The sequence below is a fragment of the Aeromicrobium sp. Leaf291 genome, assembly GCF_001423365.1.
GTDB lineage: Bacteria > Actinomycetota > Actinomycetes > Propionibacteriales > Nocardioidaceae > Aeromicrobium.
Genome location: NZ_LMNM01000001.1, coordinates 224,951 through 672,554 on the forward strand (window position 1 = coordinate 224,951; position 447,604 = coordinate 672,554).

Sequence of the window (447,604 nt, forward strand, 5' to 3'; positions counted from 1 at the left end):
GGAGATGGCCCACCACGGAGTGCGCGTCAACGCCATCCAGCCGGGCCTGGTCGCGTCGGCCATGACACGGGCCATGCCGCAGAAGGCCTGGGACGGCAAGATGGCCGAGATCCCGATGCAGCGGGCCGGGGAGCCCGAGGAGGTCGCCCAGGTCGCCCTGTTCTACGCCTCGGCCATGTCGTCCTACATGACCGGCACGGTGGCCGAGGTCACCGGCGGACGGTTCATGTGAGCGGACGTCCCACGCGCACGGTCGACCCGCTCGCCGTCGCCGGCCTGGCCGACCTGATCGGCGCCGACGACGTCGACACCTCCGTCGGCGCACCCCTGCCGGCCCTGTGGCACTGGGCTGCTCTGGCACGGTGGGTGCCCCTGTCGGCCCTCGGACCCGACGGGCACGCGATCGACGACGGCCTGCCGACGCGCCGAGACCTGCCGCGCCGGATGTTCGCCGGCGGCGAGGTCGCGGTGCTGCGCCCGTTGCGCATCGGCGCCGAGGTCGGCATCGAACGTGTCGTCGAGGACGTGCGCGACACGCAGGGCCGCTCGGGGCCCCTGCGCTTCGTGACCGTCCGCGACACCGTGCACGACGACCAGGGCCCCGCGGTCCAGGAGCGGCTCGACCTCGTCTACCGGGCCGGCGCGGGTCTCGTCGCACCGTCACCGCCGGGCGCGGGCGTCCCGGCCTCCCCCGACGACGGCCCTGCCGGACTGTCCTCGACCGAGCGGGCCTCCTGGGACTTCCGTGCCGATGCCCCGCTGCTCGCACGGTTCAGCGCACTCACCTGCAACTCCCACCGGATCCACTACGACCACCCCTACGCGACCGGCACGGAAGGCTACGCCGGACTGGTCGTCCACGGCCCGCTGCTGGCGCTCGCCCTCGCCGAGGTCGCCCGTCGCCGGGGCGGACCGCTGCGCCGCGTCGCGCACCGTGGCCGCTCCGCCCTGGTCGCGGGCCAGCGGGCGCACCTCGACGTCGTGGATCCCGGTGCCGACTCCGGCCAGGGCTGCACCGTCGAGGCGCGCCGACCCGGTCCCACCGACGACCCCGACCACGCCGCCGAGCCGGTCTCGACCGTCACTGCCCACCACCACCTCGAGGAGACCTCGTGAACGACGCCGTCATCTGCGCCCCCGTGCGCACCCCCGTGGGCCGCTACGGCGGCTCCCTCGCCGCGGCCACTGCGGTCGAGCTGGCCGCCACCACCCTCACCGCGCTCGTCGAGCGCACGGGGCTCCCGTCCGATGCGGTCGACGACGTGATCCTGGGGCACTGCAACCCGAACGCCGAGGCCCCCGCGATCGGACGCGTGGCGGCCCTCGACGCCGGGCTCGGCATCCGCGCGGCCGGCCAGCAGGTCGACCGGCGCTGCGGGTCGGGCCTGCAGGCCGTCGTCAATGCGGCCATGGCCGTCCAGACCGGCGCGGCGGAGCTGGTCGTCGCCGGCGGCGCCGAGAGCATGAGCAACGTCCCCTTCTACTCCACGGACATCCGCTGGGGCGGTGCGCGCACGGGCGTCACGATGCACGACGCCCTCGTGCGGGCTCGTCAGACGGCGGGCGGCCGCTTCCACCCCGTGGCGGGCGGCATGATCGAGACGGCCGAGAACCTGCGGCGGGAGCACGGCATCTCCCGGCACGACCAGGACGCTCTCGCGGTGCAGTCGCACCAGCGCGCCGTGGCCGCCCAGCAGGCGGGGATCTTCGCCGACGAGATGGTGCCGGTCACCGTCGGCTCGGGCCGGCGCGAGACGGTCGTCGACGTCGACGAGCACCCCCGCGCCGACACGACGCTCGAGTCGCTCGGCGCGTTGCGGCCGATCATGGGCAAGGTCGACGCAGAGGCGACGGTCACCGCCGGCAACGCGAGCGGGCAGAACGACGCGGCCGCCATGTGCGTCGTCACCACCCCCGAGCTCGCCGCCCGTCACGGGCTCACCCCGCTCGTCGCCCTGCGCAGCTGGGCCGTCGCCGGCGTGCCGGTGGAGACGATGGGGATCGGTCCCGTCCCCGCCACGGCCGACGCGCTCGGCCGGGCGGGCATCGGCTTCGACGACCTCGACGTCGTGGAGCTCAACGAGGCCTTCGCCGCCCAGGTGCTGGCCGTGCTGCGCACGTGGGGCGTGGAGCCGGACGACCCGCGCATCAACCCGCACGGGTCCGGCATCTCTCTTGGCCACCCGGTCGGCGCGACCGGTGCCCGGCTCGTCGGCTCGATGGCGCAGGAGCTGGCGCGCCGCGAGGGCCGGTACGGGCTGGTGACGCTCTGCATCGGCGGCGGCCAGGGCATCTCGGCGGTCTTCGAGCGGGTCGGCGCGTGAGCGGTCCGGCGGTCATCGACTCCCCGGAGGCGCTGCACGCGCTCGTGGGCGTCGAGCTCGGCCCGAGCGGCCCGCTGGTCGTCGAGCAGCAGCGCATCGACGCGTTCGCCGACGTCACCGGCGACCACCAGTGGATCCACGTCGACCCCGAGCGCGCCGCGACCGGTCCGTTCGGCGGTGTCATCGCCCACGGCCAGCTGACGCTGTCGCTGGTCACGGCGCTGGCGCCCGAGCTCTACTCCGTGGAGCTGGGCACGGCGCGCGTGAACTACGGGTTCGAGCGCGTCCGATTCCCGGCCGTGGTCCCGGTGGGCTCCACGCTGCGTCTGTCCTGCCGCGTCACCGACGTGCAGGAACGCGACGGCTCCTGGCTCGTGACGTTCCGCTTCACGATGCTGCGCGACGGACACGACCGCCCGGTCTGCGTGGCCGACAAGCTGTCGCTGATCCTGGCCTGAGCCCCGCCTCGCGGCCACCCCCGACCCGCGCGCCTCGCCGGCCCGGACTCACCCACCGGCGGGGCGCGCGCTCATGCCCGGCGCCGTCCCAGCCACGCAGCACGAGGGCGGGTGGCGCCGTGCGCCACCCGCCCCGTCCGCGCTCGTCGTGCGTCAGCCGCTGTAGCCGAACGCCCGGTTCCACCGCGCCACGATGTCGGCGCCCTCGGTGCGGGCCTGCTCCGGCGTGTAGAGCTCGAGCCCGTCGGAGTCGCCCGACGGCAGCTCGTACGACCCGGTCCTCGTCGTGGGGATGTCGGTGCGTGCTGCCACGAAGCCCTGCGCCGCCGCGAACCGCTGGCCCGACGTCGACATCGTCCAGTCCTGGAACAGCTTGGCCGCCGCGGAGTCGAGGCCGGCCTCCGTGACGCCCTGCATGTTGTACGTGCCCGAGACACCGCTCGGCGGCACGACGAGGGTGATCGGCGCACCGGCCACCTCGGCACCGTAGGTGCTGTTGAAGCCCGAGGTCGCGACCTCGATCTCGCCGCGGGCGAGCGCCTCCAGCTGCACGCTCGTGGTGTCGAAGATGCGCGGCTCCTGGGCGGCGAGCTTCTCCCAGTAGTCGGCGTCCAGCTCCTCCTGGAACTTCGCGAGGCCCTGGACGGTGCCACCGGCGCCCGCGTTGACGATGCCGACCTTGCCCTTCCACTTCGGGTCGAGCAGGTCCGACCAGTCCTTCGGGGCGTCGCCCTTCTGCACCACCTGGTTGTTGTAGGAGAACGCGTACGCCGAGTAGTAGGGCGCGTAGTAGAGCCCGTCCTCGTAGACGACACCCTCGGTGTCGGCCAGGGCGTCGCTCGACGTCACCTCGTACGGCGCGTACACGCCCGCCTCGGCGAACTCCTCGGCCAGCACCGGGTCGGTGATGGTCACCACGCCGGCCTCGAGGCGGCCGGCGCCGGCCTCGCTCAGCACCCGCTCGGAGAGCTTGCCCGACGGCATCCGCGTCATGTCGACGTCGACGCCGGTCTCGGCCTCGAAGCGCGCGGCCGTGACCTCGGCGCTCTCGGCACCGGAGGCGGTGTACCAACCGACGGAGCCCTCCTCGCGGGCGGCCTCGAGCAGCTCGGCGTCGGCGACCTGCTCCCCGTCGATGACGAGTCCGTCGGAGTCGTCGATCTCCGGCATGGCGAGGATCTCCTCGGCGGCGCTGCCCGCGCCGGCGCTGCTGGAGCCCTCTCCTCCGCCGCCGCATGCGGCGAGGGTGAGGGACACCGCCGCGACCGCGGCCACGGCGAGGGTCTTGGTGGGCTTCTTCATGTCGTCCTCCTTGGACGTCCTGCAGGGGGTCGGGTGGTGAGGGGTGTCAGCGGTTCGCCAGGCGCCGTGGGATGTAGGAGAGGACGAACATGACGAGGCAGTACAGAAGGCTCATGGCCGCCGCACCGCGCAGGGCTCCGCCGTTCTCGAAGGCGTCGTAGATCGCGATCGAGAGGATCTTGGTGTCGGTCGTGTAGAGGAACAGAGGCACCGTCAGCTCGCGCATGCTGAGCATGAGCAGCAGCACGAACGTCGACAGCAGCCCGACCTTCATGAGCGGCACGGTGACCGCGAGGATCGCGCGGGTGCGGCTGGCGCCGAGCATGACGGCACTGTCCTCGAGGTCGCGATCGGTCTGCAGGATCGACGATGCGATCCCGCGGAAGCCCTGCGGGGACTGCACCGCGATGAAGGCGATCGCCATCACCGCGAGGGTGCCGTAGAGCGGGATCGGCATGACCAACCACGTCCACAGCAGTCCCATGCCGAGCACGACCGCGGGGATGGCGAGAGGCACCATCGAGATGCCCTCGATCAGACGACGGCCGCTGACGGTGGTGCGGTAGACCGCGTAGCCGCAGAGGAAGGCGAGCACCGTGCCGGCCGAGGCCGCGATGACGCTGACCACGACGCTGTTGCCGGTGGCGTCGAGGAAGCTGCTGGACTGCAGCACCGTGCCGACGATCGACAGGTCGAACGCACCCGGCTGGAACAGGTCGCCGATCGAGGACATGTACGGGCTCGTGCGACCGGCCGTGACGACGAGCGCCAGCAGCGGCAGCAGGATCGACAGCGTGAAGAAGCCGAGCACCGCGACGAGGGCCGGCGTGCGCCACGCACCGAGCGCGATCTTCTTGTTCTTGACGCCCTTGCCGGTGACCGTCGTGAACGACCGCTTGGCGATGACGCGGTTCTGCAGCGTGGTCGCGATGATGACGACCGCCACGAGCACCACGGCGATGGCGGCGCTCTCGTTGCCGCGCGACGGCGTCGCGTTCAGCAGCCGGAAGATGAAGGTCGGCAGGGTGTCGACCCCGCCGGGCGTGCCGAGCACCTGCGCCACCGGGAAGTTCTCGAAGATCAGCGTGAAGGTGAGGATCGCCGACCCGAGCACCGCCGGCAGGGCGAGCGGGAAGGAGATGCGTCGCAGCATCGTGCGGGTCGACGACCCGTGGATCTGCGCCGCCTCCTCCAGGTCGGGGCTCATGAGCGACAGCGCCGCGTGCACCATGAGGAAGGTGTAGGGCGCGTAGTACATCGCGAAGACGAGCACGAGGCCCGGCATCGAGTACATGTTCACGAACGCCGGCAGACCGACGTCGCGCAGCCCGATGTTGAGCAGGCCGGCGTTGGGACTGCCGAGCATCGACCACGCCAGCGCGCCGACGTAGGACGGCAGGAACATCGGCATGAGGCCGACGAGGTAGACGAACTTCGGGATGCGGATGTCGGTGCGGGCCGCGAGGAACGCGAGCGTCCCGCCGATGAGACCGGCGAGCAGCGTGGCCGCGATGGCCATGACCATCGAGTTGACGAACGCCTGCCGGACCTCGGGGACACCGAGGACCCCGAAGTTGCCGAGCGTCGGCGAGAGGCTGATGTTGCCCGGCCGCGGCACGGAGCCGGTCATGGAGGCCAGCAGCACGAAGCCGGCGGGCACCAGGATGAGGAACGCCAGGAAGGCGATCAGCAGGCCGGAGCCGAGCCAGCGGCGCATGAACCCGGCGCGGGTCCTCGGGGCACTCGTCCCGGTGGACGGTGCGGGCGACGGTGCGGCGGGTGCGTCGACGAGGGCGGAGGCCATCTCACTCACCCGCCTGGCCGGCGCCGACCAGCTCGGCGGGCGCCTCGGCGGTCGGGAGGTCCGGGACGATCCCGGGCACCTCGTCGGGCAGGACCTTCACGTCGCGCGCGTCGACCTGCACGAACACGCGGTCGCCGGGGTGGAAGACGTTGACCGCCGAGCCCGCGAGGGTGGCCTCCACGACCGGTCCGGCGTCGAGGGTCACCGAGCAGCGGGTGGTCGCACCCTGGAAGACCGTCACGCCGACGGTGCCCTCCCAGGCGTTGGCGACCTGCGCGTCCCGGTCGAGCGTCACCCGGACGTGCTCGGGCCGGATGCTCACGCTGGCCGGCACGTCGCCGAGACCGGCGGACTCGCTGACCAGCTCCAGGGGGTGCTCGGTCGACACGAGGCGGTGACCCGTCCCGGGCTGGACCGGGAAGATGTTGAGCACGCCGAGGAACGCCGCGATCGACGCCGAGGCCGGGGTGTCGTAGATCTCCGTCGGCCGGGCCAGCTGCGCGATGCGCCCGTGCTGCATCACGGCGACCCGGTCGGCCAGGGCCAGCGCCTCGCTCTGGTCGTGGGTCACGTAGATCGAGGTCAGGCCCAGGTCCAGCTGCAGGCGACGCAGCTCGACCCGCAGGTCGTCGCGCAGGCGGGCGTCGAGGTTCGACAGCGGCTCGTCGAGCAGCATGATGGCCGGTTCCATGGCGAGGCTGCGGGCCAGGGCGACACGCTGCATCTGGCCCCCCGAGAGTGCGCTCGCGCTCTTGTCGGCCTGGTCCTCCAGGCCGACCGTCCGCAGGGTGGTCAGGGCCTTCTCGCGCAGCTGCGCCTTCGCGACCTTCTGCATGCGCAGCGGGAAGGCCACGTTCTCCAGCACCGTGAGGTGGGGCCAGACGGCGTAGGACTGGAACACCAGGCCCACGTTGCGCTTGTTGGCCGGGACCCGGGTGCCCGCGTCGGCGTCGAAGACGGCGCGGCCGCCGATGCTGATGCGCCCCGCCGACGGCTCCTCGAGCCCGGCGACGCACCGCATGGTGCTGGTCTTGCCGCAGCCGGACTGGCCCAGCATCACGATGGACTCGCCGTCGGCGATGTCCAGCGACAGGTCCTTCACCGCCTGGAAGTCGCCGTAGTGCAGCGACAGGTTCTCGATGGTGACGTCCATGTCAGCTCTCCTTCGTCACAGGGGTGGGGGTGCGGACCGTGACGAGCGCATCCAGCGCCACCACTCCGTGGCCGTCGCGCAGGACCGCGGCGGGGTTGATCTCGGCCTCGACGACGTCGGGGCGGTGCTGCGCCAGGCGGGACACCGCCACGACCAGGTCGGCGAGTGCGTCCAGGTCGCCGTGGGGGGCGGAGCGGTAGCCTCGCGACAGCGCGGTGGCCCGGACGGACTCGATCATGCCGAGCGCCACCTCACGGTCGACGGGGGCCAGCTGCGCGGCACTGTCGCCGTACAGCTCGACCGTGACGCCACCGGCGGCCAGGACCACCATCGGACCGACGGTCTCGCTGACCCGGTAGCCGACGAGCATCTCCTGGACGGCGTCGACGACCATCTCCTGCACCAGCACCGTGTCCGCGCCGACCTCGGGCCGGTGCCGGGCCACGCTGTGGAGGATGCGCTCGCGCGCGGCCTGCACGCCCGCGGCGTCGGCGACACCGACCTCGACACCGCCGACGTCGGACTTGTGGGCGATCTCGTCGGACAGCACCTTGACCACGACGGGGTAGGGCAGGCCCTCGGGCACGTCGTCGTGGGGTCCGAGCACGGCGCTCGCGGGGAACCGGGCTCCGACGGCCGAGAGGACGTCGGCGGAGGCCCGCTCGTCGAGGGCGACGGTGGGGCCGGCCGGGTGCGGGACGGTGGTGAGCGCCTCGGGCCGCGGCGACCTGGTGCGCAAGGTGGCAGCCACGGACTCCGCGCACGACTCGACCGTGCGGAAGGCCGGGACCCCGGCGCGGTGCAGGCGCTGCAGCGTGACGAGCGCGTCGGGCAGCGCCCACGCGACGACCGGGAGGTCGCGGCCGGCGAAGTCCTCGATCGCGCTCGCTGCCAGCTCCGGGTTGAGCCGGGCCGACGAGCCGATCACGAAGACGAGCAGGTCCAGCTCCTGGCTGGCCTCGAGGATCCCGAGGACGGTCGTCACCTTGTCGTGCCGGGTGCCGGCCAGCGTGAGGTCGACGATCAGGCTCTCGGCCACGGCGATGCCGGCGTCGTTGATCGCGGCGAACGTGGCGCTCGACGGCTTGGTGACCCGCAGGCCGCGCATCTCCAGCTCGTCGACGGCGATCGCGGCGCCGCCACCCGTGGAGGTGATGACCCCCACCCTCGGTGCCGACGTGGCAGGGCGACGCGGGGCGTCGGCGAGTCGACGCTGCACGGCGCCGCACTCGACGAGCGACTCGAAGTTCTCGACCCGGACGAAGCCGCACGCCTCGAAGAACGCGCTCGCCTCGCTGTCCTCACCGGCGAGGGCTCCGGTGTGGGAGACGGAGAGCTCCGCCGCCGCGTCGGACCGGCCCAGCTTGTAGACGGTCACCGGCTTGCCGTGCTCGTGGGCGAGCTGCGCGAACTCCGCGAGCGACTCGGCGTTGTCGAGCGACTCGAGGAACAGGCAGTAGGCGTCGAAGTCGGGGTCGTCGATCGTGGCCGAGCAGATCTCGCCGAGCGTCAGGTCGATCTCCGACCCGGTCGAGACCAGCCCGGCGAACCCGATGCCCACGGCCTTGGCCCGGGTCATCAGGGCACCGATGACGCTGCCCGACTGCGACGCCACGAAGGTGCGGCCGACCGGGATGTCGTCCTCGCCGAAGGCCGCGTTGGCGGTGAGCAGCATGCCTGCGCCGGGGTTGACCACGCCGATGCTGTTCGGCCCGACGATGCGGACGCCGTACCGCTGCGCCACCTCGAGCAGCTCGCGCTGCCGCTCGGCGCCCTCGGGGCCTGCCTCGGCGAAGCCACCGGCCAGCACCGTCACGACGGGAACGCCGCGCTCGCCGCACTCGCGCACCGCGTCGACGACGAAGCGGGTGTCGGCGGCGACGAACACGTGGTCGGGCGTCTCCGGCAGCGCCGAGATGCTCGGCCACGCCTTCTCGCCGAGCACCGTGTCGCGGCGCGGGTTGACCGGGTAGACCCGGCCCGTGTACCCGGCCTTGCGCAGGAACGCGAGCGGTCGGGCGCCGGTCTTGCTGATGTCGTCGGAGGCGCCGATGATCGCGACCGACTCGGGGTGCATCAGGGCGCCACCGAGGGTGGTGGTGGACAGGACGGTCACGGGGTGGTCTCCTCGGGCAGGACGACGTCGAGCGTCGTGCGGGCGCTGGGCGCGGTCCAGGTCTGCTCGGCCAGGGCGGCGGCGCGGTCGTGGCCGATGACCGGACCGGCCAGGCGGACGAGCTTGGCGGTCATGTCGTCGTCGCTGACCGGGTTCGACGGCTCGCCGTAGGGCGTGTCGACCTGCTCGGTGAGGACGGTGCCGTCGTGCAGGGTCACCTCCAGCACGGCGCGGCGCAGCCGCGGGTAGGCCGCGTCGGCGTCGGCGTCGGCCACCACGGCGACGCGACCGACGAGGTCGCGCACGGTGGCGTCGTGGCGGGCCTCGGGGCCGAACTCGGTGAGGCCGACCTCGTCGAACGTGAGGGCGACGGTCACGGCGAACGGGATGCTCATCTGCGCGTCGAGGAACTCGTCGACGTCCGTCGCGGCGTGGTGCGAGGCGACCGTGTAGGTGCGGACCAGCACGGAGGCGACGTCGTCGGCCTTGAGCCCGTGCTCGGCCCGCAGCGCGAGGGCGGCGTCGATGGGTCCGTGCAGGTGCCGGCAGCAGGGGTAGGGCTTGACGTAGGTGCGCAGGAAGACCCACTCCTCACCGAGCCCACCCAGCAGGGTCTCGGCGTCGAGCTCGCCGCGGGTGAACGCCTCGGCGTACCCGTGCCGGGCCTCCAGGACACCGCGCGGTCCTGTGATGCCGGCCTTCGCCAGCTCGGCGCTCGCGATCGCGTCGCGCGCCGCCTTGCCGGGGTGCAGCCGCTTGACTTCGGCCGCCTGGCCGAGGAACGCGAACAGGCCACCGGCGTGGGACGCGGCGATGCCGAGCGCGTGCTCCATCCGCTCAGCGTCCAGGCGGTGCAGCACACCGACAGCGAGCGCCCCGGCGAGGACGCCGGTGAGCGGGGTGTTGTGGAAGTGGTTGCGCCAGGTGGCCGGGTGGCCGGCGGCGGCCAGGCGGCAGACGCCCTCGAGGCCCACCGCCAGCGCCCGCTCGGTGAGCTCGTCGTCGCTGCCGGCGGCCTGCGCCGCGGCGAGGACGGCGGGGAACACGACCGTGCTGGGGTGGACGCTGCCCGGCGTGTAGCCGTCGTCGACCTCGAGGCAGTGCGCGCTCGTGCCGTTGACCAGCGCGGCACCGAGGGCCGAGAGCCGACCCGATCCGACCGCCTCGGCGGCGTCGCCGGGGTACTGGACGGCGGCGTGCTGGGCCACCTGGCGCGACGTCGGCGCGGCAGAGCCGGGGACGACCGCGGCCAGGTAGTCGACCCAGAGCCGACGCACGTGGTGACGGGTGGCGGCGTCGAGGGGCCGGTCGGCCTGGGCGGCGGCCCACTCGGCGACCGTGGCGGTGGCGCCCTCGAGCGCCGGGCCGGCCGCGTCGGGGCTGGCGGAGGTGCTCGTGCTCATCGGCTGGCTCCCGCCCGCTGGTCGAAGCGTCGGCCGAAGACCGACTGGGCGATGGTGTTGCGCAGGATCTCCGTGGACCCGCCGGCGATCATCCAGCCGCGCGTGCGGCGCACGATGTACTCCATCGGGAACTCCTGGGAGTAGCCGCTGGCGCCGAAGACCTGCAGGGCGTCGTTGGCCACCTTGAACGCCGTCTCGTTGGCGTGCACCTTGGCGATCGCAGCGTCGGTGGAGTCGGGCGCACCGGCGTCGGCGTCGGCCACGGCACGGAAGAGCAGCATCTTGGAGGCGTCGAGCTGGATCCTCATGTCGGCGAACTTCCACTGCAGACCCTGGAACTCGCAGAGGTTCTTGCCGAACTGCGTACGGACCTGGGCGTGCTCGACGGCCCGCTCGTAGGCGCTCTCGGCGAGGGCGAGGGCGCGCGAGGCGTTGCCCATCCGCTCGACACCGAAGATCGACAGCATGGAGCGGACGGCGCCGGACTCGGCCAACACGTAGTCGCGCGGCACGCGGCACTCGTCGAAGTAGAGCTGGCAGTGCGACTCGCCCGACATGTGCCGCTCGGTCTTCCCGCGCGAGAAGCCGGGGGCGTCGAACGGCACCAGCACGGCGCCGATGTCCTTCGTCGTCGGGCCGAACCGGCACCAGACGACGGAGTAGGAGGCCTCCGGACCGTGGGAGTTCCACACCTTCTGGCCGTTGAGGACGACCTCGTCACCCTCGATGCGGGCCGACGTGCGCAGCTCGGTGAGCGCGCTGCCCGCCTCCGGCTCGCTCATGCCGGCGGTGACGATCGCGTCGCCGGCGAGGAGCTTCGGCAGCACCTCGCGCTTCACCCGCTCGGACCCGAAGTTCGCGACCTGGCGGATGGCGCCGAAGTTGCTCGCCTGCAGCGCGTCGGCGCTGTGGGGGCACACCTTGGTGATGGCCATCATGACCAGCACGGCGTCGAGCAGGGACGCGCCCTGGCCACCCAGCTCGGGGTCGAGGGTCAGACCGGTCAGGCCGTTGTCGGCCAGCACCTTGAGGCTGTCCCAGGCGAACTCGGTCCGCTGGAACGCCTTCGGTGCGAACTCCTTCTCGGCCAGCTTGGTGACGGAGTCGACGAGGGCGGTCTGCTCGGGGGTCAGGGAGAAGTCCATCGGTGTCCTTCGGTGGGAAGTGGTGGTGTGCGGTCGGGTGGTCAGGCCACGGGCTGGCGTGACGGGGTGAACTCGGAGAGGGCGCGGCGCAGGCCGCTGGCGTCGAGGTCGGCGACCCCGTCGACGAAGTCCCAGATGCGGTCGGTCTCGACGTCGGCGTCGAGGCCGCCCACGGTCAGGCAGGTGCGGATCTTGGTGCTGACCGCCGCGCGGTCGAGCGGCGTCTCGGGTCCGCCGGGCATGGGTGCCTCGGCCACGTGCACGGTGCCCCCGTCCCGACCACTGCTGCGGTGCAGCTCGACCGTCGCCCCGCTCATGACGGTGCTGGCGGGGAGGTCCTGGCGGACCTCGACGTGCGCGGCCGCGGCCGCGATGCCGGGGTCGACGACGTCGGGGCCGGCGAGGGTCGCGACGTCGTAGCGACCGGTGGTCCAGACGGAGGCGACCTGCCACGGCACGGAGAACTGGGCGTCGATGATCGGCTCGCCTCGGTCGGCGAACGGCCGCGCGACCATGGCGTACGACGCACCCTCGGGCAGGTGCACGACGATGCGGTCGTCGGCCTCGGCGCCGTGACGGCGGTACAGCTCCTCCGCGGCGGCGATGGCCGCGTGTCCGTACCGACAGGCCGGGTAGGGCTTGATGGCCAGCTCGGCACCGGCGAACGGTCCGTCGAGCACGTCGGCCACGGTCAGGTCCGAGCGGGGGACGAGACCGTGCTCGCCGGTCAGCCAGCCGCGCGGACCCTCGATGCCGTGGGCGGCGAGGGAGGCGGCGTAGAGGCCGGCCTGCACCGCGAGGCCCGGCTGTACTCGCTTGGCGAGGGAGCTGTCGACGACCGCCTGGCGGGAGCCGGGCGCCAGCGACGCCCCGAGGGCCAGCGACATCGCGTTCTCGATGCCGGCGCGGTCGAGCCCCCAGGTGGCGGCGACCGCGGCAGCGGCGGCCGGCGCGCCGAGTCCGGCGGTGCGGATGACACCTGGTCGCGGTCCGACGAGACCGCCGAGCCGCGCGAGCACCTGCACACCGACCACGACGCCGTCGGCGAAGCGGTCCCCACTCGTCGGACGGCGCTGGGCGGCGACGAGCGCCGCGGGCACGGCCACGGCGGCCGTGTGCACGACCGCCTCGTCGTGCGTGTCGTCGAAGTCCCACGCGTGGATCAGCGCCGACGAGACCGCCGCCGCGGCCGACGGCGACCAGCGTCGGCCGGTCCACGGCACCGCCACGTCGCCGTCGCCCAGCTCGTCGGCGGCGAGCAGCATCGCGCGCAGCCCGGGCGCCTGGCCTCCGGCGGCCATGAGGCCCCAGGCGTCGGCGAGCAGGATGCGCCAGCGGTCGAGCTCGGCGGCGTCGAGGGTGTCGAGGTGGCTCACGAGCGGAGGCTCCTTGGGCTGTTGGCGGCGGCGGATCGGTGACCGGGGTCACGTGCTCCACGTCACTCTAGGAAGCCCGCCCGAGGATGTCTAGATATTCTATAGATTCTTTTTCGCACGATCTTTGTGGCAGACTGAGCCCAGCGCGATGCCCTGCCGCCCGAGTACGGTGCGTCAGCGGGCACCCGTCCGCACAGAGAGGAGCCGACATGCGCAGCGACGAGGTCACCCTTCCCGGCAGCCGTACCGCCTACGTCCTCGAGCGCCTGCGCACCGATCTGCGCAACGGGCTCATCAACCCCGGCGACCAGCTGCGCCAGGTCGAGATCGCCCGCCGCTACGGCGTGAGCGCGACCCCCGTCCGCGAGGCCCTGCGGGTCCTCGAGGCGGACGGGATGATCGACTACCACGCCCACCGGGGTGCCACGGTGCGTGACTACACGCCCCAGATGGCCACCGACCTCTACCGGATGCGTGCCGAGATGGAGGCGCTGGCGGTCCGGGTGGCCATGGAGCGGATGACCCCCGAGGTGCTCACGCAGATCCGCGCCGCCGACGTGGAGCTGCTCGCCGCCACCGCGTCGCAGGCCTCTCCCGCAGAACTGTCACGGCTCAACAAGGCGCTGCACTTCGCCATCTACCAGGCCACGTCGCCCGTGATGATCGAGTGCATCGAGATGCTCTGGAGCCGCTTCACGCCCTCGGTGACCCTGTGGAGCGTCACCGGTTTCACCACCGAGCTGCGCCACGACCACGAGGCGATCCTGACCGCGATCGAGGCCGGCGACGCCGACGCCGCGAGCCGGGCCATGCACGAGCACATCATGCACGCGTGCGACCTCCGGGCCACGCACGCCGGGCTCCGGCCGGCCGGCCCTGCGGGCAACGCCGCCGACGCCGTCTCCCCCGAAGCGTCGTGAGGGTGCAGGGCCGACCCGCCTGGCTGCGGCGACCGTCCTGGTTCACCTGTCTCGTCCTCGTCTCGATCGTCTCCCACGCCGTCCTCAACGGCGTGCGCACGCTGATCTCCTACCGCGCGATCGCCCTCGGCGGCGACGCGTTCTCCGTGGGAGTCATCACGGCCGCGTTCGCCGTCCTCCCGCTCCTCGTGGCCCTGCCGATCGGCCGAGCCGTCGACCGCGGCCAGGGCACCCGGGCGCTCCGGTCGGGTCTCCTGCTCACGGTCGTCGCGGTCGCCCTGGCGGCGACGAGCGACCAGCTCGCCGTCCTCGCCGTCGCGAGCGCACTGCTCGGCTTCGGGCAGATCTTGCACACCATCGCGTGCCAGAGCCTCATCCCCTTGTGGTCGCCTCCGGACTCGATGGACCGCAGGTTCGGTCAGCTGACGCTGGGCGTCTCGATCGGCCAGTTCCTCGGCTTCCCTCTCGCCGGGGTCGTCGCCACCCTCACCAACGACACCGCCACCAGCGGGGTGGAGACCGGCCCGGCACTGCTCGTCTTCACGGCCGTGGCCGCAGCAGCGGTGCCGCTGTCGTTCGTCTTCCGACCCGCGTCCCGCGAGAAGCGCAGCCGTCGGGACCAGGCCGCCACCCGGCAGTCGCCCCTGACGATCCTCGGCCAACGCGGCATGAAGCCGGCCATGTACTCGTCCATGACCGTGCTGTCGGGGCTCGACCTGCTCACCGCCTACCTGCCACTCCTCGGCGACCAGCTCGGCCTGAGCGTCGGGGTGGTGACGACCCTGCTCACGCTGCGTGCCGTCGCGTCGGTCCTGTCGCGCATCGCGCTGCCCGTGCTGCTGGCGCGGGTCGGACGGCGTCCGCTCATCATCTCGGCAACACTCGCGTCGGCCGTCCCGATGGCGCTCGTGCCCCTCACCACCGATGCCGTCGCACTGGGTGCCGCGATGCTGGTCATCGGCTTCTTCTGGGGCATCGGCCAGCCGCTGACGATGGTCTGGGTGACGGCCGTGTCGCACCGCGACAACCGTGCGTCGGCGTTGGCGATCAGGCTGGCCGGCAACAGGGTGGCGCAGTTCGCCGTCCCGCTCGGCGCCGGCGCGGTCGCCGGAGCCACCGGCGTGGGGGTCATCTTCTACCTGACTGGGGCGCTGCTGGCCTCGTCCGGCCTCATCTCCTGGAGCGCGACGCGTGCACTGCCCGAGGAGGGGTAACCACTCTTCGTGAGAAGAGCCCCGCACCGACACGCCGACGACGACCATCGTTTCCCTGCGCGACCTAGCGTCGCGACCATGAGGATCGCCGTGGTGGGAACCGGCTACGTCGGGCTCTCGAACGCCGTCGTCCTGGCGCAGCGTCACCAGGTGGTGGCGGTCGACGTCGACGCCGCGAAGGTCGACCTGATCAATGCCCGCCGTTCGCCCATCGAGGACCGCGAGCTCCAGCAGTACCTGGCCGAGAAGCCGCTGGACCTCGTGGCCACCACGGACGCCGACGCTGCCTGCGCGGGTGCCGACTTCGTGGTGGTGGCCACCCCCACCGACTACGACCCGAGGACCAACTACTTCGACACGAGCTCGGTGGAGACGGTGGTCCGGGCGGCCCTTGCCGCCGAGCCCTCGGCCGTCATCGTCATCAAGTCGACCGTGCCGGTGGGCTACACCGCGACCCTGCGGGAGCGGCATCCCGGGGCGAGCATCATCTTCTCGCCCGAGTTCCTGCGGGAGGGTCGGGCGCTGCACGACAACCTGCACCCGTCGCGGATCGTGGTGGGATCGGAGACCGCCGAGGGCAAGGAGTTCGCGCAGCTGCTGCGCGAGGGTGCCGTCGACGACGACGTGCCGGTGCTGCTCACCGGCTCGACGGAGGCCGAGGCGATCAAGCTGTTCGCCAACACCTACCTGGCGCTGCGGGTGGCGTACTTCAACGAGCTGGACACGTACGCCGCGCTCACCGGCCTCGACACCCGGCAGATCATCGAGGGCGTCGGCCTGGACCCACGCATCGGCGACCACTACAACAACCCGTCGTTCGGCTACGGGGGCTACTGCCTGCCGAAGGACACCCGGCAGCTGCGGGCCAACTACGCGTCGGTGCCGCAGAACCTGATCGGCGCGATCGTGGACGCCAACACCACCCGCAAGGACTTCGTGGCCGAGGACATCCTGCGCCGCGGCCCGAGGACGGTGGGCATCTTCCGGCTGGTCATGAAGGCCGGCTCGGACAACTTCCGCGCCTCGAGCATCCAGGGCGTGATGAAGCGCCTGAAGGCCAAGGGCACCGAGGTGATCGTCTTCGAGCCACTGCTCCCCGACGAGCCCTTCTTCGGCTCCGAGGTGCTGCGCGACCTCGAGGAGTTCAAGCGGCGCAGCGACGTGATCGTGGTCAACCGCCGTACCGACGAGCTCGCCGACGTGGCCGACAAGGTCTACACCCGCGACCTCTTCGGCAACGACTGACCTTCAGCTTCCCGCGCCCCACCGCTCCCTGAGCCTGGACCCTGAACCCGTCGAAGGGTCGAGTCAGTCCAGCGCCCCCAGCAACGCCCGCCCCGCGTGCAGCAGGTCCGCCACCCGGTCGGTGGCGAGCGCGTACTCGACGGTGCCGCCCTGCCGGGTGGAGGTCACGAGCCCGACGCGTCGCAGCACCGCCAGCTGCTGCGACAGCGACGACGACTCGACGTCGATGTCGGCGAGCAGCTCGCGCACCGCCATGGGCCGGGTCTCCAGCAGCTCGAGCACCCGGATGCGGACCGGGTGCCCGAGCGTGCGGAAGAGCTCGGCCTTGCTGTGGTGCAGTGGTGCGCCGGTGTCGCCCACCAGCTCAGGCGTCGTCGGCTGCAGCGGCCTCGAGTGCGGCAGCGACGCGACGGTGCGCCTCCCAGATCTCCTCGGGCAGGTCGCGGAACTGCTCCAGGTGCACCTGGCGGTGCCCGATCTCCTCGCGCCAGCGGGTGACGTCGATCGTGAGGATCGTGTCGAGGTCGGCGAGCGCCTGGTCGTCCAGGCCCTCGAGCAGCAGCTCGTCGCGGGTCGGGATGACGCCGACGGGCGTGCGCTGACCCTCGACCTCGCCGTTCATGTACTGCATGAGCCACACGAGGGGGCGCAGGTTCTCGCGGTAGCCGGGCCACAGGAAGCGGCCGTCGTCGCCGCGCTGGAACCAGTTGACGTGCGCGAACACGGGCTTCTTCTCGGCGCGGCTGAACACCTCGAGCCAGTGCGCGGCGTAGTCGCCCTCGCCGTAGGACATGAACGGACGCATCGACATCGGGTCGTAGCGCAGCACGCCCTCGAGACCGTCGGCCGCGGCCGTGGCCTCGGCACCGAGCGTCAGGCCGTCGTAGACGCCCTCGGCGACGTCGTCGATGGCGCGGATGAGCGGCTCACGGTCGCGGGTGCGGCCACCGAAGATGACGCCGTGGATCTCGACGCCCTTCGGGTCCTCGAAGTCCTTCGCCACGTTGGGCACGTTCTCCAGCGTGGTGGTGAAGCGGCTGTTGGGGTGGGCCCAGGGGGCGTCGACCTCGTCGCCGGTGCGGTCGGCGATCGCGTCGCCCTTCCAGTCCTCCCAGCCGTCGAGGTCGGTGGGCTTGTCACCCTTGCCCTCCCACCAGACCTCCTGGGTCTTGGTGTTGTAGGCGACGTTCGTGAAGATGGCGCCGGTGCCGTCGACGATGGAGTCCACGGCGGTCGGGTTGGTCTTCTCGTTGGTGTCCTTGGCGACGCCGAACACACCGTTCTCGGGGTTCATGCCGTAGAGCTTGCCGTCGTCGCCGACCCACAGCCACGCGATGTCGTCGCCGTAGAACTCGACGTAGTAGCGGTCGCCGAGGGCGTCGGGCGCGAGCGTCATGGCCAGGTTGGTCTTGCCCGACGCGGACGGGAAGCCGCCACAGATGTGGTACTTCTTGCCGGTCTCCTTGTCGACGATGCCGAGCAGCATGAACTGCTCCACGAGGAAGCCGTTCTTCCAGCCGTCGTAGGAACCCTGGCGCAGGCCGTGGGCGATCTTGCCGAGCAGCGCGTTCCCGCCGTAGGACGAGCCGAAGTGCAAGATGGTGCGCTCGTCGGCGACGGTGACGAAGTAGCGCTTGTCGTCGGGGGTGCCCTGGCCGAGGTTCTCGAGGTCGCCGGTCACGTGGACGGCGCGCACGAAGGAGTCACCGAGGTCGTTCACGTACTCCGCACCGACACGGGCCATGCGGATCATCTGCATGACGACGTTGCGGTTGTCGGTGAGCTCGACGCCGGCGGCGTACTCGCTGAGCGGCGAGCCCTTCGGTGCCATGAGGTAGGGGATGACGTACATGGTCTTGCCCTCGGACGCGCCGGTCATGAGGCCGACCAGCTTGTCCTTCATCTCCGAGGACGGACGCCAGTTGTTGTAGATGCCCTTGTCGTTCTCGTCGCTGGTGGCGACGATGGTGCGCTCCTCGGCGCGGGCGGTGTCCTTGAAGTAGGACCGCGAGTAGTAGCGACCCTCGCCGGCGGGGAGCAGCTCCCCGGCCTCGAGCGCCTCCTCGATCAGGCGGGCGTCGTCAGCGGCCGAGACGACCTCGACCCGCGCGGCACCCGTCACCCCCGCCCAGTGCTGCACGTACTCGCGCACGTGCTCGTTGGTGAGTCCAGCCTGGTCGAGCGCTGCCGCCACGTCTGCCATCGTGTCGTTTCCTCTCGTTGCCCCGTTCGGGGACACGTTCTGGCGGGTCTGCCCCGCCATGGGTTGGAGCGACCGTACCGGAGTTGAAGAACTTTTCATCTACCGGGATGTAACAAGTGGGAAATGTCACCCGCGCACTGGCGTTGCAGGCAATTTGTGGTTCGGAACGCGAAATGTCGGCGTCGTGTGGGGAAGCGCGATGCGCGACCCGCCCCTACCGTCGAGGAATGTTGGTCGACGGCTATCAGATCGAGTCCTCCCTGGACCGCGAGCGGCTCTGGGCCGAGCTGGTGGCACTGGAGACCATCTCGCAGTGGAGCGCGCTCGAGGAGTGCACGTCCACCGACAGTCCTCTGCTCGAGCCGACGTCGTCGTACGTGTGCAAGCACCACAACGGCCTGCACGGCGTCGACGCCACGGTGGAGGTGACCGACTTCGAGGAGGCCGAGTGCCTCGCGCTCCGCACCGCGACGCCGATCGCGGACCTGGAGGAGAAGCTGGTGCTCACGGACCACCTGGGCGGCAGCCTGGTGACCTACTCGGTCGACGCGACCTCGGACTCCTTCGGCCCGTCCGCCACCGTCTGGCTGCACCGGCACGTGTCGTTCGTGTGCGAGAAGCTCGAGCAGTTCGCCAACCGCGAGCTGACCTGACCTGAGCGCAGCCCGACCCAGCCTGCCCATACTTGTTCAAAAGGTGTTCGCAACCTACGTTTGGCGCATGAGTCTCCTGATCAACGAGCAGCCCGAACCGACCGGGACGGTGACGGCGCTGCTCGACCCCCGGCCGGTGTGGGTCGGCTGCCTCTGGGACCACGGCGACGAGCAGGTCAAGGAGATGGTCCCGGCCACCGCCACCGCCACCTGTGGCGACCTGATCCTGTGCGACTTCTGGGACCCGCGCACTGGCAAGGACCGTGCGCACTGGATGGAGAAGGAGTTCGTGCGGGACCGCCCGACCTCCATCGCCCCGTCGAAGAAGAAGCCGGCGACCGACCACCCGGCCGCGGCGCCGAGCCCGACGTTCGACGTCGGCAGCTGACCGGCCGCCCGTCCATCGGAGCGACAGCGGCGCGGGCCCGCTGACGCCGATCCTCCAGATCGGCACCCCAGGGCCGCGCCACCGCCGGTCCTGGTCGCCGTCCCCCCGAGGGGCAGGTCTCCCACCTGCCCACCGCGGACCCGACCCCTGTACGGGTCCGTGGACGACGACCGCTCGCCCTACATGGCGAGGTCCCTGACCAGCGCGCCGCGCGCGCCGGGATCTGGAGGCACCGGTTCGAACCAGACGGCGACGTCCACGTCGTCGCGCCACCGCGCGAGCCAGCGTCGGGCGCGGCCCACCGAGGCGGCGAGTCCGGCGACGCCGCCGTCGTCGACCACGGCGCCCAGGCGATGGGTGCCGAGCCGCGACCACACGGTGCACGGCGCGATGCCGTCGTCGAGGACGGCCCGGACCAGCGCGAGGCTCAGCTCGGACTCCAGGTCGCGCAGTGGTCCGCGCGCACCCTGGGCCGGCTCGTCGAGGAGCACCTCGGCCACGAGGACCCGGCGCACCTGCAGCTCGCTCCCGCCGTCCAGCTGATGACGGAGCTGGTCGGCGCCCGGCAGACCGGTCAGGGTGTCGTCGACGCCGCGGCCCTGGCGCACCCGCTCGTCGGTCCACGCCGTCAGGGCGGCGCAGGCCACCTGAGGAGAGGCCGGGCCGTGCCCCGCCTCCACCAGCGTCTCGTCGACGGAGGCGAGCAGCACGTGCAGGTCCGAGCCGTGACGCGCCTGCAGCTGGCCGAGGCGTCCGGCCAGCAACGGCTGCCAGTGCCCGTCCGGGGAGCACCGCGCCAGCAGGCCGCGCACGTGCTGCACGTCCGCCTCGCTGCTGTCGTCCGTCTCGGTGTCCGTCGAACGGACGGGTCGGATCCTCACGCGGACCATCTCCTCGTTCCTGGCGGCGGCGCCGTGGTGCGTCGCACGAAGTAGGAGTGGGAACCGGCACACCGGTCACGCACGACCGCGAGAAAAGTTCTCGGCCGAAGGTGCGTGACGAACAGGGCACTACCGTCTCCTGGAAGAAGACCCATCTTCACCGGCTGAATGCGAACGATGACCGACCTCTTCCTCGACCCGAGCGACGCCGAGCTGCTGCAGCGCTACCGCGACGGTGACGACGACGCCGCAGGGCTGCTGTTCGAGCGGCACCACCCCGCTGCGGTGCGCCTCGCGGGTGCGCTGGCGGGCGCGCCGGCCGCCGAGGACCTGGCGTCGGACGCGTTCGTGGCGGTGCTGCGCGCCGTGCGCAATGGCGCGGGCCCGCAGTTCGCCTTCCGCCCCTACCTGCTCACGTCGGTGCGCAACGGCTTCTACGCGGCGTCGAGGGCCGCGTCGCGCCAGGATCTCTACGACGACCTCGAGGCCTCTCCCGACGCGCCGACGGTGGCCGACGGCACGGCCCTGCGCGAGGAGTCGAGCCTTCTGGCGCAGGCCTTCGCCACGCTTCCGGAACGCTGGCAGGCAGTGCTGTGGCACACGACGATCCACGACGAGTCCCCCGAGCAGGTGGCCCGGGTGCTGGGCATCAAGCCGAACGCGGTGTCGTCGCTCGCCCTGCGGGCTCGCGAGGGTCTGCGCAACGCGTACCTCACGGCCCACCTGGGCCAGACGGACGATCCCGAGTGCCGCGAGGTGCGCGAGCTGCTGCCCGCCTACGACCGGGGTCGGCTGCGGCCGCGTGCCCGCGCCAGGGTGGAGGCGCACCTCGACGTGTGCGACGACTGCCGTGAGGCGGCGGCCCTGGTCGGCGGCATCACGGCCGACCTCGGCCTCCTGCTGCTGCCGGCTCTCCTCGGCGCTCCGGGGGTCGCGGCATTCGGGGACACGAGGGTCCTCGTCGTGGACGGAGGCGGGACGCGAGGCTCCCAGGGCTCGGGCACACCCGGCGCGGGCTCCGCCGCCCTGGGGGTCGCCGGGACCGCCGGGGCGATCGCCGTCGGGGTCGCTGCCGTGGCGGTGCTCGTGACCGTCGCAGCCGTGGGGGTGTCCCGACTGGGCCCCTCCGACGACGCCACCCCGCCGAGCGCGGCCGCCACCGGCGCCCCCGGTACTGGCTCGCCCCCTCGCGCCGACGACCGCGACGATCCGGCCCCGGAGCCCTGGAGGGCTCCCGTCGTGGCACCGCTCACCACCGTCGTCCCCGTCCTCGCTGCCGCGCTCTCCGTGCCCGTCGTGGTCCCGCCGGCGGGACCGAGCGTGCCGGAGCCCACGGCGCCGACGTCACCTGGACCCACGCCATCGGTCCCCACGACGCCCCCGCCGACCACGACACCACCGGTGGAGGTGGGCGAGGACCTGGCCGTCTCGGTGCTCGAGGCCGTTCCCGGCGACGTCTACGAGGTGACGCTGGCCGTGGCGTCGCCGACGCTCACCCCACGGCTGCAGGTCGAGCTGCCTTCCGGCACCGAGGTGTCGTTGTGGGGCGGCGAGGGCTGGACGTGCACCCGCATCGGGACGGGCGGATCGTGCCAGGCGTCGGGCCCGAACCCGCAGCCGATCCGGTTCTGGTGGAGCCCGGGCGAACCGGTGGGCTTCTCGGCGACGGTCAGCGCGCCCGACAACGTCGACCCGAACCCGGCGAACGACTCGGTCTCCCTCGGCTGAGGGTCCTCACCGCCGGCCACGCGCGACGGGCCCGCCGGGCACGAGAAAGCCCCGCTGACCTCGGGGGGTGAGTCAGCGGGGCTTCATCAGGAACATTACTCGCCCGTTCAAGCGGTTGTCATCGAATGTTCCACACCTGGAGGAAGGTCCAAAACGCCGGACCCCTCAGACGGGCCCGTACGTGGGCCTCGGGCGGCGGCTCGACGTGAGCCTCAGCGCGGGGGCTCGGTGGGAGCGGGCGTCTCGTACGCCTGCTCGATGCCGTCCTTCGTGGCGGCCCACCACGCCGTGTTGGTCCGGTACCACTCGATCGTCGCGGCGAGACCGGCCTCGAAGTCCTGGTGGCGGGGAGCCCAGCCGAGCTCCTCGCGCAGCCGGGTCGGGTCGATCGCGTAGCGCAGGTCGTGACCAGGTCGGTCCGTCACGTGGTCGAAGGCGTCCTCGGGCTGGTCCATCGTCCGCAGGATGGTGCGCAGGACCGTGAGGTTGTCGCGTTCACCGTCGGCACCGATCAGGTAGGTGCGGCCGTTCTCGCCCTTCTCGATGATCGTGAGGACGGCGTCGTTGTGGTCGTCCACGTGGATCCAGTCCCGTACGTTCTGGCCGGCGCCGTAGAGCTTCGGCCGGCGCCCCGTCAGGATGTTCGTGATCTGGCGCGGGATGAACTTCTCCACGTGCTGGCGGGGTCCGTAGTTGTTCGAGCAGTTGCTGATGGTGGCCCGGATGCCGAACGACCGCACCCACGCCCGGACCAGGAGGTCGGACCCGGCCTTGGTGGACGAGTACGGGCTCGACGGGTTGTAGGGGGTCGCCTCCGTGAAGCGCTGCGGGTCGTCGAGCTCGAGGTCGCCGTACACCTCGTCCGTCGAGACGTGGTGCAGGTGGACGTCGTGCCTGCGGCACGCCTCGAGCAGCGTGTAGGCGCCCACGAGGTTGGTGTCCACGAACGGGCGGGGATCACGCAGCGAGTTGTCGTTGTGGCTCTCGGCCGCGAAGTGCACGACCACGTCGTGGCCGGGCAGCAGCTCGTCGACCAGGGCGGCGTCCGCCACGTCGCCCTGCACGAAGCGCAGGCGCTCCGCCGGCAGTCCCTCCAGGGACGCGCGGTTGCCGGCGTAGGTCAGCTTGTCGAGCACCGTCACCGACGCGTCGGTGGTCTCCAGCACGCGATGCACGAAGTTGGAGCCGATGAAGCCGGCGCCCCCGGTCACCAAGAACGAACGCATGGCCGGAGCGTATCGGCCCGCGACCGTGACCACGCCCAGATGCGATCGTTGGTCCGGACATGTGGCGAGGGAGCGAGTCGTGAAGGGCATCATCCTGGCCGGCGGCACCGGCACGCGCCTGCATCCGATCACCGAGGGCATCAGCAAGCAGCTGATGCCGGTGTACGACAAGCCGATGATCTACTACCCGCTGTCCACGCTCATGCTGGCCGGCATCCGCGACATCCTCGTCATCACCACCCCGCACGAGGCCGACGGCTTCGAGCGGCTGCTGGGCGACGGCAGCCAGTTCGGCATCCGGCTCACGTACGCCCAGCAGCCCAGCCCCGACGGGCTGGCGCAGGCGTTCCTCATCGGCGAGGAGCACATCGGGGGTGAGCACAGCGCCCTCGTGCTCGGCGACAACATCTTCTACGGCACCGGCCTCGGCACCACCCTGGGACGGTTCGTCGACCAGGACGGCGCGACCATCTTCGGCTACCGGGTGGCCGACCCCCGCGACTACGGCGTGGTGGAGTTCGCCGACGACGGGCGGGTCATCTCCATCGAGGAGAAGCCGACCGAGCCGAAGAGTCCCTTCGCCATCCCCGGCCTGTACTTCTTCGACAACGACGTGGTCGAGTTCGCCCGGGACCTCAAGCCGTCCGACCGGGGCGAGCTGGAGATCACCGGGCTGCAGGAGCGCTACCTCGAGGAAGGGCGCCTGCACGTCGAGATCCTCGAGCGTGGCACCGCCTGGCTCGACACCGGCACCTTCGACTCGCTCAACGACGCCTCCAACTTCGTGCGCTCCGTGGAGAGCCGTCAGGGCCTCAAGGTCGGGGCTCCCGAGGAGGTCGCCTGGCGCATGGGCTACATCGACGACGACCAGCTGCGCGCCCGTGGCGAGCGACTGAACAAGAGCGGCTACGGCCGCTACCTGCTCGAGCTCCTCGACGGCTGAGGCCCACGAGGGTCTCTCAGGTGAGGTCCTCGTAGTGGCTCAGCAGCCGGCTCATCGTCGAGAGCGCCTCCTGCATCTCGGCGATGTGGGCCGGGTCCAGCGCCCGCAGCATCTCCTTGATGCCCGTGCTCGACACGCCCGCCGTGCGGGGCAGGTACTGCACCTCGCAGTACTCGGTGAGGTGGTCGAACTTGCCGGTCCAGTCGTCACCCATCACGAACAGGTCGACGTCGTGCTCCTGGACGTCCAGGACCTTCTGCTCCCACGACTGCTCCGGCACCACCAGGTCCACGCCCTTGATGCTGCCGACGATGCGCGCGCGGTCCTCGTAGGAGACCACCGACGACTTGCCCTTGCCGGCGTTGAACTCGTCGGTCGAGACCCCGATGACCAGCCGGTCGCCGAGCGCCGCCAGACGTTCGATCAGGTTCAGGTGGCCGATGTGGAAGAGGTCGAACGTTCCGTAGGTGAGCACCGTGGTCATGGGCGCCAGGGTAGCCGTGAGCCCACCTCTACTCTGGAGCCATGCTGACGGTGCTCGCGTGGATCGTGGTGGCCGCCGGGCTCGCGACCGGGCTCGCGGCGGTGCGCGACGTCCGCCAGAGGCCGGCACCGACCGCCCACGGCTTCCCCGGGCAGCCCGACCACCCGGGATCCCGCCCGTTCCGACTGCGGGTCTGGGTCGTCGCGGCCGGCGTGCTCGTGGCCGGCACCGCCGTGGCCACGATCGTCGCCCTGGTCACCTCGCAGGACCTCGTCGCGCTGCTGGTGGCCGTGGTGCTCGCCCTCGGTCCCGCCGCCGTGGCGTGGCGCCTGCACGCCTGGGCCACCGCGTCGCGCGGTGTGCGGCAGGCCATCGTCGCCCACGCACCCCGGGTCGCCGTCCCCTATGCCGGCAAGGTCGGCGTGCACGTCGGCATGTGGTCGCCCTGGATCGAGCAGGCCGGCGTGCCGTGGTGCATCGTGGCGGCCGACCGCACCATCTACGCCGAGCTGGTGCGCCTGCACCCGCACGACCCGGTGATCCTCACGCACCTGCCCGCCTCCGTGCGCGGCGCGCTCTACCCGCACGGGGCCAAGAAGAACGCGGTGTTCCTGGCCCACGAGGAGGTCACGCACGTGTTCCTGGGCCACGGCGACAGCGACAAGCCGCTCAGCGCGTCCGAGCGGGTCCTCTCCTACGACGTCGTCGCCGTCGCCGGGCAGGCCGCCATCGACCGCTTCGCCCAGGCTGGCCTGCGGGTCCCGGCCGCGAAGCTGCGGGTCGTCGGGCGGCCGCAGACCGAGGGCATCGAGCCGGTGGCCGGTCCGCTCCCCGACTCGCCGACCGTGCTCTACGCCCCCACGTGGCGCCACGCCGACGACGCCCTCAACGTCTCGTCCCTCGCGGTCGCCGAGGACGTCGTCGCCGCACTCCTGGCCCGCGGCTGCACCGTGGTGTTCCGACGCCACTTCGCCGGGCGCAACCACCTCGAGGCCGAGGCGATGATCGCTCACGTCGACCGGATGCTCGCCGACGACGCGAAGGCCACCGGGCGGGCCCACGTGCTCAGCGAGACCGCCATGGACGTCCCGCTCGTCGAGGCCTTCAACGGGTGCGACGCGATGGTCTCCGACATCTCCGGCATCGTCGTCGACTTCATGGCCAGCGAGAAGCCTTTCGCCATGTACGCCGCGCAGTTCGGCGGACCGGACGCCGCCGAGGCGTTCCGCGCCGCGCACCCCACCGCCGTGTCGGCGTACGTGATCGACCGCGACCTCGTGCAGCTCGACGCCGCTCTCGACGCGATGCTCGGGACCGACCCGCTCGCCGCCATCCGGCCCGAGCGGGCTGACCACTACCTGGGCGGGCCGGAACGCTCCGACCCGGCGGCCCGGTTCGTCGCGCTGGTGCGCGAGCTCGCCGACGGCGGTCAGGTGTCCGCCGGCTCCTCGTAGTCGCCGATCCACCAGTCGGCCAGCTCCCGCATCACGGTGCTGACCTGCACGTGCTGAGGGTGGACGCGGAACGCCTCGAAGGCCTCGCGGCCCTCGAACAGGCCGTTCTCGACGAGGATGCGTCCCTTGCGGCGGTCGTCGGACAGCCGCACCGTCCACTCCAGCACCCCGGGGAGCGTCCCGAGCGACGCCAGCTGCTCGAGCGCGTTCTCCACGTCGGCGTCGGGAACCGCGTCGTGCACGCGGAACAGCACCAGGTGGCGCAGGGCCATCAGTCCACCAGCTCGTCGGTGATGCGCGGGTCGTGCGCCGGGACCACCAGGACGTCGGGGAGCGAGGCCAGACGTCGAAGCTCGCGGTGGTTGGCTCGGATGCGCGAGCGGTCGCGGCCCACGACCATCTCGAAGCCGCGGGCGGCCCGCACCGGGGCGAGGCGTCGGCCCGAGGGCGCCGCGTCGGCCACGTGGCTCCCGTCGAAGACCGCGTCGCCCGCATGCAGCACCACGCCGTCGGCGGTCTCGACGGCCACCGCGGCATGGCCGCGCGAGTGACCGGGCATGGGCACGAGCACGATGCCGGGCAGCACCTCGTGGCCGGTGAGCCCGTAGCGCCACTCGTCGCCGGGACCGGCGTGCAGGGCGAAGTCGGGCCCGTGCGCGAACTGCGCCGGCCGGTAGCGACGCTTGTCGAGGGCGTCGGGGTCGGTGATCGCGGCCGCGTGCTCGTCGGCCGTGGTGTGCACGGTGGCGTGGGGGAAGTCCGACAGCCCTCCGGCGTGGTCGAGGTCGAGGTGGGTGAGCACCACGTGCGTGACGTCGGTGGCGTCGTGGCCACGCTCCTGCAGCTGGCGCAGCAGGGTGTGGCGGTCGTCGAGGTCGGGGCGCAGCAGGCCGCGGATCGGTCCGATGCGGCGGCCGGGGTCGGTCACGTCGGCCGTGCCGAAGCCGGTGTCGACGAGCACGAGGCCGTCGTCGGTGTGGCAGAGGAACACGTGCGCCGGCATGCCGGGCATGGTCAGGGGGTTCATGACGGCGGCCCGCAGGTGCTCGATGCGCATGGGCCACATCGTGACACGGGTGCCCGCGGTGCTGGTGGCGTTCGTCACCGACGACCGCACGCGTGCGGCCACCTACGCTCGACGGATGCGCCGCTCCCCCACCCACGTCGCGCTGGCGGTCGCCTACCTGACGGCCCTGGCATTCATCGCGTTCTGGCCCTCCCCGGTCGACCAGGGCGTCGACGTGCTCAACTCCTGGCCGGTGCGGATGCTCGAGTCCACGTTCGGCATCGCGCGGCCCGTCGGCTACGACGTGGTGCAGACCGCCGCGAACGTCGTGCTGTTCCTTCCGCTGGGCTGGCTGGCGGTGGCGCTGACCCGGGTCCGCTGGTGGCAGGTGGCGCTGCTCGGCTTCCTGCTCTCGTCGGGCATCGAGGTGGGGCAGGCGCTGCTGCGCCCCGACCGCTACGCGACGGTGTCCGACGTCGTGGCGAACACCGTGGGCGCGACCTTGGGCGCCGGGGCGGCCGCGCTGCTGCTGCACCGCCACGAGCGGGCGTCGGTCGGTTCCCACGGCTGATCGGACGCCGATTGGTGGCGCGGGCACACGGCTGGCTATCCTGTACCGGTTGCCGCTTCGGCGGCGGCATGGAGGTGTCGCATAGTGGCCTAGTGCGCCCGCCTGCTAAGCGGGTTGAGGTTCAAACCTCTCGCGAGTTCAAATCTCGCCACCTCCGCAGATCGGAACAGCCCCCCAGCGCTCTTTGCTGGGGGGCTGTTCCGATCTATGACGCTGTCGAGATTTGGGAGGAGCGGCGAGGAACGAGCCGCGACGGCTCTCGCCACCTCCGCCACCTCCCCCGCGAGCGCAGCGAGCGCGTGCAAGGCGCGCCGAGCGCAAGGCGCGCCGAGCGCCTGCGCCCGCGAGGCGCGAGCGAGCGCCCCGAGTGCGCCGGCCCGAAGTGCGCAGCGAGGACACCGAGACCACCCAGCGGTAGCCCACCCGCGCTTCCACCACCCCCGGAGGTGGCTGCACCGCAGACTCGGGCCGCGACTCCGCGACTCACCGACCGCCACACGTCCGATTCCGCGAGCCACCTACCTCTCACGGCCTCGTCGGACGTCTGAAGGGTCAGTTCCGCAGCTGGGCGGCGAGGGGGCAGTCGAACGGGTCGCGGGCGCGCAGGCCGACGTTGTTCAGGTAGCCGATGACGAGGGCGTAGGAGTGCAGGAGGCCGACCTCCATGTAGTCGACGCCGACCTTCTCGCAGTGAGCACGCACCAGGGGGCGCGCCTTCTTGAGGTTGCCGCGCGGCATGTGCGGGAAGAGGTGGTGCTCGATCTGGTAGTTCAGGCCGCCCATGAAGAAGTCCACGAACCAGTTGCCGCGGATGTTGCGCGAGACCATCACCTGACGTCGCAGGAAGTCGAGCTTCATCTCCGGCGGCACGATCGGCATGCCCTTGTGGGCGGGCGCGAACGCCGCACCCAGGCACACGCCGAACACGGCGAGCTGGACCGCCAGGAACGCCACGGCCATCGGCCACGGCAGGAAGACGAAGACCACCGTGACGAACGCAGCGAGCCGCACGGACACGAGCCCCAGCTCCAGGCGCCGCCACGGCGTCGTGGTCGAGCGGTCGAGGCCGACCAGCACGCTCTGCACGTGCAGGTTGATCCCCTCGAGCGTCAGCAGCGGGAAGAAGAACCAGCCCTGGTGCCGGGCGAACCAGCCCTTGAAGCCGGACCGCTCCGCCACGATCCCCGGCGTGAACGCGATCGCCCCTGGTCCGATGTCGGGGTCGATCCCCTCCTGGTTCGGCGCGAGGTGGTGCTTGTTGTGCTTGCCGCGCCACCACGTGTAGCTCAGGCCCGCGAAGGCGCCGGCCAGGATGCGCGACGTCCACGCGTTCCAGGTCCTCGAGGAGAACATCTGGCGGTGCGCCGCGTCGTGGCCGAGGAAGCCGAACTGCGCCACCAGCACCCCGAGCGCGGCGGCCAGCAGCAGCTGCCACCACGAGTCGCCCAGCAGGAAGAAGCCCACCCAGATCGCGACGAAGGACCCGACCGCGACAGTGATCTGGGCCCAGTAGTAGAGGTGTCGCCGCTCCAGGAGGCCAGACTCGCGCATCGCCGCCGCGAGCTCGGTGTACTGGCTCACGTAGCGGGCCTCGCCGGACGACGCACCGGGCGGCGTCGCTGCCGGTGCGGGCGGTCGGGGTGTCGCGGTCCGCTCGTGGATCTGTTCGGTGTCGGTCATGCGGAGGTTCCTGTCCCGATGAGTCGTGGTGGCAGTGAGGGCGCTGCGACGAGCGTTTCCAGCTGGTCGACGACCTGCGCCGGCGTAGGGGGACGTACCCGTCCCAGCACGTCGACGAGCTCGTCGACCGAGTGCTCGAGCGTGAAGCGGGTCGTGGCGTGGGCGCGTTCGGCGTCGCCGGCGGGTCCGAGCGTGATGGCGTGCCGCAGCCCGACCGCCAGCGCGGACGCGTCGTCGGCCGGCACGAGCGTGACCAGCCCGCAGTCTGTCTCCGGCAGTCCACCGTCGTCGGACGCGACGACCCGGCAACCGGCGTGCTGGGCCTCGATCGAGACGATGCCGAACGTCTCGTGCCAGTACTGGCCGTTCGACGGCATGAGCACCACGTCGTGCTCGGCCATGAGGGTCGCCATCGCCTCGGGCGTCCGGGCGGCGTCGATCAGGGTGATGCCGGCGTGGGCCTCGAGCATCCGGTGGATGATCCGGCCCTGAGGCTTGTCCGCTCCGGCCGCCGTGACGGTGAAGGTGATCTCGACCCCCTCGTCGACGAGGTCGGTGATCAGCTCGTGGTGGAGCATCGACAGCAGCGTGTAGATCCCCTTCTCGGGGCTCAACCGGCCCGCGTAGAGGACCCGCACCACACCGGGCCGGCGCGTCGAGCGCGGCTCAGCGGCGAACACGGTCTCCGCGAACGGGTGCACGACGTCGATCGTGGCCACGTCGACGTCGAGGAAGTCTGCCCACAGGCGTGCGGCGAAGCGGCTCGTGGCCACCGGGTGGCGGTCGCGGGTCTGCGCACGCATCGCCTCCCGACGTCGGTCGCCGGCCGGGGGCGGCACGTGCAGCATCTGGAACGCCGGCCGGCGCGTGCGCACGGTCGGGAACTCCGTGACGAAGACGAGAGTGCCATCGATCTGGCCGACGTCGGCCGGTCGCGCGACGGAGTGGAACGGCACGCCCGGAAACCCGTCGCGGCCGTCGTGCACGCCGAGCCCGGTGGTGACCACCTGCGCGGCGACCCCGCGCCGGTGCAGCTCACGGACCTGGCCCACGGTGTAGTTCTCCGACCCGCCGGTGCCCGCCGGCAGGGGTTCGCCCGGAGCCCACACGAAGGAGATCAACGAGATCGTGCTGGGAGTGAGAACATCTCACGACCGCCTAGGTTCGCTGCCGCCACGGGAGCCTCGTCGTCGCGATCCGCCGCTTGGCGTCCCGTGGACCTGCAGTCTTCCCTTCACGATAGCCCTGTTCACCGCCCCGGCCTCCCGACGACCTGCGCGCCGCCCCGGCGAGGACCGCCGGGCTAGGCTCGAGGCACGACCGTGAACGTCGGGTCATCATCGATGCCGGCGCCGACGGCGACCACAGGTGGTGGCCTCATGGCCCTCCGATCCCCGGCCGAGACGGCCTCCCCCACGTCGGCACGCACCGTGTTCGCACCGAGCGCGCCGACCCAGACGGCTCCCGAGACCGACGGCGCGTGGTGGCCGCGGAGCCGCATCCTCGCCGACGAGCTTCCCGCGTTCTTCGCCGCGTGGCCGACCGACCGCGGCCGGATCCAGCGCATCCTCTACTCCTCGCCCGACTGGGACGACCATCCGCACTCGGTGAACGTGCCGGGCCGACGCGTGAAGACCGGCACCTTCCCCCGCGACGACACCCACGTGCTGACCGTGAGCATGGAGGACCGGACCGACCACCTCATCCGCGTGATCGCCCCGGGCACGGCCGACGACGCCGCACAGCGGGCCCTCGACGGCGACCCTCGTGCGTCGTACGCGCCGACCGGAGACCAGATCCCCCGTTGGGACGGCGAGGGCGGCTCGCTCTGACCTTGCACGGCCTCGGGCGGTAGGTCCGGCACCGGGCACCGGGGGCCGGGCAGTCGGAGGGCGTGCTCCCGCGCTCGTGCCGCCGGGCTCAGCCGAAGCGGCGGTAGCCCTGCGCGGTGTTGAGCCGGTCGTGGACCTCGCGCACCAGCTCGGGGGCCCGCGCACCGAAGGTGGCGAGCGACAGTCGCAGCACCCGCTGCTCGTCTCCGGCCTCGTCCAGGGCCAGCAGCAGCAGGCCCTCGCGGACCGTCACGTCCTCCACGTCGACCCAGCGCTCCCGCGCCCGACGTGTGCGGATGCCGTGCTCGTCGAGGCGCGCCACCACGGGAGGGCGCAGCACCACGATCGCCGCGACCAGCACCGCGAGCACGGTCACCACACCTGCGATCCACGACGTCGCCACGAAGGCGACGAAGCCCGTGAAGGCGGCCACGACGAACGCGACCCCAGCGATGGCCAGGGCAGGGGCACGGTCCAGGCGGTACGTGGTCATGGGTCCTTCGGGGGTCGGTACGGGCGAGGCCAATCTACTGGGGCGGACCCGGCGGGCGGCGGAGTGCCGACGACGAGCAGAGGCGGCGGGACTCGCGGCGCTGAGCAGAGGGGGCGGGACTCGCGGCGCTGAGCAGAGGGGGCGGGACTCCGTCGTGGCTCGTTCCTCGCCACGCCTCCCCGAATCCGGAGCCCTCTGCGAGGGGCCGCTTCGCGGCGCTGAGCAGAGGGGGCGGGATTCGAACCCGCGGTAGCTCTCGCTACGACCGCTTTCAAGGCGGTTCCGATCGGCCACTCCGGCACCCCTCCTCGGCGTCACCGCGGCCGAAGCCACGCCGACGCCACCGCCGATTCTCGCACTACTTGAGAGGGGCGAGCCGTCCAGGCTCGGAGCGCGACGTCGGCTCCAGCGACCGCGACGCCCGCGAACCGCGCTGCCGCATCGCCACGTAGCGCGCCACCAGACCCACCACGACGCCCAGCACCACGGAGTACACCGTCGACAGGGCGATGTACGACGGGTAGGCGCCCGGCGAGACCAACGACGTCGTGAGCACTCCCGTGCCCAGCACCGCGAACACCAGCACCCACCAGCCGTCACGACGCTTCGAGCGCAACGACACCCCCACGATGAGCGCCGGGAACCCGATGAAGACCTCCACCGGACGCGGCACCCCACCGACCGTCTCGCGCATCCAGATGACGAAGTTCGTGATGCCCTCCACCACGGTCTCCGAGCCGTGCGTGCGGACGAAGCTGGAGTACGCCAGCAGCACCAGCAGCACCGCTGCCACGGCCGCGATGATCGCGATGTTCTGCTTGCCCAGCCCGTGCAGACCCGCCCCGAGGTTCCACACAAAGGCGATGGCGAGGGTCAGCGCCGCAGCGAGCACCACCAGGTTGAAGCGCTGGTAGGCCACGGGCGCGTTCCAGGCCGCGACGGCGAGCGTGCCGCTGAGCGCGACCGCCAGGGCGAGGACGAACTCCTTCAACGCCCCGATCGCACTGCGAGCCGGCCGGGTGATCACCACCGCCCACACGCTGGCGAGGATCGCCGAGACCGCGGCAGCCCCCGCCACCAGCAGGTTCAGCTCCGTCACCACCGCCGACAGCGCCAGCACGCCCGCCGCGACCGTCCAGATGCGCATGTGGCCGCCGCCGCGGTGCGTCAGGCCGATGCTGAACACCACGAGCAGCAGGGCCGCGCCCCACCGCTCGATCCAGGCCGGGTGCGGCACCGCCACGACGGCGGTGCCCGCGACCGCCACGCCCGCCACCCACGCCAGGAACGTGGCGGCGAAGGCGTAGCGCGCCGTGGTCGGCGACTCGAGCCGCGGCTGTCGGGTCGGGACGTCGTAGTCGGCCGGGACCGACGTGTCGAGCCGACGCCGTCCCGGCTGTGCCGACCCGCGCTGGACGGCCTGACGCGTCGGGGTCATGCGCGGCCCATCCTGCGATTGGCCAGCGAGGGGTTCACCTCACGTGCGCGGCCGACGTCGGCGAGGTCGAGGTCAGCCGTCACCAGATCGTCCTTTCCTGCATCCCCCTCGGCGAGGGTAGTGCCCCAGGCGTCGAGCACGAGGGAGTGCCCCGTGTAGCGCTCGCCACCCTGGGCGGCCGCCACCACGCCGACCACGTCCTCGACCGCGCGGGCCGCCAGGAGCGTGCGCCAGTGGTGCAGCTTGTGCTCGCCGGCCACCCAGGCCGCAGGGACCACGAACGCCTCGGCCCCGGCGTCGACGAGGGCCCGTCCCAGCTCGGGGAACCGCAGGTCGTAGCAGGTCATGAGGCCGACCCGGGCCGACGAGCCGTCGGCCGTGGGGACGTCGACCGTCACGGGCTCCACGGCGCCGCCGCGCAGCCGGTCGGACTCGGCGTAGCCGAACGAGTCGTAGAGGTGGATCTTGCGGTACGTGGCCGTCAGGTCCCCGTCGGGGCCCAGCACCACGAGCGTGTTGTAGGGCAGGTCGTCGGTGCGCTCGAACAGGCCCGCCACCACGGTGGCACCCAGCCGTCGGGCGTGGCCCGCGACCAGGTCGACGAACGGACCGTCGAGCGGCTCGGCCGCGGCGGCCAGGTCGTGGTCGGGCGAACCGAAGTCGTGCATCGTCGCCTCGGGCAGCACCACCAGGTCGACCGCGGGCTCGAGAGCGGTCAGGCGTGCGTCGACGAGGCTCCGATTCTCGGCGGAGTCGATCGTCGACGCCAGCTGCACCGCGGCCACACGCATGCAACCCAGTGTGTCAGGACCGGTCTGAGAGGCCGATGAGACCGGCCGAGCCCCGCCGTTCCAGCCCTCTGCGCGCTCAGTCCTGGAGCCAGGGCGCGGCCGCGCGCGTGTGGCCCGCCTTCGTCGCCGGGTCCATCGCCTCGTAGGAGCGGGCCATCATGCGCGAGCGCGGGTTCGTGGCGAAGACGTCGAGGTGGTCGCGCACGAACGTCCAGTACAGGCCGTCCCACGCCTCGCACCAGTCGCCCTTCGGCACGTCGGACATCCGCCGCAGGTAGGCCGAGCCCGACACGTACGGCTTGGTCGTGATCGCCGGCCCGGCCGCGAACTGGCTCATCGCGTACACGTTGGGCACCATCACCCAGTCGTAGGCGTCGACGAACAGGGCCATGAACCACTCGTAGACCTCGTCGGGGTCGATCCGCAGCAGGCTCATGGCGTTGCCCACCACCATGAGCCGCTCGATGTGGTGGCACCAGCCGTCGTCGAGCACCCTCCGCACGACCAGGTCCACCGGGTCGAGCCCCGTGGTCGCGTCCCACCAGCCCGGGGCGAGCGAGCGGGTGTGCGCGAGGTGGTTGGCGGTGCGCATGCGTCGGCCGTGGGTCACGTACACGCCGCGCATGTACTCCCGCCAGCCGATGAGCTGGCGCACGAAGCCCTCCAGCGACGCCAGCGGCACGTCGTGCTCGTCGGCGTGGTCGAGCACCCGGCCCAGCACCTGCACGGGCGACAGCAGGCCGATGTTGAGCGCCGGGGTCAGCACCGAGTGGAACACCGTCGCCGAGCGGGTCGTGATCGCGTCCTCGTACGGGCCGAAGGTGTCGAGACGCTCCGTCACGAACTCCTCGAGCATCGCCTCGGCCTCGGCGTGGTCGGTGGGCCAGGCGAAGCTCTCGAGCCGACCCGGCGCGTCAGGGAAGGCGCTCCGCACCCACGCGATCGCGTCGTCGACCTCGGCCACGCACTCGGGCCGGTTCACGTCCGGCACGTCGACCGACCTCGGCAGCTTCTTGCGGTTCTCCTCGTCGAACGACCACTTCCCGCCGACCGGCTGGTCGCCGTCGACCAGCACGTCGAGGCGCGTGCGCTGCCAGGCGTAGAAGTGCTGCATGCGCGGCCGCTTCCCGCCCAGCTGCTCGCGCACCTGCTCGCGCGTGGTCAGGAAGTTGGGCGACTCCAGCCACTCCAGCTCCAGCCCGACGTCGGCGGCGGTCGCGTCGAGGTCCTGCTCGAGCCAGTCGTCGACCACGTCGAACACGCTGACCGCGGCGGCACCCTTGAGCACGCGCGCCAGGGCGGCCCGACTGGTGGTGCGGCCGTCGGTCCGCACCCGCACGACGTCGTGTCCGGCGGACTCCAGCCGCTGTGCGAACCGCTCCATCGACGCCCGGTGCAGCACCAGCTTCTGTGCGTGGAACGCGTACTGGCGGAACAGCAGGTCGTGCTCCACCAGCACGAACGACGTGCCCGCAGGGACGTCGAGGTGCTCGACGAACAGCTGGTGCGGCAGCACGAGGCGCACCGCCCGACGTCGATCGTCCACGGCCTCAACGCTAGGGCGGCACCGGCGTGTGCGCTCGCCCAGCGCGCCTCGCACGTCGCCCGCCGTCGAGGCGCGGAGGCAGCTGCCGGCGACCGCCGATAGCCTCGGCCCATGCGTGCTGTCGTCGTGCCCGAACCCGGTGGAGTCGAGGCCTTGCAGGTCGTCGACGTCGAAGCCCCCGAGCCGGGGCCTGGCGAGGTGCTCGTGCGGGTCACCGCCGCGGGCGTCAACCGTGCCGACCTCATGCAGCGCCAGGGGTTCTACGACCCGCCGGAGGGCGCCACCCCGATCCTGGGCCTCGAGTGCTCCGGCGACGTCGTGGCCCTCGGCGAGGGTGTCACCGAGTTCAGCAAGGGCGAGCACGTGGTGGCGCTGCTCTCCGGCGGCGGCTACGCCGAGTACGTGGCCGTGCCGGCCGGCCAGGTGGCCGTCGCACCGCGCGGGGTCGACCTGGTCGACGCCGCGGGGCTCATGGAGGTCGCGGCCACCGTGTGGTCCAACGTGTTCATGATGGCCAAGCTCCAGCACGGCGAGACGCTCCTCGTGCACGGCGGCGCCAGCGGCATCGGCACCATGGCCATCCAGCTGGCCAAGGCCTTCGGGGCCCGTGTCGTCGTCACCGTCGGCAGCGCCGAGAAGGCCGCGTTCTGCCGCGAGCTGGGCGCCGACCTCGCCATCAACTACCGCGAGACCGACTTCGTCGACGCGCTCGACGAGGCCGGGCTCAAGGCCGACGTCATCCTCGACATCGTCGGCGCCAAGTACCTCGACCAGAACGTGCGCGCCCTCAACACCGCCGGCCGGCTCGTCGTCATCGGCCTGCAGGGCGGCGTGAAGGGCGAGCTGAACCTCAACCGGCTGCTCATGAAGCGTGCCGCGGTCATGGCCACGTCGCTGCGCGCCCGTCCCACGCAGGAGAAGGCGGCGATCGTGTCGGCGATGGTGGCCCAGGTGTGGCCGCTGGTGGCCGACGGCACGGTGCGCCCGATCGTCCACGCCCGGATGCCCCTCGACCAGGTGCGCGACGCCCACCAGGTGCTCGAGGACTCCAGCCACACCGGCAAGGTGCTGCTGACCCTCTGAGCCGTCAGAGGATCAGCTGCTGCGGGCCCGAGGGCTGGCGGTGCGGGTGGTGGCGCAGGTCGGCGTCGTCGGCCGGACCCTGCAGCGCCGTGGTGCGGGACGCCCCGGCCGACGACCGCACCGTCGAGATGATGACGTCGGCCATGCGCTCGCCCACCCGACGCAGCACGGTGTCGAACGCCGGGTGCGCGAGCAGCGCGAGCGACGCGACCGTCATGAGCACCGCGATCGCCGACGCCGGCCATGCGTCGATGCCGCGGCCCTCGAACCACCACTGCGCCGCGAAGACGAACGGCACGTGCAGCGCGTAGATCGCGAGGCTGCGGCGTCCGAGCACCTCGGCCACCCGCTGACGCCGTGGGACGAGCGCGAGCAGGGCGAGGGAGCACACGACCGCGGCCGCGAAGCAGACGACACGCACAGCGAGGGCGACGGTCGGCGAGTCGTGCATGGAGCCGGCCGTGTCGGCCCCGCGGTACCAGCGAGGGTCGACGCCCCAGACCAGAACGGCGCTCGTGACTCCGCCGAGCACCAGCACGGCGGGTCCGACGAGCGCGCTGCCCACGTCGGCGGTCCGGCGGAGCAGCGCCGGGCCGTAGAGGTGGCCCGCGACGAAGAACGGCAGGTAGCAGGCCGCGCGCGCCCAGGCCACGACGTCGGTGTCGGCCACGGGTGCCGTGACCGCCACGAGGGAGACGAGCGTGGCGACCGGCAGCGCCGCCCGGCCGAGACGCCTCACGAGCGGCAGGACGGCCAGCCACCACGCCATCGCCAGGAGGAACCACATGCCGTACACCGGGTGCACGAGCGTCTCGGGGGTGACGTCCGCGCCCCGCAGGGTCAGGAGCGCGACCTGGAGCACGAGGTACAGCCCCACCATCTGCGCGATGCGGTGGGCGCGACGTCGGGTGCTGGCGGTGACGCCGGCCAGCAGCACGAACAAGGGCATGTGGACGATGTAGAGGGCGGTGAGGACGGCGCGCTGCGGCTCGCTCGACCAGCCCGAGTACAGGCCGTCGGGTGCCTGTCCGCCGGACGTCTCGAGGAAGTGGCCCAGGACCACCCCGCCGATGAGCACGCCCTTGAGCACGTCGAGCCGCGGGTCGCGGCGTCGCGCGGGGGCCGACGTCGACCCGTTCCTGACCTCGCTCGTGGTGCTCATCCGCACGACTGAACCAGGCCCGCGAGCCGGTTTCAAACCGTGACGGGCCGGTGTGGGCGGTCTCTCATAGGCTGGACGCATGAGCCAACCTGAGTCCGAGCCCCACCGGTCGACGCAGCTGTCGACGCCGTCGCCGCAGGTCATCGGCCCCGACGGCACCCCCGTCGAGGCCCCCGGCGCCGCGACCCCGGAGACGGCCCAGCGCGGGACACCGCTGGGTGACCTCGTGGAGCAGCCGGCCAAGGTCATGCGCATCGGCGGCATGATCCGCCAGCTCCTGGACGAGGTGAAGGCCGCGCCGCTCGACGACGCCAGCCGCACCCGGCTGCGCGAGATCCACCGCCAGTCCGTCAAGGAGCTCGAGGACGGTCTCGCCCCCGAGCTGGTGGCCGAGCTGCAGCGCCTGAGCCTGCCGTTCGAGGACGAGTCGCCGTCCGACGCCGAGCTGCGCATCGCCCAGGCCCAGCTCGTGGGCTGGCTCGAGGGTCTGTTCCACGGCATCCAGGCCGCGCTGTACGCCCAGCAGGTGCAGGCACAGGCGCAGTTCCAGAACATGAGGCTCGCCCTGCCGCCGTCAAACGGTCCAGAAAGTGACCAAAGTACTGAGTCGGCGCAAAACGGTCCTGCGGGCGGGATGTACCTCTAGTGTGACGCGAAAGGATGCGACCGGGAGAGGGACCCATGACCATCGTGACCGACATCGCTGCACCTCCGTGCACGCGTGAGCCGGTGTTCCGCGACGAACGCCTGTACGCAGGAGCCCACGAGCTCGACGCCGCATCGCGCGTCGGCCTGGGGGAGATCCTTGCGCAGGCCCACCGCCGTTGCGCGGGATGCCCCATGCTCGTCGACTGCCTCTACCGGGCGGTCGTCGAGGTCGACGTCTCGGGCTTCGTGGCCTGCACGACCGAGGCCGACCGCGCGAGCATCCGCGACAGCCTCGGCATCGTCGTCGACGCCAACCAGTCCGGATCGTACGGGCCGGCCCGGCTCGGCGCCGGTCCCGTGAGCCACGAGGCCGTCCTGGCGGCGCGCACCGCGCACCCGAAGGACACCTGCCAGCAGCTCGCCGAGCGGCTCGGCTGCTCCACGTCGACCATCAAGCGCCATCTGCGGCGCGCCCGGGCCGAGGCCGCCGAGCAGGCGTCGGCGCTGGCCGCCGTGGCCGACCTGCCCCGACGCATCCCGTCGGTCGACGAGGTCCTCGACGCCTTCGACTCCCTGGAGTCCAGCCAGCTCGCCTGACCCGCCTCTCCTCCTCAGAGGTAGGTGACGCACCTGATCCGGCCGTCAGAGGTAGGTGACGCACCTGATCCGGCCGTCAGAGGTAGGTGACGCACCGAATCCGACGCTGGTGAGGTGCGAGACCTGCCGCCCGCCGCACCGCCGGTCAGAGCCAGCGACGCAGCTCGTCGGCGAGACCGTCGTCGACCACGCTGCCCGTGACGTCGTCGGCCACGGCCTTGAGCTCGTCCGAGCCCTGGCCCATGGCCACACCCCGACCAGCCCAGCGGAGCATGTCGTAGTCGTTCATGCCGTCGCCCACGGCCAGCACGTCGGCCTGGTCGACCCCCAGCCGCGCGCACACGACCTCCAGGCCGGAAGCCTTCGAGACGCCCTCGGGGGCGATGTCGAGCCAGGCCGTGTAGCCGATGTTGTAGTTCACCTCGTTGAGGCCCAGCCCGTGCACGAGCGCGCCGAACTCCTCGACGTCGTGCTCCGGTGCGCGGATGATGACCCGCGTGACCGGCTCGGCCACCAGCTCGTCGACGTCCTGGATCTTCACGTCGCCGCTGATCTCCCACTCCGGGAAGGGCGCGCTGATCCGGTAGCCCGTGCCGACCTCCTCGACCGCCACGAGCGCGTCGGGCACGTGCTCGAGCACCCGGCGGACCGCCTCGCTGGCATCGAACGTGACCGTGTGGATCACGTCGACCGGGCTGTAGGTGTGCACCACGGCGCCGTTGCTGGCCACCGCGATGCCGTCGTCGAGCCGCAGGTTCTCGGCGGCGTCGATCACCCCGGGGATGGCACGACCGGTGGAGATGACCACGTGCACGCCGGTGTCCTTCAGGGCGTGCACGGCGTCGCGGACCACGTCGGTCATCCGGTTCTCCCAGTCGACCAGGGTGCCGTCGACGTCGAGCGCGACGAGCTTCGGCCGCCAGGTCATGCGCCCGCCTTCGCGACCGGCTCCAGTACCTCGCCGAGGAATGGGTGCAGGGCTGCGGGCAGGCGGACCGACCCGTCGGCCTGCTGGCCGTTCTCGAGCAGGGCGACGATGATGCGCGGCATGGCGCACAGCGTGCCGTTCAGCGTGGCGGTGGGTTCGGTGCCGCCGTCGTCGAGCCGGTTGCGGATGTCGAGGCGGCGGGCCTGGAACTGGGTGCAGTTCGACGCGGAGCTGACCTCGCGGTACTTGCCCTGGGTGGGGATCCACGCCTCGCAGTCGAACTTGCGCACTGCGGAGAGGCCGAGGTCGCCCGCGGCGACGTCGATGACCCGGTACGGAAGCTCGAGCAGGTCGAGCCACTCCTTCTCGAAGCCGAGGATCTGCTCGTGCTGGGCGTAGGACTCCTCCAGCGACGTGCAGACGAACATCTCGACCTTGTCGAACCAGTGCACGCGCACGATGCCGCGGGTGTCCTTGCCGTGCGAGCCGGCCTCGCGACGGAAGCACGGGCTGAACGCGACGTACTTCTTCGGGCCGTCGAGGATCTCGTCGGAGTGGTACGCCGCGAGCGGCACCTCCGACGTGCCCACGAGGTACAGGTCGTCCTTCTCGAGGTGGTAGACGTCGGCCGCGGCCTGGCCGAGGAAGCCCGTGCCCTCCATGGCGCGCGGCTTGACGAGCGCCGGCGGGATCATCGGCGTGAAGCCCCACGCGGCGGCCTTCTGCATGGCCAGCTGGGTGAGCGCCAGCTCCAGCTGCGCGCCGACGCCGGTGAGGAAGTAGAAGCGTGAACCGCTGACCTTCGCGCCGCGCTCGACGTCGATGGCGCCGAGCAGCAGGCCGAGCTCGAGGTGGTCCTTCGGCTCGAAGCCCTCGGCCGCGAAGTCGCGGGGCGTGCCGACCTCCTCGAGGAGCACGAAGTCGTCCTCGCCGCCGGGCGGGGCGTCGGGCGCAGGGTTGGGCAGGGCCTTGAGCAGTGCGGTGAAGGCCTCGCCGGCCGCGGTCTGCTCGGCGTCGGCGGCCTTGACCTGGGCGCTCAGCTCCTTGGTGCGCGTGAGCAGCTGCTGCTTCTCGTCGCCCTGGGCCTGCGCGACCTGCTTGCCCATCGACTTCTGCTCGCTGCGCAACGCCTCGAACGCGGCGATCGTGGAGCGTCGGCGCTCGTCGGCCTCGACCAGCGCGTCGACGACCGACGGGTCCTCCCCACGGCGTCGCTGCGCCTCTCGGATGGCCTCGGGGTCGTCTCGCAACAGCCTGGCGTCGATCACCCCGTCAGCCTATCCGGGCCCCTCCCGCCCCCTCCCCCTGACTCGTACCGCCCCACCCCCCTCCCCGCCGCCTTCACTCGTCAGAGGTAGGTGGCCCGCGGAATCGCCCCGAGCGGTAGCCCTTCCGCGTATACCGGGTGGATATCCGCGGGGCACCTACCCCCGCCCACCGAGGAAGCGCGGTGCACCTGCCGCCGAGACGCGGGAGCCGAGAACTGACGCGACCCGCGGCTGTGGACGAAGGGGCCAGTACGGGCCTTCCTTCCACACCCCCTTGGCAGTCACTCCCACACCGCGCCGCCCGCCGCTGGACTAGGGACGTGCCTCGTACTCCCGTCATCCCCGCCGAGCTTCGTCGCGGCCCCTTCCACATCGACGACGCCGAGAGGGCTGGTGTGAGCCATCACCGACTACGCGGAGCGAGCTACAGGCGGCTCTACCCCCGGGTCTGGGTCCACACCGGTCACGTCATGACGGAGGCCTGCTGGTGGCGCGCGGCGTTGCTGCACGCTCCCGACGACGCGATGTTCACCGGCGCCACCGGCCTCCAGCGGCTCGGCCTCGACCTCGGTCCCCATCTCCCGATCCAGATGGTCGTGCCGCGCGACCTCCACCGCGACGTCGACGACATCGTCTTCCACCGCACCGAGTGCCTGCCTGACAACGAGGACAGGACCGTCTGCCCCGAGGCGGTGTTCGCGGAGATCTGCCGATGGTTCTCCCTGCCGGAGGCGGTGGCGGCCGGCGACTGGCTCCTCGCCCAGGAGCACATGACCATCCGGTCGCTCCATCGATTCTGTGAGAGGGACGACTGGAGAGCGGGCGCGTGGGAAGCACGGCAGGTCTCGCGCCTGCTCGACGCGAGGTCGCGTTCGATCCCCGAGTCCAAGACGCGCGTGCACTTCTGGGCCGCGGGACTCCCGGCCCCCGAGGTGAACGCTCCCGTCCTCGTCGACGGTCGCGCGGTCGCTCTCGCGGACTGGTTGTGGCGCCTCTTCCGTCTCGCGGCCGAGTACGAGGGCGGACATCATCAGAGCGATCGGTCGCAGTACCTCAAGGATCTCGACCGGTACCGGATCTTCAGGCGGATCGATCTCGACTACGTCCAGGTGACCGCGGAGCACAGCCCCACATCGGCGGTGCTAGCGGTCTACCGACGCCTCGTCGCGAACGGCTACGCCGGGCCGCCACCGAACTTCGGGCCCGGCTTCCAGGGGTTGACCGAACCGGTTCCCCTCACACTTCCGCGCTTCGGCCTGGGCGCGCCGGATCCAACAGGGCGTTATGCGCCACTCTTCACGGCTGGTCCGGCCACCGTCGGCACTTCGAAGCATGCTGCGTCGCGACCCGTCGAGCGGTAGGTGGCCCGCACTATCTCGACGCCCCGAGGTAGGCCTCCCGCGGATACGACCGCGGTATTCGCGGGCCATCTACCTCTGACGAGTCGATTCCGCGGGCCACCTACCTCTGACGAGTCGATTCCGCGCGTCACCTACCTCTGACGAGTCGAGGCGGGGGGCGTCAGGGGGGGGAGAGGAGGGCGCGGACGGTGTGGAGCATGGCGGCGTGGGCGGCGGCGACGGAGCGGTCGAGGTCGTCGCGCAGGAGGGACCAGGCGTTCCACGACGTCGACCCGACCAGGGCGTCGAGGAGCGCCGCGCGGTCCGCCGCCGCGTCGAGCTCACCGGCGAAGGCCTGCTCGATGTCGTGCACCACCCGTTCCACGTGACCGAGCCGGCTCGAGCGCAGCGTCGGCGAGAACGGCTCCTTCAGCTGGGCTGCGCGCGCCGCGGGCGAGATGTTCTCGAGCCGACGTGCCCGCTCGGCGCAGAAGCGCTCGATGCGCTCGGGCAGCGGGGCCGACGGGTCGACCTCGCCGCGCAGGGCCGAGTCCTGCTCGAACCAGTAGCCGGTCGTGGCCTGCAGCAGCCCCTCCATGTCGCCGAAGGAACCCCACAACGTGCGCACCGAGACACCGGCGCGCTCCGCCACCTGGGCCGCGGTGGGCAGCAGGTCGCCTCCCCGGATCAGCTCCGCGTGCGCCTCGACGATGGCCCGACGGGTCCGGTTGCCGCGCGCCACCCGTCCGTCCCGCTGCTCCCGCTCCGGGAGCGGCGACGCCTCTGGTCGACTCACGCAACCATCATGCACCCCGAGTGAACATTCACACCAGGTGCATATTGCTTGTGACCCACGTCATGGCCTAGGTTCGCCGCAACCCCGCAGCCGACGAGAGGGACCCTGTGCTGGCGGTCAAGAACCTGGAAGTCGTCTACAACGACGTCGTCCTCGTGCTGCGTGGCGTGAGCCTGCAGGTGCCTCGCGGCAGCATCGTCGCCCTGCTCGGAGCCAACGGCGCCGGCAAGACGACGCTCCTGCGCGCACTGTCCGGGCTGCTCGACGTGCACGACGGCGCCATCACCAAGGGCCAGGTCACGCTCGACGACGTCCCCCTGCACACGCTCACCGCGCCGAAGATCGTGGCGGCGGGCCTCGGGCAGGTCCTCGAGGGACGCCGGGTCTTCTCGGAGTTCAGCGTCGAGGAGAACCTCAAGGTCGGCGGTCACACCCGCAAGGGCAGCCTGAACGACGCCGTCGAGGAGGTCTACGAGCTGTTCCCGGTGCTGCGCGAACGCCGACGCAACATCGCCGGCTACCTGTCCGGTGGCGAGCAGCAGATGCTGGCCATGGGCCGTGCACTCGTGGCCAAGCCCGACTACCTGCTCCTCGACGAGCCGAGCCTGGGCCTCGCGCCGCGCATCGTCCAGCAGATCAAGGACATCGTGGTCGAGATCAACCGACGCGGCACGACCGTGCTGCTCGTGGAGCAGAACGCCACCATGGCACTGTCGATCGCGAGCCACGGGTACGTGCTCGAGCACGGCAAGGTCGTCATGGACAAGCCGGCCGCCGAGCTGCTCGCCGACGACGACATCCGCGACTTCTACCTGGGGCGTGGAGAGCTCGCGACCTCCTACCGCGAGGTCAAGCACTACAAGCGACGCAAGAGGTGGCTCTCGTGACCCACTCGCTCACCGAACCCACGCCCCGCCCCGACGCCGGCGCCACGGCCGAGCCGGTCGTCAGCCTGCGCGGCGTCGAGCTGGCGTTCGCCGGGGTCAAGGCGCTGCAGGGCGTCGACCTCGACGTGCACCACGGCGAGCTGTTCGCCGTGATCGGCCCCAACGGCGCCGGCAAGACGTCGATCTTCAACGTGCTCTCGGGCGTGTACCGGCCCCAGAAGGGATCGGTCACGTTCCTCGGGCAGGAGATCCTCGGCTCCAAGCCGCACGCGATCGCCGCGATGGGCATGGCGCGCACGTTCCAGAACATCGAGCTGTTCGCCAACCTCGACGTCGTCGACAACCTCATGCTCGGGCGCCACCACGCGCTCGGCTACGGCTGGCCGTCGGCGCTCGCCTGGCTCGGCCGCGCCCGCAAGGCCGAGGTGCGCAACCGCCGCGAGGTCGAGGAGATCATCGACTTCCTCGAGATCGAGGCCTACCGCCAGCTGCCCGTCGGGATGCTGCCGTACGGCGTGCAGAAGCGCATCGAGCTCGGCCGCGCCCTGGCCATGGACCCCAAGCTCCTGCTGCTGGACGAGCCGGTCGCCGGCATGAACGGCGAGGAGACCGAGGACATGGCCCGGTTCATCCTCGACGTCGCGGGCGAGCTCGGCATCGCCATGATCCTCGTCGAGCACGACATGGGCCTGGTCATGGACCTGGCCGACCGGGTGATGGCCATGGACTTCGGCAAGCCGATCACCACGGGCACGCCCGCCGAGGTGCAGGACCACCCGGGCGTGATCGCCGCGTACCTGGGCGTCGGCGACGACACCCCCCTGTCCGACGACGCCCCGTCCGAGGCCAGCACCGACCCGAGCACAGGAGAGCAGCGATGAGCCGCCCGACGCTGGCGCAGGCCGTGCGCGAACGCTCCGTCACCAGCCCCGACGCCGTCGCGATGCGAGAGAAGAACCTCGGCCTCTGGGAGGAGATCACCTGGGCCGACTACTGGGAGCAGTCGGTTCTCGTGGGACACGCCCTCCTCGCCGCCGGCGTGCAGGTCGGCGAGCGCGTGGCCGTGCACAGCGAGAACCGGCCCGAGTGGTTGTTCTGCGACGTCGGCATCACCGCGGTCCGCGCGGCCACGGTGGGCCTGTACACGACGAACCCGGCGCCCGAGGTGCTGCACGTGCTGCGCGACTCCGGCTCGTCGCTGCTCATCGCCGAGGACCAGGAGCAGCTCGACAAGGCGCTCGAGGTGATCGAGGACCTGCCCGAGCTGCGGACGATCGTCTACCTCGACCCGCGCGGCATCCGGGGCCGCTACGACGACCGACGACTCGTCTCGTGGGACGACTTCATGGCCGCGGGGCGTGCGCACGCGCAGGAGCACCCGGGCGCGGTCGAGTCGCTCGTCGACGCCGCACAGCCCGACGACCTCGCCACCCTCGTCTACACGTCGGGCACCACGGGTCCGCCGAAGGGCGCCATGCTCTCGACCGGCAACATCGCCTGGGTCGTGGAGCGGCTGCGCACCGACGCGCTCATCGACCCCGCCGCGAACGAGAAGGACCTCGCCGTCTCGTACCTGCCCCTGTGCCACGTGGCGGAGCGCCTGTTCACGGTGTGGACGAGCGCCGCGTCGGGCGTGCAGATGAACTTCGCCGAGTCGATCGACACGGTGCAGGTGGCCCTGCGCGAGATCCAGCCGACCTTGCTGTTCGGCGTCCCCCGCATCTGGGAGAAGCTGGTGGCCGGCGTGCAGATCCGGATGTCGGGCGCATCGCGGCTCAAGCGCGCCAACTTCGCGCTCTGGATGAGGGTCTCGCGCTGGATCGGTCGCACCCTCGTGGCCAATCGCGGCCGGCACACCCTGGCCACCCGCGCGGCCTACGCCGTCGGCTGGGTCTTCCTCTACCGCGCGCTGCGCGAGCGGCTCGGGCTGTCGAAGGTGCGGTACGCCGCGTCCGGCGCCGCGCCCATCGCCCCTGAGGTGCTCGAGTTCTTCATGGGCCTCGGCCTGCCGATGCACGAGGTGTACGGCATGACCGAGAACAGTGCGATCGCCACCGCCAACCGCCGCGGCCGGGTCCTGCTCGGCACCGTCGGCGAGCCGCAGGACGGCATCGAGCTGCGCATCGACGACGAGACCGGCGAGATCCTCACGCGGCACGAGGGCACCTTCGCCGGGTACTGGAACAACCCCGAGGCCACGGCCTCCACGGTCGACGCCGACGGCTGGCTGCACACGGGCGACGTCGGCGAGTGGGTCGACGGCACCTACGTGCGCATCACCGACCGGCTGAAGGACATCATCATCACCGCGGGCGGCAAGAACATCGCCCCGAGCGAGATCGAGAACAGCCTCAAGGCGTCGCCGTACGTCAAGGAGGCCATCGTCATCGGCGACCGGCGCAAGTACCTGACCGCCCTCATCGGCATCGAGCTCGACACCGTGGGCGACTGGGCGCAGCGCCAGAAGATGCCGTTCACCACGTACCGCGACCTCAGCCAGAAGCCGGAGGTCCGGGCCCTCGTGCAGAAGGTCGTCGACGAGACCAACACCAAGTTCGCCAGCGTCGAGACGATCAAGGCCTTCGCGCTGCTGCCGAAGGAGCTCGACCACGACGACGGCGAGCTGACGGCCACGCAGAAGGTGCGCCGCTCGGCCGTGACCGCCCAGTTCGAGGACCTCATCGACCAGCTGTACGCAACCGACCGGAGCCGCGCATGACCGAGTTCCTGCAGGCCGTGCTGAACGGTGTGGGCCAAGGTGCGATCTACGCCCTCCTGGCGCTGGGCTACGTCATGATCTACAAGGCCACGAAGGTCATCAGCTTCGCCCAGCCGGCGCTGATGATCATCGGTGGTCTGTTCACCTACCACTTCACGGTCGAGTTCGGCCTGCCGTTCTGGATCGGCATGCTCCTCGGCATCGTCTGCGGCGCGCTCGTCGGCATGCTGGTCGAGCGCGTGGCCCTGCGCCCCATGGTGGGCAAGCCGGTCTTCACGCTGGCGATCATCACGATCGGCATCGACATCGTGCTGCGCATCGTGGCCAACCGCTACATCGGCGCGCAGCCCAAGATCGTCACCTACCCCAGCGGCAGCGAGCGGCTGGAGCTGCTCGGGCTGTCGATCTCCTACCAGCGGATCGGGCTGATCGCGGTCACGGCGCTGTGCGTCGTGGGCCTCGTCGTCTTCTTCCGCGCCACCCGCACCGGGCTGGCCATGCGGGCCACGGCGATCGACCAGGAGACGGCCCTCGCGCAGGGCATCCGCGTGGGCACGATCTTCGCGATCGCCTGGGGCATCGCCGGTGGCCTCGCCGCCATCGCCGGGACCTTCGTGGCCGCCGGCGCGGCGGGCATCGAGCAGACCAGCTGGACGATCGCGCTCAAGGCGCTGCCGGCGATCATCATCGGCGGCCTCGACAGCGTGCAGGGGGCCGTGATCGGTGGGCTCGCGGTCGGGATCGTCGAGGCGATCACCGCCACCTACCAGCCCGAGTACGCACCGTGGCTGGGCACCAACTTCGCCCTCGTCGTCCCCTACGCCCTCATGTTCGTGGTGCTGCTGGTCAGACCGTACGGGCTCTACGGCACCAAGGAGGTGGAGCGGGTATGAGCATCACCTCCCCGTTCCGACGCGGCGGCCTGCGCAGCCGTCCGCTCGCGCGCACCGACTACGCGCAGGACATCGCGCTCGTCAACACGCCCGGCAAGCGACGCTCGCTCGTCGTCATCCTGGTGCTCTCGTTCCTGCTGCCGTTCCTGGTCGCCGACGACCTGCTGCAGGTGCTGGCGCTCGGCATGATCTCCGCGGTCGGCGCCATCGGGCTGAACCTCGTCACCGGGTACGCCGGACAGGTCTCGCTCGGGCACGCGTTCTTCATCGGCCTCGGCGCCTACACGGGTGCCGTGCTGGGCGGGAACCCCGACGGACCGGTGCTCGGCTACGGGCTGCCGATGTGGATCTGGCTGCCGGCCGCCGGCGTCGTCGCCGCCGTGGCCGGCCTGGTCGTCGGGCCCATCGCGGTGCGGCTGCGCGGCCTCTACCTGGCCATCGTGACCCTCGGGATCGTCTTCATCGGCGACCACGTGTTCCGCAACGCCCGCGACATCACCGGCGGCGCCGGCGTGGGCCGACGTGGCGCCGAGCTGGAGCTGTTCGGCATCGACTTCGCCCAGGCCGGGCCGCTGCTCGGCATGGAGATGTCGCGCGAGCAGAAGCAGTTCTTCCTCGGGCTCGTGTTCCTCATCGTGTTCGCGATCATCGGCCGCAACATCGCCCGCTCGGGCGTGGGTCGCGCGTTCGGTGCCATCCGCGACCGCGACGTCGCCGCGGCCGTCATCGGGGTGGCGCTCACGAAGTACAAGGTCATGGCGTTCGCGATGAGCTCGTTCTTCGCCGGCGTCACGGGCGCCCTCTACTTCGCCGTGGTCGGCGTCTTCGAGCCCGGCGCCTTCAGCCTGCTGCTGAGCATCCAGTACCTCGCGATGATCCTCATCGGCGGCGTGGCGACGATCAGCGGCTCGATCATGGGCGCGATGTTCATCGCGCTGCTGCCGCGGATCTCCACCGAGATCGCCCACTACGTGCCGCTGATCAGCACGAGCGCCGTCGGCGGCGGCCTGCTGACCGTCTTCCAGCTCGAGGCGATCATCTACGGCGCCCTCATCGTCTTCTTCCTCGTGTTCGAGCCCCGCGGCCTCTTCGGCATCTGGATGCGGGTGCGGAACTACTGGAAGGGGTGGCCCTTCTCCTACTGACGTCGGTCCCCCGCACCTGCGGGAATCCCCCGAACGAGGACGCACGACGCGCCTCGCCACCCTCGAAAGGAACGTCATGAGAATCTCTCGACACCTGCTGCGCGCCGGCGTCGGTGCCGCGGTGGCGGCACTCGTGCTCACCGGTTGCCGCAGCTCCGGCGGCAGCGACTCCGCCGCCGACGGCATCACCGACGAGGCCTGCCCGCAGGCCGTGAACGACGACAACGGCTGCATCTACCTGGGCGTGATCTCCGACCTCACCAAGGGCCCGTTCGCCCCGCTCGCCGTGCCCATCACGGACGCGCAGAAGGCGTTCTGGCAGAAGGTCAACGAGGACGGCGGCGTCGGTGGCTACGACGTGGACGTGACGAAGTACGTCCAGGACGCCGAGTACAACCCCGAGATCCACAACCGCAAGTACCAGGAGATCCGCAAGGACATCCTGGCGCTGGGCCAGACGCTCGGCTCGTCGCAGACCCTCGCGATCCTGGAGGACATGAAGGCCGACGACGTGATCGGCGTGCCGGCCTCGTGGAACTCGGCCTGGGAGTTCGAGGACCAGATCCTGGAGAGCGGCGCCAACTACTGCTTCGAGGCCATGAACGGCGTCGACTGGGCCGTCGAGAACCGCGACGTCGCGGGCAAGATCGCCGCCGTCGGCTACGACAACGACTACGGCGGAGACGCCGCGGCCGGCGTCAAGGCCGCGGCCGAGGCCAACGACCTCGAGTACGTCGAGATCAAGGCACCGCCCGGCCAGGACCAGCAGGCCGAGACGGTCGCGTCGGTGCTCCGTGAGGATCCCGACCTCCTGGTGATCTCGACCGGTCCGGCCGAGATGGCCGCGATCGTCGGCGGCGCTGCGGCCGAGGGCTTCGACGGGACCGTCGTCGGCTCCAGCCCCACCTGGAACCCGGCGCTGCTGCAGTCCGCAGCCGCTCCGGCCATCGAGGCGCTGTACTTCCAGGCGGGCCCGTGGGGTCCGTTCGGCACCGACACCCCGGGCCACGAGGCCATGCGCGAGGCCCTGGGCGACGTGACGCCGAGCGACGGCTACACGGCAGGCTGGGCCTGGAGCTACCCGCTCCTCGCAGCCCTGAAGCAGGCCGACGAGGACGGCGGCATCACCCGCGAGAGCCTCGTCGAGGCCGCGAAGTCGCTCGAGGAGGTCGACTACGAGGGCATGCTGCCCAACGAGGCCGGCAAGAACACCGGCGAGCCCGCGGAGTCGGCGTTCCGATCGAGCGTCATCAGCAAGGTCGACAAGGACGCCCCCACGGGCGTGTCGCTCGAGCAGGACCTCACCACGGGCCCCACGGCGGAGGCGTACGACTTCTCCAAGCCGTGCTTCAGCCTGCAGTGACCTGACGCGAAGGGGCCCGGACCATGGCGGTCCGGGCCCCTTCGTCGTTCCCAGCGGCCTCGCGATTCCCATCACCTGATGGGAATCGCGAGCTCACCACGGTTCTCTCCCACTCACCCTCGGAGGCCCTCCGAGGTGAGCGGGGGATTCCGATGGTGGGTGGAGGGATCAGGAGATGGTGCCCTTGCCCTCACCCTCGACGCGGTCGTCGTGCAGCAGCTCGCCCTGGGCGTCGACGGGCGTGTAGCGCACCTCGACCTCGAGCTCGGTGCCCTTCTCGTACCGGAAGTTCTCGCCGTAGGCGAAGGTCTCGCCCTTGCCGAGCGTGTACACGGCGGGATCGGCGATCTCGGAGACGCCCAGCGTCTGCACGTCCTGCTCCTCGTAGAGCGCGCTGTCGGTGATGCCGTCCATGCCCTGCAGGTACGGCCAGTCGACGTAGCGCGACTCGACGTCGACCAGCGAGGAGCCCAGGTCGATCGGATCGCCGTTGTTCGTCACCACGTAGTTGACGAAGACGATCTCGTCGCCCTCGTCGATGATCGGCTCGTTCTTCTCCGGGTCGACGAAGTTGCCGGTCTTGGTGGCCTTGGCGGTGCCCACCTGGTAGACGTCGACGGTCACGTCGCCCGCCTCGACGGTGGCGATCTTCTCGCCCGGGGTCGTGAACGGCTTGGCCCAGGCCGGTGAGCCCTCGGTGGCCGCCGGGGCGTCCTCCGTGGCCTCCTCGCTCGGTTCGGAGGCGGCCGACGTCGGCTCGCTCTCGGGCTCGTCGGAGCCGCAGGCGCTCAGGCCCAGCAGCGCGATGGTGGCGACGGCGGCGATGCCCGCGCGACGGATGGTCATGGTGTCTCCCGATTGTTGAGTGTTCTTCCCACTCGGGACCCTAGCGGTCGGGAACGCCGCACGTGACCACGGCCGTCGGGCCGAGACGTGACGCTCGCGTCAGTGGGCGGCCGCGCCGCGCCGACGCGGGACGAGGTGCAGCACCGCCACGACCACGGCACCGACGACGAGCCCGATGACTGCGGAGAAGAAGGTGTTGGTGAGCCACGCCAGCACGGAACCGAGGCCGCCGGAGACGGCGTCGTGCACGGCCTCCTCGGCGTGGTGCACGAGGTCGTAGAGGGCGTGCCAACCGAGGTCGTCGGTGCCGACGAGCAGGATGTGGCCGCCGACCCAGAGCATGGCGACGACGCCCACCGTGGCGAGCGTGGCGAGGACCTTGGGCATGGCCTTGACCAGACCGCGGCCGACCTTCTGCGCCACGCTCGACGTGCGCTCGGTGAGGGCGAGGCCGACGTCGTCCATCTTCACGATGAGCGCGACCACGCCGTAGACGAGCGCCGTGATGCCGATGGCCACCACGACCAGGATGACGGCGCGGGAGACGAACGCCTCCTCGGCGACCTCGTTGAGCGCGATCACCATGATCTCCGCCGACAGGATGAAGTCGGTGCGCACGGCGTTGGAGACCACCGTGGCCTCCTGGTCCTCGCCCTGCGACGACGACGGCTCCTCGGGCGGGTGGTGGCCCGAGACCTTCTCCCAGAGCTTCTCGGCGCCCTCGAAGCACAGGTACGTGCCGCCCAGCATGAGGATCGGCGTGAGCAGCCACGGCGCGAACTGGCTGAGCAGCAGGGCGGCGGGGAGGATGACGAGCAGCTTGTTGCGCAGCGACCCCTTCGCGATGCGGCCGATGACCGCCAGCTCGCGCTTCGGGTCGAGCCCGTGCACGTAGCGCGGGGTGACGGCGGTGTCGTCGACGACCACGCCGGCCGCCTTCGCGCTGGCGCGTCCCGCCGCAGCACCGACGTCGTCGATGGACGCGGCAGCCAGCCGCGCCAGGGCCGCCACGTCGTCGAGGAGCGCGACGAGTCCGCCGGCCATCAGAGAACTCTCACTGCAGTCATGGGGAAAGGGTAGGTGGTCGGCGGGGGTACGGGCCGTGCTGCGGTGGTTCCGCGTCCGGGTGGGGGTCCGCTGCCGCGGGGGTGGGGCGGCGGTGTGGCTCCTCGGGTGGGGTGGGGCTGCGCCGGCGCGGCTCCTCGGTGGGGTGGGGCCGTCGCCCGCCCACCCGGGCGGTGCGTTCCCCACCTTCTCAGCGCTGAGAAGGTGGAGAGGTCACCGCTCGGTGGGGCGACGAGTGGAGCAGTCACCGCTCGGGGGGCATCGGTGGCTCAGCAACCGCAGGACCCCGCCAGATGTTGACGATCCACCGATGGGGGCAGCCGGAGGGCTCGGCCGCCCCGGGCGCCACCGCCCCGTCGAGGCCTTTCGGGGAACGCCCCCACGTCGAGCCGCGTCGACGCAGCCGCAGGTCCGTGCGACGTCAGCCGCCGGCGAGACGCGAGGAGCGGACGAGCAGGCCTCTCAGCCGCGCGCCGACCACCACGCGCGCAGCGCCTCGGCAGCCAGGTCCTCACCGAGCGGTCCGCGGTCCATCCGCAGGTCGAGCAGGAACCGGTACGCCTCGCCGATCTCGCGACCGGGACCGATGCCGAGGATCTCCATGATCTGGTTGCCGTCGAGGTCGGGGCGGATCGCGTCGAGCTCCTCCTGGGCGGCCAGGACCTCGATGCGGCGCTCCAGGTCGTCGTAGGTGCGCTGCAGACGCTGCGCCTTGCGCCGGTTGCGGGTGGTGCAGTCGGCGCGGGTGAGGATGTGCAGCCGCTCCAGCTGGTCGCCCGCGTCGCGCACGTAGCGACGGACGGCCGCGTCGGTCCACTCCCCCGAGCCGTACCCGTGGAAGCGCAGGTGCAGCTCCACGAGCAGGCTGACCTGGTCGATCTGGTCGTTGCTGAAGCGGAGCGCCTTCATCCGCTTGCGCGTCATCTTGGCGCCCACCACGTCGTGGTGGTGGAACGTCACCGTGCCGTCGTCGACGAAGCGTCGGGTGCGGGGCTTGCCGATGTCGTGCACGAGCGCGGCGAACCGGACCACGAAGTCGGGCCGGTGGTCGAGCCGGTGCTCCAGCTCGATCGCCTGCTCCAGCACGGTGAGCGAGTGCTCGTAGACGTCCTTGTGACGGTGGTGCTCGTCGGCGGTCAGCCGCAACGCCGGCAGCTCGGGCAGCACGTGCTCGGCCAGACCGGTGTCGACGAGGAGGCGGAGCCCCGCCACCGGGTCGCCTCCGCACACCAGCTTCACGAGCTCGTCGCGCACCCGCTCGGCCGACACGATCTCGATCCGGTCGGCCATCGCGGTCATGGCCGACACCGTCGCGTCGTCGGCCCCGAAGCCCAGCTGCGAGGCGAACCTGGCCGCGCGCATCATCCGCAGCGGGTCGTCGCTGAAGGACTGCTCCGGGGTCACGGGCGTGCGCAGCAGCCCGGCCGCGAGGTCGGCGAGGCCCCCGAACTCGTCGACGAACTCCGCCGACGGGAGCCGCACGGCGAGCGCGTTGACCGTGAAGTCGCGGCGCGACAGGTCCCCCTCGAGCCGGTCCCCGAAGGCCACCTGCGGCTTGCGCGACGACACGTCGTAGGCGTCAGCCCGGTACGTCGTGATCTCGATCTGGTCGCCACCCTTGCGCAGGCCGAGCGTCCCGAACTCGCGGCCGACGTCCCACACGGCGTCGGCCCAGCCGGCCACGATGCGCTCCACGTCGTCGGGGCGCGCCGAGGTGGTCAGGTCCAGGTCGTTGACCGCGCGGCCGAGCAGGGCGTCGCGGACGGGGCCGCCGACGAGGGCGAGCTCGTGCCCGGCGGCCTCGAACAGCGCACCCAGGTCGGCGAGCACGGGGTGCTCGTCCAGCACCGCGGCCACGGCCGCGCGCACGGCGGTGGCGTCGGTCGTCGGCTGAGGGTCGGGCACGGGGGGAGAGTCTAGTGTCCGGGCACCGGTGCCGGGGTGCGTGGTGGGCGCGGCGCTGCCGACGTGCCGCGTCCCCGGGGCGCACAGGTGCGGCCACTACGATGGGCCGGGTGACGAACCCGGGCCGACGTCTGCGTCCGGGCCCGCGCTCCCTCCACCGCCGGGTCGCCGCCGTCCTCGCGGCCGTGGTCGGCTGGGGTGCGGTCCTCGTCGGCGCGCCGGCCGCCCAGGCCGCCATCGACCCCGACGTCTCGATCCGCATCACCGGCGTGAGCCCCACCGAGCTGCGCGACGGCGCCACGGTGACCCTGAGCGGACTCGTCACGAACTCCGGTGACGAGCGCTGGACGAAGGCGCAGGCCTACCTGGTGATCGCGCCCGCCCCGTTCACGACCCGGCAGCAGGTCACCGACGCCGTGGAGAGCGAGGCCACCTACACCGGCCAGCGCGTCGTGGAGCTCGACGCGATCGACGAGGTGGGCACCCTCGAGCCGGGCTCGACCCGGCCGTTCCGCGTCCAGGTGCCCTACGAGGACCTGAGGATCAACGGCGCCGAGGGCGTCTACCCGGTCGGCGTGCAGGTGCTCGCGACCGGTGAGGACGGCACCCGCGACACCAACGCCATCGCGCGGGCCACCACGTTCCTGCCGCGCATCGACGACACCTCGCCCCGCGTGCCGGGTGGTCTCGTGTGGCCGTTCGTCATGCCGGACCGGATCGGCCCCGACGGCACCTACCTCGACGCACCCGACCTGGCCGAGCGCGTCTCGCCCGGGGGCCAGCTGCGCAACCTACTCGACCGGGCTCGGCAGGCCCCGGGCCCGGGCACCACCATCGTGCTCGACCCGGCCCTGCTCGTCGGGCTCGACGACCTCGCCGAGGGCCGCCGACTGCCGGAAGGCGTGCAGGTCACCGCCGTCCAGCGTGCGGCTGCCCGCACTTTCCTGACGGACCTGACCGAGCTCTCCCGCCGGGTCACCACCTGGTCCCTGGACTACGCCCGACCCGACGTGCTGGCCATCAGCACGTCCGACGACGCCGCCCAGCTCGCCGCCACCGTCGACCGCGCCACGTCCGGCACGCTGGCCCGGTTCCAGCTCACCGGGCGACGTGTCACCTGGCCCACCCGCACCGGTGTCACGTCGCGCCTGCTCAGCGAGGTGCGTGACGGCGGCGAACGGCCGGTGGTGGTCACCCGCGACGCCGTGCCCGACTGGGAGCCGCGCCTGGGCTCCATCGTCACCCGCCGGACCGACGAGGGCCCGGTCCCGCTGTTCGTCAACGCCGGGCTCGACGTCGGCGTGCCCGGTTCCAAGACCGTGGCGACCCTGCGCCAGCGGCTGGTGAGCGAGGCCGCGTTCGCCTCGCTCGAACGTCGAGGCGACCGGCAGTCCAAGGCCGACGCCTTCGTCCTCCTCGACCCCACCTGGAATCCCGGCGACGCCGAGGCCGGGTCGTTCTCGGGTGCCTTCACGCCCGACTTCGTCACGCCGAGCGACCTGGAGGACCTGCTCTCGACCGGCCGCGCGTCGTACACGGGGTCCGTCCCGCGCACCTCCGACGCCACGCCGCTGCGTGGGCGACAGCTGCGTGCCGTCGAGGACCTCGTGCGTGCTGCATCGGTCGTCTCCGACCTGGTGGTCGACGCCGACGACGTCACGGCGCGCACCGACCGCACCGTCGCCGAGCTGCTCTCGGTGGCGTGGCGCCGCGACCGCGACACGGGCGCGGAGGCCGCCGTCGACCAGCTGCGGCGCACCCGTGCCGCGCTCGACGGGCTGCAGGTCGAGGGGCCGCCGGCGATCACGCTGTCGAGCTCGCAGGGCACCTTCCCGCTCACCGTGAGCAACGACACCGACGACCCCGTCCGTGTCGGGGTGCGGATCAGCACGAGCAACCCGGCGCTCACGGTGCCCGACGTCGAGCCCGTCGAGGTCGAGGCCGGTGAGCGGCGCACGCTCACCGTCACCGTCGACGTCGGCGAGCAGACGTCGTCGACCTTCACCGCGCAGCTCATCACCAGCGGCGGCACCCCGGTCGGCCAGGCCGACTCGTTCAACGTGCGCTCCAGCCGGGTCGGCATGGCGCTGTGGGCCCTGATGGGGGCGGCGGGCCTGTTCGTGCTGTTCGCGCTGGGCCGCCGGTTCCTGCGCGGTCGCGGCCGGGGCGACGCGCTCGAACGGGGCGAGCCCGATGAGTGAGACTCCCCGCCCCCACGACGGCGGCGATGCCGGCGAGACCGAGTCGGCCGACGCCCTGGCCCACGAGGCCGCAGCCCCCGAGGCACCGTTGCCTCCCGAGCATCCCTCCGGCGAGGACTCACCCGCCCAGTCGGACGTCGCGCGGGCGAGCGCCTGGATGGCGCTCGGGACGATCGTCTCGCGCTTCACCGGCCTGGGTCGCAGCTTCCTGCTGGCCTTCACGATCGGTGCGGCGCTGAACGGCGACCTCTTCGAGATCGCCAACACCGTCCCGAACGCCCTCTACATCCTGCTGGCCGGCGGCGTGTTCAACGTCGTGCTCGTCCCCCAGCTCGTGCGCGCCATGCGCGCCGACGCCGACGGCGGCGACGCCTACGCCAACCGCATCCTCACCCTCGGGATGCTCGTGCTCGGGGTCGCGACCCTCGCCCTCGTCGCGCTCGTCCCGCTCATCATGCGGGTCGTGTTCGACGCCGAGCTGTTCGAGCCCGAGCTGGCCGCGCAGCGGGAGTCGGCGCAGCTGCTCATGTACCTGTGCATGCCGCAGGTCTTCTTCTACGGCGCGTTCGTGCTGGTGGGCCAGATCCTCAATGCTCGCCGCCGGTTCGGGCCGATGATGTGGGCGCCCATCGTCAACAACGTCGTGGCCATGCTGTCGCTCGGCGTGTTCCTGGTCGTCCACGGCCACGCCGCGGGCAGCGGCGGCTTCACGACGAACGAGGCGGTCCTGCTGGGCCTGGGCGCCACGGCCGGCATCGTCGCGCAGCACCTCGCACTGCTGCCCTCGCTGCGTGCCGCCGGGTTCCGGTTCTCGCCGCGGTTCGACTTCCGCGGCGTCGGACTGGGCCACACCCTGCGGCTCGGGCTGTGGACGCTCGGCTTCATCGCCGCCAACCAGGTGGCCTACATCGTCGTCCAGCGCCTCGGCTCGAAGGGCACCTTGACCGGAGCCAGCCAGGGCGCAGAGGGCGCCGGGGCCAACGTGTACGCCCTCGGCTACCTCGTGAGCCAGATGCCGCACGGCGTCATCACCGTCTCGCTCGTGACCGCGATCATCCCCACGATCTCCGCCCTGGCCCAGGACCACCGGTACGACCGGATGGTGCTCGAGCTGCAGCGCACCGCGCGCATCACCTTGGCCGTGATCGCCCCGCTGGCCGCCGCCCTGGCGTGCCTGGGCGTCCCCGCCGCGGCCGTGCTCGGCTTCGCGCCCACGCTGCGGGTCAGCGCACCGGCCATCGGCGCCACCATGGCCGCGTTCGCCCTCGCGCTGCTGTTCTTCACGATCCACTACATGGTGCTGCGCGGCTTCTACGCCGACGAGGACACGCGCACCCCGTTCCTCGTCCAGGTCGTGATCGCCGCCGTCAACGTCGCCGCGGCCATCGGCTTCACGCGGGGGGCCGAGCCCGACGAGTTCGCGCCCCGACTCGCCCTCGCGTTCGGCGTCGCCTACGCCGTGGGGGCCGTGCTGTCGACGACGCTGCTGTCGCGTCGACTGGGTGGCGGACTGGTCGATGCCGAGACCCGCCGCTTCCTGCTCAAGCTCGTGGTCGCGTGCGGGGTCGCCGCCGCGCTCATGCTCGGCGCCACCGCCGCGCTCGACTCCGTCGGCGTGCCGCGGGACACCCCCGAGGGCGGACTCCTCGTGCTCGCGGCGGGCGGTGCGCTGGGTGGCCTCGGCTACCTCGCCGCGGCACGCGTGGTGAGGATGCGTGAGCTGTCGCACCTCGTCGGGTCGCTCCTGCGTCGCTAGGTGCGACCCCCGGACCCGTGACCGCGGCGGTCCGGTCGACCGTGGCCCGTCAGAGGCCGGCCTTCTCGTAGATCTCCTCGATGGCGTCGAGGTAGGCGCCCTGGTCGGTGTCGGCCAGCTCGACGTACGCCTGCCGGGCCTGCGCGTCCACCTCCTCGGCCACCTGCTCGTAGCGGGCGTTCCACTGCTCGGCCTCGATCTGCCAGTACCCGCAGGTGTAGAAGTCCGCCTGCGGCCAGCCGAGGTCGCGCCGGAGCCGACGTCGCGCCCCGCGGCTGGCCCTGGCCTCGCCGGCGAGCCACACGTACCGGCTGGCCGGGACGTCGGCGCTCACCTCGCCCCCGCGGGGCAGGTCCCGCTCGGTGACGGCCGCCTCGAGAGCGCCGCAGATGTCGGTCTCTCGGTCCACGACCACCCAGCGGACGTCGACGTCGGCCGGGCTGGGCAGGGCGATGCGGTCGCGCTCGTCGGTGAGCACCACGACGGCCTCGACCTGCTGCCCCGGCCGCAGCCCACGCAGGATGCGGGCCAGCGCCGGAAGACCGGTGATGTCGGCGACGAGCAGCTGCCAGGCCGTGTCGTCGGGGGCGGCGTACAGGCCGTGCGGCTCCATGAGGCCCACCCGGTCGCCGGTGACGCAGCTGCGCGCCCAGTCCGAGCCGACGCCGCGCTCGTGCACGGCGATGTCGATGTCGATCTCCGGTGCTCCGTCGACCACCCGGTGGTCGGAGATGGTGTAGACCCGCGCGGCCGGCTCGACACCGCCCTCGGGCAGCGTCATGACCCAGTTCTCGTCGTACTCCGGGATCGCGAGCTCGGCGCCCGCGGGGGCGATCAGCAGCCGTACGTACTCGTCCGGGACGCCCGTCGAGACGAAGGTGTCCGGTCGCAGCGTCACGGTGACCAGGTGCGCCGACAGCCGCACCTTCCGGACGACGGTGGCGGTGCAGATCGCCGGTGCGGCGGTGGGCATGGTTCCTCCGAGAGCTGGGGAGCGGTGCGTGGCCGCGAGCGCCGCGCACGGGGCGCCCGACGGACTTGCTTAGGCTAGCCTAACTGATTCTGCGGCCGTGCTCGACGCTGGTAGTTTCGGCCGGGTGAGCCCCGCATCCGTGACCGTCCGCACGATCACCCGCGAGGAGCACCTCGACTTCGTCGCGAGCCGCCCCTCCGTCTCCTTCCTGCAGACCCCCGCGTGGGCGCAGGTCAAGGCCGAGTGGGGTGCGGAGTCCGTCGGCTGGGTCGACGCGTCCGGTGCCGTCGTCGGCGCCGCGCTCGTGCTCTACCGCCAGGTCCCGAAGGTCAAGCGCTTCCTCGCCTACCTGCCCGAGGGGCCCGTGCTGCCGTGGCTCGAGGCCGGTGACGACCTGGGAGCCTGGCTCGCACCGCTCGCGGCGCACCTCAAGGCCAAGAAGGCGTTCGGCATCCGGATGGGCCCGCCCGTCGTCACCCGACGCTGGCACGCCGCCACCGTCAAGGCCGCGGTGGCCGACTCCGCCCTCGGCACGCTCGGCGAGGTCCCGGCCGACGTCAACGACGCCGACGCGCTGGCCGTCGCCGACCGGCTGAGCGACCTCGGCTGGCGACGGCTCGCCACGGAGGGCGGGTTCAGCGCGGGCCAGCCGCAGTACAACTTCTGGCTCCCGCTCGCCGACGCCGACGGCACCGCACTCACCGAGGACCAGGTGCTGGCGGGGATGAACCAGCTGTGGCGCCGCAACATCCGCAAGGCGGCGAAGGCCGGCGTGGAGGTCACGCTCGGCTCGCGCGACGACGTGGAGGCGTTCCACGGCATCTACACCGAGACGGCCGAGCGCGACCACTTCACGCCTCGCCCCCTCGGCTACTTCCTGACGATGTGGGACGCGCTGAACGCCGAGGACCCCGACCGGATGCGGCTGTACCTGGCGCACCACGAGGGCGACCTGGTGGCGGCCACGACGCTCGTCCGCGTCGGCACGCACGCCTGGTACTCCTACGGCGCGTCCACGTCGGCCAAGCGCGAGGTGCGCGGCTCGAACGCCGTGCAGTGGCAGATGATGCGCGACTCCCTGGCCGCCGGCGCCACCGTCTACGACCTGCGCGGCATCACCGACACCCTCGACCCCGAGGACCCGCACGTCGGCCTCATCCAGTTCAAGGTCGGCACGGGCGGCCAGGCGGTGGAGTACCTCGGCGAGTGGGACCTCCCCCTCAACCGCCCCCTCTACGCGGCCTTCACGGCCTACATGAGGAGACGAGGATGAAGCGCGACGCACGCGCCGTCCACGCCCTCTCGACGCACGCACCCGCTGCGCGCGTGATCGCGCTTCGTCCGAGCGACGAATGCGGCGACGCAGTCGTCGACATGAGGAGACGAGGATGACGTTCGAGCTGCACGTGGACACCGAGCGGTGGCGTCGGCACCTGACGGCCACCGCCGCGCGGCTGCCCGGGCTGGTCCCGGTGATCAAGGGCAACGGGTACGGGTTCGGCCGCGAACGACTGGCGGCGGAGAGCACCGCGCTGGGTGCCGACACCGTGGCGGTCGGCGTGTACGCCGAGGTGCCCGAGGCGCTGGCGACCTTCGGCGGCGACGTGATGGTGCTCGGCCCGTGGCGTCCATTCCTGGACGGCTCGGCCGTGGAGCAGGCGCTCGCCGACCCACGGGTCGTGCACACGGTCGGTCGCGTCGAGGACGTGACCGCCCTGGCACGGGTGCGCCCGGGGGCCCGGGTCGTCGTGGAGGGCGAGACCTCCATGGCCCGCCACGGGCTCGACCGGCACGAGCTGGCCGCGGCGGTCGCCGCCCTCGGCGATCTGCAGGTCGAGGGCTTCGCTGCCCACCTGCCGATGACCGGCAGCAACCTCGCGGAGGCCGAGTCGTGGGCCGCCGCCCTGGAGGCCTCGCAGCTCGAGACCTCGACGTTCTTCGTGTCGCACCTCGGTCCGAGCGAGCTCGACCAGCTGCGCGAGCGGCGCCCCGGCCTCACGGTGCGGCCCCGCGTGGGCACGTCGCTGTGGCTCGGCGACCTCGGAGCGCTCGACGTGCGTGCCCGGGTGCTCGACGTCCACCGCGTCTCGCGCGGCGAGCGCGTCGGGTACCGCCAGCGCCCCATGCCGCGCGACGGCTACCTGCTGGTGATCTCCGGCGGCACGAGCCACGGCGTCGGCCTCGAGGCGCCCCGCGCGGGCGTGGGCGTGGTCCAGCGGGGCAAGACGTTCGCCAAGGGCAGCCTCGAGGCGGCTGGGCTGGCGCTGAGCCCCTTCACCGTCGACGGCCGGCAGCGCTGGTTCGCCGAGCCGCCGCACATGCACGCCTCGCAGGTGCTGCTACCCGCCTCGGCCGCGGCACCCGCCGTGGGCGACGCCGTGTCGTGCGCGGTGCGCTACACGACGGCCACGTTCGACCGCGTCGTGCTGGACTGACGGCCCGCCCCGATCGGCCGGCCGCGTCGGCCTGGTCGGGTTCTGCCCTGCGGCTGCGTCGGCCCGGTCGGGTCCTGCCCTGCGGCTGCGCCGCTGCGGCTCCGGGTCGACCTGCTCCCCGAGAGGCCTCGACCGGCCGACCGGGCCCGAGGCTCGCCGAGCACCCCGGCTTCGGGGCGCGCGGGAGCCTACGTCGTCCTCGCGCGCTCCTCCTGCGCCGTCGGGAGCCGTCGGAGGTAGGTCTCGCACCGGATGGCGGAGGCATGAGGTGTGAGACCTACCTCCGGCTGCCCGATTCGGTGCGAGACCTACCTCTGACCGGCGGGTTCGGTGCGAGACCTACCTCTGACGAGTCAGTCGTTGCCGCCCCCGCCGCCACCGCCGGGGAAGGTGGGCGTCGGCTCGGGCTCGGAGGGCTCGGGCTCGGTCGGGGCCGGCGTGGTCGGCTTCGGGGTCGTCGGCTCGGGCTTCGGCTTCGGCTTCTCGGTCTTCTTCGGCCTGGGCGCGGGCGGGACGTAGGTGTTGCCCTTGTCGGCCCGGATGTTGGCCGGGGCCGGGAAGCTGCCGCACTCGGTGCCCTCGAGCGCCGGGTCCATGAACGCCTTGAAGGTCTGCGCCGGGTAGGTGCCACCGAAGAAGGGCACGAGGTACCCCTCGAGGTCCTCGTTGCCCACGCCGCGGCTGAGCGTCACGGCCGTGGCCAGCTTGGGCGTGGCCCCGACGAACCACGACGACGAGACGCGCTGGTCGTCGTCGGCGCCGGCCGTCGCGGTGCCCGTCTTGCCGGCCGTCGGGCAGATCGTGCGCCCGCTCGTGCCGGTACCCGCCTGCGTGACCTTCTGCAGTGCCGCGAGGGTGTCGGCGGCGACGTCCTCGGGGATCGTGCGCTTGGTCTCCCGCGCCGGCAGCTCGAGCTCGTCGCCCTGGGCGCTGGTCACCTTCGACAGCACGTGCCACTCCGCGCGCTCGCCCTCGGCAGCGAGGGTCGCGTAGGCGTTCGCCATGTCGACCGCGGGCACGCCGGCATAGCCGAGCGACGTGACGGCGACCGGGTCGATCTGGTCGGTCACCGTGGCCGGGATGCCGGCGTCGTTGGCGGCCTCCAGCACCTTGCGGGCGCCGACCGAGATGTCGGCGTCGGCGCCGCCGCTCATCTGCTGGGTGATGTCGACGAAGGCGGTGTTGATGGACTTCTGCGTGGCGAACTCGAGCGTGACCCGGCCGAAGGACTGACCACCGCTGTCGCCCTGGTTGCCGACCTCGGCACCACCGATGCGCACCGGTGAGTTGCCGTTGAGGGTCGTGCGCAGGCTGTAGCCGTCCTCCAGCGCCGCCACGAGCGCGAACACCTTGAACGTCGAGCCCGGCTGCACGCTGGAGGTGGCCCAGTTCAGCTGGCTCTCCAGGTAGTCCTTGCCGCCGTACATCGCCTTGACGTCACCGGTGCCCGGCTCGACCGACACCAGGCCGACGTTGAGCTCGTCGAGGTCCTGCGGGACGGTGTTCTCCACCGCGTCGACGGCGTCGGCCTGCAGACGCTTGTCGAAGGTCGTGACGACGCGCAGGCCGCCACCCAGGATCTGGTTGTCGCTGAAGCCGGCGTCCTGCAGCTGCTTCTGCACGAGGGCGAGCAGGTAGCCCTTGGTGCCCTTGAAGCGGTTGGCGTTCTTCTTCTCGGCGAACTTCGGCAGCCGCTCCTGGAACTCCGCGGCCTCCTCGGCCGTGATCGCACCGGACTTGGCCATCCCGTCGAGCACGTAGCGGTAGCGCGGCAGGATCCGCTCCTCCGCCCCCTCGGTGTAGGGGTCGTAGTAGGTCGGGTTGTTGATGACCGTCGCGAGCATCGCGGCCTGCGGGTAGTTCAGCTCGGACGCCGGCTTGTCGAAGTAGGTCTCGGCCGCGACCTCGACGCCGTACGCACCGTTGCCGAAGTAGATGGTGTTGAGGTAGCCCTCGAGGATCTCGGACTTGCTCAGCTGGTTGTGGATCTTGATCGACAGGATCGCCTCGCGCACCTTGCGCTTGTAGGAGCGGTCCTGGTTCAGGTAGAGCACCTTCACGTACTGCTGCGTGATGGTGGAGCCGCCGCCGGTGATCTGGCCGCTCGTGGCGTTGTCGCGCGCGGCGCGGACGATGCCCTTGAAGTCGAGGCCGCGGTTCTCGTAGAAGGTGCGGTCCTCGGCCGCGATCACGGCGGCCTGCATGACGGCCGGGATCTCGTCGAGCGGGACGCTCTCACGGTCCTGCATGGCGAAGTCGCCCAGCTCGGACTTGCCGTCGGAGTAGTAGACCTTGGTGGTCTGGGTCTGGAAATCGGCGTTCGCGTCGGGGATCTCGATGACCCGGTAGAGCACGAAGAACAGCAGCGCGCCGCCCAGGATCCCGAGCACGACGAGCACCGCGAACCAGCGCAGCACCTGCTTCCAGCGCGGGCCGTCGCCACTGATGCGACGGAACAGGCCCGGCTTGCTCGGGGTGCTCTTCGCCTTGGTTCGATGCGTGCTGGTGGCCACGGACCACTTCCTCCGTCTCGGCCCTGCTCCTGGCAGGGCGTGGTGCTGTGCGTGCGCCCGGGACACGGCGCGGCATCAGGCCAGTGTGCCTGACCAACCTGAGAAGGCCATGATGCACGGTCCCCCTGCTCTGTGGCACGTGTCTCGTCCAGACGGTCTCGCCCTACCCACCCGACCTGACATACGGTCTTTCATGTCATGCCGCGCTGATGTATCGTCCCGATATACCGAGTCGTCACGACGACGTCTCTCGAGCCGGCCAGGAGGATCGCGATGCCCCGTCGCGGAGCGACCCTCGAGCTCGCCACCATCGGTCTGCTGCACGACACGCCCATGCACGGCTACGAACTGCGCAAGGAGCTCATCAGCCTGCTCGGCTGGGGCCGCGTGCTGTCCTACGGCACGCTCTACCCCTGTCTGAAGTCGCTGGTACGGGCCGGTCTCATCGAGGCCGACGACGACCCGGCCGTCGAGGTCCGCGGCCGCCGCAACCGGATCGTCTACCACCTCACCGCCGCCGGCAAGGAGCACTTCGCCCATGCCATGGAGGACTCCGGGCCCGCCACGTGGGACGACGAGACCTTCAGCGTCCGGTTCGCCTTCTTCGCCCGCACCGAGCGTGCCACGCGCATGAGGATCCTCGAGGGCCGGCGCAGCCGACTGCAGGAGCGGCTCGAGAACGTGCGCGAGGCCACCCAGCGCGGCCGCGACCGCGCCGACGCCTACACCCGCGAGCTGCAGCGCCACGGCCTGGAGTCCGTCGAGCGCGAGGTCCGCTGGCTCACCGAGCTCATCGAGCGCGAGCGCGAGCCGCAGGACGAGCCGCCACCTCCTCCCACCTGACCCCCTCATCCGCACGACCATCCATCCACCCGTCATCACCCGTCACGAAGGAGAACCCATGGGTTCGGCCACCAACCAGATCCGCGTCGCGATCGTCGGCGTCGGCAACTGCGCCACGTCGCTCATCCAGGGCGTCGAGTACTACAAGGACGCCGATCCGGCGGGCACCGTCCCCGGGCTCATGCACGTCCAGTTCGGCGACTACCACGTCAACGACATCGAGTTCGTCGCCGCGTTCGACGTCGACGCCAAGAAGGTCGGCTTCGACCTGGCCGACGCCACCACCGCCAGCGAGAACAACACCATCAAGATCGCCGACGTGCCGCCCACCGGCGTCACGGTCCAGCGCGGCCACACGCTCGACGGCCTCGGCAAGTACTACCTGCAGACCATCGAGGAGTCCGACGCCCCCGCCGTCGACGTCGTCCAGGTGCTCAAGGACACGCAGGCCGACGTGCTCGTGTCCTACCTCCCGGTGGGCTCGGAGGAGGCCGACAAGTTCTACGCGCAGTGCGCCATCGACGCCAAGGTCGCGTTCGTCAACGCCCTGCCCGTCTTCATCGCCTCCGACCCCGAGTGGGCCAAGAAGTTCGAGGACGCCGGCGTCCCGATCATCGGCGACGACATCAAGAGCCAGGTCGGTGCCACCATCACGCACCGTGTCATGGCCAAGCTGTTCGAGGACCGCGGCGTCTCGCTCGACCGCACCTACCAGCTGAACGTCGGCGGCAACATGGACTTCAAGAACATGCTCGAGCGTGAGCGCCTGGAGTCCAAGAAGGTCTCGAAGACCCAGGCCGTCACGTCGAACCTCACCGGCTCGCTCGCCGGTGTGGGCGCCAACGACCGCAACGTGCACATCGGCCCGTCGGACTACGTGGCGTGGCTCGACGACCGCAAGTGGGCCTACGTGCGCCTCGAGGGTCGTGCGTTCGGCGACGTGCCCCTGAACCTGGAGTACAAGCTCGAGGTGTGGGACTCGCCCAACTCGGCCGGCATCATCATCGACGCCATCCGTGCGGCGAAGATCGCCAAGGACCGTGGCATCGGCGGCGCCCTGCTGAGCGCTTCGTCGTACCTGATGAAGAGCCCGCCGGAGCAGCGCCCCGACGACCTCGGCCGCTCGAAGCTCGAGGCGTTCATCCGCGGGGAGGAGGAGCGCTGAGCGCTCCCCCCTGACGACGACGGGGCCCGGACACCTGACGGTGTCCGGGCCCCGTCGCGTCTACGGGTGGTGCGTCACGCCTGCTCGACGCGGCGACGGCCGAGACCGACCATCGCGACGCCGCCGGCGAGCAGCGCCACGCCGGCGACCACGAACGGTGCCATCGAGTCGGCACCCGTGGCCGGCAGCTGCGCCGCGGCCGACACGGGCACGGTCGCCACGGCCGGCGTGACGCGGTTCGAGGTGTCGCCCCCGTCGGACACGGCCGGGTCGCTCGGGTCCGTCGGATCGACCGGGTCGGTCGGGTCCGTCGGGTCGGTCGGGTCGACAGGCGCCTCCTCGAGGCCCTCGGGGAACGGGTTGTACCCGAAGAAGTAGGTCCCGGGGGCGCCGTCGTCGCTGCTGGACGGACGCGCGGTCGAGTAGGAGTCGGCGCCGACGGTGGCCAGCGAGTCCAGTGCCTCGGCCTCCGTCGGTGCCACGCCGTAGAAGAGGAAGAACTCGACGAAGTCGCCCGCAGCCAGCGAGCCGAAGCCCAGGTCGAAGTGGGCGACCAGGTCGTCGGGACCCCGGTCGTCGACGTCGCCCTGCTCCGTGCCGAAGTCGCTCCCGAGCACGTTGGCGTCGACGAAGTCCGTGCCGGCACCGACGACCGCCACGTCACGGTCCACCACGCTGACGAGCTCGGAGAAGGCCGTCGGCTCGGCGTCCCAGTCCATGACGCGGCGGTAGCGGACGTCGTCGAGCGTGCCGTCGGTCAGGTTCTCGATGCGCACGCGGATGACGTACACGTTCGGGTCGAGCAGCGAGGGGGTGAAGGCATGGGTCACCCGGAAGGTGGGCGCCTGCGGGTCACCCACGGTGACGACGGAGGTGGCGGTCGTCGGCGTGACGTCGAAGGACTCCACGGTGAGGTTGCTGCTGCCACCCAGGGCCTTCAGGCTCTGACCGCTGACACCGGTCCCGGCGTCACCCACGCCCCATCCCTCGTACGGTCCGCCGGCTCGCAGGCCGTCGTTGCCGGTCGACTCCTGCTGCAGGCCGACGAGCTCCCCGGCCTCGCCGTCGTACACGATCAGCGAGCCCTCGTCGTTCACGCCCAGATGGACGGTGCCGTTGCTGATGCACGCGCCGGGGAAGCAGGCGTCGGTGGGATCGGGTGCGGCCAGGGCGGTCACGGGCCCCTCGGCGCTCCGGCCGACCGAGGCCGGCGCAGGTGCCGCCGCGGGTGCCGAGGCGGAGGCGGGTGCCGCCTCGGGTGCCGAGGCGGAGGCGGGTGCCGCCTCGGGCGCGGAGGCGGTGGCGGGTTCGGGGGCCGACTCGCTGGCGGGTTCGGGCGCCGGGGCCGACTCGGTCGTGGTGATGGGCTCGGCGGACTCGTCCGCCAGGGCTGCGCCGGGGGTCACGACGACGCAGAGCATGGCGCCGGCCAGGAGGGCGGCAGCACGCGCAGATGCGCGGGGGAGGTGGGTCATGAGCGCAGACTAGGTCGATCGCTCCGCCTCCATACGTGTTTTGAACTCTTCGTCCAGCTCCGGGGTCCTTCGGCATGGTCCCGCACCACCCTGGATCGGTCTCGACGCGAGGAAGCACCGAGCTGTCGATAAGGTTCGACCGTGTCGATCGACCTGCGCCGCGCCGAGTCCGTGCGTGGTGGCGTGTACGCCGCCGTCCTCGTCGCGCTCGTGGTGCTCCTCGCGGCACTGGCCACGCTCGTGGTCACCGACGCCTCGCAGGACCTCGACGGCGAGGTCGCGCAGGCCGCCTTCGACATCAGCTACTCGCGTCCGTGGCTGGTCGACGTGCTCGAGGTGATCGCGCTCGTGCTGTCGAACGTCGGTGTGGGCATCGCGCTCGCCGTCGTCGCCGCGATCGCGTTCGGGCGCCGCGAGTGGCGCATCGGGATCTGGGTCGTGCTGAGCGGTGTGGTGGCCATCGGCGGCAACGCACTCGTCAAGCTCGTCTTCGCGCGACCCCGTCCGGCCTGGGAGGATCCGGTCCACGAGATCGGCGGGTACTCGTTCCCGAGCGGCCATGCCGCCGGCGCCGGGGTGCTGTTCACCGTGCTGGCGATGCTGACCATCGTGGCCACCGGCCGCGGCTGGAAGCGTCGCATCCTGCTCTCCCTCTGGACCCTGCTCGCACTCGTCACCGCGGCCGACCGGGTGCTGCTCGGGGTGCACTACCTCACCGACGTCACGGCGGGTCTCGCCTTCGGCGCCCTGGTGGCCGTGGCCCTCTGGCTGGTCGTCGCCACCGACGCCAGCCGCCTGCCCTCGGAGCTCGCCGTGCTCACCGGGACCGGACGCAAGCGTGCCGCCGTCGTGCTGAACCCGTCGAAGGTCGCCGACGTCGAGGAGTTCAAGACGCGCGTGCGACTCGTGGCGGACCAGAACGAGTGGAACGAGCCGCTGTGGTTCGAGACCACCGTGGAGGATCCCGGCTACGGGCAGGCGCAGGCCGCCCTCGAGGCCGACGTGGACCTGATCGTCGCCGCCGGTGGCGACGGGACCGTCCGCGCGGTGTGCGAGGAGGCGGCCCGCACCGGCGTGGCGGTCGCGATCATCCCGCACGGCACCGGCAACCTGCTGGCCCGCAACCTCGGCGTCCCGCTCAACCCGCGCGACGCGCTCGAGGTCGCCTTCGGCGGCCAGGACAAGGCGATCGACCTGGCCCGGTTCACGACCGACGGCGGGGTCGACACCAGCTTCCTGGTCATGGCCGGCCTCGGCATGGACGCCATGATCATGACCGGCGTCAACGACGAGCTGAAGAAGAAGGTCGGCTGGGCCGCGTACTTCGTGTCCGGCATCAAGGCACTGCGCTTCCCGGGCATGAAGGTCACCATCACCGTCGACGACGGCGAGCCCCGGACCTTCCGGGCCCGCACCGTGGTCATCGGCAACGTCGGCTTCCTGCAGGCCGGTCTGCCCCTGCTGCCGGACGCCCAGGTCGACGACGGTGAGCTCGACGTCGTGGTCATCGCACCGCGTCGGCTGTTCGGCTGGGTCTCGATCGCCCTGCGCGTGATCGCCCGCCGCAAGCGCACCAACGACCGCCTCGACCGCTTCACCGGCCGACGTGTGCACGTGAAGGCCTCGGGCCCCACCCCCATGCAGCTCGACGGCGACCCCGTCGAGGAAGGCACCGAGATCACCGCGGAGGTCCGCCCCGGCGTGCTCCTCGTGCGGGTGCCGGTGCTGCCCGCGACGCTCAAGCACTAGCCTCCGGCCGGTCCCACCGGAAAGGACCATGGTCCTTTCGGGTGGGGGGAAATGGCCCTGCCCGGTGATGGTGGCGCGGGGCGGGCGAGCCTACCGTGGAGCCACGAGGGTAGGAGAGGAGTCAATCCTGCCCTGATGGTCCCGAATTGGCTGCAATTCCAAGGAAAATTCGGTTCGACCCACCGTGACGCCGCCTCGGGGTTGCTCGTTGAGCAGCACGAGCGACGACGTCCGGTCGCTCATCCCCCCTCTGCACCGGCACGTCGTGCCGCGCACCCGAACGGACTCCTCTCATGCTCACCAGACTCCTCCCCGTGCTCGCGCTCGTCGCGGGCACGGCCATGATGCCCGCGCCGGCCCTCGCCGCCGAGGGCGAGGCACCACCGACCAGCGTCGAACAGGCCCCGGCCGCCGCGCCGGCGCCCGACCCCGCTCCTGCTCCGGCGCCCGACCCCGCGCCCGCGCCCCCGCCCGTCGAGGAGGCGGCAGCCCCCGCCCCGGAGCCGGCAGCGAAGGCCGCCGACGCCTCGGCACCCGTCGCCCGCGCCGCGAGCGCGAAGCCCGACAAGCCGACCGGCCCCCCGGCGCCGCCGAAGGACACGCCGAAGAAGGTGTACGTCTGCAAGTACGTCGGCACCCCCGGCGACGACGAGACCCTCAAGAACGTCATCGAGGTCTCCGTCAACACGCTGAAGGACTTCACCGGCAGCTTCCCCTCGACCTTCCCCGACGCACAGGGACGTTCCATCGCCATCGGCTACGCCGGCGGCGACGAGCCCGTGCTCGGCCTCGACGCCTGCCCCGCTGCCGACGGCGGCGACCCCACCGATCCGGTCGATCCGGTCGATCCGGTCGATCCGGTCGAGGTGCCCAAGAAGGTCTACGTCTGCAAGTACGTCGGCACCCCCGGCCTCGACGAGGAGCTCCAGACCGGCCAGAACCCCATCGAGGTCTCCGTCAACGCCCTCGACGACGGCTTCCCCGGGACCTTCCCCTGGTCCTTCACCGACGACGTCGACGACTGCCCGGCGGCCGACGGCGGCGACCCCACCGACCCGGTCGATCCGGTCGATCCGGTCGAGGTGCCCAAGAAGGTCTACGTCTGCAAGTACGTCGGCACCCCCGGCGTCGACGAGGAGCTCCAGACCGGCCAGAACCCCATCGAGGTCTCCGTCAACGCCCTCGACGACGGCTTCCCCGGGACCTTCCCCTGGTCCTTCACCGACTCGAGGACTGCACCCCCGACGTGACCGATCCCGAGCCGCTGGCCGCGACTCCCCAGTTCGCGACGGCTCCCACGTGCCCGACCGACGGCGGCATGCCGCGCGCGCTGTTCGTGCTCGACGGCCTGTTCACCGCCGTCATCACCCCGACGGTCGGCGTCATCGCCACCTTCACCGAGGGTGACGGCATCACGGGTCCGTGGGAGCTCACGTTCACGCCGGCCGACGGCTACACGCTCGTCGACGACGAGGGCGACCCGCTCGAGAGCCCGTACGTGGTCTCGGGCAACGCCGGCGTCGCCGCCGACTGCGACGAGATCGTGGTCGTGGACCCCGAGCCGACGGGTGTCACCCCGGCCTTCACGACCGAGCCGACCTGTGCCGTGGACGACGCGGTCTCGGCGCTGGTCGCGATCGACGGGCTCAATCGCGTGTCCGTCGTGCCCACGGCGGGCGTGGTGGCGCAGTTCACGCAGGGCGACGGTCTCACCGGTCCGTGGGCCCTCGAGTTCACCCCGGTCGAGGGCTTCGAGCTGGTGGACGGCGAGGGCGATCCGCTCGGCGTGCCGTACGTCGTCTCGGGCGACGCCGGCGTCGCTGCCGACTGCGAAGAGATCGTGGTGGTCGACCCCGGAGGGGACCCCGACCCCGACGAGCCGACCGAGGAGACCGGTACCTCCGGCGATGACGAGACCGGCACTGCCGGGATCTCCGACGCCGGTGGCACCCTGCCGAACGCCGGCGGCACCTCGCTCTGGCTGCTCGCGGCCGGCGCGATGCTCGCACTCGCCGGCATGACGGTCCTGCGCCGGGGCAGCCGCTCCGACGACGCTGCGCCGACCTCGGTCGCGGTGGGCCACGTCGCGATGGCCGGACCGCCTCCTTCGGCAGCGCTTCCGGCACTGGTGGCCCCGGCTTCCCTCACGAGCCGTGCGGCGCCCCGCCGGGTGCTGCGCCGACGTGACCTGGCCTGGCTGGGTGCGGCGGTGGCGATCGCCCTGGGCATCGGAGTCCGGCGCCAGCGCGCCTGACCCGTGAACGAGGACCGCCCGGCACCCTGGGGTGCCGGGCGGTCCTCGTTCGTCAGGGGACGACGCGTCCGAGCTCGGCGTTCAGCGAGGTCTTGAGCGCGTCCGGGGCGAAGGAGGCGTCGACGGCCGCTCGCGCCAGGTCGACGACGCCCGCGCGGTCGAGGCCGAGCAGGTCGGCGGCCACCGCGTACTCGCGCGACAAGGTGGTGCCGAACATGGGCGGGTCGTCGCTGTTGATCGTCACCGGGACCCCGGCGGCCACCAACGTGGGCAGCGGGTGCTCGGCGAGCGACGGGACGGAACGGGTGCACACGTTCGACGTGGGGCACACCTCGAGCACGATCCCGCGCTCGGCGAGCAGCGCCATGAGCTCGGGGTCCTGCGCCGCGGCGATGCCGTGGCCGATGCGCTCGGCCCCGAGGTGCTCGATCGCGTCGCGGATCGTCTGCGGGCCGGTGGACTCACCCGCGTGCGGGACGCTGCGCAGCCCCGCGGCGCGGGCGGCGTCGAAGTGCCGCGCGAACTGCGGCCGCGGGACGCCGACCTCGGGGCCGCCCAGGCCGAAGCCCACCAGCGCGTCGGGCCGCAGCCGCAGCGCGACGTCGAGCGTCACGTCGGCCGCCTCCACCCCGGACTCGCCGGGGACGTCGAAGATCCAGCGCAGCACCAGGCCGGTCTCGGCCTCCACCCGACGGCGGGCGTCCTCGACGGCCTCGAGGTAGGCCTCGGCGGGGATGCCGCGCACGATGGACGTGTACGGCGTGAGCGTCAGCTCGGCGTACCGCACGTTCTGCGCCGCGAGATCGGTGCCCACCTGGTGGGTGAGGGTCCAGAGGTCGTCGGGCGTGCGCAGCAGGTCCACGACCGACAGGTAGACCTCGATGAAGTGCGCGAAGTCGGTGAACCGGAAGTAGTCGGCGAGCGCGGTGGGGTTGGTCGGCACGGGCGTGCTGCCCTCGTGGCGCTGGGCCAGCGTGGAGACCGCCTCGATCGATGCCGACCCGACGTGGTGCACGTGCAGCTCGGCCTTCGGGAGCTGCTGGAGGAACGCGATGTCGACCGAACCGGTGTGGGCGGCTCCGGCGTCGTCGGCGCTCCGCCCGCTCATGGGACGTCGGTCGCTTCGGGCACCACCGAGAGGTGGGGCTGGGCCGCCTGCTGCTGCCGCTCGACCACGCTGCCGCGGTCGGCGAAGTCGACCTCGAGCGTGAGCACGTTCTCGTCGTCGAGGTCGAACGTGACCCGACGGGCCGTGGCCGTGAGGTTGCCGGCCTTGCCCTCCTCGAGCCACTCGGTGCTGCCGTCGTCGGAGACCAGGCCCACCCGGGCCTGCTCGCCGCGCTGACCCCGGAAGACGACCGGGCCGGGGCCGCTGTCGCGGATCACCAGGGCGCCGCGGCTGACCCGCCGGTCGTCGGTCTCGACGGTGGGGGTCTCCTCACCACCGAAACGCCCGAACGACCACTTCTGGTCGACGAGCACGACGTCCTCGCCCGACCTGCCGTCACTGACCTCGTACCTCACGATCAACACGTCCGTCAGTCTAGGCAGGTGCCCGCAGGCGCGACCGGACGGTGCACCCGCCCGGCGCGCGACCCGTCCGGCGCCGCCTCAGGCGCCGGGGACGATCGCCGTGATGACGGTGCCGTCGGAGCGGCGCGTGCCGGCCGGGTTCGGCGGCTCACCCTCGAGCCGCGGCCCCTGGCCCGCGAGGGCGACCGTGACCGGCTCGCCCGGGCCCACGACGACCTCGGTGCCGCGCACGTCGAACGCGAGGTGGCCGTCGCCGGCCTCCACCGTGAGGTCGAGCTCGTCGGGGCGCACCGTCACGCGCACCCGGGTGCCGCGCAGCGTGACCCGGTAGGTGAGCGACTCCCAGTCGTCGGGCAGGCGCGGATCGATGCACCACTGGCCGGCGCCGAGGTCGCGGAACCCGCCGAACCCGGCGGCCACAGCGCTCCACACGCCACCGGTCGACGCCACGTGGACGCCGTCGGACGTGTTGCCGTGCCGGTCGGCCAGGTCGACGAAGAGCGCCGACAGGAAGTAGCGGTACGCCAGGTCGTGGTACCCGACCTCGGCCGCGATGATCGACTGCACGACGGCCGACAACGTCGAGTCGCCCGTGGTGATCGGGTCGTAGTACTCGAAGTCGGCGCGCTTCTGCTCGGGCGTGAAGTCCTCGCCCTGCAGGAACAGCGCCAGCACGACGTCGGCCTGCTTGAGCACCTGGAACCGGTAGATGACCAGCGGGTGGTAGTGCAGCAGCAGGGGGCGGCTGTCGAGCGGCGTGTGGTCGAGGTCCCACATCTCGCGCTCGAGGAAGTGCGAGTCCTGCGGGTGGATGCCGAGGTGCTCGTCGAACGGGATGCTCATGCCACGCGCGGCACGTCCCCACTCCTCGACCTCCTCCTCGGTGAGCGAGAGCCGCTCGGCCGCGGCCTCGTAGGCGGCGGGGTTGGCGTGCTGGAGGGTGCGGACCGCCTCGGCCGCCCGGCGCAGGTTGAAGCGCGCCATGACGTTCGTGTACAGGTTGTCGTTCACGACCGTCGTGTACTCGTCGGGACCGGTGACGCTGTGGATGTGGAAGGTCCCGCCCTCCTCGCTGCGCCAGAAGCCGAGGTCGGCCCACAGCCGGGCCGTCTCGACGAAGATGTCGATGCCCTGGCGGTCGAGGAACTCGGTGTCGCCCGTGGCGCCGATGTACTGGCTCAGCGCGTACGCGATGTCGGCGTCGATGTGGTACTGCGCGGTGCCGGCCGCGTAGTACGCCGACGCCTCCTCACCGTTGATGGTCCGCCACGGGAACAGGGCGCCCTTCTGGGCGAGCTGGTCGGCGCGACGGCGGGCCGCGTCGAGCAGCGAGTAGCGGAACCGCAGCGCGTTGCGGGCCGCGCTCGGGGTCGTGTACGTCAGGAACGGCATGACGTAGACCTCGGTGTCCCAGAAGTAGTGGCCGCCGTAGCCCGAGCCGGTGACCCCCTTCGCGGGGATGCCCTGGCCCTCGGCCCGCGCCGACGCCTGCACGATCGAGAACAGGTTCCAGCGGATGGCCTGCTGGATCTCCGGCTGGCCCGGGACCTCCACGTCGGCGCGCTGCCAGAACGCGGTCAGCCAGTCGCGCTGGTCGCTCGTCTGCTGCTCCACGCCCTGCTCGCGCACCCGGTCGAGAGTGCGTCGGCAGCGGTCGAGCAGCTCGCGCGAGGGCACCCCGCGCGACGTGTGGTACGCCACCGTCTTGGTGAGCCGGATGGGCACGCCGGGCTCGGCGGCGATCCGGAACGTCGTCTTCGCGAGGTCGTCGCCGGTGACCACGCGGCTCGTGACCATGTTCTCGGTCTGCAGGTCGTGGTCGGCCATCACGGCGAGCGTCATGCCGCTCTCGGCGCACCGGTACCCCAGCGCCACGCGTCCGGTGTCGGGCTCGCCGAGCTGCTCCTGGGGCTCGAGCACACGGCGCTGGAGCCGCTCGGCCTTGCGGGGGTCGTTGCCCTCGCCGACCTTGCCCTCGCCCATCGCGCTGGCGCGCACGTGGTACTCGTCCTCGCCGTCCTGGCGGTTGAGGATCTGCGACGAGATGGCCACCGGCGCCGAGTCGTCGAGCAGCGTGACCTCGAAGGTCATGATCGCGAGGTGCTTCTGCGCCAGGCTGACCATGCGGGTGGACTCGATCCGGACCCGCTTGCCCGACGGGGTCCGCCACAGCAGGCTCCGCCGGAGCACGCCCTCGCGCAGGTCGAGGCTGCGCTCGTAGCCGAGCAGGTCGGCCACCGAGAGCAGCAGCGGCTCGTCGTCGACGTAGAGCCGGATGATCTTGGCGTCGGGGGCGTTGACGATCGTCTGGCCGACCCGGGCGAACCCGAACGCCTCCTCGGCGTGCTGGATCGGCCACGTCTCGTGGAAGCCGTTCACGAACGTGCCGTGCGTGTGGGAGTCGCGACCCTCCTCCACGTTGCCGCGCAGGCCGAGGTAGCCGTTGCCGACGGCGAACACGGTCTCGGTGAGGCCCAGGTCGCTGCTGTCGTAGCGGACCTCGGTGAGCTTCCACGGGTCCGCGGGGAAGCGCGAGCGGTCGAGGAAGTCGCGCACCGGCGGCGCCTCGTGCGAGGGGCCGAAGCCGCGGTCCTCGTCGGTGCCGGGCGCGGGCTGGTCGAGCGGCGACATCAGAGCAGGTCTCGCAGGTCGCTCACGACCTCGTCGGCTCCGTGCTCGCGCAGCGCGTCGGCTCCGGCGCCGCGGTCGACGCCCACGACCAGGCCGAAGCGTCCGGCGTGGCCGGCGGCGACGCCCGAGGTGGCGTCCTCGAGCACCACGGCTCGCGACGGCTCGACGTCGAGCTGCTGCGCGGCGAAGAGGAAGGTGTCGGGCGCGGGCTTGCCGGCGAGCTGGCGGTCCCCCGCCACGACGCCGTCGACGATCACCGGGAAGTGGTCGATGAGCCCGGCGGCGCGCAGCACCTTGGGGGCGTTGCGCGAGCTGGAGACGATCGCCATCTGCGTGCCGGCGGCGGCCAGCTGCTCCACGAGCGCCACGGAGCCCGGGTACGCGACCACGCCGTCGCGGTCGAGGACCTCCTCGAAGGCCACGTTCTTGCGGTTGCCGAGCCCGCCGACGGTCTCCTCCTCGGGGGCGTCGTCGGGCGTGCCCTCGGGCAGCTCGATGTCGCGCGAGGCCAGGAACGAGCGCACGCCGTCGTAGCGCGGCTTGCCGTCGACGTACCGGTAGTAGTCGTCGTCGGTGTACGGCTCCTCGACCCCCCGCGCCGTCAGGAAGTCGTTGAACATCTGGTTCCAGGCGCGCATGTGCACCTCGGCCGTCGGGGTGATGACACCGTCGAGGTCGAAGAGGGCCGCGTCGTAGTCGCTCCAGTCCACCCGAGAAGCGTAGGCCCGCCTCGTGTCGCCGATGTGAACGGCGTCCGATTGCGGGTCGGGCCGGCGGGTACTCCCCGGGTGTGACCCCTCCCTCGTGCCCCGAAGTGGTGGGCCGGGCCGTCCGCGACCATGCTGGACGTCATGCCCCCCTCCGACGCTGACGACCTCGCGCGCCTCGCCGCGGCCCACGGCGTCGCGGTCGCGTACGAGGGCTCGGACCGGCGCCCCGTCGAGGTGGACCGCGAGATCGTCGTGGCCGTGCTCGGTCAGCTGGGCGTCGACGCCACGACCCCGGAGGCGGTCGACCACGCACTCGAGCGCGCCGCGGCCGACACCCGACCGCTCGAGTCGACCATCGCCGCGACGCAGGGCGTGGCCCGCGAGGTCGGCGTGGCGGGTCGGGTGCTGCTGGAGGACGGCGGCCACCTCGACGTGCAGGGGACGCTGCCCGCGGACCTGCCGCTCGGCTGGCACCGGTTCGTCACCGACGCCCAGGACGTGACGCTCGTCGTCGCCCCGGCCCGACTGCCGGAGGTGCCGCGCACGTGGGGCTGGATGCTCCAGCTGTACGCGTTGCACTCGGCCGGGTCGTGGCAGATGGGCGACCTGGTCGACCTCGCCGACCTGGCCCGCCGCGCCGCCACCGAGCAGGGTGCCGGCGTGCTGCTGGTCAACCCGGTGCAGGCGTTCGTGCCGTCGACGCCGCTCGTCCGCTCCCCCTACTCCCCGTCGAGCCGACGGTTCGCGAGCCCGCTCTACCTGCGCGTGACCGACGTCGACGCCTTCGCCGCGGCCGACCCGTCCGTCCGCGACCAGGTGCTACGGCTAGCACCGGACCCCGATCCTGCGGACGACCTGCTCGACCACGACGCCGTGTGGGAGGCGAAGCGCGCGGCCCTGGAGCTGCTGCGACCCTTCGCCCCCGCCGACGAGGACGTCGACCTCGACGCCGAGCCCGACCTGGCCGCCTTCGCCACGTTCTCGGCCCTGGCCGAGCAGCACGGCGCCGACTGGCGCACCTGGCCGGAGCCGCTGCGCGACCCGACCTCCGACGCCGTCGTCCGGGCCCGCGCCGACCTGGCCGACCGCGTCGCCTTCCACGCCTGGCTCCAGCACCTGTGCCGTCAGCAGCTCGACGCCGCCCGCGACGCGGCCCACGACGCCGGCATGGCCGTCGGACTCGTGCACGACCTGCCGGTGGGCGTGCACCCCGGTGGCGCCGACGCCTGGGCCCTGCAGAGCGTGTTCGCCTCCGACGTGCGCGTCGGCTGCCCGGCCGACGCCTTCAACCCGCTCGGCCAGGACTGGGATCTCCCGCCGTGGCGGCCCGACCGCCTGCTCGAGACCGGCTACGCACCCTTTCGCGACGTCGTCCGCAGCGTGCTGCGCCACGGTGACGGCATCCGCGTGGACCACGTGGCGGGTCTGTGGCGGCTGTGGTGGATCCCGCCGGGCGAGCCCGCGCACCGCGGCACCTACGTGCACTACGACGCCGACGTGATGCTCGCCGTCCTGCTGCTCGAGGCCACCCGCGCCGGCGCCATCGTCGTCGGCGAGGACCTCGGCACCGTCGAGGACGTGGTCACCGAGACCATGCACGCGCGCGGCATCCTCAGCTCGGCCGTGCTGTGGTTCGAGCGCGACTGGGACGCCCCGGGGCAGCCGCACGTACCGCCCCGCGCCTGGGAGCCCGAGACCATGGCGAGCATCAGCACCCACGACCTGCCGACGGTCGAGGGCTGGCTGCGCGACGAACGCATCCACGTCCAGGACCGGCTCGACCTGCTGGGCGAGCCGGTGGACGACGCGCTCGCCACCGCGGCCGCCGACAAGGAGGCGCTGCTCGACCTGCTGCGCGCCGAGGGCGTCGACACCGACGACCTGCTCGTCGCGCTGCACGCCGTCATCGCCCCGGCCGCGTCGCGCCTGGTGCTGAGCTCACCCGCCGACGCCGTCGGCCAGGTGCGTCAGCCGAACCTGCCGGGCACCGTGGACGAGTACCCCAACTGGAAGGTCCGCCTTCCCGTGGACCTCGACGCCTTCTTCGACCACCCCCGGGTGCAGGCCGCCGTCGCCCCGCTGCGCGCCGCCCGCCCCACCTGACCACCCAACCGGCACGACCCCATCCGAGGAGAACCCCCGTGCGCCCCTGGCCCGGATCGCCCTACCCGCTCGGTGCCACGTACGACGGCACCGGCACCAACTTCGCCCTGTTCTCGGAGGTCGCCGACCTCGTGGAGCTGTGCCTCTTCGACGAGTCGGGCACCGAGACCCGCGTCCGCCTCGAGGAGGTCGACGGCTTCGTCCACCACGGCTTCCTGCCCGGCATCGGCCCCGGCCAGCGCTACGGCTACCGCGTGCACGGTCCGTGGAACCCCGAGAACGGCCTGCGCTGCAACCCGCAGAAGCTGCTCATCGACCCGTACGCGAAGGCCGTGCAGGGCCAGCCCGACTGGGACCCGTCGCTCTTCGCCTACGAGATGGGCTCGCCCGACGAGCCGAACGACGACGACTCCGCCGGCCACGTGCCGTTCTCGCTCGTGGTCGACACGTTCTTCGACTGGGCCGACGACCGCCCGCCGCGCCGGCCCTACAACGAGTCGATCATCTACGAGGCGCACGTCCGGGGGCTCACGATGACCCACCCCGACGTCCCCGAGGAGCTGCGCGGCACCTATGCGGCGCTCGCGCACCCCGCCGTGATCGAGCACCTGACCGGCCTCGGCGTGACCGCCATCGAGCTGCTCCCCGTGCACCAGTTCGTCACGGACCACTACCTCGTCGAGAAGGACCTGACGAACTACTGGGGCTACAACACGATCGGCTTCTTCGCCCCGCACGACGCCTACACCTCCCAGCCCGGTCGCCAGGTGCAGGAGTTCAAGGGCATGGTCCGCGCGCTCCACGCCGCGGGCATCGAGGTCATCCTCGACGTCGTCTACAACCACACCGCGGAGGGCAACCACCTCGGGCCGACGCTGTCGATGCGCGGCATCGACAACCAGGCCTACTACCGCCTCGTCGAGGACGACGAGCAGCACTACATGGACTACACCGGCACCGGGAACTCGCTGAACGTGCGCCACCCCACGCCGCTGCAGCTCATCATGGACTCGCTGCGCTACTGGGTCACCGAGATGCACGTCGACGGGTTCCGCTTCGACCTGGCGGCCACGCTGGCGCGCGAGTTCTACGACGTCGACAAGCTGGCCACCTTCTTCGAGCTGGTGCAGCAGGACCCGGTGGTCAGCCAGGTGAAGCTGATCGCCGAGCCGTGGGACGTGGGCCCCGGCGGCTACCAGGTGGGCAACTTCCCGCCACTGTGGACGGAGTGGAACGGCCTCTACCGCGACACGGTGCGCGACTTCTGGCGCGGCGAGCCGTCGACGCTGGGCGAGTTCGCGTCGCGGATCAGCGGCTCGTCCGACCTCTACCAGGACAACGGCCGGCGCCCGTACGCGTCGATCAACTTCGTGACGGCCCACGACGGCTACACGCTGAACGACCTGGTGTCGTACGAGCAGAAGCACAACGAGGCCAACGGCGAGGACGGTCGCGACGGCGCCGACGACAACCGGTCGTGGAACTGCGGCGTGGAGGGTCCGACCGACGACCCGGAGATCCTCGAGCTGCGCCGCCGGCAGCGTCGCAACTTCCTGGCCACCATGCTGCTCTCGCAGGGTGTGCCGATGGTGCTGCACGGCGACGAGCTTGGCCGCAGCCAGGGCGGCAACAACAACGTCTACTGCCAGGACAACGAGGTCGCGTGGGTCGACTGGGACCTCGACGAGCACGAGCACTCGCTGCTCGGGTTCACGTCGGCCCTCGCCGCCTTCCGCACGGCCCACCCGGTGTTCCGGCGCCGCCGGTTCTTCCAGGGCAAGCCGATCCGCAAGGGCGACGAGCTGCGCGACATCGCCTGGTTCACGCCGGCCGGCGAGGAGATGACCGAGCAGAACTGGGACGACGGCTTCGGCCGCTCGATCGCGGTGTTCCTCAACGGCCGGGCGATCGCCGACCGCGACGAGCGGGGCGAGCGCGTCGTCGACGACTCCTTCCTGATGGCGTTCAACGCCCACCACGAGGGAATCGAGTTCACCGTGCCGGACGGCGAGTACGCCAGCACGTGGGCGGTCGTGGTCGACACCGCGAGCGGCACGGTCACCGAGCCGGGCGACGAGCTGGTCGAGGGCGGCGCGACGATCGAGCTCGAGGGCCGCTCGCTGGTGGTGCTGCAGCGGGTCGAGTCGTGAGCACGCCCACGTCGACGTACCGGCTGCAGCTGCGGCCGGGCTTCGGGTTCGCGGAGGCCGAGGCGCTCGTGCCGTACCTGCGCGACCTCGGCGTCGGCGCGGTGTACGTGTCGCCGGTGCTCGACGCGACACCCGGGTCGACGCACGGCTACGACGTCACCGACCCCACGCGGGCACGACCCGAGCTGGGTGGGCCCGACGGCTGGGACTCCCTCACGGACGCCGTGCGCGACGCCGGGATGGGGCTCGTGGTCGACGTGGTGCCGAACCACATGTCGGTCGAGGTGCCGCGGGCGAACCCGTGGTGGTGGTCGGTGCTCGCCGAGGGAGAGCGCTCGCCGTGGGCCGGGCACTTCGACGTCGACTGGTCGCGCGGCCGGGTGCTGGTGCCCGTCCTCGGCGACGACGCCGAGGTCGCGGAGCTGGCGGTGGACGGCGACGAGCTCACGTACTACGACCACCGGTTCCCCATCGACGCCGCGACGCTGGCCGACCCGGGGTTCGCGTCGCTGACGCCGCAGCAGGTGCACGACCGGCAGCACTACGAGCTCGTCGGATGGCGCCGCGGGGCCTCCGAGCTGAACTACCGCCGGTTCTTCGACATCACGACGCTGGCCGCCGTGCGGGTCGAGGACCCGACCGTCTTCGACGACGCACACCGCGAGGTGCTGCGCTGGGTGACCGACGGCCGGGTCACCGGGCTGCGCATCGACCACCCGGACGGGCTGTCCGACCCCGGTGGCTACCTGCGGCGCCTGCACGAGGCCGCGCCCGACGCGTGGCTCGTCGTCGAGAAGATCCTGCACCCCGGCGAGGACCTGCCCGCGAGCTGGCCCGCCGACGGGACCACCGGGTACGACGCCATGCGCGAGGTCGAGGGCGTGCTGCTCGACCCCGCAGGCGAGGCTCCCTGGCAGGCGCTGTCGGAGCGGCTCGGAGCGCCGTCGGACTACGCCGCCGTCGAGGAGGACGCACGGCGCATGGTGACGCAGAAGGTGCTCGTGGCCGAGGTCCGTCGCATCGCCGGCCTGCTGCGCGACGTGCCCGAGGACGCCGCGCGCACGGCCGTCGCGGAGACGATGGTGGCCTTCGGCGTCTACCGGTCCTACCTGCCCGAGGGCGAGGACGACTGGGCCCAGGCGATCGACACGGCGCGCAGCCGTCGGCCCGACGTCGACGAGGCCCTGTCCGCGCTCGACGCGCAGGTCCGCGCGGACCCGCAGGGCGAGCTCGCCACCCGCATCCAGCAGACGTCCGGCATGGTCGTGGCCAAGGGCACCGAGGACACGACCTTCTACCGGTTCACGCGCTTCGCCGCGCTCAACGAGGTGGGCGGCTCCCCCGACGTGTGGGGCGTCGACGTCGAGGGCTTCCATGCGCTCGCCGCTGCCAGGGAGGCCGACCACCCGTCCGCCATGACAGCGCTCACCACCCACGACACGAAGCGCTCGGAGGACACCCGCGCCAGGATGCTGGTGCTGGCCGAGCTCGGCGACGAGGCGACGTCGGCGATCGAGGGCTGGTCGGCCCGCTGCGGGCTCGACGAGCCGGCGCTCGACCTGCTGGCCTGGCAGACCCTGCTCGGGGCCTGGCCGATCAGCGACGAGCGACTGACCGACTACCTGCTCAAGGCGGCGCGGGAGTCCAAGATCCGCACCACCTGGACCGAGACGGACGAGGCCTTCGAGGAGTCGATCCGTGCCTGGCCCGCCCGCGTGCGGGCCGAGGTCGGCGACGAGGTGCAGGCGCTCGTCGACCGCATCGAGGCCCCAGGCCGGACGGTCTCGCTGAGCCAGAAGCTGCTGCAGCTGGCGGGTCCGGGTGTCCCTGACGTCTACCAGGGCACCGAGGGCTGGGACCTCTCCCTCGTCGACCCCGACAACCGTCGCCCGGTCGACCATGAGGCCTTCCGCGCGGTGCTCCGCCGGCTCGACGACGGCTGGTTGCCGGAGGTCGACGCGTCGGGGGCGGTGAAGACGTCGCTCGTGCGTCGGGTGCTGACGCTCCGCCGCGACCGGCCGGAGCTGTTCCGCGGCTACGTCGCGGTGGCCGCCCGGGGTCCTGCCGCCGACCACGCACTCGCCTTCGGTCGCAGCGACGACCTGGTCGCCGTGGTCACCCGCCTGCCCGTGGGCCTCGAGGCGCGCGGCGGCTGGGCCGACACGACCCTCCCGCTGGCCGAGGGGACGTGGACCGACGCGCTCACCGGTGCCGTGCTCGAGGGCGGCGACGTCGCGCTGGCCGACCTGCTGCGGACCTACCCCGTCGCCCTGCTCACCCGACAGACCTGACGGCCACTGGCGAGCAGCACCAGCGCCGCACCCGGGCCCTCGGCCCCGGCCCCGTCCGAGTCGCGCAGTGGGGCACCGGAACTAGGCTCGAGGCATGGAGTTCAGGTACCTCGGGAACAGCGGCCTCAAGGTCAGCGAGATCATCTACGGCAACTGGCTGACCCACGGGTCCCAGGTCGAGAACGACGCGGCGACGGCATGCGTCCGCGCGGCGCTCGACGCCGGCATCACGACGTTCGACACCGCCGACGTCTACGCCAACGGCAAGGCCGAGTCGGTGCTCGGCGAGGCGCTGAAGGGCGAGCGTCGCGCATCGCTGGAGATCCTCACGAAGGTCTACTGGCCCACCGGCCCCGGCGGACCGAACGACACCGGCCTGTCGCGCAAGCACATCATGGAGTCCATCGACGGCTCGCTGCAGCGGCTGCAGACCGACTACGTCGACCTCTACCAGGCGCACCGCTACGACCACGAGACGCCGCTCGAGGAGACGATGCAGGCCTTCGCCGACGTCGTGCGCGCCGGCAAGGCGCACTACATCGGCGTCAGCGAGTGGACCGCCGACCAGCTCCGCGCCGGGCACGCCCTGGCGCAGGACCTCGGCATCCAGCTGATCTCGAGCCAGCCCCAGTACTCGATGCTGTGGCGCGTCATCGAGGGCGAGGTCGTGCCCGCCAGCCGTGAGCTCGGCGTCTCGCAGATCGTGTGGTCGCCCATCGCGCAGGGCGTGCTCAGCGGCAAGTACGAGCCCGGCGCCGACCTGCCCGAGGGCAGCCGCGCCACGGACGAGAAGGGCGGCGCCGACATGATCAAGCGCTTCCTGACCGACGAGACGCTCACGGCCGTCCAGAAGCTGCGGCCCGTCGCCGACGACCTCGGCATCACCATGGCCCAGCTGGCCATCGCCTGGGTGCTGGCCAACGACAACGTCGCCGGCGCCATCGTCGGTGCCTCCCGCCCAGAGCAGGTGGAGTCCAACGCGGCCGCCAGCGGCGTCACCCTGGACGCCGACGTCCTCGCGAAGGTCGACGAGGCGCTCGGCGGCATCCCGACCACCGACCCCGGCCAGACGAAGTCCCCGCCCACCCGGGTGGTCTGAGCGTGACCGTCACCGTCTGGGCGCCCGACCACGAGCGCGTCCGGGTCCGCATCGACGGCGTCGACCACCCGATGGAGGCGTGGGAGCCCGGCGAGCTGCGCTCGGGCTGGTGGTGGCTCGACACCAAGCTGGCCCCCGGGTCGGACTACGCGTTCCTGCTCGGTGACGACGAGACCCCGCTGCCCGACCCGCGGTCGTCGTGGCAGCCCCAGGGCGTGCACGCGGCCTCACGTGTCTACGACCACGCCGCCTTCGACTGGAGCGACGGCGCCTGGTCGGGCCGGGCGCTTGAGGGGTCGGTCGTCTACGAGCTCCACGTCGGCACGTTCACGCCCGAGCGCACCTTCGACGCGGCGGTCGAGCGGCTCGACCACCTCGTCGACCTCGGCGTGGACCTCGTGGAGGTGCTGCCGGTCAACAGCTTCGACGGCCCGCACGGCTGGGGCTATGACGGCGTGCTCTGGGGCGCGGTGCACGAGCCCTACGGCGGCCCCGACGGCTTCAAGCGGTTCGTCGACGCGTGCCACGCGCGCGGCCTCGGCGTGGTGCTCGACGTCGTCTACAACCACCTGGGCCCGTCCGGCGCCTACCTCGACCGCTTCGGCCCCTACTTCGCCGGCCAGAACGACTGGGGACCCGGCCTGAACCTCGACGCCGAGGGCTCCGACGAGGTGCGCCGCTACGTGCTCGACAACGCGATGGCGTGGTTCGAGCACTTCCACGTCGACGGCCTGCGCCTCGACGCCGTGCACGCGCTGGCGGACACCCGCGCGCTGCCGATCCTGGAGGAGCTGTCCGCCGAGACCGAGCGGATGTCCGTGGCGCTCGGTCGACCGCTGTCGCTGATCGCCGAGTCCGACCTCAACGACCCCCGCATGGTCACGCCCCGCGCCCACGGAGGCCTCGGCATGGACGCGCAGTGGTGCGACGACGTGCACCACGCGCTGCACGTGGCCCTCACCGGCGAGACCGACGGCTACTACGCCGACTTCGCGACGCCCGGCGCGCTCGCGAAGGTGCTGCGCGGCGCCTTCTTCCACGACGGCACCTGGTCGTCGTTCCGCGGGCGCAGCCACGGGCGGCCCGTCGACGTCGAGACGGTGCCCGGCTCGGCGTTCGTGACCTACCTGCAGGACCACGACCAGATCGGCAACCGCGCACAGGGCGACCGGATCTCGGCCACCGTCCCGCCCGACCTGGTGGCGTGCGGCGCCGCCCTGGTGCTGCTGGGCCCGTTCACGCCGATGCTCTTCATGGGCGAGGAGTGGGCCGCGAGCACCCCGTGGCAGTTCTTCGCCTCCTTCCCCGACCCCGAGCTCGCCGACGCCGTGCGCACCGGACGTCGACGCGAGTTCGGCCGGCACGGCTGGGGCGAGTCCGAGGTGCCCGACCCGATGGACCACGCCACCGTCGAGCGCTCGACGCTGCGCTGGGACGAGCTCGACGACCCCGCCCACCGCGCGGTCCTCGAGACCTACCGCTCCCTCGTCGCCCTGCGGCGGGAGCACCCCGAGCTGCGCGACCCGTCCCTGGCCGACCTCGTCGTCGAGGTCTCCGACGACGACCGTCACGTCGTCATGCACCGTGGCCCGTTCCGCGTCGAGGTCGACCTGGACGCCGCGCGCGCCGTGGTGCTGCGCGACGGCGACGTCGTCTGGGCGTCGACGGGCGGACCCACGGCGTCCGACGCACACTGAGGCATGAGCGACAACGGCAAGAGCGACATCCCCAGCGAGGACCCGCGCGACTCCGCGGAGCCCACGGACGACCCGAAGCACCAGAAGCAGGACCACGAGACCGAGGGCGACGTCGACGACCCCGACGCCCCCGCCCCGTTCTCGGGCCCCTACTCCTGAGGGACCGCCGAGGTGCACCAAGCGTGGTCCGACGCGGCCACCTCCCGGCTCCTCGCCGCGGGGTACGAGGCGCTGGACGCCGGTAACGACTGGCCGGTCGGGACGCGCGTCCTGCGCCGTCGCGACCGCAGGGTCGGCTGGTTCCTGTCCCGTCTGCACACCGTCGTGGTCCTCCTCCCCGTGGACCACGCGACGACCGGCCACGTCGACCGTCTGACCGAGACCACGGCCGGCCGGGCCGGGTCGCTCTCGGGCCGGGCCCGCCGACGGTCCGGCAACGGGATCGCGGTGCTCCCCGTCCTCGTGTGCGGCGCCGCCGACGAGCAGGCACGCGACGAGGCGGCGGCACCACCCCGCCGACGGTGGGCCGTCGTCGCGCTGCCGATGCTCGTCGAGCCCGACACGGGCCGGCACGCCGCCCACCGGGGGAACATCACGTGGGGTGGGGTGTTCCAGACGTTCCTCGCCGAGCAGCAGCGCCTCGTGCTCGGTGATCCGCGCGCCGAGGTGCTCGGGAGCAGCGGGCACGGCCGAGCCGGGCGCGCCGCGCTCCTGGCCCTCCTGGGCGTGGCCGGTGTCCTGTTCCTGGCCGCGGTCCTGCTGCTGCTCCTCTGACCGCGCTCACGCCACCGTGAAGGCGTGCAGACCGAGATCGTCGGCAAGCCGCTCGCAGGCCAGCACGCCGCGCACGCTGTTGCCGCGCTCGTTGAGCGGCGGACTGTAGACACCGATGCCGAGGTGCCGCGGAGCGGCCGCCACCACACCGCCCGCGACTCCGGACTTGGCCGGCATGCCCACGCGGTGCATCCACCGGCCCGACCCGTCGTACATGCCGCACGTGGCCATGACGCTCAGCGTGCTGCGGACCACCTCCACCGGGAGCACCCGGTCACCCGTCACCGGGTTCCGACCGCCGAAGGCGAGCGTCGCTCCCATGACGGCGAGGGTCTCGGCGCTCACCGACACCGCACACACGCGGGCGTAGACCTCGATCGCGTCCTCGACGTCCACGTGCAGCGTCCCGGCGGAGTGCATGAGGTACCCGAGGGCACGGTTCCGGTCGCCGCTCAGGTGTTCCGAGCGGCTCACCTGCTCGTCGACCACGAGCGGCCGGCCCGCCAGTGCGGAGAGCCCCGCGAGGATCCGTCCCGCGCGGTCCTGCGGCCCGTCACCCGCCACCAGGCTCGCCGTCAGCAAGGCACCCGCGTTCACCATCGGGTTCGGCGGCCGACCGGTGTCGCTCTCGAGGCGCACGGCGTCGAAGGCCTCGCCCGTGGGCTCCACCCCGATCTCCTCGAGGTGGGTCGCCCCTGCGTCGACCAGCGCCAAGGCGTAGACGAACGGCTTGACCGCGGACTGGATCGGGAAGGTCACGTCCGTGTCGCCGACCTGGCGCACGTCGCCCGACCGGTCGCACACGGCCAGCCCGAACAGGCCGCTGTCGGCGTCGGCGTGCTCGGGCACGCTCCGGTCGACCTCGCCGTCGTGCGACTCCGCGACGGAGGCGTGCAGCTGGTCGAGGTCGAAGGTCCGGATCCGCTCGTCGATGTCCACCCCCCGTGGGTACCCGGGAACGGCCGGGCGACCCCGAGACGCCTGACACACTGGGCGCCATGACGACGCACCCTCCGCAGGGCCTGCACGTGCTCGCCGGACGACCGTTCCCGCTGGGCGCCCACCCCGAGGCCGGCGGCGTCAGGTTCGCGATCGCCAGCAGCGTGGCCGAGCGGGTCGAGCTGTGCCTCGTCGACGACGACGGCACCGAGCGGCGCATCGAGCTGACCGAGCGGACGTTCGGCGTCTGGCACGGGCTCGTGCCGGGCGTGCTGCCCGGCCAGACCTACGGCTACCGCGTGCACGGCCCCTACGAGCCGAAGACCGGGATGCGCTGCAACCCGCACAAGATCCTGCTCGACCCCTACGCCCGCCGCATCCGCGGCTCGCTCACCGACATGGCGGCCGCGCTCGGCTACGCCGACGGCCCCGACGGTCCGGACGGTCCCGAGCCGTCCACCGTCGACTCCCTGGGCCACGTGCCGCTGGCCGTCGTCACGAGCCCCGGCGGGCCCGACACCGGCACGAAGCCGGAGGTGCCGTTCGAGGAGACCGTGGTGCTCGAGCTGCACGTCAAGGGGTTCACGCAGCAGCACCCCGACGTGCCCGAGCCCCTGCGCGGCACCTACCTGGGCCTGGCGCACCCGGCCGTCGTCGAGCACCTCCTGCGGCTCGGGATCACCGCCGTCGAGCTGCTGCCCGTGCAGGCCTTCACCGACGAGCCCTCGCTCGTGGCCGCCGGCCGGCACAACTACTGGGGGTACTCACCCCTCGGCTACTTCGCACCGCATCCCGGGTACGCGAGCGAGCCCGGACGTGAGGTCGAGGAGTTCCGCACGATGGTCGCGGCCCTGCACGCTGCCGGCATCGAGGTCATCGTCGACGTCGTCTACAACCACACCTGCGAGGGCGGCCCCGACGGACCGACCCTCAGCCTCCGCGGGCTGGAGGCACCGGCGTACTACCTGCACGACGACGACGGGAACATGGCCGACATCACCGGCTGCGGCAACACGCTGGACGCCGGATCCCCCGAGGTCGTGCGCCTCGTGACGGACTCGCTGCGCTACTGGACGACCGAGCTCGGCGTCGACGGGTTCCGCTTCGACCTCGCCTCCACGATGGGCCGTCCCGGTGGCGGCGCCTTCGACCGCGACAGCACGCTCCTGACCGCGATCACCACCGATCCCGTGCTGTCGCGCTGCAAGCTGGTCGCCGAGCCGTGGGACGCCACCGGCGAGGGCTACCGCGTGGGCGCGTTCGGCGCCCAGTGGGCGGAGTGGAACGGCATCTACCGCGACACGGTCCGCGACTTCTGGCGCGGCGCCGCCGGCGGCGTCGACGACCTGGCCTATCGGCTGTCCGGCTCGTCGGACCTCTACGACCACACGCTGCGCCGACCCTGGCAGTCGATCAACTTCGTCACCGCGCACGACGGCTTCACGCTGCGTGACCTGGTCTCCTACGACCACAAGCACAACGAGGACAACGGCGAGGACAACCGCGACGGCACCGACGACAACCGCTCCTGGAACCACGGCGTGGAGGGCGCGACCGACGACCCGGAGATCACGTCGCTGCGTGCCCGCCAGGCCCGCAACCTGCTGGCGACGCTGCTGCTCTCGACCGGTACGCCCATGTTCGTGGCCGGCGACGAGCGCTGGCGCACCCAGGGCGGCAACAACAACGCCTACTGCCTCGACGACCCGACGTCGTGGGTCGACTGGACCGTGACCCCCGAGAGCGACGCGATGCTGACGTTCGCCCGTCGGGTCGTGCACCTGCGCGCGAAGAGTCCTGCCCTGCGCCAGGCCGAGTTCTTCGACGGCCGCACCACGCCCACCGGCCGGCCCGACCTGATCTGGCTGCGGCCCGACGGCCAGGAGATGACCGAGCCGGACTGGCAGGACCCGGAGCGCCGGACGCTCGGCATGTGGATCGACGGGTCGAACAGCCAGTCCCGCACCCGCGAGGGCGAGCTGCTCACCGACCACTCGTGGCTCCTGCTGCTGCACGCCGGCGCCGAGCCGCTCGAGGTCGTGCTCCCGGGGCAGGAGTTCGGTGCCACGTTCGAGCCGACGCTCGACACCACGTCGGCCGACGGCAGCCCGGCCTCGACCGAGGCCTTCGCGGCCGGCAGCCGCACCACGCTGGCGGCGCGTTCCCTGCTGCTGCTCAAGGCTCCCCGGCACGACTGACGGGCCCGCGACCGGGGACCGGTCCCGCGGGAATCGCGCCCGTCCACGTTCACCGCTACGTTCGAAGGGACACCGAACGCAGCGATCGACGGGAGTGACTCGCATGACGGACCGGCTCGGCATCGATGACGTGCGGCCCCTCTCGGGCGACGGCACCTACCCCTCCAAGGCGGTGGTGGGCGAGCACGTGCCCGTGCAGGCCACGGTCTGGCGCGAGGGCCACGACGCCGTGGGAGCCACCGTCGCGTGGCGCGGCCCTGGCGACCGCGCCGAGCGCACCGTGCGCATGCAGGAGCAGGGCACCGGCCTGGACCTCTTCGCCGCCACGATCGTCCCCGACTCCGAGGGGCTGTGGACGTTCCGCGTCGATGCGTGGAGCGACCCGTGGGCCACCACCGCGCACGCCCTCGACGCCAAGCTGGCCGCCGGGCAGACCCCCGCCGAGCTCGCCAACGACCTCGAGCTGGCTGCACGTCTGCTCGAGCAGGTCGCGGACCGCAAGGACCGTCGCGCCGAGCAGAAGGCGCTGCTGGGCGCGGCGTCGGCCCTGCGCGACGACACCCTGCCGCTCGGCGCACGGGTCGGGCCCGCTCTCGGTGACGACGTCCGCCGCACGATGCAGGAGCACCCCGTCCGCGACCTCGTCACCCAGGGGCCCGAGCGGCACGTCTGGGTCGACCGGCAGCGCGCCGCGTTCGGCTCCTGGTACGAGTTCTTCCCCCGCTCCACCGGTGGCGTCGACGCCCAGGGCACCCCCGTGCACGGCACGTTCGCCACGGCCACGAAGGAGCTCGACCGCGTCGCCGCGATGAAGTTCGACGTGGTCTACCTGCCCCCGATCCACCCGATCGGCCGCGACAACCGCAAGGGACCCAACAACACGCTCACGCCCGGCCCCGACGACGTCGGCTCGCCGTGGGCCATCGGCGCGGCCGAGGGCGGTCACGACGCCATCCACCCCGCGCTGGGCACCGAGGAGGACTTCGCCGCGTTCGTGGAGCGCGCCCGCGAGCTGGACCTCGAGGTCGCGCTCGACCTCGCCCTGCAGGCGGCGCCCGACCACCCCTGGGTGGCCGAGCACCCCGAGTTCTTCACGACGCTGCCCGACGGCACGATCGCCTACGCCGAGAACCCGCCCAAGAAGTACCAGGACATCTACCCGCTCAACTTCGACCTCGACCGCGACGCCATCTACGCCGAGATGCTGCGCGTCACCCTGCACTGGGTCGAGCGGGGGGTGCGCATCTTCCGCGTCGACAACCCGCACACCAAGCCGCCGGACTTCTGGGCGTGGCTGATCGCGTCGGTCAAGGCCGACCACCCCGACGTGCTGTTCCTTGCCGAGGCCTTCACCCGCCCCGCGCGTCTGTGGGGCCTGGCCCGGCTCGGGTTCACGCAGAGCTACACGTACTTCACCTGGCGCACCACCAAGCAGGAGATCACCGAGTTCGGAGAGGACCTGCGCGAGCACTGGGACGAGGGGCGCGCCAACCTCTTCGTCAACACGCCCGACATCCTCCCCGCGCACCTGCAGGTGGGGGGACCGGGCATGTTCGCCCTGCGCGCCGCCCTCGCGGCGACGCTGGCCCCCACCTGGGGCGTGTACGCCGGCTACGAGCTGTTCGAGTCCGCGGTGCTGCGACCGGGTGCCGAGGAGTACCTCGACTCCGAGAAGTTCCAGCTGCGCCCGCGTGACTTCGCCGGGGCCCTGGCCGAGGGCCGCTCCCTCGAGCCGTGGCTCACCCGGCTCAACGAGATCCGCCGTGCTCACCCGGCGCTGCAGCAGATGCGCACGCTGCACTTCCACCATGTCGACCACGACGCCCTGCTGGCCTGGTCCAAGCAGGACCCCGCCACGGGCGACACCGTCGTCGTCGTGCTCTCGCTCGACCCGCACGAGGCGCGCGAGGGCACCCTGTTCCTCGACCTGCACGAGCTCGGGTTCGACCACGACGCGCGTCTCGTCGCCCACGACGAGGTGACCGGCGAGACCTACGACTGGGGCGCGGCCAACTACGTGCGCCTCGACCCCGCGCGCACGTGCGCGCACGTCGTGCACGTCACGTCCCGATGACATCCCTTCCCCCTGATCCACCGAGGTGATCGCATGACCGACGACCCCACCCGCCAGGACACCGCACCGGACCCCCTCCTCGTGGACTCCGCCCTCGACGGACTCGAGCAGACCCCCCACACCGGCGAGAGCGTCGAGGCCGACGGGACCATGACCGAGCCGAGCTCGGAGGACTTCGAGCACGCCGAGCAGGTGCCCGCCGACCCCGACTGGTTCAAGCGCGCCGTCTTCTACGAGGTGCTGGTCCGGGCGTTCAACGACTCCAACGGCGACGGCACGGGCGACCTGCGCGGCCTGGCCGACAAGCTCGACTACATCGAGTGGCTGGGCGTCGACTGCCTGTGGCTCCCCCCGTTCTACGCCTCCCCCCTGCGCGACGGCGGCTACGACATCAGCGACTTCCGCGCCGTGCTGCCGGAGTTCGGCACCGTCGACGACTTCGTGCACCTGCTCGAGGAGGCGCACCGGCGCGGCATCCGCGTCATCACCGACCTCGTCCTCAACCACACGTCCGACGCGCACCCGTGGTTCCAGGCGTCGCGGCAGGACCCCGACGGCCCGTACGGCGACTTCTACGTGTGGAGCGACGACGGCACGGAGTACAGCGACGCGCGCATCATCTTCGTCGACACCGAGACGTCGAACTGGACGTACGACCCCGTGCGCGGCCAGTTCTTCTGGCACCGCTTCTTCAGCCACCAGCCCGACCTGAACTTCGAGAACCCCGCCGTCCGCGAGGCCATGCTCGACGTCCTGCGGTTCTGGCTCGACCTCGGCATCGACGGCTTCCGCCTCGACGCCGTGCCCTACCTGTTCGAGGAGGAGGGCACGAGCAGCGAGAACCTCCCCCGCACGCACGAGTACCTCCGCGAGGTGCGCGCGACGATCGACCGCGAGTACCCCGGTCGGGTGCTGCTGGCCGAGGCCAACCAGTGGCCGTCCGACGTCGTCGAGTACTTCGGCGACCCCGCGGTCGGCGGCGACGAGTGCCACATGGCCTTCCACTTCCCGCTCATGCCGCGCATCTTCATGGCGGTGCGGCGCGAGTCGCGCTTCCCGATCTCGGAGATCCTGGCGCAGACGCCGCCCATCCCGTCGGGCACCCAGTGGGGCATCTTCCTGCGCAACCACGACGAGCTGACGCTCGAGATGGTCACCGACGACGAGCGCGACTACATGTACCGCGAGTACGCGCGCGACCCACGCATGAAGGCCAACATCGGCATCCGCCGACGGCTCGCGCCCCTGCTGGAGAACGACCGCAACCAGCTGGAGCTGTTCACCGCCATGCTGCTGAGCCTGCCCGGCTCGCCCGTCCTCTACTACGGCGACGAGATCGGCATGGGCGACAACATCTGGCTCGGCGACCGCGACGCCGTCCGCACGCCCATGCAGTGGTCCCCCGACCGCAACGCCGGCTTCTCGCGGTCCGACCCCGGCCGCGTGTACCTGCCGCCGATCATGGACCCGACCTACGGCTACGAGGCGGTCAACGTCGAGGCGCAGATGGGCAACAGCGCCTCGCTGCTGTCGTGGACCCGACGCATGATCGAGGTGCGCAAGCAGCACCTCGCGTTCGCCGAGGGCGACTTCACCGACCTGGGCGGCTCGAACCCGAGCGTGCTCGCCTACCAGCGCGTGTGGACCCGTCCCGACGGGGAACGCGACGTCGTGCTCTGCGTCAACAACCTGTCCCGCTTCCCCCAGCCCGTCGAGCTCGAGCTCGGCGAGCACGAGGGGTGCACCCCCGTCGAGCTGACCGGCAGCGTCCGCTTCCCCCGCGTCGGTGAGCTGCCGTACCTGCTCACCCTGCCGGGCCACGGCTTCTACTGGTTCCAGCTGTCCGAGCTCGGCGACGAGGGCGAACGAAGGAGCATGACATGAGCGATCCCGTGAGCACTCCCGACCAGGGCACTCCCGACCAGGGCCACGAGGTCGGGGCCGCCGACGTCGACCGCGTGGTGGCGGCCCTGCCCGACTGGCTTCCCGCGCAGCGGTGGTTCGGCGGCAAGGACCGACCCGTCACCGGCACGCGCACCGTCGACTGGACCGTGGTCCTGCCCGGTGAGCCCCTTCTCGTGCACCTCGTGGTGGAGGTGCAGCAGGGCGACCGGACCGAGGCCTACCAGCTGCTCCTCGGTCGACGCAGCGACGGACTGCCCGACGTCCCGGCGGCGGCGGCGATCCCCGCCGGCGACGGTCCCGTCTGGTACGAGGCCAGCGGCGACGCCGACCTCACGGGCGTGCTGCTGGACCACGTCGCCGCGGGCGAGCGCGTCGGTGACCTGCGCTTCGACCCCGAGCCCGGCGTGGAGCTGACCACCGGCCTGCGCGCGCACCCCATCTCCTCGGAGCAGAGCAACACGTCGCTCGTCTACGGCGGCCAGTACATCCTCAAGCTGTTCCGCAAGCTCACCCCGGGCGTCAACAAGGACCTCGTGCTGCACCGCGCCCTGCGCCAGGTCGGGTCCGCGCACGTGGCCGAGCCGCTCGGTGCGATCAGCGGACGGATCGGCGACGACGAGGTCAGCTTCGGGATGCTGCAGCGGTTCCTGCCCGACGCCGCCGACGGCTGGGTCATGGCCACCACGAGCGTCCGCGACTTCATGGCCGACGACTCCGGCCTGCCGCCCGGCGACCTGGGCGGCGACTTCGCCGGGGAGGCGTACCGGCTGGGCCGGGCCGTGGCCGACGTGCACGCCGACCTCGCCCGTGCCCTGGGCACCGAGCCGGCGGCCGACGACGACCTCGAGCGCACCGTGGCGGCCATGGAGGCACGGCTCGACCGCGTCGCGGCCGACGTCGACGACCTCGCGCCCCACGTCGACGGGATCCGCGAGGCGTTCCACCGGCTGCACGGCATCGAGCTGACCCTGCCGCTCCAGCCCGTGCACGGCGACCTGCACCTCGGCCAGGTGCTCCGCACCGTCCACGGCTGGCTGCTGCTCGACTTCGAGGGCGAGCCGGCCTCGAGCCTGGCCGAGCGGTCGGCGCTGCGCTCGCCCCTGCGCGACGTCGCCGGCATGCTGCGCTCGTTCGACTACGCGGCCCAGCAGCTGCTCGTGGGCCAGCCCGCCGACGAGGAGCAGACCGAGCGGGCCGCGGCCTGGGCGCGCCACAACCGGCTGGCGTTCTGCGACGGCTACGCCAAGGCGGCCGGCCGCGACCCACGCGACGACGCCGACCTGCTGCGCGGCCTCGAGCTCGACAAGGCCGTCTACGAGGTGTCCTACGAGCACGCCAACCGACCCGACTGGTCGAGCGTCCCGCTGGGGTCGATCGCCCGGATCCTGCGTGAGGGTGAGTGACATGAGCGAGTCCACGACGAGCTGGCCCCCCGCGGTGGGTGACCTCGACCTGCACCTGGTGGCCGAGGGCCGCCACGAGCGGCTCTGGGAGGTCCTCGGTGCGCACGTGCGCACGCACGAGGGCCCGTCCGGGCCGGTGGGCGGGACCTCCTTCGCCGTCTGGGCGCCGAACGCGCAGGCCGTGCAGGTCGTCGGCGACTTCAACGGCTGGGACGGCGGGGCCCACGCGATGCGGGCCCTCGGCGGTTCGGGCGTGTGGGACCTCTTCGTCCCGGACGTCGGCGCCGGCGCGCGCTACAAGTTCCGCCTCCAGGGTCCCGACGGTGCGTGGCACGAGAAGGCCGACCCGCTCGCCTTCGGCACCGAGGTCCCCCCGGCCACGGCGTCCGTCGTCGTGGAGCCGCAGCACCGCTGGCGCGACGATGCATGGGTGGCCCGACGCGACGCGACCGCGTGGCTCGAGGCGCCGGTGAGCGTGTACGAGGTGCACCTCGGGTCGTGGCGACCGGGGCTGTCCTACCGGGAGCTGGCCGACGAGCTCGGCGACTACCTCGTCGAGATGGGCTTCACCCATGTCGAGCTCATGCCCGTGGCCGAGCACCCCTTCGGCGGCTCGTGGGGCTACCAGGTCACGTCGTACTACGCCCCCACGTCGCGCTTCGGCTCCCCCGACGACTTCCGGTGGTTCGTCGACGAGCTGCACCAGCGCGGCATCGGCGTCATCGTCGACTGGGTGCCCGCGCACTTCCCGCGCGACGAGTGGGCCCTCGCCCGCTTCGACGGCACCCCGCTGTACGAGCACCCCGACCCGCGGCGCGGCGAGCAGCCCGACTGGGGCACCTACGTCTTCGACTTCGGCCGCAACGAGGTGCGCAACTTCCTCGTGGCGAACGCGCTCTACTGGCTCGAGGAGTTCCACCTCGACGGCCTGCGCGTCGACGCCGTCGCCTCGATGCTCTACCTGGACTACTCGCGCAACGACGGCGGGTGGGTGCCCAACAAGCACGGCGGCCGCGAGAACCTCGAGGCCGTGCAGCTGCTGCAGGAGCTCAACGCCACGGTCTACAAGCACCACCCCGGCGTGATGATGATCGCCGAGGAGTCCACCGCGTGGCCCGGCGTCAGCGCGCCCACCGACGCCGGCGGTCTCGGCTTCGGCTTCAAGTGGAACATGGGCTGGATGCACGACACGTTGTCCTACCTGGGGCAGGACCCCGTGCACCGCTCGTACCACCACGGCGAGATGACCTTCGCGATCGACTACGCCTGGACCGAGAACTTCGTCCTGCCCCTCTCGCACGACGAGGTCGTGCACGGCAAGGGCTCGCTGTGGGGCCGGATGCCCGGCGACGCCTGGAACAAGGCGGCCGGCGTGCGCGCGCTGCTGGCCTTCATGTGGGCGCACCCCGGCAAGCAGATGCTGTTCATGGGCGGGGAGTTCGGCCAGGAGGGCGAGTGGGCCGAGTCGCGCGGTCTCGACTGGCACGCGCTGGAGGACCCGCTGCACGCCGGTGTGCTCGAGCTGGTCAGCGACCTCAACCTCACCTACCGCGACACCCCGGCCCTGTTCACGGCCGACGCGCGTCCCGAGGGCTTCCGGTGGATCGACGCCTCCGACACCCAGGGCAACGTCATCTGCTTCCTGCGGATCGGCTCGGACGGCTCGCAGCTGGCCTGCCTGGCCAACTTCTCCGGCAGCCCACACCACGACTACCGGGTGGGCCTGCCCCTGCCCGGCACGTGGCGCGAGGTGCTGAACACCGACGCCGAGTCCTACGGCGGCTCCGGCGTCGGCAACCTGGGCAGCGTCGAGGCCGAGATGGTTCCGCACCACGGGTTCGCGGCATCCGCCGAGGTCCAGCTGCCCCCGGCCGGGGTGCTCTGGCTGGTGCCCGAGCAGCAGTAGGTCGGGCCCGGTCCGCGCCCTGCGCACCACCCTTCGGCCCCGCTCCGCACGGAGTGGGGCCGAAGGTCTGTGGACCGCCGGGACGTTCTGCTTGTATTCGAACATGTGCTTGTTTCATGTCTGATCCTGCCTCTAGAATGGGAGTAGATCAGCAGGAGGAATCATGAGCGTCGCCGCACTCGACACCCACCCGGTGCCGGCGTGCGTGCACGGACTCCACGCCCTGCTCGACACGGTCTCCACCGCGGCGTGGGACGGCCTGGACCCCACCGAGGTCCGACGGCTCCTCGCCGAGATCGGTCGCGCCGAAGCACGGCTGTCGGCCCACAAGATGGCCGCCGCTCGCGTGCTGGAGAAGGCCCGCAAAGCTGCAGCCAACGGTGACGGTCCGCGACCGGGAACGGGCACCTCGACCGGGGCCACGATCTCGTTCGACTTCGGTGGGGACCGCGGCGGGGCCGACGCCCTGGTCAACACCGCGCAGCGGATCGAGGAGCAGACCACCCTCATCGAGAACGCGCTCGCCTCCGGGGTGATCAGCACCAAGCAGGCCGACCTGATCTCCCGCGCCCTGGCCAAGCTTCCCGACGACGTCACCCCAGAGCAGCGTGAGCGCTGCGAAGAGACTCTCCTGAAGGATGCGCAGAAGCTGACGCTCAAGGACCTGCGCCGCAGGGCCGCCCGGATCACCGACGCCTACAAGAAGACCACCGACGAGGTCGACGCCGACGAGGACGAGATCCTCCGCCGCCGCGAAGAGGAAGCCCGCAAGAAGACGTCGTTCTCGATGTGGGACAACAACGACGGCACCGTCACCGGACGCTTCACCCTCCCCGAAGCACAGGGCGCGATGCTCAAGACCGCGCTCGACGCGCTCGCAGCCCCGCACCAGAAGGTCGGGACCGTCAACGCTGCGACCGGGCAGATGGACGAGGTGGGATTCGGGCAGACCTACCCCCAGCGCCTCGGACACGCCTTCGCCACCCTCGTCGAGCACCTCCCCGCCGACCGCCTCCCCACCAACGGTGGCGTCAGCGCTGTCGTGACCGTGAACCTCGATCTCGACACCTTGATGGGCGGCATCAAGGCCGCCGGCCTCTCCGACGGAACCCGCATCAGCGCCGGCGAAGCCCGCCGGCTCGCCTGCTCGGCGCAGATCGTGCCGATGGTTCTGGGAGGTACGAGCCTCCCGCTCGACCTCGGATCAGCGAACAGGTTCTTCAACAGAGCATCGCGCCGGGCGATGGAGAAGAGAGATGGCGGCTGCACCGCACCCGACAACTGCGACCGCGACGCCCGGTGGACCGAGGCCCACCACCTCAACCCCTACGCCATCTCCAAGACCACCGACATCAGAGACGGCGCACTGCTCTGCCCGTTCCACCACCACCGAGCCCACGAACAGGGCTGGGTCGGGAGGATCAACCCCGACGACGGACACGTCGAGTGGAAGCTCCCGGGCTCCGACACCTGGCAACGGAACACCCGCTGGCGACCCTGAACCCCGTCCCATCACGACACCCCGACCAAACCGTCGGGGCACTCGTGCTGCCCAGCGACCGCTGAACCGCCCAGGACTGGTCTCGATACACCTCCCCTCGCTGGCGCTCGTGGAGGCACTCGACCACCGGAACCGCGCTCGACCACCGAGGCCGACTTCGCTGGTCGAGTAGGACGGGCGAGCTTGCGAGGCCCGTCCGTATCGAGACCATTCACCGACGGTCTCGACACGCAGGTACATGCCGGGCGGATACCGATGAACCGCGCGGAGTGGTCTCGATACACCTCCCCTCGCTGGCGCTCGTGGAGGCACTCGACCACCGGGGTGCTCACGGATCTCTGAGGCGTTCGGTGGATGGTCCCGGATGCTCGACCATCGGGGTCGGGATCGGCGGCGCGGCACTGTGCCGCGACCACCCGGCCGGCTGCACCTAGGCTGACGACCATGACGACGTGGGGTGCATCGAGCGAGGTCGGACGTCTGCGGACGGTCATGCTGCACCGGCCCGGGCAGGAGCTCGCGCGGCTGACGCCACGCAACAACGACTCGCTGCTGTTCGACGGCATCCCGTGGCTGGGGCGCGCGCAGGACGAGCACGACGCGTTCGCGCAGGCGCTGCGCGACCACGACGTCGAGGTGCTGTACCTCGTGGAGCTGCTCGTCGAGACGCTCGAGCAGCCCGAGGCGCGGGCCGAGATCATCGCCAGCACCACGGCCACGCTGCACCTCGGCGACAGCCTGCGCCGCTACCTCGTGTCGGCGCTGACCGACCTGCCTGCCGACGAGCTGGCCGCGGTGGTCACCGCCGGGCTGCGCAACGACGAGATCGCCCACCGCAGCATCGTCACGAGCCTGCTGCGCCCCGACGACTTCCTCGTGGACCCGCTGCCCAACCTGCTGTTCACGCGCGACTCGTCGGTGTGGCTGCCCGATCGGGTGGCCGTGACCAGCCTGGCCATGCCGGCCCGCGTGCGCGAGACGCAGCTGACCGGGCTGATCTACACCCACCACCCACGGTTCTCCGGGGCCGAGCGCGTCCACGGCCCGCACCTGGAGCACCTCGAGGGCGGTGACGTGCTGCTGCTCGCCCCCGGCGTGATCGCCGTCGGCGTCGGCGAGCGCACCACCCCGGCGGGCTTCGAGCGGTTCGCCTCGACGGTGCTCTCCACCGGGCTCGCGCAGACGGTGCTCGCGGTGCCGATCGCGCAGGAGCGCGCCACCATGCACCTCGACACGATCGTCACCATGGTCGACGTCGATAGCGTGGTCATCTACCCCAACATGGCCGACGAGCTGCGCGCCATCGCCGTCACGGCGAGCGACGACGAGGACGGCACGCTGGTGGTGGGTGCCGAGCGGTCCTTCTTCGAGGCCGCGGCCGAGGCGATGGGCATCGAGGCGCTGCACCGCATCGACACCGGCCTGGACCCGGTCACGGCCGAGCGCGAGCAGTGGGACGACGGCAACAACACCCTCGCGATCGACGCCCGTCTCGCCGTGGCCTACGAGCGCAACGAGCAGACCAACGCCCGGCTCGAGGAGCACGGCATCGAGGTCGTCGCGATCAGCGGCTCCGAGCTCGGGTCGGGGCGCGGTGGCCCGCGCTGCATGAGCTGCCCGATCCTGCGCGACTGACCCTCAGACGATCGTGACCTGCGGGCTGTAGAGCGCCATGGCGTCGAGGGCGCGGCGGTGGTTCTCCGGCGAGGAGCCTGCGCAGGCGTCGGCCACGACCTCGACGGTCGCGCCCGCATCGGCGGCAGCGAGCACCGTCGAGAGCACGCAGCAGTCAGTGGACACCCCGGCCACCACGAGCGTCGGCGCGGACCCGGTGACGGACCGGACCGCGCCCCACTTGCCGAACGTCGGCGCGGACACGACCGTGGCCTCGGCCGCGAGGTCGGCCAGGTCGGGCACGACGTCGAACATCGGGTCGTCGGCGGGCCGGTCGGCGAAGGGCCATGCGTCGAAGTAGGTGCGCCAGGACCCGATGCGCTCGGCGTCCGGGGCCGGGACCCATCGCGTGACGATCGTGGGCAGAGCGGCGGCCAGCGCCCGGATCGGCTCGACCGTGTCCGCGAACATCGGCGACCCCCACGGGGAGTCCGGGTCGGCGAACACCCGCTGCGGGTCCACGACGACCAGCCAGCTGTCGGTCACGGGACCAGCGCCTCCTGGCGGCGGACCACGGAGCGGCGGGCGACGAGCGTGACCACGAGACCGAGCGCGAAGGCCACGAGGACGCCGAGGTTGGCGTACGGCCACGCACCGTCCCAGCCGGCGCCGTCGGGCAGGCGGGTGCCCAGGCCGAACGGCTGGATGAGGTAGCCCTGCCAGTCGTTCCACGCGGTGCCCGAGACCTGGTTGACGACCAGGCCCCAGCCGATGACCGAGGCCACGAGCATGGTGCCCACCGACGTCCAGTCGACGGCTCCGTAGCGGCCGGAGGCGTCGAACAGGGCGGCGTCGTCGTAGTCGCGCCGACGCAGCGCGATGTCGCCGATCATGATGCCGGCCCAGGCGGCGATGGGGACCCCGAGCGTGATGAGGAAGCTCGTGAACGGGCCGAGGAACGTCTCCGCCACGAACACGACGTAGACGGTGCCGAGCGTCAGGATCACGCCGTCTACGCCGGCCGCGGCGGGGCGGGGGATCCGCACGCCCAGGCTGAGCAGGGTGAGGCCCGAGGAGTAGATGCCGAGCACCGCACCCGAGACGAGGGCCAGCACCGACGCGACCAGGAAGGGCACGAGGAACCACGTGGGCAGGACGGACGCGAGGGTGCCGATGGGGTCGTCCACGATGCCCGCGCTGAGGGTGTCCGAGGATCCGGCCAGCAGCACGCCGTAGACCACGAGGACCACCGGGGCGAGAGCGCCGGCGATCGTGTTCCACAGCACGATCTGCGAACCAGGGGTGTCACGCCGCTGGTAGCGCGACCAGTCCGCGGCGATGTTGATCCAGCCGAAGCCGAAGCCCGTCATCACCATGACGAAGGCGCCGACGACGGCCTGGCCCGAGCCGCCGGGCAGCGCCGTCACGCGGTCGAGGTCGATCTGGTCGAAGGTCAGCAGGATGTAGCCGATGGTCACGGCCCCGGTCAGCCACGTGAGGACCGACTGCATCCGCATGATCACGTGGTAGCCGGCCACCGACGCGGCGACGATCAGCGCCGCGATCACGACGCACGCCACGACCTTGGTTCCAGTGCCGCCGCCCCAGCCGAGCTCCCGGAAGATGGTCGCCGTCGCGAGCGTCGCCATGATCGCGAGGAAGGTCTCCCACCCGATGGAGATCAGCCAGCTGAACACGCCGGGCACCTTCTGGCCGACCACGCCGAAGGGCGCGCGGCTCAGGACCATGGTCGGCGCCGACCCTCGCTTGCCCGCGATGGCCACGAGACCGCACGCGGCGAAGGAGACCACCACGCCGAGCACGGTCACGAGGACGGCCTGCACCAGCGAGAGGCCGAAGCCCAGCACGTAGCTGCCGTAGGAGATGCCGAACACCGACACGTTGGCCGCGAACCACGGCCAGAACAGGTCGGACGGCTTGGCGGTGCGGTCGGACTCGTCGATGACCTCGATGCCGGTGACCTCGATGCCGGCACGCCGCACGGCCTCGAGACCGGACGGACCTGCGGTGGGCTGCTCGTTCATGCACCCAGCGTCCCACGGTCGGGCTCGACGTGGGCCCACCATCGGGCCCACGGGCCCGGGTGCCCAGCCGTCCGGGCGGCCTAGCCTCGCTCACCGGCACCGGCCCCCGGAGCCCATCCCCCCTCGGAGACTCCCATGAAGCGCACCCTCCTCGCCCTGACCGCCTCGGCCGCCGTCGCCCTCGCCACCACCGCCGGTCCGGCGGCGGCGTCCAACCCCGTCGACGTGACCAAGGAGTCCTGCTTCTCCAACCAGACGCTGCGCGCCGGCTGCGTCAGCCTGAAGTGGGACGCGAGTGACCGGAACGTCCGCGCGATCGGCCTCGCCTGGTCGAAGGGCGACCCCAAGGTCGGCGCGGTCACCGAGCTCACCCTGCAGCGCCGCACGTGTGGCGGGTCGTGGAGCACCGTCTCCTACGACGCCGACCCCGACGGCTACGCGGTGCTCGACACCGTCGGCTCCCCGGCGTACTCGGCCGGACTCACCGGTCGTCAGTGGCGCGCGAAGGCCGTGGTGTCGTGGAAGGTCTCCGGCTACCCCAGCACCCGCGGGAGCTCCGTGCGCACGACCCCCGTCTTCGGCTCCTGCTGAGCCGCGCCCCACCACGAGAGGACCCCCTCATGAAGCGCCTGCTCTCCGCGACCGCCCTTGCGGTCGCGTCCACGGCCCTCGCGGCCGCCCCCGCCCACGCCGACACCGTCAGCAAGGTCAACTGCGACGGCAACGACGGCAGCGGGCTCACCGCCTCCCAGTACGTCGCCATGCTCGCGTCGAAGCCGTGCGTCTTCGTCGAGTTCGACCGCACCGCGAAGCGAGGCACGGCCAAGGGGCTGTCCCGCCCCGAGCCGGGCCAGGGAGCCGTCACCCAACTGGCGCTCTTCCGACGCCCCTGCGGCGGCAGCTGGACACGCGTGGCCTACGCCCCCGACGCCGACGGCTGGTTCGGCGAGCAGCGCGACGTCGCCCAGACGTCCGCAGCCCAGGGCAGCGGCCGCGTCCAGTGGTACGCCTCGGGCAAGTTCTCCACGCGCGTCAACGGCACGATCGTGGCCAAGCGACTGAAGACCGGCGTCGTCGGCGCCTGCTGACCGCCCGGCTCAGCGGATGGTGAGCTGGCGGCTCGTCAAGTTGGAGCGGGCGTTGCGCTGCTCCGACGTGAGCGGGGCGTCGTCGGCGATGGCGGCGTCCAGACGCTCGGACAGCGCCGCGAGGGGGGCGTCGAGGGCCGCAGCGCCGTCGTCGACCACGGCGGGGTCCATCTCCCACACCGGCACGAGCAGGCCGTGCGCGCGGAACATGCCGATGAGCTTGGTGCCCTCGCCCAGCGTCTCCTCACCGGCGGCGGCCAGCCGGGCGAAGCCGTCGAGCACCGTGTCCTCGTTCTTGGTGACCACCCAGCGCAGGTAGCGCTTGTCGGCCATGCGCACCCAGTAGGCGGCCTCGACGGAGGTCAGACGCTCGGTCGGCGAGACCGACTCGTTGGCCTGGGCGAGCGCGTCGGAGCCCTCGGCATCGGTGCCCTCCACCCAGAAGTCGAAGCCGTCGTGCACCTCGACGTCGAACGACGACGCCGGGTCCACGACCTGCTGCAGCCGGTCGCCCACGCCGGGGTCGCGCACGGGGACGGGGTTGCCGGGCTCGGTCTCGCGGGCGGTCTCGATGGTGCCGGCGAGGTCGCGGCTCACGTCGCCGTGGTTGTGCAGCACCTGCAGACCGAGCCAGATCTCGCCGTCGGGACGGCGGATGCCGGCCCCACTGCCGGGGAGCAGGGAGCACACGCGCACCTGCTCGCCGTCGTTGAGCGTGACCGTGGCCGTGGCTGCGGGCACGAACTCGCGCAGCGCGATCCAGTCACCCTCCCCGGGCAGTCCCTCGAACGTGCGGGCCACGAACGGCATGCGGGCAGGCTTCGGGGCCTTGGTGCGGCGCGACTTCTTTCCCATGGCCGCACCCTAACGAGCCGGGCCGAGGTCTGCGGAGGAGAGGGTCGTCAGTGGTCGAGGGCGAGCTCGGCGCCCACGCGCGTGCCGGCCGACATGTCGACCCACCAGCGGTCGGCCACCCGGTTGATGATCGACAAGCCACGACCGCTGAGGGAGTCCTCGTCGAAGTCGATCGGCTCGAGCGAGGCGCCCTCGCCGCCGTCGTGCACGCTGATCTCGAGCAGCTGGCGATCGACGTCGATCGTCCAGCCGATCTCCATGGTGCCGTCGGCGGCGGGCCGGCCGTGGGCCACGGCGTTCGCGACCATCTCGCTCAGCACGATGAGGGCGTCGTCGATGGTGCCGGGGCTGGCGCGATGAACGGTCAGGAAGCCCGCGAGCTTGGTGCGCGCCATGCTCGGCGTGGACGGCTCGAACGGCAGTCGCACGGTCGCGGAGGGGCGTGACGACGCCGGTGTGGCGCCGGCTCCGCTCTCTCCGTCTGCACGCATATAGTCCAAAGTAACCATGTCCCCCCTGGTTTTCCACCCCCTGGCCCCACTCGCCTCCCGAGACGGACGATGCCGGTGGGACGGGCGGGACGCCCCACCAGACGAGGAGTGAGACCTGTGGACGTCCCCACGACGACCGTCGAGGACCTGCCCGACCCCCTGCCCGACGACCTCGTGGTGCTCGACGTGCGCGAGCAGCACGAGTGGGACGCCGGGCACGTCGACGGCGCGACGCACGTGCCGCTCGGCGACCTGCCGACGCGCGTCGGCGAGCTCGACCCGCAGGCCCGCACGCTCGTGGTCTGCCACCTGGGTGGACGCTCGGCCCGCGCGACGGCCTGGCTGTCCCAGCAGGGCCACGACGTCGTCAACCTCGCCGGCGGCATGGACGCCTGGGAGGCCGCAGGGCGGCCGACGACCTGACCCGGCTCCACGACTCGGCCCACGCCAGGGCCCGGACGCGGCGAGGCCCCCGGACCGTGTGGTCCGGGGGCCTCGCCGTGGCGTTGCCGGGCGTGCGGTGCACGCCCTAGCTCACTTGGCGGCAGCCTTCAGCTTCGAGCCGGCGCTGACCTTCACGCCGAAGCCGGCGGGGATGTCGATGGTCTCGCCGGTCGCGGGGTTGCGGCCCGTGCGCGCGGCACGGGAGACGCGCTCGACCGAGAGGATGCCGGGGATGGCAACCTTCTCGCCCTTGCTGACGGCGTCGATGAGAACGTCGGCGAGCGCGCTGAGCACGTCGTCGGCGGTCGTCTTGGTGGTGTCGGCCTTCTCGGCGAGAGCCGAGACGAGGTCGCTGCGGGAGATAGCCACGGGGACTCCTAGGAGATTCGGATGTTGTGCGCTTGTCAGTCTAGGGAGGAAACACCGACATTCCGCGGCACCCCGGGCCCTACGGCGTGCCTCGTCCCCGTGATATCGGGCCTCGGAGCGACTCCCAGGCCGGTCCGGGGGCGTCCACGAGCGCCGGGAGGGCGTCGAGGTAGCGCTCGCGCGGCCACGTGACGACGCCGAGCGACTCCAGGTGCGGGGTGGACCACTGCACGTCGACGAGGGCGTCGGGCCCCACCAGGTCGACCAGCGCGACGAGGGCCACCTTCGAGGCGTCTCGGGCGCGGTGGAACATCGACTCCCCCGCGAACAGCCGCCCCACCGACAGGCCGTACAGCCCGCCCACGAGCGCGCCGTCGTCGTCGCGCGTCTCGACCGAGTGGGCCCAGCCCAGCTCGTGGAGGCGCACGTACGCGTCGCGGACGCCCTGGTCGATCCACGCCCCGGGCCGGCTCGGGTCGGCGCACGCGTCGACGACCTCGGCGAAGGCGGTGTCGACGGTGACCTCGTAGCGCCGGACCGACTGGCGCAACGACCGCGACACCCGCAGGGCCGACGGCTCCAGGACACCGCGCTCCGTCGGCGACCACCAGTAGAGGCGGTCGTCGTGGGGCATCGGGAAGGCCCCGCACCGGTAGGCCTCCACCACGGTGGACGGGTCGAGGTCGGCGCCCGCGGCCACGCAGTCGCCGTCGGGCCACTCGTCGGGGTGGAACTCCCACATCGACCGCGGGAGGGGTGTCGGGCTCATCGGGCCGGGCCCATCGGTCAGGCCTCCAGGACCCGGAGCAGGTGGTGCCGCGGGGCGTCGCCCCACTCGGTCCACTCCTCGGGCGTCGCGGTCTCGAGGGACTCCCACCAGGTGAGCGCGCGGTTCACGGCCTGGGTGAACGCCGTGGCCGCGTACAGCTCGGCGACGTCACGCGGGCTCGCCACGTCGGACCACATCTCGGCGTAGGTGGCCATGACCTCGTCCCACGCGATGTCGGTACGCGAGGTGATCCAGCCGTACGGGACGCTCAGGACCTCGAGGGCGTGCGCCCACTGCAGGTCGCCGAAGTCGAAGACGCGCAGGTCGGCGAAGGCGTTCCAGGGGTGGACGTCGCCGTGCTGGACCGTCACGGGGATCGCCGACGTCGCCAGCCGGGCGACGGCCTCCACCAGCTCGTCGCGTCGCGCGGCCAGCCGCTCGGCGGTCTCGGCATCGACAAAGGACGGGTGGTCCGCCGGCACCGACCGGAGCAGGTCGAGGAGCGCGTCGAACCGGTCGGGCACGGTGACGGGGGCACAGTCCGGGACGCCGGTGGCGAGGACGTCGTCGCGGTGGTCGGCGAGGCGGCGCTGCAGGCGCGCGGTGGCGATCAGCACACCCCGCCAGTCGGCGAGCGTGGGCTCGCGCGAGTCGCCGAGGGTCTCGCCACGGTCGACCGTGAGCATCCAGCCGCGGCCCGGGTCGATCGCGAGTGGCGCCGCGACCTGGTCGGGGGCGATCCCGGCCAGCAGCTCGTGCAGGGCGGGCTCGAAGGCCATCGACGGACAGTTCGCCTTGAACCACAGCCGTCCACGGTCGGTCGGCACGACCAGCTGGGTGGACCACGGCCGCACGCGGGGCTGCTGGATGGGTCCGGCGAGCACGTGCCCCGCCTCCTCGGCGCGCTCGTGCACCCAGGCGTGCGCCTCGTCGAGCCAGCCGCGCGAGGTGACCCGCTGGCTGAACGCCTGGTCCATGGGGTGAGCGTAGGGCCACCCGCCGTCCACGCCCACGTTCAGCGGGCGGCCGAGGCCCGCGTCCCTAGGATGAGGGCATGGCAGGACTACGTGGCAAGGCGGCTGTGGCCGCCACCAACAAGATCGCACCCCAGGTCGCCGGCGGCTTCGTCCGCCAGGTGCTGGACCGGGCGATCGACGGTCTCGGACCGCTCCCGTCGGCGCGCAAGGCCGCGGACGCGCACCTCGTGGACAGCGACGGCGACGTGGAGCAGGCGATCGCGCGCCACGTCCGTCGCCACACGGCGCTCGCGGGTGCCCAGGGCTTCGTGACCAACCTCGGCGGCATCGCTGCCGTGGCGGTCGCCGTCCCGGCCAACGTCGTCGGCGTGACGCTCGTCCAGGCCCACATGGTGGCCGGCATCGCGGCGCTGCGCGGCTACGACCTCGAGGACCCGCGGGTCCGCAACGCGATCCTGGTCTGCATGCTCGGCGAGGACGCCGTCAAGGACCTGCTGCGCTCGGGCAAGCTGCCCTCGGCGCCGATGACGCTCGCGACGTCGCCCATGCACTCTCCCGAGCTCGACCGGATCATCTCCCAGGAGGTCACGGCCGAGCTGGTCACGCGCACCGTCGGACGTCGGGCGGTGACCCTCGTCGCGCGGCGCGTCCCGCTCATCGGCGGCGCCGTGGGCGCCGGCAGCGACGGCTGGGCCACGCGTCAGATCGGGCAGTACGCCGCCCGCGAGCTGCGCGACCGCAACATCCGCTCCGCCTAGCCCCCCGCGCGGTGACTTCTCCACCGAACGAGCCCCACGTGCATCGAGAGGTGGAGATTCCACCTTCTGGACGCCGAGACGGTGGAATCCGCACCGGTCGATCAGGCTGTGCAGCCCGTGGTACGCGGGCCGCGCTCCACGGGCTGACGCAGGATGGTGCGAAGCCGTTCCGGCGCGGTGCGCCGCGGGTCACCGAGGTAGATCTCGTGGTGGTGGCCCGTCATCCGTAGTCCGGCGGCCGGGATCTCGTGGTCGTGCATGCGGGTGAGCACGGGTCCCTCGTCGTCGTACGGACCGACGTGGAGCGTCTGCATGCACGGGCCCTCGTGGAGCGTCCGGAGCGTGACCCGCTCCAGCCCGACCGGCCGGTCCTTCTTCCGCGTCACCGCGGCGACAGCGTCGGCGAGGGCGGAGTCGTCGACCCAGGTCGGCGCCAGGATCATCGCCGTCCAGCTCCATCGACTCTTGTCCCGCGAGGTCGTGAACGTGGCCATGTCGTCGGACCACCAGAGCGCCTCGAGCGGCATGACCACCTCGTCGTGACCGAGCGCCTTGCCGGCGAACCGCAGCGTGTAGGCGACGGGGTAGAGCGCGCCGAGCGCCTCGGCGTAGGCGGGCGAGGTGTTCGGGTCGCCCCGGCCGTCGACCGCGAGGTAGGTCAGCGACGGGACGTCGACCACACGGAACTCGCCCTTCCGGGCGCGGTAGCAGTCGAGCTCGGACTTCCGGTCGAGGCTCACTCCTGCTCCCGCTGCCGGGCCCGGTACTCCGCGGCCGCGTACCGGTTGCCGCACGTGGTGCTGCAGAAGCGCCGTGACCGGTTGCGGGTGAGGTCGAGGACGATGCCGTCGCAGCCGTCGTCCGCACACACGCCGAACCGCGACAGCTCGCCGGCGCTGACGACGTCGGCGAAGGCCACGGCCGTCTCCACGCCGATGCGGGACGGGAGCGGGCTGTCGTCGTCGGCGACGTGCAGGTGGTGCCCGAGGCGGCCGTGGTTGACCAGCCGGAGCCGCGCAGGATGCTCGTCGAGCAGGGCGTTGACCCGGCGGACGGCGTCGTCGACGGAGGCCGTGAACAGCGCACGGAGGTCGGCACGCAGAGCACGGACGGCGTCGAGCTCCGCGCGGTCGCGGTCGTGCCGGCCGGTGTAGCCGTGCCGGGCGTAGTACGCGTCGAGCGCGCTCACCGAGGTCAGCGTGTCGGGATCCGACGCCGTGTTCACGAGCTCGACGGCCGCGACGAGGTTCGCCTCGGTGTCAGGAGCGAAAACCATGTTGACACCTTATGCCACGAGGCCCTACCGTCATGAGCCATGACCACTTACGCTCCTGACGGCGCTCGACGGTCGTCGACCTCCGGGTCCGGCCACACGTCGAGCGGCCTGGTCTTCGCGCTCGTCTCGGCCGCCGCCTTCGGGCTCTCGGGGTCGCTCGCTCGCGGGCTGCTCGACACCGGCTGGAGCGCGGGCGCCGCGGCGACGATCCGCATGGGCGTGGCCGCGCTCGTCGTGGCCGTGCCCGCCGCCCTCGCGATGCGCGGACGGTGGCACCGCGCCCGGGCCGCCGGGCCCGCCGTGGTGGTCTACGGGATCCTCGCCGTCGCCGGAGCCCAGCTGTGCTTCTTCTACGCCGTGCAGACGCTCCAGGTGGGCGTGGCGCTGCTCGTCGAGTACATGGCACCGGTCGCCGTCGTGCTCTTCCTGTGGGTGGCGCGGGGCGAGCGCCCGGGTCGGCTCACGGTGGCCGGCGCCGTGGTGGCCATGGGCGGCCTGGCCCTCGTGCTCGGCGTGGTCTCCGGAGTCTCGCTCGACGGCATCGGCGTGCTCTGGGCGCTCGGCGCGACGGTCGGCGCCGCCACCTACTTCCTGGTCTCGGCCGACGACCGCGTGGCGGTGCCGCCGCTCGCGCTCGCCGGCGGTGGGCTGATGGTGGGCACCGCGGTGCTCGGCCTCGGGGGCCTCGTCGGCGTGCTGCCCATGACGGCCTCCACCCGCGACGTGGCCCTGGGTGGCGCGACCGTCGACTGGTGGGTGCCGGTGCTGCTGCTCGGCGTGGTGACCGCCGCCCTCGCCTACGTCACCGGCATCGCGGCCGGTCGGCGGCTCGGCTCGCGGGTCGCGTCGTTCGTGGCGCTGTCGGAGGTGCTGCTGGCCGTCGTCTTCGCCTGGCTGCTGCTCGGCGAGCTGCCCGGTCCGGCCCAGCTGGTCGGTGGCGCACTGGTGCTCGCCGGCGTGGTGCTCGTGAAGCTGGGCGAGCGCAGCGTCGCGACGTCGGTCGGTCCGACCGTCGAGCCGGTCCCGCCCGGCGCCTGACCCTCCACGTCGACCGACTCAGGTGCGCACGTGCATCCGTTCGCCCTGGGGGCCGAAGATGGCCAGCACCTCGGCGGGGTGGGGCCCGGGGCAGGAGACCCAGTGCGGGGTCCGGGTGTCGAACTCCACCACCTCTCCCGGCCCGATCGTCAGGTCACGGGTGCCGAGCACGAGGCGCACCCGCCCGGACAGGACGTACATCCACTCGTAGCCCTCGTGCGTCTGGAGGGTCGGCTCCGCGCCGGGCTCGGGCGGCATGACGATCTTGTAGGACTGGAGCCCGCCGGGGCGTCGCGTGAGCGGCACGAAGGTGCGCCCGTGCCGCACGACCGGGCGGGCACGGACCCGCGGGTCGCCGGTCTCGGGTGCGTCGACCAGCTCGTCGAGGGCCACGCCGTGGGCGGCGGCCAGCGGCAGGAGCAGCTCCAGCGTCGGCCTGCGCTGCCCGGACTCCAGCCTCGAGAGGGTGCTCACGGAGATCCCGGTCCGATCGGCCAGGTCGGTGAGCGTGGCCTCCTGCTCGAGGCGGAGCTGGCGCAGGCGCGGGCCGACGCCGGCCAGCACGTCGCCGAGGTCCGAGGCTTCCATCGGACCAGTTTGCCATTGCGGCAACACTGCTTGTCAAGTCAGCACGCGCGGGGCAGGCTCGTCCCATGAGCCTGAACTTCACTCCTGACACCACCGCCGTCGACGTGGTCGTGGTGGGCGGAGGTGCCGCCGGTCTGAGCACCGCGCTGGTCCTCGCCCGCTCGCGACGCTCCGTCGTGGTGGTCGACGCCGGCGAGCAGCGCAACGCCCCGGCCGACCACATGCACAACTACCTCGGCCGCGAGGGCACCCCGCCGCTCGAGCTCGCCCGGATCGGTCGCGAGGAGGTCGAGTCCTACGGTGCGACCGTCGTGCGCGGTCGCGTCACCGGCGCGGAGGAGCTCCCCGGAGCGGCTCCCTCGTTCGCCATCGCCGTCGACGACGGGAGCCGGTTCGTGGCGCGCCGCGTGGTGCTGGCCACCGGGGTCGTGGACGAGCTGCCCGACGTCCCCGGCCTGGCCGAGCGGTGGGGGCGTGACGTGCTGCACTGCCCCTACTGCCACGGCTGGGAGGTGCGCGACCAGCGCGTCGGCGTGCTGCTGACCAGCCCCCTGGGCCTGCACCAGGCCGGCCTGTTCGGCCAGCTCACCGACGAGCTGACCGTCCTGGCGAACGGCGTCGCACTGGACCACGGGCAGCGTGAGCCGCTGCGCGCCAAGGGCCACCGCGTGGTCGACGACGTCGTGGCCGAGGTGCTCGTGACCGATGACCGGCTCTCGGGCGTCCGCCTCGCCGACGGCACCGTGGTGGAGCTCGACGCGATCGCCGTCGCGTCGTTCCCCCGCGCCCGCACCGACGTCGCCGACCTGCTCGGCGTGCCGACGGTGCCGGTCGAGATGAACGGGACCCCGATGGCCGTGGGTCTCGAGGTCGACGCGACCGGGGCGACCCCCGTGCCCGGCGTTCTTGCGGTCGGCAACGCCGCCGCGCCGATGGCGACCGTCATCGGCTCGGCCGCGGCCGGCATGCAGACCGGCGCCTTCCTCAACGCCCAGCTCGTCGCCGAGGACACCGACGCCGCCGTGGAGGCCGCGCGCGCCGCGATGCGCGAGCCCGAGGCGTGGGAGGAGCGGTACGGCGAGGCGGCTCCGGTCTGGAGCGGCCGCGTGAACCCGCAGGTCCCGGTGAAGGCGTCGGAGCTCACGCCGGGCCGCGCGATCGACGTCGGCTGCGGCGAGGGTGCCGACGTCATCTGGCTGGCCCAGCACGGGTGGGACGTGACGGGCATGGACTTCTCGCCCACCGGTCTCGACCGGGCGCGGCAGCACGCCGAGGAGGCGGGGGTGGCCCAGCGGACGTCGTTCCGGGTGGGCGACATCCGCACCTGGGAGCCGGGCGACGAGCGCTGGGACCTCGTGACCGCGCACTACGTGCACCTGCCGCCCGAGCCGATGCTCGACGTCGTGCGCCGGCTCTCGGCGGCGGTGGCGCCGGGCGGGACGCTGCTCGTCGTGGGGCACCACCCGGGCGACGTGCCGGCGGGCATCCGCGACCGCGACGACCTCTTCGTGCCCGAGGCGCTGCTGCCGGCCCTCGGCGACGGGTGGGACGCACGCACCGAGGTCGTCGAGCGCACCCACACCGGCATGGGCGCCCACACCGTCCGCGACAGCATCCTCGTCGCGACGCGGGCGGCCTAGAGGCGCCGAAGGGCGGCCTCGGCGGCGTTGAAGCCGCCCATGCCGTGCACGCCGCCGCCGGGCGGGGTGGCGGCGGAGCACAGGTACACGCCGTCGACGCCGAGCGAGTACGGGTCGAGCGTGGGGCGGGGGCGCAGGGGGATCTGGCGCCACGTGTTGGCGCCAGTGCCGATGTCGCCACCCACGTAGTTGGCGTTGCCGGCCTCGAGCTGCGCCGTGCCCTTGGAGACCACCTGCACGACCCGGTCACGGAAGCCGGGGGCGAAACGCTCGACCTGGCCCAGGATCAGGTCCGTCGCGTCACCCGGCCACGCGTGCGGGACGTGCGCGTACGCCCAGATCGGGTTGATCCCGTCGCGCGAGCGACCAGGGTCGGCGAGGTGCTGCTGGCCGAGCAGCACGAAGGGACGGTCCGGCATGACTCCCCGCGCGGTGCGTCCCTCGGCGTCGACGATCTCGGCTGCGGACCCGCCGACGTGGACGGTGCCGGCGCGGCGGACCTCGTCGTTGGTCCACGGGATCTCGCCGTCGATCGCCACGTCGATCTTGAACGCCGCCGGACCGTAGCGGTAGCCCCGCAGCTGCCGGGCCACGAGGGGCGGGATCGCGTCGCCGACGATGCCCAGGGCGCCGCGCGGCGAGGTGTCGAGCAGGATCACGTCGGGTCGGGTGCCGATCTCCTCGGCCAGCTGGCCCATGCTCGTGACCTCGACGCCGGTGCGCACGGTGCCACCGAGCTCCTCCAGACGGGCGACCAGCGCTGCTGCGATCGATCCCGAGCCACCCTCGGCGACCGGCCAGCCGTAGCGGTGGCCCGCGGCGCCGAGCATGAGACCCACCGAGGCGCTGAGCGGCGTGTCGAGCCGACCGAACACGTGCGCGGCCACGCCCATGAACAGGGAGCGGGCGGGCTCGTCGTCGAAGCGACGGACCAGCACGTTCGCCGGCAGGGCCGCCTGGAGCCCGAAGCGGGCGAGGGTGAGCGGGTGCGACGGCACGTGCACGACGGGACGCAGCACGTCGGCGAGCAGGTCGTCGAAGTCTCGCGTGATCGGGCCGAACAGCTTCTTCCACGAGCGCGCGTCGGCTCCGAGCGAGGCTGCCGTGCGCTCCATGTCGCGGCTGACCACCCCGGCGCGACCGTCGTCGAGCGGGTGCGCGAGGTCGACCTCGGGCCAGAGCCAGCGCAGGCCGTTCCGCTCGAGCTCCAGGGACGCGAGGTAGGGCGAGGCGACGCCCATCGGGTGGAACGCCGAGCACTCGTCGTGCAGCACCCCGGGCACGGTCAGCTCGCTGGTGCGCGTCCCACCGCCGACCCGGTCGGCGGCCTCGAGGACGGTCACGTCGAGACCCTCCTGCGCCAGGCGCACGGCGCCCGCGAGCCCGTTGGGTCCACTGCCCACCACCACCGCCGACGTCATGGCTCCATCCTGTCACCGCCTCAGACGCCCGCAGCCCGGCCGAACGGCTGCACGGCTCAGGACAGGGCGCGGACCACGGCGCTGGCCGGCGGCTTGCCCAGCTGCTCGGCCATCCAGGAGCTGGTGGCCACGAGCGCGTCGAGGTCGACGCCGTGCTCGATGCCGAGACCGGTCAGGAACCACACCAGGTCCTCGGTGGCCAGGTTGCCGGTCGCGCTCTGCGCGTACGGGCACCCGCCGAGGCCACCGGCCGAGGCGTCGAAGGTCGTGACGCCGGCCTGCAGCCCGGCGTGGACGTTGGCGAGGGCCTGGCCGTAGGTGTCGTGGAAGTGCAGGGCCAGCCGCTCGGGCCCCACCCCGGCCGCCCCGAACCGACGCACGAGGTCGCCCACCTGACCGGCGGTCGCGACGCCGATCGTGTCGCCGAGCGACAGCTGCACCGCACCCAGCTCGAGCAGGTCGCTGCCCACGCGGACGACCACGTCGGGGTCGACCGGACCCTCCCACGGGTCGCCGAAGCACATCGACACGTACGCGCGCACGTCGGCACCGGCCTCCCGGGCCCCCCGCACGACGGGCCCGAACATCGCCATCTGCGCGTCGAGGGTGCTGTTGAGGTTCTTGGCAGCGAAGGTCTCGGTGGCGCTGGCGAAGACCGCCACGTGGCTGCAGCCGGCCTCAAGCGCACGGTCCAGGCCGCGCTCATTGGGCACGAGCACCGGGTGCTCGAAGCGCGGGCCGTCCCGCAACGCCTCGACGAGCTCGGCGGCGTCGGCCAGCTGCGGCACCCACCGCGGGTGGACGAAGCTGGTGGCCTCGACGACGGGCAGCCCGGCAGCGACGAGGCGCCGCACGAAGGCGGCCTTCACGTCGAGTGGGACGACCGCCTTCTCGTTCTGCAGGCCGTCGCGCGGACCGACCTCGTAGATCGTCACGCGCTCGGGGAGACCCCGCTCCGGCACGACCATCGGCAGGGGTGCCGGGCCCTGGGCGGCAGGGGATTCCGGGAGCGTCATGCGTCGTCCGCCCTGGGCTCCACGTGCACCACGACGTGGCCCATCGCCACCTGGTCGCCGACGGCGGCGCCCACGTGGGTGACGGTGCCGTCGTGGGGGGCGACGAGTGCGAGCTCCATCTTCATGGCCTCCACGGCGCCGAGCCGCTGACCCGCCGTCACCGCGTCGCCGACCGCGACGTCGAGCGCCACGACCGCACCAGGCATGGGCGACACGACGTCGGCGGTGCCGGCGGCCGCCACCGACGAGCGACGCATGGCGTCGGCGGCCTCGAGCACCCACGTCTGCCCCTGCCAGGTGGCCCAGACCCGGCGACCGCGGCGTGTGGCGCTCGCCGTGGCGTACGAACCGGTCGAGACCTCGTAGACCGTCCCGTCGGGCTCGGCCAAGGGCGCAGCCGTGCGCATCGACGGTCCCGCGGACCGCCAGCCGTCCCCTCGACCGAAGGGCGAGCCGTCCCGTTCCGGCTCCAGCAGCGACGCCGCCGACTGCAGCGCCTCCGGCGTCGGCGAAGGACGCTCGAGCAGCGGCCCCTCGTACGCGTCGAGCCAGCCGGTGTGTACCTCACCGGCCCGGAACTCCGGTGAGTCGACCAGTCGCCGGACCCAGCCGAGATTCGTCTCGATGCCCTCGACCTGCGACCCGTCGATCACCGAGACCAGCGTGTCGATCGCCGCGTCGCGATTGGCGCCCGCGCCGACGAGCTTCGCGATCATCGGGTCGTAGGCGGCGGCCACTTCGGCCTCGTACTCGATGGCGGCGTGCACCTGGCCGGCACCGCGAGACGAGGCCGAACGGTCCCACACCACGTCGAGCACGTGCCCGGCCTGCGGGAGGAACCCGGTGTACGGGTCCTCGGCGTACACGCGCACCTCCACGGCGTGGCCGGTGCACGTGATCTCGTCCTGCGCGAGGGGCAGCGGCAGGCCCGCCGCGACGTCGAGCTGCCACTGCACGAGGTCGAGACCCGTCACCTGCTCGGTCACGGGGTGCTCCACCTGAAGGCGCGTGTTCATCTCGAGGAAGTAGGCGGTCTGCCCCTCGGGGGAGTCCGCGACGAGGAACTCGACGGTGCCCGCGCCGACGTAGCCGACTTCCTGGCACAGCGCCACGGACGAGTCGTGCAGCAACGTGCGCAGCGCCGGATCGAGACCCGGGGCCGGCGCCTCCTCGACGACCTTCTGGTGGCGACGCTGCGCGGAGCAGTCGCGCTCGAAGAGGTGCACGACGGTGCCGTGCTCGTCGCCGAACACCTGCACCTCCACGTGGCGGCCGCCCTCGACGTAGGCCTCGACGAGCAGGGTGTCGTCGCCGAACGACGACGCCGCCTCCCGACGCGCGGTGGCCACGGCGTCGGCGAGGTCCTCGGGGCGGCGCACCACGTGCATGCCCTTGCCGCCACCGCCGGCCGCGGCCTTCACGAGCACCGGGTAGGCGTCGGCGGGGACGTCGTCGGTCTCGTACCGCGGGGTCACCGGAACGCCGGCCCGCTCGGCGACCTCGCGGGCCCGGTCCTTGCGACCCATCAGCTCGATGACGTCGGGCGACGGACCCACGAACACGAGCCCGGCGGCCTCCACGGCACGCGCGAAGGCGGCGTTCTCGGACAGGAAGCCGTAGCCCGGGTGCACGGCGTCGGCACCGGACGACACGGCAGCGGCCACGACCTCGTCGACGTCGAGGTAGGAGCCGATGCGGACCGCGTCATCGGCCTCGGCCAGGTGCAGCGCGGCTGCGTCGAGGTCGGTGAACACCGCCACGCTGCGCAGGCCCGCGTCGCTGCAGGCGCGGACGATGCGGCGGGCGATCTCGCCGCGGTTGGCCACGAGGACGGTCTGGATCTCGGTCATGATCGGCTCACATCCGGAAGACGCCGAAGCCGGGAGCTCCACCGTCGAGATCGGGTCGGTCGGCGAACGACGGCACGGGCGCGTTCGCGCAAGCCTGGAGGGCGAGCCCGAGCACGCGGCGGGTCTCGCGCGGGTCGAGGATGCCGTCGTCCCACAGGCGCGCGGTGGCGTAGTAGGGGTTGCCCTGCACCTCGTACTGGTCGCGGATCGGCGCCTTGAACGCCTCCTCGTCCTCCGCGGACCACGCGCCGCCTTTCCCCTCGATGCCGTCACGGCGCACCGTGGCAAGCACCGACGCGGCCTGCTCGCCGCCCATCACCGAGATCCGCGCGTTGGGCCAGGTCCAGAGGAAGCGGGGGTCGTAGGCGCGGCCGCACATGCCGTAGTTGCCCGCACCGAACGAGCCACCGATGATCACGGTCAGCTTCGGCACGACGCTGGACGCGACGGCGGTGACGAGCTTCGCGCCGTCCTTGGCGATGCCGCCGTTCTCGTACTCGCGGCCGACCATGAAGCCCGTGATGTTCTGCAGGAAGAGCAGGGGGATGCCGCGCTGGTTGGCCAGCTCCACGAAGTGGGCGCCCTTGAGAGCCGACTCGCTGAACAGGATGCCGTTGTTCGCGACGATGGCGACGGGGTAGCCCTCCACGTGGGCGAACCCGCACACGAGCGTGTCTCCGTAGAGGGGCTTGAACTCGTGCAGGCGCGAGTCGTCGGCGACGCGGCGGATCACCTCGCGCACGTCGTAGGGCGTGCGGCCGTCGACGGGCACGACGTCGAGCAGCGTCTCGGGGTCCTCGCGCGGCGGCAGCGCCGGCTGCGGCTCCAGGTGGGTGCGGGCCGGACCCAGGGTGCCGACGATGGAGCGGACGATGTCGAGGGCGTGCGCGTCGTCGTCGGCCAGGTGGTCCACGACGCCGGACGTGCGGGCGTGCACGTCGCCGCCACCGAGGTCCTCGGCCGTCACGACCTCGCCCGTCGCGGCCTTCACGAGCGGGGGCCCGCCGAGGAAGATCGTGCCCTGCTCCTTGACGATGACCGACTCGTCGCTCATCGCCGGCACGTACGCACCGCCGGCCGTGCACGAGCCCATGACGGCCGCCACCTGCGCGATGCCGCGCGCCGACAGCTGCGCCTGGTTGAAGAAGATGCGGCCGAAGTGGTCGCGGTCGGGGAACACCTCGTCCTGCATGGGCAGGAAGGCGCCCCCGGAGTCGACGAGGTAGACGCAGGGCAGCCGGTTCTGCAGCGCCACGGTCTGGGCGCGCAGGTGCTTCTTGACCGTGAGCGGGTAGTAGGTGCCGCCCTTCACGGTGGCGTCGTTGGCCACCACCATCACGTCACGGCCGGCCACGCGGCCGATGCCGGTGATGATCGACGCGCTCGGCACGGCGTACTCGTCCGCAGCCGCAGGCCCGTCGCCCCCGTACATCCCGTAGGCCGCCAGGGGCGCGATCTCGAGGAACGGCGAGCCAGGATCGAGCAGCCGGTCGACCCGGTCGCGCGGAAGGAGCTTGCCGCGGGCGACGTGCCGCTCGCGCGAGGCGTCGCTGCCGCCGCGGCGGACGCGGGCGGTGCGCTCGTGCAGCTCGTCGACGAGGTCGCGCAGCGTGGAGGGGGAGCCGGTGCTCATGCGCCTGAGGTTAACACCCATTAACCAGATGCGGTACGGTCGTGCCATGTCCGACCGCCGTCGCGAGATCGCCCGCAGCGCGGTCGAGCTGTTCGCCGACCGCGGCTTCCACGGCGTCAGCGTCGGCGACGTCGGCGCGGCGTCGGGGATCTCGGGCCCGGCCATCTACAAGCACTTCCGCAGCAAGGAATCAGTGCTCGCCCAGGCGCTGGTCGACATCAGCATGGAGCTGCTGGAGACCGGTCGGGCACGCGTGTCCGCCGCACCCGACGGACCGGGTCGGCTCGACGCTCTCATCGACTGGCACATCGACTTCGCCGTCACCCACCCCGCCTACATCGTGGTGCAGGAGCGCGAGTGGTCTTCCCTCGACGCCGACGCCCGTGCCGAGGTGCGAGCCCTGCAGCTGGCCTACGTCGACGTGTGGGTCGACGTCGTGCGCACGCTCCGCGACGACCTCACCCGTACCGCCGCCCGCGCCGCCGTGCAGGCGACGTTCGGCCTGCTCAACTCCACCCCGCACAGCGCGCGCATCGCCGAGGCCGACCTGCGGGTCCTGCTCGCACGGATGGCGCGGGCCGCGCTGCTCGGCTGACGCCCGGTCGCGCCGCTGGACCGTCAGGAGGGGGCGATCAGGAAGGGGCCGCCACCACGGCGGGTCGCCGGCTCGACGTCACAGCGACCGTCACGCCCACCAGCATGACCAGGGCACCCACCGCCTCGAGCACGTTCGGCACCTCCCCCAGCACGAGCCAGGCGCTGAGCATCCCGACCGGGGGCACGAGCAGGATGTACGGCACCACCGACGACGCGGGGTGCTTCGCCATGAGGCCGTTGAAGATCGTGTAGCCCACGAGCGACGCGCCGACCACGGTGTACAGGGTGCTCAGCAGCGCCGCCCAGCCGAAACCGGCCATCGCCTCGACCATGACGTCGGGGCCGTCGACGACCCACGAGACCGCCAGGCACGGCAGGGGGACCACGAGCGCCGACCACACCACGAGCGAGAGTCCGGACTCGACCTTGGCCGCACGGGCGACGACGTTCCCGATCGCCCATGACAGCGCGGCGCCCACCGTCACGACGAGGGGCACGATCGACGCACCGGCGCCGAAGCCGACCGCCACGACGACCAGCCCCGCCGTGCCGACCAGGGCCCCGGCCGCCTGGCGCCGGCTCGGCCGCTCGTCGAGGGCGACCGCCGCGATGACGATGGTCAGCACCACCTGGGCCTGCAGCACCAGCGAGGCGAGACCGGCCGGCATGCCGGTGGCGAGCGCGAGGTACAGCAGGCCGAACTGACCGAGGCTCATGAACGCGCCCACGGCGACCACGGCCTGCCACGACGCCTTCGGCCGCGGGACCAGGAACACCAGAGGCAGGGCCACCAGCACGAAGCGGATCGCCAGGAACAGGAACGGGGGGACGTCCTCACCGTCACCGCCCTCGAGGCCGAGGTGGATGGCCACGAAGTTGCCGCCCCACAGGACAGCGACGAGCACGGCGAGGAGGCTGTCACGACGGGTCACCGAGCCAGTCTGGTGGTCAAGACCGTGTACGTCCAGCGATGCTTTCTTCACGATTCCATGTACGGTTCCTGCATGATCGACCTGAGCGCCCTCCGCTCCCTGCTCGCCGTGCACCAGCACGGCAGCGTCGTGGCCGCGGCCCACGCCCTGGGCTACACGCCGTCGGCGGTCTCCCAGCAGGTCAAGCGCCTGGAGCGGCAGCAGGGCCGCCCCCTGCTGGAACGAGTGGGACGCGGCGTCGTGCTCACCGACGTCGGCCGACTGCTCGCCGAGCGTGGGTCGGCGGTGCTCGACGAGCTGGAGTCGCTGTCGAACCTCGGGCGCGACGGCAGCCGCCCCCAGGGTCCGTTCCACCTGGCCACGTTCGCGACGGCGAACCGCGGGCTCGTGGCACCCCTGCTCGCGCGCCTGGCCGTCGAGGCGCCGGAGCTGCGGGTCACGGTGGTCGAGGCGGACCCGCGCGACGTCGTGCTCCAGGTGGCCAGGGGCACCGCCGACGCCGGGCTCGTGCACGACTGGGAGTCCGTCCACCTCGAGATCCCCCCGGGCGTCGACGCGGCGCTCCTGCTCACCGACCGGGCCGACCTCGTGGTCCACCGCGACCACCCGCTCGCCGCCCGGACGTCGGTGACCCCGCGCGACCTGGTGCAGGAGCAGTGGGTGTGCACGCCTGCCGGCAGCATCTGCCACGACTGGCTCGTGGCCATGTTCGCCGGTCACGCGCTGCGGCCCGAGCTGCGCTACATCGACCACGAGTACGCCTCGCACCTCGCGCTCGCCGCTGCGGGCGTGGCCGTCGCGCTCGTCCCACGGATGGGTCGCGGGCCCCTGCCCCCGGAGGTCGTCACGGTGCCCGTCGTCGACCCGGTGCCCGAGCGACGCGTCCAGCTCGTCTGGCGGCGCGCCACCACCGACCACCCCGCACGACGACTGCTCCACGACCTCCTCGTCGACGTCGTGGGCTGAACCGGCGATCCGCGGCGGCGCTAGAGCTTCGGCTCGAACGTCTCCGGCGAGGCCGTGGTCCAGTCCCTCACCCAGCCCTCCGGCGGCGTGGCGAGCAGGGCGCCGGGCTCGAGCCACTCGAAGAGCTCGGCGTAGGTCTGGGTCACCTGCGGGTCGACGCGCCGGAACAGCTTGCGCGGGGTGAGGTCGTCGAAGGAGTCCAGCCCCATCGACGCGACGATCTGCTGTGCGCTGTTGACCGTGTTGGCCTGGAAGTCGCGCACCCGGTGCACCTTGTCGTCGACCACGAGGGCCCGGGCGCGCCACGGGTCCTGCGTCGCGACGCCCACCGGGCAGGTGTTGGTGTGGCAGGTCTGGGCCTGGATGCACCCGACCGCGAACATCATGGCGCGGGCCGCCAGCGTGAAGTCGGCGCCCTGGCAGATCCGCTTCACGATGTCGATCCCGGTCGCGACCTTGCCGCTCGCGCCGATCTTGACCCGGTCGCGCAGCCCGGTCCCGACCAGGGCGTTGTGCACGAACATGAGGCCCTCGGTGAGCGGCATGCCCACGTGGTCCTCGAACTCGACCGGCCCGGCCCCCGTCCCGCCCTCGGAGCCGTCGACGATGATGAAGTCCGGAGTGCTGTCGCGCTCGACCATGGCCTTGCAGACCGCCAGGAACTCCCGCCGCGAGCCGATGCACAGCTTGAACCCCACCGGCTTGCCGCCGCTGAGCCGACGCAGCTCCGAGACGTAGTCGACCAGCCCGAGGGGCGTGTCGAACGCACGGTGCGTGGGCGGGGAGACCACCGTGGTGCCGATCGCGACGCCCCGGGCCTCGGCGATCTCGTCGTTCACCTTCGCGCCGGGCAGCAGACCGCCCAGGCCCGGCTTGGCGCCCTGCGACACCTTGATCGAGATCGCCTTCACCTGCGGGTCGACCGCCCGTTCGGCGAACCTCGCGGCATCGAAGCCACCGTCCTCGGTCCGGCACCCGAAGTAGCCCGACCCGATCTCCCAGATGAGGTCGCCGCCGCGCCTGCGGTGGTACCGGGAGATGGAACCCTCGCCGGTGTCGTGGGCGAAGCCGCCCAGCGCCGCACCGCCGTTGAGCGCCTCGATCGCGTTGCCCGACAGCGACCCGAAGCTCATGGCCGACACGTTCAGCAGGGCGATGTCGTAGGGATGCGTGCACTCCGGCCCACCGAGCCGCACGGTCGGGCGGACGTCGGGCTTGGTGCGGGCCCGCATCGAGTGGGCCACGAACTCGTAGCCCACGGCGTTCACGTCGCGCTCGGTGCCGAACGGCTCCTCGCCGTGGTTGCCCTTGGCCCGGTCGTAGACGAGGTCCCGGGTCTCGCGGTCGAAGGGCGTGCCACCGGTGTTGGACTCGATGAAGTACTGCTGGATCTCGGGCCGCAGCCGCTCCATCGCGAAGCGGGCGTGCCCGAGCACCGGGTAGTTGCGCAGGATGCTGTGCCGACGCTGCAGCAGGTCGTGCAGCCCCGTCGCCGCCAGCACGGCGAGCGGGGCCGCAGCCCACCACCACAGCGCGGACGTCCCGAGTGCGAGCACCCACCCGACCGCAGCCGCCACCACCAGCGCGAGGACCGCGAGCCACCGGATCATGCCGTCATGCTGGCACGGATCAGTGCTGGACGCCCTCGACCGCCGGCGCGTGCTTGAGCGTGCGCCACGAGACCAGCGCAGCGAGCAGGGCGATGCCGATCGCGAGCCCCGACGTGCGCTGGACCCCGAGGTCGAAGGCAGCCCGTGCCGACTCGGCGAGCGCCGCCCCCATCTCGTTGGGGTAGCGCTCGGCCATGGTGAGCGTGCTGCCGAGCGTCTCGAAGGCGTGGTCGCGCTCGCCGTGCTGCAGCATGGCCGGCACGGTCAGCTCGGCGCGGTAGGTGGCCGTGAGGATGCTGCCCAGCACGGCGGTGCCCAGCACGGCGCCGATCTCGTAGGCGGTCTCGGAGATCGCCGACGCCGACCCCGCCTTGTGCGGGGGCACCGCCGCGAGCACGAGGTCGTTGGTGAGCGTCTCGGCCAGGCCGATGCCCACCCCCATCACCACGAAGGCGACGAGCACGGTCGCGACGGTCGGGTGGCCGGTGAAGGCCGCCACGGCGTAGCCGGCCGAGGACGCCACGAAGCTGAGGCTCACGAGGACCCGCACGGGGAAGCGGCGCACGAGACGCACGGCCAGGAAGCCGGCGGCCATCGTCACGACGAGACCCGGGAGGAGCACCATGGCCGAGTCCATGGGCGACATGCCCAGCACCAGCTGCAGCAGCTGCGCGGCGAAGAACAGGAACCCGGTCAGACCCATCAGGCTGAGCAGGTTGGCCGCGAGCGCACCGCTGAAGACCCGGTTGCGGAAGAGCGACAGGTCGAGCATGGGCGAGGCGCTGCGCTGCTGGCGACGCACGAACAGCGCGCCGGCAGCGATGCCCAAGGCGAACGAGCCGAGCGTCACGTCGTCGATGCCGGCCTTGGCGAGGTGCTTGATCCCGTAGACGACGGGCAGCATCGCCACGACCGCGAGCACGATCGAGGTCGGGTCGAGCGGGCCGGGGCTCGGGTCCTTGGACTCGGGCACGAGCCACAGGGCCAGCGGGACGAGCAGCACGATGAGCGGCACGTTGATGAGGAAGACCGAGCCCCACCAGAAGTGCTCGAGCAGGTACCCGCCGAGCACCGGGCCCAGGGCGGCGCCACCGGAGAACATGGCGGCCCAGGCTGCGATGGCCAGACGCCGGTCCTGGGCGTGGTGGAAGACGTTGCGGATCAGCGACAGCGTCGAGGGCATGAGCGTGGCGCCGAAGAAGCCCAGCAGCGCACGGGCGACGAGCAGCGTCTCGGCGCTGCTCGCGTACGCCGCGACCAGCGAGGCCGCGCCGAAGCCCACCGCGCCGATGACCAGCAGACGGCGCCGACCCACGCGGTCGCCGATGCTGCCCATCGCGATGAGCAGACCGGCGAGCATCAGTGCGTAGACGTCGACGATCCACAGCAGCTGGTTGCCGGTCGGGCGCAGCTCGGTGCTGATGGAGGGCAGCGCGAAGCTGAGGACGGTGTTGTCGACCGAGACGAGCAGCACCGGGATCATCAGGACGGCGAGGGCACACCACTCGCGCAGGCCCGCACGGACGGGGGGCACCTCGGGCAGTGGTGCAGATGACGGGGCAGTCGAGCTCGAGCGGGGATCGATGGTGGTCATGGCGGGCCTCCTTCCGGCGGACGGCGAACGGCCCGGACGGTCGTCCGGGCCGAGCACCACTATACCGTCCAGCCGGTACAGTCACCACCCTCTCCGGTGCTGCGCGGCGGTGATCCTCGTCGCACCGCCGCAGGTAGGCTCGCGCCATGCCGTCGGCCGAACGCTCCACCCGTGACCGCGTGCTCGACGCCTTCGAGACGCTCCTGGTCACGCAGGGCAGCCGCGCAGCCACGCTCGACGCCGTCGCCGCGCTCGCCGAGGTGTCGAAGGGCGGCCTGCTCTACCACTTCCACAGCAAGGACGAGCTGGTCGACGGCATGCTGACCCGCCTGCGCGAGCAGGGAGCCCGCGACGCCGACGCCATGAGCCGTGCTCCGAAGGGTCCGGTCGACTACTACCTCGAGACCTCGGTCGACTCCGGCAGCGACTTCGACCGCGCCCTCATCGCAGCCGGACGCATCGCCCAGGAGAACGACGCACGCGCCTCCGACGCGCTGGCCGACCTGCGCGAGGGCTGGTTCGTCGTCCTGCGCGAGCACCTCGGCGACGAGTCGCTGGCCCGCACCATCCAGCTGATCGGCGACGGGCTGTACTTCGACGACACGACGGGCCTGGCCGAGAAGAACGCCCTCGGGCACGTGCGCGACGTGCTGCGCCGCCTCGACGCCCTCTGACCGTCACGCGCCCGGCGGACGCACGTCGCCCGGCGTTCACCCGCAGCGGTTGCCCTGGAGTCATGAAGCTCCTCGCCATCGGCATCGCCGCAGCCGGCATCATCGCCACGCCGAGCGTGGCCGTCGCCGCACCCTCCGCTCCGGTCGTCGACAAGCCGACCACCACGCAGGGACCGAAGAAGCCCACCCGCAGCATCACGGTGTTCGCGCACCGCGGTGCCTCCGGCTACCGGCCCGAGCACACCCTCGCCGCCTACGAGCTGGCCATCCGTCAGGGCGCCGACGTCATCGAGCCCGACCTCGTCAGCACGAAGGACGGCGTGCTCGTCGCCCGCCACGAGAACGAGATCAGCGGCACCACCGACGTCGCCTCCCACCCGGAGTTCGCGGACCGGCGCACCACGAAGGTCATCGACGGCGTGGACGTGACCGGCTGGTTCACCGAGGACTTCACCCTGGCCGAGCTGAAGACGCTGCGCGCCATCGAGCGCCTGCCCCAGGTCCGTCCCGGCAACACGGTCTACGACGGCCGCTACGAGGTCCCCACGTTCGACGAGGTGATCGAGCTGGCCCGGCGCGAGAGCCGCGGACGCCGCACCATCTCGGTGGCGCCGGAGACCAAGCACCCCACGTACTTCCGCTCCATCGGCCTCGACCTTTCCAAGCCCCTCGTGCGGTCGCTGCGCCAGGCCGGGTGGGACCGCCGCAACGCCCCGGTCGTCATCCAGTCGTTCGAGACGTCGAACCTCCGCGAGCTGGCTCGCTGGACGAGGGTCCCCCTGGTGCAGCTCACGTCGGGGTCCGGCGCTCCGTACGACCTGGTCGCGCAGGGCGGGAGCACCACCTACGCGGACCTCCTGACGCCCGAGGGCCTGCGCGACGTCGCCCGCTACGCCCGGTGGATCGGCCCGGAGAAGAGCCAGGTCATCCCCCGCGACGCCTCCGGCGCCCACACCGAGCCGACGTCGCTCGTGGACGACGCGCACCGCGCCGGCCTCAAGGTGGCCGTCTACACGATCCGCGACGAGAACCGGTTCCTGCCGACGGACCTGCGCACCGGGTCCGACCCCAACGCCCGCGGAGACGTGGCCACCGAGCTGCGCCGCTACTTCGAGGCCGACGTGGACGGGGTCTTCGCCGACTACCCCGACACCGCGGTCGCGGCTCGCGCCGCCTGGGTCAAGCGCCGCTGACACCTCATCGAGACGCACGACGGGCCGGCCCTTCCGAGGAAGGACCGGCCCGTCGTCGTGCGCGTCGGGTGGTGCCGCTCAGCGGCGGCGCAGCTCCAGGAAGATGCTGGGGCCGAAGTCGTTGGCGGCGAGCCGCTCCTGCAGCGCCTTCTCGACCGACACGAGCAGCCGCGTGGGGAGAGCCTTCTTGAGCTTCTCGCTGCGCAGGTTCGAGACCGACAGCTTGCGCTCGAGACCGAGGCCGACGTCGGACAGCTGGGCGACCACGGTGTCGACGTTGTGGTTGACGAAGGCGATCGCGTCGGGCTCCTCGGCCGTGGCGGTGCGGATGCTCACCGGCTCCTTCGGCAGCGGCGTGCCCTGCTTCTTGAACCGGCGACGGTTCAGGAAGTGGCCGTAGTTCGCGACCTCGATCAGCGCGGTCGCGCCGGGCTTGAGCACGCGCGCGATCTCGCCGAACTCCGTCGACGGCTCGGGGATGTGGTGCATGACCCGCACCATCGTCAGCAGGTCGAGCGAGGCGTCGTCGAACTGCAGGTCGTCGGCCTGCATCTGCACCTGGGCGATGTCGGTGCCGGCGAGGACGCGCTCGGCGGCCTCCAGCTGGGTGCGGCTCGGCTCGGCCAGCGTCACGTGGTCGGCGTACTCGCGCAGCAGCAGGCAGAGACGGCCGAAGCCGCCGCCCACGTCAGCCGCGCGACCGAAGTGCCGGCCGTCGAGCAGGCGTCGGATCGCGGCCTCCTCGGCAGCGTGCTCGTAGTCGCGGTTGTCCCAGTACGTCGTGTAGTCGTAGCCGCGGTCGTACTGGTCGGCGACCTTCTTGCGCTTCTCGTCCGTCACGCGCGTCAGCCTAACAACGGCAGCCAGCGGCCCGACCGGCGCCGACGGGTGCAGGACCCGAACCGCTGGGTTGCTGTGCTCGGTCGGGTTCAGTCGAACGTGCGGGGGCCGAACTCGGGGGTCTCACGCTTCATCCCGGCACGGCGAGCGATGGCCGTGTTGGGCGAGCGGAACATCCGCAGCTGGTAGACCCGCTCACGCCGGAACGCCGACCGCAGACCGCCGAGCCGCACACCGTTGAGCAGCTTCTTGGTCGCGGCGACCGAGTCGGGCGAGCGGGCGACGATCGCGTCGACCAGCTCGAGCGCCGGCTTCAGCGGGTCGTCGGCCACGCCGGACGCCAGGCCGATCTCCACCGCCTCCGACCCGCTCACGACCTCGCCCGTCATGGCGAGCCGCTTGGCGACGTCGGCGCCCACCAGCTCGACGAGGGGGACCGTCCCGCTCATGTCGGGCACCAGGCCCCACTTGGCCTCCAGCACGGACCACTGCGCGTCGGGCGTCGTGAACCGGAAGTCGGCTGCGAGGGCCAGCTGGATCCCCGCCCCGAACACGTGGCCGCGCGTCACGGCGATGACCGGCACGGGGAGCTCCCGCCACGCCCAGAGCGCCTGCTGGAACCCGTTCGTCGCCCGCCACGGAGGCGTGAGGAAGAACGCGGCGACCTTCTTCCTCTGCGGGCTGACCGTCGCGAAGTCGAGTCCGGCGCAGAAGGAGCTGCCCTCACCCTGGAGCACGACCGCGCGGACCTCGCGGTTGCGGCGCAGCTCGGCCGCGGCTTCGAGCAGCCCGTCGAGCACCTCGAAGTCGACCCCGTTGAGCTTCTCGGGCCGGTTGAGGCTCACGTAGGCGAGGTGGCCCTCGATGCGGGTGGTGACGGCGGCACTGGTCATGACCTCAGGTTACCCGCCGGTAGTGCCGGGCCGACCGTCAGCGGACGCGGTCGAGGACCTGCCGGACCGCACCGTGGACGTCGGTGGGGATCTCGGGGGCCTCCAGCCCGAACCGGATGCTCATCTCGTCGGGCCAGGCGCCGGACGCCCGGATGAACGAGCCGGACTGGCCGGCGTCGAGGTGACGACGGACGAGCGACGCGGACTCCGCGGGGGCGCCCCACGTGACCACGACGGAGGGCGACAGGTGCGTGGCGAGGTCGAGCACCTCGCGCAGGTCGACGTCGGGGCCGACGATCCGCAGGCCGATGTCGGCCTGGGCCAGCGCCGCCCCCCAGGCGACGAACGGCAGCGCCTTCGCCTCGTCGACGAACGTCGCGAGCAGCACCTGCGCCTTGACCCCGTTGCGACGACGAGCGTCCTGGGTGCCGCGGACGTCGTGCAGGTGCTCGAGCACGGCCTTCCGGGCGAGGGTCTGGGACTCGGGCGTGACCGCGCCGCGGGAGACCTCGTGGGTCAGTCGGCAGAGGGTCGGCGACAGCACGTCACGCCAGACCTCCAGCACCGGCGTGCCGGCCAGCATGGCGAGCAGCAGGTCGTGGAGTCTCTGCTCGTCCGCCGCCGTGGCGGCGGCCAGCAACGAGTCGAGCAGGTCGTCGGTCGCCAGGTCGGTCTGGCTGGGCGACTCGCCCCGCAGGGCCGACGACAGGTCGTCGCGGTCGAGGTGGCGCGCCACGCGGGCGGCGTCCTGGGCGGAGACCCCTCGGGCCACCATGCGTCGAACCAGCTCGACCCGACTGATGTCGCGCTCGGTGTAGCGACGGTGACCACCGTGGGTGCGATGGCTGGGACCGATCCCGTAGCGGCGCTCCCACGTGCGGAGCGTGGAGGCAGCGACGCCAAGTCGCGACGACACGGCGCCGACGCCCCACGTGAGATCGCCTCCGGCGTGAGCGACGTCGACCCACTCCCCGGCCGTCGGGCGCGGTTCGTCGGGACGTCCCGGCGAGTCCTTCACCACGTCACCTCCCGGCCGCGTCGGGCCTTGCTGCCACTGTAGGCCTCTTGCGCAGGGTTGCCATTCGGGGAGCCACCTGGATAGGTTGTGAAGAAGTTGCGTTCGAGGTGGAGCACACCGCTTCGGGCCCATCGAGGTGAGACAGGTCGGAGCTTCCGACGTCCGCCGAGAAGGGGCACGATCATGGTCAGCATCAAACGACTCCCCATGCCACTGCAGGAGACCTACGAGTGGCAGTACGACGGCCTCTGTCGCGACGTCGACCCGGAGGGGTTCTTCTCCCCCGAGGCCGAGCGCGGCACACCGAAGGCCCGACGCGAGGAGGCGGCGAAGGCGCTCTGCGCCCGCTGCCCGGTCATCGAGCAGTGCCGCGAGCACGCGCTCACCGTCCAGGAGCCGTACGGCGTCTGGGGCGGACTGAGCGAGGCCGAGCGCCGCGAGATCCTCGAGCGTCGCCCCCGCACCACCGACGTCGCCTGAGACGTCGCCCCCCAACGAACAGGAGGACAGACATGTCCGACACGTCCTTGAACGGCAAGACCGTCGCCTTCCTCACCGCCCAGATCGGGGTGGAGAAGCCCGAGCTCGAGCAGCCGTGGCAGGCCGTCCTCGACGCCGGCGGGACTCCGGTCCACGTGGCACCCGAGGCCTCGACGGTGCAGTCCATGGTCGGTGACGTCGACAAGGACGCCACCTTCGAGGCCACCGTGGCCGTGGCCGACGCCTCGGCGGCCGACTACGACGCGCTCGTGCTGCCCGGTGGCACCGTGAACGCCGACAAGGTGCGTGCCGACGCCGACTCCGTCGCACTCGTGAAGGCGTTCGTCGACGCGGGCAAGCCGATCGCGGCGATCTGCCACGCGCCCTGGATCCTCGTCGAGGCCGGCGTGCTGCCGGGCAAGACGCTCACGTCGTTCCCGTCGCTGACCACCGACGTCCGCAACGCGGGCGGCACGTGGAAGGACGCGGAGGTCGTGCACTGCCCGGCGAACGGCTGGGACCTCGTCACCTCGCGCAACCCCGACGACCTGCCCGCGTTCGACGCGAAGCTCGTCGAGGTCTTCGCGGGCTGACGCCCCCGACGCCCACCGGGACAGCACCGAGGCGCCACCTGCTCCGTGGAGCGGGTGGCGCCTCGTCGTGCGGGTCGGTCGGACCTCAGGAGCCGGGCCACTCCCCGGTGACCTTCTCGAAGGTGCGCGCGCCCTGGCGGTCGATGACGGCCTTGACGGCGGCGTAGATCGCGCCCTGGAGCACGGCGGCGAGCATGATCTCCTTGAACGGGTACTCGCTCTGCAGCGGACCGGGGACGTCGCCGCTGGCGTCCGTCGAGGGGCTCACCCGCTTCCAGACCTGCTTGAAGATCATGCTGGCGAACAGGCCGCCGAGGATGGAGCTCACGAGCCCGACGGGCCGGTAGAGGACCTTGGCGGAGGTGCTGGGCTTCTTCTGCGGGGCACTGGACGGCATGGTCCCGACGGTAGCCACGGACGCTTCGATCCGCATCACGACGCCCGTCCCCCCGATGCGGACGGGCGTCGCGGACCGGACGCGTCGCCGCCCCCTGGAGGAGGGCGACGACGCGGCCTCAGGAACGACCGTGTCCGGAGAGCACGGTCGGCCGGCGACGGTGTCCCGCCGTCGCCGGATGGGTGAGGGCGGCCTCGAGCGCGGCCGTGGCGACGACGCGGCGCACCTGGCGTCGGCGTCGCTCGATCTCGGACCTGCGGTGGGCAGGTGCGGCGATGCGCTCCACGGTGTCTCCTCTCGTCGTCGCATCCACTGTGTCGCGCCCGGACAGGACGATGCGAGGGTCGAGCGGCTCAACCGACGTGGGCCTTCGGGCCCACCCGGCGCACGGGAAGGAGCCGAAGGGGTCAGTCGGTGCTGACGCGCACGGCGAGCTTGCCGTGCACGTGACCCTCCTGGCTGCGGGCGAAGGCCGCGGGAAGCTCCTCGAGGGGGTAGGTGTCCTCCACCTCGATGCGCAGCGTGCCGTCGTCGACCAGCCCGACGAGCCGACCCAGGTCGTCGGCGTCGGGGCGCACCCACAACCAGGCGCCGCCGGCACCGAGCACGGCGTCGTCGGCGATGGAGGCGTGACGGCCGTCCTCCTCGAGCAGCGCCGTGGTCTGGTCCACGACGCCGCCGACGAGGTCGAGCACCACGGAGACGCCGTCGGGGGCGAGCCCGCGCACGGCCTCGACCAGGCCGTCGCCGTACTCGACCGGCTCCCCACCGAGCTCGCGGATGCGGTCGTGCTGGCTGCTGGACGCCGATCCGATCACCCGGGCGCGGAAGGCCCGCGCGGCCAGCTGCACCGCGAACGAGCCGACGCCTCCGCCGGCACCGTGCACGAGGACCGTGTCCTCCGGGCCGACCTCGAGCCGCTCGAGCGCCTGGAAGGCGGTGAGCCCGGCGAGCGGGAGCGACGCGGCCTCCTCCCACGACACGTCGACCGGCTTGCGGGCGGCGGCACGCACCGGGACCGTCGTGTACTCGGCGAAGGTCCCGCCGTGGACGTAGTCCTTGCGGTTGTAGGCCACGACCTCGTCGCCCACGGAGAACTCGGGCGTGTCGATGCCCACCTGGGCCACGACACCGGCGACGTCCCAGCCCGGGACCACGGGGAACCGGACGTCCATGAGGGCGTCGAGGCCACCACTCATGAGCTTCCAGTCGACGGGGTTCACGGAGGCCGCTCGCACCTCCACGAGCAGCTCACCCGGTCCGACCTTGGGGGTCGGCTGGTCGGTGAGCTCGAGGACGTCGTCGTCTCCGTACTGGGCATAGGTCATGGCACGCATGTCATGGTCAACGGACCACGGCGGCGGACCATTCCATCCGCGCCCCGGAGGGAGTCGTGCCGCCTACCCTCGTCCCATGAGCACCCCGGACTTCATCCTCGCCCTTCGCGAGAAGATCGGGACCGACCCGCTGTGGCTCCCCGGCGTCACGGCGGTGACCACGCGCGGCGACGAGGTCCTGCTCGTCCGCCGGGCCGACGACGGCACGTGGACACCGGTCACCGGCATCATCGACCCCGGCGAGGAGCCTGCCGACGCCGCGGTGCGGGAGACCCTCGAGGAGGCCGGCGTCGAGGCGGAGCCGGTGCGGGTCGCGCGCGTGGGGGTCACCGACGTCGTCGTCTACGCCAACGGCGACCGGACCCAGTACACGGACATCACCTTCGGCCTGCGGTGGGTCTCGGGCGAGCCGCACCCCGCCGACGGCGAGAACACCGACGCGCGCTGGTTCGCCCTCGACGACCTGCCGGACATGACCGCCGACATGCGCGGTCGCGTGGCCGCCGCCCTCGAGGACGGTCCGACGACCTTCGGCTGGTCGGGGGCCTGAGCCTCAGGACTCGGCGGCCAGGGCGGTCGCGAAGCCGAGCATGACCACGCCCGTGCCGCCGTCGATGCCGCGTCGGAACCCCGGACGGGCGATCCGTGACGCGGCGGCGGACGCCCCGTGCACGACCACGAGCAGCACCACGGCGCCCACCGCCACGAGGGTCAGCGCATAGGCAGCGAGCACGGCCACGCCCTGGTCGCGGCCCACGAACTGCGGCAGCACCGCGAGGTTGAAGGCGAGCACCTTGGGGTTCGTGATGTTGCAGACGAAGCCCTGGCGCACGGCGGTGCGACGCCGCACCTGGGCGCGGCCCGAGCCGACGGCCCAGGCGCTCCCGTCGCGGCGCAGGGCCGAGCGCAGGGCCGTGACCCCGAGCCACGTGAGGTAGACGACCCCGGCCCACCGGATCGTGAGGAACACCGGCTCGGAGGCAGCGAGCACCGCACCCAGTCCCATCGCGGCGAGGAGTCCCTGGACCGCACCGGCGGCCGTGATGCCGGCGGCCGTGTACATCCCGCGCCGACGTCCGCCCACGACGCTGGCGCGCAGGGTCAGGAACGTGTCGGGTCCCGGCGCGACGGCGAGCAGCGCCGCGAACGCCAGGAAGGAGAGGTACGTGGCCACGGGACGAGCGTAGGGCCCCGCGACCGTGGTCGTGACCGCTTCCGAGGGGGCTGAGGCCTGCGTCGACGCGACCCGGCTCACACCGGTCCCCGGAACGGTCGGGGCGGGCCGTTCGTCCCACCTCTCGTACCGTCCACACGACCTCGGGGGTCCCATGTCCACGCAGTCCACATCGACCCGGACCACGTCCGGCCTCGCTCGCACGCTCGACCACCACCGGCCCGCCGTCGCCCGCGACGCCGGCCTGCTCCTCGGGCGGGTGGTCGTCGGCGTCGTCTTCGTCGTGCACGGCTGGCAGAAGTGGTCGGCCGGGATCGGTGGCACGCAGGACGGGTTCGCTCAGATGGGCGTGCCGCTGGCCGACGTCACCGCCGTGCTCCTGGCCACGCTGGAGGTGGCGGGCGGCGTCCTGCTCGTCGCCGGCGCACTGACCACGGTCGTGGCACCGCTGCTCGGCGTGGCCATGCTGGGCGCGGCCTGGTTCGCCCACCGCGACGCGTTCCTCGTCGCCGACGGTGGCGCCGAGTTCGTGATCGTGCTGGCGGCCGCGGCCTTCCTGCTGGCGCTCGTCGGGCCCGGACGCTGGAGCGTCGACGCCCTGCTCACGCGCCCCCGCCCCGCCTGACTCCCGTCCCGCCTGACTCCCGCGGCGGCCTACGGTGGCCCATGGGCTGGTGGGACCGGCACGTGGTGCCACGGATCGTCGACCGCGCCTGCGGTGACGCGCAGCTCGACGACGTCCGCGTGCGGGTCGCCCGCGGGTTGCGCGGCCGTGTGCTCGAGATCGGCTTCGGTTCGGGCACCAGCTGTCGCTTCCTGCCCCCGGCGGTGGACGAGCTGCTGGCCGTCGAGCCCTCCGACGTGGCGTGGGAGCGGTCCGCCGGGCGGCGTGCCGACTGCTCGGCGGCGGTCCGGCGCGCGGGGCTCGACGGGTCCCGGGTCGACGTCGGGACCGGGTCGGTCGACGCGGTCCTGGTCGCGTTCACGCTCTGCACCGTCGACGACCCGGCCGCCGTGCTGGCCGAGGCTCGTCGCGTGCTGCGCCCGGACGGCGCCCTGCACCTGGCCGAGCACGGGCTCGCTCCCGACGCGGGCGTCGTGCGCTGGCAGCGTCGGCTCGACGGCGTGCAGCAGCGGTCGTTCGGGGGCTGCCACCTGACGCGCGACCCCGTCGAGATACTCGAGCGCGCCGGGTTCGCGACGAACCGGCTCGACCAGGGCTACCTCCCGGTCCCGCCGATGGGACGCCCGTGGGCTTTCGTCACGACCGCCGTGGCCACGGCGACTACGGTGGGGGACGTCGACGACGAGGAGATGACATGAGCACGATCGTGGCGGGATATGTCCCGACCCCCGAGGGCGAGGCCGCGCTGGCGTGGGCCCTGGCCCAGGCCAAGAGGGACGGCTCGCGGGTGGTCGTGGTGGCCACGCCCGGCGCCGACACCGACGAGGCGATCTCCGAGGAGCAGCAGATCGACGCGCTCGAGTCGCGCCTGGCCGAGGACGGCGTGACCGGTGAGGTCGTGCACTTCCGCGGCGCCGGCGGGGCCGCCGACTCGATCCTCGACCACGCGAAGGCCGACGACGTCTCGCTCGTGGTCATCGGTCAGCGTCGCCGCTCCCCCGTGGGCAAGCTGGTGCTCGGCAGCACGTCCCAGCGCATCCTGCTCGAGGCCGACGCCCCGGTCGTGGCGGTCAAGGTCCCGCACTGAGACGACGTGGCCGTGGGTGACGGACCGGTGGAGGACGACCACTTCTTCGTGGTCAAGGGCCGGCGGTGGCGCCGTACCGACCCCTGCCTGCCCGACGACGTGGTCGAGGCGCTCACGTCGCACCTCGGCCGCGGCCGTTCCGGAGTCCGCGTGGCGAAGAAGGACGGTGACGACGAGGCCGTGGCCGCCGCGCGTCGTCGCGTCGGGCTCGCGAAGCACGGCCTCGGCGAGCGCGGCCCGCGCTGGTGGGAGGACCACCCCGACGCCCGTCGCGCCCGGGCTCGCGAGGCGCTGGAGCAGCTCGACGCACTCGACGACTGACGAGTGCCACCTGGTGGGCGAGCGACGTCGTCGTGTGGCGACCCCCGGCACCCGGTCCTAGCGTGACGCCATGAACAGCCCCACCCTCTGGTACGTGGCCGGACTCCTCTTCGTGGTCGCCGGCATCGTGAGCCTCGTGAGCGGGACCACGACCATCGCCCTGCTTCTCCTCGCCGCGGGCCTGCTGTCGCTGTCCGTCCCGAGCTACAACAACAGCCGCCGGCGGAAGTAGTCGATCACCGCCCACCCGGGCAACCGCCCTCGCGGAGAGCCTCAGCCGTCCAGCACGTCGCCGAAAGGCTCGGTGACGTCCGGTGCCGAGCGCCCGTGGACGGCCCCCCGGGCCCGCTCGCCGCGTCAGCTCGCCGACGACCTCAGGAACGCTGGTGCCACTCGGAGTGCTCGGCCTGCGACTCGTAGGCGACGACCGCACCGCAGGTGAGGCAGGTGGGCATCCTGACCCCGCGCGTCGTCAGGCGGAAGCCCGCGAGAACTGCCACCCGATCGACGCCGAAGAAGGCGCTGGTCCGCGAGAAGACTCCCATGCCCGCCACGGTAGTTCAGCCCTCACCGCGCACGAGTCCGGTCTACTCGAGCCCCAGCGACGAACGAGCCCCGACAGCAGTGCTGTCGGGGCCCGGTCGTTCGGTGTGCGCGAGGGGGGACTCCGTCGGTCGCTGAGCGACCTCCTCCTCAAATCCCCGACACCGCCGATGCACACCGAACGACCGGGCCCGTTCAACGATCGAGCCCCGGCAGCAGTGCTGCCGGGGCTCGGTCGTTCGGTGTGCGCGAGGGGGGATTTGAAGACCTTTCCATCGGTCTATCGTACTCCCTGCAACGGGGGTCGGATTGCACGTTTCCGCAGGTCAGAGGCACATTCGGGATAGTACCCGATGCCGTTGGTCCAGGGTCGTTCTGCCCGGATTTGGGTACGGCGTACCCAATGTGGGTTGAAACGCCAGACGGCCCAAAACCCGTGCGATACTTGTACTAGTCGAGCCCCTGTAGCTCAGCGGAAAGAGCACGCTTCTGTCGAAGGCTTGGTCGTGAGTTCGAATCTCACCAGGGGCACGACGGCCCTCGATCGGCGGCAACCGGTCGGGGGCCACTTCTTTGCCTAAAGCAAGAAACCCCCCGCGGCAACGGGGGGTTTCTAATGCTGGCTACCTGCAGCGCAGACGGCTAGCACGCTTCTGTCTCGACAAGTATTGCACCCAGGGTGGAACTCTCGTCAAGCGGTATGGCTTAAGAATTAACGAGACGCACGTTACTGTCAGCGCCTCCTGGCATCGTCACCCCCATGCCCCTCCCCACCCCAGACCGCGAGCTCCTGCTGCTCTGGTCCCAGGCGTGGCGCTACCCCGGCATCCGTGACCAGCGCGTCCTCGAGGCCACGGGACTGCATCCCACGCAGGCAGCTCAGCGGGTCAACATGCTGATCGACACCCAGGCGGCTCTCGAGGCTCTCCCGGTGGAGGTCAACAGGCTGCGTCGGATTCGCGCTCAGGGTCAGCGGTCGCGGCGGGTGGAGGCGTAGGTGCTTGCGGGTGTATGAACACCGGGGTATGGTTGGTGTATGAACACCGATACCGAGGACGAACTGGTGGCGTTGGCGCTGGGCGACAACTACCACGACAACGACTGCGAGAGCGGCGAGATTCGCTTCTACTGCAAGTGTCGGGAGCGCGGAGCCGGGCGTGTCCTGGGGTATCTGGCCCCCGTGCGTTCCGCCGAGCAAGAGAAGGCGGCAGAGGAAGCGCGCCAGCACGCAGAGTGCGACCGCTTCAAGGAGCAGTATCACGAGCAGTGGATGCTGAACGTCCGCGAGTGCGAACGCCTCCAGGCTCAACTGGACGCTGTCCTGGCGGTTCTCGACGAGTCGACCGTGCAGTACGGGGCTATCGGCAATCGGAGCACCGCCCTCGTGCGCGTGGATCGGGTACGAGCGGCACTAGTGGACAGTGGTGCAGTATGAACACCGTGCCGAACAAGCCGAAGACGCCGATCCGTGGCGTGCGTGTGCCGGACGAAGAGTGGCGTCCTGCGCAGGCGAAAGCCAAGCGGCAAGGCGAGACGATGACCGATGTCGTTCGACGCGCCGTGCGGGACTACGTCGGGGACGACCTTGCGCCGCTCCCGTCAATCACGGACGACCAGTTGCGACAGCTAGAGGGCCAGCCGAAGCCCCCAACCTTTCGAAGGCCGGAGCGATGAGCATCGACGAGTACGTGAAGAAGGTCGTCGACGAAGCGCCGCCCATGACGCCCGAGCAACGCAACCGTCTGCGCATCCTGCTCTCCGTCCCCGACGGAGACGACGAAGTGAAGCGATCCGCACCTATCGACCTGGAGATTGAACGATGAGCAGAACCATTCGAGGCACGACCGAACTCCAAGCCATCGTCCAGTCTTGCTACGACCTAGCGAAGTCTCAGGACATCGACACGCGCGATGCTGCACGGCGCCTGGTCCGCGACATGCGCGACGAGAAGATGCTCCGCCTCATGGCGTCAGAGTTCTTGGTCCTCTTCCTGGCGAAGGACGAGCGCAGCGCAAGCCTCGAAGCCGAGCGTGCTTCCGAGCAGCCGCTGACGCTTGCTGAGACGACGGGCGGTGGGACTTCCCTGCCGCCTAGACGGGGCACGCGGGCATTCGCCCGCTGGATCGATGAGACCGAGGAGGGTCGTGCGCACAAGGCGCAGCTCACCAAGTGGCGCGAAGAGGACAGTGCTGCCAGGGCGCACCAATGGAATGCACTCAGCGAAACGCTTCAGGAGTACACCGACTCCATGCGCATGCAGTGGACGCAGGAGATCCTGTCCACCAAGTTCCGTCTCGGCGACGGCACTGAGGTCACCTGGGGCGGCGCGACGCTGGAGCAGCACAAGAGCAGGCATCAGATGTTCATGAAGAACGCCCACGCAAATCTCGAGGGTGCGGCACGGCACCAGCAGGCGATTCGCGATCTTGAGGCCACGGGTGCGCAGACGCTCGCCGACCTGCGAGCGGCGTAGACTGAATCTGCCGGCCTCAAGCGGCATCGCGTCTTGAGGATTGTGCGTGGCCCAAAGCGCGCACACCGAACGCCCCCGGATTCGTAGCGGGGGCGTTCGTCATGTCTGGGGCCTTGATCCTCGCCGATCAACGTTGCCGGTTTGCGTCTGCCGCTCGGGGTAGAATCTGGAGTGCCGTCGAGGTCCGGATTCCGGCTTCGTCTGAGCACCGCAGACCGGTTCCTAGGACGTCCGGCCCGCACCCGCCGCACCCCCGGACTTCCAACGAGGTTCCGGGGGTGTCGTGCGTTCAGACCGCCCGCACATCCCCCTCACTCACCCACACTCCCGCCACCGTCATCCGCGGGTCACTCACCTCGACGTAGACGCACCCGTTCGCCCTCCTGGTGACGCGCCCAGTGACTGTTTCCCAGCCGTCGGTGCGCCAGTGGATGCGGGCCTGGACGGGTGTGTTCTCGGTGGCGGTGGGGATGTCTCTTGCGTGGGGTCCCTTGTCGTCGCGCTGGGGCCATTGCTGGTTGAGGATCGGCTGCCACTGGTGCGAGGGGGCGCGGTTGGTGTGGTGGGACACGGGGGCAGCGTAGGTGTGGGGTCTGACGCTTAGGTCAGCTCTCGTCGCCACCGCTGGATGGTGTCCATCGCGAGCCCGGTGACACGCATGACCTCGCGGATAGACCCTTCGTCGAGCGCAGCGATGACGGCCCGCTTGTAGGCGTCAGTGGCGTCGTCGCGTTCGGTGCGAAGTCGGACCAACTCCTGGCTGGTCTCGTCGCTGAGTTCGCGGCGCTGGGTCATCGGCATAGTGTGAACTGTACCGTAGAACGGTATACATCCGTACCGAGTGGCGGTACAGTAGAGCATCGCCACCAACGACCCAGGAGAACAACATGACCACCGCCAACCTCACCAAGACCCGCAGCGTCCTCGACCTCGTCCCGAACGCCCTCAGTGACGACCTCGCCGTCTTCGCCTCGCACGACGAGGACACCGGCCAAGTCCTCCGCAGCGTGCGCTTCTCACAGCGGGACCACGACGACATGGGTCGACCCGAGCAGGTGACGGTCACCATCGAGCCCGGCGACCTCCTTCGATGAGCGACTGCTGCACCCATTGCGGAGAACCTGCGACTCAAAACATCCAGGGGTCCCCCGCCTGCGACGGGCACGCCAAGTACCTCATGGCCGGGTCGCGCACCTACGTCGATGCCAATCGGGTTGTGACTACTGGCAGAACGCACGCGGCGGTCGTAGACGAGTATCTTCGCGGGCCGGCGCAGGGGCCATGTCGTGACGAGGATGCGACGCTCGAAGGGATGGTCGAGATGTACGAGCGGGGCCTTGCGCGGGTCCTCGCGGTCCTCGCAGCGTCGCATTACACCGGAGCTCGGGTCACTCCTGACCAGTACGCCGACACCAAGAACACTGTCGAGAACGTGCGGAACCACCTTCGCTTGCCATTCAGCGACGGAGACACGGACGACCGCCCGGAGACCGACTGATGGGCTCGGGGATCATCGTGGCCACCATCACGATCACTCGCCGCCTGTCCGACTCGGAGGACCCGGACCAGGTCGATGCCGTCTACACCCAGGTCAGCGGTGAGCCCCGACTGGTCGAAGCGCTGGGGATGCTGGAGATGGCCAAGAACACGTTCCTGTCGGGCGACCTGGACTCCTGACCCCGGGCGGCAACGCAAACAACGCCCCGACGCCCTCGCAATGAGGACGCCGGGGCGTTGTGGTTCCCAGGTAGCGGCTGGGTCAGTCGGTGCCGTCGTTCCAAGGAAGCGGCGGCACCAGATGTGGGTAGCGGCGTGCCATGTACTCCTCGGGCGTCTCGTCCAGGACCCTCCGCGCCCACTGGATGAGGGCGCGGAGGACGGCGGTCACAGGACCACCCAGAGCAGGAGCGAGATCACGCCCAGCCAGACCAGCGCGACGAGCGCAGCTGGCGTGAGGATGGTCATGGTCAGACCGCCGAGGGCGAGTCGTCGCTGCCGATCCCGCCGGACGCGATGGACGTCAGCGCCGACAGCAGTGCAGCGCCACCAGCGAACCCGGCCGCGACGGACCAGTCGAGCGACAGGACGTTGAACTGGTCAGCGCCCACAGCCAGGAGAGCACCCTGAGCGCCGGACTTCACGGCGCGCTCGAGAGTCTCGACCCAGAACAGGCCGGACGTGAGGAAAGAGCCGAACATGGTGCCTCCTAGGCAGCGGGGTAGGTGACGTGCGAGCGGACCGGCTGGTGGTCGCCGGGCTTGGGGGTGGGGAACTTGCCGCCGACGAGGTGGAGCATCAGCTCGTACTCGTCGACCGTCGCGTCCTTCTCGACGTAGATGTGGTCGATGGGGACGCCCTTCTTCGGGGTCGTGCCCGTGCCCTGGAACGAGGCGTACTCGGCGTTCGTCTGCTTCTTCGCACGGGGCCGCACCGACGTGAGGCCGATCTTGGTGAACGCGGTGATCGACGGCCCCTGGTTCATGTCCCCGGCGATGACGACGTGGTGGAACGTCTCCGTCTTGCGCAGGTCTTCGATGTGGTCGGCGATGACCTGCCCCTGCGCCTGGCGTGCCTTGTTGCCGGCGGCTGAGTTCCGCGGGTCCAGGTGTGGGTTGACGTGCAGGGTCTTCGCGCCGGTCTCACGGTCGGCGAAGATCGCGAGGGTGGCGTGCTTGCCCTCAGCGCCAGGCACCCGGACGATCAGGTCGTCCAGGCGCTTCACGAGCCGCACCCGGTCGTTGCGGTAGAAGAAGTAGTTCTCGTTCCACGGCGTCGTGGGGATGACGGCTCGCCAGCGCATGTCGAGCCCGTCGATCGCGGACCGGATCTGCCGGGAGAACGCCGACGACTTGCCATCCGCGATGCCCGTCAGCTCCTGCATGTGCCAGACATCCACGTCGGCGGACGGGTCGATCAGGTACGCGGCGATGCCCTCAGCGCGTGCGACGTCGTTCCCGAGCTTGTCGGACGGGTTGTAGGTGCCGACGCTCGTGGCGGTGCGGACCTTCGGCGGGGTCGGCTTCGGCTTCACGAGGTCGAACGACGGGCCGTGGTACCAGAACCCGTCGGCGCCCTGGATGTAGAGCACGCCCTCGAACTTCACCCAGCCCTTCGACTTGAACGTCCAACCCTTCGGACGGGCCGGGGTCTTCGTGGCGGCCTTGAGCCCGTAGGACGCGCGACCGCAGGCGGGTGCGTCGGTTACCACGTAGGTGGAGACGCGCTTGGTGAACTTAGGGGCGGCCTTGGCCTTCGCCCACGCGATGCCTTCGTCCCAGTCGATGAGCGGGAACTTGATCCCAGCGCGGGGTCCGTCGTCACGTGAGCCACGACCGCCACCACCGAGGCCGGAGTAGCCGTCGTTGATCGCGTTCCACTGGTAGCGCGACGACCCATTGCAGGGGCAGTTGATCATCAGGTGGCAGTGCACGAGGTCGAAACCCTGAGCCTTGGTGCGCTTGCACGCTCCGGCGCCCATCTGGCGGGCGACCTTGAGCTGCGCCGTGGAGTACTGGTCCGTGTCGGCCGCGCCCGGGGTGCGGTGGGTGCCCGCCGATGCCGATGCGCCGCCGACCAGCTGCCACACGTCGAGGTTCGACTTGAGCAGGCCCTGACGCAGGAGCTCGGACTGGTACGCCTCGAGCCACGCCTTCATGTGCTTGCAGGTCGGCTTGCCGCGGAAGTAGACGTAGGCCATGTGTCCTCCTGGACGTGGCAGCACCCCGCGACGCGGTGTCGGCGGGGTGCGGGAGTGGGGTGGGTCAGTGCTTGCGGGAGGTCCAGAGGGCGCCGAGGATCACGCAGCAGACGAGCGCCCATGCGACGGAGGCGGCAGTGAAGTCCGACCCGTGACGCAGGTGCTCGATGCTGCCGAGCGACCCGACGGCGAACGCGGCGACGATCCCGTGACGCATGACCCGTCCAGACCTGGGGATCGTGCGCGGGCGGTCGTTGAACCGGACCCACAGCATCGCGGCCGTCAGGATCGACAGGGCCGCGTTGAGTGCCCGCAGTTCGTCCATCACGATTCGGGCACCTCGATCAGAGCAGGCTGGCAGTCACCCGCGTCGGAGGTCGTGTTGTCGGTGTAGGTGACGACCCAGCGGCCGTCGGTGCACTGGACGTCGGCGATGCCACGCCCTGGCGCTCCGTCGGCTCCTGCTGGACCGCGTTCGCCCGTGGCCCCCATTGGGCCACGCTCGCCCTGGGGTCCGGGCACAGTGGAGTCCCGTCCCGCTGGCCCGGTAGGTCCTGGGACGGTGGAGTCCTGACCGTTCTGACCGTCGCGTCCGCTGGCACCGGGAGCACCCGGCAGGCCGAGCAGTCCGCGGAGTCCCTGCTCGCCACGAGGGCCGGGGAGGATCGTCGGACTGTTGACGACCGGCGACGTGGGGACGACAGGGTCCTCGCCGAGGTCGCGAACCTGCTGGCCGAGTGCGTCGACCCGGTCGTTGGCCTCGGTGAGCGACTCTCGCGTCTCCTGGGCTGCGGCGGCGTTGGTGTCGCCACGCTGCTCGGCCTGCGTGAGGCGGTCGGTGACGTCGTTGAACGCGAGCCACACGCCGCCCATGAGGAACGCTGCTAGGACGATCCAGCCGATCTTGCGCTGGCGCGGTGTCATGCTGCCCCCTGCGATGCGGTGTACAGGTTCAGCACGTAGAGCAGCAACGGGGCGACGAACGCGGCGATGAGTAGCCGGCGGTCGGCCTTGCGGTCGTCCTCGTTCTTCTCGACGCGCTTCTCGAGGTCGCCGACGTCCTTGCCGACGGTGTCGATGCGTGCGGCGATCCCTCGCTGGTCCGACTCGTACACGTCGCGGCGGACGAGTTCGGCACGCAGGGAGTCGATCGAAGCCTTGAGCTCGGCGACGGCCGAGGCGAGGTCAGTCACGCGCGTGCCTCCAGGGCCTCGAGACGGCAGCCCACGTCAGCCCTTGCCCGTGACCATGAAGACGCCCGATGTCCCGGTCGTCATGATCTCGACGTACTGGTAGAGCGTCGAGAGCGTGTAGGACGCAGTCCCGTCGATGGTGCCGCCGCCGGGTGGGTTGATCGTGACGCTGTTGGCGCCAGCTGATCTCTTGATGGTCCAGCGGACGCCCGTCGTGGTGGTGGCGGGCAGGGTGACGGTGCGCGCTGCTGCCGTGGCGTCGACCAGGTGGATGCGGCTGCTCGTGGTGGAGAGCGTGAGGTTGCCGGCCGTCGTGGTCAGCGAGTTGCGCACGCGGCCCATGAGGTCAACGTGGCTGAACGCTGCCGTCCCCGTGAACGTCGGGGACGCCTTCGGTGCGACGTCGGTCTCAAGGGACCCGGTCGCGCCGCCGTTGAGTGCAGCGACGACCGCCAGGCCGGGAGCGAGGGTGCCGCGCTCGTACCCGCCCGTGGCCGAGAAGAGGAACTCCACGGCGGTGTTCTGGGTGGCGTGCGCGGTGGCGGCGGTGTTGTCGACGATGTTGTTCGTGACGATGATCTGCGAGCCGCCGGGGATGCGGATGTGACCGACCCACCCGCTGTAGGACTTCGGCTTCAGGAGCAGGTTGCCGGTGATGATGACGCCGACGTAGCCGCTGACGTTGATGCCGCCGTGGTAGTCGTAGAAGCTATTGCCCTGGACCTGGACCTGGGAGCCGTTGTTGAAGATGCTGATGGCCTGGAAGTTGGAGTCGACCACCGTGTTGCCGAGCACGCGGATGCGGTCCACGTTGTCGGCGACCAGGAATCGCTTGACCTTCTCGGCGTAGTTGTTGGCGACGAGGATGCCGTCGGTCTTGTAGACCTGCACGCAGTCGGGGCCGGTGTCGACGCCGACGGTCGCGTCGGGGTAGCAGTCGATGAAGTCGTTGTCGGTGACCGTGACGTTCTTCGCGTACCGGGCCGCGTCGCCGCCGTGCTCGATGAGGTCGTAGGTGCCGGTCCCCTTGAAGCCGGTGAACAGGTTGCCGACGATGTGAGCGTTGTCGATGACCATGGGAGTGATGGCCGTCGTGGTGGCCGAGGGGTCGCCGACCGACGCCAACGAGTAGCCGGTGGCCGCCTTGACCGTCAGGATGGCGCGGGTGTTCGGCGTCGTCGTGGCGATGAACGTGTTGCTTTCGATGTGGAGGCCCTTGATGCCGACGAACCGCAGCCACGCAGCGGACGACTGGGTGTCGGTGGGAACGCAGTCCACGACGTAGTTGTTCTCGAAGCGGATGTTGCGGTGGTACATCCCATCGACGACGGCGTGGCCACCGATCGGGTTCGGAGCCGGATAGGTGGTGCCGCCGATGGTGATGGGCAGGAAGCGACTGCCGCGGACGGTGATGTTCTCGCACGGCAGCCCGTCGAAGGAGCCCGTGTGGTCGCGGCCGGAGCAGCCGACCGAGGTGGAGTTGTCGATCTGGACGGCCTCGGCAAACCCGCGGCCCGTCTCGACCCGGAACCCCTGGAAGGTGCAGTCCTCGATGAGCACGTCCCGGCACCCGAGGAGGTCCAGGCAGTGACCGGAGCCCTGAGCCTCGGTCCAGGTGCAGCGAGAGAAGGACACGTTCTGTGCGTGGTGGAGCGTCAGTGCGGCGTTCTTGCTGGCCAGGATGCTGCCCTCGAAGCGCAGTCCCTCGAAGTGGACGTTCTTGACCGTCGAGCCGTAGCCCTGGACGGCCGCACCAGCGAAGGCGGTGAACGCGTCGTAGGAGACCGGGCGGATGACAGCGCCATCGCTGACCACAGTCAGGTTGGAGATCAGCGGCACGTCGGCCTGGACGTAGACGCCCGTGCCGTGGCTGCTCGGGTAGAAGAGGATGCCGCCGCCCTGAGCCTCGAGTTCGTCCAGCGCGGACACGACCGCAGCCGTGTCGTTGGCGGCACCGTCACCGATCGCACCGTGGTCGGCGACGTTGACGACCTGGGAGCCCTTGGGGACGAAGAGGCCGCCGAGGATCTCCGCGATCAGCTCGGCCAGTTCCACGCCGCTTGGGATCGGCAGGGCAGGAGTCGGCGGCACCGTGGTCAGCGACGAGTACAGCGCCGTCGGGGTCGCCGGGATCAGCTTGTAGAACGTCAGCTTGTGGCGCGGGAACTCGAAGCGGTAGACCTCCCCCTGCTCGAGGTCGACGGTCGCGAACGGGTCACGTCGCAGCGGCACCGGCTTGAGCGCCTTGGGCAGGATGTCGAGCCCACCGTGAACGCCCTCGATGACCCGATGGATCAGGACGTCGCCCGGGTGGACTGCCTCGTCGGGGCCGTCGCCGATGTTGAGTGTGACAGTGCAATCCGCCATGACGTCATGCCCTCCTAGTACGTGAACGGGCAAGCCGTGCAATGGCTCGCATCTGGGTCAGTTCGGGGGTGTCGAGCTCGCAGACCGCGACGCCGTCATTGGTGTCGAAGTTCATCGACACGATCCGGAAGATCGTCGAGCCGTCCTGGGCGCCGGAGTTGAGCGTGTCCCGCTTGGGCTGCACGCCGAACACGCGCGCATTCCAGCCCGGGCGGATCTCGAACGGCTTCACGTACCGGCGCTCGACGTGGTCCCAGACGCGCGAGGCCACGGTGACGGTGCCGGCGTTCGGGGGGTTCACGTGCTCGTCGAGGAACGCGTTGCCCGCCTGCGTGGCTGCGGTCGTGGAGAACGTCTCGGAGCCCATGTCGATCGTGGCCGTGCGGTGCAGACCAACCTCGTCGAGCAGGGCGTTGGCGCGGGTGACGGTGACGCTGTTGTCGCGACCGTTCTGCGACTTCCCGCGCACCACCACGGCGTCGTACACCTCGGTCGACGGGGCAGGCTGCGAGAACCCGCCATCGACGGTCAGCTCGTAGCGGACGTCCTGGTCGTGCTCGCGGAACTCGACAGCGTGCAGGCCGTTGTCCTGCAACTCCCACGCCGCCCACGTGAACGCCGCATCCTGAGCGAGGACGTCCTCCATGACACCCATGGCGTTGATGCCGTCGTACCAAGCGAGTTGCTGCAACGGGAGGGTCGCCGTGTCGATGCGCGCGTTCTCGATGTCCAGGGACGGGCAGAAGCGGGCCAGGGCGTCAATGAACGCGTCATGGGCGTAGATCTCGGTCACCGCGTAGGTCGAGCCGGTGACCATCGGACTGCGCGAACGGTCGAGCCGCTGAGCCATCACGCACGGGTAGTACATCGCTGACCACGTGGCATCCGTGCCCGTGCCGCTCGACCCGTTGAACCAGTGGACGGCCGCCACGGTGCGGGAGGCGGAGAAGTCTGTCGTCACGCGGGCGTAGCGACGGGCAGACATCGTCGTCGACCATGCGTCATCGAACGCGATCTCGCTGGAGCCGTAGCCAGTCGCATAAGCCCTGCCGCGGACTCGCCAGTTGGACGAGTTCGCACCCGAATCGTGCCGGAACGAGAACCCGCCCAGCCGCATGCCGCACAGCGCAGGACCACGGTGGGCCATGACGATGCCAGCGTTCGCGTCAAACGCGCCGTTCTCCATCTGCATGACCAGGGCGTCGTTGTCGTTGCCGCCCTTGGGAGCCTGACCCGAACTCGCCGAGATCGCCTTGCGGTTGCGGTCGATCTGCACCCACTGGTCGAACCCGAGGTCGATGAGGAAGTACGGCGCCGTGACGTCCTGCGTGGCTGCCAGGCCCTCACCGAGGGCGGTGATCTGAGCGACCTGACCGGAGGAAGCGTCGACCGTCTTGCCCGGCTCGAGCAGACGACCGCCGCCGACCTGGCGACCCGTCTCGGTGTCGAACACGACCAGCCGCGAGAACGGGTGCAGGTCCGACGTCGACAGGGGCCGCGACAGGGTCAGCTCGACCGACGCGAAACCACCAGGCGCGACCGACCCGAACTTGAGCCCACCGATCCGACCGGAGATGTCCGCCGAACCATCCGGCCCGTCGAGGCGGACACCCAGACCGATGCTCACGAGAGCGCCGGCCGAGCGTAGAGGTATCGGGGGAAGTAGCGGAAGGTGACGTCCAGGGGCTCGTTGACCAGGCTGTTCTGCGTGTCGAGCGAGTGCAGGACGTTGATTTGCCCGGGGGTAACACTCGGCCAACCCAGACCAACGAGCGAACCGACCGCAGCAGGCAGAGTGCGACCATAAGCGTCCACGAACGACGCCGCCCGATCCGCCCCATCGACCCACGCCGTGACCGCAGACCCCGGAGCCTTCACGCCCAGGTATTCCGACATGACCGCCTCATCGAGACGGGCAGGCACGAACAGCAGACCCTCGAACATCGCGTCAGTCAGACCCGCCGTCTCCAGGTCCAGGCGGAACTCCACGAGCTCACTCGAAGCCCCCCACCGCATCGAAGCCTCAGCGGCCATCGGTGCGCCCTCAGGGAGCCGCGCCAGACCCAGGTCGGTCCAGCGGTTCGGGAACCACGGTTCACGAACGCCCGAACGCAGTACCGGGTCGTTGTCATAGGGGTAGGTGCTCAGGGACCACTCGACCACGGGCGCGCCGGCCTCCTGCTGGTCGCCCAGCAAGAACACGCGGTAGTCCCCAGCAGGCAACGAGAGCGACCCCGAAGCCACGCGAGACGAACCAGTCTTGGTGCCCAGGAGACGAGTCGCCGAACCAGTCACCAGCGCCGGATCGCCCGAGTAGGTCGACACCGTGATCCCGCCACCCGACGAACCCGCCGTCATCTGCGAGTGATGCAAGAACGCCGGCCACGCATCCGAAGACCCAGCCATCGAGAACCAACGGCGGAACTCGCCCAGATCAGGCGCCGCATGCGACAACTGCAACGGCGCCGGCACATCACCCTGGACCTCATCCGGCCACACGTAGGACACGCCGCCCGACGTGGGATCAGCGCCGATCGAGAACGTGCCGGAGACGGGGAGGCCGTAGCCGAAGGGGTCGGCGCGCAAGTCGAGCTGCACCGTCCGGAGGCCATCGTCGCGTCCGTTGTACTCGTTGATCGCTGCCAACGGGGACCGCTTGACCCGATAGAACGTCGGAGACGAACCACCAGCCGGAACGCGACGGAGCCAGAAGCCCGCCGAGTCCACGAACCGGTGCAGCGCCTGGAGAGCCTCGAGCGAGGCGCCCTGAGCATCCGACAGCACGTGCAGGTTGATCGTCATGACCCGATCCGCATAGGACGAGCCCGTGACGATGTCGCCGTCACCCAACGCAGCCGACGCCGACTCGCGCAGAGCCGGGGGCGGGGACGAGAATCCGTTCTGCGCGACACAGAGGGGGGCCGAGTTGTGCAGGTCCAGCAAGACGGTTGGCGTCTCGGAGATTCCGTCAACGATCTGCAACTGCTCGGTCGACATGCTCACGCTCCACTCAGGGAAAGGCGGGCGGGCTTGCCGTCCACGATCAGGCGGGCACCATCGAGCGCACCGCGTAGAGCACGGGCCATCTGCATGGGATCAATCCCGCCGGACTCGCCACCGAAGCCCGAGTCGGCCGCCTTCGGCTTCATGTTCGCGATCCGCTTGGACTCCTGCGCCGTGTGGACCTGCGAGCCCTTCGGGAGGTTGATGAGCTCCGGGCCGCGCTCGCCCACCCAGGTCAGACCGCCGCGCCAGTTGTCGGTGCCCTTGGCGTTGTTGCCGACCTTGACCTTCGCGTTCTTCGCGATGATCGAGTCGAGCCGGTTGCCCAGGGCGGAGAGGCCAGCGAGCGCGCCGCCGAGGCCGCCGACCTGAACCTCGGCACGAGCCTTCTTGCCGTCAAGCTTCCCGAGAGCCTCATTGGTCTGGTTGATCTTGTTGCGCTGATCCGCGATGGCAGATGCAGATGCACCAACCGCGCTCGTCAACGTGCCTGCGACCTTCGACGCTCGAATCGTGGCGTCATAGTTGCCCTCGGACGCCTTCACGTACTCCAGGCTCGCGAGCGTGACCCGGTCCTGAGCCGCCTCATTGCCGAGCGCGGCGTTCAACACATCGCGGTACGAGGCGCCCACCTTCCGGGCCGCGGTGAACGCGCCGCTGTCGGCAAGCTGCTTGGCAGCCGTGGCGCGAGTGTTGGCCGTGAGCGCACCCGTCTGCTCGTTCAAAGTTGCAGCGACAGCAGCACCAGCAGTCTTGAACCGCTCCTGCGCAGCCGCGGCGGCGCTCGAACGAGAAGTGAAGATCGACAGGACGCCACCGGCTGCACCGAACGCAGCGCCCCACGGACCGCCGACAGCGAACCCTGCAGCGGCACCCGCGGCGACGGTGGACAGGGCGCCGAGCGAAGTGGATGCGCCGCCGCTCTTGCTGGCGAGCGCCGCGAGACCAGCGGCAGCGCCAAGGGCGCCGACCTTGAGTCCGACCGACTTCGCCGTGGTCAGCGCGGCCTGACGGTCGAAGTTCGCCAGCGAGGGCGTCGCGATGTCGAAGCGGCTCTTGAGGACCAGTGCGGCACCGGCCAGCAGGAGAATCTTCTGCGCGCCGCCTGGGAGTGCTGCGAAGCCGGCCGCGATCGCCTGGAGGATGGGAGCGACTGTTCTGCCCGCGTCGGCGATCGACTTCAGAGCATCGACAGTCGGCGGTCCGGCTTTCTCGATGAACTGGCCGACGTTCTTGCCGAAACGCTCCGCCGCGGGGCCAAGTTTGTCCAGCTCGGTCGTCACGTCGCCGAAGCCCTTGGCCATCTTCGGGAAGACGCCCTTGAGCACCGAAGCGCCGAGGCGACCCAGGGCAGCATTCATGTTCTTGAACGCGCCCGTGAACGTGTTGCCGGACTCAAGCGCCGCTCCGCCGAGGCCGTCCTCCATGGCCTTCTGGAACGTGGCGAAGTCGACCTTGCCCTTGGACGCGAGCTCGGACACCTTCGCGGGGGTCGTATCGAGCTGCTTCGCCAAGAGCTGAAGGATTGGGATTCCCTGGTCGCCGAGCTGAGCGATGACGTCGCCCTGGATCTTGCCGGAGGCGGCAACCTTGTTGAAGATTGCGCCCATCTCGGACAGGCTCGAGCCGCCGATCGTGGCAGCGTCGCCGACCAGGGAGAGGGTCCGCTCGAGATCCTTGCCCGGCTTCACGCCGGACGCCACGGCGCCGGCTGCAACAGTGGCCGCCTCGTCGAGGCCGAAGGCCGTGCCCTTGACGGACGCGAGCGCGTTGTCCATGATCTTCGTGACGGACTCGGACGTGTGGCCCAGGCCGCGGAGCTTGGCCTCGGCGTTCTCGATGCCCTTGAGGCGGTCAAATCCCTTCGCGAGTGCCGTGCCGACGACAGCGCCGACGCCGACCGCAGCGACCTTCATGCCCGTCTTGGCGACCTTGCCGAACGCAGCAGTGAGACTCTGGCCGCCGCTCTTGCCCGCCTTGTCGAGGGGGCTCGCAATCTGCTTGTTGAGCTTGGACTCGAAGCCCCTCGCGGAGGGCATGACGCTGACGTAGGCAGAGCCGACTTCAGCCATGAGTCACCGCCTCTCTGCGTGCGGACATGAAAAAGGCCCCGTCGCAGTGACGGGGCCTTTCTGTGTTGGGGTGTGGCTATGTGGTGCGCCTCGGGCCAGCGGCGGGAACGACGAAGGACAGCAGTAGTGCCAGAACGCCGAGGGCGAGAGCCCCGTAAGCGAGCGGCTTGGCATCGCTAACCGCTGAGTCGCACGACGACTGGTTGCCATCCGGATCATCGTCCGGCGTGGACCCCTCGAGCGTGCCTGCGATCTCCTCGCCCATGTCGGCCATCTCCGCCGCTTCGCTCGAGGGCGAGAGGACGGAGCCGCACTCGACGTCGCCGGCCGAGATGGTCCTCAAGCCGAGGAACAGCCCGGCCGCGACTAGAACGCCAGCAAGGACCAGGAGGATGGCACGGGAACTCATGTCGCCCGACTCTAGTTCTGCTCAGCGACGCTGTCTCGCAGCGCCCGGAACTCTGCCGGCGTCAACGAAGCGCCGCCGATGGTCTTCGGCTGCGGGTGCCACGGCCGCGGGTATGGCTGTGGGCGCTTGAAGTTGCTCTCCAGATACTTGTCGAAGAGGTCCCGCAGTACGGCGTCGGCACGCTCGATCGGGTAGGGCCAGCCACGCAAGGCCGCCCCGACCTGAGACGAGACATCCTCGGCAAGGATCTTTGTCATCCGGAGCGCCTCGCCCCAGCCCATGACCTCAGGCACCTGGTCGAGCCCGAGATGGAACCGGGTCCGCCAGTCGTACTCGAATGCTCCCCGATGCTCGTCTACGAGTTCGAGGAGCTGGACGATTGGGGGTGCGACACCTCGCCGGCCCAGTCCTCAACGAGCTGGTCGAGGTCACCGATCGCGAGGTCATCGGCGATCTCCAGATCATCGTCGCTGACCGCGCCGGCCTCGACCATGGCGAGACTCTGCTCGAGGTTGCTCTTGCTTCGGTTCTTGCGGAACACGCCAGACGGAAGGCGATCGAACGGCTTGAGGTTGATGGTTCGACCGTCCGGGGTCGGCCACTGGTAAGGCGTCGTGGCCGGCTTCTTGTGATCCTGCGGCTTCTTCGGTTCGGACATGCGCGTGTCCCTCTCTGTGCGCGGGTGGGTTGCGCGGGCAGGTGTTGCGCCCGCCGACCCCCCGCGCAGGAGGTCGGCGGGCAGTCAGGGTCAGGCGGACTTGAGCGACGTGTCGTGGACGACGGGGTCGCTGTACGCCTTGAGGGTGACCTCGTAGCCGACGGCCTCACCGGAGGCGTAGACGGTGTCACCGAGCTCGGTGATCTCGCCCTCGGCGATGTAGATCCGCTTGAGGTTGGCGCCGTCGATGACGTCCACCACGAACGACTTGCGTCCGCCGGTCGAGCCGGGCGTGATCGTGTAGGTGCCCTCGGTTGAGGACTGGGTCACGGTCGAGCCGAGAGCGGTCTCGATGACCTTCACCGACGTCTCGATCAGCGTGAACGAGTAGGTGACTGCGGCCTCGGTGACGACGGACCGCACGACCTGGGCGTTCTGCCAGGCGCGGATGTCGTCGATGCTGCGGTCGAGCGTCTCGGTGACGCCGTCCTCGCTGACGTAGCCGAGTCCGGTGAACCCGGTCAGGGCTGCGGCCGCGGTGGCCGGCGCGGTGGCGCCGAGGGCGCCGACGCTGATCTCGCCGGAAACGCCGACGCGCACATTGGAGCTCGTCAGAGCCATGATTCCTCCTGATGCGTGGCGACGTTGCCGCCGTTAGTGGAGTCATGTGCGCGCATGACGAAGGCGGCGCCATCTGGACGCCGCCTGGAATGTGGGTGGGGCTACTTGCCCGTCTTGGGGTCGACCTCGACCCAGCCGTTCGCCTTGAGCAGTTCGGCTCGCTCGTCGTCGACCTCGATGGGCCGCGAGGTGCTGTCGGGGTGCTGGAGCTTCTTGGTCATGCGTCGTCCCTTCCTCGGGCGGTGAGTTCGGCTGTGAAGTAGCGGCGCTGCTGGCGTGAGTCGTCTTCGACGGAGTACGGGCCACTGGTGATGGTCACGCTCGTCACGGGCTCACCGTCCGGGGCGGCGGCGAGCAGGGAGGCGACCAGGCGGGCAAGGTCGTTGGCCTCTTGCTCCGTCCCCGCCCAGACGTTGACGCCGAGGCGGGGGCGTTCGAGGACGCGATTGAAGCGGCCTCCACCGTCGCGTCGAATCGTGACCATCCGCTCGCGGCGCTGGGTCGGGGTGCTGCGGCCGACGTAGACGTTCTCGGCGTAGTCCTCGGTGCGGGTCGCCAGGAGTTCGCGGATGCGACTTGCGGCCCACATCTCGATGTCGTCGAACAAGACGATCGGGAGGATGGTCATGCCGAGTCCAGGGCGCGGGACAGGATGCCGTAGCGGGCCTCGAGAATGTGGCCCTTGTAGTCGCCGGAGACGATGCGGGTGACGGCGCGATCGGTGGTGGCCTGCTCGATATGCAGGCCGGCCTCGTAGGCGTAGGTGTCGTCGTGCGTGTCGGCCTTCGCTGCGGCCAGGATGTTCGCAGCAGGACCCTGAAGTAGGGCGCGCACCTCGTCGGACTTCAGGAGTGCGGCCATCCCGGCAGAGTTGAGCTTGACTCGGTTCGCCATGTCAGCCCTCCACGATCTTGGCTTTGATTACCGTCCCGGGCTGCCAGCCAGTGAACGGGCTGCGCCAGTCGAACGGGCGGGCGACGACCTCGCAGACCAGACCCCGGATGACCAGGCGGTCGCGTGCGGTGACGTCGGACCCGAACGGGGCGATGACGTCGAAGTCAGAGATGACGGCGTCGCGTGCATCCTCGAGCGGCTCCAGCGAACCGCCATCAGCAACGGCGCAGTTCGGGATCTCCAGGTCGTCGGGCGTCTTCCAGTCGGTGCCCGTCTCCTCCTGGGAGTACGGGTCGAGGACCGGGGTGCCGCGGCGGCGAGTCACTGTCTCGCCGGCAGCGAACATCAGTCGACCTCGTACAGCGGGCCGGCGCCACCAGTGATGTCAGCAGCGCACGAGCAGTAGACGGCGCCGAAGTTGATCGAGCAGATCAGCGCGTGACCGTTGCCGAGGAGTGGTGCAGTGTCGACGCTGTACGCCTTGCCGCTACCTGCGACCCGGCACACGAGCTGGAGGTCCTTAATCTCCGACGGCCAGAACGAGTTCCGCCGCGCCTGCGTCGTGATGGTCTGCGAGAACGGGCCGGCCGACTGCTGCTGGGTGGCCCCGGAGCCGGCCTCGTTCCAGCGCAGCACGGCGCCGCGGAGGATGGCGCGCGCCTGAGCGGTCTTGATGATGCTCAGGTCGTCGTCAGCGAGGCAGGGGGCGACCAGCATGGCCAGGGCTTCCGCGTCCTCGATGAGCGTCGCGGCTCCTTCGAGGTCGGGGAAGTCATCCGGGTTCATGAACTTTCCCATGCTGGTCGCCTCCCTTCTACTTCTCGGACTTGCTGGACGCGGCCTTCTTGGCCGGCGCCTTCTTGGCGGGGGCGGGCTTGTCGGCCCGCTCCCACTCTGCGTCCATCCGATCCGCCTTCTCGGCCGGGACCGAGACGACAGCGCCGGAGTGGACGTTCTTCATGCGGACAGTCACGCCGCGTCGACCACCTTGGCGAAGGCATCAAGCGTGGCGATGCCCCAGCCGTAGACGACCTCCGCGCGGAACGCGACCTGGTTCTTGCGCTTCAGGTCGCCGCCACCGTCCGGGTCGCCGTACTCGATCAGCTCGAGGCCGATCTGCTTCTGGACGCCCCAGCGGATTGCGCTGAAGTCGCCCACGAAGGCCAGCGTGTTGGTGGCAGTCGCGGCCACGCCGACCGCGCCGACGGTGTTGGACACCGAGGCGCGGTGGCCGTCGAGCTCCGACGTGTTCAGCCCCAGCTGGAAGTTCGGGTAGAGCTTCTGCTCGGAGTTGGTGCCACGCAGCGAGGAGAACTTGGCTGCATAGGTCGGGTCCAGGGCGATGTCGCGCGGGACGTAGCCGTCGGCGAGCACGAGGCCGTCGGCCGCGTCGAGGCTCACGAAGGGCTTGTCCGTGGCGACGTACTCGACCGAGTTGGTCGTGTCGCAGAGGCCGCCGTTCATGGCGGTCACCTTGGCGCCGCCGGTCGGGTTGATCTCGTGGAACACGCCGAAGTCGAGCGCGCGCGAGAGGGCCGGCTGGATGAGAGCCAGGATCTCGTCCACGACCTCGAGCTGGCGGTCCTCGTCGGCCCACAGGACCTCCTGGTTGAACCGGAGGGTCTTGTGGAACTTCTTCGGCGTGATGGCGCTCGAGGTCGGCGTGACCGTGGAGGCACCCTTGTCGGCGCCCTCTCCCACGTACTCGGCCTCGCCGATGTTGAACGTCCAGGACTCGCCCTCACCGAAGGTCATGGGGGTCTGGTCGGAGAGGGTGGCGACGGCCGATCCGTTCTGGATCTTGCCGAGCCAGGGGGCGATCTTCTGCTTGGGGATCGAGAGCGATCCGGTGGCGAGAGTAGCCATGATGGCTTCCTTTCGGGTTACTCCGGACGCTTGAACAGGCCGCGAGTGAACTCGCGGACCTCGTCATCGCCAGAGGGGTGTGGGGTCTGGCCCTCGCGCGGCGCGCGATTGCCGTTCTGCTTCTGGGCGCCGATGTCCGTCAGCAGCTCGTCGGCGTCTGCCTCGAGTTCCTCGCGGGTGGTGCCGACCAGACGCTTGGCCTGAGTCGCCGTGAGTCCCTTGGCGTTGGCGATCTCCGCACGGATTGCACGGGCTTCGCTGTCGTTCGCCTTGCGCTCGATGTCTGCGACGCGCTGCTCGAGCGTCGTCGCTTCGCCGGCCTTGGCCTTCAGGTCGTCGTAGTCCGCGTACTTGTCGCGTTCGCGCTTGACGCGCTCGCGGACGATGCGGTCCACATCGGCCTGAGTGAAGGTCGTCGCCTCGGGCTGGGGGGTCTCGGTGGTCTCGGGGGTAGGTGTCTCGGTCGTCATCGGTGCTCCGTTGCCTCGTCAGGTGCTGCTCCGGCGTTTGGCGCCGCCGTGGCGCTTCCCCCTTGGCTCGGGGTGGCTCAGTGGATGCCCTGCTGCTCGCGCAGTCGGGACAAGATGCCCTTGGTGTCGAAGGCGTTCGAGATGTCGCCGCGGGCGTTGAGGTAGGTCTGATAGAGCGCATCGGGGGCATAGCCCTCGATCTCCTGGTCGGCCTTGCCCCAGCTCGGGGTAGGCACGCAGTCGCAGTCGCCGTGGTACTTGTTGCCATCGCGCTGCCTAGATGCCGAGTGCTCGGTGTCGTAGGCGAAACCTCGCGAGGCGAGCATCAGGCAGAACGCGCAGGTCTCATCGCCAGCGGGAACGCGAGCCCAGCGGATGTTCTCGCGCTTGGCATTTCGTGCGATCGTGTCCCGGCCTTGCTGGAGCACGAGACGGTTCGCGACGACTTGGAGTCCACTGACCGTCTGCTCGGGGCTCAGGACGTCGCGAGAAGCCCATCCGGTCGCCTTCTCGACCTGACGGACGATCACATGCGGAGCAGGGAGGGCTCGGTAACGGCCCGTAGCCTCGGCCTTGGCGCGCATTTCGTCGTACCACTCGGCGGATACTGAAGCGGCAATGTCGCCGTAGCGGTCGACCAGTCCAGGCATGGCCTGGAGTAGCGCCCACCGAGCAGCGTCCGGGTCACGCTCCGGATTCAGCGACGCCCAGAGTGCTGCGACCTCCGAGCGCACCAGACGCGAGATGGCCGCGTTCGCCGCGCGCAGTTGCTCTACGTCAGATCGCGTCGGCATCCGGGGTCGCCTGGTTCCCGGCGGCAAGGACGCGATCCAGAAGACGGCCGCCCTGAGCGAGACGACGCTCTGCCTGTGCTCTGCGGATCTGGTCGTCCGATAGGCCCATCAACTCGAGGCCGACCTCGGTCTCGGCAAGCCAGGGGACGGCGCCGAGACGCTTGGCGCCGGAGTCGGCTTCCGCGGCCTGCGTAAGGAACTGCGGGTTTCGCCACTTGGAGTCGATGCCGGCCCACTCATCAGGGACTGAGGTCAGGCCGTTCTGGATCGCAAGGGCTGTGGCGTGGATCTTGCGAATCGGGGTCGACCAGTCATCGATCGCACCTCGGGCATCAGCGATGAGCTCGTACTGCGAAGCGTCGTAGGACTCAGCAGAGGTTGGGTTGGAGACGTCCGTTAGAGCGAGCGCCGAGTCGGGGAGCGAGAGTTCGCGGGCACAGACCTTGGCGTGGACACTCAGCGAGGAGAGCTGCGGCTCAGGAGATGCGGCCGAGATCGACTGGACCGACGCGCGGGGTGTCGTGGCTTCCTCGTCGTCAGGGATGCCCTTGACGCGCCCGAGCATCGTCTGCCACGCCGGCAGGGTGTTGCCCTGGTCGTCCTTGAAGACGGACCCGTCGGCGCCAAGGAGAATCAGCTCAGGGTACGAGTAGATGTCCATGTGGCCCTCAAGCCGGATCAGGTCACGAGTGCCGGCGTCCTGGGCGGCGATCGCAGCCGGGGTGATGCGCGACGAGCCGAAGGGCCGGCCGATGCGAGGACGGTAGGTGAGGGGCTGCGCAGGAACGCCCCAGCCGTGCTCTGACCGGTCCGTGACCTCCCAGCCAGCGTCGCCCTTCTCTGCGGAAATCGTGATTCCGTCGAGATAGAGCGTGAAGGCCGTCGGACGATCCTCGGCGCGCTCAGTGACAGAGATGAAGTCCGTCAGGGAGCGCGTCCGGGGGTTCCAGGTGCCGGTGGCGCTCAGGGCATCGCGGGACAGGATCAGTGCATCGGGCTCGTCATCCTCGCCCTTGACTGCCACAAGGAACGACACTCCGTGCAGCACGGACGAGACGAGTGCGGCGTTGACCTCTGAGCGAAGGTAGTTCGCATCCCAGAGGTCGCGGGCTCCGAGGCTGTCAAGGTCACCGTCGGCCCACGTAAAACGCTCAAGCGTGGTGCGGCGCACCAACGAGTCGACGCCCTTGGCGCACCAGCCGAGCACGAGGCCGAGCCGGTAATACTGCGGCGGAATGATGGTGCCGACCTGGCGGATTGCGCGTTTGCCGTCGTAGATCGACGAGCGCATGAGGTTGCGGTGCTTGCGCTGGTCGAGCTGCTCGAGCAGGCCGTTGGCAATCGCGCGCTCGTCATCACTCAGGCCGCGGACGGGGCCGATGGACTCGAACGTCACAAGACCACGCCCCTTCGGGTTCCGGTGCGCCGGCCGTCGCCAGTGCGCTTGTTCTTGAAGGTCAGGCCATAGCGGGCCAGGGTGATTGCCCGAAGTGCAGCGATATCGTCGTCGGGGTCGAACTCCCACAGGCCCGCCTTGCCGACGAGCTTCTTGCGAGCCACTACGAGGGCTTCGCGGACAGTAGGTTGGTCGACGTGCGCCACGCGGCCTTCCGCGACCGCTTCGGAGAATCCCAGGGACGCCCGAGCCGAGTCGCTCTGCGTGGTGACGTTGACCTTGACCTTCGCCGCACGAAGCTCGTTGACGAGTGCCGCAGCCGGGTCGCGGCCGTCAATCGCCACCTTGCAGGGTCGGCGCTCGGTGAACCATTCGATGATCTTGCGCGAGTCGTCGACCCGTCCAGCTTCGGCGAGGTCTAGGAAGTCGGGACCGTCGCCACCATGGAATGCGACGCCGATAAAGCCGATGCGCTCAGGTGAGATCGAGAGGGAGTAATAGTCGGGAGTGCCAGCGGGCACGGAATCTTCGTCCGCGAGCTCGGCCCACTTGAACGGGTCGACCGGATGAACCTTGAGGTCGATGCGGTCCCAGATGCCCCGCGCTTCACGGTTCCACGAGTCCTCGTTCCGCAGTTTCTTGCGGAGGCGGAGCATCGCCCGGTGCGACGAGCGGTGCGGATAGGACGGATTGGCCTTGCGGAGCTGGTCCGGATCCATCGGGTCAGTACCCCGATCGGCACTGGTCTCGATGTAGAGCGTCGACTCTGAATCGCCGTCAAGCGCCTCTTGGCGGAGAAGTGTGAAGAACTCGCCGGCATCCCTCGGCCTTGGTGGCGTCCCCATCACGAAGAACAGTGGGTTCGGCGCCGTGTTCTGAGTGGCGCCGAGATCCTCGAGTGTGGACTCCGGGAGGATCTGACCCTCATCGCACACCAGGACATCCACGCCAGCGAACCCGCGACCGAACCCCGACTCGCGGGCTCCGAACAGGATGCGCGACCCGTTGTTGAAGTGGATGGCCTCGTCGCCCTTGCCATGAAGCACCTGGCGGACATGGGCAGCCACCTTGGGGCGCTTCGCCATGCCGTCGAACTGGTCGAAGGTCTCCCTGGCGGTGGTCTTGCGGTGAGCCGTCCAGATGACCGTGAGGCCAGGCTTCAGGAGGCACAGCGCGAAGATGATGCACGCGATTAGATAGGTCTTGCCGGCCTGACGGGGGATGCTGATGCAGGTCGTGTCCGCGGCATAGGTACCATCGACCCGCTTCGCGAGGATCAGTCGTCCGGCGTCGCTCTGCCAGCGATCGAAACCCCAGCCGAGGCGATGGCACGTCCGGCCAACCGACGGCCACTCTGTCGACCTGATGCCATCAGGTGCGACGACATGCCGAGCGACGGCCGACAGTGACCGATCGTCAGTAGCCGGTGCCGTCCCAGGCTTCGTCATCGGCGTTCACGACGACCGAATGATCCTCATCCTCCGCGACGACGATGGCCTCGATCTCGCGACCGATCTCAAGCTGGCGTCGAGACAGCGCAGCAAGATCGCGAGCCGGAGTGTTCGGATCATCGAGGGCTCGAGCGAGGCGGCGACGCATGGCACGCAGCTCCTCAAGACGCGAACCCTCTTCGGCGGCCTCGAGAATGGTACGGATCTTGGTCGGCTCGGCGACCTCATCGGGCGCCACGGCGCGCAGAGCAGGCTTGCGGGGCATGTGACACCTCCTTGGAAAAACGAGATGGGGGGTAAGGCCCTAGGCCGGAGGAGGGCCTCAGGAGGTCGACCTGGGGGACCTCCCCCTCATCCACAGGCTTGTCCACAGACCCTCAGTAGGCCCGGGCACGCACCATGTCGATCGAACCTTCTGCCGCTCTCGACCTCGCGCCATTGCCCCGCTTGATGTTGCAGTCGCGGTGAGCGAGCCGGCAGTTGGGTCGGTCGATGGGTGAGCCACCCAGGCTGACCGGGATGATCTCGTCTACTGACTTGGCCCAAGGGTTCGGCTTGCCGGTGGCCGGGTCGATGAACGTCAAGGTCTTGTCGACTGGCTTGCCGCAGATCCCACAGTCGTACTCCTCGGCGTAGACCCGAGCGGTGACCTGGCGACGGCGGTGGCCGTTGGCCTTGCGCGGGTTGCCGGGTCGGTCAGCAGCCACGTCCTGCCAACCAACCCTCAGTCCGCACCCGCATCTCCCCAACGATCTGCATGATGCGCGGGTGCACGGCGTCGCGCCCAGCCTGGTCAGCCTCAGCGTGCAGCAGGTACAGCCGCGCGAGTGCGTGGTCCAGGTCGACGTCGGATGCTGCGGTCAGGTCCTCGGGAGCGAAAAGCTCGACGGTGGGTGCAGTCATCGCGACCTCCCGTGGAATGACGAAAGACCCGCCGCCATCAGGCAACAGGTCTCCGTCAAGAATCTTCCGGCAAAAGAATCTTGATGTCAAGCGACCTCGTCAGACTCCTTCTCGCGTGTCGCCCGATCGCGCTCGGTCTTGGCGTCGGCCACGCAGTAGACCATCCGCCCCACGTTGACGTCCTTGCGCTTGGCGACCGTGCCCTTGCTCGCCCAGCCGTGGAGTGTGCCGATCGGGATGTCGTGCTCCAGGTTCATGTCCCGAGCCGTCAGCCAGTCCTTGTGCTTGCGAGCCTGGCGTGACACGTGCTCGACGTACTGGCCGACCTTGAGTGAGATCTTGCACCGATCACACCACCACCGATCGTTGACCTCGTCCTTCGCCCACACGCGTTCGAACGGCTGGTGACAGGCGTCGCACGGTGCGCCCGTGTCCACGCGCTCCCCGTCGTGCAGTACGTCCTCGAGGTGACTCCGGTGCTCGCGGATCTCACTGGCGAACGCATCGAACGCGGGATGGGTCTGGGCCGCGGACGTGAGCCGGTCGAGCAGGAAGACCGCAGCGCCGAGCATGGATGCCAGGTCGTCGGTGGGTGCGCCGTACATCGAGCGCCAGTCGTCCTCCCAGCCGACCAGCACCTGCTCTGTGGTCCGGTGCTCGCCCTTGCCGATCTCACCTCTTGGTGCGCCTGGTCCGTACATGACGGTCGCCTCGCCACCTGGGATCGGTCTGGCTGCTTCGAGCTTCCCCGCGCGCCCGCCGTCGACAGCGTGCGCCGGCAGCGCGGCGTGCAGTGCGACGACCTCGGTCAGGTCTTCCCGGGTCTCTCCCACGCACCCGGGGCAGGTCTGCTCGTCCACGTGCTCGATGCCACAGACGACGCAGTGGTAGCGCGGGCACCGAAGGCAGCCCTTGCACCGCTCGTCGTCGCAGTCATCCTCGTGTCGGTGCTTGATCGCTCGTGGCGTCTCAGTGCCGGTCCATCGGCAGTTCAGGTTGTCACTCACTTCGAGCCCTCCTTCTTGAGGTGCGTCCGCTTGTGGCGCGGCATATTCCAGGAGCCGATCTGCCTTCCGCAGATCGGGCAGGTCGCTTCCCGCGCGCACTGACGACAAGCGCGGTATCGCCCGCCGTTTTGGGGGATGATGTTCTCGGGAGTAAATTCATGACCGCGCTTGCAATGGGTCTTCCGGGCGTTGATCGCCGTTGGCCCAATGCCGCGCAGGGTGTTGGTGGAAGGAGTGACCACTTCGAGGTGGTCGGGATTCACACATCGGCGCACCCGGCATATGTGGTCAAGTACCAGCTCGCCTGGCACTGGGCCTCGCAACAGCCACCACGCGACCCTGTGAGCTCTCCGAATTCTCCAACCCTTCGGCAATCGGACATAGAACGATCCATATCCTTGATTGGAGACCTGGGCCGTCCAAAGCCAGCAAGTCTGAGTCTTTCTGACCTTCTGCCAGAAGCGTCGCTGATCGCTCTCTGAAAGCGATGGCATGACGCCGCCAGGTGCCATCGCGTCGACCTGCTCACTCATGTCGTCTCCTGCTCGTGGTCGGTGGTGCCGGCCGGGATGGTGGGGGTGTCGTCGACGACGGTGACGGCGCGAGCCGGTCCCCACGTGCCGTCGTCCTGGCGTTCGGAGATCCAGACGGTGTCGCCCGGCTTGGCCTCGCCGAGGTGGGCGATTCGGTAGCGCGCCTGTTCGTAGACGCCGGGTGCCGTCTCGATCAGCGGCTCGGGGTCCGGGACGTACCTGTAGGCGCTCACGTCCCTCTCCGCCCGGTCACACCGTCAGCGCGGGCGGGGCCGAACCGCTGGCCGGTGTTGTCTTCCACGCACAAGGCCCAGATGTCGACGGACTCCGATGGGTCCTCGCGGTGCATCGCTTCGGCTAGGTCTGTTGCGCTGCATGGCGGCGGGAGTGCGGTCGAGAAGTCGATCCCGAAGCAGATGGCCGCGAGCCAGTCGCACCAAGCCTCCGTGACCTCCCGTGCCGCCTCCTGCCGCTCAGCAGCGCGGATCGGAGCCAGGGCGGCGGTGACCTGCTCGGCGATGTGCTGTGCCCACTCAGTGCCCGTCATCCCGCGTTCGCCGCACCGGCACTCGATGCTCGGCAGGTCGCGCACGACGAGATGCAGGATCGCTACCCGCGCCACCACCTCCACCTCCCGCGCCTGCTCGGGGGCGTTGTCGTCCGCGCTCACTCCGCACCCCCATCGGTCAGGGTGACGAGCTCGGTGGGCGGCCCAAAGCAGGTACACGTGACTGCGATGAGCCCGTTGTCGGCTTCGGCTCCGCACACTTCCGAGCCGTGGTCGTGACATCCGCAGGCAGTGCATGCCGTGAACCGCACCCCCGACAGCGTCCGCGCCTCGACCTGCACGCCACGGTCCTCGCGGGCGGTCATCGGGAACGCTCCGACGTGCAACCGCACTCATCGGTGTGCAGGCTGTCGTGCTTGCCACCCCGACCGGTCGGGCGCTTGCGCTGGCACTCGTCCATCAGGTGCCGAACGCGAGTGAGGTGCGACTCGATCGACCCGCCGGCGTTGTAGCCCGGCCTGTTGCGCTCGAGCTCCCGCAAAGCGAACTCGGCGACGCACAGCGTCTCCAGCAGCATCTTGGGGCTGACGGGCACGGCGTAGGTGTGAAGATCGGCGAGGAGGTGCCTCGCATTGCGGGGGATGTCAGTCGTCGTGCTCATCAGTCATGCCTTCCTGTTGCCGGGGCTGGGGGTGGTTGCGTGGCGAGTCATGCCGATTCACCTAGGTCGTCGCGCTTGGCGCCCTTGTCGCGGGCGATCTTCTTGACCTCTGCCTCGAGCTCGGTCAGGTCGCGCTTGACGATGCGTCGGGGAGGCTCGGTCGGCTCCGGCTCGCCGCGCAGGATTCGGTCCTGGCGCTCTCGTCGCCACTGGAGGTAGGCGACCGTGTGCTGGTCGCCCTCAAGTGCGGCCAGCCACTCGGGCTCGGCGGCCGTCGTCGTGTTCGCGAGCAGCTCCCGTCGACGACGAGCGACCTCGGCCTGGATGTCGGCCGGCGCGATGAAGCGATGCGTCTGACCGAGTTCCTTGATGGCCGCGAGTGCGACACCAAGGTCCAGGTCGCCCAGAAGGTCGTGCCACGTGTCGGGCGTGTACTCGTCGATCGCCTGGGCTGGGCAGATGGCCTTGACCATCCGGCAGAGCTTCACGGTCTCGGTCGGGGTCATCCTGCGTTCCTCTCTCGCTCGATCGCGCGCTGCATGGCGGCGTCGAACACGGCGTCGGTCTCGGCCTGCTGTCTGCTGATCGGCGCCTGCGTTCTCTCGCTGCGCTCGTCCTGCCACCGCTCCTCGTTGAGCCAGGTGGTCGGGTGCGGGATGAACCGTTCCTCGGTCCTGTTCCGCTGATGCCATGCGGCGTGATCGTGCGCGGCGGAGATGATCCGGTCAGGGCTGACCTTCCTGACTGCCTTGGCGAACGCCTTCTCAGCTGCCCCTCGTCCGACCTTTTTGCCGTAGGCGTCCCAGAATTCGGAGAAACCCTCCGTCGACATCTCGCGCACAGCGACCGCCTTGGCGGGAGCGGCGACGACGTCAGTCGTCGTGTGTGTTTTCCCCTGCTCCTCTGTTCCCCTGTTCCCCTGTTCCCCTGCTCCAGGCGCGGGGATCTCGCGAGACTCTCGCGAGGATGTCGCGAGAGTCTCGCGAATCACGACGTTCTCGCAGGTCAGGTCGGGGTAGCGCGCCTTGTTCGGCTTGTCGATCCGCTGATGGCTCGACCACGCGTTGATGCAGAGGAAGTCCTTCCTCGCGACGGTGTAGCGAGTGATCTGGCCGCCTTCGGAAAGTTCCTGCAACCCTCGCGAGACTGTCGCGAGGGTCTCGCGAGGGTCGTCCTCGAGCGGGAACAGGTCGGCCTTGATCAGCTTCGGGTTGTCCCGTCCGACGCCGTTGTCATCGACGTAGGACCAGAGGCCGATGAACAGCAGGCGGGTCGGCCAGGTGAGAGCGGCGACGTCTTCACTGGTCCAGAACTCCGGCTTGATGGATCTGATTCGCACTCAGGCCACCTCCTCTCTCGCTTCTCGGACCCACCAGATGAGGTGGGTGTCGTGCTGTGTCTTCTTGCTGACGATGAAGTGGGGCCGCCCTGTGCGGGCCTGCTCGGCGCGGGCCTGAGCGTTGGCGTCTGCCTCTGCCCAGAACCCGACGCCGATCCCGGCGTTCAGTCGGGTGACCGTGGCCCTCAGAACGGCGGCTTCTCCTCTCCCCATGTCGGCGCACCTCCCTGGGTGTCCCACGGGTTGCTGGCGGCCGTCTGGGCCGGACGCTGGGCGTTGCCCCCGCCGGACCTGGGGAGCGCCTTGGAGACGCGCCCGTAGTCGATCTCGATGGACTGCCCCTTGGTGCCGTCCTTGCGGTCGTATTCGCGGACGTTCAGCTGTCCGACGACGGTCACGAGGTCGCCCTTCGCGAGGTGCTCGGCCGCTGCCTCAGCGTCGTTCTCCCAGAGGCTGACGGACAGCCAGACGGTGCTGAGGGTCTTCCACTCGCCGTTCTCGTTCTTGCGCTTGTCGCACGCGATGCGGAAGTTGGCGACGGCCTTGCCGGACTGCGTGAACTTGAGTTCGGGGTCGGCTCCGAGTCGTCCGGTGGCGGTGATGCTGGGGAGGGTCATGCGGACTCCTGGTTGGGGTTGGTCGTGCTGATGGTTCGATCGGAACATGGGCGTCGGACGCCACTGGGCGTCATCCACAGGCGCCTTGGGTGCGCGCGCTCAGCACTCACGACGCCACCTCCTCGGCGTAGTAGACGAGCCCACGACGCACCCAGCGGCCCGGGTACTCCATCGGCGATTCCTCGGCGACCTCGACGAGAACGGCCTGCTTCTCGCCCCACTTCATGGGCGGGTAGAGGTGCAGCTGGTCGGTGTCGCGCATCTCGCGGAAGCACTTCTTGCAGAGGCCGCGGGACTGGTGGTGCTTGACCTCGTGGCATCGGATGCAGGCGACGCGTGTCTTCATGACGTGGCCTCCCTGTGCTTGCGGAGGTCTTCGTCGAGGTCGTCTGACCGCTCGCGTCGCCAGGACTCGCCGCACGTGCACCTGGCGATGTGGCGGCGTCCGAGGCCAGCGACGGAGACGGCGGTCGGGTTGCGGGTGATGTGGTGGGTCACTGGTCGGCCTCGCTCTCAAGCTCCTTGAGGCGCTGCGACACGTGCTGGTGTCCACAGAGAGGCCAGAGCGTCTTGCAGAACGAACAGGCCGGGCCGTTGCCGTTCATGTCGAACATCGGCTCCGCGAGATGGGCGCCGTAGTCCTCCATCTTGTTGACGATCCAGTCCGCCACCTCTTCTGTGGAAGTGGACGCGTCGAGCAGGTCCTGCACCTCGCGGATAAATGCCTTGCTGGCCTGCATCCGGGGCGGCTTTGACATGACCGCTCTCGGCCGCCCGTCGGTCATGAAGATGCCTGCGAACTCATCGGCCTTCGACCAGGCTTCTACTGCCTCCCGCATCACGCACCGCCCTCGGGGAAGTTGAGTCCCTGCTCGGGCTCATCGGCGGGCTTCTCGAGCTCGGCGCCTCGAGCCTCGATCTGGGCTCGACGGTCAGGGCCGGACGTCTTCCACCAGGCGCGAAGGGTTGCAGGGTCCGTGCACGCTGCGACCTGCTCGGCGGTGGGCTCGGTGGGTGCCGGCGCAGCCTCCATGAGCGGCTGAACCGTGTGCGCCATCCGCTTGCCTCGGGTCTTCGTGAGGTTCGCGGTCACCGGCTTGTCGATGTGGGAGACGTGGCTGACCCTGATGCCTCCAACGCGATCGGGGCCGAACATGACGGTCGGGTCGCCGTAGAGGGTGGCTCGTCGTCCGACCCACTGGGTCGCGTCGTCGCCCCATGCCTCGACGAGCAACTTGAGCACGGTGACCGAGGGGCGCCAGACTCGCCGGTCACCCTCGATCGCGATGTCGTACTGCTGTTCCTTCGTGCCCTTGCGGACCTCGACGATGGTCACGGTTCGGGTGACGCCGCCGAGGAAGTCCTCGAAGTTCAACTGGTCGGTCTTCTTCTCGATCGTGACTCTCATGCGAGCTTCAACTCCACGTCGTAGGGGTCGGGCAGGGTGGCGGTAGGTGCGAGTCCGTTGGTCGCGGCTCGGTAGGCGTTGACGAACTCGAACGTCTTGGCCTCGACGGCGTGAACGGCTGACTCGATTGCGCCGAACCATGCGGGGTCGGCGTGGACTCGGATGACGAACGGCGGCTCTCCACCCAGGTACGAGATGAAGTCGCACCAGGAGCGGCCGGCGACGAACATGCCGGTCTGGACCTGGGGCATGTGGTCGGCGGGGATCGCACCCTCGATGTGGGTCAGTAGGTGCCGCTTCCCGCGAGGCCCCTTGATCTCGATGCAGCCGTCGTCGCCCACGAGACCATCGGGGCTGTAGCCGAGTCGGGCGCCGTCGAGGTCGAGGACCATGAGGCCGACCTGCTCGACGGCCACCTTCCTGTCGTCCGCGTACCAGGCTCGAGCGATGGGCTCGACCTGGTGGCCGCGGTCGATGTCGAAGCCGTAGAGGTCCGGGTCTTCCCAGGACGTAGCCCGCTCGGTGGCGAGCTTGAGGGCAACGGCGCGGATCGTGGTGCTGTCAGCCAGGGTGATCCGGTCCGGGAGTCCGTCCGGGTTCTCGGCTGCGAGGTTCGCACGGGGATCGTGCGGCTTCTTGATCGGTGCGGGCGTCTTCCGAGCGAGGCTGATGCAGTCCTCGCCCGGTTCGGCGTTGCACTGAGGGCAGGCGTAGTCGAGCGGGGCGGGCGGCTTGGTCGTGAGGACGCTGGCGATGGTGCTGGCGGTCAGGAGGCCGCGTCTGGCGGCTCTCCACTCGTCGCTGCCCTGGAGCATCTCGCGGTGGATGGTGAGTGTCATGCGTCCTCCCGGACGGGTTCGAAGGTCAGGTCGATGACGAAGCAGCCCTTGATGCCGGCGACGTCGGAGGTCCAGTTGCGGGCGACGATGTGGAGGTCGTGGTCCGCGGGAAGCAGGCCGGAGTCGGTCACTGCCCCATCGACAAGCGCTTTCACGGTGGGTGCGTAGTTCTCGGCGTCTCGCTGCCTCTTGTCGGGGTAGCCGAGGTTGATGCCGAGGACGGCGCGCGTGGCTCCCAGGCGCTTGTCCCGCGCCTCGGTGCGGCCCATGAGTCGCAGTGCTGCGGTTCGCTTGCTCTTGGGCGCCCAGTGCATTCGCTGGTTGGCGTTGAGGATCAGGTCGCGGGGGACGATGAAGTGGAGTCGGGTGCTCATGACGCCCACCCGTCCTTGCCGCGTTCGTGCGCTTCGTCCTCGAGGTGCTCGTCCTGGCAGCGACCGCAGATGACGTCCCAGTACCGGAGCTCGATCTCTCGGCATTCGGGGCAGATCGGGTCGCCCCACCGCACCGTCTCTGCTGCTGCCTCGGTGGCGCTGTAGACGGCGTCGCTGGGTCCGTCCGCGCTGCCTGCGTAGTCGGCGGGGTCGGGTCTGTCGTCGCGGTTGGTGGCGGGGTCCTTGTGGAGGGCTGCGCGGTACTCGTCGGCGTGGGTCATGCGCTCGCCTCCCGACACTCAGCGCACGTCCGCCACTCGTCGTCGAGGCAGCGGTCGGCGTAGAAGACGCGCTCGCCGGCCTTGATGCGTCTGCCGCAGAGGTGGCATGGCGCTCCCGGCAGGCTGGCGACGAATGCGCCATGCCAGCGGGTTGCGAACAGGGCGAGCTGGCTCATCTCCACCACCCCGCCACGTAGTACCTGCGTCGAAGCACGACACCGAGCACGAGGACGGTGACGGCGAGGAAGACTGCCCCGTGCCATTCGCCGGGGAGCCTGGATGGGTCGATCACGTGCCAACCCGCGGCGAGCGTGGTCCGTGCGCCGGGGAGGGTGAGTGTGGCTGCGGCGAGGAGTGCGGCCAGGGCGTAGGTGACGGCGAGGGGTGACGGGCGACGGGTCATCACAGCCAGATCACCGCCGCCGTGTTGATCAGGAGATGCAGCGTGTTGTCCGCGATGAACAGCAGCCACACCGCGAGCCAGTCGGGCGTCGATGCCGGATAGCCGGTGGGCGATGACTTCTCTGCTCGGAACGCGGCGGGGGCGAGTTGGTTCTTCGCCCAGACGATGTAGCGGGCGAGCCGGTAGCGGTCGATGACAGCGTGCGTGCCGCCGATGACGAGCAGTGCCGCGAGGGACTGCGTGACGAGGGCGTAGGGCAGCGTGTACGTCGCGCCGTGGGCCAGTGCGGGCCACCATGCCGTCGTCTTCTTGATCGCCATCCAGTGCGACTGGATGAGATAGTCGCCGACGAGGTGGGCCAGGAAGATGCCGAGGGCCTGTTCGGGACTCATGCGAACACCTCCAGATGCCCGGTCAGCACGTCCCACGCGTCGGCGTTGTGCGCGGTCAGGTCGCATCGGCGCAGGACGGCCTTGGGGAGGTCGTCGGTCATGCGGAAGACGGTCGGCTCGTTGTCGGCGTCGAGGGCGACGTAGAAGGTGGTGTCGGTCATGAGTGCGCCCCCTCGTGATCCTCGGGAAGCAGGCAGGGGTCGCCGTCTTCCATCTCGACGTCGCAGGTAGAGCGCGGGGCCGGATTGACCCACCAAGACGCCCGAAAGTTCGGGGCGCTAACGAGGACGGCATCGGCGATCGCAAGAGCGTGGTCGTCGATGATGGAGTCGTCCATCTCTTCGCCCTCGCCGAAGCCCGTGGCCCACCACTCGAGCAACTGAGCGATCGCGACGGCCACGTCGGGCGTCCACATGACTCCGAACGCCTCTGAGTCGAGTTGCGTGTCAGTGACGGGCATGCCCGCGGCGATCATGCGAGGGCCGAACGCCTTGTCGAACTCACGCCTGGCGAGAGCGCGGCTGCGGAGTAGCGTCGCAGCGTCCCGCAATCTCCGGGCACTCATGCCGCCACCTCCAGGCCAACCGGCCACCAACCGACCGACGCTGCCTCGAACGCCGACGTGTTCAGCTCGACGTCATCGCGGCAGATGGTGGTCGCTGCGTCGATGAGGACGTGGGAGTTGTCGCCGATGAACGCGTCGAGCCAGAGGGCGTCGTAGATGGGGGGGTTCATCGGGGATCACCGTTGGCGGCGTCGACTGCGGCGAGGAAGGCGCGGACGGCGGCGGTGAGGTTGTCGAAGAGATCGTCAAGGTTCTCCCCGATCCGATAAGCCTCGGCCCAACCGGTACGCAACTCGTCCAGCGCGGCCTTCGGGACCGCGACGGCGGGGGTGAAGGCGGTGATGTGGTCCACCAGGTACATGGGCGCGACGGCACACCTCAGATGACTTCCTTCGACCTCCCAGTGGCGAAGTAGCACCGTGTCGGAGGTCCAGTGCGGTGCGCGCACTGTGGCCCACCCCAGGGCCTCGTCGGTCGGCAGGTCCACGGCGGGGGTGGGGCGGTCGAGGAGGTAGTGGCGACCCGGCACCTTGATCACCGGACCCTTGGCCCGGTACTCGTTGGCTCGGTCGGGCTCATCCTCGGACTCCCAGCGGATCAGGTCACCCTCGCGGATGTCCTCCGGCTTGATCGGCTCCTTCATGCCCGCTCACCCCGCTTCGAGTCCAGGTCGATCACGCGCGCATCGAACTCGGCGACACGCTCAGCAGGAGACGGGCCAGCGAGGATGTGGAGACGGCGCAGGTTCTCGGCAGCGACCTCGTTGCGGAGGGCGACACGAGACGGGTGGGCCGCTTCGGACTTGGCAGCCAGCTCGGCACGGAGGTCGGACTCGGCCTGCTGCATCTCCCGACGGTGAGCCTGGACGTCGGTCAGGTCGCGGATGGTGGCGAAGTCGAAGGTCATGACTTCACCGCCGGCCGGTCCTCGCAGAAGACCGTCAGCCCCACGCCGGCGATGGTGCCGTCGACCCACTGCGTCGGACCGCTCGCTCGGAACCGATCGATGCCGACGCGCTCGGCGAACTCGACACCCAGGGTGTCGTCTTCCAGGTGGACGCTCATGGAAGCCATGCGGACGGTGATGCCCGCCGCCTCCGCTTCGGCCACGTGGTCGGCCAGGGTTCGCAGTGCTGATGAGAGGTTCATCTAGACTCCTAGTTGTTGTAGTTGCGAAGCCGTCCGCGTTGTCAGATGCCCGGGCGGCTTTGCTGTTGGGTTGGGTGGTGCTTCCGTGCTCATCCCTGGGGAGCGCGGAGGGTTAGGTGGACATCTGCCTGATCGCGGCCAGGACGGCCTGCAGGCGGGTGCGCTCGCGACGTGCAACGGGCCGTGGCTGGTGGCGGGGCGCTGAGTCCGCGTGCTCGGGATGCTTGGCGGGGCGCTGGTGGTCTGTGCGACTCATGCCGCCGCCCTCCCGACCTGCTCGGCGAGCCTGAGAACCGGCACGATTCGATGCCCGTTTCCGCCCACGTGATCCGTGGACCGCTCCGTCACATCCGTCTCGACCAGCAGGCCCTCACGACGAGCGCGCGCCCACATCTGCGAATAGCGACGCTTGGCATTCGTCGTCGTCCAGCGGTGACCGATCGACTCACGGATGCGGTTCTGCGACACCAGGCCGGCGTTCGCAGCAGCATCAGCACGGACCGCGGTGAGGAACGTCTGCCACTCCCGATCCGGGGTCGCCTGCTCCGTCGCCGTCCGAGCTCCTGCCCGCCCATCCATGCGCTGACGGGCGAGCAGGAGGTCGGCCATGTGACCCGTCGGCGTGCACGGGAGTCGGTGTCCCTGAACCTCGGGACGTGGGTCCATGCCGCAGGTGGTGCAGCGGCCGGGGAGCGTGGTGCCGATGGGGGCGGTCATGCTGCGACCTCCTTCGCGCGACGACGGCGCATGTAGGCAGCATTGGCTGCGCGCCGACACGCGAGGCAGCGGTGGCCGCCCGCGTAGTCCGAGACCCAGTTGTCAGCCCGTGGATGACCCTTGGGGCAGTGAGTGCGACGCTCCACGGCGCGTCGGATGTTCTCGGCGTGAGTGACGGCCTCGAGGTGATCGGGATTCACGCACTTGCGGACCTGGCACAAGTGGTCAAGCTCAAGTCCATCAGGGACCGGACCCTTCGCAGCCTGCCAAGAGATGCGATGAGGCAGTGATGTGCCGAACTCCGAGTGGCCGAGGAATCTGCCGTATCCGTCGGGGCTGGTGTTGCCGGTCCAGATCCAGCAGGTCTCGGTCTTGTTGACCTTGCTCCAGAAGCGCGCGGGAAGTGCCTCGGTCATGCCGACCGCCTCGCCACGCCACGGCGCTGCTTGGCCGTGAGCGTCCGCGGCTGAGCGGCAGGCGCCTCTCCCCCGGGTTCCATGAACTCGTCCAACCACTCGGGCTTGATGCGCCACCCATTGCCGAGCTTGCGGGCCTTGATGTGGCCGGCCACGCACTGGCGGGTGACGTACTCCTCGCTGCGCTGGATCGCGTCGGCGACCTGTCTGGTCGTGAGCCACTGAGTCATGACGCGTTCTCCGAAACCCGAAACGCCTTGACCTCAAAGAGAGAGCCCGGCGGAACGTTGAGCTCGCGCTCGATGGCGTCGGACCACTTCTTGCTCCGCACTCCCGAGGTGTAGCCACTACGGAGGTGACCAATGGTCGCCTTCGAGCAGCCAACGCGCAGGGCTAGAGAGGCGCAGCTGAAGCCGCGGAAATCCATGTAGCGGATCAGCAGCTGGCGGTCGATCAGTTCCATCTGGAACCTCCACGGGCTGGGTTTCATGTGCTGAGTCCAATCTAGACGGTGCGACTGACGTTTCGCAATACCCGAAACACATTAGACGGGACCGTCTCACTCGTCAAGGCGAATCTGCCTAGAAAATCAGCGCCATGGCAGGATTACATCGCTGGAGTTCGTAGACGGGGCGTCTAACCCGTCGCTGGACATGGCGCGACGACTAGCCGGAGAGTGTGCCCCGTGAGTGATACGCAGTCCGAATGGGACAAGGTGCTGGCAGGCAAAGGGCTGAATCAGTCCTCCCTTGCTCGCGAGGCCGGAGTCTCGAAGGCAACCGTGAGTCGGATGTACCACGGTGTCGGACGTCCCGATGCCGGCTCCGTCCGCAAGGTTGCCGCCGTCCTAAGCGAGGGCGACACCGACGTGGTGTGGAAGCTGATCGGGACGGGCCATGCCGACTACGGCGACTTCCCCCTCGCGACCATCGAGGACGACTTGCTGTTGCTCACACCCAAACAACGACAGTCGCTCATCGCAATCGTGAAGTCGATGGCCGACCCTGAGGGAAAGAGGCTTGGGCATGTGGCAACGCCAGCTGAGAAGAAAGAGGACGAGGTCGCCCGTCGTCGCGCGGAGCGCGAGCGAGCCGGCGGCAAGAAGAGGGCTGCTCGATCTCGAGAGTCGGACGACCCACCAAAGAAGTGACGGAGGCCGCGCCTAGCCTCTAGGGAGTGCACATCCCTCACCCCTGGCGCCGGCTTCGGCGCTCGCCAGAGATCACTCTGGAGTGGCACGACGGTGGGGATGCCGGGTACTACGACTTCGACACGCAGACGATCAGCCTGCGTCGCGGTATGACGCAGGCAGATCGCCGCAGCACGCTTCGGCACGAGCTCGAGCATCACGTGCGCGGTTGGTTCACCGAGGCCGAGCTTGAGCGCGAAGAGCTGGCGTGCGAGCTCGCTGCGGCACGGGACCTCATCGATGTGCGGAAGCTCGGTGAGGCGCTGGCGTGGTCTCAGGACGCACGGATTGTGGCGCAGGAACTCTGGGTGGACGTCGACCTGGTGCGCGTCCGCATGGAGCACCTGCATCCGGCAGAGGCGGCGTACCTCCGTCAACGGCTCGCCCACCTTGAGGACGACGCCGACCTTTAGGTCTCGATCGCGGCCAGCGCCCTGATGCCGAGGAAGACCTGGGCGGCGGCGGCGGCCTCGGCGACTTGGACGTCGGGCAGGAGGTGGCCATAGAGGTCGGAGGTGACCTTGATGGAGGAGTGACCGAGCCGGCGCTGAATGACCGTCAGTGGGACGTTGCGGCTGATGAGCCACGACGCGTGCGAATGGCGCAGATCATGCCAACGGGGTCTTGGCGTCGGAAGGCTGGATCGCTCAAACGCGGCGACCCAGTAGCGGGACCAGAACGTGCGATGCCACAGCGGCCCGCCCTGCGGCATCGTGAACAAGAGGTCGTCCTTGTCCTTGCCGTGGACCTGCTCGGCGAGTCCGGCCACGATCGGGTCCGGGAGAGTGATGGTCCGACGCGACTGCTTGGTCTTCGGTGGGCCCACGACTCGCTGACTGGCGGTCGGGTGCCATTTCACGGCCTTTGTGATGTGGAGCCGTTGCGTCTTGAAGTTCACGTCGCGCGGGGTCAACGCCGCGGCCTCCGACCACCTAATGCCCGTGCCGGCCGTAGTGTCGAGAAGGCCGAGGAAGAACGGATGGAAGACCGACCGCAGTTCTTCGTACTCCTCCTCGGTCAGGAAGCGGGGCTCTGTCTCCGTGTGCGACGTTCTCTCGGGCAGGGCGACCTCAAGGCACGGGTTGATCGGGATCATGCCGCGGCCGTGCGCGATCTTCATGGCGCCGGCCAGGACGCCATGAAAGTTCGCCACGGTCTTATCCGAGAGTTCGTCGACCTCTGAGAGCTTGATGACGACGCGGGCCACGTCGTCGCCCGTCACCTGATCGATGGGCAGTGAGCCGATCTCGGGCCCGAAGGATCTCGCCCAGTTCGTGCGGTACTTGGCTCGCGTTCCGGGGGATGCCTTGGAGCGCGTCGAGATGTACTGCTCAATCCAGGCATCAAGGGTGGGCACGTCGGACGCCGACGGCATCAGCCGGGCATAGAGCAGCTGCTCGGCTCGAGCCGGACCATAGGCGTCGAGGTCGATGCAGAACTTGCTGGCCTCGGCCTGCTCTTCGAACCGTTGGGAGGTCTGGCGGTTGCCGGCGTCGCGGTAGCGGACGACCCAGCGCACTCCCTTGGCGGTGTCGACCCGCTTCGGGGTCCTCATGCTCCGAACCTAGGTGCGAGCACCGACACCAACGACCCTATTGGGTACGGGATGGTTACGTGCCCTTGGATCGTGGTGTTTCTCGCCTGCAAATAAAGGGTGCGCGAGGGGGGATTTGAACCCCCACGCCCTTGCGGACACTGGCACCTGAAGCCAGCGCGTCTGCCGTTCCGCCACTCGCGCATGGTTCCCGGAGGAACCGATCGCCGAGTCTAACAGGAGGCGTGCGGGCCGATCCCCCGCGGGGCGCGGTGCACCCGCCCACCGTCGCCGTCATCGGTGGATCCTCAACCGCAGAGGCGCCGCTGGGGTTGAACATCCACCGATGGGGGCCGTCCGAAGGGCCTGATGCTGCGAATCCACCGATGCCGGGGTGGAACGCGTTCGCGTGCGAGTTCGCGTGCTGCGGCCCTGCCGATACGATCGTCGGGACCACCGACGACACCCGCGAACCGACCGGCAGGAGCGACACCTGATGGCAGGAGTGCTGAGCCGCTTCGAGCAGCGACTCGAAGGCGCCGTCACCGGTGCGTTCGCCCGCGCGTTCCGCAGCGCCGTGCAGCCCGTCGAGATCGCCGCCGCCATCCAGCGCGAGGTCGACAACTCCGCCCACGTGCTGTCGCGCCAGCGGATGCTGGTCCCCAACGACTTCACGGTCGAGCTGTCCGCCGTCGACCACGAGCGGCTCTCTCCCTTCGGCGACACGCTCACCACGGAGCTGGCCACGCTCGTCCAGGAGCACGTGACCGAGCAGCGGTACACGTTGGCAGGCCCGCTCAGCATCCAACTGGTGATGGCGACCGAGCTCGGCACCGGCCGGTTCCGCGTCCGCAGCCGCACCAACGCGTCGGTCCGCCCCGTCGAGGGCCAGCGGATGACCGAGACCGCCGTCCGCAGCTCGCAGGTGGTGCTCGAGGTCAACGGCCTCAAGCACCCCCTCACCCCGCCCGGCGTGGTCGTCGGGCGCGGCAGCGAGGCCGACCTGCGCATCGACGACCCGGGCATCTCGCGCCGGCACGCCGACATCAAGGTCCACGAGTCCGGCGGCAACACGAGCGTCACGGTCACCGACCTTCAGTCCACCAACGGTGTCATCCTCAACGGGCAGCGCGTGCAGACCGCGTCGGTCCGCGACGGGTCCGAGATCCGCCTCGGCAACACCACCCTCACCATCCGCATCACGACGAGCGAGGCCTGATGTCGGACCTGACCCTCACCCTCATCAAGATCGGCTTCCTCGCCGTCCTGTGGCTGTTCGTCCTGTCGGCCGTCTCCGTCATCCGCTCCGACATCTTCGGCGCGAAGGCCCCCGCGGCCAAGGCCAAGCGCCAGCCCAAGGCCGCGGCGGCGCCCAAGCCGACCAAGGGCGGCAAGAAGCAGCGCACCCCGCGCGGCGCGCCCACCAAGCTGCAGGTCGTGTCGGGTCCCAACTCCGGCCAGAGCGTCCCCCTCGGCGAGGGCCCGGTGCTGCTCGGCCGCGGCACCGACGCCGCCATCCGCCTCGACGACGACTACGTGTCCACGCGCCACGCACGCTTCGCCACCAACGGCGAGCAGTGGTTCGTCGAGGACCTCGGCTCCACCAACGGCACCTACCTGGGCAGCCAGCGCATCACCTCACCCACGCCCGTCGGCCTCGGACTGCAGGTCCGCCTGGGCAAGACGATCGTCGAGCTGCGGAAGTAGGGCGATGACCTCCCTGACCTTGCGCTACGTCGCGCTGACCGACGTCGGCCTGCGCCGCTCGATGAACCAGGACTCCGGCTACGCGAGCGGCCGGCTCATCGCCGTCGCCGACGGCATGGGTGGCGCAGCGGCCGGCGACCTCGCCTCCGCGGAGGCCATGAACGTCATCCGCCAGCTCGACCGCGAGCTGCCCGACATCGACCCGCTCGAGGCCCTCGAGAAGGCCGTCGCCCACGCCAACCACCGACTTGGTGAGCTGGTGCAGGACGACCCCTCGGTCGAGGGCATGGGCACCACGCTCGAGGCCATGCTGTGGGACGGCGAGCGCTTCGCCACCGCCCACATCGGCGACTCCCGCGCCTACCTGCTGCGCGACGGCGAGCTCACCCAGATCAGCACCGACCACACCTTCGTGCAGAGCCTCGTGGAGGAGGGCAAGCTGACGCCCGAGGAGGCGCGTGTGCACCCGCACCGCTCGCTCCTGCTGCGCGTCATGCTCGGCCGCGACGACAACGAGGCCGACTTCGACTGGTTCGAGGGCCAGCTGGGCGACCGCTTCCTGCTGTGCAGCGACGGCCTCTCCGACATGGTTGACGACGCCACGATCGAGCGCCTCTTGTCCTCGGAGACCATCGACGCCGCCGCCTCCGAGCTGGTCCGCACGGCCCTCGAGAACGGTGGGTACGACAACGTCACGGTCGTCATCGGTGAGCTCGTGGAGGACGACGGGGAGCCCGACGAGAACCTGTCGTCGTCCGACGGCCAGCCGCAGCTGGTCGGCGCGGCGTCCGGCGGACCGCGACCCCGGACCGGCCAGGCCTCCGGCGGCACCGGCAAGTCCCGCACCCGCGGCGAGGCCAAGCGCGAGCGTGAGCCGGACCCCGAGGAGCTGCGCTACGCGCCGGTCCCGCCCAGCAAGTGGCGCTGGGTGCGTCGGCTCGTGGCGCTCGCCGTGGTCGTCGGGGCGATCGCCGCGGGACTCTTCTACGCCTACCAGTGGACGCAGGACCAGTACTACGTGGCCGCGTCCGACGGCAAGGTCACGATCTACCGCGGTGTGCAGGCCGACATCCCGCTCGTCACGCTGCAGCGCGTCGACGAGGTCACCGACATCGAGCTCGACACCCTGCCGGCGTTCCGCGCCGAGCAGGTCGAGGGCGGGCTCGAGGCCGACAGCCGGGCCAACGCCCAGCAGATCGTCGAGAACCTGCGCGACCTCGCCGTCGTGCCCGAGCCCACTCCGTCGCCGTCCCCCACGCCCAGCGCGAGCGCCTCGGCCGACGACGAGCAGGGGGCCTAGGTCATGACCACCCCCACCCTCGTCCCACGCAAGCGCCGCGGGGCCGAGCTGACGCTCACGCTGCTCGCCATCTGCATCGGCGTGGCCGCCTACTGCGCGGTCGGCCTCGGCTCTGAGGGACGCATCCCGGCGGGTGCCGTCAAGCTGGCCGGCTGCCTCGTGGTCGCCGCCATCGCGACCCACCTGTTCGTCCGCAAGGTCGCGCCCTACGCCGACCCCGTGCTCCTGCCGCTGGTCATCTGCCTCAACGGTCTCGGCCTGGCGATGATCTACCGCATCGACCTCGGCTGCGAGGACCTGTGCCTCGGCGGCAACTACGCGCCGCTCGCGAACTCCCAGCTCATCTGGTCGGCCCTCGGGATCGTCGCGTTCGCCGTGGTGCTGCTCGTGGTGCGCGACCACCGACGCCTGCAGGCCTACACGTACACCTTCGGCTTCCTCGCCCTGGCGCTGCTCGTCCTGCCCCTGCTGCCGGTGATCGGGCAGAACATCCGCGGCGCCCGCATCTGGATCAACCTCGGGCCGTTCAGCTTCCAGCCCGGCGAGGCCGCCAAGATCTGCCTGGCCATCTTCTTCGCCGGCTACCTGGTCGTGAAGCGCGACGCGCTCGCCCTCGCGGGACGCCGCTTCGCCGGCATCGACCTGCCCCGCGGCCGCGACCTCGGACCCATCGGCGTCGGCTGGCTCATCAGCATCGGCATCCTCGTCTTCCAGCGCGACCTCGGCTCCTCGCTGCTCTTCTTCGGCCTGTTCGTGGTCATGCTCTACATCGCCACCGAGCGCCCCGGCTGGCTCGTGGTCGGCGGCGGGCTGTTCGTGGTCGGCGCCTACTTCGGCTACCTGGCGTTCGGTCACGTCCGGGTGCGCTTCGACGCCTGGCTCGACCCGTTCGCCGATCCCGACCGCAACGGCCAGATCATCAACGGCCTGTTCGGCATGGCCTACGGCGGCATCCTCGGCACGGGCTGGGGCCAGGGAAGTCCCCAGCTCACGCCGTTCTCGTTCTCGGACTTCATCGCGGCGGCCATGGGTGAGGAGCTCGGCCTCACCGGGCTCATGGCGATCCTGGTGATCTACGGGCTCGTGGTCGAGCGCGGCATGCGCATCGCCCTCACCTGCCGCGACGCGTTCGGCAAGCTCCTCGCGGCCGGCCTCGCCGTCTCGATGGCCCTGCAGATCTTCGTCGTCATCGGCGGCGTCACGCGGCTCATCCCGCTCACCGGCCTCACGACGCCGTTCATGGCCCAAGGCGGATCGTCGGTGGTCATGAACTGGGCCATCATCGCGCTGCTCCTGCGCATCAGCGACCAGACGCGGCGCCCCGCGCCCGAGGTGTCGCAGTTCGACCACGACGAGGAGACCCAGGTGGTGAAGCTGTCATGAACAAGCCCATCCGCAACCTCGCCGTCGCGTGCCTCGTGCTGTTCGCGGCGCTGCTCATCAACGTCAACGTGGTCCAGTTCGTGCAGGCCACGGACCTCAACGACCGCCAGGGCAACAAGCGCGTCATCGACGCCGACTTCTCGCGCGACCGCGGCGCCATCCTCGTCGGCGACGAGGCGATCGCCGAGAGCGAGCCGAGCGACGACCAGTACAAGTACCAGCGCACCTACCCGCAGGCCGAGCTGTACGCACCGCTCACCGGCTACTTCTCCTACCTGTACGGCAGCGAGAACCTCGAGCGGTCGCAGAACCGCGTGCTCTCGGGCAACGACAACCGGCTGTTCGTCAGCCGCGTGATCGACCTGTTCGCCAACAAGAAGCCCCAGGGCGGCAGCGTCGAGCTGACCATCGACCCCCAGGCACAGAAGGTGGCCGCCAGCGGGCTCGAGGCCCTCGGCAAGGACACCAAGGGCGCCGTCGCCGCTCTCGACCCGAAGACCGGCGAGGTGCTCGCCATGGTCAGCCAGCCGTCCTACGACCCCAACGCCCTGGCCAGCCACGACTTCGGCGAGGTCGCCGACGCCATGGAGAAGCTGCAGGGCGACGACGACGACCCGCTCACCAACCGGGCCACCGAGCAGATCCTGCCCCCCGGCTCCACGTTCAAGCTGGTCACCGCCGCGGCCGCGCTCGACGAGCTGGGCCTGGAGCCCGACGACGACGTCAAGGGCGGCGCGCGCCTGTCGTTCCCCGGCATCGACTACACGCTGCCCAACGAGAACGGTGGCAACTGCGGCGGAGACGAGATCACCTTCGAGCGCGCCCTCCAGGTCTCCTGCAACGTCTCCTTCGGCGACCTCGCCGGCAAGATCGGCCAGGACAAGCTCGAGGAGCAGGCACGCAAGTTCGGCTTCGGCACCGACCCGATCGAGGGCCTGCGCAACAACGCCAGCCGCTTCACGGTCGAGGGCACCGACCTCGAGGCCCCGCAGCTCGCCCAGAGCGGCATCGGCCAGTTCGAGGTCGCGGCCACTCCGCTGCAGATGGCCATGGTCGGCGCCGGCATCGCCAACGACGGTGTCGTCATGAAGCCGCAGGTGGTCAAGACCGTGCGCTCGCCCAGCCTCCGGGTCATCGAGTCCCTCGAGCCCGAGGAGCTCAGCGAGGCCATGACCTCCGACAACGCCGCCAAGCTGCGCGACATGATGGTCGCGACGGTCGAGTCCGGGACGGCCACCTCGGCCCAGATCCCCGGCGTCGACGTCGGCGCCAAGACCGGGACGGCGCAGTCCACCGCGGACCGTCCCCCCTACGCCTGGTTCGTGGCCCTCGCCCCGGCCGACGACCCCAAGGTCGCCGTCGCCGTGGTCGTGGAGTCCTCGGACACCGCCCGCAACGAGATCGCCGGCGGACGTCTCGCCGGCCCCATCGCACGCTCCGTCATCGAGGCGGTGCTCGGTGAGTGACTTCGACCCCTCAGGGAGAGTGACACCATGACCGGTACCCCCGACGAGCCCATCCTGCTCGGCGAGCGCTACGAGCTCGGCGGACTGCTGGGGCGCGGCGGCATGGCCGACGTCCGCGTGGCCCGCGACCTGCGTCTCGGCCGCACCGTGGCGATCAAGCAGCTGCGGGCCGACCTGTCCTCCGACGACACCTTCCAGGCCCGCTTCCGACGCGAGGCCCAGTCCGCGGCCGCCCTGAACCACCCGGCCGTCGTCGCCGTCTACGACACCGGCGACTCCACCGACAAGCACGGCAACCACATCCCGTACATCGTCATGGAGTACGTGGAGGGCCAGACGCTGCGCGAGATCCTGCGCGACGACCGCAAGATCCTGCCCGAGCGGGCGCTGTCGATCACCGCCGACGTGCTCAGCGCGCTCGACTACTCGCACCGGTCCGGCATCATCCACCGTGACATCAAGCCGGCCAACGTCATGCTGACGCCGTCGGGCCAGGTCAAGGTCATGGACTTCGGCATCGCGCGCGCGATCGCCGACTCCTCCAGCGCCATGACGCAGACCGCGGCCGTCATCGGCACCGCGCAGTACCTCTCCCCCGAGCAGGCGCGCGGCGAGACCGTCGACGCCCGCTCCGACATCTACTCCACCGGCTGCCTGCTCTACGAGCTGCTCACCGGGCGCCCGCCGTTCGTCGGCGACAGCCCCGTGTCGGTGGCGTACCAGCACGTCCGCGAGGAGGCCCGTCCTCCGTCGCAGCTGAACCCCGACGTGTCGCAGCCGGTCGACCACATCGTCGCCAAGGCCCTCGCCAAGCGCACCGACGACCGCTACCAGTCGGCCGCCGACATGCGCAAGGACCTCGAGCGCGCCATCGCCGGCCAGCACGTCGACGCTCCCACGCAGGCCACCTCGGCCATCCCGGCGGCCACCGCCGTGGCCCCTGCCGTCGCCGCCGCAGCCGCCACGGGCACCCAGCCCGCCGTGGCCGACGACGACGAGGAGGAGAAGAAGAACAAGGCCCTGTGGTGGGCGCTCGGCATCCTCGCAGCCCTGATCATCGCCGGCCTCGCGTACTTCCTGCTCGCCGGCAACGACACCGAGGACCCGGCCCAGGTGCGCGTGCCCGACGTGGTCGGCCAGGACGCCGTGGCCGCCCAGCGCACCCTCGAGGGCGAGGGGTTCACCGTCACGACCGAGGAACGTCCCGACGCCGACGTCGAGAGCGGCAACGTCGTCTCCCAGACCCCCGAGGGCGACTCCATGGCCCCCGACGGCTCGGAGATCGAGCTGATCGTGTCGACCGGACCCGAGCAGGTCCAGGTGCCCAACGTCGTCGGGCTGAACTACGACGAGGCCAAGGACGCCCTGGAGGGAGAGGGCCTGAAGGTCAAGAAGGAGGAACGCGCCTCCGACGAGTCCAAGGACACCGTCATCAACACCAACCCCCCGGCCGGCCAGAGCGTCGACGTCGGGGCCACCGTCACCGTGATCGTGTCCGAGGGCGAGGTCACCGTGCCCAACGTCATCGGCATGTCGCGCGACGAGGCGCAGAAGGCGCTCGAGGACCTCGACCTCGACGTCTCGGTCACCGAGGACCCGTCGTCGAGCGCCCCCGAGGACGAGGTCACCGGCCAGTCCACGCCGGCCGGGCAGACCGTGCCGCCGGGGTCGTCGATCGAGATCACCGTGTCGAGCAACCCCGGCGACGACGGGGGCCCGGGCAACGGTGACGCCGACGCGAACGGCGAGGCCGACGCCGATGCCGGGGCCGACGGCGTGGCCGACGGGCTGGGTCAGTAGCCGGGGTCAGGCCAGCGGGCGCGCGTGCTGCAGCGAGGTCGTGCCGGTGTAGGGACCGATCACGAGGTCGTCGCTCGACTCGACCTTCATGCCCAGTCGGTACTTGGTCACGTAGCGCTCGTAGTTGACGACCTCGGGCGACGTGCCGAGCGAGTACGTCATGCCCGGACGGTCACCGATCGCCTCGACGACGTAGGGCGGGGCGTAGGGCCGGCCGTCGATGATGACCGTGCTGCCGACGCACACGATCGCCGTGGTGGACACCAGCCGCTGACCCTGCAGGCTCACCGCCTCGGCCCCACCGGCCCACAGCGCGTTCACGAATGCCTGGAGGTCCTGCTGGTGGACCACGAGGTAGTTGGGGTCGACCCCCGAGGTGGCCGCGGTGCGCGGTGCGTCGTCGAGCGTGACCCTGATGCCCGGCCCGCGGGCCGTGCTGAGTCCTGCGACGTCGCGCAGCGACCGCAGCTGTCGGGTCACCGCGTCGATGCCGCTGCTGCGGTCGGCGGCGTCGAGGACGTCGTCGATCTCGCGCTGCAGGTCGTCGGCCTGCTGCTGGCGCTGCTCCACCCGGAGCGTGCGGTCGGAGACGAGCGAGGCGATGTCGCCACCGGCCGGGCGCAGGTCCTCGCCGTCCGACGTCGCGTGGGCGGCAGCTGCGGTCAGGCCGGCCACCGAGCACACCAGCAGCACCGCCACCGACCAGCCCCGGCGGGACCGGACCTGCGACCGCGCACGCGACCCTGACATGCGTGTCCCTCTCCCCAGTCCGACGACGACCACGTCGGCGACTACGCTAGCCCAGAATGTCCCGTAGGCAGCCGAAAGAGATCCCCGTGGCCAAGAACAGCAACCCGAGCAAGGTCCGCACCCCCCGAGGTGGCTGGCTGCACCCGCTCGCCCTGCTGCTGCTCGTGGTGGCGATCGCGTGGGCGGTCGGCGCCTTCTTCACGGTCTCGGACCGCTCCTTCCCCAACGTCGGAGCGATCCCCGGCCTCTTCCGCCTGGGCGGCTGGAACTTCGCCGTCGCCGCCGTCCTCGCCTTCGCCGCGTCGTCCGTGGCCGCCCGCACCCGCCCGGAGCCCGAGCCGGGCGCGCCCACCGGAAACCGGTACGCCGCGCCGCTGATGATCGCCTCGGCCCTGGTCGGCCTGCTCTGGATCGTGGTCTTCTACGTCATCTCCGGCACCGACATCCAGATCCCGGTCTACTCCGACCTCGGCGACTGGAACATCGTCATCGGCATGGGGTTCATCGTCGCGGCCTTCGGGTTCGCGATGAAGTGGGAGTGACCTCCCCCCGGATCGCTACCGGAAGGTCACCTGGTCCGCGGGCACGTGCCCGTGCTCGTTGTAGGTGAGCAGCCGGGTCCCTCCACGCCCCACGATCAGGGTCGTGACCGACGCGTTCACGATCACCCGGTTGAGCGTGATGAACAATGACGCGTCGCCGGCCAGCAGGTGCGAGGCGACGAGCGCGATCGGTCCTCCGGACGTGAACACCGCCACCCGTCGTCCCGTCCCGGCCTCGGCCACGGCGGCGTCGAGGGCACGCAGCACGCGCTCGGAGAACTCGGCGAACGTCTCCACCGACGACGGCGCCCCGCTCACCCATGCACCCAGGGCGGCGTCGAGCTGCTGCTGGAAGGCGCGCAGGTCCGTCGTCGGGGTCACGTCCATGCCGGCGAGCGCCAGGTGGTCGTACTCGTTCCAGCCGGCGTCGACGTCGTACAGGTCGCCGTCGATCGCGTCGAGCGCGGCCACCGCGGTCTGGGCGTGCCGCTTCATGGACCCCGCCACCGACCAGTCGGGGCGGAAGCCCGACGCCTCCCACGCCATGCCGAGCCAGGAGCCCTGTCGGGTGCCGCGCTCGGACAGCTGGTCGTAGTCGTCGCTGCCGAAGGAGGCCTGGCCGTGCCGGATCAGATGGAGGGCGCCCACCTCGGAAGGCTAGCGGGTCGGCGGGCCGGGAGCCGCCCGGGTGACTTGCGCTGCGAAGTGGGCCCGGTGCGTCGAAGATGGAGGGATCATGAACGTCTGGACGACACGCCGGTGACCGCCCTGGAGACTGCACACGTCGAGTCGGGGCAGGACCTGGTGGTCCTGCTCGACGACGACGGCACGCCGACCGGCACGGCACCCCGGCTCTCGGTCCACGGCACCGAGACCCCGCTGCACCAGGCCTTCTCGCTGCACCTGTTCGACGACCAGGGCCGGGTGCTGCTCACCCGTCGTGCCCTGGGCAAGCTCACCTGGCCGGGGGTCTGGACCAACTCGTGCTGCGGGCACCCCCGACCGGGCGAGGCCCTGGAGGACGCCGTGCGCCGACGTCTGCGCGAGGAGCTGGGGGTCGAGGTGGACGACCTGCGGATCGTGCTGCCGGACTTCCGGTACCGCGCCGTCGACGCCAGCGGCGTGGTCGAGAACGAGATCTGCCCCGTCCTCGTGGGCCGGGTCCGCGGCAGCCTCGCACCCGACCCGGCGGAGGTGGGCGAGCACCTCTGGGTGCCCTGGTCCGACCTCGTGGCCGCCGCGAACGCCACCCCAGGCGTCTACAGCCCGTGGTCGGTGCTGCAGGTGCCGCAGCTCGACGCCCGCCGCTCCCGCCTCCCCCTGCGTGGCAGCGCACCCGCGGTCGGCTCGACGACGGGCACGGAGGCCGGCACGGTCACGGCCGTCGCCGATCTGCTCTCCTCCGAGCTGACGTGGGTGGAGTCGGTGTGGGACGCGCTGGTCCCTCCGGGCGGCGCGGGCCCGCTCGCGGGAGGTCCCGGCGACCTTCCCGCCTGGCTGCGCTCCCTCGTGCTCGGCGGCGGGAAGCGGCTGCGCCCGCGGATGTGCCACTGGGGCTTCGTGGCGGCGGGTGGCGAGATGGGCACGCCCGCCCACGAGGACGTGGTGCGCGCCGCGGCCGCCCTCGAGACGCTGCACCTGTTCGCCCTCGTGCACGACGACGTCATGGACCAGTCCGTCGAGCGCCGGGGTGCGGCGGCCGCCCACGTGGTCGCCGCGCGCCGTCACCGCGAGGTCGACGGCCACGGCGACCCCGACCGCTTCGGCCAGAACATCGCGATCCTGCTGGGCGACCTCGCGCACAGCGAGGCCGACCGGCTCGTCCACACGCTGCCCCTGGCGCTGCGCGACTACTGGTACGAGCTCAACCTCGAGCTGATCGTCGGCCAGCGGGCCGACCTCACGGGGGCCGCAGGGCGCCGCACCGACCTGGCCCACGCCGAGGCCGTGGCCGCGCTCAAGTCCGGCGCCTACACGATCGGCCGCCCGCTCCAGCTCGGCGCGCTCGCGGCCGGCGCCACCGCGGCGCAGCGTGACGCGCTCGAACGGTTCGGCTCGCACCTCGGGCGCGCGTTCGCCTGGCGTGACGACGTGCTCGGCGTGTGGGGCGACCCCGCCGTCACGGGCAAGCCGTCGGGCGACGACCTGCGCGAGGGCAAGACCACGCTCATCTGGGTGCTCGGCGCCGACCGGCTGACGGGTGAGGCCGCCGCCGCCATGGCACGCGTCGGCACCACCGACGCCCGCGACGGCGACGTCGCGCTGCTGCAGCAGGCCCTCGCCGACGCGGGCGTGCGGCAGGAGGTCGAGGACCGCATCCGGGCCGAGACCGACCGAGCCGAGCAGATCCTGCTCGGCTCCCCGTTCACCGCGGAGGGTGTCGTCGGTCTGCGCGACATCGCCCGCACCATCTCCTGGAGGTCTGCATGAGCCACGTCGTCGTCGTCGGAGCGGGGCTGGCGGGCCTCGCCGCCGCCTGCCACCTGGTGGGCGACGGGCACCGCGTCACGGTGCTCGAGCGCGAGGACGTGCCCGGTGGTCGCGCCGGTCGACTGACCCGCGAGGGCTTCACGTTCGACACAGGCCCGACGGTGCTGACGATGCCCGACCTCATCGACCGGCCGCTGCGCGCGGCCGGCTCGAGCCTGGCCGAGCGGCTCGAGCTGAGCCTTCTCGACCCGGCGTACCGGGCCTTCTTCGCCGACGGCTCCACGCTGGAGGTCCGGCACGGACACGAGGCGATGCGCGCCGAGATCCACCGCGAGTGCGGCAGCGTCGACGCCGCAGCGTTCGACGAGTTCGTGGTGTGGCTCCGCAAGCTGTACCTGACCGAGATGCCGCACTTCATCGACCGCAACTTCGACCGTCCGACCGACCTGCTCTCCCGGCCCATGGCCGCCGCACGTCTGCTGGCGATGGGTGGGTTCACCCGGCTCGGGCCGATGATCCGGCGACGCTTCGCCGACGAGCGTCTGCACCGGTTGTTCTCGTTCCAGGCCATGTACGCGGGCCTCGCGCCGGACGACGCGCTCTCGCTCTACGCCGTCATCACGTACATGGACTCGATCGAGGGCGTCTACTTCCCGAAGGGCGGCATGCGCGCCGTGCCGCAGGCCCTGGCCGACGCCGCCTCCGACGCCGGTGCGGACTTCCGCTACGGCACCACCGTCACCGCTCTCGTGCGCGACTCCGGGGGCCGCGTGCGTGGCGTGGCCACGGGCGAGGGGACCATCGCGGCCGACGCCGTCGTGTGCACCATCGACCTGCCGACGGCCTACGAGTGGCTGCTGCCCGAGCTCAAGCTCCCCCGCGCCGTCCGTGGCATCGGCGGACGCCTCGGTGGGGACTACTCGCCGTCGTGCGTCGTGTGGCACGTGGGCGTCAAGGGTCTGCCGCAGGGCAAGGCCCACCACAACATCCACTTCGGCCACGAGTGGGCGGGGGCGTTCGAGGACCTCATGAAGCGCGGCACCCTCATGCGCGACCCGTCGCGTCTCGTCACCATCCACTCCCTCGACGACGACGAGGCCGCGCCCGAGGGCGACAGCACGCTCTACGTGCTGGAGCCGACGCCCAACCTCGACGTCGGCCACATCGACTGGAAGGCCGAGCGCGAACCGATGAAGGAGCGCCTCATGGAGTTCCTCGAGGGTGCCGGCTACCCGACCGACGTCGTCGTCGACGAGCTGGTGACGCCCCTGGACTGGCGCGAGCAGGGCATGGCCGCAGGGACCCCGTTCGCGCTGGCCCACACGTTCGCCCAGACCGGCCCGTTCCGCGCCGCCAACGTCGACAAGCGGGTCCCCGGCCTGGTGTTCGCCGGCTCCGGCACGGTCCCCGGCGTCGGCGTCCCGATGGTGCTCCCGTCGGGCCGCCTCGCCGCGGAGCGGGTCAACCAGCTCCTGCGCTGACCCTGCCCGCCAACGCGTCCTTCCGTTTCGGACACGTCCGGGGCACTTCGAGCGGTCGGACTGCCCCGGAACTGTCCGAAACGGAGGGACGTGAGGGCGGGCGGGCGGAAGGAGGGGTGGTCGGTCAGCGGCCGAGGGTGGCGCGGGCCAGCTCGCGCCGGCCCGACCACGGCATGTGGCGGAACATGGTCCACATGGCGCCGGCCACGGCCGACGGCGGCGCGTCGCGCGACATGAAGGCACGCTGCTGGTGGGCCGGGAGGCGGCCGAAGCCGTCGAAGAGGGCGAGGGTGCCGTCCACGTCGAGGCGCAGCAGGGCCCGCAGACCTGCCTCGCGAAGCCCGTCGACCGGACGCACCGGGTCGACCTGGTCCGGAACGCGCCCGGCCGCCAGGTCGTCGGCGAGGGAGCGACCTCGTAGCAGCGCGTGCGCCACCGAGTAGCCGGTGACGAGGTGCCCGCCGCGGCCGGCGACGCCGAGCGCGAGCGTGCCCGGCACCGGTGGTCGACCGCGGCCCCGCATCGGGATCCGCACGACCTCGCGGGCCAGCGGAGCGTCGACCACGGAGGGGTCCACACCGCGGGCCACCAGCCGACGCCGCAGCCGGTCCTGCAGCTCCTCGACGGCCATGCCGGGCGCGGCGGCCAGGCAGGTCTCCTCCAGCAGCACGGTCCCGTCGCCCAGGTCGAAGGCGTACAGGAACGTGGGGATCGCACCCGCGGGCGGCGCCCCGCCCGGCGCCCAGTCGGTGCGCCAGTCCATCAGCAGCGACTCCGCACCCTGCAGCGCCGGAGCCGCGACGTCGGCGGGGACGACGACGCCGAACGCGGTCTGCGCCGGCGCCGGGTCGTGGGCCACCCGTCCGTCGGGACGCGCGCCGCGGGCGTCGACGACGACCCTGGCCTGCCCCGCCAGCGCCGCGACCCCGGCGTCGTCGAGCCGGTCGCGGCGCACGTCGACCCCGTCGAGCGGCAGCGCGGCCTGCACCGCCGCGTTGTCGAGCACCACGTACGTGCGCGGCAGCCGGTGGACGGCGGTGGCCCGCACCTGTGGCGCCGCCGACCGGGCCCGCACGACCGTCGGCGGCAACCCGGACAGCTCGTCCTCCCACACGCCGTACGTGGGCGTCCAGACCGCGTCGGGCCGCGGGTCGACGGCCAGCACGCGCAGACCGAGCGCCGCGCAGCGCGACGCGAGCGTGCGGCCGGCCGGACCGAGCCCGACGACCGCGACGTCAGCGGGACCGGTTGTCATGCGGCCCATCCTCCCGCACCTCAGTAGGCTGGGCTGCACCATGGCACGCCCCCTGCACCCCGACCCGCGGCTGGCCGAGGGCTACGCGCGGTGCGCCGAGCTGACGAAGCGCCACGGCACCACCTACTACTGGGGTGCGCGGCTGCTCCCCCGCGAGCAGCGGATCGACGTCTACACCGTCTACGCGCTGTGCCGGCTCGCCGACGACATCGTCGACGAGCCCAAGCGCGTCGACCCGGCCGTACCGGGCCACGGCGAGGTCGACCCCGGGGTGCGGCTGCGGATGTTCGAGCAGCACTTCTGGGACTGCGTGGCCGCCGGCCGGTCCGACGAGCCCGTCATGGCCGCCGTCGTCGACAGTCTGCAGCGCCGTGGCACCGACCCCGAGTGCTTCGACCGATTCTTCCGCGCCATGGAGCTGGACCTGACCCGCACCACGTGGGAGACGTGGGAGGACCTGCGCGACGGCTACATGGAGGGCTCGGCCGCCGTCATCGGCGAGATGATGCTGCCCGTGCTGCAGCCCCTCACCCCGGCGGCGAAGGAACCGGCCCGCGCGCTCGGGCACGCGTTCCAGCTGACGAACTTCCTGCGCGACGTCGGCGAGGACCTCGACCGCGGGCGGGTCTACCTCCCCCAGGAGGACCTGAGGCGACACGGCGCCGACCCGTGGACGCGCCGGGTCACCCCCGCGTGGCGCTCGATGATGGCCGAGCAGGTGGAGCGCAACCGCGCGCTGTACCGCGAGGCGGCTCCCGGCGTGGCCATGCTGCCGAGGCCCGGGGCACGCTGCGTGGCCACCGCGCTGCGCATGTACTCGCGCATCCTCGACCTGGTCGAGGAGGCCGACTACGACGTCTTCTCGGGCCGCCTCCGGGTGAGGCCACGCACCAAGGTCGCGATCCTGGCCGACGTGCTGGTGCGCGGTCCGGGCCGCGGTCTGCCGCCCTCGCCGAGGGCCAGCCTCGCCCCCCGGAGCCAGTAGCCGGCGATCAGGTGGTCCCAGCCCAGCTCGGGCTCGGCCTCCAGCCGCGGCTCGAGCGCCAGCAGCCGCAGCAGCAGGGCGTCGGACTCCAGCAGGGCCAGCGGCTGCCCGGGACACTTGTGCTCGCCGTCGCCGAACGCCAGCACCGGGTCACCCACGCCTGCGGGCAGGGAGCGGCCGGGGCACAGGTCGAGCGGGGCGTCGCCCACCGCGCGGGGGTCGGCGTTGCCGGGGCGCACGCACACGTCGACGAGGTCACCGGGCTCGATCGTCCACGCGTCGTCGCCGTCGGTCACCGCGATCTCCTGCTGGGCCCGCCGGTACAGGTGCCCGACGACGGGCTCGAGCCGGATGATCTCGCCCAGGATCGCCAGCCGCTCGGACTCGGGCGCCACCAGGTAGCGGGCGCGCAGGGCGTCGTCGTCGAGCAGGTGCAGCGCGGCCATGACGATGAACTCGCGCGTGGTGACCATGCCCGCCGTGCCGTACGTGACGCACTCGACGAGGATGCTCGTCGTCGAGTACCCCTCGGCCAGCAGGTGGCTGATGATGTCCTCGCGCGGCTCGCGTCGCCTCGCCCGGACGGCGGGGCGCACGTCGGCCAGGAACAGCCGACCCACCGGGAGCAGCCCGCGGTAGGCGGCCTGCATCCACTGCCGGCGGGACCTGCCGAGGTCTCGGCGGGTGATGTCGAACGGCGGCTGGCTGAACATCGCCTCCAGCCGTCGCGCCATGCGCGGCACGGACGACTCGGTGAGCCCGACGACCTCGGCCGTGACCTCGACCGTGTACAGCAGCGCCAGCTCGTCGAGGGTGCACCCGCCGTCGGCGACGGCCTCGGCGAGCAGCCGGTCGGCCACGGAGTGCATGAGGTCGGTGTACCGCTCCGCCACGACGGTCGGTGCGAGGAAGCGCGCCACCTTGCGGCGCTGCTCGTCGTGCTTCGGGCCGTCGGAGACCAGGATCGGGTGGTGCTCGAGATAGCCCTGCGGGATCGCCTCGGCCGTGAAGCCCGCCTGGGTCGTGGCGTGCCGGGCGCGCAGCACCTGACGCGCGGCCTCGAGCGACCGGATCCGCCAGACGGTGCTGACGCCGGGGCGGCCGCCGGCGTCGACCCGCTCCACGCGCGGGTCGCCCGTCTCGTGCCCCGCCTCGTCGGGCAGGACGGCGCGACGTCGCGACCGGGTGGCGTCGCTCATCGCGAGAGCGAGGGCAGCCGTGGGCGTCGGCGCAGCAGGCCGTCGAGCGGGACGGTCCACACGTCCTCGCCCCGCACGCCCCACCCCGCGAGCAGCTGGTTGGCCGCGAGCACGCCGGTGGTGGCGGCCCGCTCCATGAGCGCGATCGGCCAGTCGACCCGCAGCCCGTCGCCGGCGAGCACGAGCCCGGCGTAGGGGGTGTCGACGGTCAGGCGGTCGCGCCACGGTCCTGTGCCCACCAGTCCGCAGTCGTCCTCCACGAGCAGCTCCTCGTGCACGATCCCGAGCGTGCGGGTCTCGGGGTACACGTTGTGCAGGGCGGTCAGGAGCCGCTGCCGCACCAGGGCGACGTCGAGACCTCCGGGGCCGTCGCCGGCCAGGTCTGCGTCACGCACGGGGTCGGTGGCGTAGGCGTGCAGCTCCACCACCGAGCCGCCGTGCCGGGCGGACCACTCGGCGGCCCCGCGCTCGAAGCGCTCCAGCACCGTGACGTTGTCGAGCAGGTCGTACCCGCTCGTGCCGAGGAACGCCTCCCGCTCCGCCGCGACCGTGCCGTCGAGCCACAGCCGCAGCACCGCGAAGGGCGGGGCGTTGCGGCCGGCGGCAGCGCGGCGGTGCCAGTCGCGACGTTCGTCGTCGTCGGCGGGCAGGGGGGCCACGAGCGTGCGCGTGGTGCGGGGGTCGGTCGCCAGCACCACGGCGTCGGCCCGCAGGGCCTCCTCCCCCGTGTGCACGAGCCAGCCGTCCCCGTCGGGTGCGACCCGGTCGGCCCGCGCGCCGGTGCGCACTCGCGCGCCCAGTCCCTCGAGGTAGCGGCCGAGCGGCGCCCAGAGCACGGCGTCGTAGTCGTCGTCGGGCACGTCGAAGAGCAGGCCCTCGGAGCTGCCGGTGAAGTAGGTGTGGAACATGCCGACCAGCTCACCGGCCCCGAACTCGGTGGGGTGGGCGAAGAAAGATCGGGCGAAGACCTCCAGCGCGAGGTGCCGCGCCCCCTCGGGGAAGCGCAGCCGGTCGAGGAAGTCCTGGGCGGACTCGCCGTCGTAGCGCTCGTGGCTGGCCGGGTAGGAGGCGTCGACCAGCTCGAGGGCGCTCGGCACGTGGACCGACGGCAGGGCCGAGACGGGGAACGTGGGGCTGCGCAGCACGAAGGTCAGCAGGTTGAACGGCGGTGTGGCCGGCAGGGCCGCGAAGGAGTCGGTGAGCCCGTCGCCGCGGCGCAGCGGGTAGTCGGGCACCGGCACCAGGTGCGACAACGTGGGATCGACGCGGCGCAGCAGCGAGCGCAGCGTGTAGTACTGGCGGAAGAACGCGTGGAACCCGCGGCTCATCGTGCGCGAGGCGTCGGTTCCGCCGGATCCGGTGTCGCCGTCGTCGGCCAGCGGCCAGGCGCGCACCCGGCCACCCAGCTGGTCGCACGCCTCGAGCAGGGTCACCCGGGCGCCGCGCTCGGCCAGCACCACTGCGGCGCCGAGGCCGGCGATGCCGCCCCCGACCACCACGACGTGTCGGTCGTCGCCCAGCCGCGAGGAGCCGGGGTCAGCGCGGTGGAGCACGGCGTTCCGGTCGCGACCGGGCGGGACAGGACGTGAGGCCATCACGCGCAGGTCAGAGCGGACGTCGGGCGAGGACGGTGTGCAGGATGCCCCGCTGCCAGCCGCCGGCCGTCGTCCAGGTGATGTCGGTGAGACCGGCACGCTCGAGCCGCGCCTGCAGCTCTGCGGTGGAGTCGTTGCGCAGCACGCTTCGCCACAGGTACCGGTAGATCGCGGGGTTGCCGCGCACCGCCACGGACAGCGGCGTGACGACGCCCCAGCAGACGGCGCTCCAGACGGCCTCGGCCGTCCGCGAGCCCTTCACGTGGTAGTCCTGCAGCGCGATCCAGCCGCCGGGGCGCACCTGGTCGGCGATGGCCGCGACCACGTCGTCACGCTGCTCCTGCGGCACGTTGCGCAGCAGGTAGGCCGCGAACGCACCGTCGGCCGGGCCGTCGAGCTGGACCGCGGCCACACCGGGCAGGTCCTGGGCCCGCGCCTGCACGAAGCTGACGTGGTCGGGCCAGTCCTTCTCCCGCGCCTGGGCGAGCATCCCGGCCGACGCGTCGAGGCCCACGATGCGGGCGCCCGGTCCGGCGGCGTCGACCAGGGCCCGGGTGGAGAGGCCCGAGCCACAGCCGAGGTCCCACAGCGTCGGCGCCGTGCCCGTGACCGGCAGGCTCAGCACCAGTCGGCGCGCGGCGTCGCGCAACGCGTCGACGTAGCCGGGGTTGAGCGAGGTGAGCAGGTCGTAGCGGGGCGCGGCGCGGTCGAACTCGTCCGCGAGCAAGGTCCCAGAGGTCGGCTCCACCCGCCCAGCCTACGGGGGTTCGCCCCTCAGGACCGGCGGGAGTACGCCCGCATGGTGAGCGGCCCGAACACGGCCACGAACACGCCCGAGATCACGAGGACCGTGACGATGGACCCGCCGTGCGGATCGCCGACCATGAGGCTGCGGACCGCGTCGACGAGGATCGAGACCGGGTTGTTCTCGACCGCCGGCTGCAGCCAGTCGGGCATCGTCTCGATGGGCACGAACACGTTCGACAGGAACGTCAGCGGGAACAGGACCATCATCGAGACCCCCATCACCGACTCCGGGCTGCGCAGCTTCATGCCGAGCAGCGTCCAGATCCAGCTGACGCTGAAGCAGAACACCAGCAGGAGCAGGACGGCCGCCACCACGCCCACGAGACCGCCGGGCGGCCGGTACCCGATGAGCATCGTGACCACCAGGATCACGACCGAGGCCATCGTGTAGCGCAGGGTGTCGCCGAGCAGGGCCCCGACCATGAGCGACGGACGCCAGACCGGGAGGGACCGGATGCGGTCGAAGACGCCCTTCTTGATGTCGTTGTTGATGGTCATGGCCGTGTACATGGTGATCATGACGACGGTCTGCACGAGGATGCCCGGCGCCAGGTACTCCAGGTACTCACCGGTGGACCCGGCGATCGCGCCGCCGAAGATGTAGGTGAACATCAGCGTGAACAGGATCGGGAACATCGTCACGTCGAACAGCTGCTCGGGCACGTGCTTGATCTTGAGCAGGGCCCGGTGCGTGAAGATCAGCGACGAGCCCAGCGGGCCCACCGGCTCGGGGCGCTCGCTGCTGCCGACCGCCTCGCGGACCTTGGCGTCCATGGTGGTGCTCATGCCGGGACCTCCGTCGTGTCGGGCTCGACGTCGGTGACGTGCTCGCCGGTGAGGGCGAGGAACACCTCGTCGAGGCTGGGCTGGCCGAGCGAGAACTCCGAGACCGCGATGCCCTGCTCGGCGACGCGCACGAGGGCATCGGGGACGCCCTGCGGCGACGGCACCGAGAACGACAGGGCGTAGGGGTCCTTCTCGAGCACGGCCTCGGCGTCGAGGGTCGCGGCCAGGACCGACGCGGCACGCTCGCGGTCGGCCTGGTCGGCCACCCGCACCTTGAGCGCCCCCGCTCCCACGGACGCCTTCAGCTCACCGGTCGTGCCCTCGGCGATCACCGTGCCGCGGTCGATCACGGCGATCCGGTCGGCCAGCTGGTCGGCCTCGTCGAGGTACTGAGTGGTGAGGAGCACCGTGGTGCCGGCGGACACGAGGGCCCGCACGATGTCCCACACCTGGTTGCGGCTGCGCGGGTCGAGACCGGTGGTGGGCTCGTCGAGGAACATCAGCTCGGGTCGCACCACGATGCTGCCGGCGATGTCGATGCGTCGACGCATGCCGCCGGAGTAGGCCTTGACCTGGCGCCCCGCGGCGTCGGTGAGGTCGAAGGCGTCGAGCAGCTGGTGGGCGCGGTCGCGGGCCGCAGCACCGCGGTACCCGTACAACCGGGCCAGCATGACCAGGTTCTCCAGACCCGTGAGGTCCTCGTCGAGCGAGGCGAACTGACCGGTCATGGCCACCTTCGATCGCACCGCGGCCGACTCGGCGACGACGTCGTGGCCGAGCACCTCAGCCCGACCGCCGTCGGGCTTGATGAGCGTGGCGAGCATGCGGATGGTGGTGGTCTTGCCGGCTCCGTTGGGCCCGAGCACGCCGTAGACGCCTCCGGCCGGGATCTGCAGGTCGACACCGTCGACCGCTCGGTTCTCGCCGAAGAGCTTGACGAGGCCCTCGGTACGGATCGCTGTGGTCATGGCGACATCGTGCCACGTGTTACTGACAGGAATACAGACCTGGACTCGTGAGGTGCCCGACGGCCAGGGGACAGCACGAGGCCCGGACCCCCTGGAGGAGGGTCCGGGCCTCGCGTCGATCAGTCGTCGGCGTGGTCGCTCACGTCGGGCTCACGACCGCGCCTCGATCACCTCGGGTGATCGGGACTCGATGATCAGGCCGGGGGCATGAGCACCGTGTCGATGAGGTACACCGTGGCGTTGGCGGTCTTGACGCCACCACAGATCACACCGGCCTGGTCGCCGACGCGGATGTTGTCGCCCTCGCCGGTGATGGTCAGCTCGGCGCCGTTGACGGTCTTGAAGGTGCCGTCGATGTCGGCGGGAGCGATCTGGTTGGGGATGACGTGGTAGGTCAGGACCGACTCGAGCGTCTTGGCGCCCTCGGGGGTGCCGAGCGTCTTGACGGTCTCCTCGGGCAGCTTGCCGAAGGCGTCGTCGACCGGCGCGAACACGGTGAACTCGCCACCGTTGAGGGTGTCGACCAGGTTCACGTCGGGGTTGAGCTCACCGGAGACGGCCGCGACGAGCGTCTTCAGCAGCGGGTTGTTGCTGGCGGCGGTGGCCACCGGGTCCTGGGCCATGCCCTCGACCGAGCCGGCGCCGTCCGGCACCTGCGCGGCGTAGTCGGCGCAGCCCGGGCCGACGAGGTCGGAACCGGCGTCGGACGCGTCCTCGGACGCGGGCGCCGAGGTCTCGTTGTCGGACGAGGAAGCGGCGTCGTCATCGCTCGAGCCGCAGGCCGCAGTGAACAGGGACAGCGAGGCCACGGCGGTGATCGCGAGGGTCTTGCTCTTGGTCGTCGTGCGCATGTTTCTTCTCCTTGGTTGGGTGTTTCCTGCTACTCGACGCGGAACCTGACGTTGTGCCAGCCGGTCGATCCGTCCGGTGCGATGGGCACCCGGTCGGAAGTCTGTGTGGTGCCGTCGGCGTCGGTCGCACGCACGGTCACCTGGTGGGTCCCCTCGGTGGCGTCCTCCCACGTCCAGGACCACTGTCGCCACGTGTCGACGCCGTCGCGGTCCGCGAGCTCGACGTCCTGCCAGTCGCCGTCGTCGATCTTGACCTCGACACGCTCGATGCCCACGGTCTGCGCCCAGGCCACGCCGCCGATGCGGACGTTGTCGCGGGGCAGCGCCTGGAAGGCCTTGGGGACGTCGATGCGGGACGACAACTTGATCGGCGCCTCCTCGGAGTAGCCGCGGGTCGACCAGTAGGCCTTGAAGTCCGAGAACTTCGTGACCTCGATGTCGACGAGCCACTTCGTGGCGGAGACGTAGCCGTAGAGGCCGGGGACGACCATGCGGACGGGGAAGCCGTGCTCGAGCGGCAGCGGCTCGCCGTTCATGCCGACCGCGATCAGCGCACCACGGTCGGTGTCGGTGAGCGCCTCGAGCGGGGTGCCGATGGTCATGTCGTCGGCGCTGGTGGTCTTGACGGCGTCGGCGCCGTCCTTGACCCCGGCGCGGGCCAGGAGCTCGGCCACGGGGATGCCCAGCCAGGCCGCGTTGCCCACGTAGGGGCCGCCGACCTCGTTGGAGACGCAGGTCAGGGTGATGCGGCGCTCCACGAGGCGCTCCTTGAGCAGGTCCTCGAAGGAGAGGTTGAGCTCCTGGTCGACCATGCCGTGGATGCGGAGGTTGAACGTGCTCGCGTCGACCTGCGGCACGCGCAGGGCGGTGTCGATGCGGTAGAAGTCCTTGTTCGGCGTCACGTAGGGGCTGATCCCCTTCAGCTCCACCTGGGCGCCGGCCGGCACCGCGCTGGCCGGTACGGCAGCCTTCGGGAGCTTGACCGAGGCACGGGACTCACGACCGGCACTGGAGCCGAGGAAGCGGGTGACGCCGCCGCCGATCGCCATGACGGCGCTGGCGGCCAGGACGACCTGCAGGAAGGCGCGGCGGTCGAAGCCGGCGGGCGTCTCGTCACCGACCTTCGGCGCGAGCTCGAGTGCGCTGAGGAAGCGCATCAGGAGGAACACGCTCACGACGAGGGTGACGGCGGAGGGGATGGCGGTGACGACGACGTTGGCCGTCGAGGTGCGGTCGAGGACCGCGGTCAGGAGAGCGACGATCCCCAGCAGCGCCGTGATGCCGAGGGCGAGCCGCGGCCGACGCAGGCCCAACCAGCCGGCGACGGCCGCGGCGACCAGGAGGGTCACGGCGACGCCGCCGATGAGCACGGGCTTATCGTTCGTCCCGAACTGCTCGATGGCGAATTCCTTGAGCGGACGGGGCACCAGGTCGATCACCCGGTTGCCGACCGACTCGATCGGCGTCGGGACGCCCAGCAGAGTGGCGACGCCCGATCCGGCTGCGACGCCTGCGACCGCAGCGAGCAGGCCCGACACGGCACCGGTCCACCACGGAGCGGTGGCCCGCGTGGTCTGGGTGGCGATCGAGTGGCTCATGCACGTGATTCGGGACCGTGACGGGCCTGGATGGGTCCAGATCCAAAAAAGTGTTCACGTCGGCGTGTCGTGAACAAGATCGTGTGTCACTCGCAGTTACCTTCGGCCGCCGGTTTCCCCTGCGCTCCCAGGGTTCCTAGGCTGTCGTCATGACCACGCGCGAGGGAGTGCAGTTCCGGTCCGAGAGCACGTCCGCCACGGCGAGGGAGGTCCTGGCCGATGCGCTGCGGCCCGCCGATCCGGTCGGTGCGCGCGCCGTCGAGCACGAGACGGCCTGGCGGCGGCAGTACCTCCAGCACTTCCGCCGGGCCGTGGAGGCCGGCGTCGGGGATGCGGCGGCTGCGCGATCGATCGCGGCCGAGGGGCTGCGCAGCGCGCATGCGGCCATGCGGTTCGACGACGTCGCCCTCGACGAGGCCCTGGCGGTGACGCCGCTGGACCAGGTGCTCAGCACGACCACCGTCCAGGGCGAGGCGGAGCCGGAGACCGAGCTGACCGTGCCCTACCGCGGCGAGAGGCTGGGGGGCGACGCCCTCCTTCGCCAGCTGGACGACTGGCTGGACCGTGGTGTGGTCACGCCGTCGTGCGCGGACGCGGTGCGCACCGTGCAGGCGAACCCCGACTGGCTGCGGCTCGAGGGCGACCTCGTCGTCGTGCTCGGGGCGGGGGCCGAGATGGGTCCGTACCGCGCGCTGCAGCGGTGGGGTGCCGAGGTGGCCGCCGTCGACCTGCCCCGCGCCGACGTGCAGGGCCGCATCGCCGAGGTCGCGACGGGCGGGGCGGGCCGCGTGCACGTGCCCAGTCGGATCGTGACCCACGGTCGACCCGACGGTGGGAGCGACGTCGGCGCGGACCTGGTGCGCGAGCTGCCGGCCCTCGCCCACTGGCTGGGCTCCTTCGAGTCCCGCGTCGTGCTGGGCAACTACTGCTACGCCGACGGCGGGCAGCACGTCCGGGTCTCGATGGCCGCGGACGCGCTCGCGGACCACCTGGTGCGAGAGCGCCCCGACACCGCGCTGGCCTTCCTGGCCACACCCACCGACGTGTTCGCCGTCGGTGCCGACGACGTGGCGAGGTCGGAGGCGGCGTACCGCGCCGGCCGGTTCGGTCGGATGGCTCGCCACGCCACACGCGTGGCGAGCGGCGGACGGCTCCTGCAGCGGAACTACCCGCCCGGCGCCGACCCGGGCATCTGCGACGCCCTCGTCCCGCAGCAGGGTCCCAACTACGCGTTCGCCAAGCGGCTGCAGCGCTGGCGTGCCACGACCGCTCGCGCCGCCGGCACCACGGTGTCGCTCAACGTGGCACCGGCCACCCGCACGCGGTCGGTCGTGAAGAACAAGGCCCTGGCGGCGGCCTACGCCGGCGCGCACCGCTTCGGCGTCGAGATCTTCGACCCCGCCACGTCGAACACCCTGATGGCCGCGCTCCTGGTCCACGACCTCCGCGCCGGCCTGCCCGCCGAGGCCGAGCCGTGGCAGGACGAGGCTCGCGGCGCCGCCCACGGCGGACTCTGGACGGCGGCCTACCACCCCCGCTCCGCCCTCGGCCTCGCCGCGGTGCTGGGCGTGGGGGCGCTGCGGGGGTGAGCCTGGGGCGAGACCTGCGGCTACGTTGCTTCCTCTGGTTCGGACCTGCGGCTGCGCTTCTTCGTTGGGTCTGGACCTGCGGCTGCGCTGCTTCCTTGGGTCTGGACCTGCGGCTGCGCTCCTTCCCCGGGTCCGGACCTGCGGCTGTGCTCCTTCCCCAGGTCCGGACCTGCGGCTGCGCTGCTCCGGCCGGGTCTCGGCTCGGTCTCCGAAAGGGGCCTTGACCGGCGGACGGGCTCCCGCTCGGCCGAGCCCCGGTGCCGCGGGCCGGTCCTGGGCCGTCGGAGGTAGGTCTCGCACCGAACCAGGCCGTCAGAGATAGGTCTCGCACCTCATCGGGCCGTCAGAGGTAGGTCTCGCACCTCAAACCGCCCGCATGCGGTGCGTCTCCTACCTCCCACTGCCCAAGACGGGTGAGAGGTAGGTCGCGCGCGGAATCGGAGCGTCAGAGGTAGAGGGCCCGCGGTATGGAGGTCTGTATCCGCGCGCCACCCACCTCCGCCCGGCGGATAACGCGTGCCACCTACCTCTCACGGCCCGCGCCCGGCGGATAACGCGCGCCACCTACCTCTGACGGCCCCAACCGACACACGACGAGGCAACGAGACGGTCAGGACGCCCCGAACGCACCATCGACGTCCCCGCGCCCCGAGAACCCAGGCCGAGCACGCACCCCACCGCCGGTCGAGGCCCCTTTCGGAGCGCAGGTCGACGAGGAGCCGAGGCAGCGCAGCCGCAGGACACGACCCAGCCGAGCAGTGGCGCCGCAGGACACGACCCAGCCGAGCAGTGGCGCCGCAGGACACGACCCAACCGAGGCAGCAGCCGCAGGACCACACCCACCCGCCGAGGCGCACCCGCAGGACGAGAGGTCAGAGCCGCAGCTCGGCCGCCTCGTCCAACGACGCGCGGGAGGTGCGGTAGGAGGCGGTGGGGTGGTCGAGGTCGGGGTGGCCAAAGGAGATGCCGCACACCACCTGACGGTCGTCGTCGAGGTCGAACCACTCGCGCAGCAGCTCCGAGCGCATGGCCAGGGCCGCCTGCGCGCAGGCGCCGAGACCGAGGGCCTGGGCCGCGAGCAGGAAGGACTGCACGTACAGACCGCAGTCGATCGCGCCGTACACGCCGAGCGAGCGGGTCGTGGTGACGATCGCGACGTGCGGGGCGCCGAAGAACTCGAAGTTGCGCATCGTCTGGGCGGCGGACCCGGCCCGGTCGCCCTTCACCACGCCGACCGCCTCGTACAGCTGCCAGCCCGACTCGCGCCGACGCTCGGCGTACACGCCCTCGTAGGACTCCGGGAAGGTCAGGTCGGGGCCGAAGCGCTCGTCGTCGGCCATGGCCTGCTTGAGCCGCTCGGTCTCGCCTACGGCGGTCACCACCACGTGCCACGGCTGGGTGTTGCACCACGACGGGGTGCGCTGCGCGGCGGTCAGCAGCCGCTCGATGGTGGCCGCCTCGACCGGTTCGTCGGTGTATCCGCGGCAGCTCCAGCGCTCCTCCAGGAGCGCCTCGAGGGCCTCGATCCGGCTCTCGCTCATCGGCCCACGAACCCGGCGGCGCGCTTGTCCAGGAACGCCTGGATGCCTTCCTTCGAGTCCGCCGTGTCGGCGAGCTCCCGCTGCAGGCGCAGCTCGCGGTCCAACGTCTCGTCGAGGTGGCGCAGCGTGTTGGCGGCGATGGCCTGCTTGGTGGCGGCGTACGCGGCCGTGGGGCCGTTGGCCAGCTTCGCGACCAGCTCGGCCACCTGCTCGGCGTAGTCGTCGCCGCAGCACCGGTCGATGAGTCCCATCTGCGCCGCCTCGGCGGCCGGGAGCCGCTCGCCCAGCAGCGAGAGGCGGTTGGCCCGGGCCCGACCCACCGACGCGGCGAGCAGCTCGGTCGCCCCGCCGTCGGGCATGAGGCCGATGTTGACGAACGCCTGCAGGAAGTAGGCCGACTCGTGGGCGACGGTCACGTCGGCAGCCAGCGCCACCGACATCGCGATGCCGGCGGCGGGGCCGTTCACCGCGGCCACGACCGGGCGGTCCGTCGAGACCAGTGCGCGCACGAGCCGGTTGCCGTTCTCGTGCGTGCCGCCCCGCTCGAGCCGACGCAGGTCCGCTCCGGCGCTGAAGGCACGGCCCGCGCCGGTCACCACGACGACGCGGGCGTCGGTGGTCTCGACGGCCTCGGCGGCCCGCTCGAGCATGGCACCGTCGAGCGCGTTCATGACGTCGGGCCGGTTGAAGGTGATCGAGAGGATGCCCTCGGTGGTGTCGAGCAGCAGCTCGGTGCTGGTCGGGTCGCTCGTCACGGGCGTCTCCATTCTCCGATGATGGCCTGCACGGCGGCGGTGAGCGCCAGCGGCTGGTCGAGCATCACGTGGTGCCCGGAGTCTCGCACGACCGTCACCGGCACGTGCCCGCCGAGCCGTTCGGCGACGGCGTCGGTGATGTCCGACGTGGCCATGCCGCGGTCTCCGCGCAGGAGCGCCACCGGGCAGGCCGCCTCGGCGAGCTCCTCGGGCTCCATGCGCGACCGCAGGAAGATGCGTGGGTCGAACTTCCAGCGCCACCCCCCGGGCTCCCCGTCGGACGCCGGGACCTCACGCACGGATCCCTCGGCGATGTGGCGGTGCACGTAGTCGAGCGTGGCGTCGTCGGCCGGGAGCGTGCGGAACCGGGCGAGGATCGCCTCACGATCGGGGTGCAGCTTCGGGGCGGGGATGACGCCGTGCGAGGCGATCCACGCTCGCGCCTCGCTCGACATCTCGCGGACCGGCGAGTCGATTGCGACGGCCCCGGCCAGTGCGGCGCCGTGGTCCCGGGCGGTGGTGAGGGCCACGAACCCGCCCATGCTGTGGCCGACGACGGCAGGGGGACGGGTGCTGCCCTGCGCCCGCGCGACGGCCATGACCTCGGCCGCCCAGGTCTCGAGCGCGTAGACGTCGCGGTGGTCGCTGTCCCCGTGCCCGCTCAGGTCCAGGGCGACGACGCGTCCGTCGAGCAGCGGCCCGACGTGGTCCCACCAGCCCGCGTGCGCGGCGCCGCCGTGCACGAGCACCGTGACGGGCTCGTCGACCGGGCCCCACGCCCGGTAGGTGATGCGCACGCCGTCGACGTCGACCGTGGCGTGCTCGGGCTGCTCCGCCAGGGCGGCCGTGAACCAGGCCGGTACGTCCTGCGCCATCGGTGCCGCCACCTCCAGAGAAACAATCAACCTTGACTGTTCTTGTCGTCCCCAGCACGATAGCGAGGACGCACGTCCACGACGAGAGGACCCCCGATGAGCCTGGCCGGAACGACGATGATCATGTCCGGAGGCAGCCGAGGCATCGGGGAGGCCATCGCGGTGCGCGCCGCCCGCGACGGCGCGAACGTGGTGCTGCTCGCGAAGACGTCCGAGCCGCACCCCAAGCTGCCCGGGACGATCCACACCGCTGCCGCCGCCATCGAGGAGGCCGGCGGCCGTGCGCTGCCGCTCGTGGGTGACATCCGCGACGACGCCTTCGTCGAGGACGCCGTGGCCCGGGCCGTGGAGACGTTCGGCGGCATCGACTTGGTCGTCAACAACGCCAGCGCGATCGACCTGTCCCGCACCGAGGACATCTCGATGAAGAAGTACGACCTCATGACGCAGATCAACGCACGCGGCTCGTTCCTGCTGTCCAAGCTGTGCATCCCCCACCTGCGTGCGTCGGCGAACCCCCACGTGCTCACGCTCAGCCCGCCGATCAGCCTCGACCCGAAGTGGTTCGGCACGTTCACCGCCTACGCGATCGCCAAGTACGCCATGAGCCTCGTGACCCTGGGCCTGGCCGAGGAGCTGCGCGAGGACGGCGTCGCATGCAACTCGCTGTGGCCACGCACGGCGATCGACACCGCCGCGGTGCGCAACGTGGTGGGCGCCGGGCTGGAGACCAGCTCCCGCACGCCGGCGATCATGGCCGACGCCGCCCACGCGATCCTCACGCGACCCAGCCGGGAGTGCACGGGGAACTTCTTCATCGACGACGAGGTCCTCGAGGCCGAGGGCGTCACCGACCTGTCGATCTACCTGAACGGCGGTCGCGAGGAGGACCTGGCGCTCGACTTCTGGGTGGAGCCGAAGGGCCCGCACGACCCCGCCAAGCGTCTGTAGCCCGTCGGCGGACGATCCGGTTCAGCAGCCGTCGCGCACGAGGCCGGGCTGCCCGCCCTTGGTGACCTCGACGAACGTCACGCGGTCGTCGTCGGCCAGCTGGTCGGGCGTCGTGTCGAACAGGAAGCCGATCCAGCTCGCGTCGTTGCTCTCGCGCACGAACACGCCGGTCTGGCCGTAGCCGGCATCCTGCGGGTCGCTCGCGACGGACCTCAGCTGGGCCCACGTGGTGCCGACACCGAAGCCGGACCGCGTGTGGGGGCCGGGCTGGCGGACGCCGACCGACAGGACGTCGCCGTTCTCGGCGGTCTGCAGGTCGACGGTGTTCACGTACTCGTCGCGCCACGTGAGGGGGCGCACGGGACAGCCGTCGACGGGCGCGGGGACGTCGGCCACGAAGTAGCCGGTGGCGAGCGCCTGCGCCTTCGTCATGCCCGCCCTCACCGGACCGACCGCACCGGGGGTGATGAGGAGGTCCGACGGCGGCAGCAGACCCGGACCTGCCTCGGGCACCCCCTGATCGCCCCCGCCTGACTCGACGGTCGGCGCTGCCGCGGCAGGCTCGGTCTCCTCCTTCTTCTCCTCCGCCGTCGGCGACGGAGTCGGGGAGGCCGACGCGCGTGGCGTGTCGCGCCCGGCGGTGTCGTCGCCACCGACGGCCGCGGCGACCGCCCCGGTGGTGACACCCAGCACCACGGCTCCGGCGAGCAGCGAGAGAGCGAGCTTGGTCTGCATCATGAGCGTGCGTCCTTCGGTGAGGGGATCTGCACCATCAGATGCCGTCCGGAACCGAAAGGTTGTCCGGACCGGGCGGTGGGTCCTGGCCGAGCCGCTCGCGCAGGTAGCGGCGGGCGGTGTGGATGCGTGCCTTGACCGTGCCGAGCGGCGCGTCGGTGAGGGCGGCGACCTCGTCGTAGGGGAGCGTCCCGAGGTCGCGCAGCACGAACGCATCGACGGCGGACGGGTGCTCGCGCTCGAGGTGCTCCAGGGCGTCGAGCAGGTCGAGCCGCGTGCCTGCGATGACGCTCGTCGTGCGAGGGTCGGGCGCGTCGGGCACGAGGTCGGTGGAGCCCTCGTCGAAGCGACGCCGCATGGAGCGGTAGGCCTGGCGCGCCGTGTTGGACGCGACGACGGTGACCCACCCGACGAACGAGCCGCGGCCGGCGAAGGTGTGGAGCTTCTGCGCCACCACGAGGAGCGCCTCCTGCGCGGCCTCCTCGGCGTCGCCGGAGTACGGCAGGAACTTCGAGCAGCGCCGGAGCACGAGCGGACGCAGGTGCGCGAGCAGGTCCTCCATGGCGTCGGCGTCGCCGGCCTGGGCCCGCGCCACGAGCTCGAGCAGCTGGTCGTCCTCCATGGATCCCCCTTGCTCGTCTGCCGTCCACGGCCCGGCACCCCCGCCGGGCTCACCGCCGGGGGCCACGCCAGCGACCATACTGTCCCGTGATGAGGCAGATCGGGAGGTACCGGCTCGACGCGGTCCAGGGGTCGGGCGCGTTCGCCACGGTGTGGCGGGGCTACGACACCGAGCTCGAGGTGCCGGTGGCGGTGAAGGTGCTGGCGGAGAACTGGGCCCACCACGCCGACGTGCGCGAACGCTTCCTGGCCGAGGCGCGTCTGCTGCGACGGCTCGAGAGCTCCCGCGTCGTGCGGGTGCACGACATCGGCACCGAGACGTTCGACGGGACCGACCGGCCCTACTTCGTCATGGACTTCGCCGGGGGCGGGTCGCTCGACGCGGTGGCCGACGGGTCGCTCGCGCCGGCTGAAGCGGTGCGCCTGGCCGTCGAGGGGTGCCGGGCGGTGCACGTGCTGCACGCGGCGGGTGTGGTGCATCGGGACGTGAAGCCGGGCAACCTCCTGGTCGCCGACGACGGCCGCGTGCTGGTGGCCGACCTCGGCAGCGTGAAGCGGCTGGCGGAGGCCACCGGGTTCACCGTGACCACCGGGACGCCGGCGTACATGGCGCCGGAGCAGGCGTCGGGCGGACGCATCGACGCCCGCACCGACGTGTACGCGCTCGCGGTCGTGACCTTCGTCCTCGTCACGGGTGCGCTCCCCTTCGACGTGCCCGACGCCGCCGCCGTCCTGCGACGCTCCGAGGGCGAACGGCCCCGTGGTCTCGCCCGGACCCGCGGCGCGGCCGCCTCCCCCTTGCTGTCGCGGCTCGACGCCGTGCTGGACCGCGCCCTGTCACGCGACCCGGACCACCGGCACGCGTCGGCCGAGGCGCTCGCCGTCGAGCTGGAGCGGGTGACGTCGGGGCACCGCCCGCGTCGTCGGCCGGGCTGGCCGACGTGGGTGGTGGTGCCGGCCGCGCTGCTGCTGTTCGCCGCCGCTGCCACCGCCACCTGGTACGGCCTGCGCTGACCTACTGCGTGTCGACGGGCGTGCCCAGCTCGACCGTGCGGCTCACCGTGCAGAGCCGGTCGTGGGACTTGGCGATCGCGTCGGAGAGCCGGCCGGCCGCCTTCGCGCCCTCCTCGTCCTCGCCGAACGCCACGTCGAAGCGCACCTGCAGGTCGTCCATCCGGTTGCCGTCGTCGTCGCGGACCTTCTCGCCCGAGGCCGTCACCGCGAACCGCTCCGGCTCGGTCCGCTTGGTGGTGACGAGGTCGACGTCGATGGCCGTGCAGCCCGCGATCGCGGCCAGCAGCAACTCGACGGGCGTGAAGTCGTCGCCGGAGCCGTCGCCGATCACCATCTGCCCGCCCCGGGCGTTGGTGACGCGGTAGCGGCCGCGGTCGAGTCGTTCCAGGCCCACCTGACGGTGCTGTTCGGTCGCGGACGCATCACTCATGGGACCATCCTGCAACAGGGGTGGGAGCCCCGGGAACGAGGACGTGATGCGCACGATCGGGATGCTCGGCGGGATGAGCTGGGAGTCGACGGCGGAGTACTACCGGCTCGCCAACGTGCTCGTCCGCGAGCGGCTCGGGGGCGTGCACTCCGCCCGCGTCCTGCTCGACTCGCTCGACTTCGCCGACGTCGAGACCCTCCAGTCCACGGACCGCTGGGAGGAGGCCGGCGCGCTCCTCGCCGACCGAGCGCAGCGGCTGGAGCGGGCGGGTGCAGAGCTGCTGCTGCTCTGCACCAACACCATGCACAAGGTCGTCGACGTCGTCGAGGCCGCCGTGAAGGTGCCCGTGCTGCACATCGCCGACGCGGCCGCCGAACGGGTGCGGCACGCCGGACTGGGCCGGGTCGGCCTGCTCGGCACCGCCTTCACGATGGAGCAGGACTTCTACCGCGAGCGCCTCGCACGGCACGGCATCGAGGTCCTGGTGCCCGGCGCCGACGACCGCGCGACCGTGCACCGGGTGATCTACGACGAGCTCGTGCGCGGGATCGTCAGCGAGACCTCACGTTCCGCGTACGCCGACGTGATCGGCCGACTGGTGGCCGACGGCGCGGAGGGGATCGTCCTCGGCTGCACCGAGATCGAGCTGCTCGTCTCGGCCGACGACAGTCCGGTGCCGGTCTTCGCGACCACCCGGATCCACGTCGAGACGACCGTCGAGCGTGCGCTGGCCAGGACTGACTAGTCCATCGGGATCATCTTGGTGCGTTCTCACCGCGTCATCATCGTGTCGTCATACCGTCAAGGAGGGGAGAAGACCAGCACCATCTCGGGAGCCTGACCACATGAGCGTGTACCTGTACGACCTCGACGGAGACGTCATCGCGTTCCGACGCGCCTGGGACGACGAGCACGTGTTCGACACGGCCGGACGCTGGATCGGCTGGATGCCCTGGGAGGGCACCGACGTCGTCGACGCGCGCGGTCACTACCTCGGGTCGGTCGTGGGCGACCGGCTCGTGCGCCGCAACGACTGCGGCAACCGGGTGTGCAGTGCCGACGTCGAGCACCCCGAGCGTGCCGAGCCCTCCGGGCGGCCCACCACGCCGCTGGAGTTCCCCAACCGGTTCGCCTACGACGACGTCGAGCAGCTGCACCGGGCCGGCTGACACCACCGGATACACCGGTGTGACCTCGACCCGCTCGGGATGCCCCGGCGCGCGGGGTCCCCGACGATGGGGACATGACGCTCTCCCTGGTCACCGGTGCCACCGGCTACGTCGGCGGCCGCCTCGTCCCCCAGCTCCTCGACGCCGGGCACGACGTGCGCGTCCTCGTCCGCGACGAGACCAAGGCGCGCGCCCACGCGTGGTCCGAGCGGGTCGACGTCGCCCAGGGCGACGCCACGGAGCCCGAGGACGTGCGCCGCGCCCTCGACGGCGTGGACGTCCTCTACTACCTGCTGCACTCCATCGGCTCGGGCGACGACTTCGCCGAGACCGAGCGCCGCATCGCCCAGAGCTTCGCCGACGAGGCCGCCGCCGCGGGCGTGAGCCGCATCGTCTACCTGGGCGGCATGGACCCCGAGGACGAGCAGCTGTCCGAGCACCTGGCGTCGCGCAAGAAGGTGGGCGAGGTGCTGCTCGCGTCGGGCGTGCCGACGACCGTGCTGCAGGCCGGCATCGTCATCGGCTCGGGCTCGGCGTCGTTCGAGATGCTCCGCTACCTCACCGAGCGGCTGCCCGTGATGGTGACGCCGAAGTGGGTGCACACCCGCATCCAGCCCATCGCCATCCGCGACGTGCTCCGCTACCTCGTCGGCAGCGCCGACATGCCCGCCGACGTGAACCGCGCCTTCGACATCGGTGGACCCGACATCCTCACCTACTTCGAGATGATGCAGCGCTACGCCGCCGTCGCGGGGCTGCCGAAGCGGCGGGTGCTCCCCGTCCCGATCCTGTCGCCCGGCCTGTCGAGCCACTGGGTCGGCATCATCACCCCCGTGCCCGCGAGCATCGCCCGTCCGCTCGTCGAGTCGCTCAAGAACACCGTCGTCGCGAGCGAGAAGGACATCGAGCAGTACGTGCCCGACCCGCCCGAGGGTCTCATCGGCTTCGACCGTGCCGTCGAGCTCGCGCTCACCAAGATCCAGAACCTCGACGTCCCCACCCGCTGGTCGTCGGCGGCGACCGCCGGTGCGCCGTCGGAGCCGTTGCCGTCCGACCCGGACTGGGCGGGCGGCTCCCTGTACAAGGACGAGCGCACGCGCGAGGTCGACGCCTCCCCCCAGTCGCTCTGGACGATCATCGAGGGCATCGGCGGACGCAACGGCTGGTACTCCTGGGCGCTCGCCTGGTGGGTGCGCGGCATCCTGGACCGTCTCGTCGGCGGGCCCGGGCTGCGTCGCGGCCGGCGCAACGACAAGGACCTCGTGGTCGGCGACGCCCTCGACTTCTGGCGCGTCGAGGCCACCGACGACCATTCCTTCCTGCGCCTACGGGCGGAGATGAGGGTGCCGGGGCTGGCCTGGCTGGAGCTGCAGGTGGGCTCGACCGAGGGTGGGAGCACGACGTTCCACCACCGCGCGCTCTTCCACCCCCGCGGTCTCCTCGGGCACGCCTACTGGTGGGCGATCCTGCCCTTCCACGGCATCATCTTCGGCTCCATGCAGCGCAACATCGCCAAGGCCGCGGAGCAGCTCGACGCGGCGAGGACCGCCTGACCCCACCGGCACGGTTGCGCGCCGCAATCGTCGGGTGCAGGATCACCCGGTGAGCCTCTTCCGCACCAAGTCCGTCGAGCGGTCCATCGCCGAGACCGACGAGCCCGACCATCGGCTGAGGAAGGACCTCTCCGCCTGGGACCTCACGGTCTTCGGCGTCGGGGTCATGATCGGCACCGGCATCTTCGTGCTGACCGGCCAGGAGGCCTACCGGAGTGCCGGTCCCGCGATCGTCATCTCCTTCGTCCTCGCCGGCATCGCCTGCGCTCTCGCGGCGGTCTGCTACGCCGAGTTCGCGTCGACCGTGCCCGTCGCGGGCAGCGCGTACACGTTCTCCTACGCGACGCTGGGCGAGCTGATCGCCTGGATCATCGGGTGGGACCTCGTGCTCGAGCTGGCGCTGGGCGCGGCGGTCGTGGCCCGCGGCTGGTCGGCCTACCTCCAGTCGCTCCTCGACCTGCCGACGTGGCTCGCCGGTGACGCGGCCCGTCCCGACTTCGGTGCCATCGCCATCGTCGTCGCCCTCACCGCTCTGGGCGTGCTCGGCACCAAGCTCTCCGGTCGGTTCACGAGCGTGCTCGTCGTGGTGAAGGTCGCCGTGGTGCTGTTCGTGGTCGTCGCCGGCCTGTTCTTCATCAAGGCCTCCAACCTCACGCCGTTCGTGCCGCCGTCGAAGCCCAGCTCGGGCGAGTCGGGGCTGGACTCCACGCTCCTGCAGACGATCTTCGGCGTCGAGCCGACCGTGTTCGGCATCTACGGCATCATCGCCGCCGCCTCCGTGGTGTTCTTCGCGTTCATCGGCTTCGACATCGTCGCGACGTCGGCCGAGGAGACCCGCAACCCGCAGCGCGACATGCCGCGCGGCATCCTGGGCTCGCTCGCGATCGTCACCGTGCTCTACGCGGCCGTCGCGTTCGTCGTCACCGGCATGCTCAAGTACAGCGACGACCGGATGAACACCGCCGCACCGCTGGCCGAGGCGTTCTCGGCCAACGGCCTGGAGTGGGCGAGCAAGATCATCTCCGTCGGCGCGGTGGCCGGGCTCACGACCGTGGTGCTGGTGCTCATGCTCGGCCAGGCCCGCGTGCTGTTCGCCATGTCGCGCGACGGTCTCCTGCCCCAGGGCCTCGCGAAGGTGCACCCGCGCTTCGGCACCCCCTACAAGATCACGATCATCACCGGCGCGTTCGTGGCCGTGCTGGCCGGCTTCGTCCCGCTGTCGGAGCTGAGCAAGCTGGTGAGCATCGGCACGCTGTTCGCGTTCGTGGTGGTCTCGGCGGGCGTCATCGTGCTGCGCCGCACCCGGCCCGACCTCGACCGCTCCTTCCGCGTCCCGGGCGTCCCGCTCGTGCCGATCCTCGCGATCGCCGCGTGCGTCTGGCTCATGGTGAACCTGTCGGTCGAGACCTGGCTGCGGTTCCTCGTGTGGATGGTGCTGGGCGTCGTCCTCTACTTCGTGTACGGCCGCACGCACTCACGCCTGGGTCGTGACGAGGCAGCCGGCAAGGCCGACTAGTCTCACCGGTCGACACGTCTGGAGGCAGCGGGTCGAACCACGCTCAGGGCGTGCGTGCGACCCGCTGGATCAGCTCCAATGTCGCGCCGTCGCGGTCGTGCAGGTAGGCGAACCGTGTTCCGGCTCGAGGACCCGTCGTCATCGTCCCGATGGCTCCCGCCAGTCGCCACCCGTGCTCACCACACCGCGCGACGGTGAGGTCGAGATCAGTGACATCGAGCGCGAGGTGCCAGGAACCGAGATCGTTGGGCCTCGGCTCCAGGTGCTGTCGGCCCGCCGGCTCGAGATACTCCAGCAGCTCGATCCGGTGACCGCCCAGCACGAGCACCGCTGCGCTGATTCGAGCTCCAGCCACACCGGTCACGTCGGCGGCGAAGGCACCGTCCAGGACGAACCGGCGCTCCACCTCGGCGCCCAGGGCCCCCACCCAGAACGCCGCAGCCGTCTCGAGCGAGCGAACAGTGATTCCGGTGTGGGCGACACTCACCACGGTGGTCATGGTGCAAGTGTCCTCGTCAGGGCTCGAGGCGCCGGCAGTGGTCAACGTGCTGACCGGTGACCACTAGGCCGGCCGGGGCCTCGGCTTCACCCCGGCGTGGAAGACGCGCACGTTCTCGCGCCAGCCGCCGAGCGCGTCGAAGGGCATCGGGTCCTCCGCGGCCTTCTTGCGCACGTCGCGACGTCGCTCGGTCGCGTCGAAGCCCTGGTCGATCGTGTCGGTGCCGCGCATCAGGAACGCGAGCGCCTCGGGCGTGTAGCGCCAGTAGTCGATCGGGCACGGGTGGTAGCGCCAGCTGAACAGCGTCGAGGTGTACACGAGGCCCCCGGGCCGGAGGATCCGCACGATCTCCTCGCCCGCGAGCCACGGCCGGTCGATGTGCTCGAAGACGTCGACGCTGAGCACCACGTCGAAGGTGGCGTCGGGGATCTCGGGGCAGTGCGTGATGTCGCCGATGATGACGCCCGGGCCGGTCTCGGCGAGGTCGAGGTTGAGGTACTCGAAGCGGTCGGCGTCGAACACCCGGTGACGCGGGTGCCCTCGGCCGCCGATCTCGAGCACGCGCCCGCCGGGGACGCCGGACTTGTCGAGCACGAGCGCGAGGTGCTCGTTGATCCGGTCGTCACGGACGGGCCCGTCCTTCCACGCGTCGCGCAGCCGGTCGAGCGCGACCAGCTCGGGGTCGCGCGGCGGCTTCGGTGGGGGCGGTGGCGTCCAGATCCGACGGGCGAGGCGTTCGCGTAGTCCGGCCATGGCTCGCACGCTAGGGCGCGGTCGTGAACGTGCCATGAGCCCTGGACGAACGTCGACCGACTCAGACGGCGGCCGGTGACTCCGCCTCGGACGTGAGCCCGCCGACGTGGTGACGGCTGCGCGGCACGACGAGCGGCGTGCCGCTCACGGGGTCGGGCACCACCTGGCAGGCGAGCCCGAACACGTCCTCCACCACGGCCGCGTCGATGACGTCGGACGGGCTGCCCTCCACGACGATCTCGCCGTGCTTCATGGCGATGATGTGGTCGGCGTAGCGGAACGCGAGGTTGAGGTCGTGCAGCACCATCGCGATGGTCTTGCCGTGCTCGCGGTTGAGGTCGGTGAGCAGGTCGAGCAGCTCCACCTGGTGGTTGATGTCGAGGTAGGTGGTGGGCTCGTCGAGGAGCAGCAGGTCGGTGTCCTGCGCGAGTGCCATGGCCACCCAGACGCGCTGGCGCTGGCCGCCCGACAGCCCCGTGATCGGGCGGTCGGCGAGGTCGGCCGTGCCGGTGGCCTCCAGCGCCTCGGCGACGGCTGTGTCGTCCTCCGGGCTCCAGCGGCGGAACCATCCCTGGTGCGGGTAGCGGCCACGACCCACCAGGTCGGCCACCGTGATGCCGTCGGGCGCGACGGGCGTCTGCGGCAGCAGGCCGACGATGCGGGCGACGTCGGCGGAGCGCTGCTCGTGCAACGACGTCCCGTCGAGCAGGACGGTGCCGTGGCGCGGCTTGAGCAGCCGGGCGAGGCCCCGCAGCAGCGTCGACTTGCCGCACGCGTTGGCGCCGACGATGACGGTGATCCGGCCGGGCGGGATCTCCACGTCCAGGCGGGACACGACATCGGTCTCGGCGTACCCGAGCGTGAGGTCCTGCGCTCTCAGCTCATGGGTGCGGGGGTCATGGGTGCGGCCGGTGCTGGTGGTGGTCATCCTCCGCGTCCTTCCCGGTTGACGGTGGCGAGCAGCCAGATGAGGTAGGGGGCGCCGACGGCGCCGGTGATCACCCCGGTGGGCAGGGCGACGGGCAGGGCGTGCTGCGCGACGAGGTCGGCCAGGAGCACGATGACGGCACCGACGAAGGCGGCCGCCGGCAGGCTGGCGGCGTTGCCGACGAGCCGGATCGCGATCGGTCCGGAGATGAGCGCCACGAAGGCGACGGGGCCGGCCGCGGCGGTGGCGAGCGCCACGAGCACGACCGACAGCGCGAGGAGGACGAGCCGCGATCGCTCCACGCTCACGCCGAGCGCGGACGCCGCGTCGTCGCCGAGCTCGAGCGCGCCGAGCCGCCGCGACAGCACGAGCACGACCGGCAGCAGCACCGCGACGCCGATCAGCAGCGCGCGCAGCTCGAACGGGCCGGCCGAGCCGACCGAGCCCACGAGCCAGGTCATCGCCTCGCGCGCGTCGCTCAGCTCGGCCTTCGCGATCACGTAGCCGGTGAGCGCCACGAACAGCTCGGACAGGCCGATGCCGATGAGGATGAACCGGTAGCCGGTGATGCCGTCGCGCCAGGCCAGCAGGTACACCGCGACGGCGGCGAGCACGGCCCCGAGCAGTGCCATGCCCGACGTCGCGACCGCACCCCACGTGGAGAACAGGATCGTCGAGACGGCGAACAGGCTGGCGCCACCGGAGATGCCCACGAAGTCGGGCGAGGCCAGCGGGTTGGCGAGCAGCCGCTGGAAGACGAGGCCCGCGACACCGAGCGCGAGGCCCACGCCCACCGCCGTGGCGGCCGTGGGCAGGCGCAGGTCGAGCACGATGAAGTCGACGCTCGGGTCGTCCGTGAGCCGGAAGACGCTCCCGACCACCTCCCAGGCAGTGAGCCGGAAGGTGCCGATCATCATGGTGGCCACGAACAGCGCGAACGCCAGCGCCGCGAGACCTGCGGTGATGGCCGTCGTGCGGGCTCGGTGGCCGCGGCGCTGCGCGCGGACCGCGTCGCGCAGGGGCGTGGTCGCGGCGCTCACAGCTGGGCCAGGTTCTTGTAGCGGACGAGCGCGATGAACGCGGGCGCACCGAGCACCCCGAGCACGACGCCGACCTGGAGCTCGCTGGGGCTCACCAGCACCCGTCCGAGCACGTCGGCCGACAGCAGGATCACCGGGCTCAGCAGCAGGGTGTAGGGCAGGATCCAGCGGTAGTCGGGTCCGCAGATCGCCCGGGCCACGTGCGGGACGATCAGCCCGACGAACACGATCGGTCCGCAGGCAGCGGTGGCGGCGCCGCCCAGCAGGGCGACCGTGACGAAGATGACCACCCGCGTCAGGCGCACCCGCTGGCCGAGGGCCACGGCCAGGTCGTCGCCGAGCGCCAGTCCGTTGAGGGCGCGACCCAGCAGCATCGCCACGACGATGCCGGCCACCAGGAACGGGTAGGTCTGCTCGAGCACCGGCAGGTACCGGCCGCTGAGCGAGCCGACCTGCCAGAAGCGCAGCTCGTTGAGCGCGCCGACGTCGGTCATGGTGATGCCGGTGGTGACGGAGTAGAGCGCGGCACTCACGGCGGCGCCGGCGAGCGCGAGCTTCACCGGCGTGGCTCCCTCGCGGCCGAAGGACGCGACGCCGTAGACCACCACGGTGGCGATGCCGGCCCCCGCGAAGCCCACCCACACCGACGCGGACTGGCTGATGCCGTCGAGGACCATGACGGCCACGACGATGCCGGTGGCCGCACCCATGTTGATGCCCATGATCCCGGGGTCGGCGAGGGGGTTGCGCGTGACGCCCTGCAGCAGCGCACCCGCCAGGCCGAGGGCCGCCCCGACGAGCAGGCCGAGCAGGGTGCGCGGAACCCGCAGCTCGCGGATGACCGTCTGCTCGGCCGACGCCCGGTCGTAGTCGGTGAAGGCCGTCCAGATCGTGCCCAGACCCACGCCGCGTGCCCCGATGGTGATGCTGACGAACGTGACGACCGCGAGCACCCCGAGCAGCACGAGCACGCCCACGCCGAGGCCCGCCGCCGACCGGTGCCGGGGCGCGGGCGCCTCGGTCGACGTCGAGCGCTGGAGCGTGGTGCTCACGTGAGGTCCGGGTCGGCCTTCTCGACCACGTCGCTGAGGATGTCGAGCTGCTCGGCGTAGGCGCGGTACGTGCTGATCCAGAAGGCGGGCCACGGGGTGACCGCCCCGGCCTCGGCAGCCTTGACCTTCGTCCACGTGGGCTGCTTCGCGACGATCTTCATGGCCTGGTCGTAGGTGCGGTCGTCCATGAGGATGAGGTCGGGCTGGTACTTGTCGGCGTTCTCCCACGACAGGTTCTCCCAGTACGGGAAGTCCGGGTCCGGGGAGTCCGGCACGGTGATGTCGAGCCCGTAGCGGCTGAAGTCGGCCAGCTCGGCGGAGTGCTTCGGCACCGCGACGTAGAGCAGGTCGTCGGCGGGCGAGACGCCGAGGACGGACAGGCCCTCGGCCTTCGCCACGGTGTCCTTGAACCGGTCGCGCGCCGCCTCGAACGTGGCCTTGTCGGTGGCGATCTGCTCGGAGTCGAGGTCGGCGCCCAGGGACTCGGAGAGCTCCTCGAAGCCGTCGAGCATCTCCTCGACCGACTGGTCGGCGGTGGGCCCGACGACCTGGGCGAGCTTGCCGACCTTCTTGCTGCTCTCCTTGACCCCGTCCTCGAAGCCGCCGTATGCCTTCTCGGTGCTCCAGTAGGTGGTGACGATGAGGTCGGGCTTCAGCGCCGCGGCCTTCTCGGCGTCGATCGTGCCCCAGGTCTCGCCGAGGATCGGGATGCCCGACACGTCGACGCCCTCGAGCGCCTTCGTGTCCTCGAGCGGCTGGTTGATGAAGATGCCGACCGGCTCGATGCCGTGTGCGATGAGCGCGGCGGCGGCCTCACCCTGCGCGATGATCCGCTTGGGCATCTTCTCCGCGGTGTAGGTCTTGCCGTCGCCGGAGGTGTAGGTCCAGGCGTTCTCGCCCGACGCCTCCCCGCTCTCGGTGGTCATGCCGCAGCCGGCGAGCACGAGGGCGGCCGCGGCGGCCAGGACGATGGGGGGGCGCAGGGTCATCGGGAGTCCTTTCGGGGACGATTCCGAAGGACACACTAACTTAGGCAAGCCTCATCTCTACAAGCGACGTGAGAGCCGTCACGTCCCGGGCCCCGTCCCGGAACGCGTCGACTCAGGAGTCGGCGCGCACCAGCCGGTCGGCCTTCTTGTCCGCCCAGTACTCGCGCACCTCCCGGCGCACCACCGGCAGGAGCAGGTAGAGGCCGAAGATGTTGACGAGTGCACAGAGGAACAGCATCGAGTCCGCGAGCGTGATCACGTCGCTGAGCGTGACGACGGAGCCGAACACGGTGAACACGCAGAAGATCACCTGGAAGAGTCGCTCGGTGAGCTGCGAGCGGCCGAACAGGTGCGTCCAGGCCTTCTGCGTGTAGTAGGCCCACGTGATGAGGGTCGAGAAGGCGAACAACGCCACCGCGATCGCCAGCACGTACGGGAACCACGGAACGACCGTCTCGAACGCGTCCGACGTGAGCACCACGCCGTCGGGGTTCGGCGAGTCGCCGGCGGCCACCGCGGCCTTGCCGTCGAGCCAGCTCTGCGGCTCGGCGATGACGATGACGAGCGCGGTCATGGTGCAGATGATCACGGTGTCGATGAACGGCTCCAGGAGCGCCACGAAGCCCTCGCTCGCCGGACGGCTCGTCTTGACCGCCGAGTGGGCGATGGGCGCCGAGCCGACGCCGGCCTCGTTCGAGAACGCCGCACGCTGGAAGCCGATGATCAGCACGCCGACGACACCGCCGGTCACGCCCTCGGGCGAGAACGCACCGCCGATGATCTGGCCGAACGCGTCGGGCAGGTTGGTGATGTTCGCGCCGATCACCACGAGGCAGGCGGTGACGTAGACGATGGCCATGGCGGGCACCAGCTTCTCGGTCACCCGGCCGATCGACTTGATGCCGCCGATGATCACGAGGCCGACGAGCAGCGCGAGGACGATGCCGAACGCGAGCGCCGCACCGTCGGAGCCGAGGAAGCCGTCCTCGCCGCCGGTCACGTTCTTGGCCTGCGCGTAGGTCTGGTTGGCCTGGAACATGTTGCCGCCGACGGCACCGAAGAAGAAGATCGCGACGGCGAAGACGCCGGTCAGGACCGTGGCCACTGCCGCACCGAACCGCTCGAACGCGATGGGCAGGTAGCGGAAGGGACCACCGCTGACGGTGCCGTCCTCGTGCTCCACGCGGTACTTCACGCCGAGCGTGCACTCCACGAACTTGGTGGCCATGCCGAGCAGACCCGCCACGATCATCCAGAAGGTCGCACCTGCACCACCCAGGGTCACCGCGACGGCGACACCGGCGATGTTGCCCAGACCCACCGTGCCGGACACCGCCGACGCGAGCGCCTGGAAGTGCGAGACCTCGCCCGGGTCGTCCTTGCTGCCGAACTTGCCACGCACCAGCTCGATCGCGTGTCCCACCCCCCACGTCTGCGGGCCGCGGAAGGCGATGGTGAAGACCAGTGCGCCCGCCACGAGCCAGAAGACGATGAGCGGGAACGCGATCCCGCCGATCGTCAGCTCGAAGAAGATGATGCTCGAGACGACGTCCGCTGCAGGAGCGAAGAATCCGTCGATGGCCCGTTCGATGCCGGTGACGTCCATCGGGCCACTTCAACGGAAGTGGCTACGTCACGCAAGTCCTACACCGGATCGTCACCTCATGACGAGGCCCCCACGACCGCAGGGTCGTGGGGGCCTCGTCGAGGTGTGGTCAGGCGAACTTCTCGCCGTTCTTCGCCTTCTCCAGCAGCAGCGCCGGGGGCTCGAAGCGGTCGCCGTAGGTGGCGGCCAGCTCCTGCGCGCGACGCGTGAACGCCTCGACGCCGATCGATCCGTCGGCAGCCTCGTAGCCGTTGACGTACTGGATCGCGCCACCCTGCAGGGCCGGGAAGCCGATGCCGAAGATGGAGCCGATGTTCGCGTCGGGCACCGTGCGCAGCACGCCCTCCTCGAGGCACTTGATCGTCTCGAGGCTCATGCGGAACGTCAGACGCTCCTTGAGGTCCTCGAAGTCGGGCTGCGTCTCGGCCGTCGGGAACTGCTCCCGCAGGCCCGACCAGAGGCCGACGCGCTTGCCGTCCTCGTAGTCGTAGAAGCCCGCACCCTTCAGGCGGCCCGGCCGGCCCAGCTCGATCATCGTGTCGATGATCTGCTCGCCCGGGTCGGAGACCCACGTGCCGCCCTCGGCCTCGACGGCCGCCTTGGACTCGTTGCGGATCTTCGTCATCAGCTCGAGGTTGAGCTCGTCGCTGAGCTGGAGCACCGGCGCAGGGAAGCCCGCGATGGTGGTGGCCCGCTCGATGGAGACCGGGTCGACGCCCTCGGACAGCATGCCGATGCCCTCGTTGACGAAGGTGCCGATGACGCGGCTGGTGAAGAAGCCGCGGCTGTCGTTGACGACGATCGGCGTCTTGCGGATCTGCTGCACGTAGTCCAGCGCGCCGGCGATCGCGGCGTCGTCGGTCTGCTCACCGGCGATGATCTCCACGAGCGGCATCTTGTCGACCGGGGAGAAGAAGTGGATGCCGATGAAGTCCTGCGGACGCTCCACCCCCTCGGCCAGGCCGGTGATGGGCAGCGTCGACGTGTTCGAGCCGAGCAGGGCGTCGGGCTTGACGACCTTCTGGATCTCGCCGAAGACCTCGTGCTTGAGCTTGACCGACTCGAAGACGGCCTCGACGACGAGGTCGCAGCCCTCCAGGTCGGCGTAGTCGTCGGTGGGCGTGATGCGCGCGAGGAAGGCGTCGACCTTCTCCTGCGTGGTGCGACCGCGCTCGAGCTTCTTGGCCAGCAGCTTCTCGCTGTAGGCCTTGCCCTTCTCGGCCGCCTCGCGCGAGACGTCCTTGAGCACGACCTCCATGCCCGCCTGCGCCGAGACGTAGGCGATGCCCGCGCCCATCATGCCGGCGCCGATGACGGCGACCTTGGTGAACTTCTTGGGCTCCACGCCCGCCGGACGCGAGCCACCGGCGTTGATCGAGCCGAGGTCGAAGAAGAACGCCTGCGTCATGTTCTTGAACTGCTGGCCGACGAGGAGCTCCACCAGGTAGCGGGACTCGATGCGGCTCGCGGTCTCGAAGTCGACCTGCGCACCCTCGACGGCAGCCGCGAGGATGTTGCGCGGCGCCTTGTAGGGCGCGCCCTTGGTCTGCTTGCGCAGCATGGCCGGGAACGCGGGCAGGTTGGCGGCCAGCTTCGGGTTCGACGGGGTCCCACCGGGCATGCGGTAGCCCTGGCGGTCCCACGGCTGCGTGGCCGCGTCGGCGTCGCCCTGGACCGACTCGATCCACGCCTTCGCTGCGGAGAGCAGCTCGTCGGCGGGGACGATCTCGTCGATGAGGCCGATCTCCTTGGCCTTGGCCGGCTGCATGCGCGGACCCTGGAGCAGGATGTTCATGAGCGCGTCCTGCAGGCCGAACATGCGCACGGTGCGGGTCACGCCTCCGCCGCCGGGCAGCAGGCCGAGGGTCACCTCGGGCAGGCCGACCTCGAGCCGGACGTCGGCCGCGATGCGGTGGTGGGCCGCGAGCGCGATCTCCAGGCCACCGCCGAGCGCGGCGCCGTTGATGGCGGCGACGACGGGCTTCCCGGAGGTCTCGAGCTTGCGGAGCGTGGCCTTGATGCCCTCCACGTTGTCGAACAGCTTCTGCGCGTCGGCCGGGGTGGCCTGCGTCATCAGCTTGAGGTCGCCACCGGCGAAGAAGGTCTTCTTCGCCGAGGAGATGATGACGCCCTTGACGGCGTCGGCGTCCTTGGCGATGTCGTCGACCAGACGGTCGACGGCCTTGGCCATGGACGACGCGTAGGCGTCGTTCATCGTGTTGGCGCTCTGGTCGGGGTCGTCGATGACGAGGTTGACGATGCCGCCCTCGACCTCGTAACGCACTGCTTCAGTCATGATCTGTCTCTCCTGGGGGTCAGACGCGCTCGACGATGGTGGCGATGCCCATGCCGCCGCCGATGCACAGCGTGGCCATGCCGTAGCGCTTCTCGCGGCGGTGCAGCTCGTCGACGAGCGTGCCGAGGATCATCGCGCCGGTGGCGCCGAGGGGGTGGCCCATGGCGATCGCGCCGCCGTTGACGTTGGTCTGCTCGTGGGGGTAGTCGCCGAGGTCGCGCATGAGCTTCATGGCGACCGCGGCGAAGGCCTCGTTGATCTCGATCAGGTCGATGTCCTCGATGGACAGGCCGGCCTTGTCGAGCGCCTTGCGGCAGGCGGGGCCGGGGCCCGTCAGCATGATCGTCGGCTCCGAGCCGATGACGGCGGTCGAGACGATGCGGGCGCGGGGCGTGAGCCCGTGACGCTCGCCGGCGTTCTCGTTGCCGATCAGCACGAGCGAGGCGCCGTCGACGATGCCGGAGCTGTTGCCGGCGTGGTGGACGTGGTTGATCTTCTCGACCGTCGTGTACTTCTCGAGCGCGACCGCGTCGAACCCGGCGAAGTCGCCGAGGTCCTTGAACGACGGCTTGAGGCCCGAGAGGGACTCGGCCGTCGTTCCCTCGCGCACGAACTCGTCGTGGTCGAGGATCGTCATGCCGTTGACGTCCTTGACGGGGATGACGGAGTTCGCGAAGTAGCCGTTGGCGATCGCCTTGGCGGCGCGCGCCTGCGACTCGGCGGCGAACTGGTCCACGTCGTCGCGGCTGAAGCCCTCGAGGGTCGCGATGAGGTCGGCGCCGATGCCCTGGGGCACGAAGTCGGTGTCGAGCGCGGTCCGGGGGTCCATCGCCCAGGCGCCACCGTCGGAGGCCATGGGCACGCGGCTCATGGACTCGACGCCGCCGGCGACGATGAGGTCCTCCCAGCCGGACTTGACCCGGGCCGAGGCCTGGTTGACCGACTCGAGGCCGGAGCCGCAGAAGCGGTTCAGCTGGACGCCGGCGACCTGCTCGCCGAAGCCGGCCGCCAGGACCGCGGTGCGGGAGATGTCGGCGCCCTGGTCGCCCACGGGCGAGACGACGCCCAGGACGACGTCGTCGACCTGGTTGGCGTCGAGGGCGGGGTTGCGGGTCTGGATCTCGTCGAGCAGCCCGTTGAGCAGCGAGATCGGCTTGACCTCGTGCAGGGAGCCGGTCTTCTTGCCGCGTCCGCGCGGGGTGCGGATCGCGTCGTAGATGAATGCCTCGGTCATGTCAGTGTCCTCAGTGTCCTTCGTGTAGAACCTTCGGTGCCGATTGTGACACCACAACTGTCAGAGTTGCTAGGGGCCTGCCGGATCGTGACGCGGGTCACGCTGTGCTCAGCGTCGCACGGCGTAGGTCTGCGTGACCGTGATCTGCCACAGGAGCGCCTGCCCACTGGCCTCGACCTCGCGGCGCACGTCGGACCCGAAGTCGTCCGTGTCCTTCTCCCCCACGGTGCCGCCGGTCAGGTCACCCACCGAGACGATCGACCTCGGCCTCGACTGCTCGGGGCTCACGGTCGAGACGTCGACGCCGCGCGACCCGCAGCGGAAGCTCGACCCCGGGAGCGACCCCGGCTCCGACTGCACGCCCTCCCGCCAGTAGCGCGCGGCCACGTCGAGACCGCCGCGCATGGCGCTCTCGCAGCCGGCGTCGGCGAGGCGGTCGCTCAGGTCGTCGATCGCCCCGGCGACGTCGGAGCGGGACGCGGCAGCAGGCACGATCCAGGACCGGCCCAGCGTGCAGGCCGAGTCGACCTCACTCACCTTGGAGCTCTGCTGCCCCTCCTGGCAGATGTCCTGACGTGCCTCGGCGATCGGCGCGCCGAGGCCCCAGGCGTCCGGCGCCAGCTCCTCGACCTCGGCCTCGGCGTCGGCGCGCTGCTCGGGCGTCGGCGGGGTCGGCGCCGGGTCGCTGCACCCCGCGAGGAGGAGCAGCGCGAGGACCGCGCTCAGGACCCGCACGCGCCCCACAGTCCCGTCTTCGCCTTCTCGGCCTTGGCCTCCGCTGCGGTGACCTGCTTCTCGTACGGGGCGAAGGTGGCGTCGTCGCGCAGGGTCGCGGCACCGTCGGCCAGCTGGCTCTCCTGCAGGAGCTCGCCGTCCTTCGTCCACACCCAGGCCAGGGCGCGGCCTCGGCGGTCGTCACGACCGGGCTTGACCCAGATGCGCTGCGAGGACTCGGAGAGTCGCTTCTCGAGGGACTCCTTGGCCTCCTCGGCGTAGCACTCCTGGCGGTAGCTGGCGCCCGGCGTGTCGACCCCGTAGAGCCGCACCGTGACGCGGCCGTCGCCGTACGCGTCGAGCCCCTTGTCCGCGTAGCGGGACGTGGTGACGACCGTGGCGGTGAACGTGCCGCTGTCGGCCACGTTCCGGACGCGCATCTCGATCGCGTCGTACGGACGGTCCGCGCCCGAGGACGACTCGGACGACGATCCCTTCGTCGCCCCGGTGATCTTGTCGGTGAGCCCGGTTGCCCAGAGCACACCTCCCAGCACCAGGACGACCACCATGAGCAGTGCCGAGTTCTTCCCCGAGAGCTTGTCCATGTCAGGGACCGTAGTGGAACGAACGCCTCATTCGCATCCGTCGATCTCGCACACCGGGTACTACGCTCTGCCGGGTGAGTCCTCAGGCAACGGAGACGATGAGCGTGGAGCAGCTCGCCACGCGCGTCGACATGACGGTCCGCACGGTCCGGTTCTACGCCGGGCGCGGGCTGATCCCGCCGCCGCGCCGGGAGGGTCGCAACGGCTACTACGGCCCCGACCACCTGGCCCGCCTCGAGCTCGTGAAGGAGCTGCAGGCGCACGGCTTCACGCTCGCGGCGATCGAGGGCTACCTCGAGCAGATCCCGGCCGACGCGACGCCCGAGCAGGTGGCGCTGCACCGCACGCTGCTCGCGCCCTGGACGCCCGAGATGCCCGAGACGCTCGACCGGACGATGCTCGAGAAGCGCGCCGGACGCCAGCTGAGCGACGACGACCTCGAGGTCCTGGTGGCCATCGGCGTGGTCGAGCCCACCCCGACCGAGGACGTGTTCCGCCTCGCGCCGGCCCACCTGGCCGTCGGCATGGGGTTCCTCGACGCAGGCCTTCCCGTCGACGCCGCGCTCGCCGCGCGGCGCATGGTCACCGAGCACGGGCGCGCGCTCGCGATCGAGCTGACCGAGCTGTTCCGCACGTCCGTGTGGCCGCAGCTGGTGGCGTCGGGCCAGCCGCCCGAGCTGATGACCGCGATGATCGAGCGGTTCAAGCCCCTGACGGTGCAGGCCCTCGTCACCGCGTACGAGGAGGCCGTCGACGACGAGAAGCGGCGGACCGTGCGGCGCAAGGCCAACGACCGCGACTGACGTCACGTCCGCTCGTGCTGCGACGTTTCGCGGCACTCGGTAAACTCGTGCACATCGAAGGGAAGTATCCCGTCGACCTGAGTGCGTCAGCACGGTCCGGCCATCCGGATCCGCACCAGGTGGCCCTCCCGGGTGGAGAAACCTTCGCGATCCCTGTCAGACCTGACACTGCACCGCGAAGGACGTTCCCTCATGCCTCTCGGCACTCCTCTGGACTGGACCCTGCTGTTCGCCGCCCTGGCGATCCTGCTCGTCGTCGACCTGATCCTGGTGCGGGCCCGCGACGACATGCCGCCGCGCGTCGCCGCGATCTGGAGCATCGTCTGGATCGCGATCGCCCTGGCCTTCGGCGGCGTTCTCTACCTGTTCGGCACCACCGAGCAGTCCACGACCTACCTCGCCGGCTACCTCGTGGAGAAGTCGTTGTCGCTGGACAACGTGTTCGTCTTCCTCGTCGTCTTCGGCGCCTTCGCCATCCCGACACCGAAGCGGGTGCGCCTGCTGACGTACGGCATCGTGCTCGCCCTGGTGCTGCGGCTGATCTTCATCCTGGTCGGTGCCGCCGCGCTCGACGCCGCCTCCTGGCTGACGTACCCGTTCGCCGCGCTGCTCGCCTGGACGGGCCTGCGGCTGTGGCGTCACCGCAACGACCACGACGGTGACGAGAAGCTGATCGAGGGCGTCAAGAACCGCATGACGATCGCCGAGGGCGACCACGGCGACAAGCTCCTCGCGAAGGTCGACGGCAAGCGCATGCTGACCACGGCGGGCGCCGCGCTGGTGGCCATCGCCGTCGTCGACATCATCTTCGCCGTCGACTCGGTTCCCGCGATCCTCGGCATCACCACCGACACCTACGTCGTGTTCGCCGCCAACGCGTTCGCGCTGCTGGGCCTGCGGCCGCTGTTCTTCCTCGTGGCCGAGCTCGTGGCGCGACTGCGCCACCTCAAGGCCGCACTCGCCGCGCTGCTCGTGTTCATCGCCGCGAAGATGACCTACGGGGAGATCTTCGGCAAGGTCGGGCCCGAGTGGTCGCTCGGTGGCGTGGTGCTGATCCTCGGCGCCGGCGTGCTGGCCTCCCTCCCCTCCTACCGTCGGGAGAAGGCGAAGGAGCAGGAGTCCGAGCGCCAGGCGTGACCTACGACGGACGGGCACCACGCGGCCTAGGCCGCGTGGTGCCCGTCGGCACGCCGAAGGTCACAGGCCCATGGAACGCCCGATGATCTCCTTCATGATCTCGGTGGTGCCGCCGTAGATCGTCTGGATGCGGGTGTCGAGGTACGCCTTGGAGATCGGGTACTCGCTCATGTACCCGTAGCCACCGTGCAGCTGGAGGCACCTGTCGACGGTCTTCTTCTGCAGCTCGGTGGTCCACCACTTGCCCATGGCGGCGTCGGAGACGGTGAGGTCGCCGCGGTTGTGCTGCGTGATCGACTCGTCGACGAACACCTGCGCGATCCTCGCCTCGGTCTCCAGCTCGGCCAGCACGAAGCGGCTGTTCTGGAAGGAGCCGACGGGCTTGCCGAACGCCTTGCGCTCCTTGACGTAGTCGAGCGTCATGTCGATCGCGGCGCGGCACGCGGCGGCTGCGACCACGGAGATCGAGAGACGCTCCTGGGGCAGCTTCTCCATCAGGTAGATGAAGCCCTGGCCGGGCTCGCCGATGAGGTTCTCCTTGGGCACGCGCACGTTCTCGAAGTAGAGCTCGGCGGTGTCCTGGGCCTTCAGGCCGATCTTGTCGAGGTTGCGACCACGCTCGAAGCCGGGCGTGCCCCGCTCCACCGCGATGAGCGAGAAGCCCATCGCGCCGGCCTCGGGGTCGGTCTGGCAGACGACCAGCACGAGGTCGGCGTTGATGCCGTTGGTGATGAAGGTCTTGGAGCCGTTGATGACGTACTCGTCGCCCTCCAGCACCGCGCGGGTCTTGATGCCCTGCAGGTCCGAGCCGGTGCCCGGCTCGGTCATGGCGATGGCCGTGATCATCTCGCCGCTGCAGAACTTCGGGAACCAGCGCGCCTTCTGCTCGTCGGTGGCGTAGGAGAGCAGGTAGCCGGACACGAGGTCGGTCTGGATGACGAAGCCGATGCCGCTCGCCCCGACCCGGGTGATCTCCTCGGACAGGATCGCGTTGTAGCGGAAGTCGTCGATGCCGCCTCCGCCGTGCTCCTCCGGCATCATGAAGCCGAGCAGGCCCAGCTCGCCGGCCTTCTCCCAGACCTCGCGGGGGACGATGCCGTCCTTCTCCCACTGGTCGTGGTGCGGCGCGATCTCCTTCTCGCAGAACGTGCGGACGGTGTCGCGGAAGGATTCGTGGTCGGCGTCGAAGATGGTGCGCTTCATGGGGTCCTCTTTCGGTGCTTGCGAGATGGTCGGTCAGGCCTGGACGGCGACGCCGTCGGCGATGAGGGACTCGACGTCGTCGATGCCCCAGGCGGTCAGTGCGTCACGTGTGCTGGCGCCGGGCGCCTCGGGCGCGGAGCCGAGGCGGGCCTCGGTGCGCGAGAAGCGTGGGGCCGGCGCGGGCTGGGTGGTGCCGTGGTGCTCCACGTAGGTGCCCCGCGCGACGTTGTGCGGGTGCTCGTAGGCCTCGGCCAGCGGGAGCACCGGGTGCACGCAGGCGTCGCTGCCCTCGAAGACCTCCACCCACTCGGCCTGGCTGCGAGCGGCGAACCGATCCTCGATCCGGTCGCGCAGCTCGGGCCAGCGCTCGAGCTCGTACTGGCCGGGCAGGTCGCCTCCCAGGAGGTCGGTGAACGCGGCGAAGAACTGCGGCTCCAGGGGGCCGACGGACATCCAGCGCCCGTCGGAGGTCTCGAAGACGTCGTAGAAGGGCGCGGCCCCACCGAGCAGGTTGGTGCCGCGACGCCCGTCCCAGCTGCCCGACTGCTGCATCGTGACGGCCATGGTCATGAGGTGGGCGGTGCCGTCGGTGATGGCGGCGTCGACGACCTGGCCCTCGCCCGTGCTGCGCGCGTGCAGCACCGCGGCCAGCACGCCGGCGACCAGGTAGAGGGACCCGCCGCCGAAGTCGCCGAGCAGGTTCATCGGGAACGTGGGGGCGTCGCCGGGTCGGCGGCCGATCGGGTCGAGCGCACCGGCGACGGCGATGTAGTTCATGTCGTGGCCCGCGGTCTGGCTGAGCGGTCCGTCCTGGCCCCACCCGGTCATGCGGCCGTAGACGAGCGCGGGGTTGCGGGCCAGGCAGGCGTCGGGGCCGATGCCGAGGCGCTCGGTGACGCCGGGACGGAAGCCCTCGAGCAGCACGTCGGCGGACTCGACGAGCCGCAGCACGGTCTCGACGCCACGGGGGTCCTTGAGGTCCAGCGCGACGGAGGGGCGACCGCGGCCGAGCAGGTCCTGCTCGGGGGTCGTGAGCTGGAGGCCACCGCCGCCGGGGCGGTGCACCCGGACGACGTCGGCGCCGAGGTCGGCGAGCATCATGGCCGCGAAGGGACCGGGGCCGATGCCCACGATCTCGACGACGCGCACGCCCTGCAGGGGCCCTGAACCGGAGTTGATCGTCACAGCACCATTGTGACAGTCCTACTGTCACGATGTCGAGAGGGTGTCGAGATACCGTCGGTATGTGGCACCATGCTGCCGTGCATCCTGATCTCGCCTACACCCGACGCGGCACGCCCGGCGCTCCCCCGCTCGTCCTCCTGCACGGCATCGGCCACCGTCGCCAGGCCTGGGACCCGCTCCTGGACGACCTCGCCCGCGACTACGACGTGATCGCCCCCGACCTGTCCGGGTTCGGCGAGTCCCCCGCCTTCGCCGGCGGCGTCCGGTACTCGATGGAGAACGCGTGCGAGCACATGCTCGACCAGTTCGAGCGGTGGGGCGTCGCGAAGCCGCACGTCGTGGGCAACTCCCTCGGCGGCGCCATCGCGCTCGAGCTCGGCTCCCGCGGCCTCGTCTCGTCGGTGACGGCGCTCAGCCCCGCCGGGTTCTTCGGACCCGTCAACCGGTTCCAGGCGCTCGTGCCGCTGCTGCTCATGCGGCTGTCGGCGCTGCTCACCCCGGCGCGACTGCTCCAGCGCCTGGCCGCCGACCTGCGCGGACGGCGGGCCATCGGCGCGATCCTCTACGCCCGACCCGAGCGCCACGACGCCGACCACACCTACGGCGACTCGCTCGCCCTCAAGCACGCGACGGCCTTCGAGCGCACCGCTCGGGAAGGCGTCACGTACCGCTTCGCGAGCCAGGTGCCGGTCCCCACCACCGTCGCGTGGGGCACGAAGGACCGCCTCCTGCCCTACGCCCAGGCAGCCGTCGCGAAGTCCCGCCTGCCGCAGGCCCGCCACGAGCCCCTGCCCGGCTGCGGTCACGTGCCGATGGCCGACGACCCCGAGCTCGTCCTGAGGCTGATCCGCCAGACCGCGGTCTAGACCGACCTGGCGAAGCGGGCGGGCGTGGTGCCGACGGTCCGACGGAAGTGCCGGGTGAGGTGCGCCTGGTCCCAGAACCCGGCTGCGGTGGCGGCGTCCGCGGCGGGGACGCCGTGCAACAGCAGCGCGCGAGCCCGGTCGACCCGTCGACCCACGACGTAGCGGTGCGGCGGCAGCCCGTAGGCCCGCTGGAACGACCGCGCCAGGTGCGCCGGTGAGCGGCCGAGCAGACCGGCGGCCTCCTCGAGCGTGATCCCGTCGACGACGTGGTCGTCGAGCACGTCGCGCAGCGCCCGCGCGGCCGGGACGTCGGCAGCAGGGGGGATCACCTGCCGGCCCGAGCCGAGCACGACGTCGCGCAGGCCCAGCAGCAGCGACTCCGCCTGCCAGGTGTCCTCGGGTCGGGCGAGCACCTCGTGGAGCTCCTCGGTGAGTGCCCGGGCCGCAGCACCGGGCAGCACCGGACGGTCGACGGCGTGGCCGGTCACCGACGCCGGCAACCAGGTGGCGTCGAGGTAGAGGACGCGCTTGCGGAAGCCGTGGTCCTGCGAGGCCGACCGACCGTCGTGGGTGACGTGCGGCGGCAGCAGGCTGACGTGCCGCTCCGGCGCCGTGCGCGCGTGCCGGTCGAGGTCGTACGCCACGCACCCCTCGTCGATCAGCAGCACCGTCCAGGTGTCGTGGGTGTGCGCCGGGTACGCGTGCGAGGTCATCGTCGCGTGGAACACCTCGCGGACCAGGGGTGCCTGCGGCGCCCAGGCCCGCACCTGCTCGGCCATGTCAGGAACGTACAAGACCGCGCCCGGGCCGGGGGCGGATCGTGGTGGCCATGGAGGACATCCGCTTCGACACCAAGATCGCCGTCGTCCTGCGCGACGACCTGCTCCCCTGGCAGGAGCTCAACGTGACCGCCTTCCTCGTGAGCGGGGTCGCCGCGAACCCCGAGCTCCTCGGCGAGCCGTACGAGGACGCCGACGGGCAGCGCTACCTGCCACTGCTGCGCCAGCCCGTCGTCGTCCTGACCGCTGATGCCGCCACCCTCTCTCGAGCCCACGCGAAGGTCGTGTCCCGAGCGCTGCCCCTCGCGGTCTACACCCACGAGATGTTCTCGACCGGCCACGACGCCGCCAACCGCGCGGCCGTCGCGGCGGTGCCGACCGACGCGCTCGACCTCGTGGGGATCGCGGTGCACGGGCCGAAGAACGCGGTCGACAAGTCGCTCAAGGGTTCCCGGCTGCACGGCTGACGGGCATAGACCCGGGCTTCCAGGCGTTCCCGTGGACGTGGAGGTCCTCGAGAGCGTGGTGATCGGTGCAGGCCAGGCCGGCCTCTCCGCGTCGTACCACCTGGCCCGACGTGGGGTGCGGCACGTCGTGCTCGACGCCGACGACGCGCCGGGCGGTGCGTGGCAGCACCGCTGGGACGCGCTGACCATGTCCGACGTGCACGGCGTGGCCGACCTGCCCGACGCGCCCGTGCCCCCGGCCGAGGGTCACGAGCGGGCCAACGTCTTCGTGCCCGCCTACTTCGCCGCGTACGAGCGGGCGCACGACCTGCCGGTCGAACGACCGGTGGCGGTCGACCGGGTCGAGTCGGTGCCAGGAACGGGGGACGACCTCCTCGTCGTCCACGCCGGTGACCGCACCTGGCGCACCCGGACCCTGGTGAACGCCACCGGGACCTGGCGGCGGCCGTTCGTGCCGCGCTACCCCGGCCAGGAGGTCTTCGCAGGCGAGCAGCTGCACACCGTCGACTACCCCGGCCCGGAGCACTTCCGCGGCCGGCGCGTCATGGTGGTCGGCGGCGGCGCCTCGGCCGTCCAGTTCCTCGGCGCGCTGCGGCCGGTCACGGACACCCTGTGGGTGACCCGCCGCGCGCCCGTGTGGCGCACCGAGCCCTTCGACCCCGAGGCGGGCCGCGAGGCCGTGGCGATGGTCGAGGAGCGGGTCCGGGCCGGGCTCCCGCCGCGCAGCGTCGTGAGCGTGACCGGGCTGATGCTGCGCGAGCAGGAGGCCGAGGCCGAGCGGCTCGGCGCCTACGAGCGGCTGCCGATGTTCGACCGGCTCGAGCCGGACGGCGCCGTGTGGGGCGACGACCCGGCGGGGGTGCCGGGCCGTGGGCGGCGGACGGAACAGGTCGACGTGATCCTCTGGGCCACCGGCTTCCGCCCCGACGTCGACCACCTGGCGCCGCTGCACCTGCGCTCACCGAGGGGTGGCATCCAGCTGGGCGCCACGCTCGCCACGTCCACGACGGCCACCGCCGACCCGCGGGTGCAGCTCGTCGGCTACGGACCGTCGGCCTCGACGATCGGGGCGAACCGGGCCGGGCGCGCTGCCGCCAACGCGGTGGCGCGGACGCTCAGCTCTCGCGTGGACGCTTGAGCGCCCACGGCTCGAGGTGCTCGTAGCCCTTCACCGAGACCCGCCGTGTGCGGCGCAGCCGGAAGTCGTCGTGGTCGAGCAGCTCGGCGAGGTCGTGGTCGACGAGGACGCGCGCCGGGCGCGCCACCGAGGTGAGCCGCGCAGCGATGTTGACCGTCGAGCCGAACACGTCGCCCAGGCGGGCGAGCACGGGACCGTGGGCGAGCCCGACGCGGACGTCGGGGAACTGCTCGTCGGCCTCGGCACGCTCGACCAGCTCGAGCGCGAGCAGCGCGGCCTCGGTCGGGTCGTCGACCGTGAACAGGGCCTCGTCACCGATGGTCTTGATCACCTGTCCGCCGTGCTGAACGACCAGCTCGGTGACGACGCGCTCGAACCACTCGACCATCGCACCGAGCGCGCGAGGACTCATCTGCCGGCTGCGCGAGGTGTACCCGACGATGTCGACGAACCCGACGACGAGATGGCGCTCGGACTCCGACCGCACGTCGCGCAGCGCGATCCGCGAGGCAGTGGCCAGCAGGTGCCGCCGCCACACGTAGCCCTGCACCTCCTCGACCATCGGGATCACCTCGGCGAGCACGTCGAGCGGCGGCTGGCCCCCGTCCTCGGTCTGCAGGACCCCGAGCAGGAGGCGCGTCTGCCAGTCGGCGAGCCGGGCGAAGGTCCGCCCGAGCGACCGGACGAACTGCGGCAGCCGGTCCTCCTCGAGCACCCCGAGGTCGATCAGCCGCTTCGTGACCTCCAGCGCCGCGACGTCGGCCTCGGTGAACGCGACCTTGTCGTCCTCGACCTCCGGGAAGCCGAGGTAGCGCCACAGGTCGTTCGCGAGGTCGAGGTCCATGCCGGAACGCTCCGCCACCTCGCGCTGCGTGAGGGTCGGTCCGCCGTCGAACAGGAAGTCGGCCGCGACGTCGATGAGCAGGCTCGGGTCGAACGCTGGCTGGTCGGACGTGCTCACGCCCGCATCGTAGGGGCTCAGGCGCTGTCGCGGGAGACCAACGCGGGAGGGAAGACGACCTGCTCGGCCTCGCGCTCCCCGACGTCGGCGAGCTGGTCGAGCAGCAGCCGGGTGGCCCGTTCCACCATCTCGCCGACCGGGTTGCGCACCGTGGTGAGGGTCGGCGAGGTCCGCTCGGCCACCTCGAGGTCGTCGTAGCCGACCACGGCGACGTCGCCGGGGACGCTGCGACCCGCCTCGGCGAGGGCGCGCAGGGCGCCCGCCGCCATCAGGTCCGAGGCGGCGAACAGGCCGTCGAGGTCGGGGTGCTCGGCGAGCAGCGCGCGACCCGCGGCAAGACCCCCGGACTCGGTGAAGTCGCCGCGCCGCACGGCCGAGGCCGACAGACCGGCGCCCTCCACGACCTCGCACCACCCGGCGAGCCGGTCGGCGCCCGCGGCCATGTCCGCCGGTCCGGCGATTGTCGCGAGCCGGCGCCGACCGCCGTCGAGCAGTCGCTGCGCCGCGAGCCGTCCACCCGCGACGTTGTCGGTGTCGACCCACGACAGGGTCTGCACCGCGGCCCAGGGCCGGCCCACGAAGACCGCCGGGAGGCCGAGGCCGCTGAGGTGCTCGGCCAGCCGGTCGTGCCGGTGGTGCGAGACGACGAGGGCGCCGTCGATGTTGCGTCGGCTCAGGTACCGCAGGAGGCGGCCCTCCTCGCCGGGGCGGGCGAGCAGCAGCACGAGCTGCAGGTCGCGCTCGTCGAGCACGCGGTTCACGCTGCGCAGCGTGTGGCCGAAGAACGGGTCCGCGAACACGCGCTCGTCGGGCTCCGGCACCACGAGCGCGACCGAGTCCGTGCGACGAGTCACGAGGCTGCGCGCGGCCGGGTTGGGCCGGTAGCCCAGGGTGCGGACCGCCTCCTCGACGGCGGTCAGCGCCCGTGGCGACACCCGATGACCGCCGTTGATGGCGCGCGACGCGGTGGCGCGCGAGACGCCCGCGAGCCGGGCGACCTCGTCGAGCGTCGGGGCACCACCGGGTGCCGTCAGGTCCTCGCTCACCCGTCGCACGTTAGAGGATCCCCTGCGCCGCCACGCGGGAGTACCAGAGAGCGCTCGACTTGGGCGTGCGCTGCTGGGTCTCGTAGTCGACGCGGACGATGCCGAACCGCTGGTCGTAGCCGTAGGCCCACTCGAAGTTGTCGAGCAGCGACCACACGAAGTAGCCGCGCACGTCGACCCCCTTCTCGATCGCCGCGTGGACCGCCCGCAGGTGTCCGGCGACGAACGCCAGGCGCTCGGGGTCGTCGACCGTGCCGTCGTCGGCCACGACGTCGGGGTAGGCGGCGCCGTTCTCGGTCACGTACACGGCCGGCAGGTCGTAGTCGTCGTTCAGCGCGACGAGCAGGTCGGTGAGTCCCTCGGGCTGGACCTCCCAGTCCAGACCGGTCACGGGCAGTCCCCGCCGCGGGAAGGTGATCGCCTCGCCACCGGGGTAGGGCGACGTGGTCTCCCGGGAGGGGTGCCGGATGCGGGAGCCGAGGAGGTCGGCGTCGCGGTGAGGACGGCCGGAGGCCGCGTCGCCGTGGTAGTAGTTCACGCCGAGCACGTCGATCGGTGCACCGATGAGCGCGAGGTCGCCGTCACGGATCGCCGACTGCCACGGGTGACCGCGCCAGCACAGCCCGTCGGTGAGCTGGTGGATCTCCTCGGCGTAGGACCCGCGCAGGATCGGGTCGAGGAACACCCGGTTGAACAGGTGCTCGACCCGGTGCGACGCGGCCACGTCGGCCGGCTCGGTCGGGTCGAAGGGCTCCGGCACGGTGAGGTTGAGCGTGATGCCCACCTGCCCGCCCTCGCGCCCGTCGACCCCGCGGCGGCGCAGCTCGTCGACGACCAGGCCGTGGCCGAGCATCAGGTGGTGCGCGGCCACGAGGCCCGCCACGCCCTCCTGTCGTCCGGGCGCGTGCTGGCCGCCGGTGTAGCCGAGGAAGGCCGAGCACCACGGCTCGTTCAGCGTGGTCCAGTAGGGCACGCGGTCGCCGAGGGCGTCGTGCAGCGTGAGGGCGTACTCGGCGAACCGGTGCACGGTGTCGCGGTTCGTCCAGCCGCCGGCGTCCTCGAGCACCTGCGGCAGGTCCCAGTGGTAGAGCGTCACCCACGGGGTGATGCCCCGGTCGAGCAGCGTGTCCACGAGCCGGGCGTAGAAGTCGACACCGCGCTGGTTCGGCTCCCCGCCGTCGGGCCGGACGCGTGCCCACGACGTGGAGAAGCGATAGGCGTCGAGGTTGAGCGACGCCATGATGTCGACGTCCTCCTCGACCCGGTAGTAGTGGTCGCACGCGACGTCACCGGTGTCGCCGTCGAGCACGGCTCCCGGGACCCGCGCGAACGTGTCCCAGATCGACGGGGTCCGGCCGTCCTGGTCGTGGGCTCCCTCGATCTGGAAGGCGGCGGTGGCCGCGCCCCAGAGGAAGCTGGAGGGGAAAGATGTCTCGGTCATCCCTTGACGGCTCCTTGCATGATGCCGGCGACGAGCTGTCGGCCGGCGAGGACGAACAGGATCAGGAGGGGCACCGTCGACATGGCCGACCCCGCGAGCACCAGGGCGTAGTCGGTCGACTGCCCCTGCCCGGTCAGGGCCAGCCGGTCGAGCGCCAGCTGCAGGGTCTCGGTGCGCTGCAGCGCGACGAGCGGCCACAGGTAGTCGGTCCAGACCGTCATGAACGTGAAGACGAACAGGATCGCCATCGCGGGCCGCCCCGCCGGGACCGCCACCGTCCAGAAGGTGCGCAGCATCGAGCAGCCGTCCATGCGGGCGGCCTCGAGCAGCTCGTCGGGCACGGCGTCCACCAGGTACTGACGCATGAAGAACACGCCGAAGGCCGTCACCAAGGTGGGCAGCGCCACCGCGACGAGCGTGTCGAGCAGCGCGTAGTCGCGCATCAGGATGAACAGCGGCACCATGGCCAGCTGCGTCGGCACGGCCATCGTCAGCACCACGAAGCCCATGAGCGCGTTGCTGCCGCGGAACCGCAGCTTGGCGAAGGCGTAGCCGGCGAGCGTGGAGAAGAACACCACGGACGTCGCGCACGCCGTGGACACGACGAGGCTGTTCACCATGGCCTGCCAGAACTCGACGGTGTCGAGCACGCGTGCGGCGTTCTCGAGGAAGTGCCCGCCGGGCAGCAGGGGCGGCGGGAACGAGGTGGCGCGCTCCCGCGTGTGGGAGCCGATGACGACGGACCAGTAGAGCGGCAGGGCGGAGCCGATGACGAACGCGGCCAGCAGGCCGTAGGTGACGAAGCCCGGACGCCTGCTCATCGCTCGCTCCTTCGGGTGGCTGCTCGGACGACGAGGAAGTTGACCAGCGCGATCGCGACGATCACGAGGAACAGCACCCAGGCGGCCGCGGAGGCACGTCCGTAGAACTGGTCCTCGATCCCGCGGGCGTACACGTAGAGCGTCGTCGTCATGTACTGCTGGCTCGGGCCGCCCTCGCGGGCCGGGGTGTCGTCGAAGAGCCGCGGCTCGGTGAAGATCTGCAGCCCGCCGATCGTGCTGGTGACGATGACGAAGATCATCGTCGGGCGCAGCAGCGGAAGCGTGACGGAGAAGAACTGGCGGACCCGACCGGCGCCGTCGAGTGCGGCCGCCTCGTAGAGGTCGCGCGGGATGGCCTGCATGGCGGCCAGGAAGATGAGCGCGTTGTACCCGGTCCAGCGCCAGTTGACCATGCCGGCGATGGCCACGTGGCTCCACAGCCGCTCGACGTGCCAGCGGATCGGCTCGAGGCCCAGCTCGGTGAGGGCGGCGTTCACGAGGCCGTAGCGGTCGGCGAACAGGCTGCCGAAGATCAGGACCGCCGCGGTCGGGGCCACCACGAAGGGCAGCAGCACGCTCATGCGCCACAGCCCGCTCGCCCGCAGCCGGGTGCTCAGCAGGGCGGCCACCAGCACCGCGATGACGACCTGCGGGATCGTCGACAGCACGAAGATGCTGAAGGTGTTGACCATGGACTTGCGGAACACCGGGTCGGCGAGGACGAACCGGAAGTTGTCGAGGCCGACGAACTCACCGCGCGAGTACGCGAGCCGGTCCCAGTCGTGCACGGCGAGGAAGCCGGTGTAGACGAGGGGGAAGAGGCCGACGAGCCCGAACAGGACGAAGAAGGGCGAGACGTAGAGGTACGGCGCCAGGCGCACGTCCCACTGGGACCGCCGCGCCCGGCGGAGGAGACGTCGCTCCTCCACCGGGCGCTCGAGGGTCGTGGTCACTGGAGCGCCTTCACCTCCGAGACGAACGAGGCCCACGACTCGTCGGGGTCGGTGCCCTGGTCGACCCGGTTGATGGCGTCCTGGAACTTGGTCAGGATGTCGGAGTAGAGCGGCCCGTGGAACGGCTGCACGTCGATCGCGTCGGCGCGCGAGGAGAAGATCTCACCGACCGGCGCGTCGTTGAAGTACTCGTCGGTCACCGACAGCAGGTCGGGGCTCTCGAGCGCCTCCACCTGCGACGGGAAGTTGCCGAGGGTCTCGAAGATCGTCAGCTGCTGCTCCGGCGCCGTGATCCAGGCGGCGAACTCGCGGGCCGCGTCCTGCTTCTTCGACGTCTGCGGGACCGCGAGGTAGGAGCCGCCCCAGTTGCCGCCACCGCCGGGGAAGACGTCGGCGATGTCCCACACGACGCCGTCGGGGGCGGGGTCGCCGGTGTTGTCCTTGATGGGGTTGCGCATCCAGCCTGGGCACGGGATCGTCGCGAAGCCGTCGCGCGCGAAGCCGGCGTTCCAGTCGTCGCTCCACTGCGCCGTCTGCGTCGAGAGGGAGTCGGAGCGGCTCGTGACGGTCTCCCAGACCTCCTTGAGCTCGGCGTTGTCGACGTCGACCGTGCCGTCCTCCTGCTCGAACGGGAACTCGACCTGGTTGAGCATGGCCTGGGCGATCGAGCCGGAGGCGTCGTACCAGGCGACGTCGGGGCTGGCCTTCGTGAACTTCTCGCCGAGGGCGAAGTAGTCGTCCCAGGTGGACATCAGGGCGGCCACCTCCTCGCGGTCGCTCGGCAGGCCGGCCTTCTCGAACAGGTCGGCGCGGTAGCAGATGGCCTCGGGCCCGGCGTCGGTCGCGTAGCCCAGGAGGGCGCCGTCGGCGGTGGTGGCCTCCTTCTCCTTAAAGTCGAGCCAGCGGCCCTTCACGTCGTCGCTGGCGAGGTCGACCCAGCGATCGGGCGCGGCGACGATCGCGGGCATGAAGTCGCCCTCGACCGCCACGACGTCGGGCAGGCCGGTGCCGGCCTGGAGCATGGTGTTGAGCTCGTTCTTCCAGTCGTCCCACTTGGAGACCTTGGTCTGCTTGACCGGGGTGTCGGGGTTGTCCTCGTTCCACTGCTTCACGAGGTCGTCGTAGCCGAACTCCCCGAACGTGGTGAGCTCGATGGTGCCGGTGGCGTCGTCGTCGCCGCCGCCACCACCGCAGGCGGCGGTCAGGCCGAGGGCGGCCGTGGCCAGCCCGAGGGCGAGTCGGTGGGTGGTCTTGCGCACGATGGTCTCCTGGGGGCGGGGTGGGGAAACACCCCTCGCCCCGTGGGGTGAGAGCGCTTCCATGATGTGATGGCCGTCACTGTGCCGCGCTTCACGGGGATTTGTCAACGCTCACCACAAAATAGATGGAAGCGCTTCCACTTCGGCCCGTGATGTGATCCACTGTGAGCCATGACACAGGTGCGGTACGTCCAGGCCCGACACACGTACCCGGGTGCCGAGCGCCCGGCCGTGGCCGACCTCGACCTCACGGTCGACGACGGCGAGCTGCTCGTGCTCGTCGGTCCGTCCGGCTGCGGGAAGTCCACGTCGCTGCGGATGCTGGCCGGCCTCGAGGAGATCAGCGACGGCAGCATCTGGATCGGCGACAGGGACGTGACCCACGTGGCGCCGAAGGACCGCGACATCGCCATGGTCTTCCAGACCTACGCCCTGTACCCCCACCTGAGCGTGGGCGAGAACATGGCGTTCGCCCTCAAGGTCGCCGGCGTCCCCAAGAGCGAGCGCGCCGCACGGGTGGCCGAGGCCGCCACCATGCTGGACCTGACGAAGGTCCTCGACCGCAAGCCCAAGGCCCTCTCCGGCGGCCAGCGCCAGAGGGTCGCGATGGGCCGGGCGATCGTGCGGCAGCCGCAGGTGTTCTGCATGGACGAGCCGCTCTCGAACCTCGACGCCAAGCTGCGGGTCTCGACCCGGACCCAGATCTCGGCCCTGCAGCGTCGCCTCGGCACCACGACCGTCTACGTCACCCACGACCAGGTCGAGGCGATGACCATGGGCGACCGGGTCGCCGTGCTGAACGACGGCGTGCTGCAGCAGGTCGACACCCCGCTCGCGCTGTTCGACCGGCCGGCGAACCTGTTCGTCGCCGGCTTCATCGGGTCGCCGTCGATGAACCTGCTCCCGCCCGACGTCCTCGACCTGCCCCTCGATCGCACGGCGGTCGCCCGCGCCGGTGCCGACGGCGTGACCCTCGGGCTCCGGCCCCAGGCGCTGCGGCTCGCCGGGCCGGAGGAGACCGGTCTCGACGTCGTCGTCGACCTCGTCGAGGAGCTGGGGTCCGAGGCCTACCTGTACGGCCGTCCGCCCGCCGGCGGTCAGCGCGTCGTGGCCCGGATCGACGGTCGTGCCGGGATCGCGCCCGGCGAGAAGGTCACCCTCGTCGCTGACCCAGACGCGGTGCACGTGTTCGACACCGCGTCGGGCGAGCGGCTCAGCGCCTGACGAGGTAGGAGGGGTCGAGGTCCTCCGCACGCGGGCAGCCCAGCAGGGCCAGCGTCGAGTCGAGCTCGGCCACCAGCTGTTCCAGCACCGCCTGCGCCCCGGCGGCACCGTCACGCGCCAGGCCCCAGAGCACGGGTCGTCCGACCAGCGCGGCGTCGGCACCGAGGCACAACGCCTTGGCCACGTCCCAGCCCCGCCGGATGCCTCCGTCGACGAGCACCGCGGCCCGACCGTCGACGGCCTCGACGACCGGGGGCAGCGCCTCGGCCCCGGTCAGCACGGTGTCGAGCTGGCGTCCTCCGTGGTTGGACACGATCACACCCGCCGCCCCCACGTCGACCGCCCGAGCGGCGTCGTCCGGGCGCAGGATCCCCTTCAGCAGCAGCGGCATCCCGGCGGCCTCGGCGAAGGTGTGCACGTCGTCCCAGGTGAGCGTGGGGTCGTGCATGGCGAAGATCTGCTCGGTGGTGAGCGGAGCACCGCCGGGGTTGAGCGCGATCGGGTGCGTGACGCTGAACCCCGTGCGCCTGTCGCGCTCGCGCCACCCCGCCACGGGGAAGTCGACCGTGAGCACGAGCGCCTCGTAGCCGGACTCCTTCGCCTCGGCCACCAGGTCGAGCGAGACCTGCCGGTCCTTGAACACGTAGAGCTGGAACCAACGGTCCGGGCCCGCCACCCGCGCGACGTCGGCCGGCGACGTGGTGGTCTGCGACGACAGCACGAACGTGGAGCCGGTGGCGGCCGCGGCCCGGGCCGTGCCGCGCTCGGCGTCCTCGTGGGCGTGCCGCTGGTAGGCCATCGGCGCCACCACGACCGGGTGCGAGCGACGTCGGCCCAGCAGGTCGACCGACAGGTCCCGCTCACCGACGTCGACGAGCACCCGCGGCGCGAGCCGCACGTCGCTCCAGCTGGCCTCGTTGGCACGCAACGTGATCTCGTCACCCGCACCGCCCGCGAAGTAGCCGTGCGCGCCCGCGCCGAGCAGGTCCTCGAGGTCCATGGCTCGAGGCTAGGTCACGCGCGGAACCGCGCGAGGAACGCCGCGGTGCGCGGGTCCTGCGGGGCCTCGAACAGCTGCTCCGGCGGACCGATCTCGACGATCTCGCCGTCGGCCAGGAAGGCCACGACGTCGCTCGCCTCGCGTGCGAACGACATCTCGTGCGTGGCCATGACCACGGCGATGCCGTCGGCCCGCAGGCCGCGGACGACGTCGAGGACCTCACCGACCAGCAGGGGGTCGAGCGCCGACGTGATCTCGTCGAGCAGCAGCACCTCGGGATCCATCGCCAGGGCGCGGGCCAGCGCGACTCGCTGCTGCTGACCACCGGACAAGGAGTCCGGGTACGCCGACGCCTTGTCGGCCAGGCCGACCCGGTCGAGCAGCGCGAGGGCCCGCGTCCGGGCGTCGGCCCTCGACACGCCCGCCGCCTTCGTCGGCGCGAGCACGAGGTTCTGCAGCACGCTGAGGTGCGGGAAGAGGTTGTAGGCCTGGAAGACGATGCCGATGCGGCGTCGGATCGCGTCGATGTCGACGCGGGGATCGGTGATGTCCTGCTCGGACCCCGCGTCGTCGGCCAGCCAGACGGTCCCGTCGTCGACGGTCTCCAGCAGGTCGATGCACCGCAGCAACGTCGACTTCCCGCTGCCGGACGCACCGATGAGGCAGACGACCTGCCCGGGCTCGACCACGAGGTCGATGCCCCTCAGCACCTCGGTGGAGCCGAACGACTTGCGCAGCTGCTCGATCCTCAGCATCAGGCACCCGCCTCCCTGCGCATGCTGCGGATCGACAGCCAGTCGGCGACCCGCGCGATGACGATGGTCGCCGCGATGAACAGCACGGCGGAGACCACGAGCGGCGTGAACACGAAGTCGCGGTTCGAGATGATGTTGGCCTGCCGCAGCGCCTCGACCAGGCCGATGGTCGACAGCAGGGCGGTGTCCTTCTGCAGCGACACGAAGTCGTTGAGCAGCGGCGGCACCTGGCGGCGCAGGGCCTGCGGCAGCACGACATGACGGAGCGTGCGCCCGTAGGACAGCCCGAGGGCGCGGCCGCTCGCCCACTGCGTCGGGTGGACCGACAGGATGCCGGCGCGGATCACCTCGGCCACGTAGGCGCCGTAGCTGAGCGTGAGCGCGACGACGCCGAGCCAGAACAGGCTGGTCGGCAGTCCCGTCAGGTTGAGCGCCGGGACGCCGAAGCCCACGAGCAGCACCACCAGCAGAGTCGGCGTGCCGCGGAAGACGTCGGTGTACACCGTGGCGATGAGCCGCAGCGGGGCCATGGCCGGCGACGGGACCACGCGCACCACCGCGACCACGAGGGCGACGACGAGGATCAGCACCTCGCACACGAGGAACAGCCGCACGTTGAGCCAGAAGGCCTCGGCGATCGGTCCGGCGGAGTCCTTCGCGTCCTGCCAGTCGAAGAAGGTGCGCTGCACCCGCTCCCAGCCGGGGGCGTTCAGCACGACGAGGACCACCACGGCGAGGACCACGAGGGTGGACCCCGCCGCGACGCCCCCGCGACGCAGCGCCCGGGAGCGGCGGTACCGCTCCCGGGCCTGCTGGCGCTCGCTGGGCTGGTGGTGGGTGCTCAGGACTGGCTCAGCTCGGGCACGTCGACCTCGGTCGACAGCCACTGCGTCTGCAGCTTCTCGAGGGTGCCGTCGTCGGCGAGCGCGTCGACCGCGGCGCTCACGCACGGGGTCAGCGGCGAGTCCTTGTCGAGCAGCAGGCCGAACTCCTCGGACTCACCCGTGCGCGGCTCGAACTGGCCGACGAGCGTCGCACCGTCGAGCTCGGCGGACACGAGGTAGAACGCGGTGGGGACGTCGGCGATGATCGCGTCGACCTGGCCGTTCTGCAGCGCCTGCGCGGCCTTGGAGGTGTCGTCGTAGACGAGCGGGTCCGACGACAGGCCGAGCTGCTCGGTGGCCTCGAGCGACGTGGTGCCGACCTGGGCACCGACCTTGGCGTCCTTCAGGTCCGCCAGGCTCGTGACGTCGGCGTACTCGGAGTCCTCGAGGGTGATCACGCCCTGCTGGGCCTTGTAGTACGGGCTGGAGAAGTCGACGACCTTCTCGCGCTCCTTCGTGATCGAGAACTGGTTGACGTCGAAGTCGAACGCCTTGTCGCCCGGCTTGACCGCCTCGTTGAAGCCCTGCGTGATCCACGTGATCTCGTCGGGCCCGAAGCCCAGCTTCTGGGCGACCGCGCGGGCGACGGCGCCCTCGTACCCCTTGCCGTTCGTCGGGTCGTCGTCGGTGAACCACGGCTCGTACGCGGGGGTGTCGGTGGCGATCGTCAGGGTTCCGGACTCGTGCAGGTCGAGGTCGTCGCCCTGGCACTGGTCCAGCGAGACGGCGCCGGCGGAGTCGTCGGAGGAGTCCGACTCGTCGGCGGGGGCACAGGCGGTGGCGAGGGCGAGCGTGGCTGCAGCAGCGGCAGCAGCAACCATGGGGAGGGGGGTCAGGCGCATGGGCGAAATCGTACGGCGCGCCCGTCGTCAGGCCGTGAAGTGCCCGGCCAGTGAGCCGAGGATCGGCTTCCAGTCGCGCACCACGTGCTCACCGACGAATCCCGCAGCCACGAAGGGGTCGGCGGCCACGAGGGCCTCGACCTGCTCGCGCGAGTCGGCGCGGAACACCAGCACCGCCTCGCGGCTGTCGGACGCCGGGCCGCTGATCAGCAGCTCGGGCAGGTTCGCGAGGTAGTCGCGGTGCTCGGTGCGCAGCGTCGCGAGCTGCTCCTCGGGCGCTCCGTAGGTGTAGGTCACGGCGAAGATCGACATGCACGTCACTCTAGGCGTCACTGTTGCTGTGCAACTGGTTGCATATGTACTCTCGGACCATGGCGCTCGAGCACGCGATCCTCGTGTCCCTCGCGGAACGCTCCGCCACGGGCTACGAGCTGGCGCGCCGCTTCGACGCCTCGATCGGCAACTTCTGGAAGGCCAGCCACCAGCAGATCTACAAGGTGCTGGGCCGCATGGACGCCGACGACCTCGTGACGTCGCAGGTCGTGGCCCAGGACGGACGGCCCGACAAGAAGGTCTACGCCATCACCGACGCCGGCCGTGCGGAGCTGGTCCGGTTCACCACCGAGCCGTCGACCATGGAGCCGCTGCGGTCGGCCTTCGCGGTCAAGCTGCGTGCCCTCGAGCACGGCGACCGCGACGCGATCCTGGCCGACGTGCACCGCAAGCGTGCCGAGCACGCCGAGAAGCTCAGCTACTACGAGGCCAGCGCCGAGCGCTTCTACCCCGACCCCGACGCCCTCGACGCCGCCGACGTCGGCCCGTGGCTCGTGCTGCGCGGCGGGATCCTCGGCGAGCAGACCGCGATCAGCTGGTGCGACGAGATCCTCGCCCGGCTCGAAGGGCCCGCACCCCGATGACGAGCACGCAGAGTCCGAGGGTCACAGCCGTGCCGATGAGCACCGCGTGCACCCAGAAGAACGCGGTGGGCGCACTGCTCCAGGCCTCGCCGGCCCACGCGCGCTCGTCGTCGACGATCGCCTTCGCGAACCGCGGCCAGATGACCACGTTGAAGACGCCTGCCACCACGAGCACCCACGCCGAGACTCTCGAGATCACAGGACCAGTATGAGCACCCCGACCCAGCCCCCGTCGTCGCAGCCCAGCCCGTTCACCCAGCCCGACCACCAGGACTACCCGCACCTGCTGAGCCCGCTCGACCTGGGCCACACGACGCTGCGCAACCGCGTGATCATGGGCTCGATCCACAGCAAGCTCGAGGACCGGCGCAAGGACCTGCCGAAGCTCGCCGCCTACTTCGCCGAGCGCGCGAAGGGTGGCGTGGCGCTGTCGGTCACGGGCGGCTTCTCGCCCAACCGCACAGGCTGGCTGCTGCCGTTCGGCGGCACCATGAACAACGGCTCGTTCGCCGACGCCCACCGCGTGGTCACCGACGCCGTGCACGAGCACGACGGCAAGATCGCGATGCAGATCCTGCACGCCGGTCGTTACGGCTACCACCCGCTGGTCAAGAGCGCGTCGCGTCGCAAGTCGCCCATCAGCCCCTTCCGGCCGCGTGCGTTCTCGGCCAAGGAGATCGACCGCACCGCCACCGACTTCGCCAAGGCGGCGGCGCTGGCCCAGCGCGGTGGGTACGACGGCGTCGAGATCATGGGCTCCGAGGGCTACCTGATCAACCAGATGATCACCGCCCGCACGAACACCCGCGACGACGCGTGGGGCGGCACGGCCGAGAAGCGCATGCGGTTCCCCGTCGAGATCGTGCGGCGCACCCGCGAGCTGGTCGGCGACGACTTCATCATCATGTACCGCCAGAGCCTGCTGGACCTCGTCGACGACGCCCAGTCGTGGGACGAGACGGTCGAGCTGGCGCTCAAGGTCCAGGAGGCCGGCGTCTCGATCATCAACACCGGCATCGGCTGGCACGAGGCCCGCGTGCCCACCATCGTCACGTCGGTGCCGCGCGCGGCCTTCGCGCCGCTCACCGGGCGGCTGCGCGAGGCCCTGGCCGAGAACGGCGCCGCCGTGCCGGTCGTCGCCTCGAACCGCATCAACACCCCCGAGGTCGCCGAGCAGGTGCTCGCGTCCGGCCAGGCCGACCTGGTCTCCATGGCCCGTCCGCTGCTCGCCGACCCCGACTTCGTGGCGAAGGCCGCCGAGCGCCGCAGCGACGAGATCATCACCTGCATCGCCTGCAACCAGGCCTGCCTGGACCACACGTTCAAGAACCAGCGCGCCACCTGCATGCTCAACCCGCGGGCCGGGCACGAGACCGAGCTGGTGCTGCTGCCCACGCGCGCGGCCAAGCGCGTGGCCGTCGTCGGTGCGGGTCCGGCCGGGCTCGCCGCCGCCGTCGAGCTGGCGGGTCGCGGCCACGCCGTGGAGCTGTTCGAGTCCGACGCGACGATCGGCGGGCAGTTCAAGCTCGCCGCGCGCATCCCCGGCAAGGAGGAGTTCGTCGAGACCCTCCGCTACTACACGCGCATGCTCGAGGTCCGCGGCGTGACCGTGCACCTCGGGCGTCGGGCCGACCTGGACGACCTGACCGGCGGGGGTTCCGGGCCACGGGCGGAGGAGGGCAGAGCGTTCGACGAGGTCGTCCTCGCCACGGGCGTCGAGCCTCGGATACCCACGATCCCGGGGATCGAGCACCCGAGCGTCCTGCGCTACGACGAGGTCGTGAACGGTGCACCCGTCGGCGACACGGTGGCCGTGCTCGGCGCCGGCGGCATCGGCTTCGACGTGTCGGAGTTCCTGCTGCACGACGTGCACGAGTCGCTCGAGCACTGGATGCAGCGCTGGGGCGTGACCGACCCCGCCCTGGAGCGCGGCGGACTCACGACCAAGGTGCAGGCGCCGCCGCGCCGGCAGGTGTACCTGCTGCAGCGCAAGCACTCCGCGCACGGCAAGGGCCTGGCCAAGACCACCGGCTGGGTGCACCGCCAGACCCTGAAGGACTCCGGGGTCGAGTTCGTGGGTGGCGTCACCTACGACCGCATCGACGACGACGGCCTGCACGTGACCGTCCGTCGTGACGAGAAGGACGAGACCGGGGAGGCGCTCTTGCTCCGGGTGGACACCATCGTGGTGTGCACCGGTCAGGAGTCCGTGCGCGACCTCGTCGAGCCGCTCGAGGCCGCCGGCGTGACCACGCACGTGATCGGCGGCGCCGACGTCGCCGCCGAGCTGGACGCCAAGCGCGCCATCAAGCAGGCGACCGAGCTCGCTGCGCGCATCTGAACCATCCACATCGAGGGAGAACACATCATGGAGACCACCCAGATCCGCCTCGCGGCCTACCCCGTCGGCGAGCCGAAGGACAGCGACTTCGAGACCGTCACGGTCGACCTGCCCGAGCTGCAGGGGGGCCAGGTGCTGCTGCGCTCGGTGTACCTGTCGCTCGACCCGTACATGCGCGGCCGGATGAGCCAGGCGAAGTCGTACGCCGCCTCGCTCGCGCTCGGCGACGTCGTGCTCGGCGGGACCGTGTGCGAGGTCGTGGAGTCCCGCGCGGAGAACCGGAAGGTCGGTGACCTGGTGCTCGCGTTCATCGGCTGGCAGACGCACGCCGTCGTCGACGCGCGTCAGATGAAGGGCCTGGACCCGTCGGTCGCGCCCGTCTCGACCGCTCTGGGTGTGCTGGGCATGCCGGGCTTCACGGCCTACGCGGGACTGCTCGAGATCGGCAAGCCGAAGGAGGGCGAGACGGTCGTCGTCGCGGCGGCCGCCGGCCCGGTCGGCTCGGCCGTCGGCCAGATCGCCCGACTCAAGGGCGCCCGGTCCGTCGGCATCGCCGGCGACGAGGAGAAGGTGCGGCTGCTGCGTGAGCACTTCGGCTTCGACGTCGCGCTCGACCACCGCTCGCCGACGTTCGCCGACGACCTCGAGGCCGCCACGCCCGACGGGGTGGACGTGTACTTCGAGAACGTCGCCGGGCCGGTCGGCGAGGCGGTGCTGCGCCGCACCAACACCTACGCGCGCGTGCCGGTGTGCGGGCTCGTGGCCAACTACAACGCCACGTCGGCCCCGGAGTCGTCGCTGAGCTTCCCCGGGTTCATGAACCTCGTGCTGTCGCGCAGCCTCACCGTCCGCGGCTTCATCCAGGACGAGTTCACGCAGAGCCACGGCGCCGACTTCGCCCGCGAGATGGGCCAGTGGGTCTCCGAGGGCAAGGTGGCCTACCTCGAGGACGTCGTGGACGGACTCGACAACGCGGTGGACGCCTTCCGTGGTCTGCTCACCGGCCGCAACGTCGGCAAGCTGCTGGTCAAGGTCGGGGACGACCCGACCCTCTGACCCTCAGGCCGCGTCGTCGAGGCGGGCGGCGCGGCTTCCCCGGGGAACCGCCACGCGCACCGCGTTGCGCTCCACGGTGAACTCCGCCGGCGTGGTCGCGAGCAGCTCGCCGTCGAGGTTGATCGGCATCGGATCGTCGGTGACCACCCGCACGCGGCGGGTCGTCAGGTGGTGCACGCGCTCGTGCTCGACGAACCGGCCACTCCTCAGCAGCCGCGCGATCGAGACGTGGTCGGCGAGGCGCCCCCTCTCGATCGCGTACACGTCGAGCAGGTGGTCGTCGAGCGAGGCGTTCGGCGCCACCGTGTTCCCGCCGCCGTAGTGCCGGCCGTTGCCGACGGCGACCTGCAGCAGGTCGTCGAGCTCGAGCGACTCGTGGCCGTCGAGCTCGAGCCGGGCCGAGAAGCCCCGGTGCCCACGGAACGCCGCGAGGGTCGCGACCGGGTAGGCCGCCGGTCCGAGCCGACGCTTGAGACCCGGCGTGAGCCGCTCGGTGACCGCGACCGAGAGCCCCAGGGACGCGACGTTGACGAAGGCGTGGCCGTTCACGCGTCCCAGGTCGACGTCGACGACCTCGCCGGTGAGGACGGCGCGGACCGCCGCCTCGACGTCGACGGGGATCTCGAGCGTGCGGGCGAAGTCGTTGGCCGTGCCGAGCGGCAGCACCACGAGCACGGTGCTCGTGCCGGCGACCCGCGCCGCCGCGCACGAGACCGTGCCGTCGCCACCGCCGACGACGAGCACGTCGGGGGCGTCGGCCATGACGCGGTCGAGGGTGGCGACGAGCTCGGCGCCCGAGTGCACCGCATGGCTGCGCAAGGAGGCGGGGGGATGCTCCAGCACCAGACGCTCGGCACGGTCGAGGGCGAGCGCGCCCTGCCGTGCGTTGGTGTTGACGACGAGGGCCACGGTGGATTCGGGTCGGTCGATCAGGGTACGGACGTCCATGACCACGACGCTAGGAACGCCTGATGAGGAGTGCGTGAGGGGACGATGTGGACCCCCTCAGAATTATCTCGAGGTGCGATCTCGTCAGGAATCCCTAGCGTTGATCGTCGGACGTGATCCGTCCGTACCCAACCGAAAGGACCCCCATCATGGGCCTCATCTGGCTTCTCATCATCGGTCTCGTCGCCGGCCTCCTGGCCCGCGCCATCGTCCCCGGCAAGGACTCGATGGGCATCCTCGCCACCATCGTGCTCGGCGTCGTCGGCTCGTTCGTCGGTGGCCTCATCGGCGCGCTGTTCTCGTCCGACCGCAGTGTCACGGACCTCTCCACGAGCGGTCTCATCCTGTCGATCGTCGGCGCCATCGTCGCCCTGCTGATCTACCGCCAGGTGCGCGCTCGCGCCTGAGCGTCACCCGCACACGACGACGCCCCCGCACCGTTCGGTGCGGGGGCGTCGTCGTGCTCGTCGGGCCTAGAACCAATGGTTCCGGCCGCCGACCGCGCGGCCCGTGGCGCCGAGGATCCAGAGGATCACACCGACGACCAGCAGGATGCCGCCGATCGTGTACAGGATCGAGATGTCCAGGACTGCGCCCAGGATCAGCAGGATGACTCCGAGGATGATCATGCGGTTCCCTCCCTCTACCCTGACGTATTTCGTCGTGGGGCGCCCTTCAACGTACGGGTTTCGCGGCGATCCGCATCTTGGCGCGATCAGGACGACCGTCGACATACTGGGTCCATGACACGGATCCACCTGCTGCGAGCGGTCAACGTCGGCGGCGCGAAGCTGCCCATGGCCGAGCTGCGGGACCTCGCGTCCGGCCTCGGCGCGGCCGACGTGAGCACCTACATCGCGTCCGGCAACCTGCTCTGCACGCCCCCGGGCGACCCGGCCACCTTCGACCGCGCCCTCGAGCAGGCGGTGCAGGAGAGGTTCGGGTTCTTCCGCGAGGTCATCTCCCGCGACGTCGACGAGCTTCGCGCGGCGCTGCAGGCCCACCCGTTCGAGGTGGTGGAGGCGAAGTTCTCGCACGTCTACTTCCTCCTCGCCGAACCCGCTCCCGACGCGGTCCAGGCCTTCGAGAGCACGGACTGGGGTGGCGACGAGGTGCGTGTGATCGGCCGCGACCTGCACATCCGCTACTCCGACGGCGTGGCCGGCACGAGGCTCACCCCGGCCCGCATCGCGAAGCTGCTCGGGCACCACGGCACGGGCCGCAACCTGCTCACCGTCGCGAAGCTGGTCGAGCTCGCGGACGCCTAGGGTTCGAGCATGCTCCCCTTCTCGCAGGTCGACGTCTTCACCGACACCCTCGGGCTCGGCAACCCGGTCGCCGTCGTGCACGACGCCGACGGCCTCGACGAGGACGCGATGGCCGCGTTCGCCCGGTGGACCAACCTGAGCGAGACCACCTTCCTGCTCACCCCCACCGTCCCGGACGCCGACTACCGGCTGCGGATCTTCACCCCCGGCGGTGAGCTCCCGTTCGCCGGTCATCCCACGCTCGGCTCGGCCCGCGCCTGGCTCGAGGCCGGCGGGCAGCCGCGGTCAGGCGACCGGCTCGTGCAGGAGTGCGGCGTCGGTCTGGTGGCCGTGCGCCAGGACGACGACCTGCTGGCCTTCGCTGCTCCGGAACGCATGCGCTCCGGTCCCGTCGATCCCGCCGAGGTCGAGGCCGTCACGTCGGCGCTCGGCCTGCACGCCCACGACGTGGTCACGGCTCACTGGTGCGACAACGGCCCTGGCTGGATGGGGCTGCTGCTGCGTGACGCGGCCACGGTTCTCGCCGTCGACGGCGACCGGGCCCACCTGCTCGGGGCGAGCGGCGCCCACGACAAGGTCGGTCTCGTCGGCCTGCACCCCGACGGCGACGTGGCGCTGGAGGTCCGTGCCTTCTTCCCCGGCGGGGTGGGCGAGGACCCGGTCACCGGGAGCCTCAACGCCGCGGTCGCCCAGTGGCTCGTCGCCGAGGGGACGCTGCCCGACCGCTACGTGGCCGCCCAGGGCACCGCACTCGGTCGACGCGGCCGCGTGCACGTGGAGCGCGACGGGGACACGACGTGGGTCGGCGGACGCACCGTCGTCGGGATCCGTGGGACCGTGGCGCTGTGACCCGACTCTGGCACGCCACCACCGCGGTCCTCGGCCTCGTCGCCCTGGTCGGCCAGACGATCCTGACGGCGGACGAGGGTCGCAGCCTGGTGAACCTGTTCAGCTACTTCACCATCGAGTCGAACATCCTGGTCGTCGTCACGTGCACGCTGCTCGCGATACGGCCCGACCGGGGCGGTCGCGCCTTCGGCATGCTGAGGCTGGCGAGCCTGACGGGCATCACCGTCACCGGCATCGTCTACGCGACGGTGCTGGCCGGCAACGTCGACATGACGGGCGTGGAGTGGTGGCTCGACAAGATCTTCCACTACGTCGTCCCGATCCCCACGGTCGTGGGCTTCCTCGCGCTGCGGCCCCGCACCCGCCTCGACTGGTCGGCGCTGGGTGGACTGGCGTTCCCGGTGCTGTGGCTCACCTACACGCTCGTCCGCGCGCAGGTGGCCGAGCCGACGTTCCTGCTCACGCCCACCCAGACCGCGCCGGTGCCCTACGGCTTCCTCGACGCAGCGGAGTCCAGCGCGGGGGCCGTCGCCGTCGTGTGCGTCGTGCTGACGGCGGTGTTCGTGGCGCTGGGATCGGCGGCGATCGCCTACAGCCGGCGCACGTCCGACTGATCGGAGGTCGCCAGCTCGCGCAGCGCGACCTTCCAGGCGTCGACGACGTCGGAGGTACCTGCCCGCGGACTCAGGATCCCGGCGAGGTGCGCACCGGTGAGCAGGTCGATCGTGAACTGCACCAGCATCGGGCTCCGGGGGTGGTCGGCGCCGACCAGACGCGTGACGCCCCGGTGGACCGTCCGGTAGATGCGTTCCTGCAGCGGCAGCAGCGCGGCACGCAGGTCGTCGTCGGTGCGAGCGGCCACCCACAGCTCCAGCGCGACGGCGAAGGCCGGCGACTGCAGCTCGCGCCACACCAGGTCGACCACGTCGTCCCAGCTGGCGGGGGCGGGGTCGTCGTCGCGAGCGGTGGTGAGCAGCTCGAGCCGCCGCTCGACGACGTCCTCCACGACGGCGCCCATGAGCGCACTGCGGGTCGGGAAGTGGTGCAGCAGCGTGCCGCGCGCGACACCGGCCTGCTGCTGCACGTGACCGACCGTGGTCGCGCCGTACCCGCCCTTGAGCAGGCAGGTGAAGGCTGCCTCGAGCAGGCGCTCGCGCGTGGCGACGGACCGCTCCTGCTGAGGGCGCCGGGACGTCGACATGGCCGCGACCCTACCCGGCAGCGTGGGGCGGGCGCCTTGCGCGCGAGGGGGCGACCAGCGATGATCGACGAAACAGTCTGGTCGGACGGGATCAAGGAGTGACCATGGCATCGAGGTCCCGTGGGACGCGATGGATCGAAGGCGCACGCACGGTCGCGCCGGTCCTCGCGAGCACCGCGAAGGTGATGGCGACCGACCTGGTCGCGCGCGTGCGGCCGGCGTCGGCCCCACCGGCACCGACGGTCGACGTTCCCGCGCCCGCCGGCGCCCAGGGCTACGCGCGGCACGTGCACGCCCAGCGCGACGTGGCCGCCCCACCCGCCGACGTGGTCGCGCTCGCCACCGACCTCGACCGCGCCCACGAGTGGCTCACCCTCCACCTCAGCTGGCGCGGCGACCGACCGGACCGGATGGTCGAGGGCACGGAGTTCATGCAGCAAATCTCGCTCATGGACATCCCGGCGCAGGCGCGCTGGCAGGTCGAGCGCGCCGACGCCGACGGCTTCGCCCTGCGCGGCACGGGCCCGATGGGCATCACCGTGGGGCTGTGGTGCACGGTCGTGGCGCACCACGGCGGCTCGGCCGTCCGGCTCGACGGAGCACTCGACGGACCGCCGGTGCGGGGGCCGGTGGGCCTCACCGCCGTGCGCAGCGTCGAGACCGCGCTGGCCACGTCGCTCGACGCGCTCGCCGGACTGCTGACCGGCAGCGGCGGGCCCGCACGCATCCCCGACGAGCCCGTGCTGCACGAGACGAGCGGGCGGCTGCTCGACCCGACGACGCCGGTCCTCGTCGGCGTCGGCCAGGTCGTGGTCCGCGCGCCGGACCTGGCCGACCCGATCGAACCGGCCTCCATGGCGGCACAGGCACTGCGCGCCGCGGCCGAGGACAGCGGCATCGGCCCCGACCTGCTCGCCCGGGCCGACCTGGTCCACGCCGTGCCGAGCGCCTCCTGGACCTACCCCGACCAGGCCGGGCTCGTGGCCGGACTCGTGGGTGCCGACGACGCCGGCACCGTCCAGACCTCGCCCTACGGCGGCGACGGTGGACAGCTCGCGCTGAACGACGCAGCCCACGAGGTGGCCGAAGGTCGCGCGCACGTCGTGCTGGTGAGCGGTGCCGAGGCCGGCGCCACGGTCGCCGCCCTGCAGGCGCAGGGCCGGGAGCCGGACTGGACCCGTCAGCCGGCCGACGCCGCACCGGACCGGGTCATCGGCACCGACCGTCCCGCGAACAACGAGGCCGAGACGAGCGTCGGCCTCGGGGCCCCGATCTACGCCTACGCCTTGCTGGAGTCGGCGCTGCGTGGTGCCGCCGGGACCGACGAGGCCGCGCACCGCGCCCGGATCGCCGACCTGTGGGCCCGGCACAGCGCCGTGGCCGTCGACAACCCCTACGCGTGGGACCGGACCGAGCGCACCGCCGACGAGATCGCGACCGCGACCCCGGACAACCGAGCGGTCAGCGACCCGTACACGAAGCTGATGTGCGCGAACCTGCAGGTCGACCTCGCCGCAGGGGTCGTCGTCACGAGCGTCGCGGCCGCGCACGCCCTCGGCATCGCCCAGGAGAGGTGGGTCTTCCTGCATGCCGGCGCCAGCGCCACGGACGAGTGGTTCGTCTCCGAACGTGCCGACCTGGCCTCGTCGCCGGCCATCGCGGCCGCAGGCGCTGCCGTGCTCGACCACACCGGCATCACCGCCGACGACCTCGGACCGGTCGACCTGTACTCGTGCTTCCCCGCGGCGGTGCAGCTGGGCGCGCAGGCGCTCGGCCTGCCGTGGGACGACCCGGCGCGTCCGCTCAGCGTCACCGGCGGACTGACGTCGGCGGGCGGGCCGGGCAACGGCTACGGACTGCACGCGGTGGCGTCCCTCGTGCCGCTGCTCCGCGAGCAGCCCGACGCGTACGGCCTGTCGAGCTCGCTCGGCTGGTACGCCACCAAGCACGCCCTGGGCGTCTACTCCGCCCGGCCCCCGGAGCGACGGTTCGCGCACCTGCGCCCGGCGTTCGACCGACCGGCACCCCGGCCTGCCCTCACCGACCTCGACGGGGACGCGGTCGTCGAGGCGGTGACGGTCCTGCGTGACCGCGACGGCAGCGCGGAAGCCGCCATCGTCGCGGCACTCACGGCCGACGGCGCTCGGGTGCTGCTGCGTCGCGAGAGCGCCGACGACGTCGCGCTGCTCACCTCGGCCGATCCCCTGCGTCGCACCCTCCGGATCGAGGAGGACCGGCTCGTGCTGGTCGGCGACCGGCAGCCGCTGCCCGGCCCGCCGCCGGCACCCGTGCGCACCGCGCGCGACGGCGACGACGTCTGGGTGGTCACGCTCGACCGCCCTCGGGTGCGCAACGCGATCGACCGGCTCACCGCCCAGCTCCTGGAGCGTGCCGTCGACGACGCCGAGGCCGACGACACGATCCGTTCCATCGTGCTCACCGGCGCAGGAGGCACGTTCTGCGCGGGCATGGACCTGGCCGGGGCGAGCCGGGGCGAGGTCCCCGTGACGGACCGGCGCGGTCCGCTGGGGCTCACCGCCGAACCACCGACGAAGCCGACGGTCGCCGCCGTGGAGGGTGCCGCCCTGGCGGGCGGGTTCGAGCTGGCCCTGTGCGCCGACCTCGTGGTCGCGGCCGACGACGCCACCTTCGGCCTGCCCGAGGTGAAGCGGGGGCTGCTCGCGGCCGCGGGCGGGCTGTGGCGCGTGTCGACCCGGCTGCCCCGCGCCGTCGCGCTCGAGCTGGCCCTGGTCGGGGACGCGCTTCCGGCCGCCCGACTGGCCGAGGTCGGGCTCGTCAACGCCGTCGTCCCGTCCGGCCAGGCGCTGGAGCACGCCCTCGACCTCGCGCACCGGATCGCCGCCAACGCCCCGCTCTCGGTCGCCGTGGGCAAGCGGATGGTCGACGCGGCACCCGGGTGGTCGCCCGACGAAGGCTTCGCGCGCCAGAGCGAGCTGGCCAGCCCCGTGCTGCTGTCCGACGACGCCCGCGAAGGGGTGGCGGCGTTCGCGCAGAAGCGACCGCCCGTGTGGACCGGGCGCTGACGCCGGACCGGACGTAGGCTCGACGGCGTGGACGTCGGCACGGATCGCGGTGGGGTGGAGCAGGCCGCCCGGATCGTGTCCGCAGGGCGCCTGCTGGTCCTGACCGGGGCCGGCGTGTCCACCGACTCCGGCATCCCCGACTACCGGGGGCCGGGCCGTCTCTCGACGCCCACGCCGATGACCATCCAGCAGCTGCGCTCGGGCCCCGAGGCGATGCAGCGGTACTGGGCGCGGGCGCACCTCGGGTGGTCACGGATGGGGCACGCGGAGCCGAACGCGACCCACCACACCCTCGTGGAGTGGGAGCGCGAGGGTCGGCTGGTCGGTCTCGTCACGCAGAACGTCGACGGCCTGCACGAGCGCGCCGGGCACCAGGACGTCGTGGACCTGCACGGTCGGGTGGACCGGGTGCTCTGCATGGACTGTGGCGACGTCACCCCGCGCGAGGAGGTGCAGCGGCGGCACGAGGAGCTCAACCCCGGCTGGAGCGACCAGACCGTCGTGCACGGACCCGACGGCGACGTGCAGCTCGACGACACGTCCGGCTTCGTCGTCGCCCCGTGCCTCGTGTGCGGTGGCCGGCTGCGACCCGACGTCGTGTTCTTCGGCGGCAGCGTGCCCAAACCGGTGGTCGAGCACTGCTTCGACCTCGTGGCGCAGGCGTCGGCCGTGCTGGTGCTGGGCTCGAGCCTGCACGTGATGAGCGGGCTGCGCTTCGTGCGACGTGCCGCGGCCCTCGGCACCCCCGTGGTGGTCGTGAACCGCGGGCCCACGCGCGGCGACCCGCTCGCGACCGTGAAGATCGACGCCGGATGTGCCGAGACGCTCGGCGATCTGGCGATAGCCTTCGCGTGAACCGAGAGAAGGATCCAGCATGAGCGTGCAGCCGCCCCCTCCCCCGACCACACCGCCGACGTCGCCGGCGCCCGGCGGCTACCCGGTCACGATCACCTTCGACCTGCCGGATCGCGTGGCACGCTGGCGTCCCCTCGTGCAGTGGATCCTGGCGATCCCGCACTTCGTGGTGCTGTGGGTCATCGGCATCGCTGCGAGCCTGGCCGTGATCGCCGCGTGGTTCTGCGGTGTGATCCTCGGACGGGTTCCGCGTGCCCTGCTCGACCTCATCGCGATGTACCTGCGCTACTCGGCGAGCGTCAGCGCCTACGCAGGATTCCTGCACGGGACGTACCCGAAGTTCGCGATCGACGCGTCGACCGCCGACCCCGGCACCGACCCGCACGTGCACATCGACGTGGTGCCCCAGGTCGAGGGACGGAGCCGCCTGACGATCTTCTTCCGCATCCTGATGCTGATCCCTCAGATGTTCGTGCTGTACTTCGTCACCATCGCGGCGGCCGTGGTGCACGTCATCGGCTTCTTCGCGGTCATCGTCCTCGGCCGCTGGCCCGAGGGAATGCGTGACTTCGTCGTCGGGTGGCTGCGCTGGAACCAGCGCGTCTCGGCCTACGCCTACCTGCTGACCGACGACTACCCGCCGTTCAGCCTGCGCTGAGACGACGGGCTCGCCGGCGGCGGAAGCGGTGACGCCTCGCGGTCAGGCCGTGCCAGGACGCGCCACCAGCACGCGGGCCGAGCCGGTCACGTGCCAGTCGCCGGCCGCGGCGGGCACGGCGTAGGTCTGGCCCCTGGCGATCGCCAGGTCACCCCCGGCGCAGCGGAGCGTCCCCGATCCGTCGAGCACCACGAGGGCGGCGAAGCCGGCCGGAACGACCGCACCGTCGACGGCGAGGTCGAGGCGGAAGAACGGGTCGGCCTCCGTCGGCAGCAGCGACGTGAGCGGGTCCGCGGCGGCGTCGAGGTCGCGGTGCACCGACAGCTCGGCCAGCCTCTCGGTCGACGTCGCGGCGTGCTCGAGGGCCTGCATGGCCAGGTCGAAGCCGAGCCCCAGGTGCGACTCGTCGCGGGTGGACGTCGTGATCGACCACTCCAGCAGGATCGAGAAGTCGGTCGGCTCCTGCGCCTCGGCCACGAACACGCCCTCGCCGATGGCGTGCGGCGTGCCGGCCGGCACCAGGATCCCGTCGCCGCGGCGCACCTCGATGCGGTGCATGTGCCGCAGCATCCACGCGCCGTCCTGCTCGTCGCGGGCGCGGACCACGTCGCGTGGGTCCACGTCGTCGACCCAGCCCAGGTGGACGGCGGCACCGGGCTCGGCGTCGAGCACCAGCCACGCCTCGGTCTTGCCGTACGGGCAGTCGAGGTGCCGGGCGGCGAAGGAACGGTCCGGGTGCACGTGCACGGGCAGCCGCTGTCCGGCGTCGAGCAGCTTGAGCAACAGGCCGACGTCGCCGGGCCACGCGCCGACGCCTCCCGTCCACGTCTGCGGGTCGGCGACCACGAGGTCGCGCAGCAGCGTGCCGTCCTGCGTGGACGACAGGCCGAGGCGTGTGTCGCCCTCGCGGGAGACCGTGGCGGCGATCCACTCCTCGGGCTGGTGGTCCGACGTCGTCGTGATGCCGCGCAGCGCCGCGATCCGACCACCACCTCGGTAGAAGTGGTCGATCAGGTTGGGGCGCAGCGCCACCGGCAGCGGGCTCACCCGATCAGCTGAGCTGCCGCAGCCGGACGGTCTCGGGGAGAGCGGCGAGCTCGCCGAGCACGTCGGCCGTGACGGCCTCGGCCACGTCGGTCACGACGTAGCCCAGCTGGCCGCGGGTCGACAGCGACTGCGCCTCGATGTTGACGCCCCGCTCGCCGAGCAGGCCGTTGATGGTGGCCAGCACGCCGGGAGCGTTCTGGTGCACGAGCGCGATCCGCTGTCGGCTGTTGTCGGCCGGCAGGTTCATCTCCGGGAAGTTCACGCTCAGCGACGTGCTGCCGAACGCCGCGTAGGAGCGGAGCTTCGAGGCGACGAAGCGGCCGATGTCCTGCTGCGCCTCCTCGGTGGAGCCACCCACGTGCGGCGTGAGGATGACGTTCGGGATGCCGCGCAGCTCGGACTCGAACGGGTCACCCTGGCGCTTGGGCTCGACCGGGAAGACGTCGAGCGCGGCGCCGGCGATGTGACCGGACTCCAGGTGCGCGCGCAGGGCCGTCGTGTCGACGGCGATGCCACGGCTCAGGTTGAGGAACAGCGCTCGCGGCTTCATGAGGCGCATCTGCTCGTCGCCGAACAGGCCCGCGTTGCCGGGGCGACCGTCGACGTGCAGCGTCACGACGTCGGCCTGCTCGAGCAGCTCCTCCAGCGTGGAGCAGCGCTGGGCGTTGCCCAGGGCGAGCTTGTCGTCGATGTCGTAGAAGACGACCTTGAAGCCGAGCGCCTCGGCCACGACCGACAGCTGGCTGCCGATGTTGCCGTAGCCGACGATGCCGAGCGTGCGGCCGCGCACCTCGTGGCTGCCGGCGGCGGACTTGTTCCACACGCCGCGGTGCATGTCGGTGGACTTCTCGTGCAGGCGACGGGCGAGGGAGATGATCTCGGCGATCGCGAGCTCGACGACCGAGCGCGTGTTGGAGTAGGGCGCGTTGAAGACCGCCACCCCCTTGGCGCTCGTGGCCTCGAGGTCGATCTGGTTGGTGCCGATGCAGAAGGCACCGATGGCGATGAGGTCCTCGGCGGCCTCCAGCACCTTCGGCGTGATGTAGGTGGTGGAACGGATGCCGAGCAGGTGGACGCCCTGGATCGCCTCGATCAGCTCGTCCTCGCCGAGCGCACCGGCGTTGGTCTGCACGTCGTATCCCTTGCCGCGCAGGAAGTCGCGTCCGTCGGCGTGGATGTTCTCGAGCAGCAGGACCTTGACGTCGGCGTCGTCGATCGTCGTGGCCGGCTGGGTGGCGTGGGGGTTCACGGTCATCATCATGGGGGACGTCCTCGGGTCAGCGGTGTCGGGGCTGACGCGGGGCCCAGGCGAACGGTCCCTTGTCTGGTGCAGTCGTGCGGAGGTCGGGCTCCCTGGTGGTATCCACCTCAACGCCAGTCGCGCCGACCACCCCAGTCTACGGGGTGCGGTAGGAGCCCACGAACTTCTCGAGCACCTCGGGCGGGATGGGCTGGTCGAGGTTGGCCAGACGCACCTGGCCCTGCGCGATCAGCTTGCCGTCGGCCCCGGTCGAGTCGAGGTGCCAGAGCTGCTGGGTGCGGCCTCGGTGGATGGGGGTCGCGGTGACCGTGATCGTGTCGCCGACCTTGGCCTGACGGATGAAGTCGGTCGAGTTGTTGGTGCCGACCACGACACCCTTCTCGCCCAGCCACATCTGCCCGGCCACGCTCGCGGTCGACTCGTGGACCGCGCAGTAGATGCCGCCGTGGGGGATGCCGAAGGGCTGGAGGTGGTGCTCGGTGATCGTGAACCGCACGACCACCTTGTCGGGAGTCAGCTCGACGTGCTCCACGCCGAGCACGCCGTCGAGGCCGGGAACGTCGCTCATGGGGCGAGCGTAGGACCTCTGACGGATCGATCGACGAGCGGGCGACTTGAAACCCCTACCCCCTAGGGGTATACAGGAGGCATGCACCGACTCATCCTCGTCCTCCTCGCCGCCGTGGCGCTCGCGGGCTGCGGCTCGCCGAACACCGTCTCGGCCGACCCCGCCGACGTGACCTTCGCCCAGCAGATGATCCCGCACCACCAGCAGGCGGTGGAGATGTCCGAGCTGGCGCTCGACCCCGCCCGTGAGGCGTCCGATCCGGTGCGCGACCTCGCCGGCCGCATCGGCGACGCCCAGCAGCCGGAGATCGAGACCATGCAGGGCTGGCTCGAGGACTGGGACGCGAAGGCCGAGGACCACGGCGACCACGACATGGGTGGCATGACCGGCATGATGAGCGACGACCAGATGAGTGCGCTCGCCGCGGCCACCGGCACCGACTTCGACCGAATGTGGCTACAGATGATGATCGAGCACCACGAGGGCGCCGTGGAGATGGCCGAGACCGAGATCGCCGACGGTCAGGACTCCCGGGCCAAGGCCCTCGCGCGGGCGATCATCGACGCCCAGCGCGCCGAGATCACCGAGATGACGAGGCTGCTGGCATGACCGAGATCCACGATCCCACCACCGAGGCCGGCGTCGTCCCCGGCTACTCCGACGACAAGAAGGCGGTGCTGGCCCGGCTGCGTCGTGTGGAGGGCCAGGTGCGCGGACTCACCCGCATGGTCGAGGACGACACCTACTGCATCGACGTGCTCACCCAGGTGAGCGCCACCACCAAGGCCCTCGAGGCCGTCGCACTGAAGCTGCTCGACGAGCACCTCGCGCACTGCGTCGTCGACGCCGCCCGCAAGGGCGGACCCGAGGCCGACGCCAAGGTCGCCGAGGCCTCGGCCGCGATCGCCCGGCTCGTCCGGTCCTGATCAGCAGCCCACCGATTCCCCGCCCGAAGGAGGGCACACCATGAGCACCACCACCTACGCCGTCACCGGCATGACCTGCGAGCACTGCGTCGCCGCGGTCACCCAGGAGCTCTCGTCCGTCGAGGGCGTCACCGACGTCACCGTCGCGCTCGTCCCCGGCGGCACGTCCGACGTCACGGTCACCGGCCCCTCCGAGCCGTCGCTCGACGCCGTCGCGTCGGCCGTGGCCGAGGCGGGCTACACCCTGGAAGGACCCGCGTCGTGAACACCCAGGAGACCGTCCGCCTCGACGTGCACGGCATGAGCTGCACGTCGTGCGCGATGCGCGTCGAGAAGCGGCTCAACCAGCTCGACGGCGTGGAGGCGAGCGTCAACTACGCCACCGAGAAGGCCACCGTGCACGTGCCCGAGGGCACCGACCACCAGGTGCTGCTCGACGCCGTCGCGGCCACCGGCTACGAGGCCACGCTGCCCGACGCCCACCGCGGGCACGGCGACCACGCCGGGCACGAAGGTCTCCACGGGGCCCCCTCGATGCGGCGGCGAGCCGTCGTGTCGGCGGTCCTGAGCCTGCCGGTCCTCGTGCTGTCGATGGTCCCGGCCACGCAGTTCACCGGGTGGCAGTGGGTGGCCCTGGCCCTCGCCACACCCGTCGTCACGTGGGGTGCCTGGCCCTTCCACCGCGCCACCGCGACGAACGCCAGGCACGGCGCCGCGACCATGGACACCCTCGTGTCCGTCGGCGTCGGCGCGGCCTACCTGTGGTCGCTGTGGGCGCTGTTCTTCGGCGGTGCCGGGATGCTCGGCATGCGGATGGAGTGGTCGTTGACCGGTGGCGGGTCCCACGAGATCTACCTCGAGGTCGCCGGCGTGGTCACCACCTTCGTGCTCGCCGGGCACTACCTCGAGGCCAACGCCAAGACGCAGTCCAGCGCTGCGCTGCGGGCCCTCATGGACCTCGGCGCGAAGACCGTCACGCTCCTGCGGGACGGCCGCGAGGAGCAGGTCCCCATCGACGACGTCGCGGTCGGCGACGTGTTCGTGGTGCGGCCCGGCGAGACGATCGCCACCGACGGCGAGGTCGTCGACGGCGCGTCCGCGGTCGACGAGTCGATGCTCACGGGCGAGTCCGTGCCCGTCGAGGTCGGCGAGGGCGACGCCGTCACCGGCGCGACCGTGAACGTCGGTGGCCGGCTCGTGGTGCGCGCCACCGCCATCGGCTCCGACACCCGCCTGGCGCAGATGGCCCGGCTCGTCGAGGAGGCGCAGGAGGGCAAGGCCGAGGTGCAGCGCCTCGCCGACCGCGTGTCCGCCTGGTTCGTCCCCGGCGTCATCGCGCTGGCCCTGCTGACCTTCGCCGGGTGGCTCGTGATCGGCGGGACCCTCACGCAGGCGTTCGTCGCGTCGGTGGCCGTGCTCATCATCGCCTGCCCCTGCGCCCTCGGGCTGGCCACGCCCACCGCCCTCATGGTGGGCACCGGTCGCGGCGCGCAGCTGGGGATCCTCATCAAGGGCCCGCAGGTGCTGGAGTCGACCCGGCGCATCGACACCGTGGTGCTCGACAAGACCGGCACCGTCACGACGGGCGAGATGCGGGTCGTCGACGTCGCCCCGGCACCCGGCGTCGAGATCGGACGGCTCCGGGCGCTCGCCGCCGGCGTCGAGCACGCGTCGGAGCACCCGGTGGCGCGCGCCGTCGCCGCGCTCGTCGACCAGCCGCTTCCGGTCACCGACTTCGCCAACCACCCCGGCATGGGCGTGAGCGGTGTCGTGGACGGGGTGATGGTCCGGGCCGGTCGTCCGGGCTGGCTCGGCCACGACGTCGCGTCGTCGGCGCACGTGGGCACCACCATCGCCGTGGAGGCGGACGGTGCGCTGATCGGCACCGTGACGGTGGCCGACACGGTCAAGCCGACGTCGCGCCAGGCCGTGGCCGACCTGCGCGACCTGGGTCTGGAGCCCGTGCTCCTCACCGGTGACGCCCGGGTGGTCGCCGACGCGGTGGCGCAGGAGGTGGGCATCGAGCAGGTCGAGGCCGAGGTGACCCCCGACGACAAGCTCCGCACCGTGCAGCGGCTGCAGGCCGAGGGCCGCGTCGTGGCCATGATCGGCGACGGCGTGAACGACGCCGCCGCGCTCGCCGCCGCCGACCTCGGCATCGCTATGGGCACCGGCACCGACGTGGCCATCGCGGCGTCCGACCTGACGCTCGTCTCCGGCGACCTCGGTTCCGCGGTCGACGCGGTCCGGCTGGCCCGCGCGACCCTGCGCACGATCAAGACGAACCTGTTCTGGGCGTTCGCCTACAACGTGGCCGCGATCCCGCTCGCCGTCTCCGGCCTGCTCAACCCGATGATCGCCGGTCTGGCGATGGCCGCGAGCAGCGTCCTGGTCGTGACCAACAGCCTGCGCCTGCGTCGGTTCCGCGGCCAGGACAGGTGAGCCTGGGCTCCGTGAGGGGAGGCTGATCTTCGTTGCGCACGATGGAATTTCCCGCGAGGGTGGTGGTTGTAGAAGGAAGAACCTGACTGAGAAGGACGTGCACCACATGACCTCGACCACCCACACCGACGCCCCCTCGGCCCTCGCGACCACGTCGGAGATCGCGGCCGGCGTCGCCCAGTTCCTCACCCCCGTCGTCCACGACCTCGAGGCCCTCGTCGTCGATGGCAAGCAGGCCCACTGGCACGTGCGCGGCGGCAGCTTCGCCGGCGTCCACGCACTGCTCGACGACCTCGTCGCCCACGCGCAGGACTTCGCCGACACGGCCGCCGAGCGCATCGTCGCCCTCGGCCTCCCGCTCGACTCGCGTCTGGCCACCGTGGCCGCCAAGTCGACGCTGCCGGCGCTGTCCGACGGCTTCCAGCCCTGGCAGACCACCGTCGCGCAGACCGTCGCGCAGATCGACGCGGCCCTCGTGACCGTGCGCGCGGCCGTCGCCGGCCTCGACGACATCGACCTGTCGAGCCAGGACGTCGCCATCGAGATCGAGCGTGGCCTCACCAAGGACCGCTGGCTGCTCCAGGCGCACATCGCCGCCTGAGCCTCGCCCGCTCGTCGAGCCCGATCCGCTGCTGCGGGTCGGGCTCGCTGCGTTCCAGGCCGGAGTCGCTGATCTGCGACGTCGAGCTGCGGAGGGGGTGGGGCTGCGTCGCCTCGGCTGGCTCTGGTCTCGATCTCCGAAAGGGCCTCGACGGAGCAGACGCCCATGGCCTGCTCGAGCCTGCCGTCCGTGCCTGTCATCGGTGGATCCTCAACCTCAGGAGCACTCCTGCAGTTGAGGATCCACCGATGGGTGAGTCAGGGCCGCCCCATCGGTGGATCTGCAACCTCACGCGCCGCCCTGCGGTTGAGGATCCACCGATTGGGGTAGAGAAGGCGGTGGCCCGGGAGCTCGGCCGGGTCGCTGGGAGTCGCCCGGTCGAGGCCCTTTCGGAGACCGCACCCAGCACCAGCCGAGGCAGCGCAGCCCCGACCCCGACCCGACCCCACGAGCCCCCCGCCGCGAATCGTAGTGACATAGGCCACCCTTGCCTCACACGAGGCAGGTAAGCCTATACTCACCTCATGAGGTCCCACCGCCGTCGCACCCCGCTGCAGCACGTGCTGCTGGCCGGCTGCGCCGACGACCTGGTGGTCCTGCAGTCGGTGCTCGCGATGCTTCCGTCCGACGTCTACGGACAGGTGGTCGTGGAGATCGAGCCCGACGTCGCGCTGCCCGAGCTCGACACCCCGGCGCGCGTGACCGTGCACCGGGTGTGGCCCGGCGCCGCCGACCGCGCCGTCGCCGCGTGGATCGCCGAGTGGATGCCCAGCGAGCCCGACGCCGCCCGCACCGTGGGCCTGTGGATCAGCGCCGGCTCGAGTGCCCGCGCCGTCCCGCTCGAGCTCGACGTCGTCGCCCAGACGATCTGACCCCGGCCCGCGCGCCTCACCTGTCGAGGTGGATGGCCATCCACACGTCGTCCACGGGTGTGCCGTCGATGACGAACTCGCCGACCAGCACGCCCTCGACGGCGAACCCGCACCGCTCGTAGAGACGACGCGCGGTCGGGTTGGTGCCCAGGACGCGCAGCGTCACCTTGGCCGCACCCTCGGCGCGGGCCCGCTCGACGGCGGCGCGCACGAGGGCCTCGCCGACGCCGCGACCCTGCGCGGCCGGCAGCACGCCCAGTCCGTCGATGATCCGCACGTGAGCGTGGCTCGCCAGGTCCCCGGCAGGGTGCAGCCCGACGTAGCCGACGACGCCGCCGTCGAGCTCAGCCACCAGGAAGCCCTCGGGCCCGCCGTGCTGCTCACGGAAGAACGCGGGGTCCCGCTCCCGGTCCGGCGGGCTGCCGGGCGACCACCTCGGGCTCCACGTGACGTGGTCGATCTCGAGCAGCTCGGCGTCGTCGCGCGTGGTTGCCGACCGGATGACGGCGCTCACCCGACGGGGGTGCCGAAGGCGAGGACGAACACGACCCAGCCCGCCCAGAGAGTCGCGCAGCCGGCGGCGATGGCCCGTCCCGCCGGGTGGGCACGACGACACCGCCAGAGAGCCAGACCCACGAGGACAGGACCGAGGATCGGGCTGCCCAGCAGGAGCGCCACCAGCACCGTGCCGACCAGGTATACGTCGTGCACGTCGGCCTGGATGGTGGTCCGCCTGGCGTCGGGCAGCGTGCTCATGGCGACATCGTCCCACCACGAGGGCTCCCTCGTGGTCCTTCGATCCACCTATGCTGACGCGATGACCCATCCGTGGCGTCCCGAGCGCGAGATCACCGTCGCCGAGGCCACCGCTGCCGTGCGCGGGCTGGGACTCGCCGGTGACGACGTCCGCCAGGTCGCGGCGGGGTGGGACAACTCGATCGTCGCCGTCGACCACACGTGGCTGTTCCGCTTCCCGCGACGCTCGATCGCGCTGCCCGGGGTGGAGCGGGAGGCGCTCCACCTTCCGCGTCTGGCACCGCTGCTGCCGCTGCCGATCCCGATCCCACGCCACCACGGCACCTACGGCGAGCCGCCCTGGCCGTTCTGGGGCGCCGAGGTTCTGCCCGGGACCGAGCTCGCCGTGACCGCGCACGCCGACGTCGAGTCCGTCGCCGGCGCACTCGGCCGCTTCGTGCGGGCCCTGCACGACGTGCCGCTCGACCCGACGCTCCCGGTCGACCCCATGGGGCGGGCCGACGCCGTCGACCGCGCCGCACGCACCCGGGTCATGCTCACGGACCTGCGGTCCGCCGAGGTCTGGCGCGACGACACCGCGCTCGACGCCCTGCTCGAGCGCGCGGACGGCGCACCACCGGCGCCGGACCAGGTGGTCACCAGCCACGGCGACCTCTACGCCAGGCACGTCCTCGTCGACGACGCCGGCCAGGCGTGCGGCGTGATCGACTGGGGCGACCTGTGCGTGGCGCACCCCGGCGTCGACCTCGCCTTCGTGTTCAGCGCCCTCGCGCCCCAGCACCGCGCGGCGTTCTGGGCCGAGTACGGCGACGTGGACGACGACACCGTCCTGCGGGCGCGCACGATGGCCGCGTTCTCGGCCGCCGCGGTCGCGTCCTACGCACGTGACACCCGGCTCGACGCGCTGCTGACGTCGGCGCTCGAGCGGCTCGCGACGGTCGCCGTCGACTGACACCGCTGGGAACAGGCCACGCTCGCCGCTCGTTGAGCAGGGCATGACCACCATCGCCGTCACCGGAGCCACCGGCACCCTCGGTGGGCTCACCGCACGCCACCTCGCCGACGCGGCGTCGACCGACGGTGCCGACGTGCGGCTTCTCGTGCGCGACCCGAGCCGCGCCCCCGACCTCGGGTTCAGCCTGTGGGAGTGCAGCTACTCCGACGGACCGAACCTGCGTGAGGCGCTCGCCGGCGTGGACACGCTCTTCTTCGTGTCGGCCCACGAGAGCGACGCGCGGGTCGACGAGCACCGGTCCGTCATCGAGGCCGCACAGGACGCCGGCGTCGGGCACGTGGTCTACACGTCGTTCGTCGGGGCGTCCGCCGACAGCACCTTCACGCTGGGCCGCGACCACGGCGCCACCGAGGACCTGCTGCGCGAGTCCGACCTCGGCTGGACCTTCCTGCGCGACAACTTCTACGCGGAGGTGTTCACCCACTTCGCCGACGCCGACGGCGTGATCCGAGGACCTGCCGGCGCCGGCCGGGTGGCCGCGGTGTCCCAGCGCGACGTCGCCGCCGTGGCCGCGCACGTGCTGCAGGACCCGGCGACCCACGCGGGCCGTGCCTACGACCTGACCGGTCCCGACGCCCTCACGCTCGACGAGGTGGCTGCCGCGCTCACGCAGGTGACCGGACGTCCGCACCGCTTCGAGGACGAGACCCTCGACGAGGCCCGCGCCAGCCGCGCCCACTACGGCGCGCCCGACTGGCAGCTCGACGCGTGGATCAGCACCTACACGGCGATCCGCGACGGTGAGCTCGCTGCCGTGAGCGGCGACGTCGAGCGTCTGCTGGGTCGCCCGGCGACGTCGTTCGCCGACGCGGTCGCCGCCGCAGCGCACTAGCGATGGCCTGAGGGACGGGAGCTAGAGGAGCGCGAGCAGCTCCCGCTCCTCGGCGCGGGTGAGGCCGGCCCTCCGCGGCCGGTCGATGCCGCGGGCCCGCTCGTCGGCGAGGGTGTCGACGGCGGTCTCCTCGAGGGAACGACGACGCAGACCGGCGTGCCCGGCGTGGCTCGTGTCCATGCGGACCATGCCGCCGTCCTCCTCCGGGAGCCACAGCGGCAGGGACCGCTCACCCGACCACGGCTGCACGCCGAGCTCCTCGAGACGCGCCGGGTGCACCGGCACGAGCCTGCCCCGGTGGCCCACCGCAGCGGCGATCCGCACGAGCGCGTCGCCCAGCGGCAACGACTCCCCAGCCAGGTTGAGCACGCCCGTGACCGAGCGCCCCGTGGCGTCGACGGCGAAGGCGGCGGCGTCGCGCACGTCGACCACCTGGCACAGACCGTCGGGCGGGTCGGGCACGAGCACGTCGTCCTCACCGGCCGAGCCGAGGCGCGCGGGCCAGTAGCCGAAGCGGTCCGACGGGTCGCCCGGTCCGGCGATCAGGCCGGCTCGCAGCACCAGCGCTCCGGGGTGGGCGCGTACCGCCTGCTCGCACGCGACCTTGCCCTCCCCGTACTGGTCGGGGTCGACCGTGTCCCCGACCGCGGGAGGGCGGAGCGGGTCGTCCTCGTGCATCGGGAGGGCGGGATCGGCGTAGACGTTGCCGGTCGAGACGAAGGTCCAGCGCCGCGCGTCGGCACCGAGCGCGGCGAGCGCCGACCGCACGTGGCCCGGCTGACGGGCGACGTCGACCACCGCGTCCCACGGGCCCTCGACGTCGTCGTACGCGTCGGCGTCGTCGCGGTCGGCCCGCACCCACTGCGCACCCTCGACCACACTGCCGCTCTCGCCACGCGCCAGACAGGTCACCTCGTGGCCCCGCGCGAGCGCCTCACGCGCGATCTCGCGTCCGAGCCACGCCGTGCCGCCGAGGACCAGCCACCGTTCCATGCCCCACCCGACCACGGCGGGGCCGCCCGGCGCCAGGGATGTTCACCCAGGGCCAAAGGCCTAGGCTCGGTGCATGAGCTCCCTCGACGTCCTCTCCGTGACCGGAACCGCTGCGATCCGCGAGAAGATCGCCCTGCCCGGCGGTGGAGTCCTCTCGGTCAAGCTCGTCTCGCCCGACGGCGAGGTGCTGGCCGCCGTCGCCGTGAAGGCCACCGACGGACCGACCCCGTTCGAGCTCTCCGCCGACCCCGCGCTCGTGCCCGACCCCGACGCCGTGCGCCTGTGGGCCATGCTGCGCACCGAGGTCGGCGTGTGGGGCACGCCCGAGCTGGTCTCCGTCCGCGAGGAGCTGATGTTGTCGCGGGTCGACGCCTGATGCCGCGGGGCGCACAGGTCACCCACCTGACGAAGGAGGAGATCACCGCGGCCGATGCACCCGTGCTCGGCCGCATCGCGTCGCTCCTGCGCCCCTACCGTGGTCAGCTCGTGCTCGTGTGCGTGGCGGTGGTCGCCGCCGCCGCACTCACGTCGGTGATCCCGTTCCTCACCCGGGCGGTCTTCGACGACGCCCTGTTCCCGACCGACGGCAGCGCGGCCGACCTCGGCCTGCTCGGCAAGCTCATCGCGTTCATGTGCCTCATCCCGGTCGTGACCGCGCTCATCTCGGTGGGCCAGAACTGGCTGACCGCCACGATCGGGAACTCGGCCATGGCCGACCTGCGCAGCCAGCTGTTCGCGCACCTGCAGACGATGGAGCTGGCGTTCTTCACGGCCACGAAGACCGGTGCGATCCAGTCACGGCTGGCCAACGACGTCGCGGGCGTGCGCACGGTGCTCACCGACACCGCCACGACGATCCTGCAGAACACCGTCACCGTGATCGCGGCCGTCGTGTCGATGGTGCTGCTCTCGTGGCAGCTGACCGTCCTGACGCTGATCCTCATGCCGGCGTTCATCGCCATCCAGCTGCGCGTCGGCCGACGCCGCCAGAAGCTGGCGCGACGCACGCAGGAGTCGCTGTCGGAGATGACCGCGATCACCGAGGAGTCGCTGAGCGTCTCGGGCATCCTGCTGTCGAAGGTGTTCGGGCGCGGCGAGTCCGAGACCGAGCGGTACCGCGAGGCGAACCGGGTGCAGGCGCGCCTCCAGGTGGCGCAGGCGATGACCGGCCGCACGTTCTTCGCGACGGTCCAGACGTTCTTCGCCATCACGCCCGCGCTCATCTACCTGCTCGCCGGGCTGATGATCACCGGCGGGCTGCCGGGAGGGTCGGAGGCGCTGACGGCCGGCACGCTCGTCGCGTTCACCACGCTTCAGGCCCGGCTGCAGATGCCGCTGCTGCAGCTCATGCGCGTCACGCTCGACGTGCAGACCTCGCTCGCGCTGTTCCGTCGCATCTTCGAGTACCTCGACCTCGAGCCCGCCGTGAAGGAGAAGCCCGGCGCCGTGGCGCTGCCCGCGGTGCGCGGCGACGTCGAGCTCCGTGACGTCTGGTTCCGCTACCCGGAGCCGAGGTCCCTCACCGGTGGCCGCGGAGGTGACCGGTTCGGTGAGTCGACGGTGCGGATCTCCCGTCCCGACGGGTCGACGGCGCCGTCCGTCGACGACACGTGGGCTCTGCGCGACGTGTCGCTGCGGATCCGACCCGGCCAGCTCGCGGCCATCGTCGGGCCGTCGGGGTCGGGCAAGACCACTGCCACCTACCTGGTGCCGCGGTTCTACGACGTCACCCGCGGTGCCGTGCTGATCGACGGCCACGACGTGCGCGACCTGACCCTGGACTCGGTGACCGGCTCCGTCGGCATGGTCACGCAGGAGCCGTACCTGTTCCACGGCACGATCCGAGACAACCTCGCCTACGCCCGTCCCGACGCCACCGCCGCCGAGATCGAGCAGGCGGCCCGCGACGCGAACATCCACGACCGCATCCTCAGCTTCGCCGAGGGCTACGAGACGATCACCGGCGAGCGCGGCTACCGGCTGTCCGGCGGTGAGAAGCAGCGGCTCGCGATCGCCCGCGTGCTCCTCGCCGACCCCCGCATCCTCATCCTCGACGAGGCCACGTCGGCGCTCGACACCGAGACCGAGCGGCTCGTGCAGCAGGCCCTGGAGCGGGCCCGCGCCAACCGCACCACCATCGCCATCGCGCACCGGCTCTCCACCATCCACGACGCCGACGTCATCTTCGGCATCGAGGACGGCGTCCTCGTCGAGCAGGGCACCCACGACGAGCTGCTGAGCGCCGGCGGGCTGTACGCCCGGCTCTACGTCGAGCAGTTCCAGTCCGGCCGGGGTCCGCAGCGTCCCGACGACCGCCGGGCCGACGTCAGCGTGTGACCGACCCCAGCCAGCGGGTCAGGTCGGCGGCGAGCGCCTCCGGTGCGTCGAGCTGGACCAGGTGACCCGCCCCGTCCAGCACGGTGAGGCCGGCGTGAGGCATGAGCTCCACGAGCCGATGAGCACGGTCCACGGGGATCCAGGCGTCGGCCGACCCCCAGACCACGTGCACCGGTTCGTCGATGTCGCCGTAGCGCGGCTCGACCTCGTCGGTGTGCCGCTCGTCGGCCTGGGCGATCTGGCGGTAGAACGCCGGCTGTCCGAGGTCGCCGGTCCAGGGGTCGACGAGCATGGCGAGGTCGTCGTCGCGCAGTGACCGCGACGCGGCGCCGCGGACGTAGGCCTCCACCGCCCCTCGGTGGACCGCGGGAGGAAGCTGCTCGAGGACGTCCGCGTGCTGCTGCACGAGCGTGAAGAAGTCCGACCCCCACGGCGAGAGGGCGACCACGTCGACGAGGCACAACGACGCGTAGCGGACGTCGTGCAGGAGACGGGCGCGCAGGGCGACGGCGCCACCGATGTCGTGGGCCACGACGTGAGGTCGGTCCAGACCCCATTCCATGAGCAGGTCGGCGAACAGCTCACCCTGGGTGCCGAGGTCGACGGCGTCCTCCGGCCGCTTCGAGGAGGAACCGAAACCCGGCATGTCCCACAGGTGGACCGTGAAGTCGCGCGCCAGCGCGTCCGCGATCGGGCGCCACAGGGCCGACGACCACGGGGTCCCGTGCAGCAGGACGAGCGGCGGGCCGACGCCGAACCGGTCCCACGCCACGGTGCGCCCGCGCCAGGTCAGCGACCGCCGGAGGACGCGGGCCGACGCAGACTCAGAGCCCACCGAGCCCCACGTACTTCGTCTCGAGGTACTCCTCGATGCCCTCGGCGCCGCCCTCGCGGCCGAAGCCGGAGGCCTTCACGCCGCCGAACGGGGCGGCGGGGTTGGAGACGATGCCCTGGTTGATGCCGACCATGCCGGTCTCCAGGCCCTCGTACACGCGGACCGCGCGGGCGTAGTCGGTGGTGAAGGCGTAGGCGACGAGCCCGTACTCGGTGTCGTTCGCCAGGCGCAGCGCCTCGTCCTCGTCGGTGAAGGTGAAGATCGGGGCGACCGGGCCGAAGATCTCCTCGGTGGTGACCTTCGCCGAGAGCGGGACGTCGGTGAGGACCGTCGGCGGGTAGAACCACCCCTGACCGTCGGGCACCTGGCCTCCGGTGAGCACGGTGGCGCCCTTCTCCACGGCGTCGTCGACGAGCTCGGCCACCTTGTCGCGCTGCTTCTCCTCGACGAGGGGGCCGACCTTGACGTCGTCCTCGAGGCCGTCGCCGACCTTGAGCGCGGCCATCTTGTCCGCGAGCTTGGTGGAGAACTCCTCGGCGACGTCGGCGTGGACGATGAACCGGTTGGCGGCGGTGCACGCCTCGCCGATGTTGCGCATCTTGGCGAGCATCGCGCCCTCGACGGCCGCGTCGACGTCGGCGTCGCCGAACACCAGGAACGGGGCGTTGCCGCCGAGCTCCATCGAGACGCGGAGCAGGCCCTCGGCGCTCTGCTCGACCAGCGACCGGCCGACCTCGGTGGAGCCGGTGAACGTGAGCTTGCGCAGACGCGGGTCGCGGATGATCGGCTCCATCACCTCGCCGGTGCTCTTCGTGGTGACGACGTTGAGCACGCCCTCGGGCACGCCCGACTCCTCGAGCACCTTGGCGAGCCACAGCATGGTGAGCGGCGTGAGGCCCGCGGGCTTGACCACCATCGTGCAGCCGGCGGCGATGGCCGGCGCGATCTTGCGGGTGCCCATCGCGAGCGGGAAGTTCCAGGGCGTGATCATCAGGCACGGGCCCACCGGCTGCTTCAGCGTGAGCAGACGCGTGGCGCCGTTGGGTGCCACCGAGTAGCGGCCCGAGATGCGCACCGCCTCCTCGGAGAACCAGCGCAGGAACTCCGCGCCGTACGTGATCTCGGCCTTGCTCTCGCTGAGCGGCTTGCCCATCTCGAGGGTCATGATCGTGGCCAGCTCGTCGGCGCGAGCCGTGACCGTCTCGAAGGCGGAGCGCAGGATCTCGCCGCGGTCGCGCGGCGGCACCTTCGCCCAGCCCGCCTGCGCGGCCACGGCGGCGTCGATCGCGGCCTTGCCGTCGTCGACCGTGGCGTCCGCGACCTGCACGAGCGTGGAGCCGTCGGCGGGGTTCTCCACCGCGAACGTCGAGCCGCCGCTCGCGTCGCGCCAGGAACCGCCGATGAACAGCTGGGTGGGGACGTCGGGGAGGGCTGAGGAGGTCATGGTTCGAGGCTAGACCTGCTGCCCTCGCGCGCACCTCCTCACCGGTCGATCGCCGAACGGCGCGTCACCGCGGCAGGCGAGCACGCCGTCCTCGACCTCGACAGCTGGGAGGTGGGCGGCGCTACGGCACCCGCCGCACGTGCAGCGAGGGCTCGACGACGTCCGGGTGAAGCACCGAGGCCATCGCCTCGACCCCGTCGACCAGCCGAGGACCCGGTCGCACCACCACGGCGTTGCCGTCGATCGCCCACACCTGGGCGTCGGGCAGCTCCCGCACCACCACCGCGGCCTGCTCGGCCGCGCCGTCGAGCCCGTAGCCGCACGGCGCCACGAGGACGACGTCGGGCCGCTCCGCCCGCAGGCCGTCCCACGCCGACGGGCCGGACGGGGTCCCCGGGTGCATGCCCACCGGCTCGCCGCCGGCAGCCGCCACCTGGTCGGGGATCCAGTGGCCACCCGTGAACAGCGGGTCCACCCACTCGACCACGGCCACCCTCGGCCGTGGCCGGCCCTGCGCCGCGGCGGCGACCGCAGCGAGCCGCTCACGCAGTCCGGCCACGACGTCGCGCCCGCGACCGGGCACACCCGCCGCGGCGGCGACCCGCTCCACCGAGGCCAGCACGTCCTCGAGGGTGTGCGGGTCGAGCGTCAGCACGTCGGCGCTGCAGCCCAGGTGCGCCAGCGCCTCGTCGACCCGGTCGGTCGGCAGCGCGCACACGCGACACAGGTCCTGGGTGAGCACCAGGTCGGGCTCGACGTCGGCCAGTGCTCCCTCGTCGAGGGTGTACAGGTCCACCCCGGCGGCTCGACGTTCCCGGACGTACGCGTCGATCTCACCGGGCGTCCAGCCGCTCGTGTCGGCGCCGGTGACCACCACCCGGTGGTCCAGCCGCGCCCGGGCCGGCTCGTCGCACTCGAAGGTCACGGCCGCGAGCCGGTCGTCGAGGCCGAGGGCGTAGACGATCTCGGTGGCCGACGGCAGCAGCGACGCGATCCGCGAGACGGCCACGACGTCGCCCACGGTCAGCGCTCCCGGTGGAAGCGCGGCAGCTGGCGGACCCGCACCACGACGAAGACGGCGATGACGAGCAGCACGCCGAGGATGACGACCTTCTGGAACGTGTCGGCGTACGGCTCGACCTGCTCCCAGTTCTCGCCCAGCCGGTAGCCGGCGATGACGAAGATGCTGTTCCAGATCAGGCTGCCGGCCGTCGTGAGCAGGAGGAACAGCGCGAACGGCATCTTCTCCACGCCCGCCGGCAGCGAGATCAGGCTGCGGAAGATCGGCACCATCCGGCCGAAGAAGATCGCCTTCGTCCCGTGCTTCGCGAACCAGGCCTCGGTGCGCTCGAGGTCGCTGACCTTGAGCAGCGGGACCTTCTCGAACACCCACACGGTGCGGTCGCGTCCGTAGCCGCGACCCAACCAGTAGAGGATCGCGGCACCGATGACCGACCCTGCCGTCGTCGCGAACAACGCACCGGCCAGGGAGAACGTGCCCTGCGCGGCGGCGAAGCCGGCCAGGGGCAGGATGATCTCGCTCGGGATCGGTGGGAACAGGTTGTCGGCCCCCACGGCGATGGCCGCACCCACCAGCCCGAGCCGGTCCATCAGGTCGACGGTCCAGCCGGCGAGGCCGCTGTCGGGACCCGTGGAGGTGGCGGACTGCACGAGTGCGGTCGACAGGGCGCTGATCACGGTGCCGAGGGTACCTGCGTCGGCCCACCCGCCCCGGTCGCCTTCCTGCGCCGACGGCGTCGTTACGGTCGGAGCATGCGATCCGTGGGCGCGACCCTGACGGCTGCCCTCGTCGTGGTGGCTCTCGTGGCCGGTGGCTGCACCGGTGGACGGTCCGCCGGCGCCGAGGACGGTCCGGTGGTCACGCGCTCGCCCGCGAAGGGCGTCGACGTCATCGACGTCCCGACCCCGGCCAGCGCAGCCCTCGGGGTGAGTCGCCGCCTGTTCGACAGGTCCGAGGTGGTGGTCCTCTCGTCACCGGACCCGGAGGTCCAGCAGCTCGCCGAACGGGCCGCGCGGCGCCTGGGCGTGCCGATGCTGCTGCCCGGACCTGCCGTGCCGGCCGAGATCGAGCGCCTGGGCGCGCGCACCGTGCTCGGCATCGGCACCGCTCCCGACGTCGCCGGGCTCCAAGAGGTCGAGCCCACACGCGCCGCGGTCGACGCGGCCGTGGACGACCTCCCCCGCGCGGACGTCGAGCCACGCGACGTCGTCGTGCTCACCCGCGCACCGGGTCCCAACCGCGCCGCCGTCACGACGGCGCGCACGGCCGGGGCCACCGTGCTGCGCGCACCCGACGCCGACCCGCGCTCCGCCCCCGACGTGGTGGCGGCCCTCCGCGACCGGCCGAAGGCGGCGGTGATCGGCCTCGGACGCCCGTTCCGCCACGGGCTCGGGTACCAGGTGATGGCCGTCCGGCGGAACCTGGAGCAGCCCGGCGGCGGGCTGCTCGCCTTCCCCGGTCGGCACGTCGTCGCGCTCTACGGCCACCCGGGGACCCCGTCGCTCGGCCTCCTCGGCGAGCAGGGGGTGGGTGCCACCGTGAAGCGTGCCGAACGGGTCGCCGACCGGTACCGCGCGCAGACGAAGGCGAAGATCGTGCCCGCGCTCGAGATCATCGCGACCGTCGCGTCGGCATCGAAGGGCAAGGACGGCGACTACTCCGCCGAGGCCGACGTGAAGGACCTGCTGCCGCTCGTGCGCGCCGCCGAGAAGGCCGGGCAGTACGTGGTGATCGACCTGCAGCCGGGTCGGACCGACTTCCTGACCCAGGCGAAGCGCTACCGGTCGCTGCTGCTCCGGCCGCACGTGGGCCTGGCGCTCGACCCGGAGTGGCGGCTGAAGAAGGGCCAGAAGCACCTGCGCCAGATCGGGTCCGTGAAGGCGGCCGAGGTCAACCGCGTCTCCGCATGGCTCTCGAGGCTGACCCGCGAGCAGCGGCTGCCGCAGAAGCTCTTCGTGCTGCACCAGTTCTCGACGTCGATGATCAAGGACCGCGCGAAGGTCGTGACCACCCACCCGGAGCTCGCCACCGTCATCCACGTCGACGGTCAGGGCACCCCGGCCGCCAAGAAGGGCACCTGGGCGACCATCCGCCGCGGAGCACCCGACGGCGTGCACTGGGGCTGGAAGAACTTCCACGACGAGGACGAGCCGATGCTCACGGCCCGGCAGACCTGGAACGTACGACCACGTCCGGACCTCGTGACGTACCAGTGACGGCCAGGGAGGCCACCACGCCCGCGGGCACCCCGTGCGCGGGACCGAGGTCGACCAGGTGGACCGGCCGCGGGTCGGCGACGTCGACGACCGACCACGAGACGAGCTCCGCAGGGTCGTGAGCCGCGGACACCGCCAGCTGGGACGGGTCCGCGGCGAGCCCCACACCGACCGCCTTCAGCACGGCCTCCTTGCGGGTCCACGTGCGCAGCAGTGCCGACGACGTCGGTGCAGGGGCGTCGTGCGGCCCGAGGGCGACGTCGGCCAGGTGCTCGACGTCGGTGTCGAGCGGCTCCAGGTCGACCCCGACCCGGGCTCCCTGCACGACCGCGACGAGGGCGAGCCCACCGGCGTGCGCCAGTGACAGGCCGAGGGCGGGCTCGTCGGTGACGACCGGCTGCCCGTGGCCGCTCGAGCCGCACCCGGGGCACGTCCGCACGACCTCCACGTCGGCGCGGCCGAGACGCTCGGCCGCCCCGCGCTCCAGCAGCTGCTGACCGGGGCGCCGCTCGCCGGGGGCGACCGGGGCCCACCAGAGATCGACGCGCACGGCGTCAGCGTAGGGCGCTCAGCACGCCGGCGGGTCGGCCGAGCAGAGCGAGTGGTCCGCGGGTGCGTCGGCCGCGACACGCGCCAGCAGCGACCTGAAGACGTCGGCCTCGTCGGCGGACAGGCCGGCCAGCACGCTGCGCTCGACCTCCTGGATGCGATCGGTCGTCTCGCGCAGGACCGTCTCGCCGTCCGACCGCAGCACGACCTGACGGGCTCGCCGGTCGGCGGGGTCCGGCCGGCGCTCCACCAGGCCGGCGCGCTCGAGGTCGTCGACCAGGTAGGTCATGACGGTGCGGTCGATGCCCAGGCTCGCGGCGAGCGTGGCCTGGTTGCTGCACTCCCCCTGACCGGCGAGCGACAGCACCTGGAACCCCCGCGGTCCACCGGGTAGCTCGGCCACGGCGTCGTGGGCCGCGTCGAGGTAGCGCCGCAGCACCGCGCCGAGAGCCTGGCCGAGGTCGACCCGCGCGGCGGCGGGTTCCCGTGCGAGGGCGGGGGTCTCGGTCATGACCCCATCGTAGCGCGACCTGCGTCCGTGACGATCATCACGATTGCCGATCATCGTCTTTGTATATGATCTGCGTGACAGACGATCTCTTCCGACTTCAGGAGCACCCCATGACCACCATCTTCCGGCTGGACTCCAGCATCCGCGTCGAGGGCTCGACGAGCCGCGCCGTCGCCGACACCCTCGAGGCCGCCATCGTCGAGGCCGAGGGCGACGGGGTCACCGTCACCCGACGCGACGTCGGCACGCAGCCCCTCGACGGCTCGCTCTGGGGCACCTCCGCGTTCGCGGGCTTCGTGCCCGAGGAGTCGTGGACGCCCGAGCAGCGCGCGGCCAAGGCGCAGGCCGCGCAGCTCGCCGACGAGGTCGTCGAGGCGGACGTCCTGATCATCGCCACACCGCTCTACAACTTCGGCGTCTCGGCCCACCTCAAGCTCTGGATCGACACCGTCATCTCCGACCCGCGCTTCGCGCCCGGGACCGAGACGGTGCGGGGCAAGCCCGCCTTCCTCGTCGTCGCGAAGGGTGGCGGCTACGGCGAGGGAACCCCCCGCGCCGGCTGGGACCACGCGACGGCCTACCTGCGCCGCATCCTCGAGGACGTGTGGGGCCTCGACCTCGACGTCATCGAGACCGAGCTGACGCTCGCCGAGGTGACGCCCCAGATGGCCGAGCTCCGCGACCTCGCCCGCGAGCAGCTGGCCGAGTCCCACGAAGCCGCTCGCGCGAGCGGCCGCTCGGTGACGCTGAAGCTCCGGTCGGCGGCCTGACCCTGCGAACGGGACCGGGCGACCCCCGCCCGGTCCTACGCTGACGCTCGTGGACCGAGCTCGCGTCGCCGTCAGCACTGGATTCCTGCTCCAGGGCTTCACCTTCGCCGCGATCGTCACCCAGACGCCCCGCCAGCAGGACCGGTTCGGCCTCGACGAGGCGGACGTGACGCTGATCCTCGTCGTCGTCGCGGCGATCGCCGGCCTCGGCAGCGTGCTCGCCGGGATCCTCGCGACGCGACGGTCCAGTGCCGCGGCGCTCACCACGTCGCTCGTGGCCATCGGCGTGGGTGCTGCGGCCATCGGCTGGGCGCCCAGCCACCCGCTGCTGCTCGCGGGGTTCGTGGTCTACGGGATCGCGCTGGGCGGGGTGGACGCCACGATGAACATGCAAGGGGTCCGCGTGGAGGGGCTGCGCGGCCGCAGCATGATGACGGGGTTCCACGCCTGCTGGAGCATCGGCGGCATCGTGGGCGCCGGCTACGCGGCCCTGGCCTCGCGACTCGACGTCTCGGTCGCCGCGAACCTGACGGTGGCGGCGGTCCTCGTCGTCGCAGCCGCGCTGGTCGTGCGTCGCGACCTGGTCGTCGACGCTCCGGGCAGCCACGTCGAGGACCTCGTCGCGGCCGCGACGGTCCGCGTGCCGTGGCGGCCGGTGCTGCTGTTCGGCCTGGTCATCTGCCTGTTCTACGCCGCCGACACCGGCACGGGGACGTGGAGCAGCGTGTACCTGGAGGACGCGATGGACGCCTCGGCCGGGCTCGTCCCGCTCGGCTACGCCGCCTACCAGGCGGGCGCCCTGGTCTCCCGTCTCTGCGGCGACCACCTGGTACGTCGCGCGGGCGCGGCCTCGGTGGTCGCCGCCGGGACGGCGCTCGGACTGGTCGGCTACGTCGCCGTGCTCGTCGCACCGTCGGCGGTGGCCGCGGTGGTCGCCTTCTTCGTGGTCGGTCTCGGGCTCGCGGTCGTCGCGCCGCTCGGCTTCGCCGCGCTCGGTGCCGCCGTGCCGCCCGAGGCCGCCGACGCGGCGATCGCCCGGATGAACATCGCCAACTACGTGGGGGCGATCCTCGGCGGCGGTCTGATCGGAGCGGTGGCCGAGGGTGGTGATCTGCGCTGGGCCTTCGTCGTGCCGCTGGTTCTCGTGGCACCGATCCTCCTGCTGGCTCGCTCGTTCGGCCGGGCCGATCCCGCGGCGCGACGACCTGCCGACCAGACCTCCCCCGACCCGGCTCCCACCGACCCCACCTAGCCCGACGCCGACCGCCACAACGTGGCCCACTGCTCGGGGCTGACGTCGCGCGGGAGCCCCCTCGGGTCCACCCCGGCACCGACGCACCACCGTCGGGTCGTCGCGACCGGTGTCGACGTGGCGCGCGCCAGCACCTCGGCGAGCCCGCGGCCACGGCCGGTGAACACGCGTCGCACCAGCTCGGCGTAGCGCCGCTGGTCCGCCGGGGGGACCAGCGGCTCCGGTCGGCGACGCACCAACAGCAGCCCACCGTCGACGCTCGGGCGTGGACGGAACGCAGCGGCCGGGACGCGGTCGTGCAGCGCGAAGGTGAACCACGGGGCCGTCTGGGCGGTCATCATGGTCGACCCACCCACACCGGCCCGCTTGCGAGCGACCTCCCACTGCACGAGCAGGACCGCATCGGTCCAGACGGGTGCTGCCAGGACCTTTCGCAGCAACGGGGTGGTGAGGTGGAAGGGCAGGTTGCCGACCACCACGCGGCTGCGGGGTCCGAACCGGTGCTGCGTGGCGTCGGCGTGCACCACCTCCACGCCCGGCAGCTCCCGACGGAGCGCGGCGACCCGGTGCTCGTCGAGCTCCACGGCGGTGAGGGGCCGGCCGAGATCGGCGAGGGGACGGGTCAGGGCGCCTCGTCCGGCGCCGATCTCGAGGATCGGCCCGCGGGTGCGGCGCACGAGTCGGATGATCGCCTCGACGGTGCGAGGGTCGTGCAGGTCGTTCTGGCCGAGCTCGGCTCGGCCACCGTGCTGGGAACGGTGAGTGGGCATGCGTGAACGCTCCGTGGCGTCGTCGGGTCAGGACGCTTGCGGCGGCGCGTACGTGCGACGGTGTCGAGCAGCGGCGCCGTCAGGCGCGGCGCTCGCGGACCGTGCGGGTGGCGGCCACCATGGCCGCACCGATCAGGGTTCCCATGGCGACCATGGTGCCAGACCCGCCGGTCGGGCTGCTGTCGCCGCCCTGGCGCCCGGTGCCCTCTCACCCCGCGCCCCGTCGCCCTGCACCGGTCACCACGCGCCCGGTAGCCTCGCAGGGTTGCGATCCGCAACCACTCCCGACGCCACCTGAAGACCCGGAGGACCCGCCCGTGACGACGCCGCGCCGACGTCAGCTCGTCACGTTCACCGTCCTCACCCTCGCCGTCGCGTCGTTCACGCTCCTGCAGTCGCTCATCATCCCGGTCCTGCCGCTGATCCAGGACCACTTCGACACCACCCAGAGCACCAGCACGTGGGTGCTCACCGCCTACCTGCTGTCCGCGTCGGTCTGCACGCCGCTGCTCGGCCGCATCGGCGACGCGTACGGCAAGAAGCGGATGATGGTCATCGTCCTCGTGGCGCTGGCGATCGGCTCGCTCATGGCGGCGCTCGCGCCCAGCATCGGCTGGCTGCTCGTGGCCCGCGTGGTGCAGGGACTCGGCGGCGGCGTGCTGCCGCTCTCGTTCGGCATCATCCGCGACGAGTTCGACGACCAGCGCCGCGGGCGCGCCCTCAGCATCATCGCCTCCCTGGCCGCCGTGGGCTTCGGCGTCGGCATCGTGCTCGGCGGCCCGATCGTCGAGGTGCTCGGCTACGCCTGGCTGTTCTGGCTGCCGATGATCGCGACCGCGATCGCGGCGCTCGGGGCGGCGTTCCTCGTGCCGGAGTCGCCGGTCCTCACCCCCGGTGGCATCCCGGCGACGCCGGCCGTGCTGCTCGCCGCCTGGCTCGTCTGCCTGCTGCTGCCGGTCAGCCAGGGGAACGTGTGGGGCTGGACGTCGTGGCCCGTGCTCGTCCTCCCGGCGCTGGCCGTGGTCCTGCTCGTCGTCTGGGTCGTGGTCGAGCTGCGCGCCGACGTGCCGCTCATCGACATGGCGATGATGCGCCGGCGTGGTGTCTGGACCGCCAACCTGGTCGCGGCCGGCGTCGGCTTCGGCATGTTCGCGGCGTTCGGCTTCCTCCCGCAGCTGCTGCAGACCCCCACCGAGGCCGGGTACGGCTTCGGGGCCACGACCACCGAGTCGGGTCGGCTCATCGCACCGTCGGCGCTCGCGTCGTTCCTCGTCGGGTTCGTCACGGCCCAGCTCGTCGCCCGCCTCGGCGCCAGGACCGTGATCCTCACCGGCACGCTGCTCAACGGCCTCGCCTTCGCGTCCATCGCCCTGTTCCACGACCAGACCTGGCAGCTCTACGCGGCGATCACCGTGCAGGGCATCGGTGGTGGTCTGGTGTTCTCGAGCCTGGCCAACGTCGTGATCGCGTCGGTCCCGGCGCACCAGACCGGGGTGGCGAGCGGCATGAACGCCAACATCCGCACCATCGGCGGATCCATCGGGTCCGCCGTCATGGCGGCCATCGTGACGAGCAGCACCGGCGTCGGCGGGTTCCCGCTCGAACGCGGCTACACCGTCGGCTTCCTGGTGCTCGCCGGTGCGATGTTCGTGGCCGCCCTGGCCTCGCTCCGCATCCCCGACATCCGCGCCGTCGACCAGGAGGCGGTCGAGGACTCCACCGACCTCGCCGACGAGCCGGCCGACGCGTCGCCGGTCGCCGTGCCCGTCACGTCACGCTGAGCTCGGCCAGCCGCTGCACGAGAACGGCGTACTGAGGCGCCACCCGCCCGGGATCGGCCGGGCGCGCGACCGTGGTGCCACCGGAGACGATCTCGTGGGGCGCGAACTGCTCGCGCGTGAGGTCGACCTCCGAGCCGTCGGGCAGACGATTCCACCAGTGGAAGTCGACGCGCTCGCCGTCGACGTGCACCTCGCCCCTGACCAGCTCTCCGCCCAGGTGGTCGTGGACCACCAGGACCGTGGTGATGCACTGCCCCCGCGCGGGGTTGCCCGGGTGCCACACCGACCGGTCCTCCGGGGCGCAGGTGTCCGGCCCCCAGGCTCGACGCAGCGCGCCGGCCAGCTCCGCGACACCTGCCGGGGCCGTCACGTCAGCCGCCGTAGAACTCGCCTGCGGCAGCACCGGGCGACGGCTCGGCGTCGCGAGCCATGGGGGTGAAGCGCGAGTAGTGGCCCTGGAAGCTGACGGCGACCTTGTTGGTCGGTCCGGAACGGTTCTTGGCCACGATGATGTCGGCCTCGCCGGGCCGCTCGGACTCGCCCGCGCTCGTGGCGTCGGGCCGGTTGATGAGGAAGACCATGTCGGCGTCTTGCTCGATCGATCCGGACTCGCGCAGGTCGGAGATCTGCGGGGTCTTGTCGGTGCGCTGCTCCGAGCCACGGTTCAGCTGGCTGATGGCGATCACCGGGACGTTGATCTCCTTGGCCAGCAGCTTGATCTGGCGGCTGAACTCCGAGACCTCGACCTGGCGGTTCTCGACCTTCTTGCCCGAGGTCATGAGCTGCAGGTAGTCGATGACGATGAGCCCCAGCTTGCCGTCGGCCGCCTTCTGGATGCGCCGGGCCTTCGACCGGATCTCGGGCATCGTCATGTTGGGCGAGTCGTCGATGGTGATCGGCGCACCCTGCACCCGCGGCATGACCCGGCTGACCGAGTCCCAGTCGCGGTCGGTCATGCCGCCGCCCCGCATGTGGTGGATGGCGACCTTGGCCTCGGCCGAGAGCAGACGCATGGCGATCTCGGCGCCCGACATCTCCAGGCTGAAGATGGCCGACGGGACGTTGTTCTTGATGGAGGCGGCGCGGCAGAAGTCGAGCCCGAGGGTGCTCTTGCCGACGCCGGGCCGGGCGGCGACGACGATCATCTGGCCGCCACGGAAGCCGGTGGTGAGCTTGTCGAGGTCGGGGAACCCCGACTCCAGGCCGGCCATGTCGCCGTCGCGGCTCTGGATGTCGTCGATCTCCTGGATGGTCTGCGCCATCAGCTCGGAGATGACCCGGTAGTCGTCGGTGCCGCTGCTGCCGTCGACGTCGAGCACCTCGGCCTGGGCGCGGTCGACGATCTCGGCGATCTCGCCGGTCTCGGCCCAGCCGAGGCCGGCGATCTTCTGGCCGACCTCGATGAGGCGGCGCAGGATGGCCTTCTCGCGGACGATCTCAGCGTAGTAGTCGACGTTGGAGGCGATGGGCACGCCGGCCACGAGCGTGTGCAGGTACGGGGCGCCGCCCACGCGGGTGAGGTCGCCGCGGCGCTGCAGCTCGGCGGAGACCGTGATGGCGTCGGCGGGCTCGCCGCGCTGGGCGAGGTCGACGATCGTCTCGAAGATGGCCTCGTGGGCGGGGCGGTAGAAGTCGCGGCCCTCGAGGAGGTCGGCCGCCGGGTCGATCGCCATCTTGCTGAGCAGCATGGCGCCCAGGACGCTCTGCTCGGCCGGGAGGTCCTGCGGCGGGACGCGTCCGGCGGGGACGTCGTCGGGCTCAGGCCCCATCGCGTGCAGATCGGCGACAGTCACCGGCATCCTTCCTCTCTTCGCCCACCCCACGGTAGGTCGGACCTCGGACACCGCCGCCCCTGGTGATGGCGCACAGCCTCACCGGCCGGGCGGGTCCCTCCCTCGGCACGTCTGCCGACGCGTCAGACTAGGTGCCCGACGGGGTCGGATCAAAGCGCGCGCTGCACAACGGCTGGGGACAACCCTGGGGAGAGTGTGGAAAACGCCGCACACGCTGTGCACAGCCAGTGGACGACACTGTGGAGAAGTGGGGGAAAAGCATGGGCATCAGGCCTCTGACCTGCGCAGACACGATGCACACAGTGTGGAGCCGGAATACTTTCCCGCCACGTTCTGTCCACCCGCCCGTCGCATCGACATGTCGACAGAACCCCGTCCTCCCCACGAAATCCACAGGCTGAGGACGCAGAGTGAACAAGTTTGGTGAACAAGATCGGCGCATCGTCGCGGTCGCCGTGCCCGCGTTCTTCGCGCTCGTCAGCGAACCCCTCATGCTGCTCGCCGACACGGCGATCGTCGGTCGGCTCGGCACCTCCGAGCTGGGTGGTCTGGCGGTCGCCTCCAGCGTGCTGCTCACCGTCGTCGGGCTCTGCGTCTTCCTCGCCTACGGCAGCACCGCCACCGTCGGTCGGCTGCACGGCGCGGGGCAGGAACGTGCAGCCTACGACGGTGCCGCCGGTGGGCTCTGGCTGGCCGTGGGACTCGGGGTGGTGCTCGGCGCCCTGGTCGCGGCGACGGCCGGACCCGTCGCCCGGGGTCTCGGCAGCTCGCCCGAGGTGGAGGGGCACGCCGTCACCTACCTGGTCGTGTCCGCGGCCGCGGTCCCGGCGATGCTGCTCGTGCTCGCGGCCACCGGCGCCCTGCGTGGCGTGCTCGACCTGCGCACGCCGCTCGTCGTGACGATCCTCGCCAACCTCCTGAACATCGCGCTGAACCTGCTGCTGGTGCACGGGTTCGACCTCGGCATCGGTGGCTCGGCCGCCGGCACCGCGATCGCCCAGTGGGCCGCGGCACTGTGTCTCGTCGCCGTGGTGCTGCGGCGCGCGCGGGCCGCCGGCTCCTCCGGACGCCCCGACGTCGCGGGCGTGGTCGCCGCGGCCCGTCAGGGGGTCCCGCTGCTCGCCCGCACGGCCACGCTGCGCGCGGCCCTGCTGCTCGGCACGGCCGTCGCGGCGACCTTCGGTGACGCACCCCTGGCCGCGCACCAGATCGCGACGTCCCTCGTGTCGTTCCTCGCCTTCGCGCTGGACGCCGTCGCGATCGCGGGGCAGACCCTCACCGGCCGCACCCTGGGCGCGGGTGACGCGGAGGGAACCCGTGCCCTGACCCGGCGCATGATCGTCTGGGGCCTCGGCACCGGCGTGGTCGCGGCGGTGCTGCTGCTCGTGCTCGCGCCGTTCGTCGGTGGCTGGTTCACCCCCGACGCCACCGTCCACGACGCGCTCGTGCCCGCCCTGGTCGTGGTCGCCCTGGTCCAGCCGATCTCCGGCGTGGTGTTCGTGCTCGACGGCGTGCTCATCGGCGCCGGCGACGGGGTCTACCTTGCCTGGGCGGGCCTCGCCGTGCTGGTCGCGTACGCCCCGCTCGCCCTGCTCGCCGGGTCGCTCGGCGCCGGGCTGGCCTGGCTGTGGGCGGCCTACGGCGTGTTCCAGCTGGCCCGGCTCGTCACCCTGTGGCTCCGGCAGCGTGGTGACGCCTGGCTGGTCCTGGGGGCCTGAGTCCTCGCGCCGGGAGGTCTCAGCGGCGCCAGTAGCCGGAGACGTCGAGGCAGTCGCGGGGGACGCGGCGGTCGGAGCGCCAGTGCGTGCGCACGTCGCGCGCGGCGGTGGACTCACCGGCCATCCAGGCGTACACGTCCCCGGCCGGCCACGGGAGGGCGCGCACGGTGTCGGCCAGGAGCGTCGTGGTGCCCGGCTCCATCCCCGCACCGCGGTGCAGCCACGTGACGTCGACGCCCTCCCGGACCACGAGGTCCTGCTCGTCCTGCGGTCCCGCGACCTCCACCACCACCTGGGCGGGCACCCCCGGCGGCAGCTCCTCCAGGAACCGTCCGATCGCCGGCAGGGCGGTCTCGTCTCCGGCGACCACGAACGCGTCCACACCGTGCGGGAACGCCTGTCCGATCGTGGGCCCGGCGATCCACGCCAGGTCGCCCGGACGCACCCGCTCGGCCCAGCCGGCCGCCTGCCCGTGGCCGTGGCGCACGAAGTCGAGCTCGACCTCGTCGGGCGTCGCCCGCCGGGGCGTGTAGTCCTTGCCGAGCGGACGCACCCCCTCGGTCGTGAAGTCGAGCCCGTCGGGCCGCTGCCGCGGGAGGACGGGACGCTCGGCACCCGACGGCGGCACGAACACCTTCACGTGGTCGTCGAAGCCGGGTGACGTGAACGCGGGCAGCGTCACCGGCTGCCCGTCCGGTCCCTCGACGACCCGCTCCCCGAGCGCCGGACCGGCCACCGTGAGCCGACGCATCCCCGGCGTCACGTCGTGGACGCGGACGACCTCCAGCTCGCGGAGCACCGCGAGGTGGGTGGTCGTGGTCCGTCTCAGCTTCGGCACGCCGACACCTTAGGCGGTGCGGGTCAGTCGCCGGCCCGGAAGCCCACGGTGGTCCACTGCGGCTGCTCGAAGGAGGTGGCGCCGACGTTCACCACGCCCTCGCGCACCGCGACCACCGACGGCGTGACCGCCAGCGGCACCACGACCGCGTCCTTGCGCAGGTCGGCCTCGAGGTCGCGCAGGGCGTCGACGAGCGCGTCCTCGTCGTCGGCGTCGCGGGCGACGTTCCACGGCTTCGCCGGCGACGAGACGCCCGTGAAGTTGGAGGTGGAGGTGATCGGGCGGAACCGGTCGCGGGCGGCCTCGGCACCGAGCAGCGACGGGCCCCAGCTGAAGGTGAGCAGGTCGAAGTCGAGCGGCACGAGGACGTCGGCGGTGAAGGCGTCGGGCTCGACCGACCGCACCTCGACGGCGATGCCGACCTCGGCCAGCTGCGCGGCGATGCTCTTGGCCCGGGCGGCGATGGACGGTGAGCCACCCACCACGGGGAGGGTCAGCGTGAGCTGGTCGCCGTCCTTCGTGGCCTTCGGTGCTTCGCCGCCGGAGACCTCGTAGCCGGCCTCCTCGAGCAGCGACCGGGCCTCGGCGAGGTCGCGCTTCCGTGGCTCGGCGACCTCGTCGTAGCCGGCCTGTCCGGGCAGGACCAGCACGCTGTCGGCGGTGCTGGGCTCGGCCCCGACCGGGGTGGCCACGGCTGCGGCGAGGGCCTCGCGGTCGAGCGCGGCCGCCACGGCGCGACGCACCTCGACGTCGCGCAGCGCCCCGCGACCGGCGTTGACGGTCAGGTGCGACCACTGCGAGCCGCCGGCGTGCTGCACCCGGTCCTCGTCGACCTTGTCGTAGCCCTCGGCGTCGAGGGTCGCGACGTCGAGCTCGTCGGCGTCGAAGGCTGCCGCCTGCACCGCGGGCTGGGCCACCCGCCACACGACCTTCGACAGCCGAGGCTTCTCGCCCCACCACCGCGGGTTGCGCTCCTGCGTGATGGTGCCGGTGGACTCGTCGACCGAGGTGACCACGAACGGACCGTTGGACGAGGTCGGCCGGTCGACGAAGCCGGTGTTGAACGTCTTGGGCTTCGACGAGGCGTTGGCGGGCAGGCGCGGGTAGACGAACAGCGGCCAGTCGGGCCGGCGGTCCTCGAACTCGACCTCGTACTCGTACGGGTCGTCGTCGGTGGTGACGTCCTCGATGTCGTCCCAGCCGTCGCTGCTCGCGACCTGGTAGGCGTCGTCGCTGCCGCGCAGCGCCTTCCAGTAGGCCGTCATGTCGCGGGCCGTGATGGCGGTGCCGCCCTGCCACACGGCGTCGGGGTTGAGCCGCACCCGGACCGTGAAGGGGTCCTCGTCGACGACCTCGACGTCGCGCGCGTAGTCGGGGTCGACCTCCCAGCCGCCGTCGGCGGTGATGCGGACGGCGTTGCCGCTGGTGGGTCCCAGCAGGCGCTCGACCTCGCTGCCGGCGGCGTCGGCGTGGGCGGGGTTGAAGTTCGTGGGCTGCTCCGCGACGGCCAGCCGCAGGGTGCCGCCGGGCTCGACGTCGGCGACGTCGGCGCGCTCCCACGCCGTGCGGGTGTCGGCGGCCTGCTGCGTGGTCGCACCCTCGGGCTGCTTGGTGTCGCCGGAGAACCACGAGCAGCCGCCGACCAGCAGGATCGAACCTGCCACGGCGGCGACGGTGCGCGTGCGGCGCGGGTGCGCTCGGCGTTGCGACATGAGGAGAGGGCTCGTGGAACGAGGACGGGGTCCGGACCGGCGCTGCCGATCCGGACCCCGACGTCGAACTACTTGGAGGCCACCACGTTGAGACGGACCTCGGCGGTCACCTCGGGGTGGACGCGCACGGTGACCTGGTGGGCACCGAGCGACTTGATCGGGTTGCCGACCTCGATGCGACGCTTGTCGACCGAGCCGCCGGCCGCCTCGAGGGCGGAGGCGATGTCGGAGACGGTGACGGCGCCGAACAGGCGACCGCTCTCGCCGGCGCGCACCGGGACGTTGACCGGCTCGGCCTCCAGGCGACCCTTGATCTGCTGGGCCTCCTCGAGGTCGTGCACGGCGCGCGAGTCGCGCGCGGCCTTGATGGACTCGACCTGCTTGGCTGCGCCCTTGCTCCACCGGATGGCGTAGTTGCGGGGGAGCAGGAAGTTGCGGCCGTAGCCGTCCTTGACCTCGACGATGTCGCCGGGCTCGCCGAGGTTGGTGACCTCGTGCGTGAGGATGAGCTTCATCGGATCAGCCCTCTCTCAGCGTCCGCTGGACGTGTAGGGCAGGAGCGCCATCTCGCGGGCGTTCTTGATCGCCTTGGCGATCTGACGCTGCTCCTGCACGGACACACCGGTCACCCGGCGCGCGCGGATCTTGCCGCGGTCCGAGATGAACTTGCGCAGCAGCGCCGTGTCCTTGTAGTCGATCGTGGTGACACCGGCGGCCGCGAGCGGGTTGCTCTTCTTCTTCGGCTTCCGGATGACTGGCTTCGCCATGGTTCTCCTTGAACTGTGAATCTAAGAACGGGGTGTGTGACTCAGAACGGGGGCTCTTCGGCAGCGGCGCCGCCGCCGCCCCAGGCGTCGTTCCCACCCTGCGGTGCAGCCTGCGGCGAGGACCAGGGGTTGGCGCTGCCGCCACCGGCGTTTCCGCCGCCCTGTCCGCCGCCGTAGCCACCGCCACCGCCGGAGCCGCCACCGAAGTCGCCGCCGCCACCGCCGCCACCGCCACGGGAGGCCTTGGTGACCTTGGCCGTGGCGAAGCGCAGGGATGCTCCGACCTCGTAGACGTTCATCTCCACGCTGGTGCCCCGGCCGCCGTCCTGCCGCTCGTACTGACGCACGTTCAGGGCGCCGTGCACGATGACGTGCTGGCCCTTCTGCAGCGACTCGGCGACGTTCTCGGCCATCTGCCGCCACACCGAGCAGCGGATGAACAGCGGGTTGCCGTCCTTCCACTCGTTCGACTGCCGGTCGAAGGACCGGGGCGTCGAGGCGACGGTGAAGTTCGCGACCGCCGCGCCGGACGGGGTGAACTTCAGCTCGGGATCGTCGGTGATGTTGCCGACGACGGTGATGACGGTCTCGCCTGCCATGGGACCAGCCTTTCGGTGTGGCTGTGGTTGCGGTGCTGGGTGGGGGTCGACGCCAGTCAACCCCAGGGCGCGGACAACGGCGGTGCCGTCGTCCACAGGGAGCTCGAGAGCCCTTACTTCACGTCGGGTCGGGTGACCTTCGTGCGGACGACGGACTCGTTGAGCCCGAGCTGACGGTCGAGCTCCTTGACCGTGTCGGGGGTGGCGGTCAAGTCGATGACGGCGTAGATGCCCTCGTTCTTCTTGTCGATCTCGTACGCGAGGCGGCGCTTGCCCCACACGTCGACGTTCTCCACGCTGCCTCCGTCGTTCTTCACGACGTTGAGGTAGGTGTCGAGGCTCGGAGCGACCGTGCGCTCGTCGAGATCGGGGTCGAGGATGACCATGACTTCGTAGTGACGCAACGACAAGGTGCGTCCTCCTTCGGTCTGAACGGCTACGGACGGTCCGCAGCAGGAGGTGTGCCCAGAACGGGCAACCACGGAAGTCTAGCCGTGCCGGTGATCGCGGGCCAAATCCGGCCCAGACCCGGTCGCACGTCCCCGTCGCACCCCCCGGTCGGTGGGGGTCGGCGCTAGCGTGGCGGGGTGCAGGACGCGCTACCCACCGGCTTCGAGCCGGTCGACCTCGAGATCGTCGGGCTCGTCGTCTCTCCACGGCACCGCTACGACGGGCGCCCCTCCGACGGACCGAGGCCGTCCGTCGCGGAGGCCACCGGCGGCACGGAGCGGGTGTCGTCGGTGCAGGTGCGAGCCGGCAAGGGTCTGGTGGGCGACCGCTACTTCGGCACCCGGCACCGCTTCGCCGCGGTCACGTTCCTCGCCGTGGAGGAGCTGGAGCGCGTGCAGCGCGACCTCGCCGTCGAACCCCTCGATCCCTTCCTCACCCGCCGCAACGTGCTCACCCGGGGGCTCGACGTCGAGTCGCTGGTACACAGCGAGTTCACGCTCGAGGTCGGCGGGGCCCGCCTGACCTTCCGCTCGCTCACCCGGGCCAACCCCTGCGCGTGGATGGACGTCGTGCTGGCGCCGGGGGCCCACCAGGCCATGCGGGGGCACGCGGGCATCCGGTCTGAGCCGCTCGACGACGGCGAGCTGGCCGTCGGCCCGGCGCGGCTGGTGGCGGTGCGACACCTGAGCCCCGACGACGCGGCGCAGCTGCGGCGCGAGGCGCTGGCGGCGGCCCGACGCGGCTGACGTCGAACCCGGCTCAGCCGCGCGCCGGCCGGACCCGCCCCTCGTCGTCCACGCGATGCCCCTCCGCCTGCAGGAGCGAGGTGGCCGCCTCGCGGTGCTGGCGGTAGAGCCGGCCGTTCGTGGGCAGGACGCGCCACCAGGGCAGTCCCGGGACGCGACGCAGCACGTTCGCGACCGCCTGGCCCGCACCGGGGTGACCAGCCTCCAGGGCCACCTCGCCGTAGGTCAGCAGCTCGCCGGGCGGCAGGGCGCCGACCACGTCGGCGACGCGCTGCTGGAACGGCGTGAGCCGGTCCGGCGGGTCGGCGTGCCCGCCACCGGGCAACGGCATGGTGGAGGCGTCGTCAGCCATGTCCCCAGTGAACCCCAGACCTGTCGTGGGTGCAGCCGCGTCAGCGGGGCCGACGTCGGGACGGACGGTCGTCGAGACCCCGGACCAGGGCGCCCAGGGCGGCGTCGAGCTCGCGGTCGCTCACGCCGCCGAAGCCGACCACCAGCCCGGTGAGTCCGGAGCTGCGCGCGTAGTCGGACAGCAGCGGTACGTCGAACCCGGCACGGGCCGCCGAGCGGACGGCGGCGTCGGCCCGGTCCGGTGGGAGCAGCCAGGTCGAGTACATGCCGGCGCTCGGACCCGCCGGCTCGGCGTGCGGTGCGAGCACGCCCGCGACGCGCGGCGCCCGGTCGGCGTAGACCCGTCGGGCCGAGCGGACCACCCGGTCGACGTACCCGTCGCGCAGCATCGACAGGAACGCGCGCTGGACCGGCCACGAGATGCCCTCGTGCCGCACCGCGCGAGCGGAGCGGACGGCGTCGAGCAGGTGCGGGGGAGGGACGAGCCAGCCGAGGCGCAGGCTCGGCGAGACCGACTTCGAGGCGGTGCCGAGATAGGCGACGCCGGTGCGGTCGAGCGACGCGAGCGCGGGGACGGGCGCGACGTCGTAGCGGAACTCGGAGTCGTAGTCGTCCTCGACGACCACGGCGCCCCGCTCCCTCGCCGCCGCGAGCAGCGCCACGCGGTCGGCGGCGGGCAGCACGTGGCCGAGCGGGTGCTGGTGCGCGGGGGTCACGTAGGTCGCGACGACGTCGGGTGGCACGGTCGGGGTCCCCCGGGCCGGCACGTCGACCACGGTCCGCCCCGTGGAACGGACCGTGGCGACCGCCGCCCGGTAGCCGGGGTCCTCGACCGCGACCGCACCGGCGGGCAGCACCTCGAGCAGGGCGCGCAGGCCGTCGGTGGTGCCCTGCGTGACGACGACGTCGTCGGCCCCGCACTCCACGCCGCGGAGCCGACCGAGCCGCTCGGCGATCGCGGCGCGCAGGTCGGGGATGCCGCAGGGGTCGTCGTAGCCGGCCGGTGGCGTGGCGGCGGCGACGTCGCGCCAGGCTCGGCTCCATCCCGCCCGGTGGCGCGGATCGATCCACGGCGTGCCGGTGTCGAGTCGTACGAGGCGCGGGTCCGTCGTCGCCGCCGCTGCCTGCTGAGCGACGGCGGGCGAGGGGTGGGCCGTCGCCGTCCCCGCGACGAAGGTGCCCGAGCCGTGGCTCGCGTCGAGCCAGCCCTCGGCGACCAGCTGCTCGTACGCCTGCGTGACCACGGAGCGGGAGACCCCGAGCTCGAGGGCGAGGGCGCGACTCGCCGGCAGCCGCACGCCCCGCCGCAGCGTGCCGGCCGCGACGAGCCGCCGCACGTCGGCGGCGAGCTGCGCCGGCAGGGGCGTGGCGGCGGTTCGGTCGAGGTGCACCGGCAGCGCGGGCGAGCGCGAAGTGGTCTGCACAACCCCTACGATAGTGGCCCTCGACGTCGGACCACTTGGTCGGCACGCTGAGGTCATGGCCGCGATCGACACGTCACCGCTCTCCCCCACCCCACGCACGACCCTGGGTCGCTCGCGCGAGCGCGGGCTCACCGACCGTGCCGCGCTGCACGCGATCCTCGACGAGGCGCTCGTCGCGCACCTGGGCGTCGACGTCGGCGACCATCCCGTGGTCCTGCCGGTCGCCATCGCCGTCGATCCCGAGGGCCCCGACGCCGACGGCACCCTCTACGTGCACGGCTCGGTCGCCGCGCGGTGGATGACCCGATCGCGCCGACGCACCGTCTGCGTCACGGCGACGCTGCTCGACGGGCTCGTCGTCGCGCGGTCGGGCTTCCACCACTCGATGAACTACCGCTCCGCGGTGGTGGTGGGGGAGGCGCGGATCGTGGACGACCCGGACGAGAAGGCGCGCGCGCTCGACCTGACCGTCGACCACGTCGTGCCGGGCCGGTCGGCCACCCTGCGCCGGCCCACCCGCAAGGAGGTCGCGGCCACCGCCGTGCTGGCCGTCCCGTTGCGCGAGGCGTCGGTGAAGGTGCGCGCCGGGGACCCGGTCGACGACGACGCCGACGTCGAGGTCGGCGCGTGGGCCGGCGTCGTGCCGCTGTCGGTCGTCGCGTCGAGCCCGGTGTCGGCGGCGGACTCGCACGACGTCGTGCCGACCGACGTCGCCGAGCGGGCCGCCCGGCTGGGGGCCTGACCCGCACTCACCACCGTTCACCCCCACTCACCACGGGATGCACCCGCAGGTGGGTGGGGGAGCACCATGGTGGGCTCGTGATTCCCATCAGCCGATGGGAATCACCAGGACGGGTCAGAGGTCGCTGGAGACGCTCCAGATGTTGACGCCGTCGACGCTGCCGGCGAGGTCGTCGATGCGTGACAGCTCCTCGTCGCTGAAGTCGACGTTCGCCGCGGCGGCGAGGTTCTCGTCGAGCTGCTCGGTGGACGAGGCGCCGATGAGCGCCGACGTGACGCCGCCGGGCCGGAGCACCCACGAGATCGCGAGCTGCGCGAGGGTCTGGCCGCGCTCCTCGGCGATCGCGTTCAGCCCGCGCAGACGCTCGACCATGTCGGGCGTGACGACGTCGTCGGTGAAGGAGCCGCGCTCGCCCGAGCGCTCCGCCGGCTCGTCGCCCAGGTACTTCGACGTGAGCAGGCCCTGGGCGAGCGGGGTGAAGCCGATCGATCCCATGCCGTGCTCGTCGAGGACCGACAGCAGGCTCGACCCGCTCCCGGCGCCACCGGTCGCGCCGAACCCGGCGGGGCGCGCGTCGGTGCTGCCGGACTCGATCCAGCGGTTGAGCATCGAGTACGAGGGCTGGTGGATGACCAGGGGCGTGCCCAGGTCGCGGGCCACCGCCACCGCCTCGGCCGTCATCTCCGGCGAGTACGACGAGATGCCGACGTAGAGCGCCTTGCCCTGGCGCACCGCGGTGTCGAGCGCGCCGATCGTCTCCGCGACCGGCGTGCCGGGGTCGGTGCGGTGGGAGTAGAAGATGTCGACGTACTCGACGCTCATCCGCTCCAGCGACGCGTCGAGGCTGCTGAGCAGGTACTTGCGCGACCCGAGCTTGCCGTAGGGGCCCGGCCACATGTCCCAGCCGGCCTTGCTCGAGAGCACCAGCTCGTTGCGGTACGGCTTGAAGTCGGTGCGCATCATCCGCCCGAAGTTCTCCTCCGCCGAGCCGTACGGCGGGCCGTAGTTGTTGGCGAGGTCGAAGTGGGTGACGCCCTTGTCGAACGCGTGCCGCAGGATCTCGCGCTGCGTCGCGAACGGCCGGTCGTCACCGAAGTTCCACCACAGCCCCAGCGAGATCGGCGGCAGCAGCAGGCCGCTCGTGCCGACCCGGCGGTAGTCGAGGTGGGTGTACCGGTCCTCGGCGGCGACGTACGGACGGTGGGTCTCGGGCACGGCGTCGGCCCAGTAGCGCTCCTCGGTCATGGACTCGACGCTACCGAGGTACGCCACTCCTCACCCGTCGAGCCGACCGTGGGAGGGTGCGGGCATGGTCGTGGCGGTCGCGGTGCTCGGTGCGCTGACCTTCCTGGCGGTGGTGAAGGTGCTGCAGCCCACCCTGCTGGCCCGCCGCGCGCGCCGTCTCGACGACGAGGAGCTGCGACGAGCCGCACCGTTCCTGCGCCGACGCGACGCGGTGCTGCCAGCGAGCGCCTTCGCGGTGTGCGTGGTCGCCTGCGGGTCGGCGTTCGCGTCGCTCGACGGGTCCTGGACCCTCTGGGCCGCGGCTGCGGGTGCGGCGGTGGCGCTCGGTGCGGCCGGACGTGGATCGGCACCGCGGGTCGACGCGGTGCTGCGCGCCCGGGGTGTCCCGCTCGGGGACCGTCCTCGCTATGTCTGGCTCGACCTGACCACCGCGCTGTTCGCGGCGACCTGGATCGTGCGGCTGCTCGCCACCCACACCGCGTTCCAGACACTCGCCGTCACCCAGCTGGTGCTCCTGCCGGCCCTCACGGTCTGCGCCGGCGTCGCCGCGTGGGTGGCGCTGCGCGACCCGGTTCAGTGACCGCCGTCCCTGCGTCTCGGACAGTTCCGGGGCACTCGGGGTGTCGCCCATGCCCCGCAACTGTCCGAAACGGAGGGACCCGCCGGGTGGAACGGGTTCCGACTCGACGTGACGTATCGTCCCCGACCCGTCACCCTGGACCCATGAAGACGGTGATCGGGGTGGTGCTCGGCGTCTGCGCCGTCGCGCTCGTCGCCGCCGCAGCGCTGGGCAAGGCGCCGCTCCTGGTGCTGCCGACCCCGTGGGGCGTCGGCCTCATCGGCGTGGCCATGCTCGCCGTCCTCGCCCAGCCGTCGGCGGCCCGGTCGGCCCGCACGGCCGCGGTGGCCCTGACCACCGTCGGCTCCGCGGGTGCGATCGTCGCGTGGCTCGCCTGGCTGCGCGGGTTCGGCCACGACAACGCGGTCGGTGGCGCTCCCGACGCGATCGACTCGATGGTCGACCTCGGCTCGTCCACGGCTGCGCTCGCGCTCGCCGCGCTCCTGGTGGTCGCCGGCTCCGCCTCGTCGATGCCCGGACGGGACCGACCCGGAGCCGAGACCACCCCGCTCAACACCGGCGTCTGAGCCCGACGCCGACGAGCCCGGACCGAGGTCCCAGTCGGTCGGGCGGCAACGATCAGGCGGGACCGATCAGTGAGGGCGCAGCACGACGAGCGGGACCGGCTGCTCCACACCTGGCCACGTCCCCTCGAGGAGCGGTCCGCCCTCGGGCACGGCCTCGTCGAGCACCCGCCGCACGAGCAGGTCGCCGACGGACGTGACCACGACGGTCACGTCACCCTCCTCGCGCACGTCGACCAGCCCCACCGACCCCGGGTGGGCCTCGTGGCCGGTCCCACGCACCCGGACCGGCGGGTCGACGACGCTCGACGAGCCGTCCGGGAGCTCGCGCACCAGCTCGGCCTGGGTGCCACCGGCGAGGACGGACGCCGCGAGCGCCGCCACGTGGACGGGGTCGCCGCACCCGTCGTACACCCAGCGCGGGCCGAGCACCGAGTGCTCCATGGTGGCCACGAGATACGGGTCGGCACCGGCCAGCGGCGCACCCCGGTAGGTCAGCGGCACCTGCACGACCGTGCCGTCGGCGGTGCGGACGAGGTGCGTCTCGAGGCCGACCTCGCCGTCGGGATCCTCCAGCCGGTAGGCGCCGAGGACCTCGATCTCGCCATCGCTCGCCCAGGGTCGGTCCGCGAGGTAGGTCGCGAGGACCTCGGGCTTCGTCGGACGGATCTGCGCGCCGCCGTGCAGGAGTGCCACGGGCCGAACGTACGCCCGGGGCTCAACGCAGGCGCGTGATCTCGACCGAGACGAACAGCTCGGACTCCCCCTGCGTGGAGTAGATGCCGCGCAGCGGGGTGCTGTCGGAGTAGTCGCGTCCGCGGGCCACGAGCACGTGCCGCTCGCCGGGCACCACGGCGTTGGTCGGGTCGTAGCCGCGCCAGTCGCCGTCCCAGTACTCGATCCACGCGTGCGACTCGCCCTGCACCGTCTCGCCCACGACCGGCTCGGACGCGGGGTGCAGGTAGCCCGACACGTACCGGGCCGGGATGCCCGCCCGTCGCAGTGCGCCGACCGTCACGTGCGCGAGGTCCTGGCAGACGCCCGCACCGGCCTGCCACGCCTCGGCGGCCGTGGTGGACACGACGGTCGCACCCGGCAGGTAGCGCAGGTGGCCGTGCACGAGTCCGAAGACCGCGGCCGCGTACTCGCCCGGCGTGGCCGAGCCGGCCCGCAGGCCGTCGAGCTGTGACTCGAGGGCGACGTCGGGCCGGACCCAGTCGTCGAGCACCAGGAACTCGCACCACTCGTCGGCCACGGCCGGCAGGGCGTCCCACCCCACCGTCGGCTCGTCGACCGGGTGCGGGGTGCTCTCGACCGTCGACGTCGCGACCACCGTGAGCGCGTCGTGCGGCTCGTGCACCTCGAACGCCGTGACCACGGTGCCCCAGTAGTCGCGGTACTCCTGCGACCAGGCCGTGGGCGTGACCTCGATCCGGGAGCGCAGCACGAACTGGTCGGGCGTCGTCAGCGGCGTCAGGCGCGCCTCGTTGTAGGAGGCCGCCGCGCCCTCGTCGTACGTGAAGCCGGTGACGTGGCGGATGCGCAGCTGCATGGGCCGACCCGAGCCACCGCCCTGCGTCTGGGACTGGAGCTGACCGTTCACAGTGCCACCCCGCCCGTCCACGCGTGGTTCTCCGAGTGCGAGAAGTACCGCGCCGAGACCGCCTCGCTGGCCGCTCCGCAGGTGCGCTGGAGCCGCTCCATCTCGATCGGCATCGCCTCGACGATCTCGGCCAGGGGCCGGTACTCCAGCTCGGTGCGCGCCCGACCGAGCAGACGCTGCGCCTCGTCGCCGAAGCCGGACCGCTGGCCGCGCGCCTCGAGCCGGCTGAGCGCCCGTTCGGCCTCCATGAGCGCCGAGACCACCGACCGCGGGAACCAGCGGTCCAGCAGCAGGAACTCCGCCGCCTGGCGGTCGCCGTCGAGCCCGCGGTACGCCCGGATGAACGCCTCGTAGGCCCCGCACGCGCGCAACGTCGTCGGCCACGCGACCTGCGTGTCCGACGCGAGCGCCGCGGTCGAGAGCAGCCGAGCGGTCATGTCGACCCGCTCGATGCTGCGGCCGAGCACGAAGAAGTTCCAGCCCTCGTCGCGCGGCATGGTGCCGTCGGCGATGCCGTTGATCATGGCCGTGCGGTTGCGCACCCACGCGAACATGTCCGGCGGACGCTTCGTGCGTGCCGACGGCAGCCCGCGCCACATGGTGTTGATCGAGGCCCAGATGTCGGTCGACAACGTCTCGCGCGCACCTCGGGCGCCCTCGCGCGCGGCGGTGATCGCCGCGGCGATCGAGCTCGGCGAGTCGACGTTGTGCGCCAGCAGGTCGAGGATCGTCCACCGGTTGATCGACCCGGCGTAGTCCTCGACGCCCATGACGCTCAGCAGCTGCTCGCACGACGCGGCCTCGTCGATGGCCGGGTCCTCGACCAGCACCTGCAGCTGGACGTCGAGGATGCGCGCGGTGTCGTCGGCGCGCTCGAGGTAGCGGCCGATCCAGAACAACGACTCGGCGATGCGACTCAACATCCGCCCGCCACCTCTCGCTGGGGGTCGTCGGCGCGCTCGAGGTAGCGGCCGATCCAGAACAACGACTCGGCGATGCGACTCAGCATCCGCCCGCCACCTCTCGCTGGGGGTCGTCGGCGCGCTCGAGGTAGCGGCCGATCCAGAACAACGACTCGGCGATGCGACTCAGCATCAGGCACCTCCACCGATCTGGGACTGGCCACCCTGGGACTGGGACTGCCCGTCCTGGGTCTGCGTCTGGGCGGACCGCTTGGGCTTCTTGTCCGGCACGTCGTCGTCCTCGTCGACCGTGTCCTTCGGGTCGGCGGGCGTGAACGGGTCGGCCAGCACCCACGTGTCCTTGGAGCCGCCGCCGCGCGAGGAGTTCACGATGAGCTCGCCCTCGGGCAGGGCCACGCGCGTGAGGCCGCCGGGCAGCACGTACACGTCGTCGCCGTCGTTGACCGCGAACGGACGAAGGTCGACGTGCCGGGGCCGGATGCCCTGGTCCACGAGCGTCGGGACGGTGGACAGCGACACGACCGGCTGGGCGATCCACGCACGCGGGTCCGCGTGGATCTTGCCGCGCAGCTCGTCGAGCTCCTCGGCCGACGCCGCCGGACCGATGACGATGCCCTTGCCGCCGGACCCGTCCACCGGCTTGAGGACCAGCTCGTCGAGCCGGTCGAGGACCTCCTCGCGCTGGTCGACGTCGCCAAGGCGCCAGGTGTCGACGTTGGAGAGGATGGGGTCCTCGCCCAGGTAGTAGCGGATGAGGTCGGGGACGTACGTGTAGATCAGCTTGTCGTCGGCCACGCCGTTGCCCACGGCGTTGGCGATCGTCACGTTGCCCGCGCGGGCCGCGTTCACGAGACCGGGGACGCCGAGCACCGACTCGGGGACGAACTGCATGGGGTCGAGGTACTCGTCGTCGATGCGCCGGTAGATGACGTGCACCGGCTCCAGCCCGCGGGTGGTGCGCATGGACACGCGACCCTGCTGGCAGACCAGGTCGCGACCCTCGACCAGCTCGACGCCCATCGTGCGCGCGAGCAGGGTGTGCTCGAAGTAGGCGGAGTTGTAGACGCCCGGGGTGAGCACCACGACGTTCGGGTCGCTCACGCCCGACGGTGCCGACGCCCGCAGCGCGGCGAGCAGGTTGCGCGAGTACTGCTGCACCGGGCGGATGCGGTGGTCGGCGAAGACCTCCGGCAGCGCGGCGGACATGGCCGGCCGGTTCGTCATCACGTACGAGACGCCCGACGGCACGCGGCAGTTGTCCTCCAGCACCCGGAACCGGCCGTCGCCGTCGCGGATGAGGTCGATGCCGGAGATGTGCACCCGCACCCCGTTGGGAGGCTCCAGCCCGGCCACGACGCGGTGGTAGTGCGGCGACGTCAGCACCGTCTCGCGCGGGACGACGCCGTCGGTGAACACCTCGCCGGGGCCGTAGACGTCGGCCAGGAACGCCTCGAGGGCCTTGACCCGCTGCCGCACGCCCGTGTCGACGTGCGCCCAGTCGACCGCCTCGATGATCCGGGGGACGATGTCGAGCGGGAACGGCCGCTCCTCGCCCCCGACGCCGAACGTGACGCCCTGGTCGAGGTAGGCCGACGCGAGCGACTCCGCCCTCGAGCGGATCTCCTCGTTGCCCATCTGCGAGAAGGCGGAGTGCACCCGCGCGTACTCGTTGCGCAGGCTGTCGGCGTCGAACATCTCGTCGAACCCGGCCACGGGCCCGTAGCCGTCGAAGAGGTGCGCGTCGCTCACGTGGCCACCCTAGGCAGAGGAGGTGTCGGTCATGTTTCGTCTTCTGTCTAGCGGACCCCGGCGCCCCGTGCACCCCCGCAGGGGATCCGGCTCGCGCCCACCGAGTCGCACCGGACCTCCAGGACTCCTAGGGTCGGAGCATGAGCGACGACGGGGGCGGACCGCACGAGAAGCCCGGCATCAAGGAGCGCATCGCTGCGGCGAGCCCGTTCCTGGCCCACGTGATCCGGATGCTCGACCACTACGGCCAGCGCCGCGGGAACCTGGCCGCCGGTGGCGCCACCTACTTCGGGTTCCTCAGCTTCTTCCCGCTCCTGGCGGTCTCGTTCGCGGTCGTCGGCCAGCTCGCCGAGGTCTACCCCGACGCCCAGCAGGACTTCGTCGACGCCCTCAGCGGGGTGCTGCCGGGGATCGTGTCGGTCGATCCCGCGCCCGGGCGCATCGCCCTGTCCGACATCGCCTCCAACGCCCCGGCCATCTACACGATCGGTCTGGCCACGGCGCTCTACGCGGGGCTGAACTGGGTCAGCGGACTGCGCGACGGCCTCAACCAGATGCTCGACCTGCCCACCACCGAGGCCGGCAACATCGTCAAGGCCAAGGGAACCGACCTCGTGACCCTCGTGGTCCTGGGGCTCGTGCTCGTGGCGTCGGTGTCGATCGGTGGTCTGCCGGTCGCACTCGGGTCGACGATCCTCGACGCGGTCGGGCTGCCCGGGCCGCTCGGCGCCGTGCTGCTCACTCTGCTGTCGGTCGCGGTCGGCGTGGCGGTCAGCACCCTGCTGTTCTGGGCCATCTTCCGCCTGCTGCCGAAGCCCGACCTCCCGGGCGCCGCCCTCTGGCGCGGGGCACTGTTCTCGGCGGTCGGCTTCGAGCTGATCAAGCAGTTCGCCAGCCTGATCCTCCGTGGCGCCAGCTCGGTGCCCGTCGCGTCGCTCGCGATCGCGCTGACCCTGGTCGTGTGGATCTACTACTTCTCCCGGCTCGTGATGTACGGCGTCTCGTGGGCCTGCACCGATGAGGAGACCTTGGCCGAGATCGCTGCGCTGGAAGGCGCGGGCCTCGGCGAGGACGGGCGCGACCGGGTCGCCGACGACGACGGGGCGTGGGTCGAGGACGACGTGGTCGAGGTCGAGCCGGCCGACGTCGGCTACGTGCGGCCCCTGGCCGTCGGGTTCGGCCTGGGCGCCCTGCTCGGAGGCCTCCTCGGCCGGTCCACGCGCGACGACTGAGCCGGGTCGTACCCTGGGCCTGTGAACGACCAGGCCGAGGGCGACGTCCGGCGCACGGTGTCCCGCACCATGAGTGCCGAGGAGACGGCCGCGCTGCAGAAGGTGCGCCGTCGCACGACCGCCATCTGCTTCTTCGTCGTGGCGATCCACGGCGTCATCGGCCTCGTGGTGGTGGCCGAGGTCATCGCCGGCCAGGACCGACGAAGCGGTGCGATCGTGCTGGTGGTCATGTCCGCCCTGCTCGCCGTCGGCATCAGCATCGCGACCCGCGCCATCCTCGCCGCGACGCCCTACCTCTCCTGGCCGTGGGCGCTCGTCTCGCTCGTGCCCTCGGCGGCCGGGCTGTTCTGGGTGCTCTGACCACCCACCCGACACGAAGTCTTCACCCCCCGGTGTCGGGCGCGGCGGCTACCCTGGTCGCGGAAAGGGTGCGCCCATGGCCGACCACGTGCTCGTCCTCAACGCCAGCTACGAGCCGCTGCAACGCGTCTCGCTGCGCCACGCCATCAAGATGCTCGTGCGCGAGGTGGCGGTCATCGAGGAGGAGGACGAGGGCACGTTCGGCCCGTTCCCCAAGCCCAAGGTGCTGCGGCTGGTGCGCTACGTGGTGGCCCGCTGGCGGCACCGTCGGGGTCACCTGTGCACCAAGTCGGCCGTCAAGGCGCGCGACAAGATGTGCGGCTACTGCGGTGGCCGGGCCGAGACCGTCGACCACATCGTCCCGCGCAGCCGTGGGGGCACGCTCACCTGGGAGAACGCCGTGGCCGCGTGCCTGCGGTGCAACCACCGCAAGGCCGACCGGACCCCTTCCGAGGCCGGCATGACGCTGCTCGTCACCCCCGCCGTCCCCCCACCGGGCTTCCTCGTCGGCTGACCGGTCGTCCCGTCGCTGCGTGGCGTCCACCGGGCCAGGTGCCGCGTCCTACGATGGGAGCGCACACGGAAGAGGTGGCGATGACCGAGCGGCGGGCCCTGGGGGCCGGTGACGAGCTCGACGGACGCTACGTGCTGCAGGACCTCGTCACCGAGAAGCTCGGCTCCACCACGTGGCGCGCTCACGACACCGTGCTGGCGCGCAACGTCGGCATCGAGATGCTCCCGAGCACCGACCCGCGAGCCGACAACTTCCTCGAGGCCGCCCGGCAGTCGACCACCGTCACCGACCCGCGGTTCCTGCGGGTGCTGGACCTCGTGGAGTCCGACCACGACCACCACGTCATCGTCCGGGAGTGGGCGCGGGCGTTCCCCCTCGACCAGCTGCTGCGGCAGTCGGCGCTGCCCAACCGTCGTGCTGCCACGGTCGTCGCCGAGGTCGCCGAGGCGCTGGCCCACGCGCACGAGAAGAACCTCTTCCACCGACGGCTGACCCCGCACCACGTGCTGCTCAAGCAGACCGGTGCCGTGCGCATCGTGGGTCTGGGGGTGGCCACCGCTCTCGCGCCCGCCGGCCACCGTGACACCTTCGACGACCTGCAGGCCTACGAGCAGATGGACGTCGAGGCCCTGGGCAAGCTGCTCTACGCCTGCCTGGTGAGCCGGTGGCCCGGGGTTCCCGTCGACGGCCTGAGGTCGGCGCCCGTCGAGCACGGACGGCTCCTGCGCCCCCGGCAGGTGAGGGCCGGCGTCTCGCGCGACGTCGACGCCGTGTGCGACCGGATCCTCGGCCGTCCGCCGATGCACCACCGCACCCCGCTGCGCACGGCCGCAGACATCGCCCGGGCCCTGCGCCTGACCGGTGAGGACGAGTCGGAGGTCGACGACCCGAGCCCGCTGCACATCTCGTCGCCCGACCTGCTGCGGCTCGACCCGGTGATCGTGCCGGCCGGGCCACCCCCGGGCCTGGAGCCGCCGCGCCGACGGCCCAAGGCCTTCGAGCCTGCTCCGCCCACGACCTTCGAGCGGGGCGTCTCCCGCGCCCGGCGGGCGACGTCGACCGGTGACCGCAAGCTGGTGCTCGCCGGCATCGTCATGGTGCTCCTGATCGCTGCCGGCCTGGCCTTCGTGGTGGGTCGGTCCACCGACGAGGACGCCCCCGTCGCGGGCACCACCCCCGGTGGGGACCGCGCCGCGGTCGAGACGCTGCCCGTGGTCGACGTCCAGGACCTCGACCCCCAGGGAGAGGACGGCGAGGAGAACCCCGAGGAGGTGCCGCTGGCCGTCGATGGGGACCCCGACACCGCCTGGCGCACCACGACCTACTTCAACCGCGCCGACCTGGGCGGCCTCAAGGACGGCGTCGGGCTGGTGCTCGACCTCGGCGGCCCGCGCGAGGTCGAGTCGGTGCGCGTGCTCCTCGGTGGTGCCGGCACGTCGCTGTCGGTGTACGCCTCCAGCCCTGGCGGCGAGGTTCCCACCCGGCTCGCCGACCTGCAGCGCATCGCGGCGCTCGACGACCTCGGCAGCGACGTCACCGTGAGCTTCCCCGAGGGCACCTACACCCGGCGGATCGTCCTGTGGCTCACCCGGCTCCCCGAGGTCAGGCCCGGCGACTTCCAGGGCGAGGTGCGCGAGGTCACCGTGCAGGGCCGACGCTGACCCGTGCTGTCGGCGGTGCCTGGAATGTTCGGCACCTAGACTGCGTTGGAGCAGGGAGAGACCCGTCTACGAGAAGGCATCCATGAGTACTCAGTCGTCCACCGATGGCGTCCGCAACCTCATCATCATCGGCTCCGGCCCGTCCGGCTACACCGCAGCGGTGTACGCGGCGCGCGCCAACCTGGAGCCGCTCGTGTTCGAGGGCTCGGTCACTGCCGGCGGTGCCCTTATGAACACCACCGAGGTCGAGAACTTCCCCGGCTTCCCCGACGGCATCATGGGCCCGGCGCTCATGGACAACTTCCGTGCTCAGGCCGAGCGCTTCGGTGCCGAGCTGATCTCCGACGACGTCACCGAGGTCGACCTCACCGGCGACGTCAAGACCGTGAGCCTGGCCGACGGCAGCACCTACCGCGCCCACGCGGTCGTCCTGGCCATGGGCTCGGGCTACCGCAAGCTCGGCGTCGACCGTGAGGACGAGCTGTCCGGCCACGGCGTCAGCTGGTGCGCCACGTGCGACGGCTTCTTCTTCCGCGAGCAGAACATCGTGGTCGTCGGCGGCGGCGACTCCGCCGTCGAGGAGGCCACCTTCCTCACCCGCTTCGCCTCCAAGGTCACGCTCGTGCACCGTCGCGACGAGCTGCGCGCGTCGAAGATCATGCAGGACCGCGCCATCGCCAACGACAAGATCGAGTTCGCCTGGAACTCCGAGGTCGCCGAGCTGCACGGCGAGGGCCGGCTCGAGAAGATCACCCTGCGCGACACGGTCACCGGCGAGACCCGCGACCTCGACGCCACGGGCCTGTTCATCGCCATCGGCCACGACCCGCGTTCGGAGCTGCTCACCGGCCAGGTCGACCTCGACGACGAGGGCTACGTGCTGGTGAAGCCCGGCAGCACCGCGACCAACCTGCCCGGTGTGTTCGCCGCGGGCGACCTCGTCGACCACACCTACCGCCAGGCCATCACCGCCGCCGGCACCGGCTGCTCGGCCGCGCTCGACGCCGAGCGGTTCCTCGCCGACATGGAGCAGGCCGGGCTGCCCACTCCCGACGTCGCCATGGCCCAGTACGCCGAGTGACCTGCACGCCCACCGACCACCGACCCCACCTGCTGAAGGAGAACCCCATGCCTGACATCACCCCCGTCACCGACGCCGACTTCGACGAGAAGGTCCTCAAGGCCGACGGCCCCGTGCTCGTCGACTTCTGGGCCAGCTGGTGCGGCCCGTGCCGCCAGCTCGCCCCGATCCTCGAGGAGATCGCCGCCGAGAAGGGCGAGGCGCTCACCATCGTCAAGATGGACGCCGACGCGAACCCCGTCACCCCGTCGCAGTACCGGGTCACCGGCCTGCCGACGATGAACCTCTACTACAAGGGCGAGGTCGTGAAGTCGATCGTCGGCGTCCGCCCCAAGTCGGCCATCCTCGGCGAGCTGTCCGAGTACGCCTGACCCGTAGGCGCCTGTGCGCCTGACGTCACGAAGCCCCGGTGCACCGCGCCGGGGCTTCGTCGTTCCTCGAGGACGCGTGGGCCCGTACCTGGTGGGCGCTGGGCTGGTTCTCGCGTGGTGCTGCGTCTCTGCGGGTGGGTCTTCGCGTGCTGCTGCGCCGCTGTGACTGCGAGTGAGGGTGGTCTCCGAAAGGGCCTCGACCGGAGCAGCGGTCTCGTGCCGGCTGGGTCTGCGGGGCGCGGCCAGGGGCCCGTGCGGGCAGAGGTCCTCCCTTCGTGCGGAACGGTCCACGACGAAGGAGAGTCACTGCCCACCCCCGCCCACCGGGACGCAGGATTCTGCCTTTGCGCGCAGAAGCTCGAACGGTGCTGCGTTCGCGACGGGATCTCGTAGCGAACGCAGCATCCTTTGCCCCCTCACGCGCGAACGCAGAACGTTGCGTCACCCAGGCCGCGCTCCGCGAGCCCGCCCGAGCCTGGACCCCGCCGCCGGTCGAGGCCTCTCGGAGCGCAGGTCGAGGAGGAGCCCCAGCGACGCAGCGGCACCTGAGAGCCCACCCCAGCGCCGCAGCGACTGGCGACGACGGACGCCGATCACCGAGTCGGCGAAACGCTAAAGCGACTTATCGATTTGTCGATTTGTATGCCTTCTGATCTGTTGATCAGTGGTTCCGCGGCGGGTCCATCATGGCCACGATGCGCTCGAGGTCGTCGACCGTCGCGAACTCCACGGTGATCTTGCCCTTGGACTTGCCGAGGTCCACCTTCACCCGGGTGTCGTAGCGCTCGGACAGGCGCGAGGCCAGGTCGGCGAGGCGCGGTGCCGTCACCGTGCGGCCCTGCGTGCGCGAGCGTGACGTGGCCTGGTCCTCGGAGTCGCCGAACTTCACGATCTCCTCGAGCGCACGCACCGAAATGCCCTCGGCTACCACCCGGGCGGCCAGCCGGTCCTGCACCTCGGGGTTGCCCACCGAGAGCAGCGCACGAGCATGACCCGCCGAGAGCACACCGGCCGCCACGCGACGCTGGACCGCGGGCGGCAGCTTCATCAGACGCAGCGTGTTGGTGACCTGGGGACGTGAGCGACCGATCCGGTCGGCCAGCTCCTCCTGGGTGCAGCCGAAGTCCTCGAGGAGCTGCTGGTACGCGGCGGCCTCCTCCAACGGGTTCAGCTGCGAGCGGTGCAGGTTCTCCAGCAACGCGTCGCGCAGGAGGTCCTCGTCGGTCGTGTCCCGCACGATGGCGCCGATGGTGTCGAGGCCGGCGAGGCGGCTCGCCCTCCACCGGCGCTCGCCCATGATCAGCTCGAACGAGCCCGGGGACACCTCCCGCACGACCACGGGCTGAAGCAGGCCGACCTCCTTGATGGAGTGCACGAGCTCGGACATGTCTTGCTCGTCGAAGACCTGACGCGGCTGGCGGGGGTTCGCCACGATGGAGTCCAGGGGCAGCTCGGCGAACCGCGCCCCCGCGACCTCCTTCAGGCCCGACGCCTCTGCCTCAGCGGGGGTCGAGGGAATCAGCGACTCCAGACCTCGTCCGAGTCCACGGCGTGGTGCCATCATGCATCCCCTTCGCTGGTGTGCGCGGCCTGCGCGATCTCGCGGGCCGCCTCGAGGTACGACAACGCCCCGGACGAGCCGGGATCGTAGGTGAGGACCGTCTGCTGGTAGCTGGGCGCCTCGGAGATGCGCACCGAGCGCGGGATCGCCGTGGCCAGCACCTTCGGGCCGAAGTGCTCGCGCACCTGCTCGGCGACGCCGGCCGACAGGCGGGTGCGGGCGTCGTACATGGTCAGCAGGATGGTCGAGATCTCCAGCCGCTGGTTCAGGTGGGCGCGCACGAGCTCGATGTTGCGCACCAGCTGACCCAGACCCTCGAGCGCGTAGTACTCGCACTGGATCGGGATGAGCACCTCGCGTGCCGCCACCAGGGCGTTCACCGTGAGCAGACCCAGGGACGGCGGGCAGTCGATGATCACGTAGTCGATGCGGTCCCCCGCGCGCTCACGCTCCTCGAGATGGGTCTCGAGAGCCCGCTTCAGCCGCGTCTCGCGCGCCACGAGCGAGACGAGCTCGATCTCGGCGCCGGCGAGGTCGATGGTGGCCGGCAGGACGGTCAGTCCCTCGAGCTGGGGTGCGCGCTGCACCAGGTCGCTCATCGGCACGTCCTCCACGAGGGCCTCGTAGACCCCCGGTGTGCCCTCGCTGTGCGGGATGTCGAGAGCGGTCGAGGCGTTGCCTTGCGGATCGAGGTCGACCACGAGGATGCGCAGACCCTTCTGCGCCAGCGCCGCGGCCACGTTCACCGCGGTGGTCGTCTTGCCGACGCCACCCTTCTGGTTCGCGACGACGAAGACGCGGGTCGACGACGGGCGCGGCAGCTGACTCGTGCTGCGCGCCCGGCGCGCCAGGTCCACGTGGTCCTGGGCCTCACGGGCCAGAGGTGTCGAGTCGTCAGGCATCGGCGTCGCTGCGGCCGTCTCGGCTGCCGTGGTGGCGTAGCTCGATGCCGGGCTGGCCTGCTCGGAGATGCCGTGCAGGGGGTGTGTTTCACGTGAAACGCCGCCGAGGCCGCTTTCACCGTCATGGGCGTTCACTTCGTCACCTCCACCACCGTCGTCGGGACCTCGACCTCACCGTACGTCCGGATCAGCGTATCGGTGGCACCGAGGCGTCCGAGGGTGCGCTTCGCACTCTCCAGCTCATCGGGCGCCGACTGCCCCTTCAGTGCCAGAAGCACCCCTCCCGGCTTCACCAGGGGCATGCACCACTTCGCCAGCTTCTCCAGAGCGGCCACGGCGCGCGCGGTCACGACGTCGAAGGTCTCGTCGACGTCCTCGGCACGCGAGCGCACCACCCTCACGTTCGTCAGGTCGAGCTCCGCCACGACCTCGTCCAGGAAGGTCGTGCGACGCAGCAGCGGCTCGACCAGCGTGACCTGCAGGTCGGGTCGGCCGATGGCCCACACGAGACCCGGCAGCCCGGCGCCGGAGCCGACGTCGGCCACGGTGGCTCCCTGGGGGAGGCGAGGCAGCACGACGCCGCTGTTCACGAGGTGGCGGTCCCAGAGACGGGGCACCTCGCGGGGTCCGATCATCCCGCGCTCGACACCGTCGGACGCGAGGATGCCGGCGTACCGGGAGACCAACGGCAGCTGGTCATGGAACACCCCCGCAGCCACGGGCGGCGGCGGGGGTGTTTCACGTGAAACAGTCATCCGGAGATCAGTCGTCCGATGCTGGCAGGACCACGACGTGGCGCGAACGATCGGCGCCCTCGGACTCGCTGACCAGGCCGGCTGCCGCGACGGCGTCGTGGACGACCTTGCGCTCGAACGGGCTCATCGGATCGAGAGCGACGCTCGGCTCGCCGGCGCGGACCCGCTCGATGGCACCGGCAGCCACGGACTCCAGAGCGGTACGACGCTGGGAGCGGAAACCGCCGATGTCGAGCATGAGTCGGCTGCGCTCGCCGGTCTCGCGGTACACCGCGAGACGCGTCAGCTCCTGCAGGGCCTCCAGCACCTCGCCGTCACGGCCGACCAGCTGGTCCAGGTCGCCACCGACGATCGAGACCGACGCGCGGTCGTTCTCCACGTCCATGTCGATGTCGCCGTCCAGGTCCGCGATGTCCAGCAGCTCCTCCAGGAAGTCCGCAGCGATGTCGCCCTCGGCCTCGAGCTTGTCTGCATCCGTCATGCGCCGGTCACTTCCTCTTCTTCTTGTTCGGGCTGGGTCGCGATCCCGACACACGCTGGTTGCGGGTCTGCTTCTTGGGCTGGTTGCGCGTCACGCCGGGGTGCGGCTTCTCCAGCTCCTTCAGAGGATCCTCGGCCACGTTCTTGCCATGCTTCACGTCGCGCTCCTGCTTGGCCTTGAAGGCCGGGGTGCCAGGAGCGGGGTTGTTGCGGATGACGTAGAACTGCTGGCCCATGGTCCAGAAGTTCGACGTGGTCCAGTAGATGAGCACACCCACGGGGAACGCCACACCACCGATCGCGAAGACGAACGGCAGAACGTAGAGCAGCATCTTCTGCTGCTGGGCGTACGGGCCGGACAGAGCGTCGGGCGGCATGTTCTTGCTCATCAGCTGGCGCTGCGTCAGGAACTGCGTGGCGCACATCGTGATCACCATGACGATGGCGATGATGCGCGTCTCGACGTGCGTGGCGTTCACGAGCGTGTCGGCGATGCGTCCGCCGAGGAAGATCGCATCCTGCAGCTGCTCGGCGAGCTTCTCGGTCATGAAGCCGCGGGCGCCCTCGGCGCCGTTCTTCGCCGCCTGGTCGATCACCCGGAACAGGGCGAAGAACACCGGCATCTGCAGCAGGAGCGGCAGGCACGAGGCGAACGGGTTGGTGTTGTGCTCCTTCCAGAGCTTCATCTGCTCCTGGGCGAGACGCTCCCGGTCGTGCCCGTACTTCTTCTGCAGCTCCTTGATGTGCGGCTGCAGCAGCTGCATGTTGCGGCTGCTCTTGATCTGCTTGACGAAAAGCGGGATCAGCAGGGCACGGATCGTCACGGTGAGGCCGACGATCGCGAGTGCCCACGACCAGCCACCGGCGGGGTCGAGCCCGATCCGGGTGAACAGCTCGTGCCAGACCAGCAGGATGCCGGACACCGCGTAGTACAGCGGCGTCATGATGGCCGAGCCGATCGAGCCTAGGAAGTCGAACATGGTTCTCCAGGGGTGGGGGTGGTCGCCGTCGTGACGGCGAGAGAATCAGGGGTGCCCGACCCACGGCGCGGGGGGACCGGGTCGACGCCGCCGGCGGCCCACGGGTGGCAGCGTCCGACTCGACGTGCCGCCATCCAGGAACCGCGCAGCGCACCGTGCGTCTCGACGGCCTCGAGAGCATAGGCCGAGCAGGTCGGGTAGTACCGGCACACCTGGCCGTACAACGGGCTGATCGCGAAACGATACGCCTTCAGCAGGGCCACCAGCACGGTCCTCATCGACCGGCTCCGGCCGGCATCCGCTGCTCGGCCTTGCGCACGACCGTGGTCAGCGCGAGGTCGAGATCGGCACCGAGCCGCACGCTGTCGGCACGGGCCGACGCCGGCAGGGCGCGGACGACCAGCTTGGAGCCCTGCGGCACCGACGCCGGCGTGCCACCAACCAGGTGAGGCGCCACCAGATGGCGCAGTCGACGCTTCACCCGGTTGCGCACCACGGCGGGACCGACGGCCTTGGACACGACGAAACCGACGGAGGTGTCTCCGTCGGTTCCGATCGAGAGATGCGCGACGAGGGTCGGCGTCGAGGCCTTCGCCCCGCGACGGACGGCGACCTTGAAGTCACCTGCCTCACGCATGCGGTGGGCCCGTCGGAGCACGGCTCAGGCAGACAGCTTCGCGCGGCCCTTGCGGCGGCGGTTGGCCAGGATGGAGCGCCCCGCGCGGGTGCGCATGCGGAGGCGGAAGCCGTGCTTCTTGGCGCGACGGCGGTTGTTCGGCTGGTACGTACGCTTGCTCACGAGAATCAGGTCCTTCGACGTTTCGGGCCGGGGATCGACGGCCACCGCTCGCCCGCGGTGAGGATCTCGATCCGTGGGCATGCGGCAACGGTCGTGTTGCACGACTGCTCCACGGTACGGGGGCGCCGGACGACGGTCAAACTGACCCCATAGGGCACTACGCTGACGCTGGTCCAACCGACACGCCGCACGATCCACACGAATGTTCCGAAGTCGCTTGATCGAGCCTTGGCCGCGCTGCTAGCGTCGCCCGTCTGCGACTTTTCCACAGCGCGCGGCCATCGGGGAGCTGGATGCACACCGTGTGGAAAACCTTGTGGACCACACCACCATCCGGGAGAGATGCATGACCGAGGGCTCAGAGCCGAGCAATGAGGTCGGCGACCTCGCTGCCGCGTGGGAGCAGGCGGTGTCCACACTCTCGATGGGCGCCAAGGTCTGGGTCTACAACGCCGAGCCGATCAGCCGGCACCCCGGGATCTTCATCGTCGGCGTGCCCGACGACCTGAGCCGGGCGCAGCTGGAGTCGCGGGTGCGACCCGCCCTGGAGCACGCCCTCTCGGCAGAGCTCGGCGAGCAGGTCCGCCTCGTCGTCACGATCGAGCCGGCCCTGGGCGAGAAGTCGTCGGCTGCCACGGCACAGCCCGACGAGCAGCGACCTCCCGTCGAGAGAAGTCCACAAGACGACAAGTCGACATATCCACTGACGTTGGTCAACCAGGCCCCTGACGAGGACGTCGAGGAGATCGACGCCGACGAGTTCAAGCCCAGCTGGGCCCAGGAGCCCGACCCCCACCAGCGACGCACGAGCGTCCACGAGGCACGACTCAACGCGCGCTACCTCTTCGAGAACTTCGTCATCGGCTCGTCCAACCGCTTCGCCCACGCCGCCGCCGTCGCCGCGGCCGAGGCGCCCGGCAAGGCCTACAACCCGCTTGTCATCCACGGTGACTCCGGCCTCGGCAAGACCCACCTGCTGCACGCCATCGGTCACTACGTCCTGAACCTCTACCCCTCCTCGCGCGTGCGCTACGTCAACAGCGAGGAGTTCACCAACGACGTGATCAACGCGATCCGCGAGAACCGCACGTCGGCGCTGCGCCAGAAGTACCGCGAGATCGACGTCCTCCTGGTCGACGACATCCAGTTCCTGGAGAACAAGGAGTCGACGCAGACCGAGTTCTTCCACACGTTCAACGCGCTGCACAACGCCAACAAGCAGATCGTCATGACGTCGGACCGCCCGCCCAAGAACCTGCGCACGCTCGAGGAGCGGCTGCGCAACCGGTTCGAGTGGGGCCTGCAGACCGAGATGCTGCCGCCGGACCTCGAGACGCGGATCGCGATCCTGCGCAAGAAGGCGGCCATCGAGAAGCTCACCGCCCCGGCCGACGTGCTGGAGTTCATCGCCAGCAAGGTCCAGACGAACATCCGCGAGCTCGAGGGCGCCCTCATCCGCGCCACGGCCTTCGCCAACCTGCAGGGCACCACGGTCGACCTCCAGCTGGCGCAGATCGTGCTCAAGGACCTGGTCGCCGAAGGTGAGGAGCCCGAGATCACCTCGGGCGTGATCCTCGCCCAGACCGCGGCCTACTCGGAGTTCTCCATCGAGGAGCTGTGCGGCACGAATCGCAGCCGCGACCTCGTGCTCGCCCGTCAGATCGCGATGTACCTGTGCCGCGAGCTCACCGACATGTCACTGCCCAAGATCGGCGCCGACTTCGGCGGCCGCGACCACACCACCGTGATGCACGCCGATCGCAAGATCCGCAAGCTCATGGCCGAGAAGCACGCCGTCTACAACCAGGTCACGGAGCTGACGAACCGCATCAAGCAGCAGGCTCGCCAGAACTGACCTGGTCGCCCCTCCACGGCCGCCGCCCCCACGGGCGTCGGTCTCGTCGTGCTGCACCCGCATCGTTCATGCACACCTGGGGACGACTCTGTGGGAAAGTCTCGACTCGAGGTGGACACACACGACGTCCGTGTGAACGAGATGTGAACGGCGCCACGCGCTGCACAGGGCACCGGGGGCCGTCCACGGACCACGCACAGGCCTGTCCACCGGCTCGCAGGCGACCTGACCTGCACGAACGGCAGTTGTCCACCGAATCCACACCGGCTACGACGACGACGAGAGAGTTACATGTCCGGATGCTCCGCAAGAGTGTCCTGCGGGGTGGGATGTGGACGACCGACCCGACGGCCGAACCCGTGCTCTCCCGACCTACCTGTCCCACCGCGTCCGTGGCAGGATGCAGTCCTAGTCTCTTCATGCCCGAAAGGCCTCGATCCTTGAGATTCCGCATCGATCGCGACACGTTCGCCGACGCCGTGGCGTGGACCGCGCGCAGCCTGCCCACCCGGCCGAGCGTGCCGGTCCTCGCCGGCCTGCTCGTGGAGACGTCCGGCGACGGCCTCACGCTGTCGGGCTTCGACTACGAGACCTCCACGCGAGCGACCCTGCCCGCCGAGGTCGCCGACGACGGGCGTGCGCTGGTCTCGGGGCGTCTGCTCGCCGAGATCGTGAAGTCGCTGCCGGCCAAGCCGATCGACGTCAGCCTCGACGGCACCAAGGTCCAGGTCTCCTGCGGCAGTGCCCGGTTCAGCCTGTCGACGATGCCGGTCGAGGAGTACCCGCAGCTGCCCCAGATGCCCAGCTCGTCCGGGACGATCAAGGCCGACGAGTTCGCCACCGCGGTCGCTCAGGCCAGTGCGGCGGCCGGCCGCGACGAGATGCTGCCGCTGCTGACCGGCGTTCGGCTCGAGATCGACGGCTCCACCATCTCGCTGATGGCGACCGACCGGTTCCGCGCAAGCCTGCGCGAGATGCAGTGGTTCCCCGAGGCGGGCGACGCCTCCGGCCACGCCCTGGTGCCGGCCCGCGTGCTCGGCGAGACCGCGCGGTCACTGGTGTCGGGCTCCGACATCACGATCGCGATCTCCTCGGGCGAGGCCGGCGACGGCCTCATCGGCTTCGAGGGCACCGTGGGCAACGGCACCCGCCGCACCACCACCCGCCTGCTCGAGGGTGACTTCCCGCGGGTGCGCCAGCTCTTCCAGGCGCAGGCCGAGACGGTCGCGTACGTACGCACGTCCGACCTGGTCGACGCCGTCAAGCGCGTGTCGCTGGTCGCCGAGCGCAACACCCCGGTCCGGCTCACCTTCTCCGAGGGCCAGGTGCTCCTCGAGGCAGGCAGCGGCGACGAGGCGCAGGCGTCGGAGTCGATCGAGGCCACCATCGACGGTGCCGACATCTCGATCGGGTTCAACCCCGGCTACCTGCTCGAGGGGCTCGGCGTCATGTCGGAGCCGGTCGTGCACCTCGCGTTCACCCAGCACACCAAGCCCGCCGCCATCTCGGGCGTCCGCGAGATCGGCGACTCACCCGACGGCGCCTTCCGCTACCTGATCATGCCGGTGCGTCTGCAGGGCTGACCTGCGCCACCACCTCGCACACCACGACTCCTGGGAGGGAGATCCATGCACCTCGGACTCGTCGGACTCGGCAAGATGGGCGGCAACATGCGGTCCCGGCTGCGCGACGGTGGTGTCACCGTCACGGGCTACGACCGCAACCCCGACGTCACCGACGTCGACTCGCTGGAGGCGCTCGTCGCCGAGCTCCCCTCGCCCAAGGTCGTCTGGGTGATGGTGCCCTCGGGCGAGATCACCCGCGCCACGGTCGAGGAGCTCATCGGGCTGCTCGGCGAGGGCGACGTCATCGTCGACGGCGGCAACTCCCGCTGGACCGACGACGAGAAGCACGCGGCCCTGGCCGCCGAGAAGGGCATCGGCTACGTCGACTGCGGCGTGAGCGGCGGCGTGTGGGGTCTGGAGAACGGCTACGCGCTCATGGCCGGTGGCGACGCGCACGACATCGCGAAGGTGCAGCCCGCGTTCGACGTGCTCAAGCCCGAGGGTGAGTCCGGCTTCGTCCACGCGGGAAGTGTCGGCGCGGGGCACTTCTCCAAGATGGTCCACAACGGCATCGAGTACGCCATGATGCAGGCCTACGCCGAGGGCTTCGAGCTGCTCGAGAAGGCCGAGCTGGTCGACAACGTCACCGACGTCTTCGACTCGTGGCGCGTGGGCACCGTGGTCCGTTCGTGGCTGCTCGACCTCCTGGTCAAGGCCCTGCAGGACGACCCCGGCCTGTCGAAGATCCGCGGCTACGCCGAGGACTCCGGTGAGGGACGGTGGACCGTCGAGGCGGCCATCGACCACGCGGTGCCGGCACCCACGATCGCGGCGTCGCTGTTCGCGCGGTTCGTGTCGCGCCAGGACGAGTCGCCGGCCATGCAGGCCGTCGCGGCCATGCGTCAGCAGTTCGGTGGTCACGCCGTGCAGGCTGCGTCCGAGGCCGGTCACGACCCGGCCGACATGGACGCACGCCCCTCCTGACGCATGCACGTCGCCCGTCTCTCGCTGCACGACTTCCGGTCCTACCCCGAGGTCGAGATCGTTCTGGAGCCGGGACCCACCGCGTTCATCGGGGCGAACGGCCAGGGCAAGACCAACCTCGTCGAGGCCGTGGACTACCTCTCGCGGCTCGACTCGCACCGGGTCTCGTCGGACACGCCCCTGGTGCGGGCCGGCACGGACCGCGCCGTGGTCCGGGCCGAGGTCGTGCGGGGTGATCGGACCGCGCTGCTGGAGCTGGAGATCACGCCGGGTCGGGCCAACCGGGCCCGGGTCAACCGCGCCGCACTGCCGCGCACCCGCGACCTGGTCGGCGTGCTTCGCACGGTGACCTTCTCCCCCGAGGACCTGGCGCTCGTCAAGGGCGACCCGTCGGACCGGCGCCGGTTCCTCGACGGACTGCTCGTGCTGCGCACCCCGCGGCTCGCCGGCGTGAAGGCCGACTACGAGCGGGTCCTGCGTCAGCGCAACGCGCTGCTGAAGTCCGCCCGCAGTGGACGGTTCTCGAATCGACAAGTCGACATGTCGACTCTCGATATCTGGGACGACAAGCTGGCGACCCTGGGTGGTGAGCTGGTGGCCGCGCGCATCGCGCTGCTGCACGACCTGGCACCGTTCCTCGTCGACTCGTACCGGACGGTGGCCACCGAGGCGGCGGCCGACCGGCGGGACGTCACCGCCCTCTACCGTGCGTCGACCCCGGCCGACGACGAGTCGCCCGCCGGGGTCCGGGAGGCGTTGCTCGCCGGCATCGAGGAGCGTCGACGCGACGAGCTCGACCGAGCGGTCACGCTCGTCGGTCCGCACCGCGACGAGGTGGAGCTGGCCATCGGCACCCTGCCCGCCAAGGGCTACGCCAGCCATGGCGAGTCGTGGTCGCTCGCGCTCGCGCTGCGACTCGCGTCGTTCACGCTCCTGCGCGACGACGACGGCGACGACCCCGTGCTGATCCTCGACGACGTCTTCGCCGAGCTCGACCAGGGTCGGCGCGAGCAGCTCGCCGAGCTGGTCGGCGACGCCGAGCAGGTGCTCGTGACCGCGGCCGTGGCCGAGGACGTTCCCAAGGCGCTCGCCGGGCAGCGGTTCGACGTCCACGGCGGACAGGTCACCGGAGCATGACGTGAGCGGTCCGGACGACGACGCCCCCGGTGACGACACCTCCGGCGAGGACGCACCCGACAGGGCCACCCCAGGCTCGGACGGTCCTGCTGACCACGCCCCCACGGACCCGCCCGATCGGCCGGACACCGGGGCGGTCGAGCCGGACCCGCTCAGCCTGGCGCGCGAGATCGCCGACTCCTACCGCGGCACGGGCGCACCGGTTCGACCACGGCGGCGTCGGGTCCACGGCTCCACCCCGGCTCGGCGCAAGGGTCGCGAGGACCCGTCGTCGGTGGCCGACGCCCTGGGCGACCTGGTGCGCCAGCAGGGCTGGGACGGACGTCTCTCGGCTCAACGCGTCTTCACCGACTGGGCCTCGATCGTCGGTCCGGAGATCGCCACGCACTCGGCCGTCGACGGGTACGCCGATGGCATCGTGCACGTGAAGACGGACTCCACGGCTTGGGCCACCCAGCTGCGTCTGCTCGCCCCGCGCCTCGTGGCACGCCTGAACGAGGAGCTCGGCGACGGCTCGGTCCTGCGCATCGAGGTGCGCGGTCCCCAGGCCCCGTCGTGGAAGCGTGGCCTCCGCTCGGTCAAGGGTCGCGGCCCGCGCGACACCTACGGGTGAGGTCACCGACCTCCGCTGGCCAGCCCCTACGACGTCGGCGTGACCCGGTTGGCCGCGGCGACGCCGAGGCCGAGGGCCACACCCAGGGCTCCGAGCACGAGCGCGGCGTCGGTGAAGCCGTCCCACCCGTACGACGGGCGCACACCGATGGCGACGAGTGCGACGATCGCACCGATCGATCCGACGAGGGCGAGCAGCCAGGTGCCGGGGACCCGTTCGTGGTCGCTGCCCAGCAGCACGGAGACGGCGGCCGTCCACGCGGTGGTGACCAGCACGGCGCCCACGACGTCGGACGGACGGTGCCAGCCGGCGACCACGGTCGAGGCTCCGGTCAGGGCGACGGCGAACGCGCCGACGGGGACCACGAGCGGGCGCATCCACCGCGGGGAGACCAGGCACAGCGCTCCGACGCCCGAGGCGATGACGGTGGTGTGGCCGCTCGGGAAGCTGTTGGACGCCACGACGCCGTCGACGAGGTCGGCACGCTGGAGCAGCACGTGCTTGAGCACCTGCGTCGTGACGTTCGCCCCGGCGATGATCGTCAGGGCCCCCACCGCCAGGGGAACCCGTCCACGCGACAGCGCCAGCGCAACGCAGACGATCGACACGATCCCGATGGCACCGATCGAGACGTAGCCGAGCACGCTCAGCACCTGCAGCTGGGTCTCGCGCCCGGCGACCACGGTGTTCATGGCGCGCTCGTCGAGGCGCTGGCCGAGCGGCGTCAGCAGGACGAACCAGACGAGGACGCCCCCGAGGGCCACGGCGGCGACCGCCGTGAGAGCGGCCGGACCCCGCACCGCGGAGCCGCGGACCGGACGCTGCGGCGTCGGTACCGTGGTCGGGTCGGGTTCGGTGAGCGCCATGGCTCAACGATGACGCATGGCTGCAACCTCCGTCGAACGACGCCAGAGTGGCCGCAGACGCTCGAACAGGACCGGCGGGCGATCGGGCCATGGGTGACCACCCTGCGCGAGGCTCCCAGGCATGCTCTGTGGCCTCCCAGTGGCATCTGAGCGGGAAAAGTCCGCGGCTGACACTGGGGACAGTGCGCTGGGAGCCACAGAATCGCCCGTATACTGATTCGGTGACCACAACTCCAGACGACGCCGTGACTCCCGAGAACTCAGCGCCGACGAACGAGGACATCGTGACCGATGGCACCGTGACGGACGAGGGTGGAGCTGCTGACGGCGGAACCGCCCTGCAGCGCGGCGGCCCGGTGGCCGGCTCCTACGACGCCAGCAACATCCAGGTGCTCGAGGGCCTCGAGGCGGTCCGCAAGCGCCCCGGCATGTACATCGGCTCCACCGGTGAGCGCGGCCTGCACCACCTGGTCTACGAGGTCGTCGACAACTCCGTCGACGAGGCCCTGGCCGGTCACGCCTCCCACATCGAGGTCACGCTGCAGGCCGACGGCGGCGTCAAGGTCGTCGACGACGGTCGTGGCATCCCGGTCGACATCCACCCCACCGAGGGCATCCCCGCCGTCACGCTCGTGCTCACGTCGCTGCACGCCGGCGGCAAGTTCGGCGGCGGCGGCTACAAGGTGTCCGGCGGTCTGCACGGTGTCGGCATCTCCGTGGTCAACGCGCTGAGCACGACCATGCACACGGTGGTCAAGCGCGACGGCTTCGTCTGGCGGCAGACGTTCGACAACGGCGTGCCCACGGCCGAGCTCGAGAAGGGCGAGGCCACCGACGAGACGGGCACGGCGCAGACCTTCTACGCGAACGCCGAGATCTTCGACTCCGTCGAGTACAGCTTCGACACCCTCAAGACGCGGTTCCGCGAGATGGCCTTCCTCAACAAGGGCCTCGAGATCCGGCTGCGCGACGACCGCGACGCAGCCGTCGAGGCCGCCGCCGACGACTCGGTCGTCGACGAGATCGAGCGCGAGGTGCAGTTCCGCTACGACCGCGGACTCGTCGACTACGTCGAGCACATCAACGTCGGCAGCAAGTCGCCGATCCATCGCGAGGTCATCTCCATCGAGGCCGAGGACGAGGCCAAGGGCCTGTCGCTGGAGATCGCGATGCAGTGGAACGACTCCTTCACCGAGTCGGTGCACACCTTCGCCAACACGATCAACACCCACGAGGGCGGCACGCACGAGGAGGGGTTCCGGGCAGCGCTGACCACCACGGTCAACAAGTTCGCCACCGCGCAGGGCCTCATCAAGAAGGCCAGCGACAACCTCTCGGGCGAGGACATCCGCGAGGGCCTCACCGCGATCGTCTCCATCAAGCTGGAGGAGCCGCAGTTCGAGGGCCAGACCAAGACCAAGCTGGGCAACAGCGAGGCCCGCTCCTACGTGCAGTCGGTCGTCAACGACTACATCGGCGCCTGGTTCGAGCAGAACCCCGCCGAGGGCAAGGTCATCGTGCGCAAGTCGATCGACGCCGCCACGGCACGTCTCGCCGCGCGCAAGGCGCGCGACCTCGCCCGCAACCGCAAGGGCCTCATGGGCGGCGGTGGTCTGCCGGGCAAGCTGGCCGACTGCCAGTCGCGCAACCCCGAGGAGTGCGAGATCTTCATCGTCGAGGGCAACTCGGCCGGCGGTTCGGCCAAGGGTGGTCGCGACCCGTACGCGCAGGCGATCCTCCCGCTGCGCGGCAAGATCCTCAACGTCGAGAAGGCCCGGATCGACAAGATCCTGCAGAACGCCGAGGTCCAGGCGATCATCAGCGCGCTCGGCACCGGCGTCCACGACGACTTCGACATGGCCAAGCTGAGGTACCACAAGATCGTGCTGATGGCCGACGCCGACGTCGACGGCCAGCACATCTCCACCCTGCTGCTCACGCTGCTGTTCCGGTTCATGAAGCCGCTCATCGACGGCGGCCACGTGTACCTGGCACAGCCGCCGCTGTACAGGATCAAGTGGACGAACTCGCCCCACGAGCTGGCCTACACCGACAGCGAGCGAGACGGTCTGCTCGCGGCCGGCGCCGAGGCGGGCAAGCGTCTGCCCAAGGAGGCCCCGGTGCAGCGCTACAAGGGTCTGGGCGAGATGAACGACTCCGAGCTGTGGGACACCACGATGGACCCGGCGCAGCGCGTGCTGCGCCAGGTGACGCTCGAGGACGGTGCCATGGCCGACGAGATGTTCACGATCCTCATGGGCGAGGACGTGGAGCAGCGTCGTTCCTTCATCCAGCGCAACGCCAAGGACGTCCGCTTCCTCGACATCTAGGCCGGCCGCCAGCGTGGCCCCAGCCCCTCACCGTGACCTCTCCGAAATGAGCACCGACCGATGACGCAGACCCCTCCCGAGCACGACCGCACCGAGCCCGTCGAGCTGCAGGTCGAGATGCAGCGCTCCTACATCGACTACGCCATGAGCGTGATCGTGTCGCGCGCGCTTCCCGACGTGCGCGACGGCCTCAAGCCCGTGCACCGTCGCGTGCTCTACGCGATGTACGACGGCGGCTACCGCCCCGACCGTGGGTTCTCCAAGTGCTCGCGCATCGTCGGTGACGTGATGGGTCAGTACCACCCGCACGGCGACACGGCGATCTACGACACCCTCGTGCGCCTCGCGCAGCACTGGGTCATGCGTGCGCCGATGATCTCGGGCCAGGGCAACTTCGGCTCGCCGGGCAACGACGGCGCCGCGGCCATGCGGTACACCGAGTGCAAGCTCGCGCCCATCGCCATGGAGATGGTGCGCGACATCGACAAGAACACCGTCGACTTCCGGCCCAACTACGACGGCCGCTCCCAGGAGCCCACGGTCCTGCCGGCCCGGTTCCCGAACCTGCTCGTCAACGGCTCGGCCGGCATCGCCGTCGGCATGGCCACCAACATCCCGCCGCACAACCTGCGCGAGGTCGCCGACGGCGCCCAGTGGGCGCTGGCCCACCCCGACGCCGGTCGCGAGGAGCTCCTCGAGGCGCTCATGGAGCGGATCAAGGGTCCGGACTTCCCCACCCACGGCCTCATCGTCGGCACCCAGGGCATCGACACGATGTACCGCACGGGTCGCGGATCGATCACGATGCGCGGAATCGTCGACATCGAGGAGGACGTCAAGGGCGGCCTGAGCCTGGTCATCAAGGAGCTGCCGTACCAGGTCAACCCCGACAACCTCGCCGAGAAGATCGCCGACCTCGCCCTCACCGGCCGGGTGCAGGGCATCGCCGACGTCAACGACGAGTCGTCCTCGCGCGTCGGCCGTCGCCTGGTGGTCAAGCTCCGCCGCGACGCGGTCGCCCGCGTGGTGCTCAACAACCTCTACAAGCACACCGAGCTGCAGTCGAACTTCAGCGCCAACATGCTGGCGATCGTCGACGACGTGCCCCGCACGCTCACCCTCGACGGCTTCATCACGCACTGGATCAGCCACCAGATCGAGGTCATCCAGCGACGCACCCAGTACCTGCTCGACGACGCCGAGGCGCGCGCCCACATCCTGCGCGGCCTGGTCAAGGCGCTCGACGCACTCGACGACGTCATCGCGCTCATCCGTCGCAGCCCCACCGTCGAGGAGGCCCGCGACGGCCTGATCGGGCTGCTCGACATCGACGAGCTGCAGGCCCGCGCCATCCTCGAGATGCAGCTGCGGCGCCTGGCGGCCCTCGAGCGGCAGAAGATCATCGACGACCTCGCCGCGCTCGAGCGCGAGATCGCCGACTACAAGGACATCCTCGCCAAGCCGGAGCGCCAGCGGACCATCGTGTCCGAGGAGCTGGCCGAGATCGCCGACAAGTACGGCGACGACCGCCGGTCGCCCATCGTGGCCGCAGACGGCGACCTCTCGATGGAGGACCTCATCCCCGACGAGGACGTCGTCGTCACGATCACGCGCGGCGGCTACGCCAAGCGCACCCGCACCGACCTGTACCGGGTGCAGGGTCGCGGCGGCAAGGGCGTGCGCGGGGCCCAGCTGCGCGACGGCGACTTCGTCGAGCACCTGTTCCCGACCACGGCGCACCACTGGATCCTGTTCTTCACCACGGCGGGCCGCGTGTACCGCACCAAGGCCTACCAGCTGCCCGAGGCCGGACGTGACGCCAAGGGCGGGCACGTGGCCGGCCTGCTGAGCTTCCAGCCCGACGAGGAGATCGCGCAGGTGCTGGCCATTCGCGACTACGAGCAGGCGCCGTACCTGGTGCTCGCGACGCGCAAGGGCCTGGTCAAGAAGACCCGCCTGGCCGACTACAACAGCCCGCGCCAGGCCGGCGTCATCGCGATCAACTTCCGCGACGACGACGACGCGCTCATCGGTGCCGACGTGGCCGGCCCCGACGACGACCTGCTGCTGATCAGCAAGAAGGCCCAGGCCATCCGCTTCCGGGCCGACGACGACCAGCTGCGCCCCATGGGTCGCGCCACGTCGGGCGTCACGGGCATGAAGTTCCGCGGCGACGACGCTCTGCTGTCGATGACGGTCATCCGTCACGAGCACGCCGACGTCGCCGTCGAGGACGTGCCCGAGGAGGACCGGCTCTACGTCTTCACCGTCACCGACGGTGGCTACGCCAAGAAGACGTCGATCGACGAGTACCGCCTGCAGGGCCGCGGCGGCCTGGGCATCAAGGCCATGCAGATCACCGAGAACCGCGGTGAGCTGGTCGGTGGCCTCGTGCTCAAGGACACCGACGACGTCATCTCGGTGACGGCCAGCGGCCAGGTCACGCGCAGCCAGGTGGCGGGGGTCCCGGCCAAGGGTCGCGGCACGATGGGCGTCACGTTCGTGAAGTTCAAGGGCTCCGACCGGGTGGTCACGATCGCCCGCAACACCGATCTGAGCGGCGCGGCGGAGCCCGACGCAGATGCCGAGGCGGCTGCTCCCGGTACGGTGGAATCCGTGACGCCCGAGGCCGACGCCGCCGGGCCCGACACGACCGACGAGGGGCAGGACGAGTGAGCGATCCGCAGAAGCCTGAGGACCGGGCTCCGCGCCCGGGCGCCGGCGACGCCGCGCGCACCCAGCAGATCCCCCGGCTCGGTCGCGACGGCAAGCCCGTCCGGTCGCAGAAGACCGTGGCCGACGCGCTGAGAGAGGCGCGTCAGTCCCCGGAGGAGCCGGCCAAGAACGAGTCCAACGGCACGGCCCGTCGACCGGCGGGTCCGGCACGCCCGGCCGCGAGCGGTCGGCCGTCGTCGTCCTCGAGCTCGTCGGAGAGCAGCGCCACGAAGCCCGCACCGAGGACGCCCGCGGCGAAGCCGACCGAGAAGCCCACGGACAAGACCGCGCCGCGCGAAAAGGCCGCACCCGGCGCACCGCGATCGAGTGCTGCGTCGGCGGCCACGAAGCGCGCCGAGGCCAAGAAGGCCGCCGAGGCCAAGAAGACCTCGCAGTCGCCGAGGACCCCGGAGTCCACGCCGGCGAAGTCTCCTGCTTCGGACTCGTCCACCACGACGTCGTCCAGCTCGTCCCGTTCATCGACGCCGACGGCGGGCGACTACGCCCGCACCACGCGCCAGAGCCCGGACTCCACCGCCGTCATCCCGGCGGTCAAGGACGATGCTCCCGCAGCGACCAGCCCTGCTCCGGCCGCCTCCGCCGCGTCCACGTCGGGTCGCCAGGCCCGTCTTCGGCTCACGCACGTCGAGCCGTGGTCGGTCACCCGTCTGGCCTTCGTCGTGTCGGTCGCGCTGATGATCGTCTCGGTCGTCGCGGTCACGATCTTCTGGGTCGTGCTCGACCTCACGGGCATCTGGGACCAGCTGAACGGCACGGTCACCAACGTGCTGTCCGACAGCGAGGGCAGCTTCGACCTCACCGACTACCTGGGACTCGGCCGACTCGTGGGCCTGACGCTGGTGTTCAGCGCCATCAACGTGGTCCTCATGACGGCGATCGCCACGGTCGCCGCCCACCTGTACAATCTCGCCGCCCAGCTCCTCGGCGGCATCGAGGTCACCTTCACCGACAGCTGATCTGGCTGTCGCCCCCGTCGGTGGATCGTCAACCTCAGCCACGCGTCTGCGGGTGACGATCCACCGATGGCGGGGAACGACCGTGCCGCATGACCCGATTGGTCCGGCACGAGGACGGTGGGGTAGAGTTCATCGCTGTTGCGGGCCCATAGCTCAGCTCGGTTAGAGCGCTTCCCTGATAAGGAAGAGGTCGCTGGTTCAAGTCCAGCTGGGCCCACCACCGGACGCACGAGGAGGACACGATGAAGAAGCTTCTCGCCCTCGTCCTCGCGGCGCTCGGGGTGCTGTGGGTCCGGTCCCGTCGTGACGACGGAGTCGCGACCACGCGCACCACCTGGGAGCAGGCGACCGACCCGGTCTGATCCTCTGAGGGGCTGTGGCGCAATTGGTAGCGCACCTGCTTTGCAAGCAGGGGGTTAGGGGTTCGAGTCCCCTCAGCTCCACCCTGGTCACCATGCATCGCTGCGGAGGTGGACCGCCCCACCACCCCTGACATCCGTCACGGTCAGGTCGTGACGTGCGGACGGGGCACGGCGGTCGGCGCCGGACGATGCTCGGAGCATGAACCAGACCAGCACCGTCTCCCAGCAGGGGACGACCGGGCACGACGCCCGGCTCGACGCGGTCCGCCTCGAGCAGGTGCGCCGCTCGTTCGGCGACGTCGAGGCCGTCCGCGGCATCGACCTGACCGTCCGGCCCGGCGAGGTCGTCGCCTTCCTCGGCCCGAACGGGGCCGGCAAGACCACCACGATCGACATGATCCTCGGCCTCAGCAGGCCCACGTCCGGCTCGGTCCAGGTCCTGGGCCGGGACCCGCGCGACGCCGTCGCCAACGGGCTGGTGGCCGCCGTCATGCAGAGCGGTGGGCTGCTGAAGGACCTCACCGTCGTCGAGACCGTCCGGTACGTGAAGAGCCTCTTCACTCACACCCGTCCGGTCGACGACGTGCTCGAGCGAGCCGGGATCACCGATCTCGCCGACCGCACGGTCGGCCTCTGCTCCGGAGGTGAGCAGCAGCGCCTGCGGTTCGCGCTGGCGCTCCTGAGCGACCCCGAGCTGCTGCTGCTCGACGAGCCGACCACCGGCATGGACGTGGAGGGCCGCCGCGCGTTCTGGAGCGCGATCCGTGACGACGCCCGCCAGGGCCGGACCGTCATGTTCGCCACGCACTACCTCGAGGAGGCCGACGCCTACGCCGACCGGATCGTGCTCGTGAGCCGCGGCCGGATCGTCGCCGACGGCACCGCAGCACAGATCAAGGCACGGGCAGCCGGCCGCACCGTGCGCGCCACCTGCCCCGGTCTCGACGACGCCGCGGTCGCGCAGATCGCCGCGCTCGCCGGCGTGGAGGGCGTCGACGTACGCGGCGAGACGCTGATGGTCCACGGGACGGACACCGACGCCGTGGCGCGACACCTGCTCACCCGCACCGACGCGCACGACCTCGAGATCGTCGCGCGCGGCCTGGAGGACGCGTTCGTCGCCCTCACCGCCGATCCCACGGGCGAGCCCCTCGCCACCTCGTCCGACAGGAGCCTCGCATGAGCACCCTCAGCACCGCCCCGACGACCACGACCGACAGCGAGCGCCGCGTCCCACGCCTCGGCGGCTTCAACGGGACCCTCTTCGGTCTCGAGCTGCGCAGGATGCTGCGCAACAAGCGCACCCTCTTCTTCACGCTGCTGTTCCCACCGGCCCTGCTCTTCGCCTTCGGCAGCGGCAGCGACATGAACGAGAGCGTGGGCCACGGCAACGTCTCGGCGTACGTGATGGTCTCGATGGCGCTGTACGGAGCGGCCATCACGACGGCCGTGGCCGGCTCGTCGGTCGCCCTCGAGCGCGCGGTGGGCTGGTCGCGCCAGCTGCGCCTGACCCCGCTGCACCCCATGGCCTACATCGCCACGAAGGCGCTCTGCGCGCTCGCGCTGGGTGCGCTCGCGGTCGGCGCGGTCAACGTGGCCGGCATCGCCCAGGGCAACGCCGACATGCCGGTCGTCCGATGGGTGGCCTGCGCGGTCCTCGCCCTGCTGTGCTCGTCGGTGTTCGCCGCACTGGGGTTGTTCGTCGGATACGTGGTCCCGGGCGAGAACGCGATGCAGGTCCTCGGCCCCGGCCTGGCCGTGCTGGCCTTCCTCGGCAACGTCTTCATCCCGATCTCCGAGGGGTCCGTCATGTGGCACGTGGCGTCCCTGACCCCGATGTTCGGGGTGGCCGAGATCAGCCGTGCCCCGCTGACCGGTGAGCTGCCCTGGTACGCCGTCGTCAACGCCCTCGTCTGGGTCAGCGTCTTCGTCGCCGGCGCGGCGTGGCGCATGAGCAAGGACACGGGACGCGTGTGAGTCGTACGCTGCCCGACGTGAGCACCATCGAGACCCGGCAGTCCTCCCCAGGACGCCTGGGTCCGTGGTTCGCGCTGGTGTGGTTGTTCTTCCTGGGCGACCCGCTGCTCGCCGCGTGGGACCGACGCGACGAGCTGGCAGGCGTGCTCGGGCTGGTCGTCACCGTCGCCTTCGCCGCGTTGTACATGCTCACGTGGGTGCGGGTGCGCCGTGAACGCTGGCTGACCCGCGGTTCGTCGGAGGGCGTCGGCCGGTCGGCCCTCGCCCTGTTCGCGGGGCTGGTCGTGCTCGCCGGTCTCGACATCGCGCTGCTCGGCGAGGTCGGCCTCACCTGCGTGGTCTACGTCGCCATCTCCTCCGTCGTGCTCTTCCCCGGACGGATCGCCCTCGGCGTCGTCCTGGTCTGCGTCGTCGGGTCCCTCGGCCTGGGTGCCGTCGAGGACTGGGGCAGCCAGGCCGGCGTCGCGTTCGGCACCCTGGCCGGCTCGGTGGCCATCTTCGGCCTGCGGGCCCTGCTCGCCCGCAACGCCGACCTGCTCGTCGCGCAGCAGGAGAACGCCGAGCTGGCGGTGGAGAACGAGCGCAGCCGCTTCGCCCGCGACCTGCACGACATCCTCGGCCACTCGCTCACCGTGATCACCGTGAAGGCCGAGCTGGCCCGACGTCTGCTCGAGTCCGGCGACGCGGACGATCGCGACCGGGCCCGGGCCGAGGTGGCCGACCTGGAACGGCTCGGCCGCGACGCCCTGGCGGACGTGCGCCGCGCCGTGGAGGGGTACCGCGAGATCACGCTGCCCGGCGAGATCTCCCGCGCCCGCGAGGCGCTCCGGGCCGCCGGTGTCGAGGCAGACCTGCCCGGCACGGTCGACGAGGTGCCGGGCGACCTGCGCGACCTCTTCGCCTGGACCGTGCGCGAAGGGGTCACCAACGTGGTGCGTCACGCCGACGCCCGCGCGTGCGTGGTCACGGTGGACGCCACGTCGGTCGAGGTGCGCGACGACGGCCAGGGACTCCGGTCCGCGTCTGCAGGCGACGGCCACGGGCTCGCCGGCCTGCGCGAGCGCGCCGCAGAGGCCGGGGCCGCCGTGGTGCTGCGCGACCTCGAGCCCGGGCTCAGCCTGCGCGTGGTCTCGGGAGGCGAGCGATGATCAGGATCCTGCTGGCCGACGACCAGGCCCTGGTGCGCGGAGCCCTCGCGGCGCTGCTCGATCTCGAGAAGGACCTGGAGGTCGTCGCGCAGGTCGGGTCGGGTGCCGACGTGCTGGCCGCCGTCCGCGAGCACGCCCCCGACGTCGCCCTCCTCGACATCGAGATGCCTGGACTCGACGGCATCGAGGCCACCCGCGGCGTGGTCGCCGAGACCGCCACGCGGGTGCTGGTGGTCACGACCTTCGGACGGCCGGGCTACCTGCGCCGGGCGCTGCAGGCCGGCGCGTCCGGGTTCGTCGTGAAGGACGTCCCCGCGACGCAGCTGGCCGACGCCGTGCGCCGCGTGCACGCCGGGCTGCGGGTCGTGGACCCGACGCTGGCCGCCGACAGCCTGGTCAGCGGGGACTCTCCCCTCACCGAGCGCGAGACGGAGGTGCTGAGGGAGGCGCGCGACGGCGCCAGCGTGGCCGCGGTCGCCGGTCGCCTGCACCTATCGCAGGGCACGGTGCGCAACCACCTGTCCGCGGCGATCGGCAAGACCGGGGCCGCCAACCGCGCCGAGGCGGTGCGCGAGGCGGAGCGGCAGGGATGGCTCTGACGGCCCCCACTCCGCGCTACCGTGTCCCGATCCGACGAGCAGGGGGTCAGTCGTGCAGGTCCGCAACGCCACGCCCGAGGACCGGACGTGGATCCACAAGCTCCGTCACCGGGTCTACGCCGAGGAGCTGGGCCAGCACCCGGTCAACGCCGACGGCGTGCTCGTCGACGCGCTCGACGGCCGCAACGTCTACCTGGTGGCCGCCGACGCCGACGGTCCCGTCGGGTTCGTCAGCCTGACGCCGCCCTGGGCGGGCAGCTTCGGTCTCGACAAGTACCTGGGCCGGGAGGAGCTGCCCCTGCTCGACGAGCCCGACGTGTTCGAGGTCCGCATCCTCACCGTCGAGCCCGGGCGTCGCTCGGCCGGGGCGGCCACGTTGCTCATGTACGCCGCGATGCGGTGGATCGCCGGGCGGGCCGGGCGCACCATCGTCGCGATGGGTCGCGACGACCTGCTCGACCTGTACCGCGGGGTGGGTCTGGTGCCGACCGGGCGCGTCATCACGAGCGGGACGGTGCGCTTCGAGGTGATGACCGCGTCCGTGGCCGACCTCACGGCGCTCGCGCTCGGTCCGTTCGCGTCGCTGGTGCAGCAGTGGAGGGACGAGGTCGACTGGCAGGTGGACACGCCGTTCGCGCCGCGAGCCGACGGGTGCGAGCACGGTGGTGCCTCGTTCGGCGCCATCGGCACCGACTTCCGCACGCTGGAGCGACGTCGGGAGGTGGCGGTGGCCGACGTCCTCGACGCGTGGTTCCCGCCGTCGCCCCACGCCCAGGCCGCGCTCACCGAGGACGTCGCCTGGATGACCCGTAGCTCGCCGCCCACCGACGCCGGCGGGCTGCTGGACGCGATCGCCGAGGCACGCGACCTCCCGGTCGACTCGCTCGCCGTCGGGGCGGGCTCGTCGGACCTGGTCTTCCGCGCGTTCGGCCAGTGGCTGTCGCGCGAGAGCCGGGTGCTCCTGGTCGACCCCGGCTACGGCGAGTACGCCCACGTGACGGAGCGGGTGATCGGCTGCCAGGTCGACCGGTTCCGGCTGCGCCATGCCGAGGGGTGGCGTCTGGACACCGAGCGGCTCGCAGCAGCGGTGCGCGACGGGGCGTACGACCTCGTCGTCGTGGTGAACCCGAACAACCCGACCGGCCGGCACGCCCCGGCCGCCGAGCTGCGGGCCGCGGTCGAGGCGTCCCCTGCTGGCACCCGCTGGTGGGTCGACGAGGCCTACGTCGGCTATGTGGGCCTGCACGAGTCGCTGGCCCCGTTCGCGGCCACCGACCCGCGACTGGTGGTGTGCACGTCGATGTCGAAGATGTACGCGCTGTCGGGCGTCCGCGCGGCGTACCTCGTCGCCGAGCCCACCGTCGCTGCGACGATGCGCCGGCTCACACCGCCCTGGCAGCTGGGTCTTCCCGCCCAGCTCGCTGCGGTGGCTGCCCTGCGCGACGTCGACCACTACCCGCCGCTGTGGCAGCGCACCCATGACCTGCGCGAGGCGCTGGTGGCCGACCTGGCCGTCCTCGACGAGGTGCAGGTTGAGTCGTCGGTGGCCAACTTCGTGTGCCTGCGCCTGCCGGCCGACGGTCCCAGCGCCACACGCTTCGTCGAGCAGTGTCGCCAGGACGACGTGTACGTGCGTGACCTGTCTCCGCTCTCCCCGTCGTACGAGGGGCGCACCGTGCGCATCGCCGTGCGCGAGGAGGCCGAGAACGCGCGGATCGTCGCGGCCTGCCTGCGGGCCATGGAGGTGCTGCGTCCGTCGGTGCGGGCGGGCGCCTCCTGATGGTCGACGTCGTCGAGGTCGCCCCGTGGATCGGGGGCCTCATCGCGGTGGCCGGGGTCGCGATCGCGGTGTCGGGTCGGCGGGACCTGCTGCGCCGGTGGTGCCTGTGGGCGGTGGCGGTGCCGATCGTGCTGGCGCTCTTCTGGTGGGGCGAGCCCGGCCTGGCGCTGCTCGCCGTGGTGGTCGTGGTGGTGGCCGCGCTGGAGCTGGGCGCCATGCTCGACGTCCCGCGGCCCGACCGGCTGGTGCTCGCGGCCGCGCTCGTCGCCGTCGTGCTGACCGCGTGGCTCGCGCCCGAGCACGTCGTCCAGGTGGCGGGTGGTGGCGCCCTCGCCGTCGTCGCCGTGCCCGTCCTGACCGGCGATGCCGAGCACGGGCTGCGCAGGGTCCTGGCCGGGTTGCTCGGTCTGGCGTGGCTGGTCCCCCTGGCCGGGCTCGGCTCGCTCGGCACCACGGCGCTCGCCCTGTTCGTGGCGGTGTCGGTGGCCGACGTCGTCGCCTACTTCGCCGGCCCTCTGCTGAAGGGTCCACACCTCTCTCCCCTCTCCCCGGGGAAGCGGTGGAGCGGGACCCTCGCAGGGTCGCTCGCGGCGGTGGCAGCCCTGGCCGCGCTGGGTGCCCTCACCTGGCCGACCGCGGCCGCGGCCGCCGTGGGCGGGCCGGTGGGTGACCTGTTCGAGTCGATGGTCAAGCGCGGCGCGAAGGTGAAGGACTCCGGCACGATGATGGCCGGCGCCGGCGGGCTGCTCGACCGCATCGACTCGCTGCTGATGGCCCTGGCCGTCGTCCTGGTGCTGGGCTGACCTGGTGCTGGGCTGACCCTTGGGCACACTGGACCGACCCCGACGAGAGGACCACCCATGGCCGTCGACCCCACCGGCTCCGACCTCAAGGCCTTCCTCGCGGCCGATGACGACGGACCGGTCGTGATGCTCAACCTGCTGCGCTTCGCCCCGGGCGGACGCGAGCTGTACGCCGAGTACTCCCGGGCCGTCGTCTCGACGTTCCTGCCGCGGGTGGGCGGCGAGGTCGTGTACGCCGGCCGGGGCCACGCCGCACTCGTCGCCGAGGACGGTCAGGCCTGGGACGCCGTCCTCCTGGTCCGCTACCCCTCGCGCGCGGCCTTCGCCCGCATGGTCGCGGACCCGGAGTACCAACAGGTCACCCACCTGCGGACCGAGGCGCTCAGCGAGGCCGTGCTGCAGCCGACCTCGGCGTGGGGCTGACGGACCGGCTCAGGCCTCGTCCTCGCCGTCGGCCGACGTGAGGCCGGCCTTGACGATGTAGACGATCAGGGCCGACGAGATCACGAGGAAGCCCAGGACCCACAGCGGCGCCCACTTCTGCGTGGGCTCGTCCTCGACCTCGGTGATGGTCACGTCGTCCTGGGAGCTGCCGGAGGTGCCGGCCGACGCCGACGGCCCCGAGGCGCTCGCGCCGGCACTCACCGTGAATCCGACCTGGCCGCTCACGGCGTGGCCGTCGGCCGAGACGACGCGGTAGACGAGCCGGTAGGCGCCGGGCTCGGCGTCGGCGGTGCGCACGCCCACGAGGACCCGACGTCCGGCCACCGTCACCTCGCCGTCGTCGAGCCGGGTGCCCGAGGAGTCGAGCACGCGCAGCACCGCGCCACTGCCGATCTCCTCGTTCAACGTCACCGAGACGGTCTGCGGCAGCGCGCTGAGGGTGGCGCCGTCGGCGGGGTCGGACGACTCGACGGACGCGTGCGCGAGGGCCGGCGTCGGCACGGCGAGCAACGCAAGGGTCGCGACGAGACCGAGGACGAACGAGCGCACGGGCTACCTCCAGGAGCGGCGGCGGGAACAGGTCGGCTACGACGCACTGTAGTAGCGCTCGCCTGAGCGCCGGGACGCAGTGCGGCCCGCGGCAGTCGGGTCGAGGGTGGCGCATCAGCGTCGGACGGCGCTATCATCGTCGTATGGCGATGAAGCATCACCCGTCCGACGGCCACGTCACCCGGCGGACCGGAGCGGGCGCGCGCACCCACGAGCAGCACCGGCACGCCGACCTCGACGTCGGGACCGACGGCACCGACCTCGTCGCCCGGCTGCTCCACGGGTTCGCCGACCCGGGGCGGCTGCGGATCCTCGAGCACCTCCGGCTCGGCGAGCACCGCGTGGTCGAGCTGACCGCCCACCTGGGGCTCGCCCAGTCCACGGTCTCGGCCCACCTGGCGTGCCTGCGCGACTGCGGCCTGCTCGACGTGCGCCACGAGGGTCGCTCGTCGTACTACCGGCTGGCCCACCCGGAGGCCACCGAGGCGCTGCTGCGGGCGAGCAGCCTGCTGCTCGACCGCACCGTCGGCGGAACCCCGGGCCCCGACGCGACCGAGCCGACCGGAGCGGCCTGATGGGTCACGGCCATGCGCACGGTCACGCCGGGGGACCCGCCAGCGGTCGGCACCGCGGGCGGCTGACCGTGGTGTTCGTCATCATCGCCGCGTTCTTCGTCGTCGAGCTCGTCTACGGCATCCTCGCGTCATCCCTCGCCCTGCTGTCCGACGCCGGTCACATGGCCGCCGACGTCGTCACGCTCGGTGCCGCGCTCGCCGCCACCAAGGTGGCCACCCGGCCCGACACCACCGGACGACGGACGTTCGGCTCCTACCGCGCGGAGGTGTTCGCGTCGGGTTTCGCCGTGCTCGTCATGCTCGGGGTGTCCGTCTACGTCGTGGTCGAGGCGCTGGCCCGGGTCGGCTCCACGATCGAGGTCCAGACCCGGCCGATGATCGTCGTCGGCACGCTCGGGCTGGTGGTGAACGTCGTCGCCCTGGTGATGCTTCGCGCGGGCGCCGGTGAGTCGCTCGTGATGCGCGGCGCCTACCTCGAGGTCGTCGCCGACACCGCCGGGTCCGTCGGCGTGGTCGTCGCCGGTGTCCTCGTGGCCACCACGGGGCAGACCGGGTGGGACGCCGGCGTCGCCCTGGCGATCGGGGCCTTCGTGGCGGTGCGGGCGGTGATGCTCGGACGACAGGTCCTCGCCGTGCTCGGCCAGCACGCCCCCGAGGGCCTCGACGTGGACGAGGTGGTCGCCGACCTGCGGGCGATCGAGGGCGTCGGCGACGTGCACGACCTGCACGTCTGGGTACTCACCTCCGGCATGAACGTGGCCACCGCCCACCTCGTCGCCGACGGCAGCGCCGACGTCGACGTGATCCTCGCCGAGGCCAGAGCCGCGCTGCGCGACCGGCACGACGTCGAGCACGCGACCCTGCAGGTCGAGGGCGCTCGCGCACCGGAGTGCCACAGCGTCGACTGGTGACGCCGACTGTCACTCGTCCTCAGGCGTTGCCGGCGGTCTTCACGTAAGGTTCCCGGGTCCGTTCGGGTCTTCATGACGCCGGCGTCGTCGTACCCGATCGCCGAGCGTCCCACCGACGAAGGCGATGCCCATGAAGGCGACGACCTGAAGAACTCGGTCGTCGACACCCATGACGTGGTCGAGCGTCGCGACGACGACGATCGCTACGAGCGCGCCGATGAGGATCTTGAGATTCATGGCCGTGGATCATTTCCGGAGTGGTCGTCCTGCAGCGCTGGGGGCGATGAGCCGTCGAGCGCGATGCTCTGCCTGATCACGATTCGGCGCATGCGCACGACGTTAGGCGAGCACGGGACCTGACGCACGGGGACCGGCGGTAGGCGACTACGGCCAGGGGTTCTTCACGCAGCCCTGCAGGCCCTTGGTCTGCTGCAGCATGACGGGCGCCTTCGCCCCGGGTGCCGGGCAGCCGACGTGGTACTTGCCGAGGGCGTGCCCGACCTCGTGGTTCACGAGGTAGGTGCGGTAGCCGCTGAGGTCGTCCCCGTAGTACTGGACGCCCAGCGCCCAGCGCTTGACGTTGAGCACGACCCGCGAGCCGCTGCGGCACGACACCTCGCCGCGGGTGAGCAGCGGGGCGCACAGGCGGTCGACGGTGTCGGGGCTCGCCAGCATGATCTGGAAGTCGCCACCCCCCTCGACCTGCTCGAACGACCAGCCGTCGGAGCGCCAGCCGCGCTCGTCGCCCAGCACCTGCGCGACCTGGCGGGCGAAGCGGTCGGGGTCCTGCGGCAGGCCTCCCTCGACCTCCACGGAGTAGCGGCGGTTGCGTCCGGAACCGGCCCCCGCCACGTCGGCGACCGCGGCGGTGGCGAACGTGCCCTCGCCGCTCTGCGGGAAGTCGGTCGGCTCCGGGGCGGGGGTTGTCTTCGTGGGGGTGGGCTTCGGCGCCGGGGTCAGCGTCGGCAGGACGGCGTCGTCGGCCCACGACACGTTCGTGGCGGCCGACGCGGCGGGCTCGTCCGACGACGGACGGACGGCGGCCAGCACCACCACGACGAGCGTGACGAGCACGGATCCGCCGAGGGCTGCGGCACGCCGACGACGTCGACGCATGGCGCGTTGCCTCGCCGCGCGGTGGCGACCCACGGCGGTGGAGCTCGCGCGGCGCGAGGGGCCGGGCTCGCGCTCTGTCACCTGCACAGACTACGCGGAGCTACCCTGGCGACGACCGGTGCCGCGACACGGCACCGTCACGACGAAGGGGTGGAGCAGCCCATGAGCAACACCGAGACATCGCCCGACGAGCTCGTGTGCGGTGAGGACTCCGCCGTCGAGCTGCAGGTCCTCACCCCGCGCGACGTGCCGCTCGGCGGGCCGCGCGCCATGACCGTGCGCCGCACGCTGCCCCAGCGTCAGCGCTCGCTCATCGGCGCCTGGTGCTTCCTCGACCACTACGGACCGGACGACGTGTCCGAGTCCGGCGGCATGGACGTGCCGCCCCACCCGCACACCGGGCTGCAGACCGTCAGCTGGCTGTTCTCGGGGACCATCGAGCACCGCGACAGTGCCGGGTTCCACGCCGACGTGCGGCCCGGGGAGCTCAACCTCATGACGTCGGGCCGCGGCATCAGCCACTCCGAGCGCTCCACGCGCGACACGACGGTGCTGCACGGCGCCCAGCTGTGGGTGGCGCTGCCGCAGGAGGCGCGCTTCGTCGACAAGACCTTCGAGCACTACGCCCCACCGACCCTCGAGGGCAGCGCCGACGGAGGCGCCTGGCGCGCGCAGGTGTTCCTCGGCAGCCTGCTGGGCTCCACGTCCCCGGTCTCCACCCACACCCCGCTGCTGGGTGCCGAGCTGCGCCTCGACGCCGGCACGGTGCTGCAGCTCGACGTCGACCCGACGTTCGAGCACGGCGTGCTCGTGGACACCGGCGCCGTCCTCGCCGACGCCGACCCGATCGCGAAGGACGAGCTGGGCTACCTCGCCCCGGGCCGTGACCGCATCACGCTGCGCGCGAGCCAGGACAGCCGGGTGCTGCTCATCGGCGGGCCGCCGTTCGGCGAGCAGATCGTCATGTGGTGGAACTTCGTCGGCCGCAGCCACGACGACGTGGTGGAGTACCGCGACGCGTGGATGGCCGAGATCGACGGCAAGGCGCCCGGCGCCCCGTCCGACGGTCCGTACGGCCTGCCCGAGGGCGACCCCGAGCGTGCCCTCCCCGCCCCCGAGCTGCCCAACGCCCGCATCCGCCCACGCGGCTGATCAGGAGGACACCCATGGCCCTCGACCCGATCGAGCACGACGGCATCACCGTCCGGCATGCCCCCGACCGGCAACGCTACGAGCTGGCGGACGGTGAGGAGGTCATCGGGCACACCGACTACCGGGAGCTCGGCGACGACGGCGCCCTTACGCACAGGGACTTCCTGCACACGGAGGTCGACGACGCCTACGGCGGGCGTGGGCTCGCGTCGGTGCTGGTGCAGTTCGCCCTCGACGACGTGCGCGCCGCGGGCCTGCGCATCGTGCCGCACTGCCCCTACGTCGCGGGGTGGCTGCGCAAGCACGAGGGCCGGTTCGACGACCTCGTCGACTGGCCCGCCTGAGGCTCGGTCCGGCTTAGGTCTCGGCGATCTCGCGCTCGACGTCGGCCATCGGGCGGCCGCGGAAGCGGCGGAAGCTGTAGACGATCGTGGCGAGCGCGATGGCGGCGGAGAAGATGAGCGTGGCGCCGGTGCCCCAGCCGCCGAGCAGCCACCAGGACTCGCGCAGCGGCCACCAGTCGGGGGCCGGCGGACGCAGCCCCCACACGACGCCGAGCCCTGCGAGCCACACGACGCCGAGCAGCGACAGCGCGACCCGTGGCCAGGTCTGCACGCCCTGCGCGGCGGTGCGCAGGGCCGCGTCCTTGACGGGCTCGACGCGTCGGCGCGCCCACTCGTAGCGCTGTGACAGCAGGGCCAGGCCGCCGAACAGCAGCAGCAGGCCGGGGCCAGGGAGGAAGATCGCGGCGAGGCCGAGCAGCACCATGATCCAGCCGAGCACCTCGAGCGCGAGGGTCTTGCCGTGGTCGATGACGCCCATGTGGTCCTTCCGTCGTCGCTGGCCGGAGCGTAGCGGGTCGATCTGAACGCGAGGCTCAGCGCTTGGCCATCAGCATCCGGACGAGGTAGATGACGGCCACGACCACGAGGATGAGCAGGATGATGCGCACGGGAGGCTCCTTCGCCCGGACGCGCCGGTCGCGTCGGTGCTTGAACGGTAGGCCCGCCCGGCCCGTCCCGCACGGCAGACCCCGACTCCCGCTCAGTGGGCTGGACCGAGCGGGCCACCCACCGCTCCGCTAGCGTCGGCCGTGAGCCACGCCACCCCCAGGAGGAACCCGATGCCGCAGACCGTCAAGGCCGTCGTCGCCCGCAGCAAGGGCGCACCCGTCACCGTCGAGAACATCGTCGTGCCCGACCCCGGGCCCGGTGAGGCGGTCGTGGCCGTGCAGGCCTGCGGGGTGTGCCACACCGACCTGCACTACCGCGAGGGCGGCATCAACGACGAGTTCCCGTTCCTGCTCGGCCACGAGGCCGCCGGTGTCGTGGAGTCCGTCGGCGAGGGCGTCACCGAGGTGGCCCCGGGTGACTTCGTGGTGCTCAACTGGCGTGCCGTGTGCGGTGACTGCCGGGCCTGCAAGCGGGGCCGCCCGCAGTACTGCTTCTCCACCTTCAACGCCGAGCAGAAGATGACGCTGGAGGACGGCACCGAGCTCTCTCCGGCGCTCGGGATCGGCGCCTTCGCCGAGAAGACCCTCGTGGCTGCCGGCCAGTGCACCAAGGTCGATCCCGAGGCCGACCCGGCCGCCGTCGGGCTGCTCGGCTGCGGCGTGATGGCCGGCATCGGCGCGGCGATCAACACCGGCAACGTGGGTCGCGGTGACTCCGTGGCCGTCATCGGCTGCGGCGGCGTGGGCATCGCCGCGGTCGCCGGAGCACGTCTGGCCGGAGCGGCCAAGATCATCGCCGTGGACCTCGACCCGCGCAAGCTCGAGCAGGCCACGGCCCTCGGTGCCACGCACACGATCGACGCGTCCAAGGACGACGTGGTCACCAAGGTGCAGGAGCTCACCGACACGTTCGGCGCCGACGTCGTGATCGAGGCGGTCGGCCGCCCCGAGACCTGGGAGCAGGCCTTCTACGCCCGTGACCTCGCCGGCACCGTGGTCCTGGTCGGCGTGCCCACGCCGGACATGAAGGTCCCCGAGCTGCCGCTCATCGACGTGTTCGGCCGTGGCGGCTCGCTCAAGTCCAGCTGGTACGGCGACTGCCTGCCGAGCCGCGACTTCCCGATGCTCGTCGACCTGTACCGCCAGGGCCGGCTCGACCTCGACGCCTTCGTCACCGAGCGCATCGGCATCGACGACGTCGAGGCCGCGTTCGACAAGATGCACGGCGGCGACGTCCTGCGTTCGGTGGTGATGATCTGATGTCGGCACAGGTCACGAAGGTCGTGACGTCGGGGCAGTTCGCGCTCGACGGCGGCAGCTGGGACGTCGACAACAACGTGTGGATCGTCGGTGACGACAGCGAGGTGGTCGTCGTCGACGCACCGCACGACGCCGAGGCCATCGCCGCGGCGGTCGACGGTCGCACGGTGCGGGCCATCGTGCTCACGCACGGCCACAACGACCACCTGAACGCCGCGGTGCAGCTGCGCGACCTCACCGGCGCACCGATCTGGTTCCCGTCGGCCGACACGATGCTGTGGGAGGCCGAGCACGGTACCGACGTGCGACCGGACCACGACCTCACCGACGGCACGACGTTCGAGGTGGCCGGCACCACGCTGCGGGCCGTCGCCACCCCGGGCCACTCCCCCGGCAGCACCTGCCTCTACAGCGAGGACCTCGGCGTCCTGTTCAGCGGTGACACGCTGTTCAGCGGCGGGCCCGGTGCCACGGGACGCAGCTACTCCAGCTTCGACACGATCGTCGCGTCCATCCGTGACCACCTGCTGACGCTGCCCGAGGACACCGTCGTGCACACCGGCCACGGTGACGACACGCGCATCGGCGACGAGGCGCCCCACCTGCAGGAGTGGATCGACCGAGGGCACTGAGCCCCTCGTCGGCTCAGGTGGGCGGCCAGGTCTCGAGTGCGCCGTGCAGCACGTCGACCACCCGGGTCCAGCTGACGTCGGCCTCGGGGTCGCTGTGGTCGAAGGACCCGGTGGCCTCGAGGGCGATGAACCCGTGGACGGTGCTGCCGATCAGCCGCACCGCGTGCACGTGGTCCTGCTCAGGCACGCCGTAGCCGCGCAGCACCGAGGCGAGCAGCTCGGTGTGGCGTCGCCCCGCCTCGACGCCGTCGTGGTCGGGGGCCAGCCGGCGTCGGGTCGCCGCGTACCGGCCGGGGTGGACGCGCGCGTAGTCGCGGTAGGCGTCGGCCAGGGCGCGCAGCGCCGACCCCCCGGAGCGGCCGGCGACGTTCCTCGACGCCGCATCGGCCATCTCGTCGAGCGCCCGCACCGTGAGGCCGTCGCGCAGCGCCTCGGCGCCGTCGACGTGCGCGTACAGGCTTGGCGTGCGGATGCCCACGGCGCGCGCGACGGCGGACGGCGTCACCGCCTCGAAGCCGACCTGGTCGGCGAGGTTGGCGGCGGCATCGAGGACGAGCGAGCGAGTGAGTCCGGCACGGGGCACGCGATCAACCTATCACCACTAGGTGTATACCTAAGGGTGTTAGGAAACGATGAAGGGACGCATCATGCAACCGCTCTCCGCCGACCAGGTCCGCGCCTGCTTCGTGAACAGCTCGCGCAGCAAGGTCGCCTCCATGACGCTGCCCGCGCCGTGGCCGCCCGACCGCCTCGAGGAGCGCGACTACCTCGGCTGGGTCGACGCCAAGTCCCCGCAGCGTGCCTACGTCGTGCTGGGTGAGGACATCAGCGACGAGCCCGTGGGCATCGAGCTGCGGGTCGGCACGTCCGTCGGGCCGGCGCGGACGACCTTGTGCGACTGGTGCCGCACCGACGACGGCACGTCCACGGCGCGTCTGCTCGTCGCCCGACGGGCGGGCCCACGGGGCCGGGCCGGCGACACCGTCGGGCAGTACGTGTGCGGCGACCTCGCCTGCTGGAAGCGCGTGCGCCGACCTCTCAAGCCGCACGAGAAGTCGGTCACGGGCGCGCCCGACCTGCGGGTGGACGACCTGCGCTCGCGGGTGCTCGAGTTCGTCGAGCGGGTGCGTGCGGCCTGAGCGAGGTGGCTCAGCCGCGACGCAGCAGCACGATGCCGACGACCGCGGCCACGGCGGCCCCGGCCAGCACGGCGATACGGCCCTTGTCAGCCTCGGCCACGGCGTCCTGCGCGCGCGACTTCACGTCGAGCTTGTCGCCCAGGGCGTCGACCGTCTCGGCCAGGTGCTCTCGGGTGGCCGCGATCTCGGCCTCCAGCTGGTCGCGCTCGCTCATGACGGGTTCCCCTTCGCTGCGGCGACGTCGGCCTGCACGCTCTCGACGCGCGCGGCAGGAGCCTGCGCGACCTTCGAGACGTTGCTCTTGCCCAGCAGGGCGGCCACGCCGGCCACCACGAACAGGGCGACCGCCACGATGAGCGCGGCGAGCCACGGGTCGGTCACGTTGGCCAGACCCAGCACGGCGGCGCTGAGCAGCACGCCGAGGCCGTAGAGCGCGATCACGCCGGCGGCGCCGAACAGGCCGGCACCCACGCCGACCCGCTTGCCGGCCTGCGCGAGGTCGTCCTTGGCCAAGGCCATCTCGGCGCGGATGAGGGTCGAGATGTCCTCGGTGGCCTGCGCGATCAGGCGGCCGGTGGACTCGTCCTGCGGCGCCGCGGTCACGGGCGACCCAGGCGGTCTTCGGCGAGGTCGGCCGCCGTGGGCGGCGTGGTCACCGAGGGCGAGCTCGGGACCTCGGTGTCGGCCTCGGCCAGGTCGGCGTCGAGCTGGGGGTCGGCGACCTCGTCGATCGCGAACGAGGGGTCGGCCGGGTCGGCCGAGACGCCGTCGGAGGACGCGTCGTCGGACCGGTGGCTCTTGACCGCGTCGACGACCTTGGAGCCGGCCGCGCTCGCGGCGCTGGACGCGGCGTCGGCGGCAGCGCTGCCGGCAGCACCGGCGGCGCTCTTGGCGGCGTCGGCGGCATGGTCCACGCCGCTCTGGACGGTGGGAGAGTTCCAGACCTTCTGGGACTGGGTACGGATCTGGTCGTAGCGCTCGCGGCCGGCCTTCGTGCCGAGCACGTAGCCGGCGACGCCAGCAGCCGCGATGAGCAGCTTGTTCACGTCGGACCCTCCTTCGGTGGTGGTCCGTCCATCTTGCTCCACTCCGCCGTGGCCAGCCAGTCGGACCGCCCCACGCCGCTCCCCGAGCTCGTCGAGGGGGCCTCAGGACAGACGTCGTCCGAGCGACCGCCCCGCCGCACGGCCGGAGAAGATGCACCCGCCGAGGAAGGTGCCCTCCAGGGCGTTGTGTCCGTGGACCCCGCCACCGCCGAAGCCCGCGACCTCGCCGGCCGCGTAGAGCCCGGGCACGGGCATGCCGCTGTCGTCGAGCACGCGGGACTCGAGGTCGGTCTGCAGCCCGCCCAGCGTCTTGCGCGACAGGATGTTCAGCCGGACGGCGATCAGCGGACCGTGCTCGGGGTCGAGGATCTTGTGCGGCTTGGCCACGCGCACGATCTTGTCGGTGCGCGAGCGCCGCGCGTTGTGCACGGCCATGAGCTGCAGGTCCTTGCTGAACGCGTTGTCGATCTCACGGTCCCGCTCCACCACCTGCTGCTCCAGCGTGGCGAGGTCGATCGTGGCCCCGCCGCGGCTCTTCGCGTTCATCCCCTCGACCAGCTCGGCCAGCGTGTGCGCGACGACGAAGTCCTCGCCGTGCTGCTTGAACTTCTCGACCGGCTCCGGTGCGCCCTTCGCGAGCCGCGTCTGGGCGAGGAACTTCAGGTCCTTGCCGGTGATGTCGGGGTTCTGCTCCGAGCCCGACAGCGCGAACTCCTTCTCGATGATCGACTGGGTGAGCACGAGCCAGGAGTAGTCGTGGCCCGTCGCCAGGATCTCCTTCATCGTGCCCATCGTGTCGAACCCCGGGAAGTTCGGCGCCGGGAGACGGTGCCCGGTCGCGTCGAACCAGAGCGACGACGGGCCGGGGATGATGCGGATGGCGTGGTCGGGCCAGATCGGGTCCCAGTTGTGCACGCCCTCGGTGTAGGCCCACATGCGGTCGCGGTTGACCACGCGTCCGCCGGCGGACTCGGTGATGGCAAGCATGCGGCCGTCCACGTGGGCGGGCACGCCGAGGATCATGTGCTCCGGCGCGGGCCCGAGGCGGTGGGTGGGCCAGGACTCCCGCATCAGGTCGCGGTTGTGGCCGATGCCGCCGGACGTGACCACCACGGCGGCGGCGCGCTCCTCGAACGTGCCGACCGGGGTGCGCGACGACGCGACGCCACGGTCGGACTCGTCCGGCTCCAGCTCGGTGCCGCGCACGCCGACCACCGATCCGCCCTCGACGACCAGGTCGTCGACCTGGCGGCGGAAGGCGAACCGCACCCGCCCGGCGCGCTCGGCTGCCAGCACGGGCTCGGCGAACACGCGCACGACCTCGGGACCGGTGCCCCACGTGAGGTGGAACCGCGGGACGGAGTTCCCGTGCCCGCTCGCGCTGCCGCTGCCGCGCTCGGCCCAGCCCACGATCGGCAGGACCTTGAGGCCGAGGTCGCGCAGGTACTGGCGCTTCTCGGTGGCCGCGAAGTGCACGTACGCCTCCGCCCAGCGTCGGCCCCAGGCGTCGTGCCCGGTCGCGTCGTCGGCCGGGCTCTCGAATGCCGCGGAGCCGAACCAGTCCTGCAGGGCGAGCTCGGGCGAGTCCTTGATGCCCATGCGCCGCTGCTCCGGGGAGTCGACGAGGAACAGCCCGCCGAGCGACCAGAAGGCCTGCCCGCCGAGGTTCGACCGGTTCTCCTGCTCGACGACCAGCACGCTGCGGCCGGCCAGCACCAGCTCGTGCGTCGCCACCAGCCCCGCCAGTCCGGCACCCACCACGATCACGTCAGGTTCGAAGCTCTTCTGGTCCACCCCCCGATCCTGCCAGGCCCCCCGATCACCGCACGTCCCGGCGATTCCCAGGTCGACCTGGGAATCTCCTGGTCCGCACGGGTTCCCCACGTCTGCACGGGTTGCTTTCCGTGCCGACGTGGGAAAGCCGTGCAGCAGGCTTGGGTCAGGCCTCGACCGGGTGCTCGGGCGGCGTCATGGCCCAGCGGATGGACCGCGTGACGACCTCGCCGCCCAGCCGGACGGCGCTCGCCTCGGCCACCGGGAGCCAGGGCAGGCGAAGCGGCCAGCGCGACCAGCGCGGCATGAGTCCGACCCCGGCCGCCGCGAGCACGCCGTACGGGACGCGGATGGCGAGGGGCACGGGTGGGTGGACGAGCAGGTACCGCACGGTTCGTCGGGCCGCCTCGGTGCTCTCGAGCTCCGGCCGGAACGCCTCGAGGGCCGCCTCCAGCTCGGCGACCGACTCCGGGACGTCGCTCGCCCCGAGCTCGCGTGCCACCACGGCGGCCTCGCGGACGTAGGCGTCGCGCCCCTCGGCGTCCAGCGGCTGGTGGCCGTACCGGTCGTGGGCGCGCAGGAAGCTGTCGACCTCGGCCACGTGCACCCAGCGCAGCAGGTGCGGGTCCGAGGCCCGGTACGGCCGGCCGTCGGGTGCGACGCCCTCGATCGTGTCGTGCACGGCGCGCACCGCGCGAATGGCCCGCGCTGCGTCGGCGTCGGTGCCGAAGGTCGTGACCGCGAGGAAGCCGCTCGTGCGCTGGAGCCGGCCCCAAGGGTCGCCGCGGAAGCCGGAGTGCTGGTCGACCGCTGCCATCGCGAGCGGGTGCAGCGACTGCAGCAGCAGCGCACGGATGCCACCCACGAACATCGACGCGTCGCCGTGGACCGTCGCGATCGCGGAGTCGGGAGCGAATCGGCGCGGTCCGGGCGCGAACATGATCCGCTCGCGTCGGGCCGGCCCCTCGTCGCCCGCGACTCGCGCGAAGATCGTCGCTCCGAGGGTCGATCGTGCGGAGGTCAACGGCTTCATCGCTCCAGTGTCACCCGGGGTGCGGCGTTCCACCCGCCGACCGGGACGCAGCCACCCGGCCACTCACCTCGGGAATCCCCGACTCACCCTGGCGAGCACGCCAGGGTGAGTGAGGGATTCCCAAGGTGAGCTCGTGATTCCCATCACCTGATGGGAATCGCGGGCACGCGGCGGGCGGGGGTGGCCACCCGGTCAGGGGGTGGGGGTCGCGCGGCGAGCCCGCTGCTCGACGGGGTCGGGGACGGGGACGGCCGCGATGAGGCGGCGGGTGTAGTCCTGCTGCGGACGTCGCAGCACGTCCTCGCGCGGGCCGACCTCGACGAGACGGCCGTGCTGGAGCACTGCCACGCGGTTCGCGAGCGAGTCGACCACGGCCAGGTCGTGGCTGATGAACAGGCACGCGAAGCCCACCCGCTGCTGCAGCTCGGCGAACAGCTCGAGCACCCGCGCCTGCACCGACACGTCCAGCGCCGACGTCGGCTCGTCCGCGATCAGCAGGTCGGGATCCAGCGCGATGGCGCGGGCCAGGCTGATGCGCTGGCGCTGGCCACCGGACAGCTCGTGGCCGAACCGCGTCGCGTACGACGCGGGCAGCTCGACCGACTCCAGCAGCGACGCGACCTTCGCATCCACGTCGGCGGAGGACAGGTCGGTCTGCACCCGCAGCGGCTCGGCGATGCAGTCGCCGATGCTCATCCGGGGGTTGAGCGAGGCCGCCGGGTCCTGGAACACGAAGCCGAAGCGCGACCGCAGGGGCCGCAGCCGCGCGTCGGACAGTCCCGACACCGTGGTGCCCGACACCGAGATCGTCCCGCTCGTGGGCTGCTGCAGCCCGACCGCGGTGCGTCCGATCGTCGACTTCCCGGAACCCGACTCGCCCACCAGCCCGAGCACCTCGCCCCGACGCACCTGCAGCGACACGTGGTCGACCGCGGTGAACGCCGGTTGCCCGAGACGCCCTGGGAACTCGACGACCAGGTCGTCGACGTCGAGCACGACGTCGGCCTCCTCGGACACGAGCGACGGACCGTCCTCGCGGCCGAGGTGCGGCACCGCGTCGAGCAGGGCCCGGGTGTAGGGGTGCCGCGGGGCCGCGAACAGCCGGTCGACAGGTGCGGTCTCGACCAGCCGACCGCGGTACATGACCACCACGCGGTCGGCCACGTCGGCGACGACTCCCATGTTGTGGGTGATGAGCACGATCGCGGTGCCCAGCCGGTCGCGCAGGCTGAGCAGCAGGTCGAGGATCTGCGCCTGCACGGTCACGTCGAGCGCGGTCGTGGGCTCGTCGGCCACGATCACGTCGGGGTCGCACGAGATGGCCATCGCGATGACGACGCGCTGCTTCTGCCCGCCCGACAGCTGGTGCGGGTAGTAGTCGACACGCTGCTCGGGGTCGGGCAGGCCCACCATCTCGAGCAGCTCGACGGCCCGCGCGCGGGCGGCCTTGGCGCTGACGTCGCGGTGGGCGCGGATGCCCTGGACGATCTGCCAGCCGACGGTGCGCACGGGGTCGAGGGCGGTGGACGGCTCCTGGAACACCATGGACACCTCGTCACCGCGGATGGGCCGCAGCTCCTTGGCGCTGCGCCCGACCAGCTCCCGCTCCGTGCCCACAGGGGCCGTCCCGCCCCTCGACGGGTCCTGCCCCGACCGCAGGATCGCCGATCCCGAGACCGTCGCCGTCGACGGCAGCAGGCCCAGCACCGCACGCGCGGTGACGGACTTGCCCGACCCGGACTCGCCGACCACGGCCAGCACCTCGCCGGGGGCGACGTCGAACGACAGGCCGCGCACGGCACGCACGGCTCCACCGTCGGTCGCGAACGAGACGGTGAGGTCCCCCAGCGAGAGGACCGCGGCCCTCCGGACGTCGTCCGGCACCTCCTCGACGCCGCCGCTCGCGTCGAGCTCGGCCAAGGCCTGCTCGTCCAGCTCGATCTCGGACTCGGTGGTGCCGGATCCGCCGTCGCCGCCGCGCGTGCGCAGCAGCGGGTTGAGCACGTCGTTAAGGCTCTCGCCCACGAGCGTCACGCCCAGCACGACCAGCACGATCGCCAGGCCGGGGAACACGCCCGTCCACCAGATGCCGTTCGTGGCGTCGGGCAGTGCCTTGTTGAGGTCGTAGCCCCACTCCGCGGCGGCCGACGGCTCGATGCCGAAGCCCAGGAATCCCAGGCCGGCGAGGGTGAGGATCGCCTCGGAGGCGTTGAGGGTGCCGATGATGGGCAGGTTCTGCGCGACGTTGCTGAACACGTGCTTGAACATGATGCGCGGCGTCCGCACGCCCACCACGCGAGCGGCGTCGACGTACGGCTCGGTCTTCACCGACAGCGTGGCGTTGCGGATCACCCGGAAGTACTGGGGCACGAAGATCACGGTGATCGAGATGGCGGCCGACATGATGCCGCCGAACGCCCCGCTCGACCCGCCCGACAGCACGATCGAGACGACGATCGCGAGCAGCAGCGACGGGAAGGCGTAGAGCGCGTCCATCACGAGCACGAGCACGCGGTCGAGCCAGCCACCGAGGTAGCCCGAGACCAGACCGAGCGGCACGCCGACGAGGCTCGACAGCACCACGGCCAGCGCGATGACGATGACCGCGGTGCGGGTGCCGTAGACGACGCGCGAGAACACGTCGGTGCCGCCGACGTTGGTGCCGAACCAGTGCGCGGCCGACGGTGCCTGCTGCGTGCCGAACACGACGCCGTCGGCACCGCGGTCGTCGTTGAAGCCGTACGGCGCGATCCACGGCGCGAGCACGGCGACGACGACGAACGCGATCACGATCGCGAAGCCGAGGAGCAGCATGAAGCGCTGCAGGCCGTGGCTCTGCCGCACCACACCGGGCACGAGGTTCCTCGCCCGCGCCATCAGAACCGCACCCTCGGGTCGACGAGCGCCACGATGACGTCGATGAGGAAGCTGGCCAGGCAGACCACGAGCGCGATGAGCGTGACGATGCCCTGCACGGCCAGGAAGTCGCGGGCCTTCAGGTACTCGGCGAGCATGTAGCCGATGCCCTTCCACTCGAAGGTGGTCTCGGTGAGCACCGCGCCGGCCAGCAGCATGGCGATCTGCATGCCCATGACGGTGACGACGGGCACGAGGGCGTTGCGGAACGCGACCTTGCGCACCACACGACCCTCGGAGATCCCTCGGGCGCGAGCCGCGGTCACGTACTCGGCGCGCAGCGTCTGCAGCAGGTTGATGCGCACGAGACGCAGGAACACGCCTCCGGTCAGCAGACCCAGGGCCAGCGCCGGCAGCAGCGCGTACTGGAGGACCTCGAGCACGTAGCCCGGGTCACCCCACAAGATGGCGTCGACGAGCAGGATGTTCGTCCGGGGCCTCACGTCCTGCAGGGTGAGCAGCGTGGTCGTGGAGGCCCGACCGGACGACGGCCAGCCGAACGGCGTGAACGCCAGCTTGAGCAGCAGGCCGACGAAGAACACCGGCGCCGCGTAGGCGACGATCGCGAACAGCCGCAGGGTCACGTCGGGCAGGCGGTCGCGGTACCGGGCGGCGAGCCGGCCGAGCGGGATGCCGATCGCGAAGGCCACCACCAGGGCGTAGAGGGTGAGCTCGAGGGTCGCCGCGCCGTTGACCTTGAGGATCTGCGAGATCGGCTGGTTGTCGGTGAGCGTGGTGCCGAAGTCGCCGCGCACCAGACCCGACACGTACTCCCAGTACTGCACGAGCATGGGTCGGTCGAGGCCGGCGTCGGCCTTGCGCTGGGCGATCTGGTCGGGGGTCAGGCGTCCGCCCTGGGCTGCGGTGATCGGGTCGCCGATCACCCGCAGCAGCACGAACACGAGGGTGACGAGCACCCAGATCATCGGCACCACGAGGGCCAGACGCACCAGCAGGTAGCGCGCCAGGGGCGGCAGCCCCCGACGTCGAGCGGGCGCGGGCCCCGATGACGGGGTGGCGGGCGGCTCGCCTGCGGCGAGCACCTCGGCGGAAGACATGGGACTCCTCGGGGAGTGGGGTCGTGCAGGGACGTGCGGTGTCACAGGGTCGGCGTCACGGTGCTCGTGTCACCGGGGAGGGGCACGCGGAAGGGGGTGGGCCCGACCGAGTTCACGGTCCGGCCCACCCCTCCGTCTGCGTCAGCCCTTCGAGAGCGACGAGAACCGGAACTTGAACGCCGCGTCGAGCGTGTCGTCCACGCCCTCGACGTCGTCGCCGGCCACGGCCACCTGGGCACCCGTCAGCAGCGGCAGGATCGGCACCTGCTGGGCGACCCGCTCCTGGACCTGCGCGAGCGTCTTCTCACGCTCGGCCTCGTCGGCCTGGGTCCGCTCGGTGTCGAGCAGCTTGGTCGTCGTGTCGTCCTCGTAGTGGGACTGCAGGAAGTTGTTCGGCGCGAAGAACGGCGTCAGGTAGTTGTCCGGGTCCGGGAAGTCCGGGAACCAGCCCAGCTGGTACATCGGGTAGGCGTCCTTCACCCGCTCCTCGGAGTAGGTGTTCCACTCGGTGGACTGCAGGTCCACCGTGAAGAGCTTCGTGGCCTCCAGCTGCCGCTTGACCATGGCGTACTCCTGGTCGGAGTTGGAGCCGTAGTGGTCCGGGTTGTACTGCAGCTTGAGGTCGACGGGCGTGTCCACGCCGGCGTCGTCGAGGAACTTCTTGGCCTTGGCCGTGTCGGGCTTCTCGCCGTAGAGCTCCTTGAACGGCTCCGTGGCGCCGGGCTGACCGTCGGGGACGGCCGAGTAGGCGGGCGTGAACGTGCCCTTGTAGACCTGCTCCGACAGCTCGGCGCGGTCGATCGAGCTGGCCATGGCCTGGCGGATCGCCGTCTTCTGCTCGTCGTCCTCGCCGGGCATCGTCTTGAGGTTGAACACGATGTAGCGGAGCTCGCCGCCGTCGCCCTGGTGCACCTCCACGCCGTCGGCCTTCTCCAGGCTGGCGATGTCGGTGGGGGTGAGCGAGCGCCACGCCACGTCGATCTTGCCGTTCTGGACGTCGAGCTTGAGGTTGTTGGAGTCCGAGTAGTAGGTCAGGGTGACCGCGTCGTTCTCGGGCTCGCCGTAGGCGCCGTCGTACTTCTCGTTCTTGGTGAACTCGGCGAGCTCGTTCTTCGTGTACGACCCGATCGTGTACGGACCGGAGAAGCCCTGGGCCTTCACGGCGGCGTCGTCGTCGAGCACCTTGTCGGCGGGGTAGGTCTCCTCGTCGACGATCGGTCCGGCCGAGGTCACGAGCACCTGCGGGAACGTCACGTCGTTGGGGGCCGCGAGGGTGAACACGACGGTCTTGTCGTCGCGCGCCTCCACGCTCTTCATGGCCCCGAGGAGCGACGCCGGGCCGTTCGGGTCGTTGATGTCGACGATGCGCTTGAACGAGAACGCCACGTCGGAGGCGGTCAGCTCGTTGCCGTTGGCGAACGTCAGCCCGTCCTTCATGGTGCAGACGTACTCGGTCGGCGTCTCGAAGTCGCAGTTCTCGGCGGCGTCGGGCGTGAGCTCGGTGCTGCCCGCGGGGAAGTTCAGCAGGTACTGGTAGGCCTGGGTCTGGATCTGCGTCGAGCCGTTGTCGTAGGCACCGGCCGGGTCGATCGAGACGACCTTGTCGGTGGTGCCGACGAGGATGCCGGCCTTCGTGTCGCCTGAGTTGCCTGCGCCGCAGGCGGCCAGGGTGACCCCGGCCAGTGTCGTCGCAGCGAGGACCGCTGCCCCCCGATGGATGTGCATGCGCTGCCTTCCTGAGCAGGTGTGCCACGCGCGATGGTTGCGCGGATCATGGACTTCTCGGCACGCTAGTGGTGGCTCGCGCCCGCTGGAAGGGCGCGCAGGTTGCGTTTCGATGACGACGCGGTCGGTGCGCGCGGCCTCGCGTCATGACCGGGCGGCTGGGGACTCTCGCAGACATGTGTCCATCAGGTTCGGCTCAACCCCCTCCGTGGGGGCAGCCACAGCACTATCCTCCCTCGGGAGGGAGTCGTCGATGAAGAAGAGCGGAGTGGGGTCGGAGCGTCAGAGCAGTCTGCTCGACGCTGTCGTCGCGCTGTCCCAGGACCTCTCCCTCGACAACGTCCTCCAGCGCATCGTCGACTCCGCCAGCGAGCTCGTCGGAGCCACCTACGGCTTCCTCGGCGTGCTCGACGGTCGCTCCTCGCACCGCCTCGGCACGTTCGCCGTGCACGGGCTCGACGCCGAGCACCAGGACATGATCGGCCGCCTCCCGCAGGGCCAGGGCCTGCTCGGGCTGGTGATCGACCGGCCCGAGCCGCTGCGGGTCAACGACCTCAAGAACCATCCCGAGAGCGCGGGGTTCCCGCGACTCCACCCCGACATGACGTCGTTCCTCGGCGTGCCGATCCGCGTCCACGACCAGGTGTTCGGCAACCTCTACCTCACCGACAAGCAGGGTGACGGCGGGTTCACGCCGGAGGACGAGGAGGTCGCGGTCGCGATCGCGTCGGCCGCGGGCGTCGTCATCGAGAACGCCCGGCTGTTCGAGCAGAGCGAGCAGCAGCGTCGGTGGCTGCGCGCCACCTCCGAGGTCGCCACGGCGTTGCTGCGCCCCATCTCCCGCCAGGCCGCCAGCCAGCTCATCGTCGAGCGGGTCCGCGACGTCGCCGGCGCCGGGGCTGCTGCCCTCGTCGTGCCCGACGACGACGGGCCGTTCGTAGTCACGGCCGCGGTGGGCATCGAGCCCGACCCGGTGGGAATCCGTCCCGACATCCCGTTCCTGCGCGAGGTCGTCCGGTCGGGGCAGGCGGTGGTCATCACCGACGCCCTCCACGACGAGCGCATCGACGACGACACGCTGGCCGCGCTCCCGGGGCTGCAGACGGTGCAGGCGCACCCGTTGCACTTCGAGGAGGGCACGGCGGTCCTCGTCATCGGGTGGTTCTCCGAGCAGATGTCGTCCACGTGGGCCCTCGACCCCGAGCTGCCGAACGGCTTCACCCAGCAGGCGGCCCTGGTCATGCAGGTGGTGCGGGCCCGCGAGACCCAGGCCAAGCTGGCGATCTTCGAGGACCGCGACCGCATCGGCCGCGACCTGCACGACCTGGTGATCCAGCGCCTGTTCGCCATCGGCCTCTCGCTCGACAGCGCCTCGGCCTCGGTCCCGCCGGCGGTCGGGGCTCGACTGTCCGACGCCGTCGACGGGCTCGACCAGACCATCAAGGAGATCCGTCGCACGATCTTCGACCTCAGCTCTCCCACGGTGCCGGCCAACCTGCGGCTCGAGATCGACGCCATCGTCGGCGAGGCCGAGCGGATGCTCGGCTACCGCCCGACGGTGGAGACCATCGGACCGGTCGAGAGCGTGGTGCCCGACATGGCGGCCGAGCAGCTGGCGGCCGTGCTCAAGGAGATCCTGTCGAACGTCGTGCGGCACTCCCACGCCGGTGAGGTCGCCATCGAGCTCGACGTCACCGACGACATCGTGCTCACCGTGACCGATGATGGACTCGGGCTCGATCCCGACCAGCCGTTCGGCAACGGACTGCGCAACATGAGGCACCGCGCCCAGAACCTGGGCGGCAGCTGCGAGTTCCTGGAGCCGTCGCACGGCGGCCTCCAGGTCCGCTGGAGCGTCCCGAAGTCGATGCCGTGATCCCCGCCAACGAAGGAACCCCCACATGAGCGAGTCCGTACGGATCTTCCTGCTCGACGACCACGAGATCGTCCGACGCGGCATCCGCGACCTCCTGGAGGCGCAGGAGGGCCTGTCGGTCGTCGGCGAGGCCGGCACCGCCGGCGAGGCGCTCGAGCTCATCCCGACGCTGCTGCCCGACGTGGCGGTGCTCGACGCGCGCCTTCCCGACGGGTCGGGCATCGAGGTGTGCCGCGACGTCCGGGCCGCGCACCCGGAGGTCAACGTCATCATCCTGACGTCGTTCGACGACGACGAGGCGCTGTTCTCCGCCATCATGGCCGGCGCCGCCGGCTACGCGCTCAAGCAGATCCGCGGCAACGACCTCGTCGACGCCGTCCGCCGGGTGGCCGACGGCCAGTCGCTGCTCGACCCCGCGGTCACCGCCCAGGTCCTCGACCGGATCCGCAACGCTCCCGCGCCGAAGGACCCGCTCGCCGAGCTGACGGCACAGGAGCGCCGTATCCTCAGCCTCATCGGCCAGGGCATGACCAACCGCCAGATCGCCACCGAGATGTACCTCGCCGAGAAGACGGTCAAGAACTACGTCTCCCAGCTGCTCTCCAAGCTGGGCCTGCAGCGCCGCACCCAGGCCGCGGTGCTCGCCGAGAAGCACCGCCTCTCCGGGGACTGACCCCTCCCTTCGGCCGGCTGGGCTGCCTCCTGTCCTGCGGCTGCGGTCGCTGGGTGGGTCTCGTCCTGCGGCTGCGTCTCTTGGCGGGGCCTCGTCCTGCGGCTGCGCTGCTCCGGGTGGGCTCGTCCTGCGGCGGCGTCTCCTGGCGGGGCTTCGGCTCGGTGCTGCGCTGCTCCGGCCGGGTCTCGGCTCGGTCTGCGAAAGGGCCTCGACCGGCGGATGGGCTCCCGCCCGGCCGAGCCCCGGTGCCGCGGGCCGGTCCTGGGGCGTCGAAGGTAGGTAGCGCACCGAACCAGGCCGTCAGAGGTAGGTGACGCACCGAACCAGGCCGTCAGAGGTAGGTGACGCACCCCAAACGACTCGGATGCGGTGCGTCACCTACCTCCCACTGCCCAAGACGGGTGAGAGGTAGGTAGCGCGCGGAATCGGAGCGTCAGAGGTAGGTGGCCCGCGGAATCGGAGCGTCAAAGGCAGGTGGCCCGCGGTATGGAGGTCTGCATCCGCGTGCCACCTACCTTCGCCCGGCGAATAACGCGCGCCACCTACCTCCCACTGCCTCAACCGACGCACGACGAGGCAACGAGACGGTGAGCGCGCCCCGAAAGCATCATCGGCGTCCCCGCGCCCCGAGAACCCCGACCGAGCACCCACCCCACCGCCGGTCGAGGCCCTTTCTGAGCGCAGGTCGACGAGGAGCCGCGGCGCCGCAGCCGCAGGACACCACCCAGCCGAGCAGTCGCAGCCGCAGGACAAGACGAACGCCACCCACCCCCCGCCCACGTCACACCCGGACTCCCCCGCCCTTCGAGGACGCCCACTACCCTGGGGGCATGGACCTGAACCAGTCGCTCGCCGCGTTCGACCCCGACGTCGCGCGTCTCCTCGACGCCGAGCTGGAGCGCCAGCAGACGACGCTCGAGATGATCGCCTCGGAGAACTTCGCCCCCGTTGCCGCCCTGCAGGCGCAGGGCAGCGTGCTCACCAACAAGTACGCCGAGGGCTACCCGGGCAAGCGGTACTACGGCGGCTGCGAGGTCGTTGACGAGGTCGAGCAGATCGCGATCGACCGGCTGAAGCAGCTGTTCGACGCGGACTACGCGAACGTCCAGCCGCACTCGGGCGCCAGCGCCAACGCCGCCGTGCTGCACGCGATCGCCCGCGCGGGCGACACGATCATGGGTCTGGACCTCGCCAACGGCGGCCACCTGACGCACGGCATGAAGATCAACTTCTCCGGGCGGCTGTACGAGGTCGTCCCGTACCACGTGGACGACGCCGGTCTGGTCGACATGGACGAGGTCCGCAGCCTCGCCCGCGAGCACTCGCCCAAGGTCATCATCGCCGGCTGGTCGGCCTACCCCCGTCAGCTCGACTTCGCCGCGTTCCGCGAGATCGCCGACGAGGTGGGTGCCTACCTGTGGGTCGACATGGCGCACTTCGCGGGCCTGGTCGCGGCCGGCCTGCACCCGTCGCCGCTGCCGCACGCGCACGTCGTCTCGAGCACCACGCACAAGACGCTCGGTGGTCCCCGCGGCGGCGTGATCCTGTCCAACGACCCCGAGCTGGTCAAGAAGCTCCAGTCCGCGGTGTTCCCCGGCCAGCAGGGCGGCCCGCTCGAGCACGTCATCGCCGCCAAGGCCGTCGCCTTCAAGATGGCGCTCGAGCCCGACTTCAAGGACCGCCAGCAGCGCACCATCGAGGGCGCGCAGATCCTGGCCGAGCGGCTGCTCGCCGACGACGCCCGTGAGGCCGGCGTGCAGGTGCTGTCCGGCGGCACCGACGTCCACCTCGTTCTGGTGGACCTGCGCGACAGCGAGCTCGACGGCCAGCAGGCCGAGGACCGCCTCCACGAGGTCGGCATCACGGTCAACCGCAACGCGGTCCCGAACGACCCGCGTCCGCCGATGATCACGTCGGGACTGCGCATCGGCACGCCCGCACTCGCCACCCGCGGGTTCGGTGCCGAGGAGTTCCGTGAGGTCGCCGACGTCATCGCCGAGGCGCTCAAGCCGGGCGACATCGACGTCGAGGGCCTGCGCAAGCGGGTCACGACGCTCGCGGAGCGGTTCCCGCTCTACCCGCACCTCACGCCCTTCACCTCCTGATCGTGACGTCCGCGGCCAGGCCGTCCACCGCGCGGCTGTGGCTGCGGCTCACGCCGTTGCACCTGTTCGCGCTGGTGGCGCTGGCGGCGTGCGTGGCCGGCGGGTTCTGGCAGCTCGGCGCGTACGAGTCGCGCCAGGGTGAGGCGGCGCGCGAGTCCGCCGCTGCGGCGCCGGCTCCCATCGTCGACGTGTGGGGGCTGGGCCAGCCGTTCCGGACCGATCTGCAGGACCGGCGCGTGACCGTCGAAGGACGGTTCGGGCCGGTGGACGAGCAGTTCTGGGTGCGGGGCGAGATGACGCGAGGCGACGTGTGGCTCGTCGCTCCCTTCGTCGTCGACGGCTCCGACGGCGCGCTCCTGGTGGTGCGCGGACGCGCCGATCCGTCGGCCGAGCGGGACGCCGCCATCCCGGCGGTCCCTGAGGGTCGCCAGCAGCTGTCGGTGGTGCTGCAGCCCAGCCAGGGCGGCGGGTCGCCCCTCGGTCGCGAACGCACGACGACGGCGATCACCACGCCCTCGTTGCTGAACGAGCTGCCCTACCGGCTCTGGTCCGGCTACGGGCTCCTGGACACGCCCGCGCCCGACGGTGCGCTGGCGCAGGGTTGGACCCCCGTGGAACCGCCCGACCCCGACGTCTCCTGGACGGTGGGCCTGAAGAACCTCGCCTACGCCCTCCAGTGGTGGGTGTTCGGCCTGTTCGCCGTGGTCATGTGGTGGCGGATGTGTCGCGACCAGGTCGACGAGGCACGCGCCCGCCACGGCGCCGCACCACCGGAGCGACCCGCCGACCGACCCTACGACCAGCCCGCCGATAACCTGTCCCCGTGAGTCGCATCGCTGTCGCCTACCGCATCCTCGCCTGGGTCGTGGGCGTGAACCTGCTGGTCGTGTTCGCCGGATTCTTCGGCAAGATCCTCACCGAGCCCGGCTCGTGGTGGCGCCGCAACCAGGACGTCTTCCTGGTCATCGACCAGGTCCACGGGTTCCTCTTCATGGTGCTTCTCGTGCTCATCGCCCTGCTGTCGAGCCGTCACCGCTGGAAGCCGGCGTTCACCGTAACGACGATGCTCCTGGCCACGGTGCCCTTCGTGAGCTTCTGGGCCGAGCGTCGCACCACGCGGGTGCTGCGCGCGGAGGCCGACGCCCCCGGCGCCGCCTGACGCGACGGCTCAGCGACCGGAGAAGGTCGCCTTGCCGGGCCCGTTCTCCAGGAACGAGGCCATCCCGTGCTGCAGGTCCTCGGTCTCGAACAGCTCCGACGCGATGCGCGTGGTGGCCGCGACGGCACCGGGCACGCCCGACGACTCGTGCACCCGCAGGATCCGCTTGGCGGCGCCGAAGGCCCGCGTGGGGCCGACGGCCACCTGCCGCACGACGTCGAGGACCGCGTCGTCGAAGCCCTCGACGGGCAGCACCCGGTTGACCACGTTCCAGCGCTCGAAGGTGGCGGCGTCGAAGAGCTCGCCCGTGAAGACGACCTCCTTCGCCCGGGCCACGCCGGCCCGCTGGGCCAGGCGCTGCGTGCCGCCCATCGTGGGGGTCAGGCCGATCACGCGCTCGACGAGCCCGAACTTCGCCTTCTCGCTCGCGAGGACGATGTCGCAGGCCAGCGCCACCTCGAGGGCCCACGTGAGGGTGAGGGCGTGCGCCGCGAAGAAGGTGGGCACGTCGAGGGCGGCGATCCGCTCGGGCAGCTCGAGCATCCGGTCGTAGAGCGCCTTGGTGTCGGCCTGCGAGGTGCGGGCGTGGAACTGGGCCACGTCGACGCCGCCGGAGACGAGCTTGCCCTCGGCGCGCACCAGCAGCGCGCGCGGCGGGTCCGCCACGACCTCGTCGAGCGCGACGTCGAACGCGTCGTGCAGCTCCAGGGAGTACAGGTTGACCGGCGGCGCGCTGAAGGTCAGGACGGCGATCCCGTCGACCCGGGTCACCTCGACCCGCAGGTCGGAGCCCGCGGCGGCGCTCATCGGGCGTCGCCGGCCGGGTCGTAGACCCCACCCCGGTCGGCCGTCAGGTTGCGGGCGACCACGACGCCCGCCGCCAGGGCGAGCAGGGCCAGGACCAGGCGCAGGGGGTGCTCTCGCATGGGCTCACCGTAGCGGGCGTACCGACGGCATGCGGTGCGGAGCGTCGCCGCGCCTCTCTTGAGGCCGCGTGGAAGGATGGAAGGGTCCCGCCCCGCACGACCAGAAGAGGAACGACGTGTCTTCCCCCCTGAGCGCCACCTTCAAGACCAACCACGGCGACGTGGTCATCCGTCTGTTCCCCGACCACGCCCCCAAGACGGTGGAGAACTTCGTCGGTCTGGCCGAGGGCACCAAGGAGTGGCTCGACCCGGCCACCGGCCAGGTCGCCACCCGCCCGTTCTTCGACGGCCTCACCTTCCACCGCATCATCAGCAACTTCATGATCCAGGGCGGCGACCCGCTCGGCACCGGAACGGGCGGCCCCGGCTACACGTTCGAGGACGAGTTCCACCCGGACCTGCGCTTCGACAAGCCCTACCTGCTGGCCATGGCCAACGCCGGGCCCGGCACCAACGGCTCGCAGTTCTTCATCACCGTGGTGCCCACCGACTGGCTCAACCGCAAGCACACGATCTTCGGCGAGGTCGACGGCGAGGCGAGCCAGAAGGTCATCGACGCCATCGTGGCCGTGCCGACCGACGGCTTCGACCGTCCGGTCGACCCCGTGGTCATCGAGAAGGTCACGATCGACCGCGGCTGACCCGTGGACGAACCGCGCGCCGACGGCGCGCAGCGGTGCTACCGGCATCCTGACCGCGAGGCGTACATCTCGTGCCAGCGGTGCGAGCGGCCGATCTGCCCCGACGACATGCGCGACGCGTCGGTCGGCTTCCAGTGCCCGGAGTGCGTGAACAAGGGCGCGAAGGCCGTCCGCGCTCCGCGCACGGTCGCCGGCGGCGCGGTGCAGACGCGCGAGGGAATCGTGTCGATGACGCTCATCGTCGTCAACGTCACCCTGTACGTGCTGCAGATGGCCACCGGTGACCTGCGCAGCGAGCTGTACCAGCAGGGCACCATGTGGCCGTTCGGCGTGGCCGAGGGGCAGTACTGGCGGCTCCTGACCTCGGCGTTCCTGCACCTGTCGGTGCTGCACATCGCCTTCAACATGTACGCGCTGTACCTGTTCGGGCCGTTCGTGGAGCGCGCCCTCGGCACGGTGCGGTTCATCGCCGCGTACGTGACGACGGCGGTCGTCTCGGGCGTGTTCGTCATGTGGCTGTCGAACCCGCTCGGCGGCACCGCCGGCGCCTCGGGAGCGGTCTTCGGCCTCTTTGGCATGGCCCTGGTGCTGCTGCTCAAGGCCCGTCAGGACGTGCGCGGCCTGCTGGTGCTGCTGGCGATCAACGGAGCGATCAGCTTCACGGGCAACATCAGCTGGCAGGGTCACCTGGGTGGGTTCGTGGCGGGCTGTCTGCTCGGTCTCGTCTTCGCGTACGCCCCGCGCGAGCGCCGCACCCTCGTGCAGGTCCTCGCGTTCACCGGGATCTGGGTGGCCGTGGTGGTCGCGGTCGCCCTGCGCACGGCGTCGCTCACGGCCTGAGCGCCCACACCACGACCGCGCCCCCTCACCGGTGCGGCGAGGGGGCGCGGTCGGTGCGGTGGTCGGTCAGCGCGGCGTGCGGTTCACGTTGCAGATCGCGTCACGCAGGTTGAGCGTGATCGGGATGCCGATCACCTCGACCCGGACCTGCAGCGCGGTGGCCGACACGCACCGGACGATGCCGGTGCCGCCCGTCGCCCGGACACCCGTCGTCTGGCCGAAGAGCTTCGTCGTCTCCAGGTCGGTCCTGGCGTCGACGGCCGAGAACCCGTTGCCCGGGGTGAAGGTCAGCCGTGCCGAGCCGAGCTCGGCCACGACGTTCCCGCCACGGATCGGGTGCTCGCACCCTGCGGTCCCGCACTCGCCGCCGAACGACGTCGTGTTCAGGTAGACCGGCCCTCCGTCGTCGGCGTCGAGGTCACCGGTCAGGTCGAGCCGCTGCAGCCGCAGGCCGTTGGCCGACAGCCCACCGGCGGAGTCGACCAGGTCGAGCGTCGTGTACTCGCTCGCGTCGAACTGCACCGACCCGATGCCCGGGTCGTCGATCCCGGCGCCGGGCAGGCAGGCCTCGTCCTCGGCCATGCAGACCCGCAGCCTCGCGGGCAGGGGTCCGGCGATGGAGCCGGAGAGCCCGCCGAGGTCGAAGGACAGACGGTTCGTGCTGGCGTCGGCCGCGTACTCGAGGCGGGTCGCCCCCTCGGCCTCCACCAGGCGCAGCGTCATGTTCGGCTGGAGGTGGTCGATCGTCGCCGTGACCGGGTCGCCCCCGTCGTCGAGCGAGATCTCGAAGACCCTCCCGGCGACGGTGTCGAGCAGGACGTCCGGCTGGTCGCCGAGCGACGCCCTGATCGCCCGCAGCCCGCTCACCCGGGCAGCGAGCCGGGTGTCGTCCTCACGCTGGCGCAGCGCCAGGCCGTCCTTGTCGGCCGGCAGCTCCAGCGGCGTGCCGGAGTGCGCGTCGACCTCGACGAGGCCCACCGCCTTGCCGCCGGTGTCGAAGCTGACGCCGTCGTCGCCGACCTCGACCGCGAGCAGCTCGGGCACGTCCGTCAGGCGCAGGTCCAGCTGGTCGGCGCCCAGGAGTCGACCGCTCTGGTCGGTGGCCTCCACGGTCACGGACTCGATGGGGTCCGAACCTCGGACCGAGACGCCGCCGTCGTCGGAGAGCCCGAGCGTCAACGTGCGTGGGGCGTCCTCGATCCGGGCGTCGAGCGTCAGCGTCTCCTGCGTCACCAGGGCGCGCAGCGGTGTCGGCGCGATGGTCAGGCCGAGGGAGATCGTCTCCTGCAGGTCGATCGTCATCCCCTCGAACCCCGGCAGGCGGACCGCGACGGAGTCGTGACCGCCCTCGTCCACGAGGCGCAGGTAGCTGGGGTCGTCGAGCGTGACGATCTCGCCGCCGCGGCTGTAGCCGGCTGCGAACCTCCCGATCGGGCCGCTCGCCTCGAGACCGCCGGCGCCGTCCGCACCGAGGGTGAAGTCGATCGACGTCGGCACCTCCTGCAGGCTGAGGCGGACGTCCTGGGCCGTGCGGCCCTTCGCCAGGGTCTGCGCCCGCAGCGTGACGTCGTCGAGCTCGACGTCGCTGGTGACGGAGGCCTTCAGCCCCGTCTCCTCGGTGCCGGTGAGACCGACACCGACCTCGCCGTCGACCGAGCGGAAGGTGCCGTCGACGACCATGACCTCGTCGCTGCCGGCGTCCTCGGTGAACTGGATCCCGATCTCCGTGGGCCGCTGGGTCGTGAACGTGCCGGCCACCTGCTGGGTGCCGCCGAGCGACAGTGCCAGGCGCGCCGCCTCGGGCGCGTGGTCGAAGCTGATGCCGAAGCGCTGCTCCCGGGGTGCGAGGTCCTGCGGCGCCTCGAGCGGGGCGTCGTCGAGCTCGACGTCGTCACCGGAGGCCACGGGCGTCTCGTCCGACGGCTCCGCCTGCTCGGGCACAATCGCACCGGTGACGGCCAGGGGCGCGGTGCCGCTCGAGGCGACCTCGAGCGCGGCGCCGCCCGGGGCCAGGACGACCGCGGCACGGAACTCGCGCGGGGCGTCGCTGGTCCGGGCGTCGAAGCCGAACCGGTAGCGGGTCGCGTCGCCGGGCAGTCCGACGACGGCCTGCAGGCTCAGGGGCAACGGCGTGCCCTCCGTGTCGGCGCGCAGCGTCGTGATGACCGGCGTGGTGCCCTCGAGAGTCACGCGGGCGAGCACGTCGGGCTTGCCGTCGCCGGTGACGTCGAGGTACTGCGGGACGCCGACGACGGCGGCGAACTCGCGGGCCCGCTGGGTGCCGTCGGGCTGGGCGAGCACGGCCCGCCAGCGGAATCGCGCCGCGTCGGCGAGGTCGGCCAGCGGGCTGCCGGCGGTGACGCCGTCGATCACGGCGTCGACCGTGTCGTCGAGCGGGTCACCGATCCGCCCGACCTCGTCCCCGAGGTCGCCCAGCTGCGCCGCGAGCTGCTCGAGCAGCGGGTCGACGGCTGCCCCGGAGTTCGGCAGGCTGCCGGTCAGCCCACCCACCGCGGTGCCGAGGTCGGCGACGACGCCGCCGAGCAGTCGGGTCAGACCGCCGATCAGACCGTGCTCCTTGGGTGCGGGCTCTGCGGCCGCATCGCCGACGTAGAGCTTGACGTCGTCGCGGGACGGGCCCCAGATCTCGGTTCCCGCGAAGACGGCAGCGACGGGCTCGACCCGGCTCTGTCCCTCGACGGTGACGGTGCGCTGGGCCACGCCCTCGGCGTCGGTGGTGGCGTCGGTGGTCTCGTCCCCGATCGACAGGGCGACGGGAAGGTCGGCCACGGGCTCGCCGGCACGGGCGCTGCCCGGGGTGACGTCGGTCAGGACCGCGGCGAGCGTCGCCTTCCTGCCGGGCTGCACGCGGGTGGTGCCGTCGTAGCGGAGCGCGGTGCTGCGACGGGCGACGGTCGTGCTGGTGGAGCCGTCGAGGCCGAGATAGGAGGCGTCGTCGGCCACCGAGGCAGAGACTTCGAGGGCGCCGCGCGGGAGGTCGGGCAGGTCCACGACCACGCTGCCGCGGCCCTGGGCGTCGGTCGTCACGGTCCGCTCGTCGTCGCCGACGGTCACCGTCACGGTGCGACCACCCAGCGCACGGTCGGTCACGCCGTTCGCCTGCACCGACGTCGTCACCGAGACGGCGAGGTCCTCGCCGCTCACCACGGACCCGGGAGCGCTCACCCGCACCGCGGCGCGGTTGCGCAGGGTGACCACGAGGTTGGAGGCCTGCACCTCGCTCTGGGCCGTGCAGCCCAGGTTCGCGAAGCCGGAACGTCGTGAGTCGCGGGTCCACGACTGCACCCGGTAGCTGCCGAGCGGCTGGCCGAGCGTGTCCCAAGTGCTGCTGAGCGCCCCGGACCCGTTCCGCGACGCCGTGTGCACCACCTGGCCGTCGGCCACCCGCGTGACGCTCAGCCGGGAGGAGCTGCGGTCCTGGGCGATGCAGTTGTTGTCGCCGCCCCGCGCCTCGTTCACCGCGACGATCCCCGAGATCTCCTGACCCGCGGTCAGGCCGGAGACGGCTGCCTGTGCACCCAGCGTCGGGAGGACTCCGGCCAGCACGACGGCACTCGCGCCGAGGACACCGAGGCGTTGCCGACGCGCCCCTCGAAGCGGGTCGCGGTGGCGGGGGGAGGGGCGATGGGGCATCGGACGACTCCTGTGCGGGACGTGAGAGGACTGTCAGATTCCTCCAACGTCGGCGAGGACCGGGAGTCACGGACCATTTCCGGGGGGCTCCGACGGCTCTGGTGGGCGCGTCGTCGAACCGCTAGGTTGTGCCCCCGACGAGACCTGCGTCACGTCATCCGGAACGCTGCGGCACGAATGACACGCGTGTAGTTCTCCCCAGGTTTGCCCACAGCTGTGAACAACATCGGTGTGATTCGTGCACAGGGCCGTCCACACCTGTGCACGAAGCCGCGGCACGCCCGTCGCCGGGTGGTCGTCGAGCCGGTCGAGGGCGACCCGCCGGGCTGTCCCTCGATTTCGGATACCGTTAGTATCTGACCATGACGAACTTCGCTCCGGGCACTCGTGTGCTCGTCACCGGTGCCGCCTCCGGTCTCGGCCTCGCCCTCGTGACCCAGCTGGCCGAACGTGGCTGCCGGGTGCTCGCGACCGACGTGCACGCCGACGTCCCGGCTCCCGTGCAGGCCCTCGCCGAGGCCGGACCCGGCACGGTGGAGTACCGCCGGCTCGATGTCACCTCCGACGTCGACTGGCAGACGGTCCGCGACCACGTCGTCGAGACCTGGGACGGCCTCGACGTGCTGTTCAACAACGCCGGCGTCGCCGCAGGTGGCCGCATCGAGCTGTCCGAGATGGACCAGTGGCAGTGGATCGTCGACATCAACCTGCTCGGCGTCGTGCGGGGCTGCCGCACCTTCGTGCCGGTCTTCAAGCAGCAGGGTGGAACCGCGACCATCGTCAACACCGCCTCGGCCGCCGGACTGATCCACCCGCCGCGCATGAGCGAGTACAACGCGGTCAAGGCGGGGGTCGTGGCCCTCAGCGAGACGCTGTTCCACGAGCTCAAGCCGTACGGCATCGCCGTGAGCGTCGTCTGCCCGACCTTCTTCAAGACCAACCTGACCGCCTCCATGCGCGGCAAGGACGAGTCGGCGCAGGCCTCTGCGGCCAAGCTGATCGACGGCTCGAAGCGCACCGCGGCCGACATCGCCACGGTCGTCCTGGCCGACGTGGAGAAGGGTCGCCACATCGTGCTGACCGACCGGGAGGGCAGGATCGCGTACACCGCGAAGTGCTTCCTGCGCCCGCTGTACTACCGCGAGATGGCCAAGGCGGCCACCCGCATGGCTCGGAAGGACTGACGTGCGCACCAACGTCCTCATCACGGGGGCCAGCTCGGGCCTCGGCGCCGAGATGGCCCGCCAGCTCGCCGCCCAGGGCCACCACCTCGCCCTGACCGCGCGCCGCGTGGACCGCCTCGAGGCCCTCGCCGCCGAGATCACTGCGGCGCACCCGAAGGTGCAGGTGGTCGTGCACGCGCTCGACGTGAACGACCACGACCAGGTCTTCGCCGTCTTCAAGGCCGCCATCGGCGACCTGGGCGGGCTCGACCGCGTGATCGTCAACGCGGGCCTCGGCAAGGGCGGACGCATCGGCACCGGGATGTTCGCGGCCAACAAGGAGACCGCCGAGACGAACTTCATCGCCGCGATGGCCCAGTGCGAGGCCGCGATGGAGCACTTCTACGAGCGCAAGGCCGGCCACCTGGTGGTCATCTCGTCGATGTCGGCCATGCGCGGCATGCCGTCGTCGATGACCTCCTACGCCGCCACGAAGGCCGGCATCGCGCACCTGGCCGAGGGGATCCGCATGGACCTCGTCGGGCGCAAGGGTGTCGACATCGCCGTGACCACGCTCTTCCCCGGCTACATCGCCTCGGAGATGAACGAGCAGGTCGAGCAGGAGCAGAGGCTCATGGTCGACACCGAGACGGGCGTGCGCTCGATGGTCAAGGCCATCCAGAAGGAGGTCGACACCGCGGCCACGCCGGGCTGGCCCTGGGCGGCGGTCGGCCAGGTCATGAAGCACGCTCCGCGCGGGATCGTGCGCAAGCTGGTCTGACGGGGTTGGGGCCACGGCCGATAATGTGATATCACCTTCATAGCACTCCGGACGACCCGGGGAGCTGGGAGGAGAGCATCATGAGCGCACCCGTCGTCCCCGAGCCCGCCTCGGCCGTCGAGACGCCGCTGGCCGACGAGAAGCCGACCATCGCCGAGCGCGAGGCCTGGAGCACCGGAGGAGCCACGATCGCCATCGCGTCGATCGTCGGGTTCCTCGCCGGCGTCGGCCTGGTGGTGCTCGCAGCGGTGCAGGAGTCCATCCCGCTGATCGTGGTCGGCGTGCTGCTCGCCCTCGTCGCGTTCGCGGCGTCCTGCGGGCTCACGCTCGTGGCGCCCAACGAGGCGCGCGTGCTGCAGATCCTCGGCGGCTCCTACACCGGCACCGTCCGCACGGAGGGCCTGCGCTGGGTGAACCCGCTGACCGGCCGGACCAAGATCTCCACCCGCATCCGCAACCACGAGACCGGCACGGCCAAGGTGAACGACGCCGACGGCAACCCGATCGAGATCTCGGCGATCGTCGTGTGGCGGGTCGAGGACACCGCGCGCGCCAGCTTCGAGGTCGACGACTTCGTGGAGTTCGTGGCCATCCAGACCGAGGCGGCCGTGCGCCACATCGCCGGCAGCTACCCCTACGACACCGCCGGTCGACTGTCGCTGCGCGAGAACGCCGACGAGATCACCGGCCGGCTGTCCGAGGAGGTCGACGAGCGGGTCCGCTCCGCCGGCGTCCGGATCGTGGAGTCGCGGATCAACCGTCTGTCCTACGCCCCCGAGATCGCCCAGGCGATGCTGCGTCGTCAGCAGGCCGGCGCCATCGTGGCCGCGCGACAGGAGATCGTCGAGGGTGCCGTGGGCATGGTCGAGTCCGCGCTGGAGCGGCTCGAGTCCAAGGACTTCGTGCAGCTCGACGAGGAGCGCAAGGCCGCGATGGTGAGCAACCTGCTCGTCGTGCTGTGCGGCGACCGCGACGCCCAGCCGGTGGTCAACACCGGTTCGTTGTACTCCTGAGAGGGTGACCTCGACCATGTCCGCGACCCTGTGAGCCCGACACCGTGAACCCGTCCCGATGAGCACCGAGCGCAAGAAGCTGCTGCTGCGGCTGGACCCGCAGGTCCACGACGCCCTCGCCCGCTGGGCGTCGGACGACCTGCGGAGCACGAATGCGCAGATCGAGTACCTGCTGCGCGGGGCGCTGAAGGACGCCGGGCGGATGCCGAAGGGTGCCGCGGCCCCGCGCCGTCCCGGCCGTCCGCCGAAGGACGACTGACGTCCTTCCGATACGGGGTCACGGCACAGCGACGGACGCGCCCACGGCGGCCTCGAGGGGAGTCGCGGCGATGCCGAGCCGCTCGACGCTCGCCTGCTCGTCGACGAGCAGCGGCTCGGTGAAGAGGTAGGACATCGCGGCCATGGCCCGCATGTCCGCGCTGACCGGGGCGAGCGACCTCAGCACCCAGGCGGGTACAGGACGCACGCGGGCCGACGTGTGCCCGGCCGCCACGGCGTACGCCGTGGCCAGCTCGCGCTGGGTGGCGTGGACGACGGGGGCGAGGACGATCCGGTCGGGCGTGGCCGGCAGCTCGGCGGCGGCGATCATCGCCGACGCCAGGTCGGGCAGGTAGGTCCACGCGTGGGGGAGGTCGACGCGACCGAGCGGGCGGACCGTGCGTCCTTCCGCCGCCGGCCTCCTCATGCGGTCGCCGCCGTGCGCCATGGACGCCCCCGGACCGTAGAAGTCCGACGCCACCACGCTCGTGGTCCGCGCCGAGGACGCTGCTCGACGCGCGAGCAGCTCGGCACGGATGCGTCCCATCGAGGATCGGGGAGCGACGCGGGGATCGTCGCCGAGGACGGTCGACGTGTTGAAGGCGTACACGCTCTCCGGATAGACGACGTGCACGTCGTGCCGCGCCGCTGCCGCGAGGACCCCGGCCTCCAGGGGGTACAGCTCGCGCTCCCACACGTCGGGCCGGTAGGCCGAGGCGTGCAGGCACAGGTGCACGACGTCGACGTCGGCGAACGCGCGGTCGAGGTCCGCGGGATCGGTGGCGTCGAGCCGGACGCGCTCGACGAGCGGGTGCTCGGGGCCGGAGCCGGAACGGGTGCCGACACGGACGGACTCGCCGCGACGGGCGAGCTGAAGAGCGACGTGGGGGCCGACCTGGCCGGCTCCGATGACGAGGGTGCGCATGATGTCTCCTGGTTGTCCGAAACGAGAGCAGTGCTCTCTGTTGTGTTCAGAGTGCGCCTCGCGCGCCGGGATGTCAAGAGCACTGCTCGCGTTGTCGACATAGCGCTGCTGACGCCCTAGGGTGAGTGGGTGCCCACTCCCCGCGAGCTCGCCCGCGAGCAGACCCTGCGCGACATCGTCCGGATCGGCCGCGAGCAGCTCGCGCACGTCACCCCGGCCGAGCTCTCGCTGCGGGCCGTTGCCCGCGAGCTCGGCATGGTGTCGTCGGCGGTCTACCGCTACGTGAAGGACCGCGACGCGCTGCTCACGCTGCTCATCGTCGACGCCTACGACGAGCTCGGGTCCGAGGTGGAGGACGCGGTCTCCGCGGCCGCGCGCCGCACCGGGACCGGTCAGCTGCAGGCGGCGGCCCAGGCCATGCGCACCTGGGGTCGGCGTGAGCCCTCCCGCTTCGCGCTGCTCTACGGCACGCCGGTCCCCGGCTACGCGGCCCCGGCGACCGTCACGAACGAGCCGGGCACCCGCGTCGTGGTCGCCCTGGCGGGCGTCCTCGAGCGGGCGCACCTCGCCGGACGACTTCGTGAGGTTCCGGGACCGTTGCCGCGATCGGTCCGCACCGACCTGGAGTCGATCAGGGCCGAGTACGGGCTGACGCTGCCCGCGACCAACCTGGCGCGGGGGATGGGCCTGTGGTCAGCCGTCGTCGGAGCCGTGGCGTTCGACGTCTTCGGCCAGTACGGCCCCGACACCCTCACCGACACCGCCGCCTTCCTCGACGTCCACGTGGCGGCGCTCGCCGAGACCGTCGGCCTCTAGCTCAGTCGGCGAGGAGGGCTGCGGCGAGGGCGCCGACCTGGTCGAACTCCACCAGGAAGCCGTCATGTCCGTGCAGCGACGTGACGACGTCGAGTCCGTCGGCACCGGGGATCAGGTCGGCCAGCTCCTGCTGCTGGTGGATCGGGTACAGCCGGTCGGTGTCGATGCCGGCCACCACGGTGCGGGTGGTGATGCGCGCGAGAGCGGCCGCCACCCCACCACGGTCACGGCCGACGTCGTGGCTGTCCATCGCGCGGGTGAGCACCAGGTAGGAGTTGGCGTCGAAGCGACGGACGAGCTTGACGCCGTGGTGCTCCAGGTAGGAGGCGACGGCGAACCGGCCGTCGTCCTGGACCGTCCGTCCGAACCGCTCCTGCAGCTCGGCCTCGCTGCGGTAGGCGACGTGGGCGATGCGGCGGGCCACGTCGAGGCCGGCGGTCGGACCCAGGGGAGCGCCGTAGTAGTCGCCGTCGTGGAAGTGCGCGTCGGCGGTGATGGCTGCCTGCTGCGTCGACGACAGGGCGATCTGCTCCGCCGACGCCTGGGCCGACGTGGCCAGCAGGAACAGCCGTTCCACGCGGTCCGGATGCGTGACGGCCCACTCCAGGGCTCGCATGCCCCCGGCGGAGCCGCCGATGACCGCGTACCAGCGATCGATGCCGAGCCGGTCGGCGAACGCGACCTCGGCCGCCACCTGGTCGCGGACGGTGAGGTCGGGAAAGCTTCCGCCCCACGGCTCGCCGTCGGCGGACGACGTCGAGGACGGGCCGGTCGACCCTTGGCAGCCGCCGAGGATGTTCGCGGCCACCACGTAGTACCGGTCGGTGTCGATCGGGCGGCCGGGGCCCACGAGCGTGTCCCACCAGCCCGGGCTCGCGTGCCCGTCGCCGACCGGACCGACCACGTGGCTGTCGCCGGTCAGGGCGTGCAGCACCAGCACGGCGTTGTCGCCCGTGAACGTGCCCCAGGACTCGTACGCCAGCCGCACGTCGGGGAGCACGGCGCCCGACTCGAGCGTCACGTCGCCGACGTCGACGAACTGTCGGGAACCGACAGGATCTCCCTCACGCCACGCGCCGGTGACGGAAGGGAGATCCTGGTCGGTCAGGTGAGGTGAGGTCACTTGGCCGCGCGCAGTCCCGCCTCGAGGTCGGCGAGGATGTCGTCGATCCCCTCGATGCCGACGGCCAGACGCACCAGGCCCGGGGTGACGCCGGTGGCCGCGTGCTCCTCCGGGGTGCCCTGCGAGTGCGTGGTGCTGGCCGGGTGGATGGCGAGCGAGCGGACGTCGCCGATGTTCGCCACGTGGCTGAACAGCTCGAGCGAGTCGATGAACCGGCGACCGGCGTCCACGCCGCCCGGCAGCTCGAACGTCAGCACCGCGCCGGAGCCGCGGGGCGTGTACTTGTCGGCCAGCTCCTTGTAGGGGTTGCCGTCGAGCGAGGCCCAGGTGACCTTCGAGACGTCCTCGCGGGCGGTCAGCCACTCGGCGACCTTGCGGGTGTTCTCGATGTGGCGCTCCATCCGCAGGCTCAGGGTCTCGAGGCCCTGGGCGATGAGGAAGGCGTTGAACGGCGAGAGGGCAGGGCCGACGTTGCGCAGGTACTGCACGCGCAGCTTGGCGATGTAGGCCGCCGGCCCGAGGGCCTCGGCGAACACGAGCCCGTGGTAGCTGGGATCGGCGGTCGTGAAGCCGGGGAACTTGTCGCCGTGGGCGGCGTAGTCGAACGTGCCGCCGTCGATGACGACGCCGGCGATCGTGGTGCCGTGGCCGCCGATGTACTTGGTGGCCGAGTGCACGACCGTGTCGACGCCGTGCTTCAGCGGGTTGAGCAGGAACGGCGTGGCCACGGTGTTGTCGACGATGAACGGGACGCCGACCTCCTTGGCGACCGCGCTGATCGCCTCGAGGTCGAGGATGTCGCCCTTCGGGTTGCCGATGGTCTCGCCGAAGAACGCCTTGGTGTTCTCCTGCGCGGCGGCCCGCCATGCGGCGGGGTCGTTGTTGTCCTCGACGAAGGTCACCTGGATGCCGAGCTTCGGGAAGGTGTGGCGCAGCAGCGAGTCGGTTCCGCCGTAGAGGCTGGCGGAGGCCACGATGTGGTCACCGGCCTCGGCCACGTTGGTGAGGGCGCCGGTGGTGGCGGCCTGGCCCGAGGCGAACAGCAGGGCGCCGACGCCGCCCTCCAGGGCCGCGAGACGCTCCTCGACGACGCCCTGGGTGGGGTTCATGATGCGCGTGTAGATGTTGCCCGGCTCGGCCAGCGCGAACAGGTCGGCGGCGTGCTGGGTGTCGCGGAACTGGTACGACGTCGTCTGGTAGATCGGCAGGGCCCGCGCACCGGTGGTGGGGTCGGGCGTCTGGCCTGCGTGGATCTGCTTGGTCTCGAACGACCACTGATCGCTCATGGGATCTCCTGAGGTGGGGCGCGGGGTGTCGATGGACCTCCACGGTGACAGGTCCTCCAAGGGATGAGAAGAGGTCTCACCATCCGGACCGTGCGACGATCGGGGCATGGAGCTGCGCCCCGCCGTCCCCGGCGACGAGGGTCTGCTGGCCTCGGTCGAGCAGGCGGCGAACACCGACGCCCTGGCCCACGTGTTCGACGGCCCGTACCCGTGGACCGAAGTGCGCGACCGCTGGGTCGAGGTGCTCACCGACCCTGCCGTGCGCGCATGGCTCGTGGTGGTCGACCAGGTGGCGGTGGGCTACCTGGCGCACGACGCGACCACGCTGCGCCACATCGGCGTCGTGGCCCGCCACCGCGGCACCGGCCTGGCCGCCGAGGTGCTCGCGTCGGTGCCGGAGTCGGTGGACCGGCTCTGGGTCCTGGAGGCCAACACCCGAGCCCGCCGCTTCTACGAGCGGCACGGCTGGCGCCCCGACGGCCGCTCGCAGCCCTGCGAGTTCGAGCCGTTCCCCGTCGAGGTCGGGTACGCACGAGGCTAGGCACCGTCGTCCGAGGAGGGACCTCGCCGCGACCCCAGCGCTGCACGAGCGCAGCCAGCACGACGTCGCGCCCCGAGCCCAGCGCCGTGGCCTCGAGGACCTCGGGCGGAAGCTTCTGGACCGGCCCACCCCGGGCGCCCGACGTCAGTAGACCTTGATGTCAGCCTTCAAGAGGCGGTCGTTCCCGAAGCAGCCCGTGAGCGAGGTCTGGCCCACCCCGGCGATCCTGGACTCCTTGTAGGCGATGACTCCCGTGTTGGTCCGGCACACCGCGAGTGCCTTGTGCCTGTTGGACGGGCAGACGCCCTGGACCGTCGTGGATGTGCCACTGGGTGTGAGCGTGACCTTGCAGCCCGCGGGCCACGCGGCCGCTGACGCCGGACCGCTGAACGAACCCAGTGCGGGAAGGCTCAGCACGCTCACCGCAAACGCTGTCAACCATCGCTTCTTCATGGCAATGCCCCCATGTCTCGCCTCACGCGTGTCACGTGACGTCGATCAACGGTAGGTGACTCGGGCGCTGCGGGCCATGAGCAGTCAGCGCATGTCGAAGGGCTGGGCGGTGGACTCGAGCACGCTCAGCCACAGGTCGCCGTCGGGCGAGACGTGGTGGGGGCGGTGCGTCACGTAGGGGATGGGCACGTGCACGAACCGGTGCCGACGTCGCCCGACGACCATGTCGGTGCGACCGGCCATCGCCGCGTGCACGGCGGTCTGCGCCAGGCGCGAGCAGTACACGGAGTCGGCCGGCTCGGCCGGGACCGAGCGGATGAAGTAGCCGGGGTCGAAGTAGCGGAACAGCACCTCGGCGCCCCGCGAGGAGAAGTCGTCGGTGATCCGCTCGCGCAGCAGACGACCGATGTCGGCCAGGCGGGCGTTGCCCGAGGCGTCGGTCTCGTCGTGGCTGGGCAGGTGCTCCTGGCCGGCACCCTCGGCCACCACCAGCACGGCGTGCCCCTGGGCCTGCACCTTGCGTCGCACGTGCTCGAGCAGCCCGTTCTCACCCTCGAGCTCGAACGGCACCTCGGGGATGAGGACGAAGTCGGCGTCGTGGCCGGCGAGCGCCGAGTAGCAGGCGATGAAGCCGGCGTGGCGCCCCATCACCTTCACCAGGCCGACGCCGTTGAGCGAGGCCTCGGCCTCGATCTTGGCGGCCTTGATCGACTGCGCGGCCCGCGAGTAGGCGGTCTGGAAGCCGAAGCTCTGGCCGATGTGCGGGATGTCGTTGTCGATCGTCTTGGGGACCCCGACGACCGCGATCTGCGCGCCGCGCGCGAGGGCCTCCTCGGCGATGCGGTGGGCGCCGCGCATCGAGCCGTCGCCCCCGATGACGAACAGGATGTCGATGTCGCGCAGCTGGAGCGTGTCGACGACGGTCTTCACGTCCTGCGCGCCGCGCGACGAGCCGAGCACCGTGCCCCCACGCTCGTGGATGTTGGCGACGAACCCGGGGGTCAGCTGCACCGGCTCGAGCAGGTTCTCGGGCACGAGGCCGGCGTAGCCGTTGCGGAAGCCGATCACGTCGTTGACGCCGTAGTGCTCGTGCAGCTCCATGACGAGGGCCCGGATCACGTCGTTGAGCCCTGGGCACAGGCCACCGCAGGTGACGATGCCGACCCGCACGGTGGCGGGGTCGAAGAAGAGCTTGTCCCGGGGGCCGCCGGTCTCGAAGGAGGGCAGCTCCTCGAGCGGGAGGCCGCGTTGCTGGATCAGCGAGATGGTGTCGTCGAAGAGGATCCGGTCGTCCTCGCCCACGTAGTACTCGTTGGTCGCGCGCCCACCCACGTACTGGGCGAGGGGAGAAGGAACGGTGGTCGGGCCGAGGGTTCGGACCTGCAGCTCGGCGAGGGTCACCATGGCTCCATCCTAGGGTGAGGGAACCCTCGGGTTCGCCAGCGCGGCCCCCGTGAGGACGGGCCGATCGCCCTGCGCGACGCGGCCCGCGTCAGAGTTCCAGTGGTCGTGCCTCTTCCGAAGGAGAAGGCCGCCGTCCGGTCTCGGCGAAAGGACGCGCAGGCACCACCAGAACGGCACGATGGGGGGATGGGTGTGCAGATCACGGTCCGAGGCTCCGCCGAGGGGCGATTCCCGGCCGAGCGCGCCCTCGTGCGGCTCGAGGTCGTGGTCGAGGGCGCCGAGCGTCAGGACGTGCGCGACCGCGCCGTGGCGCTGCAGGAGCCGTTGCGCTCCCAGCTCGCCGAGCTCGTGAGCCTCGGTGCCGTGCGGACGTGGTCGAGCGACCAGGTGCGGGTGTTCAGCCGGCACCCGTGGGTCGACGACCGTCGCTCCGACGACCTGGTGCACAGCGCCCAGGTGCAGGTGCTCGCCGAGTTCGTCGACTTCGAGCGGCTCAGCGGCTTCGTCGACCACTGGTCGGGCCAGGCCGGGGTCGAGGTCCAGGGCCTCGAGTGGGACCTCGGGGTCAAGAGCCGACGGGTCCACGAGGCCGAGGTGCGCAAGGCGGCGGTCGACGACGCCGTCACCAAGGCCCAGTCCTACGCCGACGCAGTGAGACGGGGCCGGGTGACCGCGCTCGAGCTGGCCGACCCCGGCATGCTCGACCGGCCCGGTGATCCCGGGCACGGCGAGCCCCGTGCCTTCGCCCTGGCCTCGGCCGACGCAGGCGGTGCCACCCTCGACCTCGTGCCGGCCGACATCGTGATCCGCGTGGAGGTCGACGCCCGCTTCCAGGCGGAGTGATCTCCCCGCTCGGCTCGGCGTGCACCTACGCTGACCTGCGCAAACATCCCGTCCGGGTGTGACGGGGCTCCTGGCCCCGAAGCCATACCGGGAGTACGGTGGAGGCATGTCCCTGCGTTCGTTGGCACGTCGCCTGCGCGACCTGCTCCTGCCCGGCGGCTCGTCGTCGACCGCTGACGAGACCACCCGGACCCGTCCGCTGCCACCGGTCGTGGCGGTCGCCGAACGAGCGAGGAACGTGCTTCCGCTCGGCTCCCGTCCCATGCGCGTGGTCTACGACGAGGCCGTGGTGCACGAGTCGGTCAGCCTCAAGAGCCGGTTCCTGGGCCGCACCGCACGGCTCGTCTTCAAGCCGCTCCTGCGGCTGGCACCGCTCAACGACCGCACCCTCACCACCCTGCGCTCCCTCGACCGGCTGTCGGCCCGCGGCCCGCGCTCGCGCTACGTGGAGCCGGTCTCGTTCGAGCTGGGTGGCGTGCACGTGGAGTCCATGACGCACCGCTACGGGCCCGAGAGCGAGATGACCGTGCTCTACCTGCACGGCGGCGGGTTCTTCTCGTGCGGGATCGAGACCCACCGACGGATCTGCGAGCGGCTCGCGCTCTACACCGGCGCCACGGTGATCTCCGTCGAGTACGTGCAGCTGCCCGAGGGGTCGGTGGCCGACTCGGTGAACGACGCCATCACCGCCTACGAGGCGCTCGTGGAGATGAGCGACCGCCCCGACAAGATCGTCGTCGCGGGCGACTCCGCCGGCGGCTACCTGACCATGAAGATCGCCGAGCTGGCCCACCGCCGCGGTCTGCCGGCTCCCGCGGCGCTGCTCACCTTCTCGCCGCTGCTGAGCCTCGACCCCGACCGCATCGACAAGGAGGGCGTCGCCCGGGTCTCGCGCGTGCGCGACGCCTACCTGCCGGTCGGGCGCGTGGCGCTCATCCGCAAGCGTTGGGTCCCCGAGGGCGCGGTCATCGAGGGCGAGGTGTCGCCGCTCGACGCCGTCGAGCACATCAGCTCGCCGAGCTTCTTCGTGGCCGTCGAGGACGAGATGCTGCGGCCCGAGGTGGAGGCCATGGCGCTCATGCTCGCCGAGCGCGGCGTCGAGGTCGAGACGCACCTGTGGCGCGGCCAGGTGCACGCGTTCCCGGTCCTGGCGGACACCCTGCCGGAGAGCCGGCAGGCCCTGCGGCTCGCCGCCGACTTCGCCCGGCGCGCGGTCGGGGAGGCCTCGACCACCGAGCACGAGGCCGATCCGACCCAGCACGACGACCCGCAGCACGAGGAGTCCATCTCCGGCGAGGTCGTCGAGGAGCAGTCGGCACCGCAGGACGACGTGATCGAGGGTGAGCTCGTGGGGGAGGGTCGGCGTCGCTGGTTCTTCCAGGCCGGCTGACGGGTCGTCGTGGGGCACCACGTCTGGGACGATGGCGCCGTGAGACCCCGATGGCTGCAGGCGCCGATCATGCTGCTGCCGCTCGTGTCGCTGGCGCGGGGCATCGACCTGCTGAGCCTCGTGGTGCTGCTGGCCGCGGCGGCCTATCTCGGCACCCGCCGGCAGGCGTCGTGGACCGACGCGGTGGGCCGCGCGATCGACCTCTCCCTGGCGGGGCTCGTGGTCGTGGCGCTGGTCGTCCTGACGATCAACGTGCTGCCACGCGACCTCCACGAGGCCGTCACGGTGACGTTGACGGGGGCGTGGGCCGCGACGGTGGTGGTGTGCGCGGGTCTCGCCCTCACCACGGCGGACCGTCCGCGCTGGACCCCGCTCCTGCACCGCGTGACGGTGCTGCGGGACCGACCGGGCGCCTAGGGCACACGTCGACGGAGTTCAGTCGACGTCGCGCGCGGCGTTCTCCGCCTCCGAGCGCAGGATGCAGAACTCGTTGCCCTCCGGGTCGGCCAGCACCACCCAGCCCGTCCCGGGGCCGTACTTGCCCCGCAGGTCGGCGACCTGGGTCGCGCCGATCGACACCAGCCGGGCCACCTCGTCGGCCTGCGTGCCCGAGCGCGGTCGCAGGTCGAGGTGGATCCGGTTCTTCACGGTCTTGGCCTCGGGCACCTCGATGAACAGCAGGTGGTGGCCTGATCCCGGGTCGAGGATCATGCACTCCTCGTGGCCGGGCTCGTTGGGGTCGCCCTCGACGTCGACGTAGGCGAGGACCTGCTTCCAGAACTCGCTGAGCGCATAGGCGTCGGCGCAGTCGACGGAGGTGTGGGAGACGAACGACGTCATGTCGTCAGCCTCGCCGCACCCCCGTCTCCTGTCCAGCCCGTGCGTGCCGGTGCTACTTCTTCTCGGTGAACGCGACGGCGAGCGAGAAGCCGCGGTACCCGTCGTCGGGGCGCGTGCCGCTGATGCCGACCGCCTCGATGTTGCGCAGGCCCGTGAACACCTCGTCCTCGGCCAGGTCGGGCTCGGCGTTCTCGACGGTGTCGAGGATGGTGCTCACGTCGACGAACAGGCCGCCGCCCTTCGCGTCCTCGTCGATGACCGAGGAGAACCGGTCGGAGCCGCCGAGGCCACCGTCCTTCACGAGCGACTCGGCGACCTCGGGCGACGTGGCCAGCGAGACCGCGTCGTCGCCGTCGGCCGTGGCGATCTCGACGCCGGCCAGCTTCTGGACGGTCGCCACGAGGCGCCCGGCCAGGTCGGAGGCCTTGGCCTCGTCGCCCTCCATGACCAGCCCGGTGCTCACCTCGGACGGGTCGGACGGACCCTGGGCGCTCGCGAGGGTCTCCAGACCCTCGGACCCGACGTACACGGTGAACGCGTCACCGAGCAGGGTCACGAGGTCCTCGGGCAGCGTCACGTCGAGCGTCTGCTCGATCTCGGCCAGCGTGTCCTCGACGTCGGGGGCCTGCGAGCCTCCGAGGCCGCCGCCGGACGACTGCTGCTCGAGCTGGTCGAGGTACTCCTGCTGGTAGCCCTCGGGGTCGGCCGCATAGGCGTCCGCGTCGAACTCCACCGGCGGTCCGACCGGTCCGGCGGCGGCACCGCCGGACAGGCCGGGCACGAAGCCGAGCGCCGGGCCGAGCTCGAGCAGGTCCTGCACGCCCGACTTCAGCTCGTCCCAGTTCTCCTCCACGGCCTTGCCGCCGCCGGGGACGGTCAGACCCACCACGGTGTCCTCGGGCAGGGCGCCCAGACCGCGGATCTCGGGGACCTCGCTCGGCTCGTCGCCCTGTCGGGCGACGGCGTCGAAGTGCAGCGAGGTGGACGACGCGCTCAGCGCGAACGCCACGCTGCTCACCTCGTCGGTGATCTGGTCGAGCTCGGCCGCGTCGCCGCCGAGCTCCTCGTCGATGCCCGCCTTCTTCGCGGCCTCGACACCACTCTTCACGTCGACCCAGCCGGACATCACGCCCTGTTCGTCGAGCGCGTCCTGCGCGGCGGTGAACTGCTCGACGTCGGCGAGCGGCTTCTTCTCCGCGGCCTTCACGGCGGCGGTGGCGCTCTTCTGGGAGGGCGTGACGATCGCGTAGCCGTCGAGGAAGCCGATGCCGTAATCCTCGTCGTTGCACGCGAAGAGCTTGGCGATGCCCTTCTTCGCAGCGTCCTCGTCGCTGACCTGCACGGCGATGCGGATGACCTCCTCCTCGTCCTCGAAGTTGGAGCCGATGCCGAGGCCGATGCGCTCACCGAGCCACGGCTCGACGTCGCGGTCGTAGTCGACGTCCTTGCAGTCGCCGAGCGCGTCCTCGAGCACCAGCTTGCGCAGGTCGTCGTCCTCGTCCTCGATGCCCAGCTCCTTCGACAGGTCCGGCACGCGCTTGGCCAGGCGGAAGAGGTCCACCTTCTGGCTGGCGGACGGGTCGAGGTCGAGCCGCACGTAGGCGACGGTGTCGGCGGGCAGCACGTCGTGGGGCTGGGTGCCGCCGCCGGAGAGCTGCGTGAAGGCGTAGGCGCCGCCACCGATCGCGGCCACGGCCAGGGCACCGGCGATGCCGAACCCGATCTTCTTGCCGGCGCCGCCGGACCCGGCTGCCGCGCCCTCGGTCCCGGTCGCCGCGGGCTGCACGACGGTGGCGTCGGCGGCACCGTCCCCAGGCGGTGTGGGCTGCGCCGTGGGCTGGGGGCTGGTGGGGGTGTCGTCGCTCATGGGGGTCCTCCAGGGGGATGTGTGCCGTCGAAGGCTATCGACGGCGCGCCGCCCGGGTCCTGGGCCCTTGGACCTGTTCCTGGGCGTGCGTCCCAGGACTGCGTCACACCCGAGGAACTAACAAACAGACTTGACTGTTTGTTGTGGTGCGGCGCAGGATGTCCTGGTGACCACGACCCGCACCCCGCAGGCCGAGCGGACCGCCGCCATGCGGCTTCGGCTCATGGAGGCCACGGTCGACTCGCTCGTGGAGCTCGGCTGGGCCGGCACCTCGACGACGGTCGTCTCCCAGCGCGCCGGGGTGAGCCGGGGTGCGCAGCTGCACCACTTCCCGAGCAAGCAGGCCCTCGTGGTCGGCGCCGTGGAGCACCTGACCGAGCGCCGCCGGCATGCCATGGCCGACGCGGTGCGTGCCCTGCCCGACGTCGGCCGCACCCGGGCCGTGCTCGACGTGCTGGCCGAGCAGTTCACGTCGCCGGTGTTCTTCGCCGCGCTCGAGCTGTGGGTGGCCGCCCGTACCGACGCCGAGCTGCGCGGAGCCGTCGGCCCGCTGGAGCGTCGCGTCGGCCGCGAGACCCACGCCTACGCCGTCGACCTGCTCGGCGTCGACGAGGACCGCGGCAGCAACCGGGCCCTCGTCCAGGCCACGCTCGACCTGCTGCGCGGCCTCGGCCTCGCCGGGACCCTCACCGACGACAGCCGACGTCGAGCCGCCGTGCTCGACGCCTGGGCCGTCACCCTCGACGCCGGACTGGAGCGCTGACATGCCGCCGACCGAACCCGACGACCGGCTCGCCGCCGTCCTGACCGACCTCGCGGCCGAGAGCGACCAGCTCGACGGCTGGGTCGCCGACCTGCCGGTCCAGGAGTGGGGCGCCGTCACCACGCCCGAGGGATGGACGGTGGCGCACCAGGTGGGACACCTGGCCTGGACGGACCAGGCCTCGCTCGCGGCCCTCACCGACCCCGAGGCCTTCGGTGCGGGGATGAAGGCCGCGGCCGAGAGCCCCAGCGGCTTCGTCGACGACGGCGCGAACAGCTGGGCCGCCAAGCCCGTCCCGACGCTGGTCGACGAGTGGCGCGACGGTCGGCGCCGTCTGGCCGAGGCGCTGCGCGCCGTGCCCGCCGGCGAGAAGGTGCCGTGGTTCGGCCCGCCCATGAGCCCCACGTCGATGGCCACGGCTCGCGTGATGGAGACGTGGGCCCACGCGCACGACGTGGCCGAGGCGCTCGGCGTCGACGTCCCGCGCACCGACCGCGTGCGTCACGTGTGCCACATCGGCGTGCGCACCCGCGGCTTCGCCCACCTGATGCGGGGCGAGGATCTGCCGACGTCGGACGTGCGGGTGGAGCTCGTCGCGCCAGGCGGCGACACCTGGACCTGGGGTCCCGAGGACGCGGAGCAGCGGGTGACCGGCGACGCGTGGGACTTCGCGCTGCTCGCCACCCGTCGTCGGCACCGTGACGACGTGGACGTGCGCGCCGAGGGTGCGGACGCCGATCACTGGCTCGACATCGTGCAGGCGTTCGCCGGGCTGCCCGGCAACGACCCCCGACCCCTGGCCGAGCGGGGCACCGACGGCGGGGACGCATGACCCTCGACCGGCCGGCCCGGATCGGCAACTGCTCCGGCTACTACGGCGACCGGCTGTCGGCCTTCCGCGAGATGCTCGAGGGAGGCGACCTGGACTACCTCACCGGCGACTACCTGGCCGAGCTGACGATGCTGATCCTCGGCAAGGACCAGATGAAGGACCCGTCCACCGGGTACGCCAAGACCTTCGTGCGCCAGCTCGAGGACGGTCTCGCGCTCGCGCTCGAGAAGGGCGTCAAGGTCGTCACGAACGCGGGCGGGCTCAACCCGGCCGGGCTCGCCGAGCGGATCCGCGAGATCGCGACGGCCCAGGGGCTCGACGCGCGCGTGGCCCACGTGGAGGGCGACGACCTCAAGGCCCGCGCGGCCGAGCTGGACCTGCCCGGTGACGCGCTCACCGTCAACGCCTACCTCGGTGCGTTCGGCATCGCCGCCGCGCTCGAGGCCGGTGCCGACGTCGTGGTCACCGGTCGCGTCACCGACGCCTCGGTGGTGATGGGCCCGGCGATCCACGCCCACGGGTGGGGCCGCGACGACCTCGACGCCCTCGCGGGCGCGCTCGTGGCGGGTCACGTCATCGAGTGCGGCACGCAGGCCACGGGTGGCAACTTCAGCGGGTTCCGCAGCCTCGACACGTCCGCGCCGCTGGGGTTCCCGATCGCCGAGGTCGCCGCCGACGGCAGCAGCGTCGTCACCAAGCACGCCGGCGTCGAGGGGCGGGGGGTCGAGGGGCGCGAGGTCGGTGGTGCGGTCACCGTCGACACCGTCACCGCCCAGCTGGTCTACGAGATCCAGGGCCCGGCGTACCTCAACCCCGACGTCGTCGCGCACCTCGACACCGTCGAGCTGACGCAGGACGGCCCCGACCGCGTGCGCATCGCGGGCGTGCGCGGCACGCCCCCGCCGGCCACCACCAAGGTCTGCCTCAACCTGATCGGTGGCTTCCGCAACAGCGTGGAGCTGCTGCTCACCGGGCTCGACATCGAGGCGAAGGCCGCCTGGGTGCGCCGCCAGGTCACCGACGCGCTGCAGTCCGACCCGCCCGACGCGCTGGTGTGGACGCTCGACCGCACCGACGTGTTCGACCCGCCCACCCAGGCCGCCGCCACCTCGTTGCTGCGCTGCGTGGCCAAGAGCACCCGGCCCGAGCCGGTGGGTCGCACGTTCAGCGACGCGTTCGTGAACGTGGCCCTGGCGTCGTACCCCGGCTTCACCCTGACCGCCCCGCCCGGCCGCGGCGCGCCCTTCGGCGTCTACCGCCCGGCCTACGTGCCGCAGTCCGAGGTGCCGCACGTGGTCGTGCACCCCGACGGAAGGCGTGAGGAGATCGCCCCGCCGACCGGCACGGCCGATCCCGAGCAGGGCTCGTCCACCCGACCCGCTCCGGCGCCCGACCTCGGCGACACCCGCGCCGTCCCGCTCGGCGAGCTCGTGCACGCGCGCTCGGGCGACAAGGGTGGCGACGCGAACGTCGGGCTCTGGGTCCCGGCGGAGCACCCCCGACGTGACGACGCCGTGGCGTGGCTGCTCGGCGTCGTGAACCCCGGCTGGGTCCAGGCGATGCTGCCCGAGGCCGCCGACCTCGACGTCGACGTGCACCCGCTGCCGAACCTCGGCGGCGTGAACATCGTGATCCACGGGCTGCTGGGGGAGGGCGTGTCGTCGTCGACCCGGCTCGACCCCCAGGCGAAGGCCCTCGGCGAGTGGCTGCGCGCCCGCGTGACCGCCGTCCCCCTGACCCTCCTCGAAGGAGCCCGACCATGACGGACCTGTGGACGACCCCCGAGCGCCAGGCGCTGCGCACGGCCGTCGAGCAGTTCACCCGGCGCGAGATCGTGCCGCACCTGCCCCAGTGGGAGGACGACGGGCAGCTCCCGCGCGAGCTGCACGCCGCCACCGCGAAGGCCGGGTTCCTCGCGGTCGGCTACGCCGAGGAGGTCGGTGGCGCGGGCGGCGACTCGCTCGACGCGTGCGTCATCACCGAGGCCATGCTGGCCGCGGGCGGCTCGACCGGTCTGCAGGCCAGCCTGTTCACCCACTCCATCGCGGTGCCGCACATCATCGACGCCGGTGACCCGGCGCTGATCGACGCCTACGTCCGGCCGACGCTGGCCGGCGAGAAGATCGGCTCGCTCGGGGTGACCGAGCCGAGCGGCGGGTCCGACGTCGCGAACATCCGCACCCGCGCCGTGCGCGACGGCGACCACTACGTCGTCAACGGCGCCAAGACGTTCATCACGTCGGGCGTCCGGGCGGACTTCGTCACCACCGCGGTCCGCACCGGTGGTGAGGGGCACGCCGGGATCTCGCTGCTCGTCATCGACAAGGACACGCCCGGCTTCACCGTGAGCAAGAGCCTGCGGAAGATGGGCTGGCACTGCTCCGACACCGCCGAGCTGGCCTTCGAGGACGTGCGCGTCCCCGTCGAGAACCTGGTCGGCGAGGAGAACGGCGGCTTCTACCTCGTCATGCAGCAGTTCGTGGGCGAGCGGCTCGGGCTGGCCGTGCAGGCGTACGGCACGGCGCAGCGCGCGCTCGACCTCGCCGTGGCGTACGCCCGCGAGCGCGACACGTTCGGCAAGCCGCTCATCGCCCGGCAGGTGATCCGCCACAAGCTCGTCGAGATGCACGCCCGCACCGCGGCCGCGCGCGCCCTCACCCGGCAGGCGCTCGAGCGCTCGCTCGAGACGCCGAAGACCGACCCGTCGCTCATCCTCGACGCCGTCACCGCCAAGAACGTCTCGGTGGCCGCCGTCGAGCACGTGGTGCACGAGGCCGTGCAGATCTTCGGCGGCATGGGCTACATGCGTGAGTCCGAGATCGACCGCCACTACCGCGACGCCCGCATCCTCGGCATCGGCGGCGGCGCCACCGAGGTCATGAAGGACCTGTCCGCGAAGCTCCTGGGCTACTGAGAGGCCTGCTGTGAAGACCACGATCGACCCGACGACGGCGACGTTCGCCGACAACCGCGCCCAGATGCTGGAGCGTGTCGCCGACCTGGGCGAGCAGCACGCCAAGGCGCTCGCCGGCGGCGGGGAGAAGTACGTCGAGCGCCACCACACCCGTGGCAAGCTCACCGCCCGCGAGCGGATCGAGCTGTTGCTCGACGCCGACACCCCGTTCCTCGAGCTCGGCGCCCTCGCCGGCTGGGGCACCGACTTCACCGTCGGCGGCTCGATCGTCACCGGCATCGGCGTCGTCGAGGGCGTCGAGTGCATGATCGTCGCCAACGACCCGACCGTGAAGGGCGGCTCGTCGAACCCGGTCACCGTCAAGAAGGGGTTCCGCGCGGCGCAGGTCGCCGAGGAGAACGGGCTCCCGACGATCAACCTGGTCGAGTCCGGCGGCGCCGACCTGCCGACGCAGAAGGACATCTTCATCCCCGGCGGCGCGAGCTTCCGCAACATCACCCGCGCCAGCGAGGACCGACGGCCCACCGTGGCCCTCGTGTTCGGCAACTCCACCGCCGGTGGCGCCTACATCCCCGGCATGAGCGACTACGTGGTCATGGTCGACGGTGGAGCGAAGGTGTTCCTCGGCGGTCCGCCGCTGGTGAAGATGGCCACGGGCGAGGAGTCCGACGACGAGTCGCTCGGCGGCGCCTCGATGCACGCGAAGACGTCGGGGCTGGCCGACTACCTGGCCGTCGACGAGCACGACGCGATCCGCCTCGGCCGCCAGATCGTGCGGCGGCTCAACTGGCGCAAGAAGGGCTCGGCCCCCCGCACCGACTACGCCGAGCCCGTGCTCGACGCCGAGGAGCTGCTGGGAATCGTGCCGACCGACCTCAAGGTCCCGTTCGACCCGCGCGAGGTCATCGCCCGGCTCGTCGACGGAAGCGAGTTCGACGAGTTCAAGCCGCTGTACGGCTCGAGCCTGGTCACCGGGTACGCACAGCTGCACGGCTACCCGATCGGCATCCTGGCCAACGCCCAGGGCGTGCTCTTCAGCGCCGAGGCGCAGAAGGCCGCGCAGTTCATCCAGCTGGCGAACCAGACCGACACGCCGCTGCTCTTCCTGCACAACACCACCGGGTACATGGTGGGCGCGGAGTACGAGCAGGGCGGCATCATCAAGCACGGCGCCCAGATGATCAACGCCGTCTCCAACTCCAAGGTCCCGCACCTGTCGGTCGTCATGGGCGCCTCGTACGGCGCCGGCCACTACGGCATGAGCGGCCGCGCCTACGACCCGCGGTTCATGTTCAGCTGGGTCGGTGCGAAGTCGGCCGTCATGGGTCCGGCGCAGCTGGCCGGCGTCATGGAGATCGTGGCGCGCCAGTCGGCCGAGTCCAAGGGTCAGGTGTTCGACGCCGAGGGGTTCCAGGGCGTCAAGGACTACGTCGAGCAGCAGATCGAGGAGCAGTCCCTCGCCTACTTCACGTCGGGCATGGGCTACGACGACGGCGTGATCGATCCCCGCGACACCCGCGCGATCCTCGGCATCTGCCTCTCCGCGATCCACACCGCACCCGTCGAGGGCGCCCGCGGCTACGGGGTGTTCAGGCTTTGAGCACGAGCGAGCAGCACAGGAGTCCTTCCATGATCCGTTCCGTCCTGGTGGCCAACCGAGGGGAGATCGCGCGCCGGGTGTTCCGCACCTGCCGTGACCTCGGCATCCGCACCGTCGCCGTGCACTCCGACGCCGACGCCTCCGCGCCGTTCGTGGCCGAGGCCGACGTGGCGGTGCACCTGGTGGGCAACAGCCCGACGGAGACGTACCTGCGCGCCGACCTCGTGATCGACGCCGCGCGTCGGGCCGGCGCCGACGCGATCCACCCCGGCTACGGCTTCCTGTCCGAGAACGCCGACTTCGCGCGCGCCGTCGCCGAGGCCGGCCTGGTCTGGATCGGCCCCACGCCGGAGTCCATCGACGCGATGGGCAGCAAGATCCGCGCCAAGGAGATCATGGCCGAGGCGGGCGTGCCGATCCTCAGCATCGAGCCCGAGACTGCCCAGCCCGGCGACTTCCCGCTGCTGGTGAAGGCGTCGGCCGGTGGTGGTGGACGTGGCATGCGCGTGGTCGAGCGCTCCGAGGACCTCGAGGGCGAGCTGACGGCCGCCGCGGCCGAGGCGGTGTCGGCGTTCGGTGACGACACCGTGTTCGTCGAGCCGTACCTGCCCACGGCGCGCCACGTGGAGGTGCAGGTGCTGGCCGACACGCACGGCACCACCTGGATCCTCGGCGACCGCGACTGCTCGATCCAGCGTCGGCACCAGAAGGTCGTGGAGGAGGCGCCCGCGCCGAACCTCAGCGACGCCGTCCGCCGCACCCTGCACACCGCGGCTCGCAACGCCGCCGAGGCGGTGGGCTACGTCGGCGCCGGCACCGTGGAGTTCCTCGTGTCCGACGGTCACGCCGACGACGGACGCGTCTTCTTCCTGGAGATGAACACCCGCCTGCAGGTCGAGCACCCCGTCACCGAGGAGGTGTTCGGCATCGACCTCGTCGCGCTGCAGGTGTCGGTCGCCGAGGGTCACGCGCTGCCGACCGACGAGCCGACCGGACCCACCGGCCACGCGATCGAGGTGCGCCTCTACGCCGAGGACGCCGGCGACGACTGGGCTCCCCAGACCGGCACCCTGCGCACCTTCGAGGTGCCCAGCGGGCCGGGTCTGCGCACGGACTCGGCGGTGGAGTCCGGCTCGGTCGTCACGCACTTCTACGACGCGATGATCGCCAAGGTGGTCGCCTACGCCGACGACCGTACCCAGGCGGTCCGACGTCTCGACGACGCCCTGCGCCGCACGCGCGTGCACGGGCTCACCACCAACGTGGGTCTGCTGCGCGGCGTCCTGGCCGACGAGGAGTTCGTCGCCGGCCGGGTGCACACCGCCCTGCTCGCCGAGCGGATCGCCGACTGGACGAAGCCCCTCCTCGACGACGCCGCGGTGCAGCGAGCAGCCCTCGCGGCCGCGCTCGCGCAGGCCCGCACCGCGTCGACGTCCTCACCCGTGCTGGGCCGCATTCCCACCGCGTTCCGCAACGTGCCCAGCCAGCCCCGCACGCGACGGCTCCGCGTCGGCGACGAGGAGATCGTCGTCGAGTACCGCGCCGAGGGCGGGCGGCTCGTGAGCGACCTGGCCGACGTGGTCGAGGCCTCCCCGTCGCACGCGGTGCTCCTGGTCGACGGCGTCACCGAGACGTACCGCGTGACCGTGGCCGACGAGACCGTCGACGTGGACGGGCCCGCCGGGTCGCTGTCGTTCGACGTCGTGCCCACGTTCGTCGACCCGGCCGACGTCGTCGCCGAGGGCTCGCTCCTCGCTCCCATGCCGGCCAGCGTCGTGCAGGTCGGCGTCGAGGCCGGCCAGCAGGTCACGAAGGGCGACGTCGTGGTCGTCCTCGAGGCCATGAAGATGCAGCACACCATCACCGCGCCCGTCGACGGCGTGGTGACCGAGCTCGCCGTCACGGCCGGCCAGCAGGTCGAGTCCGGTGCGGTCCTCGCCGTCATCGAAACCATCGAAGGGAAACTCCCATGAGCCAGTTCACCGAGACCCAGGAGCGCCAGGAGCTGCGCAAGGCCGTCGCGTCCCTGGGCGCCAAGTACGGCGAGAAGTACTTCCACGAGACCGCGGCGGAGGGACGCAAGACCACCGAGCTGTGGGCCGAGGCCGGCCGGAACGGCTACCTCGGCGTCTCGATCCCCGAGGAGTTCGGCGGTGGTGGCGGCGACATCGGCGACCTCGCGGCCGTGTGCGAGGAGCTGGCCACGGCGGGCTGCCCGCTTCTGCTCATGGTGGTCAGCCCGGCGATCGTCGGCACGACCATCGCGCAGTACGGCACGCAGGAGCAGAAGGAGCGCTGGCTGCCCGGTCTGGCCGACGGCACCGCCACGTACGCCTTCTCCATCACCGAGCCCGACGCCGGCTCCAACTCCCACAACATCGTCACGAACGCCCGGAAGGACGACGACGGCACGTGGGTGCTCAACGGCACCAAGACCTACATCTCCGGCGTCGACGAGGCCAGCCACCTGCTGGTCGTCGCGCGCTACTCCGACGCCCGCACCGGCAAGCTCAAGCCCGCGCTGTTCATGGTGCCCACGGACGCCGAGGGCTTCACGAAGCAGCAGATCGAGATGGGCGTCGTGAGCCCGGAGAAGCAGTTCACGCTGTTCTTCGACGACGTGCGGGTGCCCGCCGATGCCTTGGTCGGCGACGAGGACGCCGGTCTGGAGCAGCTCTTCGCGGGTCTCAACCCCGAGCGGATCATGGCGGCGTCGATGGCCACGGGCACAGCCCGCTGGGCCATCCGCAAGGCGGTGGCGTACGCCAAGGAGCGCGAGGTGTGGGGCAAGCCGATCGGCGCCCACCAGGCCATCAGCCACCCGCTCGCCCGCCTGCACATCGACGTCGAGATGGCGCGCCTGCTCACCCAGAAGGCTGCCGCGCTCTACGCCGCCGGCGACCTGATGGGCGCCGGGGAGGCGGCCAACATGGCGAAGGTGGCTGCCGGCGAGGCCGCGGCGAAGGCCGTCGACCAGGCCATCCAGACCCACGGCGGCAACGGCCTGGCGCTCGAGTACGGCCTCGTGCAGGCCGTCGCCTCGTCGCGGCTCAGCAACATCGCCCCCGTGTCCAAGGAGATGGCGCTCAACTTCGTGGCCCAGTTCTCCCTGGGCCTGCCCAAGTCCTACTGAGAGGAGCGGTCATGGCAGAGCTGGTGCACCTGGAGGTGGCCGACGCGGTCGCCACGGTCACGCTCGACAGCGAGCACAACCGCAACGCGCTCAGCCGGCAGCTGGTCACCGAGCTGGCCGACCGGCTCGAGCGCGCCGACGCCGACCCGGCGGTCCGGGCGATCCGGGTCCGGTCCGCGCACCGTGTGTTCTGCTCGGGGGCCGACCTCTCGGAGGCCGCGAGCGGCGGCATGGAGGAGGGCGCGCGGGCCATCGTCGCGCTGCAGCGCCAGATCGCGACCGCCGGGACGCCGGTCGTGGTCGAGCTGGCCGGCCCGGTGCGGGCCGGGGGCCTCGGCATCGTGGGAGCAGCCGACGTGGTCGTCGCGGCGGAGTCGGTCACCTTCGCCCTCACGGAGGTCCGGCTGGCGCTGGCGCCCGCGGTCATCTCGCTCACGCTGCTCGAGCGCTTCTCCGACCGGGCCGCGGCCGAGCTGTTCCTCACCGGTCGCACCTTCGGCGCCCAGGAGGCGCAGGCCGCCGGCCTGGTCACCCGGGCCGTGCCCGACGCCGACCTCGCCGACGCGGTCGGGTCGGTCCTGGCCGACCTGGTGCAGGGCTACCCGCAGGGGCTGCGCGAGACCAAGCGGCTGCTGAACCACGACCTCGTGGCGCGCATCGACGCGCTCGGTGCCGACGTGGCCGCGCAGTCCGCGCGCCTGTTCGGCAGCGACGAGGCCCGCGAGGCGATGACGGCCTTCCTGCAGCGCAAGCGCTGAGCCTGCGCCGCGGTGGGTGACGTTTCGGCCAACACCTGCGGGCTGAGGGAATGCCTGGGCGCCCAGGTCGTTAGGATGGGTAGTTCGCAGAAAGACCCACGAGAGCCGAGGAAAGCGTGTCCTCCGAGCAGCAGGCCGCCGCCGAGATCGCGGCGGAGCAGGCGTACGTCGACGTCGTGTACGGCCGTCTCGACGAGTCGACGAAGGTGGCCCAGTCACTCGTCACCGAGGGCTTCGCGCGTGGCCACGTCGGCAACGAGGGCGGCCTCGTCGAGCGTGACGCGATGGTCTTCCAGGCCACGCGCCGGCTGACGGCGCTCAACGCCGCCCACGACGGTCTCGTGTTCGGCCGGCTCGACCTGCTCGACGGGGAGGCGCGCTACATCGGCCGCATCGGCGTGCGCGACGCCGACCGCGAGATCCTGCTCATCGACTGGCGCGCCCCTGCGGCGGCGCTGTTCTACCAGGCCACCGCGCAGGAGCCGTCCGGCGTCGTGCGTCGCCGGGTGCTCCGCAGCTCGGGCAAGACCGTGGTGGGGGTCGAGGACGACCTGCTCGACGGCGACAACGCCCCCGACGACATGGTCGTGGTGGGCGAGGGCGCGCTGCTGGCCAGCCTCTCGCGCGCCCGCGACAGCACCATGCACTCCGTGGTCGCGACCATCCAGAAGGAGCAGGACGAGGCCATCCGGGCGCCCAGCCGCGGCGCCACGATCATCGGCGGCGGCCCGGGCACCGGCAAGACCGTCGTGGCGCTGCACCGCGCCGCCTACCTGCTGTACACCGACCGGCGACGCTTCGAGTCCGGCGGCGTGCTCGTCGTCGGGCCCTCGTCGGTGTTCATGAACTACATCGAGCGGGTGCTGCCGAGCCTCGGCGAGACGGCCGTCACGCTGCGCTCGCTCGGCGAGGTCGTCGACGGGCTTCGGGCGCTGCAGCACGACGAGCCCAAGGCCGCCGCCGCGAAGGGCTCGTCGCGCATGCTGCCGGTGCTGCGCCGGCTCGCCACGTCGCCCCAGCCGGGCGAGCCCACGTCGTTCCGCTACTTCTACAAGGACGACGTGCTCGTCCTCGACGCCAAGAAGCTGGCGAACATCCGGCGCGGGCTGCTGGCCAACCTGCCGCGCAACCGCGCCTACGCGAAGGCCCCGGCCGCCGTGGCGCGCGCCCTGTGGCAGCAGGTCGAGGGCGAGCGGGCGCTCGAGAAGGGCGAGGAGGGCTTCCTCGACACGCTCACGACCGACTACCGCTACGTCGACTTCGTGGAGGCCTGGTGGCCGCCCGTCGAGGCCGTCGAGCTGTGGCGCACCCTGCCCCGACGGGTGCGCGAGCTGGCCAACGGCGCCTTCTCGGCCGAGGAGCTCGACGCCATGGTCGCGTCGTGGCAGGCGGGCGTGCCGGCCATCGAGGACGTGCCGCTCATCGACGAGCTGCGCTACCTCGTGGGCGAGGTCCCGCCGGAGGACGACGACGACCATGACGTCCCGCGCCAGCTGATGAGCTTCGAGCGACGTGAGCGCGAGGTCGAGAACGAGCTGCGCTCCACCACCAGCATCGACGACGACGGGTACGCCCACGTGCTCGTCGACGAGGCCCAGGACCTGTCGCCCCTCCAGTGGCGCATGCTCGGACGTCGCGGTCGGTACGCCAGCTGGACGATCGTCGGCGACCCCGCCCAGTCGTCGTGGCCGCACCCCGAGGAAGCCGCGGCCGCCCGGTCCACCGCGCTGGAGGGCAAGCCCGAGCACCGGTTCCGGCTGTCGACCAACTACCGCAACTCCGCGGAGATCTACGAGCTCGCGGCCGACGTGGCCCAGGTCGCGATCCCCGGCGCCGACCTCGCCGAGGCGGTGCGCAAGACGGGGGAGGCGCCGCGTCACGAGTGGGTGGCCGACGCAGTGCTGCTCGACGCGACCGCCGCGGAGGTCGCCACGATGCTCGAGCGGGTCGAGGGCACGGTGGCGGTCGTGGCCGCCCGCGCCGACCTGCCCCGTCTGCGGGAGCGGCTCGCCGGCGAGCTCGCCGCACACGACCGGCTGCGGGTGCTCGACGGGCTCGACACCAAGGGCCTGGAGTTCGACGCCGTGGTGGTGGTCGAGCCCGACGCGATCGTCGCCGAGTCCGAGGCCGGCTGGCGCACCTTCTACGTCGTCCTGACTCGCGCCACCCAGCTGCTCACCACCGTCGGCACGACGCAGACCTGGCTCTCCCGCGTCTCCTGAGTCCCTCCGTCTCGGACACTTCCGGGGCGGTCCGGACCCCGACAGTGCCCCGGAACTGTCCGAAACGGATGGCCTAGGCCCGTGGGACCGGCACGTCCCTCCTAGGGTGGTGCCGTGCGAAGGATCCTGGTCGGAGTGGCCCTGCTGGCGGTGGCCGTGCTGGCCGGTCTCCCCGTCGCGTCCTCGACGTTCGTGCACAGCGAGCGGCACCTCACGATCGGCGCGCACCAGGCGGTGGTCAGCCCGGCGTTCGACGGGCACGCGACCCTCGACTTCGGGCCGCTGCTGCCGAAGGCCCGGGTCGACGTCGATGCACCCGTCGGCCTCGGTGTCGACATCCGCCTGGGCGACTCCGACGCCGTCGGCCTGGAGGAGCTGCTGCAGCGCGACGCCGCGATCGCGGCGCAGCCCCAGGGTGAGATCCGCGAGGTCACGGCAGCCGTGACCGACATGGCTGCCGAGGCGGCGCTGCGTGGCGTCGGTGTCGGCGTGCTGGCCGTCACCGTGGTGGTGCTGGCGTGGCGGGCGGTCGGCGAGGACCGACGTCGCCGGATCCGCCGCGACGCCGTGCAGCCGTCGCGCGGCCAGGTGGCGGGTGCGGTCGCGACGTCGGTCGTGGTGGTCGGTTCCCTGGTGCTGGTGACCCTTCCCGAGCGCCAGGACGACGCTCCCGAGCAGACGTGGTCGAGCGTGCGCGAGGTCTTCCCCCAGCTGCCGGCCGACCCGGTGCTCGACCGGCTCGAGCTGGCGCAGGGCAGCGCCACGACGAGCAGCCGGGCCCTCGTGGAGGGCGCGCTCTACCTCTACCAGGACTCCGTCAGCTTCTACGGCGCGCTGGAGGAGCAGGCCCAGCAGGTGAGCGTGCGCCGGCCCGAGGTGGGCGAGAAGACGGCCCTGGTCGTCACCGACCGGCACGACAACATCGGCATGGACCCGGTCGCGCGCCGCATCGCCGACCAGGCGCAGGCGGAGCTCCTCATCGACCTCGGCGACGACACGTCGCAGGGCGGGGAGTGGGAGAACTTCAGCATCAACTCCCTCGCCCGCGAGTTCGACGGCTTCGACGTCGTGGCCGTCGGCGGCAACCACGATGCCGACCCCACGGTCGAGCAGATGCGCAAGAACGGCTTCACCGTGCTCGACGCCGAGCCCGTCGAGGTCGGCGGGGTGCGCTTCCTGGGCGAGACCGACCCGCGCGGCACGAAGATCACCGGCTACACCGAGGACGCGGCCACCCGCGACTCCGCGCTGTCGGACCAGGACACCGCCCTGCGCGACGTGGCGTGCGAGTCCGACGAACGAGGCGAGCGGGTGGGCGTGCTCGCGGTGCACTCGTGGGCGTCGGCGAAGGAGGTGGCCGGCAGCGGCTGCGTCGACCTCGTGCTCACCGGCCACCTGCACTACCAGGTGGGGCCGAAGGCGATCGCGGGTCCGGACGGTGCCACGACCACACGCCTCACCACCGGCTCGACCGGCGGCGCGGTGCTGCCGATCGCGCTGGGCAGCAGCCTGCGCCGCGACGCCCAGGTCACGCTCGTCACCTTCGACGCCGACGGTGCGCCGGTCGGTCTGCAGGTCGTCACCTTCACGCCCGCCGGCGTGATCGACGTCGGCGACTACACGCCGCTGCCGCTCACGTCGGCTCCGACGCCGGCCGAGCCGGATCCCACGGAGGACCCGACCGCCGACGAGGAGGACCCGGAGGCGCCCGTCCAGCCGTGACCCGCGGTGGGCGCCGGGTGGTTGTCTGGAGGCGTGATCGCGCTCCCGCCGGACGTCCTGGCCTTCGCCGACCGCGGGCCGGAGTGGGCCACGTTCGTGGAGGCCTTGCCCCGGACCGTCGAGACGCTGCTGGCGGAGTGGACGGTGCGGCGCGACGGCGAGGCGATGCACGGTGAGTGCGCGCTCGTGCTGCCGGTGCGGACCGCCGACGGGGTCGAGGCCGTGCTCAAGGTCGGGTTCGTCGACGAGGAGACCCGGCACGAGCACCTGACGCTGTCGACCTGGGACGGCCGCGGTGCGGTGCGGATGCTCCGTGCCGACCCGGCCCGCGGGGCGCTCCTGCTGGAGCGCGCCGGCCCCGCCGCACTGTCGTCGCTCCCGGTGCTGGAGGCGTGCGAGGTGGTCGCCGGGCTCTACGGCACGTTGCACCGGCCCGCGCCGCGTCGGCTCGTCGCGCTGTCGTCGCTGGTCGCCCGCTGGACCGACGAGCTCGCCGCGGCGGAGGCCACGGTCCCGGCGCCGCGACGTCTCGTGCAGCAGGCCGTCTCGCTCGGGCGCGACCTCGCGGCCGACCCGGACACCGACGGCGTGGCGGTGCACACCGACCTGCACGACGCGAACGTCCTCGCCTCGCGTCGTGGAGCGCCGGCTGAGGCGGACCTGCGTGAACCATGGCTGGCGATCGACCCGAAGGGCATCAGCGGCGACCCGCACTACGAGCCGGCCCCATTGCTGTGGAACCGCTGGGACGAGGTGCTCGCGGCTCGCGACGTCCGGTTCGCGGTCCGTCGACGCTTCCACACCGTGGTCGACGCGGCGGGCCTCGACGAGGACCGGGCGCGCGACTGGGTCGTCGTCCGCATGATGCACAACGCACTCTGGGCGGTCCAGGACGCGCAGCGCCTCGGCCGACCGCTCACGACGGGGGACCGCGACTGGTCGACGACCTGCGTCACCGTGGCCAAGGCCGTCCAGGACTGACGGCTCGGCGCTGGCCTGGGTTCGCCGTCGCGTTGCCTCGGCTCGCGTAGGTGCCGGTCTCCAAGAGGCCTCGACCGGGCGGCCGGCGCCATGGTCGGCTGGGTTCTCGGACTGCGGCGGGTCGTGGGCGGTGGAGGTAGGTGGCGCGCGCTTCATGCGTCGGGAAGGTAGGTGGCGCGCGGATACACGCTCGCTTTCCGCGCCACACCTACCGCCGAGGCCCGGGAAGTGCGTGCCACCTACCGCCGCCCCTCCGTTCCTCTCGTCACCTACCGCCCACCCAGGCCGCAGGACGAGGGCTCGAGCGACCGCGCCGCCAGCCGCCCGGTCGAGGCCCTCCGGGGCCGCACCCGGCGCGAGCCGCGGCTGCGCACCAGCAAGGTCGAGCCTCGCGCGGCCGCGCACCGGCAGGTCGAGACCTCCCGCAGGTCAGCTGCAGTGCTGCAGGAGCAGGTGCGCGTAGGCCCGGGCGCTGAGCACGACCTCGTCGATCGGCACGTACTCGTCGACCGCATGGGCGTGCTCGATGTGGCCGGGACCGAACTGGACGGTGGGGATGCCGGCGGCGGCGTACTGGCGCAGGTCGGAGCCGTACGGGGCGCCCACGAACGGCGGCGCCTCGGCCCCGGCGGCCACCGCGGCGTCACGCACCGAGTCGCCGAACGGATGGGCGTCGGGCAGCGAGCCGGCTGCGAACCGACCGCCGGGCCACGTGACCTGCGGCGGGTGCTCGCGCAGCCACGGGTCGTCAACGGAGGCGACGGCCGCCTCGAACGTGGCCATGGCGTCGACGAAGGACTCGCCGGGCATGACCCCGAACCGGCCCTCCGCGACGAGCAGGTCGGGCACGGTGCTGGCCCAGTCGCCGGCCTGCACGATGCCGACCGACAGAGGCCACGGGCGGTCGGTGAACGGTGCCGGCGGGTCGACGTTGCGCTCGGCGTCGAGTCGACGCAGCGCCTCGTGCACGCGCTCGAAGAGGTCGACCGCGCTGACGCCGTGCCCGGCGCGCGACCCGTGCGTGGCCCGGCCGCGCAGCTCGAGCCGGAACGTGAGCGACCCGGCGTTGGCCGACACGATCGAGCCCGCCGTCGGCTCGGCGATGAGGCAGGCCAGACCCGTGTGGCCGCGGCGCAGCGTGGCGAAGGTGCCGATGCCGCCGTCCTCCTCGCCGACCACGACGTGCACGGCGAAGGGCTTGGTCAGGCGGTCGCCGACGGCACGCACGGCCGCGAGGATGGCGACCACGCCGCCCTTCATGTCGCAGGTGCCGCGCCCGTACCAGCGGCCGTCGGCCTCCTGCAGGTACCAGGGGTCGTGGGCGGTCCACCAGTCCGGGTCGCCGGGTGGCACGACGTCGACGTGACCGTTGAGCACGAGGTTCGGGACGCCGGCGCCGTCAGTGCCGTCCGCCGCCCGGGGCCCGGCACCCGCGCCGAGGCCCACGCAGCCCCAGGCCTCGTCGCGCTCGACCTCCTCGCCCGGGTAGTCGGGGTCGGCGCGCAGCGCGGCCAGGTCGATCGGCCAGAGGTCGACGTCGAGCCCCAGTCCCTGCAGGGTCGCGGCGCACCAGCGCTGCACCGACGCCTCGGACTCGCTGCCGCCCACGCTGGGGTAGCTGACGAGCTGCGCGAGGTCGCGGCGGATCAGGTCGACGTCGATCTCGAAGGGCTCCACGTCGCACAGTCTGGCAAGGGTGACAGCCGTCCCCGCAGCCGAGGCACTACGCTGGCGCCATGATCGTCGTTCCCACCCCCTGGTGGCGCCTCCTCTAGAGGAGGCCTCGACGCGACCCACGCCCAGACCCCTCAGCCGAGCGGTCTGGGCGTTCTCCGTCCCGGCGTCGGCCGAGGCGACCCGAAGGACACACCATGACCCACCCGCTCGTCGGCGAGCTCCAGCAGCAGGCCGCGTTCGCGCTGATCCGTGTGCGCGACAGCGACACGGTGACCCTCCTCGGTGGCGCCTTCGAGGACGTCGAGGACCTGGCCGACGTGCCCCTGTCGGCCGGTGTCCCCGACCGGCTCGGCGGGGGTGCCGGGCCGCGGGCGGCTGGTGGCGGAGTGTGGGACCACCTGGTGCTGGTGCCGTTCCGACAGGCCCGTGAGCGCGGGTTCGCCGCGCACGACGACGGCACCCCCCTGCGCGTGGTGAGCGCCGACGTCCTCCACGAGGTCCCGCTGGCCGACCTGCTGCCGACGCTGCCAGACGGCGGCGTGCAGCTGGCCGACCGCGGCGGCTTCGAGACGTCCGACGCCGACTACGCCTCGATGGTGCGCCAGATCATCGACGACGAGATCGGCCGCGGCGAGGGTGCCAACCTGGTGATCGGGCGGCACTACCGGGCGAAGGTCGCCGACTGGGGCCACGACGCCGCGCTGGCCGTGTTCCGTCGGCTGCTCGAGCGCGAGCGCGGTGCGTTCTGGACGTTCTGCATCTTCACCGGCGACCGCTACCTCATCGGCGCGAGCCCCGAGCGGCACGTGAGCGTCGAGGCCGGCCAGGTGCGGATGAACCCGATCAGCGGCACGTTCCGCACCAAGGGGCTCACGACCCACGCCGAGAAGACGTCGGCCCTGCTGGAGTTCCTGCGCGACGAGAAGGAGATCTACGAGCTCTTCATGGTCGTCGACGAGGAGCTCAAGATGATGTGCGACATCTGCCACGAGGGGGGTCTCGTGCTGGGGCCGTACCTCAAGCCGATGAGCCACCTCGTGCACACCGAGTACCTGCTCGCCGGTCGCACGGACCGCGACGTGCGCGCCGTGCTGCGCGACTCGATGTTCGCCGCCACGGTCACGGGCAGCCCCGTGGAGAACGCCTGCCGGCTCATCGAGCAGTACGAGGCGCACGGCCGCGGCTACTACGCGTCGGTGGCCGCCCTCGTGGGCCGCGACGCCGACGGGCTGCAGCGCGCCGACGCGCCCATCCTCATCCGCACGGCCGACGTCGACCTCGGGGGCAACCTGAAGGTCACCGCCGGGGCCACGCTCGTGCGCGACTCCGACCCCGACTACGAGACCGCCGAGACGTGGGCCAAGGCCTCGGGCGTGCTGAGCGCGTTCGGCCTCGTCGACGCGCCGGCCCCCGCCACGGGCGGCGCGCCCGACACGTTCGACGCGTTCACCCGGGAGGACGACGTGCTCATCGCCCTCGGCGAGCGCAACGCCCGGCTCAGCCAGTTCTGGCTGTCGGACCAGTCCGGTGCCGCGCCCGAGCCGTCGCTGCAGGGCAGCAGGGTCGTGGTGGTCGACGGCGAGGACGACTTCGTCAACATGCTGTCGCACGTGTTCGGCGTGCTGGGCATGAGCACCGACGTCGTGCGCCACGACGCCTACCGCGCCTGGGTCGAGGGCGGGCGTGCGCTCGACGAGTACGACCTCGTGGTCGTCGGTCCGGGCCCGGGCGACCCGCGCGACGTCGGCGACGCCAAGATCGCGGTCCTCGACGACGTGGTGGTCGACCTGCTCGCCTCGGAGCAGCCGTTCCTCGCGGTGTGCCTGGGTCACCAGGTGCTGAGCCGCAACCTCGGCCTCGTCGTCGACTTCAAGGACATCGTCTTCCAGGGCACGCAGTCGCGGCTCGACGTGCTGGGCCGACCGGAGACGGTGGGCTTCTACAACACGTTCGTGGCCCGCGTCGGTGCGGCGGGCCTGCCCGCAGGCGTCTCCGTGGAGCGAGAAGAGGCGACCGGCGACATCCACCACGTGGCCGGTCCGCACTTCCACGGCATCCAGTTCCACGCCGAGTCGGTGCTGACCCAGCGCGGGTTCGCCATCCTCCGCGACCTGGTCCTCGACCTGCTCGGCTGAGCTGTCGGCGCGGGCGGGGGCGGGGGTCGCGCGGCTAGCTCTTCAGCTTGTTCAGCGCCGACGGCTCGTGGGCCGCCTTCGCGCCGGTCTTCTCGCTCTCGACGACGAGCTTCGGCTCGTCATCGCTCGCCTTCCACTGCCGGCCGTCGAGCTGGAAGTCCTTGGTCTTGCGCTCCACGACCTTGCCCTGCGTGCGGCCCTGCGGGCTGTCCCAGCTGACCCGATCACCGACCTGGATGTTCTTCGTCATGACCTCAGGGTGCGATGATCAGCCCACGTGCGCACGTCGAGGACGCAGGCGGGTGACGGCCACGCCGGCCAGGCACAACGCGCCGCCCACGAACGCGAGGGGCGCCGGCACCTCGCCCAGGAGCGCCCACGAGATGAGCGTCGCGACGGCCGGCACGAGGTAGGTCGTCGACGCGACCGAGCCGGCACTGAGCCGGCGCAGCGCGTACGACCACGTCGTGAACCCGATGGCGGTGGGGAAGACCCCCAGGTAGACGAGCCACGCCACGTCACCGCTCGACGCCGACCCCAGCTGGTCCACGAGGCCCGGCGCGAACGGCACGCAGACCACGGCGCCGATGGTGCACGCCATCCACACCGACATGGCCGGAGCGACGGTCCGCAGCGTCGGCTTCTGGGTGAGGGCGCCGACGGCGTAGAGCACCGCGGCGGCGACGCACAGCAGCACACCGGTGGCGCTGGCCGTCTCGACCGCCGTGTCGTGACGCGTGCTGGTGGCGATGAGCACCACGCCGGCGAAGGCGATCGCCATGCCGACCACGAGCGGACGTGGGAATCCCTCCTTGAGCACGATCCCGGCGAGCAGCGCGATGAGGATCGGCCCGATGTTCACGACGAGCGCGGCGGTGCCGGCGTCGAGGTAGGTCTCCCCGGCGTTGAGGGCCACGTTGTAGGCACCGAACCACAGCACGCCGTAGACGACGACCAGTCCGAGGGTGCGTCCGCGCGGCAGGCGGTGACGCCACGGCCGGGCGATCACCACGAGCGCGAGCGCTCCCACGAGCAGCCGACCGAGGCTCAGCGGACCGGGCTCGAAGACGTCGGCCACGGCGCGGATGCCGACGAACGCCGACGCCCACAGCACCACGGTGACGGCGAGCGCGGCCACCGACCAGTCCCGCTCGGTCACGCGTTCGGTCACGGGGGAGACGGTCATGCCTCCACGCTAGGGCTGGCAGGACCTTGACGTCGCGCGGTTTTCGGACACGTAGGCCTGAGATGCCGCCAGACATGGCTCCTCCCCGGACGCAGGTGCCGCGTTCCGGGGAGGAGCAGGGCGGCGCAGTGCTCGGGGGGAGGGGCGCGCCGCCGATCGGGGGAGCGTCAGTCGCTCGTCTCGCCACCGTCGGAGGCGAGGGTCACCTCCGCCTCGGCCTTCTTGCCGTCGCGCAGGTAGGTCAGCGTGACCTTCTCGCCGGGGCGGTAGCCGCGGATGCCGGCCACGAGCGCGTCGGAGCTGCCGACGGGCTGGCCGTTGATGGCGGTCACGATGTCGCCCTGCTCCAGACCGGCCTCGGCGCCGGCGCTGTCGGGGTTGACCTCGGTGATCTCGGCACCGATGCCGGTGATGTCGTCGCTGTCGACGGCAGGACGGACGGTGACGCCGATGAGGGCGTGCTCGACCTTCTCACCCTTGACCAGCTGGTCGGCCACGCTCTTGGCGAGATCGATCGGGATGGCGAAGCCCAGGCCGATGGAACCGGCGCTCGCGGCGGTCGTGCCACCCGAGCGGATGGCGGAGTTGATGCCCACCACGCGACCCTCGAGGTCGACGAGCGGTCCGCCGGAGTTGCCCGGGTTGATCGCGGCGTCGGTCTGCACGGCGGGGAACACGGTGGTGTTCTGGCCCGAGCCGTCTGAGGAGGAGACGGGACGGTTGAGCGCGCTCACGATGCCGCTCGTGACGGTGCTCTCGAGCCCGAAGGGCGAACCGATCGCCACGACCTCCTCGCCGACCGCGAGGTCGGACGACTTGCCGAACGTGGCCGGGGTGAGGCCGTCGCGCTCGACCTTCACCACGGCGAGGTCGGTCTTCGGGTCGCGGCCCACGATCGTGCCCTTGGACGTGGTGCCGTCGCTGAAGGCCACCGTGATGGTGCCCTGCTCGGCGGCCGCCTCCACGACGTGGTTGTTGGTCAGGATGTTGCCGTCGCTGCTGATGACGATGCCCGTGCCGGACCCGGCCTCCGACCCACCGGAGACGTTGATCTGGACCACGGACGGCAGCACGGCCTTCGCGACCTTCTCGACCTGGCCACTCGTGGCCTGGTCGCTCCCGCTGGTCGAGTCGAGCGAGCTGACCACCGGGCTCGTGCCGGAGTCGCCGGCACCGAGCTGGTCGTAGAGGGCGGCGCCGCCGGCTCCGGCGGCTGCGGCCAGCAGCGCGATGGCGGCGACGCCGGCCACGGCCCGGCGGGGTCGACGTCGGGGCTTGTCCGCCGGCGCGGTGTGCTCGGCGAAGGGCGGCTGCTGGCCGCCACCGGCGCCGGCCGGGAGCACGACGGTGGGCTCGGCTCCGGGGTGGCCGGCCGCGGGCGCGGCGGGTGCCTCGTAGCGGTGCGCATACTCCGGGGGGACCGGGGTGCCGGTGCGGTCGGGGGTCGAGGCCACCGGCTGCTCGGTCGTGGGCTGCCCGGTGGTGGGCTGCTCAGTGGTGCGGTCCGGGGTCGAGCCGTGCTCGACGGGGGTCTGCACCGTCGGCTCGTGGTCGGCCGGGTGGCCACCGGCCTGCGGCTCACCGGTCGCCTGCTCGGGCGTGATCTGAGCGTCAGCGGGCTGCTGGGGAAGGTGCTGCTCGGGGGCAGCGCCAGGGGTGCCCTCCGCGCCCGAGGAGGGCGCATCGCCGGCCCCGCGCTGCGTCGGGGGGGAGTAGGGGCGATCGGCGAAGGGATCGTTCTGGTCGGTCATGGAACAACATTCTCCCCGATCACTGAGAGCGCGCTGAGCGGCGCGTGTGAGCGGCGGAAGAAGATCGCGGTTCCTGTGGCCCGACGCCGCAGGTCAGAGCGGCGTGTCGTCGCCGCGCTCGGCCGCCGACGGCAGCGAGAACGTGACGACCGTGCCGCCACTCTCGGGCGACTCAGCGTGCACGGCACCGCCGTGGCGCACCGCCGCCTGCTGCACGATCGACAGACCCAGCCCCGACCCCGGCATGGTGCGCGCCTCGGTGGAGCGGAAGAACCGGTCGAACACGTGCGGCAGGTCCTCCGCGGCGATGCCCGGACCCTCGTCGCGGACGGTCAGCACGCCCTCGTGCAGGGCCACGGTGACCCTGCCGCCGTCCGGGCTCCACTTGACCGCGTTGTCGAGGAGGTTGGTCACGGCGCGCTCGAGCACGTGGGCCTCGCCGATCACGTCCCACTGCTCCAGGCGGACGTCGAAGGTCAGGCCGGTCGAGCGGGGTCGCACCCGCTCCAGCGCCTGCTCCACCACGTCGACCAGGTCGAGCGGCTCGGGGGCGCGGTGCAGGGGCTCGTCGCGCGCCAGCTCGACCAGGTCGCCGACCAAGGTGGTCAGCTCGCCCAGCTGGGCCCGCACGTCGTCCATGATCTCGCGACGCTGCTCCAGGCTCAGGGTGCGGTCCTGCCGCTCGGTGGCCTGGCCCAGCAGCTCGATGTTGGTGCGCAGGCTGGTCAGCGGGGTGCGCAGCTCGTGGCCCGCGTCGGCGACGAGCTGGCGCTGGCGCTGCTGCGAGGCGTCGAGCGCCATGAGCATCTGGTTGAACGACGACGTGAGCCGGGCCAGCTCGTCGTGCTCGGACCCGGTGACCTCGATCGGCTTCAGCTCCGCGGTGCGGGCCACGCGCTCGGTGGCGGCGGTGAGCCGGCGGACCGGCCGCAGCCCGTTGGTGGCCACCACCCAGCCCGCCACGCCGGCCACGAGGATGCCGACGGCGCTCGTGAGCAGCAGGATCAGCTGCAGCCGATCGAGCGAGCGCTGGGTGGACTCCATCGACTGCGCCAGCACCAGGGCCTGCCCGGGTCCGGCCTGGACGGCCACGATGCGGTACGGCACGCCACCGATGCGGGCCGTGCGCTGCGACGTCGTCTCCTCGCCCAGCGACACGGCGATCTCGCGCTGGTCGTAGGGCACGTTCGAGCGGGTCTGCGCCGTGAAGATCTTGCCGCCCTCGACGGAGATGAACCGGATCCCGAACACCGAGAGCAGGTCGACGTCGGCCGCCGACATCGACGACGGGGAGTAGCCGGCCGACACGGCCGCGTCGGCCCGCTTCACCAGCGAGGCGTCGAGCGAGCCCTCCAGCTCGGCCCGCACCGTGATGTAGACCGTGGCGCTCGCGACGGCCAGCACCGCGGCGACCGCGCCCGTGGTGAGAAGAGCGACGCGCAGGGCCAGCGAGGCCCGCGCGGTGTACGGGTGGATCCGCCGCCTGGCCGCGTCGACCACGCCGGTCGTCCGCGAGGTCTCCTCGGCGGGCGAGGTGTCACCGCTCGCCGCGCCGGCCCCCGAGGGACGGACGCTCGTCGTGGCGGGACGGGAGGCGTCGGGGGACGAGGCCGTCATCAGGGCGGCGTCTCGCGCAGCACGTAGCCCACGCCGCGCACGGTGTGCAGGAGCCGCGCCTCGCCCTCGGCCTCGAGCTTGCGGCGCACGTAGCCGACGTAGACCTCGAGCGAGTTGGCGGTGGTGGGGAAGTCGAAGCCCCACACCTCCTCGAGGATGTACGACCGCTCCAGCACGCGCTTCGGGCGCTGCATGAACAGCTCGAGCAGGGCGAACTCGGTGCGGGTCAGGGAGATGGCGCGCTCGCCGCGGGTCACGTCGCGGGTGACCGGGTCGAGGGTCAGGTCGGCGAACTCCAGCGGCTGCTCGTCGGCCTCGAGCTCGGCCTGGCGGGCCGAGCGACGCAGCAGGGCGCGCACGCGGGCCAGCAGCTCGTCGAGGGCGAACGGCTTGGTCAGGTAGTCGTCGGCGCCCGCGTCGAGGCCGTCGACGCGGTCGCTCACGGCGTCGCGCGCGGTGAGCACGAGGATCGGCACGTCGTTGCCCGCGCTGCGCAGCGCACGGGTGGCCTCGAGCCCGTCGAGCCGCGGCATCATGACGTCCATGACGATGATGTCGGGGTCGGTGCGGGGGACCACGGCGAGCGCCTCGGCGCCGTCGGAGGCGAGCTCGACGGTGTAGCCGTTGAACTCCAGCGAGCGTCGCAGCGAGTCACGGACGGCGCGGTCGTCGTCGACCACCAGGATGCGCATGGGTCCAGTGTGCCCAACCCTGGTGAGAATCGGCTGAGTTCGCCGTCGAGTCCTGCGGCGGACCGCGGGTGCGGTCAGTCGGTGGGCGGGTGGAGCGCGGCCTGCGCGGCGGCGGTGGCGCGGGCGCCGTAGGTGCCGCCGAACAGCACGGCGTGCACGAGCAGCGGGTGCAGCTGGTGCAGCGGGACGCGGGCCTGCCACCCGTCGGCGAGCGGGGCCTGCTCCTCGTAGGACTCGAGCACCCGCTGAAGGTGAGGCAGCCCGAACAGCGACAGCATGGCCAGGTCGGTCTCGCGGTGCCCGCCGTGCGCGGCCGGGTCGATGACCCAGGCCTGTCCGTCGGTGCCCCACACGACGTTGCCCGACCACAGGTCGCCGTGGATGCGGGCGGGGGGCTCGGCCGGCCCGGCGATCTCACGGATGCGGCCCATCGTGCGCTCGATGGTGCCGGCCTGCTCCTTCGTGAGCGCCTTGCGCTGCACCGCGGCACGTACGTAGGGCATGACCCGGCGCGACGCGTAGAACTCCGGCCACGTCTCGAGCGGACGGTTGGGCAGCGGGGCGAGCCCGATGAAGCCGTCGACGTCGGCACCGAACGTGGGCGCCCCGGCGGCGTGGGTGCGGGCCAGGGCGCGGCCGAACCGCTCGGCCGCCTCGACGGTCGGCTTGCCGGGCTCGACCCAGGCCAGCACCACGCACTCGTCGTCGGCACCCAGGAGCTCGGGCACCTTCACCCCGTCGGACACCTCGGCCAGCCAGCGCAGCCCGGCGGCCTCCCGGGCGAAGAACCCGGCGGGGGCCTGCGGGCGGGTCTTGATGACCGCGGTGCGGCCGTCGCTCAGCCGGAGCCGGGTGGTCGTGCAGATGTCGCCACCCGCCACGGGGGTCGTGGCGACCACCCCGTGCCCGATGAGCGCCTCCGCGCGCGCTGCCGTCCCCGTCATCCGTGCCATGGCGGCGAGGTTACCCGGTGAGGTCGGCACGGAGCCGCGGTACGGCGGCCACGACGGCGTCGCTGGTCCGCTCGACCATGGCGAGCACCTGCTGGAAGCCCTCGGCCCCGCCGTACCAGGGGTCCTCGACCTCGTCGTCGCCCGGCGCGGCCTCCGGGTCGAACGAGCGGAACATCCGCACGCGCTCGGCGTCGGCCACGGTGGGGGCGAGCTCGGTCATGTCGGCGTGGTTGCGGGCGTCCATCGCGAGCATGAGGTCGGCCTCGGCGTACGTGTCGGTGGTGAACGTGCGGGCGCGGTGACGGGTCGGGTCGTACCCGGCTGCGCTCAGTGCGGTGGCGGCGCGCTCGTCCATCGGCTCGCCCTCGTGCCACCCGCCGGTGCCGGACGACGTGACCACGACGTCGTCGGCCAGGCCGGCGTCGGCGAGCCGCTGCTCGAGCACCACGTGCGCCATGGGGGAGCGGCAGATGTTGCCCAGGCAGGTGACCTCGACGCGCAGGGGTCGCTCGCTCATGCGCTCAGTCACCCGCGAAGGCGCCGAGGACGGCGTTGACGATCGAGATCACGATCGACGCCAGCACCGCCCACCAGAAGCCGTCGATGAAGAACGGGGCGTCGAGGGAGTCGGCGATGCGCGACGTCAGCAGCAGCAGGCCGGCGTTGATGACGACCAGCGCCAGCCCCAGCGTGAGGATGATGAACGGCAGCGACAGCACCTTGATGATCGGCGCGATGAACGTGTTCACCACGGCGAAGATGGCCGCGACGACCGCGAGGGTGACGAGCCGGTCCGACGTCGTGTCGCTCGCCGTGCCGATGCTCATGTGCGTGCCGAGCAGCCACGCGGCCGTGGCCAGCGCCGCCGCGCCGAGCACCCAGGAGGTGAGAAGTCGAGAGAGCATGCGTCGATCATCGCAGTCGCCCCGCTCCCGGCGCGATTCGCCGCGGAACGTGTTCCGCCCCTCCCGTCCCGCAGATTCCCAGGTCGACCTGGGAATCTTCCGCCGCGCACGGGAAACCCCCGTCTGCAGGGGTTGCTTCCCGTGCGGGAGCGGGGAGAACCGTGCGGCTAGGTCAGGGGTGGCAGCTCGTCCGGGTGGTCGCGCCGGGCAGTCTGCGCCAGCACGATCCCGACCAGCACCAGCACGACGCCGCCCAGCTGCACGGCGGTGAGCGACTCGGCGTACCAGCCCCAGCCGACGACGCTCGCGACGACGGGCTCGAGCATGGCCACCACGCTCACGACGGTGGCCGGCAGGGCGCGCAGCGCGAGCAGCAGCAGGAAGAACGGCGTGACGGTGCCGAGCACCACGACCCAGCCCATCGCCAGCCACGCCGGGACCGTGAGGTCGGAGAGTCGGCCGAGCATCGACGCGTCCGCGCCCAGTGCGTCGGCCTCCCAGACGGGTGCGACGACGTTCATGAGGACCGCGGCCATCGCGAACGCCCACAGGATGTGGTGCAGCGGCTCGGCCGAGACACCACCGTCCTCCCCGAGCAGGAAGTAGGCGGCGAAGCAGCCCGCCGCCAGCAGCGCCATGACCACGCCCAGCCCGTCGAACACCAGGCCCGACCAGACCTGGCTCACGACCGCCAGCCCGACCAGGGTGAGCGCCAGAGCCGGCCACATCCGGGCGTGCACGGGTTCGCGTCGGGCGAAGCGCACCCACAGCACCACGAGCACCGGGCCGGTGTACTCCAGCAGCAGGGCGATGCCGAGCGGCAGCCGGTTGATCGCGACGTTGTAGAACCCCTGCAGCCCGGCGATGCCGACGACACCGAGGCCGATCAGCAGCGGCAGGCGGCGCACGGCGGGCAGGCGGAGGGCGGACCGGTCGACGACGAGGGCGACGACGACGAGCACGAGCAGCGCCCCGGTGATGCGCACCGTCGTGAACGTGGCCTCGTCGGTGCCCGAGCGCAGGGGGATGCGGGAGGCGCCGGCGTTGAGCCCGAACAGGACGGCCGCGGTGAGGACCAGCGCGTAGCCGACGACGGGCGACCGCACGGGCTGCGGGAGGTGGGCGCTGGTCACGACAGCATCATCGCGGTCCAGCGGCGCGCGGCTACCCTCGGCCCATGACCGTCCCGCTGCCGCGCTCCGTCGTCGACGCCATCCCCGGCTACAAGGCCGGCCGCGCCGCCGAGCTCGACGAGCTGAAGCTCTCGAGCAACGAGAACCCCTTCCCGCCGCTGCCGGGCGTCGTCGAGCGCGCCGCGGCCGAGCTGGCTCGCGTCAACCGCTACCCCGACGCCGGCGTCACGCTTCTGCACGACGCGCTGGCCGCCCACCTGGACCGACCGACCGAGGCGTTCGCCGCGGGCACCGGCTCGGTGGCCGTGCTGTTCTCGCTCCTCGACGCCTACTGCGGTCCGGGTGACGAGGTGGTGACGGCGTGGCGCTCGTTCGAGGCGTACCCGATCGCCGTCACGGTCACGGGGGCCACGCACGTGCGCGTGCCGCTGCGCGCGGACGCCACGCACGACCTCGACGCCATGGCCGCGGCGGTCACCGACCGGACGAAGGTCGTCGTCGTCTGCACGCCGAACAACCCGACCGGCCCGGTCGTCGGCCATGACGAGCTGGAGCGCTTCGTCGAGTCCCTGCCCCCGTCGGTGCTGGTGGTCGTGGACGAGGCGTACGTGGAGTTCGTGCGCGACCCGGCCGCCGCACGTGGTCTGGAGCTGCAGGCGCGGTTCGACAACGTGGTGGTCCTGCGCACCTTCTCGAAGGCGTACGGGCTCGCCGGCCTGCGTGTCGGCTACCTCGTGGGCCATGCCGACGTGGCCTCGGCGACGCGCAAGGCGACGCCCCCGTTCAGCGTCACGGACGTCGCCCAGGCGGCCGCGGTCGCGTCGCTCGAGGCGCGCGACGAGCTGGCCGAGCGCGTCGAGTCGGTCGTCGCCGGGCGTGCGACGCTGCTCGAGGGCCTGCGCGGCCAGGGCTGGACCGTCCCCGACAGCGAGGCGAACTTCGTGTGGCTGCCCACCGACGACGGCCCCGCCCTCGCCGAGGCACTGTGGCCCGTCTCGGTCCGTCCCTTCCCCGGCCCGGTGCCCGACGGCGGCGGCGTGCGGATCAGCGTCGGCACCGACGCGGCCAACGAGCGCCTGCTCGACGCCGCGGCGCGGCACCTGACGGGGCGGTAGCCGGGTCCCGTCCTGCTGCTGCGCTGCTCTGGCTGGGTCTGGTCCTGCGGCTGCGCTGCGTCGGCTGGGTCTCGTCCTGCGGCTGCGCTGCGTCGGCTCGGCGTCGTCCTGGGTCTAAAGAGCGGCCTCGACCGGCGGTGGGGTGCGCGCTCGGCGGAGGTTCTCGGGAATCGGTCGGGGCCGGTCGCACCGCTGCGCTGCTGCGGGGCGAGTGGTCCTGCGCTCCGAAGGGGCCTCGACCGGCAGCGGGGTGGGTGCTCGGTCCGGGTTGTCGGGCCGTGGGTCGCATGATGCGTTCGGGTCGTCCTGACCGTCTCGTTGCCTCGTCGTGTGTCGGTCGGGGCCGTCAGAGGTAGGTAGCGCGCGTTATCCGCAGGGCGGAGGTAGGTGGCACGCGGATACGGACCTCCATACCGCGGCTCACCTACCTCTGACGCTCCGATTCCGCGGGCCACCTACCTCTGACGAGCCGGTTCGGCGAGCCACCTACCTCTCACTCGGCCTGGGCAGTGGGAGGTAGGTGACGCACCGCATCCGGGCGGTTTGAGGTGCGAGATCTACCTCTGACGGCCCGATGAGGTGCGAGACCTACCTCTGACGGCCCGATGAGGTGCGAGACCTACCTCTGACGACCCAGGACCGGCCGCGGCACCGGGGCTCGGCCGAGCGGGAGCCCATCCGCCGGTCGAGGCCCCTTTCGGAGACCGAGCCGAGACCCAGCCGGAGCAGCGCAGCCGCAGGACCAGACCCAGCCGAGGCAGCGCAGCCGCAGGACCAGACGCAGCCGAAGGACCAGACCCAGCCGCAGGACGACGACCGGACCTACGGCGCCAGCCAGCGGTGGATGAGCGGGACGACCGACGAGCCCTCGCCGCTGGCCGCCGCGACGCGCTTCATCGACCCGGCGCGGATGTCGCCGACGGCGAAGACGCCGGGGGCGGTGGTGGCGAGGGTCTCGGGCGGGACGATCGCCTCGGCCGACCAGGGGCCGGGCACGCCGCCGGGGCCGAGCCAGGCCTCCTTCGGCACGTCGCGACCGGTGAGCACGAAGCCGTTGGGGTCGCGCGTGACCTCGGCGGGCAGCCAGCTGCACGTCGGGCGCGCGCCGAGCAGCAGGAACAGCCCGGCCGCGACGACCCGCTCGACCTCACCCGTGGCGTTGGTGCGCAGGTCGAGCCACTCCAGCTGCCCCGCGCCGCCGCCGTCGACGACCTCCACGCCGACCCGGACCGAGACGCGCTCGTTCCAGCGGAGCTCGTCGACGAGGTACTGCGACATCGTCTCGCCGAGGTCGCGGCGCACGACGATCGTCACCGACGACGCGAAGCGGGCCAGGTGGATGGCCGCCTGCCCGGCGGAGTTGCCGCCACCGACCACGACCACCGGCTGGCCCTCGACCTCCTGCGCCGCGGTCATCGCCGACCCGTAGTGCACGCCGCGACCCACGAGCTCCTCCACGGACTCGACGTCGAGGTGGCGGTAGGCCACGCCCGTCGCGATCACGACCGACCGCGCGCGCACCTGCCCGCCGCCCACCGTGGTGATGACGTGCTCACGCTCGGCGTGCGGGGCCGACGGGACGCACGGCCGGAGCGCGTCGACCTCCCACCCTGTGAGGAACCGTGCCCCGAACCGGATCGCCTGCGACCGCGCGCGCTGCGCCAGTCGCATGCCGGAGACGCCGCGCGGGAAGCCGAGGTAGTTGCGGATCATCGAGCTGGTGCCGGCCTGCCCGCCGATGGCCTCGCTCTCGAGCACGACGGTGCTGAGCCCCTCGCTCGCCGCGTACACGGCGGCGGCCAGTCCTGCCGGTCCGGCGCCGACCACCGCGACGTCGACGACGTCGTCGACCACCGTCTCGCCGGGTCCGCCGTACATGACCTGGGCCACCTCGCGCACCGACGTCGGCACGAAGGGCGGTCGGTACACGCTGGCGACCACCGGCTCCCCGGGCTCGCCGCCGTTCTCGACGAGCTCGGCCAGCACCGCGCGGCCGACGTCGCTGTCGGGGTGGTGCACTCCCGTGGGGATGCCCATGCGTTGGGCGAAGTCGCGCACGGCGGCCGTGAGCGGGTTGGACGGGCCCGAGACGATCCGCATCGTCTCGACCTCCGGTGCGGCCACGGTGGACCCCCAGTCCGACAGCAGCTCCCCGACGGCGCCGTGGAACTCCTCGTCGCGCAGGCCCCGTGGCATGAGCAGGTAGCCGTCGAACTTGCCGTGCGCGAGGCCGGGGCGGAGTCGGTCGCCCTCGTCGAGGAAGCGGTCCCAGGGAACGGTCACGAGCCGACGCGCGGTGGGCACCACCCGACGCCAGGTGGCGAACGACGTCCACACGTCGGCGTCAGGGAGGGCGGCGTCCTGCACCACGAGCGCGACCTGGCGGCCGTCGGCGCACAGCCGCTCGAGCAGGGCGGTGGCGTCGGCGCACGTGCGAGCGACCCGCACGTCGTAGTCGCGGTGGTAGCGGCGGAACTCGTCGTCGAGCAGCGACGCGTGGTCGTTGCTCGCGAGGAGGATCACGGGGTGGTCCACCCTCGAAGTCTAGGAAGGCCCCGGTCGCCTCCGGTGACGATCCGGTGAACGTGCACCCCACGGGGGCCGCGGGGCTTGGCCGACGTGGTCCCGACGCGTTACCGTGGCGTCGTGATGTGACTGCGGTCACGCCACGACCGACCGCCACGCCCGCGCCACCACTGCGGGTCAGCGGTCCCGTACCGCCCCACCGACGTGGAGACCCCGCGCCGGCAGCGAGAGGAACAGCGCATGACCGTACCCCTGCACACCCCGACCACGTCCACGGACGCCGGGTCGCGGCGAGTGACCACGCCCTCGACCGTCGACACCGAGCTCGTCCAGCTGCTCACACCCGAGGGTCGTCGGGTCGAGCACGAGCGCTACGCCTTCGAGGGCGACGACGAGAGCATCCGCGCGATGTACCGCGACCTCCTCCTCGTCCGCCGCATCGACCACGAGGCGCACGCCCTGCAGCGTCACGGCGAGCTCGGCCTGTGGGCGCAGTGCCTCGGGCAGGAGGCCGCGCAGGTCGGCTCCGGCCGCGCGCTCGCGGCGCAGGACTTCGCGTTCCCCACCTACCGCGAGCACGGCGTGGCGTGGTGCCGCGGCATCGACCCGGCCAAGCTGCTCGGCCTGTTCCGCGGTGTCGAGCTCGGCGGCTGGGACCCCGCCGAGACCGGCATGGCGCTCTACAGCATCATCATCGGCGCGCAGACCATGCACGCCACGGGCTACGCGATGGGCCTGCAGCGCGACGGCGTCGTCGGCACGGGCGACCAGACCCGCGACGCCGCTGCCCTCGCCTACTTCGGCGACGGCGCGAGCAGCCAGGGCGACGTGCACGAGGCGTTCGTCTGGGCGTCGTCGTTCAACGCACCGGTCGTCTTCTTCTGCCAGAACAACCACTGGGCGATCTCGGTGCCGATGGCCCGCCAGAGCCGCGTGCCGCTGGTGCAGCGCGCCGCCGGCTACGGCTTCGGTGGCGTGCGGGTCGACGGCAATGACGTGCTGGCCGTCCACGCCGTCACCCAGGCGGCGCTCCAGCGAGCACGCGACGGCGAGGGACCGACGCTCGTCGAGGCGGTCACCTACCGGATGGGCGCGCACACGACGTCGGACGACCCCACCCGCTACCGCGACACCGCCGAGGTGGAGGCGTGGAAGCACCGCGACCCGCTGGCCCGCGTGGAGACGTACCTGCGCGAGGTCGACACCCCCGAGTCGTTCTTCACCGACCTGCAGACGGAGGCCGAGGACCTCGGTGCGCACCTGCGCGAGGCCTGCCGCTCCCTGCCCGAGCCCGACCTCGGCGCGCTGTTCGACGGCGTCTACGCCGACGCGCACCCCGAGCTGGCCGAGCAGAAGGCCGAGTACCTCGCGTACCGGGCGTCGTTCGAGACCGAGGGTGGTGCGGCATGAGCACCAGCACGAGCACGAGCCAGAGGACGTCGGCCGTCGGCCAGCGGCTGAGCCTCGGCAAGGCGATCAACGCCGGCCTGCGGGCCGCCATGGAGTCCGACCCCAAGGTCGTCGTCATGGGTGAGGACGTCGGCCCGCTCGGCGGCGTCTTCCGCGTGACCGAGGGCCTGCAGAAGGACTTCGGCGAGGACCGCGTGATCGACACCCCGCTCGGGGAGTCCGGGATCGTCGGCGCCGCGGTGGGCATGATGCTGCGCGGCTACCGCCCGGTCGTGGAGATCCAGTTCGACGGCTTCGTGTACCCCGCCTACGACCAGATCGTCAGCCAGGTCGCCAAGCTGCACGCCCGCAGCCAGGGCGTCGTGACGATGCCGGCCGTCATCCGCATCCCGTTCGGCGGCGGCATCGGCGCGGTCGAGCACCACTCCGAGAGTCCCGAGGCGCAGTTCTGCCTGACCGCCGGGCTGCGCGTGGTGAGCCCGTCGAACGCCCACGACGCCTACTGGATGATCCAGCAGGCGATCGCCAGCGACGATCCCGTCGTCTTCATGGAGCCCAAGCGTCGCTACTGGGACGCCGGGCCGGTCGGCCAGGAGAGCACGCCGCTGCACGCCTCGCAGGTGGTGCGCGACGGCCGCCACGCCACGCTGCTGGCCTACGGGCCCATGGTGCGCACGTGCCTGGAGTCGGCCGAGGCCGCCGCCGAGGACGGGGTGGACCTGGAGGTCATCGACCTGCGCACCCTCAGCCCCCTCGACCTGGGCCCGGTGCACGAGTCGGTCCGACGCACGGGCCGCGCCGTCGTGGTGCACGAGGCGTCACGCACGCTCGGCCTCGGTGCCGAGATCGCCGCCCGCGTGCAGGAGGAGTGCTTCTACTCCCTCGAGGCACCCGTGCTGCGCGTCACCGGCTACGACATGCCCTACCCACCCAGTCGGGTGGAGGAGGAGTTCCTGCCCGACCTCGACCGTGTGCTCGACGCCGTCGACCGCGCGATGGCGTTCTGAGAGCGGGAGACATCTGATGAGTGAGTTCAGGCTGCCCGACGTGGGCGAGGGACTGACCGAGGCCGAGGTGCTCACCTGGCACGTCGCCGTGGGCGACGTCGTCGAGGTGAACCAGGTGATCGTCGACATCGAGACCGCCAAGTCGGTCGTGGAGCTGCCCAGCCCGTTCGCGGGCGAGGTGACGGCCCTGCTGGTGCGCGAGGGGACGACCGTGCCCGTGGGCACGCCGATCATCGCGATCGGGGGTCCGACGGGAGCCGTCGTGCCCGACGACGCCCGCGACCTCACCGACGAGCGCCCGGTCGAGGACGACGCCGAGGAGCCGGCGGCGCGGGACAAGCGCGAGCCCGTGCTCGTCGGCTACGGGGTGCGCACCGCGTCCACGCGCCGACGTCGGCGCAAGGGCGACGAGCAGGTGAGCGCTCCCCTGGCCGCCCCGAACGCCGGCGTGGCGAGGGTCGAGCGTCCGGCCCGGTCCGGCTCGGCGACGGGTGACGTGCGTGCGCTGGCCAAGCCGCCCGTGCGCAAGCTGGCCAAGGACCACGGCGTGGACCTCACCACGGTCCCGTGCGACGGCCCCGTGGTCACCCGCGCGGACGTGGAGGCGTTCATCGCCGGACGCAGGTCGGAGCCGGTCACCGTGCCGACGTCGACCTCACCCGCCGCGCCGGCACCCGTCAGGTCGGCCGAGGGCGACACCCGCATCCCCGTGAAGGGGGTCCGCAAGGCCACGGCCCAGGCCATGGTCAGCTCGGCGTTCACCGCACCGCACGTCACCGAGTGGGTCACGCTCGACGTCACCGCCACGATGGAGCTGGTCGAGCGGCTCAAGGCCGACCGGCGCTTCCGCGAGGTCAAGGTCTCGCCGACGCTGGTCGTGGCCAAGGCCGTCTGCCTGGCGCTCGCCCGCACGCCCGAGCTGAACGCCAGCTGGGACGAGCAGGCGCAGGAGATCGTGCTCAAGGGCTCGGTCAACCTCGGCGTCGCGGCCGCCACCGACCGCGGTCTCGTGGTGCCCAACATCCCGGGCGCCGACCGGATGAGCCTGGTCGAGCTGGCGCAGGCGCTGGGCGACCTCACTGCCACGGCCCGGGCCGGCCGCACCCAGCCCGCGCAGATGAGCGGTGGCACGTTCACGATCACCAACGTCGGCGTGTTCGGCGTTGACGCGGGCACGCCCATCCTCAACCCGGGCGAGACCGGCATCCTGTGCGTGGGCCAGATCGATCGACGTCCCTGGATCGTCGGCGCCGGACCGCAGGAGCGCGTCGAGGCCCGCTGGGTGACCACCCTGGCCGTCAGCTTCGACCACCGCGTCGTCGACGGCCAGCAGGGCTCGCAGTTCCTGGCCGACGTCGCCGCGCTCCTGCGCGACCCCGCCCTCGCCCTCACGTTCTGACCCACCGAGCGGTGACTTCTCCACCGATGGGCGGGCGGAGTGGCCGAGCGGTGCGGATTCCACCGGCTCAGGGCTGAGACGGTGGAATCCACACCTCCCTGCGCGATGCGCACCGTTTCGGTGGAGAACTCACCGATCGGGGGGAGTCAGGAGAGGCGCTCGCCCGCCTCGACGACGTCGGTGACCATGTTGCCCGGCGACGCGAGGGGGCAGCGCCAGCGGTCGTCGTAGCGGCACGACGGGTGGTAGGCGAAGTTCAGGTCCAGGACCAGCGTGCTGCCGTCGGCACCCTCGCCCAGCCAGGAGCCCTTGGCGGTGTCGAGCAGGTAGCGCCCCGCACCGTACGACCCGCCGGCCTCCGACTCCCGGCCCGACGTGCCGTCCCGCAGGGGCACGAAGATGCCGCCGGCGTACTGCTGCAGCGTCCACACGTCGAGCGTCGAGCCCGATGGCAGGGCCAGCTGCCCGGTGCGCTGCATCGTCACGTCGCCGTCGCCCCCGCCGTCGACGACCCGCTCGTCGGGGTCCACGGCATCGGTCGGCGCGGGCAGCAGCGGCAGCTCGAACCGCCAGGCGGGGTCGTAGGGCCAGTAGGGCAGCCCGGTCTCGCGCAGCGGGTCGCGTGCCGGCAGTGGTGACTGGGGGTGGCTGCGGAACAGGTCGTCGCGACCGCTCCGCCACGTCGCATGACCCCGTTCGGGGTCGGGATCGGCGCGCACCTGCTCGTAGAGCGCGGCCACGCGCACCCGCCAGTCCACCAAGGTCAGCACACCGGCCACGCTAGAGACCCCCGGCGGATCCGCAACCCCCGAGGCGACCTGGGCACGGCCCGACACCCGGCGCATACTGGGGCGAGTGAGCGGAGCGACGAGCAGGAGAGGGCCGGTGGCGGTCTGGCTCGTCGGGCTCTCGCTCTACTTCCTCGCCGTCTTCCACCGCTCGTCGCTCGCGGTGGCGGGACTCGCCGCGAGCGAGCGGTTCGGCATCTCGGCCGCTCAGCTGTCGACGTTCGTCATGCTGCAGCTGGTGGTCTACGCCGGCATGCAGATCCCGGTGGGTCTGCTGCTCGACCGGTTCGGTCCCCGCCGGATCCTCACCATCGGCGTCCTCGTGCTCACCGCGGCGCAGGTGACCTTCGCCCTGGCCGACACGTTCGCCGTGGCGCTCGTCGCCCGCGTGTTCGTGGGGCTGGGCGACGCGATGACCTTCGTGTGCGTGCTCCGGCTCGTGACCACGTGGTTCCCGTCGCGCAGGATCCCGCTCGTCACCCAGCTCACGGGCGTGCTCGGCCAGATGGGAGCCCTCGTGGCCGCCGCTCCCATGACGTGGGCGCTGCGCGAGCTCGGCTGGACCACCACCTACCTGTCGGCGGCGTCGCTGGGCATCGTCCTGCTCGCCGCCCTCCTGCTCGTGGTGCACGACGAGCCCGGCTCGCCGCGGGTGCTCGGCGCCCCGTTGTCGTGGACGACGGTCCGCTCCAGCCTCGCGGCGTCGTGGCGTCACCCGGGGACCCGACTGGGCTTCTGGGTGCACTTCACGACCCAGTTCAGCGCCACCACGCTGGGCCTGCTGTGGGGCTACCCCTTCTTCGTGCGCGGCGAGGGTCGCACGCCCGCCGAGGCAGGCGCCCTGCTGACGATCCTGGTGCTCGCCGTCATGGTGGCCGGGCCGACGCTGGCCTGGGCCATCACCCGCGACCCGTGGCAGCGCTCGAGCATCGTGCTCGGCATCGTGTGGGCGGTCGTCGCGGTGTGGACGGTCGTGCTGGTGTGGCCGGGCGACGCGCCGGCCTGGCTGCTCGTGGTGCTCGTGGTCGTGGTGGGCGTGGGCGGACCCGCGTCGATGATCGGCTTCGACCTCGGCCGATCGTTCAATCCTCCCAACCGGCTGGGCGCCGCGACGGGCATCATCAACCAGGGTGGCTTCGTCGCCTCGTTGCTGCTGGTCGTGGCCATCGGCCTGGTCCTCGACTGGCGCACGCCCGGTACCAGCACGGCCTACTCGGCGGAGTCGTTCCGCTGGGCGATGTCGGTGCAGTACGTGCTGTGGGCCGTCGGCATCGTGCAGATCTGGCGCTACCGTCGGCGCACGCGCGCAGAGCTCATCGCCGAGGACCCCGACGCCCGCGAGCGCTGGCGCGACGGCCTCGCCTAGCCGAACCGGTCAGGCGACGTCGAAGGTGACGCCCGTGGCCAGCTCGGACGCGGTCCACAGGTTGTCGGCCAGCTCCTCGTCGCGCGCGGCGCGGGTCATGCCCACGAGCACGGGCTTGCCGCGCATCTGACCGAGCAGGTTCGGGCCGACGTACTCGCCGCCGGTGAAGCTCTCGTCGGTCGCCGCCCTCAGCGAGGGCAGGGCACCGGCGGCGGCCGACTGGCCGACCACGCGACTGATCTGGTGCAGTCCGAAGCCGAGCATCGGGTTGCCCATCTTGAGGCCGGTCTGCTGGAGCTCGGTGTTGGCGTAGCCGGGGTGGGCCGCGGTGCTCACGACGCCGAGGCCGGCGGCCTTCGCGCGCCGGTCGAGCTCGAGGGCGAACGACAGGTTCGCCAGCTTGGACTCCGCGTAGGTCTGCCAGCGGCGGTAGCGCCGCGGCGAGCCCTCGGGCGTGAGGGCTCGCAGGTCGACGCCCTTGGCACCGGTGTGGGCGAGGGAGGAGACCGTGACCACGCGCGCGTCACTGGCCTTCAGCACGGGCCACAGCCGCGCGGACCAGGCGAAGTGCCCGAGGTGGTTGGTGCCCATCTGCAGCTCGAAGCCGTCGGCGGTGGCGCTCTTCGGGGGGATCATGATGCCGGCGTTGTTGACCAGCAGGTCGATCCGGTCGTGGCGCGACGTGAGCTCGCCGGCGGCGCGCTCGACGTCGGCCAGGTCGGCCAGGTCGAGGGCGAGCGTCTCGAGGTCGACGTCGGGCAGCTCGGCCCGCAGCCGTGCGACGGTGGCGTCGGCCTTCTTCGGGTTCCGTGCGGTGACCACGAGGGCGGCGCCCTTGCGGCCCAGCTCGAGGGCCGTGTGGAAGCCGAGCCCGCCCGTGACGCCGGTGACGACCGCTCGGGTGCCGGTGAGGTCGGGGATGTCCTGCGCGCTCCAGCTCATGGGATGAACGGTAGCGGCCTCCGGCGAGCCGCGCCGGACCTATGATCCGCTCGTGAGCAGGGTCCTCGTCGTCGTGTCCGTGGTCGTCGCAGCCGTCGCAGGGTTCGTCCTCGGGTCCTCCTCGGCCGAGGAGGTGTCGTCTGTCCCGGTGGGGGACGCGGGGGCCGGCGCGAAGGTCGTCGTCACCTATCCCGACGTGCCCGAGGCGTGGCGCGGCTGGCAGGACGACGTGCGCGAGAGCGGTGTGCTCGAGGAGGCCGCGAAGGACCTGCGGTCCGTCGTGGCCCTGCCGCGGGAGCTCACCGTCGAGGTGACGACCTGCAAGGACGGCACCGGCTACCTTCAGGGCGAGGCGCTCGTCGAGCTCTGCCTGCAGGACGTGAAGTCGAGCCGCGACGAGCTGGAGGACGCGGACGCCGACGACGTGGACGAGACGCTCCGGGGCATCTGGCGCGAGACGTTCTTCCACGAGGCCGGGCACGCCCTGATCGACCTGCTCGACCTGCCCTTCACGGGGCGTGAGGAGGACGTGGCCGACCAGTTCGCCGCCTGGCGGCTCGCCGAGTCCGGCGACGAGGCGTCGACCGACGCGCTCCTGTCGTCGGCCTTCGAGTACGAGATCCTCGCGTCGGCCTACGAGGCCGACCCCGACGACGAGCACTCCTCCGACGCCGCGCGGGCGGTCAACTACCTCTGCTACCTGTACGGGTCCGACCCGGCCACCTGGGAGGACCTGGTCGACGACGAGCCGCTCACCCAGGACCGGGCGGACCTCTGCGAGGACGAGTGGGACCGGCTGCGCCTGGGCTGGCGCGAGCTGCTCGACGACGTCGACGCGCTGCGCGGCTGACGCCGCAGGGTCGTCAGAAGGTGACGGCCATCTGCTCCAGCACGCGGTGGGCCAGGTCGGTGTCGCCGGCGATCCCGACGTCGACCGCTCCCGGGCCCCGTCGGCCCGCCGCCAGGACGGCGAAGGCGTCCGACGACAGGGTCAGGGTGGCCGACGGCGATCCGGGGACGCCGGGACGGGCTCGACCGTCGTCGCCGACCGTGGCGCCCACCTGCATGGCGAGGGGGCCGGTGAGGTCCCACAGCACCGACGTGCCCGCGGTGGCACCGACCTTCTTGCCCAGCACGTACGGCATCGCGAAGGAGAAGGTGTGCGTGGTGACGACCGCGGCGGGCGAGTCGAGGTTGCCCGGCCTGCCCACGGCGCGGCGGACGTCCTGCTCGTGGCACCAGATGTCGACGGTGCGGTTGCGCAGCATCGTGTCCCACGTCCAGCCGACGCCGGCGGGCGTGTGGTCGGCGCGGGCCGCGGGGTCGGTCGGCGGCGCGTCGGCCAGGCGGTCGGCCCGCGCGTCGATGCCGGCACGGAGCTCGGTCAGCACCTGCTCGCGGGAGAGTCCGCGGCGTGCCTCGACGCCGGCCTCGGTGTAGGCCGACGCGAGACTTCCTGGCGAGGCGGTGGTCGGTGCCTCGTCGACCACGTGCCCGGCCGTCACCGCCTCGAGGTGCGCCAGGTGGGACGCGACGTCGGCGACCGTCCAGCCCGGCAGGTCGGTGGGCGTCGACCACTGCGCGTCGTCGAGGTCCTCGAGCAGGGCGAGGGTGTCGCGGGCGCTGGCGAGCCAGGCGTCGATGTAGGTCTGCAGCATTCAGCTCTCCTGATGGCTCTTGCGTCGGGTCCACCACGTGGCGATGGCGAGCACGACGCCCACCGCGGTGGCGATCCAGGTGAGGCCCGCGCCCAGCCGGGCCCGGTCGAGAACGCCCTCGGCGACGGCCACCCGATAGGTGGCGGCGTCGGCGGCGCGGTCGCGCGGGGTGCACCGGATGGCCACCTCGTCACGACCCTCGGGCTCGAACGCGATGAGGTACCAGGTGGAGCCGTCGCGCGCGACGGTCAGGTCGATCGGCGCCTTCTCGAGCTCGACCGGCTTCGCGCTCTTGCCCGGCGGGGTGGCCGTGCAGGTCACGTCGCGCTCGGGCTGGCGGACGTCGGTGAACACCGCGAGCGACCCCCCGCCGGCGTCGACGCGCTCGGTGACGGACTCCAGCGTCGCGTCGCGCACGTGGTCCCACGAGCCGGCCGCGACGATCGTGCCGACCATCCACCCGCCGAGGACCACGAAGAGCGCCGCGAGGTACCAGAGCGGGTTGGTCAGACGCACGCGCTCACTCTGGCACACCTCGGGCGAGGTGCCGGTGTGACCACGCGCGTCGGTGCTTGACCGCGGCACGTCGAACGAGGACGATGGTTGAACATTCACCTTCTTTAGGAGTCCGCCATGGACGAGGTCTTCCTCATCTCCCGCATCCTGTTCGCCTACCTCGTCATCGGGTCCGGCATCGGCCACCTGACGGCCACCGGCGCGATGGCCGGCTACGCCGAGTCGCGCGGCCTCTCCAACGCCAAGCTGCTCGTGCAGATCAGCGGCGTCGCGCTGCTCGCCGGCGGCCTGTCGGTGCTGCTCGGCATCTGGGGCGACATCGGCGCGCTCGGGCTGGCCGTGCTGCTCCTCGTGACCGCCGTGCTGATGCACGCGTTCTGGAAGGAGAGCGACGGCCAGGCCAAGCAGATGGAGATGGTCGCGTTCAACAAGAACGTCGCGCTCGCCGGCGGCGCGCTCGCGCTGTTCGTCCTGCTGTCGACGGACTTCGCGCCGTACACGATCACCGGGGCGCTCGTCAGCTGGTGACGACTCCCGGGGCGCCCGCGAGGCGCTCCAGCACGAGGGCGAGCGGCGGCCACGTCGCTCGCCCTCGGCGCGTCCAGACGTAGGTGCGCATCGTGACGCCCGGGTCGTGGAAGGGGACCACGGTCACGCCGTCGCGCGGCGCACGCCAGAGCGGCAGCATCCCGACGCCGAGCCCGGCCACGACCAGGTCCTCCACGAGGTCGAGGCTGTCGGAGAGGTGCTCGACCCGCGGCTCGAACCCGGCCATCGACGCCAGGACCCGCAGCACCTCCTCGTCGGCCGTGTTGCGGGAGTTCCCGATCCACCGATCATCGGCGTGGCGGCGCAGCAGGTCGGGCGCTGCGAGGTCGACCGACGGCGCGTCGGACGTCGGCACTCCCAGGCCCCACGGTGCCCGCCACAGGGGCTCGGCATCGATCGCCCGGTCGAGGGTCACGGGCGCCAGGTCGTAGTCGTAGACGAGTGCGAGGTCGATCCGGTCGGCGAGGAGCGCCTCGCGGGCCTCCCCGGGCTCCAGCTCGTGCACCACGACGTGGACGTCGGGGTGGCTTCCGGCCAGGGACTCGACGACGGGCAGCAGGGTGGACCGGATGGCCGTGGCGAAGCCGGCGACACGGACCGTGCCGGCCGGCTCGGCGTCGGGGTCGAGGTCGGTGCGTGCGGCCTCGACGGCGGCGAGGATCGAGACGGCGTGGTCGGCCAGCCGACGTCCTGCGGGGGTGAGTCGGACGCCGCGGCCGTCGGGCTCGACGAGCGGCGTGCCCACCTCGTGGGCCAGGGCAGCCACCTGCTGCGAGACGGTGGAGGTGCTCGTCATGAGCACGTCGGCCACGGCGCGCATCGACCCGTGGCGGGCCAGCTCCAGCAGCACGACGAGGCGGTCGGTGTTCACCTCATGATCGTCCATGATCGACGGACGATCTGTCCATCAATGTCGCGTGGACACGGATGGCGCGGTGGCGTTCGATGGCGGGGTGCAGAAGAACCCGACGCCCGCCTCACGTGGCGCGCTCATGGCGCTCGGCTCCATGACCTCCGCGCAGATCGGCCTCGCTGCGTCCGTCGGCCTGTTCGACCGCATCGGCTCGGAGGGCGCGGCGTGGCTGCGGCTCTCGTGGGCGGGCGTCATCATGCTGCTGCTCGTCCGACCCTGGCGTCGACGCCTGAGTCCGGCCGCGCTGCGAGCCTGCGTGGTGCTGGGCGTGGTGACGGCCGGCGTGACCATGCTGTTCATGGCCGCCGTCGCTCGGCTGCCGCTCGGTACGGCCAGCGCCCTGGAGTTCCTGGGGCCGTTGTCCGTCGCGGTGCTCCGCGGTCGGCGCGGCACGTGGGCGTGGCCCGCGCTGGCCGCGGCGGGCGTGCTCCTGCTGACCCAGCCGTGGAGCGGCGAGACCGACGGTCTGGGTGTCCTGTACGCGCTCGGCGCGGCCTGCTGCTGGGCGGCCTACATCGTCTACACGCAGAAGGTGGGCGACGCCGTGGACGGCGTGGTCGGGCTGGGCGTCTCGATGCCGGTCGCCGGTCTGGTCGCCACGCTGGTGGCGGGGCCGGCCACGATCGGCCATCTCGACCTGGAGCTGCTCGTCGTCGGCATCGGACTGGCCCTGCTCGTGCCGGTGGTCCCGTTCGCGCTCGAGATGCTGGCGCTGCGCCGCCTCACGACCGCCGCGTTCGGGACGCTCATGTGCCTGGAGCCGGCCATCGCCCTCGTGGTCGGGCTCGTCGTGCTCGACCAGGTGCCCGACGTCGCTGCCGTGCTCGGTCTCGTCTGCGTCGTGGCGGCCGGCGTGGGTGCCACGCGCTCGGGCGGCCGCGAGACCGTGCCCGCGGCACCCACCCCGTCCGCCTGACTCCAGACGCACGACGACGCCCCACCCGCGACCGGGTGGGGCGTCGTCGTGGAGGTCAGGCGATCAGAACGCGGCCTCGTCGAGCTCCATGATGCTCGCGTCGACGTTCTCGGCCATCGCGCGCTCCGCCGTCAGGCGGGGCAGCACGGTGCGAGCGAAGAACGACGCCGCGGCGACCTTGCCCTCGTAGAAGGCCTTGTCGGAGCCGGTGACGCCCTCGTCGAGCCGGGCCAGCGCCACCTCGGCGCCGCGCAGCAGCAGCCACGACACGACGAGGTCGCCGAGCACGTACACGAGGCGCGTCGTGTTCAGGCCGACCTTGTAGAGGTTCTTGACGTCACCCTTCTCGTCGGCCGGGTTGCTGGCCATGAGGTCGGTGAACGCGGCACCCAGGATGGCCTGGGCGTCGTCGAGGGCCGTCGCGAGCAGCTCGCGCTCGACCTTGAGGCGACCGTTGCCGGCCTCGCTCTTGACGAACTCGCCGACCTGCTCGGCCAGGTAGCCGATCGCACGACCCTTGTCCTTCACGATCTTGCGGAAGAACAGGTCCTGTCCCTGGATCGCCGTGGTGCCCTCGTAGAGGGTGTCGATCTTGGCGTCGCGGACGTACTGCTCGATCGGGTAGTCCTGCAGGAAGCCCGAGCCGCCGAACGTCTGCAGCGACTCGGTGCCGAGCAGCACCCAGGAGCGCTCTGAGCCGTAGCCCTTGACGATCGGGAGCAGCAGGTCGTTGACCGACTCCTCGAGGGAGGCGTCCTCGCCGGACTCCTCCTTCTGCATGATCGCGTCCTGCCACGTGGTCGTGTAGAACACGAGCGAGCGCAGGCCCTCGGCGAACGCCTTCTGCGTCATGAGCGAGCGGCGCACGTCGGGGTGGTGGGTGATCGTCACGCGCGGGGCCGTCTTGTCGGAGGCCTGCGTGAGGTCGGCGCCCTGGACGCGCTCCTTGGCGTACTCGAGCGCGTTGAGGTAGCCCGACGACAGCGTGGCGATGGCCTTCGCGCCGACCATCATGCGCGCGTTCTCGATGACGCGGAACATCTGGCTGATGCCGTTGTGAACCTCGCCGAGCAGCCAGCCCTTCGCCGGCTCGCCGCCACCGGTGGACGGGTCGCCGAAGGTGACCTCGCAGGTGGTGGAGACCTTGATGCCCATCTTCTTCTCGACGTTCGTGACGTAGACGCCGTTGCGCTCGCCGGTCAGGTCGCCGGTCTCGTGGTCGAAGTGGATCTTGGGCACGAGGAACAGGCTCAGACCCTTGGTGCCGGGGCCGCCGGCACCCTCGACGCCCTGGGGGCGCGCGAGCACGAGGTGCATGATGTTCTCGCTCATGTCGTGCTCGCCCGAGGTGATGAAGCGCTTGACGCCCTCGATGTTCCAGGAGCCGTCCTCGTTCGGGAAGGCCTTGGTGCGGCCGGCGCCGACGTCGGAGCCCGCGTCGGGCTCGGTGAGCACCATGGTGGCGCCCCACTGACGCTCGACCATGTGGCCGGCGATCTTCTTGTCCCGCTCGGTGCCGTTCTCGAACACGATCCGCGCGAAGGCGGGGCCGGCGGCGTACATCCAGATGGGCGGGTTGGCGCCCAGCACGAACTCGGCGGTGGCCCAGATGATGGAGGCGGGGGTGCGCTGGCCACCGAGCTCCTCGGGGACCTGCAGGCGCCACCACTCGGCATCCATCCAGGCCTGGTAGCTCTTGACGAACGCGGGGTTCATCGCCACCGTCATGGCGCTGGGGTCGTAGACCGGGGGGTTGCGGTCGGCGTCGTCGAAGGATGCGGCGAGGTCCTCGCGGGCGAGGCGGTCGACCTCGCCGAGGATGCTCTTGGCGGTGTCGAAGTCGATCTCCTCGAACGGGCCGGCGCCGAGGACGTCCTGGCGGTCGAACAGCTCGAAGAGGTTGAACTCGACGTCACGCAGGTTGCTCTTGTAGTGGCTCATGACTGCCTGTTCCTGGGTCGGGGGCGCGTGCGGTGCACGCATTCAGGGGTCCGGTGCGCGAGGATTACTCGTGAGTGCTACCGGCTGGTAACTTAAGTATCCGCAGATCAGGGGCTCGACACAAGTCATTCGGCCCACCTCGCACGATGTTCTTGGACACGCCCCCGAGGGACGGACGTGCGCTGCTGTGCGGATCAGGACGTGAGCGACGGAACCAGGTCCACGACGCCGAGCAGGTCGGGCACGACGTGGGTGGCGCCGGCGGCACGCAGCTCGTCGGCGGTGCAGGGGCCGGTGGGCACGGCGATGCCGACGACGTCGGCCGAGCGGCAGGCGTCCATGTCGTGCACGTGGTCGCCGACGTAGGCCGCGACGCCCCGCTCGCGGAAGACGTCGGCCTTGCCCTCGCGCCACACGTCGCCCACGACGTCGAGCTCGACGTCGAGGCGCTGCAGGTGCAGACGGGCGTTGTGGGTGTTCTTGCCGGTGACGACGAACGCCTCGCCGCCGGCGTCGAGCACGGCCTGCACCGCCTCGCGCGCGCCGGGGAGCAGCTCGACGCGGGGGATTGCCAGCTTTGGGTAGAGGGCGCGGTAGCGGTCGGCGGCGGCCGGGACGTCCTCGGCCGCGAACCAGTTCGCCAGCTCGTGCTCGAGCGGCGGACCCAGGCGGGACGTCACGAGGTCGACGTCGATGGGGGTGCCGGTCTCGGCGGACAGCGCCCGGTAGGTGGCGCCGATGCCGGGACGGGAGTCGACGAGCGTCATGTCGAGGTCGAACCCGACGACGAGGCGGCTCACGTCGTGAAGACTACGCAGCCACCGTCCCGGGGGTGGACGGTGGCTGCGAGTGATGCTGACCTGCAGGCCGCAGGGCCGGGGCGTCGGGACCCGGCCGCGGACGTCGTGCGGTCAGACGTGGGTGGGGGGGTTGCCGGGACGCGGGCGGCGGACCGGCGACCGCGTCAGAAGCGCCGGATGGTCGGGATGCGGCCGTAGCCGTCGGTCGCGACGAGGTAGGCGGTCTTGGTGACACCGATGGTGACGACGATCGCGCCGAGCACGGAGAGAGCGAGCATGGTGGGGGCCTCCTCGGGAGGGTCGGGGGGTGGTTCTTCCCTCTCAGGATGACCCTGCTCATCGTCAAGGACAAGCGAAGAGAACTACATGTAACGTGTAGCATCTCTACATGGACGTGCGCCGCCTCATGGTTCTCAGGGAATTGTCGGAACGCGGCTCCGTCGGGGCCGTCGCCGACGCGATGAGGGTCACACCGTCGGCGGTCTCCCAGCAGCTGAAGGCGCTCGAGAAGGAGGCCGGCTACCCGCTCGTGGAGGCCGCCGGCCGCGGCGTCGCCCTGACCGAGGCGGGGCGGGCGCTGGCCCGAGCGGCCACCGACATCGCCGTGGCCATCGAGCGCGCCGAGGGGGACTGGCGCGCCTTCATGGAGCAGCCGGCCGGCCGCGTCACCCTCGTGACCTTCCCGACAGGTGGCGAGATGCTGCTGCCGGGCCTGCTGACCCGCATGGCCGAGCGGCCCGACGTCGAGCTGGTGTGCACCGACCTGGAGGACCCCGAGGCGGCCGGTGACCTGACCGCCGACCACGACGTGGTGCTGTCGGACGCGCCGACGACGTCGGCCACGTGGCACGAGCGCGGACTGCAGGTGGTGCCGCTCATGAGCGAGCCGCTCGACGTCGCCCTGCCCGAGGACCACCCGCTCGCGCGGAAGGCGAGCCTGTCGCCCCGCGACGTGGTGGACGAGACGTGGATCGGGGTCCCGCCCGGCTATCCCTTCGACCGGGTGCTGGAGCAGGTGGTGGTCGCCACCGGCCAGCCGGTGCGGGTGGCGCAGCGCTTCGCCGACAACGGGGTGGTGGAGGCGATGGTCGCCGGCGGCCACGGACTGGCGATCCTCCCGCGCTTCACCACCCGCGAGCACAGCAACGGCCTGGTCACCCGCCCGCTCATCGGCGTCCGCGCCCGCCGCGACATCTCCGCCGTGCTGCGTCCCGACCGCTTCGAGCGCCCCTCCGTCCGCCTCGTCGTCCAGGCCCTGCGCGAGGAGGCGCGGCTCGTCGCCGACGCCCACGGCGCCGCCTGACCGCAGATTCCCAGGTCGACCTGGGTATCTTCCGGTCCGCACGGTTTCCCCTACGTCTGCACGGGTTGCTTCCCGTGCAGACGTAGGCGAACCGTGCAGGTGTCAGGACTTCGAGAATCGGGCTGCGAAGCGCTCGAACTCCGGGCTCGAGAGCGACTCGGCCTGGAACTGCGCCTCGACCTCGAGCGACGCGACGAGGTCCGACGTCGACGCGACGCGCACGGACTCCTTCACGTGCGCCATCAGGGTGGGGTTGCGCTCGCACCAGCTCAGGGCCAGCTCCCGGGCGCGGGTCGGCGCGTCGTCCACGAGCTCCTGGGCGATGCCGAGCCGCAGCGCGTGGTCGGCCCCGATCACGTCGCCGGCGTAGAGCGCGGCGGCCGTGTTGGCCGAGCCGATGCGCTGCGTGAGCATCCAGGTGCAGCCGCCGCCGGGGTGCAGGCCGATCTGGGTGAAGGTCGGTCCGAACCCCGCCTTGGGGCCGGCCACGATCACGTCGCACGCGAGCGCGATGTTGAGGCCGGCTCCCACCGCGGGCCCGTGGACCGCGGCGATCGTCGGGATCGTCAGGTCGCGGATGGGCAGGAACGAGGCGTAGACCTTCATGAGGTGGTCGCGCAGCTCGTCGACGGGCCGGGTGCGGTCACCGAACAGGTTGCCCACGTTGGCGCCCGAGCAGAACGCCCGGCCGGCGCCGGTCACCAGGAGGGCGCGGGCCTCCTCGTCGGCGGCCACGGTGGCCACCGCCTGACGCAGCTCGTCGAGCAGTGGCCAGTCGAGCGCGTTGAGCCGCTCCGGGTCGTTCAGCGTGATGGTCCGCAGCGGACCGTCGGACTCCAGCAGCACGTAGGACATGCGGCGACCGTACCGGCGGGACGCCTCAGAGGGCGTGCCGGATGACGTCGGCCATGCCGGCGTAGCCGCGGTCGTTGGGGTGGAACCGGTCCTCGGCGAGGCGCCCGCGCCAGTCGCGCATGTGGGGGACCCGGAAGTCGGCGATCACGATCTCCCCGGCCCGTTCGTGGGCGTCGACGGCCCGGTTGAAGCGAGCGGCGGAGCGCTGCAGACCGGGCTGGGTCGCGACGACGGTGCCGTGCGGCACGGCGTCGAGCAGCGTCTCGATCGCCGAGGGCAGCAGCCTGCTCCACTTGGGGCTCATGAGGTCGTTGTTGCCGATGAGCAGGGTGACGAGCGCGATCTCGTGGCCCTGCTCGCGGACCTGGTCCAGCGCCGGGAGCTGCCGCTCGAGCACGTCGAGCACGCGTGCACCGTTGAACGCCAGGTTGAGCACGGCCGCGTCGCGGATCCTCGTGGGCGGGTCGGCCGCGATCTGGCCGACCCAGCCGCGGTCCGGAGCACTGGCGCCGATGCCCTGGGTCATGGAGTCGCCGAGCGCGACCCACAACGGCCGGCCCGAGCCGAGTGCGCGACGGTTGCTGTCCTCCCACCACCGCGCGTAGGGCTCCACCTGGCCCATGACGCTGCGCACGCCGGGGAGCACCAGCGCGAGCTTCGAGACCACCGGCCCGGGCGGCCGATCGCTCAGGTTGGAGTAGTCGAACGTCGTCACGATCACCAAGTGAAGCAACGGTATGGTGATCGCGCAGGTCAGGTGAGCGGTCTCACGCGTCAGCCGCGGGGGTCGCGCAGGTCGGCGCCGTCGCCCACGAGGAGGAGTCCGCCGGGCAGGAGGGCGGCCGTGACACGAGGAAGAGCCCGCGACGCGAGAGTGGGGTGACGGCCGTCGAGGGCGCCCACCCGCAGCGCGAACGCGAGGTCGTACGGCGCCTCGTCGGGTTCGAGCAGGAGGTCCTCGACGGCGACCTGCCGGACGTCGAGCCGCCCGGCCGCGATCTCCGCGGCAGCGTGACGTCGGCACTGGTCGACGGCGGTCGCGGAGCGGTCGGTGGCCAGGGCGAAGCCATCGGGTCCGAGGCGTCGGACGACCTCGCGGGCGGCCGCGCCGGGACCGCACCCGATCTCGAGCACCCGCATCCCGGGCTCGAGCGGGAGCGCGTCGACCGCGGCCAGGATGCGGGCTGACGGCGGGGCGGGCACGCTCCCATCGTCGCCGCTCGCCCGCCGGTTGGGTACCCTGACATCACCGGCCGATGTAGCTCAATGGCAGAGCGCTTGCTTCCCAAGCAAGACACGCGGGTTCGATTCCCGTCATCGGCTCCATCGCGCCGAAGGCGCTCCCTCGCCGATGTCGGGAATCGAGTCGGGCCCCCCTCCGCGCCGAAGTCGCCCCGCGAGGGATCCCGTTATCGGCTCCACGCCGCGAAGTGGCCCCTTGAGGGATTTCGTCATCGGCTTCATCGCGCCGAGACTTCAGAGCCCCGCCCTACGGCTCCGCCGCTCGACCAGCACCGTGTCGCGCCAGTGTCCCGCGTACGGGCCGACCGCGGCCCGGCCGATGCGCTCGCGGGTGCCGACGACGCGGAAGCCGTGGGCGGCGTGCAGCCGAAGGCTCGCCTCGTTCTCGGGGAACACGTTGGACTGGATGGTCCAGATGCCGGCCGCCTCGGTCGAGGTGACGAGGGCGCCGAGCAGCAGCCCGCCGACGCCGCGGCCCCGCGCCGACGCTGCGACGTACACCGAGTGCTCCACCACGCCGGCGTAGACGGCGCGGGTGGAGACGGGGGAGCAGGCGACCCAACCCACCACGTCACCGTCGCCGCGCAGGGCCACGTGCCGATGGCCGGGCAGGCGGGAGGCGTCGAAGTCCCGCCACGACGGCGGCGCGGTCTCGAACGTCGCGCTGCCCGCGGCGATGCCCTCGGCGTAGATCCTCTCGACCTGCGGCCAGTGGCGCTCCGTCAGGGGGACCAGCGTGATCTCCGAGCGCTGCACGGGGGAAGCGGGTCAGACGGTCGCGTCGACGTCGGCGTCGGCGAGCACGCCGGCCACGCGCGCGAGCGCACCCGGCACGAGCGAGTAGTAGGCCCACGTGCCGCGCTGCTCGCGTGCCAGCAGGCCCGCCTCCACCAGCACCTTGAGGTGGTGCGAGACGGTGGGCTGGCTCAGCCCGACCGGCTCGGTGATGTCGCAGACGCAGGCCTCGCCGCCCTCGTGCGCGGCCACGAGCGACAGCAGTCGCACCCGCGTCGGGTCGCCGAGCGCCTTGAACGTGCGGGCCAGCTCGACGGCCTCGTCACGCTCGATGGGTGCCGACGTCAGCGGCGTTCCACAGCCGCTCGGCGGCGCGGGGACGGTCTGGGCCATGAGGCGAGTATGCCCCAGTCACGGTGACCCCGGGCCGGCCCGAGCGGACCCCCGGGCGCGTTCACCCGATGTTCACCGCCATGGTCCGCCCCGAGCCTGACAACGCCGCGGATCGACCGCTACGGTGACCTGTACATAGACCGACGTCGATGCAGTTCGCCTGCGTCGGACGGCGACCCGAGGAGCAACGAGTGGACCGCACGGCGATGGAGAACGCGTCGACCGACGAGGACGCGATCGCGAGGCTGTCGAGGCTCGACCGCTTCCTGCCGGTGTGGATCGTCCTGGCGATGGTCGTCGGCCTGGTGCTCGGCCGCACGATCGACGGTCTCGACGAGGCCCTCGAGTCGGTCTCGATCGGCTCGGTCTCGCTGCCGATCGCGATCGGCCTGCTCGTGATGATGTACCCGGTGCTGGCGAAGGTCCGCTACGACGAGACGTCGCGCGTGACCGGCGACAAGCGGCTCCTGCTGGCCTCCCTCGTCCTCAACTGGCTCGTCGGCCCGGCCCTCATGTTCGCCCTCGCGTGGCTGATGCTCCCCGACCTGCCCGAGTTCCGGACGGGCCTCATCATCGTCGGCCTCGCCCGGTGCATCGCGATGGTGCTGATCTGGAACGACCTGGCCTGCGGCGACCGCGAGGCGGCGGCCGTGCTGGTCGCGGTCAACTCCGTCTTCCAGGTGTTCGCCTTCGCCGCCCTCGGCTGGTTCTACCTGCAGACGCTGCCGGGATGGCTCGGCCTCGAGACCACGTCGGCGGAGTTCTCCATCTGGTCGATCACCGTCAGCGTGCTCGTCTTCCTCGGCATCCCGCTCGTCGCGGGCTGGGCCACCCGCACGATCGGCGAACGGACGAAGGGCCGCGACTGGTACGAGTCGACCTTCCTGCCGCGGATCGGCCCCTGGGCGCTCTACGGCCTGCTGTTCACGATCGTCGTGCTGTTCGCCCTCCAGGGCGACGCCATCACGAGCCGTCCGCTCGACGTCGTGCGCATCGCCCTGCCGCTGCTGGCGTACTTCGCGATCACCTTCGCCCTCGGCATGGTGCTGGGCCACGCGCTGCGCCTCGGCTACGCCAAGACCGCGACCCTCGCCTTCACTGCAGCCGGCAACAACTTCGAGCTCGCGATCGCCGTGGCCATCGGCACCTTCGGGGTCACGTCGGGCCAGGCCCTCGCCGGTGTCGTCGGTCCCCTCATCGAGGTCCCGGTGCTCGTCGGCCTCGTCTACGTCGCCCTCTGGGCGCGCCGCTTCTTCGCCACCCAGGAGACCTCGTGAACCCTTCCGCCCGTCCCAGCGTCCTGTTCGTCTGCGTGCACAACGCCGGACGCTCCCAGATGGCTGCCGGCTTCCTGAACCATCTCGCCGGTGACCGCATCGACGTGCTGTCGGCCGGCTCCATGCCCGGCGACGCGATCAACCCGGTGGCCGTGCAGGCTATGGCCGAGGTCGGCATCGACATCGCGGGCGAGCAGCCGAAGAAGCTGACCGACTCGGCCGTCGAGGCCTCCGACGTCGTCATCACGATGGGCTGCGGCGACGAGTGCCCCTACTTCCCGGGCAAGCGCTACGAGGACTGGGTGCTCGAGGACCCCGCCGGCCAGGGCATCGACGCCGTGCGACCCATCCGCGACGAGATCCGCGGCCGGGTCGAGACGCTGATCGCCTCGCTCTCCTGACCATCCATTGACATCCATCGATGGAGGGCTAGGCTCAACACATCGATAGTCGTCGATGTCCTGACCGAGGAGTCCGCATGAGCCCCACGTCGTCCAGTGCCACGTCGATCAGCCCCGGCCCGGCCGACCTGCCCGTCGTCGTCGTGGGAGCGGGGCCCACCGGCCTGGCCGCCGCGGCGCACCTCAGGAGTCGTGGCGTGGCGCACCTCGTGCTCGAGGCCGGCGAGGGCCCCGGCGCCGCGGTCGCCGAGTGGGGCCACGTGCGGCTGTTCTCGCCCTGGCGCGAGCTGGTCGACCCGGTCGCCCGCGAGCTCCTGCTCGAGCAGGGCTGGGAGCCGCCGCATCCCGACCGCTACCCGACGGGCGCCCGCTGGGTGGACGACTACCTCCGCCCGCTGGCCGAGGTGCTCGCTCCGGCCGTGCGCTACGGGACCCGGGTCACGGCCGTCGCCCGCCACGGTCGCGACCGCCTCGTCAGCTCGGGCCGGGACCGGTCGGCGTTCACCCTCCACCTGCGCGCCTCCGCCGGCACCGAGCACCTGGCGGCCCGAGCCGTCGTCGACGCCACGGGGACCTGGGGCACGCCGAACCCACTGGGCGGCGACGGCGTGGTCGCTCTCGGCGAGCGCGAGAGCGCCGACCGCATCGGCTACCGGGTGCCCGACCTCGACCAGGCGGTCCAGCGCTCCCGGTTCGCCGGCAGGCACATGGTGGTCGCCGGTACCGGAGCGTCCGCGAAGGGCGCCCTGCTGGCGCTCACGGCACTGGCCGAGAGCGATCCCGGCACGACGATCACCTGGCTCGTGCGCCGCAGCCGCGTGGGTGCGGCCTTCGCCGGGTCGGGCCAGGACGAGCTGCCCCAGCGCGGCGCCCTCGGTCAGCTGGCCCGGGCCGCCGTCGACCGTGGCCCCGTCACCACGCGCACCGGCTTCCGCACCGCCGAGGTCCGGCGACGCGACGACGACCGCCTCGACCTCGTCGCGTTCGACGGGCAGGTCGTCGAGGAAGTCGACGAGGTCCTCGCCCTCACCGGGTTCCGCCCCGACCTCGGGTGGACCGACGAGCTGCGCCTCGACCTCGACCCCGTGCTGCAGGCACCGCGCGCCCTCGCCCCGCTCATCGACCCCAACGAGCACTCGTGCGGCACCGTCTACCCGCACGGCGTGGCCGAGCTGGCCCAGCCCGAGGTCGGGTACTACCCGGTCGGCATGAAGTCGTACGGCCGAGCCACGTCGTTCCTGGCGCTCACCGGCTTCGAGCAGACCCGGTCGGTCGCGGCGGCCCTCGCCGGCGACCACGAGGCGGCGGCGCGCGTCGAGCTGACGCTCCCGGACACCGGGGTGTGCGGGGGCGCGGGCACGTTCGACGACGAGTCGGCCGACGGTGGTGGCTGCTGCGGAGCACCTGCGGTCGAGGTGCTGAGCATCGGCGGCGTCGGGACGCGCTGAGCCGGGAGAAGCCCGCCGAGGGTCAGTGGATGCGGTCGCGCCAGTCCTCGGGCACGCGGTCGGCCGGACCGGGTGCGGTCTGGTCGCCCGGGTGCGACTGCGGGTCGGCCAGCCGGGGACCTCGCGCGGCGGTCTCGGAGGCGTAGTCCCAGAACCAGTCCTCGCCGGGCTCGAAGCTCTGCACGACCGGGTGCCCGGACTCGCGGAAGTGCGCCGTGGCGTGCTGGGCGGGGGAGCTGTCGCAGCAGCCCACGTGGCCGCACTGCGCGCAGCGCCGCAGGTGCACCCACCACCCGTCGGGCTCCGCGAGGCACTCCACGCACCCCGCGCCCGAGGGCTTGACCGTGACGTCGATCGACGAGTTCTCGGGGCCGGGAGTCTCTGACATGTCGCCACGGTAGTCCGGTCCGGCGCGGCCCGCGAGGGTCCGACGACCCCTCCTCGACCCCACCGCGTGCGTGCGCCGCCGCGCGCTGGGAGGGTGGGGTCATGACCACACCCGACGTCGCCGTCATCGGCGGTTCCGGCTTCTACACCTTCCTCGACGACCCCGAGCAGGTCGAGGTCGACACCCCCTACGGCGCGCCGTCGGCGCCGATCTCGGTCGGCCAGGTGGGGGACCGGACGGTCGCCTTCCTGCCGCGGCACGGTGCCGACCACCGCTTCCCCGCCCACCAGGTCCCGTACCGAGCGAACCTCTGGGCGCTGCGTTCGCTGGGCGTCCGCCAGGTGCTCGCCCCCTGCGCCGTGGGCGGTCTGCGACCCGAGCTGGGTCCGGGCAGCTTCGTGGTCCCCGACCAGCTGGTCGACCGCACGACCGCGCGCACCCAGACGTACTACGACACCGGCGCGGTGCACGTCTCCTTCGCCGACCCCTACTGCGACCGCCTGCGTGGCCACCTGCTCGAGGGTCTCGCCGACCACGACCCGACCTACGGCGGCGCCATGGTCGTCATCGAGGGCCCGCGGTTCTCCACGCGCGCCGAGTCGCGCTGGTACGCCGAGAACGGCTGGGCCGTCATCAACATGACCGGCCACCCCGAGGCGATCCTGGCTCGCGAGCTGGCGCTCTGCTACGCCACCGTGGCACTGGTCACCGACCACGACGCCGGGGTCGACGCCAGCGACTCCGTGAGCATGGAGGCGGTGTTCCAGGTGTTCCGGGAGCACACCGACACCCTCAAGTCGACGCTGGCCGGGGTCGTCGGCTCGATCGGAGAGCGCGACTGCGCCTGTGCATCGGCCGTGGACGGCATGACCCTGCCCTTCGAGCTGCCGTGAAGGTCCTGCTGACCGGCGCGGCCGGGTTCATCGGGTCGCGGATCGCGCTGCGGCTGGCCGAGCGCGGCCACGACGTCGTCGCGCTCGACGCGTACCTGCCGATGGCGCACGGACCGAACGCCCGGGACGACGCGCCCGCCGACGTGCACCTGCTCGACCTGCGCACCGACGACCTCGACGACGTCCTGGCCGACGTCGACGTCGTGTGCCACCAGGCGGCCATGGTCGGCAACGGCGTGGACGCCCAGGACCTGCCCGGCTACGCCGAGCACAACGACCTCGGCACGGCACGCCTGCTCGCCGCCATGGCCCGCGCAGGGGTCCAGGACCTCGTGCTCGCCTCGTCGATGGTCGTCTACGGCGACGGTCGCTACGACTGCCCCGACCACGGCGACGTGCCGCCCGCGGTGCGCCGCGAGGACGACCTGGCGGCCGGCCGCTTCGACCCGCGCTGCCCCGTGTGCGGTGGTGACGTGACGTGGCGCCGGGTCACCGAGGACGCGCCCATCCGACCGCGCACGTCGTACGCGGCGTCCAAGATCGCGCAGGAGTACTTCGCCGACGCGTGGTGCACGCTGCAGGCCGGCCACGCCGTCGCCCTGCGCTACCACAACGTGTACGGCCCGGGGATGCCCGCGGACACCCCGTACTCGGGCGTGGCCGCGATCTTCCGGTCCGCGCTCGAGCGGGGCGAGGCGCCGCGCGTGTTCGAGGACGGCGCCCAGGTGCGCGACTTCGTGCACGTCGACGACGTGGCGCTGGCCAACGCGCTGGCCGTGGAGCAGGTGGCGCAGCACCCGGTGGGCGTGACGGCCTACAACGTGGCGTCGGGGCGACCGTTCACGATCGGCGAGATGGCGCAGGTGCTGTCGCGCGCCGTCGACGGACCCGAGCCGGAGGTGACGGGCGACGCGCGGGTCTTCGACGTCCGGCACGTGCTCGCCTCGCCCGACAAGGCCGCCGAGGGTCTCGGCTTCCGCGCCGAGATCGCGCCCGAGGACGGCATCGCCCGCCTGGCCACCGACCCGCTCCGTCGCCGCTGAGGGTCTACGCCCCCCGTTTCGGACACCTGCGGGGCGTCCGCGGGCTCCTAACCGCCCCGCACCTGTCCGAGACGAGGGCCGGCTCGGCCGTCACCAGCGGGTGATGAGCAGGGTCTGGGCGAGGAGGGCGAGGACCAGCTGGGAGGCGAGGAGAGGGCGCTGCCAGCGGTCCGGCAGGAGGGCGGGGATCGCGACGACCCAGATCGTGAACGGCAGCCAGATGCGCTCGACCTCGGCCTTGCTCATGCCCGACAGGGTGGCCGCGACGATCGTGGCCACGCCCGCGCCGGCCAGCACGGCGAGCGGGACGCGACGGCGAGCGGCGTCGACGGCGGCAGGGAACGCGGCCCACACGGCGAGACCTGCGGTGAAGGTCCAGGCCGCGATGTTGGCCCAGACCCAGTAGCCGTAGGCGCGCTCGGACGCGATGCCCTCGTAGTAGCGCTCGCGCAGCACCGGGTAGGCCTCCCACCAGTGGAACCCGTACGCCGAGAAGGCCGCCGTCACGACAAGGGCCCCGCCGACGGCCCACGGCAGCGCCCGCCAGCCCGCACGCGCTCGGGCGGCGGCGCGACCGTGCGCCAGCCAGAGGACGGCCAGGGCGAGGATGCCGAGCAGCACGAGCCCGTACGACAGGAACACGCACCACCCGAGCAGCAGCCCCGCCCCGACGCCGAGCGCCCAGGACCGGGGTCCGACCGCGACCGCGGCCCGGGCGAGCAGGTACAGGCCCCAGGCCGCCACCGCGGCGAAGTAGTAGTCGGCGCTGACCCCCGCCCACACGACCAGCGGCGCCAGGGCGAGCCAGGGAGCAGCGCGCCTGGCCAGGTCGCGGCTGCCGAGCAGGTCGAGGGTCAGCAGCACCGCCGCCACCGACGTGGCGCCGATCGTCACGACGACCATGGCGACCCAGAAGGGGTCGTCGATCCCGACGCGGTCGAGACCGACGAAGGACAGCAAGGCGCCTGGAGGGTGCCCGGCCACGTGCGTGTGCCAGTTGTCGACCGCGGCCGAGGGGATGCGCTCGACGAAGTCGTGCAGCGCGGCAGGGACGTCGCGGACCTCCGTCGCGTCGTTGAGGTACTCGCTCTTGCGTCCGTACACGCGGCTGAAGCCGTAGCGCCCGTCGCTGAGCCCGAGCGCGCACGTCCAGAGCCACGACGAGACGGTCGCGAGCACCACGACGACGCGCCACGGGAGATCGCGGCACGCCCGGGGCAGCGCCGACCAGAGCAGCACGGCCGTCGCGACGGCGACCAGGAGGAGGGGATCGAACCGCGGGCCCCAGAAGGCGTGGAGCGGGGGCCAGTGCACGCGCACGTCGTCGGAGAGGACGGCCGGGACCGCCATCGCGGCGATCACCAGCACGAGGCCGACCAGTGCCGAGAGCACGGCCGTGCGGGGGCGGGCCAGCATGGCGCCACGCTATCCGGCGAACCCAGGGGACGCATGGCCGTCCCGGGGGAACGTGGTCGAGCGCCTGTCGCAGGACCCCTTGACGTGCGAGCGGGCCCTGCGCGGCTTAGGTTCGGGGGATGCAGGATCACCTCGGGGCGTGCGACGTCGTGATCCCGTGCCGTGACGAGGCCGCGGCGCTGCCCCTCGTGCTGCGTGACCTCCCCGCCGGGCTCCGCCCGATCGTGGTCGACAACGGCTCGACCGACGGCACCGCCGACGTGGCTCGCGAGCTCGGCGCGCGCGTCGTGCACGAGCCCCGACCCGGGTACGGGGCCGCTGTCCACGCGGGCATCGAGGCCGCCACCGCCGAGTACGTCGGCGTGATCGACGGCGACGACTCCATGCGGCTCGTCGACCTGCTCCCCATGCTCGACGCCGTGCGTGACGGCGGCGTGACGATGGCGGTGGGCCGACGTCGGCCCGTCGCCCGCGGCGTGTGGCCGTGGCACGCCCGTGCCGGCACGCTGGCCCTGGCCACGTGGATCCGCCGATCCAGTGGCTTCGGCATCCACGACCTCGCGCCCATGCGGGTGTGCCGCCGCCAGGACCTGCTCGACCTCGACGTCCGCGACCGACGCTTCGGGTACCCGCTCGAGCTGATGGTCAAGGCCTCGCGCGCCGGCTGGACCGTCCGTGAGCTCGACATCGACTACCGCCCGCGCGCCGCCGGGACCCGCTCGAAGGTCTCGGGCTCCGTCAAGGGCACCGCGCGCGTCGTGCAGGACTTCGCGAAGGTGCTGCGATGAACAGCGGAACGATCGTCCCCGTGCTGCTCGTCGTGGCCAAGGCGCCCGTTCCGGGTCTGGCCAAGACGCGGCTCGGTCGCGTGGCCGGCCCGCAGCGGGCCGCCGACGTGGCCGCCGCCGCCCTGCTCGACACCCTCGACGCCGTCTCGTCCGCCCACGACGTGACCGGCTGGCCGGTCGTGGTCGCGCTGACCGGTGACCTCGAGCAGGCCGCACGGTCGCGTGCCGTCCAGGACGCACTGGCCCGGGTGACCGTGGTGCCCCAGCGCGGCGACGACTTCGGTGCCCGCCTGGCGCACGCCCACGTCGACGCCGGCGGCGTGCTGTCGGCGTCCGGTCCCGCGTGGGGCACCGTGCAGATCGGCATGGACACCCCCCAGGTCACCTCCGACGACCTGGTCACAGCGGGCGAGCTCGTCCGCGACGGCACGCAGGTGCTGGGCCCGGCCGAGGACGGTGGCTGGTGGCTCCTCGGGCTGCCTGATCCCACGCACGCCGACGCGCTGCGTGCGGTGCCGATGTCGCGCGGCGACACGGGCACCCGGACGGTCGAGGCGCTGGGCGGCGACGTGCACCTGCTCCGCCCCCTGCTCGACGTCGACGAGTGGCCCGACGCCCAGCGCGTCGCCGCCGACGTGCCCGGCTCGCGGTTCGCCGCGGCCGTCGCCCGATGCGCGGAGGCGGTGGCATGACGCTCGACGACTCGCTGTTCGACCCGGTCTTCACGTCCGGTGACTCGCACTTCGTCGACGACCACGGCGCCGAGGAGCGTCTGGCGGTCCACCGCTGGGCCGCCGACGCCGACGCTGCCGACCTGACGCTGTTCGTGGACCCGTGCGTCGGACCCACGCTCGACCTGGGCTGCGGTCCGGGTCGGCTCGTGCAGGCGTTGCTGGCGCGGGGCCTCGACGCGCTCGGGGTCGACAGCTCGCGCTCGGCGATCGGGCTGGCCCGCGCCCGGGGCTCCCTCGTGCTGCGGCGCGACCTGTTCGAGCGGCTGCCCGGGGAGGGCGGCTGGCAGCACGCGCTGCTGGCCGACGGCAACATCGGCATCGGCGGCCGTCCCGACCGTCTGCTGCGCCGCGTCGGAGAGCTCGTCGTGCCGGGCGGCACCGTGCTGGTCGAGGTCGAGGAGCACGGGGCGATCCTGCAGGAGTCGCGCCGCCTGCGCGTCGACGGCACCCTCGGAGAGCCGTTCCCGTGGGCCGTGGTCGGTCTGGACGCGGTCCCCTGGCTCGCCCAGCGGGCGCACCTGCAGCACACCCGCACGCTGTCTGCCGACGGCCGCTGGGTCGCCGAGCTCCAACGACCCCTCGCGTCCTGACGACGCCGCTCGTCGCCCCGCCCCGTCCGGGACCGGGCGCCTTGGTCGCTCGCGCTCCCGCGATGGGTTACGTTGCTGCCGTGCTGCTGAGCGACCGCGACATCCTGGCCGAGATCGATGCGGGACGCGTGGGTCTGGACCCGCTCGAGCGCTCGATGATCCAGCCGTCGAGCATCGACGTGCGGCTCGACAAGTTCTTCCGGGTGTTCGACAACCACAAGTACCCGCACATCGACCCGGCAGCCGACCAGTCCGACCTCACGCGCCCCGTCGAGGTCGAGGGCGACGAGACGTTCGTGCTGCACCCGGGCGAGTTCGTCCTCGGGTCCACCTACGAGCTCGTGACGCTGCCCGACGACGTCGCGGCCCGCCTCGAGGGCAAGTCGTCGCTCGGTCGGCTCGGCCTGCTGACCCACTCCACGGCGGGCTTCATCGACCCCGGCTTCTCGGGCCACGTGACGCTCGAGCTGGCCAACGTCGCCACGCTGCCGATCAAGCTCTACCCGGGCATGAAGATCGGCCAGCTCTGCTTCTTCCGGCTGTCCTCGGCGGCCGAGAACCCGTACGGATCGGCCAAGTACGGGTCCCGCTACCAGGGGCAGCGCGGACCGACGGCGTCGCGGTCCCACGCCAACTTCCACCAGACACGCATCTAGAGCCGAGGGCGATCCCCCATGTCCCTACCCCTCTCGATCAGCACCGAGGTCTCCGAGGCACTGTCGGCCGGGCGTCCGGTCGTGGCCCTGGAGTCGACGATCATCTCCCACGGCCTGCCCCGCCCCGACAACCTCGTGGCCGCGCGGCACTTCGAGCAGATGCTGCGCGATCGCGGCGTGGTCCCGGCCACGATCGCGGTGCTCGACGGCCAGCTGAAGGCCGGGCTGACCGACGCCGAGCTGGAGCGGGTCGCCTCCGAGGACGTCGCCAAGCTGAGCATGCGCGACCTGCCCGTGGTGCTGGCTCGCGGTGGCAGCGGTGCCACGACGGTGGCGGCCACGTCGTTCATCGCCGACCACGCGGGCATCCGGGTCTTCGCCACCGGCGGCCTGGGAGGGGTGCACCGAGGAGCGGGCAGCACCTTCGACGAGTCCAACGACCTGAAGGCGCTCTCGGAGGTGCCGATCACGGTCGTCTCCGCGGGCGTGAAGTCGGTCCTCGACATCGGCGCGACGCTGGAGCGCATGGAGTCCCTCGGCATCACGGTGCTCGGCTACGGCACGCAGGAGTTCCCGAGCTTCTGGCTGCGGTCGTCCGGCGAGCCGCTGGACTGGACGGTGCCCGACGGCGGCGCCGTCGCCGCGGTCATGGAGTCGCGCGAGCAGCTGGAGCTGTGCAGCGCGATCGTCGTGGCCAACCCGCTCCCCGTCGATGAGCAGCTCGACCCCGACCTGCACGACCGGGTGCTCGCCGAGGCGTTGCGCCGCTGCGAGGAGAAGGGCATCGAGGGCAAGGAGGTCACCCCCTTCCTGCTCTCGACCATCGTCGAGCTCACCGACGGGGAGAGCCTGTCCGTGAACCTGCGGATCGTCGAGAACAACATCAGGGTGGCGGCCGACATCGCGTCGGCCTGGGCCGCGCTGTAGCCGATGACGATCCTGGTCGTCGGCGACGTGGTCGACGACATCAGCGTGCAGCCGCTCGCCGAGGTCACCCCGGCGAGCGACACGCCGGCGACCATCCGGATGGCACCCGGTGGCTCGGCGGCCAACGTGGCGGCGTGGTTGGGCAGCCTCGGCGTCCCGACCCGGTTCGTGGGCCGGGTCGGCGCCGACGCGGTCGAGCGCCACGCGGCGGCCCTGCAGGCGCACGGCGTGGACGTCCGCCTGGCGGCCGACCCCGAGCTGCCGACCGCCACCATCCTGCTGCAGCTCGACGAGGTCGGGGAGCGGACGATGTTCGTCGACAGGGGTGCGAACACGCGGCTGGGGGCGGCCGACGTCCCGCCCGAGGCCTGGGACGGCGTGACCTGGCTGCACCTCACCGGCTACTCGTTCTTCGACGAGGGCACCCGGTCGATGGCCCTCGGGCTCGTGGCGCAGGCGAGGGCACGAGGCGCCGGGGTCAGCATCGACCCCAGCACGGTGTCGTTCCTGCGGGCGTGCGGCGGGGCGACGTTCCTCGACTGGGTCGACGGCGCCGACCTCGCGTTCCCCAACATCGACGAGGCGCGCGTCCTCGTCGACGCGCGCGGGCCGCAGATCGACCTCGACGCCCTGGCGGGTCGCTTCGGGGCGGTGGTGGTGACGCTCGGCTCGATGGGCGCGGCCTTCATCGGCTCCGTCGACGGTGCACCCGTGCGCGAGCAGCTGACCGCGCCCCGCACGTCGGTCGTGGACACGACGGGAGCCGGCGACGCCTTCGCGGCCGGGTTCCTGTCGGTGTGGGTGCGTCGGCACGACCCCGTGCCGGCCCTGGAGGCCGGCCGGTCGGCCGCGGAGCGGTGCATCGCCGCGCTCGGCGCGCGACCCCCGCGGTGAGCATCCGGCGCGAACTTGCCCGGAAGTTGCGGAATCAGTAGTCCTATCGGGCCATTTATTGCGGTTCCGTGACAGTTCTTCGAGAATCGCTGGCCAGAACGCGGGTGGTTGAGGTTTCATCGATCCGTGGGACCGCCCAGGGATCGGCCTCACGAGGGAGGGGATCATGTCGCTCGCGCTGCCGGCTCGACGCCGCCACGTCCGGGGACCGCGCTCGGCGCCGGTTCGGCGGCGGGTGATCGTCGAGGGGACCGAGCACGTGGCCGCCACCGGTCACCGCGTGTACGTGGTGGCCTACTACCGCTCGCCCGAGGACGCCCGCGACTTCCGGGGCGGCGTCGTCACCACGTACGCCGACCACGACGCTGCTCCGGACCGGGTGACCGTGGCGGCGCCGGGGCCCGGTGACTGGTTCGTCAGCATCCTCGAGCGTTCCCCCGGGGCCTCCGGCTACACCTTCGTCGCCGGCGCCGACGGCGTGCCGCTGGTCCCGCGCTGAGCGTCGCTCGCCACCACTCGCCCTGACTCGTGGGCCATGCGGTGTCATCCTGTCCGGGTGACAGGACAGGGCGTCTCGTGGCGGCGCGACCCGCGCTCGCGTGCCGTCCTCGCGGTGAGCGTGCTGGTGGGAATGCTCGGCGTGCTCATGGCGTGGATCGTGATCGCCCCGGAGTCCACCGGCACGGTCTTCCCCGACCGGGGTTCCGCCACGTCCGGCCAGACCCGCGCGGCTCCCGGGGGCGGGTCGTACGCGTTCCTGCAGACGCAGGCCGACGGTGAGACGCCGGTGGCCTACGACCCGTGCACGCCCGTGCGGATCGTCGTCAACGAGCGACGCGCCCCAGATGACGCCGACGCGGTGCTCCGGAGGGCCGTGGCGGAGGTGGAGGACGCCAGCGGGCTCGACCTGCGGGTCGTCGGCACGACCACCGACGCGCCGCTCGCGCATGAGGACGACCCCGAGGACGGGGAGGGTTGGCGTCCGGTGCAGATCAGCTGGACCGACGCCGACGAGGTCGCCGAGCTGGAGGGTCGCGTGGGCGGTCTCGGCGGCAGCACCTGGGTCGAGCGGGACGACCGCCGCACCTACGTGACCGGCGAGATCATGCTCGACGCCCCCGACCTGGTGCGCCGAGGGAACGGTGGCGACGTCGCGACCGGGGTGCTCATGCACGAGCTGGCCCACGTGCTCGGCCTCGACCACGTCGACGACCTCGGAGAGCTCATGCACCCGAGCAGCCCGCGCGACGCCTGGGGCCCGGGCGACCGGGTGGGACTCGCCGCGCTCGGTGCCGTCGGCTGCGCCTGACCTGCTCAGACGAGCGGCAGCGTGAGCACCTGGTCCGCCGATCCGGTCGTGATCGTCACCGGCGCCGAGACGAGGCCGCCGCGGTAGTTGACCGAACCGCCGGCGACCACGAGGCGCAGGGCGTGACCCTTCTCGAAGCGGTGCGCGATGCCGGGGAGGGTCACGGTGAACGGCTGCCCGGCGTCGGGCACCCGCACCGGCGCGACGAGGTCGCGCACGACGGTGCCCTTGCCGTCGGGGCCCACGTCGAGGACCTTCACGAAGACCACGACCTTGCCGGCGTCGAGGGCCTGTGTGAGAGCCGCGGTGGGTGCGGTGACGGACAGGTCGAGCGTGGGGGAGCCCACGACCGTCAGCGGCGCCGTGAGGGCGGGGGTGGTCCAGCTCGCGGACGTCCCGGGCAGGTCCAGCTCCGGCAGCGCGATCGGCACCTGCGAGCCGACGACGTCGATCGTGCCGAGGGAGGTGGGTGCGCCGGCGGGTCCCGTGAGCAGGGTCTGCGACCCCTTCGCCACGGCACCCTTCGAGCGCGTGAGTGCCGTGCCGGAGAGGTAGAACGGCGTGCGTGAGCCGATGGGGAACGTCGAGCTCGTCGCGTACGCCGGACGGGCGTTGCCGGTGTAGGGGACCCAGTCGCGGAAGTAGGAGAACAGCGGCCCGGTGTCGGTCTTCTGCCCCTTGAGGTAGTGGTCGAACCAGGCGCTGAGGCGCGCGGTGAGGTGCTGGCCGGAGATGCTCGGGGCGTCGAAGTCGATCTCGCCCGGCGCGTTGGGGCCGGAGTGGCCGCCGTTGATCCACACGAGCTTGGTGGGCACCTTCTGCTTCCGGAGCGCCTGGAAGGTGGCGGTGCCCTCGTTGAGGTTGAACAGCGTGTCCGACTGACCCTGCAGCAGGAGGGTGGGGATGCGCACCTGCTTCACGTAGCTGGCCACGGAGCGCCTGCGCAGCTCCTGCACGGTGCCCTGGTCGAGCGTCCCGGTGACGCCGGCGGTGACCACGGCCGGGCACACGAACGCCACGAAGTTCGGGCAGCCCGCGATGCGAGAGGGGTCCTGCGGCGCTCCGGTGAAGCCGTCGAGAGCGCCCTTGCCGACGAAGCCGAGCGCCCAGACGAGCTTGGCGGCACCGGGGGTGGCCGAGCTGACCCCGGTCTGGGAGGTGTTGTTGGGCGAGAGGGAGTAGCTGAGGTCGTTCCACGTGGCGCCGGGGACGATCGTGTCGAGGCGCGGGTCGATGGCGGCGGTGGCGAACTGGATGCCACCGCCGTAGGAGATGCCGACCATGCCCACGCGTGGGTCGTTCCGCGAGACCGTCCCGAGCTGGTTCCTCGCGTCGCGCTTCACGACCGTCAGGGCGGGCGCCTTCTTCGTGAGGCCGGCGTCGAGGTAGGCCGTGCCGGTGGCGCCGCCGAGGTAGCCGATGATCTGGCTGGCGGCCTTGCCGTCGACCGCGGGATCGTCGAGGGAGATCGGGCAGCCCGAGCCGCCGAAGCCGAGCCCGGAGTAGCTGATGACGGCGTAGCCGCGGGAGGCGAAGAGGCGTCCGAGACCGGCCTGGTCGTCCTTGGAGCCGCCGAAGCCGTTGGTCGTGAGGATGGCCGGCACCGGCTTCCTCGCCGTGGCCGTGCGGGGCAGGTACTGGTCGGCCACGATGGTGCACTTCTGGTCGTTCTTCTCCCCGACGGTCACGCGGAACCACAGCGAGGTGACGGTGTACGGCGCGGCAGCAGCCGTGGCGGTGGGTGCGGCGGCGAGCCCGGCCAGGACGAGGACGGCGGACAGGGCGGTCAGGACGGCTCGACGCACGGTGGCTCCTCGACTGGTACGCGGGTACAGGTTGCAACGAGCAACCGTGAGGTGGGTCACGGGGACGAAGGTCCCGACTCGGGGCTGCCAACGCTGACGCCTGCGGGGGTAGCGTCGACGCATGCTCACGCAGATCGGTGACGGGGTGCACCTGTCCGGCGGCACGGACGTCAACTGGGTGCTGGTGCAGGACGGCGACGCCCTGACGGTCGTCGACACCGGCTACCCCGGGGACGCGGACCGGCTTGACGCGACGGTGCGGGAGCTCGGTCTCGTGCCCGGCGACGTCTCGGCCGTGCTGGTGACGCACGCGCACGTCGACCACGTCGGCAGCGTGGCGCGCTGGTGGGAGCACCACGGGGTGCCGGTGCTGATGCACGCCGACGAGGTGCCGAACGCGACGGGGGAGCGGGCCGAGTCGGCCACCACCCTCGACGTCGCGCGTCGGGCCTGGCGCCCGCGGACGGCGCTGTGGGCTGCCCGGATCTCCCGGCTGGGCGCGACGTCGCACCAGACCTTCGCCCACGCCCGCGCGTGGACCGACGGTGCGCCGCTCGACGTGCCGGGCGCCCCGGTCCCGGTGCACACGCCGGGCCACACCAGCGGACACGCGGCGTACCTGTTCCCCGCGGCCGGCGTGCTCGTCACCGGCGACGCCCTGGTGACGGGCCACGCGATCTCGCGTCGGCGCGGCCCCCAGCAGCTGCCCGGCTTCTTCACGGCCGACGGCGTGCAGGCGGAGCGCTCGCTGGTGCGGCTGCGCGGCCTCGACGCCGACACCATCGCCCCCGGTCATGGCCCGGCCTGGCGCGGCCCCCTGGGCGACGCCGTCGACCAGGCCCTCTCCCCCCGGCCTTGACTCGTCAGAGGTAGGTGGCGCGCGGAATCGACTCGTCAGAGGTAGGTGGCGCGCGGAATCGACTCGTCAGAGGTAGGTGGCGCGCGGATAGGAGGCGCGTATCCGCGTGGCACCTACCTCGGGGTGCCGGGGTTGCGCGGGCCACCTACCTCCCGCGGCCGGCACCGTGCGACGGCTCCCGTCCGCCTGTCGGGGCGTGGCACGGGGACGAAGACGACGAGAGGGCGCCCGCGTGGTGCGGGCGCCCTCTCGGCTGGGATCGGTCGTGCGTCAGGCCTTGGGCTCGTCCTCGCCCTGGGGCTCCTCGTCCTTGGCCGCGTCGGTGGCCGCGGTCGAGACGTCCGTGCCCGACGGGTTCGCGTCGCTCAGCGGCGCGACGTCGTCGGACTCCGGGTCGGCGTTCGGCGCGTCCTCGACGGCGACGACCTCCGACGGTGCCTCGTCCTTGGCCGCGCCGGTTCCGTCGGTGTCGGCCTTGGCCTCCACGTCGGTGGCGTCGGCCTCCTCCTCGCGCGCGCCGCCGTCGACGGGCTCGTCCTCGGCGGGTGCGGGCTCGTCGTCGGTGGCCGGGCTGGCCTCGTCGTCGCCCTCAGCACCATCGCTCGGGACGGTCTCGACCTCGGGGTCGGTGGTGTCGCCGGGCTCGGGCTCCGGGTCGGGCTCGGGGGCACCGTCGGACGAGGTGGTGGACTCGGCCTTCGGCTCNGCTCGGGACGGTCTCGACCTCGGGGTCGGTGGTGTCGCCGGGCTCGGGCTCCGGGTCGGGCTCGGGGGCACCGTCGGACGAGGTGGTGGACTCGGCCTTCGGCTCGTCCCCACCCTCCTCGGCCTTGTCGTCGGTGGCGGGCTTGGCCGGCTGCGAGGGAGCGTCGACCTGGACGGGCTCGTCCTTCTCGGTCTCGGACTCCCCACCGTCGGTGTCGGCCTTGGCCTGGACGTCACCGGCGGCGTCGGCCTCCTCCTCGCGCGCGTCGCCGTCAACGGGCTCGTCCTCGGCGGGTGCGGGCTCGTCGTCGGTGGCCGGGCCGGCCTCGTCGTCGCCCCCAGCACCATTGCTCGGGACGGTCTCGACCTCGGGGTCGGTGGTGTCGCCGGGCTCGGGCTCCGGGTCGGGCTCGGGGGCACCGTCGGACGAGGTGGTGGACTCGGCCTTCGGCTCNGCTCGGGACGGTCTCGACCTCGGGGTCGGTGGTGTCGCCGGGCTCGGGCTCCGGGTCGGGCTCGGGGGCACCGTCGGACGAGGTGGTGGACTCGGCCTTCGGCTCGTCCCCACCCTCCTCGGCCTTGCCGTCGGTGGCGGGCTTGGCCGGCTGCGGCGGGGCGTCGACCTGGACGGGCTCGTCCTTCTCGGTCTCGGACTCGTCACCGTCGGCGCCAGTCTCGTCGGCCTTCGACGTCTCGGCGGCGGGCGCCTCGTCGGGCGTCGCGTCCCCGGACTCGTCGCTCTCGGTCGAGGCCTTCGCGTCGTCCGCCTCGACCTCGTCCGCACCGGGCGCCTGGCCGGCGTCGCCGGAGGTGTCGGCGGCTCGACCCTGGTCGTCGACGTCCATGTTGTGCTTGGCGGCGACCTCGACGTCCTCCTCGCGCGACGTCGTGGCGGGCTCGTCCTGCGGCTCGTCGTCGGGGACGTCGGTCGCCTCGGGCTCCTCGTGGGCGTCCGCGGCCGGCGCGGCGACCTCGGTGTCGCTGATCGAGGCGTCGTCGGCCTGGTCGGTCGCGTCGGGCTCGGCGTCCGTGGCCTGGTCCGTCGACCCGGCCGCCGCGGCCGCGGCGGTGGCCGCCTCGGCCTCGTCGACGACGTCGGCGGACTCCTCGGCCGTCGGCTCGGGAGCACGCTTCACGGCGGCGAGCAGCATCTGCGCGACGTCGAGCACCTCGACCTCCTCGCGGGCCTCGCCTGCCGCCTGCTGGGCGGTCAGGCCGTCCGACAGCATGACGCGGCAGAACGGGCAGCCCACGGCGATCTGGTCGGCACCGGTGGCCACGGCCTCCTGCGTGCGGTTCACGTTGATCCGCGACCCGAGGTTCTCCTCCATCCACATGCGCGCGCCACCGGCGCCGCAGCAGAAGGAGCGCTCGGAGTTGCGCGGCATCTCGGCGAACTTCGCGCCGGGGATGACGCTGAGCAGCTCGCGCGGCGCCTCGTAGACCTGGTTGTGACGGCCGAGGAAGCAGGGGTCGTGGTAGGTGATCGTCTTCTCGGGCTCGGCCGCGGCGGCACCGGCCTTGCCGGCCACCGGCGTCAGCCTGCCCTCGCGCACGAGGCGGTTGAGCAGCTGCGTGTGGTGCACGACCTCGAGCTCGACGCCGAACTCGGCGTACTCGTTCTTGAGCGAGTTGAAGCAGTGGGCGCAGGTGGAGACGACCTTCTTGGCCTTGGTCTCCTTGAGCACCTCGGCGTTCTCCATGGCCAGCTGCATGAAGACGATCTCGTTGCCGGCTCGACGCGCGGGGTCGCCGGTGCAGGTCTCGCCGTCACCGAGGACGGCGAAGTCGACGCCGGCGGTGTTCAGCAGCTCGGCCACGGCCTGCGTGGTCTTCTTGGCGCGGTCCTCGAAGGCGCCGGCGCAGCCGACCCAGAACAGCCACTCGACCTCGTCGAGGCTCTCCACGTCCACGCCGACCTGCTTGACCTCGAAGTCGAGGTCCTTGGCCCAGTCCATGCGGTGCTTGGGGTTCATGCCCCACGGGTTCCCCTTGCGCTCCAGGCCCTTGAAGATGTTGTTGAGCTCGGCGGGGAAGTTGGACTCCACGAGCACCTGGAAGCGGCGCATGTCGTCGATGTGGTCGACGTGCTCGATGTCGACGGGGCACTGCTGCACGCACGCGCCGCAGTTGGTGCACGACCACAGGACGTCGGGGTCGATGACGCCGTACATCTCCTCGTCGCCGATGAGCGGACGCTCGACCTCCTTCTGCTGCTCCTCGGTGCGCTCGTCCTCGGGGATCGCCAGGGCGGGGATCTTGGCGTAGGCGTGCTCGCGCAGGCCCATGACCAGGAGCTTGGGGCTGAGGGGCTTCTCGGTGTTCCAGGCGGGGCACTGGCTCTGGCAGCGACCGCACTCGGTGCAGGTCGTGAAGTCGAGCAGGCCCTTCCAGGAGAAGTCCTCGACCTTGCCGACGCCGAGCTTCTCGAAGTCCTCCTCCTCGAGGTCCTCCATGGCCTCCATGTCGAGGGCCTTGCCGTTGATGCGGATGGGCTCGAGGCCGCCGAGGGCCGTGCCACCGTCGGACTCGCGCTTGAACCAGATGTTCGGCCAGGCGGTGAAGCGGTGCCAGGCGATGCCCATCGTCAGGTTGGTGGAGATGACGAGCAGCCAGATCATCGCCGACGTCACCTTGATCATCGCGATGACGACGATGATGTTCTCGAGGGTGTCGATGTTCTCGGCGCCGGTCGGGTAGAGGTTGCCGAAGAACTGGGCGATCGGGAAGTGGAAGCCGGTGGCGTACTCGGAGTCCTCACCGCCGCGGGCCTGCAGCAGGTTGTACTCGGCGCCGCGGATGAACAGGATCGCGGCGCTCTCGAGGAAGACCATGAACTCGACGAAGTAGGCCTGACCCATCCGCGAGCCGAAGAACCGGCTCTGGCGCTGGAGGCGCTTGGGGTGCTTGACCTGGCGGTAGACCGCCAGTGGGATGATCGCGAGCGCGCCGAGCAGGCCGATGGCCTCGCTGATCCACTCGTAGAGGAAGAAGTGGCCGATGATCGGCCAGACGAACTCCGGGTCGAACAGCTGGAAGAACGCCTGGGCGACGGCCGTCGCGAGCACCAGGAACGCGAGGTAGACGAACCAGTGCAGGGCACCGATCCAGCTCCACTGGAGCATGCGCGTGTGGAGGAACGTCTCCTTGAGCATGTTCACCGTGCGCGCGGCGGGGTCGTCCGTGCGGCCGGGTGCCGGGCCACCGGCACGGATGACGGCGGTCATCCGGCGCACGGCGACGACCGTGACGGGGATCGTGATGGCCGTGACGGCCAACGAGACGATGATCGCGACGAGCTGCATGGAGCCTCAATCCTTGGGGCGACGACCGTGACAGTTGGGCTGACAGTAGCCCCTCGCGAGCGGGTCCGCGGGGTAAGGCCACCCAAAGGTCGTGCAGGTCAGCGGTCGGTTACCGGTGGGTAGGTAAAGGCTATCCCGGGCGGCGCCGCCTTGTCCTGTCGGCGTGGTGTGAGTCGTTCGTCATCGATCGCGCGGGACGAGCGGGATCGCGACGAGCGGGAAGAGGGCCACGAGCGCGAACGCCCACCCGTAGCCCAGCCCGGCCACGGTGACCCCGACGACCGGCGGGACGGCCGCGCTCACCAGGTACTGGCCGGTGTTCTGGACGCCCAGCGCCTTGCCCGACCACCACGGCCCGGCCCGCTCGGCCACGGCGGTGAAGGCCAGGCCGTTGTCGGCGACGGTCACGACCGTGGCAACGACGACGAGGACGACGGCCAGGGGCGTCGGCTCGAGCACGCCGAGCGCCAGCATCGTCAGCGCCGCCCCGACCGCGACGATCCGCATGGGTCCCATGCGACTGCCCACCCGGTCGGACCACCAGCCCACCCCGATGCGGCCGGCAGAGCCGAGCAGCTGGGTGGACGCCACGAGCACACCGGCTGCGCCGGCGGCCCAGCCGCGCTCGTCGATGAGCCAGACGAGCATGTAGGTCCACACGGTGAACTGCGGGACGACCAGCAGGGCCGACGCGGCGTGGATGCGCACGAGCGTGACGTCGCCCCGGTAGGGGCTGCCCGTCTCGCCTGCGTCGTCGGCGTCGGCGCGGGACCGTCGTGGTGGATCGACCACCAGCAGGGCGCAGGCCACGAGGACCACCGCGTTGAGAGCGGCGATGCACAGCAGCGTCGTGCGCAGGTCGGTGGCCTGCACCGTCGTCGGAACGAAGACCGCCGCGGCCCCGACCCCGAGCGGGAGCGCGGTCTGGCGCACCCCCATGGCGGTGCCGCGGCGCTCGGCCGGGAACCAGCCCACCACGAGTCGACCGCTGGCGGCGTTGGAGCTGGCCACGCCCACGCCGGCGACGAACCAGCACGCCGCCAGGGCGGGGTAGCCGTCCACGAACGCGGCGGCGACGGTGCCGCCGGTCGTGACCACCAGACCGAGCGTGAGGGTCAGTCGCTCACCCCACCGGTCGACGACGACGCCCCACGCCACGAGCGAGACGGTGGTGCCGAGCAGCGAGGCGGACGCCAGCGCGCCGGCCTGCGGGAGGGGGAGTCCCCGCTCGAGGTGCAGGTAGGGGATGAGGAAGACGGCGGCGTTCGCGGCCACCGTCCCCGACGCCTGCGCGAGCATGCCGACCGCGAGCATCAACCAGCGGTTCGGGGTGGTCACCGGACCATGGTCCGCCCGCGCCGACCGGTGCCGGCAGGGGGGTCAGGCCAGGGCGCCGACGTGGGCGAGGGCCTGCCGGACGAGCATCCCGCGCCCGCCCTCCATCTCGTCGAGGACGGCCGGGTCGAGGGCCTGCTCGGGCGTCATCCAGCTGAGCTCGAGGGCGTCCTGGCGCGGGTTGCACTCACCCGTGACCGGCACGACGTACACGAGCGCCACCGCGTGCTGGCGGGGGTCGTGCAGGGGCGTGACACCCGGCAGCGGGAAGTACTCGGCCACCGTGAACGGCACGATCGACGCCGACAGCTGCGGGAAGGCGGTGGGGCCGAGGTCCTTCTCGAGGTTGCGCAGCAGCGCGTCGCGCACCGACTCGCCGTGGGTGACGCGTCCGGAGACGAAGGTGCGCGTCATGGCCCCGGTGGTGGGTGAACCACGCAGCAGCAGACCCAGGTGCTCGACCTGGCCGTGGGCGTCCACCCGGACGGGGATCCCCTCGACGTAGAGGATCGGCACGCGCGAGCGGGTCTCGTCGAGCGCGATCTCGGAGAGCCAGCCGGGATTGGGGTCAGGGGTGCGGACGGACGCCATGGCCTCATCCTCCCCCACGCGTGGGCGTCAGCCGTGCCGCCCCGGCGGGACGGCCCCTCGTCAGGAGCTCGACGCGGTGGTGGAGGCCGCGATGCTGGCCGTCATCGCGGCGGTCATGGCGGCCTGGGCGTCCTGGATCGCCTTGCGGACGCCCTCGCTGGCCCAGTCGCCGTCGGCGACGACCTTGGCCCGCGCCTTCGCGGCCTTCCTCTCCCGCTTCTCCACCACGAGCCCGAGCTGGTCGGCGGCCAGGAGCAGGCCGACGAGCGGACCCGTGACCTGGTCGGCCGGCTGGTCGTGCAGGAGCACCTGCCGCATCGCGCCGACGAGCTGGTCGCGTCGTGCGACGTCGACGAGCTCGTACCGCTCCAGCCGGATGCCCAGCACGCGGCGCTGCTCGTCCCGCACGAGCCCGTCGGCCTCCAGGGACGCGAGCACGGCCTTGCGCTGCTTCTTGCCCAGGCGGGTCACGATCGCCTTCGGCGCCTGGTGGCCCTTCTGCCAGACGCGCTCGAAGGCGGCCTGCAGGTCGGGATCGTCCACGGGCGTGCGGTCGGCGACGGCCACGCGGGCCTTCCGTCCCGTGCCCACGAGCTCGAGGCGACCGAGCAGCACGAGGTCGATGAGTGCCGCGCCACCGAGCGCGGGCTCGGCGGCCATCGACGGCAGCCGCACCTTGCCCGACTCCGGGTCGAGCGCCACGAGCAGGAGGTCGCGAGCCACGGTCATGCCTCGAGCGTAGGCCGACCTGCGACCGACGTCACCCCGCCCTACGGTCGAGGGATGGACCCGTCGGACGACGCCACCACCCCTGACCACACGGCCCTCGACCCGCGGGCCGTGGCGCTGGCGCAGGACCTGCTGGACGACGCCCGCGAGGGTCGCACCGAGCGGTTGGTGCAGCACGTCGACGCGGGCGTCCCGGTCGAGCTCACCGATGCCTCGGGCAACACGCTGCTCATGCTCGCGGCCTACCACGGTCACGCGGGGACGGTGGCCGCGCTCACCGACCGCGGCGCCGTCGTCGACGCGCTGAACGACCGCGGCCAGAGCCCGCTGGCGGGTGCGGTGTTCAAGGGCGAGGACGCGGTGGTGCGGGTCCTGCTCGAGGCCGGCGCCGATCCGGACGCCGGTCACCCGACGGCCCGCGAGACCGCGGCGATGTTCGGACGCGAGGACCTCCTGGCCTGACCCCGGCTCACGGCCCGGACGGGCTGGGCGCGGTGGCCCGTGGGCGGCTAGGCTGGCACCACCACGACAGGGGAGCGCCGCCGCAGAGGGCGCTGAGAGTGCGGATCAGCCGCAGACCCTTGAACCTGCGCCGGTTAGCACCGGCGAAGGGAGTCACGATGAGTTCTGCATCCACGCGTACACCGACCGAGGGTCGGGCACGTCTGTCCTATCGCACCATCGACCTCGTCACGATCGCGTCGCTCGGTGTCGCGTTCGGGGTCATCTTCTGGGCCTGGGGGAAGCTCTACGGCCTCCTCGACCTGGCCGCGACGATCGGCTACCCGCCGGCCGGCGCGCTGCTCGGCGGCGGCTGGCTCCTCGCCGGGGTCGTCGGCGGGCTGGTCATCCGCAGGCCGGGTGCCGCGTTCGGCACCGAGGTGGTGGCCGCCGCGATCTCGATGTTCGTGCTCGGCGGCACCGAGTGGGGCTTCACCGTCCTGCTCTCGGGCCTCGTGCAGGGCGCCGGCGCCGAGCTGGGCTTCGCCCTCGGTCGCTACCGCCGGTGGGGTCTCGGCGTGGCCGTCCTCGCGGGCGTGCTGTCGGCCGTGTTCGCCTCCGTCTACGAGTGGAACTTCTACTACGTCGACTGGGGCCTCGCCTACAAGGTCGCCCACCTCGGCTTCTTCGCCGTGTCGGGAGCGGTCGTCGCCGGTCTGCTCGGCTGGATGCTCGTCCGCTCGCTCGCGGGCACCGGGGCGCTCGACTCCTTCGGCGCCGGTCGCGACGCCGCCGGAGAGGGCGTGCAGGCCTGACCGCCCTGACCACCACCCGACCCGTCGAGGTCCGCCTCGACGGGTTCGGGTGGCGGCCGGTGGGTCACGCCCGACCCGTCGTGGCCGACCTCGACCTGCACGTCCCAGCGGGCCAGCGGGTGCTGCTCGCGGGCCCGAGCGGCGCCGGGAAGTCGACCCTCCTGCTGGCGCTTGCCGGTGCGCTGGGCGAGTCCGTGCCCGGGGACCTCTCGGGATCGGTCCGCGCCGAGGGCGTGCGGGGGCTCGTGACGCAGCAGCCCGGCGACGCCGTGGTGTCGGCCCGCGTGGGCCGCGACGTCGCCTTCGGGCCCGAGAACCTCGGTCTCGACCACGACGAGACGTGGCGCCGGGTCGACGCGGCGCTCGACGCGGTCGGACTGGCCTACGGTCGTGAGCACCCCACCGACGCGCTCTCCGGGGGAGAGACCCAACGTCTGGCCCTGGCCGGCGCCCTCGCCCTGCGCCCCGGTCTGCTGCTGCTCGACGAGCCGACCTCGATGCTCGACGAGGTCTCGGCCGCCGAGGTCCGACGGGCGGTCACCGACGCCGTGGCGTCGACGGGTGCGACGCTCGTGGTGGTGGAGCACCGCATCGGGCCCTGGCTCGACCTCGTGGACCGGGTGGTCGTCCTCGGCCGTGACGGTGGCGTGCTCGCCGACACGGATCCGAACAGCTTCGTGGCCGCGCACCGTGAGTCCCTCGGCGCGGCCGGGGTCTGGATGCCCGGGCTCGCGACTCCTGTCCCGGTGCTCCCGGACCGGGGGCTGGTGGCGCCGGACGACGACGCGGTGCCGCTCGACGTCGAGCGGCTCACGGTCGAGCTGGTGCGTCGCTCCTGGCGCGGCACCACCCGCACCCGCGCCCTCGACGACGTCGGCCTGCGCCTGGTCGACGGCGCCGCGCACGCCGTCGTCGGTCCGTCGGGGGCGGGCAAGTCCACGCTGCTCGCGGCGTGCGCCGGTCTGCAGGCCCCCACCTCGGGAGCGGTCGAGCGCGCGGGGGAGCCGCTGCACCGGATGCGGTCGTCGGCACTGGCCGCCGTCTCGGGCTGGGTGCCGCAAGTCCCCGAGCACGGCCTGCTCACCACCACGGTGCGCGAGGAGGTCGCCTTCACGGCGGGTCGTCTCGGCCGATCCGTCGACGTCGACGCCGTGCTGGAGCACCTCGGGCTCGGTGCCCATGCGGACAGGAACCCCTACCGGCTCTCCGGTGGTGAGCAGCGACGGCTCGCCCTCGCCGCCGCGCTGGCGCACCGGCCCGGCTCGGTGCTGCTCGACGAGCCGACCGTCGGCCAGGACCGGCTCACCTGGGCGACCGTGGCCGGCTGGTGGCGTGCCGCCGCGGACGCCGGGGCCGTCGCGGCAGCCGCCAGCCACGACGCCGACCTCGTGGCGCTCGCCGACCGGGTCCACCGGCTCGACGGAGGGCGGCTCGCATGACGACCCGGCACACCGTTCCCACCGCTCGACGGTCGCTCCTGCTGCACGTGAACCCGCTGGCGCTCGCCGTGGTGGGCGTCGCTGCCGTGCCCGGGTCGCTCGCCGTGCGGACGCTGCCGATCGCCCTGGTGACCGTGGCGGTCTACGCCGTCGTGCTCCTGCTGGTGGTGCCGTCGGTGCGGTACACGCTGCTGTGCCTGGCACTCGCGGCCTTCGCGGGTCTCACGGTCGCCTACTCCACGTGGCGTCTCGGCGGGCACGGCGAGACGCTGGCCCTCACCGCGGGCCTGCGCATCGTGGTGCTCGCCTGGCCGGGCGCCGTGGTGGCGGTGTTCGTCGACCCGGCCCGGCTCGGCGACCACCTGGCGCAGAACCTCCGGCTGCCGGCGCGGCCCGTGGTGGCGGTGACGTCGGCGCTGCAGCAGGCCGCCGGTCTGCTGGTCACCTGGCAGCAGCTCGTGCGAGCGCGCCGGGCCCGGGGCGCGGGGCCGGCCGGTGGCCCGGTCGCCCGCTCCCGGTACGGCGGCGGCCTGGTCTTCGCCCTGCTCGTCTCCTCGTTGCGCGGTGCGTCACGCCAGTCCATCGCCCTGGACGCGCGCGGCTTCGCGTCGGCCCACGGCCGGTCGTGGGCCGAGCCGGCGCCGTGGACCGGGCTCGACGTGGCCGTCGCGGTCGGGGGAGCCCTGCTCGCCGCCGTCCCGGTGGTGCTCCTCGTGGCGGTCTAGCCAGGACCTGGGTCACGCACTAGGGTGCGAACTAAGCAAGCGCTTAGCCCGACGCCACTTCCGGAGGTACCCCCATGGTCCGCGTGTTCGACAGTCTCGACGCCTTCAAGGCAGCCGCTGGGGAGGAGCTCGGCACCAGCGACTGGGTCACCGTCACCCAGGAGCAGATCAACACGTTCGCCGACGCCACCGGCGACCACCAGTGGATCCACGTCGACCCCGAGCGCGCCGCGTCGGGCCCGTTCGGCGGCACCATCGCGCACGGCTACCTCACGCTCTCGCTGCTGCCGGTCTTCGTCGAGCAGATCTACTCGATCCAGGGCCTGGCGTTCGGCATGAACTACGGCGCCAACAAGGTGCGCTTCCCCGCCCCGGTCCCGGTCGACTCACGGCTGCGGGCCACCGCGACCCTCGTCGAGACCCGCGACATCCCGATCGGCACCCAGGGCATCGTCAACGTGGTCGTCGAGCGCGAGGGCTCCGACAAGCCGGTGTGCATCGCCGAGGTCATCTACGTCATGGCCGGTGCCTGAGATGCACTTCGCCTTCGACGAGACCACCACCGAGCTCATCCAGAAGCTCGAGACCTTCATGGACGAGAAGGTCTACCCCGCCGAGCACGAGGCCGAGCAGCAGATCAAGGCCCTGTACGACGAGGACCGCTGGGACCCGCCGGCCGTGCTCGACGGCCTCAAGGCCGAGGCGCGCGAGCGCGGTCTGTGGAACTTCTTCCTCGCCGGCCACCCGGAGGAGGGCGGCCTGACGAACCTGCAGTACGCCCCGCTCGCGGAGATCACCGGCCGGTCCATCCAGCTGGCTCCGGCGGCCATCAACTGCGCCGCACCCGACACGGGCAACATGGAGGTGCTGACGATGTTCGGCACCGCCGAGCAGAAGGAGCAGTGGCTGAAGCCGCTGCTCGCCGGCGAGATCCGGTCCGCGTTCGCCATGACCGAGCCCGACGTGGCCTCGTCGGACGCCACCAACATCGAGCTGTCGATCGTGCGTGACGGCGACGAGTACGTCATCAACGGCCGCAAGTGGTGGATCACCGGCGCGATGAACCCGAACTGCCAGGTCTTCATCGTCATGGGCAAGACCGACACGTCGGCCGAGCGCCACCGCCAGCAGTCGATGATCCTCGTCCCTCGCGACACCCCCGGGCTCGAGGTCGTGCGCGGCATGCACGTGTTCGGCTTCCACGACCGCGACCACGGCGGCCACGCCGAGCTGAGGTTCACCGACGTCCGCGTGCCCGCCACGAACCTCATCGGCGGCGAGGGCGAGGGCTTCGCCATCGCCCAGGCGCGCCTGGGGCCCGGCCGCATCCACCACTGCATGCGCTCGATCGGCCTGGCCGAGCGTGCGGTCGAGCTCATGTGCGAGCGTGCGCTCAGCCGCACGACCTTCGGCAAGCCGATCGCCCAGCAGGGTGTGGTCCAGGACTGGATCGCCGAGTCGCGCGTCAAGCTGGAGCAGCTGCGCCTGCTGACCCTCAAGACCGCCTGGCTCATGGACACCGTGGGCAACCGCGGCGCCCACAAGGAGATCCAGGCGATCAAGATCGCCACCCCGCAGACGGTGGAGTGGATCCTCGACAAGGCCATCCAGGTGCACGGCGCCGGTGGGCTGAGCCAGGACTTCCCGCTCGCGGAGATGTTCGCCGGGATCCGCACGCTGCGCTTCGCCGACGGACCCGACGAGGTGCACAAGGCCTCGCTCGCCCGCGCCGAGCTGAAGAAGTACGCGGCACGATGAGGCCTGGGCGATGAGGATCGAGGGAGCGTCGGCGGTCGTCACGGGTGCGGCCGGCGGCATCGGTCTGGCCGTCGCGCGGGCCCTGCTCGAGCGGGGTGCGGGCTCGGTCGTGCTGGCCGACCTCGACGGCGACCGGCTCGACGCCGCCGCCGACGCCCTGGCCGACGAGCTCGGTGACCGGGTCCACCGCCGCGCTGCCGACGTG

461 protein-coding genes, 7 tRNA genes, 4 pseudogenes and 1 riboswitch (2 of these 473 cut by a window edge) are annotated in these 447,604 nt (G+C 71.6%); of the genes and pseudogenes, 218 read left to right on the plus strand and 254 right to left on the minus strand.

The features are described from left to right. The 4 genes in view from fabG to ASF35_RS01120 are tightly spaced (each overlapping or abutting the next) and all read left to right on the plus strand, a layout consistent with a single transcriptional unit that may run on beyond the window. Positions 1–232, plus strand: partial view of a 3-oxoacyl-ACP reductase FabG gene (gene fabG / locus ASF35_RS01105; RefSeq protein ID WP_055961563.1) — the 3' portion only. Its footprint begins 509 nt before the window's first position; the window shows 232 of its 741 coding nt (coding positions 510–741); its start codon lies beyond the left edge, outside the window; it ends in the stop codon at positions 230–232. After that, on the plus strand, positions 229–1,116 hold the full coding sequence (locus tag ASF35_RS01110; RefSeq protein WP_055961567.1) for a MaoC family dehydratase N-terminal domain-containing protein: 888 nt from the start codon (positions 229–231) through the stop codon (positions 1,114–1,116). The genes fabG and ASF35_RS01110 overlap by 4 nt, the downstream gene beginning before the upstream one ends. Next, the gene (locus ASF35_RS01115) at positions 1,113–2,324 is read left to right on the plus strand and encodes an acetyl-CoA C-acetyltransferase (protein WP_055961569.1); all 1,212 of its coding nucleotides are present in this window, start codon (positions 1,113–1,115) and stop codon (positions 2,322–2,324) included. Before ASF35_RS01110 ends, ASF35_RS01115 begins: the two co-directional genes overlap by 4 nt. Beyond that, positions 2,321–2,782 (plus strand): MaoC family dehydratase, encoded by a 462-nt coding sequence (locus tag ASF35_RS01120; protein WP_055961573.1) that lies wholly within the window; start codon positions 2,321–2,323, stop codon positions 2,780–2,782. Before ASF35_RS01115 ends, ASF35_RS01120 begins: the two co-directional genes overlap by 4 nt. A 153-nt stretch (positions 2,783–2,935) precedes the next feature. On the opposite strand, the gene ASF35_RS01125 is transcribed toward ASF35_RS01120, so the two are convergent. Genes ASF35_RS01125 through ASF35_RS01155 form a run of 7 tightly spaced genes read right to left on the minus strand, consistent with a single transcriptional unit; the run spans position 2,936 to position 13,081 of the window. Beyond that, the gene (locus ASF35_RS01125) at positions 2,936–4,084 is read right to left on the minus strand and encodes an ABC transporter substrate-binding protein (RefSeq protein WP_055961577.1); all 1,149 of its coding nucleotides are present in this window, start codon (positions 4,082–4,084) and stop codon (positions 2,936–2,938) included. Between the two features lie 46 nt (positions 4,085–4,130). Further along, the gene (locus ASF35_RS01130; RefSeq protein ID WP_055961581.1) at positions 4,131–5,888 is read right to left on the minus strand and encodes an iron ABC transporter permease; all 1,758 of its coding nucleotides are present in this window, start codon (positions 5,886–5,888) and stop codon (positions 4,131–4,133) included. A gap of 1 nt (position 5,889) precedes the next feature. Further along, complete coding sequence (locus tag ASF35_RS01135; RefSeq protein WP_055961584.1) at positions 5,890–7,041, minus strand: ABC transporter ATP-binding protein; 1,152 nt, start codon at positions 7,039–7,041, stop codon at positions 5,890–5,892. A gap of 1 nt (position 7,042) precedes the next feature. Next, positions 7,043–9,157: an acetate--CoA ligase family protein gene (locus ASF35_RS01140; protein ID WP_200931709.1), complete on the minus strand. Its 2,115-nt coding sequence runs from the start codon at positions 9,155–9,157 to the stop codon at positions 7,043–7,045. Next, entirely contained in the window at positions 9,154–10,560 is a 1,407-nt protein-coding gene (locus ASF35_RS01145; protein WP_055961587.1) for an MmgE/PrpD family protein, read from the minus strand. Before ASF35_RS01145 ends, ASF35_RS01140 begins: the two co-directional genes overlap by 4 nt. Then, complete coding sequence (locus ASF35_RS01150; protein WP_055961589.1) at positions 10,557–11,705, minus strand: acyl-CoA dehydrogenase family protein; 1,149 nt, start codon at positions 11,703–11,705, stop codon at positions 10,557–10,559. The genes ASF35_RS01145 and ASF35_RS01150 overlap by 4 nt, the downstream gene beginning before the upstream one ends. Positions 11,706–11,746: 41 nt before the next feature. Next, positions 11,747–13,081: an MmgE/PrpD family protein gene (locus ASF35_RS01155; protein ID WP_055961592.1), complete on the minus strand. Its 1,335-nt coding sequence runs from the start codon at positions 13,079–13,081 to the stop codon at positions 11,747–11,749. Positions 13,082–13,290: 209 nt separating this feature from the next. Between ASF35_RS01155 and ASF35_RS01160 the strand changes: the two genes are divergently transcribed. The 3 genes from ASF35_RS01160 to ASF35_RS01170 all read left to right on the plus strand — a co-directional run bounded on the left by ASF35_RS01160 (position 13,291) and on the right by ASF35_RS01170 (position 16,460). Next, complete coding sequence (locus ASF35_RS01160) at positions 13,291–14,001, plus strand: GntR family transcriptional regulator (protein ID WP_055961595.1); 711 nt, start codon at positions 13,291–13,293, stop codon at positions 13,999–14,001. 2 nt (positions 14,002–14,003) lie between these two features. Continuing rightward, positions 14,004–15,215, plus strand: coding sequence for an MFS transporter (locus ASF35_RS01165; RefSeq protein ID WP_055961598.1), 1,212 nt, complete (start codon positions 14,004–14,006; stop codon positions 15,213–15,215). A gap of 78 nt (positions 15,216–15,293) precedes the next feature. Continuing rightward, entirely contained in the window at positions 15,294–16,460 is a 1,167-nt protein-coding gene (locus tag ASF35_RS01170; protein ID WP_055961601.1) for a nucleotide sugar dehydrogenase, read from the plus strand. 63 nt (positions 16,461–16,523) lie between these two features. On the opposite strand, the gene ASF35_RS01175 is transcribed toward ASF35_RS01170, so the two are convergent. Beyond that, positions 16,524–16,820: a helix-turn-helix transcriptional regulator gene (locus tag ASF35_RS01175; RefSeq protein WP_055961604.1), complete on the minus strand. Its 297-nt coding sequence runs from the start codon at positions 16,818–16,820 to the stop codon at positions 16,524–16,526. 4 nt (positions 16,821–16,824) lie between these two features. Then, entirely contained in the window at positions 16,825–18,663 is a 1,839-nt protein-coding gene (locus ASF35_RS01180) for a phosphoenolpyruvate carboxykinase (GTP) (protein ID WP_055961608.1), read from the minus strand. A gap of 227 nt (positions 18,664–18,890) precedes the next feature. Here ASF35_RS01180 and ASF35_RS01185 point away from each other — a divergent pair, with 227 nt between their 5' ends. Together ASF35_RS01185 and ASF35_RS01190 are read left to right on the plus strand one after the other, a co-directional pair. Next, on the plus strand, positions 18,891–19,316 hold the full coding sequence (locus tag ASF35_RS01185) for a hypothetical protein (RefSeq protein WP_055961612.1): 426 nt from the start codon (positions 18,891–18,893) through the stop codon (positions 19,314–19,316). 67 nt (positions 19,317–19,383) lie between these two features. Continuing rightward, entirely contained in the window at positions 19,384–19,704 is a 321-nt protein-coding gene (locus ASF35_RS01190) for a hypothetical protein (protein WP_055961615.1), read from the plus strand. A gap of 179 nt (positions 19,705–19,883) precedes the next feature. Here ASF35_RS01190 and ASF35_RS01195 read toward each other — a convergent pair whose 3' ends face one another. After that, positions 19,884–20,585, minus strand: a complete 702-nt coding sequence (locus tag ASF35_RS01195) for a hypothetical protein (RefSeq protein ID WP_156366850.1) — start codon at positions 20,583–20,585, stop codon at positions 19,884–19,886. A gap of 177 nt (positions 20,586–20,762) precedes the next feature. Between ASF35_RS01195 and ASF35_RS01200 the strand changes: the two genes are divergently transcribed. After that, complete coding sequence (locus ASF35_RS01200) at positions 20,763–22,313, plus strand: sigma-70 family RNA polymerase sigma factor (protein WP_055961621.1); 1,551 nt, start codon at positions 20,763–20,765, stop codon at positions 22,311–22,313. 212 nt (positions 22,314–22,525) lie between these two features. Here the strand turns inward: ASF35_RS01200 and rfbB are convergent, their stop codons facing one another. Beyond that, entirely contained in the window at positions 22,526–23,539 is a 1,014-nt protein-coding gene (rfbB, locus tag ASF35_RS01205) for a dTDP-glucose 4,6-dehydratase (protein ID WP_055966019.1), read from the minus strand. Between the two features lie 79 nt (positions 23,540–23,618). Between rfbB and rfbA the strand changes: the two genes are divergently transcribed. Further along, complete coding sequence (gene rfbA / locus ASF35_RS01210; RefSeq protein ID WP_055961624.1) at positions 23,619–24,482, plus strand: glucose-1-phosphate thymidylyltransferase RfbA; 864 nt, start codon at positions 23,619–23,621, stop codon at positions 24,480–24,482. A gap of 16 nt (positions 24,483–24,498) precedes the next feature. Here the strand turns inward: rfbA and ASF35_RS01215 are convergent, their stop codons facing one another. Continuing rightward, entirely contained in the window at positions 24,499–24,966 is a 468-nt protein-coding gene (locus ASF35_RS01215) for an adenylyltransferase/cytidyltransferase family protein (protein WP_055961626.1), read from the minus strand. Positions 24,967–25,007: 41 nt separating this feature from the next. Here ASF35_RS01215 and ASF35_RS01220 point away from each other — a divergent pair, with 41 nt between their 5' ends. Next, positions 25,008–26,420, plus strand: coding sequence for a CDP-glycerol glycerophosphotransferase family protein (locus ASF35_RS01220; protein WP_055961629.1), 1,413 nt, complete (start codon positions 25,008–25,010; stop codon positions 26,418–26,420). Here the strand turns inward: ASF35_RS01220 and ASF35_RS01225 are convergent. Further along, positions 26,396–26,692, minus strand: a complete 297-nt coding sequence (locus ASF35_RS01225; protein WP_055961631.1) for a Dabb family protein — start codon at positions 26,690–26,692, stop codon at positions 26,396–26,398. The two genes, ASF35_RS01220 and ASF35_RS01225, sit on opposite strands and share 25 nt — an antisense overlap. Continuing rightward, on the minus strand, positions 26,692–27,477 hold the full coding sequence (locus tag ASF35_RS01230) for an MBL fold metallo-hydrolase (RefSeq protein ID WP_082495301.1): 786 nt from the start codon (positions 27,475–27,477) through the stop codon (positions 26,692–26,694). The genes ASF35_RS01225 and ASF35_RS01230 overlap by 1 nt, the downstream gene beginning before the upstream one ends. Between ASF35_RS01230 and ASF35_RS01235 the strand changes: the two genes are divergently transcribed. Next, positions 27,476–27,997: a VanZ family protein gene (locus ASF35_RS01235; RefSeq protein WP_162239291.1), complete on the plus strand. Its 522-nt coding sequence runs from the start codon at positions 27,476–27,478 to the stop codon at positions 27,995–27,997. The genes ASF35_RS01230 and ASF35_RS01235 overlap by 2 nt on opposite strands. Before the next feature lie 70 nt (positions 27,998–28,067). After that, positions 28,068–28,154 (plus strand) — tRNA-Ser (locus ASF35_RS01240). A 395-nt stretch (positions 28,155–28,549) separates the two neighbouring features. Here the strand turns inward: ASF35_RS01240 and ASF35_RS01245 are convergent. Together ASF35_RS01245 and ASF35_RS01250 are read right to left on the minus strand one after the other, a co-directional pair. Continuing rightward, positions 28,550–29,677, minus strand: coding sequence for an acyl-CoA desaturase (locus ASF35_RS01245; protein ID WP_082481843.1), 1,128 nt, complete (start codon positions 29,675–29,677; stop codon positions 28,550–28,552). Then, complete coding sequence (locus tag ASF35_RS01250) at positions 29,674–30,798, minus strand: glycosyltransferase family 4 protein (RefSeq protein WP_055961642.1); 1,125 nt, start codon at positions 30,796–30,798, stop codon at positions 29,674–29,676. Before ASF35_RS01250 ends, ASF35_RS01245 begins: the two co-directional genes overlap by 4 nt. Positions 30,799–31,056: 258 nt before the next feature. Between ASF35_RS01250 and ASF35_RS01255 the strand changes: the two genes are divergently transcribed. Continuing rightward, complete coding sequence (locus ASF35_RS01255) at positions 31,057–31,509, plus strand: DUF5994 family protein (protein ID WP_055961645.1); 453 nt, start codon at positions 31,057–31,059, stop codon at positions 31,507–31,509. An 88-nt stretch (positions 31,510–31,597) separates the two neighbouring features. Here the strand turns inward: ASF35_RS01255 and ASF35_RS01260 are convergent, their stop codons facing one another. The 5 genes from ASF35_RS01260 to ASF35_RS01280 all read right to left on the minus strand — a co-directional run bounded on the left by ASF35_RS01260 (position 31,598) and on the right by ASF35_RS01280 (position 35,777). Next, positions 31,598–32,002, minus strand: coding sequence for a hypothetical protein (locus tag ASF35_RS01260; protein ID WP_055961648.1), 405 nt, complete (start codon positions 32,000–32,002; stop codon positions 31,598–31,600). Between the two features lie 223 nt (positions 32,003–32,225). After that, a tRNA-Ser gene (locus ASF35_RS01265) sits at positions 32,226–32,310 on the minus strand. 50 nt (positions 32,311–32,360) lie between these two features. Continuing rightward, the gene (locus tag ASF35_RS01270; protein WP_055961651.1) at positions 32,361–33,440 is read right to left on the minus strand and encodes a hypothetical protein; all 1,080 of its coding nucleotides are present in this window, start codon (positions 33,438–33,440) and stop codon (positions 32,361–32,363) included. After that, positions 33,437–34,231 carry a carbon-nitrogen hydrolase family protein gene (locus ASF35_RS01275; RefSeq protein ID WP_055961654.1) on the minus strand — a complete coding sequence of 265 codons (795 nt, stop codon included), beginning with the start codon at positions 34,229–34,231 and terminating at the stop codon, positions 33,437–33,439. The genes ASF35_RS01270 and ASF35_RS01275 overlap by 4 nt, the downstream gene beginning before the upstream one ends. Before the next feature lie 76 nt (positions 34,232–34,307). Beyond that, on the minus strand, positions 34,308–35,777 hold the full coding sequence (locus ASF35_RS01280) for a cryptochrome/photolyase family protein (RefSeq protein WP_055961657.1): 1,470 nt from the start codon (positions 35,775–35,777) through the stop codon (positions 34,308–34,310). Positions 35,778–35,888: 111 nt separating this feature from the next. On the opposite strand from ASF35_RS01280, the gene ASF35_RS01285 reads away from it, so the two are divergent. Further along, complete coding sequence (locus ASF35_RS01285; protein WP_055961659.1) at positions 35,889–36,860, plus strand: NAD(P)H-quinone oxidoreductase; 972 nt, start codon at positions 35,889–35,891, stop codon at positions 36,858–36,860. Positions 36,861–36,864: 4 nt separating this feature from the next. Here ASF35_RS01285 and ASF35_RS01290 read toward each other — a convergent pair whose 3' ends face one another. Continuing rightward, positions 36,865–38,022 (minus strand): acyltransferase family protein, encoded by a 1,158-nt coding sequence (locus tag ASF35_RS01290; protein WP_055961661.1) that lies wholly within the window; start codon positions 38,020–38,022, stop codon positions 36,865–36,867. A gap of 79 nt (positions 38,023–38,101) precedes the next feature. Between ASF35_RS01290 and ASF35_RS01295 the strand changes: the two genes are divergently transcribed. Beyond that, a complete protein-coding gene (locus ASF35_RS01295; protein WP_055961663.1) occupies positions 38,102–38,668 on the plus strand; it encodes a bacterial proteasome activator family protein in 567 nt (188 codons plus the stop codon). A gap of 35 nt (positions 38,669–38,703) precedes the next feature. Next, positions 38,704–39,267 carry an HTH domain-containing protein gene (locus tag ASF35_RS01300; protein ID WP_055961664.1) on the plus strand — a complete coding sequence of 188 codons (564 nt, stop codon included), beginning with the start codon at positions 38,704–38,706 and terminating at the stop codon, positions 39,265–39,267. 145 nt (positions 39,268–39,412) lie between these two features. Here the strand turns inward: ASF35_RS01300 and ASF35_RS01305 are convergent, their stop codons facing one another. Continuing rightward, positions 39,413–40,195 (minus strand): HAD family hydrolase, encoded by a 783-nt coding sequence (locus tag ASF35_RS01305; RefSeq protein ID WP_055961666.1) that lies wholly within the window; start codon positions 40,193–40,195, stop codon positions 39,413–39,415. Then, entirely contained in the window at positions 40,192–41,463 is a 1,272-nt protein-coding gene (gene serS, locus ASF35_RS01310) for a serine--tRNA ligase (protein ID WP_055961668.1), read from the minus strand. Before serS ends, ASF35_RS01305 begins: the two co-directional genes overlap by 4 nt. Before the next feature lie 182 nt (positions 41,464–41,645). Between serS and ASF35_RS01315 the strand changes: the two genes are divergently transcribed. Then, positions 41,646–42,824 carry a hypothetical protein gene (locus tag ASF35_RS01315; protein ID WP_162239292.1) on the plus strand — a complete coding sequence of 393 codons (1,179 nt, stop codon included), beginning with the start codon at positions 41,646–41,648 and terminating at the stop codon, positions 42,822–42,824. 160 nt (positions 42,825–42,984) lie between these two features. Here the strand turns inward: ASF35_RS01315 and ASF35_RS01320 are convergent, their stop codons facing one another. Beyond that, positions 42,985–43,599, minus strand: a complete 615-nt coding sequence (locus tag ASF35_RS01320) for a TetR/AcrR family transcriptional regulator (protein ID WP_055961673.1) — start codon at positions 43,597–43,599, stop codon at positions 42,985–42,987. Positions 43,600–43,706: 107 nt separating this feature from the next. Between ASF35_RS01320 and ASF35_RS17865 the strand changes: the two genes are divergently transcribed. From ASF35_RS17865 to ASF35_RS01350, 6 genes are all read left to right on the plus strand, one after another. Then, positions 43,707–44,486 carry an ABC transporter ATP-binding protein gene (locus ASF35_RS17865; RefSeq protein ID WP_055961676.1) on the plus strand — a complete coding sequence of 260 codons (780 nt, stop codon included), beginning with the start codon at positions 43,707–43,709 and terminating at the stop codon, positions 44,484–44,486. Further along, positions 44,483–45,367 (plus strand): ABC transporter ATP-binding protein, encoded by an 885-nt coding sequence (locus ASF35_RS17870; RefSeq protein ID WP_055961678.1) that lies wholly within the window; start codon positions 44,483–44,485, stop codon positions 45,365–45,367. Before ASF35_RS17865 ends, ASF35_RS17870 begins: the two co-directional genes overlap by 4 nt. Next, the gene (locus ASF35_RS01335) at positions 45,364–47,205 is read left to right on the plus strand and encodes a long-chain fatty acid--CoA ligase (RefSeq protein ID WP_055961680.1); all 1,842 of its coding nucleotides are present in this window, start codon (positions 45,364–45,366) and stop codon (positions 47,203–47,205) included. Before ASF35_RS17870 ends, ASF35_RS01335 begins: the two co-directional genes overlap by 4 nt. Next, the gene (locus ASF35_RS01340) at positions 47,202–48,098 is read left to right on the plus strand and encodes a branched-chain amino acid ABC transporter permease (RefSeq protein ID WP_055961682.1); all 897 of its coding nucleotides are present in this window, start codon (positions 47,202–47,204) and stop codon (positions 48,096–48,098) included. Before ASF35_RS01335 ends, ASF35_RS01340 begins: the two co-directional genes overlap by 4 nt. Beyond that, positions 48,095–49,243: a branched-chain amino acid ABC transporter permease gene (locus tag ASF35_RS01345; RefSeq protein ID WP_055961685.1), complete on the plus strand. Its 1,149-nt coding sequence runs from the start codon at positions 48,095–48,097 to the stop codon at positions 49,241–49,243. The genes ASF35_RS01340 and ASF35_RS01345 overlap by 4 nt, the downstream gene beginning before the upstream one ends. 76 nt (positions 49,244–49,319) lie before the next feature. After that, complete coding sequence (locus ASF35_RS01350; RefSeq protein ID WP_055961688.1) at positions 49,320–50,606, plus strand: ABC transporter substrate-binding protein; 1,287 nt, start codon at positions 49,320–49,322, stop codon at positions 50,604–50,606. A 168-nt stretch (positions 50,607–50,774) separates the two neighbouring features. Here the strand turns inward: ASF35_RS01350 and ASF35_RS01355 are convergent, their stop codons facing one another. The 3 genes from ASF35_RS01355 to ASF35_RS01365 all read right to left on the minus strand — a co-directional run bounded on the left by ASF35_RS01355 (position 50,775) and on the right by ASF35_RS01365 (position 54,422). Then, on the minus strand, positions 50,775–51,452 hold the full coding sequence (locus ASF35_RS01355) for a hypothetical protein (protein ID WP_055961691.1): 678 nt from the start codon (positions 51,450–51,452) through the stop codon (positions 50,775–50,777). Between the two features lie 99 nt (positions 51,453–51,551). Then, on the minus strand, positions 51,552–52,496 hold the full coding sequence (locus ASF35_RS01360) for a DUF808 domain-containing protein (RefSeq protein WP_055961694.1): 945 nt from the start codon (positions 52,494–52,496) through the stop codon (positions 51,552–51,554). A gap of 483 nt (positions 52,497–52,979) precedes the next feature. Beyond that, on the minus strand, positions 52,980–54,422 hold the full coding sequence (locus ASF35_RS01365) for a CCA tRNA nucleotidyltransferase (protein ID WP_055961697.1): 1,443 nt from the start codon (positions 54,420–54,422) through the stop codon (positions 52,980–52,982). A gap of 110 nt (positions 54,423–54,532) precedes the next feature. Here ASF35_RS01365 and ASF35_RS01370 point away from each other — a divergent pair, with 110 nt between their 5' ends. Together ASF35_RS01370 and murJ are read left to right on the plus strand one after the other, a co-directional pair. Continuing rightward, complete coding sequence (locus ASF35_RS01370) at positions 54,533–56,623, plus strand: DUF6049 family protein (protein WP_055961698.1); 2,091 nt, start codon at positions 54,533–54,535, stop codon at positions 56,621–56,623. Next, positions 56,616–58,379, plus strand: a complete 1,764-nt coding sequence (gene murJ, locus ASF35_RS01375; RefSeq protein ID WP_082495307.1) for a murein biosynthesis integral membrane protein MurJ — start codon at positions 56,616–56,618, stop codon at positions 58,377–58,379. The genes ASF35_RS01370 and murJ overlap by 8 nt, the downstream gene beginning before the upstream one ends. 49 nt (positions 58,380–58,428) lie before the next feature. Here the strand turns inward: murJ and ASF35_RS01380 are convergent, their stop codons facing one another. Beyond that, on the minus strand, positions 58,429–59,352 hold the full coding sequence (locus ASF35_RS01380; RefSeq protein ID WP_055961701.1) for a siderophore-interacting protein: 924 nt from the start codon (positions 59,350–59,352) through the stop codon (positions 58,429–58,431). Positions 59,353–59,476: 124 nt separating this feature from the next. On the opposite strand from ASF35_RS01380, the gene ASF35_RS01385 reads away from it, so the two are divergent. Together ASF35_RS01385 and ASF35_RS01390 are read left to right on the plus strand one after the other, a co-directional pair. Next, positions 59,477–60,625, plus strand: a complete 1,149-nt coding sequence (locus tag ASF35_RS01385) for a peptidoglycan bridge formation glycyltransferase FemA/FemB family protein (RefSeq protein ID WP_055961704.1) — start codon at positions 59,477–59,479, stop codon at positions 60,623–60,625. Between the two features lie 115 nt (positions 60,626–60,740). Further along, complete coding sequence (locus ASF35_RS01390) at positions 60,741–61,787, plus strand: alanine racemase (protein WP_055961707.1); 1,047 nt, start codon at positions 60,741–60,743, stop codon at positions 61,785–61,787. 353 nt (positions 61,788–62,140) lie between these two features. On the opposite strand, the gene ASF35_RS01395 is transcribed toward ASF35_RS01390, so the two are convergent. Beyond that, positions 62,141–64,300, minus strand: a complete 2,160-nt coding sequence (locus ASF35_RS01395) for a transglycosylase domain-containing protein (RefSeq protein ID WP_055961710.1) — start codon at positions 64,298–64,300, stop codon at positions 62,141–62,143. Between the two features lie 273 nt (positions 64,301–64,573). On the opposite strand from ASF35_RS01395, the gene ASF35_RS01400 reads away from it, so the two are divergent. Both ASF35_RS01400 and ASF35_RS01405 read left to right on the plus strand, forming a co-directional pair. Further along, on the plus strand, positions 64,574–65,143 hold the full coding sequence (locus ASF35_RS01400; protein WP_055961713.1) for a PadR family transcriptional regulator: 570 nt from the start codon (positions 64,574–64,576) through the stop codon (positions 65,141–65,143). A 58-nt stretch (positions 65,144–65,201) separates the two neighbouring features. After that, positions 65,202–66,308: an inositol-3-phosphate synthase gene (locus ASF35_RS01405; RefSeq protein WP_055961716.1), complete on the plus strand. Its 1,107-nt coding sequence runs from the start codon at positions 65,202–65,204 to the stop codon at positions 66,306–66,308. A 74-nt stretch (positions 66,309–66,382) separates the two neighbouring features. On the opposite strand, the gene ASF35_RS01410 is transcribed toward ASF35_RS01405, so the two are convergent. Continuing rightward, on the minus strand, positions 66,383–67,783 hold the full coding sequence (locus ASF35_RS01410; protein WP_055961721.1) for an LPXTG cell wall anchor domain-containing protein: 1,401 nt from the start codon (positions 67,781–67,783) through the stop codon (positions 66,383–66,385). A 141-nt stretch (positions 67,784–67,924) separates the two neighbouring features. Between ASF35_RS01410 and ASF35_RS17550 the strand changes: the two genes are divergently transcribed. From ASF35_RS17550 to ASF35_RS01425, 3 genes are all read left to right on the plus strand, one after another. Next, positions 67,925–69,532 (plus strand): diacylglycerol kinase family protein, encoded by a 1,608-nt coding sequence (locus ASF35_RS17550; RefSeq protein ID WP_082495311.1) that lies wholly within the window; start codon positions 67,925–67,927, stop codon positions 69,530–69,532. Positions 69,533–69,825: 293 nt separating this feature from the next. Beyond that, the gene (locus ASF35_RS18265) at positions 69,826–70,782 is read left to right on the plus strand and encodes a hypothetical protein (RefSeq protein ID WP_055961724.1); all 957 of its coding nucleotides are present in this window, start codon (positions 69,826–69,828) and stop codon (positions 70,780–70,782) included. Further along, positions 70,779–71,786: a hypothetical protein gene (locus tag ASF35_RS01425; RefSeq protein WP_055961727.1), complete on the plus strand. Its 1,008-nt coding sequence runs from the start codon at positions 70,779–70,781 to the stop codon at positions 71,784–71,786. Before ASF35_RS18265 ends, ASF35_RS01425 begins: the two co-directional genes overlap by 4 nt. Positions 71,787–71,838: 52 nt before the next feature. Here ASF35_RS01425 and ASF35_RS01430 read toward each other — a convergent pair whose 3' ends face one another. The 4 genes from ASF35_RS01430 to ASF35_RS01445 form a co-directional block, all read right to left on the minus strand. After that, entirely contained in the window at positions 71,839–72,894 is a 1,056-nt protein-coding gene (locus ASF35_RS01430; protein WP_055961730.1) for an adenosine deaminase, read from the minus strand. Beyond that, positions 72,891–73,319: a hypothetical protein gene (locus ASF35_RS01435; protein WP_156364731.1), complete on the minus strand. Its 429-nt coding sequence runs from the start codon at positions 73,317–73,319 to the stop codon at positions 72,891–72,893. The genes ASF35_RS01430 and ASF35_RS01435 overlap by 4 nt, the downstream gene beginning before the upstream one ends. A 78-nt stretch (positions 73,320–73,397) precedes the next feature. Beyond that, the gene (locus ASF35_RS01440; protein ID WP_082495313.1) at positions 73,398–75,950 is read right to left on the minus strand and encodes a glycoside hydrolase family 65 protein; all 2,553 of its coding nucleotides are present in this window, start codon (positions 75,948–75,950) and stop codon (positions 73,398–73,400) included. Then, positions 75,950–76,660 carry an HAD family phosphatase gene (locus ASF35_RS01445; protein WP_055961735.1) on the minus strand — a complete coding sequence of 237 codons (711 nt, stop codon included), beginning with the start codon at positions 76,658–76,660 and terminating at the stop codon, positions 75,950–75,952. The genes ASF35_RS01440 and ASF35_RS01445 overlap by 1 nt, the downstream gene beginning before the upstream one ends. 141 nt (positions 76,661–76,801) lie before the next feature. Here ASF35_RS01445 and malQ point away from each other — a divergent pair, with 141 nt between their 5' ends. The 7 genes from malQ to ASF35_RS01475 all read left to right on the plus strand — a co-directional run bounded on the left by malQ (position 76,802) and on the right by ASF35_RS01475 (position 86,774). Then, positions 76,802–78,763, plus strand: coding sequence for a 4-alpha-glucanotransferase (malQ, locus tag ASF35_RS01450; protein ID WP_055966029.1), 1,962 nt, complete (start codon positions 76,802–76,804; stop codon positions 78,761–78,763). A 38-nt stretch (positions 78,764–78,801) separates the two neighbouring features. After that, complete coding sequence (glgX, locus tag ASF35_RS01455) at positions 78,802–80,913, plus strand: glycogen debranching protein GlgX (protein WP_055961739.1); 2,112 nt, start codon at positions 78,802–78,804, stop codon at positions 80,911–80,913. Beyond that, positions 80,910–83,204, plus strand: a complete 2,295-nt coding sequence (treY, locus tag ASF35_RS01460) for a malto-oligosyltrehalose synthase (protein ID WP_055961743.1) — start codon at positions 80,910–80,912, stop codon at positions 83,202–83,204. Before glgX (ASF35_RS01455) ends, treY begins: the two co-directional genes overlap by 4 nt. 94 nt (positions 83,205–83,298) lie before the next feature. Then, positions 83,299–84,303, plus strand: coding sequence for an aldo/keto reductase family protein (locus ASF35_RS01465; RefSeq protein WP_055961746.1), 1,005 nt, complete (start codon positions 83,299–83,301; stop codon positions 84,301–84,303). A 2-nt stretch (positions 84,304–84,305) separates the two neighbouring features. Next, positions 84,306–86,000, plus strand: coding sequence for a malto-oligosyltrehalose trehalohydrolase (gene treZ, locus ASF35_RS01470; protein WP_055961750.1), 1,695 nt, complete (start codon positions 84,306–84,308; stop codon positions 85,998–86,000). Between the two features lie 3 nt (positions 86,001–86,003). Next, positions 86,004–86,159 carry a hypothetical protein gene (locus tag ASF35_RS17875; protein ID WP_156364729.1) on the plus strand — a complete coding sequence of 52 codons (156 nt, stop codon included), beginning with the start codon at positions 86,004–86,006 and terminating at the stop codon, positions 86,157–86,159. A gap of 12 nt (positions 86,160–86,171) precedes the next feature. Continuing rightward, a complete protein-coding gene (locus tag ASF35_RS01475; protein WP_055961753.1) occupies positions 86,172–86,774 on the plus strand; it encodes a hypothetical protein in 603 nt (200 codons plus the stop codon). 6 nt (positions 86,775–86,780) lie between these two features. Here ASF35_RS01475 and glsA read toward each other — a convergent pair whose 3' ends face one another. Further along, on the minus strand, positions 86,781–87,713 hold the full coding sequence (glsA, locus tag ASF35_RS01480) for a glutaminase A (RefSeq protein WP_055961757.1): 933 nt from the start codon (positions 87,711–87,713) through the stop codon (positions 86,781–86,783). A gap of 59 nt (positions 87,714–87,772) precedes the next feature. Here glsA and glgX (ASF35_RS01485) point away from each other — a divergent pair, with 59 nt between their 5' ends. The 7 genes from glgX (ASF35_RS01485) (at position 87,773) to ASF35_RS01515 (ending at position 100,335) form a co-directional block, all read left to right on the plus strand. Beyond that, on the plus strand, positions 87,773–89,911 hold the full coding sequence (gene glgX, locus ASF35_RS01485) for a glycogen debranching protein GlgX (protein ID WP_055961760.1): 2,139 nt from the start codon (positions 87,773–87,775) through the stop codon (positions 89,909–89,911). A gap of 103 nt (positions 89,912–90,014) precedes the next feature. Beyond that, positions 90,015–91,985, plus strand: coding sequence for a maltotransferase domain-containing protein (locus tag ASF35_RS01490; protein ID WP_055961763.1), 1,971 nt, complete (start codon positions 90,015–90,017; stop codon positions 91,983–91,985). A 150-nt stretch (positions 91,986–92,135) separates the two neighbouring features. Further along, positions 92,136–93,869 (plus strand): maltose alpha-D-glucosyltransferase, encoded by a 1,734-nt coding sequence (gene treS / locus ASF35_RS01495; RefSeq protein WP_200931209.1) that lies wholly within the window; start codon positions 92,136–92,138, stop codon positions 93,867–93,869. Then, complete coding sequence (locus tag ASF35_RS01500; protein WP_162239293.1) at positions 93,866–95,293, plus strand: aminoglycoside phosphotransferase; 1,428 nt, start codon at positions 93,866–93,868, stop codon at positions 95,291–95,293. Before treS ends, ASF35_RS01500 begins: the two co-directional genes overlap by 4 nt. 1 nt (position 95,294) lies before the next feature. After that, complete coding sequence (gene glgB / locus ASF35_RS01505) at positions 95,295–97,199, plus strand: 1,4-alpha-glucan branching protein GlgB (RefSeq protein WP_082495317.1); 1,905 nt, start codon at positions 95,295–95,297, stop codon at positions 97,197–97,199. A 163-nt stretch (positions 97,200–97,362) separates the two neighbouring features. Next, positions 97,363–98,700, plus strand: a complete 1,338-nt coding sequence (locus ASF35_RS01510; protein ID WP_055961772.1) for an HNH endonuclease signature motif containing protein — start codon at positions 97,363–97,365, stop codon at positions 98,698–98,700. 444 nt (positions 98,701–99,144) lie between these two features. Then, the gene (locus ASF35_RS01515; protein ID WP_055961775.1) at positions 99,145–100,335 is read left to right on the plus strand and encodes an arginine deiminase; all 1,191 of its coding nucleotides are present in this window, start codon (positions 99,145–99,147) and stop codon (positions 100,333–100,335) included. Positions 100,336–100,338: 3 nt separating this feature from the next. On the opposite strand, the gene ASF35_RS01520 is transcribed toward ASF35_RS01515, so the two are convergent. Next, positions 100,339–100,860 carry a cysteine hydrolase family protein gene (locus tag ASF35_RS01520; protein ID WP_055961779.1) on the minus strand — a complete coding sequence of 174 codons (522 nt, stop codon included), beginning with the start codon at positions 100,858–100,860 and terminating at the stop codon, positions 100,339–100,341. Then, positions 100,857–102,359, minus strand: a complete 1,503-nt coding sequence (locus tag ASF35_RS01525) for a cytosine permease (protein ID WP_055961782.1) — start codon at positions 102,357–102,359, stop codon at positions 100,857–100,859. Before ASF35_RS01525 ends, ASF35_RS01520 begins: the two co-directional genes overlap by 4 nt. A gap of 135 nt (positions 102,360–102,494) precedes the next feature. Between ASF35_RS01525 and ASF35_RS01530 the strand changes: the two genes are divergently transcribed. Continuing rightward, the gene (locus ASF35_RS01530) at positions 102,495–102,950 is read left to right on the plus strand and encodes a hypothetical protein (RefSeq protein ID WP_055961790.1); all 456 of its coding nucleotides are present in this window, start codon (positions 102,495–102,497) and stop codon (positions 102,948–102,950) included. Between the two features lie 29 nt (positions 102,951–102,979). After that, positions 102,980–103,447 carry a hypothetical protein gene (locus ASF35_RS01535; protein WP_055961793.1) on the plus strand — a complete coding sequence of 156 codons (468 nt, stop codon included), beginning with the start codon at positions 102,980–102,982 and terminating at the stop codon, positions 103,445–103,447. Between the two features lie 9 nt (positions 103,448–103,456). Here the strand turns inward: ASF35_RS01535 and ASF35_RS01540 are convergent, their stop codons facing one another. Both ASF35_RS01540 and ASF35_RS01545 read right to left on the minus strand, forming a co-directional pair. Beyond that, a complete protein-coding gene (locus ASF35_RS01540) occupies positions 103,457–104,302 on the minus strand; it encodes a DUF5926 family protein (RefSeq protein WP_055961796.1) in 846 nt (281 codons plus the stop codon). Positions 104,303–104,349: 47 nt separating this feature from the next. After that, positions 104,350–104,793: an ATP-binding protein gene (locus ASF35_RS01545; RefSeq protein WP_162239236.1), complete on the minus strand. Its 444-nt coding sequence runs from the start codon at positions 104,791–104,793 to the stop codon at positions 104,350–104,352. A gap of 117 nt (positions 104,794–104,910) precedes the next feature. On the opposite strand from ASF35_RS01545, the gene ASF35_RS01550 reads away from it, so the two are divergent. Next, positions 104,911–105,216, plus strand: coding sequence for a rhodanese-like domain-containing protein (locus ASF35_RS01550; RefSeq protein ID WP_235493094.1), 306 nt, complete (start codon positions 104,911–104,913; stop codon positions 105,214–105,216). Positions 105,217–105,327: 111 nt separating this feature from the next. On the opposite strand, the gene ASF35_RS01555 is transcribed toward ASF35_RS01550, so the two are convergent. From ASF35_RS01555 to ASF35_RS01565, 3 genes are all read right to left on the minus strand, one after another. Further along, positions 105,328–105,600: an HU family DNA-binding protein gene (locus tag ASF35_RS01555; protein ID WP_200914486.1), complete on the minus strand. Its 273-nt coding sequence runs from the start codon at positions 105,598–105,600 to the stop codon at positions 105,328–105,330. Between the two features lie 85 nt (positions 105,601–105,685). Continuing rightward, the gene (gene aat / locus ASF35_RS01560) at positions 105,686–106,375 is read right to left on the minus strand and encodes a leucyl/phenylalanyl-tRNA--protein transferase (RefSeq protein WP_082482085.1); all 690 of its coding nucleotides are present in this window, start codon (positions 106,373–106,375) and stop codon (positions 105,686–105,688) included. A 17-nt stretch (positions 106,376–106,392) separates the two neighbouring features. Further along, the gene (locus ASF35_RS01565) at positions 106,393–107,352 is read right to left on the minus strand and encodes a phosphotransferase (protein ID WP_055961813.1); all 960 of its coding nucleotides are present in this window, start codon (positions 107,350–107,352) and stop codon (positions 106,393–106,395) included. 77 nt (positions 107,353–107,429) lie between these two features. On the opposite strand from ASF35_RS01565, the gene ASF35_RS01570 reads away from it, so the two are divergent. After that, positions 107,430–108,110 carry an EcsC family protein gene (locus ASF35_RS01570; RefSeq protein WP_055961816.1) on the plus strand — a complete coding sequence of 227 codons (681 nt, stop codon included), beginning with the start codon at positions 107,430–107,432 and terminating at the stop codon, positions 108,108–108,110. Positions 108,111–108,211: 101 nt separating this feature from the next. Here the strand turns inward: ASF35_RS01570 and ASF35_RS01575 are convergent, their stop codons facing one another. Both ASF35_RS01575 and ASF35_RS01580 read right to left on the minus strand, forming a co-directional pair. Next, on the minus strand, positions 108,212–108,850 hold the full coding sequence (locus ASF35_RS01575) for a GyrI-like domain-containing protein (RefSeq protein ID WP_055961819.1): 639 nt from the start codon (positions 108,848–108,850) through the stop codon (positions 108,212–108,214). Beyond that, positions 108,847–109,386: a CGNR zinc finger domain-containing protein gene (locus ASF35_RS01580; protein ID WP_055961822.1), complete on the minus strand. Its 540-nt coding sequence runs from the start codon at positions 109,384–109,386 to the stop codon at positions 108,847–108,849. The genes ASF35_RS01575 and ASF35_RS01580 overlap by 4 nt, the downstream gene beginning before the upstream one ends. A gap of 39 nt (positions 109,387–109,425) precedes the next feature. Here ASF35_RS01580 and ASF35_RS01585 point away from each other — a divergent pair, with 39 nt between their 5' ends. Then, positions 109,426–110,424: a DMT family transporter gene (locus ASF35_RS01585; protein WP_055961825.1), complete on the plus strand. Its 999-nt coding sequence runs from the start codon at positions 109,426–109,428 to the stop codon at positions 110,422–110,424. A gap of 18 nt (positions 110,425–110,442) precedes the next feature. On the opposite strand, the gene ASF35_RS01590 is transcribed toward ASF35_RS01585, so the two are convergent. Then, positions 110,443–111,012, minus strand: a complete 570-nt coding sequence (locus ASF35_RS01590) for a helix-turn-helix domain-containing protein (protein ID WP_055961828.1) — start codon at positions 111,010–111,012, stop codon at positions 110,443–110,445. Between the two features lie 65 nt (positions 111,013–111,077). Here ASF35_RS01590 and ASF35_RS01595 point away from each other — a divergent pair, with 65 nt between their 5' ends. After that, entirely contained in the window at positions 111,078–112,652 is a 1,575-nt protein-coding gene (locus ASF35_RS01595) for a bifunctional NAD(P)/FAD-dependent oxidoreductase/class I SAM-dependent methyltransferase (protein WP_055961831.1), read from the plus strand. Here the strand turns inward: ASF35_RS01595 and ASF35_RS01600 are convergent. From ASF35_RS01600 to ASF35_RS01615, 4 genes are read right to left on the minus strand one after another with little or no spacing between them, the layout of a single operon-like run. Continuing rightward, positions 112,649–114,073 (minus strand): NAD(P)/FAD-dependent oxidoreductase, encoded by a 1,425-nt coding sequence (locus ASF35_RS01600; RefSeq protein ID WP_055961834.1) that lies wholly within the window; start codon positions 114,071–114,073, stop codon positions 112,649–112,651. The two genes, ASF35_RS01595 and ASF35_RS01600, sit on opposite strands and share 4 nt — an antisense overlap. A 56-nt stretch (positions 114,074–114,129) precedes the next feature. Then, complete coding sequence (locus ASF35_RS01605; RefSeq protein ID WP_235499088.1) at positions 114,130–115,089, minus strand: hydroxymethylglutaryl-CoA lyase; 960 nt, start codon at positions 115,087–115,089, stop codon at positions 114,130–114,132. Continuing rightward, positions 115,086–116,939 (minus strand): biotin carboxylase N-terminal domain-containing protein, encoded by a 1,854-nt coding sequence (locus tag ASF35_RS01610; protein ID WP_055961841.1) that lies wholly within the window; start codon positions 116,937–116,939, stop codon positions 115,086–115,088. Before ASF35_RS01610 ends, ASF35_RS01605 begins: the two co-directional genes overlap by 4 nt. 7 nt (positions 116,940–116,946) lie before the next feature. After that, positions 116,947–118,572 carry a carboxyl transferase domain-containing protein gene (locus tag ASF35_RS01615; RefSeq protein ID WP_055961844.1) on the minus strand — a complete coding sequence of 542 codons (1,626 nt, stop codon included), beginning with the start codon at positions 118,570–118,572 and terminating at the stop codon, positions 116,947–116,949. 46 nt (positions 118,573–118,618) lie between these two features. Between ASF35_RS01615 and ASF35_RS01620 the strand changes: the two genes are divergently transcribed. Next, positions 118,619–119,167 (plus strand): TetR/AcrR family transcriptional regulator, encoded by a 549-nt coding sequence (locus ASF35_RS01620; protein WP_055966034.1) that lies wholly within the window; start codon positions 118,619–118,621, stop codon positions 119,165–119,167. Between the two features lie 37 nt (positions 119,168–119,204). Here the strand turns inward: ASF35_RS01620 and ASF35_RS01625 are convergent, their stop codons facing one another. Continuing rightward, a complete protein-coding gene (locus ASF35_RS01625) occupies positions 119,205–120,101 on the minus strand; it encodes an EamA family transporter (protein WP_082495320.1) in 897 nt (298 codons plus the stop codon). A gap of 72 nt (positions 120,102–120,173) precedes the next feature. On the opposite strand from ASF35_RS01625, the gene ASF35_RS01630 reads away from it, so the two are divergent. Beyond that, positions 120,174–121,067 (plus strand): LysR family transcriptional regulator, encoded by an 894-nt coding sequence (locus tag ASF35_RS01630; RefSeq protein ID WP_055966036.1) that lies wholly within the window; start codon positions 120,174–120,176, stop codon positions 121,065–121,067. A 20-nt stretch (positions 121,068–121,087) separates the two neighbouring features. Here ASF35_RS01630 and ASF35_RS01635 read toward each other — a convergent pair whose 3' ends face one another. Both ASF35_RS01635 and ASF35_RS01640 read right to left on the minus strand, forming a co-directional pair. Further along, a complete protein-coding gene (locus ASF35_RS01635) occupies positions 121,088–122,677 on the minus strand; it encodes an FMN-binding glutamate synthase family protein (protein ID WP_055961848.1) in 1,590 nt (529 codons plus the stop codon). A 19-nt stretch (positions 122,678–122,696) separates the two neighbouring features. Next, positions 122,697–124,271, minus strand: coding sequence for an MFS transporter (locus ASF35_RS01640; RefSeq protein WP_055961851.1), 1,575 nt, complete (start codon positions 124,269–124,271; stop codon positions 122,697–122,699). 146 nt (positions 124,272–124,417) lie between these two features. Between ASF35_RS01640 and ASF35_RS01645 the strand changes: the two genes are divergently transcribed. Both ASF35_RS01645 and ASF35_RS01650 read left to right on the plus strand, forming a co-directional pair. Then, positions 124,418–124,945 carry a TetR/AcrR family transcriptional regulator gene (locus ASF35_RS01645; RefSeq protein ID WP_055961854.1) on the plus strand — a complete coding sequence of 176 codons (528 nt, stop codon included), beginning with the start codon at positions 124,418–124,420 and terminating at the stop codon, positions 124,943–124,945. A 62-nt stretch (positions 124,946–125,007) separates the two neighbouring features. Next, positions 125,008–126,138 (plus strand): glycerophosphodiester phosphodiesterase, encoded by a 1,131-nt coding sequence (locus tag ASF35_RS01650; protein ID WP_055961858.1) that lies wholly within the window; start codon positions 125,008–125,010, stop codon positions 126,136–126,138. A gap of 78 nt (positions 126,139–126,216) precedes the next feature. On the opposite strand, the gene ASF35_RS01655 is transcribed toward ASF35_RS01650, so the two are convergent. The 3 genes from ASF35_RS01655 to ASF35_RS01665 form a co-directional block, all read right to left on the minus strand. Continuing rightward, on the minus strand, positions 126,217–126,978 hold the full coding sequence (locus ASF35_RS01655) for a class I SAM-dependent methyltransferase (RefSeq protein ID WP_055961861.1): 762 nt from the start codon (positions 126,976–126,978) through the stop codon (positions 126,217–126,219). A gap of 89 nt (positions 126,979–127,067) precedes the next feature. Then, on the minus strand, positions 127,068–127,871 hold the full coding sequence (locus ASF35_RS01660) for a crotonase/enoyl-CoA hydratase family protein (protein ID WP_055961864.1): 804 nt from the start codon (positions 127,869–127,871) through the stop codon (positions 127,068–127,070). Between the two features lie 37 nt (positions 127,872–127,908). Further along, the gene (locus ASF35_RS01665) at positions 127,909–128,889 is read right to left on the minus strand and encodes a MerR family transcriptional regulator (RefSeq protein ID WP_200931710.1); all 981 of its coding nucleotides are present in this window, start codon (positions 128,887–128,889) and stop codon (positions 127,909–127,911) included. A gap of 183 nt (positions 128,890–129,072) precedes the next feature. Between ASF35_RS01665 and ASF35_RS01670 the strand changes: the two genes are divergently transcribed. After that, entirely contained in the window at positions 129,073–129,369 is a 297-nt protein-coding gene (locus ASF35_RS01670; RefSeq protein ID WP_055961873.1) for a WhiB family transcriptional regulator, read from the plus strand. Between the two features lie 32 nt (positions 129,370–129,401). Beyond that, positions 129,402–129,962, plus strand: coding sequence for a DJ-1/PfpI/YhbO family deglycase/protease (locus tag ASF35_RS01675; protein ID WP_055961876.1), 561 nt, complete (start codon positions 129,402–129,404; stop codon positions 129,960–129,962). Positions 129,963–130,047: 85 nt separating this feature from the next. Here ASF35_RS01675 and ASF35_RS01680 read toward each other — a convergent pair whose 3' ends face one another. From ASF35_RS01680 to ASF35_RS01685, 3 genes are all read right to left on the minus strand, one after another. Beyond that, on the minus strand, positions 130,048–130,359 hold the full coding sequence (locus tag ASF35_RS01680; protein ID WP_055966037.1) for a DUF4235 domain-containing protein: 312 nt from the start codon (positions 130,357–130,359) through the stop codon (positions 130,048–130,050). 118 nt (positions 130,360–130,477) lie between these two features. Continuing rightward, positions 130,478–130,645 (minus strand): hypothetical protein, encoded by a 168-nt coding sequence (locus tag ASF35_RS17880; protein ID WP_156364910.1) that lies wholly within the window; start codon positions 130,643–130,645, stop codon positions 130,478–130,480. A gap of 121 nt (positions 130,646–130,766) precedes the next feature. Next, on the minus strand, positions 130,767–131,687 hold the full coding sequence (locus ASF35_RS01685) for an NADP-dependent oxidoreductase (RefSeq protein ID WP_200914466.1): 921 nt from the start codon (positions 131,685–131,687) through the stop codon (positions 130,767–130,769). 85 nt (positions 131,688–131,772) lie between these two features. Between ASF35_RS01685 and ASF35_RS01690 the strand changes: the two genes are divergently transcribed. After that, positions 131,773–132,246 (plus strand): NUDIX domain-containing protein, encoded by a 474-nt coding sequence (locus ASF35_RS01690; RefSeq protein WP_055961884.1) that lies wholly within the window; start codon positions 131,773–131,775, stop codon positions 132,244–132,246. 3 nt (positions 132,247–132,249) lie between these two features. On the opposite strand, the gene ASF35_RS01695 is transcribed toward ASF35_RS01690, so the two are convergent. Then, entirely contained in the window at positions 132,250–132,870 is a 621-nt protein-coding gene (locus ASF35_RS01695; protein WP_055966039.1) for a LysE family translocator, read from the minus strand. 154 nt (positions 132,871–133,024) lie between these two features. On the opposite strand from ASF35_RS01695, the gene ASF35_RS01700 reads away from it, so the two are divergent. From ASF35_RS01700 to ASF35_RS17885, 5 genes are all read left to right on the plus strand, one after another. Further along, positions 133,025–133,495 (plus strand): DoxX family protein, encoded by a 471-nt coding sequence (locus ASF35_RS01700; RefSeq protein WP_082495322.1) that lies wholly within the window; start codon positions 133,025–133,027, stop codon positions 133,493–133,495. Positions 133,496–133,536: 41 nt separating this feature from the next. Next, positions 133,537–134,193: a class I SAM-dependent methyltransferase gene (locus ASF35_RS01705; protein ID WP_055961887.1), complete on the plus strand. Its 657-nt coding sequence runs from the start codon at positions 133,537–133,539 to the stop codon at positions 134,191–134,193. Continuing rightward, positions 134,190–134,582: a universal stress protein gene (locus tag ASF35_RS01710; RefSeq protein WP_055961890.1), complete on the plus strand. Its 393-nt coding sequence runs from the start codon at positions 134,190–134,192 to the stop codon at positions 134,580–134,582. Before ASF35_RS01705 ends, ASF35_RS01710 begins: the two co-directional genes overlap by 4 nt. 12 nt (positions 134,583–134,594) lie before the next feature. Continuing rightward, positions 134,595–134,903 (plus strand): hypothetical protein, encoded by a 309-nt coding sequence (locus tag ASF35_RS01715; protein ID WP_055966044.1) that lies wholly within the window; start codon positions 134,595–134,597, stop codon positions 134,901–134,903. A 70-nt stretch (positions 134,904–134,973) separates the two neighbouring features. Beyond that, complete coding sequence (locus tag ASF35_RS17885; RefSeq protein ID WP_156364909.1) at positions 134,974–135,135, plus strand: hypothetical protein; 162 nt, start codon at positions 134,974–134,976, stop codon at positions 135,133–135,135. A 142-nt stretch (positions 135,136–135,277) separates the two neighbouring features. On the opposite strand, the gene ASF35_RS01720 is transcribed toward ASF35_RS17885, so the two are convergent. Continuing rightward, positions 135,278–135,448 carry a hypothetical protein gene (locus ASF35_RS01720; RefSeq protein WP_156364908.1) on the minus strand — a complete coding sequence of 57 codons (171 nt, stop codon included), beginning with the start codon at positions 135,446–135,448 and terminating at the stop codon, positions 135,278–135,280. Positions 135,449–135,904: 456 nt separating this feature from the next. On the opposite strand from ASF35_RS01720, the gene ASF35_RS01725 reads away from it, so the two are divergent. From ASF35_RS01725 to ASF35_RS01740, 5 genes are all read left to right on the plus strand, one after another. After that, positions 135,905–135,977, plus strand: a tRNA-Asp gene (locus ASF35_RS01725). A 229-nt stretch (positions 135,978–136,206) separates the two neighbouring features. After that, complete coding sequence (locus ASF35_RS01730) at positions 136,207–136,443, plus strand: DUF3263 domain-containing protein (RefSeq protein ID WP_055961898.1); 237 nt, start codon at positions 136,207–136,209, stop codon at positions 136,441–136,443. Between the two features lie 39 nt (positions 136,444–136,482). Continuing rightward, complete coding sequence (locus ASF35_RS01735) at positions 136,483–136,881, plus strand: hypothetical protein (protein ID WP_055961902.1); 399 nt, start codon at positions 136,483–136,485, stop codon at positions 136,879–136,881. 235 nt (positions 136,882–137,116) lie between these two features. After that, the gene (locus tag ASF35_RS17890; RefSeq protein ID WP_156367914.1) at positions 137,117–137,269 is read left to right on the plus strand and encodes a hypothetical protein; all 153 of its coding nucleotides are present in this window, start codon (positions 137,117–137,119) and stop codon (positions 137,267–137,269) included. Continuing rightward, on the plus strand, positions 137,266–137,919 hold the full coding sequence (locus ASF35_RS01740) for a hypothetical protein (protein ID WP_055961904.1): 654 nt from the start codon (positions 137,266–137,268) through the stop codon (positions 137,917–137,919). The genes ASF35_RS17890 and ASF35_RS01740 overlap by 4 nt, the downstream gene beginning before the upstream one ends. Before the next feature lie 289 nt (positions 137,920–138,208). On the opposite strand, the gene ASF35_RS01745 is transcribed toward ASF35_RS01740, so the two are convergent. Continuing rightward, complete coding sequence (locus ASF35_RS01745) at positions 138,209–138,490, minus strand: hypothetical protein (protein ID WP_055961908.1); 282 nt, start codon at positions 138,488–138,490, stop codon at positions 138,209–138,211. 29 nt (positions 138,491–138,519) lie between these two features. Continuing rightward, the gene (locus tag ASF35_RS01750) at positions 138,520–138,714 is read right to left on the minus strand and encodes a hypothetical protein (RefSeq protein WP_156367915.1); all 195 of its coding nucleotides are present in this window, start codon (positions 138,712–138,714) and stop codon (positions 138,520–138,522) included. A 92-nt stretch (positions 138,715–138,806) separates the two neighbouring features. On the opposite strand from ASF35_RS01750, the gene ASF35_RS01755 reads away from it, so the two are divergent. Then, on the plus strand, positions 138,807–139,013 hold the full coding sequence (locus ASF35_RS01755) for a hypothetical protein (protein WP_055961914.1): 207 nt from the start codon (positions 138,807–138,809) through the stop codon (positions 139,011–139,013). A 421-nt stretch (positions 139,014–139,434) separates the two neighbouring features. Beyond that, positions 139,435–139,596: a hypothetical protein gene (locus tag ASF35_RS01765; RefSeq protein ID WP_156367916.1), complete on the plus strand. Its 162-nt coding sequence runs from the start codon at positions 139,435–139,437 to the stop codon at positions 139,594–139,596. An 82-nt stretch (positions 139,597–139,678) separates the two neighbouring features. On the opposite strand, the gene ASF35_RS18500 is transcribed toward ASF35_RS01765, so the two are convergent. The 52 genes from ASF35_RS18500 to ASF35_RS02015 all read right to left on the minus strand — a co-directional run bounded on the left by ASF35_RS18500 (position 139,679) and on the right by ASF35_RS02015 (position 171,384). Next, positions 139,679–139,807 carry a hypothetical protein gene (locus tag ASF35_RS18500; protein ID WP_255354041.1) on the minus strand — a complete coding sequence of 43 codons (129 nt, stop codon included), beginning with the start codon at positions 139,805–139,807 and terminating at the stop codon, positions 139,679–139,681. Positions 139,808–139,886: 79 nt separating this feature from the next. Beyond that, on the minus strand, positions 139,887–140,117 hold the full coding sequence (locus tag ASF35_RS01770) for a holin (protein ID WP_055961924.1): 231 nt from the start codon (positions 140,115–140,117) through the stop codon (positions 139,887–139,889). An 8-nt stretch (positions 140,118–140,125) separates the two neighbouring features. Further along, positions 140,126–141,616: a hypothetical protein gene (locus tag ASF35_RS01775; RefSeq protein WP_055961927.1), complete on the minus strand. Its 1,491-nt coding sequence runs from the start codon at positions 141,614–141,616 to the stop codon at positions 140,126–140,128. Between the two features lie 64 nt (positions 141,617–141,680). Then, entirely contained in the window at positions 141,681–141,944 is a 264-nt protein-coding gene (locus ASF35_RS01780; RefSeq protein ID WP_162239294.1) for a hypothetical protein, read from the minus strand. Next, positions 141,941–142,540, minus strand: a complete 600-nt coding sequence (locus ASF35_RS01785; protein ID WP_055961934.1) for a collagen-like protein — start codon at positions 142,538–142,540, stop codon at positions 141,941–141,943. The genes ASF35_RS01780 and ASF35_RS01785 overlap by 4 nt, the downstream gene beginning before the upstream one ends. Continuing rightward, the gene (locus ASF35_RS01790; protein WP_055961938.1) at positions 142,537–142,809 is read right to left on the minus strand and encodes a hypothetical protein; all 273 of its coding nucleotides are present in this window, start codon (positions 142,807–142,809) and stop codon (positions 142,537–142,539) included. Before ASF35_RS01790 ends, ASF35_RS01785 begins: the two co-directional genes overlap by 4 nt. A 36-nt stretch (positions 142,810–142,845) precedes the next feature. After that, positions 142,846–145,176 carry a right-handed parallel beta-helix repeat-containing protein gene (locus tag ASF35_RS01795; RefSeq protein WP_055961941.1) on the minus strand — a complete coding sequence of 777 codons (2,331 nt, stop codon included), beginning with the start codon at positions 145,174–145,176 and terminating at the stop codon, positions 142,846–142,848. A 4-nt stretch (positions 145,177–145,180) separates the two neighbouring features. Continuing rightward, positions 145,181–146,452 carry a hypothetical protein gene (locus tag ASF35_RS01800; protein WP_156367917.1) on the minus strand — a complete coding sequence of 424 codons (1,272 nt, stop codon included), beginning with the start codon at positions 146,450–146,452 and terminating at the stop codon, positions 145,181–145,183. A 347-nt stretch (positions 146,453–146,799) separates the two neighbouring features. Next, on the minus strand, positions 146,800–148,173 hold the full coding sequence (locus ASF35_RS01805; protein ID WP_055961947.1) for a hypothetical protein: 1,374 nt from the start codon (positions 148,171–148,173) through the stop codon (positions 146,800–146,802). 2 nt (positions 148,174–148,175) lie between these two features. Continuing rightward, positions 148,176–150,251, minus strand: a complete 2,076-nt coding sequence (locus ASF35_RS01810; protein ID WP_082495323.1) for a tape measure protein — start codon at positions 150,249–150,251, stop codon at positions 148,176–148,178. Positions 150,252–150,327: 76 nt separating this feature from the next. After that, positions 150,328–150,660 (minus strand): hypothetical protein, encoded by a 333-nt coding sequence (locus ASF35_RS01815; RefSeq protein ID WP_055961951.1) that lies wholly within the window; start codon positions 150,658–150,660, stop codon positions 150,328–150,330. An 11-nt stretch (positions 150,661–150,671) separates the two neighbouring features. Beyond that, positions 150,672–150,917, minus strand: a complete 246-nt coding sequence (locus tag ASF35_RS01820) for a hypothetical protein (protein ID WP_156367918.1) — start codon at positions 150,915–150,917, stop codon at positions 150,672–150,674. Positions 150,918–151,015: 98 nt separating this feature from the next. Next, complete coding sequence (locus ASF35_RS01825; RefSeq protein ID WP_055961956.1) at positions 151,016–151,318, minus strand: hypothetical protein; 303 nt, start codon at positions 151,316–151,318, stop codon at positions 151,016–151,018. Between the two features lie 90 nt (positions 151,319–151,408). Continuing rightward, positions 151,409–151,939 carry a hypothetical protein gene (locus ASF35_RS01830; protein ID WP_156367919.1) on the minus strand — a complete coding sequence of 177 codons (531 nt, stop codon included), beginning with the start codon at positions 151,937–151,939 and terminating at the stop codon, positions 151,409–151,411. A gap of 217 nt (positions 151,940–152,156) precedes the next feature. Next, positions 152,157–152,546 carry a hypothetical protein gene (locus ASF35_RS01835; RefSeq protein ID WP_156367920.1) on the minus strand — a complete coding sequence of 130 codons (390 nt, stop codon included), beginning with the start codon at positions 152,544–152,546 and terminating at the stop codon, positions 152,157–152,159. A gap of 17 nt (positions 152,547–152,563) precedes the next feature. Further along, positions 152,564–152,833 carry a hypothetical protein gene (locus tag ASF35_RS01840; protein ID WP_055961966.1) on the minus strand — a complete coding sequence of 90 codons (270 nt, stop codon included), beginning with the start codon at positions 152,831–152,833 and terminating at the stop codon, positions 152,564–152,566. Position 152,834: 1 nt separating this feature from the next. Then, a complete protein-coding gene (locus tag ASF35_RS01845) occupies positions 152,835–153,179 on the minus strand; it encodes a hypothetical protein (protein WP_055961971.1) in 345 nt (114 codons plus the stop codon). Then, positions 153,179–153,631, minus strand: a complete 453-nt coding sequence (locus ASF35_RS01850) for a hypothetical protein (protein ID WP_055961973.1) — start codon at positions 153,629–153,631, stop codon at positions 153,179–153,181. The genes ASF35_RS01845 and ASF35_RS01850 overlap by 1 nt, the downstream gene beginning before the upstream one ends. Before the next feature lie 16 nt (positions 153,632–153,647). Continuing rightward, positions 153,648–153,794, minus strand: a complete 147-nt coding sequence (locus ASF35_RS18270) for a hypothetical protein (protein ID WP_200931711.1) — start codon at positions 153,792–153,794, stop codon at positions 153,648–153,650. An 8-nt stretch (positions 153,795–153,802) separates the two neighbouring features. Further along, positions 153,803–154,699, minus strand: coding sequence for a phage major capsid protein (locus ASF35_RS01855; RefSeq protein WP_055961977.1), 897 nt, complete (start codon positions 154,697–154,699; stop codon positions 153,803–153,805). Positions 154,700–154,716: 17 nt separating this feature from the next. Continuing rightward, a complete protein-coding gene (locus tag ASF35_RS01860) occupies positions 154,717–155,169 on the minus strand; it encodes a hypothetical protein (protein ID WP_055961981.1) in 453 nt (150 codons plus the stop codon). Positions 155,170–155,246: 77 nt separating this feature from the next. Beyond that, entirely contained in the window at positions 155,247–155,963 is a 717-nt protein-coding gene (locus ASF35_RS01865; RefSeq protein ID WP_055961983.1) for a hypothetical protein, read from the minus strand. Next, positions 155,947–157,359, minus strand: a complete 1,413-nt coding sequence (locus tag ASF35_RS01870; protein ID WP_055961987.1) for a phage portal protein — start codon at positions 157,357–157,359, stop codon at positions 155,947–155,949. The genes ASF35_RS01865 and ASF35_RS01870 overlap by 17 nt, the downstream gene beginning before the upstream one ends. After that, positions 157,356–158,807 carry a terminase large subunit domain-containing protein gene (locus ASF35_RS01875; protein ID WP_055961991.1) on the minus strand — a complete coding sequence of 484 codons (1,452 nt, stop codon included), beginning with the start codon at positions 158,805–158,807 and terminating at the stop codon, positions 157,356–157,358. Before ASF35_RS01875 ends, ASF35_RS01870 begins: the two co-directional genes overlap by 4 nt. Then, entirely contained in the window at positions 158,776–159,075 is a 300-nt protein-coding gene (locus ASF35_RS18275) for a hypothetical protein (RefSeq protein WP_055961994.1), read from the minus strand. Before ASF35_RS18275 ends, ASF35_RS01875 begins: the two co-directional genes overlap by 32 nt. A 112-nt stretch (positions 159,076–159,187) precedes the next feature. After that, positions 159,188–159,517, minus strand: a complete 330-nt coding sequence (locus ASF35_RS17900; protein WP_156367921.1) for an HNH endonuclease — start codon at positions 159,515–159,517, stop codon at positions 159,188–159,190. After that, the gene (locus ASF35_RS01885) at positions 159,507–159,713 is read right to left on the minus strand and encodes a hypothetical protein (RefSeq protein WP_055961997.1); all 207 of its coding nucleotides are present in this window, start codon (positions 159,711–159,713) and stop codon (positions 159,507–159,509) included. The genes ASF35_RS17900 and ASF35_RS01885 overlap by 11 nt, the downstream gene beginning before the upstream one ends. A gap of 86 nt (positions 159,714–159,799) precedes the next feature. Next, the gene (locus tag ASF35_RS17560) at positions 159,800–160,573 is read right to left on the minus strand and encodes a hypothetical protein (RefSeq protein WP_156367922.1); all 774 of its coding nucleotides are present in this window, start codon (positions 160,571–160,573) and stop codon (positions 159,800–159,802) included. 143 nt (positions 160,574–160,716) lie between these two features. Continuing rightward, a complete protein-coding gene (locus ASF35_RS17565; protein WP_082495325.1) occupies positions 160,717–161,253 on the minus strand; it encodes an HNH endonuclease signature motif containing protein in 537 nt (178 codons plus the stop codon). Next, positions 161,250–161,486 (minus strand): hypothetical protein, encoded by a 237-nt coding sequence (locus ASF35_RS01900; protein ID WP_055962006.1) that lies wholly within the window; start codon positions 161,484–161,486, stop codon positions 161,250–161,252. Before ASF35_RS01900 ends, ASF35_RS17565 begins: the two co-directional genes overlap by 4 nt. Next, a complete protein-coding gene (locus ASF35_RS01905) occupies positions 161,483–161,923 on the minus strand; it encodes a hypothetical protein (protein WP_055962008.1) in 441 nt (146 codons plus the stop codon). The genes ASF35_RS01900 and ASF35_RS01905 overlap by 4 nt, the downstream gene beginning before the upstream one ends. 199 nt (positions 161,924–162,122) lie before the next feature. Continuing rightward, positions 162,123–162,422, minus strand: coding sequence for a hypothetical protein (locus tag ASF35_RS01915; protein WP_055962014.1), 300 nt, complete (start codon positions 162,420–162,422; stop codon positions 162,123–162,125). Between the two features lie 47 nt (positions 162,423–162,469). Beyond that, a complete protein-coding gene (locus ASF35_RS01920; RefSeq protein WP_156367923.1) occupies positions 162,470–162,895 on the minus strand; it encodes a hypothetical protein in 426 nt (141 codons plus the stop codon). A gap of 29 nt (positions 162,896–162,924) precedes the next feature. Continuing rightward, complete coding sequence (locus ASF35_RS01925) at positions 162,925–163,761, minus strand: hypothetical protein (protein ID WP_055962020.1); 837 nt, start codon at positions 163,759–163,761, stop codon at positions 162,925–162,927. Between the two features lie 185 nt (positions 163,762–163,946). After that, positions 163,947–164,378, minus strand: coding sequence for a single-stranded DNA-binding protein (locus tag ASF35_RS01935; protein WP_055962027.1), 432 nt, complete (start codon positions 164,376–164,378; stop codon positions 163,947–163,949). A gap of 106 nt (positions 164,379–164,484) precedes the next feature. Beyond that, on the minus strand, positions 164,485–164,724 hold the full coding sequence (locus tag ASF35_RS01940) for a hypothetical protein (RefSeq protein ID WP_055962030.1): 240 nt from the start codon (positions 164,722–164,724) through the stop codon (positions 164,485–164,487). Positions 164,725–164,872: 148 nt separating this feature from the next. Then, positions 164,873–165,220, minus strand: coding sequence for a hypothetical protein (locus ASF35_RS01945; protein WP_156367924.1), 348 nt, complete (start codon positions 165,218–165,220; stop codon positions 164,873–164,875). Continuing rightward, positions 165,217–165,786, minus strand: coding sequence for a hypothetical protein (locus ASF35_RS01950; RefSeq protein ID WP_055962037.1), 570 nt, complete (start codon positions 165,784–165,786; stop codon positions 165,217–165,219). Before ASF35_RS01950 ends, ASF35_RS01945 begins: the two co-directional genes overlap by 4 nt. Continuing rightward, positions 165,783–166,625: a lambda exonuclease family protein gene (locus ASF35_RS01955; protein ID WP_055962040.1), complete on the minus strand. Its 843-nt coding sequence runs from the start codon at positions 166,623–166,625 to the stop codon at positions 165,783–165,785. Before ASF35_RS01955 ends, ASF35_RS01950 begins: the two co-directional genes overlap by 4 nt. Beyond that, positions 166,622–166,999, minus strand: coding sequence for a hypothetical protein (locus tag ASF35_RS01960; RefSeq protein ID WP_156367925.1), 378 nt, complete (start codon positions 166,997–166,999; stop codon positions 166,622–166,624). The genes ASF35_RS01955 and ASF35_RS01960 overlap by 4 nt, the downstream gene beginning before the upstream one ends. Then, entirely contained in the window at positions 166,996–167,280 is a 285-nt protein-coding gene (locus tag ASF35_RS01965; protein WP_156367926.1) for a hypothetical protein, read from the minus strand. The genes ASF35_RS01960 and ASF35_RS01965 overlap by 4 nt, the downstream gene beginning before the upstream one ends. Before the next feature lie 402 nt (positions 167,281–167,682). Beyond that, on the minus strand, positions 167,683–168,075 hold the full coding sequence (locus ASF35_RS01980; RefSeq protein WP_055962055.1) for a DUF3307 domain-containing protein: 393 nt from the start codon (positions 168,073–168,075) through the stop codon (positions 167,683–167,685). After that, on the minus strand, positions 168,072–168,236 hold the full coding sequence (locus ASF35_RS17905) for a hypothetical protein (RefSeq protein WP_156367927.1): 165 nt from the start codon (positions 168,234–168,236) through the stop codon (positions 168,072–168,074). Before ASF35_RS17905 ends, ASF35_RS01980 begins: the two co-directional genes overlap by 4 nt. Further along, positions 168,233–168,535, minus strand: a complete 303-nt coding sequence (locus ASF35_RS01985) for a hypothetical protein (protein WP_156367928.1) — start codon at positions 168,533–168,535, stop codon at positions 168,233–168,235. The genes ASF35_RS17905 and ASF35_RS01985 overlap by 4 nt, the downstream gene beginning before the upstream one ends. A 101-nt stretch (positions 168,536–168,636) precedes the next feature. Further along, complete coding sequence (locus ASF35_RS17910; protein WP_156367929.1) at positions 168,637–168,810, minus strand: hypothetical protein; 174 nt, start codon at positions 168,808–168,810, stop codon at positions 168,637–168,639. After that, a complete protein-coding gene (locus tag ASF35_RS01990; RefSeq protein WP_055962060.1) occupies positions 168,807–169,283 on the minus strand; it encodes a hypothetical protein in 477 nt (158 codons plus the stop codon). Before ASF35_RS01990 ends, ASF35_RS17910 begins: the two co-directional genes overlap by 4 nt. Then, complete coding sequence (locus tag ASF35_RS01995) at positions 169,280–169,546, minus strand: hypothetical protein (protein WP_055962063.1); 267 nt, start codon at positions 169,544–169,546, stop codon at positions 169,280–169,282. The genes ASF35_RS01990 and ASF35_RS01995 overlap by 4 nt, the downstream gene beginning before the upstream one ends. Next, positions 169,543–169,788 (minus strand): hypothetical protein, encoded by a 246-nt coding sequence (locus tag ASF35_RS02000; protein WP_055962065.1) that lies wholly within the window; start codon positions 169,786–169,788, stop codon positions 169,543–169,545. The genes ASF35_RS01995 and ASF35_RS02000 overlap by 4 nt, the downstream gene beginning before the upstream one ends. A 252-nt stretch (positions 169,789–170,040) precedes the next feature. After that, complete coding sequence (locus ASF35_RS02005; protein WP_055962068.1) at positions 170,041–170,505, minus strand: hypothetical protein; 465 nt, start codon at positions 170,503–170,505, stop codon at positions 170,041–170,043. Next, positions 170,502–170,921, minus strand: coding sequence for an HNH endonuclease signature motif containing protein (locus tag ASF35_RS17570; protein ID WP_082495327.1), 420 nt, complete (start codon positions 170,919–170,921; stop codon positions 170,502–170,504). Before ASF35_RS17570 ends, ASF35_RS02005 begins: the two co-directional genes overlap by 4 nt. Beyond that, positions 170,918–171,151 carry a helix-turn-helix domain-containing protein gene (locus ASF35_RS02010; protein ID WP_055962071.1) on the minus strand — a complete coding sequence of 78 codons (234 nt, stop codon included), beginning with the start codon at positions 171,149–171,151 and terminating at the stop codon, positions 170,918–170,920. The genes ASF35_RS17570 and ASF35_RS02010 overlap by 4 nt, the downstream gene beginning before the upstream one ends. Then, the gene (locus ASF35_RS02015) at positions 171,148–171,384 is read right to left on the minus strand and encodes a hypothetical protein (RefSeq protein ID WP_156367930.1); all 237 of its coding nucleotides are present in this window, start codon (positions 171,382–171,384) and stop codon (positions 171,148–171,150) included. Before ASF35_RS02015 ends, ASF35_RS02010 begins: the two co-directional genes overlap by 4 nt. A gap of 222 nt (positions 171,385–171,606) precedes the next feature. Between ASF35_RS02015 and ASF35_RS02020 the strand changes: the two genes are divergently transcribed. Both ASF35_RS02020 and ASF35_RS02025 read left to right on the plus strand, forming a co-directional pair. Beyond that, complete coding sequence (locus tag ASF35_RS02020; RefSeq protein WP_162239295.1) at positions 171,607–172,071, plus strand: helix-turn-helix domain-containing protein; 465 nt, start codon at positions 171,607–171,609, stop codon at positions 172,069–172,071. A 26-nt stretch (positions 172,072–172,097) separates the two neighbouring features. After that, on the plus strand, positions 172,098–172,523 hold the full coding sequence (locus ASF35_RS02025) for a hypothetical protein (protein WP_055962081.1): 426 nt from the start codon (positions 172,098–172,100) through the stop codon (positions 172,521–172,523). Here ASF35_RS02025 and ASF35_RS02030 read toward each other — a convergent pair. Beyond that, positions 172,520–173,665, minus strand: coding sequence for a site-specific integrase (locus ASF35_RS02030; RefSeq protein WP_055962084.1), 1,146 nt, complete (start codon positions 173,663–173,665; stop codon positions 172,520–172,522). The genes ASF35_RS02025 and ASF35_RS02030 overlap by 4 nt on opposite strands. A 100-nt stretch (positions 173,666–173,765) precedes the next feature. Beyond that, positions 173,766–173,848: transfer RNA gene (locus ASF35_RS02035), tRNA-Leu, on the minus strand. A 292-nt stretch (positions 173,849–174,140) separates the two neighbouring features. On the opposite strand from ASF35_RS02035, the gene ASF35_RS02040 reads away from it, so the two are divergent. From ASF35_RS02040 to pknB, 6 genes are read left to right on the plus strand one after another with little or no spacing between them, the layout of a single operon-like run. Continuing rightward, positions 174,141–174,863 (plus strand): DUF3662 and FHA domain-containing protein, encoded by a 723-nt coding sequence (locus ASF35_RS02040; protein WP_055962086.1) that lies wholly within the window; start codon positions 174,141–174,143, stop codon positions 174,861–174,863. Beyond that, the gene (locus tag ASF35_RS02045; protein WP_055962090.1) at positions 174,863–175,351 is read left to right on the plus strand and encodes an FHA domain-containing protein; all 489 of its coding nucleotides are present in this window, start codon (positions 174,863–174,865) and stop codon (positions 175,349–175,351) included. Before ASF35_RS02040 ends, ASF35_RS02045 begins: the two co-directional genes overlap by 1 nt. A 4-nt stretch (positions 175,352–175,355) precedes the next feature. Next, entirely contained in the window at positions 175,356–176,651 is a 1,296-nt protein-coding gene (locus ASF35_RS02050; protein WP_082495329.1) for a PP2C family serine/threonine-protein phosphatase, read from the plus strand. A gap of 3 nt (positions 176,652–176,654) precedes the next feature. Further along, entirely contained in the window at positions 176,655–178,034 is a 1,380-nt protein-coding gene (locus ASF35_RS02055) for an FtsW/RodA/SpoVE family cell cycle protein (protein ID WP_055962094.1), read from the plus strand. Beyond that, positions 178,031–179,500, plus strand: a complete 1,470-nt coding sequence (locus tag ASF35_RS02060; RefSeq protein WP_055962097.1) for a penicillin-binding protein 2 — start codon at positions 178,031–178,033, stop codon at positions 179,498–179,500. Before ASF35_RS02055 ends, ASF35_RS02060 begins: the two co-directional genes overlap by 4 nt. Before the next feature lie 27 nt (positions 179,501–179,527). Beyond that, positions 179,528–181,300 carry a Stk1 family PASTA domain-containing Ser/Thr kinase gene (gene pknB, locus ASF35_RS02065; protein WP_055962100.1) on the plus strand — a complete coding sequence of 591 codons (1,773 nt, stop codon included), beginning with the start codon at positions 179,528–179,530 and terminating at the stop codon, positions 181,298–181,300. Positions 181,301–181,306: 6 nt separating this feature from the next. On the opposite strand, the gene ASF35_RS02070 is transcribed toward pknB, so the two are convergent. Beyond that, positions 181,307–182,050: a DUF881 domain-containing protein gene (locus ASF35_RS02070; RefSeq protein WP_156367931.1), complete on the minus strand. Its 744-nt coding sequence runs from the start codon at positions 182,048–182,050 to the stop codon at positions 181,307–181,309. Between the two features lie 56 nt (positions 182,051–182,106). Between ASF35_RS02070 and ASF35_RS02075 the strand changes: the two genes are divergently transcribed. Next, the gene (locus ASF35_RS02075; RefSeq protein WP_082480632.1) at positions 182,107–182,592 is read left to right on the plus strand and encodes a cell division protein CrgA; all 486 of its coding nucleotides are present in this window, start codon (positions 182,107–182,109) and stop codon (positions 182,590–182,592) included. A 15-nt stretch (positions 182,593–182,607) separates the two neighbouring features. Here ASF35_RS02075 and ASF35_RS02080 read toward each other — a convergent pair whose 3' ends face one another. Next, entirely contained in the window at positions 182,608–183,240 is a 633-nt protein-coding gene (locus ASF35_RS02080; protein WP_055962107.1) for a histidine phosphatase family protein, read from the minus strand. Here ASF35_RS02080 and idi point away from each other — a divergent pair. From idi to crtI, 3 genes and pseudogenes are all read left to right on the plus strand, one after another. Beyond that, positions 183,226–183,888, plus strand: a pseudogene (idi, locus tag ASF35_RS18585) (isopentenyl-diphosphate Delta-isomerase); the annotation flags it as partial. The gene ASF35_RS02080 and the pseudogene idi sit on opposite strands and share 15 nt — an antisense overlap. Further along, positions 183,868–185,022: a polyprenyl synthetase family protein gene (locus tag ASF35_RS02085; RefSeq protein WP_369797001.1), complete on the plus strand. Its 1,155-nt coding sequence runs from the start codon at positions 183,868–183,870 to the stop codon at positions 185,020–185,022. The pseudogene idi and the gene ASF35_RS02085, both read left to right, overlap by 21 nt. Continuing rightward, the gene (gene crtI, locus ASF35_RS02090) at positions 185,019–186,503 is read left to right on the plus strand and encodes a phytoene desaturase family protein (protein WP_055962110.1); all 1,485 of its coding nucleotides are present in this window, start codon (positions 185,019–185,021) and stop codon (positions 186,501–186,503) included. Before ASF35_RS02085 ends, crtI begins: the two co-directional genes overlap by 4 nt. A gap of 124 nt (positions 186,504–186,627) precedes the next feature. On the opposite strand, the gene ASF35_RS02095 is transcribed toward crtI, so the two are convergent. After that, positions 186,628–187,758 (minus strand): lycopene cyclase family protein, encoded by a 1,131-nt coding sequence (locus ASF35_RS02095; protein WP_055962113.1) that lies wholly within the window; start codon positions 187,756–187,758, stop codon positions 186,628–186,630. Positions 187,759–187,798: 40 nt separating this feature from the next. On the opposite strand from ASF35_RS02095, the gene ASF35_RS18410 reads away from it, so the two are divergent. Next, positions 187,799–188,743 carry a phytoene/squalene synthase family protein gene (locus tag ASF35_RS18410; RefSeq protein ID WP_055966047.1) on the plus strand — a complete coding sequence of 315 codons (945 nt, stop codon included), beginning with the start codon at positions 187,799–187,801 and terminating at the stop codon, positions 188,741–188,743. A gap of 71 nt (positions 188,744–188,814) precedes the next feature. On the opposite strand, the pseudogene ASF35_RS18590 reads toward ASF35_RS18410, so the two are convergent. The 7 genes and pseudogenes from ASF35_RS18590 to ASF35_RS02135 all read right to left on the minus strand — a co-directional run. Beyond that, positions 188,815–189,942 (minus strand): annotated as a pseudogene (locus ASF35_RS18590) (cytochrome P450); the annotation flags it as partial. Further along, positions 189,939–191,537, minus strand: a complete 1,599-nt coding sequence (locus tag ASF35_RS02110; protein WP_055962116.1) for an FAD-dependent oxidoreductase — start codon at positions 191,535–191,537, stop codon at positions 189,939–189,941. The gene ASF35_RS02110 and the pseudogene ASF35_RS18590, both read right to left, overlap by 4 nt. Positions 191,538–191,547: 10 nt before the next feature. Beyond that, positions 191,548–192,285: a methyltransferase domain-containing protein gene (locus ASF35_RS02115; RefSeq protein WP_055962119.1), complete on the minus strand. Its 738-nt coding sequence runs from the start codon at positions 192,283–192,285 to the stop codon at positions 191,548–191,550. Between the two features lie 26 nt (positions 192,286–192,311). Further along, on the minus strand, positions 192,312–193,130 hold the full coding sequence (locus ASF35_RS02120; protein ID WP_055962123.1) for an ABC transporter permease: 819 nt from the start codon (positions 193,128–193,130) through the stop codon (positions 192,312–192,314). Then, a complete protein-coding gene (locus ASF35_RS02125) occupies positions 193,127–194,098 on the minus strand; it encodes an ATP-binding cassette domain-containing protein (protein WP_055962125.1) in 972 nt (323 codons plus the stop codon). The genes ASF35_RS02120 and ASF35_RS02125 overlap by 4 nt, the downstream gene beginning before the upstream one ends. A 194-nt stretch (positions 194,099–194,292) precedes the next feature. After that, a complete protein-coding gene (locus tag ASF35_RS02130; protein WP_055962128.1) occupies positions 194,293–194,949 on the minus strand; it encodes a fasciclin domain-containing protein in 657 nt (218 codons plus the stop codon). A gap of 29 nt (positions 194,950–194,978) precedes the next feature. Further along, positions 194,979–196,547: a molybdopterin-dependent oxidoreductase gene (locus ASF35_RS02135; RefSeq protein WP_055962130.1), complete on the minus strand. Its 1,569-nt coding sequence runs from the start codon at positions 196,545–196,547 to the stop codon at positions 194,979–194,981. Positions 196,548–196,696: 149 nt separating this feature from the next. Here ASF35_RS02135 and ASF35_RS02140 point away from each other — a divergent pair, with 149 nt between their 5' ends. Then, on the plus strand, positions 196,697–198,136 hold the full coding sequence (locus ASF35_RS02140) for a hypothetical protein (protein WP_055962133.1): 1,440 nt from the start codon (positions 196,697–196,699) through the stop codon (positions 198,134–198,136). 872 nt (positions 198,137–199,008) lie between these two features. Here ASF35_RS02140 and ASF35_RS02145 read toward each other — a convergent pair. Genes ASF35_RS02145 through ASF35_RS02155 form a run of 3 tightly spaced genes read right to left on the minus strand, consistent with a single transcriptional unit; the run spans position 199,009 to position 201,307 of the window. Next, a complete protein-coding gene (locus ASF35_RS02145; RefSeq protein WP_055962136.1) occupies positions 199,009–199,677 on the minus strand; it encodes a nitroreductase in 669 nt (222 codons plus the stop codon). Continuing rightward, the gene (locus tag ASF35_RS02150; protein ID WP_082480635.1) at positions 199,674–200,444 is read right to left on the minus strand and encodes an enoyl-CoA hydratase-related protein; all 771 of its coding nucleotides are present in this window, start codon (positions 200,442–200,444) and stop codon (positions 199,674–199,676) included. Before ASF35_RS02150 ends, ASF35_RS02145 begins: the two co-directional genes overlap by 4 nt. Beyond that, positions 200,429–201,307 carry an alpha/beta fold hydrolase gene (locus tag ASF35_RS02155; RefSeq protein WP_055962141.1) on the minus strand — a complete coding sequence of 293 codons (879 nt, stop codon included), beginning with the start codon at positions 201,305–201,307 and terminating at the stop codon, positions 200,429–200,431. Before ASF35_RS02155 ends, ASF35_RS02150 begins: the two co-directional genes overlap by 16 nt. 96 nt (positions 201,308–201,403) lie before the next feature. Here ASF35_RS02155 and ASF35_RS02160 point away from each other — a divergent pair, with 96 nt between their 5' ends. Continuing rightward, positions 201,404–202,258 (plus strand): NAD(P)-dependent oxidoreductase, encoded by an 855-nt coding sequence (locus ASF35_RS02160; protein WP_055962143.1) that lies wholly within the window; start codon positions 201,404–201,406, stop codon positions 202,256–202,258. A 21-nt stretch (positions 202,259–202,279) separates the two neighbouring features. Here the strand turns inward: ASF35_RS02160 and ASF35_RS02165 are convergent, their stop codons facing one another. Together ASF35_RS02165 and ASF35_RS02170 are read right to left on the minus strand one after the other, a co-directional pair. Beyond that, entirely contained in the window at positions 202,280–202,996 is a 717-nt protein-coding gene (locus ASF35_RS02165; protein ID WP_055962144.1) for a hypothetical protein, read from the minus strand. Positions 202,997–203,030: 34 nt separating this feature from the next. After that, positions 203,031–203,615: an RNA polymerase sigma factor gene (locus ASF35_RS02170; protein ID WP_055962147.1), complete on the minus strand. Its 585-nt coding sequence runs from the start codon at positions 203,613–203,615 to the stop codon at positions 203,031–203,033. 89 nt (positions 203,616–203,704) lie between these two features. Here ASF35_RS02170 and ASF35_RS02175 point away from each other — a divergent pair, with 89 nt between their 5' ends. Beyond that, positions 203,705–204,628 carry a serine/threonine-protein kinase gene (locus tag ASF35_RS02175; RefSeq protein WP_055962150.1) on the plus strand — a complete coding sequence of 308 codons (924 nt, stop codon included), beginning with the start codon at positions 203,705–203,707 and terminating at the stop codon, positions 204,626–204,628. A gap of 1 nt (position 204,629) precedes the next feature. Here ASF35_RS02175 and ASF35_RS02180 read toward each other — a convergent pair whose 3' ends face one another. After that, the gene (locus ASF35_RS02180; protein ID WP_055962154.1) at positions 204,630–205,058 is read right to left on the minus strand and encodes an OsmC family protein; all 429 of its coding nucleotides are present in this window, start codon (positions 205,056–205,058) and stop codon (positions 204,630–204,632) included. 46 nt (positions 205,059–205,104) lie between these two features. Here ASF35_RS02180 and ASF35_RS02185 point away from each other — a divergent pair, with 46 nt between their 5' ends. The 4 genes from ASF35_RS02185 (at position 205,105) to ASF35_RS02200 (ending at position 209,296) form a co-directional block, all read left to right on the plus strand. Further along, positions 205,105–205,803: an aspartate/glutamate racemase family protein gene (locus tag ASF35_RS02185; protein ID WP_055962157.1), complete on the plus strand. Its 699-nt coding sequence runs from the start codon at positions 205,105–205,107 to the stop codon at positions 205,801–205,803. Positions 205,804–205,903: 100 nt separating this feature from the next. After that, entirely contained in the window at positions 205,904–206,227 is a 324-nt protein-coding gene (locus tag ASF35_RS02190) for a 4-fold beta flower protein (RefSeq protein WP_055962160.1), read from the plus strand. 74 nt (positions 206,228–206,301) lie between these two features. Further along, complete coding sequence (locus tag ASF35_RS02195; protein ID WP_055962164.1) at positions 206,302–207,780, plus strand: SDR family oxidoreductase; 1,479 nt, start codon at positions 206,302–206,304, stop codon at positions 207,778–207,780. A 49-nt stretch (positions 207,781–207,829) separates the two neighbouring features. After that, the gene (locus ASF35_RS02200) at positions 207,830–209,296 is read left to right on the plus strand and encodes an amino acid permease (protein ID WP_082482077.1); all 1,467 of its coding nucleotides are present in this window, start codon (positions 207,830–207,832) and stop codon (positions 209,294–209,296) included. Between the two features lie 43 nt (positions 209,297–209,339). Here ASF35_RS02200 and ASF35_RS02205 read toward each other — a convergent pair whose 3' ends face one another. From ASF35_RS02205 to ASF35_RS02255, 11 genes are all read right to left on the minus strand, one after another. Continuing rightward, entirely contained in the window at positions 209,340–209,795 is a 456-nt protein-coding gene (locus ASF35_RS02205) for a VOC family protein (RefSeq protein ID WP_055962170.1), read from the minus strand. A 63-nt stretch (positions 209,796–209,858) separates the two neighbouring features. Then, a complete protein-coding gene (locus ASF35_RS02210) occupies positions 209,859–210,548 on the minus strand; it encodes a class I SAM-dependent methyltransferase (protein WP_055962173.1) in 690 nt (229 codons plus the stop codon). Positions 210,549–210,609: 61 nt separating this feature from the next. Beyond that, positions 210,610–211,476: an ABC transporter ATP-binding protein gene (locus tag ASF35_RS02215; protein ID WP_055962176.1), complete on the minus strand. Its 867-nt coding sequence runs from the start codon at positions 211,474–211,476 to the stop codon at positions 210,610–210,612. After that, positions 211,473–212,516 carry an iron chelate uptake ABC transporter family permease subunit gene (locus tag ASF35_RS02220; RefSeq protein ID WP_235493091.1) on the minus strand — a complete coding sequence of 348 codons (1,044 nt, stop codon included), beginning with the start codon at positions 212,514–212,516 and terminating at the stop codon, positions 211,473–211,475. The genes ASF35_RS02215 and ASF35_RS02220 overlap by 4 nt, the downstream gene beginning before the upstream one ends. Then, a complete protein-coding gene (locus ASF35_RS02225; protein WP_055962179.1) occupies positions 212,513–213,568 on the minus strand; it encodes an iron ABC transporter permease in 1,056 nt (351 codons plus the stop codon). Before ASF35_RS02225 ends, ASF35_RS02220 begins: the two co-directional genes overlap by 4 nt. Then, positions 213,565–214,557 carry an ABC transporter substrate-binding protein gene (locus ASF35_RS02230; RefSeq protein ID WP_055962182.1) on the minus strand — a complete coding sequence of 331 codons (993 nt, stop codon included), beginning with the start codon at positions 214,555–214,557 and terminating at the stop codon, positions 213,565–213,567. Before ASF35_RS02230 ends, ASF35_RS02225 begins: the two co-directional genes overlap by 4 nt. 112 nt (positions 214,558–214,669) lie before the next feature. Beyond that, a complete protein-coding gene (locus ASF35_RS02235; protein WP_055962185.1) occupies positions 214,670–216,163 on the minus strand; it encodes a sodium:alanine symporter family protein in 1,494 nt (497 codons plus the stop codon). Positions 216,164–216,272: 109 nt separating this feature from the next. Then, positions 216,273–218,459: a 3-hydroxyacyl-CoA dehydrogenase NAD-binding domain-containing protein gene (locus ASF35_RS02240; RefSeq protein WP_055962188.1), complete on the minus strand. Its 2,187-nt coding sequence runs from the start codon at positions 218,457–218,459 to the stop codon at positions 216,273–216,275. 19 nt (positions 218,460–218,478) lie between these two features. Next, complete coding sequence (locus ASF35_RS02245) at positions 218,479–219,693, minus strand: acetyl-CoA C-acetyltransferase (RefSeq protein WP_055962191.1); 1,215 nt, start codon at positions 219,691–219,693, stop codon at positions 218,479–218,481. 108 nt (positions 219,694–219,801) lie between these two features. Further along, complete coding sequence (locus ASF35_RS02250; protein ID WP_156367932.1) at positions 219,802–220,428, minus strand: hypothetical protein; 627 nt, start codon at positions 220,426–220,428, stop codon at positions 219,802–219,804. After that, positions 220,416–221,012 (minus strand): thermonuclease family protein, encoded by a 597-nt coding sequence (locus ASF35_RS02255; protein WP_055962198.1) that lies wholly within the window; start codon positions 221,010–221,012, stop codon positions 220,416–220,418. The genes ASF35_RS02250 and ASF35_RS02255 overlap by 13 nt, the downstream gene beginning before the upstream one ends. 74 nt (positions 221,013–221,086) lie before the next feature. On the opposite strand from ASF35_RS02255, the gene ASF35_RS02260 reads away from it, so the two are divergent. Then, complete coding sequence (locus tag ASF35_RS02260; protein WP_164468786.1) at positions 221,087–221,815, plus strand: MerR family transcriptional regulator; 729 nt, start codon at positions 221,087–221,089, stop codon at positions 221,813–221,815. 192 nt (positions 221,816–222,007) lie between these two features. Next, positions 222,008–222,952: a TerC/Alx family metal homeostasis membrane protein gene (locus ASF35_RS02265; protein ID WP_055962206.1), complete on the plus strand. Its 945-nt coding sequence runs from the start codon at positions 222,008–222,010 to the stop codon at positions 222,950–222,952. Positions 222,953–223,012: 60 nt separating this feature from the next. Here ASF35_RS02265 and ASF35_RS02270 read toward each other — a convergent pair whose 3' ends face one another. Next, entirely contained in the window at positions 223,013–224,155 is a 1,143-nt protein-coding gene (locus ASF35_RS02270) for an acyl-CoA dehydrogenase family protein (protein WP_055962209.1), read from the minus strand. Positions 224,156–224,188: 33 nt separating this feature from the next. Further along, the gene (locus ASF35_RS02275) at positions 224,189–225,340 is read right to left on the minus strand and encodes a CaiB/BaiF CoA-transferase family protein (RefSeq protein ID WP_055962212.1); all 1,152 of its coding nucleotides are present in this window, start codon (positions 225,338–225,340) and stop codon (positions 224,189–224,191) included. Between the two features lie 77 nt (positions 225,341–225,417). On the opposite strand from ASF35_RS02275, the gene ASF35_RS02280 reads away from it, so the two are divergent. Next, positions 225,418–226,206: an alpha/beta fold hydrolase gene (locus ASF35_RS02280; RefSeq protein WP_200914472.1), complete on the plus strand. Its 789-nt coding sequence runs from the start codon at positions 225,418–225,420 to the stop codon at positions 226,204–226,206. Here the strand turns inward: ASF35_RS02280 and ASF35_RS02285 are convergent. After that, entirely contained in the window at positions 226,203–226,985 is a 783-nt protein-coding gene (locus ASF35_RS02285; RefSeq protein WP_055962218.1) for an AraC family transcriptional regulator, read from the minus strand. The two genes, ASF35_RS02280 and ASF35_RS02285, sit on opposite strands and share 4 nt — an antisense overlap. Positions 226,986–227,035: 50 nt before the next feature. Between ASF35_RS02285 and ASF35_RS02290 the strand changes: the two genes are divergently transcribed. Both ASF35_RS02290 and ASF35_RS02295 read left to right on the plus strand, forming a co-directional pair. Then, on the plus strand, positions 227,036–227,452 hold the full coding sequence (locus ASF35_RS02290) for a DUF2000 family protein (RefSeq protein WP_055962221.1): 417 nt from the start codon (positions 227,036–227,038) through the stop codon (positions 227,450–227,452). A 37-nt stretch (positions 227,453–227,489) separates the two neighbouring features. Next, the gene (locus tag ASF35_RS02295) at positions 227,490–228,590 is read left to right on the plus strand and encodes an FAD-dependent oxidoreductase (protein WP_055962224.1); all 1,101 of its coding nucleotides are present in this window, start codon (positions 227,490–227,492) and stop codon (positions 228,588–228,590) included. On the opposite strand, the gene ASF35_RS02300 is transcribed toward ASF35_RS02295, so the two are convergent. The 6 genes from ASF35_RS02300 to ASF35_RS02325 are packed head-to-tail and all read right to left on the minus strand — an operon-like array spanning position 228,568 to position 235,071. Beyond that, entirely contained in the window at positions 228,568–229,551 is a 984-nt protein-coding gene (locus ASF35_RS02300) for an adenylate/guanylate cyclase domain-containing protein (protein ID WP_235499090.1), read from the minus strand. The genes ASF35_RS02295 and ASF35_RS02300 overlap by 23 nt on opposite strands. A gap of 17 nt (positions 229,552–229,568) precedes the next feature. Then, the gene (locus ASF35_RS02305; protein WP_235493084.1) at positions 229,569–230,597 is read right to left on the minus strand and encodes a LacI family DNA-binding transcriptional regulator; all 1,029 of its coding nucleotides are present in this window, start codon (positions 230,595–230,597) and stop codon (positions 229,569–229,571) included. 10 nt (positions 230,598–230,607) lie between these two features. Continuing rightward, on the minus strand, positions 230,608–232,038 hold the full coding sequence (locus ASF35_RS02310) for a GH1 family beta-glucosidase (protein WP_055962227.1): 1,431 nt from the start codon (positions 232,036–232,038) through the stop codon (positions 230,608–230,610). Further along, positions 232,035–232,859: a carbohydrate ABC transporter permease gene (locus ASF35_RS02315; protein ID WP_082480638.1), complete on the minus strand. Its 825-nt coding sequence runs from the start codon at positions 232,857–232,859 to the stop codon at positions 232,035–232,037. The genes ASF35_RS02310 and ASF35_RS02315 overlap by 4 nt, the downstream gene beginning before the upstream one ends. Beyond that, positions 232,856–233,812 carry a carbohydrate ABC transporter permease gene (locus ASF35_RS02320; RefSeq protein ID WP_200914473.1) on the minus strand — a complete coding sequence of 319 codons (957 nt, stop codon included), beginning with the start codon at positions 233,810–233,812 and terminating at the stop codon, positions 232,856–232,858. The genes ASF35_RS02315 and ASF35_RS02320 overlap by 4 nt, the downstream gene beginning before the upstream one ends. Further along, positions 233,809–235,071, minus strand: a complete 1,263-nt coding sequence (locus ASF35_RS02325) for an ABC transporter substrate-binding protein (protein ID WP_235493082.1) — start codon at positions 235,069–235,071, stop codon at positions 233,809–233,811. Before ASF35_RS02325 ends, ASF35_RS02320 begins: the two co-directional genes overlap by 4 nt. Positions 235,072–235,242: 171 nt before the next feature. Between ASF35_RS02325 and ASF35_RS02330 the strand changes: the two genes are divergently transcribed. Continuing rightward, positions 235,243–236,295 carry an ABC transporter ATP-binding protein gene (locus ASF35_RS02330; protein ID WP_055962233.1) on the plus strand — a complete coding sequence of 351 codons (1,053 nt, stop codon included), beginning with the start codon at positions 235,243–235,245 and terminating at the stop codon, positions 236,293–236,295. On the opposite strand, the gene ASF35_RS02335 is transcribed toward ASF35_RS02330, so the two are convergent. The 5 genes from ASF35_RS02335 to ASF35_RS02355 are packed head-to-tail and all read right to left on the minus strand — an operon-like array spanning position 236,285 to position 240,088. Beyond that, positions 236,285–237,295, minus strand: coding sequence for an alpha-hydroxy acid oxidase (locus tag ASF35_RS02335; RefSeq protein ID WP_055962236.1), 1,011 nt, complete (start codon positions 237,293–237,295; stop codon positions 236,285–236,287). The genes ASF35_RS02330 and ASF35_RS02335 overlap by 11 nt on opposite strands. A gap of 14 nt (positions 237,296–237,309) precedes the next feature. Further along, positions 237,310–238,050 carry an amino acid ABC transporter ATP-binding protein gene (locus ASF35_RS02340; protein ID WP_055962240.1) on the minus strand — a complete coding sequence of 247 codons (741 nt, stop codon included), beginning with the start codon at positions 238,048–238,050 and terminating at the stop codon, positions 237,310–237,312. Further along, positions 238,050–238,937 carry an amino acid ABC transporter permease gene (locus tag ASF35_RS02345; RefSeq protein WP_235493080.1) on the minus strand — a complete coding sequence of 296 codons (888 nt, stop codon included), beginning with the start codon at positions 238,935–238,937 and terminating at the stop codon, positions 238,050–238,052. The genes ASF35_RS02340 and ASF35_RS02345 overlap by 1 nt, the downstream gene beginning before the upstream one ends. Beyond that, positions 238,892–239,776: an ABC transporter substrate-binding protein gene (locus ASF35_RS02350; protein WP_055962243.1), complete on the minus strand. Its 885-nt coding sequence runs from the start codon at positions 239,774–239,776 to the stop codon at positions 238,892–238,894. The genes ASF35_RS02345 and ASF35_RS02350 overlap by 46 nt, the downstream gene beginning before the upstream one ends. A 27-nt stretch (positions 239,777–239,803) precedes the next feature. After that, on the minus strand, positions 239,804–240,088 hold the full coding sequence (locus ASF35_RS02355; RefSeq protein ID WP_055962246.1) for a YciI family protein: 285 nt from the start codon (positions 240,086–240,088) through the stop codon (positions 239,804–239,806). A 59-nt stretch (positions 240,089–240,147) separates the two neighbouring features. Between ASF35_RS02355 and ASF35_RS02360 the strand changes: the two genes are divergently transcribed. After that, positions 240,148–240,693, plus strand: a complete 546-nt coding sequence (locus ASF35_RS02360) for a PadR family transcriptional regulator (RefSeq protein WP_055966061.1) — start codon at positions 240,148–240,150, stop codon at positions 240,691–240,693. Here ASF35_RS02360 and ASF35_RS02365 read toward each other — a convergent pair. Further along, positions 240,641–240,892 carry an SCO4848 family membrane protein gene (locus ASF35_RS02365; protein ID WP_055962249.1) on the minus strand — a complete coding sequence of 84 codons (252 nt, stop codon included), beginning with the start codon at positions 240,890–240,892 and terminating at the stop codon, positions 240,641–240,643. The two genes, ASF35_RS02360 and ASF35_RS02365, sit on opposite strands and share 53 nt — an antisense overlap. Positions 240,893–240,901: 9 nt before the next feature. Between ASF35_RS02365 and ASF35_RS02370 the strand changes: the two genes are divergently transcribed. Both ASF35_RS02370 and ASF35_RS02375 read left to right on the plus strand, forming a co-directional pair. Then, on the plus strand, positions 240,902–243,034 hold the full coding sequence (locus tag ASF35_RS02370) for an NADPH-dependent 2,4-dienoyl-CoA reductase (RefSeq protein WP_082495333.1): 2,133 nt from the start codon (positions 240,902–240,904) through the stop codon (positions 243,032–243,034). A 27-nt stretch (positions 243,035–243,061) separates the two neighbouring features. After that, on the plus strand, positions 243,062–244,090 hold the full coding sequence (locus tag ASF35_RS02375) for an NADP-dependent oxidoreductase (protein WP_055962252.1): 1,029 nt from the start codon (positions 243,062–243,064) through the stop codon (positions 244,088–244,090). A gap of 3 nt (positions 244,091–244,093) precedes the next feature. On the opposite strand, the gene ASF35_RS02380 is transcribed toward ASF35_RS02375, so the two are convergent. After that, positions 244,094–245,038, minus strand: a complete 945-nt coding sequence (locus ASF35_RS02380; RefSeq protein WP_055962254.1) for a lipid kinase — start codon at positions 245,036–245,038, stop codon at positions 244,094–244,096. A gap of 149 nt (positions 245,039–245,187) precedes the next feature. Here ASF35_RS02380 and ASF35_RS02385 point away from each other — a divergent pair, with 149 nt between their 5' ends. After that, positions 245,188–245,445: a GlsB/YeaQ/YmgE family stress response membrane protein gene (locus ASF35_RS02385; RefSeq protein ID WP_055962257.1), complete on the plus strand. Its 258-nt coding sequence runs from the start codon at positions 245,188–245,190 to the stop codon at positions 245,443–245,445. Positions 245,446–245,511: 66 nt separating this feature from the next. On the opposite strand, the gene ASF35_RS18280 is transcribed toward ASF35_RS02385, so the two are convergent. Continuing rightward, positions 245,512–245,667: a DUF6131 family protein gene (locus tag ASF35_RS18280; RefSeq protein WP_164468785.1), complete on the minus strand. Its 156-nt coding sequence runs from the start codon at positions 245,665–245,667 to the stop codon at positions 245,512–245,514. 114 nt (positions 245,668–245,781) lie between these two features. Between ASF35_RS18280 and ASF35_RS02390 the strand changes: the two genes are divergently transcribed. The 3 genes from ASF35_RS02390 to ASF35_RS02400 are packed head-to-tail and all read left to right on the plus strand — an operon-like array spanning position 245,782 to position 247,769. Next, positions 245,782–246,306: a DUF1697 domain-containing protein gene (locus ASF35_RS02390; RefSeq protein WP_055962261.1), complete on the plus strand. Its 525-nt coding sequence runs from the start codon at positions 245,782–245,784 to the stop codon at positions 246,304–246,306. Between the two features lie 9 nt (positions 246,307–246,315). Next, positions 246,316–247,155, plus strand: coding sequence for a PhzF family phenazine biosynthesis protein (locus tag ASF35_RS02395; RefSeq protein WP_055962264.1), 840 nt, complete (start codon positions 246,316–246,318; stop codon positions 247,153–247,155). Next, positions 247,152–247,769, plus strand: coding sequence for a Pr6Pr family membrane protein (locus tag ASF35_RS02400; protein ID WP_055962267.1), 618 nt, complete (start codon positions 247,152–247,154; stop codon positions 247,767–247,769). Before ASF35_RS02395 ends, ASF35_RS02400 begins: the two co-directional genes overlap by 4 nt. Here ASF35_RS02400 and ASF35_RS02405 read toward each other — a convergent pair. Continuing rightward, positions 247,745–248,356 carry a TetR/AcrR family transcriptional regulator gene (locus tag ASF35_RS02405; RefSeq protein WP_055962270.1) on the minus strand — a complete coding sequence of 204 codons (612 nt, stop codon included), beginning with the start codon at positions 248,354–248,356 and terminating at the stop codon, positions 247,745–247,747. The two genes, ASF35_RS02400 and ASF35_RS02405, sit on opposite strands and share 25 nt — an antisense overlap. A gap of 104 nt (positions 248,357–248,460) precedes the next feature. On the opposite strand from ASF35_RS02405, the gene ASF35_RS02410 reads away from it, so the two are divergent. From ASF35_RS02410 to ASF35_RS02420, 3 genes are read left to right on the plus strand one after another with little or no spacing between them, the layout of a single operon-like run. Beyond that, positions 248,461–251,400, plus strand: coding sequence for a crotonase/enoyl-CoA hydratase family protein (locus ASF35_RS02410; protein ID WP_200931713.1), 2,940 nt, complete (start codon positions 248,461–248,463; stop codon positions 251,398–251,400). Between the two features lie 27 nt (positions 251,401–251,427). Next, positions 251,428–252,255, plus strand: a complete 828-nt coding sequence (locus ASF35_RS02415) for an NAD-dependent protein deacetylase (RefSeq protein WP_055962272.1) — start codon at positions 251,428–251,430, stop codon at positions 252,253–252,255. A gap of 19 nt (positions 252,256–252,274) precedes the next feature. Then, complete coding sequence (locus ASF35_RS02420) at positions 252,275–252,913, plus strand: DUF4389 domain-containing protein (protein WP_055962275.1); 639 nt, start codon at positions 252,275–252,277, stop codon at positions 252,911–252,913. Positions 252,914–252,955: 42 nt separating this feature from the next. On the opposite strand, the gene ASF35_RS02425 is transcribed toward ASF35_RS02420, so the two are convergent. From ASF35_RS02425 to ASF35_RS02435, 3 genes are all read right to left on the minus strand, one after another. After that, positions 252,956–253,960 (minus strand): class I mannose-6-phosphate isomerase, encoded by a 1,005-nt coding sequence (locus ASF35_RS02425; RefSeq protein WP_055962278.1) that lies wholly within the window; start codon positions 253,958–253,960, stop codon positions 252,956–252,958. 4 nt (positions 253,961–253,964) lie between these two features. Beyond that, a complete protein-coding gene (serA, locus tag ASF35_RS02430) occupies positions 253,965–255,221 on the minus strand; it encodes a phosphoglycerate dehydrogenase (RefSeq protein ID WP_055962281.1) in 1,257 nt (418 codons plus the stop codon). A gap of 136 nt (positions 255,222–255,357) precedes the next feature. After that, the gene (locus ASF35_RS02435) at positions 255,358–255,789 is read right to left on the minus strand and encodes a PaaI family thioesterase (protein ID WP_055962284.1); all 432 of its coding nucleotides are present in this window, start codon (positions 255,787–255,789) and stop codon (positions 255,358–255,360) included. A gap of 81 nt (positions 255,790–255,870) precedes the next feature. Between ASF35_RS02435 and ASF35_RS02440 the strand changes: the two genes are divergently transcribed. The 6 genes from ASF35_RS02440 (at position 255,871) to ASF35_RS02465 (ending at position 260,630) form a co-directional block, all read left to right on the plus strand. Further along, positions 255,871–256,398, plus strand: a complete 528-nt coding sequence (locus ASF35_RS02440) for a DUF305 domain-containing protein (protein ID WP_055962287.1) — start codon at positions 255,871–255,873, stop codon at positions 256,396–256,398. Continuing rightward, positions 256,395–256,715, plus strand: coding sequence for a metal-sensitive transcriptional regulator (locus tag ASF35_RS02445; protein ID WP_055962290.1), 321 nt, complete (start codon positions 256,395–256,397; stop codon positions 256,713–256,715). Before ASF35_RS02440 ends, ASF35_RS02445 begins: the two co-directional genes overlap by 4 nt. 40 nt (positions 256,716–256,755) lie before the next feature. After that, positions 256,756–256,980 carry a heavy-metal-associated domain-containing protein gene (locus tag ASF35_RS02450; RefSeq protein ID WP_055962293.1) on the plus strand — a complete coding sequence of 75 codons (225 nt, stop codon included), beginning with the start codon at positions 256,756–256,758 and terminating at the stop codon, positions 256,978–256,980. Continuing rightward, on the plus strand, positions 256,977–259,157 hold the full coding sequence (locus tag ASF35_RS02455; RefSeq protein ID WP_255354043.1) for a cation-translocating P-type ATPase: 2,181 nt from the start codon (positions 256,977–256,979) through the stop codon (positions 259,155–259,157). The genes ASF35_RS02450 and ASF35_RS02455 overlap by 4 nt, the downstream gene beginning before the upstream one ends. 106 nt (positions 259,158–259,263) lie before the next feature. Next, positions 259,264–259,758, plus strand: a complete 495-nt coding sequence (locus ASF35_RS02460) for a Dps family protein (protein WP_055962296.1) — start codon at positions 259,264–259,266, stop codon at positions 259,756–259,758. A gap of 524 nt (positions 259,759–260,282) precedes the next feature. Beyond that, on the plus strand, positions 260,283–260,630 hold the full coding sequence (locus tag ASF35_RS02465; RefSeq protein ID WP_055962299.1) for a hypothetical protein: 348 nt from the start codon (positions 260,283–260,285) through the stop codon (positions 260,628–260,630). A 16-nt stretch (positions 260,631–260,646) separates the two neighbouring features. On the opposite strand, the gene ASF35_RS18285 is transcribed toward ASF35_RS02465, so the two are convergent. Together ASF35_RS18285 and ASF35_RS18290 are read right to left on the minus strand one after the other, a co-directional pair. Next, positions 260,647–261,144: a GNAT family N-acetyltransferase gene (locus ASF35_RS18285; RefSeq protein ID WP_055962302.1), complete on the minus strand. Its 498-nt coding sequence runs from the start codon at positions 261,142–261,144 to the stop codon at positions 260,647–260,649. Then, positions 261,141–261,386: a hypothetical protein gene (locus ASF35_RS18290; RefSeq protein WP_055962305.1), complete on the minus strand. Its 246-nt coding sequence runs from the start codon at positions 261,384–261,386 to the stop codon at positions 261,141–261,143. The genes ASF35_RS18285 and ASF35_RS18290 overlap by 4 nt, the downstream gene beginning before the upstream one ends. Before the next feature lie 61 nt (positions 261,387–261,447). On the opposite strand from ASF35_RS18290, the gene ASF35_RS02480 reads away from it, so the two are divergent. Further along, positions 261,448–262,338 carry a phosphotransferase gene (locus tag ASF35_RS02480; RefSeq protein WP_055962307.1) on the plus strand — a complete coding sequence of 297 codons (891 nt, stop codon included), beginning with the start codon at positions 261,448–261,450 and terminating at the stop codon, positions 262,336–262,338. Between the two features lie 43 nt (positions 262,339–262,381). After that, the gene (locus tag ASF35_RS02485) at positions 262,382–263,233 is read left to right on the plus strand and encodes an SDR family oxidoreductase (RefSeq protein WP_055962312.1); all 852 of its coding nucleotides are present in this window, start codon (positions 262,382–262,384) and stop codon (positions 263,231–263,233) included. A 21-nt stretch (positions 263,234–263,254) separates the two neighbouring features. On the opposite strand, the gene ASF35_RS02490 is transcribed toward ASF35_RS02485, so the two are convergent. After that, complete coding sequence (locus ASF35_RS02490; protein ID WP_055962314.1) at positions 263,255–264,226, minus strand: NAD-dependent epimerase/dehydratase family protein; 972 nt, start codon at positions 264,224–264,226, stop codon at positions 263,255–263,257. Positions 264,227–264,299: 73 nt separating this feature from the next. On the opposite strand from ASF35_RS02490, the gene ASF35_RS02495 reads away from it, so the two are divergent. Both ASF35_RS02495 and ASF35_RS02500 read left to right on the plus strand, forming a co-directional pair. Then, positions 264,300–264,602, plus strand: a complete 303-nt coding sequence (locus ASF35_RS02495; protein ID WP_055962318.1) for a YbaY family lipoprotein — start codon at positions 264,300–264,302, stop codon at positions 264,600–264,602. Then, positions 264,602–266,563 carry an ABC transporter ATP-binding protein gene (locus ASF35_RS02500; RefSeq protein ID WP_055962321.1) on the plus strand — a complete coding sequence of 654 codons (1,962 nt, stop codon included), beginning with the start codon at positions 264,602–264,604 and terminating at the stop codon, positions 266,561–266,563. Before ASF35_RS02495 ends, ASF35_RS02500 begins: the two co-directional genes overlap by 1 nt. On the opposite strand, the gene ASF35_RS02505 is transcribed toward ASF35_RS02500, so the two are convergent. The 4 genes from ASF35_RS02505 to ASF35_RS02520 all read right to left on the minus strand — a co-directional run bounded on the left by ASF35_RS02505 (position 266,553) and on the right by ASF35_RS02520 (position 270,540). Continuing rightward, positions 266,553–267,398, minus strand: a complete 846-nt coding sequence (locus ASF35_RS02505) for an alpha/beta fold hydrolase (protein ID WP_055962324.1) — start codon at positions 267,396–267,398, stop codon at positions 266,553–266,555. The genes ASF35_RS02500 and ASF35_RS02505 overlap by 11 nt on opposite strands. After that, a complete protein-coding gene (locus ASF35_RS02510; RefSeq protein ID WP_055962327.1) occupies positions 267,388–268,842 on the minus strand; it encodes an NAD-dependent succinate-semialdehyde dehydrogenase in 1,455 nt (484 codons plus the stop codon). The genes ASF35_RS02505 and ASF35_RS02510 overlap by 11 nt, the downstream gene beginning before the upstream one ends. A gap of 121 nt (positions 268,843–268,963) precedes the next feature. Then, on the minus strand, positions 268,964–269,863 hold the full coding sequence (locus ASF35_RS02515) for an ABC transporter substrate-binding protein (RefSeq protein ID WP_055962330.1): 900 nt from the start codon (positions 269,861–269,863) through the stop codon (positions 268,964–268,966). 2 nt (positions 269,864–269,865) lie between these two features. Beyond that, positions 269,866–270,540, minus strand: a complete 675-nt coding sequence (locus tag ASF35_RS02520; RefSeq protein ID WP_235499091.1) for a DedA family protein — start codon at positions 270,538–270,540, stop codon at positions 269,866–269,868. 75 nt (positions 270,541–270,615) lie between these two features. On the opposite strand from ASF35_RS02520, the gene ASF35_RS02525 reads away from it, so the two are divergent. Further along, a complete protein-coding gene (locus ASF35_RS02525) occupies positions 270,616–272,079 on the plus strand; it encodes a hypothetical protein (RefSeq protein ID WP_055962333.1) in 1,464 nt (487 codons plus the stop codon). Here ASF35_RS02525 and ASF35_RS02530 read toward each other — a convergent pair. Continuing rightward, on the minus strand, positions 272,021–272,629 hold the full coding sequence (locus ASF35_RS02530) for a 4'-phosphopantetheinyl transferase superfamily protein (protein ID WP_055962337.1): 609 nt from the start codon (positions 272,627–272,629) through the stop codon (positions 272,021–272,023). The genes ASF35_RS02525 and ASF35_RS02530 overlap by 59 nt on opposite strands. 18 nt (positions 272,630–272,647) lie before the next feature. Next, positions 272,648–273,139 carry a MarR family winged helix-turn-helix transcriptional regulator gene (locus ASF35_RS02535; RefSeq protein WP_055962339.1) on the minus strand — a complete coding sequence of 164 codons (492 nt, stop codon included), beginning with the start codon at positions 273,137–273,139 and terminating at the stop codon, positions 272,648–272,650. 110 nt (positions 273,140–273,249) lie between these two features. Between ASF35_RS02535 and ASF35_RS02540 the strand changes: the two genes are divergently transcribed. Next, positions 273,250–273,909, plus strand: a complete 660-nt coding sequence (locus ASF35_RS02540; RefSeq protein WP_055962342.1) for an FMN-dependent NADH-azoreductase — start codon at positions 273,250–273,252, stop codon at positions 273,907–273,909. 49 nt (positions 273,910–273,958) lie between these two features. Then, positions 273,959–275,161, plus strand: a complete 1,203-nt coding sequence (locus ASF35_RS02545; RefSeq protein ID WP_162239296.1) for an MFS transporter — start codon at positions 273,959–273,961, stop codon at positions 275,159–275,161. Here ASF35_RS02545 and erm read toward each other — a convergent pair. Continuing rightward, positions 275,158–275,931, minus strand: coding sequence for a 23S ribosomal RNA methyltransferase Erm (gene erm / locus ASF35_RS02550; RefSeq protein ID WP_055962348.1), 774 nt, complete (start codon positions 275,929–275,931; stop codon positions 275,158–275,160). The genes ASF35_RS02545 and erm overlap by 4 nt on opposite strands. Before the next feature lie 317 nt (positions 275,932–276,248). Between erm and ASF35_RS02555 the strand changes: the two genes are divergently transcribed. Next, positions 276,249–277,712, plus strand: a complete 1,464-nt coding sequence (locus ASF35_RS02555) for an MFS transporter (protein WP_055962351.1) — start codon at positions 276,249–276,251, stop codon at positions 277,710–277,712. On the opposite strand, the gene ASF35_RS02560 is transcribed toward ASF35_RS02555, so the two are convergent. Beyond that, entirely contained in the window at positions 277,699–278,082 is a 384-nt protein-coding gene (locus ASF35_RS02560) for a hypothetical protein (RefSeq protein WP_055962354.1), read from the minus strand. The genes ASF35_RS02555 and ASF35_RS02560 overlap by 14 nt on opposite strands. Position 278,083: 1 nt before the next feature. Continuing rightward, positions 278,084–279,481, minus strand: a complete 1,398-nt coding sequence (gene dnaB / locus ASF35_RS02565) for a replicative DNA helicase (protein WP_200931213.1) — start codon at positions 279,479–279,481, stop codon at positions 278,084–278,086. A gap of 434 nt (positions 279,482–279,915) precedes the next feature. On the opposite strand from dnaB, the gene ASF35_RS02570 reads away from it, so the two are divergent. After that, positions 279,916–281,223: an MATE family efflux transporter gene (locus ASF35_RS02570; protein ID WP_055962356.1), complete on the plus strand. Its 1,308-nt coding sequence runs from the start codon at positions 279,916–279,918 to the stop codon at positions 281,221–281,223. A 19-nt stretch (positions 281,224–281,242) separates the two neighbouring features. Here ASF35_RS02570 and ASF35_RS02575 read toward each other — a convergent pair whose 3' ends face one another. The 6 genes from ASF35_RS02575 to rpsF all read right to left on the minus strand — a co-directional run bounded on the left by ASF35_RS02575 (position 281,243) and on the right by rpsF (position 285,543). Continuing rightward, on the minus strand, positions 281,243–282,061 hold the full coding sequence (locus ASF35_RS02575) for a siderophore-interacting protein (RefSeq protein WP_055962360.1): 819 nt from the start codon (positions 282,059–282,061) through the stop codon (positions 281,243–281,245). Positions 282,062–282,084: 23 nt separating this feature from the next. After that, positions 282,085–283,725 (minus strand): ABC transporter family substrate-binding protein, encoded by a 1,641-nt coding sequence (locus ASF35_RS02580; protein ID WP_162239297.1) that lies wholly within the window; start codon positions 283,723–283,725, stop codon positions 282,085–282,087. A gap of 116 nt (positions 283,726–283,841) precedes the next feature. Beyond that, positions 283,842–284,288: a 50S ribosomal protein L9 gene (rplI, locus tag ASF35_RS02585; RefSeq protein ID WP_055962365.1), complete on the minus strand. Its 447-nt coding sequence runs from the start codon at positions 284,286–284,288 to the stop codon at positions 283,842–283,844. Positions 284,289–284,303: 15 nt separating this feature from the next. After that, positions 284,304–284,540, minus strand: a complete 237-nt coding sequence (gene rpsR, locus ASF35_RS02590; protein ID WP_055962368.1) for a 30S ribosomal protein S18 — start codon at positions 284,538–284,540, stop codon at positions 284,304–284,306. A gap of 41 nt (positions 284,541–284,581) precedes the next feature. Continuing rightward, the gene (locus ASF35_RS02595) at positions 284,582–285,139 is read right to left on the minus strand and encodes a single-stranded DNA-binding protein (protein ID WP_055962371.1); all 558 of its coding nucleotides are present in this window, start codon (positions 285,137–285,139) and stop codon (positions 284,582–284,584) included. A gap of 113 nt (positions 285,140–285,252) precedes the next feature. Beyond that, positions 285,253–285,543, minus strand: coding sequence for a 30S ribosomal protein S6 (rpsF, locus tag ASF35_RS02600; protein ID WP_055962375.1), 291 nt, complete (start codon positions 285,541–285,543; stop codon positions 285,253–285,255). Between the two features lie 183 nt (positions 285,544–285,726). On the opposite strand from rpsF, the gene ASF35_RS02605 reads away from it, so the two are divergent. Next, complete coding sequence (locus tag ASF35_RS02605) at positions 285,727–286,335, plus strand: hypothetical protein (RefSeq protein WP_055962378.1); 609 nt, start codon at positions 285,727–285,729, stop codon at positions 286,333–286,335. A 13-nt stretch (positions 286,336–286,348) separates the two neighbouring features. Here the strand turns inward: ASF35_RS02605 and ASF35_RS02610 are convergent, their stop codons facing one another. Continuing rightward, on the minus strand, positions 286,349–286,687 hold the full coding sequence (locus tag ASF35_RS02610; RefSeq protein WP_055962382.1) for an MGMT family protein: 339 nt from the start codon (positions 286,685–286,687) through the stop codon (positions 286,349–286,351). Between the two features lie 40 nt (positions 286,688–286,727). Then, entirely contained in the window at positions 286,728–288,110 is a 1,383-nt protein-coding gene (locus tag ASF35_RS02615) for a PLP-dependent aminotransferase family protein (RefSeq protein ID WP_055962385.1), read from the minus strand. 55 nt (positions 288,111–288,165) lie between these two features. Here ASF35_RS02615 and ASF35_RS02620 point away from each other — a divergent pair, with 55 nt between their 5' ends. Continuing rightward, entirely contained in the window at positions 288,166–288,852 is a 687-nt protein-coding gene (locus ASF35_RS02620; protein ID WP_055962388.1) for a pyridoxamine 5'-phosphate oxidase family protein, read from the plus strand. A 114-nt stretch (positions 288,853–288,966) separates the two neighbouring features. On the opposite strand, the gene ASF35_RS02625 is transcribed toward ASF35_RS02620, so the two are convergent. Beyond that, the gene (locus tag ASF35_RS02625; protein ID WP_055962392.1) at positions 288,967–290,097 is read right to left on the minus strand and encodes an aldo/keto reductase; all 1,131 of its coding nucleotides are present in this window, start codon (positions 290,095–290,097) and stop codon (positions 288,967–288,969) included. 64 nt (positions 290,098–290,161) lie between these two features. Between ASF35_RS02625 and ASF35_RS02630 the strand changes: the two genes are divergently transcribed. After that, a complete protein-coding gene (locus ASF35_RS02630; RefSeq protein WP_055962394.1) occupies positions 290,162–290,677 on the plus strand; it encodes a hypothetical protein in 516 nt (171 codons plus the stop codon). 143 nt (positions 290,678–290,820) lie between these two features. After that, positions 290,821–291,243, plus strand: a complete 423-nt coding sequence (locus tag ASF35_RS02635; RefSeq protein ID WP_055962397.1) for a hypothetical protein — start codon at positions 290,821–290,823, stop codon at positions 291,241–291,243. A 66-nt stretch (positions 291,244–291,309) separates the two neighbouring features. Here the strand turns inward: ASF35_RS02635 and ASF35_RS02640 are convergent, their stop codons facing one another. From ASF35_RS02640 to ASF35_RS02655, 6 genes are read right to left on the minus strand one after another with little or no spacing between them, the layout of a single operon-like run. Continuing rightward, positions 291,310–291,936 (minus strand): hypothetical protein, encoded by a 627-nt coding sequence (locus tag ASF35_RS02640; RefSeq protein WP_055962400.1) that lies wholly within the window; start codon positions 291,934–291,936, stop codon positions 291,310–291,312. A gap of 22 nt (positions 291,937–291,958) precedes the next feature. Beyond that, positions 291,959–292,792 (minus strand): transglutaminase family protein, encoded by an 834-nt coding sequence (locus tag ASF35_RS02645; RefSeq protein WP_055966072.1) that lies wholly within the window; start codon positions 292,790–292,792, stop codon positions 291,959–291,961. A 47-nt stretch (positions 292,793–292,839) separates the two neighbouring features. Further along, positions 292,840–293,766, minus strand: coding sequence for an alpha-E domain-containing protein (locus ASF35_RS02650; protein ID WP_055962403.1), 927 nt, complete (start codon positions 293,764–293,766; stop codon positions 292,840–292,842). Further along, a complete protein-coding gene (locus ASF35_RS17575) occupies positions 293,760–293,852 on the minus strand; it encodes an alpha-E domain-containing protein (RefSeq protein ID WP_082495336.1) in 93 nt (30 codons plus the stop codon). The genes ASF35_RS02650 and ASF35_RS17575 overlap by 7 nt, the downstream gene beginning before the upstream one ends. Further along, complete coding sequence (locus ASF35_RS17920) at positions 293,846–293,938, minus strand: alpha-E domain-containing protein (protein WP_082495336.1); 93 nt, start codon at positions 293,936–293,938, stop codon at positions 293,846–293,848. Before ASF35_RS17920 ends, ASF35_RS17575 begins: the two co-directional genes overlap by 7 nt. Beyond that, entirely contained in the window at positions 293,938–295,461 is a 1,524-nt protein-coding gene (locus tag ASF35_RS02655) for a circularly permuted type 2 ATP-grasp protein (RefSeq protein WP_055966074.1), read from the minus strand. The genes ASF35_RS17920 and ASF35_RS02655 overlap by 1 nt, the downstream gene beginning before the upstream one ends. 194 nt (positions 295,462–295,655) lie before the next feature. On the opposite strand from ASF35_RS02655, the gene ASF35_RS02660 reads away from it, so the two are divergent. The 6 genes from ASF35_RS02660 to trxA all read left to right on the plus strand — a co-directional run bounded on the left by ASF35_RS02660 (position 295,656) and on the right by trxA (position 300,734). Beyond that, positions 295,656–296,747, plus strand: a complete 1,092-nt coding sequence (locus tag ASF35_RS02660; RefSeq protein ID WP_055962406.1) for a YihY/virulence factor BrkB family protein — start codon at positions 295,656–295,658, stop codon at positions 296,745–296,747. A gap of 21 nt (positions 296,748–296,768) precedes the next feature. Then, the gene (locus ASF35_RS02665; protein ID WP_055962411.1) at positions 296,769–297,107 is read left to right on the plus strand and encodes a hypothetical protein; all 339 of its coding nucleotides are present in this window, start codon (positions 296,769–296,771) and stop codon (positions 297,105–297,107) included. A gap of 76 nt (positions 297,108–297,183) precedes the next feature. Continuing rightward, complete coding sequence (locus tag ASF35_RS02670; RefSeq protein ID WP_055962415.1) at positions 297,184–297,621, plus strand: HNH endonuclease; 438 nt, start codon at positions 297,184–297,186, stop codon at positions 297,619–297,621. A gap of 80 nt (positions 297,622–297,701) precedes the next feature. After that, positions 297,702–299,282, plus strand: coding sequence for a protein kinase family protein (locus tag ASF35_RS02675; RefSeq protein WP_055962418.1), 1,581 nt, complete (start codon positions 297,702–297,704; stop codon positions 299,280–299,282). An 82-nt stretch (positions 299,283–299,364) separates the two neighbouring features. After that, entirely contained in the window at positions 299,365–300,363 is a 999-nt protein-coding gene (gene trxB, locus ASF35_RS02680; RefSeq protein WP_055962424.1) for a thioredoxin-disulfide reductase, read from the plus strand. A gap of 47 nt (positions 300,364–300,410) precedes the next feature. After that, a complete protein-coding gene (gene trxA / locus ASF35_RS02685; protein WP_055966076.1) occupies positions 300,411–300,734 on the plus strand; it encodes a thioredoxin in 324 nt (107 codons plus the stop codon). Between the two features lie 661 nt (positions 300,735–301,395). On the opposite strand, the gene ASF35_RS02690 is transcribed toward trxA, so the two are convergent. The 8 genes from ASF35_RS02690 to rpmH all read right to left on the minus strand — a co-directional run bounded on the left by ASF35_RS02690 (position 301,396) and on the right by rpmH (position 306,211). Beyond that, positions 301,396–302,298, minus strand: a complete 903-nt coding sequence (locus tag ASF35_RS02690) for a ParB/RepB/Spo0J family partition protein (protein ID WP_055962427.1) — start codon at positions 302,296–302,298, stop codon at positions 301,396–301,398. Beyond that, positions 302,295–303,197, minus strand: a complete 903-nt coding sequence (locus ASF35_RS02695; protein ID WP_055962430.1) for a ParA family protein — start codon at positions 303,195–303,197, stop codon at positions 302,295–302,297. Before ASF35_RS02695 ends, ASF35_RS02690 begins: the two co-directional genes overlap by 4 nt. 131 nt (positions 303,198–303,328) lie before the next feature. Continuing rightward, entirely contained in the window at positions 303,329–303,904 is a 576-nt protein-coding gene (gene rsmG, locus ASF35_RS02700; RefSeq protein ID WP_235493076.1) for a 16S rRNA (guanine(527)-N(7))-methyltransferase RsmG, read from the minus strand. Between the two features lie 55 nt (positions 303,905–303,959). Further along, on the minus strand, positions 303,960–304,433 hold the full coding sequence (locus ASF35_RS02705; protein ID WP_055962437.1) for a R3H domain-containing nucleic acid-binding protein: 474 nt from the start codon (positions 304,431–304,433) through the stop codon (positions 303,960–303,962). A 7-nt stretch (positions 304,434–304,440) separates the two neighbouring features. Continuing rightward, the gene (gene yidC, locus ASF35_RS02710) at positions 304,441–305,412 is read right to left on the minus strand and encodes a membrane protein insertase YidC (protein ID WP_055962440.1); all 972 of its coding nucleotides are present in this window, start codon (positions 305,410–305,412) and stop codon (positions 304,441–304,443) included. Then, positions 305,397–305,690, minus strand: a complete 294-nt coding sequence (gene yidD, locus ASF35_RS17580; protein WP_082480390.1) for a membrane protein insertion efficiency factor YidD — start codon at positions 305,688–305,690, stop codon at positions 305,397–305,399. Before yidD ends, yidC begins: the two co-directional genes overlap by 16 nt. Continuing rightward, on the minus strand, positions 305,687–306,070 hold the full coding sequence (gene rnpA / locus ASF35_RS02715) for a ribonuclease P protein component (protein WP_082495337.1): 384 nt from the start codon (positions 306,068–306,070) through the stop codon (positions 305,687–305,689). The genes yidD and rnpA overlap by 4 nt, the downstream gene beginning before the upstream one ends. A gap of 3 nt (positions 306,071–306,073) precedes the next feature. Then, positions 306,074–306,211 carry a 50S ribosomal protein L34 gene (gene rpmH, locus ASF35_RS02720; RefSeq protein ID WP_055962443.1) on the minus strand — a complete coding sequence of 46 codons (138 nt, stop codon included), beginning with the start codon at positions 306,209–306,211 and terminating at the stop codon, positions 306,074–306,076. A 346-nt stretch (positions 306,212–306,557) separates the two neighbouring features. Between rpmH and dnaA the strand changes: the two genes are divergently transcribed. The 5 genes from dnaA (at position 306,558) to ASF35_RS17585 (ending at position 312,365) form a co-directional block, all read left to right on the plus strand. Further along, the gene (dnaA, locus tag ASF35_RS02725; RefSeq protein ID WP_055962446.1) at positions 306,558–308,066 is read left to right on the plus strand and encodes a chromosomal replication initiator protein DnaA; all 1,509 of its coding nucleotides are present in this window, start codon (positions 306,558–306,560) and stop codon (positions 308,064–308,066) included. Positions 308,067–308,506: 440 nt separating this feature from the next. Beyond that, positions 308,507–309,649 carry a DNA polymerase III subunit beta gene (gene dnaN / locus ASF35_RS02730; RefSeq protein WP_055962449.1) on the plus strand — a complete coding sequence of 381 codons (1,143 nt, stop codon included), beginning with the start codon at positions 308,507–308,509 and terminating at the stop codon, positions 309,647–309,649. A gap of 45 nt (positions 309,650–309,694) precedes the next feature. Next, on the plus strand, positions 309,695–310,615 hold the full coding sequence (gene gnd, locus ASF35_RS02735) for a phosphogluconate dehydrogenase (NAD(+)-dependent, decarboxylating) (protein ID WP_055962451.1): 921 nt from the start codon (positions 309,695–309,697) through the stop codon (positions 310,613–310,615). A 3-nt stretch (positions 310,616–310,618) separates the two neighbouring features. Continuing rightward, positions 310,619–311,752, plus strand: coding sequence for a DNA replication/repair protein RecF (gene recF / locus ASF35_RS02740; protein WP_055962455.1), 1,134 nt, complete (start codon positions 310,619–310,621; stop codon positions 311,750–311,752). A 1-nt stretch (position 311,753) separates the two neighbouring features. After that, positions 311,754–312,365, plus strand: a complete 612-nt coding sequence (locus ASF35_RS17585; protein ID WP_082480387.1) for a DUF721 domain-containing protein — start codon at positions 311,754–311,756, stop codon at positions 312,363–312,365. 26 nt (positions 312,366–312,391) lie between these two features. Here ASF35_RS17585 and ASF35_RS02750 read toward each other — a convergent pair whose 3' ends face one another. Further along, positions 312,392–313,231, minus strand: a complete 840-nt coding sequence (locus ASF35_RS02750) for a phosphatase PAP2 family protein (RefSeq protein ID WP_055962458.1) — start codon at positions 313,229–313,231, stop codon at positions 312,392–312,394. A 245-nt stretch (positions 313,232–313,476) separates the two neighbouring features. On the opposite strand from ASF35_RS02750, the gene gyrB reads away from it, so the two are divergent. The 12 genes from gyrB (at position 313,477) to ASF35_RS02810 (ending at position 326,345) form a co-directional block, all read left to right on the plus strand. Continuing rightward, complete coding sequence (gene gyrB / locus ASF35_RS02755) at positions 313,477–315,561, plus strand: DNA topoisomerase (ATP-hydrolyzing) subunit B (protein ID WP_369797002.1); 2,085 nt, start codon at positions 313,477–313,479, stop codon at positions 315,559–315,561. 60 nt (positions 315,562–315,621) lie between these two features. Next, positions 315,622–318,237 (plus strand): DNA gyrase subunit A, encoded by a 2,616-nt coding sequence (gyrA, locus tag ASF35_RS02760; protein WP_055962462.1) that lies wholly within the window; start codon positions 315,622–315,624, stop codon positions 318,235–318,237. Then, a complete protein-coding gene (locus ASF35_RS18420; protein WP_235499093.1) occupies positions 318,234–319,253 on the plus strand; it encodes a DUF3566 domain-containing protein in 1,020 nt (339 codons plus the stop codon). The genes gyrA and ASF35_RS18420 overlap by 4 nt, the downstream gene beginning before the upstream one ends. A 142-nt stretch (positions 319,254–319,395) precedes the next feature. Further along, positions 319,396–319,473: transfer RNA gene (locus tag ASF35_RS02770), tRNA-Ile, on the plus strand. Between the two features lie 150 nt (positions 319,474–319,623). Then, positions 319,624–319,696 (plus strand) — tRNA-Ala (locus ASF35_RS02775). A 118-nt stretch (positions 319,697–319,814) separates the two neighbouring features. Beyond that, positions 319,815–320,798 (plus strand): ABC transporter ATP-binding protein, encoded by a 984-nt coding sequence (locus ASF35_RS02780; RefSeq protein ID WP_055962465.1) that lies wholly within the window; start codon positions 319,815–319,817, stop codon positions 320,796–320,798. After that, entirely contained in the window at positions 320,795–321,592 is a 798-nt protein-coding gene (locus tag ASF35_RS02785; RefSeq protein ID WP_055962467.1) for an ABC transporter permease, read from the plus strand. Before ASF35_RS02780 ends, ASF35_RS02785 begins: the two co-directional genes overlap by 4 nt. A 17-nt stretch (positions 321,593–321,609) precedes the next feature. Next, positions 321,610–322,740, plus strand: coding sequence for a sensor histidine kinase (locus ASF35_RS02790; protein ID WP_235499094.1), 1,131 nt, complete (start codon positions 321,610–321,612; stop codon positions 322,738–322,740). Then, a complete protein-coding gene (locus ASF35_RS02795) occupies positions 322,737–323,339 on the plus strand; it encodes a response regulator transcription factor (RefSeq protein ID WP_055962469.1) in 603 nt (200 codons plus the stop codon). Before ASF35_RS02790 ends, ASF35_RS02795 begins: the two co-directional genes overlap by 4 nt. A 52-nt stretch (positions 323,340–323,391) precedes the next feature. Beyond that, a complete protein-coding gene (locus ASF35_RS02800) occupies positions 323,392–325,119 on the plus strand; it encodes a histidinol-phosphate aminotransferase family protein (protein ID WP_055962472.1) in 1,728 nt (575 codons plus the stop codon). After that, positions 325,119–325,922, plus strand: a complete 804-nt coding sequence (locus tag ASF35_RS02805; RefSeq protein WP_200931187.1) for a phosphatidate cytidylyltransferase — start codon at positions 325,119–325,121, stop codon at positions 325,920–325,922. Before ASF35_RS02800 ends, ASF35_RS02805 begins: the two co-directional genes overlap by 1 nt. 57 nt (positions 325,923–325,979) lie before the next feature. Next, positions 325,980–326,345, plus strand: coding sequence for a DUF1330 domain-containing protein (locus ASF35_RS02810; RefSeq protein ID WP_055962474.1), 366 nt, complete (start codon positions 325,980–325,982; stop codon positions 326,343–326,345). A 9-nt stretch (positions 326,346–326,354) separates the two neighbouring features. Here the strand turns inward: ASF35_RS02810 and ASF35_RS02815 are convergent, their stop codons facing one another. Continuing rightward, positions 326,355–326,915, minus strand: coding sequence for a copper resistance CopC family protein (locus ASF35_RS02815; protein WP_055962478.1), 561 nt, complete (start codon positions 326,913–326,915; stop codon positions 326,355–326,357). Between the two features lie 143 nt (positions 326,916–327,058). On the opposite strand from ASF35_RS02815, the gene ASF35_RS02820 reads away from it, so the two are divergent. From ASF35_RS02820 to ASF35_RS02830, 3 genes are all read left to right on the plus strand, one after another. After that, complete coding sequence (locus ASF35_RS02820; protein WP_235499095.1) at positions 327,059–327,490, plus strand: metalloregulator ArsR/SmtB family transcription factor; 432 nt, start codon at positions 327,059–327,061, stop codon at positions 327,488–327,490. Beyond that, on the plus strand, positions 327,490–328,401 hold the full coding sequence (locus tag ASF35_RS02825) for a cation diffusion facilitator family transporter (RefSeq protein WP_055962481.1): 912 nt from the start codon (positions 327,490–327,492) through the stop codon (positions 328,399–328,401). The genes ASF35_RS02820 and ASF35_RS02825 overlap by 1 nt, the downstream gene beginning before the upstream one ends. A 72-nt stretch (positions 328,402–328,473) precedes the next feature. After that, entirely contained in the window at positions 328,474–328,761 is a 288-nt protein-coding gene (locus tag ASF35_RS02830; RefSeq protein ID WP_055962483.1) for a hypothetical protein, read from the plus strand. 24 nt (positions 328,762–328,785) lie between these two features. Here ASF35_RS02830 and ASF35_RS02835 read toward each other — a convergent pair whose 3' ends face one another. Then, entirely contained in the window at positions 328,786–329,598 is an 813-nt protein-coding gene (locus tag ASF35_RS02835; protein WP_235499096.1) for a DUF3152 domain-containing protein, read from the minus strand. 81 nt (positions 329,599–329,679) lie between these two features. Between ASF35_RS02835 and ASF35_RS02840 the strand changes: the two genes are divergently transcribed. Together ASF35_RS02840 and ASF35_RS02845 are read left to right on the plus strand one after the other, a co-directional pair. Next, positions 329,680–330,669, plus strand: a complete 990-nt coding sequence (locus tag ASF35_RS02840) for a pirin family protein (RefSeq protein ID WP_055966086.1) — start codon at positions 329,680–329,682, stop codon at positions 330,667–330,669. 14 nt (positions 330,670–330,683) lie between these two features. Further along, entirely contained in the window at positions 330,684–331,013 is a 330-nt protein-coding gene (locus ASF35_RS02845; RefSeq protein ID WP_055962489.1) for a GNAT family N-acetyltransferase, read from the plus strand. Positions 331,014–331,026: 13 nt separating this feature from the next. On the opposite strand, the gene ASF35_RS02850 is transcribed toward ASF35_RS02845, so the two are convergent. Further along, entirely contained in the window at positions 331,027–331,491 is a 465-nt protein-coding gene (locus ASF35_RS02850; protein WP_055962492.1) for a PGPGW domain-containing protein, read from the minus strand. A gap of 301 nt (positions 331,492–331,792) precedes the next feature. Here ASF35_RS02850 and ASF35_RS02855 point away from each other — a divergent pair, with 301 nt between their 5' ends. Both ASF35_RS02855 and ASF35_RS02860 read left to right on the plus strand, forming a co-directional pair. Beyond that, positions 331,793–332,881: an S-(hydroxymethyl)mycothiol dehydrogenase gene (locus ASF35_RS02855; protein WP_055962495.1), complete on the plus strand. Its 1,089-nt coding sequence runs from the start codon at positions 331,793–331,795 to the stop codon at positions 332,879–332,881. Next, a complete protein-coding gene (locus tag ASF35_RS02860; protein ID WP_055962498.1) occupies positions 332,881–333,513 on the plus strand; it encodes an MBL fold metallo-hydrolase in 633 nt (210 codons plus the stop codon). Before ASF35_RS02855 ends, ASF35_RS02860 begins: the two co-directional genes overlap by 1 nt. Positions 333,514–333,526: 13 nt before the next feature. On the opposite strand, the gene ASF35_RS02865 is transcribed toward ASF35_RS02860, so the two are convergent. Then, entirely contained in the window at positions 333,527–334,096 is a 570-nt protein-coding gene (locus ASF35_RS02865) for a TetR/AcrR family transcriptional regulator (RefSeq protein WP_055962501.1), read from the minus strand. 49 nt (positions 334,097–334,145) lie between these two features. Between ASF35_RS02865 and ASF35_RS02870 the strand changes: the two genes are divergently transcribed. Continuing rightward, a complete protein-coding gene (locus tag ASF35_RS02870) occupies positions 334,146–334,652 on the plus strand; it encodes an FBP domain-containing protein (RefSeq protein ID WP_055962504.1) in 507 nt (168 codons plus the stop codon). A gap of 10 nt (positions 334,653–334,662) precedes the next feature. On the opposite strand, the gene ASF35_RS02875 is transcribed toward ASF35_RS02870, so the two are convergent. The 8 genes from ASF35_RS02875 to ASF35_RS02910 all read right to left on the minus strand — a co-directional run bounded on the left by ASF35_RS02875 (position 334,663) and on the right by ASF35_RS02910 (position 344,203). Then, positions 334,663–334,866, minus strand: a complete 204-nt coding sequence (locus tag ASF35_RS02875) for a DUF3618 domain-containing protein (protein WP_055962507.1) — start codon at positions 334,864–334,866, stop codon at positions 334,663–334,665. Further along, positions 334,863–335,255 (minus strand): phage holin family protein, encoded by a 393-nt coding sequence (locus ASF35_RS02880; protein WP_055962510.1) that lies wholly within the window; start codon positions 335,253–335,255, stop codon positions 334,863–334,865. Before ASF35_RS02880 ends, ASF35_RS02875 begins: the two co-directional genes overlap by 4 nt. Next, entirely contained in the window at positions 335,252–335,698 is a 447-nt protein-coding gene (locus ASF35_RS02885) for a hypothetical protein (protein WP_055962513.1), read from the minus strand. Before ASF35_RS02885 ends, ASF35_RS02880 begins: the two co-directional genes overlap by 4 nt. A gap of 102 nt (positions 335,699–335,800) precedes the next feature. Continuing rightward, positions 335,801–337,492 (minus strand): FAD-binding dehydrogenase, encoded by a 1,692-nt coding sequence (locus ASF35_RS02890; RefSeq protein WP_055962516.1) that lies wholly within the window; start codon positions 337,490–337,492, stop codon positions 335,801–335,803. Between the two features lie 145 nt (positions 337,493–337,637). Continuing rightward, positions 337,638–338,504: an oxygenase MpaB family protein gene (locus tag ASF35_RS02895; protein WP_055962519.1), complete on the minus strand. Its 867-nt coding sequence runs from the start codon at positions 338,502–338,504 to the stop codon at positions 337,638–337,640. Between the two features lie 192 nt (positions 338,505–338,696). After that, positions 338,697–341,381 carry a dipeptide ABC transporter ATP-binding protein gene (locus ASF35_RS18595; protein WP_082495338.1) on the minus strand — a complete coding sequence of 895 codons (2,685 nt, stop codon included), beginning with the start codon at positions 341,379–341,381 and terminating at the stop codon, positions 338,697–338,699. After that, complete coding sequence (locus tag ASF35_RS02905; RefSeq protein WP_082482068.1) at positions 341,381–342,478, minus strand: ABC transporter permease; 1,098 nt, start codon at positions 342,476–342,478, stop codon at positions 341,381–341,383. The genes ASF35_RS18595 and ASF35_RS02905 overlap by 1 nt, the downstream gene beginning before the upstream one ends. Positions 342,479–342,619: 141 nt before the next feature. After that, positions 342,620–344,203, minus strand: a complete 1,584-nt coding sequence (locus ASF35_RS02910) for an ABC transporter substrate-binding protein (protein ID WP_055962521.1) — start codon at positions 344,201–344,203, stop codon at positions 342,620–342,622. A gap of 253 nt (positions 344,204–344,456) precedes the next feature. Between ASF35_RS02910 and ASF35_RS17925 the strand changes: the two genes are divergently transcribed. From ASF35_RS17925 to ASF35_RS02935, 5 genes are all read left to right on the plus strand, one after another. Next, positions 344,457–346,079, plus strand: a complete 1,623-nt coding sequence (locus ASF35_RS17925; RefSeq protein ID WP_056556812.1) for a GAF domain-containing protein — start codon at positions 344,457–344,459, stop codon at positions 346,077–346,079. Positions 346,080–346,104: 25 nt separating this feature from the next. After that, positions 346,105–346,752, plus strand: coding sequence for a response regulator transcription factor (locus tag ASF35_RS02920; protein WP_055962527.1), 648 nt, complete (start codon positions 346,105–346,107; stop codon positions 346,750–346,752). A gap of 830 nt (positions 346,753–347,582) precedes the next feature. Next, positions 347,583–348,857, plus strand: a complete 1,275-nt coding sequence (gene glyA, locus ASF35_RS02925) for a serine hydroxymethyltransferase (protein ID WP_055962529.1) — start codon at positions 347,583–347,585, stop codon at positions 348,855–348,857. A 2-nt stretch (positions 348,858–348,859) separates the two neighbouring features. Then, positions 348,860–349,684: an SURF1 family protein gene (locus tag ASF35_RS02930; protein ID WP_055962532.1), complete on the plus strand. Its 825-nt coding sequence runs from the start codon at positions 348,860–348,862 to the stop codon at positions 349,682–349,684. Then, the gene (locus ASF35_RS02935) at positions 349,681–350,016 is read left to right on the plus strand and encodes a DUF3817 domain-containing protein (protein ID WP_055962534.1); all 336 of its coding nucleotides are present in this window, start codon (positions 349,681–349,683) and stop codon (positions 350,014–350,016) included. Before ASF35_RS02930 ends, ASF35_RS02935 begins: the two co-directional genes overlap by 4 nt. A 9-nt stretch (positions 350,017–350,025) precedes the next feature. Here ASF35_RS02935 and ASF35_RS02940 read toward each other — a convergent pair whose 3' ends face one another. Continuing rightward, positions 350,026–350,823 (minus strand): enoyl-CoA hydratase/isomerase family protein, encoded by a 798-nt coding sequence (locus ASF35_RS02940; RefSeq protein ID WP_055962537.1) that lies wholly within the window; start codon positions 350,821–350,823, stop codon positions 350,026–350,028. After that, positions 350,820–350,942: a hypothetical protein gene (locus ASF35_RS18505; protein WP_255353803.1), complete on the minus strand. Its 123-nt coding sequence runs from the start codon at positions 350,940–350,942 to the stop codon at positions 350,820–350,822. The genes ASF35_RS02940 and ASF35_RS18505 overlap by 4 nt, the downstream gene beginning before the upstream one ends. A 116-nt stretch (positions 350,943–351,058) precedes the next feature. Between ASF35_RS18505 and ASF35_RS02945 the strand changes: the two genes are divergently transcribed. After that, positions 351,059–351,583 (plus strand): peptidylprolyl isomerase, encoded by a 525-nt coding sequence (locus ASF35_RS02945; RefSeq protein ID WP_055966091.1) that lies wholly within the window; start codon positions 351,059–351,061, stop codon positions 351,581–351,583. A gap of 3 nt (positions 351,584–351,586) precedes the next feature. Next, positions 351,587–352,423: a rhomboid family intramembrane serine protease gene (locus tag ASF35_RS02950; RefSeq protein WP_055962539.1), complete on the plus strand. Its 837-nt coding sequence runs from the start codon at positions 351,587–351,589 to the stop codon at positions 352,421–352,423. Positions 352,424–352,489: 66 nt separating this feature from the next. Here the strand turns inward: ASF35_RS02950 and ASF35_RS02955 are convergent, their stop codons facing one another. Next, positions 352,490–356,077: a hypothetical protein gene (locus ASF35_RS02955; RefSeq protein WP_156367935.1), complete on the minus strand. Its 3,588-nt coding sequence runs from the start codon at positions 356,075–356,077 to the stop codon at positions 352,490–352,492. Between the two features lie 362 nt (positions 356,078–356,439). Here ASF35_RS02955 and ASF35_RS02960 point away from each other — a divergent pair, with 362 nt between their 5' ends. From ASF35_RS02960 to ASF35_RS02975, 4 genes are all read left to right on the plus strand, one after another. Continuing rightward, complete coding sequence (locus ASF35_RS02960) at positions 356,440–357,261, plus strand: SDR family NAD(P)-dependent oxidoreductase (RefSeq protein ID WP_055962547.1); 822 nt, start codon at positions 356,440–356,442, stop codon at positions 357,259–357,261. A 1-nt stretch (position 357,262) separates the two neighbouring features. Beyond that, entirely contained in the window at positions 357,263–358,021 is a 759-nt protein-coding gene (locus tag ASF35_RS02965) for an SDR family oxidoreductase (RefSeq protein WP_082495340.1), read from the plus strand. An 80-nt stretch (positions 358,022–358,101) separates the two neighbouring features. Then, the gene (locus ASF35_RS02970) at positions 358,102–359,034 is read left to right on the plus strand and encodes an SPFH domain-containing protein (RefSeq protein WP_082495341.1); all 933 of its coding nucleotides are present in this window, start codon (positions 358,102–358,104) and stop codon (positions 359,032–359,034) included. Between the two features lie 58 nt (positions 359,035–359,092). After that, positions 359,093–359,293: a hypothetical protein gene (locus tag ASF35_RS02975; RefSeq protein WP_055962552.1), complete on the plus strand. Its 201-nt coding sequence runs from the start codon at positions 359,093–359,095 to the stop codon at positions 359,291–359,293. Between the two features lie 18 nt (positions 359,294–359,311). Here the strand turns inward: ASF35_RS02975 and ASF35_RS02980 are convergent, their stop codons facing one another. Further along, positions 359,312–360,217, minus strand: a complete 906-nt coding sequence (locus ASF35_RS02980; RefSeq protein WP_055962556.1) for an NAD-dependent epimerase/dehydratase family protein — start codon at positions 360,215–360,217, stop codon at positions 359,312–359,314. A gap of 129 nt (positions 360,218–360,346) precedes the next feature. Here ASF35_RS02980 and ASF35_RS02985 point away from each other — a divergent pair, with 129 nt between their 5' ends. Further along, positions 360,347–361,033, plus strand: a complete 687-nt coding sequence (locus ASF35_RS02985; protein ID WP_055962560.1) for a TetR/AcrR family transcriptional regulator — start codon at positions 360,347–360,349, stop codon at positions 361,031–361,033. Position 361,034: 1 nt separating this feature from the next. On the opposite strand, the gene ASF35_RS17930 is transcribed toward ASF35_RS02985, so the two are convergent. Together ASF35_RS17930 and ASF35_RS17935 are read right to left on the minus strand one after the other, a co-directional pair. Beyond that, positions 361,035–362,156, minus strand: a complete 1,122-nt coding sequence (locus ASF35_RS17930; protein WP_255354048.1) for a homoserine O-acetyltransferase — start codon at positions 362,154–362,156, stop codon at positions 361,035–361,037. Then, complete coding sequence (locus ASF35_RS17935; protein WP_055962563.1) at positions 362,153–363,442, minus strand: bifunctional o-acetylhomoserine/o-acetylserine sulfhydrylase; 1,290 nt, start codon at positions 363,440–363,442, stop codon at positions 362,153–362,155. Before ASF35_RS17935 ends, ASF35_RS17930 begins: the two co-directional genes overlap by 4 nt. Before the next feature lie 106 nt (positions 363,443–363,548). On the opposite strand from ASF35_RS17935, the gene ASF35_RS03000 reads away from it, so the two are divergent. Further along, complete coding sequence (locus tag ASF35_RS03000) at positions 363,549–363,983, plus strand: GNAT family N-acetyltransferase (RefSeq protein ID WP_055962566.1); 435 nt, start codon at positions 363,549–363,551, stop codon at positions 363,981–363,983. 144 nt (positions 363,984–364,127) lie between these two features. Here the strand turns inward: ASF35_RS03000 and ASF35_RS03005 are convergent, their stop codons facing one another. Together ASF35_RS03005 and ASF35_RS03010 are read right to left on the minus strand one after the other, a co-directional pair. Further along, positions 364,128–364,436 (minus strand): hypothetical protein, encoded by a 309-nt coding sequence (locus tag ASF35_RS03005; protein WP_055962569.1) that lies wholly within the window; start codon positions 364,434–364,436, stop codon positions 364,128–364,130. 84 nt (positions 364,437–364,520) lie between these two features. Further along, the gene (locus ASF35_RS03010; RefSeq protein WP_055962572.1) at positions 364,521–365,840 is read right to left on the minus strand and encodes an ATP-dependent 6-phosphofructokinase; all 1,320 of its coding nucleotides are present in this window, start codon (positions 365,838–365,840) and stop codon (positions 364,521–364,523) included. A 186-nt stretch (positions 365,841–366,026) separates the two neighbouring features. Between ASF35_RS03010 and ASF35_RS03015 the strand changes: the two genes are divergently transcribed. From ASF35_RS03015 to ASF35_RS03025, 3 genes are all read left to right on the plus strand, one after another. Then, positions 366,027–366,683 (plus strand): SIMPL domain-containing protein, encoded by a 657-nt coding sequence (locus ASF35_RS03015; protein ID WP_055962575.1) that lies wholly within the window; start codon positions 366,027–366,029, stop codon positions 366,681–366,683. A 106-nt stretch (positions 366,684–366,789) separates the two neighbouring features. Next, positions 366,790–368,073: an alpha/beta hydrolase gene (locus tag ASF35_RS03020; RefSeq protein ID WP_055962578.1), complete on the plus strand. Its 1,284-nt coding sequence runs from the start codon at positions 366,790–366,792 to the stop codon at positions 368,071–368,073. A gap of 39 nt (positions 368,074–368,112) precedes the next feature. Then, positions 368,113–368,490: a hypothetical protein gene (locus tag ASF35_RS03025; RefSeq protein WP_055962581.1), complete on the plus strand. Its 378-nt coding sequence runs from the start codon at positions 368,113–368,115 to the stop codon at positions 368,488–368,490. 18 nt (positions 368,491–368,508) lie between these two features. Here ASF35_RS03025 and ASF35_RS03030 read toward each other — a convergent pair whose 3' ends face one another. Both ASF35_RS03030 and ASF35_RS03035 read right to left on the minus strand, forming a co-directional pair. Further along, positions 368,509–368,913, minus strand: a complete 405-nt coding sequence (locus ASF35_RS03030; RefSeq protein ID WP_055962584.1) for a VOC family protein — start codon at positions 368,911–368,913, stop codon at positions 368,509–368,511. A gap of 52 nt (positions 368,914–368,965) precedes the next feature. Next, positions 368,966–370,780, minus strand: coding sequence for a DUF3352 domain-containing protein (locus ASF35_RS03035; protein ID WP_055962587.1), 1,815 nt, complete (start codon positions 370,778–370,780; stop codon positions 368,966–368,968). 166 nt (positions 370,781–370,946) lie between these two features. Here ASF35_RS03035 and ASF35_RS03040 point away from each other — a divergent pair, with 166 nt between their 5' ends. The 11 genes from ASF35_RS03040 (at position 370,947) to ASF35_RS03090 (ending at position 385,705) form a co-directional block, all read left to right on the plus strand. Continuing rightward, the gene (locus tag ASF35_RS03040; RefSeq protein WP_235493072.1) at positions 370,947–371,543 is read left to right on the plus strand and encodes a TetR/AcrR family transcriptional regulator; all 597 of its coding nucleotides are present in this window, start codon (positions 370,947–370,949) and stop codon (positions 371,541–371,543) included. A 1-nt stretch (position 371,544) separates the two neighbouring features. Continuing rightward, on the plus strand, positions 371,545–372,375 hold the full coding sequence (locus ASF35_RS03045; RefSeq protein ID WP_055962591.1) for a TIGR03084 family metal-binding protein: 831 nt from the start codon (positions 371,545–371,547) through the stop codon (positions 372,373–372,375). After that, on the plus strand, positions 372,372–374,138 hold the full coding sequence (locus ASF35_RS03050) for an acyclic terpene utilization AtuA family protein (RefSeq protein WP_055962592.1): 1,767 nt from the start codon (positions 372,372–372,374) through the stop codon (positions 374,136–374,138). The genes ASF35_RS03045 and ASF35_RS03050 overlap by 4 nt, the downstream gene beginning before the upstream one ends. Beyond that, complete coding sequence (locus ASF35_RS03055; protein ID WP_082495342.1) at positions 374,135–375,289, plus strand: acyl-CoA dehydrogenase family protein; 1,155 nt, start codon at positions 374,135–374,137, stop codon at positions 375,287–375,289. Before ASF35_RS03050 ends, ASF35_RS03055 begins: the two co-directional genes overlap by 4 nt. A 64-nt stretch (positions 375,290–375,353) precedes the next feature. After that, positions 375,354–376,889, plus strand: coding sequence for an acyl-CoA carboxylase subunit beta (locus ASF35_RS03060; RefSeq protein WP_156368000.1), 1,536 nt, complete (start codon positions 375,354–375,356; stop codon positions 376,887–376,889). A gap of 29 nt (positions 376,890–376,918) precedes the next feature. Beyond that, positions 376,919–378,862, plus strand: a complete 1,944-nt coding sequence (locus tag ASF35_RS03065) for a biotin carboxylase N-terminal domain-containing protein (protein ID WP_055962595.1) — start codon at positions 376,919–376,921, stop codon at positions 378,860–378,862. After that, positions 378,859–380,022, plus strand: coding sequence for an acyl-CoA dehydrogenase family protein (locus ASF35_RS03070; protein WP_055962600.1), 1,164 nt, complete (start codon positions 378,859–378,861; stop codon positions 380,020–380,022). Before ASF35_RS03065 ends, ASF35_RS03070 begins: the two co-directional genes overlap by 4 nt. 11 nt (positions 380,023–380,033) lie before the next feature. Further along, the gene (locus ASF35_RS03075; RefSeq protein WP_055962602.1) at positions 380,034–380,780 is read left to right on the plus strand and encodes an enoyl-CoA hydratase-related protein; all 747 of its coding nucleotides are present in this window, start codon (positions 380,034–380,036) and stop codon (positions 380,778–380,780) included. A gap of 116 nt (positions 380,781–380,896) precedes the next feature. Next, positions 380,897–383,002, plus strand: coding sequence for an AAA family ATPase (locus tag ASF35_RS03080; protein WP_055962606.1), 2,106 nt, complete (start codon positions 380,897–380,899; stop codon positions 383,000–383,002). A 114-nt stretch (positions 383,003–383,116) separates the two neighbouring features. Beyond that, positions 383,117–384,724, plus strand: a complete 1,608-nt coding sequence (locus ASF35_RS03085) for a metallophosphoesterase (protein ID WP_156367936.1) — start codon at positions 383,117–383,119, stop codon at positions 384,722–384,724. 33 nt (positions 384,725–384,757) lie between these two features. Beyond that, positions 384,758–385,705: an aminoglycoside phosphotransferase family protein gene (locus ASF35_RS03090; RefSeq protein WP_055962612.1), complete on the plus strand. Its 948-nt coding sequence runs from the start codon at positions 384,758–384,760 to the stop codon at positions 385,703–385,705. Between the two features lie 429 nt (positions 385,706–386,134). On the opposite strand, the gene ASF35_RS03095 is transcribed toward ASF35_RS03090, so the two are convergent. Further along, positions 386,135–387,382: an ArgE/DapE family deacylase gene (locus ASF35_RS03095; RefSeq protein WP_055962615.1), complete on the minus strand. Its 1,248-nt coding sequence runs from the start codon at positions 387,380–387,382 to the stop codon at positions 386,135–386,137. 194 nt (positions 387,383–387,576) lie between these two features. On the opposite strand from ASF35_RS03095, the gene ASF35_RS03100 reads away from it, so the two are divergent. After that, positions 387,577–389,517 carry an anthranilate synthase family protein gene (locus tag ASF35_RS03100; protein WP_055962619.1) on the plus strand — a complete coding sequence of 647 codons (1,941 nt, stop codon included), beginning with the start codon at positions 387,577–387,579 and terminating at the stop codon, positions 389,515–389,517. A gap of 34 nt (positions 389,518–389,551) precedes the next feature. Here ASF35_RS03100 and ASF35_RS03105 read toward each other — a convergent pair whose 3' ends face one another. From ASF35_RS03105 to ASF35_RS03145, 9 genes are all read right to left on the minus strand, one after another. Then, positions 389,552–389,767, minus strand: coding sequence for a DUF2945 domain-containing protein (locus tag ASF35_RS03105; protein ID WP_055962621.1), 216 nt, complete (start codon positions 389,765–389,767; stop codon positions 389,552–389,554). An 18-nt stretch (positions 389,768–389,785) separates the two neighbouring features. Continuing rightward, positions 389,786–390,703: a DMT family transporter gene (locus tag ASF35_RS03110; protein WP_055962625.1), complete on the minus strand. Its 918-nt coding sequence runs from the start codon at positions 390,701–390,703 to the stop codon at positions 389,786–389,788. A 167-nt stretch (positions 390,704–390,870) separates the two neighbouring features. After that, on the minus strand, positions 390,871–392,454 hold the full coding sequence (locus ASF35_RS03115; protein WP_055962628.1) for a S1C family serine protease: 1,584 nt from the start codon (positions 392,452–392,454) through the stop codon (positions 390,871–390,873). A gap of 93 nt (positions 392,455–392,547) precedes the next feature. After that, positions 392,548–394,071 (minus strand): cell wall metabolism sensor histidine kinase WalK, encoded by a 1,524-nt coding sequence (locus ASF35_RS03120; RefSeq protein ID WP_082482061.1) that lies wholly within the window; start codon positions 394,069–394,071, stop codon positions 392,548–392,550. Further along, positions 394,071–394,763: a response regulator transcription factor gene (locus ASF35_RS03125; RefSeq protein ID WP_055962632.1), complete on the minus strand. Its 693-nt coding sequence runs from the start codon at positions 394,761–394,763 to the stop codon at positions 394,071–394,073. The genes ASF35_RS03120 and ASF35_RS03125 overlap by 1 nt, the downstream gene beginning before the upstream one ends. 74 nt (positions 394,764–394,837) lie before the next feature. Continuing rightward, complete coding sequence (locus ASF35_RS03130; RefSeq protein WP_055962635.1) at positions 394,838–395,716, minus strand: fructosamine kinase family protein; 879 nt, start codon at positions 395,714–395,716, stop codon at positions 394,838–394,840. A gap of 10 nt (positions 395,717–395,726) precedes the next feature. Beyond that, positions 395,727–396,233: a low molecular weight protein-tyrosine-phosphatase gene (locus ASF35_RS03135; RefSeq protein WP_055962638.1), complete on the minus strand. Its 507-nt coding sequence runs from the start codon at positions 396,231–396,233 to the stop codon at positions 395,727–395,729. A 4-nt stretch (positions 396,234–396,237) separates the two neighbouring features. Then, positions 396,238–396,621: a phage holin family protein gene (locus ASF35_RS03140; protein WP_055962641.1), complete on the minus strand. Its 384-nt coding sequence runs from the start codon at positions 396,619–396,621 to the stop codon at positions 396,238–396,240. A 167-nt stretch (positions 396,622–396,788) separates the two neighbouring features. Then, positions 396,789–397,754 carry a DMT family transporter gene (locus ASF35_RS03145; RefSeq protein WP_055962643.1) on the minus strand — a complete coding sequence of 322 codons (966 nt, stop codon included), beginning with the start codon at positions 397,752–397,754 and terminating at the stop codon, positions 396,789–396,791. Positions 397,755–397,798: 44 nt separating this feature from the next. Between ASF35_RS03145 and hisC the strand changes: the two genes are divergently transcribed. Then, complete coding sequence (gene hisC / locus ASF35_RS03150) at positions 397,799–398,869, plus strand: histidinol-phosphate transaminase (protein ID WP_055962649.1); 1,071 nt, start codon at positions 397,799–397,801, stop codon at positions 398,867–398,869. 822 nt (positions 398,870–399,691) lie between these two features. Here hisC and ASF35_RS03155 read toward each other — a convergent pair. Continuing rightward, positions 399,692–401,404, minus strand: coding sequence for an FAD-dependent oxidoreductase (locus ASF35_RS03155; RefSeq protein ID WP_055962652.1), 1,713 nt, complete (start codon positions 401,402–401,404; stop codon positions 399,692–399,694). Positions 401,405–401,635: 231 nt separating this feature from the next. Here ASF35_RS03155 and pdhA point away from each other — a divergent pair, with 231 nt between their 5' ends. The 3 genes from pdhA to ASF35_RS03170 are packed head-to-tail and all read left to right on the plus strand — an operon-like array spanning position 401,636 to position 405,211. Then, positions 401,636–402,805: a pyruvate dehydrogenase (acetyl-transferring) E1 component subunit alpha gene (pdhA, locus tag ASF35_RS03160; protein ID WP_082480373.1), complete on the plus strand. Its 1,170-nt coding sequence runs from the start codon at positions 401,636–401,638 to the stop codon at positions 402,803–402,805. Continuing rightward, positions 402,802–403,812 (plus strand): alpha-ketoacid dehydrogenase subunit beta, encoded by a 1,011-nt coding sequence (locus ASF35_RS03165; RefSeq protein ID WP_055962655.1) that lies wholly within the window; start codon positions 402,802–402,804, stop codon positions 403,810–403,812. Before pdhA ends, ASF35_RS03165 begins: the two co-directional genes overlap by 4 nt. A 16-nt stretch (positions 403,813–403,828) precedes the next feature. Beyond that, entirely contained in the window at positions 403,829–405,211 is a 1,383-nt protein-coding gene (locus ASF35_RS03170) for a dihydrolipoamide acetyltransferase family protein (RefSeq protein WP_055962658.1), read from the plus strand. 146 nt (positions 405,212–405,357) lie between these two features. Here the strand turns inward: ASF35_RS03170 and ASF35_RS03175 are convergent, their stop codons facing one another. Further along, positions 405,358–405,981: a DUF1684 domain-containing protein gene (locus ASF35_RS03175; RefSeq protein WP_200931188.1), complete on the minus strand. Its 624-nt coding sequence runs from the start codon at positions 405,979–405,981 to the stop codon at positions 405,358–405,360. 115 nt (positions 405,982–406,096) lie between these two features. Between ASF35_RS03175 and ASF35_RS03180 the strand changes: the two genes are divergently transcribed. Further along, positions 406,097–407,365, plus strand: a complete 1,269-nt coding sequence (locus ASF35_RS03180; protein ID WP_055962664.1) for a nitrate/nitrite transporter — start codon at positions 406,097–406,099, stop codon at positions 407,363–407,365. Positions 407,366–407,374: 9 nt separating this feature from the next. Here ASF35_RS03180 and ASF35_RS03185 read toward each other — a convergent pair whose 3' ends face one another. Continuing rightward, complete coding sequence (locus ASF35_RS03185; protein WP_055962667.1) at positions 407,375–408,307, minus strand: oxidoreductase; 933 nt, start codon at positions 408,305–408,307, stop codon at positions 407,375–407,377. A gap of 52 nt (positions 408,308–408,359) precedes the next feature. On the opposite strand from ASF35_RS03185, the gene ASF35_RS03190 reads away from it, so the two are divergent. Then, the gene (locus tag ASF35_RS03190; protein ID WP_055962670.1) at positions 408,360–409,157 is read left to right on the plus strand and encodes a DUF4344 domain-containing metallopeptidase; all 798 of its coding nucleotides are present in this window, start codon (positions 408,360–408,362) and stop codon (positions 409,155–409,157) included. Between the two features lie 13 nt (positions 409,158–409,170). Here the strand turns inward: ASF35_RS03190 and ASF35_RS03195 are convergent, their stop codons facing one another. Together ASF35_RS03195 and ASF35_RS03200 are read right to left on the minus strand one after the other, a co-directional pair. After that, the gene (locus ASF35_RS03195) at positions 409,171–409,965 is read right to left on the minus strand and encodes a maleylpyruvate isomerase family mycothiol-dependent enzyme (RefSeq protein ID WP_055962673.1); all 795 of its coding nucleotides are present in this window, start codon (positions 409,963–409,965) and stop codon (positions 409,171–409,173) included. Continuing rightward, positions 409,966–410,481 carry a hypothetical protein gene (locus ASF35_RS03200; protein WP_156367937.1) on the minus strand — a complete coding sequence of 172 codons (516 nt, stop codon included), beginning with the start codon at positions 410,479–410,481 and terminating at the stop codon, positions 409,966–409,968. It abuts the gene before it with no gap. 117 nt (positions 410,482–410,598) lie between these two features. Here ASF35_RS03200 and ASF35_RS03205 point away from each other — a divergent pair, with 117 nt between their 5' ends. After that, positions 410,599–411,009 carry a DoxX family protein gene (locus ASF35_RS03205; protein WP_055962679.1) on the plus strand — a complete coding sequence of 137 codons (411 nt, stop codon included), beginning with the start codon at positions 410,599–410,601 and terminating at the stop codon, positions 411,007–411,009. Here the strand turns inward: ASF35_RS03205 and ASF35_RS03210 are convergent. Further along, positions 410,999–411,901 (minus strand): LysR family transcriptional regulator, encoded by a 903-nt coding sequence (locus ASF35_RS03210; protein WP_055962684.1) that lies wholly within the window; start codon positions 411,899–411,901, stop codon positions 410,999–411,001. The two genes, ASF35_RS03205 and ASF35_RS03210, sit on opposite strands and share 11 nt — an antisense overlap. 46 nt (positions 411,902–411,947) lie before the next feature. Between ASF35_RS03210 and ASF35_RS03215 the strand changes: the two genes are divergently transcribed. Then, complete coding sequence (locus tag ASF35_RS03215; protein WP_200931714.1) at positions 411,948–412,859, plus strand: DMT family transporter; 912 nt, start codon at positions 411,948–411,950, stop codon at positions 412,857–412,859. Positions 412,860–412,922: 63 nt separating this feature from the next. Here ASF35_RS03215 and ASF35_RS03220 read toward each other — a convergent pair whose 3' ends face one another. Both ASF35_RS03220 and ASF35_RS03225 read right to left on the minus strand, forming a co-directional pair. After that, complete coding sequence (locus ASF35_RS03220) at positions 412,923–414,800, minus strand: acyl-CoA dehydrogenase (protein WP_055962687.1); 1,878 nt, start codon at positions 414,798–414,800, stop codon at positions 412,923–412,925. A gap of 194 nt (positions 414,801–414,994) precedes the next feature. Further along, positions 414,995–415,600: an HAD family hydrolase gene (locus ASF35_RS03225; protein WP_235493071.1), complete on the minus strand. Its 606-nt coding sequence runs from the start codon at positions 415,598–415,600 to the stop codon at positions 414,995–414,997. A gap of 388 nt (positions 415,601–415,988) precedes the next feature. Between ASF35_RS03225 and ASF35_RS03230 the strand changes: the two genes are divergently transcribed. Then, a complete protein-coding gene (locus ASF35_RS03230) occupies positions 415,989–416,903 on the plus strand; it encodes a LysR family transcriptional regulator (RefSeq protein ID WP_055962690.1) in 915 nt (304 codons plus the stop codon). Between the two features lie 102 nt (positions 416,904–417,005). Here ASF35_RS03230 and ASF35_RS03235 read toward each other — a convergent pair whose 3' ends face one another. The 3 genes from ASF35_RS03235 to ASF35_RS03245 are packed head-to-tail and all read right to left on the minus strand — an operon-like array spanning position 417,006 to position 418,961. Then, positions 417,006–417,758, minus strand: coding sequence for an enoyl-CoA hydratase (locus ASF35_RS03235; protein WP_055962693.1), 753 nt, complete (start codon positions 417,756–417,758; stop codon positions 417,006–417,008). A gap of 25 nt (positions 417,759–417,783) precedes the next feature. Next, entirely contained in the window at positions 417,784–418,473 is a 690-nt protein-coding gene (locus ASF35_RS03240; RefSeq protein WP_235499098.1) for an SGNH/GDSL hydrolase family protein, read from the minus strand. 59 nt (positions 418,474–418,532) lie between these two features. After that, positions 418,533–418,961: a cyclopropane-fatty-acyl-phospholipid synthase family protein gene (locus tag ASF35_RS03245; RefSeq protein ID WP_055962699.1), complete on the minus strand. Its 429-nt coding sequence runs from the start codon at positions 418,959–418,961 to the stop codon at positions 418,533–418,535. Positions 418,962–419,010: 49 nt separating this feature from the next. Between ASF35_RS03245 and ASF35_RS03250 the strand changes: the two genes are divergently transcribed. Continuing rightward, a tRNA-Gly gene (locus tag ASF35_RS03250) sits at positions 419,011–419,084 on the plus strand. 150 nt (positions 419,085–419,234) lie between these two features. Here ASF35_RS03250 and ASF35_RS03255 read toward each other — a convergent pair. Together ASF35_RS03255 and ASF35_RS03260 are read right to left on the minus strand one after the other, a co-directional pair. Next, the gene (locus ASF35_RS03255; protein ID WP_082495343.1) at positions 419,235–419,756 is read right to left on the minus strand and encodes a GNAT family N-acetyltransferase; all 522 of its coding nucleotides are present in this window, start codon (positions 419,754–419,756) and stop codon (positions 419,235–419,237) included. Positions 419,757–419,768: 12 nt separating this feature from the next. Beyond that, entirely contained in the window at positions 419,769–420,128 is a 360-nt protein-coding gene (locus ASF35_RS03260; RefSeq protein WP_055962702.1) for a helix-turn-helix transcriptional regulator, read from the minus strand. 206 nt (positions 420,129–420,334) lie between these two features. Between ASF35_RS03260 and arsB the strand changes: the two genes are divergently transcribed. The 3 genes from arsB to ASF35_RS03275 all read left to right on the plus strand — a co-directional run bounded on the left by arsB (position 420,335) and on the right by ASF35_RS03275 (position 423,254). Continuing rightward, positions 420,335–421,405 (plus strand): ACR3 family arsenite efflux transporter, encoded by a 1,071-nt coding sequence (gene arsB / locus ASF35_RS03265; protein WP_055966115.1) that lies wholly within the window; start codon positions 420,335–420,337, stop codon positions 421,403–421,405. Beyond that, complete coding sequence (locus ASF35_RS03270) at positions 421,402–421,806, plus strand: arsenate reductase ArsC (RefSeq protein WP_156364891.1); 405 nt, start codon at positions 421,402–421,404, stop codon at positions 421,804–421,806. The genes arsB and ASF35_RS03270 overlap by 4 nt, the downstream gene beginning before the upstream one ends. Positions 421,807–421,883: 77 nt before the next feature. Beyond that, positions 421,884–423,254 (plus strand): NAD(P)-binding domain-containing protein, encoded by a 1,371-nt coding sequence (locus ASF35_RS03275; protein ID WP_055962706.1) that lies wholly within the window; start codon positions 421,884–421,886, stop codon positions 423,252–423,254. Between the two features lie 22 nt (positions 423,255–423,276). Here ASF35_RS03275 and ASF35_RS03280 read toward each other — a convergent pair whose 3' ends face one another. Continuing rightward, positions 423,277–423,642, minus strand: a complete 366-nt coding sequence (locus tag ASF35_RS03280) for a UBP-type zinc finger domain-containing protein (RefSeq protein ID WP_055962709.1) — start codon at positions 423,640–423,642, stop codon at positions 423,277–423,279. Between the two features lie 101 nt (positions 423,643–423,743). On the opposite strand from ASF35_RS03280, the gene ASF35_RS03285 reads away from it, so the two are divergent. Continuing rightward, complete coding sequence (locus ASF35_RS03285; protein WP_055962713.1) at positions 423,744–424,535, plus strand: S-methyl-5'-thioadenosine phosphorylase; 792 nt, start codon at positions 423,744–423,746, stop codon at positions 424,533–424,535. Next, positions 424,532–425,578: an NAD-dependent epimerase/dehydratase family protein gene (locus ASF35_RS03290; protein ID WP_055962718.1), complete on the plus strand. Its 1,047-nt coding sequence runs from the start codon at positions 424,532–424,534 to the stop codon at positions 425,576–425,578. Before ASF35_RS03285 ends, ASF35_RS03290 begins: the two co-directional genes overlap by 4 nt. Before the next feature lie 90 nt (positions 425,579–425,668). Here ASF35_RS03290 and ASF35_RS03295 read toward each other — a convergent pair whose 3' ends face one another. Next, positions 425,669–426,994, minus strand: coding sequence for a hypothetical protein (locus ASF35_RS03295; RefSeq protein WP_235499099.1), 1,326 nt, complete (start codon positions 426,992–426,994; stop codon positions 425,669–425,671). 119 nt (positions 426,995–427,113) lie between these two features. Between ASF35_RS03295 and ASF35_RS03300 the strand changes: the two genes are divergently transcribed. The 8 genes from ASF35_RS03300 to ASF35_RS03335 all read left to right on the plus strand — a co-directional run bounded on the left by ASF35_RS03300 (position 427,114) and on the right by ASF35_RS03335 (position 432,892). After that, positions 427,114–427,782 carry a glycosyltransferase family 2 protein gene (locus tag ASF35_RS03300; RefSeq protein ID WP_055962721.1) on the plus strand — a complete coding sequence of 223 codons (669 nt, stop codon included), beginning with the start codon at positions 427,114–427,116 and terminating at the stop codon, positions 427,780–427,782. Then, positions 427,779–428,474, plus strand: coding sequence for a DUF2064 domain-containing protein (locus tag ASF35_RS03305; protein ID WP_055962725.1), 696 nt, complete (start codon positions 427,779–427,781; stop codon positions 428,472–428,474). Before ASF35_RS03300 ends, ASF35_RS03305 begins: the two co-directional genes overlap by 4 nt. After that, positions 428,471–429,106, plus strand: coding sequence for a class I SAM-dependent methyltransferase (locus ASF35_RS03310; RefSeq protein ID WP_055966121.1), 636 nt, complete (start codon positions 428,471–428,473; stop codon positions 429,104–429,106). Before ASF35_RS03305 ends, ASF35_RS03310 begins: the two co-directional genes overlap by 4 nt. A gap of 80 nt (positions 429,107–429,186) precedes the next feature. Further along, complete coding sequence (gene dcd, locus ASF35_RS03315; RefSeq protein WP_055962728.1) at positions 429,187–429,762, plus strand: dCTP deaminase; 576 nt, start codon at positions 429,187–429,189, stop codon at positions 429,760–429,762. 18 nt (positions 429,763–429,780) lie between these two features. Then, positions 429,781–430,689: a pseudouridine-5'-phosphate glycosidase gene (locus tag ASF35_RS03320; RefSeq protein ID WP_055962731.1), complete on the plus strand. Its 909-nt coding sequence runs from the start codon at positions 429,781–429,783 to the stop codon at positions 430,687–430,689. A 3-nt stretch (positions 430,690–430,692) separates the two neighbouring features. Further along, the gene (locus ASF35_RS03325) at positions 430,693–431,583 is read left to right on the plus strand and encodes a carbohydrate kinase family protein (RefSeq protein ID WP_055962735.1); all 891 of its coding nucleotides are present in this window, start codon (positions 430,693–430,695) and stop codon (positions 431,581–431,583) included. Between the two features lie 166 nt (positions 431,584–431,749). Further along, on the plus strand, positions 431,750–432,082 hold the full coding sequence (locus ASF35_RS03330) for a hypothetical protein (protein WP_156367939.1): 333 nt from the start codon (positions 431,750–431,752) through the stop codon (positions 432,080–432,082). A gap of 57 nt (positions 432,083–432,139) precedes the next feature. After that, positions 432,140–432,892, plus strand: coding sequence for a hypothetical protein (locus ASF35_RS03335; RefSeq protein ID WP_055962741.1), 753 nt, complete (start codon positions 432,140–432,142; stop codon positions 432,890–432,892). Positions 432,893–432,897: 5 nt separating this feature from the next. Here ASF35_RS03335 and ASF35_RS03340 read toward each other — a convergent pair whose 3' ends face one another. Continuing rightward, positions 432,898–434,697: a CocE/NonD family hydrolase gene (locus ASF35_RS03340; RefSeq protein ID WP_055962743.1), complete on the minus strand. Its 1,800-nt coding sequence runs from the start codon at positions 434,695–434,697 to the stop codon at positions 432,898–432,900. A 121-nt stretch (positions 434,698–434,818) separates the two neighbouring features. Here ASF35_RS03340 and ASF35_RS03345 point away from each other — a divergent pair, with 121 nt between their 5' ends. Then, entirely contained in the window at positions 434,819–435,556 is a 738-nt protein-coding gene (locus tag ASF35_RS03345) for an MBL fold metallo-hydrolase (protein ID WP_055962746.1), read from the plus strand. 270 nt (positions 435,557–435,826) lie between these two features. On the opposite strand, the pseudogene ASF35_RS03350 reads toward ASF35_RS03345, so the two are convergent. The 5 genes and pseudogenes from ASF35_RS03350 to ASF35_RS03370 all read right to left on the minus strand — a co-directional run. Next, positions 435,827–436,261: pseudogene (locus ASF35_RS03350) on the minus strand (hypothetical protein); the annotation flags it as partial. A gap of 455 nt (positions 436,262–436,716) precedes the next feature. Further along, positions 436,717–439,566: pseudogene (locus tag ASF35_RS03355) on the minus strand (heterodisulfide reductase-related iron-sulfur binding cluster); the annotation flags it as partial. 180 nt (positions 439,567–439,746) lie between these two features. Then, positions 439,747–440,904: an MFS transporter gene (locus ASF35_RS03360; RefSeq protein ID WP_200931715.1), complete on the minus strand. Its 1,158-nt coding sequence runs from the start codon at positions 440,902–440,904 to the stop codon at positions 439,747–439,749. 42 nt (positions 440,905–440,946) lie between these two features. Then, positions 440,947–441,492, minus strand: coding sequence for an NUDIX hydrolase family protein (locus ASF35_RS03365; RefSeq protein ID WP_055962753.1), 546 nt, complete (start codon positions 441,490–441,492; stop codon positions 440,947–440,949). Positions 441,493–441,552: 60 nt separating this feature from the next. After that, positions 441,553–442,221: a GPP34 family phosphoprotein gene (locus tag ASF35_RS03370; RefSeq protein ID WP_055962756.1), complete on the minus strand. Its 669-nt coding sequence runs from the start codon at positions 442,219–442,221 to the stop codon at positions 441,553–441,555. 54 nt (positions 442,222–442,275) lie between these two features. Between ASF35_RS03370 and ASF35_RS03375 the strand changes: the two genes are divergently transcribed. The 7 genes from ASF35_RS03375 to ASF35_RS03405 all read left to right on the plus strand — a co-directional run. After that, positions 442,276–442,683 (plus strand): ankyrin repeat domain-containing protein, encoded by a 408-nt coding sequence (locus ASF35_RS03375; RefSeq protein ID WP_055962759.1) that lies wholly within the window; start codon positions 442,276–442,278, stop codon positions 442,681–442,683. A 58-nt stretch (positions 442,684–442,741) separates the two neighbouring features. Continuing rightward, positions 442,742–442,852, plus strand: a riboswitch (TPP riboswitch). Then, a complete protein-coding gene (locus ASF35_RS03380) occupies positions 442,842–443,477 on the plus strand; it encodes an ECF transporter S component (RefSeq protein ID WP_055962763.1) in 636 nt (211 codons plus the stop codon). Its footprint overlaps the riboswitch before it by 11 nt. Before the next feature lie 59 nt (positions 443,478–443,536). Next, positions 443,537–444,916, plus strand: a complete 1,380-nt coding sequence (locus ASF35_RS03385) for an ATP-binding cassette domain-containing protein (RefSeq protein WP_235499100.1) — start codon at positions 443,537–443,539, stop codon at positions 444,914–444,916. Then, positions 444,913–445,641, plus strand: a complete 729-nt coding sequence (locus ASF35_RS03390; RefSeq protein WP_055962766.1) for an energy-coupling factor transporter transmembrane protein EcfT — start codon at positions 444,913–444,915, stop codon at positions 445,639–445,641. Before ASF35_RS03385 ends, ASF35_RS03390 begins: the two co-directional genes overlap by 4 nt. Positions 445,642–445,715: 74 nt before the next feature. Beyond that, the gene (locus ASF35_RS03395) at positions 445,716–446,174 is read left to right on the plus strand and encodes a MaoC family dehydratase (RefSeq protein WP_055962769.1); all 459 of its coding nucleotides are present in this window, start codon (positions 445,716–445,718) and stop codon (positions 446,172–446,174) included. A gap of 1 nt (position 446,175) precedes the next feature. Next, positions 446,176–447,399 (plus strand): acyl-CoA dehydrogenase family protein, encoded by a 1,224-nt coding sequence (locus ASF35_RS03400; RefSeq protein ID WP_055962772.1) that lies wholly within the window; start codon positions 446,176–446,178, stop codon positions 447,397–447,399. A gap of 10 nt (positions 447,400–447,409) precedes the next feature. Beyond that, positions 447,410–447,604, plus strand: the beginning of a protein-coding gene (locus ASF35_RS03405; protein ID WP_055962777.1) for an SDR family oxidoreductase. It continues 630 nt past the right edge of the window; the window shows 195 of its 825 coding nt (coding positions 1–195); it begins with the start codon at positions 447,410–447,412; its stop codon lies beyond the right edge, outside the window.

Coding starts and splice junctions, on each gene's coding strand:
- ASF35_RS01125 (WP_055961577.1), bottom strand. CDS start 4,084: ATGAAGAAGCCCACCAAGACCCTCGCCGTGGCCGCGGTCGCGGCGGTG.
- ASF35_RS01130 (WP_055961581.1), bottom strand. CDS start 5,888: ATGGCCTCCGCCCTCGTCGACGCACCCGCCGCACCGTCGCCCGCACCG.
- ASF35_RS01135 (WP_055961584.1), bottom strand. CDS start 7,041: ATGGACGTCACCATCGAGAACCTGTCGCTGCACTACGGCGACTTCCAG.
- ASF35_RS01145 (WP_055961587.1), bottom strand. CDS start 10,560: ATGAGCACGAGCACCTCCGCCAGCCCCGACGCGGCCGGCCCGGCGCTC.
- ASF35_RS01150 (WP_055961589.1), bottom strand. CDS start 11,705: ATGGACTTCTCCCTGACCCCCGAGCAGACCGCCCTCGTCGACTCCGTC.
- ASF35_RS01160 (WP_055961595.1), top strand. CDS start 13,291: ATGCGCAGCGACGAGGTCACCCTTCCCGGCAGCCGTACCGCCTACGTC.
- ASF35_RS01170 (WP_055961601.1), top strand. CDS start 15,294: ATGAGGATCGCCGTGGTGGGAACCGGCTACGTCGGGCTCTCGAACGCC.
- ASF35_RS01180 (WP_055961608.1), bottom strand. CDS start 18,663: ATGGCAGACGTGGCGGCAGCGCTCGACCAGGCTGGACTCACCAACGAG.
- ASF35_RS01185 (WP_055961612.1), top strand. CDS start 18,891: ATGTTGGTCGACGGCTATCAGATCGAGTCCTCCCTGGACCGCGAGCGG.
- ASF35_RS01190 (WP_055961615.1), top strand. CDS start 19,384: ATGAGTCTCCTGATCAACGAGCAGCCCGAACCGACCGGGACGGTGACG.
- ASF35_RS01200 (WP_055961621.1), top strand. CDS start 20,763: ATGACCGACCTCTTCCTCGACCCGAGCGACGCCGAGCTGCTGCAGCGC.
- rfbB (WP_055966019.1), bottom strand. CDS start 23,539: ATGCGTTCGTTCTTGGTGACCGGGGGCGCCGGCTTCATCGGCTCCAAC.
- ASF35_RS01215 (WP_055961626.1), bottom strand. CDS start 24,966: ATGACCACGGTGCTCACCTACGGAACGTTCGACCTCTTCCACATCGGC.
- ASF35_RS01220 (WP_055961629.1), top strand. CDS start 25,008: ATGCTGACGGTGCTCGCGTGGATCGTGGTGGCCGCCGGGCTCGCGACC.
- ASF35_RS01225 (WP_055961631.1), bottom strand. CDS start 26,692: ATGGCCCTGCGCCACCTGGTGCTGTTCCGCGTGCACGACGCGGTTCCC.
- ASF35_RS01235 (WP_162239291.1), top strand. CDS start 27,476: ATGGGCCACATCGTGACACGGGTGCCCGCGGTGCTGGTGGCGTTCGTC.
- ASF35_RS01230 (WP_082495301.1), bottom strand. CDS start 27,477: ATGCGCATCGAGCACCTGCGGGCCGCCGTCATGAACCCCCTGACCATG.
- ASF35_RS01245 (WP_082481843.1), bottom strand. CDS start 29,677: ATGACCGACACCGAACAGATCCACGAGCGGACCGCGACACCCCGACCG.
- ASF35_RS01255 (WP_055961645.1), top strand. CDS start 31,057: ATGGCCCTCCGATCCCCGGCCGAGACGGCCTCCCCCACGTCGGCACGC.
- ASF35_RS01260 (WP_055961648.1), bottom strand. CDS start 32,002: ATGACCACGTACCGCCTGGACCGTGCCCCTGCCCTGGCCATCGCTGGG.
- ASF35_RS01270 (WP_055961651.1), bottom strand. CDS start 33,440: ATGACCCCGACGCGTCAGGCCGTCCAGCGCGGGTCGGCACAGCCGGGA.
- ASF35_RS01275 (WP_055961654.1), bottom strand. CDS start 34,231: ATGCGTGTGGCCGCGGTGCAGCTGGCGTCGACGATCGACTCCGCCGAG.
- ASF35_RS01285 (WP_055961659.1), top strand. CDS start 35,889: ATGCGTGCTGTCGTCGTGCCCGAACCCGGTGGAGTCGAGGCCTTGCAG.
- ASF35_RS01290 (WP_055961661.1), bottom strand. CDS start 38,022: ATGAGCACCACGAGCGAGGTCAGGAACGGGTCGACGTCGGCCCCCGCG.
- ASF35_RS01295 (WP_055961663.1), top strand. CDS start 38,102: ATGAGCCAACCTGAGTCCGAGCCCCACCGGTCGACGCAGCTGTCGACG.
- ASF35_RS01300 (WP_055961664.1), top strand. CDS start 38,704: ATGACCATCGTGACCGACATCGCTGCACCTCCGTGCACGCGTGAGCCG.
- ASF35_RS01305 (WP_055961666.1), bottom strand. CDS start 40,195: ATGACCTGGCGGCCGAAGCTCGTCGCGCTCGACGTCGACGGCACCCTG.
- ASF35_RS01335 (WP_055961680.1), top strand. CDS start 45,364: ATGAGCCGCCCGACGCTGGCGCAGGCCGTGCGCGAACGCTCCGTCACC.
- ASF35_RS01340 (WP_055961682.1), top strand. CDS start 47,202: ATGACCGAGTTCCTGCAGGCCGTGCTGAACGGTGTGGGCCAAGGTGCG.
- ASF35_RS01345 (WP_055961685.1), top strand. CDS start 48,095: ATGAGCATCACCTCCCCGTTCCGACGCGGCGGCCTGCGCAGCCGTCCG.
- ASF35_RS01350 (WP_055961688.1), top strand. CDS start 49,320: ATGAGAATCTCTCGACACCTGCTGCGCGCCGGCGTCGGTGCCGCGGTG.
- ASF35_RS01355 (WP_055961691.1), bottom strand. CDS start 51,452: ATGACCATCCGTCGCGCGGGCATCGCCGCCGTCGCCACCATCGCGCTG.
- ASF35_RS01360 (WP_055961694.1), bottom strand. CDS start 52,496: ATGGCCGGCGGACTCGTCGCGCTCCTCGACGACGTGGCGGCCCTGGCG.
- murJ (WP_082495307.1), top strand. CDS start 56,616: ATGAGTGAGACTCCCCGCCCCCACGACGGCGGCGATGCCGGCGAGACC.
- ASF35_RS01380 (WP_055961701.1), bottom strand. CDS start 59,352: ATGCCCACCGCCGCACCGGCGATCTGCACCGCCACCGTCGTCCGGAAG.
- ASF35_RS01390 (WP_055961707.1), top strand. CDS start 60,741: ATGACGTTCGAGCTGCACGTGGACACCGAGCGGTGGCGTCGGCACCTG.
- ASF35_RS01400 (WP_055961713.1), top strand. CDS start 64,574: ATGCCCCGTCGCGGAGCGACCCTCGAGCTCGCCACCATCGGTCTGCTG.
- ASF35_RS01405 (WP_055961716.1), top strand. CDS start 65,202: ATGGGTTCGGCCACCAACCAGATCCGCGTCGCGATCGTCGGCGTCGGC.
- ASF35_RS01410 (WP_055961721.1), bottom strand. CDS start 67,783: ATGACCCACCTCCCCCGCGCATCTGCGCGTGCTGCCGCCCTCCTGGCC.
- ASF35_RS18265 (WP_055961724.1), top strand. CDS start 69,826: ATGCTCACCAGACTCCTCCCCGTGCTCGCGCTCGTCGCGGGCACGGCC.
- ASF35_RS01430 (WP_055961730.1), bottom strand. CDS start 72,894: ATGAGCGGGCGGAGCGCCGACGACGCCGGAGCCGCCCACACCGGTTCG.
- ASF35_RS01440 (WP_082495313.1), bottom strand. CDS start 75,950: ATGTCGCCGCTCGACCAGCCCGCGCCCGGCACCGACGAGGACCGCGGC.
- malQ (WP_055966029.1), top strand. CDS start 76,802: ATGCCCCCCTCCGACGCTGACGACCTCGCGCGCCTCGCCGCGGCCCAC.
- ASF35_RS01465 (WP_055961746.1), top strand. CDS start 83,299: ATGGAGTTCAGGTACCTCGGGAACAGCGGCCTCAAGGTCAGCGAGATC.
- ASF35_RS17875 (WP_156364729.1), top strand. CDS start 86,004: ATGAGCGACAACGGCAAGAGCGACATCCCCAGCGAGGACCCGCGCGAC.
- glgX (WP_055961760.1), top strand. CDS start 87,773: ATGACGACGCACCCTCCGCAGGGCCTGCACGTGCTCGCCGGACGACCG.
- ASF35_RS01490 (WP_055961763.1), top strand. CDS start 90,015: ATGACGGACCGGCTCGGCATCGATGACGTGCGGCCCCTCTCGGGCGAC.
- treS (WP_200931209.1), top strand. CDS start 92,136: ATGACCGAGCCGAGCTCGGAGGACTTCGAGCACGCCGAGCAGGTGCCC.
- ASF35_RS01500 (WP_162239293.1), top strand. CDS start 93,866: ATGAGCGATCCCGTGAGCACTCCCGACCAGGGCACTCCCGACCAGGGC.
- glgB (WP_082495317.1), top strand. CDS start 95,295: ATGAGCGAGTCCACGACGAGCTGGCCCCCCGCGGTGGGTGACCTCGAC.
- ASF35_RS01510 (WP_055961772.1), top strand. CDS start 97,363: ATGAGCGTCGCCGCACTCGACACCCACCCGGTGCCGGCGTGCGTGCAC.
- ASF35_RS01515 (WP_055961775.1), top strand. CDS start 99,145: ATGACGACGTGGGGTGCATCGAGCGAGGTCGGACGTCTGCGGACGGTC.
- ASF35_RS01525 (WP_055961782.1), bottom strand. CDS start 102,359: ATGAACGAGCAGCCCACCGCAGGTCCGTCCGGTCTCGAGGCCGTGCGG.
- ASF35_RS01530 (WP_055961790.1), top strand. CDS start 102,495: ATGAAGCGCACCCTCCTCGCCCTGACCGCCTCGGCCGCCGTCGCCCTC.
- ASF35_RS01535 (WP_055961793.1), top strand. CDS start 102,980: ATGAAGCGCCTGCTCTCCGCGACCGCCCTTGCGGTCGCGTCCACGGCC.
- ASF35_RS01540 (WP_055961796.1), bottom strand. CDS start 104,302: ATGGGAAAGAAGTCGCGCCGCACCAAGGCCCCGAAGCCTGCCCGCATG.
- ASF35_RS01545 (WP_162239236.1), bottom strand. CDS start 104,793: ATGCGTGCAGACGGAGAGAGCGGAGCCGGCGCCACACCGGCGTCGTCA.
- aat (WP_082482085.1), bottom strand. CDS start 106,375: ATGAGCCCGACACCCCTCCCGCGGTCGATGTGGGAGTTCCACCCCGAC.
- ASF35_RS01565 (WP_055961813.1), bottom strand. CDS start 107,352: ATGGACCAGGCGTTCAGCCAGCGGGTCACCTCGCGCGGCTGGCTCGAC.
- ASF35_RS01570 (WP_055961816.1), top strand. CDS start 107,430: ATGGCAGGACTACGTGGCAAGGCGGCTGTGGCCGCCACCAACAAGATC.
- ASF35_RS01580 (WP_055961822.1), bottom strand. CDS start 109,386: ATGGTTTTCGCTCCTGACACCGAGGCGAACCTCGTCGCGGCCGTCGAG.
- ASF35_RS01585 (WP_055961825.1), top strand. CDS start 109,426: ATGACCACTTACGCTCCTGACGGCGCTCGACGGTCGTCGACCTCCGGG.
- ASF35_RS01590 (WP_055961828.1), bottom strand. CDS start 111,012: ATGGAAGCCTCGGACCTCGGCGACGTGCTGGCCGGCGTCGGCCCGCGC.
- ASF35_RS01595 (WP_055961831.1), top strand. CDS start 111,078: ATGAGCCTGAACTTCACTCCTGACACCACCGCCGTCGACGTGGTCGTG.
- ASF35_RS01600 (WP_055961834.1), bottom strand. CDS start 114,073: ATGACGTCGGCGGTGGTGGTGGGCAGTGGACCCAACGGGCTCGCGGGC.
- ASF35_RS01605 (WP_235499088.1), bottom strand. CDS start 115,089: ATGACGCTCCCGGAATCCCCTGCCGCCCAGGGCCCGGCACCCCTGCCG.
- ASF35_RS01610 (WP_055961841.1), bottom strand. CDS start 116,939: ATGACCGAGATCCAGACCGTCCTCGTGGCCAACCGCGGCGAGATCGCC.
- ASF35_RS01615 (WP_055961844.1), bottom strand. CDS start 118,572: ATGAGCACCGGCTCCCCCTCCACGCTGCGCGACCTCGTCGACGAGCTG.
- ASF35_RS01620 (WP_055966034.1), top strand. CDS start 118,619: ATGTCCGACCGCCGTCGCGAGATCGCCCGCAGCGCGGTCGAGCTGTTC.
- ASF35_RS01630 (WP_055966036.1), top strand. CDS start 120,174: ATGATCGACCTGAGCGCCCTCCGCTCCCTGCTCGCCGTGCACCAGCAC.
- ASF35_RS01635 (WP_055961848.1), bottom strand. CDS start 122,677: ATGATCCGGTGGCTCGCGGTCCTCGCGCTGGTGGTGGCGGCTGCGGTC.
- ASF35_RS01640 (WP_055961851.1), bottom strand. CDS start 124,271: ATGACCACCATCGATCCCCGCTCGAGCTCGACTGCCCCGTCATCTGCA.
- ASF35_RS01645 (WP_055961854.1), top strand. CDS start 124,418: ATGCCGTCGGCCGAACGCTCCACCCGTGACCGCGTGCTCGACGCCTTC.
- ASF35_RS01650 (WP_055961858.1), top strand. CDS start 125,008: ATGAAGCTCCTCGCCATCGGCATCGCCGCAGCCGGCATCATCGCCACG.
- ASF35_RS01660 (WP_055961864.1), bottom strand. CDS start 127,871: ATGACCAGTGCCGCCGTCACCACCCGCATCGAGGGCCACCTCGCCTAC.
- ASF35_RS01670 (WP_055961873.1), top strand. CDS start 129,073: ATGGTCAGCATCAAACGACTCCCCATGCCACTGCAGGAGACCTACGAG.
- ASF35_RS01675 (WP_055961876.1), top strand. CDS start 129,402: ATGTCCGACACGTCCTTGAACGGCAAGACCGTCGCCTTCCTCACCGCC.
- ASF35_RS01680 (WP_055966037.1), bottom strand. CDS start 130,359: ATGCCGTCCAGTGCCCCGCAGAAGAAGCCCAGCACCTCCGCCAAGGTC.
- ASF35_RS01685 (WP_200914466.1), bottom strand. CDS start 131,687: ATGACCTATGCCCAGTACGGAGACGACGACGTCCTCGAGCTCACCGAC.
- ASF35_RS01690 (WP_055961884.1), top strand. CDS start 131,773: ATGAGCACCCCGGACTTCATCCTCGCCCTTCGCGAGAAGATCGGGACC.
- ASF35_RS01700 (WP_082495322.1), top strand. CDS start 133,025: ATGTCCACGCAGTCCACATCGACCCGGACCACGTCCGGCCTCGCTCGC.
- ASF35_RS01705 (WP_055961887.1), top strand. CDS start 133,537: ATGGGCTGGTGGGACCGGCACGTGGTGCCACGGATCGTCGACCGCGCC.
- ASF35_RS01710 (WP_055961890.1), top strand. CDS start 134,190: ATGAGCACGATCGTGGCGGGATATGTCCCGACCCCCGAGGGCGAGGCC.
- ASF35_RS17885 (WP_156364909.1), top strand. CDS start 134,974: ATGAACAGCCCCACCCTCTGGTACGTGGCCGGACTCCTCTTCGTGGTC.
- ASF35_RS01720 (WP_156364908.1), bottom strand. CDS start 135,448: ATGGGAGTCTTCTCGCGGACCAGCGCCTTCTTCGGCGTCGATCGGGTG.
- ASF35_RS01730 (WP_055961898.1), top strand. CDS start 136,207: ATGCCCCTCCCCACCCCAGACCGCGAGCTCCTGCTGCTCTGGTCCCAG.
- ASF35_RS01735 (WP_055961902.1), top strand. CDS start 136,483: ATGAACACCGATACCGAGGACGAACTGGTGGCGTTGGCGCTGGGCGAC.
- ASF35_RS17890 (WP_156367914.1), top strand. CDS start 137,117: ATGAGCATCGACGAGTACGTGAAGAAGGTCGTCGACGAAGCGCCGCCC.
- ASF35_RS01740 (WP_055961904.1), top strand. CDS start 137,266: ATGAGCAGAACCATTCGAGGCACGACCGAACTCCAAGCCATCGTCCAG.
- ASF35_RS01750 (WP_156367915.1), bottom strand. CDS start 138,714: ATGACCCAGCGCCGCGAACTCAGCGACGAGACCAGCCAGGAGTTGGTC.
- ASF35_RS01755 (WP_055961914.1), top strand. CDS start 138,807: ATGACCACCGCCAACCTCACCAAGACCCGCAGCGTCCTCGACCTCGTC.
- ASF35_RS01770 (WP_055961924.1), bottom strand. CDS start 140,117: ATGTTCGGCTCTTTCCTCACGTCCGGCCTGTTCTGGGTCGAGACTCTC.
- ASF35_RS01775 (WP_055961927.1), bottom strand. CDS start 141,616: ATGGCCTACGTCTACTTCCGCGGCAAGCCGACCTGCAAGCACATGAAG.
- ASF35_RS01785 (WP_055961934.1), bottom strand. CDS start 142,540: ATGACACCGCGCCAGCGCAAGATCGGCTGGATCGTCCTAGCAGCGTTC.
- ASF35_RS01795 (WP_055961941.1), bottom strand. CDS start 145,176: ATGGCGGATTGCACTGTCACACTCAACATCGGCGACGGCCCCGACGAG.
- ASF35_RS01805 (WP_055961947.1), bottom strand. CDS start 148,173: ATGTCGACCGAGCAGTTGCAGATCGTTGACGGAATCTCCGAGACGCCA.
- ASF35_RS01810 (WP_082495323.1), bottom strand. CDS start 150,251: ATGGCTGAAGTCGGCTCTGCCTACGTCAGCGTCATGCCCTCCGCGAGG.
- ASF35_RS01815 (WP_055961951.1), bottom strand. CDS start 150,660: ATGAGTTCCCGTGCCATCCTCCTGGTCCTTGCTGGCGTTCTAGTCGCG.
- ASF35_RS01820 (WP_156367918.1), bottom strand. CDS start 150,917: ATGACAAAGATCCTTGCCGAGGATGTCTCGTCTCAGGTCGGGGCGGCC.
- ASF35_RS01825 (WP_055961956.1), bottom strand. CDS start 151,318: ATGTCCGAACCGAAGAAGCCGCAGGATCACAAGAAGCCGGCCACGACG.
- ASF35_RS01830 (WP_156367919.1), bottom strand. CDS start 151,939: ATGGCTCTGACGAGCTCCAATGTGCGCGTCGGCGTTTCCGGCGAGATC.
- ASF35_RS01840 (WP_055961966.1), bottom strand. CDS start 152,833: ATGGCGAACCGAGTCAAGCTCAACTCTGCCGGGATGGCCGCACTCCTG.
- ASF35_RS01845 (WP_055961971.1), bottom strand. CDS start 153,179: ATGTTCGCTGCCGGCGAGACAGTGACTCGCCGCCGCGGCACCCCGGTC.
- ASF35_RS01850 (WP_055961973.1), bottom strand. CDS start 153,631: ATGGGAAAGTTCATGAACCCGGATGACTTCCCCGACCTCGAAGGAGCC.
- ASF35_RS18270 (WP_200931711.1), bottom strand. CDS start 153,794: ATGAAGAACGTCCACTCCGGCGCTGTCGTCTCGGTCCCGGCCGAGAAG.
- ASF35_RS01855 (WP_055961977.1), bottom strand. CDS start 154,699: ATGGCTACTCTCGCCACCGGATCGCTCTCGATCCCCAAGCAGAAGATC.
- ASF35_RS01860 (WP_055961981.1), bottom strand. CDS start 155,169: ATGACGACCGAGACACCTACCCCCGAGACCACCGAGACCCCCCAGCCC.
- ASF35_RS01865 (WP_055961983.1), bottom strand. CDS start 155,963: ATGCCGACGCGATCTGACGTAGAGCAACTGCGCGCGGCGAACGCGGCC.
- ASF35_RS01875 (WP_055961991.1), bottom strand. CDS start 158,807: ATGACGAAGCCTGGGACGGCACCGGCTACTGACGATCGGTCACTGTCG.
- ASF35_RS18275 (WP_055961994.1), bottom strand. CDS start 159,075: ATGCCCCGCAAGCCTGCTCTGCGCGCCGTGGCGCCCGATGAGGTCGCC.
- ASF35_RS01885 (WP_055961997.1), bottom strand. CDS start 159,713: ATGACTGCACCCACCGTCGAGCTTTTCGCTCCCGAGGACCTGACCGCA.
- ASF35_RS17565 (WP_082495325.1), bottom strand. CDS start 161,253: ATGAGTGAGCAGGTCGACGCGATGGCACCTGGCGGCGTCATGCCATCG.
- ASF35_RS01915 (WP_055962014.1), bottom strand. CDS start 162,422: ATGAGCACGACGACTGACATCCCCCGCAATGCGAGGCACCTCCTCGCC.
- ASF35_RS01920 (WP_156367923.1), bottom strand. CDS start 162,895: ATGGTCAAGGCCATCTGCCCAGCCCAGGCGATCGACGAGTACACGCCC.
- ASF35_RS01935 (WP_055962027.1), bottom strand. CDS start 164,378: ATGACCCTCCCCAGCATCACCGCCACCGGACGACTCGGAGCCGACCCC.
- ASF35_RS01940 (WP_055962030.1), bottom strand. CDS start 164,724: ATGAAGACACGCGTCGCCTGCATCCGATGCCACGAGGTCAAGCACCAC.
- ASF35_RS01950 (WP_055962037.1), bottom strand. CDS start 165,786: ATGAGAGTCACGATCGAGAAGAAGACCGACCAGTTGAACTTCGAGGAC.
- ASF35_RS01955 (WP_055962040.1), bottom strand. CDS start 166,625: ATGACACTCACCATCCACCGCGAGATGCTCCAGGGCAGCGACGAGTGG.
- ASF35_RS01960 (WP_156367925.1), bottom strand. CDS start 166,999: ATGAGCACCCGACTCCACTTCATCGTCCCCCGCGACCTGATCCTCAAC.
- ASF35_RS01965 (WP_156367926.1), bottom strand. CDS start 167,280: ATGACCCACGCCGACGAGTACCGCGCAGCCCTCCACAAGGACCCCGCC.
- ASF35_RS01980 (WP_055962055.1), bottom strand. CDS start 168,075: ATGAGTCCCGAACAGGCCCTCGGCATCTTCCTGGCCCACCTCGTCGGC.
- ASF35_RS17905 (WP_156367927.1), bottom strand. CDS start 168,236: ATGACCGACACCACCTTCTACGTCGCCCTCGACGCCGACAACGAGCCG.
- ASF35_RS01985 (WP_156367928.1), bottom strand. CDS start 168,535: ATGCCCGTCACTGACACGCAACTCGACTCAGAGGCGTTCGGAGTCATG.
- ASF35_RS17910 (WP_156367929.1), bottom strand. CDS start 168,810: ATGAACCCCCCCATCTACGACGCCCTCTGGCTCGACGCGTTCATCGGC.
- ASF35_RS01990 (WP_055962060.1), bottom strand. CDS start 169,283: ATGAAGGAGCCGATCAAGCCGGAGGACATCCGCGAGGGTGACCTGATC.
- ASF35_RS01995 (WP_055962063.1), bottom strand. CDS start 169,546: ATGACCTTCGACTTCGCCACCATCCGCGACCTGACCGACGTCCAGGCT.
- ASF35_RS02000 (WP_055962065.1), bottom strand. CDS start 169,788: ATGAACCTCTCATCAGCACTGCGAACCCTGGCCGACCACGTGGCCGAA.
- ASF35_RS02005 (WP_055962068.1), bottom strand. CDS start 170,505: ATGACCGCCCCCATCGGCACCACGCTCCCCGGCCGCTGCACCACCTGC.
- ASF35_RS17570 (WP_082495327.1), bottom strand. CDS start 170,921: ATGACCGAGGCACTTCCCGCGCGCTTCTGGAGCAAGGTCAACAAGACC.
- ASF35_RS02010 (WP_055962071.1), bottom strand. CDS start 171,151: ATGACTCAGTGGCTCACGACCAGACAGGTCGCCGACGCGATCCAGCGC.
- ASF35_RS02015 (WP_156367930.1), bottom strand. CDS start 171,384: ATGGAACTGATCGACCGCCAGCTGCTGATCCGCTACATGGATTTCCGC.
- ASF35_RS02030 (WP_055962084.1), bottom strand. CDS start 173,665: ATGAGGACCCCGAAGCGGGTCGACACCGCCAAGGGAGTGCGCTGGGTC.
- ASF35_RS02040 (WP_055962086.1), top strand. CDS start 174,141: ATGGCAGGAGTGCTGAGCCGCTTCGAGCAGCGACTCGAAGGCGCCGTC.
- ASF35_RS02045 (WP_055962090.1), top strand. CDS start 174,863: ATGTCGGACCTGACCCTCACCCTCATCAAGATCGGCTTCCTCGCCGTC.
- ASF35_RS02050 (WP_082495329.1), top strand. CDS start 175,356: ATGACCTCCCTGACCTTGCGCTACGTCGCGCTGACCGACGTCGGCCTG.
- ASF35_RS02055 (WP_055962094.1), top strand. CDS start 176,655: ATGACCACCCCCACCCTCGTCCCACGCAAGCGCCGCGGGGCCGAGCTG.
- ASF35_RS02060 (WP_055962097.1), top strand. CDS start 178,031: ATGAACAAGCCCATCCGCAACCTCGCCGTCGCGTGCCTCGTGCTGTTC.
- pknB (WP_055962100.1), top strand. CDS start 179,528: ATGACCGGTACCCCCGACGAGCCCATCCTGCTCGGCGAGCGCTACGAG.
- ASF35_RS02070 (WP_156367931.1), bottom strand. CDS start 182,050: ATGTCAGGGTCGCGTGCGCGGTCGCAGGTCCGGTCCCGCCGGGGCTGG.
- ASF35_RS02075 (WP_082480632.1), top strand. CDS start 182,107: ATGTCCCGTAGGCAGCCGAAAGAGATCCCCGTGGCCAAGAACAGCAAC.
- crtI (WP_055962110.1), top strand. CDS start 185,019: ATGAGCCACGTCGTCGTCGTCGGAGCGGGGCTGGCGGGCCTCGCCGCC.
- ASF35_RS02095 (WP_055962113.1), bottom strand. CDS start 187,758: ATGACAACCGGTCCCGCTGACGTCGCGGTCGTCGGGCTCGGTCCGGCC.
- ASF35_RS18410 (WP_055966047.1), top strand. CDS start 187,799: ATGGCACGCCCCCTGCACCCCGACCCGCGGCTGGCCGAGGGCTACGCG.
- ASF35_RS02110 (WP_055962116.1), bottom strand. CDS start 191,537: ATGGCCTCACGTCCTGTCCCGCCCGGTCGCGACCGGAACGCCGTGCTC.
- ASF35_RS02120 (WP_055962123.1), bottom strand. CDS start 193,130: ATGAGCACCACCATGGACGCCAAGGTCCGCGAGGCGGTCGGCAGCAGC.
- ASF35_RS02125 (WP_055962125.1), bottom strand. CDS start 194,098: ATGACCACAGCGATCCGTACCGAGGGCCTCGTCAAGCTCTTCGGCGAG.
- ASF35_RS02130 (WP_055962128.1), bottom strand. CDS start 194,949: ATGCGCACGACGACCAAGAGCAAGACCCTCGCGATCACCGCCGTGGCC.
- ASF35_RS02135 (WP_055962130.1), bottom strand. CDS start 196,547: ATGAGCCACTCGATCGCCACCCAGACCACGCGGGCCACCGCTCCGTGG.
- ASF35_RS02140 (WP_055962133.1), top strand. CDS start 196,697: ATGACCACGCGCGAGGGAGTGCAGTTCCGGTCCGAGAGCACGTCCGCC.
- ASF35_RS02145 (WP_055962136.1), bottom strand. CDS start 199,677: ATGAGCGAGAGCCGGATCGAGGCCCTCGAGGCGCTCCTGGAGGAGCGC.
- ASF35_RS02150 (WP_082480635.1), bottom strand. CDS start 200,444: ATGGAGACGCCCGTGACGAGCGACCCGACCAGCACCGAGCTGCTGCTC.
- ASF35_RS02155 (WP_055962141.1), bottom strand. CDS start 201,307: ATGGCGCAGGACGTACCGGCCTGGTTCACGGCCGCCCTGGCGGAGCAG.
- ASF35_RS02160 (WP_055962143.1), top strand. CDS start 201,404: ATGAGCCTGGCCGGAACGACGATGATCATGTCCGGAGGCAGCCGAGGC.
- ASF35_RS02165 (WP_055962144.1), bottom strand. CDS start 202,996: ATGATGCAGACCAAGCTCGCTCTCTCGCTGCTCGCCGGAGCCGTGGTG.
- ASF35_RS02170 (WP_055962147.1), bottom strand. CDS start 203,615: ATGGAGGACGACCAGCTGCTCGAGCTCGTGGCGCGGGCCCAGGCCGGC.
- ASF35_RS02175 (WP_055962150.1), top strand. CDS start 203,705: ATGAGGCAGATCGGGAGGTACCGGCTCGACGCGGTCCAGGGGTCGGGC.
- ASF35_RS02180 (WP_055962154.1), bottom strand. CDS start 205,058: ATGAGTGATGCGTCCGCGACCGAACAGCACCGTCAGGTGGGCCTGGAA.
- ASF35_RS02185 (WP_055962157.1), top strand. CDS start 205,105: ATGCGCACGATCGGGATGCTCGGCGGGATGAGCTGGGAGTCGACGGCG.
- ASF35_RS02190 (WP_055962160.1), top strand. CDS start 205,904: ATGAGCGTGTACCTGTACGACCTCGACGGAGACGTCATCGCGTTCCGA.
- ASF35_RS02195 (WP_055962164.1), top strand. CDS start 206,302: ATGACGCTCTCCCTGGTCACCGGTGCCACCGGCTACGTCGGCGGCCGC.
- ASF35_RS02205 (WP_055962170.1), bottom strand. CDS start 209,795: ATGACCACCGTGGTGAGTGTCGCCCACACCGGAATCACTGTTCGCTCG.
- ASF35_RS02210 (WP_055962173.1), bottom strand. CDS start 210,548: ATGGCCGGACTACGCGAACGCCTCGCCCGTCGGATCTGGACGCCACCG.
- ASF35_RS02215 (WP_055962176.1), bottom strand. CDS start 211,476: ATGACCACCACCAGCACCGGCCGCACCCATGACCCCCGCACCCATGAG.
- ASF35_RS02230 (WP_055962182.1), bottom strand. CDS start 214,557: ATGACCCTGCGCCCCCCCATCGTCCTGGCCGCCGCGGCCGCCCTCGTG.
- ASF35_RS02235 (WP_055962185.1), bottom strand. CDS start 216,163: ATGGACGTCACCGGCATCGAACGGGCCATCGACGGATTCTTCGCTCCT.
- ASF35_RS02240 (WP_055962188.1), bottom strand. CDS start 218,459: ATGACTGAAGCAGTGCGTTACGAGGTCGAGGGCGGCATCGTCAACCTC.
- ASF35_RS02245 (WP_055962191.1), bottom strand. CDS start 219,693: ATGACCGAGGCATTCATCTACGACGCGATCCGCACCCCGCGCGGACGC.
- ASF35_RS02255 (WP_055962198.1), bottom strand. CDS start 221,012: ATGGACAAGCTCTCGGGGAAGAACTCGGCACTGCTCATGGTGGTCGTC.
- ASF35_RS02265 (WP_055962206.1), top strand. CDS start 222,008: ATGCCTCTCGGCACTCCTCTGGACTGGACCCTGCTGTTCGCCGCCCTG.
- ASF35_RS02270 (WP_055962209.1), bottom strand. CDS start 224,155: ATGAAGCGCACCATCTTCGACGCCGACCACGAATCCTTCCGCGACACC.
- ASF35_RS02285 (WP_055962218.1), bottom strand. CDS start 226,985: ATGGCCGAGCAGGTGCGGGCCTGGGCGCCGCAGGCACCCCTGGTCCGC.
- ASF35_RS02290 (WP_055962221.1), top strand. CDS start 227,036: ATGGAGGACATCCGCTTCGACACCAAGATCGCCGTCGTCCTGCGCGAC.
- ASF35_RS02310 (WP_055962227.1), bottom strand. CDS start 232,038: ATGACCGAGACATCTTTCCCCTCCAGCTTCCTCTGGGGCGCGGCCACC.
- ASF35_RS02315 (WP_082480638.1), bottom strand. CDS start 232,859: ATGAGCAGGCGTCCGGGCTTCGTCACCTACGGCCTGCTGGCCGCGTTC.
- ASF35_RS02330 (WP_055962233.1), top strand. CDS start 235,243: ATGACACAGGTGCGGTACGTCCAGGCCCGACACACGTACCCGGGTGCC.
- ASF35_RS02335 (WP_055962236.1), bottom strand. CDS start 237,295: ATGGACCTCGAGGACCTGCTCGGCGCGGGCGCGCACGGCTACTTCGCG.
- ASF35_RS02340 (WP_055962240.1), bottom strand. CDS start 238,050: ATGCTGAGGATCGAGCAGCTGCGCAAGTCGTTCGGCTCCACCGAGGTG.
- ASF35_RS02350 (WP_055962243.1), bottom strand. CDS start 239,776: ATGCGCCTGACCCCCCTCCCCATGGTTGCTGCTGCCGCTGCTGCAGCC.
- ASF35_RS02355 (WP_055962246.1), bottom strand. CDS start 240,088: ATGTCGATCTTCGCCGTGACCTACACCTACGGAGCGCCCGAGGAGCAG.
- ASF35_RS02360 (WP_055966061.1), top strand. CDS start 240,148: ATGGCGCTCGAGCACGCGATCCTCGTGTCCCTCGCGGAACGCTCCGCC.
- ASF35_RS02370 (WP_082495333.1), top strand. CDS start 240,902: ATGAGCACCCCGACCCAGCCCCCGTCGTCGCAGCCCAGCCCGTTCACC.
- ASF35_RS02375 (WP_055962252.1), top strand. CDS start 243,062: ATGGAGACCACCCAGATCCGCCTCGCGGCCTACCCCGTCGGCGAGCCG.
- ASF35_RS02380 (WP_055962254.1), bottom strand. CDS start 245,038: ATGGACGTCCGTACCCTGATCGACCGACCCGAATCCACCGTGGCCCTC.
- ASF35_RS02385 (WP_055962257.1), top strand. CDS start 245,188: ATGGGCCTCATCTGGCTTCTCATCATCGGTCTCGTCGCCGGCCTCCTG.
- ASF35_RS18280 (WP_164468785.1), bottom strand. CDS start 245,667: ATGATCATCCTCGGAGTCATCCTGCTGATCCTGGGCGCAGTCCTGGAC.
- ASF35_RS02390 (WP_055962261.1), top strand. CDS start 245,782: ATGACACGGATCCACCTGCTGCGAGCGGTCAACGTCGGCGGCGCGAAG.
- ASF35_RS02395 (WP_055962264.1), top strand. CDS start 246,316: ATGCTCCCCTTCTCGCAGGTCGACGTCTTCACCGACACCCTCGGGCTC.
- ASF35_RS02405 (WP_055962270.1), bottom strand. CDS start 248,356: ATGTCGACGTCCCGGCGCCCTCAGCAGGAGCGGTCCGTCGCCACGCGC.
- ASF35_RS02410 (WP_200931713.1), top strand. CDS start 248,461: ATGGCATCGAGGTCCCGTGGGACGCGATGGATCGAAGGCGCACGCACG.
- ASF35_RS02420 (WP_055962275.1), top strand. CDS start 252,275: ATGAGCGTGCAGCCGCCCCCTCCCCCGACCACACCGCCGACGTCGCCG.
- serA (WP_055962281.1), bottom strand. CDS start 255,221: ATGATGATGACCGTGAACCCCCACGCCACCCAGCCGGCCACGACGATC.
- ASF35_RS02435 (WP_055962284.1), bottom strand. CDS start 255,789: ATGAGCGACGTTCCCGGCCTCGACGGCGTGCTCGGCGTGGAGCACGTC.
- ASF35_RS02440 (WP_055962287.1), top strand. CDS start 255,871: ATGCACCGACTCATCCTCGTCCTCCTCGCCGCCGTGGCGCTCGCGGGC.
- ASF35_RS02445 (WP_055962290.1), top strand. CDS start 256,395: ATGACCGAGATCCACGATCCCACCACCGAGGCCGGCGTCGTCCCCGGC.
- ASF35_RS02450 (WP_055962293.1), top strand. CDS start 256,756: ATGAGCACCACCACCTACGCCGTCACCGGCATGACCTGCGAGCACTGC.
- ASF35_RS02460 (WP_055962296.1), top strand. CDS start 259,264: ATGACCTCGACCACCCACACCGACGCCCCCTCGGCCCTCGCGACCACG.
- ASF35_RS02465 (WP_055962299.1), top strand. CDS start 260,283: ATGAGGTCCCACCGCCGTCGCACCCCGCTGCAGCACGTGCTGCTGGCC.
- ASF35_RS18290 (WP_055962305.1), bottom strand. CDS start 261,386: ATGAGCACGCTGCCCGACGCCAGGCGGACCACCATCCAGGCCGACGTG.
- ASF35_RS02480 (WP_055962307.1), top strand. CDS start 261,448: ATGACCCATCCGTGGCGTCCCGAGCGCGAGATCACCGTCGCCGAGGCC.
- ASF35_RS02485 (WP_055962312.1), top strand. CDS start 262,382: ATGACCACCATCGCCGTCACCGGAGCCACCGGCACCCTCGGTGGGCTC.
- ASF35_RS02490 (WP_055962314.1), bottom strand. CDS start 264,226: ATGGAACGGTGGCTGGTCCTCGGCGGCACGGCGTGGCTCGGACGCGAG.
- ASF35_RS02495 (WP_055962318.1), top strand. CDS start 264,300: ATGAGCTCCCTCGACGTCCTCTCCGTGACCGGAACCGCTGCGATCCGC.
- ASF35_RS02500 (WP_055962321.1), top strand. CDS start 264,602: ATGCCGCGGGGCGCACAGGTCACCCACCTGACGAAGGAGGAGATCACC.
- ASF35_RS02510 (WP_055962327.1), bottom strand. CDS start 268,842: ATGACCTCCTCAGCCCTCCCCGACGTCCCCACCCAGCTGTTCATCGGC.
- ASF35_RS02525 (WP_055962333.1), top strand. CDS start 270,616: ATGCGATCCGTGGGCGCGACCCTGACGGCTGCCCTCGTCGTGGTGGCT.
- ASF35_RS02535 (WP_055962339.1), bottom strand. CDS start 273,139: ATGACCGAGACCCCCGCCCTCGCACGGGAACCCGCCGCCGCGCGGGTC.
- ASF35_RS02540 (WP_055962342.1), top strand. CDS start 273,250: ATGACCACCATCTTCCGGCTGGACTCCAGCATCCGCGTCGAGGGCTCG.
- erm (WP_055962348.1), bottom strand. CDS start 275,931: ATGCCCACTCACCGTTCCCAGCACGGTGGCCGAGCCGAGCTCGGCCAG.
- dnaB (WP_200931213.1), bottom strand. CDS start 279,481: ATGGGGCCTGAGCCCGACGACGTCCCCGCCGGACGCGTCCCGCCGCAG.
- rplI (WP_055962365.1), bottom strand. CDS start 284,288: ATGAAGCTCATCCTCACGCACGAGGTCACCAACCTCGGCGAGCCCGGC.
- rpsR (WP_055962368.1), bottom strand. CDS start 284,540: ATGGCGAAGCCAGTCATCCGGAAGCCGAAGAAGAAGAGCAACCCGCTC.
- ASF35_RS02595 (WP_055962371.1), bottom strand. CDS start 285,139: ATGGCAGGCGAGACCGTCATCACCGTCGTCGGCAACATCACCGACGAT.
- ASF35_RS02610 (WP_055962382.1), bottom strand. CDS start 286,687: ATGGCTGACGACGCCTCCACCATGCCGTTGCCCGGTGGCGGGCACGCC.
- ASF35_RS02620 (WP_055962388.1), top strand. CDS start 288,166: ATGGCCGCGATCGACACGTCACCGCTCTCCCCCACCCCACGCACGACC.
- ASF35_RS02625 (WP_055962392.1), bottom strand. CDS start 290,097: ATGACCGAGGAGCGCTACTGGGCCGACGCCGTGCCCGAGACCCACCGT.
- ASF35_RS02630 (WP_055962394.1), top strand. CDS start 290,162: ATGGTCGTGGCGGTCGCGGTGCTCGGTGCGCTGACCTTCCTGGCGGTG.
- ASF35_RS02635 (WP_055962397.1), top strand. CDS start 290,821: ATGAAGACGGTGATCGGGGTGGTGCTCGGCGTCTGCGCCGTCGCGCTC.
- ASF35_RS02645 (WP_055966072.1), bottom strand. CDS start 292,792: ATGCAGCTGCGCATCCGCCACGTCACCGGCTTCACGTACGACGAGGGC.
- ASF35_RS02650 (WP_055962403.1), bottom strand. CDS start 293,766: ATGTTGAGTCGCATCGCCGAGTCGTTGTTCTGGATCGGCCGCTACCTC.
- ASF35_RS17575 (WP_082495336.1), bottom strand. CDS start 293,852: ATGCTGAGTCGCATCGCCGAGTCGTTGTTCTGGATCGGCCGCTACCTC.
- ASF35_RS17920 (WP_082495336.1), bottom strand. CDS start 293,938: ATGCTGAGTCGCATCGCCGAGTCGTTGTTCTGGATCGGCCGCTACCTC.
- ASF35_RS02655 (WP_055966074.1), bottom strand. CDS start 295,461: ATGTTCGACGCCGACAGCCTGCGCAACGAGTACGCGCGGGTGCACTCC.
- ASF35_RS02660 (WP_055962406.1), top strand. CDS start 295,656: ATGAGCGACGACGGGGGCGGACCGCACGAGAAGCCCGGCATCAAGGAG.
- ASF35_RS02670 (WP_055962415.1), top strand. CDS start 297,184: ATGGCCGACCACGTGCTCGTCCTCAACGCCAGCTACGAGCCGCTGCAA.
- ASF35_RS02675 (WP_055962418.1), top strand. CDS start 297,702: ATGACCGAGCGGCGGGCCCTGGGGGCCGGTGACGAGCTCGACGGACGC.
- trxB (WP_055962424.1), top strand. CDS start 299,365: ATGAGTACTCAGTCGTCCACCGATGGCGTCCGCAACCTCATCATCATC.
- trxA (WP_055966076.1), top strand. CDS start 300,411: ATGCCTGACATCACCCCCGTCACCGACGCCGACTTCGACGAGAAGGTC.
- ASF35_RS02690 (WP_055962427.1), bottom strand. CDS start 302,298: ATGATGGCACCACGCCGTGGACTCGGACGAGGTCTGGAGTCGCTGATT.
- ASF35_RS02695 (WP_055962430.1), bottom strand. CDS start 303,197: ATGCCTGACGACTCGACACCTCTGGCCCGTGAGGCCCAGGACCACGTG.
- ASF35_RS02705 (WP_055962437.1), bottom strand. CDS start 304,433: ATGACGGATGCAGACAAGCTCGAGGCCGAGGGCGACATCGCTGCGGAC.
- yidC (WP_055962440.1), bottom strand. CDS start 305,412: ATGTTCGACTTCCTAGGCTCGATCGGCTCGGCCATCATGACGCCGCTG.
- yidD (WP_082480390.1), bottom strand. CDS start 305,690: ATGAGGACCGTGCTGGTGGCCCTGCTGAAGGCGTATCGTTTCGCGATC.
- dnaA (WP_055962446.1), top strand. CDS start 306,558: ATGACCGAGGGCTCAGAGCCGAGCAATGAGGTCGGCGACCTCGCTGCC.
- gnd (WP_055962451.1), top strand. CDS start 309,695: ATGCACCTCGGACTCGTCGGACTCGGCAAGATGGGCGGCAACATGCGG.
- recF (WP_055962455.1), top strand. CDS start 310,619: ATGCACGTCGCCCGTCTCTCGCTGCACGACTTCCGGTCCTACCCCGAG.
- ASF35_RS02750 (WP_055962458.1), bottom strand. CDS start 313,231: ATGGCGCTCACCGAACCCGACCCGACCACGGTACCGACGCCGCAGCGT.
- gyrA (WP_055962462.1), top strand. CDS start 315,622: ATGACGCAGACCCCTCCCGAGCACGACCGCACCGAGCCCGTCGAGCTG.
- ASF35_RS02780 (WP_055962465.1), top strand. CDS start 319,815: ATGAACCAGACCAGCACCGTCTCCCAGCAGGGGACGACCGGGCACGAC.
- ASF35_RS02785 (WP_055962467.1), top strand. CDS start 320,795: ATGAGCACCCTCAGCACCGCCCCGACGACCACGACCGACAGCGAGCGC.
- ASF35_RS02795 (WP_055962469.1), top strand. CDS start 322,737: ATGATCAGGATCCTGCTGGCCGACGACCAGGCCCTGGTGCGCGGAGCC.
- ASF35_RS02805 (WP_200931187.1), top strand. CDS start 325,119: ATGGTCGACGTCGTCGAGGTCGCCCCGTGGATCGGGGGCCTCATCGCG.
- ASF35_RS02810 (WP_055962474.1), top strand. CDS start 325,980: ATGGCCGTCGACCCCACCGGCTCCGACCTCAAGGCCTTCCTCGCGGCC.
- ASF35_RS02820 (WP_235499095.1), top strand. CDS start 327,059: ATGGCGATGAAGCATCACCCGTCCGACGGCCACGTCACCCGGCGGACC.
- ASF35_RS02825 (WP_055962481.1), top strand. CDS start 327,490: ATGGGTCACGGCCATGCGCACGGTCACGCCGGGGGACCCGCCAGCGGT.
- ASF35_RS02830 (WP_055962483.1), top strand. CDS start 328,474: ATGACGCCGGCGTCGTCGTACCCGATCGCCGAGCGTCCCACCGACGAA.
- ASF35_RS02840 (WP_055966086.1), top strand. CDS start 329,680: ATGAGCAACACCGAGACATCGCCCGACGAGCTCGTGTGCGGTGAGGAC.
- ASF35_RS02845 (WP_055962489.1), top strand. CDS start 330,684: ATGGCCCTCGACCCGATCGAGCACGACGGCATCACCGTCCGGCATGCC.
- ASF35_RS02850 (WP_055962492.1), bottom strand. CDS start 331,491: ATGGGCGTCATCGACCACGGCAAGACCCTCGCGCTCGAGGTGCTCGGC.
- ASF35_RS02855 (WP_055962495.1), top strand. CDS start 331,793: ATGCCGCAGACCGTCAAGGCCGTCGTCGCCCGCAGCAAGGGCGCACCC.
- ASF35_RS02860 (WP_055962498.1), top strand. CDS start 332,881: ATGTCGGCACAGGTCACGAAGGTCGTGACGTCGGGGCAGTTCGCGCTC.
- ASF35_RS02870 (WP_055962504.1), top strand. CDS start 334,146: ATGAAGGGACGCATCATGCAACCGCTCTCCGCCGACCAGGTCCGCGCC.
- ASF35_RS02875 (WP_055962507.1), bottom strand. CDS start 334,866: ATGAGCGAGCGCGACCAGCTGGAGGCCGAGATCGCGGCCACCCGAGAG.
- ASF35_RS02895 (WP_055962519.1), bottom strand. CDS start 338,504: ATGAAGCCGTTGACCTCCGCACGATCGACCCTCGGAGCGACGATCTTC.
- ASF35_RS18595 (WP_082495338.1), bottom strand. CDS start 341,381: ATGGCGCGGGCGAGGAACCTCGTGCCCGGTGTGGTGCGGCAGAGCCAC.
- ASF35_RS02905 (WP_082482068.1), bottom strand. CDS start 342,478: ATGTCTTCCGCCGAGGTGCTCGCCGCAGGCGAGCCGCCCGCCACCCCG.
- ASF35_RS02910 (WP_055962521.1), bottom strand. CDS start 344,203: ATGCACATCCATCGGGGGGCAGCGGTCCTCGCTGCGACGACACTGGCC.
- ASF35_RS17925 (WP_056556812.1), top strand. CDS start 344,457: ATGAAGAAGAGCGGAGTGGGGTCGGAGCGTCAGAGCAGTCTGCTCGAC.
- ASF35_RS02920 (WP_055962527.1), top strand. CDS start 346,105: ATGAGCGAGTCCGTACGGATCTTCCTGCTCGACGACCACGAGATCGTC.
- glyA (WP_055962529.1), top strand. CDS start 347,583: ATGGACCTGAACCAGTCGCTCGCCGCGTTCGACCCCGACGTCGCGCGT.
- ASF35_RS02940 (WP_055962537.1), bottom strand. CDS start 350,823: ATGAGCGCCGCCGCGGGCTCCGACCTGCGGGTCGAGGTGACCCGGGTC.
- ASF35_RS18505 (WP_255353803.1), bottom strand. CDS start 350,942: ATGCGAGAGCACCCCCTGCGCCTGGTCCTGGCCCTGCTCGCCCTGGCG.
- ASF35_RS02955 (WP_156367935.1), bottom strand. CDS start 356,077: ATGCCCCATCGCCCCTCCCCCCGCCACCGCGACCCGCTTCGAGGGGCG.
- ASF35_RS02960 (WP_055962547.1), top strand. CDS start 356,440: ATGACGAACTTCGCTCCGGGCACTCGTGTGCTCGTCACCGGTGCCGCC.
- ASF35_RS02970 (WP_082495341.1), top strand. CDS start 358,102: ATGAGCGCACCCGTCGTCCCCGAGCCCGCCTCGGCCGTCGAGACGCCG.
- ASF35_RS02975 (WP_055962552.1), top strand. CDS start 359,093: ATGAGCACCGAGCGCAAGAAGCTGCTGCTGCGGCTGGACCCGCAGGTC.
- ASF35_RS02980 (WP_055962556.1), bottom strand. CDS start 360,217: ATGCGCACCCTCGTCATCGGAGCCGGCCAGGTCGGCCCCCACGTCGCT.
- ASF35_RS17935 (WP_055962563.1), bottom strand. CDS start 363,442: ATGAGCGATCAGTGGTCGTTCGAGACCAAGCAGATCCACGCAGGCCAG.
- ASF35_RS03000 (WP_055962566.1), top strand. CDS start 363,549: ATGGAGCTGCGCCCCGCCGTCCCCGGCGACGAGGGTCTGCTGGCCTCG.
- ASF35_RS03005 (WP_055962569.1), bottom strand. CDS start 364,436: ATGAAGAAGCGATGGTTGACAGCGTTTGCGGTGAGCGTGCTGAGCCTT.
- ASF35_RS03010 (WP_055962572.1), bottom strand. CDS start 365,840: ATGGTGACCCTCGCCGAGCTGCAGGTCCGAACCCTCGGCCCGACCACC.
- ASF35_RS03015 (WP_055962575.1), top strand. CDS start 366,027: ATGGGTGTGCAGATCACGGTCCGAGGCTCCGCCGAGGGGCGATTCCCG.
- ASF35_RS03020 (WP_055962578.1), top strand. CDS start 366,790: ATGTCCCTGCGTTCGTTGGCACGTCGCCTGCGCGACCTGCTCCTGCCC.
- ASF35_RS03030 (WP_055962584.1), bottom strand. CDS start 368,913: ATGACGTCGTTCGTCTCCCACACCTCCGTCGACTGCGCCGACGCCTAT.
- ASF35_RS03035 (WP_055962587.1), bottom strand. CDS start 370,780: ATGAGCGACGACACCCCCACCAGCCCCCAGCCCACGGCGCAGCCCACA.
- ASF35_RS03045 (WP_055962591.1), top strand. CDS start 371,545: ATGCCGCCGACCGAACCCGACGACCGGCTCGCCGCCGTCCTGACCGAC.
- ASF35_RS03050 (WP_055962592.1), top strand. CDS start 372,372: ATGACCCTCGACCGGCCGGCCCGGATCGGCAACTGCTCCGGCTACTAC.
- ASF35_RS03055 (WP_082495342.1), top strand. CDS start 374,135: ATGACGGACCTGTGGACGACCCCCGAGCGCCAGGCGCTGCGCACGGCC.
- ASF35_RS03060 (WP_156368000.1), top strand. CDS start 375,354: ATGCTGGAGCGTGTCGCCGACCTGGGCGAGCAGCACGCCAAGGCGCTC.
- ASF35_RS03065 (WP_055962595.1), top strand. CDS start 376,919: ATGATCCGTTCCGTCCTGGTGGCCAACCGAGGGGAGATCGCGCGCCGG.
- ASF35_RS03070 (WP_055962600.1), top strand. CDS start 378,859: ATGAGCCAGTTCACCGAGACCCAGGAGCGCCAGGAGCTGCGCAAGGCC.
- ASF35_RS03075 (WP_055962602.1), top strand. CDS start 380,034: ATGGCAGAGCTGGTGCACCTGGAGGTGGCCGACGCGGTCGCCACGGTC.
- ASF35_RS03100 (WP_055962619.1), top strand. CDS start 387,577: ATGACCCACCCGCTCGTCGGCGAGCTCCAGCAGCAGGCCGCGTTCGCG.
- ASF35_RS03105 (WP_055962621.1), bottom strand. CDS start 389,767: ATGACGAAGAACATCCAGGTCGGTGATCGGGTCAGCTGGGACAGCCCG.
- ASF35_RS03110 (WP_055962625.1), bottom strand. CDS start 390,703: ATGACCGTCTCCCCCGTGACCGAACGCGTGACCGAGCGGGACTGGTCG.
- ASF35_RS03115 (WP_055962628.1), bottom strand. CDS start 392,454: ATGACCGACCAGAACGATCCCTTCGCCGATCGCCCCTACTCCCCCCCG.
- ASF35_RS03120 (WP_082482061.1), bottom strand. CDS start 394,071: ATGACGGCCTCGTCCCCCGACGCCTCCCGTCCCGCCACGACGAGCGTC.
- ASF35_RS03125 (WP_055962632.1), bottom strand. CDS start 394,763: ATGCGCATCCTGGTGGTCGACGACGACCGCGCCGTCCGTGACTCGCTG.
- ASF35_RS03130 (WP_055962635.1), bottom strand. CDS start 395,716: ATGGCACGGATGACGGGGACGGCAGCGCGCGCGGAGGCGCTCATCGGG.
- ASF35_RS03135 (WP_055962638.1), bottom strand. CDS start 396,233: ATGAGCGAGCGACCCCTGCGCGTCGAGGTCACCTGCCTGGGCAACATC.
- ASF35_RS03140 (WP_055962641.1), bottom strand. CDS start 396,621: ATGCTCTCTCGACTTCTCACCTCCTGGGTGCTCGGCGCGGCGGCGCTG.
- hisC (WP_055962649.1), top strand. CDS start 397,799: ATGACCGTCCCGCTGCCGCGCTCCGTCGTCGACGCCATCCCCGGCTAC.
- pdhA (WP_082480373.1), top strand. CDS start 401,636: ATGACCGTACCCCTGCACACCCCGACCACGTCCACGGACGCCGGGTCG.
- ASF35_RS03165 (WP_055962655.1), top strand. CDS start 402,802: ATGAGCACCAGCACGAGCACGAGCCAGAGGACGTCGGCCGTCGGCCAG.
- ASF35_RS03170 (WP_055962658.1), top strand. CDS start 403,829: ATGAGTGAGTTCAGGCTGCCCGACGTGGGCGAGGGACTGACCGAGGCC.
- ASF35_RS03185 (WP_055962667.1), bottom strand. CDS start 408,307: ATGAGCTGGAGCGCGCAGGACATCCCCGACCTCACCGGCACCCGAGCG.
- ASF35_RS03195 (WP_055962673.1), bottom strand. CDS start 409,965: ATGCTGCAGACCTACATCGACGCCTGGCTCGCCAGCGCCCGCGACACC.
- ASF35_RS03205 (WP_055962679.1), top strand. CDS start 410,599: ATGGACGAGGTCTTCCTCATCTCCCGCATCCTGTTCGCCTACCTCGTC.
- ASF35_RS03220 (WP_055962687.1), bottom strand. CDS start 414,800: ATGAGCCACTACAAGAGCAACCTGCGTGACGTCGAGTTCAACCTCTTC.
- ASF35_RS03230 (WP_055962690.1), top strand. CDS start 415,989: ATGGACGTGCGCCGCCTCATGGTTCTCAGGGAATTGTCGGAACGCGGC.
- ASF35_RS03235 (WP_055962693.1), bottom strand. CDS start 417,758: ATGTCCTACGTGCTGCTGGAGTCCGACGGTCCGCTGCGGACCATCACG.
- ASF35_RS03260 (WP_055962702.1), bottom strand. CDS start 420,128: ATGGCCCAGACCGTCCCCGCGCCGCCGAGCGGCTGTGGAACGCCGCTG.
- arsB (WP_055966115.1), top strand. CDS start 420,335: ATGGAGAACGCGTCGACCGACGAGGACGCGATCGCGAGGCTGTCGAGG.
- ASF35_RS03275 (WP_055962706.1), top strand. CDS start 421,884: ATGAGCCCCACGTCGTCCAGTGCCACGTCGATCAGCCCCGGCCCGGCC.
- ASF35_RS03280 (WP_055962709.1), bottom strand. CDS start 423,642: ATGTCAGAGACTCCCGGCCCCGAGAACTCGTCGATCGACGTCACGGTC.
- ASF35_RS03285 (WP_055962713.1), top strand. CDS start 423,744: ATGACCACACCCGACGTCGCCGTCATCGGCGGTTCCGGCTTCTACACC.
- ASF35_RS03295 (WP_235499099.1), bottom strand. CDS start 426,994: ATGCTGGCCCGCCCCCGCACGGCCGTGCTCTCGGCACTGGTCGGCCTC.
- ASF35_RS03300 (WP_055962721.1), top strand. CDS start 427,114: ATGCAGGATCACCTCGGGGCGTGCGACGTCGTGATCCCGTGCCGTGAC.
- ASF35_RS03305 (WP_055962725.1), top strand. CDS start 427,779: ATGAACAGCGGAACGATCGTCCCCGTGCTGCTCGTCGTGGCCAAGGCG.
- ASF35_RS03310 (WP_055966121.1), top strand. CDS start 428,471: ATGACGCTCGACGACTCGCTGTTCGACCCGGTCTTCACGTCCGGTGAC.
- ASF35_RS03320 (WP_055962731.1), top strand. CDS start 429,781: ATGTCCCTACCCCTCTCGATCAGCACCGAGGTCTCCGAGGCACTGTCG.
- ASF35_RS03325 (WP_055962735.1), top strand. CDS start 430,693: ATGACGATCCTGGTCGTCGGCGACGTGGTCGACGACATCAGCGTGCAG.
- ASF35_RS03330 (WP_156367939.1), top strand. CDS start 431,750: ATGTCGCTCGCGCTGCCGGCTCGACGCCGCCACGTCCGGGGACCGCGC.
- ASF35_RS03345 (WP_055962746.1), top strand. CDS start 434,819: ATGCTCACGCAGATCGGTGACGGGGTGCACCTGTCCGGCGGCACGGAC.
- ASF35_RS03365 (WP_055962753.1), bottom strand. CDS start 441,492: ATGGCGTCCGTCCGCACCCCTGACCCCAATCCCGGCTGGCTCTCCGAG.
- ASF35_RS03370 (WP_055962756.1), bottom strand. CDS start 442,221: ATGACCGTGGCTCGCGACCTCCTGCTCGTGGCGCTCGACCCGGAGTCG.
- ASF35_RS03375 (WP_055962759.1), top strand. CDS start 442,276: ATGGACCCGTCGGACGACGCCACCACCCCTGACCACACGGCCCTCGAC.
- ASF35_RS03380 (WP_055962763.1), top strand. CDS start 442,842: ATGAGTTCTGCATCCACGCGTACACCGACCGAGGGTCGGGCACGTCTG.
- ASF35_RS03390 (WP_055962766.1), top strand. CDS start 444,913: ATGACGACCCGGCACACCGTTCCCACCGCTCGACGGTCGCTCCTGCTG.
- ASF35_RS03395 (WP_055962769.1), top strand. CDS start 445,716: ATGGTCCGCGTGTTCGACAGTCTCGACGCCTTCAAGGCAGCCGCTGGG.
- ASF35_RS03400 (WP_055962772.1), top strand. CDS start 446,176: ATGCACTTCGCCTTCGACGAGACCACCACCGAGCTCATCCAGAAGCTC.